Source organism: Polynucleobacter antarcticus, assembly GCF_013307245.1.
Lineage (GTDB): Bacteria > Pseudomonadota > Gammaproteobacteria > Burkholderiales > Burkholderiaceae > Polynucleobacter > Polynucleobacter antarcticus.
Map to the genome: position 1 here is coordinate 1557133 of NZ_CP028941.1, position 461373 is coordinate 2018505.

461 protein-coding genes, 4 tRNA genes, 2 other RNA genes, 6 pseudogenes and 1 riboswitch (2 of these 474 cut by a window edge) are annotated in these 461373 nt (G+C 45.6%); of the genes and pseudogenes, 201 read left to right on the forward strand and 272 right to left on the reverse strand.

Going from position 1 to position 461373, the window contains the following annotated elements; translation table 11 throughout:
- The 4 genes in view from DCO16_RS08045 to DCO16_RS08060 are tightly spaced (at most 29 nt apart) and all read right to left on the reverse strand, a layout consistent with a single transcriptional unit that may run on beyond the window.
- Positions 1-239 carry the beginning of a molybdopterin molybdotransferase MoeA gene (locus tag DCO16_RS08045; RefSeq protein WP_217426736.1) on the reverse strand. It extends 997 nt beyond the left edge of the window, so 239 of the gene's 1236 nt are visible here — the first part of the coding sequence; its start codon is at positions 237-239; its stop codon lies beyond the left edge, outside the window.
- A gap of 27 nt (positions 240-266) precedes the next feature.
- The gene (gene thrC / locus DCO16_RS08050) at positions 267-1721 is read right to left on the reverse strand and encodes a threonine synthase (protein WP_173943165.1); all 1455 of its coding nucleotides are present in this window, start codon (positions 1719-1721) and stop codon (positions 267-269) included.
- Between the two features lie 29 nt (positions 1722-1750).
- Positions 1751-3061, reverse strand: a complete 1311-nt coding sequence (locus tag DCO16_RS08055; protein ID WP_173943166.1) for a homoserine dehydrogenase — start codon at positions 3059-3061, stop codon at positions 1751-1753.
- Positions 3058-4317, reverse strand: a complete 1260-nt coding sequence (locus tag DCO16_RS08060) for a pyridoxal phosphate-dependent aminotransferase (RefSeq protein WP_173943167.1) — start codon at positions 4315-4317, stop codon at positions 3058-3060. Before DCO16_RS08060 ends, DCO16_RS08055 begins: the two co-directional genes overlap by 4 nt.
- Before the next feature lie 79 nt (positions 4318-4396).
- On the opposite strand from DCO16_RS08060, the gene DCO16_RS08065 reads away from it, so the two are divergent.
- The 12 genes and pseudogenes from DCO16_RS08065 to DCO16_RS08120 all read left to right on the forward strand — a co-directional run bounded on the left by DCO16_RS08065 (position 4397) and on the right by DCO16_RS08120 (position 15808).
- Positions 4397-4774: an Mth938-like domain-containing protein gene (locus DCO16_RS08065; RefSeq protein WP_173943168.1), complete on the forward strand. Its 378-nt coding sequence runs from the start codon at positions 4397-4399 to the stop codon at positions 4772-4774.
- Positions 4774-6471 (forward strand): ArnT family glycosyltransferase, encoded by a 1698-nt coding sequence (locus DCO16_RS08070; RefSeq protein ID WP_173943169.1) that lies wholly within the window; start codon positions 4774-4776, stop codon positions 6469-6471. Before DCO16_RS08065 ends, DCO16_RS08070 begins: the two co-directional genes overlap by 1 nt.
- Positions 6472-6490: 19 nt before the next feature.
- Positions 6491-7666 (forward strand): DegT/DnrJ/EryC1/StrS family aminotransferase, encoded by a 1176-nt coding sequence (locus tag DCO16_RS08075; RefSeq protein ID WP_173943170.1) that lies wholly within the window; start codon positions 6491-6493, stop codon positions 7664-7666.
- A 68-nt stretch (positions 7667-7734) separates the two neighbouring features.
- On the forward strand, positions 7735-8706 hold the full coding sequence (locus DCO16_RS08080; protein ID WP_173943171.1) for a glycosyltransferase: 972 nt from the start codon (positions 7735-7737) through the stop codon (positions 8704-8706).
- Complete coding sequence (locus DCO16_RS08085; RefSeq protein WP_173943172.1) at positions 8707-9573, forward strand: formyltransferase; 867 nt, start codon at positions 8707-8709, stop codon at positions 9571-9573.
- Between the two features lie 26 nt (positions 9574-9599).
- Positions 9600-10646, forward strand: a complete 1047-nt coding sequence (locus DCO16_RS08090; RefSeq protein WP_173943173.1) for a bifunctional UDP-4-keto-pentose/UDP-xylose synthase — start codon at positions 9600-9602, stop codon at positions 10644-10646.
- Between the two features lie 10 nt (positions 10647-10656).
- Positions 10657-11574, forward strand: a complete 918-nt coding sequence (locus DCO16_RS08095) for a polysaccharide deacetylase family protein (protein WP_173943174.1) — start codon at positions 10657-10659, stop codon at positions 11572-11574.
- 50 nt (positions 11575-11624) lie between these two features.
- Complete coding sequence (locus DCO16_RS08100; protein ID WP_173943175.1) at positions 11625-12092, forward strand: peroxiredoxin; 468 nt, start codon at positions 11625-11627, stop codon at positions 12090-12092.
- Between the two features lie 234 nt (positions 12093-12326).
- A complete protein-coding gene (locus DCO16_RS08105; protein ID WP_173943176.1) occupies positions 12327-13994 on the forward strand; it encodes a PhoH family protein in 1668 nt (555 codons plus the stop codon).
- A gap of 133 nt (positions 13995-14127) precedes the next feature.
- Positions 14128-14505, forward strand: a pseudogene (locus DCO16_RS08110) (C40 family peptidase); the annotation flags it as partial.
- Between the two features lie 148 nt (positions 14506-14653).
- A complete protein-coding gene (locus DCO16_RS08115; protein ID WP_173943178.1) occupies positions 14654-15475 on the forward strand; it encodes a mechanosensitive ion channel family protein in 822 nt (273 codons plus the stop codon).
- Positions 15476-15541: 66 nt separating this feature from the next.
- Positions 15542-15808, forward strand: coding sequence for a hypothetical protein (locus tag DCO16_RS08120; RefSeq protein ID WP_173943179.1), 267 nt, complete (start codon positions 15542-15544; stop codon positions 15806-15808).
- 84 nt (positions 15809-15892) lie between these two features.
- Here the strand turns inward: DCO16_RS08120 and dnaB are convergent, their stop codons facing one another.
- The 6 genes from dnaB to DCO16_RS08150 all read right to left on the reverse strand — a co-directional run bounded on the left by dnaB (position 15893) and on the right by DCO16_RS08150 (position 21126).
- Positions 15893-18388: a replicative DNA helicase gene (dnaB, locus tag DCO16_RS08125; RefSeq protein ID WP_173943180.1), complete on the reverse strand. Its 2496-nt coding sequence runs from the start codon at positions 18386-18388 to the stop codon at positions 15893-15895.
- 37 nt (positions 18389-18425) lie between these two features.
- Entirely contained in the window at positions 18426-18878 is a 453-nt protein-coding gene (gene rplI / locus DCO16_RS08130; RefSeq protein ID WP_173943181.1) for a 50S ribosomal protein L9, read from the reverse strand.
- A gap of 13 nt (positions 18879-18891) precedes the next feature.
- Complete coding sequence (rpsR, locus tag DCO16_RS08135) at positions 18892-19164, reverse strand: 30S ribosomal protein S18 (RefSeq protein WP_173943182.1); 273 nt, start codon at positions 19162-19164, stop codon at positions 18892-18894.
- A 13-nt stretch (positions 19165-19177) separates the two neighbouring features.
- Positions 19178-19471: a primosomal replication protein N gene (priB, locus tag DCO16_RS08140; RefSeq protein ID WP_173943183.1), complete on the reverse strand. Its 294-nt coding sequence runs from the start codon at positions 19469-19471 to the stop codon at positions 19178-19180.
- 59 nt (positions 19472-19530) lie between these two features.
- Positions 19531-19917, reverse strand: a complete 387-nt coding sequence (rpsF, locus tag DCO16_RS08145) for a 30S ribosomal protein S6 (protein ID WP_173943184.1) — start codon at positions 19915-19917, stop codon at positions 19531-19533.
- A 132-nt stretch (positions 19918-20049) separates the two neighbouring features.
- Positions 20050-21126: an asparaginase gene (locus DCO16_RS08150; protein WP_173943185.1), complete on the reverse strand. Its 1077-nt coding sequence runs from the start codon at positions 21124-21126 to the stop codon at positions 20050-20052.
- Positions 21127-21186: 60 nt separating this feature from the next.
- On the opposite strand from DCO16_RS08150, the gene lexA reads away from it, so the two are divergent.
- Positions 21187-21906 carry a transcriptional repressor LexA gene (gene lexA / locus DCO16_RS08155; RefSeq protein ID WP_173943186.1) on the forward strand — a complete coding sequence of 240 codons (720 nt, stop codon included), beginning with the start codon at positions 21187-21189 and terminating at the stop codon, positions 21904-21906.
- Positions 21907-22001: 95 nt separating this feature from the next.
- On the opposite strand, the gene DCO16_RS08160 is transcribed toward lexA, so the two are convergent.
- The 5 genes from DCO16_RS08160 to uvrC form a co-directional block, all read right to left on the reverse strand.
- Positions 22002-22463 carry a hypothetical protein gene (locus tag DCO16_RS08160; RefSeq protein ID WP_173943187.1) on the reverse strand — a complete coding sequence of 154 codons (462 nt, stop codon included), beginning with the start codon at positions 22461-22463 and terminating at the stop codon, positions 22002-22004.
- An 88-nt stretch (positions 22464-22551) separates the two neighbouring features.
- Positions 22552-22625, reverse strand: a tRNA-Cys gene (locus DCO16_RS08165).
- A 49-nt stretch (positions 22626-22674) separates the two neighbouring features.
- A tRNA-Gly gene (locus DCO16_RS08170) sits at positions 22675-22750 on the reverse strand.
- A gap of 116 nt (positions 22751-22866) precedes the next feature.
- Complete coding sequence (gene pgsA, locus DCO16_RS08175) at positions 22867-23442, reverse strand: CDP-diacylglycerol--glycerol-3-phosphate 3-phosphatidyltransferase (RefSeq protein WP_173943188.1); 576 nt, start codon at positions 23440-23442, stop codon at positions 22867-22869.
- A 47-nt stretch (positions 23443-23489) separates the two neighbouring features.
- Entirely contained in the window at positions 23490-25406 is a 1917-nt protein-coding gene (uvrC, locus tag DCO16_RS08180; protein WP_173943189.1) for an excinuclease ABC subunit UvrC, read from the reverse strand.
- Here uvrC and earP point away from each other — a divergent pair.
- From earP to DCO16_RS08195, 3 genes are all read left to right on the forward strand, one after another.
- On the forward strand, positions 25405-26475 hold the full coding sequence (earP, locus tag DCO16_RS08185) for an elongation factor P maturation arginine rhamnosyltransferase EarP (RefSeq protein ID WP_173943190.1): 1071 nt from the start codon (positions 25405-25407) through the stop codon (positions 26473-26475). The two genes, uvrC and earP, sit on opposite strands and share 2 nt — an antisense overlap.
- Before the next feature lie 88 nt (positions 26476-26563).
- Positions 26564-27124: an elongation factor P gene (gene efp / locus DCO16_RS08190; protein ID WP_173943191.1), complete on the forward strand. Its 561-nt coding sequence runs from the start codon at positions 26564-26566 to the stop codon at positions 27122-27124.
- An 83-nt stretch (positions 27125-27207) separates the two neighbouring features.
- Positions 27208-28212 carry a GNAT family N-acetyltransferase gene (locus DCO16_RS08195; RefSeq protein WP_173943192.1) on the forward strand — a complete coding sequence of 335 codons (1005 nt, stop codon included), beginning with the start codon at positions 27208-27210 and terminating at the stop codon, positions 28210-28212.
- Positions 28213-28222: 10 nt separating this feature from the next.
- On the opposite strand, the gene nagZ is transcribed toward DCO16_RS08195, so the two are convergent.
- The 17 genes from nagZ to DCO16_RS08280 form a co-directional block, all read right to left on the reverse strand.
- Positions 28223-29299, reverse strand: coding sequence for a beta-N-acetylhexosaminidase (nagZ, locus tag DCO16_RS08200; RefSeq protein WP_173943193.1), 1077 nt, complete (start codon positions 29297-29299; stop codon positions 28223-28225).
- A 53-nt stretch (positions 29300-29352) separates the two neighbouring features.
- On the reverse strand, positions 29353-29745 hold the full coding sequence (gene acpS / locus DCO16_RS08205; RefSeq protein ID WP_173943194.1) for a holo-ACP synthase: 393 nt from the start codon (positions 29743-29745) through the stop codon (positions 29353-29355).
- Between the two features lie 6 nt (positions 29746-29751).
- Positions 29752-30531, reverse strand: coding sequence for a pyridoxine 5'-phosphate synthase (gene pdxJ / locus DCO16_RS08210; protein WP_173943195.1), 780 nt, complete (start codon positions 30529-30531; stop codon positions 29752-29754).
- A 12-nt stretch (positions 30532-30543) separates the two neighbouring features.
- The gene (recO, locus tag DCO16_RS08215; protein ID WP_173943196.1) at positions 30544-31278 is read right to left on the reverse strand and encodes a DNA repair protein RecO; all 735 of its coding nucleotides are present in this window, start codon (positions 31276-31278) and stop codon (positions 30544-30546) included.
- A gap of 5 nt (positions 31279-31283) precedes the next feature.
- The gene (era, locus tag DCO16_RS08220; RefSeq protein WP_173943197.1) at positions 31284-32222 is read right to left on the reverse strand and encodes a GTPase Era; all 939 of its coding nucleotides are present in this window, start codon (positions 32220-32222) and stop codon (positions 31284-31286) included.
- A 2-nt stretch (positions 32223-32224) separates the two neighbouring features.
- A complete protein-coding gene (gene rnc / locus DCO16_RS08225) occupies positions 32225-33016 on the reverse strand; it encodes a ribonuclease III (protein WP_173943198.1) in 792 nt (263 codons plus the stop codon).
- A 4-nt stretch (positions 33017-33020) separates the two neighbouring features.
- Positions 33021-33827, reverse strand: a complete 807-nt coding sequence (lepB, locus tag DCO16_RS08230) for a signal peptidase I (protein WP_173943199.1) — start codon at positions 33825-33827, stop codon at positions 33021-33023.
- Positions 33827-35632 carry a translation elongation factor 4 gene (gene lepA, locus DCO16_RS08235; protein WP_173943835.1) on the reverse strand — a complete coding sequence of 602 codons (1806 nt, stop codon included), beginning with the start codon at positions 35630-35632 and terminating at the stop codon, positions 33827-33829. The genes lepB and lepA overlap by 1 nt, the downstream gene beginning before the upstream one ends.
- A 145-nt stretch (positions 35633-35777) precedes the next feature.
- Entirely contained in the window at positions 35778-37238 is a 1461-nt protein-coding gene (locus DCO16_RS08240) for a DegQ family serine endoprotease (RefSeq protein WP_173943200.1), read from the reverse strand.
- 66 nt (positions 37239-37304) lie between these two features.
- Positions 37305-38552 (reverse strand): beta-ketoacyl-ACP synthase II, encoded by a 1248-nt coding sequence (gene fabF, locus DCO16_RS08245; RefSeq protein WP_173943201.1) that lies wholly within the window; start codon positions 38550-38552, stop codon positions 37305-37307.
- Positions 38553-38583: 31 nt separating this feature from the next.
- Entirely contained in the window at positions 38584-38823 is a 240-nt protein-coding gene (gene acpP, locus DCO16_RS08250) for an acyl carrier protein (protein WP_071464736.1), read from the reverse strand.
- A gap of 101 nt (positions 38824-38924) precedes the next feature.
- Positions 38925-39668 carry a 3-oxoacyl-ACP reductase FabG gene (fabG, locus tag DCO16_RS08255; protein WP_173943202.1) on the reverse strand — a complete coding sequence of 248 codons (744 nt, stop codon included), beginning with the start codon at positions 39666-39668 and terminating at the stop codon, positions 38925-38927.
- 38 nt (positions 39669-39706) lie between these two features.
- Positions 39707-40642 carry an ACP S-malonyltransferase gene (fabD, locus tag DCO16_RS08260; protein ID WP_173943203.1) on the reverse strand — a complete coding sequence of 312 codons (936 nt, stop codon included), beginning with the start codon at positions 40640-40642 and terminating at the stop codon, positions 39707-39709.
- 46 nt (positions 40643-40688) lie between these two features.
- The gene (locus DCO16_RS08265; RefSeq protein WP_173943204.1) at positions 40689-41675 is read right to left on the reverse strand and encodes a beta-ketoacyl-ACP synthase III; all 987 of its coding nucleotides are present in this window, start codon (positions 41673-41675) and stop codon (positions 40689-40691) included.
- Positions 41672-42688, reverse strand: coding sequence for a phosphate acyltransferase PlsX (plsX, locus tag DCO16_RS08270; RefSeq protein WP_173943205.1), 1017 nt, complete (start codon positions 42686-42688; stop codon positions 41672-41674). The genes DCO16_RS08265 and plsX overlap by 4 nt, the downstream gene beginning before the upstream one ends.
- A gap of 81 nt (positions 42689-42769) precedes the next feature.
- Complete coding sequence (gene rpmF / locus DCO16_RS08275; protein ID WP_011902241.1) at positions 42770-42949, reverse strand: 50S ribosomal protein L32; 180 nt, start codon at positions 42947-42949, stop codon at positions 42770-42772.
- A gap of 93 nt (positions 42950-43042) precedes the next feature.
- Entirely contained in the window at positions 43043-43633 is a 591-nt protein-coding gene (locus DCO16_RS08280) for a YceD family protein (protein ID WP_173943206.1), read from the reverse strand.
- 16 nt (positions 43634-43649) lie between these two features.
- Here DCO16_RS08280 and DCO16_RS08285 point away from each other — a divergent pair, with 16 nt between their 5' ends.
- Together DCO16_RS08285 and DCO16_RS08290 are read left to right on the forward strand one after the other, a co-directional pair.
- A complete protein-coding gene (locus tag DCO16_RS08285) occupies positions 43650-44270 on the forward strand; it encodes a Maf family nucleotide pyrophosphatase (protein WP_254598024.1) in 621 nt (206 codons plus the stop codon).
- Between the two features lie 52 nt (positions 44271-44322).
- Positions 44323-45096: an SAM-dependent methyltransferase gene (locus DCO16_RS08290; protein WP_173943207.1), complete on the forward strand. Its 774-nt coding sequence runs from the start codon at positions 44323-44325 to the stop codon at positions 45094-45096.
- Between the two features lie 5 nt (positions 45097-45101).
- On the opposite strand, the gene sppA is transcribed toward DCO16_RS08290, so the two are convergent.
- Genes sppA through DCO16_RS08305 form a run of 3 tightly spaced genes read right to left on the reverse strand, consistent with a single transcriptional unit; the run spans position 45102 to position 47784 of the window.
- Positions 45102-46061, reverse strand: a complete 960-nt coding sequence (sppA, locus tag DCO16_RS08295; RefSeq protein WP_173943208.1) for a signal peptide peptidase SppA — start codon at positions 46059-46061, stop codon at positions 45102-45104.
- Between the two features lie 23 nt (positions 46062-46084).
- Positions 46085-46753 (reverse strand): HAD-IIIA family hydrolase, encoded by a 669-nt coding sequence (locus DCO16_RS08300; protein WP_217426738.1) that lies wholly within the window; start codon positions 46751-46753, stop codon positions 46085-46087.
- Positions 46754-46764: 11 nt separating this feature from the next.
- Positions 46765-47784, reverse strand: a complete 1020-nt coding sequence (locus DCO16_RS08305; RefSeq protein WP_173943210.1) for an RluA family pseudouridine synthase — start codon at positions 47782-47784, stop codon at positions 46765-46767.
- A 206-nt stretch (positions 47785-47990) separates the two neighbouring features.
- On the opposite strand from DCO16_RS08305, the gene DCO16_RS08310 reads away from it, so the two are divergent.
- From DCO16_RS08310 to DCO16_RS08335, 6 genes are all read left to right on the forward strand, one after another.
- On the forward strand, positions 47991-48170 hold the full coding sequence (locus DCO16_RS08310; RefSeq protein WP_173943211.1) for a hypothetical protein: 180 nt from the start codon (positions 47991-47993) through the stop codon (positions 48168-48170).
- A 67-nt stretch (positions 48171-48237) separates the two neighbouring features.
- Complete coding sequence (locus tag DCO16_RS08315) at positions 48238-50889, forward strand: Rne/Rng family ribonuclease (protein ID WP_173943212.1); 2652 nt, start codon at positions 48238-48240, stop codon at positions 50887-50889.
- A gap of 93 nt (positions 50890-50982) precedes the next feature.
- Positions 50983-52095, forward strand: a complete 1113-nt coding sequence (gene moaA / locus DCO16_RS08320; protein ID WP_173943213.1) for a GTP 3',8-cyclase MoaA — start codon at positions 50983-50985, stop codon at positions 52093-52095.
- Positions 52095-52697, forward strand: a complete 603-nt coding sequence (gene mobA / locus DCO16_RS08325; RefSeq protein WP_173943214.1) for a molybdenum cofactor guanylyltransferase MobA — start codon at positions 52095-52097, stop codon at positions 52695-52697. Before moaA ends, mobA begins: the two co-directional genes overlap by 1 nt.
- Positions 52694-54046, forward strand: coding sequence for a molybdopterin molybdotransferase MoeA (gene moeA / locus DCO16_RS08330; protein ID WP_173943215.1), 1353 nt, complete (start codon positions 52694-52696; stop codon positions 54044-54046). The genes mobA and moeA overlap by 4 nt, the downstream gene beginning before the upstream one ends.
- A gap of 12 nt (positions 54047-54058) precedes the next feature.
- Positions 54059-54352 (forward strand): hypothetical protein, encoded by a 294-nt coding sequence (locus DCO16_RS08335; RefSeq protein ID WP_173943216.1) that lies wholly within the window; start codon positions 54059-54061, stop codon positions 54350-54352.
- Here DCO16_RS08335 and DCO16_RS08340 read toward each other — a convergent pair.
- Positions 54349-55362: a 2-hydroxyacid dehydrogenase gene (locus DCO16_RS08340; RefSeq protein ID WP_173943217.1), complete on the reverse strand. Its 1014-nt coding sequence runs from the start codon at positions 55360-55362 to the stop codon at positions 54349-54351. The two genes, DCO16_RS08335 and DCO16_RS08340, sit on opposite strands and share 4 nt — an antisense overlap.
- Before the next feature lie 119 nt (positions 55363-55481).
- Here DCO16_RS08340 and fdxA point away from each other — a divergent pair, with 119 nt between their 5' ends.
- The 4 genes from fdxA to DCO16_RS08360 are packed head-to-tail and all read left to right on the forward strand — an operon-like array spanning position 55482 to position 58187.
- The gene (fdxA, locus tag DCO16_RS08345) at positions 55482-55805 is read left to right on the forward strand and encodes a ferredoxin FdxA (RefSeq protein WP_173943218.1); all 324 of its coding nucleotides are present in this window, start codon (positions 55482-55484) and stop codon (positions 55803-55805) included.
- Position 55806: 1 nt separating this feature from the next.
- Positions 55807-56850: an NAD(P)/FAD-dependent oxidoreductase gene (locus tag DCO16_RS08350; RefSeq protein ID WP_173943219.1), complete on the forward strand. Its 1044-nt coding sequence runs from the start codon at positions 55807-55809 to the stop codon at positions 56848-56850.
- Between the two features lie 38 nt (positions 56851-56888).
- On the forward strand, positions 56889-57683 hold the full coding sequence (locus DCO16_RS08355) for a thymidylate synthase (protein ID WP_173943220.1): 795 nt from the start codon (positions 56889-56891) through the stop codon (positions 57681-57683).
- Positions 57684-57698: 15 nt separating this feature from the next.
- Positions 57699-58187, forward strand: a complete 489-nt coding sequence (locus tag DCO16_RS08360; protein WP_173943221.1) for a dihydrofolate reductase — start codon at positions 57699-57701, stop codon at positions 58185-58187.
- A 17-nt stretch (positions 58188-58204) separates the two neighbouring features.
- Here the strand turns inward: DCO16_RS08360 and DCO16_RS08365 are convergent, their stop codons facing one another.
- Positions 58205-59287, reverse strand: a complete 1083-nt coding sequence (locus tag DCO16_RS08365) for a TRAP transporter substrate-binding protein (RefSeq protein WP_173943222.1) — start codon at positions 59285-59287, stop codon at positions 58205-58207.
- Between the two features lie 53 nt (positions 59288-59340).
- The gene (gene pmbA / locus DCO16_RS08370) at positions 59341-60687 is read right to left on the reverse strand and encodes a metalloprotease PmbA (protein ID WP_173943223.1); all 1347 of its coding nucleotides are present in this window, start codon (positions 60685-60687) and stop codon (positions 59341-59343) included.
- 26 nt (positions 60688-60713) lie between these two features.
- On the opposite strand from pmbA, the gene mog reads away from it, so the two are divergent.
- Positions 60714-61337, forward strand: coding sequence for a molybdopterin adenylyltransferase (gene mog, locus DCO16_RS08375; protein ID WP_173943224.1), 624 nt, complete (start codon positions 60714-60716; stop codon positions 61335-61337).
- A 12-nt stretch (positions 61338-61349) separates the two neighbouring features.
- Here the strand turns inward: mog and orn are convergent, their stop codons facing one another.
- Positions 61350-61937 carry an oligoribonuclease gene (orn, locus tag DCO16_RS08380; RefSeq protein WP_173943225.1) on the reverse strand — a complete coding sequence of 196 codons (588 nt, stop codon included), beginning with the start codon at positions 61935-61937 and terminating at the stop codon, positions 61350-61352.
- 15 nt (positions 61938-61952) lie between these two features.
- On the opposite strand from orn, the gene DCO16_RS08385 reads away from it, so the two are divergent.
- Both DCO16_RS08385 and rsgA read left to right on the forward strand, forming a co-directional pair.
- Positions 61953-63203 (forward strand): M48 family metallopeptidase, encoded by a 1251-nt coding sequence (locus DCO16_RS08385; RefSeq protein WP_173943226.1) that lies wholly within the window; start codon positions 61953-61955, stop codon positions 63201-63203.
- A gap of 23 nt (positions 63204-63226) precedes the next feature.
- Positions 63227-64240, forward strand: a complete 1014-nt coding sequence (gene rsgA, locus DCO16_RS08390) for a ribosome small subunit-dependent GTPase A (RefSeq protein WP_173943227.1) — start codon at positions 63227-63229, stop codon at positions 64238-64240.
- On the opposite strand, the gene DCO16_RS08395 is transcribed toward rsgA, so the two are convergent.
- The 6 genes from DCO16_RS08395 to rpsP all read right to left on the reverse strand — a co-directional run bounded on the left by DCO16_RS08395 (position 64185) and on the right by rpsP (position 68126).
- Complete coding sequence (locus DCO16_RS08395; RefSeq protein WP_173943228.1) at positions 64185-65144, reverse strand: CobD/CbiB family protein; 960 nt, start codon at positions 65142-65144, stop codon at positions 64185-64187. The genes rsgA and DCO16_RS08395 overlap by 56 nt on opposite strands.
- On the reverse strand, positions 65141-65878 hold the full coding sequence (locus DCO16_RS08400) for a CoA pyrophosphatase (protein ID WP_173943229.1): 738 nt from the start codon (positions 65876-65878) through the stop codon (positions 65141-65143). Before DCO16_RS08400 ends, DCO16_RS08395 begins: the two co-directional genes overlap by 4 nt.
- Positions 65879-65942: 64 nt before the next feature.
- Positions 65943-66338 carry a 50S ribosomal protein L19 gene (gene rplS, locus DCO16_RS08405; protein ID WP_173943230.1) on the reverse strand — a complete coding sequence of 132 codons (396 nt, stop codon included), beginning with the start codon at positions 66336-66338 and terminating at the stop codon, positions 65943-65945.
- A 126-nt stretch (positions 66339-66464) separates the two neighbouring features.
- Complete coding sequence (trmD, locus tag DCO16_RS08410) at positions 66465-67211, reverse strand: tRNA (guanosine(37)-N1)-methyltransferase TrmD (RefSeq protein ID WP_173943231.1); 747 nt, start codon at positions 67209-67211, stop codon at positions 66465-66467.
- A gap of 12 nt (positions 67212-67223) precedes the next feature.
- Complete coding sequence (gene rimM, locus DCO16_RS08415) at positions 67224-67787, reverse strand: ribosome maturation factor RimM (RefSeq protein ID WP_173943232.1); 564 nt, start codon at positions 67785-67787, stop codon at positions 67224-67226.
- Positions 67788-67880: 93 nt separating this feature from the next.
- Positions 67881-68126: a 30S ribosomal protein S16 gene (gene rpsP, locus DCO16_RS08420; protein WP_173943233.1), complete on the reverse strand. Its 246-nt coding sequence runs from the start codon at positions 68124-68126 to the stop codon at positions 67881-67883.
- A 245-nt stretch (positions 68127-68371) separates the two neighbouring features.
- On the opposite strand from rpsP, the gene DCO16_RS08425 reads away from it, so the two are divergent.
- A complete protein-coding gene (locus DCO16_RS08425) occupies positions 68372-68902 on the forward strand; it encodes an META domain-containing protein (RefSeq protein WP_173943234.1) in 531 nt (176 codons plus the stop codon).
- Between the two features lie 61 nt (positions 68903-68963).
- Complete coding sequence (locus DCO16_RS08430) at positions 68964-69410, forward strand: hypothetical protein (protein WP_173943235.1); 447 nt, start codon at positions 68964-68966, stop codon at positions 69408-69410.
- A gap of 27 nt (positions 69411-69437) precedes the next feature.
- Here DCO16_RS08430 and DCO16_RS08435 read toward each other — a convergent pair whose 3' ends face one another.
- The 5 genes from DCO16_RS08435 to DCO16_RS08455 are packed head-to-tail and all read right to left on the reverse strand — an operon-like array spanning position 69438 to position 75611.
- Positions 69438-71225 (reverse strand): acyl-CoA dehydrogenase, encoded by a 1788-nt coding sequence (locus tag DCO16_RS08435; protein ID WP_173943236.1) that lies wholly within the window; start codon positions 71223-71225, stop codon positions 69438-69440.
- A 15-nt stretch (positions 71226-71240) separates the two neighbouring features.
- Positions 71241-72176 (reverse strand): electron transfer flavoprotein subunit alpha/FixB family protein, encoded by a 936-nt coding sequence (locus DCO16_RS08440; protein ID WP_173943237.1) that lies wholly within the window; start codon positions 72174-72176, stop codon positions 71241-71243.
- On the reverse strand, positions 72177-72926 hold the full coding sequence (locus DCO16_RS08445) for an electron transfer flavoprotein subunit beta/FixA family protein (protein ID WP_173943238.1): 750 nt from the start codon (positions 72924-72926) through the stop codon (positions 72177-72179).
- Positions 72927-72985: 59 nt separating this feature from the next.
- Positions 72986-74638 carry an acyl-CoA synthetase gene (locus tag DCO16_RS08450; RefSeq protein ID WP_173943239.1) on the reverse strand — a complete coding sequence of 551 codons (1653 nt, stop codon included), beginning with the start codon at positions 74636-74638 and terminating at the stop codon, positions 72986-72988.
- A 52-nt stretch (positions 74639-74690) separates the two neighbouring features.
- A complete protein-coding gene (locus DCO16_RS08455) occupies positions 74691-75611 on the reverse strand; it encodes a histone deacetylase family protein (RefSeq protein ID WP_173943240.1) in 921 nt (306 codons plus the stop codon).
- A gap of 83 nt (positions 75612-75694) precedes the next feature.
- Between DCO16_RS08455 and DCO16_RS08460 the strand changes: the two genes are divergently transcribed.
- A complete protein-coding gene (locus DCO16_RS08460) occupies positions 75695-76972 on the forward strand; it encodes a lytic murein transglycosylase (RefSeq protein ID WP_173943241.1) in 1278 nt (425 codons plus the stop codon).
- A gap of 15 nt (positions 76973-76987) precedes the next feature.
- Here the strand turns inward: DCO16_RS08460 and cysM are convergent, their stop codons facing one another.
- The 15 genes and pseudogenes from cysM to gyrA all read right to left on the reverse strand — a co-directional run bounded on the left by cysM (position 76988) and on the right by gyrA (position 94272).
- Positions 76988-77899 (reverse strand): cysteine synthase CysM, encoded by a 912-nt coding sequence (gene cysM, locus DCO16_RS08465; RefSeq protein WP_173943242.1) that lies wholly within the window; start codon positions 77897-77899, stop codon positions 76988-76990.
- A 41-nt stretch (positions 77900-77940) separates the two neighbouring features.
- Entirely contained in the window at positions 77941-78363 is a 423-nt protein-coding gene (locus DCO16_RS08470) for a ComEA family DNA-binding protein (protein ID WP_173943243.1), read from the reverse strand.
- A 98-nt stretch (positions 78364-78461) separates the two neighbouring features.
- Complete coding sequence (gene rfaD, locus DCO16_RS08475; protein WP_173943244.1) at positions 78462-79481, reverse strand: ADP-glyceromanno-heptose 6-epimerase; 1020 nt, start codon at positions 79479-79481, stop codon at positions 78462-78464.
- Positions 79478-80407: a D-glycero-beta-D-manno-heptose-7-phosphate kinase gene (gene rfaE1 / locus DCO16_RS08480; RefSeq protein ID WP_173943245.1), complete on the reverse strand. Its 930-nt coding sequence runs from the start codon at positions 80405-80407 to the stop codon at positions 79478-79480. The genes rfaD and rfaE1 overlap by 4 nt, the downstream gene beginning before the upstream one ends.
- A gap of 37 nt (positions 80408-80444) precedes the next feature.
- Positions 80445-81809 (reverse strand): UDP-glucose dehydrogenase family protein, encoded by a 1365-nt coding sequence (locus DCO16_RS08485; protein ID WP_173943246.1) that lies wholly within the window; start codon positions 81807-81809, stop codon positions 80445-80447.
- A gap of 46 nt (positions 81810-81855) precedes the next feature.
- Positions 81856-83067 (reverse strand): lipopolysaccharide assembly protein LapB, encoded by a 1212-nt coding sequence (gene lapB, locus DCO16_RS08490; RefSeq protein ID WP_173943247.1) that lies wholly within the window; start codon positions 83065-83067, stop codon positions 81856-81858.
- Between the two features lie 108 nt (positions 83068-83175).
- Positions 83176-83472: pseudogene (locus tag DCO16_RS08495) on the reverse strand (integration host factor subunit beta); the annotation flags it as partial.
- 51 nt (positions 83473-83523) lie between these two features.
- On the reverse strand, positions 83524-85197 hold the full coding sequence (gene rpsA, locus DCO16_RS08500; protein ID WP_173943249.1) for a 30S ribosomal protein S1: 1674 nt from the start codon (positions 85195-85197) through the stop codon (positions 83524-83526).
- A gap of 116 nt (positions 85198-85313) precedes the next feature.
- Positions 85314-85976, reverse strand: a complete 663-nt coding sequence (gene cmk, locus DCO16_RS08505; RefSeq protein ID WP_173943250.1) for a (d)CMP kinase — start codon at positions 85974-85976, stop codon at positions 85314-85316.
- Between the two features lie 13 nt (positions 85977-85989).
- Positions 85990-87318 (reverse strand): 3-phosphoshikimate 1-carboxyvinyltransferase, encoded by a 1329-nt coding sequence (gene aroA / locus DCO16_RS08510; RefSeq protein WP_173943251.1) that lies wholly within the window; start codon positions 87316-87318, stop codon positions 85990-85992.
- Positions 87318-88199, reverse strand: coding sequence for a prephenate dehydrogenase (locus DCO16_RS08515; RefSeq protein WP_173943837.1), 882 nt, complete (start codon positions 88197-88199; stop codon positions 87318-87320). The genes aroA and DCO16_RS08515 overlap by 1 nt, the downstream gene beginning before the upstream one ends.
- A gap of 10 nt (positions 88200-88209) precedes the next feature.
- Positions 88210-89337: a histidinol-phosphate transaminase gene (hisC, locus tag DCO16_RS08520; RefSeq protein ID WP_173943252.1), complete on the reverse strand. Its 1128-nt coding sequence runs from the start codon at positions 89335-89337 to the stop codon at positions 88210-88212.
- Positions 89334-90425 carry a prephenate dehydratase gene (pheA, locus tag DCO16_RS08525; protein WP_173943253.1) on the reverse strand — a complete coding sequence of 364 codons (1092 nt, stop codon included), beginning with the start codon at positions 90423-90425 and terminating at the stop codon, positions 89334-89336. Before pheA ends, hisC begins: the two co-directional genes overlap by 4 nt.
- Positions 90425-91522, reverse strand: a complete 1098-nt coding sequence (serC, locus tag DCO16_RS08530; protein WP_173943254.1) for a 3-phosphoserine/phosphohydroxythreonine transaminase — start codon at positions 91520-91522, stop codon at positions 90425-90427. Before serC ends, pheA begins: the two co-directional genes overlap by 1 nt.
- A gap of 35 nt (positions 91523-91557) precedes the next feature.
- Positions 91558-94272: a DNA gyrase subunit A gene (gene gyrA / locus DCO16_RS08535; RefSeq protein WP_173943255.1), complete on the reverse strand. Its 2715-nt coding sequence runs from the start codon at positions 94270-94272 to the stop codon at positions 91558-91560.
- A gap of 158 nt (positions 94273-94430) precedes the next feature.
- Between gyrA and ompA the strand changes: the two genes are divergently transcribed.
- The 4 genes from ompA (at position 94431) to ssrA (ending at position 96912) form a co-directional block, all read left to right on the forward strand.
- Positions 94431-95015, forward strand: a complete 585-nt coding sequence (ompA, locus tag DCO16_RS08540; RefSeq protein WP_173943256.1) for an outer membrane protein OmpA — start codon at positions 94431-94433, stop codon at positions 95013-95015.
- 97 nt (positions 95016-95112) lie between these two features.
- Positions 95113-95802 (forward strand): bifunctional 2-polyprenyl-6-hydroxyphenol methylase/3-demethylubiquinol 3-O-methyltransferase UbiG, encoded by a 690-nt coding sequence (gene ubiG, locus DCO16_RS08545; RefSeq protein WP_173943257.1) that lies wholly within the window; start codon positions 95113-95115, stop codon positions 95800-95802.
- Positions 95799-96482, forward strand: coding sequence for an HAD family hydrolase (locus tag DCO16_RS08550; protein ID WP_173943258.1), 684 nt, complete (start codon positions 95799-95801; stop codon positions 96480-96482). The genes ubiG and DCO16_RS08550 overlap by 4 nt, the downstream gene beginning before the upstream one ends.
- Positions 96483-96553: 71 nt before the next feature.
- Positions 96554-96912, forward strand: a transfer-messenger RNA (tmRNA) gene (gene ssrA / locus DCO16_RS08555).
- Positions 96913-97428: 516 nt separating this feature from the next.
- Here the strand turns inward: ssrA and DCO16_RS08560 are convergent.
- A complete protein-coding gene (locus DCO16_RS08560; RefSeq protein WP_302480361.1) occupies positions 97429-99141 on the reverse strand; it encodes an IlvD/Edd family dehydratase in 1713 nt (570 codons plus the stop codon).
- Positions 99142-99359: 218 nt separating this feature from the next.
- Between DCO16_RS08560 and DCO16_RS08565 the strand changes: the two genes are divergently transcribed.
- Positions 99360-99782, forward strand: coding sequence for a VOC family protein (locus tag DCO16_RS08565; RefSeq protein WP_173943259.1), 423 nt, complete (start codon positions 99360-99362; stop codon positions 99780-99782).
- Between the two features lie 31 nt (positions 99783-99813).
- On the opposite strand, the gene DCO16_RS08570 is transcribed toward DCO16_RS08565, so the two are convergent.
- The 6 genes from DCO16_RS08570 to DCO16_RS08595 form a co-directional block, all read right to left on the reverse strand.
- Positions 99814-101871, reverse strand: a complete 2058-nt coding sequence (locus tag DCO16_RS08570; protein WP_173943260.1) for a TonB-dependent receptor family protein — start codon at positions 101869-101871, stop codon at positions 99814-99816.
- 83 nt (positions 101872-101954) lie between these two features.
- On the reverse strand, positions 101955-102131 hold the full coding sequence (hemP, locus tag DCO16_RS08575) for a hemin uptake protein HemP (protein WP_217426648.1): 177 nt from the start codon (positions 102129-102131) through the stop codon (positions 101955-101957).
- A 1-nt stretch (position 102132) separates the two neighbouring features.
- Complete coding sequence (locus tag DCO16_RS08580; RefSeq protein WP_173943262.1) at positions 102133-102741, reverse strand: energy transducer TonB; 609 nt, start codon at positions 102739-102741, stop codon at positions 102133-102135.
- Positions 102742-102900: 159 nt separating this feature from the next.
- Positions 102901-104091 carry a 50S ribosomal protein L11 methyltransferase gene (locus tag DCO16_RS08585; RefSeq protein ID WP_173943263.1) on the reverse strand — a complete coding sequence of 397 codons (1191 nt, stop codon included), beginning with the start codon at positions 104089-104091 and terminating at the stop codon, positions 102901-102903.
- A 3-nt stretch (positions 104092-104094) separates the two neighbouring features.
- Positions 104095-104646, reverse strand: a complete 552-nt coding sequence (locus DCO16_RS08590; protein WP_173943264.1) for a carboxymuconolactone decarboxylase family protein — start codon at positions 104644-104646, stop codon at positions 104095-104097.
- 9 nt (positions 104647-104655) lie between these two features.
- A complete protein-coding gene (locus DCO16_RS08595; protein WP_173943265.1) occupies positions 104656-105657 on the reverse strand; it encodes a tripartite tricarboxylate transporter substrate binding protein in 1002 nt (333 codons plus the stop codon).
- 88 nt (positions 105658-105745) lie between these two features.
- On the opposite strand from DCO16_RS08595, the gene DCO16_RS08600 reads away from it, so the two are divergent.
- Positions 105746-106531 carry a sulfurtransferase gene (locus DCO16_RS08600; RefSeq protein WP_173943266.1) on the forward strand — a complete coding sequence of 262 codons (786 nt, stop codon included), beginning with the start codon at positions 105746-105748 and terminating at the stop codon, positions 106529-106531.
- On the opposite strand, the gene DCO16_RS08605 is transcribed toward DCO16_RS08600, so the two are convergent.
- Positions 106528-106830, reverse strand: a complete 303-nt coding sequence (locus tag DCO16_RS08605; RefSeq protein ID WP_173943267.1) for an antibiotic biosynthesis monooxygenase family protein — start codon at positions 106828-106830, stop codon at positions 106528-106530. The two genes, DCO16_RS08600 and DCO16_RS08605, sit on opposite strands and share 4 nt — an antisense overlap.
- A 118-nt stretch (positions 106831-106948) precedes the next feature.
- On the opposite strand from DCO16_RS08605, the gene DCO16_RS08610 reads away from it, so the two are divergent.
- From DCO16_RS08610 to DCO16_RS08625, 4 genes are read left to right on the forward strand one after another with little or no spacing between them, the layout of a single operon-like run.
- Positions 106949-107923 carry a D-2-hydroxyacid dehydrogenase family protein gene (locus tag DCO16_RS08610; protein ID WP_173943268.1) on the forward strand — a complete coding sequence of 325 codons (975 nt, stop codon included), beginning with the start codon at positions 106949-106951 and terminating at the stop codon, positions 107921-107923.
- A gap of 5 nt (positions 107924-107928) precedes the next feature.
- On the forward strand, positions 107929-108468 hold the full coding sequence (locus DCO16_RS08615; RefSeq protein WP_173943269.1) for a chromate transporter: 540 nt from the start codon (positions 107929-107931) through the stop codon (positions 108466-108468).
- A complete protein-coding gene (locus tag DCO16_RS08620; RefSeq protein WP_173943270.1) occupies positions 108465-108986 on the forward strand; it encodes a chromate transporter in 522 nt (173 codons plus the stop codon). The genes DCO16_RS08615 and DCO16_RS08620 overlap by 4 nt, the downstream gene beginning before the upstream one ends.
- Positions 108983-109960: a Bug family tripartite tricarboxylate transporter substrate binding protein gene (locus tag DCO16_RS08625; RefSeq protein WP_173943271.1), complete on the forward strand. Its 978-nt coding sequence runs from the start codon at positions 108983-108985 to the stop codon at positions 109958-109960. Before DCO16_RS08620 ends, DCO16_RS08625 begins: the two co-directional genes overlap by 4 nt.
- Here DCO16_RS08625 and crcB read toward each other — a convergent pair whose 3' ends face one another.
- Genes crcB through DCO16_RS08645 form a run of 4 tightly spaced genes read right to left on the reverse strand, consistent with a single transcriptional unit; the run spans position 109961 to position 111486 of the window.
- Positions 109961-110338: a fluoride efflux transporter CrcB gene (gene crcB / locus DCO16_RS08630; protein WP_173943272.1), complete on the reverse strand. Its 378-nt coding sequence runs from the start codon at positions 110336-110338 to the stop codon at positions 109961-109963.
- Positions 110339-110347: 9 nt separating this feature from the next.
- The gene (gene ygiD / locus DCO16_RS08635) at positions 110348-111127 is read right to left on the reverse strand and encodes a 4,5-DOPA-extradiol-dioxygenase (RefSeq protein ID WP_173943273.1); all 780 of its coding nucleotides are present in this window, start codon (positions 111125-111127) and stop codon (positions 110348-110350) included.
- A gap of 9 nt (positions 111128-111136) precedes the next feature.
- Positions 111137-111274 carry a hypothetical protein gene (locus tag DCO16_RS08640; RefSeq protein ID WP_173943274.1) on the reverse strand — a complete coding sequence of 46 codons (138 nt, stop codon included), beginning with the start codon at positions 111272-111274 and terminating at the stop codon, positions 111137-111139.
- 44 nt (positions 111275-111318) lie between these two features.
- Positions 111319-111486, reverse strand: a complete 168-nt coding sequence (locus DCO16_RS08645; protein ID WP_173943275.1) for a hypothetical protein — start codon at positions 111484-111486, stop codon at positions 111319-111321.
- Positions 111487-111514: 28 nt separating this feature from the next.
- Between DCO16_RS08645 and DCO16_RS08650 the strand changes: the two genes are divergently transcribed.
- Positions 111515-112177 carry a site-2 protease family protein gene (locus DCO16_RS08650; protein WP_173943276.1) on the forward strand — a complete coding sequence of 221 codons (663 nt, stop codon included), beginning with the start codon at positions 111515-111517 and terminating at the stop codon, positions 112175-112177.
- 117 nt (positions 112178-112294) lie between these two features.
- Positions 112295-112747, forward strand: a complete 453-nt coding sequence (locus tag DCO16_RS08655) for a c-type cytochrome (protein ID WP_173943277.1) — start codon at positions 112295-112297, stop codon at positions 112745-112747.
- On the opposite strand, the gene DCO16_RS08660 is transcribed toward DCO16_RS08655, so the two are convergent.
- Positions 112748-113428, reverse strand: a complete 681-nt coding sequence (locus tag DCO16_RS08660) for a cytochrome b/b6 domain-containing protein (protein WP_173943278.1) — start codon at positions 113426-113428, stop codon at positions 112748-112750.
- Positions 113429-113485: 57 nt separating this feature from the next.
- Positions 113486-114427 carry a 3-hydroxyacyl-CoA dehydrogenase family protein gene (locus DCO16_RS08665; protein WP_173943279.1) on the reverse strand — a complete coding sequence of 314 codons (942 nt, stop codon included), beginning with the start codon at positions 114425-114427 and terminating at the stop codon, positions 113486-113488.
- Positions 114428-114510: 83 nt separating this feature from the next.
- Between DCO16_RS08665 and DCO16_RS08670 the strand changes: the two genes are divergently transcribed.
- The 4 genes from DCO16_RS08670 to DCO16_RS08685 all read left to right on the forward strand — a co-directional run bounded on the left by DCO16_RS08670 (position 114511) and on the right by DCO16_RS08685 (position 119506).
- Entirely contained in the window at positions 114511-115449 is a 939-nt protein-coding gene (locus DCO16_RS08670) for a 2-hydroxyacid dehydrogenase (RefSeq protein WP_173943280.1), read from the forward strand.
- A gap of 2 nt (positions 115450-115451) precedes the next feature.
- Entirely contained in the window at positions 115452-116378 is a 927-nt protein-coding gene (locus tag DCO16_RS08675; RefSeq protein ID WP_173943281.1) for a dihydrodipicolinate synthase family protein, read from the forward strand.
- Positions 116379-116435: 57 nt separating this feature from the next.
- Positions 116436-117386 (forward strand): TAXI family TRAP transporter solute-binding subunit, encoded by a 951-nt coding sequence (locus DCO16_RS08680; protein WP_173943282.1) that lies wholly within the window; start codon positions 116436-116438, stop codon positions 117384-117386.
- A 107-nt stretch (positions 117387-117493) separates the two neighbouring features.
- A complete protein-coding gene (locus tag DCO16_RS08685) occupies positions 117494-119506 on the forward strand; it encodes a TRAP transporter permease (protein WP_173943283.1) in 2013 nt (670 codons plus the stop codon).
- A 94-nt stretch (positions 119507-119600) separates the two neighbouring features.
- Here DCO16_RS08685 and DCO16_RS08690 read toward each other — a convergent pair whose 3' ends face one another.
- Positions 119601-120734: a mandelate racemase/muconate lactonizing enzyme family protein gene (locus DCO16_RS08690; RefSeq protein ID WP_173943284.1), complete on the reverse strand. Its 1134-nt coding sequence runs from the start codon at positions 120732-120734 to the stop codon at positions 119601-119603.
- Between the two features lie 191 nt (positions 120735-120925).
- On the opposite strand from DCO16_RS08690, the gene DCO16_RS08695 reads away from it, so the two are divergent.
- Positions 120926-122320 (forward strand): M23 family metallopeptidase, encoded by a 1395-nt coding sequence (locus tag DCO16_RS08695; RefSeq protein WP_173943285.1) that lies wholly within the window; start codon positions 120926-120928, stop codon positions 122318-122320.
- Positions 122321-122386: 66 nt separating this feature from the next.
- Here the strand turns inward: DCO16_RS08695 and DCO16_RS08700 are convergent, their stop codons facing one another.
- The gene (locus tag DCO16_RS08700) at positions 122387-122827 is read right to left on the reverse strand and encodes a universal stress protein (protein WP_173943286.1); all 441 of its coding nucleotides are present in this window, start codon (positions 122825-122827) and stop codon (positions 122387-122389) included.
- Between the two features lie 88 nt (positions 122828-122915).
- Between DCO16_RS08700 and DCO16_RS08705 the strand changes: the two genes are divergently transcribed.
- Entirely contained in the window at positions 122916-123320 is a 405-nt protein-coding gene (locus tag DCO16_RS08705) for a DUF2177 family protein (protein ID WP_173943287.1), read from the forward strand.
- Here DCO16_RS08705 and DCO16_RS08710 read toward each other — a convergent pair.
- Positions 123317-124075 carry a sulfite exporter TauE/SafE family protein gene (locus DCO16_RS08710; RefSeq protein ID WP_173943288.1) on the reverse strand — a complete coding sequence of 253 codons (759 nt, stop codon included), beginning with the start codon at positions 124073-124075 and terminating at the stop codon, positions 123317-123319. The two genes, DCO16_RS08705 and DCO16_RS08710, sit on opposite strands and share 4 nt — an antisense overlap.
- 87 nt (positions 124076-124162) lie before the next feature.
- Between DCO16_RS08710 and fnr the strand changes: the two genes are divergently transcribed.
- Complete coding sequence (gene fnr / locus DCO16_RS08715) at positions 124163-124930, forward strand: fumarate/nitrate reduction transcriptional regulator Fnr (RefSeq protein WP_254598027.1); 768 nt, start codon at positions 124163-124165, stop codon at positions 124928-124930.
- Here the strand turns inward: fnr and DCO16_RS08720 are convergent.
- The 11 genes from DCO16_RS08720 to DCO16_RS08770 form a co-directional block, all read right to left on the reverse strand.
- Positions 124927-125187, reverse strand: a complete 261-nt coding sequence (locus DCO16_RS08720; protein ID WP_173943289.1) for a hypothetical protein — start codon at positions 125185-125187, stop codon at positions 124927-124929. The two genes, fnr and DCO16_RS08720, sit on opposite strands and share 4 nt — an antisense overlap.
- Positions 125184-125408, reverse strand: a complete 225-nt coding sequence (locus tag DCO16_RS08725) for a hypothetical protein (RefSeq protein ID WP_173943290.1) — start codon at positions 125406-125408, stop codon at positions 125184-125186. Before DCO16_RS08725 ends, DCO16_RS08720 begins: the two co-directional genes overlap by 4 nt.
- A gap of 22 nt (positions 125409-125430) precedes the next feature.
- A complete protein-coding gene (gene ccoG / locus DCO16_RS08730) occupies positions 125431-126888 on the reverse strand; it encodes a cytochrome c oxidase accessory protein CcoG (RefSeq protein WP_173943291.1) in 1458 nt (485 codons plus the stop codon).
- An 11-nt stretch (positions 126889-126899) separates the two neighbouring features.
- Positions 126900-127823 (reverse strand): cytochrome-c oxidase, cbb3-type subunit III, encoded by a 924-nt coding sequence (gene ccoP, locus DCO16_RS08735; protein WP_173943292.1) that lies wholly within the window; start codon positions 127821-127823, stop codon positions 126900-126902.
- The gene (locus tag DCO16_RS08740; protein ID WP_173943293.1) at positions 127820-127987 is read right to left on the reverse strand and encodes a cbb3-type cytochrome oxidase subunit 3; all 168 of its coding nucleotides are present in this window, start codon (positions 127985-127987) and stop codon (positions 127820-127822) included. Before DCO16_RS08740 ends, ccoP begins: the two co-directional genes overlap by 4 nt.
- A 35-nt stretch (positions 127988-128022) precedes the next feature.
- Entirely contained in the window at positions 128023-128673 is a 651-nt protein-coding gene (gene ccoO / locus DCO16_RS08745; protein ID WP_173943294.1) for a cytochrome-c oxidase, cbb3-type subunit II, read from the reverse strand.
- A 12-nt stretch (positions 128674-128685) separates the two neighbouring features.
- Positions 128686-130125 (reverse strand): cytochrome-c oxidase, cbb3-type subunit I, encoded by a 1440-nt coding sequence (gene ccoN / locus DCO16_RS08750; protein WP_173943295.1) that lies wholly within the window; start codon positions 130123-130125, stop codon positions 128686-128688.
- Between the two features lie 129 nt (positions 130126-130254).
- Positions 130255-130437 carry a cbb3-type cytochrome oxidase assembly protein CcoS gene (gene ccoS / locus DCO16_RS08755; RefSeq protein WP_173943296.1) on the reverse strand — a complete coding sequence of 61 codons (183 nt, stop codon included), beginning with the start codon at positions 130435-130437 and terminating at the stop codon, positions 130255-130257.
- Between the two features lie 9 nt (positions 130438-130446).
- Complete coding sequence (locus DCO16_RS08760; protein ID WP_173943297.1) at positions 130447-132903, reverse strand: heavy metal translocating P-type ATPase; 2457 nt, start codon at positions 132901-132903, stop codon at positions 130447-130449.
- Between the two features lie 10 nt (positions 132904-132913).
- Positions 132914-134155: an MFS transporter gene (locus tag DCO16_RS08765; protein ID WP_173943298.1), complete on the reverse strand. Its 1242-nt coding sequence runs from the start codon at positions 134153-134155 to the stop codon at positions 132914-132916.
- Positions 134156-134172: 17 nt separating this feature from the next.
- Positions 134173-134928, reverse strand: a complete 756-nt coding sequence (locus tag DCO16_RS08770) for a 2OG-Fe dioxygenase family protein (RefSeq protein WP_173943299.1) — start codon at positions 134926-134928, stop codon at positions 134173-134175.
- 186 nt (positions 134929-135114) lie between these two features.
- On the opposite strand from DCO16_RS08770, the gene DCO16_RS08775 reads away from it, so the two are divergent.
- A complete protein-coding gene (locus DCO16_RS08775; protein ID WP_173943300.1) occupies positions 135115-135876 on the forward strand; it encodes an SDR family oxidoreductase in 762 nt (253 codons plus the stop codon).
- Between the two features lie 19 nt (positions 135877-135895).
- Here the strand turns inward: DCO16_RS08775 and ccmI are convergent, their stop codons facing one another.
- The 17 genes and pseudogenes from ccmI to DCO16_RS08860 form a co-directional block, all read right to left on the reverse strand.
- On the reverse strand, positions 135896-137086 hold the full coding sequence (gene ccmI / locus DCO16_RS08780; protein ID WP_173943301.1) for a c-type cytochrome biogenesis protein CcmI: 1191 nt from the start codon (positions 137084-137086) through the stop codon (positions 135896-135898).
- On the reverse strand, positions 137079-137579 hold the full coding sequence (locus DCO16_RS08785) for a cytochrome c-type biogenesis protein (RefSeq protein WP_173943302.1): 501 nt from the start codon (positions 137577-137579) through the stop codon (positions 137079-137081). Before DCO16_RS08785 ends, ccmI begins: the two co-directional genes overlap by 8 nt.
- Positions 137579-138104 (reverse strand): annotated as a pseudogene (locus DCO16_RS08790) (DsbE family thiol:disulfide interchange protein). Before DCO16_RS08790 ends, DCO16_RS08785 begins: the two are co-directional and overlap by 1 nt.
- Entirely contained in the window at positions 138101-140020 is a 1920-nt protein-coding gene (locus tag DCO16_RS08795) for a heme lyase CcmF/NrfE family subunit (RefSeq protein ID WP_173943303.1), read from the reverse strand. The pseudogene DCO16_RS08790 and the gene DCO16_RS08795 overlap by 4 nt, the downstream one beginning before the upstream one ends.
- Positions 140017-140457: a cytochrome c maturation protein CcmE gene (ccmE, locus tag DCO16_RS08800; RefSeq protein ID WP_173943304.1), complete on the reverse strand. Its 441-nt coding sequence runs from the start codon at positions 140455-140457 to the stop codon at positions 140017-140019. The genes DCO16_RS08795 and ccmE overlap by 4 nt, the downstream gene beginning before the upstream one ends.
- On the reverse strand, positions 140454-140642 hold the full coding sequence (ccmD, locus tag DCO16_RS08805) for a heme exporter protein CcmD (RefSeq protein ID WP_173943305.1): 189 nt from the start codon (positions 140640-140642) through the stop codon (positions 140454-140456). Before ccmD ends, ccmE begins: the two co-directional genes overlap by 4 nt.
- Positions 140642-141412, reverse strand: a complete 771-nt coding sequence (ccmC, locus tag DCO16_RS08810; protein ID WP_173943306.1) for a heme ABC transporter permease CcmC — start codon at positions 141410-141412, stop codon at positions 140642-140644. The genes ccmD and ccmC overlap by 1 nt, the downstream gene beginning before the upstream one ends.
- Positions 141409-142074 (reverse strand): heme exporter protein CcmB, encoded by a 666-nt coding sequence (gene ccmB, locus DCO16_RS08815; protein ID WP_173943307.1) that lies wholly within the window; start codon positions 142072-142074, stop codon positions 141409-141411. Before ccmB ends, ccmC begins: the two co-directional genes overlap by 4 nt.
- Positions 142071-142733, reverse strand: a complete 663-nt coding sequence (ccmA, locus tag DCO16_RS08820; RefSeq protein ID WP_254598028.1) for a cytochrome c biogenesis heme-transporting ATPase CcmA — start codon at positions 142731-142733, stop codon at positions 142071-142073. The genes ccmB and ccmA overlap by 4 nt, the downstream gene beginning before the upstream one ends.
- Before the next feature lie 180 nt (positions 142734-142913).
- On the reverse strand, positions 142914-143648 hold the full coding sequence (locus DCO16_RS08825; protein ID WP_173943308.1) for a transporter substrate-binding domain-containing protein: 735 nt from the start codon (positions 143646-143648) through the stop codon (positions 142914-142916).
- A gap of 16 nt (positions 143649-143664) precedes the next feature.
- A complete protein-coding gene (locus tag DCO16_RS08830; RefSeq protein ID WP_173943309.1) occupies positions 143665-144645 on the reverse strand; it encodes a quinone oxidoreductase family protein in 981 nt (326 codons plus the stop codon).
- A 26-nt stretch (positions 144646-144671) separates the two neighbouring features.
- Positions 144672-145124: a DUF2452 domain-containing protein gene (locus tag DCO16_RS08835; protein ID WP_173943310.1), complete on the reverse strand. Its 453-nt coding sequence runs from the start codon at positions 145122-145124 to the stop codon at positions 144672-144674.
- A gap of 96 nt (positions 145125-145220) precedes the next feature.
- Positions 145221-146783 carry a cryptochrome/photolyase family protein gene (locus tag DCO16_RS08840; protein ID WP_173943311.1) on the reverse strand — a complete coding sequence of 521 codons (1563 nt, stop codon included), beginning with the start codon at positions 146781-146783 and terminating at the stop codon, positions 145221-145223.
- Between the two features lie 21 nt (positions 146784-146804).
- A complete protein-coding gene (locus DCO16_RS08845; protein ID WP_173943312.1) occupies positions 146805-147353 on the reverse strand; it encodes a DUF3833 domain-containing protein in 549 nt (182 codons plus the stop codon).
- Between the two features lie 67 nt (positions 147354-147420).
- Entirely contained in the window at positions 147421-147942 is a 522-nt protein-coding gene (locus DCO16_RS08850) for a chalcone isomerase family protein (protein ID WP_217426650.1), read from the reverse strand.
- A 6-nt stretch (positions 147943-147948) separates the two neighbouring features.
- The gene (locus DCO16_RS08855) at positions 147949-148335 is read right to left on the reverse strand and encodes a thiol-disulfide oxidoreductase DCC family protein (protein WP_217426651.1); all 387 of its coding nucleotides are present in this window, start codon (positions 148333-148335) and stop codon (positions 147949-147951) included.
- Positions 148336-148340: 5 nt separating this feature from the next.
- Positions 148341-148598, reverse strand: a complete 258-nt coding sequence (locus DCO16_RS08860) for a TIGR03643 family protein (protein ID WP_254598029.1) — start codon at positions 148596-148598, stop codon at positions 148341-148343.
- A 202-nt stretch (positions 148599-148800) separates the two neighbouring features.
- Between DCO16_RS08860 and DCO16_RS08865 the strand changes: the two genes are divergently transcribed.
- Genes DCO16_RS08865 through DCO16_RS08875 form a run of 3 tightly spaced genes read left to right on the forward strand, consistent with a single transcriptional unit; the run spans position 148801 to position 150406 of the window.
- The gene (locus tag DCO16_RS08865) at positions 148801-149391 is read left to right on the forward strand and encodes an SDR family oxidoreductase (protein WP_367652066.1); all 591 of its coding nucleotides are present in this window, start codon (positions 148801-148803) and stop codon (positions 149389-149391) included.
- Positions 149392-149402: 11 nt separating this feature from the next.
- Positions 149403-149987, forward strand: a complete 585-nt coding sequence (locus DCO16_RS08870) for a histidine phosphatase family protein (RefSeq protein WP_173943315.1) — start codon at positions 149403-149405, stop codon at positions 149985-149987.
- A gap of 38 nt (positions 149988-150025) precedes the next feature.
- Complete coding sequence (locus tag DCO16_RS08875) at positions 150026-150406, forward strand: DUF2237 family protein (protein ID WP_173943316.1); 381 nt, start codon at positions 150026-150028, stop codon at positions 150404-150406.
- 30 nt (positions 150407-150436) lie between these two features.
- Here DCO16_RS08875 and DCO16_RS08880 read toward each other — a convergent pair whose 3' ends face one another.
- Together DCO16_RS08880 and DCO16_RS08885 are read right to left on the reverse strand one after the other, a co-directional pair.
- Positions 150437-151696: a DASH family cryptochrome gene (locus tag DCO16_RS08880; RefSeq protein ID WP_173943317.1), complete on the reverse strand. Its 1260-nt coding sequence runs from the start codon at positions 151694-151696 to the stop codon at positions 150437-150439.
- Positions 151693-151890 (reverse strand): DUF2256 domain-containing protein, encoded by a 198-nt coding sequence (locus DCO16_RS08885; RefSeq protein WP_173943318.1) that lies wholly within the window; start codon positions 151888-151890, stop codon positions 151693-151695. Before DCO16_RS08885 ends, DCO16_RS08880 begins: the two co-directional genes overlap by 4 nt.
- 57 nt (positions 151891-151947) lie before the next feature.
- On the opposite strand from DCO16_RS08885, the gene DCO16_RS08890 reads away from it, so the two are divergent.
- Positions 151948-152868, forward strand: a complete 921-nt coding sequence (locus DCO16_RS08890) for a histone deacetylase family protein (protein WP_217426652.1) — start codon at positions 151948-151950, stop codon at positions 152866-152868.
- 41 nt (positions 152869-152909) lie between these two features.
- Positions 152910-153803: a transporter gene (locus DCO16_RS08895; protein WP_173943319.1), complete on the forward strand. Its 894-nt coding sequence runs from the start codon at positions 152910-152912 to the stop codon at positions 153801-153803.
- 40 nt (positions 153804-153843) lie between these two features.
- Here DCO16_RS08895 and DCO16_RS08900 read toward each other — a convergent pair whose 3' ends face one another.
- On the reverse strand, positions 153844-154302 hold the full coding sequence (locus DCO16_RS08900) for a potassium channel family protein (RefSeq protein WP_173943320.1): 459 nt from the start codon (positions 154300-154302) through the stop codon (positions 153844-153846).
- A 163-nt stretch (positions 154303-154465) separates the two neighbouring features.
- Between DCO16_RS08900 and DCO16_RS08905 the strand changes: the two genes are divergently transcribed.
- A complete protein-coding gene (locus DCO16_RS08905; protein ID WP_173943321.1) occupies positions 154466-155287 on the forward strand; it encodes a hypothetical protein in 822 nt (273 codons plus the stop codon).
- 20 nt (positions 155288-155307) lie between these two features.
- Here DCO16_RS08905 and DCO16_RS08910 read toward each other — a convergent pair whose 3' ends face one another.
- A complete protein-coding gene (locus tag DCO16_RS08910; RefSeq protein WP_173943322.1) occupies positions 155308-155964 on the reverse strand; it encodes a cupin domain-containing protein in 657 nt (218 codons plus the stop codon).
- Positions 155965-156105: 141 nt separating this feature from the next.
- Here DCO16_RS08910 and DCO16_RS08915 point away from each other — a divergent pair, with 141 nt between their 5' ends.
- Positions 156106-157587 (forward strand): RNB domain-containing ribonuclease, encoded by a 1482-nt coding sequence (locus tag DCO16_RS08915; protein ID WP_173943323.1) that lies wholly within the window; start codon positions 156106-156108, stop codon positions 157585-157587.
- A 23-nt stretch (positions 157588-157610) separates the two neighbouring features.
- On the opposite strand, the gene DCO16_RS08920 is transcribed toward DCO16_RS08915, so the two are convergent.
- Together DCO16_RS08920 and DCO16_RS08925 are read right to left on the reverse strand one after the other, a co-directional pair.
- The gene (locus DCO16_RS08920) at positions 157611-158057 is read right to left on the reverse strand and encodes a tetratricopeptide repeat protein (RefSeq protein ID WP_254598030.1); all 447 of its coding nucleotides are present in this window, start codon (positions 158055-158057) and stop codon (positions 157611-157613) included.
- Positions 158058-158065: 8 nt separating this feature from the next.
- The gene (locus DCO16_RS08925) at positions 158066-158611 is read right to left on the reverse strand and encodes an RrF2 family transcriptional regulator (protein WP_173943324.1); all 546 of its coding nucleotides are present in this window, start codon (positions 158609-158611) and stop codon (positions 158066-158068) included.
- A gap of 140 nt (positions 158612-158751) precedes the next feature.
- Between DCO16_RS08925 and DCO16_RS08930 the strand changes: the two genes are divergently transcribed.
- Positions 158752-159630: an oxygenase MpaB family protein gene (locus tag DCO16_RS08930; RefSeq protein ID WP_173943325.1), complete on the forward strand. Its 879-nt coding sequence runs from the start codon at positions 158752-158754 to the stop codon at positions 159628-159630.
- Here the strand turns inward: DCO16_RS08930 and DCO16_RS08935 are convergent.
- From DCO16_RS08935 to DCO16_RS08950, 4 genes are all read right to left on the reverse strand, one after another.
- Positions 159627-159782 (reverse strand): hypothetical protein, encoded by a 156-nt coding sequence (locus tag DCO16_RS08935; RefSeq protein WP_173943326.1) that lies wholly within the window; start codon positions 159780-159782, stop codon positions 159627-159629. The two genes, DCO16_RS08930 and DCO16_RS08935, sit on opposite strands and share 4 nt — an antisense overlap.
- Before the next feature lie 24 nt (positions 159783-159806).
- Positions 159807-160193 (reverse strand): DUF4149 domain-containing protein, encoded by a 387-nt coding sequence (locus DCO16_RS08940; protein WP_254598031.1) that lies wholly within the window; start codon positions 160191-160193, stop codon positions 159807-159809.
- Between the two features lie 19 nt (positions 160194-160212).
- Positions 160213-160548: a hypothetical protein gene (locus DCO16_RS08945; RefSeq protein ID WP_173943327.1), complete on the reverse strand. Its 336-nt coding sequence runs from the start codon at positions 160546-160548 to the stop codon at positions 160213-160215.
- A gap of 105 nt (positions 160549-160653) precedes the next feature.
- Positions 160654-161082 (reverse strand): DUF2244 domain-containing protein, encoded by a 429-nt coding sequence (locus DCO16_RS08950; protein ID WP_173943328.1) that lies wholly within the window; start codon positions 161080-161082, stop codon positions 160654-160656.
- 173 nt (positions 161083-161255) lie between these two features.
- Between DCO16_RS08950 and DCO16_RS08955 the strand changes: the two genes are divergently transcribed.
- A complete protein-coding gene (locus DCO16_RS08955) occupies positions 161256-161834 on the forward strand; it encodes an RrF2 family transcriptional regulator (protein ID WP_173943329.1) in 579 nt (192 codons plus the stop codon).
- A 28-nt stretch (positions 161835-161862) separates the two neighbouring features.
- On the opposite strand, the gene DCO16_RS08960 is transcribed toward DCO16_RS08955, so the two are convergent.
- Positions 161863-162039 (reverse strand): hypothetical protein, encoded by a 177-nt coding sequence (locus DCO16_RS08960; protein ID WP_173943330.1) that lies wholly within the window; start codon positions 162037-162039, stop codon positions 161863-161865.
- A gap of 140 nt (positions 162040-162179) precedes the next feature.
- Here DCO16_RS08960 and DCO16_RS08965 point away from each other — a divergent pair, with 140 nt between their 5' ends.
- Genes DCO16_RS08965 through senB form a run of 4 tightly spaced genes read left to right on the forward strand, consistent with a single transcriptional unit; the run spans position 162180 to position 166150 of the window.
- Positions 162180-162806, forward strand: coding sequence for an alpha-ketoglutarate-dependent dioxygenase AlkB family protein (locus DCO16_RS08965; protein WP_173943331.1), 627 nt, complete (start codon positions 162180-162182; stop codon positions 162804-162806).
- 9 nt (positions 162807-162815) lie between these two features.
- Positions 162816-163799 (forward strand): NAD(P)/FAD-dependent oxidoreductase, encoded by a 984-nt coding sequence (locus DCO16_RS08970; RefSeq protein WP_173943332.1) that lies wholly within the window; start codon positions 162816-162818, stop codon positions 163797-163799.
- Positions 163792-165198 (forward strand): 3'-5' exonuclease family protein, encoded by a 1407-nt coding sequence (locus DCO16_RS08975; RefSeq protein ID WP_173943333.1) that lies wholly within the window; start codon positions 163792-163794, stop codon positions 165196-165198. Before DCO16_RS08970 ends, DCO16_RS08975 begins: the two co-directional genes overlap by 8 nt.
- Position 165199: 1 nt before the next feature.
- The gene (gene senB, locus DCO16_RS08980; protein ID WP_173943334.1) at positions 165200-166150 is read left to right on the forward strand and encodes a selenoneine biosynthesis selenosugar synthase SenB; all 951 of its coding nucleotides are present in this window, start codon (positions 165200-165202) and stop codon (positions 166148-166150) included.
- Positions 166151-166160: 10 nt separating this feature from the next.
- Here the strand turns inward: senB and egtD are convergent, their stop codons facing one another.
- From egtD to DCO16_RS09020, 8 genes are all read right to left on the reverse strand, one after another.
- Positions 166161-167078, reverse strand: coding sequence for an L-histidine N(alpha)-methyltransferase (gene egtD, locus DCO16_RS08985; RefSeq protein WP_173943335.1), 918 nt, complete (start codon positions 167076-167078; stop codon positions 166161-166163).
- A 48-nt stretch (positions 167079-167126) separates the two neighbouring features.
- A complete protein-coding gene (phnE, locus tag DCO16_RS08990; protein ID WP_173943336.1) occupies positions 167127-167945 on the reverse strand; it encodes a phosphonate ABC transporter, permease protein PhnE in 819 nt (272 codons plus the stop codon).
- A complete protein-coding gene (locus tag DCO16_RS08995) occupies positions 167942-168790 on the reverse strand; it encodes a PhnE/PtxC family ABC transporter permease (protein WP_367652067.1) in 849 nt (282 codons plus the stop codon). The genes phnE and DCO16_RS08995 overlap by 4 nt, the downstream gene beginning before the upstream one ends.
- A gap of 14 nt (positions 168791-168804) precedes the next feature.
- Positions 168805-169584, reverse strand: coding sequence for a phosphonate ABC transporter ATP-binding protein (locus tag DCO16_RS09000; protein ID WP_173943337.1), 780 nt, complete (start codon positions 169582-169584; stop codon positions 168805-168807).
- Positions 169585-169589: 5 nt separating this feature from the next.
- On the reverse strand, positions 169590-170480 hold the full coding sequence (locus DCO16_RS09005; RefSeq protein WP_173943338.1) for a putative selenate ABC transporter substrate-binding protein: 891 nt from the start codon (positions 170478-170480) through the stop codon (positions 169590-169592).
- Positions 170481-170538: 58 nt separating this feature from the next.
- Entirely contained in the window at positions 170539-171579 is a 1041-nt protein-coding gene (gene selD / locus DCO16_RS09010) for a selenide, water dikinase SelD (protein ID WP_173943339.1), read from the reverse strand.
- A gap of 85 nt (positions 171580-171664) precedes the next feature.
- A complete protein-coding gene (locus tag DCO16_RS09015; protein ID WP_173943340.1) occupies positions 171665-172816 on the reverse strand; it encodes an SUMF1/EgtB/PvdO family nonheme iron enzyme in 1152 nt (383 codons plus the stop codon).
- A 13-nt stretch (positions 172817-172829) separates the two neighbouring features.
- Positions 172830-172979, reverse strand: a complete 150-nt coding sequence (locus DCO16_RS09020; protein WP_173943341.1) for a hypothetical protein — start codon at positions 172977-172979, stop codon at positions 172830-172832.
- A gap of 139 nt (positions 172980-173118) precedes the next feature.
- Here DCO16_RS09020 and DCO16_RS09025 point away from each other — a divergent pair, with 139 nt between their 5' ends.
- The 3 genes from DCO16_RS09025 to DCO16_RS09035 are packed head-to-tail and all read left to right on the forward strand — an operon-like array spanning position 173119 to position 174859.
- Complete coding sequence (locus DCO16_RS09025; protein ID WP_173943342.1) at positions 173119-173763, forward strand: LON peptidase substrate-binding domain-containing protein; 645 nt, start codon at positions 173119-173121, stop codon at positions 173761-173763.
- Positions 173764-174042, forward strand: a complete 279-nt coding sequence (locus DCO16_RS09030; RefSeq protein WP_173943343.1) for a SemiSWEET transporter — start codon at positions 173764-173766, stop codon at positions 174040-174042.
- 19 nt (positions 174043-174061) lie between these two features.
- A complete protein-coding gene (locus tag DCO16_RS09035) occupies positions 174062-174859 on the forward strand; it encodes a hypothetical protein (RefSeq protein WP_217426653.1) in 798 nt (265 codons plus the stop codon).
- 96 nt (positions 174860-174955) lie between these two features.
- Here DCO16_RS09035 and DCO16_RS09040 read toward each other — a convergent pair whose 3' ends face one another.
- Together DCO16_RS09040 and DCO16_RS09045 are read right to left on the reverse strand one after the other, a co-directional pair.
- Entirely contained in the window at positions 174956-175558 is a 603-nt protein-coding gene (locus DCO16_RS09040; RefSeq protein ID WP_173943344.1) for a nitroreductase family protein, read from the reverse strand.
- A gap of 73 nt (positions 175559-175631) precedes the next feature.
- Positions 175632-176300 carry a DsbA family oxidoreductase gene (locus tag DCO16_RS09045; RefSeq protein ID WP_173943345.1) on the reverse strand — a complete coding sequence of 223 codons (669 nt, stop codon included), beginning with the start codon at positions 176298-176300 and terminating at the stop codon, positions 175632-175634.
- A gap of 165 nt (positions 176301-176465) precedes the next feature.
- Between DCO16_RS09045 and DCO16_RS09050 the strand changes: the two genes are divergently transcribed.
- Entirely contained in the window at positions 176466-176828 is a 363-nt protein-coding gene (locus DCO16_RS09050; RefSeq protein ID WP_173943346.1) for a sirohydrochlorin chelatase, read from the forward strand.
- On the opposite strand, the gene cobA is transcribed toward DCO16_RS09050, so the two are convergent.
- Genes cobA through DCO16_RS09065 form a run of 3 tightly spaced genes read right to left on the reverse strand, consistent with a single transcriptional unit; the run spans position 176751 to position 179896 of the window.
- A complete protein-coding gene (cobA, locus tag DCO16_RS09055) occupies positions 176751-177602 on the reverse strand; it encodes a uroporphyrinogen-III C-methyltransferase (protein WP_254598032.1) in 852 nt (283 codons plus the stop codon). The genes DCO16_RS09050 and cobA overlap by 78 nt on opposite strands.
- Positions 177603-177614: 12 nt before the next feature.
- Positions 177615-178184 (reverse strand): DUF934 domain-containing protein, encoded by a 570-nt coding sequence (locus DCO16_RS09060; RefSeq protein WP_173943347.1) that lies wholly within the window; start codon positions 178182-178184, stop codon positions 177615-177617.
- Positions 178181-179896, reverse strand: a complete 1716-nt coding sequence (locus tag DCO16_RS09065) for a nitrite/sulfite reductase (protein ID WP_173943848.1) — start codon at positions 179894-179896, stop codon at positions 178181-178183. The genes DCO16_RS09060 and DCO16_RS09065 overlap by 4 nt, the downstream gene beginning before the upstream one ends.
- Before the next feature lie 182 nt (positions 179897-180078).
- Here DCO16_RS09065 and DCO16_RS09070 point away from each other — a divergent pair, with 182 nt between their 5' ends.
- The gene (locus tag DCO16_RS09070; RefSeq protein WP_173943348.1) at positions 180079-180996 is read left to right on the forward strand and encodes a LysR family transcriptional regulator; all 918 of its coding nucleotides are present in this window, start codon (positions 180079-180081) and stop codon (positions 180994-180996) included.
- 12 nt (positions 180997-181008) lie between these two features.
- Here DCO16_RS09070 and DCO16_RS09075 read toward each other — a convergent pair whose 3' ends face one another.
- The 4 genes from DCO16_RS09075 to DCO16_RS09090 all read right to left on the reverse strand — a co-directional run bounded on the left by DCO16_RS09075 (position 181009) and on the right by DCO16_RS09090 (position 182647).
- On the reverse strand, positions 181009-181191 hold the full coding sequence (locus DCO16_RS09075) for a 4-oxalocrotonate tautomerase (RefSeq protein WP_173943349.1): 183 nt from the start codon (positions 181189-181191) through the stop codon (positions 181009-181011).
- A gap of 17 nt (positions 181192-181208) precedes the next feature.
- The gene (locus DCO16_RS09080; protein ID WP_254598033.1) at positions 181209-181931 is read right to left on the reverse strand and encodes a class II aldolase/adducin family protein; all 723 of its coding nucleotides are present in this window, start codon (positions 181929-181931) and stop codon (positions 181209-181211) included.
- A gap of 40 nt (positions 181932-181971) precedes the next feature.
- Entirely contained in the window at positions 181972-182331 is a 360-nt protein-coding gene (locus tag DCO16_RS09085) for a phosphate-starvation-inducible protein PsiE (RefSeq protein WP_217426654.1), read from the reverse strand.
- Positions 182332-182458: 127 nt separating this feature from the next.
- The gene (locus DCO16_RS09090) at positions 182459-182647 is read right to left on the reverse strand and encodes a hypothetical protein (RefSeq protein ID WP_173943351.1); all 189 of its coding nucleotides are present in this window, start codon (positions 182645-182647) and stop codon (positions 182459-182461) included.
- 59 nt (positions 182648-182706) lie between these two features.
- Positions 182707-182812, reverse strand: a riboswitch (glycine riboswitch).
- Positions 182813-183081: 269 nt separating this feature from the next.
- On the opposite strand from DCO16_RS09090, the gene DCO16_RS09095 reads away from it, so the two are divergent.
- Positions 183082-184059, forward strand: coding sequence for an alpha/beta hydrolase family protein (locus DCO16_RS09095; protein WP_173943352.1), 978 nt, complete (start codon positions 183082-183084; stop codon positions 184057-184059).
- Positions 184060-184204: 145 nt separating this feature from the next.
- On the forward strand, positions 184205-185086 hold the full coding sequence (gene htpX / locus DCO16_RS09100; protein WP_173943353.1) for a protease HtpX: 882 nt from the start codon (positions 184205-184207) through the stop codon (positions 185084-185086).
- Between the two features lie 65 nt (positions 185087-185151).
- On the opposite strand, the gene DCO16_RS09105 is transcribed toward htpX, so the two are convergent.
- Positions 185152-186096, reverse strand: coding sequence for an NAD-dependent epimerase/dehydratase family protein (locus DCO16_RS09105; protein ID WP_173943354.1), 945 nt, complete (start codon positions 186094-186096; stop codon positions 185152-185154).
- Positions 186097-186144: 48 nt separating this feature from the next.
- On the opposite strand from DCO16_RS09105, the gene DCO16_RS09110 reads away from it, so the two are divergent.
- Entirely contained in the window at positions 186145-186306 is a 162-nt protein-coding gene (locus tag DCO16_RS09110; protein WP_173943355.1) for a hypothetical protein, read from the forward strand.
- Positions 186307-186676: 370 nt separating this feature from the next.
- Here DCO16_RS09110 and DCO16_RS09115 read toward each other — a convergent pair whose 3' ends face one another.
- Both DCO16_RS09115 and DCO16_RS09120 read right to left on the reverse strand, forming a co-directional pair.
- Entirely contained in the window at positions 186677-187165 is a 489-nt protein-coding gene (locus DCO16_RS09115) for a TspO/MBR family protein (RefSeq protein WP_217426655.1), read from the reverse strand.
- Between the two features lie 23 nt (positions 187166-187188).
- Positions 187189-188324, reverse strand: a protein-coding gene (locus DCO16_RS09120) for an IS3 family transposase (protein WP_100380076.1) whose coding sequence is annotated in 2 segments (ribosomal slippage) — positions 187189-188078 and positions 188078-188324 — 1137 coding nt in all. Because the reading frame shifts where the segments join, the coding sequence is not laid out codon by codon here.
- Positions 188325-188578: 254 nt separating this feature from the next.
- On the opposite strand from DCO16_RS09120, the gene DCO16_RS09125 reads away from it, so the two are divergent.
- Complete coding sequence (locus DCO16_RS09125) at positions 188579-189202, forward strand: class I SAM-dependent methyltransferase (RefSeq protein WP_173943356.1); 624 nt, start codon at positions 188579-188581, stop codon at positions 189200-189202.
- Here DCO16_RS09125 and DCO16_RS09130 read toward each other — a convergent pair whose 3' ends face one another.
- The 4 genes from DCO16_RS09130 to DCO16_RS11340 all read right to left on the reverse strand — a co-directional run bounded on the left by DCO16_RS09130 (position 189203) and on the right by DCO16_RS11340 (position 195814).
- Positions 189203-189676 carry a glutathione peroxidase gene (locus tag DCO16_RS09130; RefSeq protein ID WP_173943357.1) on the reverse strand — a complete coding sequence of 158 codons (474 nt, stop codon included), beginning with the start codon at positions 189674-189676 and terminating at the stop codon, positions 189203-189205.
- A 1502-nt stretch (positions 189677-191178) separates the two neighbouring features.
- Positions 191179-191367: a hypothetical protein gene (locus DCO16_RS09135; RefSeq protein ID WP_173943358.1), complete on the reverse strand. Its 189-nt coding sequence runs from the start codon at positions 191365-191367 to the stop codon at positions 191179-191181.
- 269 nt (positions 191368-191636) lie between these two features.
- Positions 191637-192398 (reverse strand): alpha/beta hydrolase, encoded by a 762-nt coding sequence (locus DCO16_RS09140; protein ID WP_367652068.1) that lies wholly within the window; start codon positions 192396-192398, stop codon positions 191637-191639.
- A 467-nt stretch (positions 192399-192865) separates the two neighbouring features.
- Positions 192866-195814, reverse strand: a complete 2949-nt coding sequence (locus DCO16_RS11340) for an HD domain-containing phosphohydrolase (RefSeq protein ID WP_302480365.1) — start codon at positions 195812-195814, stop codon at positions 192866-192868.
- 800 nt (positions 195815-196614) lie between these two features.
- Between DCO16_RS11340 and DCO16_RS09150 the strand changes: the two genes are divergently transcribed.
- The 3 genes from DCO16_RS09150 to DCO16_RS09160 are packed head-to-tail and all read left to right on the forward strand — an operon-like array spanning position 196615 to position 200873.
- The gene (locus DCO16_RS09150) at positions 196615-198117 is read left to right on the forward strand and encodes an HD domain-containing phosphohydrolase (protein ID WP_173943360.1); all 1503 of its coding nucleotides are present in this window, start codon (positions 196615-196617) and stop codon (positions 198115-198117) included.
- Between the two features lie 27 nt (positions 198118-198144).
- Positions 198145-198978: a phosphate/phosphite/phosphonate ABC transporter substrate-binding protein gene (locus tag DCO16_RS09155; protein WP_173943361.1), complete on the forward strand. Its 834-nt coding sequence runs from the start codon at positions 198145-198147 to the stop codon at positions 198976-198978.
- 2 nt (positions 198979-198980) lie between these two features.
- Positions 198981-200873 carry an ATP-binding protein gene (locus DCO16_RS09160; RefSeq protein ID WP_173943362.1) on the forward strand — a complete coding sequence of 631 codons (1893 nt, stop codon included), beginning with the start codon at positions 198981-198983 and terminating at the stop codon, positions 200871-200873.
- Positions 200874-201684: 811 nt separating this feature from the next.
- Here the strand turns inward: DCO16_RS09160 and infA are convergent.
- The 10 genes from infA to DCO16_RS09210 form a co-directional block, all read right to left on the reverse strand.
- Positions 201685-201945 (reverse strand): translation initiation factor IF-1, encoded by a 261-nt coding sequence (gene infA / locus DCO16_RS09165; RefSeq protein ID WP_173943363.1) that lies wholly within the window; start codon positions 201943-201945, stop codon positions 201685-201687.
- A gap of 90 nt (positions 201946-202035) precedes the next feature.
- Positions 202036-202239, reverse strand: coding sequence for a cold-shock protein (locus tag DCO16_RS09170; protein ID WP_100379600.1), 204 nt, complete (start codon positions 202237-202239; stop codon positions 202036-202038).
- Positions 202240-202850: 611 nt separating this feature from the next.
- Entirely contained in the window at positions 202851-203999 is a 1149-nt protein-coding gene (locus DCO16_RS09175) for an iron-containing alcohol dehydrogenase (protein WP_173943364.1), read from the reverse strand.
- A gap of 20 nt (positions 204000-204019) precedes the next feature.
- Positions 204020-204991 carry an alcohol dehydrogenase catalytic domain-containing protein gene (locus DCO16_RS09180; RefSeq protein WP_367652069.1) on the reverse strand — a complete coding sequence of 324 codons (972 nt, stop codon included), beginning with the start codon at positions 204989-204991 and terminating at the stop codon, positions 204020-204022.
- A gap of 45 nt (positions 204992-205036) precedes the next feature.
- Complete coding sequence (locus DCO16_RS09185) at positions 205037-205798, reverse strand: SDR family NAD(P)-dependent oxidoreductase (RefSeq protein WP_173943365.1); 762 nt, start codon at positions 205796-205798, stop codon at positions 205037-205039.
- Positions 205799-205806: 8 nt separating this feature from the next.
- The gene (gene hpsN, locus DCO16_RS09190; protein ID WP_173943366.1) at positions 205807-207120 is read right to left on the reverse strand and encodes a sulfopropanediol 3-dehydrogenase; all 1314 of its coding nucleotides are present in this window, start codon (positions 207118-207120) and stop codon (positions 205807-205809) included.
- A gap of 84 nt (positions 207121-207204) precedes the next feature.
- Positions 207205-208269: an ABC transporter substrate-binding protein gene (locus tag DCO16_RS09195; RefSeq protein WP_173943367.1), complete on the reverse strand. Its 1065-nt coding sequence runs from the start codon at positions 208267-208269 to the stop codon at positions 207205-207207.
- 31 nt (positions 208270-208300) lie between these two features.
- A complete protein-coding gene (locus DCO16_RS09200; protein WP_173943368.1) occupies positions 208301-209098 on the reverse strand; it encodes an ABC transporter ATP-binding protein in 798 nt (265 codons plus the stop codon).
- 3 nt (positions 209099-209101) lie between these two features.
- Positions 209102-209890: an ABC transporter permease gene (locus DCO16_RS09205; protein WP_173943369.1), complete on the reverse strand. Its 789-nt coding sequence runs from the start codon at positions 209888-209890 to the stop codon at positions 209102-209104.
- Positions 209887-210606, reverse strand: coding sequence for an ABC transporter permease (locus DCO16_RS09210; RefSeq protein ID WP_254598034.1), 720 nt, complete (start codon positions 210604-210606; stop codon positions 209887-209889). The genes DCO16_RS09205 and DCO16_RS09210 overlap by 4 nt, the downstream gene beginning before the upstream one ends.
- A gap of 156 nt (positions 210607-210762) precedes the next feature.
- Here DCO16_RS09210 and DCO16_RS09215 point away from each other — a divergent pair, with 156 nt between their 5' ends.
- Positions 210763-211791 (forward strand): LacI family DNA-binding transcriptional regulator, encoded by a 1029-nt coding sequence (locus tag DCO16_RS09215; protein ID WP_173943370.1) that lies wholly within the window; start codon positions 210763-210765, stop codon positions 211789-211791.
- A gap of 265 nt (positions 211792-212056) precedes the next feature.
- Here the strand turns inward: DCO16_RS09215 and DCO16_RS09220 are convergent.
- The 9 genes and pseudogenes from DCO16_RS09220 to DCO16_RS09260 form a co-directional block, all read right to left on the reverse strand.
- A pseudogene (locus DCO16_RS09220) lies at positions 212057-212524 on the reverse strand (integrase core domain-containing protein); the annotation flags it as partial.
- Positions 212525-212531: 7 nt separating this feature from the next.
- Positions 212532-213308, reverse strand: a pseudogene (locus DCO16_RS09225) (transposase); the annotation flags it as partial.
- Positions 213309-213373: 65 nt separating this feature from the next.
- The gene (locus tag DCO16_RS09230) at positions 213374-214402 is read right to left on the reverse strand and encodes an SDR family oxidoreductase (protein WP_173943371.1); all 1029 of its coding nucleotides are present in this window, start codon (positions 214400-214402) and stop codon (positions 213374-213376) included.
- Between the two features lie 512 nt (positions 214403-214914).
- The gene (locus DCO16_RS09235; RefSeq protein ID WP_173943372.1) at positions 214915-215574 is read right to left on the reverse strand and encodes a peroxiredoxin; all 660 of its coding nucleotides are present in this window, start codon (positions 215572-215574) and stop codon (positions 214915-214917) included.
- A gap of 418 nt (positions 215575-215992) precedes the next feature.
- On the reverse strand, positions 215993-216850 hold the full coding sequence (locus DCO16_RS09240; protein ID WP_173943373.1) for an EamA family transporter: 858 nt from the start codon (positions 216848-216850) through the stop codon (positions 215993-215995).
- Positions 216850-217587: a sulfite exporter TauE/SafE family protein gene (locus DCO16_RS09245; RefSeq protein ID WP_173943374.1), complete on the reverse strand. Its 738-nt coding sequence runs from the start codon at positions 217585-217587 to the stop codon at positions 216850-216852. Before DCO16_RS09245 ends, DCO16_RS09240 begins: the two co-directional genes overlap by 1 nt.
- Positions 217588-218052: 465 nt before the next feature.
- A complete protein-coding gene (locus tag DCO16_RS09250) occupies positions 218053-218193 on the reverse strand; it encodes a hypothetical protein (RefSeq protein WP_173943375.1) in 141 nt (46 codons plus the stop codon).
- A gap of 42 nt (positions 218194-218235) precedes the next feature.
- Positions 218236-219165, reverse strand: coding sequence for a Bug family tripartite tricarboxylate transporter substrate binding protein (locus DCO16_RS09255; protein WP_173943376.1), 930 nt, complete (start codon positions 219163-219165; stop codon positions 218236-218238).
- Between the two features lie 77 nt (positions 219166-219242).
- On the reverse strand, positions 219243-220367 hold the full coding sequence (locus DCO16_RS09260) for a mandelate racemase/muconate lactonizing enzyme family protein (protein ID WP_302480366.1): 1125 nt from the start codon (positions 220365-220367) through the stop codon (positions 219243-219245).
- Between the two features lie 804 nt (positions 220368-221171).
- On the opposite strand from DCO16_RS09260, the gene DCO16_RS09265 reads away from it, so the two are divergent.
- Complete coding sequence (locus tag DCO16_RS09265; protein ID WP_173943377.1) at positions 221172-221402, forward strand: AbrB/MazE/SpoVT family DNA-binding domain-containing protein; 231 nt, start codon at positions 221172-221174, stop codon at positions 221400-221402.
- The gene (locus tag DCO16_RS09270; protein ID WP_173943378.1) at positions 221392-221796 is read left to right on the forward strand and encodes a PIN domain-containing protein; all 405 of its coding nucleotides are present in this window, start codon (positions 221392-221394) and stop codon (positions 221794-221796) included. The genes DCO16_RS09265 and DCO16_RS09270 overlap by 11 nt, the downstream gene beginning before the upstream one ends.
- A gap of 30 nt (positions 221797-221826) precedes the next feature.
- Here the strand turns inward: DCO16_RS09270 and rpoD are convergent, their stop codons facing one another.
- The 4 genes from rpoD to rpsU all read right to left on the reverse strand — a co-directional run bounded on the left by rpoD (position 221827) and on the right by rpsU (position 227445).
- Positions 221827-224433: an RNA polymerase sigma factor RpoD gene (rpoD, locus tag DCO16_RS09275; RefSeq protein WP_217426656.1), complete on the reverse strand. Its 2607-nt coding sequence runs from the start codon at positions 224431-224433 to the stop codon at positions 221827-221829.
- Between the two features lie 223 nt (positions 224434-224656).
- Entirely contained in the window at positions 224657-226606 is a 1950-nt protein-coding gene (dnaG, locus tag DCO16_RS09280; RefSeq protein WP_173943379.1) for a DNA primase, read from the reverse strand.
- Positions 226607-226642: 36 nt separating this feature from the next.
- The gene (locus DCO16_RS09285) at positions 226643-227089 is read right to left on the reverse strand and encodes a GatB/YqeY domain-containing protein (protein WP_173943380.1); all 447 of its coding nucleotides are present in this window, start codon (positions 227087-227089) and stop codon (positions 226643-226645) included.
- 143 nt (positions 227090-227232) lie between these two features.
- Positions 227233-227445 (reverse strand): 30S ribosomal protein S21, encoded by a 213-nt coding sequence (rpsU, locus tag DCO16_RS09290; protein ID WP_011903537.1) that lies wholly within the window; start codon positions 227443-227445, stop codon positions 227233-227235.
- Positions 227446-227524: 79 nt separating this feature from the next.
- Here rpsU and tsaD point away from each other — a divergent pair, with 79 nt between their 5' ends.
- Positions 227525-228598 carry a tRNA (adenosine(37)-N6)-threonylcarbamoyltransferase complex transferase subunit TsaD gene (gene tsaD, locus DCO16_RS09295; protein WP_173943381.1) on the forward strand — a complete coding sequence of 358 codons (1074 nt, stop codon included), beginning with the start codon at positions 227525-227527 and terminating at the stop codon, positions 228596-228598.
- Here tsaD and dxs read toward each other — a convergent pair.
- The 3 genes from dxs to xseB are packed head-to-tail and all read right to left on the reverse strand — an operon-like array spanning position 228590 to position 231686.
- On the reverse strand, positions 228590-230488 hold the full coding sequence (gene dxs, locus DCO16_RS09300) for a 1-deoxy-D-xylulose-5-phosphate synthase (protein ID WP_173943382.1): 1899 nt from the start codon (positions 230486-230488) through the stop codon (positions 228590-228592). The two genes, tsaD and dxs, sit on opposite strands and share 9 nt — an antisense overlap.
- A gap of 25 nt (positions 230489-230513) precedes the next feature.
- Positions 230514-231428, reverse strand: coding sequence for a polyprenyl synthetase family protein (locus DCO16_RS09305; RefSeq protein ID WP_173943383.1), 915 nt, complete (start codon positions 231426-231428; stop codon positions 230514-230516).
- Between the two features lie 24 nt (positions 231429-231452).
- On the reverse strand, positions 231453-231686 hold the full coding sequence (gene xseB, locus DCO16_RS09310) for an exodeoxyribonuclease VII small subunit (RefSeq protein WP_173943384.1): 234 nt from the start codon (positions 231684-231686) through the stop codon (positions 231453-231455).
- 161 nt (positions 231687-231847) lie between these two features.
- On the opposite strand from xseB, the gene DCO16_RS09315 reads away from it, so the two are divergent.
- Complete coding sequence (locus DCO16_RS09315; protein ID WP_173943385.1) at positions 231848-232954, forward strand: aromatic ring-hydroxylating oxygenase subunit alpha; 1107 nt, start codon at positions 231848-231850, stop codon at positions 232952-232954.
- Positions 232955-233023: 69 nt separating this feature from the next.
- Positions 233024-233854, forward strand: a complete 831-nt coding sequence (locus DCO16_RS09320) for a sulfurtransferase (protein WP_173943386.1) — start codon at positions 233024-233026, stop codon at positions 233852-233854.
- On the opposite strand, the gene DCO16_RS09325 is transcribed toward DCO16_RS09320, so the two are convergent.
- From DCO16_RS09325 to polA, 3 genes are read right to left on the reverse strand one after another with little or no spacing between them, the layout of a single operon-like run.
- On the reverse strand, positions 233851-234624 hold the full coding sequence (locus DCO16_RS09325) for a ZIP family metal transporter (RefSeq protein WP_173943387.1): 774 nt from the start codon (positions 234622-234624) through the stop codon (positions 233851-233853). The two genes, DCO16_RS09320 and DCO16_RS09325, sit on opposite strands and share 4 nt — an antisense overlap.
- 5 nt (positions 234625-234629) lie before the next feature.
- Positions 234630-235526, reverse strand: a complete 897-nt coding sequence (locus DCO16_RS09330; RefSeq protein WP_173943388.1) for a dienelactone hydrolase family protein — start codon at positions 235524-235526, stop codon at positions 234630-234632.
- Between the two features lie 35 nt (positions 235527-235561).
- On the reverse strand, positions 235562-238411 hold the full coding sequence (gene polA, locus DCO16_RS09335) for a DNA polymerase I (RefSeq protein WP_173943389.1): 2850 nt from the start codon (positions 238409-238411) through the stop codon (positions 235562-235564).
- Between the two features lie 116 nt (positions 238412-238527).
- Between polA and DCO16_RS09340 the strand changes: the two genes are divergently transcribed.
- Genes DCO16_RS09340 through DCO16_RS09350 form a run of 3 tightly spaced genes read left to right on the forward strand, consistent with a single transcriptional unit; the run spans position 238528 to position 240703 of the window.
- On the forward strand, positions 238528-238899 hold the full coding sequence (locus tag DCO16_RS09340) for a hypothetical protein (RefSeq protein WP_254598036.1): 372 nt from the start codon (positions 238528-238530) through the stop codon (positions 238897-238899).
- 41 nt (positions 238900-238940) lie between these two features.
- Positions 238941-239924 carry a homoserine kinase gene (locus tag DCO16_RS09345; protein ID WP_173943390.1) on the forward strand — a complete coding sequence of 328 codons (984 nt, stop codon included), beginning with the start codon at positions 238941-238943 and terminating at the stop codon, positions 239922-239924.
- Positions 239921-240703: a BPSS1780 family membrane protein gene (locus DCO16_RS09350; protein WP_173943391.1), complete on the forward strand. Its 783-nt coding sequence runs from the start codon at positions 239921-239923 to the stop codon at positions 240701-240703. Before DCO16_RS09345 ends, DCO16_RS09350 begins: the two co-directional genes overlap by 4 nt.
- An 18-nt stretch (positions 240704-240721) precedes the next feature.
- Here DCO16_RS09350 and DCO16_RS09355 read toward each other — a convergent pair whose 3' ends face one another.
- Positions 240722-243106, reverse strand: a complete 2385-nt coding sequence (locus tag DCO16_RS09355) for a UvrD-helicase domain-containing protein (protein WP_173943392.1) — start codon at positions 243104-243106, stop codon at positions 240722-240724.
- A 24-nt stretch (positions 243107-243130) separates the two neighbouring features.
- Between DCO16_RS09355 and DCO16_RS09360 the strand changes: the two genes are divergently transcribed.
- Both DCO16_RS09360 and galU read left to right on the forward strand, forming a co-directional pair.
- Positions 243131-246034 carry a valine--tRNA ligase gene (locus DCO16_RS09360; RefSeq protein ID WP_173943393.1) on the forward strand — a complete coding sequence of 968 codons (2904 nt, stop codon included), beginning with the start codon at positions 243131-243133 and terminating at the stop codon, positions 246032-246034.
- 37 nt (positions 246035-246071) lie between these two features.
- On the forward strand, positions 246072-246956 hold the full coding sequence (gene galU, locus DCO16_RS09365) for a UTP--glucose-1-phosphate uridylyltransferase GalU (RefSeq protein WP_173943394.1): 885 nt from the start codon (positions 246072-246074) through the stop codon (positions 246954-246956).
- A 44-nt stretch (positions 246957-247000) separates the two neighbouring features.
- Here galU and DCO16_RS09370 read toward each other — a convergent pair whose 3' ends face one another.
- Both DCO16_RS09370 and alaS read right to left on the reverse strand, forming a co-directional pair.
- On the reverse strand, positions 247001-247228 hold the full coding sequence (locus tag DCO16_RS09370) for a sulfurtransferase TusA family protein (RefSeq protein ID WP_173943856.1): 228 nt from the start codon (positions 247226-247228) through the stop codon (positions 247001-247003).
- A gap of 8 nt (positions 247229-247236) precedes the next feature.
- The gene (gene alaS, locus DCO16_RS09375) at positions 247237-249861 is read right to left on the reverse strand and encodes an alanine--tRNA ligase (protein WP_173943395.1); all 2625 of its coding nucleotides are present in this window, start codon (positions 249859-249861) and stop codon (positions 247237-247239) included.
- Positions 249862-249982: 121 nt separating this feature from the next.
- On the opposite strand from alaS, the gene DCO16_RS09380 reads away from it, so the two are divergent.
- From DCO16_RS09380 to DCO16_RS09390, 3 genes are all read left to right on the forward strand, one after another.
- On the forward strand, positions 249983-250441 hold the full coding sequence (locus DCO16_RS09380) for a tripartite tricarboxylate transporter TctB family protein (protein WP_173943396.1): 459 nt from the start codon (positions 249983-249985) through the stop codon (positions 250439-250441).
- A 17-nt stretch (positions 250442-250458) separates the two neighbouring features.
- Positions 250459-251961 (forward strand): tripartite tricarboxylate transporter permease, encoded by a 1503-nt coding sequence (locus DCO16_RS09385; RefSeq protein WP_173943397.1) that lies wholly within the window; start codon positions 250459-250461, stop codon positions 251959-251961.
- Between the two features lie 85 nt (positions 251962-252046).
- Positions 252047-253831: a glutamine--tRNA ligase/YqeY domain fusion protein gene (locus DCO16_RS09390; protein ID WP_173943398.1), complete on the forward strand. Its 1785-nt coding sequence runs from the start codon at positions 252047-252049 to the stop codon at positions 253829-253831.
- Here the strand turns inward: DCO16_RS09390 and DCO16_RS09395 are convergent.
- A complete protein-coding gene (locus DCO16_RS09395) occupies positions 253812-254699 on the reverse strand; it encodes an SDR family oxidoreductase (protein ID WP_173943857.1) in 888 nt (295 codons plus the stop codon). The two genes, DCO16_RS09390 and DCO16_RS09395, sit on opposite strands and share 20 nt — an antisense overlap.
- Before the next feature lie 35 nt (positions 254700-254734).
- On the opposite strand from DCO16_RS09395, the gene DCO16_RS09400 reads away from it, so the two are divergent.
- Positions 254735-255781 (forward strand): CDP-6-deoxy-delta-3,4-glucoseen reductase, encoded by a 1047-nt coding sequence (locus tag DCO16_RS09400; RefSeq protein WP_173943399.1) that lies wholly within the window; start codon positions 254735-254737, stop codon positions 255779-255781.
- 51 nt (positions 255782-255832) lie between these two features.
- A complete protein-coding gene (locus DCO16_RS09405) occupies positions 255833-257026 on the forward strand; it encodes an acetylornithine transaminase (protein ID WP_173943400.1) in 1194 nt (397 codons plus the stop codon).
- Here the strand turns inward: DCO16_RS09405 and ispH are convergent.
- Entirely contained in the window at positions 257023-257964 is a 942-nt protein-coding gene (gene ispH, locus DCO16_RS09410; RefSeq protein WP_173943401.1) for a 4-hydroxy-3-methylbut-2-enyl diphosphate reductase, read from the reverse strand. The genes DCO16_RS09405 and ispH overlap by 4 nt on opposite strands.
- Positions 257965-257976: 12 nt before the next feature.
- A complete protein-coding gene (locus DCO16_RS09415; RefSeq protein ID WP_173943402.1) occupies positions 257977-258423 on the reverse strand; it encodes an FKBP-type peptidyl-prolyl cis-trans isomerase in 447 nt (148 codons plus the stop codon).
- Positions 258424-258453: 30 nt separating this feature from the next.
- On the opposite strand from DCO16_RS09415, the gene radC reads away from it, so the two are divergent.
- The 3 genes from radC (at position 258454) to rpmG (ending at position 259705) form a co-directional block, all read left to right on the forward strand.
- Complete coding sequence (gene radC, locus DCO16_RS09420; protein ID WP_367652070.1) at positions 258454-259146, forward strand: RadC family protein; 693 nt, start codon at positions 258454-258456, stop codon at positions 259144-259146.
- Positions 259147-259292: 146 nt separating this feature from the next.
- On the forward strand, positions 259293-259526 hold the full coding sequence (gene rpmB / locus DCO16_RS09425; protein WP_088526345.1) for a 50S ribosomal protein L28: 234 nt from the start codon (positions 259293-259295) through the stop codon (positions 259524-259526).
- A gap of 11 nt (positions 259527-259537) precedes the next feature.
- The gene (gene rpmG, locus DCO16_RS09430) at positions 259538-259705 is read left to right on the forward strand and encodes a 50S ribosomal protein L33 (protein WP_173943403.1); all 168 of its coding nucleotides are present in this window, start codon (positions 259538-259540) and stop codon (positions 259703-259705) included.
- An 86-nt stretch (positions 259706-259791) separates the two neighbouring features.
- Here rpmG and DCO16_RS09435 read toward each other — a convergent pair whose 3' ends face one another.
- From DCO16_RS09435 to purN, 3 genes are read right to left on the reverse strand one after another with little or no spacing between them, the layout of a single operon-like run.
- Positions 259792-260991, reverse strand: a complete 1200-nt coding sequence (locus DCO16_RS09435) for a DesA family fatty acid desaturase (RefSeq protein WP_173943404.1) — start codon at positions 260989-260991, stop codon at positions 259792-259794.
- A 26-nt stretch (positions 260992-261017) separates the two neighbouring features.
- Positions 261018-262628 carry an RsmB/NOP family class I SAM-dependent RNA methyltransferase gene (locus DCO16_RS09440; RefSeq protein WP_173943405.1) on the reverse strand — a complete coding sequence of 537 codons (1611 nt, stop codon included), beginning with the start codon at positions 262626-262628 and terminating at the stop codon, positions 261018-261020.
- Complete coding sequence (purN, locus tag DCO16_RS09445) at positions 262625-263254, reverse strand: phosphoribosylglycinamide formyltransferase (RefSeq protein ID WP_173943406.1); 630 nt, start codon at positions 263252-263254, stop codon at positions 262625-262627. Before purN ends, DCO16_RS09440 begins: the two co-directional genes overlap by 4 nt.
- A gap of 61 nt (positions 263255-263315) precedes the next feature.
- On the opposite strand from purN, the gene DCO16_RS09450 reads away from it, so the two are divergent.
- The 5 genes from DCO16_RS09450 to dut are packed head-to-tail and all read left to right on the forward strand — an operon-like array spanning position 263316 to position 269322.
- The gene (locus tag DCO16_RS09450) at positions 263316-264266 is read left to right on the forward strand and encodes a bifunctional riboflavin kinase/FAD synthetase (protein ID WP_173943407.1); all 951 of its coding nucleotides are present in this window, start codon (positions 263316-263318) and stop codon (positions 264264-264266) included.
- A complete protein-coding gene (ileS, locus tag DCO16_RS09455; RefSeq protein ID WP_415836228.1) occupies positions 264241-267132 on the forward strand; it encodes an isoleucine--tRNA ligase in 2892 nt (963 codons plus the stop codon). The genes DCO16_RS09450 and ileS overlap by 26 nt, the downstream gene beginning before the upstream one ends.
- 12 nt (positions 267133-267144) lie before the next feature.
- Positions 267145-267633 carry a signal peptidase II gene (lspA, locus tag DCO16_RS09460; RefSeq protein ID WP_173943409.1) on the forward strand — a complete coding sequence of 163 codons (489 nt, stop codon included), beginning with the start codon at positions 267145-267147 and terminating at the stop codon, positions 267631-267633.
- Positions 267634-267642: 9 nt separating this feature from the next.
- Positions 267643-268854, forward strand: a complete 1212-nt coding sequence (gene coaBC, locus DCO16_RS09465) for a bifunctional phosphopantothenoylcysteine decarboxylase/phosphopantothenate--cysteine ligase CoaBC (protein ID WP_173943410.1) — start codon at positions 267643-267645, stop codon at positions 268852-268854.
- Between the two features lie 18 nt (positions 268855-268872).
- On the forward strand, positions 268873-269322 hold the full coding sequence (gene dut / locus DCO16_RS09470) for a dUTP diphosphatase (protein ID WP_173943411.1): 450 nt from the start codon (positions 268873-268875) through the stop codon (positions 269320-269322).
- Between the two features lie 79 nt (positions 269323-269401).
- On the opposite strand, the gene clpA is transcribed toward dut, so the two are convergent.
- The gene (clpA, locus tag DCO16_RS09475) at positions 269402-271708 is read right to left on the reverse strand and encodes an ATP-dependent Clp protease ATP-binding subunit ClpA (RefSeq protein ID WP_173943412.1); all 2307 of its coding nucleotides are present in this window, start codon (positions 271706-271708) and stop codon (positions 269402-269404) included.
- Entirely contained in the window at positions 271705-272061 is a 357-nt protein-coding gene (gene clpS / locus DCO16_RS09480; protein WP_173943859.1) for an ATP-dependent Clp protease adapter ClpS, read from the reverse strand. Before clpS ends, clpA begins: the two co-directional genes overlap by 4 nt.
- 275 nt (positions 272062-272336) lie before the next feature.
- Here clpS and DCO16_RS09485 point away from each other — a divergent pair, with 275 nt between their 5' ends.
- Complete coding sequence (locus tag DCO16_RS09485; RefSeq protein WP_096672093.1) at positions 272337-272540, forward strand: cold-shock protein; 204 nt, start codon at positions 272337-272339, stop codon at positions 272538-272540.
- A 71-nt stretch (positions 272541-272611) separates the two neighbouring features.
- A complete protein-coding gene (locus tag DCO16_RS09490; RefSeq protein ID WP_254598037.1) occupies positions 272612-273076 on the forward strand; it encodes a DUF192 domain-containing protein in 465 nt (154 codons plus the stop codon).
- A gap of 70 nt (positions 273077-273146) precedes the next feature.
- Here the strand turns inward: DCO16_RS09490 and ppnP are convergent, their stop codons facing one another.
- Genes ppnP through argF form a run of 3 tightly spaced genes read right to left on the reverse strand, consistent with a single transcriptional unit; the run spans position 273147 to position 275717 of the window.
- Entirely contained in the window at positions 273147-273452 is a 306-nt protein-coding gene (gene ppnP / locus DCO16_RS09495; RefSeq protein ID WP_173943413.1) for a pyrimidine/purine nucleoside phosphorylase, read from the reverse strand.
- 60 nt (positions 273453-273512) lie between these two features.
- Positions 273513-274745 carry an argininosuccinate synthase gene (locus DCO16_RS09500; protein WP_173943414.1) on the reverse strand — a complete coding sequence of 411 codons (1233 nt, stop codon included), beginning with the start codon at positions 274743-274745 and terminating at the stop codon, positions 273513-273515.
- 24 nt (positions 274746-274769) lie between these two features.
- Positions 274770-275717 carry an ornithine carbamoyltransferase gene (gene argF, locus DCO16_RS09505; protein WP_254598136.1) on the reverse strand — a complete coding sequence of 316 codons (948 nt, stop codon included), beginning with the start codon at positions 275715-275717 and terminating at the stop codon, positions 274770-274772.
- 151 nt (positions 275718-275868) lie between these two features.
- Between argF and DCO16_RS09510 the strand changes: the two genes are divergently transcribed.
- Entirely contained in the window at positions 275869-276177 is a 309-nt protein-coding gene (locus DCO16_RS09510; RefSeq protein ID WP_173943416.1) for a DUF3579 domain-containing protein, read from the forward strand.
- Positions 276178-276256: 79 nt separating this feature from the next.
- Here DCO16_RS09510 and rpsT read toward each other — a convergent pair whose 3' ends face one another.
- On the reverse strand, positions 276257-276523 hold the full coding sequence (gene rpsT, locus DCO16_RS09515) for a 30S ribosomal protein S20 (RefSeq protein WP_173943417.1): 267 nt from the start codon (positions 276521-276523) through the stop codon (positions 276257-276259).
- A gap of 153 nt (positions 276524-276676) precedes the next feature.
- Here rpsT and murJ point away from each other — a divergent pair, with 153 nt between their 5' ends.
- The 3 genes from murJ to miaA all read left to right on the forward strand — a co-directional run bounded on the left by murJ (position 276677) and on the right by miaA (position 280157).
- Complete coding sequence (gene murJ, locus DCO16_RS09520) at positions 276677-278230, forward strand: murein biosynthesis integral membrane protein MurJ (RefSeq protein WP_173943418.1); 1554 nt, start codon at positions 276677-276679, stop codon at positions 278228-278230.
- Positions 278231-278235: 5 nt separating this feature from the next.
- Positions 278236-279078 carry a SirB1 family protein gene (locus tag DCO16_RS09525; protein ID WP_173943419.1) on the forward strand — a complete coding sequence of 281 codons (843 nt, stop codon included), beginning with the start codon at positions 278236-278238 and terminating at the stop codon, positions 279076-279078.
- A 74-nt stretch (positions 279079-279152) separates the two neighbouring features.
- Positions 279153-280157, forward strand: coding sequence for a tRNA (adenosine(37)-N6)-dimethylallyltransferase MiaA (gene miaA, locus DCO16_RS09530; protein ID WP_173943420.1), 1005 nt, complete (start codon positions 279153-279155; stop codon positions 280155-280157).
- On the opposite strand, the gene purM is transcribed toward miaA, so the two are convergent.
- Entirely contained in the window at positions 280150-281202 is a 1053-nt protein-coding gene (gene purM, locus DCO16_RS09535) for a phosphoribosylformylglycinamidine cyclo-ligase (protein WP_173943421.1), read from the reverse strand. The genes miaA and purM overlap by 8 nt on opposite strands.
- Before the next feature lie 73 nt (positions 281203-281275).
- On the opposite strand from purM, the gene DCO16_RS09540 reads away from it, so the two are divergent.
- From DCO16_RS09540 to panB, 6 genes are all read left to right on the forward strand, one after another.
- Positions 281276-282265: an AI-2E family transporter gene (locus tag DCO16_RS09540; RefSeq protein ID WP_173943422.1), complete on the forward strand. Its 990-nt coding sequence runs from the start codon at positions 281276-281278 to the stop codon at positions 282263-282265.
- A gap of 12 nt (positions 282266-282277) precedes the next feature.
- Entirely contained in the window at positions 282278-283033 is a 756-nt protein-coding gene (hda, locus tag DCO16_RS09545; protein ID WP_173943423.1) for a DnaA regulatory inactivator Hda, read from the forward strand.
- Between the two features lie 6 nt (positions 283034-283039).
- A complete protein-coding gene (locus DCO16_RS09550; protein ID WP_173943424.1) occupies positions 283040-283720 on the forward strand; it encodes a histidinol-phosphatase in 681 nt (226 codons plus the stop codon).
- The gene (pcnB, locus tag DCO16_RS09555) at positions 283717-285114 is read left to right on the forward strand and encodes a polynucleotide adenylyltransferase PcnB (protein ID WP_173943425.1); all 1398 of its coding nucleotides are present in this window, start codon (positions 283717-283719) and stop codon (positions 285112-285114) included. Before DCO16_RS09550 ends, pcnB begins: the two co-directional genes overlap by 4 nt.
- A gap of 63 nt (positions 285115-285177) precedes the next feature.
- A complete protein-coding gene (folK, locus tag DCO16_RS09560) occupies positions 285178-285705 on the forward strand; it encodes a 2-amino-4-hydroxy-6-hydroxymethyldihydropteridine diphosphokinase (protein WP_173943426.1) in 528 nt (175 codons plus the stop codon).
- 17 nt (positions 285706-285722) lie between these two features.
- Positions 285723-286538, forward strand: coding sequence for a 3-methyl-2-oxobutanoate hydroxymethyltransferase (gene panB, locus DCO16_RS09565; RefSeq protein ID WP_173943427.1), 816 nt, complete (start codon positions 285723-285725; stop codon positions 286536-286538).
- A gap of 44 nt (positions 286539-286582) precedes the next feature.
- On the opposite strand, the gene dnaJ is transcribed toward panB, so the two are convergent.
- The 5 genes from dnaJ to hrcA form a co-directional block, all read right to left on the reverse strand.
- On the reverse strand, positions 286583-287710 hold the full coding sequence (dnaJ, locus tag DCO16_RS09570; protein WP_173943428.1) for a molecular chaperone DnaJ: 1128 nt from the start codon (positions 287708-287710) through the stop codon (positions 286583-286585).
- A 96-nt stretch (positions 287711-287806) separates the two neighbouring features.
- Positions 287807-289747, reverse strand: coding sequence for a molecular chaperone DnaK (gene dnaK, locus DCO16_RS09575; RefSeq protein ID WP_173943429.1), 1941 nt, complete (start codon positions 289745-289747; stop codon positions 287807-287809).
- A 175-nt stretch (positions 289748-289922) separates the two neighbouring features.
- The gene (gene grpE, locus DCO16_RS09580; RefSeq protein ID WP_173943430.1) at positions 289923-290471 is read right to left on the reverse strand and encodes a nucleotide exchange factor GrpE; all 549 of its coding nucleotides are present in this window, start codon (positions 290469-290471) and stop codon (positions 289923-289925) included.
- Between the two features lie 82 nt (positions 290472-290553).
- On the reverse strand, positions 290554-291648 hold the full coding sequence (gene hemH / locus DCO16_RS09585; protein ID WP_173943431.1) for a ferrochelatase: 1095 nt from the start codon (positions 291646-291648) through the stop codon (positions 290554-290556).
- 46 nt (positions 291649-291694) lie between these two features.
- Complete coding sequence (gene hrcA / locus DCO16_RS09590; protein WP_173943432.1) at positions 291695-292705, reverse strand: heat-inducible transcriptional repressor HrcA; 1011 nt, start codon at positions 292703-292705, stop codon at positions 291695-291697.
- A 37-nt stretch (positions 292706-292742) separates the two neighbouring features.
- Between hrcA and DCO16_RS09595 the strand changes: the two genes are divergently transcribed.
- Complete coding sequence (locus tag DCO16_RS09595; RefSeq protein WP_173943433.1) at positions 292743-293648, forward strand: NAD kinase; 906 nt, start codon at positions 292743-292745, stop codon at positions 293646-293648.
- A gap of 26 nt (positions 293649-293674) precedes the next feature.
- Positions 293675-295345, forward strand: a complete 1671-nt coding sequence (gene recN, locus DCO16_RS09600) for a DNA repair protein RecN (protein WP_173943434.1) — start codon at positions 293675-293677, stop codon at positions 295343-295345.
- Between the two features lie 21 nt (positions 295346-295366).
- Here the strand turns inward: recN and glnE are convergent, their stop codons facing one another.
- Positions 295367-298180 (reverse strand): bifunctional [glutamate--ammonia ligase]-adenylyl-L-tyrosine phosphorylase/[glutamate--ammonia-ligase] adenylyltransferase, encoded by a 2814-nt coding sequence (gene glnE, locus DCO16_RS09605; RefSeq protein ID WP_173943435.1) that lies wholly within the window; start codon positions 298178-298180, stop codon positions 295367-295369.
- 78 nt (positions 298181-298258) lie between these two features.
- On the opposite strand from glnE, the gene DCO16_RS09610 reads away from it, so the two are divergent.
- Genes DCO16_RS09610 through DCO16_RS09625 form a run of 4 tightly spaced genes read left to right on the forward strand, consistent with a single transcriptional unit; the run spans position 298259 to position 305939 of the window.
- A complete protein-coding gene (locus tag DCO16_RS09610; RefSeq protein ID WP_173943436.1) occupies positions 298259-302440 on the forward strand; it encodes a YhdP family protein in 4182 nt (1393 codons plus the stop codon).
- A 6-nt stretch (positions 302441-302446) separates the two neighbouring features.
- The gene (locus DCO16_RS09615) at positions 302447-303280 is read left to right on the forward strand and encodes a carbon-nitrogen hydrolase family protein (protein ID WP_173943437.1); all 834 of its coding nucleotides are present in this window, start codon (positions 302447-302449) and stop codon (positions 303278-303280) included.
- A gap of 24 nt (positions 303281-303304) precedes the next feature.
- A complete protein-coding gene (tldD, locus tag DCO16_RS09620; RefSeq protein WP_254598038.1) occupies positions 303305-304795 on the forward strand; it encodes a metalloprotease TldD in 1491 nt (496 codons plus the stop codon).
- Positions 304796-304814: 19 nt separating this feature from the next.
- A complete protein-coding gene (locus DCO16_RS09625; protein WP_217426657.1) occupies positions 304815-305939 on the forward strand; it encodes a 3-deoxy-7-phosphoheptulonate synthase in 1125 nt (374 codons plus the stop codon).
- Positions 305940-305980: 41 nt separating this feature from the next.
- Here the strand turns inward: DCO16_RS09625 and DCO16_RS09630 are convergent, their stop codons facing one another.
- The gene (locus DCO16_RS09630; protein ID WP_173943438.1) at positions 305981-306550 is read right to left on the reverse strand and encodes a cob(I)yrinic acid a,c-diamide adenosyltransferase; all 570 of its coding nucleotides are present in this window, start codon (positions 306548-306550) and stop codon (positions 305981-305983) included.
- A gap of 27 nt (positions 306551-306577) precedes the next feature.
- On the opposite strand from DCO16_RS09630, the gene DCO16_RS09635 reads away from it, so the two are divergent.
- The 5 genes from DCO16_RS09635 to proC are packed head-to-tail and all read left to right on the forward strand — an operon-like array spanning position 306578 to position 312111.
- Positions 306578-308083 (forward strand): FAD-linked oxidase C-terminal domain-containing protein, encoded by a 1506-nt coding sequence (locus DCO16_RS09635; protein ID WP_173943863.1) that lies wholly within the window; start codon positions 306578-306580, stop codon positions 308081-308083.
- Positions 308083-309243, forward strand: a complete 1161-nt coding sequence (gene glcE, locus DCO16_RS09640) for a glycolate oxidase subunit GlcE (protein ID WP_173943439.1) — start codon at positions 308083-308085, stop codon at positions 309241-309243. The genes DCO16_RS09635 and glcE overlap by 1 nt, the downstream gene beginning before the upstream one ends.
- Positions 309244-309251: 8 nt before the next feature.
- Positions 309252-310532, forward strand: a complete 1281-nt coding sequence (glcF, locus tag DCO16_RS09645; RefSeq protein ID WP_173943440.1) for a glycolate oxidase subunit GlcF — start codon at positions 309252-309254, stop codon at positions 310530-310532.
- The gene (locus DCO16_RS09650) at positions 310529-311254 is read left to right on the forward strand and encodes a YggS family pyridoxal phosphate-dependent enzyme (protein ID WP_173943441.1); all 726 of its coding nucleotides are present in this window, start codon (positions 310529-310531) and stop codon (positions 311252-311254) included. Before glcF ends, DCO16_RS09650 begins: the two co-directional genes overlap by 4 nt.
- A complete protein-coding gene (gene proC, locus DCO16_RS09655) occupies positions 311251-312111 on the forward strand; it encodes a pyrroline-5-carboxylate reductase (RefSeq protein WP_173943442.1) in 861 nt (286 codons plus the stop codon). The genes DCO16_RS09650 and proC overlap by 4 nt, the downstream gene beginning before the upstream one ends.
- On the opposite strand, the gene ubiA is transcribed toward proC, so the two are convergent.
- Positions 312108-312962 carry a 4-hydroxybenzoate octaprenyltransferase gene (ubiA, locus tag DCO16_RS09660; protein ID WP_415836227.1) on the reverse strand — a complete coding sequence of 285 codons (855 nt, stop codon included), beginning with the start codon at positions 312960-312962 and terminating at the stop codon, positions 312108-312110. The genes proC and ubiA overlap by 4 nt on opposite strands.
- Before the next feature lie 19 nt (positions 312963-312981).
- A complete protein-coding gene (gene recG, locus DCO16_RS09665) occupies positions 312982-315060 on the reverse strand; it encodes an ATP-dependent DNA helicase RecG (protein WP_173943443.1) in 2079 nt (692 codons plus the stop codon).
- 30 nt (positions 315061-315090) lie between these two features.
- Here recG and queA point away from each other — a divergent pair, with 30 nt between their 5' ends.
- From queA to secF, 5 genes are all read left to right on the forward strand, one after another.
- Positions 315091-316137 carry a tRNA preQ1(34) S-adenosylmethionine ribosyltransferase-isomerase QueA gene (gene queA, locus DCO16_RS09670; RefSeq protein ID WP_173943444.1) on the forward strand — a complete coding sequence of 349 codons (1047 nt, stop codon included), beginning with the start codon at positions 315091-315093 and terminating at the stop codon, positions 316135-316137.
- On the forward strand, positions 316134-317291 hold the full coding sequence (gene tgt / locus DCO16_RS09675) for a tRNA guanosine(34) transglycosylase Tgt (RefSeq protein WP_173943445.1): 1158 nt from the start codon (positions 316134-316136) through the stop codon (positions 317289-317291). The genes queA and tgt overlap by 4 nt, the downstream gene beginning before the upstream one ends.
- 144 nt (positions 317292-317435) lie before the next feature.
- The gene (gene yajC / locus DCO16_RS09680) at positions 317436-317762 is read left to right on the forward strand and encodes a preprotein translocase subunit YajC (protein WP_173943446.1); all 327 of its coding nucleotides are present in this window, start codon (positions 317436-317438) and stop codon (positions 317760-317762) included.
- A 25-nt stretch (positions 317763-317787) separates the two neighbouring features.
- On the forward strand, positions 317788-319647 hold the full coding sequence (gene secD, locus DCO16_RS09685; protein WP_173943447.1) for a protein translocase subunit SecD: 1860 nt from the start codon (positions 317788-317790) through the stop codon (positions 319645-319647).
- Positions 319648-319650: 3 nt separating this feature from the next.
- The gene (gene secF, locus DCO16_RS09690) at positions 319651-320625 is read left to right on the forward strand and encodes a protein translocase subunit SecF (RefSeq protein WP_173943448.1); all 975 of its coding nucleotides are present in this window, start codon (positions 319651-319653) and stop codon (positions 320623-320625) included.
- A 4-nt stretch (positions 320626-320629) separates the two neighbouring features.
- On the opposite strand, the gene DCO16_RS09695 is transcribed toward secF, so the two are convergent.
- Both DCO16_RS09695 and purB read right to left on the reverse strand, forming a co-directional pair.
- Complete coding sequence (locus DCO16_RS09695) at positions 320630-321982, reverse strand: 3-deoxy-D-manno-octulosonic acid transferase (protein WP_173943449.1); 1353 nt, start codon at positions 321980-321982, stop codon at positions 320630-320632.
- Positions 321979-323358 carry an adenylosuccinate lyase gene (gene purB / locus DCO16_RS09700; protein ID WP_173943450.1) on the reverse strand — a complete coding sequence of 460 codons (1380 nt, stop codon included), beginning with the start codon at positions 323356-323358 and terminating at the stop codon, positions 321979-321981. Before purB ends, DCO16_RS09695 begins: the two co-directional genes overlap by 4 nt.
- Before the next feature lie 106 nt (positions 323359-323464).
- On the opposite strand from purB, the gene DCO16_RS09705 reads away from it, so the two are divergent.
- Positions 323465-324079, forward strand: coding sequence for a glutathione S-transferase (locus tag DCO16_RS09705; protein WP_173943451.1), 615 nt, complete (start codon positions 323465-323467; stop codon positions 324077-324079).
- Positions 324080-324084: 5 nt separating this feature from the next.
- Here DCO16_RS09705 and mnmA read toward each other — a convergent pair whose 3' ends face one another.
- Entirely contained in the window at positions 324085-325200 is a 1116-nt protein-coding gene (mnmA, locus tag DCO16_RS09710; protein ID WP_173943452.1) for a tRNA 2-thiouridine(34) synthase MnmA, read from the reverse strand.
- A gap of 177 nt (positions 325201-325377) precedes the next feature.
- Here mnmA and DCO16_RS09715 point away from each other — a divergent pair, with 177 nt between their 5' ends.
- The 4 genes from DCO16_RS09715 (at position 325378) to DCO16_RS09730 (ending at position 329403) form a co-directional block, all read left to right on the forward strand.
- Positions 325378-326508, forward strand: coding sequence for a Re/Si-specific NAD(P)(+) transhydrogenase subunit alpha (locus DCO16_RS09715; protein ID WP_173943453.1), 1131 nt, complete (start codon positions 325378-325380; stop codon positions 326506-326508).
- Between the two features lie 27 nt (positions 326509-326535).
- Positions 326536-326868 carry a proton-translocating transhydrogenase family protein gene (locus tag DCO16_RS09720; protein ID WP_173943454.1) on the forward strand — a complete coding sequence of 111 codons (333 nt, stop codon included), beginning with the start codon at positions 326536-326538 and terminating at the stop codon, positions 326866-326868.
- 36 nt (positions 326869-326904) lie between these two features.
- The gene (locus DCO16_RS09725) at positions 326905-328272 is read left to right on the forward strand and encodes an NAD(P)(+) transhydrogenase (Re/Si-specific) subunit beta (protein ID WP_173943455.1); all 1368 of its coding nucleotides are present in this window, start codon (positions 326905-326907) and stop codon (positions 328270-328272) included.
- A gap of 168 nt (positions 328273-328440) precedes the next feature.
- Positions 328441-329403 carry a Bug family tripartite tricarboxylate transporter substrate binding protein gene (locus DCO16_RS09730; protein WP_173943456.1) on the forward strand — a complete coding sequence of 321 codons (963 nt, stop codon included), beginning with the start codon at positions 328441-328443 and terminating at the stop codon, positions 329401-329403.
- Between the two features lie 126 nt (positions 329404-329529).
- Here DCO16_RS09730 and groL read toward each other — a convergent pair whose 3' ends face one another.
- Positions 329530-331182 (reverse strand): chaperonin GroEL, encoded by a 1653-nt coding sequence (groL, locus tag DCO16_RS09735; RefSeq protein ID WP_173943457.1) that lies wholly within the window; start codon positions 331180-331182, stop codon positions 329530-329532.
- Between the two features lie 27 nt (positions 331183-331209).
- On the reverse strand, positions 331210-331500 hold the full coding sequence (locus DCO16_RS09740; RefSeq protein ID WP_015421939.1) for a co-chaperone GroES: 291 nt from the start codon (positions 331498-331500) through the stop codon (positions 331210-331212).
- 317 nt (positions 331501-331817) lie between these two features.
- Between DCO16_RS09740 and DCO16_RS09745 the strand changes: the two genes are divergently transcribed.
- The 4 genes from DCO16_RS09745 to dacB are packed head-to-tail and all read left to right on the forward strand — an operon-like array spanning position 331818 to position 337322.
- On the forward strand, positions 331818-332645 hold the full coding sequence (locus DCO16_RS09745) for a diguanylate phosphodiesterase (RefSeq protein ID WP_173943458.1): 828 nt from the start codon (positions 331818-331820) through the stop codon (positions 332643-332645).
- A complete protein-coding gene (locus DCO16_RS09750) occupies positions 332645-333268 on the forward strand; it encodes a response regulator transcription factor (RefSeq protein WP_173943459.1) in 624 nt (207 codons plus the stop codon). The genes DCO16_RS09745 and DCO16_RS09750 overlap by 1 nt, the downstream gene beginning before the upstream one ends.
- Before the next feature lie 7 nt (positions 333269-333275).
- On the forward strand, positions 333276-335714 hold the full coding sequence (locus DCO16_RS09755) for a response regulator (protein WP_173943460.1): 2439 nt from the start codon (positions 333276-333278) through the stop codon (positions 335712-335714).
- Positions 335715-335762: 48 nt separating this feature from the next.
- Positions 335763-337322, forward strand: coding sequence for a D-alanyl-D-alanine carboxypeptidase/D-alanyl-D-alanine endopeptidase (dacB, locus tag DCO16_RS09760; protein ID WP_217426658.1), 1560 nt, complete (start codon positions 335763-335765; stop codon positions 337320-337322).
- Here the strand turns inward: dacB and DCO16_RS09765 are convergent.
- From DCO16_RS09765 to DCO16_RS09795, 7 genes are all read right to left on the reverse strand, one after another.
- Positions 337268-338347, reverse strand: a complete 1080-nt coding sequence (locus DCO16_RS09765) for an L-threonylcarbamoyladenylate synthase (RefSeq protein ID WP_173943461.1) — start codon at positions 338345-338347, stop codon at positions 337268-337270. The two genes, dacB and DCO16_RS09765, sit on opposite strands and share 55 nt — an antisense overlap.
- A 3-nt stretch (positions 338348-338350) precedes the next feature.
- Complete coding sequence (locus DCO16_RS09770) at positions 338351-339535, reverse strand: 5-(carboxyamino)imidazole ribonucleotide synthase (protein ID WP_173943462.1); 1185 nt, start codon at positions 339533-339535, stop codon at positions 338351-338353.
- Positions 339536-339539: 4 nt separating this feature from the next.
- Positions 339540-340046, reverse strand: coding sequence for a 5-(carboxyamino)imidazole ribonucleotide mutase (gene purE / locus DCO16_RS09775; protein WP_173943463.1), 507 nt, complete (start codon positions 340044-340046; stop codon positions 339540-339542).
- A 68-nt stretch (positions 340047-340114) separates the two neighbouring features.
- Positions 340115-341011, reverse strand: coding sequence for a phosphoribosylaminoimidazolesuccinocarboxamide synthase (locus tag DCO16_RS09780; RefSeq protein ID WP_173943464.1), 897 nt, complete (start codon positions 341009-341011; stop codon positions 340115-340117).
- Positions 341012-341054: 43 nt separating this feature from the next.
- Positions 341055-342119, reverse strand: coding sequence for a class II fructose-bisphosphate aldolase (gene fba, locus DCO16_RS09785; RefSeq protein WP_173943465.1), 1065 nt, complete (start codon positions 342117-342119; stop codon positions 341055-341057).
- Positions 342120-342169: 50 nt separating this feature from the next.
- The gene (gene pyk / locus DCO16_RS09790) at positions 342170-343606 is read right to left on the reverse strand and encodes a pyruvate kinase (protein ID WP_173943466.1); all 1437 of its coding nucleotides are present in this window, start codon (positions 343604-343606) and stop codon (positions 342170-342172) included.
- A 2-nt stretch (positions 343607-343608) separates the two neighbouring features.
- The gene (locus DCO16_RS09795; RefSeq protein WP_173943467.1) at positions 343609-344820 is read right to left on the reverse strand and encodes a phosphoglycerate kinase; all 1212 of its coding nucleotides are present in this window, start codon (positions 344818-344820) and stop codon (positions 343609-343611) included.
- A 208-nt stretch (positions 344821-345028) separates the two neighbouring features.
- Here DCO16_RS09795 and DCO16_RS09800 point away from each other — a divergent pair, with 208 nt between their 5' ends.
- Genes DCO16_RS09800 through DCO16_RS09820 form a run of 5 tightly spaced genes read left to right on the forward strand, consistent with a single transcriptional unit; the run spans position 345029 to position 348316 of the window.
- Positions 345029-345955, forward strand: coding sequence for a branched-chain amino acid transaminase (locus DCO16_RS09800; protein ID WP_173943866.1), 927 nt, complete (start codon positions 345029-345031; stop codon positions 345953-345955).
- Positions 345956-345964: 9 nt separating this feature from the next.
- The gene (locus DCO16_RS09805) at positions 345965-346153 is read left to right on the forward strand and encodes a zinc-finger domain-containing protein (RefSeq protein ID WP_173943468.1); all 189 of its coding nucleotides are present in this window, start codon (positions 345965-345967) and stop codon (positions 346151-346153) included.
- 45 nt (positions 346154-346198) lie between these two features.
- The gene (waaF, locus tag DCO16_RS09810) at positions 346199-347254 is read left to right on the forward strand and encodes a lipopolysaccharide heptosyltransferase II (protein WP_173943469.1); all 1056 of its coding nucleotides are present in this window, start codon (positions 346199-346201) and stop codon (positions 347252-347254) included.
- The gene (locus DCO16_RS09815; RefSeq protein WP_173943470.1) at positions 347251-347685 is read left to right on the forward strand and encodes a YybH family protein; all 435 of its coding nucleotides are present in this window, start codon (positions 347251-347253) and stop codon (positions 347683-347685) included. The genes waaF and DCO16_RS09815 overlap by 4 nt, the downstream gene beginning before the upstream one ends.
- A gap of 25 nt (positions 347686-347710) precedes the next feature.
- Positions 347711-348316 (forward strand): DUF2946 family protein, encoded by a 606-nt coding sequence (locus DCO16_RS09820; RefSeq protein WP_173943471.1) that lies wholly within the window; start codon positions 347711-347713, stop codon positions 348314-348316.
- On the opposite strand, the gene DCO16_RS09825 is transcribed toward DCO16_RS09820, so the two are convergent.
- On the reverse strand, positions 348293-350002 hold the full coding sequence (locus DCO16_RS09825; RefSeq protein WP_173943472.1) for a M48 family metalloprotease: 1710 nt from the start codon (positions 350000-350002) through the stop codon (positions 348293-348295). The two genes, DCO16_RS09820 and DCO16_RS09825, sit on opposite strands and share 24 nt — an antisense overlap.
- A gap of 23 nt (positions 350003-350025) precedes the next feature.
- Between DCO16_RS09825 and moaC the strand changes: the two genes are divergently transcribed.
- Positions 350026-350502, forward strand: coding sequence for a cyclic pyranopterin monophosphate synthase MoaC (moaC, locus tag DCO16_RS09830; protein ID WP_173943473.1), 477 nt, complete (start codon positions 350026-350028; stop codon positions 350500-350502).
- 105 nt (positions 350503-350607) lie between these two features.
- Here the strand turns inward: moaC and DCO16_RS09835 are convergent, their stop codons facing one another.
- The 9 genes from DCO16_RS09835 to DCO16_RS09875 form a co-directional block, all read right to left on the reverse strand.
- Complete coding sequence (locus DCO16_RS09835; RefSeq protein WP_173943474.1) at positions 350608-351135, reverse strand: pilin; 528 nt, start codon at positions 351133-351135, stop codon at positions 350608-350610.
- Between the two features lie 121 nt (positions 351136-351256).
- Positions 351257-351964, reverse strand: coding sequence for a TerC family protein (locus tag DCO16_RS09840; RefSeq protein ID WP_173943475.1), 708 nt, complete (start codon positions 351962-351964; stop codon positions 351257-351259).
- A gap of 85 nt (positions 351965-352049) precedes the next feature.
- Positions 352050-352943 (reverse strand): succinate--CoA ligase subunit alpha, encoded by an 894-nt coding sequence (gene sucD / locus DCO16_RS09845; RefSeq protein ID WP_173943476.1) that lies wholly within the window; start codon positions 352941-352943, stop codon positions 352050-352052.
- 18 nt (positions 352944-352961) lie between these two features.
- Positions 352962-354128, reverse strand: coding sequence for an ADP-forming succinate--CoA ligase subunit beta (gene sucC, locus DCO16_RS09850; protein WP_173943477.1), 1167 nt, complete (start codon positions 354126-354128; stop codon positions 352962-352964).
- Positions 354129-354287: 159 nt separating this feature from the next.
- Positions 354288-354821, reverse strand: a complete 534-nt coding sequence (locus tag DCO16_RS09855) for a regulatory protein RecX (RefSeq protein ID WP_173943478.1) — start codon at positions 354819-354821, stop codon at positions 354288-354290.
- Positions 354822-354828: 7 nt separating this feature from the next.
- On the reverse strand, positions 354829-355923 hold the full coding sequence (gene recA, locus DCO16_RS09860) for a recombinase RecA (protein WP_173943867.1): 1095 nt from the start codon (positions 355921-355923) through the stop codon (positions 354829-354831).
- Positions 355924-356042: 119 nt separating this feature from the next.
- Positions 356043-356579, reverse strand: coding sequence for a DUF2878 domain-containing protein (locus DCO16_RS09865; protein ID WP_173943479.1), 537 nt, complete (start codon positions 356577-356579; stop codon positions 356043-356045).
- 19 nt (positions 356580-356598) lie between these two features.
- Positions 356599-357252, reverse strand: a complete 654-nt coding sequence (locus DCO16_RS09870) for a VTT domain-containing protein (protein WP_173943480.1) — start codon at positions 357250-357252, stop codon at positions 356599-356601.
- Between the two features lie 18 nt (positions 357253-357270).
- A complete protein-coding gene (locus DCO16_RS09875) occupies positions 357271-358530 on the reverse strand; it encodes a putative Na+/H+ antiporter (RefSeq protein ID WP_173943481.1) in 1260 nt (419 codons plus the stop codon).
- A gap of 147 nt (positions 358531-358677) precedes the next feature.
- Between DCO16_RS09875 and DCO16_RS09880 the strand changes: the two genes are divergently transcribed.
- The 6 genes from DCO16_RS09880 (at position 358678) to DCO16_RS09905 (ending at position 364690) form a co-directional block, all read left to right on the forward strand.
- Positions 358678-360582 carry a DUF294 nucleotidyltransferase-like domain-containing protein gene (locus tag DCO16_RS09880; RefSeq protein WP_173943482.1) on the forward strand — a complete coding sequence of 635 codons (1905 nt, stop codon included), beginning with the start codon at positions 358678-358680 and terminating at the stop codon, positions 360580-360582.
- Positions 360572-361240: a 3'-5' exonuclease gene (locus DCO16_RS09885; protein ID WP_173943483.1), complete on the forward strand. Its 669-nt coding sequence runs from the start codon at positions 360572-360574 to the stop codon at positions 361238-361240. Before DCO16_RS09880 ends, DCO16_RS09885 begins: the two co-directional genes overlap by 11 nt.
- 131 nt (positions 361241-361371) lie before the next feature.
- Complete coding sequence (locus DCO16_RS09890; protein ID WP_173943484.1) at positions 361372-361668, forward strand: hypothetical protein; 297 nt, start codon at positions 361372-361374, stop codon at positions 361666-361668.
- Complete coding sequence (locus DCO16_RS09895; protein ID WP_173943485.1) at positions 361659-362234, forward strand: tetratricopeptide repeat protein; 576 nt, start codon at positions 361659-361661, stop codon at positions 362232-362234. Before DCO16_RS09890 ends, DCO16_RS09895 begins: the two co-directional genes overlap by 10 nt.
- 69 nt (positions 362235-362303) lie before the next feature.
- The gene (locus DCO16_RS09900; RefSeq protein WP_173943486.1) at positions 362304-362567 is read left to right on the forward strand and encodes a DUF4212 domain-containing protein; all 264 of its coding nucleotides are present in this window, start codon (positions 362304-362306) and stop codon (positions 362565-362567) included.
- 11 nt (positions 362568-362578) lie between these two features.
- Entirely contained in the window at positions 362579-364690 is a 2112-nt protein-coding gene (locus DCO16_RS09905; RefSeq protein ID WP_415836226.1) for a sodium:solute symporter family protein, read from the forward strand.
- A gap of 143 nt (positions 364691-364833) precedes the next feature.
- Here DCO16_RS09905 and DCO16_RS09910 read toward each other — a convergent pair.
- Positions 364834-364910, reverse strand: a tRNA-Met gene (locus DCO16_RS09910).
- Between the two features lie 333 nt (positions 364911-365243).
- Between DCO16_RS09910 and DCO16_RS09915 the strand changes: the two genes are divergently transcribed.
- Positions 365244-365522 (forward strand): high-potential iron-sulfur protein, encoded by a 279-nt coding sequence (locus tag DCO16_RS09915; protein WP_173943488.1) that lies wholly within the window; start codon positions 365244-365246, stop codon positions 365520-365522.
- 125 nt (positions 365523-365647) lie between these two features.
- Here DCO16_RS09915 and DCO16_RS09920 read toward each other — a convergent pair whose 3' ends face one another.
- The 7 genes from DCO16_RS09920 to DCO16_RS09950 form a co-directional block, all read right to left on the reverse strand.
- A complete protein-coding gene (locus tag DCO16_RS09920; protein ID WP_173943489.1) occupies positions 365648-366109 on the reverse strand; it encodes a DUF411 domain-containing protein in 462 nt (153 codons plus the stop codon).
- 52 nt (positions 366110-366161) lie between these two features.
- Complete coding sequence (locus DCO16_RS09925) at positions 366162-366848, reverse strand: DUF6803 family protein (protein ID WP_217426660.1); 687 nt, start codon at positions 366846-366848, stop codon at positions 366162-366164.
- A 60-nt stretch (positions 366849-366908) separates the two neighbouring features.
- A complete protein-coding gene (locus tag DCO16_RS09930; protein WP_173943490.1) occupies positions 366909-367250 on the reverse strand; it encodes a hypothetical protein in 342 nt (113 codons plus the stop codon).
- A gap of 98 nt (positions 367251-367348) precedes the next feature.
- Positions 367349-367663, reverse strand: a complete 315-nt coding sequence (locus tag DCO16_RS09935; RefSeq protein ID WP_173943491.1) for a hypothetical protein — start codon at positions 367661-367663, stop codon at positions 367349-367351.
- 11 nt (positions 367664-367674) lie between these two features.
- Positions 367675-368178 carry a COG3014 family protein gene (locus DCO16_RS09940; RefSeq protein ID WP_173943492.1) on the reverse strand — a complete coding sequence of 168 codons (504 nt, stop codon included), beginning with the start codon at positions 368176-368178 and terminating at the stop codon, positions 367675-367677.
- Between the two features lie 17 nt (positions 368179-368195).
- Positions 368196-368687: a peptidoglycan-associated lipoprotein Pal gene (gene pal / locus DCO16_RS09945; RefSeq protein WP_173943493.1), complete on the reverse strand. Its 492-nt coding sequence runs from the start codon at positions 368685-368687 to the stop codon at positions 368196-368198.
- 83 nt (positions 368688-368770) lie between these two features.
- Entirely contained in the window at positions 368771-369124 is a 354-nt protein-coding gene (locus DCO16_RS09950) for a hypothetical protein (protein ID WP_173943494.1), read from the reverse strand.
- Positions 369125-369325: 201 nt separating this feature from the next.
- Between DCO16_RS09950 and DCO16_RS09955 the strand changes: the two genes are divergently transcribed.
- Positions 369326-370855 (forward strand): glycosyltransferase, encoded by a 1530-nt coding sequence (locus DCO16_RS09955; RefSeq protein WP_173943495.1) that lies wholly within the window; start codon positions 369326-369328, stop codon positions 370853-370855.
- A gap of 72 nt (positions 370856-370927) precedes the next feature.
- Here the strand turns inward: DCO16_RS09955 and DCO16_RS09960 are convergent, their stop codons facing one another.
- A complete protein-coding gene (locus DCO16_RS09960; RefSeq protein WP_173943496.1) occupies positions 370928-371452 on the reverse strand; it encodes a cupin domain-containing protein in 525 nt (174 codons plus the stop codon).
- 202 nt (positions 371453-371654) lie between these two features.
- Here DCO16_RS09960 and DCO16_RS09965 point away from each other — a divergent pair, with 202 nt between their 5' ends.
- Entirely contained in the window at positions 371655-372377 is a 723-nt protein-coding gene (locus tag DCO16_RS09965) for a transporter substrate-binding domain-containing protein (RefSeq protein ID WP_217426661.1), read from the forward strand.
- Positions 372378-372406: 29 nt separating this feature from the next.
- Positions 372407-373018, forward strand: a complete 612-nt coding sequence (locus DCO16_RS09970; protein WP_173943498.1) for an MOSC domain-containing protein — start codon at positions 372407-372409, stop codon at positions 373016-373018.
- A gap of 59 nt (positions 373019-373077) precedes the next feature.
- Here DCO16_RS09970 and DCO16_RS09975 read toward each other — a convergent pair whose 3' ends face one another.
- Genes DCO16_RS09975 through DCO16_RS09985 form a run of 3 tightly spaced genes read right to left on the reverse strand, consistent with a single transcriptional unit; the run spans position 373078 to position 376051 of the window.
- Positions 373078-374403, reverse strand: a complete 1326-nt coding sequence (locus tag DCO16_RS09975) for a TRAP transporter large permease (RefSeq protein WP_173943499.1) — start codon at positions 374401-374403, stop codon at positions 373078-373080.
- Positions 374396-374917, reverse strand: coding sequence for a TRAP transporter small permease subunit (locus DCO16_RS09980; protein ID WP_173943500.1), 522 nt, complete (start codon positions 374915-374917; stop codon positions 374396-374398). Before DCO16_RS09980 ends, DCO16_RS09975 begins: the two co-directional genes overlap by 8 nt.
- A gap of 33 nt (positions 374918-374950) precedes the next feature.
- Positions 374951-376051, reverse strand: a complete 1101-nt coding sequence (locus DCO16_RS09985) for a TRAP transporter substrate-binding protein (RefSeq protein ID WP_173943501.1) — start codon at positions 376049-376051, stop codon at positions 374951-374953.
- 298 nt (positions 376052-376349) lie between these two features.
- On the opposite strand from DCO16_RS09985, the gene DCO16_RS09990 reads away from it, so the two are divergent.
- A complete protein-coding gene (locus tag DCO16_RS09990) occupies positions 376350-377948 on the forward strand; it encodes a gamma-glutamyltransferase family protein (RefSeq protein WP_173943502.1) in 1599 nt (532 codons plus the stop codon).
- Here the strand turns inward: DCO16_RS09990 and DCO16_RS09995 are convergent.
- A complete protein-coding gene (locus DCO16_RS09995; protein WP_173943503.1) occupies positions 377935-378564 on the reverse strand; it encodes a trimeric intracellular cation channel family protein in 630 nt (209 codons plus the stop codon). The two genes, DCO16_RS09990 and DCO16_RS09995, sit on opposite strands and share 14 nt — an antisense overlap.
- A gap of 85 nt (positions 378565-378649) precedes the next feature.
- On the opposite strand from DCO16_RS09995, the gene maiA reads away from it, so the two are divergent.
- Positions 378650-379324: a maleylacetoacetate isomerase gene (gene maiA, locus DCO16_RS10000; protein ID WP_173943868.1), complete on the forward strand. Its 675-nt coding sequence runs from the start codon at positions 378650-378652 to the stop codon at positions 379322-379324.
- On the opposite strand, the pseudogene DCO16_RS10005 reads toward maiA, so the two are convergent.
- From DCO16_RS10005 to DCO16_RS10015, 3 genes and pseudogenes are all read right to left on the reverse strand, one after another.
- Positions 379295-380223, reverse strand: a pseudogene (locus DCO16_RS10005) (AEC family transporter). The gene maiA and the pseudogene DCO16_RS10005 overlap by 30 nt on opposite strands.
- 21 nt (positions 380224-380244) lie before the next feature.
- Entirely contained in the window at positions 380245-380769 is a 525-nt protein-coding gene (locus DCO16_RS10010) for a gamma carbonic anhydrase family protein (protein ID WP_173943504.1), read from the reverse strand.
- A gap of 34 nt (positions 380770-380803) precedes the next feature.
- Positions 380804-382006, reverse strand: coding sequence for an ammonium transporter (locus DCO16_RS10015; protein ID WP_173943505.1), 1203 nt, complete (start codon positions 382004-382006; stop codon positions 380804-380806).
- 137 nt (positions 382007-382143) lie between these two features.
- On the opposite strand from DCO16_RS10015, the gene DCO16_RS10020 reads away from it, so the two are divergent.
- Positions 382144-382506, forward strand: coding sequence for a Rap1a/Tai family immunity protein (locus DCO16_RS10020; protein ID WP_173943506.1), 363 nt, complete (start codon positions 382144-382146; stop codon positions 382504-382506).
- 32 nt (positions 382507-382538) lie between these two features.
- Positions 382539-382826 (forward strand): YMGG-like glycine zipper-containing protein, encoded by a 288-nt coding sequence (locus DCO16_RS10025; RefSeq protein ID WP_173943507.1) that lies wholly within the window; start codon positions 382539-382541, stop codon positions 382824-382826.
- Between the two features lie 119 nt (positions 382827-382945).
- On the opposite strand, the gene htpG is transcribed toward DCO16_RS10025, so the two are convergent.
- Both htpG and DCO16_RS10035 read right to left on the reverse strand, forming a co-directional pair.
- Complete coding sequence (gene htpG / locus DCO16_RS10030) at positions 382946-384847, reverse strand: molecular chaperone HtpG (protein ID WP_173943508.1); 1902 nt, start codon at positions 384845-384847, stop codon at positions 382946-382948.
- 81 nt (positions 384848-384928) lie between these two features.
- Positions 384929-385339, reverse strand: coding sequence for a rhodanese-like domain-containing protein (locus tag DCO16_RS10035; RefSeq protein WP_173943509.1), 411 nt, complete (start codon positions 385337-385339; stop codon positions 384929-384931).
- A 101-nt stretch (positions 385340-385440) separates the two neighbouring features.
- Between DCO16_RS10035 and miaB the strand changes: the two genes are divergently transcribed.
- From miaB to DCO16_RS10075, 8 genes are all read left to right on the forward strand, one after another.
- Positions 385441-386787 (forward strand): tRNA (N6-isopentenyl adenosine(37)-C2)-methylthiotransferase MiaB, encoded by a 1347-nt coding sequence (gene miaB / locus DCO16_RS10040; protein WP_173943510.1) that lies wholly within the window; start codon positions 385441-385443, stop codon positions 386785-386787.
- A 1-nt stretch (position 386788) separates the two neighbouring features.
- Positions 386789-387238 carry an rRNA maturation RNase YbeY gene (gene ybeY, locus DCO16_RS10045; RefSeq protein WP_173943511.1) on the forward strand — a complete coding sequence of 150 codons (450 nt, stop codon included), beginning with the start codon at positions 386789-386791 and terminating at the stop codon, positions 387236-387238.
- Positions 387239-387310: 72 nt separating this feature from the next.
- Positions 387311-388150 carry a CorC family transporter gene (locus tag DCO16_RS10050; protein ID WP_173943512.1) on the forward strand — a complete coding sequence of 280 codons (840 nt, stop codon included), beginning with the start codon at positions 387311-387313 and terminating at the stop codon, positions 388148-388150.
- A gap of 23 nt (positions 388151-388173) precedes the next feature.
- Positions 388174-389682 (forward strand): apolipoprotein N-acyltransferase, encoded by a 1509-nt coding sequence (lnt, locus tag DCO16_RS10055; protein ID WP_173943513.1) that lies wholly within the window; start codon positions 388174-388176, stop codon positions 389680-389682.
- Positions 389683-389742: 60 nt separating this feature from the next.
- A complete protein-coding gene (gene glyQ / locus DCO16_RS10060; protein WP_173943514.1) occupies positions 389743-390627 on the forward strand; it encodes a glycine--tRNA ligase subunit alpha in 885 nt (294 codons plus the stop codon).
- Between the two features lie 16 nt (positions 390628-390643).
- Entirely contained in the window at positions 390644-392782 is a 2139-nt protein-coding gene (gene glyS / locus DCO16_RS10065; protein ID WP_173943515.1) for a glycine--tRNA ligase subunit beta, read from the forward strand.
- Positions 392779-393351, forward strand: coding sequence for a D-glycero-beta-D-manno-heptose 1,7-bisphosphate 7-phosphatase (gene gmhB / locus DCO16_RS10070; protein WP_173943516.1), 573 nt, complete (start codon positions 392779-392781; stop codon positions 393349-393351). Before glyS ends, gmhB begins: the two co-directional genes overlap by 4 nt.
- A 6-nt stretch (positions 393352-393357) precedes the next feature.
- Positions 393358-394092, forward strand: a complete 735-nt coding sequence (locus tag DCO16_RS10075; protein ID WP_173943517.1) for a lysophospholipid acyltransferase family protein — start codon at positions 393358-393360, stop codon at positions 394090-394092.
- Between the two features lie 8 nt (positions 394093-394100).
- On the opposite strand, the gene rsmA is transcribed toward DCO16_RS10075, so the two are convergent.
- Genes rsmA through DCO16_RS10095 form a run of 4 tightly spaced genes read right to left on the reverse strand, consistent with a single transcriptional unit; the run spans position 394101 to position 399895 of the window.
- Entirely contained in the window at positions 394101-394877 is a 777-nt protein-coding gene (gene rsmA, locus DCO16_RS10080; protein WP_173943869.1) for a 16S rRNA (adenine(1518)-N(6)/adenine(1519)-N(6))-dimethyltransferase RsmA, read from the reverse strand.
- Positions 394877-395920 (reverse strand): 4-hydroxythreonine-4-phosphate dehydrogenase PdxA, encoded by a 1044-nt coding sequence (gene pdxA, locus DCO16_RS10085; protein ID WP_173943518.1) that lies wholly within the window; start codon positions 395918-395920, stop codon positions 394877-394879. Before pdxA ends, rsmA begins: the two co-directional genes overlap by 1 nt.
- On the reverse strand, positions 395895-397358 hold the full coding sequence (locus DCO16_RS10090; RefSeq protein WP_173943519.1) for a peptidylprolyl isomerase: 1464 nt from the start codon (positions 397356-397358) through the stop codon (positions 395895-395897). Before DCO16_RS10090 ends, pdxA begins: the two co-directional genes overlap by 26 nt.
- On the reverse strand, positions 397358-399895 hold the full coding sequence (locus DCO16_RS10095; RefSeq protein ID WP_173943520.1) for an LPS-assembly protein LptD: 2538 nt from the start codon (positions 399893-399895) through the stop codon (positions 397358-397360). Before DCO16_RS10095 ends, DCO16_RS10090 begins: the two co-directional genes overlap by 1 nt.
- Before the next feature lie 33 nt (positions 399896-399928).
- On the opposite strand from DCO16_RS10095, the gene DCO16_RS10100 reads away from it, so the two are divergent.
- From DCO16_RS10100 to ruvB, 10 genes are all read left to right on the forward strand, one after another.
- Complete coding sequence (locus tag DCO16_RS10100) at positions 399929-400933, forward strand: aminoglycoside phosphotransferase family protein (RefSeq protein WP_173943521.1); 1005 nt, start codon at positions 399929-399931, stop codon at positions 400931-400933.
- 18 nt (positions 400934-400951) lie between these two features.
- Positions 400952-401659, forward strand: a complete 708-nt coding sequence (gene murU / locus DCO16_RS10105; RefSeq protein ID WP_173943522.1) for an N-acetylmuramate alpha-1-phosphate uridylyltransferase MurU — start codon at positions 400952-400954, stop codon at positions 401657-401659.
- Entirely contained in the window at positions 401652-403025 is a 1374-nt protein-coding gene (locus DCO16_RS10110) for an aminopeptidase P N-terminal domain-containing protein (protein WP_173943523.1), read from the forward strand. Before murU ends, DCO16_RS10110 begins: the two co-directional genes overlap by 8 nt.
- 2 nt (positions 403026-403027) lie before the next feature.
- Positions 403028-404206: an FAD-dependent monooxygenase gene (locus DCO16_RS10115; protein ID WP_173943524.1), complete on the forward strand. Its 1179-nt coding sequence runs from the start codon at positions 403028-403030 to the stop codon at positions 404204-404206.
- 144 nt (positions 404207-404350) lie between these two features.
- Positions 404351-405367, forward strand: coding sequence for a tRNA dihydrouridine synthase DusB (gene dusB / locus DCO16_RS10120; protein WP_173943525.1), 1017 nt, complete (start codon positions 404351-404353; stop codon positions 405365-405367).
- 69 nt (positions 405368-405436) lie between these two features.
- Complete coding sequence (locus DCO16_RS10125; protein ID WP_173943526.1) at positions 405437-405676, forward strand: helix-turn-helix domain-containing protein; 240 nt, start codon at positions 405437-405439, stop codon at positions 405674-405676.
- Positions 405677-405744: 68 nt separating this feature from the next.
- Entirely contained in the window at positions 405745-407325 is a 1581-nt protein-coding gene (gene purH, locus DCO16_RS10130) for a bifunctional phosphoribosylaminoimidazolecarboxamide formyltransferase/IMP cyclohydrolase (protein ID WP_173943527.1), read from the forward strand.
- Between the two features lie 27 nt (positions 407326-407352).
- Positions 407353-407871, forward strand: a complete 519-nt coding sequence (gene ruvC / locus DCO16_RS10135; protein ID WP_173943528.1) for a crossover junction endodeoxyribonuclease RuvC — start codon at positions 407353-407355, stop codon at positions 407869-407871.
- Between the two features lie 25 nt (positions 407872-407896).
- Positions 407897-408478 (forward strand): Holliday junction branch migration protein RuvA, encoded by a 582-nt coding sequence (ruvA, locus tag DCO16_RS10140; RefSeq protein WP_173943529.1) that lies wholly within the window; start codon positions 407897-407899, stop codon positions 408476-408478.
- Positions 408479-408514: 36 nt separating this feature from the next.
- Entirely contained in the window at positions 408515-409588 is a 1074-nt protein-coding gene (ruvB, locus tag DCO16_RS10145) for a Holliday junction branch migration DNA helicase RuvB (RefSeq protein ID WP_173943530.1), read from the forward strand.
- Positions 409589-409602: 14 nt separating this feature from the next.
- Here the strand turns inward: ruvB and tyrS are convergent, their stop codons facing one another.
- Entirely contained in the window at positions 409603-410835 is a 1233-nt protein-coding gene (gene tyrS / locus DCO16_RS10150; RefSeq protein ID WP_173943531.1) for a tyrosine--tRNA ligase, read from the reverse strand.
- A gap of 88 nt (positions 410836-410923) precedes the next feature.
- Between tyrS and DCO16_RS10155 the strand changes: the two genes are divergently transcribed.
- Positions 410924-412054 (forward strand): anhydro-N-acetylmuramic acid kinase, encoded by a 1131-nt coding sequence (locus DCO16_RS10155; RefSeq protein ID WP_173943532.1) that lies wholly within the window; start codon positions 410924-410926, stop codon positions 412052-412054.
- A 30-nt stretch (positions 412055-412084) separates the two neighbouring features.
- Here the strand turns inward: DCO16_RS10155 and erpA are convergent, their stop codons facing one another.
- The 4 genes from erpA to rplM all read right to left on the reverse strand — a co-directional run bounded on the left by erpA (position 412085) and on the right by rplM (position 414551).
- The gene (gene erpA / locus DCO16_RS10160) at positions 412085-412471 is read right to left on the reverse strand and encodes an iron-sulfur cluster insertion protein ErpA (RefSeq protein ID WP_173943533.1); all 387 of its coding nucleotides are present in this window, start codon (positions 412469-412471) and stop codon (positions 412085-412087) included.
- A 71-nt stretch (positions 412472-412542) separates the two neighbouring features.
- Positions 412543-413601 carry an N-acetyl-gamma-glutamyl-phosphate reductase gene (argC, locus tag DCO16_RS10165; RefSeq protein ID WP_173943534.1) on the reverse strand — a complete coding sequence of 353 codons (1059 nt, stop codon included), beginning with the start codon at positions 413599-413601 and terminating at the stop codon, positions 412543-412545.
- A gap of 110 nt (positions 413602-413711) precedes the next feature.
- Positions 413712-414113 (reverse strand): 30S ribosomal protein S9, encoded by a 402-nt coding sequence (gene rpsI / locus DCO16_RS10170; protein WP_072582726.1) that lies wholly within the window; start codon positions 414111-414113, stop codon positions 413712-413714.
- Between the two features lie 9 nt (positions 414114-414122).
- Entirely contained in the window at positions 414123-414551 is a 429-nt protein-coding gene (gene rplM / locus DCO16_RS10175; RefSeq protein WP_015422034.1) for a 50S ribosomal protein L13, read from the reverse strand.
- 401 nt (positions 414552-414952) lie between these two features.
- On the opposite strand from rplM, the gene DCO16_RS10180 reads away from it, so the two are divergent.
- A complete protein-coding gene (locus tag DCO16_RS10180; protein WP_173943535.1) occupies positions 414953-415375 on the forward strand; it encodes an OsmC family protein in 423 nt (140 codons plus the stop codon).
- Here DCO16_RS10180 and rnpB read toward each other — a convergent pair.
- The 13 genes from rnpB to DCO16_RS10245 form a co-directional block, all read right to left on the reverse strand.
- Positions 415376-415682: RNase P RNA component class A (gene rnpB / locus DCO16_RS10185), an RNA gene on the reverse strand. It abuts the gene before it with no gap.
- Between the two features lie 46 nt (positions 415683-415728).
- Positions 415729-416796, reverse strand: coding sequence for a dihydroorotase (pyrC, locus tag DCO16_RS10190; RefSeq protein ID WP_173943536.1), 1068 nt, complete (start codon positions 416794-416796; stop codon positions 415729-415731).
- A 12-nt stretch (positions 416797-416808) separates the two neighbouring features.
- Positions 416809-418134 (reverse strand): glycerate kinase type-2 family protein, encoded by a 1326-nt coding sequence (locus DCO16_RS10195; protein ID WP_173943537.1) that lies wholly within the window; start codon positions 418132-418134, stop codon positions 416809-416811.
- Positions 418135-418143: 9 nt separating this feature from the next.
- Positions 418144-419967 carry an ABCB family ABC transporter ATP-binding protein/permease gene (locus tag DCO16_RS10200; RefSeq protein WP_173943538.1) on the reverse strand — a complete coding sequence of 608 codons (1824 nt, stop codon included), beginning with the start codon at positions 419965-419967 and terminating at the stop codon, positions 418144-418146.
- On the reverse strand, positions 419964-420434 hold the full coding sequence (gene nudB, locus DCO16_RS10205) for a dihydroneopterin triphosphate diphosphatase (protein WP_173943539.1): 471 nt from the start codon (positions 420432-420434) through the stop codon (positions 419964-419966). The genes DCO16_RS10200 and nudB overlap by 4 nt, the downstream gene beginning before the upstream one ends.
- A gap of 22 nt (positions 420435-420456) precedes the next feature.
- Complete coding sequence (gene aspS / locus DCO16_RS10210; RefSeq protein WP_173943540.1) at positions 420457-422256, reverse strand: aspartate--tRNA ligase; 1800 nt, start codon at positions 422254-422256, stop codon at positions 420457-420459.
- A gap of 16 nt (positions 422257-422272) precedes the next feature.
- Positions 422273-422926: a DUF502 domain-containing protein gene (locus DCO16_RS10215; protein ID WP_173943541.1), complete on the reverse strand. Its 654-nt coding sequence runs from the start codon at positions 422924-422926 to the stop codon at positions 422273-422275.
- Between the two features lie 76 nt (positions 422927-423002).
- Positions 423003-424598, reverse strand: coding sequence for a ubiquinone biosynthesis regulatory protein kinase UbiB (gene ubiB, locus DCO16_RS10220; protein WP_173943542.1), 1596 nt, complete (start codon positions 424596-424598; stop codon positions 423003-423005).
- A gap of 3 nt (positions 424599-424601) precedes the next feature.
- A complete protein-coding gene (locus DCO16_RS10225) occupies positions 424602-425219 on the reverse strand; it encodes a ubiquinone biosynthesis accessory factor UbiJ (protein ID WP_254598040.1) in 618 nt (205 codons plus the stop codon).
- Positions 425220-425281: 62 nt separating this feature from the next.
- The gene (locus tag DCO16_RS10230; protein ID WP_173943543.1) at positions 425282-426205 is read right to left on the reverse strand and encodes a Tim44 domain-containing protein; all 924 of its coding nucleotides are present in this window, start codon (positions 426203-426205) and stop codon (positions 425282-425284) included.
- A 55-nt stretch (positions 426206-426260) separates the two neighbouring features.
- Positions 426261-427004, reverse strand: a complete 744-nt coding sequence (gene ubiE, locus DCO16_RS10235) for a bifunctional demethylmenaquinone methyltransferase/2-methoxy-6-polyprenyl-1,4-benzoquinol methylase UbiE (RefSeq protein ID WP_173943544.1) — start codon at positions 427002-427004, stop codon at positions 426261-426263.
- Positions 427004-427393: a gamma-butyrobetaine hydroxylase family protein gene (locus DCO16_RS10240; RefSeq protein ID WP_173943545.1), complete on the reverse strand. Its 390-nt coding sequence runs from the start codon at positions 427391-427393 to the stop codon at positions 427004-427006. The genes ubiE and DCO16_RS10240 overlap by 1 nt, the downstream gene beginning before the upstream one ends.
- The gene (locus DCO16_RS10245; protein WP_173943546.1) at positions 427393-431232 is read right to left on the reverse strand and encodes a DUF3683 domain-containing protein; all 3840 of its coding nucleotides are present in this window, start codon (positions 431230-431232) and stop codon (positions 427393-427395) included. The genes DCO16_RS10240 and DCO16_RS10245 overlap by 1 nt, the downstream gene beginning before the upstream one ends.
- 134 nt (positions 431233-431366) lie before the next feature.
- On the opposite strand from DCO16_RS10245, the gene ilvA reads away from it, so the two are divergent.
- Genes ilvA through queF form a run of 3 tightly spaced genes read left to right on the forward strand, consistent with a single transcriptional unit; the run spans position 431367 to position 434682 of the window.
- Positions 431367-432887: a threonine ammonia-lyase, biosynthetic gene (gene ilvA, locus DCO16_RS10250; protein WP_173943547.1), complete on the forward strand. Its 1521-nt coding sequence runs from the start codon at positions 431367-431369 to the stop codon at positions 432885-432887.
- A complete protein-coding gene (locus tag DCO16_RS10255; RefSeq protein ID WP_173943548.1) occupies positions 432887-433801 on the forward strand; it encodes a 5'-nucleotidase in 915 nt (304 codons plus the stop codon). The genes ilvA and DCO16_RS10255 overlap by 1 nt, the downstream gene beginning before the upstream one ends.
- Before the next feature lie 53 nt (positions 433802-433854).
- Positions 433855-434682 carry an NADPH-dependent 7-cyano-7-deazaguanine reductase QueF gene (gene queF, locus DCO16_RS10260; RefSeq protein WP_173943549.1) on the forward strand — a complete coding sequence of 276 codons (828 nt, stop codon included), beginning with the start codon at positions 433855-433857 and terminating at the stop codon, positions 434680-434682.
- A gap of 85 nt (positions 434683-434767) precedes the next feature.
- On the opposite strand, the gene ssb is transcribed toward queF, so the two are convergent.
- On the reverse strand, positions 434768-435223 hold the full coding sequence (ssb, locus tag DCO16_RS10265) for a single-stranded DNA-binding protein (RefSeq protein ID WP_173943550.1): 456 nt from the start codon (positions 435221-435223) through the stop codon (positions 434768-434770).
- A 40-nt stretch (positions 435224-435263) separates the two neighbouring features.
- Positions 435264-436436, reverse strand: coding sequence for an MFS transporter (locus DCO16_RS10270; RefSeq protein ID WP_173943551.1), 1173 nt, complete (start codon positions 436434-436436; stop codon positions 435264-435266).
- Positions 436437-436473: 37 nt separating this feature from the next.
- Here DCO16_RS10270 and uvrA point away from each other — a divergent pair, with 37 nt between their 5' ends.
- Positions 436474-439368 (forward strand): excinuclease ABC subunit UvrA, encoded by a 2895-nt coding sequence (gene uvrA / locus DCO16_RS10275; RefSeq protein WP_173943552.1) that lies wholly within the window; start codon positions 436474-436476, stop codon positions 439366-439368.
- A gap of 13 nt (positions 439369-439381) precedes the next feature.
- On the opposite strand, the gene DCO16_RS10280 is transcribed toward uvrA, so the two are convergent.
- Positions 439382-441364 (reverse strand): monovalent cation:proton antiporter family protein, encoded by a 1983-nt coding sequence (locus tag DCO16_RS10280; RefSeq protein WP_173943553.1) that lies wholly within the window; start codon positions 441362-441364, stop codon positions 439382-439384.
- 11 nt (positions 441365-441375) lie between these two features.
- Here DCO16_RS10280 and DCO16_RS10285 point away from each other — a divergent pair, with 11 nt between their 5' ends.
- The 9 genes from DCO16_RS10285 to rapZ all read left to right on the forward strand — a co-directional run bounded on the left by DCO16_RS10285 (position 441376) and on the right by rapZ (position 447851).
- Positions 441376-442368, forward strand: coding sequence for a KpsF/GutQ family sugar-phosphate isomerase (locus DCO16_RS10285; RefSeq protein WP_173943554.1), 993 nt, complete (start codon positions 441376-441378; stop codon positions 442366-442368).
- Positions 442369-442381: 13 nt separating this feature from the next.
- Positions 442382-442954, forward strand: a complete 573-nt coding sequence (locus DCO16_RS10290) for a KdsC family phosphatase (protein ID WP_173943555.1) — start codon at positions 442382-442384, stop codon at positions 442952-442954.
- Between the two features lie 9 nt (positions 442955-442963).
- A complete protein-coding gene (gene lptC / locus DCO16_RS10295) occupies positions 442964-443608 on the forward strand; it encodes an LPS export ABC transporter periplasmic protein LptC (protein ID WP_173943556.1) in 645 nt (214 codons plus the stop codon).
- On the forward strand, positions 443605-444186 hold the full coding sequence (lptA, locus tag DCO16_RS10300; RefSeq protein WP_254598041.1) for a lipopolysaccharide transport periplasmic protein LptA: 582 nt from the start codon (positions 443605-443607) through the stop codon (positions 444184-444186). The genes lptC and lptA overlap by 4 nt, the downstream gene beginning before the upstream one ends.
- Positions 444186-444950, forward strand: coding sequence for an LPS export ABC transporter ATP-binding protein (gene lptB / locus DCO16_RS10305; RefSeq protein ID WP_173943557.1), 765 nt, complete (start codon positions 444186-444188; stop codon positions 444948-444950). Before lptA ends, lptB begins: the two co-directional genes overlap by 1 nt.
- Before the next feature lie 207 nt (positions 444951-445157).
- Positions 445158-445481, forward strand: coding sequence for a ribosome hibernation-promoting factor, HPF/YfiA family (hpf, locus tag DCO16_RS10310; RefSeq protein WP_173943558.1), 324 nt, complete (start codon positions 445158-445160; stop codon positions 445479-445481).
- 33 nt (positions 445482-445514) lie between these two features.
- Complete coding sequence (locus DCO16_RS10315) at positions 445515-445976, forward strand: PTS sugar transporter subunit IIA (RefSeq protein ID WP_173943559.1); 462 nt, start codon at positions 445515-445517, stop codon at positions 445974-445976.
- Between the two features lie 8 nt (positions 445977-445984).
- The gene (hprK, locus tag DCO16_RS10320) at positions 445985-446959 is read left to right on the forward strand and encodes an HPr(Ser) kinase/phosphatase (RefSeq protein WP_173943872.1); all 975 of its coding nucleotides are present in this window, start codon (positions 445985-445987) and stop codon (positions 446957-446959) included.
- Between the two features lies 1 nt (position 446960).
- Entirely contained in the window at positions 446961-447851 is an 891-nt protein-coding gene (rapZ, locus tag DCO16_RS10325; RefSeq protein ID WP_173943560.1) for an RNase adapter RapZ, read from the forward strand.
- On the opposite strand, the gene mutY is transcribed toward rapZ, so the two are convergent.
- Positions 447805-448935, reverse strand: coding sequence for an A/G-specific adenine glycosylase (gene mutY, locus DCO16_RS10330; protein WP_173943561.1), 1131 nt, complete (start codon positions 448933-448935; stop codon positions 447805-447807). The genes rapZ and mutY overlap by 47 nt on opposite strands.
- Positions 448920-449756: a bifunctional DNA-formamidopyrimidine glycosylase/DNA-(apurinic or apyrimidinic site) lyase gene (gene mutM, locus DCO16_RS10335; RefSeq protein WP_173943562.1), complete on the reverse strand. Its 837-nt coding sequence runs from the start codon at positions 449754-449756 to the stop codon at positions 448920-448922. The genes mutY and mutM overlap by 16 nt, the downstream gene beginning before the upstream one ends.
- 35 nt (positions 449757-449791) lie before the next feature.
- Here mutM and DCO16_RS10340 point away from each other — a divergent pair, with 35 nt between their 5' ends.
- The 6 genes from DCO16_RS10340 to pth all read left to right on the forward strand — a co-directional run bounded on the left by DCO16_RS10340 (position 449792) and on the right by pth (position 454739).
- Positions 449792-451279: a lipoprotein insertase outer membrane protein LolB gene (locus DCO16_RS10340; protein WP_173943563.1), complete on the forward strand. Its 1488-nt coding sequence runs from the start codon at positions 449792-449794 to the stop codon at positions 451277-451279.
- Positions 451272-452162, forward strand: coding sequence for a 4-(cytidine 5'-diphospho)-2-C-methyl-D-erythritol kinase (gene ispE, locus DCO16_RS10345; RefSeq protein WP_173943564.1), 891 nt, complete (start codon positions 451272-451274; stop codon positions 452160-452162). The genes DCO16_RS10340 and ispE overlap by 8 nt, the downstream gene beginning before the upstream one ends.
- Before the next feature lie 5 nt (positions 452163-452167).
- Positions 452168-452244, forward strand: a tRNA-Gln gene (locus DCO16_RS10350).
- Between the two features lie 60 nt (positions 452245-452304).
- Positions 452305-453273 (forward strand): ribose-phosphate pyrophosphokinase, encoded by a 969-nt coding sequence (locus DCO16_RS10355; RefSeq protein WP_415836219.1) that lies wholly within the window; start codon positions 452305-452307, stop codon positions 453271-453273.
- A gap of 137 nt (positions 453274-453410) precedes the next feature.
- Entirely contained in the window at positions 453411-454052 is a 642-nt protein-coding gene (locus tag DCO16_RS10360; RefSeq protein ID WP_173943565.1) for a 50S ribosomal protein L25/general stress protein Ctc, read from the forward strand.
- A 90-nt stretch (positions 454053-454142) separates the two neighbouring features.
- Positions 454143-454739: an aminoacyl-tRNA hydrolase gene (gene pth, locus DCO16_RS10365; RefSeq protein WP_173943566.1), complete on the forward strand. Its 597-nt coding sequence runs from the start codon at positions 454143-454145 to the stop codon at positions 454737-454739.
- A gap of 18 nt (positions 454740-454757) precedes the next feature.
- On the opposite strand, the gene DCO16_RS10370 is transcribed toward pth, so the two are convergent.
- Genes DCO16_RS10370 through DCO16_RS10390 form a run of 5 tightly spaced genes read right to left on the reverse strand, consistent with a single transcriptional unit; the run spans position 454758 to position 458918 of the window.
- Positions 454758-455024: a YfhL family 4Fe-4S dicluster ferredoxin gene (locus DCO16_RS10370; RefSeq protein ID WP_173943567.1), complete on the reverse strand. Its 267-nt coding sequence runs from the start codon at positions 455022-455024 to the stop codon at positions 454758-454760.
- Between the two features lie 18 nt (positions 455025-455042).
- Positions 455043-455540: a pantetheine-phosphate adenylyltransferase gene (gene coaD, locus DCO16_RS10375; protein WP_173943568.1), complete on the reverse strand. Its 498-nt coding sequence runs from the start codon at positions 455538-455540 to the stop codon at positions 455043-455045.
- Positions 455541-455587: 47 nt separating this feature from the next.
- Positions 455588-456208: a 16S rRNA (guanine(966)-N(2))-methyltransferase RsmD gene (rsmD, locus tag DCO16_RS10380; RefSeq protein WP_173943874.1), complete on the reverse strand. Its 621-nt coding sequence runs from the start codon at positions 456206-456208 to the stop codon at positions 455588-455590.
- Positions 456205-457545 carry a M16 family metallopeptidase gene (locus DCO16_RS10385; RefSeq protein WP_173943569.1) on the reverse strand — a complete coding sequence of 447 codons (1341 nt, stop codon included), beginning with the start codon at positions 457543-457545 and terminating at the stop codon, positions 456205-456207. The genes rsmD and DCO16_RS10385 overlap by 4 nt, the downstream gene beginning before the upstream one ends.
- Positions 457545-458918, reverse strand: a complete 1374-nt coding sequence (locus DCO16_RS10390) for a M16 family metallopeptidase (RefSeq protein WP_173943570.1) — start codon at positions 458916-458918, stop codon at positions 457545-457547. Before DCO16_RS10390 ends, DCO16_RS10385 begins: the two co-directional genes overlap by 1 nt.
- A gap of 63 nt (positions 458919-458981) precedes the next feature.
- Between DCO16_RS10390 and ftsY the strand changes: the two genes are divergently transcribed.
- Both ftsY and rpoH read left to right on the forward strand, forming a co-directional pair.
- Positions 458982-459872, forward strand: a complete 891-nt coding sequence (gene ftsY / locus DCO16_RS10395; RefSeq protein WP_173943571.1) for a signal recognition particle-docking protein FtsY — start codon at positions 458982-458984, stop codon at positions 459870-459872.
- Positions 459873-459966: 94 nt separating this feature from the next.
- Positions 459967-460908 carry an RNA polymerase sigma factor RpoH gene (gene rpoH, locus DCO16_RS10400; protein WP_173943572.1) on the forward strand — a complete coding sequence of 314 codons (942 nt, stop codon included), beginning with the start codon at positions 459967-459969 and terminating at the stop codon, positions 460906-460908.
- 1 nt (position 460909) lies between these two features.
- Here rpoH and DCO16_RS10405 read toward each other — a convergent pair whose 3' ends face one another.
- Positions 460910-461373, reverse strand: partial view of an SCO family protein gene (locus DCO16_RS10405; RefSeq protein ID WP_173943573.1) — the 3' portion only. 127 nt of this gene lie beyond the right edge of the window; only the last 464 of its 591 coding nucleotides appear in the window; its start codon lies off the right edge, out of view; it ends in the stop codon at positions 460910-460912.

A 461373-nucleotide genomic window follows, 5' to 3' on the forward strand; every position in this document is an offset into this window, starting at 1 on the left:
ATAGAACCTGCTGGAATACGCTGGGTAATCTTCAGTACGCTTCCTGAGATTTGAGTATCTGCAGTTCTCACCGCATAACCATCCATCGCCGTGTTATCGACTGGCGGTACATCCACTAAGCTCTTCACGTCTTCGGCAAGCACCCGCCCAAGTGCGGCCTGCATTGCTACCCGCTCTGTCTCAGCGACTACCTGCGCATTTACAAGCAAGTGTTCTAAGGCCTGTTGAGCCGTCAACATGGGGGGCTTAGTCATGATCTCTGTAGCTTATGAATGTACTGAAGGCACGTGAGCGGCAATAAAGTGCTTTACCTGATCGGCATCCGCATCGATATTTTCCACGCGCTGCGGCTTGAGCTTAATGTCCTTGAATGCAATAGGGCAGTCTGCGGGACGGCCTAAAGCAATTTCAATCGTTTCTTCAAACTTGATTGGTAAAGCGGTTTCCAAAACAAGCATAGGGATGTCTGGCTGCAAATGCTCACGAGCAACTTTAATACCGTCTGCCGTATGAGTATCGACCATCACCTGATATTGCTTATCAATATTGCGAATCGTATCTAGGCGATCTTGATGGGTACTTCTACCCGATTGAAAGCCATATTGAGCCATCTCTTTAAAGATCGACTCTTTAGAAATATCAAAACCGCCAAGCTCATCGACCTGCTTAAACATGCGTGCAGTTTCTTTGCCATCTTTGCCAACGAGATCAAATATAAAACGCTCAAAGTTACTCGCCTTAGAGATATCCATGGAAGGGCTAGAGGTATGCAATGTCTCAGCAGATTTTCTGGCACGGTAAACACCTGTGCGGAAAAACTCATCTAAGACATCGTTTTCATTGGTGGCGGCAATTAAGTGCGCAATCGGCAAACCCATCATGCGGGCAATATGGCCTGCGCAGATATTGCCAAAGTTACCCGATGGCACTGTGAAGGAAACTTTTTCTGCACTAGATTTGGTGGCTAATAAATAGCCTTGGAAGTAATAAATCACTTGAGCAACAACCCGGCCCCAGTTGATGGAATTGACAGTGCCGATACGATACTGCGCTTTGAAAGCATGATCGTTACTGACAGCCTTGACAATATCTTGACAGTCATCAAATACACCAGCGACAGCTAAGTTAAAAATATTCGGGTCTTGCAAAGAATACATCTGCGCAGACTGGAACGGACTCATCTTCCCGCGAGGAGAAAGCATAAAGACATTCACGCCATCTTTGCCGCGCATCGCATATTCAGCAGCACCGCCAGTATCCCCAGAGGTGGCGCCCAAAATATTTAGTTTTTGTCCTGAATGCTGTAGTGCATATTCAAATAAATTACCTAGCAACTGCATTGCCATATCTTTAAAGGCTAATGTTGGGCCGTTAGACAAACTCAGTAAACCTATGCGCGTTCCCTGCTCTTCGCCTAACCAATGCAAAGGGGTAATGTCTTGGGCATCATCTTTAGCACGCCCATTGCAATACACTTGTGCGGTATACGTTTTACGCAATAAAGCGCGTAAGTCGTGCTCTGGAATGTCATCGCAATACAGGCTTAAGATTTCATAAGCCAGATCGGCATAAGACAATCCGCGCCATGCATCCAACTGTGCTTTAGTGACTTGCGGATATTCCACTGGCAAATACAAGCCGCCATCCGGAGCTAAGCCACCTAGCAAAATTTCTAAAAAGGATTGTTGCGGGCTATTGCCCCGGGTAGATTGGTAACGCATGTAGTGAGCTTAGTTTTACGTAATATTACTTACGACAAATTTTCCAAACGGATTTTGACGACTTGTCCTGCAACCGTCTTCAGATCCTGAATTTCATTAATCGCAGCCAGCATATGCTTTTCTTTGGTTTCATGAGTCAAGGCCACCAGATCCGTTTGGCTCTCACCCTCATCTGCTTCTTTCTGCAAGAGTGCATCGATAGAAATGCTATGGGCAGCTAAAATCTTCGTGATATCAGCAAGGACACCCGCTTGATCGGCTACTCTTAAACGTAAGTAGTAGCTGGTAGTGACTTCACCAATCGGCAAGACCTTGGTATCACGTACTGCATCTGGCTGGAAAGCTAAATAAGGTACCCGACTCTCAGGACTGGCATCCAAAAGGCGCGCAATATCAACTAAATCTGCGATCACCGCAGAAGCCGTTGGCTCAGACCCTGCACCCTTACCGTAATACAGCGTAGTACCTACTGCATCACCAAATACTTGCACGGCGTTCATCGCACCTTCAACGTTAGCAATGAGGCGCTTAGTCGGAATCAAGGTTGGATGAACCCGCAACTCCACACCACTGGTTGTCTTTTTGGCGATCCCTAATAATTTAATGCGATAGCCCAACTGCTCTGCGTATTTAATATCAATCGCGTCTAATTTGGTAATACCCTCAATGTGCGCCTTATCAAATTGCATCGGAATACCAAACGCAATAGCACTCATGATGGTAGCTTTATGGGCTGCATCAATTCCCTCAATATCAAACGTAGGGTCTGCCTCGGCATAGCCCAAGCGTTGCGCTTCTTTGAGGACCGTTGCAAAATCTAATCCTTTGTCGCGCATCTCAGACAAAATAAAGTTGGTAGTGCCGTTAATAATTCCTGCAATCCACTCAATACGATTGGCGGTAAGACCTTCTCGCAAGGCCTTAATAATCGGAATACCACCAGCAACTGCAGCTTCAAATGCAACTGTCACGCCTTTTTCATGGGCGGCCTTAAAAATGGCGTTGCCATGAACGGCGATTAAGGCTTTATTGGCTGTGACAACGTGCTTACCTGCTGCGATTGCTTCAAGTACCAAGTCCCTAGCAATACCGTAGCCACCAATCAGCTCTACTACGATATCAATTTCTGGATTATTGATCACTGCACGCGCATCGCTGACTACTTGCGCATGGTCTTTCACTAACTCTTTAGCGCGCTCTACATTGAGATCGGCAACCGTGTGAATACGAATACCACGACCCGCACGACGCACAATCTCTTCCTGATTACGTTCGAGAACAGTAAAAACGCCACCACCAACAGTGCCAATACCTAATAGTCCAACTTGAATCGGTTTCATGATGCCTTTGTTGCAGTGAGTTGAGCCGCTTGACGGCTATGTTTCTTTCGATAACGCTCAAGAAAGCGTGCTAGACGACCAATAGCTTCTGTGAGCACATCTTCGTGCGGTAAAAATACTAAACGAAAATGATCGGGCTTAATCCAGTTAAAACCAGAACCTTGAACTAAGAGCACTTTTTCTTCTTTGAGAAGATCTGCTACAAATTGCTGATCATCTTCAATCGGGTACATTTCGGAATCCAACTTCGGAAATAAATACAAGGCAGATTTCGGCTTAACGCAAGTCACACCCGGAATTTGGGTAATGAGCTTCCAGGCAAGTTCACGTTGCTTTGCTAGACGACCACTCTCAGAAACCAAATCATTAATACTTTGGTAGCCCCCTAAAGCAGTTTGGATAGCATATTGACCTGGCACATTTGCACAAAGGCGCATTGAGGACAACATATTGAGGCCCTCAATGTAATCGCGAATCATCTCCTTATCACCTGAAACGACCATCCAGCCAGCACGATAGCCGCAGGAGCGATAGTTTTTAGATAAGCCATTGAAAGTAATGATGACGACATCGGTAGATAAGGATGCTAAAGAGACATGCTTCTCTTGGTCATACAACATCTTGTCGTAAATCTCATCCGCAAACAAAATGAGGTCATGCTCACGCGCGATCGACGTTAACTCTTGCAATACCTCTTGAGAATAAATAGCACCAGTAGGATTATTCGGATTAATCACGACAATCGCTTTAGTTTTTGGTGTAATTTTCTTACGGAGATCCGCTAGGTCAGGCGCCCAGTCTTTAGACTCATCACACAGATAATGCACTGGTGTGCCGCCAGACAAACTCACGGCTGCAGTCCACAGCGGATAATCTGGAGCCGGTACTAGGACTTCATCGCCATTATTGAGTAGCGCATTCATGGCGAGAACGATTAACTCAGACACGCCATTGCCTGTATAGATGTCATCCAAAGTCACCCCTTGGATTCCTTTTTCTTGGCAATAGTGCATGATTGCCTTACGGGCCGAAAAAATACCTTTGGAGTCAGAATAGGCAGAGGCATTGCCCAAATTACGGATCATGTCTAATTGAATCTCTTCTGGGGGATCAAAGCCAAATACACCCACATTGCCAATGTTTAATTTGATGATTTTGTGCCCCTCCTCCTCCATGCGCTGGGCAAGCTCCAGCACGGGCCCACGTATGTCATAACAGACGTGATTGAGTTTTTCGGACTTAAGGATCGGTTTCACAATAAATTAAAGGGTAAGTTCTTGAAATCTAGGAAAAAACAGCTGGCTATAATCAGCATAATTATGACAGAGAGTCCATGTGAAGCTTCAATCTGACCCCCATTCCGGAGCGCATACGATTACCGGTTACGGTGACGGCTATGTAGAGATCAATCAGATTGCATATAGTCACGCCGTTTTATTACGCTCAGATGGGGAAATTCTGGCGTGGCCCGTAGCCTCATTTGATGACCTGGCCTCAGCCCACTTTGCTGATATGGCTATTCTCAAGCCAGAACTCATCCTGATTGGCACAGGCAAACGTCAGCGCTTCCCTAGGCCAGAACTGCTAAAAACACTGATTGATGCCAAAATTGGCTTTGAAGTCATGGATTCTCAAGCAGCTTGTAGGACGTACAACATCTTGGTTGGTGAAGGTCGTCAGGTTTTGCTTGCTCTTATCGTGGAAGCCCCTTAATGCAATTTGGCCAAATTAGGCAATCCGCTACATTAAATCCAGTAAAAATTATCGTGCTGGTTCTCATATACGCCCTACTCTGGTTTGGCACTTTGAACTATCGCCACCTTATTCCCTCCGATGAGGGCCGTTACGCAGAAATTGCTCGTGAGATGCTCGTCACTGGAGATTGGGTGACACCCCGTTACAACGGCTATAAATATTTTGAGAAGCCCCCGTTACAAATTTGGGCGACCGCTACTGCCTTTCATGTCTTTGGCATTGGGGATTGGCAAGCTCGGCTCTGGACAGCATTAACGGGATTTCTGACGATTGTGTTTGTCGGATTTACTGGTGCACGTATTTATAAGCCCAGAGCAGGCTGGTTAGCGGCTATCGCACTCGCATCTAGCCCCATGTGGGTTATTGGTGGTCACGTGAACTCCCTAGACATGGGGCTGTCTGCTTTTTTAGTGGCTGCTCTTTGTAGTCTGTTGTTGGCACAGACTGCAGATAAGTCATCTGGTACCCGACATTGGATGTGGGCCTGTTGGGCATTTATGGCGCTAGCTACTTTATCTAAGGGGCTGATTGGGATTGTCATCCCCGGAATGGTCTTTGCTGTATATGCAATTACAGCCTGGGACTGGAGCATCTTCAAGCGGCTCCACATCATCAGCGGCACCGTTTTATTTTTAGCGATCACCGCACCTTGGTTTGTACTAGTAGCTGGGCGTAACCCTGAATTTTTAGAATTCTTTTTTATTCACGAGCACCTACAACGCTTTACGCAAACGGCACATAGCAGAACAGGGCCTATCTACTACTTTATCCCCCTTTTACTGATTGGTTTTTTACCATGGGTAGCTCAAATTCCAGGTGCCATCAAGCAAGCTTGGGATGAGCGCAATCGTCAATTCTCCAGCGGATGGTTATTAGCCTGTTGGTTTACAGTCATTTTTGGTTTCTTTAGTATTTCTCAATCCAAGCTACCGGGTTACATCATCCCGATCTTTCCAGCATTAGCACTACTTGTAGGTAATCGCTTAGATCGTAATTTGGGCTTTAACAATTCACTCGCGATACCCTGGCCACTACAAACCCTTTTCTTTGCAATCTTAGGTGGCATTGGATTTTTCTTCCTAGGTGAAGTCAGCAAAGAGGCGCGTCCTGATGAAATTGAAGCCTTTGCGGAGTACACCTATTGGGTGATTGCAGCACTCATTGCTTTAGTCACTTTCAGTTTGCTTGCATTTTTCCAAAGAAAGCGTAATGGCTTAGCAAGTATCAGTAGTTTTGCCAGTGGCTTTTTTCTCTGCGCCCTCATCGCGGGTACCGGCCATGAAACCCTCGGACGCGCGGTCTCTGGAATTGATTTAGTCACACAGGTCAAAGCAGGGGGAGGGATACCTCAAGATGTAAATATCTACTCGGTGAGAACACTAGATCATACCGTGCCCTTCTATTTAGGGCGGACCATGATCATGGTTGAGTTTGCAGACGAGCTTGCATTTGGCATCAAGCAGGAGCCCCACTTATGGCTACCGACATTAGACGCGTTTATCGAACGCTGGAGAGAGGATCAAGCTGCATACGCATTAATGGCCCCAGAGCAATTTGTAGAATTACAGAAAATGAATGTGCCTATGCAAGAGGTAGCTCGCGACTCTCGCCGCGTTATCGTGAAACATCCCGACGCGACAAGCACGGCTCAATAGCTCTACTTCAAGGCGCATCATGTCCACTTCTTCAGCCCCCTTTCTTCCCTTCATACCCTTCACTCGTCCCCACTTTGATCAAGCAACGATTGATGCGGTAGCTGAGGTACTGCGCTCGGGTTGGGTCACTTCTGGACCAAAATTAGCGGAATTTGAAACTGCATTAAGCGAGTATTTTGGCGGGCGTCCTGTGCGTTGCTTTGCTAACGGCACGGCAACCATGAAGATTGCTCTGCAGGTGGCTGGTATTGGGCCAGGCGATGAAGTCATCACAACACCTATTTCCTGGGTAGCTACCTCCAATGTCATTCTAAGTGTTGGCGCCACTCCCGTCTTTGTTGATGTTGATCCTGTTACCCGTAATATTGATTTAAATAAAGTGGCCGCAGCAATCACTCCTAAGACACGTGCCATCATGCCCGTCTATCTATCTGGCTTGCCTGTCAACATGGATCAGTTATGTGCGATTGCAAAAACACATGAACTGCGCGTGATTGAAGATGCTGCACAAGCTTTTGGATCCCAATGGCAAGGCAAGAGAATCGGTAGCATCGGCGATCTAGTGAGCTTTAGTTTCCAGGCAAATAAAAACTTATCCACTGTTGAAGGCGGTTGTTTAGTCCTAAATAATGCGGATGAAGCAAAATTAGCAGAGAAGTTTCGTTTGCAAGGACTTACGCGCCAAGGTATGGATGGCATGGACGTGGATGTCTTAGGTGGTAAAGATAATCTCACTGATGTGAATGCTGTGATTGGTCTGCATCAACTCAAGCAATTACCTGCATTTCAGGCGCGCAGATCTGCGCTAGCAAAACAGTACTTTTCTGCTATTCGGTCTGCAATGCACTCTGCTGGATTAAGTCATATGCAACTTGAGCTTCCAGTCGAAAACTTTATCAATACCAATTGGCATATGTTTCAGGTCGTATTGCCACTTGCGCAACTCAAGGTTGATCGCGCACAAATCATGACCGAGCTCAAAGAACTTGGCATTGGTACTGGCGTTCATTACCCTGCTATTACAGGATTTACCTTGTATCAAAAACTGGGTTACAAACTCGATGCCACCCCTATCGCTGAGCGGATTGGCCGCTCAATTTTGACCTTGCCACTCTTTCCAGGTATGGCAGATGAAGATATTGGTCGTATCACTCATGCTTTAGTGACTATTTTGCAGAAGTACGCCAAGCCATAGCCCGTAGCCCGTAGCGGCTGATTTTCGGATAATTCAGGCGGCAATGGAAGATCAGGCAAAATTGCAGCATGAGCAAGAATTTAGCCACCCTAAGCAGTAAGCCCCAACTGAGCATCGTCATCCCCGTATATAACGAGGAAGAAGGTCTACAGGCGCTATTTGATCGGCTGTATCCAGCCCTAGACAAGCTAGCTGCAAAGCGCAAAATTGCCTATGAAATCGTCTTTGTCAATGACGGCAGCAAAGATCGCTCCGCCGGCCTACTGGCAAAGCAAGTGGACTTACGACCTGATGTAAGCCGTGCAGTGTTATTTCATAGTAATTTTGGCCAGCATATGGCAATCATGGCTGGCTTTGAATATGCACGCGGTGAATACATCATTACCTTAGATGCAGACTTACAGAACCCCCCTGAAGAAATTGATGCCCTGACCAACGAGCTTCTTCAGGGTCATGACTATGTGGGCACTATTCGTGCAAATCGGCGTGATAGTTTTTTTAGAAAATTAGCATCCCGCGCGATGAATCATTTACGTCAAAAGATTACCCGCATCACGATGACTGACCAAGGCTGTATGTTGCGTGGTTACAGCCGCCGCATTGTGGACTTGGTTCGGCAGTGTGATGAAAGTAATACATTTATTCCGGCACTGGCATATACCTTTGCCGCTAATCCTACAGAAATCTCCGTCAAACACGAAGAACGCTTTGCTGGGGAATCCAAATATAGCCTTTATCAACTCATTCGTTTGAACTTTGACTTGGTCACCGGCTTCTCAGTGATGCCCTTACAGATCTTCTCGATCTTAGGTATGTTGTTGGCCCTCGCTGCAGGTAGCTTGTTTGCTTACTTACTTGTTCGTCGCTTTGTACTTGGTGCTGAGGTTGAGGGTGTCTTCACCCTATTTGCACTGACCTTTTTCTTGATTGGTGTGATGCTCTTTGGCCTCGGCTTATTAGGTGAATACATTGGTCGCATCTACCAACAAGTCAGAGAGCGCCCCCGTTACGTTGTGCAAACCGTTTTAGAGAAAAAATAATTGCACGCAGTCGTCTTTGCATATCATGACGTAGGCGTCAATTGCCTCAAGGCTTTACTCGATGCGGGCATACAGATTGATCTGGTAGTGACCCATCAAGATGACCCGCATGAGAACATCTGGTTTGGAAGTGTTGCAGCACTTTGTAAAGATCAACAGATTCCCTACATTACCCCCAGTGCTCATGAGCTCCTCGATCTCTTGCCAAAACTTTCCAAGCTCAATCCAGATTATCTCTTTTCCTTTTATTACCGCCATATGATTCCAGTCGAACTCTTGGCGTGCGCTAAGATTGCAGCCCTCAATATGCATGGCTCTTTACTACCAAGATATCGTGGGCGTGCGCCCGTCAATTGGGCCATCTTGCAGGGAGAAACAGAAACAGGCGCTACTTTGCATGTCATGGAAGTCAAACCCGATGCGGGGGATATCGTAGGGCAATCAGCCGTCTCTATCGGTCCCAATGAAACCGCTACTGAGGTCTTTGGCAAAGTCAGTCAGGCAGCAGTTGTAGTGATGCGCCAAGTGTTGCCCGAACTTCTTCAGGGAAACGTTCCGAAAACCCCCAATCATCTAACGCAAGGTAGTTATTTTGGTGGCCGTAAGCCAGCGGATGGACAAGTTATCTGGCAACAGACTGCTGCTCAGGTACATAACCTCGTGAGAGCAGTTGCACCCCCTTATCCAGGCGCTTTTACCGTATGGGAGGGCATCAGCATGATCATTGCCCGCACCAGCCTTACAGGACCATTTCCAGAGGGGCTAGATCTCGGTGCTCAGGGCATCCAAGTGGTTGATAATCAGGTATTCGGCGTTTGTGGCGACCAAAAACCCATCGCTATATTGGAATGGTTTCCTAGCAAATAACATTAGATTAAAACGAGGCAGTAAAGATGAAAAAAGTACTCATTCTTGGTGTGAACGGTTTTATTGGCCACCACCTTTCAAAGCGCATTTTGGAGACAACCGATTGGGATGTCTACGGTATGGATATGCAGAACGATCGCCTAGGTGATTTAGTCAACCATCCACGCATGCACTTTTTTGAGGGTGACATCACCATTAATAAAGAATGGGTCGAATATCACATTCGTAAATGTGATGTCATTCTGCCTTTGGTTGCCATTGCAACCCCAGCAACCTATGTACAGCAACCTTTAAAAGTATTTGAGCTCGACTTTGAGGCCAACTTACCGATCGTTCGCTCTGCAGTGAAATACAAAAAACATTTGGTCTTTCCATCCACCTCTGAAGTCTATGGCATGTGTGAGGATAGCGAATTTGATCCTGCCAGCTCCAATATGGTCTATGGTCCTATTGATAAACCACGTTGGATTTATGCTTGCTCTAAGCAATTAATGGATCGCGTGATTTGGGGTTACGGCATGGAAGGTTTACGCTTTACCCTCTTCCGCCCGTTTAACTGGATTGGTCCTGGCTTAGATAGTATCTACACGCCTAAAGAGGGTTCTTCACGGGTCGTTACCCAGTTCTTAGGCCACATCGTTCGCGGCGAAGCGATTAACTTGGTGGATGGTGGCGCTCAAAAGCGGGCCTTTACTTATATTGATGATGGTATCGATGCCTTGATGAGAATCATCGACAATCAAGATGGCATTGCTAATGGCAAGATCTATAACATCGGCAACCCTAAAAATAATCATTCCGTACGCGATCTTGCCAATCAGATGTTAGCCATTGCGCGCAGCATTCCTGAGTACGCTAAAACTGCTAATGATGTAAAGATTGTGGAAACAACTGCCGGCGCTTACTACGGCAAAGGTTATCAAGATGTTCAGAATCGGGTCCCCGCCATTGACAACACCATGAAGGAATTGGGCTGGAAACCAACGACTACGATGGACGATGCCCTGAAGAATATTTTCGAAGCCTATCGCCACGATGTTGAAAAAGCCCGTCACTTAGTTGACAGCGAATAATTAGAGTCTCATGGCAAAAATCGCACTCAAGGTCGATGTAGATACCTTACGTGGCACCAAAGAAGGTGTTCCGAATTTAGCGCGTACGTTCGAGCGCTTTGGCTTGAAGGCAACTTTCTTGTTTAGCCTAGGTCCCGACCATACTGGCTGGGCGCTGAAGCGGGTATTTCGTCCAGGCTTTTTAAAGAAGGTAAGCCGCACTTCTGTGGTGGAGCATTATGGTATCAAGACCTTACTATATGGCGTTCTTCTACCAGGACCAGATATTGGTAAACAAGCTGCTGCTGAAATGCGTGCTATTGATTTAGCCGGCCATGAAACGGGTATTCATACTTGGGACCATACAGCCTGGCAAGATGCTGTTCGTAATCGGGATGCGCAATGGACTCAGATACAGATGCAAAAAAGTTGGGATCGTTTTGTAGAAATATTTGGACATCCTCCTGCAACCTATGGTGCAGCTGGATGGCAAATGAATGAAGCAGCTTTTGAACAACTTGATTTGTGGGGAATTGCGTACTCTTCAGATGGTAGAGCGGGAGCCAATCTGGCACCCTACCGTTTTGCTTTGCCATCGGGCAAAGCAAAACATGTGCAATACCCTACGACCTTGCCTACGTTTGATGAGCTGATTGGCATTGATGATGCTGATGAATTTGCTGCCGTAAAAAAGATTCTAGAGCTTACCCAAAGCAACCCCAACGATCAGGTCTTCACTTTACATGCCGAGTTAGAGGGGCAAAAGCTTCTACCTGCATTTGAGCAACTGCTTGCTGGCTGGCTCAATCAAGGCCATGACTTGGTAACGATGGGAGAGCTGCATCAATCTTGGGCGGCTACCAAGCAATTAGATAAAATAGCAGTACAGCCAGTCACTTGGGGAGAAATACCGAACCGCAGTGGCGAACTCATTTTGCAAGCAGCTTAAGTAACGCTCTAAGCAAGATACATCATTAAAGTTTAATAAGAGGGATGATCATGACTGTAGCAATTGGTAAACCAATACCCCCATGTGCTGTTCCAGCAACATCCGGGCTCACCTTTGGCCCAGAATCTGCTAAGGGCAAAAAAATGGTGATTTACTTTTATCCAAAAGATATGACGCCAGGCTGTACTGCTGAGTCGGGTGAATTTAGGGATCATATTGATGCTTTTACTCAAGCCAATACCCTGATCGTTGGAGTCTCTCGAGATACCCTCAAATCCCATGACAATTTCCGTAGCAAACTAGAACTACCCTTTGAATTGGTTGCCGATACCGAGGAGACCCTCTGCCAACTCTTTAATGTGATGAAAATGAAGAATATGTACGGCAAACAGGTTCGTGGGGTTGAACGAAGTACCTTCCTGTTTGACTCCTCGGGCAAGCTCGTCAAAGAGTGGCGTGGCTTAAAGGTTCCTGGGCATGTGACAGAGGTATTACAAGCAGCTCAAGCCGCCAATTAATTAATAGATTAATTTAATCCGGAGTACTTGCAAAGCCAAAAATTTGGGGTAAAGTTATCTACATGCACCGTAAACGACGGGAAAGTCTAACAATCTGTTTGACTCTAGGGCCTAATGATTTAAAAACAGGCTTGGTAAATGACCCCCGCTGTTTTATGAATCGATTTACTGCTGGTTTTGTTCTAAGCCGTCAATGCAATCCGCTTGACGGTTTTTTCTTTTAGGAGAGTCTTGATGCCATTACCCCCCATCCCAACGCATATTGCCGGCCAAGTAAAGATTACTGCTAAAGACACTCCTGATTTAAAGAAGCGTCCTACTCCTGCAAAAACTGTTGCAATGGAAAGTCATCATCACGATCTAGCACATGATGATGCAGAAGATTTATCTGCAGCTGAAATCGCTATTGAGAAAATGAAAGGTGGTCAGCGCCCTTCGCAGCAAGTACGAAATGACAACAAACCCATCATCACTCCCGAAAAACCAAAACGGATGATTCGTACTGGCCCTCCCAGTCTGTTTGTCTTAGACACTAACGTATTAATGCACGATCCTAGCTCCCTATTTCGTTTCTCGGAGCATGACCTCTTCTTGCCAATGACAACTCTTGAGGAGTTAGATAACCATAAGAAAGGTATGACGGAAGTTGCGCGTAACGCTCGTACTGTCAGTAGATCATTAGATCAATTGGTGGCAGGCACAAGCGGCACCTTAGATGAGGGTATTCCACTTAATAAATTGGGTAATCAAGACGTATCTGGTCGACTTTATTTTCAGACTAAATTAACTACGCTTACTCTGCCTGAGGGCTTACCTGAGGGTAAAGGCGATAACTTGATTTTGGCTGTAGTGAGTGAACTACAAAAAACACGCAAAGGGCAAGAAGTTGTCTTGGTATCCAAAGATATCAATATGCGTATTAAAGCTCGTGCCTTAGGACTGCCTGCTGAAGATTACTTCAACGATCAAGTGCTAGAAGATCGTGATTTGATGTATTCCGGTGTGTTGACTTTACCTGCTGACTTTTGGCCAAAACATGGCAAGAATATGGAAAGTTGGGCTGATGGAAAATCTGGCACGATGTTTTATAGAGTGACTGGCCCCAGCGTAGCCGGCATGCTAGTAAATCAGTTTGTGTACCAAGAAAATCCCGATGGCTCTACCCCATTCTATGCACAAGTAAAAGAGATCAATGGTAAAACTGCCCTCTTACAAACCTTACGAGATTATTCACATCAGAAAAATAATGTGTGGAGCGTCACTGCGCGCAATCGCGAGCAAAACTTTGCCATGAATTTACTCATGAATCCTGAAGTAGACTTTGTCACATTGCTAGGTCAAGCAGGAACCGGGAAAACCTTGCTAGCCTTGGCTGCTAGCCTGGAACAAGTCCTGGATAGCAAACGCTATAACGAGATTATTATTACGCGAGCCACCGTACCGGTTGGCGAGGATATTGGCTTCTTGCCAGGAACCGAAGAAGAAAAAATGCAGCCTTGGATGGGCGCTTTTGATGACAATCTAGAAGTACTCCAACGCAATGAAGATAATGCTGGTGAATGGGGTCGCGCTGCTACTCAAGAACTCATCCGCTCACGTATTAAAGTAAAGAGTATGAACTTTATGCGCGGCAGGACTTTTGTCAGCAAGTTTGTCATCATTGATGAGGCGCAAAACTTAACGCCTAAGCAAATGAAAACTTTAGTCACACGTGCGGGCCCTGGCACCAAAATTGTGTGTCTAGGTAATATTGCTCAAATTGATACGCCCTATTTAACAGAAGGCTCCTCAGGCCTCACCTATGTTGTTGATCGCTTCAAAGGCTGGCGTCACGGTGGTCACGTCACGCTTGCGCGTGGTGAGCGCTCTCGTTTAGCAGATCATGCTGCCGACGCCCTCTAAGCAAACTTCCTCATGCCGCACTCTTTTAGGGTGCGGCTTTTTTATTGGGATGATTTGCATACTGCTTGGTGTACAAGGCTGTAGTTCTATTGGTACTCGATCCAATGCTAGTAAAGTGGTGCAGTTCAAGCAAGATACCAGTGTTGGAACAGAAGATATATCGATAGCTGCTGTCGGCCTAGTGGGGGTGCCTTATCGCTTTGGTGGCAATACGCCTAAGAGTGGGTTTGATTGCAGTGGTCTCATTAGCTATGTGTACTCTAAATCAGCCAACATCAAATTACCGCGCACTATTCAAGAGATGAGCAGCAGAGGAAGAAGCGTGGAAAACCAAGCGCCTGCACCAGGAGATTTAGTCTTTTTCAACACCACTGGAGAGAAGTACTCGCATGCTGGAATCTATGTGGGTCAAGGAAGATTTGTCCATGCACCTAGTGCTGGGGGTACTGTCCGCCTTGAGTACATCACTACGCCTTACTGGGCAGCTAGGTTTACTGAAGCAAGAAGACTGACTGCCCAGTAAGCCATATAGGAATAGTTAAATCATATTTATTTGTAAAACTAATAAATAGTAGCCCTAAAGCTAATATTTATCAGCGTACTTATTGAGATAATCAACTTTATTAAAACAACCAATTCGTTAAAACAGGAAACAAGTAATGAACAGTATTGATTTTGGCTATATCCAGCAGATTCTCATCACTGCTGCCACTGATGTGGGCCTAAAAATTCTGGCAGCTATTGCGCTTTGGATTGTGGGTCGATGGCTCATTGGTGTCGCATTGAAAATCATTCGCACCGGATTAGAGTCTCAGAAAGTAGACCCCACGCTACTGCGTTACATTGGATCCGTAGTTTCAGTCACCCTCAATATTCTCCTGGTTATCGGAATACTGGGTTACTTTGGTATTCAAACTACTAGCTTTGCCGCATTAATTGCTACCGCTGGTATTGCTATTGGTGCTGCATGGGCTGGCTTACTCTCAAACTTTGCTGCGGGTGTTTTTATTATTATGTTGCGGCCATTTAAAGTTGGAGATTTTGTTACAGCAGGAGGTATTACTGGAACTATAAAAGAGATTGGACTTTTTTCTTCCACCATAAATACACCTGACAATATTGCAACTATGATTGGTAATAACAAGATTCTGGGCGATACGATTCAGAACTTTAGTAATACGCCCTATCGCCGCGTAGATCTCAAATGTCAACTCTCATCAGCAGCAGACCAATCAGCTGCCATGCAATTACTGCGTGAAAAGATTGCAGCAATTCCCAATGTTTTGAAAGATCCGGCTATTGAAGTGAATATTTTAGAGTTCAATCTTGTTGGCCCGGTATTAGCAGTACGTCCCTACTGCAGCAACAATGATTATTGGCAGGTCTACTTTGATAGTAATCGCGTTATGAGTGAATCCTTATCCCAAGCTGGATTCCCGGCACCAATGGCGTCTCAGAATATGATTATGAAACAGAGCTAATTTTTGTAGTTACATGGATGTTCATCACTGTTGTAGCTGTAAATCCACCACTTAGGAGAATCCTGCATGAAAAAAATGATTATTGCCTTAAGCATTGCTCTTAGTTTTACCATTCCCTCTTTAGCATTTGCAGACCAAGCGGCTTGTGAAGCTAAAGCGGTCAGTAAGGAAGGTAAGCCTTTATATGGGGCAGCCAAAGATGCTTCCATTAAAAAGTGTTTGGGTGCAGCGCCTGCCGACAAAGGTTGCGAGGCTAAAGCAATCAGCAAAGACGGTAAGCCATTGTATGGCGCAGCTAAGGCAGCCTCGATTAAGAAATGTGAAGGCGCTTAAGTTATAGTCTTACTGTTTCGCTATGTAAAAAGCCTCGTATGTGAAACTCACTACGAGGCTTTTTTATTTTCTTGAGTAAATAATTTAGAACGGCTCATACCCACCGCTGGAGTAGCCTACTGAGCCCATCGCTAAATTATCAAACTTAGTATACGGGCCTTGCCAACTTAAACGTACTGTACCAATGGGTCCGTTACGCTGCTTGCCGATAATAATCTCTGCCATGCCTTTGTCTGTCGTTGTATCGGGGTGATAGACCTCATCACGATAGATAAACATAATTAAGTCAGCATCCTGCTCGATCGCACCAGACTCTCGTAAGTCAGACATAATGGGGCGCTTATTAGGCCGTTGCTCCAAGCCACGATTTAACTGTGACAAGGCAACTACAGGACACTGCAATTCTTTGGCAAGCGATTTGAGTGATCGTGATATTTCAGAAATCTCTGTAGCCCGGTTTTCAGAACCGGAACCACTCATCAACTGCAAGTAATCGATCACAACAAGGCCTAGCGTGCCGCCGAAGTTACGGGCAATACGACGTGCTCTTGCACGCAACTCTAAGCTGGATAAAGCACCGGTCTCATCAATTAAAATTTGGGTATTACTTAAGCGGGCAATCGCATCAGTCACACGTGGCCACTCATCATCTTGCAACTTACCAGTACGCATGCGACTTTGATCAACGCGCCCAACGGAACCCAATAAACGAGAGGCAAGTTGCTCACCCGACATCTCCATTGAAAACACAACAACGGGCAATCCTTCTGCCAAAGCAACGTTCTCAGCAATGTTGAGTGCGAATGCAGTGTTGTGAGTCACTACATAATCATTTGTAATGTAGGTTCTAGATGGGTGACTTACAGAAATACATTGGGCACTCGTGACTCTTGATGGTTCAATAGATTTGAATGTGAGTCTGCGTTGACGGTCCCAATGGGTTCTGAGTCTGGCTTTTTTCTCGGTTAAAGTAAAAGCATCGAAACCTGCGGGAAAACTCATATTCAAAACATAGGCTAGTCGACCCTGCTTCTTTTCACCTAGGTAGGTATAACTAGACTGCTTATGCGCTATTGAGCAAAATCCACCCAAGGATCTAGCCAATGAAGCTATATCCTTACCCAATTGCTCGCTAACAGTGCAATAACGAATAGAGCCCCACTTCTCAATCCAACCATCAGTATCCATCAGGCCCTGAAATAAAGCTAAGCGAGATGCTTTATCTGCCTCTAGGTACTGAGTGGGAATAAATTTTTCAAAGCTACGGCAACCTAGCACCCCTAGTTCATGGAGTGTCGACCTAAAGTAATTTGTCGGTACCGAGACTCTTGCTCCATTTGCGGCAATTCTGCTTTTTGAAACCAATCTCCAGTCGTAGGCATTGGCATGAACTAATTCCATCTCGTAGCCAGCGAGCGCATTCATACGATCTACAAGCTCAGGAGATTTAGTGGAGAACATCACACTTTTATGAGATAACGCTAGAGTTCCATCACCTAGCAGTGCACCTAAAACCCAAGGGTTAATAGGCAACTTTTCAGAATGTCCAAAGTCACCTGATACAGGATCAATCCAAAGGCGATTTTTGTAACGCACGCAGGCCAGCATTTCAATTAAACGCTTTGTACTGATGACTCGAGCCTCAGACCAATCACGGTACATCACGCGCCATAAATGCTCGTCGCAACATTCGGCTTCGCGCCCATCAGAAAAAGTAACTTTGTATATTTCTTTAGTGCCCTGAGGATAAACTCCCGTGACCATAGAATGTTGGCCATCCACTGAAGCTAAGCGATCACCAAAACGGAGGTCTCCCATACGCTTCCAACCATCGACTGTTTTTACTTTGGCATCTAGAGGCTGCGCTTTACCCATCGATGGTCTTCCAGCCACAATGACTAGATCACCTTTTTGCAGGCCACTCGTTTGTTTATCTAAATCAATAAAGCCTGTGGCAATACCAGTAATATCACTCCCGCCTTGGCGGTTGTAGAGTTCATCAATTCTTGCCACTACTGTTTTTAAAAGAGGTTCAATCTCAAGATAGTCTGCTTTGCGACTACCTTCTTCACCGATTTGTAAAATCCGAGATTCCGCTTCATCCAATAGGGTTCTAACTGAACGACCCTCAGGTACAAAAGCAGAATTCACAATGTTGTCAGATACCTCGATCAAGCGACGCAAAATACTACGGTCACGAACGATATCGGCATAGCCTTTAATGTTCGCTGCACTTGGAGTGCTCTGCGCTAAAGAATTCAGGTAGTCAATACCCACTAAATCACCGCCCTGTTCGGACTTGACGGCCTCATGAACGGTAATGACATCAGCGGGATGATTGTCGCCCACTAAACGCTGGATGACCTTATAGATCAGCGCATGTTCAGGACGATAGAAGTCTTTGTCTGATAACACACCGCCTAGGCGATCCCAAGCTGCGTTATCAATCAGCAGACCGCCGAGCAAAGATTGCTCGGCTTCTACAGAATGGGGTGGTACTTTTAAGGCCTGCAAGGCTGCGTCCCCAGAACCCATCATGCCGGGATTTGGCGTAAGGGTACGAGGACGGGATTCAGCCATGAGGCTAGCGGTTTACTAAAAACCTAAGTTCTAGAACTTACGCTTGCTCACCAACTACACGGATAGTGATATCAGCCACTACATCGGTATGAACAGCAACCGCTACAGGGTGATCACCAACCATTTTCAATGGGCCAGTAGGCATACGAATGGACGCTTTTTCAATCACAAAGCCCTTAGCCTTCAGAGCATCAGCGATGTCATGGTTGGTTACAGAACCAAACAAACGGCCATCCACTCCTGCTTTTTGACCGATGTCGAGCACCAAGTCTTTGAGCTTAATGCCCACTGCTTGCGCAGCAGCCAATTTCTCAGCAGCTATTTTTTCCAACTCAGCACGACGAACAGCAAAATCAGCAATCGCTGCTTCAGTTGCACGACGGGCTTTACGTTGTGGGATCAGGAAATTACGAGCGAAGCCGTCTTTAACGCGAACTACATCGCCCAGGTTGCCCAAGTTAATTACTTTTTCTAAAAGAATGATTTGCATTGAGGGCTCCCGATTATTTCTTGTGTTGATCAGAGAATGGCAACAGTGCCAGGAAACGCGCACGCTTGATAGCCGTGTCTAACTGACGCTGATACTTTGCCTTTGTACCTGTCAAACGAGCAGGGGTAATCTTAGCATTTTCACCAACAAAGTCTTTTAATGTATCGACATCTTTGTAGTCAATCTGCTCAACGCCACCAACAGTGAAACGGCAATAACGCTTACGCTTGAACAGTGGGTTCTGGGCAGGTTTCTTTTTGAAATCGGGTTTTTTTCCAAACGCCATGATGATTTCCTCTTTAATTTTTCAATTGAATATGGGTGATATGAAAAACCAGTCTTTGATTACGTAGAGTCTTGGGTGCTAAGAATCCTTCGAACACTGCCTGGGCTCCTAAATCCATTTGCTCTAAACCCTGTTGTATAGGGCCAATCGCTATGGCTTCAACATTCATCTGAATTCTCCTTGCTGATCCTACCTCGTTTACTTCGCCGCTATGTTCTAGCTGACAATGCATCACCGGTATTCCTGCAGGGGTGAATCGAATCGCGTCTTTAGATACCAAGAATGCAGTGAGGGTGAAATGATTCAACGCCGCTCCGTCACTCTGATCCGTTTTCTAGTCTCAGTTTTCCTCTTCAAATTTCTAACTTAGACTGCCGCTGCTGCAGTAACTGCAGGAGCATCAGTTTGAGCAGATTTACGGGCTTCTTCACGCTGCACTTCTTTCATCATGATAGAAGGCTCTGTTTCGGCTTTCTTTGTCTTGATGATGAGGTGACGCAAAACAGCATCGTTAAATTTGAACGCATGCTCGAGCTCTTCCAGAGTTTTCTGGTCGCACTCAATATTCATGCAAACGTAGTGGGCTTTAGCAAGCTTGTCGATCATGTAAGCCATCTGACGACGACCCCAATCTTCAATGCGATGGACTTTGCCGCCAGCAGTTGCTAACGTCGCTTTGTAGCGATCAATCATCGCGGGCACTTGCTCGCTTTGGTCCGGATGGACGATAAAAACGATTTCATAATGACGCATCAAACACTCCTTCAGGATAAAGTCACCTGGGCGTCTTGCTCACTTCCGATGGTGGTTGAAGAGAGCGCCAGTGTGACAAGGTAGTAACAAATTGTAGGTAGAACTTACAACACATTCACTGCTTTTAAATCCTTACCGAATCACAGGTAAGTCCGCTATTCTAGCAAAAAAATCCTGCCAAGTCAGGGCTTTACCATCTAATTTCTGCTCTTTTGCTGCATAGAGCGCCAATTGGAGTGCAATCCTGGCTCTGGGAGCCGAAAACGCGCCTGAGGCTAGGCAGATGGCGGAGTCTATTCCGGGAAGATGGGGGGCAACAAAGCCAGCCCCTGTCCTTGTCGATCTCACTAATGCAATCCCTTGCTTGGCGGCCTCATTCAAGGGGATTTTCCAGTCATCATGTATTCCACCAGCCCCTGTTCCAGCAAGTATCAGGCCGTTTACCTCACTTTTGAGCCAGTGAGTAATGGTTTGAGCTCGGGCACCAGCATGGCTAGTCAAAATCTCTACCCATGGCCAGTGATCTTCGGGGGGTATCGCTAAGTCTTCCGCCCAGGAAGCTTGAACCGCTTTGACACCAGAGAGCCATGATGGGTTGATCAACCCTACTGAGCTCGAGGGAGAATCCTGCATAGGGGCATTCAAATTGGTAGTGTGTCGCTTCGCTACATCCATTGCTAGGCAGCCTCGCCCATCCATGACGGCATAAATACCGCCGGGGCAATTTTCAATTGCCGTACTAGCCCAACGAAGGGCATCCACCAAATTCGATGGCCCATCTGCTTCTGGCGCATTGCTCGGACGCATAGCGCCCGTGAGAACCACTCTTTTCTTGTGGGTCAGTGCATGCTTACCGCAAGTTAACTGAAGAAACAAACCCGTTTCTTCGAGGGTATCCGTGCCATGAGTAATCACAATCCCTCTCACTGCAGGATCATTTAATGCAAACCGCACAGCAATCCCCAGTTTAGTGAGAAGGCTATCACTGAGATTGCGACTATCGATGTTCGCCACTTGCTGAGAAACCAGACTGAGGTCAGCTGGGACAGCAGACTGAATATGTTGAACCAATTCACCCACTCCCACGACGCCAGCTTCATATTGAAGAGGGCTTTCCTGTGGCTTAGAAGCTAAACCGGCAATGGTTCCACCCATTCCTAAAATCAGAATATGGGGCGATTGACCTAAATTGTGGGAATTTGAGTGCATTTCTTATTATCCCTCTCAAAATCCCTTGAATTATCAAATAGTGCTGTATACAATCCCAGTATGGATATAAATACAGTCGATTTTCTAGAGGAGCTGACTGCCCTCCCTAAGCTCACTTCTCGTCAGAGTGAGATTTTAGATCTCATTACTAATGCTATTGAGGATAGTGGTTCACCTCCCACACGCGCAGAAATTGCGAACCGACTGGGTTTTGCTTCTGCCAATGCTGCAGAAGAGCATTTACGTGCACTAGCAAAAAAAGGATATATCGAACTGACACCGGGTACTTCTCGCGGCATTCGTATTCCACAACGATTTAATCAATCTCACAATCCTAATAAATATCGCCAAATGTCTTTACCTTCTGGCGCGCTTCAGCAACTCACACTTCCTTTAATCGGTCGGGTGGCTGCGGGCTCCCCCATCATGGCGATCGAACATATTGAAAAACATTTACCAATTGACCCAAGCTTATTTAGTAAGGGCGCAGACTATTTGCTTAAAGTGGTTGGAATGAGTATGCGCGACGCTGGCATTTTGGATGGTGACTATCTAGCGGTCAGAAAAACATCTGAAGTACGCAATGGTGACATCGTGGTGGCCCGTCTAGATGATGAGGTCACGGTCAAACGCTGGAAGCAAAAGAAGACTGCGGATGGCATGGTAATTGAGTTACAAGCCGAAAATCCAGACTTCAAAAATATTCTGGTGGATAGTCGTCAAATGAATTTTGCGATTGAAGGCCAGGCGGTTGGACTCATCAGATCTGGCGGCCTCTGAGCCCCGTAAAATATAGCAAAAGGCCTCTTTGTTAGAGGCCTTTTTTTATTGCTATTTATTCGTCAAGCTACCCGGTGACTGGATTACGTATTACCCTATTTTTTACTCGGCGCAACGACGTTTGCATTTTTAGGTGATGCAGTAATCGTAATGATAGTCTTTGGACCAGTGAGAGAGCCTTCGGTGAGTTCTACTGTGGATGTGCGATCCCCTTTTGTAAATACTAAAATACTCGTTTTAGATTTCACTGCACTAATTGTGGTCCAGCCAGCCTTAGGATACTCAGCCTGAAAGAATGCGTAAATATCTGTTGGAGTTTGGACGCCCGATAACACCACGCGACCTACCCAGTTATCACCGCGACCAATGATGAGTGAATCCGGACCAATAATTTTGGAGGCAGCAGGCAAAGGCATGTCACCCAATAGTTGCGCCTGAATTTCTTGAACTTCACTTGGCGTTCCAGTAGGTGAATCTCCAGAAGATGCGCAGGCAGCTAAGAGTGCAGAGAGCATCAATGCTGCAACTGAGGTGCTGAGTCGCTGGTATGGAGTCATTTTTTCGCCCTAGTCGTAAATCAAATTAATTACTATTCTTCATTAAAAATATTAAAGGTGATGCTCCGTAATCGTCAAGCGACATTACTGGAGGCGCGTGAGGGAATCGAACCCCCGTACGAAGCTTTGCAGGCTCCTGCCTAACCACTCGGCCAACGCGCCATTAACCAAAATCAAAAATGGGAAGCTTTTCAGGGCTTCCCATCGAACTTGGAGCGGGAAAGGAGGTTCGAACTCCCGACCTATACCTTGGCAAGGTATCGCTCTACCAGCTGAGCTATTCCCGCATAACAGGGCAACAGTTTAACAAACAATTGCAGACTGGGCATTATTCCCTAAGGAGGGCAAGACTTTAGTTTGGCCAGTCATAGCGAGAGCCTTGTCTTAAATGGGTCTGCCGTCTTTACTTACCCTTCTCCACTAATTGAGGCAAGGCTTTTTGCATGTAATAGAACATTGACCATAGTGTTAGGAAGGATGCAATCCATATCAGCCAAGTGCCCAGTTGCGCGCAATTTAGCCATCCAAATAAGGTGTCATTAAGCAGTAGGAAGGGGATAGCCACCAACTGTGCGGTTGTTTTCAGCTTACCGACCATATGCACTGCAACACTTTTGCCAGCCCCTAGGAGCGCCATCCATTCACGAAGTGCTGAGATCGTGATTTCACGGCCGATAATGATGAGGGCAACCCAGACCTGCACACGGTCCATATTCAAGAGCACCAACAATGCAGCAGCCACGATTAACTTATCCGCGACAGGGTCTAAAAATTGACCAAACGCAGACTCTTGTTTCATACGGCGCGCTAAAAAACCATCTAACCAATCGGTGATGGCTGCAAAGACAAAAATAATGGTCCCAATCAGATTCTTCTCAAATGGGGTCAACCAATTACCTGGTAAATAAAAGACTGCGACCAATAGCGGAATTGCGGCAACACGCAACCAGGTCAAAGCAATCGGTAGATTAAAAGGCATAACTCAAGGATAAACCAATGTACCGATAATCCACGAATACTGAGAAATCAATGTAGCTGTCGATAAATCTGCTCTGCCAAAGTTGTGGAAATTCCCTCCACACTCGCGATTTCTTCAATGGTGGCATTTGATACACCCCGGAGCCCTCCAAAGCGGGCTAAAAGCTTCTGGCGGCGCTTGGCACCAATGCCCTCTATCTCCTCCAGCTGAGAAACCATTCTGGCTTTTGCACGCTTAGCACGCATACCTGTAATCGCGAATCGATGAGCCTCATCACGAATTTGTGCCACGAGTAGTAATGCTGCACTATCAATACCTAATTCGAGGGCCTTGCGGCCATCGGCAAAGATGAGGGTTTCTAAACCCACCTTCCGGCCCTCGCCTTTAGCGACGCCCACAATCAAACTAATATCCATTCCAAACTCTGAGAGAACTTGCCTTGCCATCTCTACTTGCCCTTTACCTCCATCAATCAAAATGACCTGTGGCATCTTCTCCACTGGTAACTCCTGAAAATTAGCGTAGCGGCGCTGCAAGACTTGCCGCATTGCGGCGTAATCATCTCCCGGAGTGATGTCATTAATATTGAAGCGGCGGTACTCGCTTGCTTGCATTACATTTTTTGCGTACACCACGCATGAGGCTTGAGTCGCCTCCCCCGATGTATGGCTAATATCAAAACATTCGATTCGCAAATGCTCCAGACTCTCTAACTCCAAACTCAGAATATCGGCCAATGAACGGGCTCGAGCCAATTGCCCACCTGTCTCAACCAGTCGTTTAGCAATCGCAATTTTGGCATTACCTTCTGCCATCGCTAACCAATGACGCCTCTGCCCTTGAGGCTGATGCAAAAAGGTAATGCGCTTCCCAGCCTGTGCATTTAATAAGTCATGCAAGCTTTCTGGTGAGGCTTCATCTAGCTCTAAACCATCATCACTGGCTCTTTGCAGTGGATGATTCAGAATCAGTACGGGAGGAATGAGGTTGGGGGAAGCCTCGCTATCTGCGGGCTTTTCTTCTAAATAATGTTGTGCGATAAATGCTTCCAAAATTTCAGTAGGGGGCGGGAGTTCACCAGCAGTAGTGCGTAAACCTTTAGGGAAATAAGCACGATCACCTAGATGTCGGCCCCCTCGAATCATGGCCAAGTTCACACACACCACACCTTCCATTTGCGCCACTGCGATGACATCTACATCACCCTCACCATCAGCCACGGTATCCATAGACTGCTGCTGTAATACACCAGAGAGATCAGTAATGCGATCGCGTAATACCGCGGCCATCTCAAATTCCATGGCTTCGCTGTAGGCATGCATTTCTTTCTCAAGCTCAGATAAAACACGGCTATGATCACCCTCCAAGAAGCGCGTAGCCTGCGCTACATCTTGTTTGTACTGCTCAACACTGAGGCGGCCCACACAAGGCGCACTGCAACGATGAATTTGATGTAATAAACAAGGACGGCTGCGGTTCTTAAACACAGAATCCTCACAGGTGCGTAAACGAAAGACTTTTTGTAGTATCTGCACGCTATTACGCACAGCCCATGAATTTGGAAAAGGTCCAAAGTAATGATTACGCTTATCCACTTTCCCGCGATAAGAGGCTAACCTGGGAAATTGGTGCCCTGTTAACATCACATAGGGGTAAGACTTGTCATCCCGAAATAAAATATTAAACGGGGGCGCTAACTCTTTAATCAGATTGTTCTCTAGAATGAGGGCTTCTGTTTCTGAGCGTGTTACCGTGGTTTCATAACGAGCGATTTTGCCCACCATTAGCGCGATACGCGGTGATAGTTGGGTACGCTGAAAGTAACTAGAAACACGTTTTTTGAGGTGGCGCGCTTTACCGACATACAAAATATGTCCCACCTCATCATAGAAGCGATACACCCCCGGTAGTCCGGGTAGCCGTTTAACATCCTGCTGAAGGGTTTCAAAAAGCGAATTACTCATGCGTTGGGATATTTTCTGTCAAATCGTCGATAACTATGGTGATGCTGGTATTTGCTGGCGTCTAGCGAGAAGCTTAACAAGTCTTCACGGCCAACAGGTACGAATTTTTTGTGATGACTTACCAACCCTTAATTTACTCGCTTCTGGCGTTGATCCAAATATCAAAGCCAAGATTGAACTCCTGCCGTGGGAAGCAAGCTTAAGCAACAACCGCCACGCCGTCACAACCCCGGATGTCGTAATTGAAGCCTTCGGCTGCGATCTACCGGAACGATATATCGCAGGACTCCTGATTGCCACCAAAAAACCGATCATCATTAATTTAGAGTATCTCAGTGCCGAGCCGTGGATTGTTGATTTTCATGGGAAAGCCTCCCCTCAAGCACATGGCATAGCGAAGTACTTTTTCTTTCCAGGATTCCAAGCTACTACAGGGGGAATTTTGATTGACCCCCTACCGAAGCAACTAAGCAGTAGTGCTACACCAATCCCGGAGAAGCTACAAAGTAGTTGGGCAAGATTACGTCCAAAGACAAAACGGATGAGCGTTTTTTGCTACCCAGGTGCACCGCTACTAAAGTGGCTAGAAGATCTAGCCACTTTGGGTGAAGATATCGATATTGTTATGACGGCTGGTCAACTAGAACAATTACGCCTTAGTACTGGACAGCGAATTGATCTTCCCAAACACGTACAACTGATCTCTATTCCATTTGTTTCTCAAGATGAATATGACTGGGTACTCTCCCAATGTGACTTTAATGTCGTTCGGGGAGAAGATTCCTTTATTCGAGCTCAACTGGCAGGCAAGCCTTTCATATGGCACATTTATCCTCAGGAAGATCGTGCCCATGAAGTAAAACTCGCCGCATTCTTAGATTTATATCTTGTAGGGGCAGATCAAGGTCTGAGACTTGCCATCATCGCTGCGATGACGTGGGCAATGCCCAGTCAATGGATTGGCAGCCTGGAACCCTGGAATACGCATGCCAAGGCTTGGTATGCAGATTTACTGGAAAAACAGGCTGATGGAGGCCTCGCTGCCCGTCTCATCGACTTTGTAGCCTGATCCTAAGGCGCATAGCCGTCCAAGGCGGTTACAATCTTCTTTTTGATAAAAACCGCAGATCAATAACTCTGCAATCAGGGCTAGCAAGATGAAAACAGCACAAGAACTCCGCGTAGGTAACGTAGTAATGATCGGCACAGATGCTATGGTCGTTCTCAAGGCGGAATACAGCCGCTCAGGCCGCAACTCATCCGTTGTGAAAATGAAATTTAAGAACTTACTCAGTGGTGCGCCGAACGAAGGCGTATACAAAGCAGATGATAAGTTTGATATCGTGATCTTGGATAAGAAAGAATGTACTTATTCCTACTTTGCAGATCCGATGTATGTATTTATGGATACTGAATACAACCAATATGAGGTTGAGTCTGAGTTCATGGGCGATGCTTTGAACTACCTTGAAGAAGGTATGCCCTGTGAGGTAGTGTTCTACGAAGGTAAAGCACTCTCTGTGGCAATGCCAAACTCTTTAGTTCGTGAAATCATTTACACAGAACCCGCAGTTAAGGGTGATACAAGCTCGGGCAAAGTATTAAAGACTGCCAGACTGGCCACCGACTATGAATTACAAGTGCCTTTATTCTGCAACACAGGTGACAAGATTGAGATTGATACGCGCACTGGGGAGTATCGCAGTCGCGCAAACTAAGGGTTTAGGAATGTTTATTAGACAGTAAAGCCCAGCATGCTGGGCTTTACTGTCTAATGCGTAATAAGCTCAACACTTTTATTATGAATATAAATCTTAGCCCAGAAATTTCACTGATCACAATAGATGATCTACCAAGACTAATTGAATGTGTCCAGCGCTGTTATGGTGAAAGTTACCCTAATCCAGTAATGTATGACGTGGTCCAATTGGAAGGAGTTATTAAGAAAAAATTAATGCACTCTGTTGTTGCCAGATTAGATGATGGTCGAATCATTGGTCATTGCGCCCTATCTTTTGATAGCAGTGATAATACCTCGCCAGAAGCAGGAAAGATGATGGTTGATCCTGATTTTAGAGGGCACCATATCGCTGAGTTAATGGCCAAGAAACGGATTGAAGTAGCAAAGGAATTAAATTTAGTGGGCTTTTGGACTGAGTGCGTTACTAACCATCCCTATAGCCAAAAGGAAATGATTTCATTTAACGCAATAGAAACTGGTTTATTTATTGGAGATGTTCCCCCCACTCTAGTAATGCAAGATTTAGAAAATTTTCAGCAAACTAGAATGTCCTTACTAACCTTTTATTTGCCTATCCAGGATCATCCGCATATCATTTTTTTACCAAGTCAACATATTGAGCATTTAGAAAATTTGGCTCAGAGTTTAAATTTGCAAAGAAGCATACTTAGCCCAAATAAAGACGGTAGCGGTGTTACTAAATTAGAGGCCACAATTAATGTAGACATCCAAACGGCAAATATTTCAATTAGCCATATTGGGAAAGACTTTAATACTGTAGTTAAAAATACATTAAATGAAATTGAGTTATCAAATGTTGCCTCTATTTATCTTGATCTCCCCATTGAACTAGAGGCTGCAGCAAATGCGTATTTAGCACTAGAAGACATCGGATTTTTTTGGGGCTCATGGCTCCCAAACTACCGAAATCATAAAGATATATTAAGACTCCAAAAAATATATCAAAAAGTAGACATCGATACAATTCATTGCGCAAGAAAAGAAGGTGAACTCGTTAAAAAATATGTCATCGATGAGTGGGCTAGAGTAAGCAAAACAAACTAAGCTTTAGTGATTATTGGATTAACTTCAGCTGTTTTAGCAAGCCTTTAGCATGCTGATACTGAGCCTCATCTTGTAAAGCTTCCCACGGGGTTGCGGCAGACTGTGGCATCAAGCGATTTAAGCGCTTCATAGAATCCGCTTGTTTTGCCTTGGAGATGGTAAGCTTACTTAAAAGTTGATCTGCAAGATCAGGTCGATTACAAATCAACACTGCGTCACAACCTGCATCTAAGGCGAGCTCAGCACCCTTTACAACTGAGCCAGCCACACTCGCGCCTTCCATAGAGAGATCATCACTAAAGATCACACCCTCAAAACCTAAGTCTTGACGCAATACAGAATGTAACCAAATCTTTGAAAAGCCTGCTGGTTGCTTATCTACTTGAGGGTAAATGACATGTGCAGGCATCACTGCTGTCAAGCTGAGATCTAACCAATCATAGGGCTTAGCATCATCATTCAGTATTTGATGTAAAGAACGTTCATCCACTGGAATAGCTACGTGGGAGTCTGCTTCTGCCCAACCATGACCTGGGAAGTGCTTACCGCAGTTCGCCATACCCGCCAAACGCAAGCCTTCATTCAGGCTTTTAGCTAAGGCAAATACTATTTGGGGATCCCTACCAAATGATCGATCTCCAATTACCGCACTACGACCAAAGTCTAAATCAAGTACAGGGGTAAAGCTTAAGTCGACACCGCAAGCTCTGAGTTCGGAGGCCAGTATGTAAGCACAGGCTGTAGTTGCCGCCATTGCAGTTGCAGCCGATTCTGCAGCATGAGTACTCTGACTTTTTACAGCCCACAGCTGACCTAAATGACGCATAGCAGGCAGATGGGTAAATCCATCGGTTCTGCAACGCTGCACGCGCCCACCCTCATGATCAATAGAGATCAATACATCAGGCCTGAGTTTCTTAATATCTGCAGTGAGTTTACTGAGTTGTTTACGATTAGAAAAGTTTCGGCCAAATAGAATGACGCCCCCAGTCAGGGGATGATTGATGCGACGACGATCCTCAGCATTTAATTCAAGACCAGCGACATCTAAGGTCACGGGGCCCGGGCGCATCATCAGTTTGCTCATCGATATTCTCTTAAATGGATAGGTGATTTACTCAATGCTTTCGTTGCACGACTTTACTTTTGGAGGACGATGACATGAGCAATCGCCATATCCTGCTCATCACTTACAGTGACTTGAGCTTCCCACTGCCGCTCTTGCATGAAAGTAGCGAGTGCGCCTAGATAAGAAGTTACGGGCTTACCACTGGGTTCATTAAGCGTTTGCAGAGAACGCCACGTCATAGGCATTCTCATACCTAGTCCAATGGCTTTTGAGAAAGCCTCTTTTGCGGCAAAGCGGGTAGCTAAAAAAGCGATGCCACGCTTATGATTTCTGGCGAGTCGTTGTTTAAAGATGATCAGCTCATCAGGCCCGAGCACTTTTTCAGCTAAGCGTCCGTTAGTACGATCATAAGCTGCCTGAAGACGCACAATCTGCAAAATATCGGTGCCAATGCCAATGATCATCAGCAATCAGAATCTTGTTTTAGATTGGGGGAGGGCTCGGCCTCGGCCTTGAGCCATGAGGTGTTTCATATCTGTAATTGCCGTCTGCCAACCCTTAAAAAGAGCCTCCGCAACAATCGCGTGTCCAATATTGAGCTCAGAGAATTCAGTGATCGAAGCAATAGGCATGACATTACCTTCATGAAGACCATGCCCCGCATTGACACGCAAGCCAATGCCCACGCCATACTGAGCCGCTCTTCTAATGCGCTCTAACTCTTTCATCTGTTCCTCGCCCGCAAGATCTGCGTAACGGCCAGTGTGCAACTCCACTACCGTCGCACCAAGCTCTTTGCTAGCCTGAATTTGCTTTTCTTCGGGATCAATAAATAAAGATACCCGAATGCCAGCAGCTTTAAGTTTTGCAGTAGCTTCTTTAATAGCGTCAAAATAACGCAGTACATCTAAGCCCCCTTCTGTAGTAACCTCCGCACGCTTTTCTGGAACAAGGCATACATCATGCGGTTTTACTCGGCAGGCAATATCAATCATCTCTGGAGTGACAGCGCACTCTAAATTCATACGGGTTTTAATTAAAGGGCGCAAGGCCAATAGGTCAGCATCTTTGATATGGCGACGATCTTCACGTAAATGCAAGGTGATGAGATCTGCGCCCGCTTCCTCAGCAAGACGAGCTGCCTTTAAGGGGTCTGGATAGATCGTGCCGCGCGCATTACGCAAAGTAGCTACGTGATCAATATTGATACCAAGCTCAAGCTTTGGGGCATTAGTAGATGTGGCACTCATTACAGTAGCTTACTAGATTTTCTTGAGGTCAATCAAAATCTGGCGGGTAGTAAGCACTTGATCCTGGAGATGTAATCCGAGCAAAAAACGCATGAGTTGCTTACTCTCAGAAAGTGTTTCTACAGCAGAAAAGTCACCTGCAGCAATGGCTAGTAAGGATCTACCACTCAATACAGGCCAATGCCCTGGATCATCTCCTTGAGCAGGCCTAACTCCCCGCTCCGGCTGATAGACATATTGCTCACCTGAAATTGGAGTACTGTTGCTCTCCACACAATGGTCTAAGGCTGCTGCATAGCCTGTTTGCTGAAGCAATGTTAATTCAAACGGCCGCAGAATTTCCTCTAGTCCCTTGGATTCAAACTCAAGATTAGATAAGGCAGAGATAGTGTGGGTGTAATGATCATAGAGTTTCTCGTGCTCATCTTCACGAGCTAGAAATTTAACGAGCAACTCGTTGAGATAAAAACCACAGAGTAATGCGTCACCTACGAGTGCGGGTGTACCACCTACCCACTCTGATTTAGTTAAGGTGCGAAGCTCAGACTTACCACTCCACGAAACCAATAAAGGCTGAAAGCGTTGTAGAACAGGGCGAAGTGTGGAGTGAGGACGCTTAGCGCCTTTGGCAATTAAGGCCATACGGCCATACTGCCGGGTAAAGACATCCAGAATTAAACTGGTTTCCTTATAGGGAATACTGTGCAATACAAAAGCAGGTTCGTCATTAATACGAATCGAAGCCATGAAATTTACTCTAGACCCTGCGCCCGTAACTCAGCACGATCATCAGCCCAACCCCGTTTGACCTTCACCCAGGTTTCTAAGAAAACCTTGCCATCAAAGAGTTTTTCCATATCGATACGGGCATCGGTAGAGATCTTTTTCAAGCGCTCCCCTTTTTGTCCAATAATCATGGCTTTATGGCTATCACGATCTACCAAAATAGTTGCGGCAATTCGGCGCATCTTGCCATCCATCTTAAATTGATCGATCACCACAGTACTTGTATAAGGCAACTCTTCCCCTGTAAAGCGGAAGACTTTCTCACGCAGAATCTCAGCGGCCAAGAATCGCTCACTGCGATCCGTCACTGTATCGACATCGTAAACCGCTTCTGCCTCAGGCAAATAGCCCTCCAGCACATCTAATAAGCGCACGATATCACCCGGACTTTTGGCGCTCATCGGTACGATCTCAGCAAATTCGCATTGGCCCTGATCCTCATGTCCACCGAGCACACTCCAAGGCTGACTCATTTCTTTCATAAAGTTGAGTAAGGCTTGATCACGTTCAGAGGGCGTCTGAAAACGGCTATTGAATAAATCCAGTTTGTTTAATACCAGTACGACAGGCAAATCATTCGGCAGAAGACGCAAAACCTTTTTATCATCATCACCAAAATAGCCAGCCTCGACAACATAGCAAGCCACATTGACATCCTGCAATGCCGTAGTCACGGTGCGATTTAAGGCTTTATTTAAGGTATTCATCAGACGCGTCTGAAAACCCGGTGTATCAATAAAAATAAATTGCGCTGCTTCGCGATTCTGTACCCCTAGAATGCGATGGCGTGTGGTCTGTGCTTTGCGCGAAGTAATGCTGATCTTTTGACCAACTAAAGCATTGAGTAAGGTCGATTTGCCCATATTGGGACGTCCGACAATGGCGATAGTGCCGCATCTAAACACGATTAGCCCTTCAGCTTAAGATTTAACTGCTCTTCAGTAGCTACTTTTTTTGCTGCATTCTTTTTGGCTGACCGAGTTTTTTTGGGCTTACCTAATTCTTGAGGTAGTGCTTTTTGTGCCACAACCAAAGCGAGCTTAGCGGCTGCTTGCTCTGCAGCACGTCTTGAAGCGCCCTCACCTTTTACGGCCAACTTCAAATTGGGTATCACGCACTCTACTTCGAACTGCTGATTATGAGCGGCTCCACTTGTACCAGTAACGTTATAAGTTGGCAAAGGCAATTGGTAACTTTGCAAACACTCTTGTAATAGCGTCTTGTCATCTTTACCTAAGGTCTTAGGATCAACGTTAGCCAAAATAATCGAATAGAGTTTGCGCAAACAGGTTTTAGCCGCCTCAAAACCTCCATCTAAAAAGATGGCGCCTGTTACGGCCTCGAGCGTATCAGCCAAAATAGAGGGACGACGGAAACCCCCGCTCTTTAACTCTCCTTCACCTAAGCGTAAGTAATCTGAAAGCGATAAAGTTTGTGCTATCTCGTATAAGGCCTGCTGCTTAACTAAATTAGCGCGCACACGGGATAAATCCCCTTCATCTAAATCTGAATAACGCTCGTAAAGCATTTCTGCGACGACGAAATTCAAAATAGAATCCCCTAGAAATTCAAGTCGCTCATTATTCTTTTTGCTGTGGCTACGATGTGTGAGCGCTTGATTGAGGAGCTCTAGTTTTTTAAACGTATACCCCAACCGCTCTTGAAGCGGCGCAGTTTCGATCACAGCGCGGGCGTTCATTGCTTTACTCAAAGCCACCGATGCGGCCCAGATTACCTAGATTGAGCCAAACAAAAAAAGCTTTACCTACCAGATTTTTCTCAGGAACAAATCCCCAGAAACGAGAATCAGCACTATTATCTCGGTTATCCCCCATTACAAAATAATGGCCTGCAGGCACCTTACAGCGAAGGCCTGCATTTTGATATTCGCAATTCTCAAACCCTGGAAAACGCTCGGCAGGAAAGCTTCCCGCTGGACGATCGGGGTCATTTAAAATCTCATGCTTGTTGCCACCTAAGTCTGCAGGAAATGATTCTGCATAGCGCTTGGCGTACCGCATATTTTCCGGGTCAAGATATGATTCTCCGCCACTGTATTGCAAGGGCTGATCATTGACCGTCAAGCGCTTATCTTGATAGAGCACCGTATCGCCAGGAATCGCCACCACACGCTTAATGTAATCAACGGATTCATCACGGGGATAGCGGAACACTACAACATCACCACGTTTCGGTGAGCCCAACTCAATGACTTTTTGATTAATCACAGGCAAACGAATACCGTAGGTAAATTTATTCACCACAATAAAATCACCGATTTGCAATGTCGGAATCATGGAGCCCGATGGAATTTTAAACGGCTCAACAATAAAGGAACGTAATACAAATACAGCGCAAATGACAGGGAAGAAACTGGCTGAATATTCTAACCAGAGGGGCATGCGATCAATTCCAGCAGCGCGTCTTTGGGGTGCGAAGTGCAGCTTATCGGCAACCCAAGCGATACCGGAAATAACTACCAAGATCAACAGAATAAGTGCAAAGTTCATTAATCATCCACCTGCAAAATTGCCAAGAAAGCCTCTTGTGGAATCTCGACGTTACCAACCTGCTTCATGCGCTTCTTACCTTCTTTTTGCTTCTCTAGCAACTTACGCTTACGAGAAATATCACCCCCGTAACACTTGGCTAGTACGTTTTTACGTAAGGCCTTCACGTTTTCGCGAGCAACGATATTGCTACCGATCGCCGCCTGAATTGCCACATCAAACATTTGACGGGGAATGATGTTGCGCATTTTAGCGACCACCTCACGCCCGCGATGCTGACTATTACTGCGGTGAACAATGACGGACAGGGCATCAACACGCTCGCCATTAATCAAGATATCGACCTTGACTACATCGGCGGGACGATATTCTTTAAATTCATAATCCATCGAGGCATAACCACGCGAGATGGATTTCAATCTATCAAAAAAATCCAAGACGATCTCTGCCATTGGTAACTCATAAGTGAGCTTTACTTGGCGGCCCAGATAATTCATATCTGTTTGAATACCCCGCTTACCAACGCATAAGGTAATGATTGAGCCAACATACTCTTGTGGCATGTATAAATTGACTGTCACGATAGGCTCAAGAATGGTCTCTACCTTGCTGACTTCAGGCATCTTGGATGGGTTATCCACCATCAATATCGTACCGTCTGATTGCTGCACTTGATAGACAACAGTAGGTGCAGTAGTGATCAGACTCATATCGTACTGACGCTCTAAGCGCTCTTGTACGATCTCCATATGCAGTAAGCCTAAGAAGCCACACCGGAAACCAAATCCTAACGCTTGCGATACCTCTGGCTCATAGAGTAGTGAAGCATCATTGAGCTTTAACTTTTCAAGTGATTCTCGTAATTGGTCATACTCACTCGCCTCTACAGGATAGAGTCCTGCAAAGACTTGGGACTTCACCTCTTTAAATCCAGGCAAAGGTACGAGCGCTGGTGTGCGACCCACTTGACCAGAAGAATGGGTAACGGTATCCCCCACCTTGGCAGCCTTGAGTTCTTTAATCCCAGCAATAATGAAACCTACTTGACCGGCGCTCAGCTCCGGACGATCGACTGACTTAGGACTAAATACACCAACGTGCTCTACTAAGTGTGAAGAGCCATTAGCCATCAGGGTAATTTTGTCTTTAGGTTTGAGTGTGCCGTTCACAACCCGCACTAGCATGACTACACCAACGTAATTATCAAACCATGAATCGATGATCAAAGCTTGTAATGGCTCAGTAGCACTGCCTGTTGGCGGTGGTACTCGCCGAATCATCTCTTCAATGACTTCGACTACACCCATACCTGTTTTTGCAGAGCAGGTCATTGCGTCCGTAGCATCAATGCCAATAACATCTTCGATTTCTTGTTTGGCACGCTCAGGGTCAGCCTGAGGCAAGTCAATCTTATTGAGTACGGGCACAACTTCTACACCGAGTTCAATAGCGGTATAGCAATTCGCAACGGTTTGCGCCTCTACACCTTGACTGGCATCCACTACCAACAATGCGCCTTCGCATGCGGATAGTGAGCGACTAACTTCATAAGAAAAGTCGACGTGCCCTGGCGTATCAATCAGGTTAATGTTGTAGGTCTTGCCATCTTTGGATGTATAAAACAGGGCGGCAGTTTGGGCCTTGATGGTAATACCCCGCTCACGCTCAATATCCATTGAATCCAGAACTTGGGCTTCCATCTCGCGGTCAGACAGACCACCGCAATGCTGAATAATACGATCGGCTAGCGTCGATTTACCGTGATCGATGTGGGCGATGATAGAGAAATTGCGGATGAGATCCATGGCGTCTTGTTTGGTCATTCAAAAAACGCCTTGTCAGAACACACCACCATGATGCGCTGCAAAAAGTCGTCTTATAAGGATTGTAATGGGTGGCGCTAAATCAGCACCAAACCCATTTTTTTGCTAGAAAAACCGTGTTTTTAGCCTATTTTGGCTTTACTGGAATGACAAGGGTGCTATCGGCACGTCGAATGAAGATAGGCACCGCTTTATTGGCATCTAAACCCTTCACTAGGGTCTCAAACTGCTTTACCCCACTGATATCCGTATCGGCAATCCGAATAATCACATCCCCTGAACGAACCCCTGCACGGCCTAAAGGGCCATCGCCTAGGCTAGTTACCTCAACACCCCCTCGAATACTCAGCTCCCGCTTCTTGGCATCGGATAACTCAGCTACAGCTACCCCAAGAGAATTAGAGTTAGTACTGCCACTGCCAGAACTGGAGCCTTCGGATTTTTTGACGGGTGCTTGACTGGCTTCAGCATCCACCACGGTCACCATTAAATCTTTGGTACCGCCTTTACGCCAAACCTGAACGGTCGAGGTAGTGCCTGGCTTGGTATCCCCAACAGTTCTAGGAAGATCTGTGGACTTGGCAATATCACGGCCATTAAAGTTCAGAATGACATCTCCCGATTCGATACCGCCAGCAGCTGCAGGACCACCAGGCTCTACATTACGCACATAAGCACCGCGAGGCCTACCTAGGCCTAAGCTCTCCGCAATCTCTTTTGTGATTTCACCTAAGGCCACACCAATACGGCCACGTGTCATTTTTCCATTAGTACGCAACTGGTCGGCAACGCGCATCGCCTCATCAATCGGGATGGCAAAAGAGATGCCCATATACCCACCTGAACGACTAAAAATTTGGGAGTTGATACCAATGACCTGACCGGCAGTATTTAAGAGCGGTCCGCCAGAGTTACCCGGGTTTACTGCTACGTCCGTCTGAATAAATGGCAAATAGTCGCCGGTATCACGACTCTTAGCAGATACGATTCCCGCAGTCACTGTGTTCTCTAGGCCAAATGGAGATCCGATCGCTAAAACCCATTCACCCACTCTCACTCTGGATGAATCACCGAGCGCTAACTTTGGTAAGTCACGGGCTTCAATTTTAAGGACTGCAATATCAGTACGCTTATCAAGACCCAATAATTTGGCTTTGAACTCGCGCTTATCAGTCAAAGTGACATAAATCGTATTGGCGCCTTCAACCACGTGGGCATTGGTCAGAATCAAGCCATTGGATTCAATAATGAAACCAGAGCCAACTCCACGGTCAGCTTCTTGAGGTTGGCCAGGTTTTGGCTGTGCTTGTTTTGGACCGCCCGGTAATCCTGGGATAGGCACTCCAAAGAAACGCCGAAAGAACTCTGCTTGTTCCTCTGGCATACCGGGAATACCGCCTTGAGACTGAGCGGCTACTTTCTCCGTAGTGCGAATATTGACTACGGCAGGACTAGCTCGCTCCACTAAATCAGCAAAGTCAGGAATGGATAGCCGCGGAGCCTGTGCGAAGGCCGCCGAGACTATCGGAGTTTGTCCAAAGCTAACAATTGTCAGGAGCGCTAGGAGCGCAATAAAGTACTTTTTCATAATGCTATAGAGACCTGCTTGGTAAAAACCAATTAAATGACCTTAGGAAAGGACTAACTATAGATATTAGGGCAATTTGCCAAAAATCAAGGTACCGTTAGTACCCCCAAAGCCAAAGTTGTTTTTAATGGCATGGTCAATCTTGACATCGCGAGCTGTGTTGGCGCAGTAGTCCAAGTCACATTCAGGGTCTTGATTAAAGATATTGATGGTCGGTGGGGATTTTTGGTGATGCAGGGCCAGAATAGTAAATACCGACTCTAGCCCGCCTGCGCCACCTAAAAGGTGACCCGTCATCGATTTGGTGGAATTAATTAGGGTCTTCTTAGCATGATCGCCAAGTGCAGCCTTAATGGCGCCGGTTTCATTCTTATCACCCAGAGGGGTAGATGTACCATGCGCATTAATGTATTGAATCTGATCTGCATTCAGGCCAGCATCACGCATTGCATTGACCATGCAACGACGAGGGCCGTCCATATTAGGAGCAGTCATATGATAAGCGTCACCACTCATACCGAAGCCTAACAACTCACAGTAAATTTTTGCACCACGTGCTTTGGCATGCTCGTACTCTTCAATCACAACAACGCCAGCGCCCTCTCCTAATACAAAACCATCACGGTCTTTATCCCAAGGACGTGAAGCTGTTGCAGGGTCATCATTGCGTGTAGACAAGGCACGGGCTGAAGCAAATCCGCCAACACCCAATGCAGAGATAGTCGATTCCGCACCACCAGCGACCATAACATCTGCATCGCCATACTGAATTAAGCGTGCTGCCAAGCCAATGCTATGCAAACCCGTTGTACAGGCAGTAACTGCAGCAACGTTAGGACCCTTCAGTCCAAACAAGATGCTGAGGTGCCCCGAAATCATATTAATGATGGAGCCTGGCACAAAGAATGGAGAAATCCTTCGAGGACCACGAGCCAAAAGTTCAGCACCGGTCTCTTCAATCATAGGTAAACCACCAATACCAGAGCCCACCATCACACCAATACGCTCAGCATTTTCTTCAGTGACTTGAATACCGCTGTCTCGAATAGCCTGCGCTCCCGCCGCAATCCCGAAGTGAATAAAGGTATCCATGTGCCGCGCTTCTTTAGCGGACACATATTCTTCGACATTGAAATCTTTTACCTCTCCAGCGAAATGTACGCTTAAGGGGGTGTGGTCAAACTTCGTGATGGTAGCAATGCCTGATTTGCCCGCAAGCACGTTAGACCAAGCTACATCAACCGAATTACCAACAGGTGAAATAAGGCCTAAACCGGTAACAACAACCCGGCGACGGCCATTTGATGCTGACACAGTATTCGTTTTGTACTAAAAAGCTCGGGAATTAACCCTGAGCTTTAGATTGAGCAAAATCGATAGCGAGCTGAACAGTAGTAATTTTTTCAGCTTCCTCATCTGGTATCTCGATACCAAATTCATCTTCCAAAGCCATCACGAGCTCAACAGTGTCAAGAGAGTCTGCTCCTAGGTCATTCACAAAAGAAGATTCATTCTTGATATCCCCTTCAGCGACGCCCAATTGCTCAGCGACGATCTTCTTAACGCGTTGTTCGATGTTATCCATTAAATCCCCCAAGGGTTGTAAAAAAACGATGAAAAGGATTTTATCAGCTTGGCGGGCTTATTTAGCAAATCCGCCAAAAAATGACCAAATCCCGCTTGTTCTTAGGCTAAATAGAGGCCGCCATTGACATGTAAGGTATTTCCAGTGATGTAGCCTGCTGCTGGAGAGGCCAAAAATGCGACTGCCTGGGCCACATCCTCAGGACTACCAAGACGCGCCAAAGGAATGTTTGCTTTCAAGGCATTTTGCTGTTCTTCACTCAAAGCACGGGTCATATCCGTATCAATAAAACCGGGTGCAACACAATTGACAGTAATGTTACGGCTACCGATTTCTCGGGCTAAGGCGCGAGTCATTCCAGTTACTCCTGCTTTTGCAGCAGCGTAGTTCGCTTGCCCTGGATTGCCCATATGCCCGACGATGGAGGTGATATTAATAATGCGACCGGTACGCACCTTCATCATCGGACGCATTACCGCCTGTGATAAACGAAAAACCGCACTGAGATTGGTGTCGATGACATCGGTCCACTCATCTGTTTTCATGCGCATGGCGAGGTTATCGCGAGTGATGCCTGCGTTATTCACCAAAATACTGATACCGCCAAAATCTTTGACAATCAAATCGATAATGTCTTCGCATGCTTTTGGATCAGTCACATTGAGCACTTCACCACGGCCTCCACTCGCTTCAAGCCGCGCATGAATTGCTTTAGCGCCATCCACTGAGGTAGCAGTACCAATAACCTTAGCGCCACATTTCATTAATTCATCAGCAATGGCTTGCCCAATGCCCCGCGATGCGCCGGTTACTAATGCGATTTGTCCACTGAGGTCGAGATTCATAGTTATCTTCCGAGATTACTTTTGTCTATTGCTACGCTTTACTTTACTGCAAGCAAAGCCTCATTAAGGCTCACTTCATCAAACACAGGCAAACCAACAACATGTTCATTAATACGCTTTGTTAGACCAGCCAAGACCTTACCAGGACCGCACTCGACTACTTGAGTAATACCTTGCTGAGCCATGGCATTAATCGTTTCCTGCCAGCGCACTGGCTTTGCTGCTTGACGCACGAGCGCATCTTTAATCGCCGCAGGGTCACGCAAAATCTGCACATCCACGTTATTGATCACCGAGATCGCTGGGGTTTTGAATTCAATCTCAGTAAGGTAGGCTTTTAATTTCTCTGAAGCAGGCTGCAATAAGGATGAGTGGAAAGGAGCTGACACAGCTAAGGGTAAGGCACGTTTTGCACCTGCTGCCTTAAGCAATTCACATGCCTTTGTCACCGCATCACTGCCACCGGCAATCACCACCTGTCCAGGCGCGTTAAAGTTCACCGCCTCAACAACACCACCAGAAGCTTTGGCAGCCTCTGCACACACCGTTATCACAATCGCATCATCCAAACCAAGAATGGCAGCCATCCCGCCGCTACCAACTGGCACCGCAGTTTGCATTGCCTCCGCGCGAAAACGCACCAAGGGAACAGCATCTTTAAAAGAGATTACACCCGCAGCTACTAAGGCAGAATATTCGCCAAGACTATGGCCCGCCATTACTGTAGGCATAGCACCACCAGCGGCTAGCCATGAACGATAAAAGGCAATCGCTGCAGTCAACATGACAGGCTGAGTATTGGTGGTCAAAGCGAGTGCTTCTGCTGGCCCATCGGCGATCAGCTTGGCAATATCTTCGCCCAATGATTCTGATGCTTCCTCTAAAGTGGCTCGTACTTCAGGACGATTAGAGATCGTATTGAGCATGCCCACCGACTGGGAACCTTGACCGGGAAATACAAAGGCAAATGTCATAGAAATAATCGCTAATGAATTTTGATAAATTTAATGAGTGGCTAATTTAATACTTGACAGCTACTGCACCCCAGGCAAAACCACCGCCCACACCCTCTAGCAGGAGGTGTTGCCCCCGCTGAATTTGGCCCGAGCGCACGCCCGCATCTAAGGCAAGGGGAATAGAAGCTGCAGAGGTATTGCCATGCTCATGGACAGTGACGATCACTTTATCCATCGACATACCCATCTTACGAGCCGTGCTCTCCATAATCCGAATATTCGCTTGATGGGGCACCAACCAATCAATCTGCTCAGGCTTCAATTGGGCTTTTTCCAAAACTTCATGTGCGACTTGCTCGAGCACCTTCACTGCCAATTTAAATACTGCAGGACCATCCATCGTCATAAAAGGAGAGCCATGCACTTCTCCATGACCAGCGCGCCCAGGCACACATAAAATATCACGTTGACTGCCATCCGCATGCAAAGCGGTAGCCAATATACCAGGCTCACTTGAGGCCTCTAGCACGACTGCACCAGCGCCATCACCAAACAAAACAGAGGTAGTACGGTCTTCGAAATTTAAAATACGAGAAAAAGTTTCCGCCCCGAGTACCAGCACTTTTTTATACGTGCCGGTTCGAATAAATGCATCCGCTATCGCTAGTGCATACGTGAAGCCAGCACACACGGCCTGCACATCAAACGCAGCGCAATGGGTATGCGCACCCAACTTATCTTGCACCACACAAGCCGTACTGGGAAATCCACCTAAATGGTCGGGCGTTGAGGTTGCCAAAATAATGAGATCGAGATCTTCAGAAGTGCAACCAGCAACTGTTAAGGCTGCTTGTGCAGCGCTCACTGCGAGATCGCTCGTGAGTTGATTGTCTGCGGCAAAGTGACGAGCAGAAATACCGCTACGAGTCACAATCCATTCATCGCTTGTTTCAATACCAATCTTAGCCAAACGCTCCACTAGGTCTTGATTACTTATGCGCTGCTCAGGAAGGTAACTTCCCGTTCCCGCTATACGTGAATACGTCGTCATAATGATGTTGTCTCCACCACAAAAGCCTGAGCAATACGCTCTACCATGCGATTCTTTGCCGCCTCATAGGCGCGGTCTACAGCAAAGCCAAATGCAAAACGATCTGCGGAACCATGGCTCTTAATGACACAGCCCCGTAAACCCAATAATACTGCGCCGTTATACCGACGGTGATCTACCCGTTTGCGAACACGCAATAAAGGCACCATAGCGCAGATTGCCATCAATTTGGTCAGCAATGAACGATTAAATTCATGTTTAATCAAGCCGCTCATCATCTTTGCCAAGCCTTCACTGGCTTTTAAGACCACGTTCCCAACAAAGCCATCGCACACCACAATATCGGTCGTACCTTTAAAAATATCATCGCCCTCTACGTTGCCGTAAAAGTTTAAATTGGTTTGATGCAGTAGTTCACCCGTCCGCTTCACTACTTCATTGCCCTTGATGACCTCTTCTCCAATGTTGAGAAGTCCAATCGAAGGATTGGGTATGCCATCAATAACTTGCAACATCACATTGGCCATTTGAGCAAACTGCACGAGATGCATCGGCTCACAATCTGAATTAGCACCTAAATCCAACATCGTGGTACCAAGGCCTTTTTCATTTGGAATCGCAGCTGCGATAGCCGGACGGTCAACGCCATCTAATGTTTTGAGGATGTAGCGAGAGATCGCCATCAACGCACCCGTGTTCCCAGAAGAGATGATGGCATCAGCAAGCCCATCCTTCACTTGCGTAATTGCTACGCGCATGGAGGAATCTTTTTTGCGACGCAAAGCTACCTCAATGGGATCATCCATTAAGACAACTTCACTAGCGGAAATAATCTGAATGCGCTCCATCGGAGCCTGAGGAAACTCGATCAAGGCTTGCTTGATCAACTCCGCATTGCCTACTAGGACAATTTTGACGTCTGAATGTTTTTGGAGAAAATCACAAGATGCAGGAATGGTAACCACCAAGCCATGATCTCCGCCCATAGCATCGATCGCAAGTGTGACGCTCATAAAATGAGTAGTTGCAGCAAGTGGTTAAGTAAAGAAAAAGCGGCTTTAAAAGGAGCCGCTTATATCTTTTAGACTAAGAAATTAGTCGTTTTTAGTTTTAACAACTTTGCGGCCACGGTAGTAGCCATTTGGTGAAATGTGGTGGCGCAAATGGGCTTCACCAGTAGTGGCTTCGACAGCCGTAGCAGGTGCGGTCAAAAAGTCGTGCGCACGGTGCATGCCACGTTTGGATGGGGATTTTTTATTCTGTTGGACGGCCATATTGAACTCCTAAGCAAGGCGACATTCTAGCATGGAAAATTCGCTAACTGCTTGATTTATCCTGAAATAAGCCCAACAGTAAACCCATGATTTCTACTCTTTTAAAGAATTTTTCTTTATATTTTTCAATATGTTAAAGGGGGTTTGCGGCTTTTCAGTTTGATCAGATGCCTCATCAGGGGACCCAAATGAGGAACTGTGCGCCTCACAAGCCCCTTCAGGATGCTTCGGAATCAGGGGTAAAGACAGCAAGATCTCATCTTCTATTAGCTCTAGTAAGTCAAAATGCTGACTTGCCACCAGAGGCTCTTGCTGGTCATCCTCCATGGGATAGGCATCCGCTTCATCCTCATTGGCTACCATCACAAATTGGCGCACCTCAGACACATCCAGTTGGCAATCTTGCAAACAGCGCTGGCAAACCACTCGGATGCAGCCCTTTAAGCCTAAATGAAGGATTTGACGATGCTCTGAACCCGGAGAATCCAGAAAATGGGTGTCGACCTGCCACTGAAATCCATCCCCTGATTCAATCGCAGAGGCCTCCTCCGCCAAGCGCGGTAGGGCGGTAATCTCCAGAAATCCCTCGCCTTTATACGACTGGGGGGCACAAAAATCAACCTTGCGCAAAGCACTTGGGTCGGAAGAGAGTTCAACTTGAGGTAAAACTTGATTACGATTCATAGCATGAGTCTAATTGATGGCCTTCGTGAAAGCATATGAGTTGATGGGTAATCCAGTGAAAAAGTTGATTTTGGCATCGACCTCGGTATATCGCCGTGAACTCTTGGAACGCCTAGGCATTCCCTTTACAGTCGTCTCACCCCAAGTGGATGAGACTCCACTCCCCGGTGAAACCACCACTGATTTAGCCTTGAGGCTAGCAAAAGCAAAAGCGGCGGCTGTAGCCAAAGATCACCCTGAGGCTTGGGTGATTGGCTCTGACCAGGTTGCTGACTTATGCGGTGCTGCGATCGGTAAGCCCGGAAACTTTGAACGGGCAAAGGCGCAACTGCAACTCATGCGCGGCGCTACGGTAACCTTTCAGACGGCATTGTGTTTGATGCATGGCTATCAAGAGACCACTTTGAATGTCCCCACTGAAGTGAAGTTTCGTGATCTGCCTGACGCAGCATTGGAAGCGTATCTTTTGGCCGAGCAGCCTTATGATTGTGCCGGTAGTGCCAAGTCTGAAGGCATGGGGATCGCTTTATTAGAGAGTATTAAGAGTGATGATCCTACTGCCTTGATAGGCTTACCCTTAATTGCTCTGAGCGGCCTATTAAGAAATGCAGGCTTTGCGATCCCACATCAGGATTAAAGTAGCGACAAAAGAAAAAATAAAAAAGTTATTGAAAAGAATTTACAAAAATATGAGCGCATCACTAGGCACCCTCTTTTTAATTCCAAATACCTTGGGGGATGAGTCTCGCGCCGAACAATTGCCTTGGGTTCTACCCAGAGAAACCATCGCACAAACAGCCAAGCTCGTCCATTGGGTTGTGGAAGATGCTAAGACTGCACGGGCTTTTTTGAAAGCCGTTGATAGCGTTACGCCACTTGTATGCAGTATTCAAGAAATGCAAATGAGTGAATGGCGTGGAGTGGCACGCAATGCAAAATATGGTGATGCTGTAAAACCCCTCGATTTACTCAAGCCCTTAATGCATGGCAAAGATATGGGTTTAATGTCAGAGGCGGGCGTACCAGGAGTGGCAGACCCTGGAGCTGAAATAGTATTAGCGGCCCATAAACTGGGTGCTAAAGTAAAGCCTTTAGTCGGCCCAAGCTCTATTCTGTTGGGTTTAATGGCGAGCGGTTTAAATGGGCAACGCTTTGCGTTTCAGGGATACATTCCCCATAATGCGCAAGATCGTATTGCCAAACTTAAATACCTAGAAACCGAATCTAGAAAATTACAGCAAACTCAAATTTGGATTGAGACGCCTTATCGCAATACCGCCATGCTGATGGCTTGCCTCAATACGCTGGCGCCCCAGTCACTTCTTTGCATTGGAATGGATCTGAGTCTCGCAACGGAAACTATTACAACGCTACCTATCGCGGATTGGCGTAAGCGCTTTCCGAATGAGGCTGCCTGCACTTCTCTACAAAACCGACCAGCAGTATTTCTACTGCTAGCTTAGGTAGGCTACTTTAAATCTGGCGTCTTGATCAACGCTTTACCAGCAGCAGTTCCCACTTCAGCACCAAAGCGTTTTGCTACGCGCTCCGCAAAGTTTTCTTTCATGGTGTAGTCCAGAATATCGGGGGCCTTAAAAACATCCCGTGCTACGGTATCGACAGTGCCATAACCATCAACCAGACCTACTTTGATAGCTTGTTCGCCATTCCAAACACGGCCTGAAAACATATCGGCGGTTTCTTTTAAGCGATCACCGCGCCCTGCTTTAACAACATCAATAAATTGCTGATGAATTTCATCGATCATATTTTTGAGCATCTCTACTTGCTTTGGATTTTCCTTGGAGAATGGATCCATCATCCCTTTGTTAGATCCGGCAGTGATCATACGGCGCGTGACACCCAATTTTTCCATCAAGCCCGTAAAACCAAAGCCTTCCATGATGACGCCAATCGAGCCTACCAAACTAGCCTTATCCACCAAAATTTGATCCGCAGCTACCGCAACGTAATAACCACCTGAAGCGCAAATATCCTCTACAACTGCATAAAAGGGTTTACTGGGATAGAGTTTGCGCAAACGCTGAATCTCATCGTTAATCATGCCGGCCTGAACGGGTGAGCCCCCAGGGCTGTTGATACGTAATATCACACCAACACTATGCTGATTCTCAAAAGCAGAGGTTAAAGAAGCATTAATGTCCAAAGCATTCGCCATAGAACTGGAAGAGATCTCACCCTCTAGTGTTACCAAAGCAGTGTGCTTCTCAGAGTTCATACCGCGCCCAGGGATCTCAAAATCAAAGAGCGCCAGGATCACACCCACAAAGACAACGAGGGTGAGTACCCGCAAAACTGCTTTCCAGCGGCGCGCTTTGCGAGTCTCTTTTAAATTTTCTAGTAGCAAATGCTCTAGGGCTTGACGCTCCCAGTTCGGATTTGCATTGTCAGGCTGAGATTGATCCATCTGATGTATTCCTTGATAACAAACTAGTTAATGGTGAGATTGTGATTGAGCCATTGAGATAATTGTGCAACATCATCCACATGAATAAGAGAAGGAGATTCTTTTAAGGTCTGCGGGGGATGTGCACCGTAAGTTACTGCGACAGCATCGACACCTGCATTGGCAGCCATGTCCAAATCATGCGTAGTGTCCCCAATCATCAACATACGCCGCATGGGCACTTGCATCACATCGGATAACTCTAATAGCATTCCAGGATGTGGCTTTGAAAAAGACTCATCTGCAGTGCGCGTTTCATGAAAGACATGACCAATTTGATGATGCTGCAAAGATCGATCTAAGCCCACGCGAGATTTTCCGGTAGCTACTCCTAATAAGTAACCATCCTCTCGCAAGCTTTCTAAGAGCTCACGAATCCCTGGAAATAAATGGAGCTCGTGGTCTTTAGCGAGGTAATGAAAACGAAAGCGCTCTGTTAACTTAGGAAAGTGTGCTGGCTCAATCCAAGGCACTGCGCGCCTTAGCGAGTCCTGAATACCCAAGCCGATCACAGAGCTTGCTAAAGAATCATCTGGCTCTTTAAAACCTAAGTCTCGACATGCTTGCTGAATGCATTGAACAATCGTTGGCGTGGAATCCATAATCGTGCCATCCCAATCCCACACAATGAGGTCATAACGTCTTTCGGGCACTTTATCTTCCATCATTTTTCAGTCGAGACTTCGAAGGTTTTGATCATGGCAGCAAATTCTGGAGGTAAGGGAGATTCAATGCGCATCTTTTCACCGGTTCGGGGGTGGATAAAGCCCGCTAAGTGGGCATGCAAGTACAAACGCTTGGATTTCACAACTTTATCTTGATCCTCAAATCCATACTTGTCGTCACCCAAAATAGCATGACCCAACTTTTGTAGATGCACGCGAATTTGATGAGTACGCCCCGTTTTGAGTTGAGCTTCCGCCAAAGTGATGGTAGCGTTTTCACGTTTCATGACTTTAACAACACGCAAAGCAGTGTGACTTGGCAAGCCATCCGGATCAACTCGCACCCGGCGCTCACCATTCGCTAGTAAATACTTATGCAGTGGAAATTTAAGCTGCATGACACCTGCCTCTTGAATCACTTCACCATGTGCAAGCAAGTAATAGCGCTTATCTGTCTGACCTTCACGAATTTGTCGATGCAGTTCTACTAAAGCACTCCGCTTCTTTGCCAGCAGCAACACACCAGAAGTATCTCGATCTAAGCGATGGACCAATTCTAAAAAATTCAGTTCGGGACGGGTAATACGAAGGGTTTCGATCACACCCAGAACAATTCCAGAGCCGCCATGAACTGCTAAACCAGCGGGTTTATTGACGATCAGCAGAGCCTCATCCTCATAAAGAATCGGCATTTTGTCAGAGTACCCGCGCGCTCGAGACTTGGTTTGAGCGCTATTTACTGCGGCCATTTGTGCGGGCTCTGCCAGGCGAACAGGGGGCACCCGCACGATGTCTCCCTCAATTAAGCGAGTAGTCGGCTCTGCCCTCTTTTTGTTTACCCGCACCTCGCCAGAGCGAATAATGCGATAAACGTGGCTTTTTGGAACCCCTTTTGCCCAACGTAATAGGTAGTTATCTAAGCGCTGGCCAGCCTCTTCCGGCCCCACTGTCTGAAGTAGGACAACTAGGGGAATCGGTGTTTTTGACTGCGGGGGATTAGAAATGGGGTCGGATTTCATGATTTATTTCTCTCGCCACCTTAGCGAGGAACTCAACAATACCCCATTGTCATTCAACTTGTGCCGTATAATCAATGATCTAGCTAATCAATATTAGTTAGATTCCAGCCTCATGCAGGCTTGGATAGTGGAGCTTGGAGTCGCCCTTAATAGACTCCCGGGGTTGCCCCTCCCCCGTTTAATGAGGCGCAGGGTTGGTGTGCCGTATGCCGCGACCCGCATTAGAAGACAGTTTTCAGGCGCGCGCCTGCATTGATGACCTAAAGGAGGTCTCTGCGGCGATCGTCAAGTGTGGCACCGATTTAATCAACATTGAACTCGGTGTTCTAGGCAATATATGCCTAGATTTGTTTGATCCACACTACAAAAACCGCTACTGGGTGTAACCCGAAGCGGTATCTAAATTGTCCCTAACGCAACGCGCAGCGACGCACTCCCCAATAGGAGAGTGTTATGAAACGCATGTTATTTAATGCAACTCAACAAGAAGAGTTGCGGGTTGCCATCGTCGATGGTCAAAAACTCATCGATATCGATATCGAAGCTGCCGGTCGTGAACAACGCAAAGGCAATATTTACAAAGGTGTAATTACGCGCATTGAGCCATCGCTCGAAGCATGTTTTGTTAATTACGGCGAAGAGCGTCATGGCTTTTTGCCATTTAAAGAAGTGGCCCGTACCTACTTTAAAGAGGGTGTAGATGTCCGTAACGCCTCTATTAAAGAAGCATTGCGTGAAGGCCAAGAAATTATTGTTCAAGTAGAAAAAGAAGAGCGCGGACAAAAAGGCGCCGCTCTGACCTCCTTTATCTCCCTAGCAGGCCGTTATTTGGTATTAATGCCTAATAATCCCCGTGGAGGTGGTGTATCTCGCCGCATTGAAGGTGAGGACCGTCAAGAACTCCGTGAGGCTATGGCTCAATTAGAAGTATCGGATGGCATGAGCATCATTGCTCGCACTGCCGGTATTGGCCGTGATGCAACTGAATTGCAGTGGGACTTAAGTTACCTCATGCAGTTATGGGGTGCGATTGATGAGGCTGCAAAAGCCAACTCTGCACCTTTATTGATTTACCTCGAATCTAGCTTAGTGATTCGTGCGATTCGGGATTACTTCCAGCCAGATATTGGCGAGATTCTCATCGATACGGATGATATTTACGAGCAAGCTGCGGCATTTATGTCGGTTGTGATGCCAGATAACCTGCCAAGGGTAAAGCGCTATCAGGACGATGTCCCTTTGTTCTCGCGTTTTCAAATTGAGCATCAGATTGAAACCGCTTACTCACGTACAGTGCCCCTACCCTCTGGCGGCGCGATTGTGATTGATCACACAGAAGCGTTGGTTTCTGTGGACGTCAACTCCGCACGTGCTACCCGTGGTTCAGATATTGAAGAAACCGCCACTCGCACAAATCTAGAAGCTGCCGATGAAATTGCCCGTCAAGCACGTTTGCGTGACTTGGGTGGATTAATCGTGATCGACTTCATTGATATGGAATCGAGTAAAGCGCAGAAGGATGTCGAGAATCGCCTACGTGATGCCTTGCGTCATGACCGTGCTCGCGTTCAGATGGGCAAGATTTCAAAATTTGGCCTGATGGAAATGTCGCGCCAACGTTTACGTCCTGCGCTTTCCGAAGGTAGCCACGTTACCTGCCCACGCTGTAACGGCACTGGCCATATTCGGGATACTGAATCCTCTGCATTGCAAGTTCTGCGGATTATTCAAGAAGAGGCCATGAAAGAAAATACGGCTGCTATTCATACACAGGTGCCTGTTGAAGTCGCTGCGTTCCTATTAAATGAGAAGCGTGCCGAAGTGATCAAGATTGAGTCACGCTTTAAAGTCAATGTCCTCATGATTCCGAATAAGCATTTGGAGACACCGCATTACAAACTAGAGCGCTTACGTCACGATGATCCACGCCTTGATGATCAAAAAGCCAGCTATGTTATGGCTGAAGAAGCTGCTCGTGAACTCGAGACAGATACTGCTGTCAGTCAGAAAGATGCAGAAGTCAAAGCCCGCCCTGAAGCTGCTGTAAAAGGCATCACTCCAAATCAGCCAGCTCCTGTCAGCCAACCACGTCCAGCGCGAGTTGAGAAAACCACTGTCGAGAGCACAGGTGGATTCTTTGGATTTATCAAAGGCTTGTTCTCTTCATCACCAGCGCCAGAGGTAAAACCTGCCCCTAGTGCACCGCGTGGTCGTAACGCCAATAACCGCAATGGCAGTAGTAATGCCAATGGTAATCGTGGTCGTGGTCGTCGTGGTGAGCGCAATGATCGCGGTGAGCGTCCAGCCGAGGGTGCAGCAGCAGGCGCCGAAGGTACAAGCGCACCACGTGAAGCGGGATCAGGCAGAGGTCGCCAAGACGGTCGTAACCGAAATGGTAATAATGGCAATCGCAATCAAAACAACCCTAAACCAGAAAATCCAGCCGCAGTAACACCGGCTACTGAGAATGCATCAGGACCTGAATCTACTACGGGTGTTGACGGTGAAGAGCATCGTGGTCGTGGTCGCAACCGTCGTGGTCGTGGTCGTGGGCAACGCGGTGAACGTACAGAGGGAAATGAAAATAATGAGAATGTAAGTGCAACAGCAGCAGTCAGCACTACTTTCTCAGGACCTCCTGCAGGAATGGCTGGCGCATCTGCCTCTATGCCGATGCAAAACCTTTCACAAAGTTTCAACGCTCCCATCGTTTCTGTGTCTTTAGCCTCTAATGCAGTCAAAACACGTGCTCCTCGCGAACCCAGAGAGCCACGTGCACCACGCCAAAGCAATCGTTCGACTAATACTTCTTCAGAAGTGATGACACCATCTTCGCCAGCGCCAGCAGCGCCAGCGATTGAAGTCATTGCCAAGCCAATGCCTGAGCTTCCTAAAGTCGCCTTCCAGGCACTGGAAGAAAAGCCTTTGCATAACGTGATTGAGTCTGCTGGCATGGTCTGGGTAGCTACTGATACCAGCAAGCAATCTTCAATACAGATTGAGCCAGAAACTGTCAAACTCGGAAGAACACCTAAGCCAGCAGTCAGCGTCTCTGCTGCCCCAATGGTCATGGTTGAAACCGGCGGTCCAGAAAACAAGGTGTAATGTTATTTCTCTGAACTACTATTTACCCAGCTAGCAACTTACGAGGGTATGTAGTAGTTTGGTAGAAACACTGTTTTATACCCATAATGAGCCATGCTTGAAAAAGTCATTCCGATTCGCTTAGACGAAGGCAAAGGTCTTACGCCAGCCATGCCAAGCCAGCTAGAGGCTGCTCATAGTTTGGTGAAAGATACGCGTGGACGCCTACTGCGTGACTTGCGCATCTCGGTTACTGACCGTTGCAACTTCCGCTGCACCTATTGCATGCCCAAGGAAGTGTTTGATAAAAACTACCCCTATCTCTCTCAGAATGAATTACTCAGCTTCGAAGAGATCACTCGATTAACAACGATATTTGCTTCGCTAGGTGTAGAGAAAATTCGTCTTACAGGTGGCGAACCCTTATTAAGAAAAAATCTTGAAGTCCTTGTGGAGATGCTGGCAAAGATTCGGTCTACTGAAGGCGAGCCATTAGACTTGACCCTCACAACCAATGGCAGCCTATTGCGAAAGAAGGCTGCCGCGTTAAAAGCAGCAGGCTTACATAGGATTACGGTTAGCTTAGATGGTTTGAATGACAACATCTTTAAAAAGATGAACGATGTAGACTTTCCGGTAACGGATGTGCTTGATGGTATTGCTGCGGCCCAAGAAGCGGGCTTTACCAACATCAAAGTAAATATGGTTGTTAAGAAGGGTACCAATGATCAAGAGATCGTTGCGATGGCGAGTCATTTCAAAGGTACTGGAATTACTCTGCGCTTCATTGAGTTCATGGATGTGGGCAGCTCCAATGGCTGGAATATGGAACAAGTCCTTCCCTCTAAGGAAGTTATTGCCAGAATTCATGCTCAATTTCCTCTGGAAGCCATCGATGCAAACTACCCTGGTGAGGTAGCTCAACGCTGGCGCTATGTAGATGGCTCTGGCGAAATCGGTGTGATCTCTAGCGTCACCCAAACTTTTTGTCATGAGTGCACGCGCGCCAGAATCTCTACCGATGGGCAACTCTACCTTTGTCTATTTGCAAATGAAGGTTTCGATTTCAAGACGCTGTTACGGTCCGATAAAACGGATTTAGAAATTGCCAATGCAGTCATGACCACTTGGGCAGGACGCAATGATCACTATTCAGAAATTCGAGGGTCAAATACGATCGATCCCAGTAGCATTCGAAAAGTTGAAATGTCTTATATTGGCGGCTAATGAGTTCTAGTACAAACATTACAGGTTTAATTCTGGCGGGTGGCCGCGCCCAAAGAATGGGCGGTATTGATAAAGGCTTAATTGCCTTTCATAACAAGCCATTAATTGAATCTGCGATTAATCGCCTTCAACCCCAAGTCGATACTATCCTCATTAATGCCAACCGTAATGTTACTAAGTATGCGCACTATGGTTATCCCGTCATTATGGATGAGACCCCGGATTTTTCTGGTCCGCTAGCTGGTTTTTCGATGGGCCTCAAAAATTGCAAAACACCTTATCTCTTAACTGCACCTTGTGATTCCCCTTTACTGCCAACCGATCTGGCAGAGAGATTACTTGCTGAACTCAAGGCCGGAGATCTGGACTTGGTGTACGCATCCACAAAAGAGAACGGTAAAGTATGGGCGCAACCTGTTTTTTGTTTAATGCGCAGTCATCTTGAAACTTCTCTAAGCGCCTTTTTAAGCAAGGGTGATCTAAAAATTGATCGCTGGTTCACAACGCTGCGCAGTAGTACTGTAGTGTTTGAAGATGTCCAAGCTTTTGCCAACGTCAATACACCCGAAGAGTTAGCAGCTTTAGAAAAACTATCCAGATGAGCAATTCAACGCACCGCTCGCCAAATAATCCCATCCTGTTAAGTGACTCATTACCTGTGAATGAGGCTCGACAGGCCATTCATCAGTTGGTAGCAGATCTGATTCAAGAATCTCAGCAAAATGATGATACAAGTCGAATTGAGTCAGTAACCTTAGATCAGGCAATTAACCGTATCCTCGCGCACGACTTACTCTCACCCATCAATGTGCCCGCTGCCGACAATTCTGCAATGGATGGATTTGCTTTTAACGGGGATTGTTTAAGTGATAGCAATAATGAGCTCACACTCCAAGTCATAGGCACAGCTTATGCGGGTAAGCCTTTTGAGGGCAAGGTTGGGCAAGGAGAATGTCTCAAGATTATGACTGGCGCACTTATGCCAAAAGATTGCGATACGGTTATCCCTCAAGAACTCACGCAAGCAGTCACTCAAGCACCAACTCAATCGACAGAAACTTCGGTAGTTACCTTTAAACCGAATCAAGTAAAACGTGGGGAGAATCGACGCCTCTGCGGTGAAGATCTACAACTTGGTAAAGCGGCAATCACCGCAGGACGCTTATTGCGCCCATCTGATTTAGGGCTGGCTGCCTCTTTAGGTATCGCCTCCCTCATGGTTCATCGCAAACTAAAGGTAGCCATTTTGTCATCCGGAGATGAATTACGCCCCTTAGGTCAGACTTTAGATCTCGGAAGCATTTACGACAGCAATCGCTATAGCCTGACTGGTCTGCTCAATCGTCTGAATATGGAGATTATTGACTGTGGCATTGTGCATGATGACCCTGCCACATTAAAGGCTGCATTCATCCAAGCAGCCAGTAAAGCGGATGTTCTAATCTCATCAGGTGGTGTTTCAGTTGGAGAGGCAGATTACACCAAACAAATCATGCAAGAACTGGGTGATGTTGGTTTCTGGAAAATCGCCATGCGCCCAGGGCGCCCCATGGCTTTTGGTGTGCTCAAGGCTGTTGAAGGTCAAGCTGACAGCCAAAAGACACTCTTCTTTGGCCTGCCCGGAAACCCAGTGGCGGTAATGGTGACCTTTTATCAGTTTGTACGCTCCGCCTTATTACAACTAAATGGCGCCACGCAAACTGAACCGCCTCTCACTCAGGCGCTCGCACAGGCAGCTATTCGAAAAAGGCCGGGTCGCACAGAATTTCAGCGAGGTATTTTAGAGCGCGGCCCTGATGGAAAGCCCACCGTTAGACTCACTGGTAGCCAAGGTGCTGGCATCTTAAGATCCATGAGCGAGGCAAATTGCTTTGTAATTTTGGATCATGATCAAGGCAATATTGCCGCTGGTGACTGGGTAGATGTGGCGCTTTTCGACGGACTGCTTTAAGATTACGCCATTATGAAATTTACTAAAAAAGAAATTGTTTTCGTTGACCCCATGCATACTGCCAAAACACTCGTTTTGGTTTACCTATGCTTTTCAGTACCGATTGTGTTGTTGGCCTTGTTTGTAGCCTTCATCCGTGATGGTGCTATTCCTGGATTTACGGTACTTTCTGCTTTGATCTTAAATGCCTTGCTCGGCTTTGCTCTGCTATGGATTGCTTGCAAGGTCTACAACTGGGTAGCTGGTAAATTTGGCGGTATTGAACTCGCTCTCAGGGAACTACCTGAAGAAATTGAAGCGGACTAAGCTTTAAATACTTCGGTATTAATTAAGCTCGGCGGCCTCTTACCCTGAAGTGCTGCGCGTAAATTTTCAATTGCAAGATCCACCATAGCTCTACGCGTTTTTTCTGTGCCACTACCAATATGCGGGGCAATCACAATATTGCTGCACTTCAGTAACTCTGGATGGACAGTAGGCTCGCCTTCAAATACATCTAAGCCAGCAGCAAATATTTTTCCAGCTTGAAGGGCTTGCGCCAAGGCGGCATCATCCACAATTCCCCCACGAGCAATATTAATCAAGGTAGCGGTTGGTTTCATGAGCGCAATTTCTGGAGCACCAATGGTGTGATGATTTTGCGCTGTGTAAGGCAATACAAGCACGAGGTGATCCGCAAGTCGCAGTAATTCTTCTTTTGAAACATAAGTCGCTCCGCATGCTTTTTCATCTTCCACTGATAAGCGACTACGGTTGTGATAAATCACATTCATACCAAAACCAAGAGCACGTTTAGCAATGCCTTGACCGATACGACCCATGCCAAGAATGCCTATAGTGCTGTGATGCAAATCCATGCCGAGTGGATTATGGACAATAGACCACTGAGCCCACTTCCCATCGCGCACCCAGCGCTCTGACTCGGTAATACGACGAGCGGTAGCCATCAACAAGGCAAAACCAAAATCCGCCGTAGTATCCGTAAGCACATCAGGGGTATTAGAGGCCATGATGCCGGCGGCAGTAATTGCTGGGACATCAAAGTTGTTGTATCCAACAGAAATATTGGCAACGATTTTGAGGTTTTTAGCATGCGCCAAGGCAGCAGCATCGATTCGTTCGCTGCCGGTAACTAAAGCCCCTTCCACCTCACCAAGGGCCTTTTGCAATGCTTGGGGGGTCAAGACTTGATCTGCCTGGTTTGAAATGACCTCAAAAGACGCTTTCAATTTAGCTAACGCTTCAGGAAATATAGCCCGGGCGACTAATATTTTAGGTTTACGGTTATGAGAGGTAAGTTTGGTTTGGGTGTTCATGGCAATACTTTACCTCAAGTAAATTACCCCCTTCGCCTGAAAAATAAGCTGATTCGGCTAAAATCAAGTTTTATAACTTGGTAGTCCAGTGATTTTGGGCACCTTAGATCTGAGCCATCATGACTTACGTTGTTACTGAAGCCTGTATCCGTTGCAAATATACCGATTGCGTTGATGTCTGCCCCGTGGATTGTTTTCGGGAAGGGCCTAATTTTTTAGTGATCGATCCAGATGAATGCATCGATTGCGCAGTCTGCGTTCCCGAATGTCCGGTCAATGCGATTTATGCGGAAGACGATGTTCCCGGAGATCAACAAGCGTTCATTAAATTGAACGCTGATTTATCTGCTTCATGGACCTCCATCACCAAATCCAAACCCGGACTTCCAGATGCAGATGATTGGAAAGATGTGAAAGACAAACTTGATCAGCTGGTGAAGTAAATTGCAGTCTCCCATTGAAACCGATGCAGTCATTATTGGCGCCGGTCCGGTGGGGCTTTTCCAGGTATTCGAGCTGGGACTTCTCGAAATCAATGCCCATGTGATTGATGCCTTGCCTGAAATAGGCGGTCAGTGTATTGAACTCTACCCAGACAAACCGATCTACGATATCCCCGCTATCCCAGTTTGCACGGGGCGTGAACTGACCCATAATCTCTTAAAGCAAGTTACACCGTTTAAGCCACAATTTCATTTAAATCAGGAAGTCACTACGCTTGAAAAGCAAGCAGATGGTCGCTTTCTAATTGGCACATCTCTCCATCAACAGTTTCTGAGTAAAACCATTTTTGTTGCCGCAGGGGTTGGCGCATTTCAGCCACGCACTCTCAATCTTGAGGGCATTGAAAACTTTGTAGATAAGCAAGTGTTCTACAAGGTGAAAGATCCCGCCCAATTTACCGGTAAGAGAATGGTGATTTGCGGTGGTGGAGATTCCGCTTTGGATTGGGCGCTGCACTTTGCAGACAAAGTAAGTAACCTGACACTCATTCACCGTCGCGATGACTTTAAAGCCGCGCCTCAATCCGTTACCCAGATGCGTGCCCTTTGTGCAAGCCATCAAATGAAACTAGAGATTGGTCAAATCACTGGTTTTTCATCATCTAATGGCCAACTCACCCAAATTGCAGTGAGCAATATAGATGGTGATGTTCATACGATTGATGTAGACGTACTATTACTCTTTTACGGCCTCTCTCCTAAATTGGGGCCCATCGCCGATTGGGGCTTAGATATTGATCGTAAGCAAATTACCGTGGATACCGAGCGTTTTCAGACCAGCACACCAGGGATTTATGCGGTTGGTGATATCAATGTGTACCCCGGTAAGAAAAAATTGATCTTGTCAGGATTTCATGAGGCAGCACTGGCAGCCTTTGCTGCGGCAGCCTATTTATCCCCTGAAAAGCCCATTCAATTGCAGTACACCACTACCTCGACCAAACTCCACCAAGTACTTGGGGTGGGTTCACCTACATTCGAGTAAGCTCTCTCCATTACTGAATGATTTAGCCAAAGATACTTATGCATCAATATCACGACCTCATGAGGACGGTCCTTGCAAAAGGAGTCCAAAAATCCGATAGAACCGGCACAGGAACGATCTCCATTTTTGGCCACCAGATGCGCTTTAATCTGGCAGATGGATTTCCGATGGTGACCACCAAGAAGCTGCACCTCAAATCTATCATTCTGGAATTACTCTGGTTTCTCAAAGGTAGTACAGACAACAATTGGCTTAAAGAGCGCGGTGTTTCTATTTGGAATGAATGGGCAGCACCTGATGGTGATTTAGGCCCTATCTATGGTTATCAATGGCGCTCTTGGCCCGCACCGAATGGTAAGCATATTGATCAAATTGCAGAAGTCGTTGAGACCCTTAAAAAGAATCCAGACTCACGTCGGATCATTGTTTCCGCATGGAATGTCGCAGATATTCCGCGCATGGCCTTAGCGCCCTGCCATGCCTTCTTTCAGTTTTATGTAGCAGATGGTAAATTATCCTGCCAGCTGTATCAGCGAAGTGCAGATATCTTTCTTGGCGTACCCTTCAATATCGCCAGCTATGCCTTACTCACGCACATGATGGCTCAGCAATGCAACCTTGAAGTAGGTGACTTTGTTTGGACGGGTGGCGATTGTCACCTCTACAGCAATCACTTAGAGCAAGTAGACCTCCAGTTATCGAGGGACTTTTTCCCACTGCCTCAACTCAAGATATTGCGTAAGCCTGACTCTATTTTTGATTATGAGTTTGAAGATTTTGAGATCGCCGGATATGAATCCCATCCAGCAATTAAAGCACCCGTAGCCATTTAAGAAAATATCGACTGTATGACCAAACCTGCTATTTCTATGATTGTTGCGCGTTCCCGTAACCACGTTATTGGCCGTGACAATCAAATGCCTTGGAAGATTTCTGCCGATCTCCAGTTCTTCAAAAAAGTGACTATGGGTCATCCCGTCATCATGGGTCGCAAGACCTGGGAATCCATTGGTAGACCACTACCAGGGCGTCGCAATATTGTGGTGAGTCGCAATACTGAGCTCCAGCTCACTGGTGCTGAGGTGGTTCACTCTTTGGATGCAGCGCTCAACACCCTCGATGAATTTCCGCGTGTATTTGTGATTGGTGGTGAGCAATTATTTACCCAAGCATTCCCTATGGCAGATCGCCTCTACATTACTGAGATTGCTATCGACGTAGAGGGTGGTGATACTTTCTTTACAGTCCCCAATCAAGCTGAATGGCAAGAAGTAGAGCGTACCCCAGCTTCAGAAGGTGATATTCACTTTCAGTTTATAACGCTTGAGCGAAAATAAAGAAGCGACTTACTTCCTCAGAGCTTTTTAGAAAAGCTGTATTGAGCAAAGGCCTGCTCAGCCAAGCCAAACCATTGTGCCTCCATGTTTCTGAAAGCACGATAGTCCTCAAAGATTTTCTTGAACTGGGGATTTTTAGCAGACTCTTCAGCGTAGGTTTCTTGACTTGCCTTAAAGCAGGCATCCATCACGGAAGTATTGAACTTTCGTAATACGGCGCCATTTTGCACAAGGCGCTGCAATGCGGGAGGATTTAAAGCATCGTACTTCGCACACATATCGACATGGGCTTCAAAGCAAGCAGCTTCCCAAGCCGCCTGGTAAGAGGGTGGCAAGGCATCCCACTGCTTCTTATTCACCAGGAAAGAAAGTCCAGCAGCACCCTCCCAAAATGCAGGGTAATAATAATTTTTTGCAACCTTTGCTAAACCTAATTTTTCATCATCGTATGGCCCTACAAATTCAGCAGCATCAATGGTGCCTTTTTCTAATGCAGAGTAAATTTCACCAGCAGGAAGTTGTTGAGGAATTACCCCCAGCTTCGCCAGTGCCTGTCCTACAAACCCTGCAACCCGAAATTTAAGCCCCTTTAAATCTTCTGGTGATTTAATTTCCTTTCGAAACCAACCGCCCATCTGAGTTCCGGTTTGACCACCGAGGAAATTGACAATGTTGTAACTTGCATACAGCTCACGCATTAACTTCATGCCGTTACCATGCAACATCCAAGCGGTCTGCTGACGTGCCGTCATACCAAAGGGTGCTGCCGTATCAAAAATAAAGGCGCTGTTCTTACCCAGATAGTAGTAACTCGCAGTATGGCCACATTCAACCGTACCGTTTTGAACGGCATCTAATACTTGCAATGCGGGAACCACTTCACCCGCCGCAAATATTTTGACGTTAAATTTTCCATCTGTCGCTTTTCGTAATGAGCTCGCAAACACCTCTGGCGTACCAAATAAAGTATCTAAGGATTTAGGGAAACTGGATACTAAACGCCAATTAAGAGTAGGCAGGTTCTGAGCAAGCGTTGGCCCTGCTAATGCAGCAGCCCCCGCACCCAAAGTGGCTTTCTTTAAAAAAGAACGTCTCTGCATTACTTTCTCCTTCAACATAGATAGCTTATGTTTTTTCAATACACATCACTACTTTATTTTCCACCAACGGTCATGGATCCAATCAAAATAGAACCCGTTTCTTTTGTACCCCGAATTAAGGAATCGCTTCCAATCATTTGAATATCTAAAAGCATATCGCGCAAGTTCCCTGCGATAGTGATCTCTTCCACTGGAAATTGAATTTCGCCATTCTCAACCCAATACCCGAATGCGCCGCGTGAGTAGTCACCAGTGACATAGTTAACGCCTTGTCCCATCAGCTCGGTCACCAGTAATCCCGTGCCCATCGCCTTCAATAAGGCGGGTAAACCGCCTTTCAGAGTTTTAGGGCTTTGCAGTGTGAGGTGATGCGAACCACCTGCATTACCAGTGGTCTTCATGCCCAACTTTCTAGCAGAATAGGTGGACAGAAAATAGCCCTGCAAAAAACCTTTATCGACCACAGTTCTTGGGGAAGTCTTCACACCCTCCTCATCAAATGGAGCACTCCCAGTAAGAGATGGGATATGGGGATTTTCGAAAAGACTAATGTGCTTTGGGAGGACTTGCTTACCCAAGCTATCCAGTAAAAAACTAGAGCGTCGATACAAGGCTCCCCCAGAGACGGCCTGGACTAAGCCTCCCAATAAACCCGCTGCTAATGGCGCTTCAAAAATCACGGGGCAGCGCCGCGTAGATAATGATCTTGCATTGAGGCGCGAAAGGGCTCGTTGTGCAGCATATCGACCAATAGCCGCTGGATCCGCTAGCTCCTCTGAAATACGCGAGCTTGAATACCAGTCATCTCTTTGCATATGGGATTTCTTACCCCCTGAGTTTGCTATCGGTGCACAAGAAATATAGTGCCGTGAAAAAGGATAGCCCCCCATAAAGCCAAGACTCGTACCCATCATAAAATGCGCATGATGAGCCGAGACGGATGCTCCATCACTATTTTGAATTTGCTTACTCACTCCAAATGCAGCACCTTCTGCAGCACGAGCAATCTCAATTGCAGTGGCAGAATCTACATCCCATGGATGAAACAAATCTAAATCTCGCGGATGTTTTTCAAGTAGTGATTTTTCAGCTGGTCCTGCACAGACATCTTCCGCCGTATGTTGTGCAATGTGATAAGCAGCCTCCACTGAAGCCTTGAGCGAGGCGGTAGAAAAATCGCTGGTACTAGCATTACCTCGACGATGCCCTAAAAAGAGGGTAACGCCTACCTGCTTATCTAAGCTTTGCTCGATCGTCTCGACCTCACCTTTGCGAACAGTGACGGATAAGCCCTGACCCTCAGAGATTTCTGCTACGGCATCCGAGGCGCCCCGCCTTTTAGCCTCTTTGAGCATGAAATCAATAATTTCTTGAAACTGGTTTGATGAATATGTAAACATACCCTAATAATAGCTAGAATAGAAACATGAAGCATACCGAAGCTTGGCAACGAACTACTCCTAATGAAATCAAAATCGGCCTGATCTCAATCTCTGACAGGGCGAGCAAGGGCGTTTATACAGACGAGGGTTTGCCAGCCCTTAAGGCATGGCTACAAAACGCCTTAAGCACCCCCTGCGTTTTTCAGGAGCGATTAATAGCGGATGAGCGAGAAATCATCACTGAAACCATTGTTGATCTCGTAGATGAATTAGGCTGCGATTTAATCCTCACTACAGGCGGCACAGGGCCTTCTCGCAGAGACGTGACCCCAGAGGCCACCATGGATGCTGGAACCCGGGAAATGCCCGGATTTGGCGAGCAAATGCGTCAAATTAGCCTGCGCTTTGTTCCTACTGCTATTTTGTCCCGCCAGACTGCGGTTCTCCGAGAAATCGAGGACCATACCGCTCTGATCATTAACCTACCAGGCCAGCCAAAATCTATTAAAGAAACCTTAGAGGGCTTAAAGGACGCTGATGGAAAATCCATCGTCCCTGGCATCTTCGCAGCAGTCCCTTACTGCATTGATCTTATTGGTGGGCCTTATATCGAGACCAATGAGGCAATCATCAAAGCGTTTAGGCCGAAGAGCGCCATCAAAAAGTAATCCCAAGAATGCCTATTGCGGCAATGGGATGATGAATTTCTCGCGATAGTACTTCAATTCTTCAATTGACTCTTCAATGTCAGCCAGGGCAGTGTGTGCCTGCTTCTTATTAAAGCCTTTGACCAACTCCGGGTGCCAACGCTTGCATAGCTCTTTTAGCGTGGAAACATCAATGTTTCGATAATGAAAAAAAGCTTCTAACTTAGGCATATATTTCGCCATAAAGCGCCGATCTTGCCCAATCGTATTACCGCACATGGGGATCGTGCCCGCTTTGACGTATTGCTTCAAAAATGCAATACATTCCGCCTCTACAGTGGCCTCATCTTGGCTTGAGGCCTTGACCTTATCAATGAGGCCAGAACGCCCATGGGTGCCGGTATTCCAGGCGTCCATAGCATCCAATAGCGCATCCTCCTGGTGGACCACCCAGACAGGCGCAGTGGCAATCGTATTGAGATGGGCATCGGTCACGATGATGGCAATCTCCAGAATGCGCTCTTTTTCAGGATCCAATCCAGACATCTCCATGTCTACCCAAATCAGGTATTCACTTGCTGGCGCTGACTTTATTGCTGATGTACTTGTTTTTTCACTCATATCTATAATCATCTCATGACCTTCACCATTATTTTCCTAATCGCCTTCATCGCCAGTTTTGGCTTACGCCACTGGTTATCCAATCGCCAAATGAGGCATGTCGCCGCTCACCGCGATGCCGTACCCGCTGAGTTTGCTACTCAGATTACCTTGGCAGAGCATCAAAAAGCAGCCGATTACACCATGGCTAAACTCAGATTAGGCACTTTAGAGAATGGTGTGAGCGCCATCATTTTGATCGCATTCACGCTCTTGGGTGGATTGCAGCTACTCAATATGAGTTTGCTTCAATTACTTGGGGAAGGGATTGCCCAGCAAATCGCCCTCCTCGTATCGATCGTTTTAATTTCTGGCATCCTCGACCTTCCCTTTTCTTGGTACAAGCAATTTCACTTAGAAGAGCGCTTTGGTTTTAATCGCATGAACGGCAGACTTTTTGTTAGTGACATGTTCAAGGGCATCGGCATTGGTGGTGCTATTGGCATCCCCTTACTTTGGGTGATCTTAAGTCTCATGGAGCAAGCAGGAGATCTCTGGTGGTTTTGGGCATGGGCTGTCATCACGGCCTTTAGCCTATTAATGCAGTGGATTTTCCCCACATTTATTATGCCCATCTTCAATAAGTTTCAAGCTCTTGAAGAAGGCGCATTAAAAACTCAAATTGAAGCCCTCTTAAAGCGCTGCGACTTTGCGAGCCAAGGTCTCTTTGTAATGGACGGTAGCAAACGGAGCGCGCATGGCAATGCTTTTTTTGCGGGCATGGGTAAAGCAAAGCGGATTGTATTTTTTGACACCCTGATTGAAAAACTCAATCCCCAAGAAGTAGAGGCGGTTCTTGCTCATGAGTTAGGTCACTACAAGTGCAACCATATCCGCAAGCGTCTCTTAGTTTCTTTTGCTATGAGTTTTGGGATGTTTGCATTACTAGGCTGGATCAGCACACAAGTTTGGTTTTATAGCGACCTTGGCGTAACACCCAATCCGAATGGCTATAACGGTGGCTTGGCTCTAGCGCTCTTTATGTTGGTCTCACCCGTATTCAGTTTTTTCTTTACACCGCTGTCTAGCCTTTCTTCCCGTAAACACGAATATGAAGCCGATGGATTTGCGGCTGATAAATCTTCGGCTAATGACTTAATCACTGCGCTGGTAAAGCTCTATCAAGATAACGCCTCAACCCTGACACCTGATCCGCTCTATACGGCTTTCTACAGCTCACACCCACCAGCACCATTGCGCATTGCTAATCTGAAGCGATTCACCTAATTACCTCATCACACCAGGAGTCAATGGAACAATTTCGCGCACTATTGACTGCCTCCTACGGAAGGCACTACTTAGCGCAGCGCTTAGTTCAGGATGGGGATCACCCTGAATCCCCTGCTGGTGAATTAATTCAAGTAAGCACACCAGCAAAGCAGCACATCGGTGCCGTTGGCGATCGAATGTTACTGGAGATGACCTCACTAGATCAAGCACGTATTGTTCACATCGAACCGAGAGAAAACTTGCTTTACCGCTCGGATGCCTTCAAAAGTAAATTGATCGCCTCGAATGTAGATCAAATATTAGTAGTCCTTGCAACGCAGCCTGCCTTTTCACCAGACCTACTCGGAAGAGCAGTGGTCGCCGCTGAAACCAACCAAATTGGTTTGCACATTCTTCTGAATAAATGTGATCTTCAAGATAATTTAGCGCAGGCTCGAAAAATCATTGCGCCCTATGCGCGTATGGGCTATCCAGTCAGCGAGGTATCTGCCAAGTTTGATGCTGCCTCTATTGAAGCCTTACGCCCCGCTATCCAAGGCAAGGTATCCGTATTTGTTGGACAGTCTGGCATGGGAAAATCTAGCCTACTCAATGCTTGGGTACCCAATGCGGCTGCGATTACTCAAGAATATTCAGTGCGCTTAGATACGGGCAAGCACACCACGACTGCCTGCCGTTATTTCGAACTCCCAGAATCTTGGGGGCGAGATGCGCAGGGAAAATTAGGCGCTTTGATTGATTCTCCTGGCTTTCAGGAATTTGGTTTAGCCCACATGTCTGTCAGCGAGCTAGAGCATGCCTTTAGAGAATTCCAAGACTTATTAGGTAAGTGCCGCTTTCATAATTGCGCCCATCAATCTGAGCCAGACTGTGCCATACGCGATGCAGTAGATAAAAATGAAATAGCGCCAGAAAGACTAGCGCTATTTAGACAATTGCGTTCCGACTCAAAAACGGCGGATACTCAAATCCAAGGAATTAGCCAAGCCAAAGAGCGATGGTCAGCATTAGCAGTAAAGCCATCCAAGCGATAACCAAGCGCCATACTAAGCCAATGGCAGAGCGCATCGTACGCTCGTTCGGCTCACTGCCTATTTCATAAAATACGGGCTCGCCAGCCTCGGCCATTTGCAATGCCTCATCACTACTAGGTTCGCTCATGGGCTCACCTAAGCGCACACCCAGTGCGCCACTACCAGCAGCAAGAATCACTGCTGATAAAGAGTCTGACCATTTTTGCGTGAGATGGCGCCATGAATAGACAGCGCCTTCAAAGTTACCAACAATGGCAAAACCAATAGCGGTAATCCGCGCTGGCACCCAATCTAAAACGAAAAAGAAATGGCGTGCTGCTTCACTTAAATTTACATCACCTTTTTCTGACCAGCGCTGAGATGCGCTATCAGCCAAACGGTAGAGCACTACTCCTGCTGGGCCCATTGGCATCAAGAACCAAAACAGCACTCCAAATACATGGTGATGTGAGCCAATAATGGCGCGCTCTAGCGCTAATGAAATCACTTCCGTTTCAGTGAGATGGGATGCATCTAATTCAGGACCATACCAGTCAGCTAGGGCTGCACGTGCCGCAGGTAAATCATGATTAGCAATCGCCTCATGAATCATCGTGAAGGAGTGACTAAATTGTCGGAAACCAAAAAACAGGTAGGCGATGACGATATTCCATATAAAACCTAATATGGGGTAGGTCAACATGCAGGCCACGTAAACCATAAACACGAGGAAGGTCGGCAATATGAAGGCGACCAAGCAGGCCATACGCGCACCAACAGGACTAGCTCCTTGATCAGTCTTGCCGCCAAATTCACCGGCGATCCAATCAAGCCAACGCGCACTGATGCGTGCAATCCAGTGCTTAGCGGTTACCGGGCGATATTGCTCAGCAATAAGGGCAAAGAGAATAGAGAAAAAAGTCATGCTTTTAATAAATGGTAAAGGTTACGTAACATTCCGGCAGTGGCGCCCCAGATAAAACGATTTTCATAAGGCATTGAATAAAACCGACGACTACCCTGATCACTCTCCCAAACCCGTACTTGATGATTGGCTGGGTTCATTAAAAAATGTAAGGGCACTTCAAAAACATCTGCTACTTCAAATGCATCTAAGACATATTCTGCCTGAGGTTTCACTAAAGCTACTACGGGAGTCACGCTATAGCCTGAAACCGTTAAATATAAAGGCAAATGGCCAATGATCTCGACGCCGGATCGATCTAGTCCAATCTCTTCCTCACTCTCGCGCAAAGCGGTTTCCCGAGGATCTACATCACCCTCATCCATCCGTCCGCCCGGAAAGCTGATCTGACCCGCATGATCATACAAATGATCTGTTCTTTGGGTCAGTAAGACAGATAATCCATCCCTTTTTATCAGCAAGGGAATTAAGACTGATGCGCGCGTCTCTTTACCGCTGACTTGACGCTTAGCAATAATGTCAGTGGCAATCACATGTCGATTCTCATCGGTGATTTCTGGCTCCCAGACGGGCGGGTTCAGAAAACGGTGTTTTATATTTTGCGGATCCAAATCCGCATCCACCACCCTAGGCTGATTAGCGCATACCTCATACACAGGAATGACTTGCGCATTAAATCCTAAAGGTGCAGCAATACTCATTACTTGCTCTCGAGGATTTAAGGGTTCTGTCATACAGATATTTTAGGGTAATAAAAAAGGCAGCCTAGGCTACCTTTTTTGTGCATTAAGGTAATGCTTACTCAGCTGCAACTGCAGCAACCTTGACCTTACGCGCAGGAAGCTTCTCTTTAATACGTGCAGACTTGCCTGAACGATCGCGCAAATAGTACAACTTGGCACGACGTACATCACCGCGACGCTTCACTTCAATGCTAGCGATCAATGGTGAATAGGTTTGGAATGTACGCTCTACACCTTCGCCAGAGGACATCTTGCGAACGATAAAGCTAGAGTTCAATCCACGATTGCGTTTAGCAATCACAACGCCTTCAAAGGCCTGGGTACGCTTACGTGTACCTTCAACTACGTTCACGCCAACCACTACGGTATCGCCAGGAGCAAAACTAGGAAGCACTCTGTTGGCAGTGAGACGAGCAATTTCTTCTTGCTCAATTTTTTCGATCAAATTCATTATTCATCCTTAAACATCTTGTCAGCGTTTAATCCCGAGACATTCGTCAACGGACCAGACAGAGGATGTAGTTAAAACCATTTCACCAAACCAAAACATCTGCTTTTAATCCGACCTTGAGATCACTCACAAAGTACGAAGAAATCGCTCATCTTCTTGGCTTAGCAACCCATTAGCTCTGGCCGATTCAATTAAATCAGGCCTGAGCCTTAGCGTCAGCTCTAAAGACTTCTGCCGACGCCAATCTGCTATTTTAGCGTGATGTCCGCCTAAAAGCACGTCCGGGACAGATAAATTTTCGTATATTTCAGGGCGGGTGTAATGCGGGTAGTCCAAAAGACCATTGATAAAGCTATCCTGGACCGCAGATTCGCCATCTCCCAGCGCTCCTGGAATCAGCCGAATGACCGCATCCATCATGGTCATGGCAGGCAATTCCCCTCCAGAAACCACAAAATCCCCTACAGAAAGCTGTAAATCAACATTGCGATCAATAAAACGCTGATCAATGGCCTCATAACGACCGCAGATCAAGGTCATATTAGGATATTTAAGAATATTGGCAGCTGTTTTCTGAGAAAAGATCTCGCCCTGGGGGGCTAAAAGACAAACGGGGCCAGATTGCAAGCCTTGAGAGTGGTGCGAGGCTCGAATAGCAGCGATTGTGTCCTCTAAAGGTTTGACCATCATGACCATGCCGGGGCCACCGCCATAAGCACGATCGTCTACTGACTTGCGGGGATCAAGGCAAACATCTCGGGGATTCCAAAGTTGTACTTGGGCAAGGCCTTGCTCACATGCGCGCCCAGTAATACCCCACTGCGTTAATGCAGAGAACATCTCCGGAAATAAAGTGACTACATCAAAGCGCATGGTGGGAATGGGTTACCAATCGAGTTGCCAGTCCAGTGTAATGCGCTTGTGCGCTAAGTCAACGTTCTGTACTACGGACTTTACAAACGGCACAAGCTGCTTCACTGTTTTAGTTTCAGAATCACCAATCGCGATCACGCCATGCGCGCCGTTCTCGGTAATATCAATGACTTCTCCTAAAACCTCTTCCTGCAAATTGACTGCCGTGCATCCGATCAGATCAACCCAGTAATAACTGTCTTTGTCTATTTTGGGGAAAACATCTCGTCCTACTAAGATACGGGCACCCTTCAAGGCCTCCGCTTGATCGCGGTCAGTGACGCCATCCAAAGTCATCACAACAGTGCCACTGTGCATCTTGGCCTGCCGTACCTGGTAGAGCGTCAGTAAAGCCTGAGCATGAGAATCACACACACCGGCTCCTCGCCGAGGAATCAGTGATAACCAAACTTCTTTACTAGACAAGAGGGTTACTGGATCAGCCGCATGAGGACGAATCTTAATCTGTCCTTGCAAGCCTTGAGCGTCCTGTACTGCACCGAGCTCAATCAAATCGACTAGGGAAGGTGTACTCATAATGCTTCCACCTCAACTCCCTAAATATCGCTACAAGTAAATTCAGTTCCCAAAAACTTCATCGCAATGACAAAGTCTTTGGAATTGCAATCTTTAAACCGCAGGATTATTTTTAATTAAGCGAGTTACGGTTGGAGAAACTTGTGCACCAACACCAGTCCAATAGGTCAAGCGGTCTTGAGCAATACGCATAGCTTGCTCTGACTCAGCTGCCTGTGGATTGAAATAACCAATGCGCTCGATAAAGTTCGAGTCGCGACGGTTGCGCTTGTCTGTAGCCACAATGCTATAAAAAGGGCGTTTCTTTGAACCGCCGCGTGCCAGTCGAATGACGACCATACTTATTCCTTAAAATCTAAAAATGAAAATAGCTTGGTTACAAGCCCATGAAATTACTGCAAAATCTGGGGCTCCACAACACCGCACAATCAAAAACAAATACACGGTTTAGCGGAAAACCTCATATTCTAGACGAAAAGCCCTACTTGATCCACCTATTTAAGCGATGACCTACAAGGCTTGACCAGTAGAATAGAATAGAGCATTTTATAAAATATTCATTAAAAACAATTACTTACAATCATATGTCCTGCAAAATAGCTGTTTTTAACACTTCCAGTAGTGCATTAAATCGGCTTTTTTTACTACTGACCTGCCTTAGCCTGAGCCTTTTAACAGCTTGTGCGAGCGTTATCCCCCCCTGTACCGCTAAAACCAGCCCCCCTAGCAGTGAGTTCATCAACACCAAATGGGAATTGGTGCGTTGGAACCTCGCCCCGAATAGCAAAGGTGAAATACGAACCCGACAAATTCCACAAGGTGAGAATAGTAACCCCATCCAACTTCAATTTGATTCCAAGGGTGAGCGAGTCAGTGGTTCAACGGGTTGCAATCGATTTACAGCTCGCATGACAGAGGATGCACGTGGCTTTACCTTGGATCAGATTACAACTACCAAGATGGCCTGTAGCCCACAGCGTATGGAATTAGAAAATGATTTTCTATACGAGTTAAATGATTACCGTTCGCTCGTCCGTAATGGTGATCAACTACTCATGATTAGCGCGAATCGTGAAGTCCTTAACTTTATGCAGCGTAATCATCTTGCGAAATAAATTTTGACCTTACTGCATTCCTTACTGCATTCCTTACTGCATCCATTAATATCTATACTCCATGAAAAAACATAAACTTCTTTTTTGCTCGCTCGGCATATTTTTTCCAGGCACAGGCTTGAACTGTTTTTATCTACAAGGACTGAAATCTTTCTGGGCCTGGGCACAGCTACTAGCCATCATTGGTGGTGTCGCAGGTTGGCAAATTCTGAAGGAAGCTCGATTTGACTCTGCCCCAGGTTGGGTGCTCATCACCTTTGGGTTTATTGCATTACAGGCCACTTGGTTAACGACGATTGTGTTTGGTTTGCGTCCCGATGAAGAGTGGGATGCTCAATTCAACCCTGGGCTCGATCCCACAAAAGCAACGCAGTCTGGCTGGCCAGTAGTCCTGATGGTGATTTTATCTCTGGTGTTTGGCGCTGTGATCATGATGACCTTCTTTGCCATCGCTTTTGAACAATTCTTCATCTCGCAAATTGAAGAAGCCAGAAAGTTATCCCAGTAAAGCAGGTAAATCAAGAAGTATGATTTATTAAAACTGCTCTGGTGCGAGCGCGTTGGTAGACTGACCACCCTCTAAAATAGAGATCGCCAAAGCCTGAGTTTGCGGCAAGAGGTTTTCTGCGAAAAACCGCGCTGTAGCAATCTTGGCATCAAAAAATGGTGGGTCACCTGCACGCAAAGCTTGCGCAGATAATAAAGCGCGTGCCATTTGCCACGCACCAAATAACAAGCCGCATAGACGTAGGTAAGCAAAACTACCAGCGTAGACTTCCTTAATTTCAGTCTTAGCATGACTCACAATATAGGTAACAGAATCCTCAAACGCATGACGAGCCATTGTTAATTGCTTGAGTACAGCGAGGGCGTCAGCACTATCGCTCTCTGCTAATGCTTTTTCAGTCTGCATTATTTTGTCGCAGAATATCTTGGCAGTAGCCCCGCCATCTCGTACCGTCTTTCTACCGACTAGATCATTTGCCTGTATAGCAGTCGTGCCTTCATAGATCGTCAAAATACGGGCATCGCGATAATGCTGTGCAGCGCCTGTTTCCTCAATGAAACCCATACCACCATGCACTTGAATACCTAAACTGGCAACATCTATTGACATCTCTGTTGAGTAGCCCTTCACGATCGGTACTAAGAATTCATAAATCGCTTGATTCTGCTTGCGAACCACCTCATCAGGGGCAGCATGTTGCGCATCAAAAGCGGCGGCTGCGTAATACGCTAGTGCTCTCGCTGACTCCGTATAGCCACGCATCGTCATGAGCATGCGCTTTACATCGGGTTGATGAATAATCGCTACCGGGGCGGGAGACCCTGACAGATCACGACTTTGCACACGGTCTTTTGCATATTGCACCGCTTTTTGATAGGCGCGCTCTGCAACTGCAACCCCCTGCATCCCTACTGAAAAGCGTGCGGCATTCATCATCACAAACATATACTCTAGGCCACGATTTTCTTCCCCAACCAAATAAGCTACTGCCCCACCATGGTCTCCAAATTGTAATACCGCTGTTGGACTCGCTTTAATACCTAGCTTATGTTCCAAGGAAACACACTCAATGTCATTTTTCTTGCCGAGAGATCCATCAGCGCTCACCATAAACTTGGGGGCTACAAATAAAGAGATGCCCTTAATGCCTTCAGGCGCATCTGGTAAACGCGCCAGCACTAAATGCACAATATTCTTGGCCATATCGTGATCACCATACGTGATGTAAATCTTGGTACCCAAAATTTTATAAGTGCCGTCATCCTGAGGAGCAGCGCGTGTTCGCACCATAGACAGATCAGAGCCTGCCTGTGGCTCAGTCAAATTCATCGTACCTGTCCACTCCCCTGAAATCATCTTGGGTACATAACGCTCTTGAATGTCAGGACTGGCTGCTGTGAGTAAGGCTTCAATAGCGCCGTCGGTCAACATCGGGCATAAAGCAAAAGACATATTTGCTGAGTTCACCATCTCAAAACAAGCAGTAGAAATTAGTTTAGGAAGGCCTTGACCACCAAACTTCGATGGATGAACAACGCCTTGCCAGCCTGCAGAAGCAAATTGAGAAAAAGCTTCTTTAAAGCCGGGGCTTGTATATACCTGGCCATCTCGAAGAACACTAGGATGTTGATCTCCAGGCCAGTTGAGTGGCGCCACTACATCTTGCGTAAACTTTGCCGCCTCTTCCAAAATCGCTGGGGCTAAATCAAGATCAGCGCCTGCTTCCACATATTGAGGATAAGTCACCACCTCTGATAAGCCCGCTAATTCATTCATTACGAATAGCATGTCCTTTACCGGGGCTACATATGGCATGACGAATCCTATTGTTTAGCTAAGAAGCTTAATGAGTTCAGGAACTGCTACGTTCAAATCTGCAACTAGACCATAATCGGCAACACCAAAGATAGGTGCATCAGGATCTTTATTGATGGCTACGATTACTTTAGAGTCTTTCATTCCAGCTAAGTGCTGAATCGCCCCAGAAATGCCGACTGCAACATAGAGTTGGGGTGCAACAATCTTGCCGGTCTGACCCACTTGATAATCATTGGGCACATAGCCTGCATCTACTGCTGCACGGGATGCACCGAGTGCAGCGCCTAACTGATCAGCCAATGGCGCTATCAATTCTTGATATTTTTCACCGGAGCCCAGACCGCGACCACCAGAAACAATAATCTTGGCAGCAGTCAACTCTGGACGATCTGATTTCGTTAGCTCACGACCAACAAAAGTAGATTGGCCAACGTCAGTAACTGCAGTACATTTTTCAATAGAAGCAGTTCCGCCGTTAGCAGCAACAGGATCAAAACCCGTCGTACGCACTGTAATCACTTTAATCGCATCTCCAGATTGCACTGTAGCAATGGCATTACCTGCGTAAATGGGTCGCTCAAACGTATCGGGGGAAACTACCTTAGTAATATCAGAGAGCTGAGCAACATCTAACTTAGCAGCAACCCGAGGCAATATATTTTTACCATTCGCTGTGGCTGGAGCCAACAGGTGGCTATAAGAAGAGACAATTGCTAAAATCTGTGCTGCCACAGGCTCAGCCAATTGATCAGAAAAATACGGCGCATCTATCTGAATCACTTTGCGCACGCCGGCTATTTTCGCAGCAGCTTGTGCTACAGCATCAGTACCATCCCCAATGACAAGTACATCTACCTCTGCAGCGCATTGCAAAGCCGCTGCTACGGTATTGAGTGTAGCCACCTTAAGGGAGATATTGTTATGTTCAGCAATAACGAGTGCAGCCATTTAAATCACCTTCGCTTCATTTTTAAGTTTATCTACCAGAGCTGCCACATCCGCAACCATCACGCCAGCTGAGCGCTTAGGAGGCTCCTCCACTTTGATAGTTTTAAGACGAGGGGTGATATCTATTCCGAGCTCTTCCGGCTTAATGATTTCTAGAGTCTTCTTTTTAGCCTTCATGATGTTGGGAAGCGTCACATAGCGAGGCTCATTCAAGCGCAAGTCTGTAGTAATCACTGCTGGTAAGGTAAGAGAAATCGTTTCAAGGCCACCATCCACTTCGCGTGTCACCTTGACCTTACCATCAGCCACGATTACCTTAGAAGCAAAAGTAGCTTGGGGAATATCCATCAAGCTTGCTAACATCTGGCCCGTTTGATTGCTGTCATCATCGATCGCTTGTTTACCCAAGATGACAATTTGCGCTTGCTCTTTTTCACAAAGCGCTTTAAGAATCTTCGCTACTGCTAAGGGCTGTAATTCCACATCGGTATCCACCAAAATCGCACGATCTGCGCCAATAGCTAAGGCAGTCCGCAAGGTTTCTTGGCACTGAGTCAATCCTGCTGAAACAACAACCACCTCGGTAGCAATACCTGCTTCTTTTAAGCGCACCGCTTCTTCAATCGCGATTTCATCAAAGGGATTCATACTCATTTTGACATTCGCCAAATCCACACCAGACTGGTCGGACTTCACCCGAATCTTCACGTTGTAATCAACTACGCGCTTTACGGCTACTAAGATCTTCATTCTCAATTCTCTACTTTGGAGGTAATCATGCTATTTTATCTGTCCTACACGGTCCTGGGTTAAACATCAATCGCTAAGGCAGAGCCAGCCTGCTTACGAAGCTCAAACTTCTGAATCTTGCCAGTAGAGGTCTTGGGGAGCTCCCCAAAAACCACTGCTCTTGGCACCTTAAAGCCAGCAAGATGCTGCTTGCAGTGGGCAACGATCTCAGCAACAGTAACCTCTACTCCTGACTTTATTTCCAGAAAGGCGCAGGGAGTCTCACCCCACTTCGGGTCTGGTTTTGCTACTACTGCAGCAGCCGTCACAGCAGGATGACGGTATAAAACATCCTCAATCTCAATTGAGGAGATATTTTCCCCACCTGAAATAATGATGTCTTTACTTCGATCTTTAATTTTGATGTAACCATCTGGATTCTTGACCGCCAAGTCACCAGAATGAAACCAGCCGCCCTCAAAGGCTGCTTGAGTAGCCTGAGCATTCTTGAGGTAGCCCTTCATCGCAATATTGCCCTTGAACATAATTTCCCCCATGGTTTCTCCATCAGCGGGTACTGGCTCCAAAGTTTGAGGATTTAATACATCAATCGCTTGCTGCATATGATAGCGAACGCCCTGACGCGCATTGAGTCGAGCACGCTCACCAATATCCATATCATTCCACTCATCTTGCTTCACACAAACTGCTGCTGGGCCATAGACCTCGGTTAGACCATAGACATGGGTTAACTCAAAGCCTAATTGTTCCATTCCTTCAATAATGGATGCTGGCGGCGCAGCACCCGCAATGAGTCCTTTGACACCTGCAGGGACGCCTACTTTTAATTCATCTGGCGCGTTGACGAGTAAGTTGTGCACAATTGGCGCAGCACAGTAATGCGTCACTCCATGAGCTTTAATGGCTGTAAAGATATGGGCCGCATCAACACGCCGCAAACAAATATTCACGCCAGCGCGCGCAGCGATTGTCCACGGAAAGCACCAACCATTACAGTGGAACATCGGCAGAGTCCACAAATACACAGGATGCCGATTAATATCCCAATCCAAAATGTTGGAGACTGCATTAATCGCAGCGCCTCTGTGGTGATACACCACCCCCTTTGGATTGCCAGTAGTGCCTGAGGTGTAGTTTAAGCAAATAGCTTGCCATTCATCTGCTGGCATTTTCCAAGCAAATTGAGGATCACCTGAAGATAAAAGTGCTTCATAGCTTAGGCTACCCAATTTCTCGCCTGGAACATCAAACTCCGTTTCTTCTACATCAATCACTAATAATGTTCGGCCGCTCTCTTTTTGAGCAATTGCGAGCGCTTTTTTCATTACTGCAGAAAACTCTGGATCCACGATAACAACTTTGGCTTCCCCATGGTTCAACATAAAGGCAATGGATTCAGGATCAAGCCGGGTATTAAGTGCATTCAATACTGCGCCAGCCATCGGAATACCAAAGTGAGCCTCTACCATGGCTGGGGTGTTAGGCAACATGACGGCAACGGTGTCCCCCAAACTAATGTCCTGTTTTTGCAAAGCACTCGCCAAACGACGGCAGCGGTCATACGTCTGACTCCATGTTTGGCGTAACTCGCCATGAATAATCGCTATCCGCTCTGGATAGACCTCGGCTGATCGCTCTAAAAATAACAGGGGGGTAATGGGTGTGAAATTAGCAGCATTACGCTCTAATCCCTGCTCAAAAATATTGGCCATTTGCACCTTCAATATTCATTAGATTTAAATACATAACTTACTAAGCTGACGATCAAATATCAGCAAGTGCCTTCACGTGTGCCACGACACTGCGACCTAAAGCAGATAGGTTATAGCCACCCTCAAGACAGCTGACGATGCGGCCTTGGGCAGATTGGTTGGCAAGCTCTTTGAGTTTTTTGGTCATCCAAACGTAGTCATCCTCTACCAAACCCATTTGCCCCAAATCATCCTCACGATGTGCATCAAACCCTGCAGAGATGATGATCAGCTCTGGTTCAAAATCCCGTAGGCGGGGTAACCACTGCTCTTCCACAATCGATCGGACTACATCCCCGCGAGTTGAGGCCGGTAGCGGAACATTGACCATATTTGTCGCTCTGTCTAGGCCGCTATAGGGATAAAAGGGATGCTGGAAAAAGCTACACATCAATATATTGGGGTCATTAAAAACGGCGGCCTCAGTCCCATTCCCATGATGCACATCGAAGTCAATAATAGCTACGCGTTCAAGACCATATTGATCCATCGCATACCGCGCTGCAATGGCGACAGTACTAAAAACACAAAATCCCATAGAACGGGTAGGTTCAGCATGATGCCCGGGAGGACGAACAGCACAAAATACATTCTCAACCTCGCCCTTCATCACGGCATCTACTCCAGCAATAGCTGCGCCTGCTGCACGCAAGGCAGTATTCCAAGTGTGGGGATTCATAATCGTGTCACCATCCAACATGTAATAACCACTGACTGGTGAACGCTCTTTGACGAAAGCAATATGATCTGCACTGTGGACTAACTCAATCTGCTCCTCAGTTGCCAAGGGTGCATCAAGATGCTGAAGAAAGCGATCTACCCCGCTACGAATTAATTGATCGTTGATAGCCTGAATACGCTCGGGGCACTCGGGATGATGAGCACCCATCTCATGTTTTAAAAAGTCTGGATGAGTTATGTATCCTGTAGTCATTACCAAAAGTCCTCTATCACAAAACTATTATTTTTATAATTCAATAAAATCTTCTCATATCCCAAAGATCGACTTGCTTGAACATGAATCTACGCACATCCCACCTTACAGCAACCCTCCTCTTAGGGCTAGTCTTGGGCGCCTGTTCGACTGCTCCGACCCAGCAAGTCAAGCCTATAGAGCCTATCGTAAACCATTCTGCGGAATCAGCCGCTCAAGTTGCTACCGAAGCCCATTTCAGCGGAAACCTCAAAACTCTAATTACTCAGATAGCCCAATCTGAAGGAATTCCCTTGTTGATCCTGGAAACGAGTTTTGCGGATACCAAGACGATCCCCTCCATTCGTAAATTGGTACTGCCACCCACAGCAACATTTAAAAAGAATTGGTTAGCCTATCGCAAACGCTTCATTGAGCCTGTCCGAATAAAAGCTGGTAAGTCTTTCTGGGAGCAAAATCAGACCTTTTTATCTCAAGTTGAACAAGAATCTGGGGTACCCGCTGAGCTGATTGTGGCCATTATTGGTATTGAAACAATCTACGGGCGTCAAACCGGTAACTTTCGGGTCAAGGACGTCCTCTCTACCCTAGCCTTTAGTTACCCTGACACCCCCAACAAGCTAGCCCGTGAACAACTATTTAAAGATCAGTTGCAAGCGTTAATTTTGATGTGTTGGTCAGAAGCTGGTGGCAAACTACCCGCTAAAAATCAAATACAGGGCCTCAACACCACTCAATTCAATACTTGCCTCAATCAAAATAGTTCTTATGCGGGCGCCATTGGATTACCTCAATTTATGCCCAGTAGTATTCGTAGCTTTGCTGTAGACGGGGATGGAGATGGTCATGTAGATCTCAAAAGAAGTCCGAAAGATGCGATTGCGAGTGTCGCTAATTTCATGAAAAAACATGGCTGGCAAACGGGTATGCCTATCTATTTTCCAGTACAAGAATCGGGCATTGCCGATGCAAGACTGCTGGCTGATGGTGAACCTCAACTTAAATATACGGTCCAAGAGTTAGTAGAAAAAGGTATTCTCAATAAAAACCAAGGTGATCTTCAAGCTGGCGGTGTAGCACCCCAAAGCCGGGCACTGATTGTGGATCTTCCGTATCCAGATCAAGATGGCAATGATCAAGTGCGCTACCTAGTGGGTTTAGATAACTTCTTAAGTATCGTGCAGTACAACCGCAGTTACTTTTATGCCCAGAGTGTTGCTGAATTTGCTGAAGCTTTAGGGTACAAAAATCAGAGTGTCGTACCAAAGTTAACAAGCTCACCCAACCCCAAAGCAATAAAACCTAGCGAGAAAATCAAATCTAAATCTAGTAAAGCCACTAAAAAGAAAAAGATTCAGTAGTACTGCTGCAGATTGCTATGCCGGGAAAACACCCGTAGAGAGGTAGCGATCACCCCGATCGCATACGATAAAGACAATCCTTGCGTTCTCGACCTGACGAGCCACTCGTAAGGCAACTACCAAAGCACCGCCTGCTGAAATACCACAAAAAATACCTTCCTCCGCGGCAAGCCGGCGAGCCATCTCCTCTGCATCTGCTTGTGAAACATATTCAATACGATCTACCCGATCGCCTTGATAAATTTTAGGCAAATACTCTGGTGCCCATTTACGAATTCCAGGAATCTGTGAACCATCCTCAGGTTGCGCCCCAATAATCTGAATATTAGGATTCATAGACTTAAGATAGGTAGATACTCCAGTAATCGTTCCTGTAGTGCCCATTGAGGAAACAAAGTGGGTGATCTCTCCATCAGTGTCTCGCCAAATCTCTGGCCCCGTGGTTTCAATATGGGCACGGGGATTATCTGGATTGGCAAATTGATCGAGCAGCCTTCCACGACCTTCTTTTTGCAGTTGCAAGGCATAATCCCGAGCAAACTCCATTCCGCCAGAAGCTGCAGTCAGAATCAACTCCGCTCCATAGGCAGCCATGCTTTGCCTACGCTCAATACTTTGGTTTTCAGGCATAACAAGAACCATCTTGTAGCCCAACATAGCAGCGGTCATTGCTAATGCAATACCGGTGTTACCACTAGTCGCCTCGATCAAGGTGTCGCCTGGTTTAATCTCGCCGCGCTCCTGAGCGCGCATGATCATCGACAGCGCAGGTCGGTCCTTCACCGACCCCGCTGGATTATTTCCCTCCAACTTTCCTAAAATCAGATTGTTTCTCGATTCGTTATCCGGGCCTGGAATGCGCTGCAAACGAACCAAAGGCGTATTACCTACGGTCTGTGAAATAGTTAAGTAAGAAGGTGTGCTCATAAGGCCATTTTAGCCATAAGCATGCTCAAACATCAAAGGGCTTAATTTCGCTGATTTGAGCCTGTGCGATCCGGATGATTGCGAGGATTACTTTGACCACGCGCACCACGTCTACTCGCGCTGGAGCCCTCTTTATTGGTACGGCCATGAGGCTCCCGAAAAGAGCTGGGGGCTTCAATAGTCAAACCGTTATCGACCATTTTTTCGACAGATTTCATACCAATTCCACGAACTCGCTTTTGCAGGTCATTCGCATCCTGAAAATGCCCCCCATCTAAACGCTCTGCAATGATAGTTTTTGCTTTAGAAGGTCCGATACCTTTAATACTCTCTAACTCTGATTGAGTGGCTGTATTGACATTGATAGGCGCTGCAGCACTGAGGCCAGAAACAGCCAGCATGGCTGAAAACAACAAAGCCTTGAGAAAAGCTCGAGCACCGCCTGTGTTTAATAGTTGATTCATTTTTTCTCCATACGTTAATAAAAAAATCCACCTACACAAAGTGCAAGTGGACTATTTACAACGAATGGCAGTGGAGTCTGTTGACTCCTTAATAGACTCTAGAGTGGACTCGCTAAGAAATCTGTATTGGCTGATAGCCAAGTAACATATCGACTGACACCCTGCTCTACATTCAGGAAGGGCTCTGCATACCCTGCAGCGCGCAATTTTGTTAAATCGGCTTGGGTAAAGCATTGATATTTGCCCTTGAGAGCATCCGGAAAAGGAATGTACTCAATTACTTTTTCTTTGACTAATTCTTGGAGGCTAGCAGGGTTTGCTTGATTAATTTTACGCATAGCATTTGCCACTGCATGTGCAACATCATTAAATGGCTGTGCGCGACCACTACCAAGATTGAATATGCCACTGACTTCAGGATGATCTAGAAAAAAGAGGTTAACTTTCACGACATCTTCTACCGACACAAAGTCACGAGATTGCTCGCCTGCTGCATATCCACCGTATTCACCAAAGAGTTTGACTTGCCCACTGGCCTTGTATTGGTGATATTGATGAAAGGCTACAGAGGCCATACGTCCCTTATGGGACTCTCTTGGGCCATACACATTAAAGTAACGAAAGCCTACTACCTGAGCAGTATTGGATTTTTCCGCAAAGCGCTTACGCATCACCTGATCAAATAAAAACTTTGAGTAACCATAAATATTAAGTGGCTTCTCATGTTCGCGACTCTCGATAAAGGTATCTGAACCACCATACGTAGCAGCAGATGAGGCGTACAGGAGCTGTACTTTTTGCTCGGTGCAGATATCTAAGAGATCCATGGTGTAGCGATAGTTATTCGCCATCATAAAAATCCCATCCGTTTCCATGGTGTCTGAACAAGCTCCCTCATGAAACACTGCCTTTACCTTACCGAAACGCCCGCCTCTAAAAGCTTCTAGAAACTCATCTTTATCAACATAATCAATAATGTCCAGATCGGCTAGATTGCGATACTTATCTGCCGGACGAAGATCATCCACAGCGATGATATTTTTCTCGCCACGGGCATTGAGTGCTTGAACAATATTGGCGCCAATAAAACCTGCAGCGCCCGTAACGATAATGGTCATTGCAATTCCTCTGAAGTGACGGTGGCAGTACCCAACTTGCCCACCACAATACTGCCAGCGCGATTGGCTAGGGCCATCGCTTTTTCTAACGGCCATTGAGCTGCTAAAGCAACTGCTAAAGTAGCAATCACGGTATCACCAGCACCCGATACATCAAATACTTCGCGTGCTTGGGCTTTAACGTGGCTTACACCATTCTTTGTATATAAACTCATCCCATCTTCAGAGCGAGTAAGCAATAAAGCCTCTAGGTCTAGAGACTGACGTAGTGCTTGGGCTTTTTGAGTTAAATCTTCTTCATCGGTCCATTGACCCACCACTTGGCGTAATTCACTACGATTGGGGGTCAGTACAGTCGCTCCACGATACTTTGCATAATCGTCCCCCTTGGGGTCAACCAAAATCATTTTCTTCTGAGCGCGCGCCTGCTCAATCATGAGGGCAACTTGGCCTAGGGCTCCTTTGCCGTAATCCGACAAAATAACGACGTCAGCATCACTGATGAGCTTTTCAAATCGCTCAAGTTTGTGAGCTAAGGCTGTTTGACTTGGGGTTTCTTCAAAATCTAAGCGAATGAGCTGCTGCTGTCTTGCGATCACCCGCAACTTGACCGTGGTCGGCACTTTAGCGTCTATTTCAAGCTGACTATCTACGCCACTAGACTGCAACAATTGAGCAATCCGCTGCCCCGGCTCATCATCACCAACCACGCCCAAGATCGTCGTCTTTGCGCCTAGTGCTGCAACGTTACGCGCCACGTTAGCAGCCCCACCCAAACGCTCATCAATCTTACCTACTTGCACAACTGGCACTGGCGCTTCAGGAGAAATGCGATACGTATCTCCGAACCAATAGCGATCCAACATGACATCACCCACCACTAATAGGCGGGCTTTAGAAAATTGTTCTCGGTTCGCTTTTTCCACGGGCAAATAATCTCTTTAATAAATTCTTTTTGATATTTTAATTATGACGGCCAATGCCTTGATATTCAATACCTAACTCTTGCATAGCTTGTGGCTCATAGAGATTACGGCCATCAAAAATAATCGGACTCTTCAGTTTTGCTTTAAGCAGGTCAAAATCTGGGCTACGGAAAGCCTTCCACTCGGTCACAATGATCAAGGCGTCACATCCATCTACTGCAGCCATAGGATCGTCCACCATCAAGACCTTCTTGAGGCCCTCTGAGTCACCCTTAAAATCTACCTCCATACAATGCTTGGCCTCTGGCATAGCCACGGGATCATAGGCAACAAGCTGCGCGCCACGCTTGACCAGCTCTTGAATAATTACTCTACTGGGTGCTTCGCGCATATCGTCGGTATTAGGCTTGAAGGCTAGACCCCATAAGGCAAACTTTTTGCCTGATAAGTCTTTACCAAAACGTTTTTCAATTTTCTCAACCAAGATATATTTTTGAGCCTCATTGACTGCTTCTACGGCATCTAAGATCTTGAGATCCCTGCCATGTTCAATCGCTGTTTTACTCAGTGCAGAAACATCTTTAGGAAAGCATGAGCCACCATAACCTGTGCCTGAATATAAAAATCCATAGCCAATACGAGAGTCTGAACCAATACCTTGGCGAACTGCCTCAATATCTGCGCCGACTAAATCAGCCAGATTAGCCAACTCATTCATAAAAGAGATACGAGTTGCTAGCATCGCATTGGCTGCATATTTAGTGAGCTCGGCACTACGCACGTCCATGTAATAAGTCCGCTCATGATGGCGGTTAAAAGGGGCGTAAAGTTTACGCATCTGCTCTTTAGCGCGTAAACCTGCTGGCGTACTCTGCGTACCAATCACAATTCGATCAGGACGCATAAAGTCTTCAACTGCAGCACCTTCTTTTAGAAACTCCGGATTAGAAACTACCGAACATAATTCAGGAGAAAGACCGCGCTTGCCCAACTCCTCAGTAATAGCAGCAGAAACCTTGTCAGCCGTACCGACTGGAACAGTAGACTTGTCGACAATCACTTTAGGGCTAGTCATATGAAGCCCAATATTTCGGGCGGCAGTGACTACGTACTGCAAATCTGCAGAACCATCTTCATCCGGTGGAGTACCAACCGCAATAAACTGAATTTCACCATGTGCAACGGAGGCAGCAATATCTGTTGAGAATTGCAAACGACCAGCTGCACGATTGCGCTCGATCATTTCTTTGAGACCGGGTTCGTAAATAGGGACACCACCAGAGTTCAAAATGGCAATTTTTTTGGAGTCTACGTCAACACAAAAGACGTTATTGCCTTGCTCTGCTAAGCAAGCGCCTGTAACTAGTCCAACGTAACCGCTTCCAATGATGGTGACTTTCAAAATATCTCCAAATGTTTCAGTATTTACTAATACGTACTAATTCAACTTACATAGAAGGACCGCTTGATACAGCACCTTCATTTCGTCTTGGGGAGTAAGCCTCCCAGTGATTACATCCTGGGCATTGCCAATAAAAACGTCGGGCCCGAAAACCACAATTTCCACAGGTATAACGCGCCAAACTAGTAGTGCGTTGCTTTAATAAGCTCAAAGTAGCCTGTAAGTCAGAAACTCGTTCTGGAGTGCCATGACTCTCAGCCAGCATCAAACGGGTTTCTGCTAATTTTGATAATGCACTTAAAGTTGGTGAGTGCTGCATAACCTCAACTAACATCACTTCAGCAGCCTGCGGTCCACGAATTTGAGTCATATGCTTTTGGACAATATCAAGCAACTCTCCAGAAGCCTGCGTCCTTAGTAAGTCATGTAGAGCACTCAATCCAGCATCTGCTGTGTCAATAGCAGTATGGGCTGCCATCCATCGATCAGCGAGTAGATGCATGTAAGCAGGATGAGTACTAGCAACGGCGCTCCACACTTCAATCGCCTGGGCGGGGCGCTCCATTGCTATCAGATAATCTCCCTGCAAAATCACAGCGCGTGCATGATTGGGTACAGCCTGCAATGCCATTTGAATCGATTTTTCTACTTCAGGTAAGTCTTTACGGCGAAGCGCCTCTTGGCCTATCTCACAATGAAATTGCGCGATTTCCGTATGGTGTGATTTGCCCTGTAAGCCCTCAAGCTCGCTAGCAGCAATAATCGCTTTTTGCCAATCACGCTCAATCTGATACATCTCTAGCAAACTCTCTTTAGCAGGTGCGGCAAACTTACCATCACCCACACGATTTAATGAGGCCTCAGCTCGATCTAATAATCCAGCTCGAAGAAAGTCGCGACCTAATTCATAAGCGGCATGATCACGATCACGGGGTTTCAGATCATCTCGCTCAGCTAAATGTTGATGTACCCGAATAGCACGCTCAGTCTCACCACGACGGCGAAATAAACTCCCCAAGGCAAAATGTAATTCAATGGTTTCAGGGTCAAGCTGTGCAATTTTTACCAGTGTTTCGATAGCCTGATCAGGCTGCTCATTCAATAAAAGACTCAGCCCTTTAAAGGTAGAGCGCTGCTGACGCATCCTTTCACGCTCATCCATACGATTTTCAAGACGTAAATCCCAGCGCGCGGCTAACCAGCCGATACCAAACACAATCGGAATCAAGATCAGCCAAGAGGTTGCAATCTGAATCATGATGTGCAGAACTTAAATAAAAAAATGGCCCGAATGGACCACTGGGTATACGCTATGTGACTATGCACCAGAACCCTCTTTAGGGCTCGCTTGCTTTAAGGGCTTGTAATCAACCCGCTCACGTAATTCTTTTCCAGGCTTAAAGTGCGGAACTCTTTTTTCAGGAATCAATACTTTCTCTCCTGATTTTGGATTACGCCCAGTACGCGCAGGACGATGATGCAAAACAAAACTACCAACACCACGCAATTCAATACGCTTACCCTCTGCCAAAGCATGAGTCATCGTATCGAGCAGTGTTTTCACGGCTAACTCTACGTCCCTAGGTAGTAACTGGGGAAATTGCTCCGCCAAGCTCTCTACTAGTTCTGAGCGAGTAATCGCTTGTTGCTCTTGATCTGACATAGTCTATCAATAAAAACCGCCGCTTCCCTTGAGGAAAGCGGCGATATTGATTTAGCCTTGATTGTCCATCTTTGCTTTTAACAAAGCGCCCAAGTTGGTTGTGCCAGACTGCGCATCACCTTGGAGCTTGCCCATAGCGTCTTGTTGATCAGAGCTGTCTTTAGCCTTGATCGAAAGATTAATCACGCGCAACTTACGATCAATGTTAATGATCATCGCTGTGACGCTATCACCCTCTTTCAATACATTACGCGCATCTTCAACGCGATCTGTTGAGATCTCAGAAGCACGCAAATAGGCCTCAACTTCATCTGCCAAATGAATCGTGGCGCCCTTGGCATCAACCGCTTTCACAGTACCAGTGACGAGGCTACCCTTGTCACTTACGGATGTGTAGTTATTGAAAGGATCGCCAGATAATTGTTTGATACCGAGAGAGATACGCTCTTTCTCAACATCAATGGCCAATACTGTTGCTTCAATTTCATCACCTTTTTTGTACCTCTTAACAGCCTCTTCGCCTGGCTCATTCCATGACAGATCTGAAAGATGCACTAAGCCATCGATACCCCCAGGCAATCCAATGAATACACCAAAGTCAGTAATGGATTTGATTGCGCCAGAAAGCTTGTCGCCTTTTTGCTGGCCACGTGAAAACTCTTCCCATGGATTTGCTTTGCACTGCTTGATACCCAAGCTAATGCGACGCTTGTCTTCATCAATATCTAGAACCATAACTTCAACTTCGGTTCCCAAGGCAGTTGCCTTACTTGGAGCAACGTTCTTATTGGTCCAATCCATTTCAGAAACGTGTACCAAACCTTCAATGCCGCTTTCGATTTCTACAAACGCACCGTAATCAGTCAGGTTAGTCACTTTGCCGAATAAACGGGTATTAGGTGGGTAACGACGAGCGATGCCAACCCATGGATCATCTCCAAGCTGCTTCACACCAAGTGAAACACGGTTTTTCTCTTGATCAAACTTTAAAATCTTCGCAGTCACTTCTTGGCCAACCGTCAACATCTCACTTGGATGACGCACACGACGCCACGCCAAATCGGTAATGTGCAAGAGGCCATCAATACCACCGAGGTCCACGAATGCGCCGTAGTCAGTGATGTTCTTCACGATACCAACAACTACGCTACCTTCTTTCAGGTTAGACATCAACTTAGCGCGCTCTTCACCTTGGCTCGCTTCAACTACCGCACGACGCGATAACACCACGTTGTTGCGCTTGCGATCCAACTTAATAACTTTGAACTCCATAGTCTTACCTTCATAAGGAGTTGTATCCTTAATTGGGCGTGTATCCACTAGTGATCCAGGCAAGAATGCGCGGATACCGTTGACCATGACTGTTAAGCCACCTTTAACCTTACCAGTAACAGTACCGGTAACAATTTCAGCTTGCTCGAGTGCTTTCTCCAAATTCATCCATGATGCCAAGCGTTTTGCTTTATCACGAGACAAAATAGTGTCGCCGTAGCCGTTTTCAAGGGCGTCAATAGCAACAGATACGAAATCGCCAGGAGCAACATCAATCTCGCCAGCGTCGTTATGGAATTCTTCAACAGGAATAAACGCTTCGGACTTTAATCCAGCGTTAACAACGACGAAGTTATGGTCGATGCGAATGACTTCAGCCGAAATAACTTGGCCGGTCTTCATATTCGATCGGGTTAATGATTCTTCAAATAATTCTGCAAATGATTCAGACATGTGTATTCACTTTGTGCCGCCAGAAGACCTAGCGGGTTAGGTTATAAAAGTCCCAAGAAACACGCTCAATGTGATCGTCGCGTTGTAGAGTTTCCTAAGACACCAAAACTACTGCTTTACTTCAAACTACCTTGATACCAATCTAGGACCGCTTTTACCGCTTGATCTATCGATAATTCCGATGTTTCTAGCAACTTAGCGCCATCCGTCATGAACAAGGGCGCCGTGCCTCTACTACTGTCTCTGGCATCACGCTCCTGTAGATCTTGCAACAAGTCAGGTAGTTTAGCAGAAATTCCCTTAGCTATCAACTGCTTATGTCGACGCTCTGCCCTGGCTGAGGGGGTTGCCGTCAAGAAAACCTTCAGGGATGCATCTGGAAATATGACACTTGCCATATCCCGACCATCTGCCACAAGGCCAGGTGTAGTGCGAAAACCATGCTGGATGCTTACTAAGGCCTGTCGAACTTCGGGATGGACTGCAATTTGTGAGGCTAATAAACCCATACTTTCAGAGCGAATTGCCTCCGTGACATCCTCTAAATTGAGGAAAACTTGGCCATTTTTAAAGGAAATGACCAATTTTTTAGCTAATTCAGCTATTTCTGGGCCATTTTTAGGGTCTAGACCGTGTTTTTGACATCCCAAGGCCACTAAACGATATAGGGCACCACTATCTAGATAATGAAACCCCAGCTTTTGCGCAACTAAGGAGGCAACCGTTCCTTTTCCAGAGGCAGTGGGGCCATCAATCGCAATTACTGGGGGCAAATTCATTTTTATTCAATGATTAAGAAACGACTGCTGCAAATTGCGCAAAGTAAGCCGGGAAAGTTTTAGCAACGCAATCTGGCTCATTGATCTTCAGTGCATTGGGGCCAAATGCAGCTAAGGAAAAGCACATCGCCATACGATGATCATCATAGGTATCAATCCCCTCCAGAGGTGAAAGCCAGTCCGCATGGTTTTTAGGCGCTTGCACCTCGATATAGTCAGGACCCTCTTCAACTATGGCTCCTAACTTTTTTAATTCTTTTGCCATGGCTGCAATCCGATCCGTCTCCTTTACACGCCAACTTGCAATACCATTCAAGCGAGTTTTGCCTTCAGCAAATAAGGCGGCAACTGCTAGGGTCATAGCAGCATCTGGAATCTCTGTGCAATCTAGCGTAATGCCATTCAACTTGCCACTCGCATTTTTAACACCTGTCACCTCAATCCAATCTTCACCTGCAGTGATCTGGGCACCCATCAAAGACAACGCATCAGCAAAGGCAACATCCCCTTGAATACTATTACTACCAACACCTAAGACACGAACTGGCCCAGCGCCAATAGCCCCTAAGGCTAAAAAATAGGAAGCAGAAGAAGCATCGCCCTCTACAGATAAAGTTCCAGGACTTTGATAGACCGCATCTGATTTTTTTTCGGGAATGATAAAAGACTGCGCATCCGGACAGCTCACTAAAACCCCAAAGCGCGCCATCAGCTTCAGCGTGATTTCAATATAGGGTCGGGAGATGAGCTCACCGATCACTTCAATCTTCACGGACTTTTTGGCAACTAAAGGCAGCGCCATTAGTAGCGCCGTCAAAAACTGACTAGAGACATCACCACGTACTTTGACAACATCATGAATGGCAATGTCTGCTGATGCAATCTTGATGGGCGGATAACCCTCTTGCGATTCATAAGTAATGTCAGCACCTACTTGACGCAAGCCATCGACTAAATCTCGAATGGGTCGCTCATGCATCCGAGGCACACCAGAAAGACGGTAGTTGCCACTCTGCATAGCAAGCGCCGCAGTGAGTGGACGAATAGCTGTACCTGCATTACCCATAAAAAGATCGGCATCGCGAACCGGGAACCGACCACCACAACCTTCCACAACACATACTTGATTCGCTTGATCACTTACTGATAAGCCTAGCTGACGAAGCGCCTTACGCATGACCTGCGTGTCATCTGCATCCAATAGATTGCTCAATGTTGTTGTGCCAGAAGCGAGCGCTGCTAAAAGTAAGGCCCGATTAGAAATACTTTTTGAGCCTGGTAAAACAATGGAGCCTTGCGCTCGTGCAAATGGTCCAGTCGTGATACTGGGAAGACTAGACATCAAAACCCGTCCATATCTTGACGTGCTTGACTTGCCTTTTTAAAAATCTTTTCAATACCAGCGCCATCATGATTAGCAATGAGTGTACGTAGATGACTAACCATCGCTAAATATTGATCCAGCTCTTTTAAGATGGGTGTGCGATTAGCCAAACAAATATCACGCCACATTTCTGGGCTGGAAGCCGCAATGCGTGTGAAGTCTTTAAAGCCTGCACCGACATGATGTAACTTTTGCTCAGCATCTTCCGAGTTCACCACACTAGCCATCAGAGCATAAGATAAAAGATGTGGCAAATGAGAAACTGCCGCATAAATAGCATCGTGCTGCACCCCAGAAATTTGCTTCACGATGGCGCCAGCAGATTGCCAAAAACCTTCCACCAATGCAATATCTTGCGGGGAGTTTTCTTGTAGCGGGCAGATAATGGTTTGCCTACCTTGAAACAAATCTACTTTAGCGGCACCAGCGCCGTGTTGCGCTCCACCTGCAATTGGATGTGCTGGAACAAACTGACAGGCTTTCTTGCCTAATACTTCTTTAGCCGCCAAAATCACATCACCTTTAGTGCTACCGGCATCCGTCAACAGAGTGCGAGATTCAAGATGGGGCTCAAGGACCTCAAAAGCAGTCCGCATTTGAGCTACGGGAACACACAGTACGATCACATCAGACTGTTTAGCAGCATCTACTAAGTCAACGATGCCATCAATCGCACCAAGCTTTAGGGCTTGATCTAAATTATCTGCACTACGCCCAACCCCCAAGACCTTATTTACCACACCAGCTTTTTTGAGAGCTAACCCTAATGAAGCACCGATCAAACCAACACCGACAATGGTGACAGTTCCGTAATTGCTAGCTGGATTCACAATACTCATTGTCATGAACTTATTTTTGTGTGGACAGAATATCGCGCAATGCGTTAATGAAAGCCGCATTCTCTTGGGCCAAGCCGATAGAAATTCTTAGCCACTGAGGTAGTCCGTAATTTCCAACTGGACGAACAATGATGCCGCGTTTGAGTAAAGCTAAATTCATGCGAGCACCAGCATCATCATCACCCCCCACTTTTACCAATACAAAATTTCCAGCTGAAGGTAAATAAGGTAAACCGAGATCATCAAATACCGTAGTGAGTTGCAAGTAACCAGCATGATTGACTTCATAACCCTGCTGCAAAAAGGCATCATCCTGAAAGGCTGCAATTGCAGCAGCTTGAGCAAGACTATTCACATTAAAAGGTTGACGTATGCGATTGAGTAAATCCGTTAAGGCGGGCTGTGCCACACCGTAGCCAATTCTCAAACCTGCTAAACCATATGCCTTTGAAAAGCTCCGCGACAAAATCATATTAGGAAAACGTTTCACCCAAGCTACAGCATCGTAACGCTGCTCTGGCGCTAGGTACTCGTTGTAAGCCTCATCTAACACCACGACTACATGCGATGGCACAGCACTTAAAAAAGCTTCAATATCATCGGGCTTTAAATAACTACCCGTAGGATTGTTAGGATTGGCAACAAAAACAAGTTTGGCTTTATCCCCTGAAGCTTTCACCGCGGCAAGGATAGCGGGCAAGTCATGGCCAAACATATCCGTTGGGGCCACCTCAATGGCTTTAGCACCCACTGCTTGAGTTGCCAAAGGATAGACGGCAAATGCATGGCGAGAAAAAATGATCTCATCACCCGACTGCGCTACTGCACGAGCAGCCAGCTCCAAAATATCATTACTGCCATTGCCCAGAGTAATCCAATCCGCAGGAACCCCTAAGCGTTCAGACAATACTTTCTTGAGTTCAAAACCATTGGAATCTGGATAGCGCCCTAAATCACTGGCTGCCTTCAACATTGCCTCTTGCGCTGACTTGGGCATGCCTAAAGGATTCTCATTTGAAGCCAACTTGACTATTTTGCTTTCATCCAAGCCATACTCACGCGCTACCTCACTGATAGGGCGCCCGCCTACGTATGGCGCAATCGCTTGAATGTGCTTTAAACCGAGTTTAGATGTCATGCTGAGTGGGGGTATGAGCCAAGATTTTTATAGAACGCAGCTATCGTTTTTAATTCTTCCAATGCTTTAGCCACTTTGACATCTTCTGCATGACCAGCTACATCAATATAAAAGTGATATTCCCAAGTACCCTTGCGGGCTGGGCGAGATTCAAAACGGTTCATGGAGACGCCATGCTTAGCCAGGGGCTCTAATAAACGATACACAGCGCCCGGCTGATTGTCGACCGACAACACTAAAGAAGTTTGATCTTGGCCAGTAGCTTGACATGCGTAGTTACCAATTACAACAAAACGTGTCCGGTTGTGAGGATCATCTTGTACTTGGGTTGCTACTTGCTGCAATTCATAGGCAAGCTGTGCAGGGTCACCGGCTATTGCTGCCACACTCGAATCACTTGCTGCCATTCTCGCAGCTTCAGCATTGCTACTGACTGCCTGACGTTTTAAATGAGGAGCATGCTGACTCAACCATTGCTGGCATTGCGCTAAAGCTTGGGCATGAGCGCAAACCGTAGTTACACCATCGATTTTTCCAGTTTTCGTCAGAAGATGATGATGAATGGGCAATACCACCTCGCCACTGATGCGCATTGAAGAATCCAAGAGTAAATCTAAGGTTCTGGAAATAGCGCCTTCACTCGAGTTCTCAACCGGCACTACGCCGAACTGAGCAGCCCCCTTCTCAACCGCCTTAAAGACTTCATCCAGGCTATTGCAATGAAGTCCCAAAATCGAATGTCCAAAGTAAGTTTGTGCTGCTTGCTCAGAAAATGTACCGATTGGTCCAAGATAAGCAATAGTTTGACGAGCCTCTAAGGCACGGCAAGCTGACATTACCTCGCGCCAAATCGCCGCAATCCCATCGGACAGTAAAGGGCCCTGATTAATATCTTGCAATCTAGCGACCACTTGACGTTCGCGCTCGGGCCTAAAAACTGGTGAGGAGAATCCACCTTTGATATGACCTACCTCTTGGGCAGCTTGAGCGCGCTGAGTGAGTAAAGCCAAAATTTGAACGTCCAAGGCATCGATCTGGTCGCGAATTGGCCCAAGGCGCTGTTCTTCAGTACCCACTTTTGAGTTCATTAAGCACGCCTTTCAAAGTCACGCATAAATTCAATTAATACTTGCACACCAGCCAGAGGCATAGCGTTGTAGATGCTAGCACGCATGCCACCTGCTGCCTTATGACCACGCAAAGCGACCAAGCCTGCAGCATGAGACTGCGCCAAAAACTCCGCATTGAAGTTTTCATCCTTCAAAAAGAAGGTGACATTCATTCTAGAGCGATAGGCTTTAGTGACACGATTTTCATACAAACTACTCTGATCTAAAAAATCATAAAGTAAGTTTGCTTTTTCTTGATTGCGTTGCGCAATGGCTTTTACGCCACCTTGCTTAAGCAACCACTTAAAGCCGAGGCCAGCCATATAAATTGCAAAGGTTGGGGGCGTGTTGTGCATCGACTGAGTAGCAGCCTGCAAAGACCAATCCCAAATTGATGGCGTGATCTTCATACTGTGCCCCATTAAATCCTTGCGCACAATCACAATAGTGACTCCTGATGGCCCAATATTTTTCTGAGCACCACCAAACCAGACGCCGCATTGAGAAATATCCATTTCTTTTGTAAGAATGTTGCTCGAGATATCTGCCACTAAAAGCTTACCATCCACATCCGGAATATCTGGAAACTCTACGCCACCAATCGTTTCATTAGCGCAGTAATGCACATATGCCGCATCATCGGAGAGTTGCCAACTTGAGCGGGCGGGAATCGTATTAAATTTTTCAGCAGCAGACGATGCGGCTTGATGCGCCACACCATATTTTTGAGCTTCTTTAAATGATTTTTCAGACCAAATACCGGTCACTAAAAAATCTGCCTTGGGGCCATTTTTACCAAGCGGCATTAAGTTCATAGGAATGGCAGCATTTTGCCCAATCCCACCACCCTGTAATAATAAGATTTCATGAGTCTCAGGAATGCTCATCAAGGTACGCAGGTCTCTTAAGGTCTCCTCGTAGAGGGCCATAAACTCTTTGCCACGATGACTAATCTCCATGACACTAGCACCCAAGCCCTGCCAATTCAACATCTCTGCAGCAGCCTGCTTTAGCACCTCTTCAGGAACAGTAGCTGGCCCCGCAGCGAAATTGAAAATGCGGCGGTCAAACGTCATGGTGGCTCAGCTATTCAAGAAATGCCAATTTGGCATTACCTGTTACCTGCTTCATCCGAATTAGAGTCGACTGCTGGATCGGCGGCAACATCACCCTCTTCTCCATCATCGATATCGTTGTCGTCATCTGAGTCACTTTCAGCAATACGCTGTAGGCCTGATAAACGCGTACCTTCGTCCACGTTAATCAAAGTAACACCTTGGGTAGCACGACCCATTTCACGAATCTCTGAAACACGAGTACGCACTAAGATGCCACCAGTGGTGATCAACATAATTTGATCTTCAGGAGATACCAATGCTGCAGCGACTACTTTGCCATTACGTTCCGTAGTCTGAATCGCAATCATGCCTTTAGTGCCACGACCATGACGGGTGTATTCACCAATTGGGGTGCGCTTACCAAAACCATTTTCGGTGGCCGTTAAGACGCTGCTTGGAATAGCAATACCACTGGCATCAACGACTGCAGCTTCCGCACCCTCAGCTGCTTCTGCAGGAGCAACTAACATAGCAATGACTTGATGGCCTTCGCCCAAGTTCATGCCGCGAACACCGCGTGCTGTACGACCCATTGGACGGACATCGTTCTCGTCAAAGCGGACTGCTTTACCGGCATCAGAGAACAGCATCACATCATGCTGACCATCTGTGATTGCTGCACCTACTAAGAAGTCATTCTCATTTAAGTCCACCGCAATGATTCCAGCTTTACGAGGATTTGAAAAATCCGACAAACGCGTTTTCTTCACGGTACCCAAACTGGTTGCCATAAAGACGTACTGATCATCTTGATATCCCTTAATCGGGAGAATCACCGTGATCTTTTCGCCCTCTATTAAAGGGAACATATTCACAATAGGCTTACCGCGTGAGATACGACTACCTTGTGGCACTTCCCATACTTTGAGCCAATACATCCGTCCACGGTCCGAGAAGCAAAGAATGATGTCATGGGTATTGGCAACGAAAAGAGTTTCAATCCAGTCTTCATTTTTTGTAGCTGTGGCCTGCTTACCGCGACCACCACGCTTCTGCGCACGGTACTCACTTAAAGGCTGACTCTTCATGTAACCAGTATTCGAGAGTGTGACGACCATATCCTGCGGAGTAATCAAATCTTCTGTGAACAATTCGGTTGCGTTCATTTCAATGAAAGAGCGACGACCAGAATCACCGCCAGCAATCCCAAACTCAGCTTGCACTTCCTTCAACTCGGCTTCAATCACTTGCGTAACGCGCTCTGGCTTAGCAAGCAAGTCAAGCAAGTCCGAAATCTCGGACATCACTTCTTTGTATTCGTTCACAATCTTGTCTTGCTCAAGACCAGTCAAACGTTGTAAACGCATCTGCAAAATTTCTTGCGCCTGACTATCAGAGAGGCGATACAAACCTGAAGTCTGCATACCGTACTCGGGCAATAAACCTTCTGGGCGATAGGCATTGCGTCCACCGGGTGTGTCAGTTTCTGCACGAGCCAACATCTCTCGCACCATCGAAGAATCCCAAGCCTTACTCATTAACTCTTGCTTAGCAATAACTGGATTCGCCGCACCTTTAATGGTGGCAATAAATTCATCAATATTTGCCAGCGCAACAGCAAGACCTTCTAAAACATGGCCACGCTCGCGTGCTTTGCGTAATTCAAAAATAGTGCGGCGTGTAACAACTTCGCGACGATGCTGCAAGAAATACTCCAGCATCTGCTTCAGGTTCAATAGGCGTGGCTGGTTATCAACCAAGGCCACCATATTCATACCGAAGTTATCTTGAAGTTGCGTACTCTTATATAAATTATTAAGAACTACTTCAGGCACTTCACCGCGCTTAAGTTCGATCACTACGCGCATGCCTGATTTATCAGACTCATCACGTAAATCAGAGATGCCCTCAATTTTTTTCTCGTTGACTAACTCAGCAATCCGCTCGAGCAGCGTTTTCTTATTCACTTGATAAGGCAGTTCATCAACAATGATGGATTGACGAGCTCCCTTGTCTAAATCTTCAAAGTGGGTCTTGGCGCGCATCACAACACGTCCACGACCTGTTCGATACCCCTCACGCACACCCTGAACACCGTAAATGATGCCGGCAGTCGGAAAATCTGGCGCTGGGACAATCTCAATCAGCTCATCAATCGTGCATTCCGGGTTGTGGAGCACATGTAAGCAGGCGGTAACCACCTCATCAAGATTGTGCGGCGGGATATTGGTTGCCATACCGACCGCAATCCCTGAACTGCCATTAATCAGCAAATTAGGCACTTTTGCAGGAAGAATCAGGGGTTCTTTCTCGCTACCATCGTAATTTGGCCCAAAATCGACGGTTTCTTTGTCTAAATCAGCCAAAAGATCATGAGCGATCTTACGAAGCCGGATCTCGGTATATCGCATTGCAGCAGCATTATCGCCATCTACGGAGCCAAAATTACCCTGTCCGTCAACTAACATATAGCGCAGAGAGAAGTCCTGAGCCATGCGCACGATGGTGTCATAGACCGCAGAATCACCATGTGGGTGGTATTTACCGATGACATCGCCAACTATACGGGCAGATTTTTTGTAAGCCCGGTTCCAATCGTTGTTTAATTCATACATTGCAAATAAGACCCGGCGATGGACGGGTTTGAGGCCGTCACGCACGTCTGGCAGGGCTCTGCCGACAATGACGCTCATCGCGTAGTCCAAATAGGACCGTCGCATTTCGTCTTCTAGGGAGATTGGTAGTGTTTCTTTAGCGGCTTGTTCCATTTATAAATAATATCATTTTGATGACTGCATGCCCCTATGCTAATATTCTGTCAGTTTGTAAGAAATTGAGATGTGTCGCTTTGCAGTTATTTGCTTCAAAGTAGGGCGAATTACATTTAAGTTTGACTTTAATTAAAAAAGATTTTTGAGGACCAAAAATGAACAAAACCCTAAAAATGTTGTTAGCTTCTGTTATTACCGTTTCTGCTTCTGCAGCAATTGCTTCTGATAACTGGGTCAACAGCACTGGCTTAAACTGGAAAAACGGCGACGGCACATTGTGCTGGCGTGACGCTGCTTGGACTCCTGCAACTGCTTCTGCCAACTGTGATGGTTGGTTAGCTCCTAAGAAAGCTGCTGCTCCAGCAAAATCTGCAGTAACCCAAAGCAAGATCACTTTACAAGCTGACACACTGTATGACTTTGACAAGGCGACATTGAAGCCAGAAGGTAAAGCGACTTTGGACAAAATTGCTAGAGACTTAGGCAAGATCAAGTTAGAAGTGGTTATCGCTGTTGGTAACACTGATAGTGTTGGTTCTGATGCTTACAACATGGCTCTTGGCCAGCGTCGTGCTCAGTCCGTTAAAGCTTACTTGGTAAGTAAAGGCGTTGAAGGTACCCGTATTTACACAGAATCAAAGGGTAAGAGCAATCCAGTAGCAAGTAATGCAACTGCTGAAGGCCGTGCTAAGAATCGTCGTACTGATATCGAAGTAGTTGGTACAACTGCCGTTAAGTAATTCTTTTTACTTGTAAAAAAGCCCGCCTCGAGCGGGTTTTTTTATTTCCGCTATATTCGTAGTTCATTCATACTTCATTACTTCTAGCCCAACATCCATGAACGTCGATCAGTCTGAAATTGCTAAATTTAGCGCCCTAGCCCACCGCTGGTGGGATCCCAATAGTGAATTCAAGCCCTTACACGCTATCAATCCCTTGCGCCTAGATTGGATTAAGTCCTATGTTGACCTCTCCGGCAAGAAAGTCCTGGACGTAGGGTGCGGCGGCGGCATTCTGGCCGAATCAATTGCACAATCTGGAGCCGATACCTGCGGCATTGATTTATCCGATAAAGCACTGAAAGTCGCCCAATTGCATGCCTTAGAGGTAGGAGCAAAGCTGGAATATCGCTCGATCTCTGCTGAAGCATTGGCTGAAGAGCAAGCTGGTCAGTATGACGTCGTCACTTGCATGGAAATGCTAGAGCATGTACCAGATCCTGCCTCCGTAGTTCGTGCCTGTGCAAAGCTCTGTAAGCCTGGTGGCACCCTCTTTTTTAGCACTTTGAACCGCAACCCTAAGTCTTACTTATTTGCGATTATTGGGGCTGAATACATCCTTAGGTTGCTACCCAAAGGAACCCACGAATACGCTAAATTTATCAAACCATCAGAATTGGTCGCTTTCACGCGGGATGCTGGCTTAGAGATGATGGGCATCAAAGGAATGACCTACAACCCCCTCACCCAAGTCTATAAATTAGGTGCTGATGTAGACGTGAACTACATGATTGTTGTTCGTAAATGAGTATTGGGTTAGTAAGCCCTTACAGTGGGGTCTTCTTTGACCTAGATGGAACACTCGCGGACACCGCTCCAGACCTAGTCGCGGCCGCGAATCAATTGCTTCTGGCGCGCAATTTAAGTCCAATGCCTTATGAGGTCTTAAGACCTCGCTCCTCTGCTGGGGCCCGCGGCTTAATTCATGGGGCATTTGGAATTACTCCCGATCATCCAGACTTTATTACCCTGCGAGATGAATTTTTAGCTCACTATGAAAGCGCCCTACTTGTTCATAGCAAGCTATTTGAGGGCGTTGACCACTTACTAGATCAATTAGATAGCGCCAAACTTCCCTGGGGCATTGTCACCAATAAAAGTGAGCGCTTTACCCATCCTCTTACCGATCAGATGGGTCTGCGCCAACGAGCCGCTTCAACCGTATCGGGAGACACGACGCCGCACTCTAAACCCCATCCAGCACCTATTCTGCATGCCGCCAAAATCGCTAATGTCGACCCGACCAAGGCCTTGTATATCGGCGATGACATTCGAGATATCGTTGCAGGTAAAGCAGCTGGCATGCAAACCATTACTGCCGCCTATGGTTATTGTGGCTGCGAAGAGCCTCCTGAAGATTGGGGTGCGGACTATCTTGTACGCCATCCTAAAGAGTTACTTCAAATCATCTTTCCCAGTAGGGAATAAAGACGGATTAAAAGATATCTGACACATTACGCTTTAAAGCCTTAAAATAGACATTCCAATGCATGAGCTCTGGGGTCGACATGGTTTCGACGTGGGTTACAAAGCATCAAGGGCATACCGAGGACCCGTTATCTCGTAAATCAATGGGAATGTAATAACTGCAAACGACGAACGTTTCGCACTAGCCGCTTAATTGCGGTTGCCCCTGAACTGATTCTCTCTTGGGTCAGCTAGCGCAAGCTAGATCAGGGTCATTTACAAGAGATAAGATCATTTCATGTCACGGGGAATGGTTCGAAAACTTAGTGAATCGCCAGCGTGGAACATGTCAGTCTGTGACTAGCTAGCTAAATTAAATGATATGACTAAGTATGTAGAACTTGTTGTAGAGGATTTGCGGACGCGGGTTCGATTCCCGCCGACTCCACCATTTTGTAGTACGTAACAGTCTAACGCCACCCAACAGGGTGGCGTTTTTCTTTATAGATAAAGGCCCGTACGTCCGTTGTGGTCTTTCCAAATCCTGCTGTATCTCAAATCCCTGGGGGTATCATTGGGGGTGACCTGTCCTGGGATTTTCAGACCAAAAGCTTTTAGAGATGATGGCTCCTTCAACCTAAGGGGCAGGTATGAAGAGAGCATATCCCTTGAAAAACCGAGCGCTAGGTTTTGCAAACGGTCAGGATCATTTTTTAAGTGCAGAACAATGCTTGAATTTTTAACAAAAGGAAAAGGGCCCTGAGGCCCTTTCCTTGAGATCTTATTAGGATCTCGCTGCGAGGCTCTGTTACCCCTGCTGGCTTGCAGGACCTATTTCTAGGCAGCTAGTTCGTGTTCTCACTCGCTCTCGAACTGTCTTTGTAAAATTATCTCCCTTTTAAGGTCGCTTTAGTTAAATACCCGTTTTACTTAAATAGTTAATTAAATTATTTCTTCAGGTATTGCGTTAACGATTCGGCGTTTTACCGACCATTTTTTCAGCTCTTAAGAAATCAAAGTCCACACCTTGATCGGCTTGAGTGACAGTATCTAAAAATAATTTGAGATAACCACGCTCTGCAGTAGGCGGAGTAATAGGATTGTCTTTTGCGCGTTGTGCTAATTCTGCATCAGATATGAGCAAGCTAATTTCACGATTTTTTACACTCAGACGAATACGATCGCCATTCTTCACGTGTGCTAAAGGTCCACCTACTCCAGCCTCTGGTGTGACGTGTAATACGATCGTCCCAAAAGCGGTACCACTCATTCGCCCATCAGAAATACGCACAATGTCTTTCACACCTGCACGTGCTAGCTTCATTGGAATGGGGATGTATCCAGCCTCTGGCATACCAGGAGCACCTTTGGGGCCAATATTTTTTAACACTAAGATATCGTCGGCAGTCACATCTAAATCAGGACTGTCGATGCGACTAGCGAGATCTGTCGCATTTTCAAAGACAACCGCACGCCCTTCATGCTCCATCAATTTTTCATTAGCAGCAGATTGTTTGATAATGGCGCCACCAGGTGCTAAGTTGCCATGCAAGACTGCGATACTGCCGCGAGGATAAATAGGGTTATCTAACTTACGAACCACATCTTGTTTGAAGCTTGGCGGGGCAGCGTCAATCTCTTCACCCAAGGTGCGACCAGTTACTGTCAGCGTATTGAGTTTTAATAAAGGCTTGAGTTCGCGCAATAAGGTGGTCATGCCGCCAGCATCATGGAAGTTTTCCATATAGTGGTCACCAGACGGCTTTAAATCGACTAATACTGGGGTTTCATCACCCATGCGATCCAAGGCGTCTAAATCAATTTCTAAACCCATACGCCCTGCAATGGCTGCTAGGTGAACGATAGCATTCGTCGAACCACCAATCGCCAATAAAACCCGCATCGCGTTTTCAAAAGCATCCGCCGTCAGTATTTTATCAATGGTCAAGCCATCTTTAGCCATTTGGACAGCGCGAGTACCCGTCTCTTCTGCCACCCGAATACGATCCGCAGTGACAGCCGGTGGCGTTGCACCTCCAGTAACCGTCATACCTAATGCTTCAGAAATACATGCCATCGTGCTTGCAGTACCCATGACTGAACAAGTACCAACGCTGGCGACTAACTGGTCATTCACTTCATCTTTTTCTGCTTCATCAATTTCACCTGCACGGAATTTTCCCCAGTAGCGACGGCAATCTGTACAGGCGCCTATACGCTCACTACGATGAGAGCCAGTCAGCATTGAACCAGTAATTAACTGAATGGCTGGTAAGCCAGCGGACGCGGCACCCATCATCTGCGCAGGAACTGTTTTATCGCATCCACCAATCATGACAACAACATCCATCGGTTGTGCACGAATCATTTCCTCAGTGTCCATCGACATCAAGTTACGCAAATACATACTGGTTGGAGCAGCAAAACTCTCATGAATAGAAATCGTTGGAAAATCCATCGGCAACCCACCTGCCAACATGACACCGCGCTTCACCGCTTCAATCAATTGAGGCATATTTCCGTGACAGGGGTTATATGCACTGCCAGTATTGATGATGCCTACAACTGGACGATCTAACGCACTATTGGTATAACCAGCCCCTTTAATAAATGCCTTACGCATAAATAAAGAGAAGCTTTGATCTCCATAGCTGGTTAAGCCTTTACGTAAGCCACCCACAGCAGGCTGTCTTTTTTTCTTTATCAGAATTGCTAGTCATAAAATATTCTTTGTATTAAAAAAGCGCCGGATTAATCTGACTGCTTCCCTGCCTGGACTTAAGGTGTAAATCCTATTGGTGTTGATAAAAATATACTGTAATAACACTATACTAAAGTTTACAAATGGCAGCATTTATGTCAAATTACTACCTACAATAATAATCGCCGAGGATGATCATGACTATCATACAACCCTTCCATCTTGCCTTTCCCGTAAATGACTTAGCGGCTGCTCGCCAGTTTTATGGCGTGACGATGGGGTGTGCTGAAGGACGCAGCTCGGATGAATGGATTGATTTTGATTTCTTTGGCCATCAATTGGTAGCCCATCTTGCTCCGGAGGAATGTGGGCACACCAGCTCGAATCAAGTCGATGGTCATGATGTTCCCGTCAAACATTTTGGAGTGGTATTGACCAAGCCCGATTGGGATGCTCTTGCAAAGCGCTTGCAAGATACTGGCATGAAATTCATTATTGAGCCGCAAATTCGCTTTAAGGGCCAAGTGGGCGAGCAGGCAACGATGTTCTTCCTTGATCCTGCTGGCAATGCCTTAGAGTTCAAGGCATTCGAAGATCCGAGTCAATTATTTGCTAAATGAGTTGGGGCCCTTGGGCCCCATGAAAACTATCTTAGTAGAACTGGTAACTCATCCCTGCCTGAAAGTTTAAAGGTGCACCAGCAAAGATGCCGTCAGGGCTTCTGCTGTAGATATAGCGCTTATTAAACAGATTATTCACTACCCCAAACGCCTTCCAGCTTTTATTGATTGCATAATTTGCACTCCAATTGACAGTAACGACTGCAGGTATCTCACCTAATGTGCCAACCGCATTAGGAGCTATCGTATTGGCTGAGTCTGGAAATTGCGCAGAAATATAGTTCGCACTAAGCAAAGAATTAAACCCTCCTTTCTGATAGTTCACTCCTACATTAGAAGTGAGCTTGGGTGTGTAAGGAAGGCGATTGCCATCTGCGCCAATAGAGGAGCTTCCAACGTATCGAGCAACAGGAATATAGGTCGCATTACCATTCACACGCCATCCGGCACCAAGCTCATAGCCAAGAGCTAACTCCATACCCTGATGTAAACTTTTTCCACCATTCGCCTTAGAAATTCCGGCAGCAAGACTTTGATTTACGATTTGATTACTAAAGTTCATGCTGAACACTGCAGCATCGTAGGTAAAGCCTGCATTTTTCCCTCTTAAGCCGAGCTCAAGATTGGTAGAGCGCTCAGGATCGAGCTGCTGATCAACGCCCTTTTCATTAATTGCGGTAGCTAGCTGCGCAGGAGCAAACCCTTTATAAATACTTGAGTAAAGCTGAATTTCTGGCAAGACTTGCCAAGTAGCGCCAAGCTGTGGAATAGTTTCAAAGTTCTTCGTACTACCAGACTTAGTTATAAAAACATTGTAACGAGTCTGGTTATAACTCTCTACTCGCACGCCAGGTATGACTGCAAAATCTTTTGTAATTAAAAAGCGGTTTTGCGCAAACGCTGCTACGGAATTGGCTTTGTTTTCTTCATGGCTAGCGAGCCTACCCGATTTAGCCAAACTCGTTGATGCCTTCATTTGATTGGTTTGTGTCTCGGTATGCAAGCGAACCCCTAACTCAATCTCATTTTTAATACCAAAGGCTTTATGCGTATGCATCATCCGAGAATCAATCCCGAGCATTTGAAATTCGCGGTTGTTACCAAACAGACAATCGGAGCTACCATCACATGGCTTAAAAACAGTCCCATCAGCAGAACGAGATTTCACACTCTGGCGCCAAAAATCTCGCCCCAACTTACTCCAGTACACCAATGTATTAAGCTTTGCATCTGGACTCATATCCCAGGAATGGTTCAAATCTACTGCATTCCTTTGAGTAATAAAGCTATCGTTTGGTGCTGGATTAGCTGATATTTTATTACTGTATTGATTAGGTCTTAACCCCACATAAGAAGTATTGATATTGTTGTCATAGTGGGTATATTTAAGACTCAGCCAATGGTCGCGATCAACACTCACACCGCCCTTAAATAGAATGTCATACATCTTGTATCCATTGCCCTGGTAACTATCAGAATCTGACTTAATAATATTGAGACCTGCAATAGCCCCATTCGATTCTGATTTTCCGCCTGCCTCTATATATGCCAACCGATAACCATAGTTCCCTGCTTTAGCTGAAACCTTAAACCCTTGTTCTGGTGTTTTTGTAAGATAGTTCACTACCCCGCCAATATTAGACGGGCCATACTGCAAACCAGATGCTCCTTTTAAGACCTCAATTCCACTTATGCGATCAACTGGAGGACTGTAATACGAGGCATTTGAAATGAATAAACTCGGCTGTATTGGCGCGCCATCCTCTAACATCAGGACTTTCTGGCTGCGACTAGGATTTAAACCCCGAATACCAATATTTGGAATGGCGCCAAGAGCTCCCTCATCGCCACGAACATGCACTCCAGGCACTGTCTTTAAAGCATCCTGTAACGATAAAGGCTGCAATATTTCTAATTGCCTTTGATTGATCACATCAATCGTCCCAGGAATTTTGGAGCGCGCATTATCTTCTCGCCCAACAATATCGATTCTCGGTAAATCAACTTCTTTAGCACACACCCCTAAAGTAAAAGTACATCCGCATACCAATGCAACACCTGGGGCCCAGGCTAATTTTTGTAGCTTCATTTGCAATCTCCAGTGATATTAATAAAAAATCGCTGGCTATTTGCATATCAAAATACATTTGCTGGCTAAAAACGAACGTCGAACTATTTTGTCAAAATGAGCTTTTTTAACTTGGTAATACTCAATCGATACTGATGACCATCATGAAGAATGATGATCGATAGATTGCCGCCTAATAGAACCTCACTAGTAATCACTTTTCCCCAATGTGCTTGAGAAGGGCAAAGCTTTTGATTTACTGCTTCAGTATGAATATTCACCTTAACCCTCCAGCTTAAAGTGGATAGGTATACGGTAGCAATCATCCGCGTGGGGTGCCGATGCATTCAGCGCAGAAAATCTCCATGTTTTCACAGTATCGAGGGCAGACTGATCTAAGTGCTCATAACCAGAGCTATTTACTAAGGCAATATTCGCAACTAAGCCATGGGTATTAATACAAAGCTTAAGCTTCACCATACCTTGCTCTCCCATACGTCTGCTTTTTAGAGGATATGGAGGTCTTGGATTGTCCAATAGATTTCTACTTGCAAAAGATGGGCTCAAAGATAGTGTAGATTCTCTAGAACCTGATTCAGAGCTATGTGCGCCGGCAGGATGAACTTCGTTAACAACTTCTGTGTTTTTATCGCTTATCTTTTGTTCAGCTATCTTTGGCTTAAATTTTGAGTAGTTCTGTATGCGCGCCTGCGCATAATCTGCCACAAGATAACTGTTTGTTAAATTTATGGTGATGGCGTCTGCTGACTGAGCATAAGATGGAAACCCCTGCATCTGTGCAAGTCCGAACAAAATACCTAGATGTAATGTACTGACGATCAAGATCGCCCAAGTTTCTTTATCTACCGTTGATTTCAAACTGTTTAGCAAATTTTACCCCTCGCTACAACACTGCACTTACATCAAATAAGAATGATTCTCATCTAATTTTAAGGAATGTTGCGTGCATTAACAACCCTTTTTTGCATGAGGGTGTTAGCGCAGGGATTTAAAAAAGCTTACTGAAACTTTATATAATAAATGGGGGAGTTAAGGCTGGGCTCTTAAACGCCATAAGGATGTCACTTCAGCAGATCTAGCGGCATGAAGCATGTCATTCTCATCAAATACTTTTTTATGTCTTGGCTTAATATCTGTTCGATCCAAAACCATCAACCCTGCTTGTTTGATCCATTCTTGTAAGGACTCTTGCGTTCTTAGTCCAAGATGCTCTGCGAGATCAGACAAAATAAGCCATCCCTCACCGCCAGGCAATAGATGAGCTTTCAGACTATTTAAAAATCCTTTGAGCATTTGACTATCTTGGTCGTAAATTGCGTGCTCGAGACGAGAGCTAGGTCTAGCCGGTAACCAGGGTGGGTTACATACAATTAATGCTGCCCGACCATCAGGAAATAAATTGGCTTTCAGCACTTCTACGGTTGAGCTGAGCGCTAGACGATCAATATTTTCTTTAGCACATGCTAATGCACGCTCATCTTGATCGGTAGCCATAATGCGCTGTACCCCCCGCATGGCCAAGATAATCGACAATACTGCAGTGCCGGTACCAATATCAAATGCAATGGATTCTGCATTTAAAGCCGCTGGCAAAGGCGCATTACAAACAAGTTCAATATATTCACCGCGGATGGGAGAAAAGACGCCATAGTGAGGATGAACACATACCGCTTCACCATCTGCATCAGCCAACACAGGCACGCCATGCTTACGCCATTCATGCGCACTGATGACACCTAAGAGTTCACGTAATGAGATGACATAAGATTCAGAGGCAGGGCCATATGCCTCTAGGCAGGCTTTGGCAACATCGGGAGCTCGTCGTAAAGAAATCGTGTTATCAGCATTGCACTGAATCAACAACATGCCTAGGATACGAGCACGTTGAGATTGGGAGAGGCGATGTAAGTTAAAAAAATCAGCGGATGTTTTTTCAGGGGAAGTTACTGTTCCAGCAACCCTCTTGTCTGCTCGTTTTGATTTCTTAGAAGGCTTATCGACTCGTCTGACCAACGCTTGCAATAACTGCCGAGCATTTTGAAAATCGCCCTTCCATAATATTGCTGTACCACCACATGCCAGATGATAAGCATCATCAGCAGTCATGGTGTCATCCCCTACTACTACTTTTTTATGGGGGGCTATGCCATTTTCAGAATGCCATTGTGCTGAACATGCCTGATCACTCTCCTCCCAATGAATAGAAGCATGATGATTCATGGCTTATTCAGGAGGATGTTCCTCAGGGTTGATGTCCAGTGCAATCAAAAAACGTGACACCATGTTGTAAGCAGCCACGACACTGACCAGCTCTACGGTAATCGTGTTACCTAAAGCAGCCTGTAGCCGCTTCATCACATCACCATCGACTTTAATATGACGCGTCATCTGTAAGGTCAGCTCAACAGCATCTTGCTCTACTGAAGTAAATAGTGTCGCTGGAAAACTAGCTTGGCCAATCAATCTCAAGGCCTGGACCTGCTCCTCGGTACCACCTGCCTTAATAAAGGGAGGAGCATGATGAAAGAACTCATACTCAGCACCATTCAGAACCGCTACCCCACACATAGCTAATTCTCGCAGCTTAGGATCTAGCGAAAGATTATTACGAATCTCTCCAATAAAGTGATTCCAGCCCTCGGCGATTGGAGTGCTATGTAACAGCATTCGATCCAGATTAATGAACTGGCCGCCGCGCCGCTGACGAATGGCGGCCACTAATGCAGCTGGCTCAGCTAAATCCATAGGTTGATAGGGGATGAGACGTTCAGACATACTAGCTTTCTATTGGCTCACTTCTTTAATATTATTTTCAATCACAAACTTACCCCAAATGCCGATTTGCTTACCAATAAAATCCGTTGCTAACTCTGGATTTCCAGCAATAATTTCAATACCTTGGGACTTTAATTTCTCAGAAACTGCGGGGCTTTTTAAAGCTTTAGTAACGGCTTGATTCATGGCATTCACAATGGCTGGGGGAGTTTTACCTGGCGCTAACATTGCCCACCATGCAGGTGCATTAAAACCAGGAAAACCACTTTCTGCAATGGTGGGAACATTTGGTAGAGCGGCCGATCTTTTGGACGTAGAGATCACTAGAGGAATGACGCCGCCACTATCAACATGAGGCTTCACTAAGAATTCAGAGCCAATACCAAGCTGAACTTGGCCGCCTAATACGTCCTGCATTGAAGGGCCGCCACCGCGATAAGGAATATGATTCCAATCAAATCCAGCCTGCTTCGCTAAGCGAGCCATTGCCAAATGTCCCAAACTACCAACTCCAATTGAGCCATAACTAAATTGCTTACGAGCCTTGGACTGATCTGTTAACTGTTTAAAGCTGGTAATTCCTGAATTCTTACTAGCTACTAAGACCTTCGGCGATGTACCAATGAGGGTGACTGGTGCGATATCTTTAATCGTGTCATACGGGAGTCTATCTTTGAGACTAGGATTAACCCCGTGTGTGTCAAGTACCACAGCAAAGGTGTAACCATCAGGCTCAGATCGCGTCATTGCCGAGGTACCAATGACTCCAGATGCGCCACCAATATTTTCCACAATCACGTTTTGCTTTAGTTCTGCCTGCAAAGCTGGTGCCAAAATTCGAGCGACTTGATCTACAGAGCCGCCAGGTGGGAAAACAGCAATCAAACGAATCGGTTTTTGGGTAGGCCAAGTACCTAATCCAGTACTTTGGGCGCCGACTATTGAGCTAGCAGCCAATAAAATGAAACCTAAGGCTAAGGCATTTTTAGTTATTTTTAAGAACGTTTGCATCGCTGTCTCCTCCGATTAAGACGCTAAGATTACCATTCCTCAGGCTAGTATGTTTGATAATAGAGCGCGTAGCCTAAAGAGATTAGCCATGAAACCCATTCTAAACATTGCCGCCTATTTATTTGTCAGCCTAGATGAATTAATAGAACTACGTGCCAAGATGTTGGATGAGTGCCACTGCCGCCACATTAAGGGAACTATTTTGCTCACTGGCGAAGGCATAAATCTATTTTTAGCCGGCGAGGAAATTGAATTACGCGGCTTTATAGATTGGCTACGACGAGATTCCCGCTTTCATGCTTTGGTGACCAAAGATAGCTGGTCAGAAACCCAGCCGTTTCAGAAGATGCTAATCAAGCTCAAGAATGAAATTATTCGCATGAATCATCCCATGATTCGTCCAGAACAAGGACGTGCAAATTTCATTAGCCCTAAAAAATTACAGGAGTGGCTAGATCGTGGCACGGATGACTTAGGTCGTCCTGTAGTCATGCTAGATACCCGAAATGCCTTCGAAGTAGATTACGGCACATTCAACCATGCGTTACATTTCAACATCAATAAATTCACTGAGTTTCCGCAGGCTATTACTGCTCATAAAGAAGCTTTGATGGATAAAACCATAGTAAGTTTTTGTACTGGAGGTATTCGCTGCGAAAAATCTGGTCTATACATGCGTGAGATTGGTATGGAGCACAGTTACCAACTAGAGGGTGGAATCCTCAAGTATTTTGAAGAGGTAGGCTCAGCACACTATACGGGCACCTGCTTTGTCTTTGATGAGCGCGAAGCTTTGGAGTCCAACTTGGACTCCATTCCTGAAGAGCATTCCATCCGACAAAAAATTAAAAGCTGCGACCGAGTAAGGACTTAGTTAGATTTGCCCACTAAAGTCATATGCTCCACAAAAGGGGGCTTCGCGAAAAAGGGGCCAACGATGGCACGCCAATCAGCAAATGCTTCTGAACCTCGAAAATCAATCGTATGGCTTTCCAAGGTATCCCAATAAATTAAAAGCAAATAGCGTGCTGGATTTTCAATACTATGGTTGACCTTGAATCCCCGAAAACCTTTTGCTTTCCCAATGACAGTATTGACGCCACGTAAAATAGCCTCTTCAAACTCTGCACCCTTGCTTGGGTCGATTTCAATATCGCAATGCTCCAAAATCATTATTCTTTCCTTTTTTTAAAATGTGGCACCAATAGTAGAATAAGTCTACAAAACAAGATAGGTCTCAATTAGATCCATCACTTTACAACTAAACAATACCAACTCAAAAATAAACAAAATGGCCCCACTACCGAATATTGTTATTTTAGGTGACTATGAGCGCGCTTTACGCCGGTTTTCCCAATGGGAAACGCTAGATCAAAAGGCCAATGTCACTATTCATCATGAACCCTTGGATGCTGAAGAATTGTACGAAGCAGTAAAAGATGCTGATGCGATTGCCATAGTGCGTGATCGATCTCCATTTAATGAGGCGATGATTGCAAGATTGCCCAAACTCAAATTCCTCATGTTTACTGGCGCCCGAAATGGCACACTAAATGCTTCAGCCTTGATATCTAGAAATATACCCATAGGCTATACCCCAGGCGGCCCATCTAAAGAAACCACTGCTGAACTTACTTGGACTCTGATCTTGGGAGCATCTAAGCGGCTCACTGAACAAAATACTTTGGTAGCAACAGGTGGATGGCGAAATGAATTTTCCGTTTTACCCATGCTTTCAGGTCAACGCTTAGGCATCATGGGTTTAGGCGCCATTGGTAGTCAAGTTGCTAAAGTGGGTCGTGCATTTGGTATGGAGATCGTGACCTGGAGTCCCAATATGACTCCAGAACGTGCAGCTGTGGAACATGCCACCTGTGTCACCCTCGATGAATTACTATCCACCTCTAAAGTAGTGACGATGCATTTAGTAGCTGGGCCTGGCACCAAAGGAATTATGGGTGCTGAGCAATTAGCGCTGATGCGATCAGATGCAATCTTGGTAAATACATCTCGCTCGGCCTTAATTAATATGTCAGAGCTATGTGAAGCACTTAAAAAAGGATTTCCTGGGCAAGCAGCAGTTGATGTCTTTGACATTGAGCCCCTTCCCCAAAACGATCCATTAAGACATACTCCCAACCTATTAGTGACGCCACATTTAGGATTCATTGCAGAGCCTATTTTCAAAGCCTTTTCTCAAGGTATCACCGATACCTTAGAGGCCTGGCTCGATCAGAGGCCTATTCCGTATCCCTTTAAGCTGTAATCATTTTGCATACGCTGACCCCAACCCAGCTATTTATTAGTTTTAGCAAAATAGGTATGTCCGGCTTTGGTGGAGTGCTGCCTTGGGCACGCCGTACCCTCGTAGAAAAAGACAAAATACTCAGCTCAGAAGAGTTCAGCGCTATTTTAGGAATATGCCAAATTGTGCCCGGACCCAATATTGTTAATCTGGCCGTCTGCATTGGCTCTCGCTTTGGTGGAGCCAGAGGTGCTATAGCTGCAGTCTTGGGTTTAACGCTAGGGCCAATTTGTATTGTGATGCTATTGGCGCTGCTGTATGAGCACTACAGCTACTTAGATTCTGTCAGAGGTATTTTGCGCGGTATCTCTGCCGTAGGCGTAGGTTTGATTGCGTCAACTGGATTCAAAATGATGCGTGATGAGTTTCAATTTCCAGCAATGTTTTTAGTGGTTATAGTCACTGTCATAGCAGCAAGCTATTTTCATCTCGGACTTGGCTGGGTGGTGCTGATCTCATCTCCGCTTGCTCTGCTCTTGGCAAACAAGAAGGCGCGCAAATTATGAGCATTCTTCTTAGTCTTTTTCTAAAGCTATCTGCTTTTTCACTTATTGCTTTCGGCGGGGTAAATGCACTACTCCCTAGTCTCCTAGATTTATCTGTACGACAAGAACATTGGATTGATCTACAAACGTTTGCTGATTACTTTGCGATAGCTCAGGCCGCTCCTGGCCCGAATTTCATGACGGTCACCTTAATAGGATGGCATGTCTACGGCGTAGTAGGCGCCCTAATCGCTACCTTTGCGATTGCGTGGCCATCTTCAATTCTGGTGTTCTTTTTACAGCGCTTTATTACTCGCATGCAAGATCAACACAAAAAGAAAGTAATTCAATACGCTGCTGCTGCCCTTGCTATTGGGCTAGTGCTCTCCTCTGCTTGGCAAATTGCCTTACAAATTAATCATAGTCAGGCTGCTTACCTTTTGACCTTACTCACAATTGGTCTAACCCTCTTTACGCGCTGGCATCCTTTGTATTTGATTGGACTAGGTGCTGGCTTAGGAGTACTGGGATACATATGAAAATCACATCCACTCTTTTAGCTTCAATTATTTGCTCAACTCTCTTGATGCCCAGTGCGGCATGGGCTCAAGCAAACTATCCCAATAAACCGATTAATTTAATCGTGCCTTATGGTGCTGGCGGTAGCGCTGATTCAAGAAGTAGGCAGTTAGCTCAAAAAATGAGTGTGATCCTCAAGCAGCCCATAGTAATCGACAACAAGCCTGGTGCAGGAGGAAATATTGGCACGGAATTTATAGCCAGAGCTAATCCGGATGGATACACCATTGGCATGGGGAACTTTGCACCAATGGCAGTCAATAAAACCCTGTTCGGCAATTTACGCTATGACCCAGAAACAGATTTAACTCCCATCATTCTGATTGAAAGAGGGCCATTAATTTTAGTTGTTAACCCCAACTCACCATACAAAACTATTCAGGAGATTGTGGCTGCCGCTAAAGCAAAACCAGGCACACTCACATTCTCTTCAGGTGGCATTGGTGGCAGCCATCAACTTTCTGCTGAATTACTGATGCAAAATGCCGACATTAAAATGATTCATGTACCTTATAAAAGTGGTTCAGCCGCACTAACAGACTTAATGGCAGGCAATGTCGATATGATGTTTGATCAAATGTATTCAGCTGTCACGAACATTAAAGCCGATAAGCTTCGTCCAATAGCGATTACGAGTAAAAAACGGTCGCCCCTCTTTCCGAATGTCCCTAGTTTCTCTGAAGTTGGTTATCCCAAAATTGAGGTGCTTAATTGGCAAGGGTTTATTGCGCCTGCAAAGACACCTAAAGCCATTATTGAAAAGCTTAATGCTGCTGCGAATGAGGCATTAAAAGATCCACAGCTTCGAGAATTAATGTTGTCACAAGGTAATGAGATTGGCGGAGGCACCCCTGCAGACTTTGCAGCACTTATAAAGTCAGAAGCTACTAAATGGAGTGGGGTTGTCAAGGCTGGAAATATTAAGCCTGAATAACTATTTCAGTGCTTGGTAGGTCAAAATACCCAAGAAGGTAAGTACTAACGATCCGACTAAATGAAGCAATGCAGTACCCAATGCCCAAGTCACTTCACCACGCTGCATTAATCCCACTACCTCCGCAGAAAAACTAGAGAAGGTGGTGAGACCACCTAAAAATCCTGTGATCACAAATAGCTTCCATTCGGGAGATAGGCTTGGATTGTTGCCAAAAAAAGCTACAGCAATCCCAACAAAATATCCTCCCACCATATTTGCCATGAACGTTCCCAAGGGTAAAGTGGATGCTATCCCAACAGTGGCTAAATTAAAACCTGCTCTGAGCAAGGCGCCGATACCAGCACCACAGAAAATCGCAAGAAGAGATGGCCACATATTTAACACTTATTGAATACTGAAAGTGAGCATGCCGATAGAGCCCATCTCGATACCATTTATGAGTACCTTTGCTTGCTCACCTTCTTCTTGCAAAGCTAAGGTATACAAAGCAGGCCAATAGTGTTCAGATGTTGGAATAGAAGAGTGGGCAGCTTCGCCAAACCGCTCCCAATGAATCAAGGCGTCGTGATGGTTAGCATGTATTTCTGAAACAAAAAAATCATTGAACTCTGTAGCCCACGCATAAGGCTGGGCATCATCCTCCCAATGCATAGTGCCTAAGTTGTGAACAACGTTTCCGCTGCTCAAAATTAAAATATTCTCATCACGTAGAGGGCGTAATTTTTTAGCCAAGGCATAGTGTTCACTCGCCGACAAAGAGCCATCTAAGCTAAGTTGCACTACAGGAATATCTGCTTGTGGATAAAGATACTTCAGAACTGACCACGCCCCATGATCTATGCCCCATTCATACTCTTCGAGCACTACAGGAATATCAAGTAATTCTTTTACGCGATCCGCTAAAGCAGGGCTGCCGAGTGCTGGGTATTGAATCTCAAATAATTCGGGAGGAAATCCCCCAAAGTCGTGAATGGTTTTGGGTTTTGGCATCGCAGTAAGCCAAACCCCACGAGTAACCCAATGTGCAGAAATCACCAATACAGCATCAGGACGAGGGAGAGATTTACCGAGAGCAGCCCATGTCGCTGTGTAGCGATTGGGCTCAATAGCGTACATCGGACTGCCATGGCCAGCAAATAATGCAGGTTGGCGATGGCTAGTCATGAATAAAAATTAGCCGAACACGTAACCAATATGGGCAGCAACTAACGCAAACAAAATAGCCAAACTTGTAGCAATCGCCAACATTACGATCAAGGTAATGATTTTCTTATTGATTTCGTCTTTCGACTCTTTATGCCACTCATTCATATCAAATTCCCATTAGACATATTGATTAATGCACTAATTATCCACTATCGGCCTCGGCCAGCCTTACGCATGATGGATTTTCCACCACCAAAGCCAGCTTGAGGCCTTCCACCAGGGCCTGATGGGCCTTTGGGGGCCGGTGGTCGCGCCGCTGGTTTTACGCTTGCTGGCTTCGCAGCCGCTTTAGGGTCAGGTTTTTTATCGTCAGTCACTTTTTGCTCCTATAGATATCATATTGTCATGATTACTGACTATTCTATCCAAGCTGTAGCCATTAATGCCATTCCTTTGATTTTCGCCATTACCATTCACGAAGCTGCCCATGGTTATGCGGCACGAAAACTGGGCGATGATACTGCCTACCTATTAGGTAGAGTCACCCTCAATCCTTTGAAGCACATTGATCCTGTCGGCACTATCCTGATTCCCTTGTTGTTGATTTTGACGGGATCACCCTTTTTGGTGGGCTATGCCAAGCCTGTACCCGTTCGCTTTGATCGCCTAAAAAATCCCCGCATAGACTCCATTTGGGTGGCATTAGCGGGTCCGGGCTCTAACTTCTTTCAGGCACTTATTTGGGCAATATTACTAATTACCCTCATAGGCTTTGGCATCAATGAGCGATTTCTGCTAGCGATGTCCCAAGCCGGGATTATTTGGAATTTAGGACTACTGGTATTTAATCTCTTCCCGCTTCCACCACTGGATGGAGGTCGCATCCTGGCTGGACTCCTACCGGCACGTCAATCCATCCTCCTAGGTAAAGTCGAGCCTTGGGGCTTTTTTATTGTTTTAGGCCTAGTTTTTACTGGGGTGATTGGATCATTCTGGATGGAGCCCCTGATAGCATTTTTTAAGAGCGTCATTTACTTTGTCACTCTTCCCCTGCAAATCCTATTTTAAGCGATGATGCTGGCCCCATGCGCAGACCTCTATGCATAGCCAATGGCATTATTCAGGTGTATGCTCATTTCGATAAGGATTTGCAATTGATGTATCAACCAAATTTAAGGAGATGTGATGAAAATTCAACAAATTATTCTAGCTAGTACTGCTGTGATCATCGCTGCTGGATCTGGCACCGCTTTTGCACAATTTAAAAAGCCGGAAGATGCCATTAAATATCGGCAGAGTGCTTACACCGTAATGGCCAACTCCTTCTCCAAAATTGGGGCTGTTGTGAAGGGTGAAGCACCTTATAACAAAGAAGATGTTGCAAAAAATGCAGCGGTTGTTGCTACCCTCTCTACATTACCATGGCAAGCCTTTGGTCCAGGCACGGAAGGTGGGAACGCACTGCCTGCTATTTGGTCAGACAATGCGAAGTTCAAAGCTGCTTCAGAAAAGATGCAGCTAGCGGTAGCGAATCTCAATACAGTAGCCCAAACAGGTGATTTAGAAAGTATTAAAAAAGCTTTTGGTGCGGCTGGGCAAACCTGTAAAGGCTGCCATGATGACTTTAAGAAAAAATAATTATTTGCTAACGAAGTAAGCCAGCGTTAGCGCTATCAGACAAAGCAACCCAGCAGCATAGCTGCGTTGCAGACCTCCATCTTTGGAGTCTTGATCCAAGTCAGCAGGCAGATATCTTGTCTCCTTGCTTGGATCAATTTCTTTATCCCCCAAAAGCATCGGCTTGACTAAGTTTTCACCTTTGACCTTTTGGTAATACAAAATGGCGGAGATATGTAGCGTTATCAGCCCCAATAAAACCCATTTATTAAAGTAGTGAATTGACGTGAGTAGTTCCACTGTAGAGTTGCTCACATATTTTGCAAAGGGACCTTCAAACGCAATCTGGTCGTTTGCAAATAAACCTGTTACTGCCTGAACCCCTATTGCGAGAATGAAGGCTAGGACCGAGAGTGAGCCTAGGGGATTGTGTCCCAGTTTTGCCGAAGGTTTTCCAGTCAAGTATTGATACAACTCTTTTGGGCTAGGAACAAAATTGATGAAACGCGCATGATGTGAGCCCAGCAAGCCCCAACAGATTCTGAAAATAATCAGCGTGAGAATGCAATAGCCTGAAAGCGCATGCCACTCCATCGCATTACCACCAATATTGACCGTGATAAAGCTAGTAACAATGCAAATTACCAATGTCCAGTGAAATAAGCGAATGGGCAAGTCCCACACTCGAATGATTTTCTTCATAAGTCCAAGCATAAAGCATGATTACAAAGATCTCACTGCAAACGTACTACAAACGCACTACTTAATTTCAGGCAACTCTTTCTGGATTAATTTCAAACCAGCACGCAAGAGATTGTCATAGCGTTCACGCTCTGCCTTAATGGTTTCCGATGTCCAAGGGAAAAACCCTTCGCCGGTTTTCATACCCAGCTTGCCACTGGCAACGCGCTCACTCAAACACTTGGCAATATTTGGAGAATTGTTTAATGAAGGATAAATACTGGCTCCAGCAGCGCCATGTACTTCTAAGCCAGCATGATCGCGCTGCATCACTGGACCCGCTGCTAAGTAGCGAAAACCAAAACCAAAACGTACAGCCTTATCGATATCTTCTAAAGTAGCAATGCCCGCATCTACCATTGAAAAAGCTTCACGCGATAAAGCATGCTGCAAACGATTGGCTAAAAATCCGGGTAAGTCTTTTTTTACCGTCACTGGCACCATCCCACAGGCAGTCATGAGCCTGAATAAACTATCTCCCACCATAGGTGAGGTTTTTTCACCATAGACGACTTCAACACAAGGCACTAAATGCGCAGGCATAAAAAAATGTAGACCGATCATACGCGCTGCTGTTTTAAGACCGCTAGCAATTTCACTAATCGGAAAGCTCGAGCTATTGCTCGCTAATACTGTCTCAGGCTTTGCATATTGCTCTAGCTTGGCAAATAAGGCTTGTTTTATATCAAGTCGCTCTGGGACACACTCGATCACTAAATCAACCTCTGACCATTCCACCTCATCTAAAGAGCCTGCTACGGACAGTAGGTGGGTACGGTGTTCATAACCCAAATCAGTCAGCGTATTTATAAAGTAGTCAGGTAATAATGCTCGACGCTCGGTCGTAAGCTCAACTACTTGCACGGCACAACCGCCACGCGCACAAACCGCAGCCACATCAGCCCCCATTGTTCCACCACCGACAATCACTACTTTTGTTTCTGCTGGGGTAAAAAGCATCTTATTTTTCCTTAATCTGAGATATGTAGACCATGAATCCTTTTACAATGATTCCATTATTCCAAGAAAAAAGTAAGTGAGACATGATCCCAGTCAATTCAGTGCTGCAGGTTGGCCTATTCCCGGAAGTAATGCAAAAACAGATTGATCAACGGCTTAAAACGATTCACCTTTTAGATCCTCAAGCTCAGCCACCTAGCGGTGAATTTACTGGCATCCTCATTCGCTCAAATACCCAGCTTCCCCAAGGATTACTGGAGCAAATACCGAGCATCCGTATGGTGGCCACCTGCGGTGTTGGTTACGACAACCTCCCCTTAGCTTATCTCAAGGCTCATGGAATCAAAGCCAGTAACACCCCAGGTGTATTAAATGATGCGGTCTGTGAGCTCGCTATTGGCATGCTTTTCGGACTTCTGCGCCGAATTCCACAAGCGCAGGAGTTTGTAAAAAGTAGTGCCTGGTCTAAGGCACCCTTTGTAACTACTACTACCCTTGCTGGTAAATGCGTAGGTATTGCTGGCATGGGGCGTATTGGCCAAGATCTAGCTGCCCGCCTTGAGTCTTTTAAGGTACAAATTGCCTACACAGGGCCGACACGTAAAAATGTGCCTTACGAGTACTACCCCAATATTCAAGCACTGGCCAAAGCCTGTGATGTCCTTTTCCTTGCTTGCCCTGCTAGCCCTGAAACAGAAAAAATGGTGGGTGCCGAAGTTTTAGAGGCCTTAGGGCCAATGGGATATCTCATCAATATTGCTCGTGGCAGTGTGGTGGATGAAGGTGCTCTTTTAGTTGCACTGCAGCAAAAAAAGATTGCTGGGGCAGCGCTCGATGTCTTTGAAGATGAGCCCAACCCCAATTCAGGCTTTCTTAGCCTTGATAATGTCTTGCTCACCCCTCATATTGGTAGTGCCACTGCAGAAACTAGGGAATTAATGACAAATTTAGCAATAAGCAACCTAGAAGCTTTTTATAATCAACAACCTCTTCTGACAGAAGTAAAAATTAAATTGGAGTAAGTATGACGATTTCCCTTCACCCCTCAACTTTGCCTGCGGTGTTATCACCAGTACTCACTCCGTTCACAAAAGACGGTAGCCCAGACGCAAAAAAATTACTCAAGCAATGCCAATGGCTTGAGAGCAATGGTGTAGGTCAAGCTATTTTTGGGACGAACTCAGAAGCGAACTCGATGTCTGACGAGCAAAAGATGCATCTACTTACCTCCCTAGTCGAGGGCGGTTTGAATCCAGCACACATGATGCCTGGAACGGGTGCGACTTCTATCGATGCCACCGTGCACATGACACGCCATGCGGTACAACATCAGTGCGCTGGCGTGCTCATGTTGCCACCGTTCTACTACAAAGATATTACCGATGATGGCTTGTTTGCTTATTTCTCAGAGGTGATTCAAAAGGTGGGTGATAGCAAATTACAGATTTATATCTACAACATCCCGCCTGTGACAAAAATCAACCTCAGCCTATCTTTACTGGAGCGCCTCGCAAAAGAGTATCCAAAAACAGTGGTAGGTATGAAAGACAGTTCTGGTGATTGGGCCTACACAGAGTCTGTCATCAAGCTTTTGGCACCATCAGGCTTTAGAGTCTATGCAGGTAGCGAAATATTCTTAATGCGCACTTTGCGGGCTGGTGGCGTTGGATGTATATCAGCTACAGCTAACGTAAACCCTAGGGCCATCTCAGAATTAGCCGCTCATTGGAGAGAATCTGATGCAGATCAACGCCAAAAATCCTTAGATCAAGTACGCTCTATCTTTGCTCAATATCAAATGATTGCAGGCATGAAGACTGCGGTTGCGCATTACAGTAAAGATGCTGAGTGGCTTAATGTTCGCCCACCACTAATGCAAATTAGTGCAGACCAACAAGCCAAATTGCTTAAAGAATTAGAAGCTATGAATTTCAGTATGCAAGGTCTTTGATTTTTTGGATTTACTTATTTAATAGATAAACAATAGATACACAATAGGAGATACCAAATGAAGCTGTTTAAAGTAATTGCTTTATCCCTTGGATTATTTTGGGGTGTTGCCCAAGCACAAAATATTTCTATCGCAACAGGTGGTACTGGTGGCGTGTATTACCCAATGGGCGGTGGATTAGCTGCTTTACTTTCCAGCAAAGTACCAGGAATGTCAGCAACAGCTGAAGTCACTGGTGGTTCTGTAGATAATTTGAACTTAATCGGTACAGGTAAGCCTTACGTTGGCTTTTCTATGGCTGATGCTGCTAAAGATGCACAAATTGGTGAAGGTAAATTTACTGGTAAAAAAGTGGATTTACGCACGCTGATGGTACTTTACCCAAACTTGATGCACGTCGTGACTGTTGAGTCTACCGGCATTAAGTCCATGAAGGATTTAAAAGGCAAGCGTGTGAGTACTGGCGCCCCTGGCAGTGCTACAGAAGTCATGGCGTTTCGTGTATTAGAAGCTGCTGGCTTAGATAAAGATAAAGATGTCAAACGCGAGCGCTTAAGTGTTGCCGAGTCTGTCAATGCGGTAAAAGACCGTAAGATTGATGCTTTCTTCTGGGTTGGTGGTCTACCAACTGCTGCGGTGACTGATCTTGCTAACAGCCCTGGTATGAAAATTGTGATGGTGGATACCGATGCTGAAGTAGCCGCCATGAACAAAAAATACGGTAATCTTTATTTTGCTACCGAGATCCCAAAAGAGATCTACTCGGGCATGACTAAAAATAATAAGGTTGCTGGTGTTGCTAACATCCTAGTAGTCAATGCCAATATGTCAGATGCCGAAGCTTACAAGATTACTAAAGCGGTATTTGATAACAAGCTGGATTTAGTTAGAACTCATGCTGAGTACATCAATGTGAAGCTAGAAAACCAGAAACAAAAATCTACTCCCATTGAATATCATCCAGGTTCTTTAAAGTACTATAAAGAAAAGAACATTAAAGTAAATTAAGCTGGTCAGTCATTAAGTGACTTTGCGATTCAGTTGTAACTCAAAGAGTGGGCATGCCCACTCTTTGAACTTAGTAGATTTGAAAAAACATACAAATAGGTAGAGCCATGACTCAGACTGCTATTGATAACGAAACCCAGGAAAAATTAGACGCCTTCATTAAGCAAGAGGAGGGGGATTCTAATGACTACAAAGGTCTCTTGGCTAAGTTCATCACTCTCGTGGCTGTGGGTATGTCTCTATTTCATTTATATGCTGCGTACTCCATTGTTCCTACCCATCAACTTCGAGTGATTCACGTCGCTCTAGTCTTGTTTTTAGTATTCCTCAGCTTTCCTATTGCTGCTCGCTTTAAAAACCGCCTGATGTGGTGGGATATTTTATTTGCTATTGGCTCTACGTATGTCGCTTACTACATTCTGAGTGGGGGCGATGACTTAATGGATAGAAATACTGCGCCTAACGCAACCGATGTTGTAGTGGGCATTGGCTTAGTTCTCATGATTTTGGAGGGCGTCCGAAGAACCAATGGCATGATTTTGGTTGGCGTCACTGTCCTCTTTTTGTTATATGCCTTATTTGGTAATTACCTGCCTGCCCCGTGGACTCACAAAGGTTACGATCTAGATCGCCTCGTAGGCTATATGTTCATGACGCTGGAGGGCATTTATGGCACAGCAGTCGATGTATCTGCAACCCTCATCATCCTCTTCACAATTTTTGGCGCCTTCTTACAATTTACGGGTGCGGGTAAGTTTTTTATCGACTTTTCATTTGCCGCTATGGGTGGTAAATCCTCTGGTGTTGGAAGAACCATTGTCCTGTCTTCATTCCTACTTGGTGGGCCCTCTGGTTCAGGTGTTGCCACGACAGTGACTGTTGGCTCTGTCGCTGCCCCCATGCTTGAAAAAGTCGGTTACGAAAAGAATGCTGCTGGTGGACTATTAGCTGCCGGTGGCTTAGGTGCAATTATTTCTCCGCCAGTACTAGGTGCTGCGGCATTCTTAATTGCCGACTTCTTAAAGATTTCGTATTTAGATGTATTACTCATGGCAACCATTCCAACCATTCTTTTCTACCTAGGCTTGTTTGTTATGGTAGAAATTGATGTCCGTAAATATGGTATGAAAAGTATGCAATTTGAGGCTGCTGAAAGTGCTTGGCAACTGACTAAAAAATATTGGTTTCATTTCTTCTCACTCATCTCCATTGTGGTCTTTATGTTGTTCGGCTTTTCACCAGTCATGTCAGTATTTTGGGCAACAGTGGTCTCAGCACTTTCGAGTATGTTGCGCAGGGATACTGCCATCATTCCTTGGGACTGGTTTAAAGGAAAGGAACCTCTCCTTGCCGGTCTTTACAAATCTAATTTGACCAAAGCATTAGCATCAGGCTCTACTGGTGTCTTGGCAATTGCAGCAACGTGCGCCGGTGCTGGCCTAATTGTGGGTACTGTGACGCTTACTGGCCTTGGCTTGAAGTTCAGTTCTATTGTGATTCAGTATGCAGGTGGCTCACTCTTACTTACTGCAATCTTTACTGCGCTGGTGGTGTGGGTAGTTGGTCTTGCCGTACCAGTGACTGCCTCGTACATTATTTGCGCAGTCATCGCTGCACCTGCCTTGATTAATTTAGGCGTGCCCGCTTTTGCAGCCCATATGTTTATCTTTTATTACGCCGTCCTTTCAGAGGTATCGCCTCCCACAGCGCTGTCACCATTTGCAGCAGCGGCAATCTGTAAGGGCAATCCGTATAAGACAACCTTGCAAACTTGGAAGTATGTTGCCCCTGCGATTTTGGTGCCCTTTATGTTCGTTCTTGATAAGTCCGGCGTGAGCCTTTTGTTAATGGGCTCAACTACCGCGTTAGAGCAAGCGGATTGGTCGCAAATTGCCTGGATCTCATTTACTGCAGTCGTAGGTATTATTTGCTTGGCTGGCGGCCTCCAAGGCTGGTTTATTGAAAAAACTAAATCCTTTGAACGCATCATCATGGTGATTTCAGGAGTGGCATTAGCCTACCCTTCTAATGAGGCTGACTTGATTGGCTTTGCGGGTTTTGGATTAGTGCTGATTACTCAGTCCATCACGCACTTTAGACTCAAGCCTAAAGCGAGCTAGCCCACCTAAGAGCAATAGCATCGACGCTATCAACAGCGTCTCTTGAATGAATAATCCCGCATTTGCTGCGGGATTTTTTTTGTTGCACTACGATTTATGCAATCTTGGTCCAAGCAGCCTTACCGGCATATTTCTTTACTGCGGCTTCATCAAACTCAAATCCGAGTCCTGGAGTTTTGTGCAAAATCAAATCCCCTTTTTTAAAACTTAATTGTTTATTAATTAGTCTGCGGAAGTTCAGGACTTGATCATCTAGGAAAAACTCTACAAAGCGTGCATTTGGAGTTGCGGCAACCAATGGTGCATGAAGGTCATGCATCCAATGGGGGCAAACAGTAATTCCCTTTAAATCAGCATAAGCAGAAATTCGACGCCATTCGGTAATACCTCCACAGACTGCAGCATCTGATTGCAAAATGGCCACTCCACCTGCATCAATCAATTCTCTAAAGCGCCAGCGCCCTGCTTCCATTTCACCGGTAGCGACATTAATAGAAGTTTGACGTGCTAAAGCCGCATGAAGGTCAATCGCATCTGGAGAAAATGGCTCCTCAATCCAATAAGGGTTGTAGGCTTCAAAGCGGCGCATATATTCCAAGGCGGTAGGTAGATCACGCCATGCATTATTCGCATCCAGGGTGAGCAGCACATCCTCTCCCACTGCTTTACGAGCGGCCTTCACGCGCGCCTCTTCCTCTCTTGGGGATAGACGACCTACTTTCATTTTCACAGCCTTAAAACCCTGCTTGACATAGGATTCCATCTCTTTACCGAGCATGGCAGGCGTTTTTCCGTCTAAATAGTAGCCACCACTGGCATAAGCAGGCACACGATCATCAACAACAGAGCCTAAATACTGGTGCAAGGGCAGCTTAGCAGCACGGGCGTTTAAATCCCAAAGAGCGATATCTAAAACAGATATGCCTCGCATGACAGCCCCAGCACGGCCTTGCAAAATAGATTCGTTATACATCTCCATCCACAAGCCTTCGCTGCGATGGCTGTTTTGTCCAATCAGTTTTGGCGCTAATAATTGCTCTACTGCCACTTTGGCAATATCGCCACCAGCACTACCGATATAAGAAAAACCAATACCCTCGTTTCCGTCCTTACCCCGTACCTTGACCAAACAATAGTGGCGCTCCGAAACGGTACGGGTGGAAAAAGAAGTCACCTTATCCAAGGGAACCGCAACAGCTGCAACAGAAACTGATTCAATAATGGGCATCAAAGCTCCTATAAATAAATAATTCAATAAATGATTTTAGGGGCATCTGACCTGAAATCAAAAAATGCTGCGTCACAACATAAAGATTCACCCTATTACAAACAATGTTGGATAATTGAGGGGTGGAAAAAAATGCGAGTACTCCGTTGCGACTTCAGAAAATAAAAATTCAGCTTCTCGCGATTGTCCTGATGAGTGCACTATATTTTGCTGGCTTAGAAATATTTTTTCATGCTCAGGCACAGCAGGCTGCAAGCCCAGCAAAAAAAACCGATAAAACACCACAGGTACGCCAAAAGACACCTAGTCAAAAACCTAATCAGGCTGGCGTAAAAATAGGGGATAAATCTACCAGTAAGTCCCCTCAGAATCTCAGTCTAAAATCTGAGCTTTCTAAGCCAGGTGATAGTGATTTCATTAGCGATACAGGCAATAATTTAGACTATCGTGTGCAGCGGGGCTGTATATCGCGCACTTTTAATGAAGAAAATCTGCCAGCCAACATTGGCTTGGAAGATCGCAGCTTGAATGATTTTTTTAAAGCGCAAACCAGAGGATTTTTTAATCGTATGCGGGGTAATTGCATTCCATATGCACTTGCTCTGGGAAGCCGTAATCGCTTTGAATCCCTCAGTGTGATGAACGGTCCTGTGCAAGACGCTAAAACTGAGGTATGGACATTTACTCCTTCAGCAGTAGGTGGATTTTTAATTCAGCAAGACTACCTAAAAGATGAATCTAAACGCTTTACTGAAATTCAGTTACTGCTGAGCGATGTGCTGTATGACCTAAAGAAAGTGGGCGATAAGTTACCGGTAGAGCTGGTCTGGGAACTCAACTCGGTTATCAAGCAAATTTATCCGGAAGACAATAACTCACTAGAAAACACGAATAGTGTTGTGCGCCTGATTGTGGATTTTGGGGATAAAGAGCGTTGGGCACAAATTTGGGCTACAGAAATTATTGAGCCTAGCTCTGGCGAAGTATTTGCTAGTGCGTTTTGGATTGAGCGTAGTGGTATTCCGGGAGGTTTTTACACCGGAACCGGAGAATCTATTGAGCGGACATTCTGGACTAACCCTTTAAGCTATCGACGCATATCACGTGGCGTAGGCAGTGTGCGCGCCTCTAGTAAAAAGCCGGTTGTAACTAAAAGTGGCCCTGCTCCTGCGGCACCGCCACAACGTTATCGCACCCATATGGGAATTGATTACTCGGCACCTACAGGAACACCCATATTTAGTGTAGCCAGTGGCAAGGTAGTGCATCTGGGCTATAGCGGTGCCTTTGGCAATCTCATCATCCTAGAGCACCCAGGAAATTACCGCACCTATTACGCTCACCTCAGTAACTACAATGTTGAATTAGGCGTAGGGAATGAAGTCAGACGAGGATTGGAGATTGGTTATGTAGGTTCTACGGGGCGCTCTACCGGGCCACATCTACATTTTGAATTAAGAAAAGATGGCGTTTATCTAGACCCATACAGCCAAAAAAATCAACTGGATTTATGGAATATGCGTGAAGGCGATAGTGGACTTCTTACAAGAGAAATACTTTTACTTGGAACACCCATTAAGAACTAAATAAAAGTCTGTCGATGAAAAAAGGGATCTGGTGAGATCCCTTTTTTGCTTACATGGTTACTGGAATTAACCTAGAACCAATACTGGTAACTTGGAATGCACAATTACTTCATGTGTCTCACTACCTAATAACATGCCACTGATGCCAGTACGCTTATGCGACGCCATCACAATGACATCTGCCTTGGCTTTTTTAGCGCCTTCCAGAATACCTTCAGCCAAAACACTGTTAGAAATATGTAAAGACTTCACTTTCAAGTCAGCCCCAAGTAAAGCAATGGCTTTTTTAAAGACCTCAGCAGCATAGGCATCAGAGGCATTTTGATGATCTTTCTGACTCACTCCATAACCTAGAGAGCTATCAGAGTAAGCGATCGGTGGCATAGGATCTGAGACATACGTCAAGGTAATAGCGGCTCCATCTGTTTTTGCCAGCGCAGCAACCTTTTTCAAAGACTTTTTACTCACATCCGAGCCATCAACAGGCACCAATAAATGTTTAAACATAGTAATTCTCCTAAAATTAGACCCTGACATACTGCTTAAGTTCATAATACTTAATATTCACCTACAAATGAATCATAAGGAGACTAAATTGCTCAAGTATCTAGTGGTCTATTTTTCTTTTCTCATTCCATTACTCATTATTGACTTGGTGTGGCTCCTTGGAATCGCAAAAAACCTATATCGCTCTGAAATGGGTTCTCTCATGGCAGATGAGCCTAAGCTATTAGCAGGGCTTGGTTTTTATCTTCTTTATGCCTTAGGTGTGACTATTTTTGTCACCCTGCCGGCACTCTCTAAACAATCATGGATGTACGCATTGCAGTTTGGCGCCCTGTTCGGGTTCTTTTGCTACATGACCTACGATCTCACTAATTTAGCAGTCATACGCGACTTTCCCACTCGCCTAGCATTTATTGACATTGTCTGGGGATCTGCTGTCACAGCGGTCTCTGCCACTATTGCATATTGGGTTGGTAATCGAATGGCTTATTAAGTAATACAAAATCCGCCTTTGAGAAGCGCATCGGGCAAATACCAGGCGCGATATAAACCGAATATACCGGCTACCAATAACAGTCCAGCAGCGAGATAGCGCACCCAGGCGTATTGGCCAAATTGAGTAAGTGTTGCCGAGAACTTCGATATCAATAGCAAATTAGGTAAGGTTCCTAAACCAAATGCCAGCATCAAGGCGGCGCCAGTCCATATATCACCTGATAAGAATGCAAGTGGTAAGACGCTGTATACCAAGCCACAGGGAACCAATCCCCACAACATGCCACTGAACCATCGAGATGAGTAACTCGCAAACCGTCCTAAATATTGAGCCCAATAAGAGGCTAAGTGTGATCCAAGCCACTTACCAATGAATAAGGGAGTAGTTCGATTCTGGCGCAATAAACGCACCCCCATCAACAACAAGATCAGAGAGGTCAGCGCAAACAAGGGCCTCTGAATCGGGATCAAGTTTTGCTGCCATACTGCGACCCCAATCCAAGCAGCTAGTCCTCCCAGCAGGACATAGGTGACTAGCCGACCTATATGCATGATCAATTGCAGATAAAAAAGTTGTGAGCGACTTTTCAGAGGCTGAAAGGTCATCAGGAGGTCATTTGTCTGCTTACCTTGGCTACCTAGGCTGCCCTGCCGCTCAATAGTAGATGCAATACCTCCACACATTAAGGCGCAGTGCCAGCCGCTCACTAAGGCACCTAGAAATACTGCTAGTACCAGACCTGAAGTTAGCATTGAATTGCCATGGACTTAAGATTGACTAAATCGTTCGGATATATAAATAAAAGAATTTTTCATACTCAAGTAGCATAAACTGATCTGATGACTACGCCCAATATGCATGATGTGCATTTAGATACCCCCAGCAGCAAATGCTCTGTTTGTGTACTCGGTCAATTTTGCCTTCCAGTAGGAATCACTCAGAGTGATATTGCTCAGATTGATCTGCTGGTCAAGGAACGTGTCCATCTTCAAAAAGGTCAAAGTTTGTATCGCCATGGAGATCCTCTTCAGTCTGTTTACAGCATTCGCTACGGCACCCTTAAAACCGAACACTGTCTTGAGGATGGTCGCCAACAAGTGATTGGCTTTCATCTTCCTGGGGAAATTCTAGGCTTAGATGGGATTGGCAACGGTCAATACCAATCCGATGCTATTGCTCTAGAAGAAAGTGATGTTTGCATCATCGGCTTTGAGGCCTTTGAAGACTTAGCACGCCAGATTCCAGTATTGCAGCAACAGTTTCATCGCATTCTCAGCCGTGAGTTAACTCAAGATCAACGTCATCTACTCTCCTTGGGTAGCCTGCGCGCTGAAGAGCGGCTTGCTGTTTTCTTGCTGAACCTCTCTCAACGTCTTGCTGCTCGCGGCTATCTTGATCATGAATTTGATTTACGGATGAGTCGCGTAGAAATGGGAAGTTACCTTGGCATCCAAATAGAGACAGTCAGCCGTATGTTGTCTCGCTTTGCAGAGTCAGGTTTAATTCAAATTAAGCAGCGCCATATTAAATTGATTGATATGGATGGCCTCTATGAATTGGCTGGTATTCCAAATCCAGAGCGCACCCTCGAAATCAAGCGACTTTAAATAAATTCCCCATCCGATTTCTTACTCATATCAGCATAAGTCCCTGGCAATATATAGGTAGTCAAGGCACTCGAGAGCGCACAAAAGAACCAAATCACAAAGAATCCAATGGTATATAAACCCTCGTCTGAAATATTAGGGTGATACCCAAAAAAGAGTATCTCCGAAGGATGTATGAGACTAAATAATAGACCTTCAGCCAAGATAGCGACTAAAAAAGAAGGCCACAGAATCCAAATCAAGAGACGGCGTCTCATTTACTTTTCTGCCCTTCTGTAAGCTTTTCAGATCGAGGCTGCTCTACTTTTAGACCATGCTTCACCACACCATCGCGTACCGGTTTATCGGCATACAGAGTGATCGCCAGGTAAATTGTAATCATGCAACCAATAGCAGCTAAAGCCGGTCCACTAATCAGCAGCCATGGCCATAACTGCTTAAACCAAGGTTTACTTACTGTGTGATCTAACATATTCATCGTCTCCATTTTTATACATAGCTTAGCGGGGGATAATAAAACTTGATTTTTCATCGCGAGTTCTGGAGATCAACGTATTTCCAGACATTTCTTGAGCAATCACATCAAAAAATATGGGGTAGTTACCTGGCTTATTGGCACCAGTGGTAGCGCTCACTTTAATAGGTATTAGTAAATTACTAGCCGGCCCAACCTCAATATCCGTAACGACTTGGCCTTGAGAATTCAGGATAGTTAAGTCAGGTAAGCCTCTTGCATTGACTTGCACCTGCATGCTATTTTCAGAGGCGTTCATAATCTGGATACGATAAATATTTTCAATTCTTACCCCATCGACTTCCCGCGCTAATGCACCACGATCTCGCATGACATCCACCCGTAAAGGATTGCGTACGAATAGCGATATTAAGAAAGCGCTAGCAAGAACAGTAATAAATCCAGCATAAATGAGCACGCGGGGGCGCAAGATATGGCGTATCGCACTATGATTTGACGCCTGATCTTCAATAGCACGCTCAGTGGTGTAACGAATCAGTCCCTTGGGATAATCTACCTTTTCCATGACCTGATCACAGGCATCAATACAAGCCCCACAACCAATGCACATATATTGCAAGCCATCCCGAATATCAATTCCTGTGGGGCATACTTGCACACAAATACTGCAATCAACACAGTCACCTAAACCCAAATGGGTATGGTCATCCGACTTAGAGCGACTTCCTCGAGGCTCACCCCGAACTTTGTCATACGTTACTAAGAAAGTATCTTTGTCTACCATCACACTCTGAAAGCGGGCATAAGGACACATATATTTACAAACCTGCTCACGCATAAATCCAGCATTGCCCCACGTTGCAAAACTATAAAAGCATAGCCAAAATGTTTGCCATGGTCCCAGGGAAAAACTTAAGATGGCAGTACTCAGAGTATTAATTGGGGTGAAATAGCCAATAAAAGTAAAGCCGGTCACAAAAGCAATCAGTAGCCATAGAGCGTGCTTAGTAAGCTTTAGGCGCCACTTACGAATACCCCAAGGCCACTCTTGTCCATCTAGGCGGATACGAGCAAAACGATCCCCTTCAATCTGACGCTCGATCCACATAAAGATTTCTGTATAAACAGTTTGCGGACAGGCGTACCCACAAAATAAACGGCCAGCGATCGCCGTAAATAAAAAGAGTGCCAGCGCAGAAAGAATGAGTAAGAGTGTGAGATAGATCACATCCTGTGGCCATAACACTAGGCCAAAGATATAAAACTTACGCTGTATTAAATCAAATAGCACTGCTTGTCGGCCATTCCAGCTAATCCAAGGAAGGCCATAAAATAGCAGTTGGGTAGCTAGTATGAGAATAATTCGCCAACGGGCAAAAAGTCCCGTGACTGATCGTGGATAAATTTTCCTCCGAACCTCATAAAGAGATTCCTCAATGACATCTATAGGAAAAGGTTTTCCAGTCGGATAATGTTCTGTCACGAATTAATACATTATTTAGATTGAGTTGTCTTATTGTTCGATAAGCCCCAAACATAGGCCGTCAAGAGATGAATTTTTTCTGGGCTTAGCACTCTGTCTTGAGCAGGCATCATAGCCATACGCCCCTTAGTGAGGGTCTCCATAACTGCTTCCTGAGAGCCCCCATATAACCAGGTTTTATCTGTCAGGTTCGGCGCACCTAAGACGATGTTGCCCTTGCCATCTAAACCATGACAAGCAACACAGTTCGCTTTATACACTTCTGCACCTCGGACCGTCTTTAGATTATCTGTAGGCAGGCCTGAAAGACTGCGAACATAATTAGCAACTTCTGTGATTTGCTGACTTTCTAAATGCGCAAATGCGGGCATTACCCCATTTCGTCCATGCAGAAGAGTTGTCTTAATATTGTCTGGGGATCCGCCATAAAGCCAATCCTTATCAGTTAAATTTGGAAAGCCTTTAGAGCCTCCTGCATCCGAACCATGACACTGTGCGCAAGAATTCAAAAACAAGCGTTGACCCATTTCTCGTGCTTTTGGATCAGCAGCCACTTGCTCGATATCCATATTGACATATTTAGCGTAGACAGGCTTTAACTCATCATTAGCATCAGTCATAGATTGCATCAGGGCGCTATCACTGCTATACCCTAAGGCGCCTGGGTAAGAACCTAAGCCGGGATAAAGCACTAAATAGGCCAAAGCAAAAATACAGGAGAGCAAAAACATCCACATCCACCAACGGGGTAATGGATTATTAAGCTCTCGTAAGTCGCCATCCCAAACATGGCCTGTATCCGCGACTGCGCCATCAGCGGTATGCACTACTTTTGCCTTGCGTTGAGAAAATAGTAGCCAAATACACCAAACAATGCCAACTAGCGTTACTAAAGCAATATACGTACTCCAGCCAGTGCTAAAAAAATCACTCATGATGGGTCCTTCCTAAATTCATCTGGAATATCAAATGGAAGCTCAGCTGACTCCATATTTGCTTTTTTTCTCCCAGGGGACCAGGCCCACCAAATAATCCCAATAAAAAATACCAGGCCTATTACGGTAGAAAAAGCAGAGAGATAGGGGGTGATGTATTCCATAAGCTTGGGATCTTTTTTATTATCAAGATAACTATTTATTTGCTAACTACTTCATCGACTGTGATGTACCGACGTGAAATCCCTAGGCCTTGAAGATAGGCAATTAAGGCATCTTCTTCTGTCTTGCCCTCTAACTCCTGTGGGGCATTGAGCAACATCTCATTGGTATAAGGCACACCTAAGCGTCGCATGGCTTGCATATGCGCTTGGATTGAAGAGGCATCAGCAGCATCTTTTTGCAACCAAGGATAGCCAGGCATATTGGACTCTGGCACCACATCCCGTGGATTACGTAAGTGAATCCGATGCCACTCATCAGAATAGCGACCTCCAACCCGAGCCAAGTCTGGGCCAGTACGTTTGCTACCCCATAAAAATGGCCGATCAAATACAGATTCACCCGCCAAAGAGTAAGGACCATAGCGCTCGACTTCAGAGCGCAAAGTACGGATTTGCTGGGAATGGCAACCCACACAACCTTCACGCTGATAGATATCACGGCCCGCTAAACGCAAAGCGGTATAGGGCACTACTCCAGGACTAGGCTCAGTAGTAGTGTGTTGAAAGAACAGGGGGACGATTTGAACTAAGCCCGCAATGGACACTACGACGATAGTGGCAATAATTAACCAACCAACATTTTTCTCAAGCGTTCCATGGGAAAAGAATTTATTTTCATTCGACATCTTCTTCTCCTTCTAGTGATTGGTGATTGCTAATGGAATAGGTGCATCAATAAAAGCTTTGCCTTGCACAGTCTTAAAGACGTTGTAAGCCATTAAGAGCATGCCGCCTAGGTAACATAAGCCGCCTATTAAACGAATGACATAGAAGGGATAGGTTGCCTTTACAGACTCAACAAAGCTATAAGTCAGAGTGCCATCTGATTCAAAAGCTCTCCACATCAAGCCTTGCATTACTCCAGCAATCCACATAGCCGCAATATAAATCACTACACCAATCGTAGCAATCCAGAAATGAATCTCGATTAACCGCGTACTGTACATATCCTTCTGCCCTACCAAACGCGGAATCAGGTAATACAAAGAGCCAATAGTAATCATGGCAACCCACCCTAATGCCCCTGAGTGCACGTGACCAATTGTCCAGTCGGTGTAATGAGAAAGGCTATTGACTGTCTTGATAGACATCATGGAACCTTCAAAGGTAGACATACCGTAAAAGGATAGTGCTACTACTAGAAATTTTAAAATAGGGTCACTACGTAACTTATGCCAAGCACCGGATAAAGTCATGATGCCGTTGATCATCCCACCCCATGATGGAGCTAGTAAGATTAAAGAAAATACCATTCCTAAAGATTGAGTCCAGTCCGGTAATGAAGTATGTTGTAAATGATGTGGGCCTGCCCACATATAGGTAAAGTTCAAAGCCCAAAAGTGCACGATAGATAAGCGATAGGAATAGATAGGCCGCTCAGCTTGCTTAGGAATGAAGTAGTACATCATGCCCAAAAAGCTCGTGGTTAAGAAAAACCCCACCGCATTATGTCCATACCACCACTGCACCATGGCATCTTGCACACCAGCATAAGCAGAATAGGATTTCCATATGCTGGCTGGCATCTCCAAATTATTAAATATATGAAGAATGGCAATCGTCAAAATATAAGCACCAAAAAACCAATTGGATACGTAAATATGTTTTGTTTTACGCTTCATGATGGTGCCGAAGAATACAACGGCATATGCTACCCACACCACGGTGATCAAAATATCAATAGGCCATTCCAGCTCTGCATATTCTTTCGAAGTCGATATTCCTAAAGGCAGCGTCAATACAGCCAACACAATGACAGCTTGCCAACCCCAGAAGGTAAACGCAGCCAACTTGTCACAAAAAAGCCTGGCCTGACAGGTACGCTGAACGATGTAATAAGAGGTTGCAAAAAGAGCTGAGCCACCAAAGGCAAAAATAACGGCATTGGTGTGTAAAGGGCGTAAACGACCGTAACTGAGCCAGGGAATGTTAAAAGTAATTTCAGGCCAGATGAGCTGCGCAGCAAGAATCACTCCCACCAACATGCCCACAATTCCCCAAAGTATCGTCACGATGGCAAATTGACTAACAACCTTGTAATTAAAATTTTCTTGATTACTCCCCACGGTAAGCCCCATGGTCTCTCCTATTTTGACCCAACAGCGATACAAGCTAAATACACTGTGTTGATTGTCAAAGTAAGCCCTGATGGGCGTTTTGATCTAGATCAAAAAGGATGCGTACATTTCAGTCCGCCTAATGCATATTTATTCACCGTCCTGGGTGATTCGTACTTTTTGGGGCTTTGGATTATCGTCATCCATGAGAATCGCCTCCCCTGGGCCCTCTAAGTCATCAAATTGACCGCCTTTGATAGACCAAAATAAAAACCATACCAACAATCCCACCAGTAAAAGGGAAATAGGGATTAACAGGTAGAGACTTTCCATCGCCTTAGTCTAAGCTTTTCTGAGGCGCCATGCATTCAGTGTCACCGCAATAGAAGATAAAGACATACCTACTCCAGCTACCCATGGATTAACCCAGCCCATCATCGCTACTGGAATAGCGAGTACGTTATACATTAAAGCCCAGAGTAAGTTTTGCCGAATAATAGATCGAGCCTTATCTGCCAAACGCAAGGATTTTGCTAATGGCAATAATGAGCTGGCAGTCAGAATCGCATCTGCTCCAGCACTTGCTAATGGCGCACCTGATCCAACAGCAATCGAAACATCAGCTCGAGCTAGCAATGGCGCATCGTTAATACCATCACCAATCGCCCATACAAAACAACCCTCTTTTTGTAAGCGTTGGACATAATCATGTTTGTCTTCTGGTGAGCAGCCCCCTTGAAAGCTGCTAATACCTGCCTCATGAGCCCACCATGCAACCGTTGGTGCATCATCTCCTGATACTAAGTGAACCTTGATGCCCCTTAAATGCGCTGCTGACAATAAAGCCTTCATGCCTGCCCTAGGAGTATCTAAGAAAATAAAGCTGGCAATGACACCTTGCTCATCTGCTAAATGTATCTGCCCATATTGACTGGCTAATAAATCTGAGGAATGTTTTCCATGTTTACTAATACCGATCCACTCAGAACTCCCCAATCGGAAGGTGCCTGAGCTAAGCCCTTTACCTAAATGGTTGATGATGGACTCATCCAGAATAGCCGGGTCTATATTTTCTATTTGGGTTGCACGCAAAAGAGAAAGGGCCAGAGGATGTTTTTGCCCAAGCTCCATAGCGGCTGCCAAAGCTAAAGCTTTTTCACGAGAGTATTCAGGGCGTACGATAATCATTTCTTGAAGTTCTGGTTGTCCCATCGTGAGAGTCCCAGTTTTATCTAATACCAAATCAGTCGTCTTTAAAAGGCCTTCTAAAACATGTCCACGCACTACTAATAAACCCAGCTTAGCAACTGCTCCTTGGGCTGCTGCCATAGCTGTTGGAACTGCAAGTGATAAGGCACAGGGGCAGCTAGCTACCAATACAGAAACCAGTACAGTCCATGCCCTACTAGAATCGATGTACCACCAAATAGCAGATGAGAGAAAAGCGCTTACAAGCAGTAAGCTCACAAAGTAGCCAGCCCATTTTTCAGCAAGACTCACCATGACGGGCTTTGCTTGCAATGCCTGATCTAACAGTGATGCAATACCAGCAATACGGGTAGCCTGGCCAATAGCTTCAATCTTCATTAAAAAAGGATTGAGAATATTGTGGGTTCCAGCATATAGGGGGTCACCTATTTTTTTGTCAATCGGTTTTGACTCTCCAGTGAGCAAGGCCTCATCGAGTGCACTCTCATATTCAATGAGGACGCCGTCCGCAGGAACAATATCTCCGGGTGATATTTGCAACACATCCCCAAGATGACAGCTAACAACTGGCACAATTTCTATTTTTTGTGATGTGGGGTATTGAGGAAGACGCTGACAGATTGCGGGTAATTGCTTCGCTAACGCTTCTGCTCCACCTTGTGCATCTTGCCGAGCCAGTAATTCAACATAGCGCGCGGCCAAAATGAAGGCAACAAACATGGTGATAGAGTCGAAGTAGCTTGGGCCAGAAACGGTTATCAAGTTAATAGTACCCGCTAGAAAAGCCAGTGCTAATGCTAGGGCAATCGGAACGTCCATACCCAATACATGCGATTGACGAAACGACATCACACTTCGCCATGCTGCTTGAAAAATAGGACCCGCTGAATACACTATTACGGGGACCGTTAAGATCCAACTCGCCCAAGATAACAATAAAGCATACTCAGGTGTGATGTCACTATCGCCCACGTATGAAGGCCAGGCATACATCATGACCTGCATCATCCCTAGCAAAGCAACTCCAAGTCGGGTGAGCAACTGCCGTCGTTCTTTTTGCGCCATTGCTATTGCTAAAGAGGGTTCAAAAGGCCACGCCTCGTAACCAATGCGTTCAATCTCAAATAGTAAGCGTGCCAGACTTGTTTTCTCAGGATTGAAATCTACTTTGACTTTTTGACTCACATAGTTGATCTGCACATCTTCAACGCCAGATATGCGACGTAAATGTTGCTCGCATAACCAAACGCAAGCAGCACACCTAATTTTTTCAAGACGTAAAGTGGTTTCGAGATACTCCTGATTAGCACTAAGACGGGTATAGCGACTCAATAAGGATGGGTCATCATACGGCGCCAAGCTTTCTGGGATCTTATTTGACGCAAGATACGCCGCCGGCTTTTCACCCGTCTGAGCACGGCGAGCATAAAAAAGTTCAAGCCCCTCACCATGAATAGTTTGTGCAACCGCCATACAGCCAGCACAACAAAATTTTCTGAGTTCTCCGGCAAGATCAGTCTCATAACATTCCTCCGGCAAGATCACACTTCCGCAGTGGTAACAGCTATTTCCACGCAGAGATAGATCCATTAATCAGAAATCAATGGGAGTTTAAAGACTTGCTTGCCCATCCGCGACGACGTTCATACAGCACAAACAGAACGCCCCATATGACTGCGGCAGCGTAAGCCCAAACCCAAGACACCTGGGACGTCCGGGAGCCAGTAAGGTCTAAAACAAAGCCAAAAATAGCAGGGCCTAATAAGCCTCCACCAAATCCCATTAAAGAATGTAAGCCCATAGCTGCGCCTTTAACATCTTCTTTTGCGCTAATTACTAAGCCTGCAGTTAAGGTCGCTGAATCAGCCATAATAAAAATAGTATGCCCAATCGATAAGGCAATAATGAGCCACCAAGCTTGGCCCATCGATAAGGCTAAGCCAAGGCCACATAAGGCACTAGCAATCATCACAAAACAGATCCACTTCTGTCGGCCAACACGTAACGCAATCTCATTACCAATGATGGAGGATGGCACTCCAAAGAAATTGATGAGTCCTGCTAATGTTGTAGCAGTGATGAAAGCAAGTTCGCCAGAGAGAATGGCGCAAAAACCAAAAAAAGCGACGATCCAACTGCGTGAGGCAAATAATTCAATAGAGTGGGCGGTGTAACCAAAAATAAATCCCGAGGCTGTTTTATCTTTGAGTACTAGGCGCCACTTATTGATTGGAAAGATATCGCCCAAGCGGATCTGAATCGGACCACGCCACTTTTCATGGGTGAGCGCTGGAATAAATAGCAGCACGGTCAAGAAAGCAGTAAATGGCCCAAGTGCGATTAAGCCAAAAACATATCGCCATCCCAAGGCATCCAAGATCCATCCAGAGCATACGTAAGAAAATCCAGTGCCGATCCCAAAAAAGGCCGTATAGAAAGCGATATGGCGCGTCAGCTCACCGGTTTTAATTCGATCCGACAGAATTTTTAAGCCCGGCATGTAAGTGCTGGCCAAACCTGCGCCATTTAAGGCCATAAAAATCAGTGCTGTCCAGAAGTTATAGGCAAAAAGTCCCATGCCCAATAAGCCACAGCTGGCCAAAATGCCACCACATAAATAGACTTTTTTTGCATCTATACGATCGGTTAATGCAGTGGCTAGGGGAACCATCAACATATAGCCAAAGAAAAACGCACTCGCGATCAATCCTGATTCCAGATTGCTCAAATGCCACTCTTCTTGCAAGGTTGTTAACACTACGGCATAACAAGCAAACCCGAGAAGAGCGCATGTTTGCGCCATTAGCATGAGCGGCGTATAGCCAGTAGATTTAAAATACATAGGAACGCTAACTCGACTTACTGTTGACTACGATTGGGCGAATCCTGAAATCCATTGGATCGGAAGGTAAGAACGAGAGTATCTCTATGGCCATGAGCACCTATCGGCTGTATAGGCGTAGATTCATGGATCATGCGCTCATCATTCATGAGTAGAAGTGACCAGGGCTGAGTAAGCGTAAAGCGTAAGCCTGCTGATCCGGTAGCATCAAAGATCCGCGTCTCTCCGCCTTTAATACTCACTCTATCTAATAAAAATACAGCTACAAAATCGACGCCATCACGATGCGCACCCTCAGGAGTGGGTCGTCCAATACCATCCGTAGTATCAATCCGAAATTGATGCGCTTCGACAAACCACGTGTTTACCAATTTCACACTATTAAGAATACGAGTAATACCTACTATGAGTGATTGCCAAGCGGAGCTATTACTGAGCTCGGCTTGTGCGGGCTCGAACCAACGCTCTATGCCCCCATGCAAAGCGTTGTAATCCACTGACTGCCAATGGGCACGATGTGAAACCATAGTCAGTGCATCGCCTTTGACCTCATAACTGACATGGCGTCTATAGCGGTATCTTCCCCCATCCTTTAAATAAGGGTCGCGTGGCAAATCATTCCAGTACTGCGTCAGATCTATTAATTGTTTTAAAGGTACCCCAGCGATTTGAGCAACGTTCTCAGCTGCAATAATGGCAAAGCCATCAGACTGTAAAGATTGTGGCAAATCTGAGATAGTAGTCAGCGGTGGGTAAAGACTTGTGAGCGTCATAAGCTTATTCTAGGCTATTGCCAGTAAATCAACTACTTACCTACCAAGATGGTAGTGGCATCCGATACATTCACCTCTTCACTTTGTTAAACATTATGCCCAGAGCCCCATCATCGGCTACAGAATGGACGGCAAAGCAATAATTCGAGATAAGATGATGTCTTTCAAAGACTATATAGGAAGATCATGAATTCAGGCCCTCATAAGGTAGCTCTAGTTACAGGCGCTGGAACAGGTATCGGTAAAGCCGCAGCAAAAGCGCTTCTCAAAGGGGGCTTTAAGGTTGTGCTCACAGGCAGAAATCAGGATCGATTAAATAGTGCCATTCAAGACATTGGCGGGGACACTACAAATTGCCTAGCAATTTCCTGCGATGTGGGTAAGCCAGAGGCAGTAAAACATTTATTCTTAGAGATCCAAAAACAGTTTGGGCGTCTCGATGTGCTCTTTAATAATGCTGGAATGGGAGCGCCCGCTATACCCATGGAGGAGCTCACCTACGAGCAGTGGATGAATGTTGTCAATGCGAATTTATGCGGTGCGTTTCTTTGCTCCCAAGAAGCGATCCGTATGATGAAAGCGCAATCACCCCAAGGCGGCAGAATTATCAATAATGGCTCAATCTCAGCTCATGCCCCCCGCCCGATGTCAGCACCTTATACGGCCACGAAACATGCCATCACGGGCCTCACTAAAGTCATCGCCTTAGATGGCCGCCCATTCAATATTGCGTGTGGTCAGATTGATATTGGTAATGCCGCAACGGAGATGACAGATCGTATGGCCGCTGGCATTATGCAGGCCGATCAATCGATTAAGGTGGAGCCCCGTATGGATGTAGATCATGTGGGTGAAGCTGTTTTGCACATGGCCCAACTGCCACTAGAGAGCAACATTCTCTCGATGACCATCATGGCAACCAACATGCCCTTTGTTGGTAGAGGATAGTTCATCGAGGATCGAGTACTTAAGGTCTGACTTTATCCACTAGTAATAGGATATTGGAAGTGCCTACTTTGATTGTTTGAGGCTCTGAAATTAAGTCCCCAGACTCTGGTGCAGCCATACCTGTTTTAGAGATACGCACCTCTATAGATACCTCTGGCAATTGCGATATCAAGGCGGTGGGACTCATTGACAAAGAGTCATTGAGAACAAAGCTTATCGGAAAAGCTCCGGCAGCTACTCTTAAGACTGCTACTGGCATGCGCTCTCCGGGTTTGCGTGCAATCACCATTAAGGTATCACCCGCCTTTACGTTGGATTTCAGCTGAGGGCTAATATCGACTTGGCCACTCACTCCTTTATTACTTATTACCGGAGTACTCGCTGGCGCAAGACCACCCTTTGCCCGCGCCTCGGCAATCGATGCAGTCAGCGCACGCGCCTCATCAGAATCCGCAGGTAACTGTTTAGCTAGTCGTTCCCAGGTTTGGACAGCTGCTTTGTAGTTCTGCGAGTCGAATGAAGCGGTTCCAGAAAGCCATAAAGCCAGTAAATTATTAGGATCTAGAGCCAGCGCTTTATTAATCAGCTCGAGGGGCTTACCGGCAAATTTTCCACCTGCATTGGCAGCGAGAGCATCTGCATAGTCAGCCAAAAATTGGGGATCTGAGTCAATGAAGGAACCTGCTCGGGCATAGGCTTTTGCAGCATCCGCATTACGACCCAAAATCCGATAAGAGCGTGCCAACATCGCCCAGCCCTGAAGATTTTCAGGGTCTTTCTCCATTTTTGCCGCGAACTCATTCACCATTTTTTCAACCGATTCTTGACTCATGGGATTTGGTGAATTTTGCTCAGCGATCTGAAATGCGCCACCCCAAAGAAAATAAAAGACGGCTGAAAGTGCTACTACAAAAATACCAACCCCAATCATGGTCTTTTTAGGGGATCTCAATACAGATAGATCATCCGCCTCATTCGTATCCTGAAAGAGGCGCTGACGCATTTCAGCATGAATCTGCTCATAACTAGCACTATCTACTACGCCAGATGTTCGATCAGACTCAAGCTTGTCGAGCTCTTCACGATAAATTGCGGTATTCATTTCGCGACGAGAAGTTTCTGATTTTTTATTAGCAAAAAAGAATGGTCGCAATAAGAAGGCTAGAACCAAAATTAATAAAGCAATGGCGGAGATTAAAAAACTAGTCATGGCTACCTTCAGTAGTACGGGATTTAGCACCCTTTAGTAATGCATCAATCCGGCGATTATCTTCATCGGATAGTTTCGTACTAGGTATGCTGAGATTTCTACGACGCAGATAAATCAGTAAACCCATAATGCCAACAAATAAAATAGCAAAGGGACCTATCCATAAAAGCCAAGTAATTGGCTTAACGGGTGGTCGATATAAAACAAAATCGCCATAACGATCCACCATGAAAGTCCGAATTTGCGCATCTGTCTTACCTGCAACGATCAGATTTCGAATCTCACGGCGTAAATCATTTGCTAAATCAGAACGTGAGCCTGCCAGTGATTCATTCTGACAAACTAAGCAACGCATTTCTGCTGAAATCTCAATCAAGCGCTGCTCAACAACAGGATCATCTGCTAAGGGTGCAGCATCTTTCGCCAAAACAAAATTGGACAAAGAAAGTACTGAAAATACAAAAAAGAAGGTAACGGACAAGCGCTTCAACATTATTTAAGCTCAGCTATTAAAGGGATAATTTTTTGATTGAGTATTTGCATAGTGATGGGGCCAGTATATTTAAACCGAATAATCCCAGTCTTATCTATCACGTAGGTTTCTGGAACGCCGTACACACCATAATCAATGCCTACTCGACCATTACCATCAAATACAGAAAGTGTATAAGGATCGCCAAAGCGTGCGAGCATCAGCAATCCATCATCACGCTTATCTTTGTAATCCAAGCCAATGAGAGGAGCTATCTTTAATTTACCCAGCTCGACTAAAACAGGATGCTCATCACGACAAGCAGCGCACCAGGAAGCCCAGACGTTCAGAATCCAAGGTTGCCCCTTCAAACTTTCTGGAGAAAAAGATTTTTTGGGATCTGCCAGTTGCGGTAATTCAAAAGCGGGGGCAGGCTTTCCAATCAAGGGGGGATGGCACATCCTGCGGATTTCGATCTAAACCAACCGCTAAAAATCCAACCAGCACTACAAATAAAAGAAGTGGAATTAAAAACTTGGCTTTCATGCAGTAGATTTTCGCAGCTTCATGCGGTAGCGCTTATCAGACATTGCCAATAGGCCACCAAGCGCCATAAATAGGCAGCCACCCCAAATCCAATCGACAAACGGTTTGTAGTACACCCTCACTGCCCAAGCCTTATCTTCAAGCTCTTCGCCCAAAGAGACATAAATATCTCGTGTAAGACCCACATCAATGGCAGCCTCAGTCATAGGCATCGTAGAAGAAAAATAATTACGCTTTTCTGGATACATAGTGGTCTCGACTTGACCATTTTTTATGAGTAAAAAAGTGCCTTGTACTGCCTTGTAATTCGGTCCAGGAACTGACTTAACACCTTCTAACTGAATCTGGTATCCACCCACACTCACGGTTTCACCAGGCAACATACGAACATCCTTCTCTTCCTCGTAAGCACCTACCATCGTGACACCAATCACAAAGACAGCGATGCCTAGATGCGCAACTTGCATCCCCATAAATGAACGCGTAGGCTTGCCTGCTTTTGCCTGACGAATGATTTGCATGACGCCCGAGGCTATCACCCAAAAAGCGAGTAAGAAGCCCATGCTACTGAGCCAGGTAAATTCGCCCATCACCATCGGAATCAAGATAGCAGCGGATACAGCCACAAGCGCAGCAATCCATAGGCGCTTAATCACTGCGACTAAATTAGAGCCCTTCCAGCTCGTCCATGGACCGATACCCATCAATACCAGTAAGGGTGACATGATCGGCACGAAGACACTATTAAAGTAGGGAGGGCCAACTGAAATCTTCCCTAAATGCAGGGCATCAATTAATAAAGGATAGAGCGTACCTAGCAAAATAGAAGCACCTGCCACCACTAAGAAAACATTACCCAACAAAATAAATGTTTCTCTTGAAGTTAAGCTGAACTTACCACCCATCGTACTTTTAGGAGCACGCCATGCGTACAACACTAAAGATGAACCCACCACGAGGACGAGGAAAATCAAGATAAATACGCCGCGCGCAGGATCGGTGGCAAAGGCATGCACAGAAGTCAGGACACCGGAGCGCACTAAAAATGTTCCAAGGAGTGATAGTGAGAATGCTGTGATCGCTAGCAAGACCGTCCAGCTCTTAAAGCCGCCACGCTTCTCAGTCACGGATAAAGAGTGTAGGAGCGCGGTACCCACCAGCCATGGAATGAAGGAGGCATTCTCTACCGGATCCCAGAACCACCAACCACCCCAACCCAGCTCGTAATAAGCCCACCAAGATCCGAGTGCAATGCCTAGGGTTAAGAAGACCCAAGCTGCGGTTGTCCAAGGACGTGACCAACGCGCCCAAGCTGCATCTAACCTACCGGAGAGCAGTGAGGCGATTGCAAATGCAAATGCTACTGAGAAACCCACATAACCCATATACAACATCGGAGGATGAAAGATCAGACCTGGATCTTGCAGGAGGGGGTTTAAAGAGCGCCCGTCTTGCGCTGCAGGCAATAGTCTTTCAAAGGGATTGGAGGTGGCTACGACAAATAACAGTAAGCCTGTGATCACAAGGCCTAATACACCAATCACCCGTGCAACCATAAATTCATCTAAGGACTTAGAAAGCTGCGCCACTAAAAATGTCCAGGTAGCCATCAAAAATACCCACAGCAATAAGGAGCCTTCATGACCTCCCCACACAGCCGATAAACGATATATCACCGGCAACAAGGAATTTGAATGCTCTGCTACATATAAAACAGAGAAGTCATTGACATAAAAACTCCATGTCAGGACTAAAAAAGCAATGGCTAGAAGTAAAAACACGGTTTGCGCCGCGGGCCTTGCCAGCATCAGCCACTCACGACGACCTTGGTGGGCGCCAACCAAGGGTAGCACCCCTTGCACCATCGCGATACATAAAGCAAGAATTAATGCATAGTGGCCAAATTCAGGAATCATTTTTTACTTCCATTTTTTTGTGCTTGATCGAGGGCATGCTGTGCCTCTGGTGGCATATAGTTTTCATCATGCTTTGCTAATACTTCGCTAGCAATAAACTTTCCGTCGCTATTTAAACGACCCTGAGCTACCGCGCCCTTCCCTTCCTTGAATAAATCCGGAAGAATGCCGGTATAGGCCACAGGGATGTCTTTGACCATATCTGTGATCACAAAGTTCACTGTTAAGTTATCGCGTTTCACAGAACCTTCTTTAACCATGCCGCCAATTCGAAAGGCTTGGCCTTGGGGTGATTTACCTGCGGCCACTTCGCTAGGGGTGACAAACAGCGCGATATTGCTATTGAGCGCATTCAAGATCAATGTGACTGCTAATCCGATGGCAATGAGTGCGCCAATAATAATGACTACTCTTTTATATCTGGGTTTTAAAGTCACTTCCGAACCTCTTGATCAAACTGATCTGCTACTGCTTCGCGTCGCAGCCTCTTGATAATCGATTGATGGCGAGCACGCACCGCCAAAGTATCTAAGGTTAGCACTAATAGGCCAACACCAAAACTGCACCAAACATACAGCGCGTAACCACCCATCGCGAAGAATTCAGCGGGGCTATTCCACATTATTGATTCACCTCTTTTAACTGTTTAACCCAGTCAGTATGGGCCTCACGCTCCAAAATGATGGCCCGGACACGCATTAACCCTACTGCGACTGAGTACATCCAACAACATAGGGTCATGATGAGCATTCCCCATAGCATTGTTTGAGCCATTGAAGGCGCCTTAGTCAAAGAAACTGAGGCTCCTTGATGCAAGGTATTCCACCACTTCACTGAAAAGTAAATAATAGGGATATTGATGACGCCCACTAGGGCCAAAATTGCGCCTGCCTTGTCTGCACGACGAGGATTATCAATAGAGGCTTTCAGCGCAATAAAACCTAAATACAAAAATAAGAGAATTAATTCAGAAGTTAAGCGCGCATCCCATACCCACCAGGTACCCCACATCGGCTTACCCCAAAATGCCCCTGTCCATAAAGAGAGGAAAGCCATCCAAGCACCAATTGGGGCTAAGGCTTCTGCCATCATCGCGGGTAGGCGCGCATTAAATACCAAGCCTATTCCAGCCCAAGCCGCCATCACTAAATAAATCAGCATGGACATCCATGAGACCGGCACATGAATAAAAATAATGCGGTAACCCTGGCCTTGTACGGCATCTACTGGCGCAATAAAAAAGCTAATCCATAGGCCAATGACGCCAAAAATAATCGTGAGCGCCCAAAACCACGGAATCATTTTTCCAGCCAATGGATAAAAGGTACTGGGACTCGAAAATCGAAACCAGTTCACTCCAGAATTTGTGGTGCTGTTATTTACATTATTCATTCAATTGCAATCTTTACAGCAGTAGCGCTCACCCAAGGTACAAACGCAAACGCCAAAATAAATAAAGCACCCAGTAAAGAAAAGTGCCCTGAAATATCTAAACCAACACTACTCGCATACACAGCGCCCGCACCAAAAATGAGTACCGGAATGTAGAGCGGCAAAATGATCAAACTCATCAGCACGCTACCACCTCTCACCCCCAAGGTTAAGGCTGCCCCAATCGAGCCTAGCAATGATAAAACAGGTGTGCCTAACAAGAGGCCTGCCATCAGGATTTTGAGGGATTCAAAGTCCAAATCAAACTGAATACCAATCACAGGGGCCAATAAAACCAAGGGCAAGCCACAAACTAGCCAATGGGCCACTACCTTACCAAGGACCAGCACCGTTAAAGAATTCGGCGACAACACTAGCTGCTCCAGCGTGCCGTCGGCATAATCCGCTGCAAACATGCGCTGTAAACCCAGCAAAGTCGATAGCAAGGCTGCCACCCAAATCACACCTGGGGCAATCTTTTTCAGCAAGGCAGGTTCAGCACCAATGCCTAGTGGAAATAAGCTGGTCACAATGACAAAGAAAAACAACGCTGTTAAGACTTCACTTTTACGACGCATCACCAGCAATAAGTCGCGTTGCACAATCGCAATAAAGGCATTCATAAATCTAATACCTTCATATTCGCAATAGCCAGAGCTTGATGACTAGTTAATATCACCATTCCATTGCTCTTGAGGTGATCCACGATCAACTGCTCTAATTCTTGAACTGCTGTGGCATCCAAAGCATTGAAAGGCTCATCTAATATCCATAGTTGAGCATGTCTTGTTACCATGCGTGCCATTAAGACCCGTTTTTTCTGACCTGCAGATAAGCAATACACCGGCAAATCTTCGCGCCCCTTTAAACCAAAGCGCCGTAGGGCTATTACAGCATCTTCATCCGTCAGCGCAATACCATCGATGCCCGCATACATTCGTAGATTCTCAAGAGCCGTCAGGTCCTCTTTAAGCGCATCACGATGACCTAAAAATAGTAATTTTTGGCGGTAACCCTGCGCTTCCTGATGAATGGATCTTCCTGCCCAGAGAATATCTCCAGACTCGGGCGAAGCGAGTCCACTCAATAAGCGCAGCAGGCTTGTTTTACCGACCCCATTTTCCCCACGCACATGCCAACATTCCCCTGCAAAGACTTGCAAGCTGAGGCTCGAAAATAATTTCCGCTCACCGCGCACACAGACAAGTGCATTAGCCTCTAGTAGTGGCTGGGTAGAGCTCGGAAAGGTGGAGATAGTGGCTGTCATGAAAGGAAATGGCATGCATCAAGCCGCCAAGGGTATTGTCCAAGAGCCCTTGGGGACTGTCAAACGACCCAAAACCCGAAATATCAATAATTCCTATTTATATCAATGACTTATGTAATTATGGGAATAGGGTCTGAGGAAATAATTACAACTAAGCCGCGCTAAAACGAGCCTTTTGATGAGATCACCGATTTTCTAAGATCTGCGAGCAACCGAAAGGCCCTGCACTTGGTATTTTTCAATCAAGCTGGCGACCATGCCATTGCTGGTGAAATCGGCGACGCAGTCACTCAAAAATGCGATGGCCTCGAGATGAGATTTTTGAGTGGCGATCGCCTGTTGGATGCCAGTAAATTGGCCATTCAAAATACGTGAACCAGGTATCTTTTGAGCCACAGACACTAGGCCTGTTTTTAAGCCGGCTAAGGCATCTAATTTTTCGCGTTCAAAAAGCAAATTGCTCGCTTGCACACTATCAGCATGAACCAAACTAGCATGCTGTAGATTACGCTGTAACCAAAGGTCATAGGCACTATTTTGAAAAGAGGCAATCCGCACCCCCACTTGATCGACTTGCGCAATATCCGTAATCGGAGAACCCGCAGGCACTAGGTAGCTGGCTTCTAGTTCAACATAGGCAGGTGTGAAGGTCACTTTTTGAGCACGCGCAGGATCGGATCCCACCAAGGCAATTCCACATCGCCCACTCGCTGCAGACTCTACTACTTCATCTTGAGTCTTCAAGCCAAATAGCTCCAGCTCTACGCCAAGCTCTTGTGCAATTGCTCGACACATGTCTGGCGCAATCCCTGTGGGCTCACCAGAAGCAGTGCTTCCCGTTACTAATAAGAAATTACCTGCATAGACTGAGGCAGAAAGAATGCCGCGAGGCGCTAATTGCGCCATGACCTGCGGTGATATTAAACGCATGCTCAAGCCCCCATTATTAAGGCGTGATGATGATAGCTCCAGCAATCTTTCTACTCTCTGCAGCCTTATGTGCTTCTGCAGCTTGCTCTAGAGAAAATTTAGCCCCAATCTTCACTTTCACTCTACCTTGTGAGATAGCCTCAAATACTGCACGGGCGTTTTCTTGAAGTAATTCTGGAGTAGCGTTGTGCGGAAACACTGAGGGTCTTGTTAAGTAGAGGCAGCCTTTTTTATTTAAAATCTCTGGCTGAATTTCTGGAGCTGGGCCTGAGGCTGCACCAAACAATGCAACCATGCCAAAGGGTGCCGTGCAATCAAGCGATCCCAAGAAGGTAGTCTTGGCAACAGAGTCATACACCACATTCGCTTTGCGACCACCAGTCGCCTTCAAAAATGATTCGACCCAGTCTGGCTTCGAGTAATCCACTACAGCGTCACAACCCGCTTCCTTCGCTACAGCGACTTTCGCTTCTGAGCCCACAGATCCGACTACAAAAGCACCCAGAGATTTTGCCCAGCCCGCTAAAATTTGACCAACACCACCAGCGGCAGCATGCACCAACACGACATCACCAGACTTCACTTTATAAGTTTTTTGAATCAGGTATTGCGCAGTCATTGCTTTAAAGAACACTGCAGCAGCCACTTCGTCAGAAATATCGTCTGGAACGGAAACCAACTTATCAATAGCTACATTACGTGCACTGGCATAGGCGCCAATACCGGCATTCATGTACATGACGCGATCGCCCAACTTAAAACGGGTCACACCCTCACCCAGCGCCTCAACCACACCAACAGCCTCATGACCTAAACCCGTCGGCAACTCTAATGGGTAATAACCAGAGCGCTGATACACATCAATAAAATTAAATCCCATCGCGGTTTGACGCAATTGCACCTCGCCCTTAGCGGGCGTAGGCAACTCTTTATCAATTAATTGAATCACATCGGCATCACCGAGTGCTGAAAGACTAACAATTCGAGCAGTTGTCACTTTGACCTTATTTTTTAAACAGAAATTTATATTACGGTGAGCGAAGAAGAAGGTACTTCATCGTCTTCTACTATAGCCCAGGTGCTATCGCCTAACTTTTTCACAGCCATGGAGTAGGTCCATGCATCGGGAATGCCACAGCTCCATTGATCGGGTCCATTCTGAATCAATAAATTGACGCCATTGCGATTATCAAAGTAGAGGTGATACACCTTGCCATGAATAGGATTGAAGCCAAATTTAGCACTATGCACCATTTCCGTTGCATCTAATCTTGCTTGGAGTGAACGCGCTTGCTTCATTAGTACTTCAGCTTGCTCCATGATGCGGTCATATTCCAGCTTGGCATTTTGACGTGCAACATTGACTGCCTTATCTTTTTCTTCCGTCACTTTAATCGGCGCAAAGACAGGTGCACCCACTTCCATGGGGTACTCAATACTGGCGTGTCTTGCTGGATCCTTGTCTTCTATTCTCATGACGGTTTCTTATTCACACTCTTTAAGGGGTTGATTCATTTAGCGAAAGTGTGACACAAAACCAGAAAATGCGTCATTTCAAGGGCCCAGAGTGGGCTACAGAGAGTCTAAATTAGCCAAAATGGTCTGAGCATGTGCCTGAATCGCTTGTTGATCCTCAGCGCTAATTTTGGACAAATTGACTGTCATCAGCCTAGTGCGGGGACTAGCGTCAAACTGAGCTCGATGCTTGATGAGAAAGTTCCAATAAAGATTCGTTATTGGGCATGCACCCTCGCCAAACCGAACATCCTGTTTGTACTGACATGAACCACAATAATTACTCATACGTTTAATGTATGCGCCACTAGCAATGTAAGGCTTGCTAGTAAAGCGCCCTCCACTGGCAAATAAAGCCATGCCTGCAGTATTAGGTAACTCCACCCACTCAATTGCATCGACATAAATTGCCAAGTACCAATCACACACTGCTTTTGGGAGAATTTCAGCGAGCAATGCAAAATTACCGGTCACCATCAGACGCTGAATATGGTGTGCATACCCATACTCCAGTGTTTGACCAATCGACTCTTGCATACAACGCATCTTGGTCTTACCAGTCCAATACCAAGCAGGTAGTGCGTTGTGATGATCGTAGAAGTTATCTTCTGCCATCTGCGGCATATCTAAGTAATACATACCGCGTACAAATTCTCGCCAGCCCAAAATTTGACGAATAAATCCCTCTACCGTGGCCAGATCTAAATCTTGTTTTTTCCACGCCACCAATACAGCAGCAATCACTTCGCGAGGATTGAGTAACTTCAGATTGAGCGAGCTAGACAATAAAGAATGCCATCCAAAAGGGGTGTCGGTCCACATTGCATCTTCATGCACCCCAAAGGTCGCTAGCCGATACTCGACAAAACCTTCTAGGGCTTGTAGCGCCTGAGAGCGAGTCACCGGCCACTGAAAATGCGCCAATGATCCCGGGTGATCGGGATATCGTTCCTCTACCTCGGCAATGACTTCTTGGGTAATCTCATCCGGCGCAAACCATTCCGGCGCTGGAATTAAGCCAGGACCTTTTTTAGGAAAAGGCTTGCGATTGTCTTTATCAAAATTCCACTGCCCTCCCTCTGGATTACCCTCTGGATCTACCAAGATTCCATGGGTCTTACGCATCAGGCGATAAAAATACTCCAGCCTTAACTCCTTCTTATTCGCCACCCATTGAGAAAACTCTTGGCGTGAACAATAGAAATGGGCATCTTCTTGCATTTCTAAAGTGATATTTAATTCTGTAGCTAAATCTTCAATCGCTTTTTTGAGGCGCCACTCTCCTGGTTCAACACAGACCAGGTGGTTAAATTGTCCTGAAGTGATTTGATCTCTCAGGCACTCGGCAATCGTTTGCGAAGATTGTTTGAGATATAGCAATGGCAGACCAAGGCCCTCCAACTGCTGAGCAAAGTGGCGCATAGCTGATAAAAATAAGGCAATCCTGGCCTTATGAGACCAAACATGCTGAGCCTCATTAGCAGACTCCACCATCAGCAATCGATCTGCTTTGGGATCGATATGTTGAAGTATGGGGCTATTGATATCGAGCTGATCACCCAATATTAATACGAGCTTTTTAACTGTGAGATTTTTAACTGCGAGCTTTTTCGATGCCATGTTTTATACGAGTAAGTTAAGTTAGCGTTTGTAAAAACTCAGAGTGACTTCACCCAAGTCAATACCAAATTTACTCATCTTAGCTTTATTGATCATCACTTTAGGACTAACAAGGTACATCCAATCTTCAAACTGCACGTGATAAATCGAGTTATCTACAGGCAGCGCCAAGGTATAAGCCCAGTACAAGGCATTGCCAGAAGCCTCGCCAATCGCTTCACCAATGACATCATCAGCCTTACCAATAAATTTTCCGGGAGATACCTCAGTCAAAGTCCAGATACGCTTTTGCTTAGTCCCATCGGAATATTCAAAACTCTCATCTAAGATACCGATTTTCTTACCATCCACTACTTTCCAACTAGCTTCTAGTAGTACGGTAAATCGTTTTTTCACATTGCCACTTCGGTCAGTAAAGATACCGTAAGCATCAATCGTTCCATTAAAATATTCACTCAGGTCTAGAGTAGGTTTCTCATTGGCATATTGCTTAATTATTGGTGAAGAACAAGCTAATAAACTCAAACTCAATAAAAGCCCAAGTGCTACTCTCGAAATAGTTTTAGTCATATACATTTAACAGGCTCCTGAAATTAATGTAGGTGGGCACCCCTTGCCAAGCAAGTCAGTTCTCAACTTAGGCACACTGGTTTTTGAATCTAGCCAAATACCAAAAAAAGGCTTTAGAAAAGTCAGCTCCTGAGATTTGAGCAATTCTTTTACCCTCATGAAAGAAAATGGTGCCTTGCTTGGGTGCATACACAGCAGTCAGCGACTGCCCCGACTCAATATTGGGCAAAATGGCTGTGAGCTCTTTTCCCCAAAGCTGAGCTTGACTTTCTGTAATACCAATATTTTTCATCTCGTCCGCAGAGCGATTGGCAATTGAAGCGCCCGAGAATGATTTTTGATACCGAATATCGAGCGCGAACTCCCCAGTATCCTTTGCTGCCGAGCGATAGAGCGTAGCGTCATATACATGTAAGCCCCAAAAGTTTAAACGCCCAGACCCTTGTATTTGCGCTTGACCCATAGCGCTCTCTAAATGGGGCAGCTCTTTCGCAAAGCTTGAGGACATTGATGTAAGCATGACAGCCACAACAGAAAAGATGGTTAAGGCCATCCCGCTACGAAGTTTTTTTACAAATAAAGATGTCATATCTTTTTAACCCTTTTTATTGACCAGCCATAATGCAGCCGGCCCAAAAATACTGGAAATAGTATGGCGATACTTAGCGAAAAAACGATAAGCTACTTTCAATATCGGCTGCAAGAGGGGCCGTGAAAATAACCATGCAAGGGTTGGCAACCGAGATCGCTGATACGCAGCTACAAACACATCAACCCCATTAATTAATTCTCCATCATCGTACTGAGCGTACATCGAATCTAGTGCTTGCTGGCAAGAAATCCCGAGCCCATCAGGGGAGTAGCGATCAGAATGAATATCCACAAATTGCAAGAGGCCTGCTTCATTACGGCCAGATAAGAAAGTAATTTCTGCCTGACAAAGAGGACAAAGACCGTCATAGAACATGGTGAGCTTTCTCATGATCTTTACTTGGGCTTGTACTGAGTACTGCAATAAGCGCGCGTCACTAACTTACTGCGCAAAGCAACATGCTTGGTTGCTCTACCGGTAACCCTTTTACGCCATAAATTAAAGGAGCTCCGTTTTAACTCTTGACGCATCACTGCGATAACCTGAGGCTCAGAAAACCCAAAGTTTTGTTCAATGGCATCAAAAGGGGTGCGGTCCTCCCAAGCCATCTCAATTAATCTTGATAGCTCTGCTTCAGTAAGCGTTTTTTGCAATGGAATCCCCATCAAGCAAGTTTAAGACTTATTCAATAAACTGGTTGGGTAAGACCCTATATTCAGTGCACGCTGCCCTTGCTCACCAAATCTATTTATGCCCCTTGTTCCTCGCCCCTTTCGCGCATTAATCATCGGATCCTCCGGAACCATAGGATCAGCCCTTGTGGAGCTATTGAAAAATAACCCTAATTGCTCAGGGGTGACAGGTATACACCGCAACTCAGACCATCCCATTGATTATCAGAACTTAACGACTCTAGAAACCTCAGCTGCCGCCTTGTCAACGCAAGGACCTTTTCAGCTCATCATCAATACCATTGGCGTGCTGCACTCGGCAGATTGGATGCCTGAGAAAAAATTGGGCGACCTTAACGCATCGCAATTACAAGCACTGATGTTAGTCAATGCCATTGGCCCTGCTCTCACCATAAAACACTTTTCTACATTATTAGATCCTACAGGCGCAGTGATGGCCACGCTATCCGCTAAAGTAGGCAGCATTGAAGATAATCGCTTAGGCGGCTGGTATAGCTATCGCGCATCCAAGGCGGCTTTGAATATGTTGATTAAAACGACTGCGATTGAGTTTGGTCGCACGAAACCCAATATAGCTCTCATAGCACTGCATCCCGGTACAGTAAATTCGCATCTATCCAAACCATTTAAAGGCCAAGAAATTGGTAGGCCAGCCTTAGAAGCTGCACAAGACATGCTTAACGTCTTGCTCTCAGTCAAGCAAGCAGATTCTGGAACCTTTATTAGTTATTCAGGAGAAAGACTGCCTTGGTAAGTCATCCCATCATGAAATCTCTTAGCCTTTGCCTTTCTTTAGTTACTCTATTGATGTTTCAGGGAACGCCCGCTATAGCGCAAACTGAACTGGCCACCGCACTCAAAGACGGTCAGCACGTGCTTTTGATGCGCCATGCCGATGCGCCTGGATTCGGTGATCCTTCAGGCTACCAGGTGAGCGAATGTGCTACACAACGCAATTTAGGGGAGTATGGTCGCAAGCAGGCTAAGGCAACGGGAGTATGGCTAACAAACCAGGGTATCGATAAAGCCAAGGTATTTAGTAGTCCCTGGTGCCGCTGTTTTGATACTGCAACACTACTAGGTAAAGGTAGCGTGACAAAAGAGGCTGCCTTAGGCTCTTTCTTTGACAATATGAGTCAATCGAAAAAATACACCGATGATTTAATTAAACTCATTGCACAAGAACGAGGCAAAGGTTCCAACAACCCTAATATGCCTATCATCATGGTGACGCATCATGTCAATATTCAGTCTTATACTGGCACGGTAGTCAGCTCTGGAGACATGGTGCTAGTCAAAGTAGATCAAAGCGGGCGGCCTGTCTCGCATAAAATTTACCCTAGCCCTTAACCCCCCAACACAATCATCTAACGGAACAGAAAGTCTTTATGCAACACGATGCCGCTTTAAATGTCTTAGGTCAGCCCTTGGTACCCTGCTCTTTTGAGCCATTAACTGGCTTCTTTCGGGACGGTTGCTGCAAGACCAATGAGCAAGATTTAGGAAGCCATTTAGTATGCGCAATTGTGAGCAATGAGTTTCTGCAATTTAGTCTCAAAAAGGGAAATGACCTTATTACCCCCAGACCAGAATATCGTTTTCCTGGATTAGTCGCTGGAGATCAGTGGTGCTTATGCTTGAACCGATGGATCGAAGCGCTAGAAGCAAACTGTGCCCCCATGATTAAGTTAGAGAGTACCCATCAAAAAGCCTTAGAAAAAGTATCTTTAGAAGTCTTACAAAAATATGCTGAGACTGCTGAAATATAACAGGCGTATTGCTGAAGAGATCAAGCCTACTTAAAGCCAAAGATCTCGATACGCTCCTTCTGGATCATGATCTTGGGTTTGTTTAGCGATATTAAATCGTCTACCGCCTCGTGGGTCTGTGCCGCGCCCTGCCAGGTACAGCCAATTTCCTTGATTACTATAGACGTCATAATCAATTAACTGAGACTCAAACCAAGCGGCGCCTGCTTGCCAATCTCCTTGCATGTCATAGACCCAGTAGCTCGCAACAATCTGGCGCATTCGATTAGATAAATACCCACTGGCAAGTAATTCACGCATCCCCGCATCTACTAGGGGCTCACCAGTATTGCCAGCGCTCCAGAACTTAAACTTCTTTGCATTCAATGCCTGTAGAGGTAGCTCGCTTAAACCTGAAGCACTATATAGTTTTTTTCCATACTTAAAGTGAATGAAACGAAAGTAGTCTCGCCATAGGAGCTCAAACCAAAGCCAATAGGTCCCATCATTAGCACCATGGTGCTGTTCATAGCTATCAATCTCAGAAGCAATTACTCGCGCAGAAAGACAACCGCTTGCTAAGCCAAGAGAGCACTTACTAGAATAGTCCAGGCCGATTAATTGATTTCGTGTCTCTTTATAGGTATCGGGTAATCGTCTTTTAAGATACTGCTGAAAGTGTGCATAAGCACTTGTCTCACCCCCTCGATAATGATGATGGATATCATTCGTCCGCTGCGAGCTATCTACCTCATTACTCTGCTGCGGTACTAATGGAATTGGAGGAATTGGTGGGATAACTTTGGGTGCTTTGACGGGTTTGGCATATCTCAATTCCGCTTTTTCTACAGCACGCCTAAAGGAAGAAAAAACATCAGGCATCTGCGGCAAATCAAATGGGAGATCTATAGGATCTAACATGCTGGACTGCCAGAATTCGTGTACTTCGATTCCCACACTCTGAAGACTAGATACCTGATCCATTTCTTCGGGCGCTTCAATGTGCTCACAGTAGATCACTTGAGCACCAGTAGCTTGCATCAAACCAGGTATTACCTCGCTCGGATGACCGGTGTATTCAAACAGATCGGAGCCCATCTGATTTAATTGTGTCCGCAGATCCTCTAAGGATTCTTTCAGAAAGCGTTTACGATGCGCGCCCATTCTCATGAACCCTAAAGGATGAGACACTTCCTCAGGCTGATGCAAATAGATGGGCAACAGATAATCTGCTGCAAGGCAGGCTTTTGCCAAACCGGGGTTATCTCTCAGCCGCAAATCATTTCTGAACCAATAAATCAAGACAGTCATTTATCCAACTTTCCATCTGAGGCATTTGAAGTTGCAGACTTTTTGAGGCGGCATGCATCCGAGCAGTACTTCACCTCATCCCAATTTTTAGCCCATGATTTTCGCCAAGTCATTTCTCTGCCACAAACTAAACATAGCTTGCTAGGCAAAGAAGCTTTGTTCCCTTTAAATCCTGAGTTTTTGGAGCTCGACATACCCACCTATACAAAAACGAATAGACTCATCAACATCAATCGAAACAGAGATCGACCTTGAAGGCTTTTTACACTGATCACTATGTTTTACCACTTCCTCCGGGACACCGCTTTCCTATGGAGAAGTACAGCCAACTGCGCGACTTAGTGTCCCGACTAGAGGGTATTGAACTCTTAGAGGCACCGAGCGTTAGCGATACCCAAATACTCTATGCCCATGATCCTGCCTATCTAATTAAGATTATCGAAGGCAAGCTGAACCCTCAAGAGCAACAAGAGATCGGCTTTCCTTGGAGCTTAGCTATGGTGGAGCGTTCACGCAGGTCTGCTGGGGCCACTCTAGCAGCTGCAAAGATCGCATTGAATGAAGGTATTGCCGCCAACCTGGCTGGTGGTACGCATCATGCCTATCGAAACAAAGGGAGTGGCTTTTGTGTATTTAATGACTCTGCCATTGCTGCAAGAGCCCTGCAAAAAGAGATAAGCTCCAAACTCAAAATAGCTATCATTGATTTAGACGTACACCAAGGCAATGGCACCGCTGCTATTTTGAAACACGATGCTTCTATTTTTACGCTTTCTATCCATGGCGAAAATAACTTTCCGTTTACCAAAGAAAAAAGTGATTTAGATATTGGCTTGCCAGACAACTGCCAAGATGATGCCTATTTAGCAGCGCTTAGCCAGGGCTTAGAAATACTAGATCAACGATTTAAAGCAGATTTCATCCTCTTTTTAGCAGGCGCAGATCCTCATGAGGGAGATCGGCTCGGTAAGCTTTGTATCAGCAAGACTGGTATGCGTCTGAGAGATGAACAGGTCTTTCAATATGGCCTGGATAACCAGGTTCCGATAGCTTTCAGTATGGCAGGTGGCTACGGCAAAGACATTCAAGAGACAGTCGACATACACCTGCAAACCATCCAAACAGCCCTGCGCTTTCAGCAAACAATACCTCGAGGCTTTAAAAGTACGTAAGTAGCCTAAAGCAGTCCAAAACACCCTAAAATGTCGACACCATGAAAGCACTCCGTGTCGCACTTATTTTCTTAGCAATCAGCAAACCAATATCGGCCTGGGCGGTAGATCTTCAACCCAATGATATTGTTGCACCTCCCCCAGGATTAAATATACTGACCTTGAGTTATTTCTCAACAGAAAACACCACTTTCTATAGAAATGGTGTGGCCAATGCAAAGCCAATTGGCGCTAGTCCCGTCATTGATACCCAATATGCCATCTTACGGGGCTCTACTACCTATTTATTGGGAGAGCTGCCTGGCGTGTCTTATATTCAGCTACCTTATGGCACCGTGAGTCCGGCAGGATCGCTCGCAAACAATCCAAACAGCACGGGTATTGGTGACCTCACGGTCGCAACGGCTTTTTGGCCTTATGCCAATAAAAATACCAGAACCTACCTTGCCATTGCTGCGTATCTCACTAGCCCCACTGGCACGTATTCACCTCAGCAAGTATTTAATGTCAGTGAAAATCGTTTTAGAACAGACTTACAAATGGGCTTCCAGACCCCTATTACCAAGAGTCTGGATGGCATGATTGCTGTAGACACCCGATGGTATGGTGGTAACAGCGAATGCGCAGCAGCATGCGGACTTGCTACGAATGGCTCACTTACTCAGAAACCACTCACCACTACGCAATTAGGTCCGATTTATAAGATCAATTCAACTTTTACTATAGGTGCCTCTTATTTTTACGTCGCGGGTGGGGCAACATCAGTGAATAATAACTATTTAAACAACGTTGTGAACACGCAGCGATTTTTATTGAGCGGGCAAGCCCATACGCCTATCGGCAGGATATCCTTGCAATACGGACGTGATATGGAAATCAAGAATGGTTTTATGCAAACACGCGTCTTAGCATTGCGACTCCAAAAAAGCTTTTAAGGCACTACAACTGAACTTGCTATAGCTAGAGTCAATGGGTTTACTTTAATTGATGTGGTTTATTGGTAGTCCAATATTTCTGCATTTCTATAAACAGAAACGAAGCAGACCACGTAATCAGAATCAACCCTGTAAGGGCCTCAACGCCGGTGAGATACCTTAAATATCCTTGAGCAACAATCTCCCCATAACCCACTGTGGTGAAAGTAATGAAAGACAAATAAGCGCAGTCCAATAAAACGCCATGGCCTGATAACTCCCCCACCAAACTACCCATCTGTGGAAACTGCAAAGTAGCAAAATATCCTAGAGCAAAGACCCAAATCTCGAGGATGTGGGCCATAAATATCACTCCAACACCAATCAATACTTTAAAGCGCGGCGCTTTATTTTCTACTCTAGGCAGATACTTATCTAATTGAGAAAGTACTTCATAATGAATCAAAGTCGCTATCAAGGCTAGCAAGCCATTCACAATGAAAGCAGAAATTAGCAGCATAAGAGGAAATGAAGTTTTTTAAACAAAGTGAATTCGAGAATCTAGTGATCCTATTTACTATACCTAAAATAGTTCGTCTTATCCAATAACATGACAGATCAAGTATTGAGATGCAATCAAAAGCAATGGATTCACTCAGGATGATTTCAGTAAAATGATTGGTATGAACTATCGCCCACTCATACCCTTCATAGCACTCTGGATATATGGAACAAGCCTAGCTGCTGAGGATGAAAATCGATTTTCTTTAAATTACCTGAATCTTAAAAATGATTCTCGGCAATATGCATCAGATCCCGTTTTAGAATTCTGGGGCTACCATGACTCTCAGGGTGATGACAATACAGTAGACACTCTCAAACTACGTTACTACCAACCGATAGAGATCGGTAAGCTGCGCGGCATGGCAAGGCTGGATACTGCCTATGCTAAAAACTATGGCCCCTCTTTTCCCGCAGAAAATCAAGGGCAATACAGTGCTGGAAACACCATGCTGACAGTTTGGGGAAGTCATCCTAATATCTTACCCAACTGGGGCGCTAATTTGGGTGCGCGAATTATTTTTCCTTTTGGCAATAATGGTCAGTGGGCCATAGGCCCTCAAATAGGAAGCAGCTTTAAGCCTACTGAAGGTAGTAAGACCATACTGGCAGACTTCTCGCCGCTTGTTCGATATATGTATGGATTTGATACCAAAAATAACTCTTTTCAAATCAATCCTAATCAACCGCACTTAGTTCGTAACCTGCAGCTCTTTCCCACTATTGGTATTACCCTGGGACCTCATACTCAAATTCGTTTCTGGGATGAGAATGGGATTATTTATAACTCTGCAGGGGGTGGCTGGTTTGTTCCTCTAGATGCTATGGTGACCCATCGCCTCTCCCGAAATTTACTCTTTGCAGTGGGCGCTGCCAAGCAAGTTGTTCAAACGTATAACGTATTCAATTTGTCTGTTTACGGTAAAGTTTCCTATTCTTTTTAGGAAGAACCCTCTTTCAGTATTTAAGCCTCTACTAGGTGGCCCGTTTTGACAAAGATGGTGCAACCTTCTTTACTGAAAGGCTGATGCTTACTCATATGGGGACTCCTAATCCATGAGCCAGTAGGATAGCGGCCATGCTCATCTTCAAACACCCCATCCACAACATAGATCTCTTCTCCACCAAAATGCTGATGTGGGTTGAAGTAGGTTTGTGGAGCCCAGCGAACTAAAGTAGATCCTGAACCTTGTCGCATTAAAGGCATCACCTGTAAGCCCGCAACCATACCCTGAAACCACTCCGCATTCCGCGTATCAATCACCTCGCGATGCACTTGATCTGCGCCTAAGTGGCGCAGCTTCACAAAGAGCGTACAGCCAGATTCGCTAAAAGGCGCATGGGCTGAGCCCGGCGGGTTCATGATGTAGGTACCCGCTGGATAGTCGCCTGCTTCATCACTCAAAATACCATCAAGCACAAGAATTTCTTCACCTAACTCATGGGTGTGTAATGGAAAGTGGGAGCCTGGCAGATATCGCACAATCGAAGTAGCCTTTGCGATCTCATCACCAATGCGATCAAACATACGTCGCTCAACCCCTGACTCAGGACTGACTATCCAAGGGAGATCATGATGGTTCAGAACCACGCGTTCTTTGTAATCTGCATTGATATTCAAAAATACCGCCTTTACTGTTTCTAAATTAACTATGGGCTGCCGTCTATCCGAGGTCCACTGTCAGAATAGCAAATAAATTACTCTATAACTCGAAAGAAGCTAGATTTTGGAGTCAGGGCCATGCAATACTGAAGAAATATCATGGCAAAAAAATCATATCATCATCAGAAATTTACCCGTGCAGACTTGGCTCATATCGCAACAATTGCCATGCTAGAGCGCGGTCTTGAGCCTGAATTTTCAGCAGAAGTACACAATCAGCTCGATTTAATTGCAGCGCCTGGGCAAGATCAGGATCCCACTATTACTGATCTGACAGGCTTACTATGGTGCTCTTTAGATAATGATGACTCTCGAGATCTCGATCAATTAACAGCATCTATCTCACTAGAAAATGGCTCTACCAAAATTTTTGTAGCGATTGCCGATGTAGATGCGGTAATTAAAAAGCATTCTCCGATTGATGAGCATGCCAAGCTAAATACAGCATCAGTGTATACATCGGCACGAATCTTCCCCATGCTTCCTGAAAAGCTCTCCACTAATCTCACCTCCTTAAATCCAGATGAGTTACGTTTAGCCTTGGTGACCGAGATGACTATTTCTCAGGATGGGACAGTAGAGGACTCTCAAATATACCGAGCCAAGGTAATCAACAAGGCCAAGCTAGCCTACGATGCCATCTCTGCTTGGATTGAGGGCGTAGGTTCCGCTCCAACCGCTCTTTGTAGTGTGAAGGGCATGGAAGAGCAACTCCATACTCAAGATCGGGTTGCACAGACACTGCGCAAGCGCCGACATGATGCGGGATCCCTTCACTTAGAGCTCTTCCAGCCTAAGGCGATTTTTAAGAAAGATCTTATTGTTGGTATTCAGGAGCAAGTGCAGAACCGCGGTCGACAACTGATTGAAGAGTTCATGATTGCAGTCAATGAGAGCACCGCACATTTCCTACTTAAGCACCGCGTGCCCTCTTTGCGAAGAGTCGTACGTAGTCCAGATCGATGGTTAAGAATTGTGGAGCTTGCTAGGCAGTATGGCGATGTCCTACCTGCGGATCCTGACTCTAAAGCCTTATCTGAATTTTTAGCGAGGCGCTTAAAGGCCGATCCTATTCGTTTTCCAGATCTGTCTTTAATTGTGGTGAAGCTCATGGGCCCAGGAGAGTATGTATTAGAGCGGCCCGGTACCGATGCTATCGGACACTTTGGTCTAGCGGTTCAAGACTATACCCACTCTACCGCCCCTAATCGTCGCTATCCCGATCTCATTACCTTACGAATGATTAAAAGCATTCTTCAAAAGCAAGCTCTAGCTTATGAAACGAAAGAGCTACAAGAGTTAGCAGAGCACTGCACTAAACAAGAGGATGCCATTCGGAAAGTTGAGCGCAGGGTACGTAAATCAGAGGCAGCACTCTTTCTAGAGCCTTATATTGGCAAGACCTTTGATGGCATTATTACTGGCATTGCCCCAAATAATGGCTGGGTACGTATTTTCAATCCTCCTGCAGAGGGTATGCTGATGAGTCGAACGCAGTTAGTGGATATCGGCAGAAAAGTACATGTGCAACTGGTATCAACTAATGTAGAAATGGGCTTTATTAACTTTGCATTAGTCTAGCGTTTACTTTTACTTATTTTTGCTTACTTTTGTGATTTGTACTTTTGAACGGCCTGCTTCAGATCTGTATATTCTTCACAGCCAAACTTGCAAGCTTTATCCAATCGAGCAAGTAGTGCCTCTGCACCAGGCAGATCACGGTTCATCAGTTTGAGCTCACCGTAATATTCAAGTGCACCTCTGTGCTTTGGGTCTATCTGCAATGCGGCTTGATAAAACTTTTCTGCTCCCGCCAAATCTGGTGGCTGCTTCTTGCGAAGACTAAATCCCATCAAGTTATTCCAGTCAGCAGACGATGTTTCATTAGCAGCCTGTAACTGCTTGACTGCCACATCATATTTTTTAGCTTTGATACTGGCTCTAGATTCAGATAACCAGACAGAATCTGACTTTACTGTTGGCGTGTCATCAGCTTGGACAAACCCAGCTAAGGTCATACACAATAAGCCAGCCAGCAAAAATGGCTTCATGAAAATCCTTAGGATTTATTGAACTGCAAATACTTGCCAAATGTGAAGACAGAATTAGGTCCGAGAGGGGCTTTTTTCACTTTGGGGCGCTTGGCTAAGGTTGCAATCACCGCGGGTGTTTTCACTTTGAGCTCTGGCGCTCTGCGAACTACTGGAGAGCCTTTAGTACTAGGCTCAATCGTGATTGTTGATTGACTGAGAGCCTTGGCCAAACTCACTTGGGCGATTTGCTCTTGCATGAAGACATGCAGATCCGTCCATAACTTGGCGCCCAAATCCTCTTGATAGGATTGAGTCCCTTGAATGACGTCCATGACTTCTTTCAAAGAAATCTCTTCTGGTTTTCTCGCAAGAGAGTAGCCTCCGCCAGGGCCACGATGACTCTGAATCATTCCCGCAGTTCTCAAAGCGGCAAAAATAAGCTCTAAATAAGAAATGGATAGCCCATGTCTTTTGCTAATCAATGGCATTGAAATGGCATGCCCATGCAAAGTGTGGGCAGCAATGTCTAATAAGACATTAAAGGCGATTTTGCTTTTACTGGAAACTCTCATAATCCTTAATATACACTTTCCCTATAAGATTGCATCTGACGCATCAAAATATATTTAAACCTATTAAAATCATGAGGTTATTAGATTTAAATAACTCACTTACCCCATGAAAAATCACCATTTACTCACTCTCAATCCCCATGATTGATGAAATGATTCGCAAGTCAATTCGGGAAATGGTTGGCGGAAGTAAGGGGCCGCCCGTTGCCTTTCTCGAGCCCCCGGGGGATCGCGGTCTTTTTGGCCCCGAATCCATGCCCTGGGAAATCCATGCTGACTTTATGTCAATGATGATTGGTGGCATTAGCTCTTTGATTCTTCAGGCCTTACACCCTGGAGCATTGGCAGGGGTTTGGGATCACTCTAGTTTTAGAGAAGATCTGAAAGGAAGATTAGGCAGGACGGCTTTCTTTATTGCTGCCACAACCTATGGCTCTACTGCCATGGCAGAAAGTATCATTACTAGAGTGAATCAGATTCATACAAAAGTTACCGGCTTTGATGAATTTTCTCGTCCATATCAAGCTACTGACCCGCATCTCTTAAATTGGGTGCACATCACCGAGACTAGTAGTTTTTTAAGTTCTTACTTGGCGCACAAAAATAAATACTTAACGCAGGGTCAAAAGGATCAATATTTTTCTGAGATGGCACGCTTAGCAGTCAAGTTGGGCGCCGTTGATGTCCCGAACGCCCAACGTGGCACAACTGAGATGATGAAGCAATATCGCAGCGAATTGTATTTTGGAGATCGCGCTAAAAATATTGTGAGTTTATTAAATCATTTCCCTGCAAGTCTCCCAGCCAAACCCTTCGTCAAGCTGATTACCGAGGCTGGCTTTGCCAATCTACCTGATTGGGCTTTTGAATTAATCCAGCGTAAGAAGCCCTCCTTGATAGAAAAGCTGGCACTCGATACCGCGGTTTCAGTGATTGCTAAGCCGGTAAGACTGGCTTTAAAAGATGGTGTTGCTGCCCATAGCTATCGCCGGATTTATGGCAAAGACAAGATCGACTAAACCGAGGCTGTCTTTTGACTGTCTTCTTTTGCAGCAATCTTTGCCTTACTCAATGCCTCAAAATCCACCATCGGGTGATGGCCCATTTGATAGCACGCACAGTGCTTACCTAAAATCCAACGCGCTAATTTAATACGAAACGCAGTAAACATAAAATTCCTTCATTCTTTTCAGCTTTATTCGTAAAGCAGCACATATATAAAAATAACAAACTGCAGTAGGTTAATGATGACGCTCGACCCATGCAATAAACCAAAATACTTTTTGTTACCAGAGTCTGCAGCACGATTAATAGCAGGTGTCAGCACTACTAGAGAGAGTAAGAATAAAGCAGCACAGAACACTAGCAATATCGTATTGACATACCCCTCTACCAAAAAGGCGGCAAGGCAGGTAAATAGGCCCAAGAAAATATAGTATTTCGGAAAGAATGCCCTCACGTATTTGCTAGACCATTCTTGAGGCAGCACTTTAAAAACCGTAGGCGCTACTGCTACCGTGAAAAATAACATGATGCCCAGCATGCCGGAAACAATATAAAGACTGAGTAAGTTACTGTTCACTATTTGATCCTACTATCAATTAAGTTTGAATTTTTGGGCTGCTATTCATCAGACAGGATTTTTCAGCAGTCTGCTGTGCATTACCAAACCAGTCAGGTTTTTTATCTAAGCCATTCATTTGCAAATCATTAAGCTGTCGATTACTGAGATTGCTCTCAAGCGTTTTGGCTACACAAGCACAGTAAGGCTGAAAGTCAATTTCTGTCATGGACTTTTTCATACCGCCATGGGCTTTTAACTGTGTACGAACGCAGTCCTGCATTAAGTCACGGGTCTGATTGGCAAACCCAGGACTGCTAAGCAACATGAAGCCTAGGGCAATAGTGAAAAGCGAAGATCGAGTCTGATGGATCATGATGGGTGCTACCTATGTGGGTTCTGAGCTAAAGAGTTACAAACTGATAGCTTAATATAGCTTGAAACATTCATCCTTGCAGAGTGGCCCATCATAAGCACCCTGCTATCTTAAATACGCCTTCAACTCGACTATTAATCGGCTTCGCTGCTCTTTCAGTAAAAACTGGCCTAGAGGAATTCTGAGGTCTGACTGAAAAATTTCAAACGACTTTGCATTCAGCAGGGTCTGATCAATCCGCGCCCAGCGGGTATTGAATTCATACACAGTCTCTTTGCAGGCAATCGATTTTTTGATCCGCAGACGCTCACCTTCAATCTCAATTTGCTCAAAATCTAGTGCATGGCGGGAGTAAATCAGGAAGCCAGCAGTTAAAGCCGTGAGCTCAATACAGGTGAATATCAAAATGATGGAGTACCCAAGCAGAGAAAACCCAATTCCAATAATGAGTGAAACAGCCACTAGGGCCCAATAGAAGCGAAAAAGCTCCTTGGGGCTGAGGGCACAGTTGCGTTTCATGAGCCAGGTTTTCATGGGGACAATATTAGAATTTCTCTCAGCATTATTTTAGGATGATTGCTGTTGATCGGCAGATCCTCAGACAAAATGCAATGTCCATGAGACACTAATGGGTATTCACCCATAGCTGGGCAAATAGACTCAAAACAAGGGAAGATTGTCTCAATGAAAAATTACTCCCCTCTATCATGACTCTTCCTAAAAAAATCAGCAAAGCCGTAGATGTACTGGTCGATATCACCATCAATTCCAAGCTAGGTAAGCCGGTATCTTTGCCAGAAATAGCTAAAAGACAACACATGTCGCGCCAATATCTTGAAAGCCTGATTCGGGTGATCAGGAATGCAGGTTACGTGAAAGCTATTCATGGGCGTACCGGCGGTTATTTATTGCTTGTAGACCCGAAAGAAATTCTTGTCAAAGATATCGTTAATCTCTTAGAGGGTCTTCGCAAAACCAGATTCAAGGTAGAGGAGTTTGCGCAAGAGATTTATGCGTCTATTGAAGATCATGCCAGTATCAATAAAGGCAAACAGTGGATTGGTGAGTTCATTTCCAAGTCTGTACCCTCTTTTGAGGATATCAGCGAGGCTCCATCGAAATTAAGTCAGTTCATTCAGTATCTTAGCCCGCAGGATGGTCCTAAGAAACGCCCTGCCTTGGAAATACAAACCGTCATCAAAAGCTCGGGCTCTTCCGTGAATTTACCAACGATGGCCTTAGGTCCCAATTCTATTTTTAGCTACGGGGCATACCTCACAAAATAAGTGGGGGTAAGCGCAGCTGCGATTTAGCTCAGTCGGACTGGGGTTTAGTCGATGACACTTCAGGACTTGCTGCTGGGGTGAGGTCTTTTATAAGACTTGGGGCTGCCATCTTTTTACCATCCCATACCTGCCCACACCAGCACTCTCCTGCACTATTAATAATACAAACGCCTGACCCACAACAACGCTCATCTGGAGAATTCACAATAAAGCCCCTATATCTTGGTTAAAAATGCCATAAGTTTGATCTAATTGATATCCTGAAGCAGTGTCAATTTTAGAATTTTTTCTGAAATAAATCTTAGCAAGCTATTAAATCCCATTTTTGAATATTTTATCAAGATCATGCAAGCCTTATTATTAGATGCACCCTCCGTCAATACGGGGATGAATTTACTAAGGAAGGATGGGTGCGTCTACTATCACCCTAGTCTGATTGATCCAATACAGTGCACAAGCTTATTTAAGCAACTTTTCCAATCGCTGCCCTGGCAAGCTGATCAACTCGTGATGTTTGGAAAGCAGATCACCACCGAACGGAAAGTGGCCTGGGTGGGAGATCAAGGTTGCACTTATACCTACTCTGGCGTCAAAAAATATCCTGAGCCATGGACGCCTGAACTTTTAGAAATTAAAGCTCTAGCGGAAGATATTGCCCAATGGCAATTCAATTCTTGCTTACTCAATTTGTATCACAACGGTAGCGAAGGTATGGGCTGGCACAGCGATAATGAAACAGAATTAGACCCGCTAGCACCCATTGTTTCCGTGAGCCTAGGTGGTGTGCGCAAGTTTGGGTTTAAGCATAGATTGGATAAAACCAGCACCTCCTTATTTTTAGAGGATGGCAGTGCTTTGATCATGCATGCACCTACCCAAGCACATTGGAACCATAGCTTACTTAAAACGAAGACCGATGTTGGTCCACGCATTAACCTTACCTTTCGCAGTATCCAGCAAGTCAGTTCCTAACTCAAACTCATGACATCTAAAAAAATTGCAATTATCGGTGCCGGAATATCAGGCCTTGCTTGTGCAGGGCAATTGAGTCAGGCAGACTATGCCGTGACCGTCTTTGATAAAAGTCAGGGGGTTGGCGGACGGATGAGTCATCGTGACTTTGAAAAATGGGGTGCTGATCATGGAGCGCAGTACTTCACCACAAAAGATCCCTTGTTTACTGCAGAAGTGCAGAAATGGATTAAGGAGGGTGTTGCAAGTCCATGGTTAGGAAAGATAGCTACTTATACTCATGGTCAATCCAAAGCTTTAGCAGATACCAAGCAGCGCTTTGTTGGGGTACCTGCTATGACTGCCCCCGCAAAGTTCTTAGCTAAAGGGCTCAATATTGAGCTCAATCATACGATCACTAGCATTAATCGAGCTCATGACCATTGGGAACTTTGCATCCATGATGAACAGTCCCTAACCGATCAGTTTGAGCAAGTAATTTTTGCCATCCCACCAGTTCAAGCGAAGCATCTGATTGCCCGATACTCTAAGCAACTCAGTGCTGTTTGCGATCAGGCAAATATGCTGCCCTGTTGGACCTTAATGGCTTACCTTAAGCAGCCCTTAGACCTGCCCTTTGATGGCGCCTTTGTAAATGACAGTCTATTTTCATGGATCGCTCGCGATAACACTAAACCAGAGCGTCCTCGTTACGAAACTTGGGTGGCACAAGCAAGTCACGCTTGGTCACAAGAACATGTTGACTTATCCCACTATGAAGTAGAACCCGCACTCGTTGAGGCGTTCAATGCATTGACTGGGGCAAGCTGTGATTTATATCAGAGCCACTTATGGCGTTATGCCAAGCTTGAAACAGAAAGTACTATCAACTTCAGCTTAGATAGCCAAATGCAACTCGGTCTATGTGGCGATTGGTTGCGAGCATCTACCATCGAAGGCGCTTGGCTCAGCGGCTATCTCCTTGCCCAAGAGTTTATTAGTTTGAATGACTAAATCCGACGCTTTTCCACCGCTTGCTTTTGTAGATATTGAAACAACAGGATCCCACTTTGAGCGTGATCGTATTACTGAAATAGGGATTATTACCCTACACAATAATGAAATAACACGATGGGAAAAGTTGATTAATCCTCACACTTTTATTCCAGGCAATATTCAAGCTTTAACAGGTATAAAGCCAGAGATGCTTGTGGATGCCCCCAGCTTTTCAGAACTGAGTAGGGAGCTATTGCAGGAGCTAGAGGGTAAGATTTTTGTTGCACATAATGCCCGCTTTGATTATGGCTTTATTAAAGTAGCATTCAAGCGAGAAGGCATTGACTTTAAGCCAAAAGTCTTATGTACAGTCAAGCTATCCCGACGACTTTTTCCAGATCAAGCCCGCCATAATTTAGATACTTTAGCTACTGTGCACGCACTAAAGATTAGTCAGCGTCATCGCGCTTTAGGAGATGCTGACTTACTATTACAGTTCTGGAACTGCTGTATTGATAAGCTAGGCGCCCATACTTTATATGGTTCAGCCAAAGATCTATTGGGGCATAGCACCCTTCCCAGTCATATAGATCCTGATTTAGTAAATCTCATTCCTGATAGACCTGGGGTCTATTTGTTTTACGGTGAAAATAAGTTACCTATTTATATCGGCAAAAGTAATTCGCTACGCACGAGAGTGCTCAGTCATTTTCAAGGCGCTCTCTCCAAGAGTAAGGAGATGAAAATTGCCATGCAAGTACGCGATATCGATTGGATTGAAACCTCTGGTGAAATTGGGGCACTCTTGCTCGAATCTACTTTAATTAAAGATAAGCTTCCTACCCTCAATATCAAATTACGACGCTCCAAAGATTTATGTGGCTGGCAACTAGCCCCTAATCATCACGGCGCTATAGTCCCAGAATTGGTAACACATCGTGATTTAAAGCCTGGCAGGCAAGACAATTTATTTGGTCTTTTTTATAGTCGACGCGAAGCACGATTAATGCTTGAATCTATTGCTCAGAAGAATCAACTATGCCAAGGATTACTTGGCCTAGAAAAACTGAGTGCTTCACAACCTTGTTTTGGCTATCAAGTAAAAAGATGTCAGGGAGCCTGTATTGGAGAAGAATCTCTCGAAATGCACAATACAAGACTCAAGATGGCATTTATAAAGTTTAAAGTAGCGAATTGGCCATTTAAAGGGCCTATAGGCATTCAGGAAGGTAAGGATGTTCATGTGATTGATCACTGGTGTTACTTGGGAACTGCCATCAATGAAGATGAGGTCGCTGAATTACTCGATTCAGGTGAGCCTGAGTTTGATTTAGATATTTACAAGCTACTCAAAAAAAGTTTACAAGTAATAAGCCCGTCTCGGATTTTTGAGCTCTCCCCTCGGCCGGCTAGATAAAATGAATATTGAAATCGTCACACCAGCCGCGCCTGGCAGTCTACATGGCAACCGTATCACCGCTCTGCGTTGGGGAAAATTCATCGAACAACAAGGTCATTCAGTTGCTATATCGGAGAGTTGGTCAGGAAAAAATCGTGATATGCTGATTGCCTTGCATGCCTACCGTAGTCATGACTCTATCCAGCGCTTTAAGAATGCCCATCCTGATAAGCCCATTATTTTGATCATGACTGGAACGGATCTATATCGAGATATGGCAAACTGTCCAGAAGTTTTAGAGTCTATGGAACTTGCTAATAGGATTGTTCTATTACAACCCTCAGCCATGCAATCTATTCCCAAAAAACTGCAAGCAAAAACGCTGGTGATTTATCAGTCAGTAAAGGCTATTAAACGCAAGTCACTGTTAAAGCGTGATTTTTTAATCAGCGTGATTGGGCATCTTCGCGCAGAAAAAGATCCTTTTTGCACCGCTCGCAGCCTTCAAGACATCACCCCTTCAAGCAAGATAAAAGTGATCCACCTTGGCAAGTCAATGAACCCTGAGATGAAGGCCCTTGCAAAAGGTTATAGCACTCAGCTAGCGCGCTATCACTGGCTGGGAGAAAAAAGCCATGCCGAGACCTTGCAGTACTTGAGCAAAAGCCATGTGATGGTCATTTCTAGCCTGATGGAAGGCGGGGCACATGTGGTTTCAGAAGCGATCGCCATAGGCGTTCCTGTGATTGCCTCGGATATTCCAGGAAACCGTGGCTTACTTGGAGATGACTACTTAGGCTATTTCCCTGTTGGCAATGCTAAGGCCCTAGCTGCTGTCCTACAAAAGGCAGAAACAGAACCCCGTTTTTATCGGTCTTTGGAAAAACAAATTCAATTACGGCAAAATTATGTACGTCCTGATTTTGAATTCAGCTCAATCCAATCACTCATAAAACAGGTGTTGCCTTAAGTCTAGGGGCTTACTCTGCGCTGGCGTAGCATACTAAAAAGTACCCTTTGTCATCACTCCAAGTTTGCGTACTTTTAAACCCTGCACTTAATAACATCTTTGTAAAATCAGCCGTCGTATATTTATAGCTATTTTCTGTATGAATTAAGTCGCCGGCCTTAAAGCTCCTTGCACCTTCAGGCCACTGCACAGTATGCGAATGCAGCGTACGCAGATACATTTCAATTCGGGATTGGGATTCGTTAAATAAAGCGTAGTGCTCCCAATTCTGTAAATCAAAATTACTACCAACCATCCGATTAATGTGTAGCAAAGCATTCAGATTAAAAGCAGCCGTAATGCCTAAGCTATCGTTGTAAGCACTATGAAGCACCTCTTTGTCTTTAATGAGGTCTACCCCAATCAATAAGCCTCCAGATCCATCGCAGACTTGCGCAATATTGCGAAAAAATTTCTGGGCCTGGTCCGGGTCAAAATTACCAATCGATGAACCCGGATAAAAAAACGTTTTTCTCTTAGTCTGCAAATCTGGAAATGCTAATGGCTGGCTCAGATCATAGGCTTGTGCCACCATCTCAATACTAGGAAAGCGCTTTTGCAAATCTGCAACGGCAGACTCCAAAAACTCTTTGGAGATATCTAGCGCACGGTATTGTTTTGGAGATAAGGAATCAAACAAGGCACTTGCCTTTGCACAATTACCAGCACCTAGATCCAACAGGACTTCGCAATCACCCACTGCGTAAGCAATTGCCTGTTGATAGGTCGCCATAATGGCACGCTCTGTCCTCGTTGGATAGTATTCATCGAGTAAGGTGATGATCTCAAATAAACGTGAGCCAATCTCATCGTAAAAAAACTTTGGTGAGATAAAGGGAGGACTAGCATTTAAGCCAGAAGTAATTTCTTGGGTGATTGCAGTGTTCATTTTGTTTTATTGAAGTATTGATTTATCAAGTGTCGAGCCGCTGACAGGCTATCCTAGACTATGCATCTGTATGCGTCGTAATCGATTGCTAATAGCATCCACCAATACCACCAATAGCAACATAGCAATAATGACTGTCGAGGTTTGAGGCTCACGTAGCAAAGATAATTCGTAATACAGCATTTGACCTAAGCCCCCTGCGCCTACAAAACCTAGAATCGTTGCCATACGTATATTCATTTCCCAACGATAGAGGGTATAGGAGAGAAGTTGAGGGGCTACGCCCGGTAAGGTGCCATATAGAAATGCACTGATTCTTCCTGCGCCGCATAAGATCAAGGCATTGTTTGCTGCTGGAGCTTGATTTTCTAAGGACTCACCAAATAAGCGGCTCAATACACCGGTGGTATGCAACACCAAAGCCAATACTCCAGCAAAAGGTCCTAGCCCTACTGCCAGCACCATTAATGCTGCCCACACTAACTCTGGAACAGAGCGGAGAAAATTACAGAAAAACCGTGTGAAGGCTTTTGCAACAGGACCAAATCGACCTGCAGCCGGAAGTGCGATACCAATACTAAGTATGGCTGAAATTAAAGTAGCTAAAGCCGATATCGCTAAAGTCTCTAGGACGCCATTCCAAATCTTCTCTAAAAATTCTCTTGATACGTCTGGTGGAAAAAATCGACTCACAAAGCGAGTGATATTTTTCATTGCTTCCATAGAAAACAATTCAGCAGGGTTTAAAGACAAATAAATAAAGCTAAAAATGACTAGGCAAAGAATACAAAGTAAAGTGAGTAAGCATTTTAGACAAAACTGACGTGCAGGCTGTCTATTAATAGCAATATTGTTTGGCGTTGTCATTCGAGTTGCTTTCGAATCACTAGGCTCATGTAGTCAGCTAATAGGACTAGGCCCAGGAAAATAATGAGGATAGTAGACACCTCACCCCCATTCAACATCTTCATAGATTGATCCATTAATTGGCCTAATCCACCTGCACCTACGAAGCCCATCACCACTGAAGCCCTCACAGCGCACTCCCAGCGGTATACGGTGTAAGACGCTAACTCTTGAGCGCAACCAGGTAGTAGCCCGTATAAAAATGCAGTAAAGCGACCGCCTCCAGATAGTAAGATGGCTCTTGCCGGTAGGGTGTTGCCAGACTCTAAAATCTCGGAGTAGACTTTCGCCAACATACCACCATAGGTAATAGCGATCGCTAAGACGCCTGCAATAGGTCCCAAACCGAATACTCTCACTAGCAATAAAGCCCAAACAATTTCAGGAATTCCACGAAAAACGAGCATGAGCATTCGCGCAAGGAATCGGACGCCCTGAGCAAGTCGGTGATCCGAAGTAGGGCCAATTCGTGAAATAGAAAGACTATAAGAAATAATGAGTCCCAAGGGAACGGCAATAATCATCGCTAAAGCAATGCCTGCTGTTGCCATTGCTAATGTCTCCACAGTTGCCTTAAAGACAAAATGCAAAAATTCAGATTCAGTATTGGGCGGAAAAAAGTGAACTAAAAAATCACTCAGCCTTTGAATATTGCCTGGATCAAATAAGCGCGCAGGTTCAAATTGGGCCAACTGCAACATAGGCCACAAAATAATGAACCCAATAATTACAGCCAAAAAGCGATAAGGCGCTGCAGGATCTAAAAGATAATGAGAGGCAGGACGAGATGTTGAAATGGGGGCCACAGTAAAGCTTTGGTTCAGGCAGTCAGTAGATTATCTTGCTTAGGCAGTATGCCCATCTCAGAAGAGTAGAGCTCTTTTAGCAAACTCTCGCTTACTTCAGACGCAGGCAAATCAAACGCAATTTCGCCATCTCGAATGCCAATAATTCGTGGAAACCATCGAAGCGCAATATCAACTGCATGTAAGCTAGCTAGCAAAGTAGCATCCCTAGAGTGAGCTTCTTCGATTAACTGACGAATGGTTAAGTCTGATAAAACAGGATCCATAGCGGACACCGGTTCATCAGCCAATAAGAGCTTTGGCGCCTGGTATAACGCCCTGGCTACCCCAACCCGTTGAAGCTGGCCACCTGATAAACAATCGCAGCGCTCAAAGAGTCGATCGGACAACTCCAAGCGCTCGAGGCAAGCTTGCGGTCCTTCTATATCAACTGGATAAATTAAAGAAACAATCGATTTCCATAGAGGCCATTGACCCAAGCGCCCAGCCAAAATAGCCGTGATGACCCTTTGGCGAGAGGGAATCGGTGGTGACTGATGGACTAAACCAATATTAGCTCGTAGGTTTTTTAATACTTTTTTACTTGCCGACCAAGGGTTGGTACCGTCAATCTCAACCATACCTGTTGTGGGCTTTAGTCCAGTAGCCAACATATTTAACAATGTCGTTTTTCCAGAGCCAGAAGGCCCAATGATGGCAATGCATTCACCAGATTTTGCTGCTAATGAAACACCTTTTAGTGCGCGCGTTCCATTAGCATGCTCAAAGCTTAATTGTTGAACTATAAAAGCCACAGTAACTACTTAATCAACCCAGCTGAACGTGCTGCTTTTTCAAGGCCATCATAGTTTTCAGACTTGGTAGGGATGTACTTACTAGCGCGCTGTAAATCCATTAACTCTTTTTGCGCTGGATTATTCACATTCAGTTTTAAAAATGCATCTGTAATTTTTTTGACTACCGCAGGGTCGAGATCACCTCGTACAGTCCAGTTGTAGTTGTAATACGGCGGTGTCGTCATCAATACTTTTGACTTTAAAGCATTAGGATTTTTGGCTTCATTGAGCTTCTCCCATACTGATGAGTTCAATGCACCGACATCTGCCCTGCCGCTACCCACAAATGCTACGGTAGCATCATGTGCACCATCAAATGCAACGCTTTTAAAATCTTTATCCGGATTAACACCTGCCTGAATCAGGAAAAAGCGTGGCATTAAATGCCCTGAAGTAGAAGATGGTGAGCCAAATGCAATGGACTTACCTTTTAATTCAGCTAGTGTCTTCAGGTTACTATTTTCAGGAACAATAAACACACTTGTAAACTTTTCATCTTCAACTCGCTGAATAATCGGTTTAGCAGCACCATTCGTTCTGAGCTTAACTTGTATATAAGTCAAACCCCCAAGCCAAGCTAAATCAATTTTATTATTCGCTAGAGCCTCAACTGCAGCAGCATAGTCCGTAACAGGAGTGAACTCAACCTTCATACCAGTCTCCTTAGCGAGGTACTCTCCTAAGGGCTTAAATTTACGCTGTAACTCTGTTGGTGACTCATCAGGAAGCGCTGTGATGCGAAGTGTAGTTTGAGGTTGAGGTTGGGCCTGCAAACTGGTTACAGCCAGCAGACTGAATGCTAAAAAAGTACTCAGTAAAGTTTTTTTACCTAAGGATATCAATGGTGATGTCATATTTTTCTTAAAGAGAAGCTAAATGGGAAAAGAGAAGCTAAAAGTAAATAATTCTGAACTACAAAACAGATAAGCCCGAGCCCGCTACAAAGCTACCAATCTTTTGAGCACTGGCAAATCCACCAGCTTGCAAAATAGCCAGCACCTCAGCTTCAGCCTCCGGCGCGCAAGAGATTAATAATCCACCGCTCGTTTGGGGGTCAGTCAATAGATTTTGCTGCCATAGGCCAAGATGACTCGCTAACGTCACTTCATGGCCATAGCCAAGCCAATTGCGTGTAGAGGCACCAGTAAAGATATTTGTTTTTACGAGCTGTACTGCCTCTTCCACTACTGGAATAGCATCCCACTCTAAGCGAGCCTCTAGTTTTGCACCCCTTGCCAACTCTAAAAGATGTCCAGCCAAACCAAATCCTGTGACATCAGTGAGTGCATGCACGCCATCCAATTGAGCGAGCGCTACTCCAGGCTTATTTAATTTGGTTGTCAAGGCAATCATCTCTTGATAACCAGCGTCAGAGAGTTTTTCTTGTTTCAGACCCGCAGATAAAATACCGACACCTAGCGGTTTACTCAAGATGATGCTATCGCCTGCCTTGGCACCATTATTACGTTTGAGCTTTTTGGGATCTACGATGCCAATCGCTACCAAGCCGTATATTGGCTCAACAGTATCAATGGAGTGGCCGCCAGCAATCATGATGCCCGCATCTGTACAAACCGATTCGCCGCCCGCAGTAATCTGCTGAATGACTTCGAGAGGCAGTACATTAATAGGCATACCCAGCAAAGCGAGTGCGAAGAGCGGCTGTGCCCCCATGGCATAAATATCTGAAATCGCATTGGTTGCGGCAATACGACCAAACTCAAACGGATCATCCACAATCGGCATGAAGAAGTCGGTAGTCGCCACAATCGCTTGATGCTCATTAATTTGATAGACCGCTGCATCCTCATTGTTATCGGAACCTGCCAATAAAGCAGCAGGAATATTGCGAATAGGAGAGGCTTTCAGAATGTCACTTAGGACACCCGGTGCAATTTTGCAGCCACAACCACCACCGTGTGAGAGAGAGGTAAGACGACCGTTATAAGACATAGATAGGGGACTGAGCCAATATTAAAAAGAAGGATGAAAGGTAGAAAGGGTATTTCTGCCTTGGAAAAGAGTTAGCTTACTCAATTTAGAGCAAACATGTGCGAAAGCCACAAAAATGATCACTTCGATGCGGCTGATAAAAATTACGTAAAGCAGGTCGACGCAATCGCTCTGGCGTATAGGCTGACCATCCCTTCAATACCTGATACGTTCCATCGAACCATGGCTGCGAATAATCAACATAAGGATCTGTTGAAAATCCAGGGAACGGGAGAAAAGCACTACTAGTCCACTCCCACACATCAGAAGATTGCCATTTTTGAATATCTTGAGACATCATGAAAGTCATCTCATGCTCAGTAGGTAATCTCACGCCACGCCAATCACAGTAGCGTAGCGCATCTTGATAAGAAATATGTCGAAGAGAACCCAGCATATCGAGCTCAATCCACTCATTGAAAGTGCGCTGGTACCAGCATCCGCCCTCACACTTCCAATGCGCAGGCATCTCTGAGCCCAGTACACCTGCCTTCACAAATTCTAGATAATCTGCATTGCTGACTGCATGACTGGAAATAGAGAACGGGTTCAAATGAATGGGATGCTGCCATTTCTCGTTATCAAACAGAAATCCAGTATTTGTTTGAGAGCCCGCCAGAAAGACAGACTCTGAAAAATCAATATAAGAATTTGACGCACTGGTGAGACAATTTTTCTTAGAATATGGTTCAAATGGGCGCGCATAGCCTAAGGTCTGCCACATATATGCAAATGCTTCGTTATGCATATCCTGATGAAAAATAGCTAGCTGAATAAAGTATGTGTCTTCTGGACTCAAGGAGTGATTCAACAGAGTGAGGGTTTGATTGACCACACGCTGGTTGTAGTCCAGCAAAGTACTGAGCTCTGGCAATGTAATCTTCCATCGATCTGCATGCGCTATGTCAGATGAATTAAATAAATAATCTGCATCAGCTAATAGAGATGGCCGTGCTTCCTGCCCTTTACGCTGAACCCAAAACTCATGAAACCACGTGAGATGCCCGAACTCCCATAGCGGGGGATTTAATATATCTCGCTGCGGAACACTCTCTTGTCCAGACTGTAGATTCTTGAGAATACCTCGTGTAATGGTATTGCTTTGAGTGAACCATCCCCTCAAAACCATCCGATCAGGCTGCGGCCCGTAAGTATGATGGTCAGGTATTGCAGTAAGAGAGGCTAATTGAGAATGCATACCAAAGAAAAAGCTATAGCGACTTAGTACGCTCTTTTGATTTTGCTAAGGCGTCTGCACTTCTCTGCTGAAAATCCACCATCGGGTGATGACCCATTTGATAACAGGGGCAATAGTTGCCTAAAATCCAACGTGCAACTTTAATACGAAGAGTTTTAATCATGATATGTTCCTTGTGATGAGTATCAAATCGAGATTGTTTACATCTCAAATTTTATTTGAGGATGAGGCTTTACAGTTAAATGAAGGGTCTATTTTGCAACGATTCAGCAAAAACTATTTAAATCCTTTAAATTAGATAAATGTCAAAAATTACCTCACCAAAGCAAAAAGTACCCTTATTTCCTTTGGGCACCGTTCTTTTTCCGGGGGGTGTGATTGCCCTGAAGATTTTTGAGGCGCGCTATCTCGATATGATTAAGCGCTGTATGCGTGAAAAGACTGAATTCGGCGTGGTGAGCATCATTCAAAGTGCCGACCCTGAGCGTGAAGATGCGCCGGTGGTTTTTTCAAGTATTGGTACGCTGGCGCAGATTGAAGATTTTGATCCCATTCAGCCCGCCCTCTACATGACCAGATCACTGGGAACCCAGCGCTTCAAGATTCTATCTACTCAGCAAGAGCCCGATGGATTATGGATGGGAGAAATTGAACTACTAGAAAATGATCCCCTCATACCGATACCGCAAGAGCATCAAAGTATTAGCGCCCTCTTAGAAGAAATTATTGCCGTGATTAAAAACGAGGATCTGCTTGGGGATGCTCCTTTTAAGCAGCCCTATAAGATTGATGACTGCGGCTGGGTAGCCAATCGTCTTGCTGAACTGCTGCCCATTTCCCTGGAGCAAAAGAATCACTTGCTAGGCCAAATCAATCCAAGAATACGACTCGATTTAATTACTGAGATCATAGAAGATGATGATTTAAGAAAGATCGTGATTCACTAAATGGATTTCGATAACTTACTGGGTTTTATAGCGGCAAGTATGACTACTGCAGCCTTTATTCCACAAACCTACCACTCCATTATTACCAAAGATCTCTCGGGCATCTCATTAGGCATGTATTCTGCTTTTAGTATTGGTGTGATTCTCTGGATCATTTACGGCATACGTATCGATAGCAGCCCTATCATAGTAGCGAACATCATTACCTTGGGACTATCTGCAACGATTTTGTATTTGAAAATTCAGCATATGCGCCAGACAAAAGAAACTCAGTACTAGAAGAGTCCCCCTACAATCAATGGCAGTATCATTGCTGGCAATGATTAGTAAAGACCTTATGAACACCCCCAAAATACCAAAAATTGTGATCGTGATCGGCAGTGCAAAAGATGCTATTCGCTACCAGTCCATCAGCAAGCAAGCACATACCCTGGTAACCATTAATAATGCCTGGCGCATTCGGGAAGATTGGGATTACCTAGTCTATCCAGAAGACTTCCCTGTGGAGAATGTACCCAAAGAGATTGCCGCAAATCAGCAATTGATTGTTGCGGAAGATTTTGTGCCCACACAAAATGCTTATGGTGGCTTTGTCTATGCAGGCGGCACTATGGCCTTTACGACAGCCTATTGGGTTTTAGGAAAACTCAAGCCTGATGTGATGGCCTTTATTGGCTGTGACATGGTCTATCCAGCGGATGGCAAGCAAACCCATTTTTACGGCTTTGGTGCACCAGACCCCCTCCGAGATGATGTGACATTGCAGTCTCTAGAGGCTAAATCACAGAGGCTACTAGTGCTTGCAGCGCAACAGAATTGTCTCTGCGTTAATCTGAGCGATCAACTCACTTCGAGATTAACATTTCCACGGGTATCCATTGCGCAATTAGAAGGTATCACTAATTTAGATGTTGAAGAGAAGCTCCATGCGGTACAAGTGCAGTTTGATGCCTCTCTAGTAAAGGGCGCATTAGATGCAGAAACTATACTGGGGCACTATATTGAATCGGGGCGCTATTGGGAACACGTCGCTAGCTTGTCTCGCACCGAGCTGGCGAAGATAGATGCGTTGTGGATGGCTAGCCAAGTAAACTAAAGTCAACTAAGGCAAACTTCAACAAACTTAAGCAAACTTAAGCAATAAAAAATCCCCGCATGACTATGACGGGGATTTTTTATGAAGCAGCGTACTTTAGAAATGGTTTTCTACTACCATTTCGGCTGAAGAAATAAAGCCAGGCTTTGGCCATGCAGGCTTAATACCTTTACCAATGACTAGCATGGCACCTACTGCATAGTCTTTAGGTAATTTGATAATTTTCGCAACTTTGTCAAAATCAAATCCCACCATTGGGCATGAGTCATAACCCATCGCTTTAGCAGAGAGCATCATGGTTTGCATCAAGATGCCGACTGAGCGCATCGCTTCATCACGCTGTAATTGCTCTTTGCCAGAATAAAATGGATTAATCCAAGGCACCAAAATGTCCTGCGCTTCTTTTGGCGCATTGGTCCAATATCGTTGCGGGTCTTTTTCCCAAGCCTTAATGTCGGCACACACTACAAATAGTAAGGAGCCCTCAGTCACCTGCGCCTGATCAAATGCCGCCTCACGCAATTGCGCTCTCAGAGCGGTATCTGTTACATTGACCAATCTCCAATGCTGAATATTGAATGAAGATGGGGCTTGCATTGCCAAATCAATTAATTGATCTTGCTCTACTTTACTAATCTGATAAGTGGGGTCAAAGGCCTTAATGGCTCTTCTTTGGCGAATTGCTTCAAATGTATCCATGATGATGTCCTGTGTAAATAGAATTTGAGCTTAGCATACTGGTCTTCATTTTCTTAATAAAAGACTACGCTGCTCACTCAGACGGCGAAGCCTCACTCAGTGCCTGGGCAATAGCTTCTTGATATACCTCTATAGGCTGAGCTCCAGAGATTAGATATTGATCATTCAGAATGACGGCAGGTACTGCACTAATACCTTCATCCGTATAGTGAGTCTCTAATAACTTGACTTCATTTTCGTAAAGCTTGCTATTGATGATCTCCAGTGCTTTAGCACGATCTAACTCACTTCTATCCACTGCACATAAGAGCGTTTCCGCCTCATCCATATTGCTAACATCTTCAAAGTAGGCACGTAAGAGTTCTCGCTTTAAGCGATATTGTGCAGCTGGACCGTACGCTTGTAATGCCCAATAAAGCAAACGATGGCAATTAAAAGTGTTGTACACCCGCTTGCGACCATCAGGATGAAATTCAAATCCCACTTCTTTTGCTTTAGCGCGAATGTTCGCTTGATTGGAGCTTACTTGCGCCTCACTCAGTCCATACTTTTGCGTTAAATGCTCCATCGCATCTTGTCCGCCGAGGGGCATGGTGGGGTTTAATTCAAATGGCTGAAAATGTAACTCAATGGACTCTTTATCATTTATCGTCGCAATGGCTTGCGTTAAATTACCTAAGCCAACAGCACACCAGGGGCATGCCACATCGGAGACAAAATCAATTTTTAACTTAGTTTGCATAGGATCTTCTCTTGACTGGGGATGGTGATAATGATTCATGAATCATAAAACAAATTTCTAGTGATGGGCTAGGCTTACCAACACCCCTACTTAAATCCTTAATGCAATAGCTATGGAGGCCTTTTACAGGTAATATCAAACAATCCTTTTAATAAGAAATAGCTCATGAAAGCACTGATATTGTTTGGCCACGGTGCTCGCGATATACGTTGGCGAGAACCTTTTGATCGTCTCAAAGTGCTATGGACTGAGCAAAACCCCGGCACTCTAGTAGAACTCGCTTTTTTAGAAATGATGCAACCCTCACTAGAGGATGCGGTAGCCACATTAAGCCAACAAGGGGCTGATTCAATCATGATCGTGCCCGTTTTTTTTGGTCAAGGTGGTCATTTGCGCAATGACTTCCCTATTTTGTTAGACGCCTGTCAACAAAAATATCCTCAGATACAGTTAAGCGCAACGCCTGCTGTCGGAGAAGATGAGACTATCTTGCAAGCTATTGTTGAGTTTGGCATTAAAAGGCTCTAGGCAGTCTTCCATCTGATGGGATAACTTGAGAGCCTGTCCAATCATAATCAGTGCCGGCGAACTACTATCAAACCATGCATCTGCTTTTCCTAGTGCTAGTTCACCTAGAGTACTAGACCAATGCCTCTCCCTAGAGGTGCTCACTGCCTCCAAAATATGTACTGTTGTATCCGCTCTGTGCTGCGGCACGTTTGTAGCCAATAGTTGACTAGCAATCTTCACGGCATCTTTGCGACCCATGTAATAGACCAAGGTATCAGCGGATGGTTGACTTATGGGCTGACCTAGCAACACATTGTCATCCCCTTGTGCCATCGTCACAAACGCGACACTCCTGCTAACGCCACGCAATGTAAGTGATTGGCCAATAGCGGCTGCACCCGCTAAAGCTGCGGTAATACCGGGTACTACCTCGACTTTGATACCCGCATTTCTTAGGGCTTGCAGCTCTTCATCTGCTCTACCAAAAAGCATAGGGTCACCGCCCTTTAAACGCACAATCACTGCATATTGTTTAGCTGCATCCACCAATCTTTTGTTAATAAATTGCTGTACCGAAGAAAGTTTACCGCAGCGTTTACCTACAGGAATTAACTTGGCCTGACTACATATCTCCAACATCTCTGGTTCCACTAGGGCATCGTAAAACACAATGTCTGCTTGCTCTAAGAGTCTGGCGCCGCGAACGGAAATCAGATCTGCCGCACCGGGCCCAGCGCCAACAAGATAGACTGTACCTAAAAGGGGGGGATGAGTTAATTTTCTAGTCATCATATTTTTATTAACTTAAGCATAAGATGCGAGAAGCGTCCGCTTACTGCGCCAGCTATTCTGGGTAGTCACTGAAAATAAATCAAATTGCCTAAGAGCAGTCTCGATATCTTGATCTGATCGCAAGTCAAAAGCATCCAAGCCAACGCGAGCCCCTTGTAAGAGTTGATCAATCAAGACATCACCAATAGCTCTGATCTCTCCATGCCAAGTAAAACGATCTCGCAATAATGCCGCCGTGCTAAAGCTTCTACCATCTCTAAAAATAGGAAAATGTACTGCTACAACTGACCAGAGCGATTTACTAACTTGGATCATGTCAGCATGCTGCAAGACATCATCATCTGCAGCAAACCAAACACCGATCTGCCCTTGTTGAGCACGGCTCATGAGCTCAGTGTCCTCAGGGTGTGAATCACTATGAATGCACCACCAAGAAAATGGTACTAGCGTTTTCTGAGCACCCCATTCTGGATTGGTCCAAGTACCGCCCTTTTGTTCACCATACCAAATATGCCAATCATTTGACACTAGCGTAGGTATTCCCTCTTTTGGGAATACCAGGATTTGATCCTTTTTACTCATGAGATACCCTCAAGTAAAGAAGTAGCCTTGGCATGATCTTTTTTCTTACTGTTTTTATAGGCTGCATCTTTAAAAGGACTTATCCCCATGCGACGATAGGCTTGAATAAAAGATTCTCCATCGATTCGTTTTTCAACATAAGTATTGATGATCTTTGTGATGACATTGGGAATCTCACTTGCATCAAAGGATGGGCCAATTACTTTACCAATCGCAGCATGATGACCTTGTTCACCACCCAGAGTAATTTGATACCACTCTTCACCATCTTTATCCACTCCAAGCACCCCAATATTGCCAACATGATGATGTCCACAAGAGTTTATACAACCTGAGATATTTAAAGAAATGTCACCCAAGTCAAATAAGTAATCTAGATTATCGAATCGCTCCTGAATTGCTTTAGCAATAGGAAGTGATTTAGCGTTTGCAAGAGAGCAAAAATCGCCGCCAGGGCAGGCAATAATATCGGTTAGTAAGCCAATATTGGGGAGCGCTACATATTGTTTTTTTGCAGCCTGCCATAAAGAAAATAATTGGCCCTGCTCCACATCCGCGAGGACTAAATTTTGCTCATGCGTAACACGCAACTCACCAAAACTATATCGATCTGCTAAATCGGCAATCGCCAACATCTGCGCAGTTGTTGCATCCCCCGGTGCCACTGTCCCATGAGGCTTCAGAGACAGCACTACGCTGACATAACCTGGCACTTGGTGTGGCTTGGTGTTGCGATCAAGCCAGCGAGCAAATGTAAGCTTTTCTGCTTCCGGTGCGATAGCCATTAATTTTGTACTGTTGAAATGTGACAACACTTTATAAGTCGGCTTTGTAAAGTGCTGAGCAACCCGTTGCCATTCAGCTTGACTAAAGTCATCGTCACCATTTTTAATGTGAGTCCACTCACCTTCTACTTGGCGCGCAAACTCTTCCGGCCCTAAAGCTTTGACTAGTATTTTGATCCGAGCTTTATACAGATTATCACGACGGCCAAAGCGGTTGTATACCCTTAGCAGCGCGGTCAAATAACTGGGTAAGACTTGCCATGGTAAGGCTGACTTGATCAATGATCCTAATATGGGTGTGCGGCCCATACCTCCGCCAGCATACAAATCAGCAATTAGCCCTCCCGTACTATTTTTCTTTAACTCAATACCTACGTCATGACAAAGGAGCACAGTACGATCTTCTTTAGCACCATTAATTGCAAACTTGAACTTACGTGGCAAGTGTGCAAACTCTGGATGTAATGTTGACCATTGACGCAGTAGCTCACAAATGGGGCGAGGATCAATATATTCATCGCTAGCAACACCAGCAAAGGCATCGCTCGTAATATTACGAATACAGTTACCCGATGTTTGAATAGCATGCATTTCAACTTTGGCCAGCTCTGCAAGAATTTCTGGGGTGTCCTCTAAGGTAACCCAGTTAAATTGAATATTTTGGCGTGTTGTAAAGTGCCCATAACCTCGATCATACTTTTCAGCAATCATGGCTAATTGCCTCAATTGCTGAGAGCTCAGCAAGCCATACGGTATAGCTACACGCAACATATAGGCGTGGCGCTGAAGGTAAAGGCCGTTTTGCAGCCTCAAGGGCTTAAATTCATCCTCCGCTAAGTCGCCACTCAGACGCCTTGCCACCTGATCTCTAAATTGAGAAACCCGCTGGTCCACCAGGGTTTGGTCAATCTTGTCATATTTATACATAACGAGGATTGTCATGTGCCGTCTTTATTTCAACAAATACTGAATAATCAGCTTGATATAACTAAATTGATATATAGAACTAGGGGGCCTTTTCATTAGCCTAAGAACACCTATAGCCAGAACCTAGTATTCCGCCATGGAATAGTGTAAAAATGAACTTTTATGGCATAAAAAATCTATTTATGGATCGCATACAGGGCATTGCTTTATTTATCCGCGTAGTGGAAACCGGCTCTTTTAGTAAAGCTGCTGAGGATTTAGGGGTGACGCAACCGACAGCAACGAAGTTTGTTGCTAGCACTGAAAAGCGTTTGGGTGTGCTCTTACTGCATCGCAGTACGCGCGGTGTCACCACGACTGAAATTGGCAGGCTGTACTATGAAAAGTGCAAAGTCATCGCAAAAGAAATTGAAGAGGCCGATGATTTAGCCACCCTATCGCAATCCAAAGTCAGGGGTAGACTCACAATCAGCGCATCGGTTGCTTTTGGAAGACGCGTGCTGACACCGACCATCCTAGATTTCATGTCCCATCATCCTGAGCTTGAGGTGAACCTCAATATGGATGATCGCTACATCAATCTCATTGAACAAGGCGTGGATCTTGCCATTCGGATGAGGCGCTTACCGGACTCCTCCCTAGGTTCTCGACTCTTAGGCTCCAATCCCTGGATGCTCGTGGCCAGTCCTACTTATATCAAGACTCATGCAGCACCCAATACGCCTGAGGATATTCGCGATCACCAAGCCTTAGTGTATTCAACAGTGCAAGGCGATCATCGTTGGAGCTTTACCAATCAGAGTGGACAAGCTAAAAATATTGAAGTCCAAGGGCCGTTTGCTTCTAATAATTTATCCTCTATCTTAGCGGCTGCAAGAGCAGGTATGGGAATAGCTGTACTACCTTGCTATGTGGCGCATCAATCCATCAACGATGGGATACTCGCGCCCATTATGGAAGACTGGTCTATTCCAGAACAAGAGATTCATGCGGTGTATTCCTCACCAAAGCATGTGCCTACAAAAGTAAGTCAGTGTATTGACTGGCTACAGGCTCAATTTAAAGGCGAATGGTGGAAAGGAATGCCAGCTGGTAAATAAGCTTACAACCAGCTAATCACTCCACATCTTCCCTGCGGTAGCCCAATCTGATTTTTTGACATCTTGATAAATGATATCGACCGAGTCTGCAGAGCAGCCCATAATCTTCACAGCCGCCTCAGTAATCGCCTGCGCATATTCTCGCTTGACTTCATCAGAACGTCCTTCAAATAGCTGAATCTGAATTAAAGGCATCTTATCTCTCCCAAAAATTATTGACTTAATAAATGCTGCAAACGCTGATAGGCTGGCCATTCTATTTGACCCTCCTGCTCTCCGTCAGCACAGAGTTGATGATAGGTCAGCTCACAGACTTCAGGGCTGGGGAGCGTTATATGATCCACATTTCCTGCTAATAACTGAATTGTGCAGGCCTTGCTCAATACATCCATTAAATAAAAAGCCTGCTGAACGCTGGATCCACAAATCACGCTGCCGTGGTTTCTCAATAAGAGTACTTTTTTATTTCCTAGATTCTGGATTAGTGCATCTTGCTCGTTTGCCGAAAGCGCTAAACCTTGATACTCGTGATACCCCACATCTTCATAAAAGCGTAAGGCATGTTGTGACATAGGAAGTAGGCCCTGCTTCTGAGCCGATACCGCAATCACCGCGTCTACATGCAAATGCAAAACACATTGGGCATCTGCTCGTGCTGTATGAATAGCCCCATGAATAGCGAACCCAGACTGATTTACTGGGCCAGTACCCGAGATAATCTCCCCAAGCGTATTCACCTTCACTAAATTTTGGGGGGTCACCTCATGAAACAGCAAACCAAATTGATTGATGAGGTATGCCCCAGGCTCCTGAGGCAGTGCAGCGGATATATGGGTATAAACGCCATCGCCCCAGCCTAACTTAGCAGCCAAACAATAGGCGGTGGCGAGATCTTCTCGAATTTTCTGCTCCTGTGCAGAAATATGGGCTGTCATTTCTTTTTCCATCAACTGAAAAGACTATCTAGGCAGACCTCTATTCTCGTTCACGTAATCTATTAATGACCCAACAGGAGATCGCGATCATTAAGATGGCACCACTCTCATAAAGAAGAATCGAGGGATCGCCATCCTTGCCTTGCAGGATGATCAATCTACTCAATGCAGTCATAGCAATAAATAGAGGGATGGTAATGGGAATGCGGTGGCTACTATAGAACGCGCCCAGCATACCGAGCACCTCGGCATAAATGAACATCAACAAGAGGTCTTTGAGCTCTACCTTACGTAACTCAATCAGCAACATAACTTCTTGCGCCATGGCGCCTACAGTAAATAGGGCAATGATGATTAAGAAACCTTTTTCTGTTGTATCTATCAGGCGTTTTACAAACACGGTATTCCCCCTATTTCTCATCGGTAAGATAGATAAAGCTTATCAGAATCAAAGCATCTGCGTGCTAATTAGCCAAAAAATAGCTGCCCGGAGACAGCTATCTTTACTAGCGATACTGAGCTTCCACTTATCGTGTCGGCATCTGGTTTTCTGCAGAACTACAGTAATTGACTATTGCCTCAGAAAATTTGAGGGATCGATCCCGGTCTTTTCTCAATCGTGTCAGCTCTGCCATGATTGGTGAGCTGACGTCCTGAAATACAGCATCTTCATACCCAGGGTGATATGGCGCTTCTTTAACAAATTGCTTAGTCATGTTTGTCCCAATAAACGACCCGCGTCTTGAAAGGCAATAGCAAGCATTCAATCACGGTTGCCGCTCCCCCTGTCCTCGGTACCTGAGAGATTCATATGTGGGCACTAACCCAATATTTGCTCCTTCGGCGCATCAGCTGAGTGATGACTCTCCAGACGGCGTTTAATTTATACAGTACTTTCCTTGCGGTACCTGAGCGTTCATGGGAGTTTGCGCCTTCGGTGGAGGTAAACCTCTCTCTCCTGTATATGGGTAATTTATATCACATTAGAAGACGCTAAGGACAGAAGTATTTAAAACTTTATTATTTTTCATAATTTGAACTAATCCGAGAGTGAATCATACGCACTGAAAGTGAGCTAGAACACTACCCATCTTGCTCTCAGGGCTAAATGAAGCTTCGCATAAAAGGCACAGCACGATAAAATGGTGTGATGATGAATCAATCTAGAAGAGCATTTTTGAGGCGGGCAATCGCTACCTCCTCTTCTATTGCCATTCCTGCTCTCGCACTACATCACAGCCCGAGCTTTGGATCCACTGACAGGTTTAGCATTCACGATCAAGATTGGGTTGATCCTGCGCGCGATCGCCTGGTACCCGTCCGCCTCTATATGCCTATGGCTACCGAAAACTCTGCGCCTATTCCATTGGTTATTTTTTCTCATGGTATTGGTGGCTCACGCTTGGGCTATACCTATCTCGGTCGCTACTGGGCCAGTAACGGCTTTGCCAGTATGCATGTTCAGCACATCGGCAGTGATCGCTCTATTTGGTTTGGAAACCTGTTTAGCTTAGTATCCCGGCTGCAGGAAGCTGCCCAAGAACAAGAGGCGATTGCCAGGACCAATGACCTCCGTTTTGCTCTAACACGCTTACTAGATAGTCCATTAGGTGGCGCCATTGATAGTAAAAATGTGATTGTCGCTGGGCACTCCTATGGATCTAATACCGCTTTACTGACATCGGGCGCACGCGTTCATCGCAACGGGGCCCCTATGGATTTGCGTGACCCGCGCATCACAGCAGCTATTCTGATTTCTACGCCGCCCTTTTATGGGCAAACAGCCCTATCGACCATACTAGAATCTGTTGCTATTCCTACCTTGCATGTGACAGCCACTGAGGATACGATTCGCATTCCTGGGTACTACAGTGGGTATGAAGATCGACTCGCAATTTTTGATGCCATTGGCAGTAAAACGAAGTCCCTGGTGGTATTTGAAGGGGGTACCCATAGTATTTTCACGGATCGCACAAATACCGGTGGCGCCGTTCTGAATCAACAAATAAAAGAGGCCACCCAAGAGTTGAGTCTGGGTTTCTTAAAGCAGATTACGCGTAAGCAAGATTCGGACATCCTTGATTGGTCTGAACGTCACAAAGCCATTTTATTTAAAGTAGTCGCTTAAATAAGGCATTTAGACAGCACTGAGGTAGAAGCCTCTTTGCTCATGAGCACGCTTTATATGCCTAGGTAAAATAGGGGTTTTAACAATAGCGTAGCATCAATCTATAGCGTATTTCGCAGTTTGAGGATCTAAGGAGCCTATTAGCATGAAGCGTATTTTTCTATTTCTAGTAACCAACATTGCCATTATGTTGGTGATCACCATCATTATTAATATTTTCGGTCTTGGTCAGATTCTGGATCAAGAAGGTATTGGTCTCGACTTACCCGCTTTGCTCATGCTATCGGCAGTGGTAGGTATGACAGGCTCCTTCATTTCCTTGGCTATGTCTAAATCGATGGCTAAACATTCCACTGGGGCTTATGTCATTGTGCAACCCCGCAATGAGGGTGAGCAATGGCTGCTGAGTGCTGTCCAAAGACAGGCTAGCATTGCAGGCATTGGTATGCCAGAGGTAGCGATATACGATGCGCCTGACATCAATGCATTTGCAACGGGTATGTTTCGTAACGATGCCTTAGTGGCCGTGAGTACAGGCTTACTGAACGGTATGACGCGTGATGAAGTAGAGGCTGTGTTGGCCCACGAAGTCAGCCACGTTGCCAATGGTGATATGGTGACCTTGGCACTCATACAGGGTGTCGTGAATACGTTTGTGTTTTTCCTATCCAGAGTAGTTGGTCACATCATTGATCGCGCCGTCTTTAAAACAGAGCGTGGTCATGGTCCTGCATATTGGGTAACTACCATCATTGCGCAATTAGTACTAGGCATATTGGCCAGCGCAATCGTGATGTGGTTTAGTCGTCACCGTGAATATCGCGCTGATGCAGGAGCGGCGCATTTAGAAGGTAAGCAAAAGATGATTAGCGCCTTAGAGCGTTTGCAAAAATCATCTAATCAGCCGCATCTACCTGAACAGTTAGAAGCCTTTGGAATTTCTGGCGGAATGGGCAGCGGACTAAAACAATTGTTTATGAGTCACCCACCACTTGCGGATCGTATTGAGGCTCTGCGCCGAATGTAGTGTGAAAATTTGAGGCTTTGCTAGTAACCCTTGCTGTAAGTTTATAGAAAAAATATGCCCCAATGCTAAGGGGAATATTTTTGAGTTGCCTCATAACCAAGCTCTTTTACTGCTCTCTGAATCGACACCGTAAAGGGATAGCCCATTAGGCAAATCATCTCTCGCACTAATGGCGGTCTACCTGGCAAGGGTAAGTATTTCCAGCCATTTTCAGTAAATCTAGCGAGCCACCATGCTAGCCGTCTTGAGATTGTAAATTTCGGAATCGGATATCCACTGGCAGTCAATCTTGCCGATATAAAAGAACGGAAGTCTACTGGCTCTCGATCGCTAATAAAAAATATTTGTTCTGTACCAGAGTAAGCCAATGTTTTCTCTACTGCCTCGCATAAGTTCATGACAGAGCAAACTGAAAAAGGATATCGACCCCCACTAAACCAACCAAATTGACCACGTTCTACTGCTGGACCAATGAGACTATCAATACTATCCCCAGAGCCCCATACAAAAGTAGGTCGCAGCACTACCGTCTTCATTTTTTTACTTCTGGCAATCAGGACCATTTGCTCTGCTTGCGCCTTACTTCTTATGTAAGGTAAAAATTCCTGATTGATTATGGGATAAGTTTCATCGATGTTCATCATAGGTATAGGCCCCGGTATCACGACTGAGGCCGCGCCAATAAAGATAAATTGAGAAACACCAGCCTCTTCGGCAGCTACTAGGACGGCTTGCGTTAACAGCGCATTTTGTGTATCGAGAACCTGCTTTGAACTACTGATATCGCGGCATCCCGCAGCATGAATGAAGGTCTCTACACCCTGTAAGCCCTTTGCTAAGGTGCCACTATCGAACAGATCGCCAGGCCAAGCTTGGGCCCCTCTCTCAAGCATCGCTTTTTCCTGAAGCTCGGAGCGTACGGCACAAATAACCTCATGGCCACTCCCGATCAGGCTGCCTAACAAGTGGCTGCCAATAAAACCGGAGGCTCCTGTTAAAAAGATTTTCATTGGATAATCTGAGTTAGATTGATTTGATGCATATCCAACAAGGTAGATATGAATAGCCCAATTCCCATTATCGCCATAGAACTTATTTTAGTTTTTGGAGGAATGGTGCTTTTTGCATGGTGGCAATTTCGCGATCTACGCAAAGAGCGGGAGAAGCGTAAAAAGCTGCCTACTCCTACTCTTGATACTAGTGACTCAGAAAAACCTTAGAGCCACCGCCAATCAGAGTGTCATGACTAGAAATTTAAAGCAGAAATAAAAATTGCACAAATACTGATACCAGAAAATATAACAATAAATACAATGGTGAAATTAGAATAAATTTTAGCTACTTTTTCTTTTATTTGAACTGCTTTACTGTGATTCATTTCAACCCCCTAATAAATTTAATGTTTTACTGATCTAAATTTTGATATAGATTATTTGAGAAATACCTACAATAACTCCTATTAGGCCACTAATTTGAAATACTTGCTCAAGCACTTTTGTACAAGCATCTAGCACCCCATTTAATCTAAGGATCGCTACAAGTAATAACGGCGATACCTCACCAAGAATTAGTGCTAGAAATTAAGACAGTTCAAAAGGGTCCATTTGCCTTCACATTAGTCCAATTTAAGCACATGGCAATCGATACCCAAATGAGATATGGTGCGATCAACCAACTAGAAATAGGCGAGTACGATAAGGGTGCAATCATAATTGCTAATACTGATAACCACAGACCAATTGCCTCAATGAGAGCCCAGTCAGGTCTACGCATCCGAAAATACAAAAAACTCCAAATTAAATTAAACAAGCCGTTAATAATAAAAAGGATGACTAATATAAGAATCGCTTCATCATCGGGAGCTCGATCATATGCCTTTACAAAAGCAATGCCTGCACAAATAAAGATGGTTGTCCACATCGGACCAAACAACCAATCGGGCGGCTTCCATGCAGGTTGTTTGAGATTTTTATACCATTCACCAATCTCCGTAGCCCAGGCACCGCCAATAGCAACGACCACACCCCAAACTACAGCAAACATGATGGGTTTATTGTCTAGTAGCCATTCTAAATTCATATGCTTTGGTAATCCTCCCCTTTTTAACCTAAGCTAAAAGTAGAGGCTGGTACTGCAAGTGCTAGTTTTTGTTTAGGAGTAATTCCTCCTAAACCCATATTGGGTCTTTCGTGATTGTAGGTCCACATCCATTTGGTTGCAAAGTCTTGTACTTCATCAATCGATTCAAAGAGGTATTGATTAAGCCAGTCATATCTCACGGTGCGGTTATAGCGTTCAATATAAGCATTTTGCTGTGGCTTACCTGGTTGGATATAACTCATCTCAATTTGGTGTTTAGCAGCCCATGCAGTCAGGATATTTCCTACGAGTTCGGGGCCATTATCACAGCGTATTTTTAAGGGCTTGCCACGCCATTCAATGATCTGATCGAGTGACCGGATCACTCGTACTGCGGGCATAGAAAAATCAATATCAATGGCTAAGGCCTCTCGATTAAAGTCATCGATCACATTAAAAAGGCGGATGGTTCTGCCATCATGAAGTTGGTCATGCATAAAATCAATCGACCAAGTGTCATTAATGCCTTGAGGTACAGCTAAGGGTAAAGGCTTTTCCCGAACTAAGCGTTTATGGGGTTTAATCCGTAGATTAAGCTCTAGTTCCTTATCCCTAAAGGGACTTCCCTTGGTCGTAATCCGGTAAACCCGCTTGTGGTTCCAGGTAAATCCCTTCACGTTACGCAAAAATAAGAAGCAAAGACCAAAGCCCCAGTTGCGTTGATTGTGAGTAAGACGGATCAGCCAATCGGCAATAAGGGCATTGTCAGAAGACAGCTTAGGGCTATAGCGATAGCAGGTCTGGCTAATGACAAAGGTATCGCACGCTAAGCGGATGCTCATACGACCCCTTTTTACTTCTTGGCTGGCCATCTCACGGCGGCGAGATGGCCGAGTTACTTTTTTTGCAAAACTTCCTTTAAGACATCTGCCTGGAGTTGGACTTCGGCGTACATCTTCTTTAGGCGGGCATTTTCAAGCTCTAACTCCTTTACGCGGGACATCATAGAAGCATCCATGCCGCCGTATTTAGAGCGCCATTTATAGAAGCTAGCAACGCTAATATTGTGCTCACGGCACAGTTCTGGGGCTGGCACGCCAGATTCGGCTTGCTTGAGAATGGCCATGATTTGGCTATCGGTAAATCGGGAGGTCTTCATAGAATTTCCTTTAAATCAAACTACATAGAAATTCTACTTTTAAATCAAGTTAACCTAGGGGACGATTACCCTTTGAAAGGTGATTATTAGTAGAGTGTTAATTATGCGCCTTCAAAATATTAAAAGAGTCCATATTAGAAGCACTTCAATTAGGGGCTGAATGCGTTTTGTAGCTCATCAAGTTACTAGTAGAGCAGGCGTATTGGCATTCCCCCAATACCCAATACCCATTACACTGGGCCAATATGTACAACATGAATACACACGAGCTCAGCCAAGCTACCCATGACACGATCGAGCATTACAACAAAAATGCCGAAGACTACCGTGAAGGCACGCGCACCCACGATGTTAGTCAAAACATTAATGCGCTCCTGTCATACATTGAAGGTAATACGCCATTTACCCTGCTAGATTTTGGCTGTGGCCCAGGGCGTGATCTCAAAACGCTAGCGGGACTTGGTCATATTGCAGTGGGCCTAGAAGGTGCTGCACAAGTCGCAGAAATGGCACGCATAGATACTGGGTGCGAAGTCTGGCACCAGAATTTTCTGAACCTAGAACTACCGAATGCATTTTTTGATGGTGTTTATGCAAACGCTTCTTTGTTTCATATTCCCAGTCAAAAGCTCACGCAGGTGCTGCAAGAAATCAATCAGACACTGAAACCACGTGGAGTGCTGTTTGCATCTAATCCCCATGGACATAATGAGGAAAGTATAGGCAGCGGACGATATGGGGCATATTACGATATTGAAACATGGCGCACCCTTGTCATCGCTGCGGGATTTGTAGAGCTAACCCACTACTACCGCCCTGCTCATCTGCCACGCAATCAGCAGCCCTGGCTAGCTAGTGTTTGGAGAAAAAATACTTAATCAGAGTTGCGCTTTGATATCAGCTCTAATACTTGCAGGTGTGCTGGCCGAAGCATATCGCTTCAGAGCTTGTCCATTTCGGCCTATGAGGAACTTTGTAAAATTCCATTTAATGGCTTCTGTGCCAAGTAGCCCAGGGGCAGCGGTCTTGAGATATTGAAAAAGGGGATGGGCATTAGAGCCATTGACATCCGTTTTTTGAAATATGGGAAAAGTCACACCATAATTCGTGGTGCAAAACTGTTCGATCTGCTCAGATGTGCCTGGCTCTTGCCCGCCAAATTGATTGCAGGGAAACGCCAAAATTTCTAACCCTTGGTCGTGGAACTCATCATAAAGAGCCTGGAGCTCCTTGTACTGAGGAGTAAAACCACATTGACTGGCTACATTGACTACTAGTAATACCTTGTTTGCGTAATCGATACTCTGTTCTTTTGTACCATTAAGGCGATGTAGTTCGATATTGGGAAGCATAGGGTATCCAGGAAATTCAGTTAAACATAAATAATTTAATCACTAGAATCAATATTAGTAATCCAAAGATGACTAGCAGAATATGTTGAAACACATCTTTACGAGATTTCTGTTTACTAGCTGCCCAAAAGAATTTGGCATAAATAATAAGGGCTAACAGTACTACGATAATAATCTCAAGAAATTTCATATAAAGACAATACTAAAGATAAAAGCATCGCTATCTTTCATACATCGTCACACCACCACCAATCTTTATCCTTTCGCTCATATGCAAGTTCAGGATCAGACAATAGTTTTTTAAATTCTTTTTGATTAGATAGATGCTGCTCTTCATGCTGTAGTTTATGAGAACGAAATAGGGTTCCAATGAGAACCTCTACATTAAACATTTAGCGATCTTTATCTTTTGGTTTACGACTGCCAAAAATAATAATGAGGAGTGTCACGATTGCTACTCCAGAGAATATTAATCCAAGTGTTGTACTGTTGATTTCCATCAGCCTACCCTTCGTATCTATTAAGATGAATTGTTAGGTTAACATCTTTTCCAGAGCTCGGAGCGCATAAAAAAGACCCTGATAAATTTAGGGTCTGGAGCCTACTTTTCGAGAATTTCTGAGGGCTCAGAAATCAGCTATTTTACGAATTTCAGCAAATAAGTTTTAGACAATCCTTACTAATTTCTTTATATATTTTCAAACTTATAGGCGTTGGTGAAAGATACTTCACTCTTCCATCGATTGGATCTTGCTTCGTGATCACTAGTTTCTTTTTAATTAGTAATTTAACGACGCCGTGCAGTGTTGCTTGAGAGGCAATATCTTCTAATTTCAAGATATCAGATACCTGTATTTTTGCCCCCAACAAATATGACTTAGTAATGAAACTGAGAACAATACATTCCCTATGTGTAACGTGGTATTTTTTGTGAACTTGAGCACGAAGTTCCATGAAGGTAAAAAATTCATACCCCAAAATTGGTTTGTCTATTACTTTTAACATTTGCCCGCCCCAAGCCCTTCAATATAACTACATCACATTTTAGTCTTTATGCAACGCCAAAATCTTTGATTTCTCAATAGTTTGAAAATTTAATTGATGCTTACTCTTAATTGTTCTGCTTTTTTATCAATTTCTATTGTTTTTGTTCCATATTTCTTATATTGTTATAAAAATAGAATAATTATAAATAATGAACTTTCTCAGAACTCTCTTTTCACCATCAAACTATTCTTTTAGTATTGTGGACACGGATTATGAAAATAACTATGTAGTTGTTGAAGATAAGAGTTTGGGATATCAACGAAAAATTGGTTGGGGCAATAAAAAACTAAAGAATCACAAAATCATAGGGGAATATGAAATTCTCTTTACTTATGATGATGGGACTACAAAGATAGTAAAAATTCTTCAATAATATAACTATGACCTTTACTTACTTATTGAGTCTGCTTAATCAATCTAAGATAAATGTAAGAGCAGATGAGCTTGGAGATGAGTTAGGGAAAATTTTCTATTTTTTTCTCTTTAATTTTCTTAATTTCAATGCTTACAAGATCACCACATCCCCTAATGTTTTTACTTATGTCTGAAATACCGCCTACCTTCTCAATCTCTTTAGCGGTCCCGTGAATTTTTATCTCTAAATCACATAATAAGTTTTTAATGGTGTTTAAAATATTTATCATCTTGATTCCTTCTAGGAAAAGATAGAACATTAGTTATATTTAATAACCACTCAGTATACGAACAATATTTCTGAATCTAAGATATTTCTTTTTTACGACTAAAGTACCAAATAAACTATTACTAAGCCAATCTGAAGGTGTTTTGAGATTTGCTCATCCTTATCTCCCCGCTTATTGAAGGGTTATAAAGGTTCGGGGATTCATTTTCCCGACAAAGATAAGTTCGCTTATGTAGACATATTACCTAGGAATCAGGGTTCAGAAATCGCTTATTTAAGCCATCTAGCTGCTGCATCCAGAAGGCCCTGGCGAACTAGTAACTGCCGTGAAGCATCTGTCTCGCCGCACGCCAATCGGCATTTCCAGTCGGTCGGCGCTTCAAAGTCACAATGGGATGCCCCTGCAATAAGATCGTCACGCCAGAGGGCTTTAATTGCTGAGCCCCATGGTGTAGCCACTGCCTGTGCATTGCAACGTGATGCGGGCGCTCTTAAAAGTAAGGTTTCGGTGTTAAGGAGTCGAGCTGCAACCACTCCTGCACGCTCAGTTTCATTGGGCAATACTCGGTCGAATGAATCTAGTCCAACAAATCCAACGACGCCCGGCGTATCTGCAGCAAGCAAGCTAGAGAGACCTCCCGCTGAAAATCCAACAAGCATGATGCGCTGAGTGCTACTGCCAAACGTTTCCGTATTACGCAGCCTGCTGACTAATTCAGCAATTGCACTTGCATTACAGCGAAAATCAAAAGTGCACGGCATGTCTGGTGTCAGTACCAGAATGCCACGAGCAACTAATGCCTGTGCGTGCTCTGCCATAGTAGTTCGGCTTCGTGTAAACCCATGGGTTAAGATCGCCGCCCCAGTCGGAAGGCCTATGGGTTTGTAGACATCCACCTCTACAGAATACCCATTGATTTTTACGAACTGTGTTTGGGGATTTATATTTGATATAGGTTCAGCGCTACAACATAGACTAGTTACCAATAAGAGGGCAAATGCCATGCATGAGTAGGGATTGTTGGATTTCATTTAGTTTTTTGTTCATCATAACTCCCCAATATGAGTCTATGCGGTGGCTATCCAAATCAACAGTCGGGCGCTCCCGCCAAGAGTCTCATAGCTATTGGGGTCTAGGGCTAAAATTGACTGCACACCAACTACACAGAAAGCATAAGAATTTTCAAAAATCCTCCGATGGACCGATTTTGCTTAGATCTCAAAAAGTTACGCCGCCGCGTTTGATCCTAGGGTTACACAGAGATTTACCCCCCCACATCTAAGTATCTAATTTGCCATAACTAAACTACGGACGCATTAATCATTTCTGCTGCTATAGAAAATTATGGGTTCATCTTCGGCGCAAGGATTAAAAAATATTTGTTGTTTAAGACGACATTGCCATTACATAAATTACTTAGATTAAAGCCAACTCGTCATATGTTTTTCTACTAAGTATTGATGCTTTCAAATCTACCCCCCCCCAAGGCTGGAAGATTTCATAAATACTGAGAAATATCCACCTCGTCTATTAACTCTGCCTGAAGATGCTTTTTAGCAAAAGTGAGATAGACCTTAGACTGAAGAAACAGCTTAAAAAGATCTAGGTCAATATGGCCATCTTTCGCCATAAATCCCATTATCTTGATGGACTCAGAAAGGGTTTTGCCTTTTTTATAGGGCCGATCCGTTGCGGTTAGCGCTTCAAATATATCGGCAATAGCCATGATGCGAGCTGGAATACTCATCTCGTCACGCTTTATACGCCTCGGATATCCTGTACCATCCATTTTTTCGTGATGCCCTCCAGCTAAGCTAACAATATTCTTCAGGTGTCCCGGGAAAGGTAATTTAGAAAGCATGATGATGGTTTGAACGATGTGATCATTGACCTTATAACGCTCTTCCTCTGTAAGAGTGCCCTTAGCTATTGATAGATTATGTAATTCACCTCGGTTATATAAATGCTCTGGTACGCTAAGCTTAAAGCCCCAAGGATTATCAGCAGCCATATGATCTTTAGCTTCGCGCTCAATAATATGCTCCAGCTTATCCGCGAGTAAGTTCTCTTGAGCCGGCAAAGGCATTGCAATGTCTCGCTCAATTCGACGAAGCTCCTCCTGAGATAGTCCAATGCGGTTATCAAGAGTGCGAAGCCAAGTCCGAGCAGCTATTTTTTGTAAACGCTCCACTTTTTCGGGCGACATAAACTCACCGCCAATATTACATTGGGCAATAAAATCAAAGTCCTCATCAATGAGCTTCAACTCATTTTTTAATTGCTCTTGAAGAGTAGCAGTATCACCGCCTGCCAGAATAGTTTTTAAAGTAGTAATTTCCGCATCCCGCTTCAAAACCTCAAATCGCATACGAATCTCATGAATACGGTCATAGATCGTCTCTAATTTAGTAGCTTTATCAACTACGTACTCTGGAGTTGTCACCTTTCCACAGTCGTGCAACCATGAGGCAATACGTAACTCTTCCCACTCTTCATTATTTAATTCAAATTCTGCAAACGGCGCATCATCTGAATCATGCGCTGCCCTAGTCAACATTTCTGTGATTTCTGGCACTCTTTGACAGTGGCCACCCGTATATGGTGACTTTGCATCAATCGCCCCAGCCACTAGGCCAATAAATGCTGTGAGTAAATTCTTTTGGGACTCTAGTAAACGTTGCTGATCAATAGAAACTGCAGCAGCACCAGAAAATGCCTTAACCATGGCCATGCGTTCGATACTAGGGGACAGCTCGCCAGGAGCTATGCAGGCACAAATAACACCAACTAAAGAGCCGCTTCGTCCTAGTAGAGGAATAACTAACATCTCAACAGATGCAATCCCGTAGCGCTCTTCAATATAACCAATACCTTGCGGGCATGGAGCATCGACTCGGAGCAAAGTAGCCTCTTTTGAATGCTTTACAGCCATGATTACTAAATTAGATACATCATCGAAAGATAAATCAGGTTGGATATCTGAGGTCAGCGTACCGTGATCCAACCAGTGCTGAGAAACATACCTTAACTGATTGGCATCTTCATCAAAAAGATAAATAACGCCGCCATCGCTACCTGCCGCCTCGCAAACCTCAAGCAAAACACGATCGATAAGCGCATTGAAGTTTCTTTCTGATGTAAGTGCAATAGAAACTTCTAAAAATTTTTGAATTGTTCCCTTCATTTGATCGATAGCTTGCCCCAATTCAAGAATTTCTGATACTCGCGAACTTTCAACAAACTCTGATTTGAAATCAAATCTTTGAACGGCCAATACCTGCTTCGATAAATTATTTAACTGACCTGCAATGATTCTTGCGCACCACCAAATTAAAGGTAGTGATAAGAGAATGATTAAGATGGATATTGCGACTAACTTACGCTCATTAGCATTCGCATTTGCCATAAGCTCATTAAAAGGAGATGCTATCGCAAGCAAATCTCCGCCGGAAGATTTTTGTAATTTAACTGTCTGAATGACCCAGTCTTCATTAGCAATATTAACAATTTGCATATCCTTAAATTGATCAGGATTTGCCGCTACCGCTGCCATACTTGGTGATAGCTGACCTAATGTTGAGCGTGTAAATTTATTCTCACCCTCTTTTAATATGAGTTTTTTAGGGTCAGAAAATGCAATAACTCCATCCTCCTCATTGAAAATTGTGAGTTGAGCAGAGGGGGTAATAACTTTCTGACTCAACATTTGGGAGAGTTCAGACATCTCAAGGTCTGCTCCAACAACTGCGTTACCTCCATTTGCTCTCATTGCAAATGTTCTACCCATTGTTTTTGTTGTAGAAAAAATATAGGGAGGCGTATGAATCAAAGTATCCGTTTCCATCGCACTCTGATACCAGGGCCGCTTACGGGGGTCGTAAATATAATCTGTGGGAGAGCGTTCACTCAGTATTTGTAGATTCGCATCTATGGCAATCCAGCGCTTAATCTTGCCGCCTTGCTCAATACTCTGAATGAGAAATGCCGTTGTTTCTGGAACCTGATAATGCGTTTGTTGTTGCTCACCACGAATGGGGCGGACTAAGAAAAAATCTCCAGAGCTATATCCAATATAGATAGAAGCCATTTCGGTAGAGCTACTTAGCGCTGATGTAAAAATGCCTAAGTAATCCATACGTTTTTTAAAGTTACTTGCCTGGGCGAGGTCATTTATAGGTGCTAGTAGTTGAACTGCAACCTCTAGTGGATCTTCCAATAACTTAAGCTCCAATCGCGAGGTGTTAGCAAATTCTCCGAATATGCTATTTGCCGAGTCAAGAACTATTTTATTTACTTGAGTTCGACTAAAAAGCAGCGTGCTTACTTGAATGCCGAGGACTAGTAGCATGAAGATCACGCCAATGTAAAGCGAAAAGCGATAGCTCTTTAAGAGTTTTTTTAACCAATGATCTTGAGAAGATGCATCCGTATTATTTATTTGCGGCATTATTAATCCTATTTTTATGGAGCCCTACCCCAGTCAACACTTAAAATTATGCGATATTTCAAAGGAGATCAAGGGTTCTTGTGCCTCAAAATTGATATGGCTTCTTACCGAATATCAAATCACTCACTCCTGACTTGCGGCCGTAACAAACAAATCTTAATATATTACGGTTCATGGAGCTCCTACATTACCTAAATGGCTATAAAGAATCGTATCAGTATTTTTTATTATTTAAAACAGCGTTTCTACATCAAGGTTACTCTGGAGATCGAGTTTAACGGTGGTCACAGAATCCAAATCCTGGACTAGGGATGAACCGGCATAAGTAAACTGGGTATCTGCTAGACAGTAAGCCAAACGGAGGTGGTGTAACTAGCAATAAAAAAGCCCTCATTTCGAAGTGTTTGGTTGTACGAATCGACACAAAATTAACTCTTTATACCGCATACATACTTTACAGTTTTAGGCATAGGAGGAAACTACTATGCCGTGGAATAAAAGTACGAAGGTGGATAAAAAGCTGAGGTTCTCATCTTTTTACTTAGATGGTTATATTTCGACAATGAAATTTCTGTAGCATCTAGCTGCTTTAGATGTATCAGTAAAAATGGTGGCTAGAAGGCGCAACATCTTGCACTAACTATATGTTGTATTTAAGTTATATAACTAAAGTTATAACATTGGATTATTGCCGAGTAGATTTCAACTGAATCAATTAATAGCGATTTTGTTACGTAGCCCGTAGTCCTAATGGTACGATATTTAAATTAACTTTCAGCATAAAAAATAAGGCGTAATGAATGTTACAGAATGCCCATCAGCCTTGGCAGATTCTCATTGTAGATGATGAAACTGGCCTTCATGATGTTACGCGCTTGGTACTGCGTAGAATGCAATATGCCGGACAACCTGTAGAGCTGATTAGCGCTTACTCCGCTAAAGAGGCCGAAGAAATCATTAAAGTAACTCCCAATATCGCCGTCGCCATTGTTGATGTTGTTATGGAAAATGACCGAGCAGGCTTAGATCTTGTAAAAATAATTCGCGATCAATACAGCATGAATAAGATCAGGATTATTTTGCGCACTGGCAATCCTGGCATGGCTCCTGAACGCGAAGTCATACAGCATTTTGAAATCGACGACTACCGTGATAAAACCGAACTTACAGCTGACCGTTTATTTACCGCCGTATACACAGCACTACGCTCATTTAACACTCTCAGAATAATCGATGAAACATCCCACGGCCTTGAGCAAATTATTCGATCAGCCGACTCCTTGCTTCAGAGCGAAAACAAAAACACAGCCCTGCTTACAGCTTTATTAAAAAATCTACAAGAAGTGCATGTGATTTCCGAGAGCCCTTTGCTTTTCGGTGATTACTTAGGGATTCATTACGCATCCACCGAGCCCATGATCGCCATAGCAAATGGCATCTATGCTGATTTAGCGGGCAATACACTTGACCATATTGGAGATGAAGACTTGCGGGAACTGCTTCATAGCCATCTCAGTTCTAGAGCGATTTATATTGGAGAAAAGGGGATTTTACTGGGCATCACCTTGCCCAATCAACAATACCTTGCATTATGGATTGCCAGCAAAGGGATGCTTCGGGCTCACGTTACCTATTTGATACAAATTCTCCTGGAACGCTTTAATTCCAATTTAATGCAAAATCATTTACACAATGAGATTCTGGAAGCTCAACGTACAGCGCTTAGTAAATTATGTGAAGCAGTTGAGATGCGTTCCAAAGAAACGGGTCAGCATATTTACCGTATGGCGGCGTACTCTAAGCTTTTAGCAAAGCTTTATGGTCTACCGGAGGATCAAGTCAATTTAATTGAGGCTGCTGCCCCACTGCACGATATTGGTAAAGTAGCAATTCCAGACTCTGTTCTGAATAAGGCGGGACCCCTAACTCCCGATGAAATGAATACCATGCGAACCCATGCGCAAAATGGATACGATTTGCTTGCACATTCATCTAGCAAAATGCTTCAGACCGGAGCAGAAGTGGCTCTTACCCATCATGAACGATGGGATGGTGAGGGTTACCCAAGGGGTCTAAAGGGCACTGAAATTCCACTATTTGGCAGAATTGTCAATGTGGCCGATGTATTTGATGCGCTGATGTCAAGGCGGATCTATAAAGAGCCTTTTCCCCTAGATAAAACCATTCAAATCATGACCGACTTATCGGATAAGGCCTTTGACCCTAAATTAATTGACCTTTTAGTTGTAAACAAGAACCAGTTCAGAGCAATATTTGAACAAAACCCTGATCAAAACGACTGAATCAATTCACTACTTAGGACGATATCAATGCATAAGTTCATTTACCCTCTGGCGCTCTTTTTTTACTCTTTATCTGCAGTAGGGCAGGTAGCGAACACCGAGATCGTGATTGGAGTTGTCCCCAATGTAAGTGCACGAATTATTAATACCAACTACCAGCCAATGGCGGAGTACTTTGAAAAAAACCTTAAGCAAAAAGTTGCTATAACAACCGGCAGAAACTTTCCCAATTTTTATCAACGTGCGCTTGCCAATGAATTTCAAATCATGGTGACTGCCCCAAACTTAGCCAGGGTTTCACAATCGGATGGTAATTGGGAAGCGATTGCCGTGCTTGAGCCGGGTATTCCGGGTCTTTTAGTAGGATTATCAGGTCAGCAAAATAATATCGAGCTCTTAAAAGGGAAAAAACTTGCCGTAGCAAACCCCCAATCTCTTGTGGCCTTAGCAGGTATTAACTGGCTTAGCTCCCAGGGGCTCAATAGCGGTAGGGATTATGAGATTTTACGTATTGCGAATGATGATAGCCTCGGAATTAGTCTAAAAACAGGTGACGCTGCATTTGCAATAATGAGTCAAGGCGAATTTAACGCAAAAGATGCTGAGCTTAAAAAAATCTTAAGTCCGATAAACACCTTTATTATGTTGCCAGGATTTTTTGTTATGGTGAATGCCAACTTAGCCCTTAATGAAAAGCAAAAAATAAAAGCCTTAATCATGGATTTTCCAAAGTCTGAGGAAGCTAAGAAATTTTTCTCATTAACTGGATTTAATGGTCTTAAGCCGCCCACCAGCGAGCAACTGAAATTTCTCGATCAATTCGTAGCAATAACGCGCCAAGGCTTAAGCCAGACCAAATAAATATGATCAGTTCATGGAGTTTTCAAAAAAAGCTTATATTTTTCTGGGTTACTGCCCAGATTTTTATTACTGGACTTACAGTTTTGTTAATAGTTGGTTCAGTATCCGAATCAATGGAAAAGGATATAGTTTATCAATCAGCGCAGATTCAACCGATACTGAATTCCGCAATAGTTACGCCGTTGATCCAGCGTGACTATGCAAGCGTAGTTTCTATTCTTAAAGAGCTGGTATCTTCAGGCAGTATTGAAGAAATTATTATCAAGGATGGTAACGGTAGTTTAATTGCTAAAGAATCAGTGCGCCTGGATGAAAAAAATAAGGTGACCATCCCCCCTCAAATAATTGAGTTTTCAATACGTGCAGATGGAATTAACCTCGGGAAGGCGACAGTTTCGATCTCTAGAGTCAAATTAATTGAGACTCGATCGAGCATTCTTTGGAATACTAGCTTAATTGGAATAGCGGCATTATTTATTTTTTATTTAATTGCGTTAATAATTAGTCGCTATATAACCAAACCGATTTCTGAACTTGTAGTAATCGCGGATAATATTTCTAAAGGATATTTTAAAACTCCTGAATTTACTAAACGGAGTGATGAAATCGGAAAACTCCAAAATGCTTTTCAATCAATGTCTGCTGAAATCGCTAAACGAATTAATGATCTATACCTTCTTAATGCGGATCTAGAAAAACGTATTGTGGACCGAACGGAGTCTCTTGAGTTAGCAAAGGATGAATTAACGCAAAAGATTGATAACCTGAAACTGTTTGGCGCTGTAATAGACAACTCTCACTTTGGCATCTCCATTGCAGATCTAAAAGCGCCCGGTACTCCTCTGATTTATGCTAATCCTGCCTTTACGAGAATAACTGGCTACACAGCAGAGCAAGCAATTGGTACACAGTGCCGAATTTTTCAGGATGGCATAGCTAATCCTGAAACGATGAACCAAATTAATTTGGCACTCAAGAATAAAACGGCATGCACAGTTGAATTTTTAGACCACCATCAAAATGGCGAAGCATTTTGGAATCGCCTCAGCATATTTCCGGTTGTCATTGAAGAAATTGAACCAAGATACTATGTGATTTTTCAAAATGACATCAGTGCACTCAAAAAAGCAAATAGTGAGCGTGAAGTCCTCCTTCAAGAAATACAAGAAAACCAACGTTTACAGTCGCTTGGTATTCTGGTTGCAGGTCTTGCCCATGAGATTAATAATCCAATTGGAATTGCAATCACAGCAACAACGCACGTAAGCCAAACTGCAGCGAATATTCGAAAAAATGCTGAGAATCTCAAAGGTACTGAGCTAAGCGACTTTCTTGAGGATGAAGAAATTGCATTTCAGCTTATTTTTGATAATCTCAGACGCGCAAGCGATCTTGTCAAGGGGTTTAAGGATATAGCTACCGATCGATCCTTGGATGAAAAAAAGGAGATCAATTTACAAGTCTATATCCAGTCGATTCAGCAATCACTCACTCCGGTATTAAAAATAGCACGCTGTAAATTAAGCCTAGACATTGATCCCACTATTTCGATACAAATTAATACTGGTTCGCTGGGGCAGCTAGTCACTAATCTGGTGCTCAATGCAACAATCCATGCATTTGATGGTCTACAAAACCGTCAAATCAAGATTTCAGGCAGACAAACTGAGAACGATATTATTCTTAAAATCTCTGATAATGGTAACGGTGTTGAATCTAATGTATTGCCGAATTTATTCACCCCATTTTTTACAACAGCTCGTAGTAAAGGCGGCACAGGATTAGGCCTTTATGTCAGCCGACAGATAGCGACTGAGGTTTTTAAAGGGTCCTTATTTGTGCAAAATATTCCTGATAGCGGCTGTGAATTTACTTTGCATATTCCGAGGCATTAATCACATTATCTATTTTTTTACCCCTCAAGAAAAAAGATCAGACATCAACTGGCGTTTTAGGCATTGCTCTTCCCCTTAACCAAGTTAATACATTTACTTCGCGATAAATCCAGCCTCTTGTATCAGCCGCTTTAGATGGCCATAGTCACACCCAAAACTTATCATGCCCTTTGCCATAGACGAAGATTTGATTCCCACCGTTACTTAAAGTAACGCTTGCGCCCTGCTAGAAAGTTTTAATTCTTAAAAATTGATTTGGCGCCCATCTAAAAAACAGTAGATCGCGCCAACCTCGAGCAATATATGTATTGGGGTCTAGTGCTGATATTTACTACACACCGACTACACAGAAAGCACAATGACTTAGCATTTATATCGCTAAGTCATTGATTTTATTGGTTGGCCCACCAGGACTTGAACCTGGGACCAAAGGATTATGAGAGCAGATACTCAAAGAAAACCGTTAGGATTTCAAGGTTTGTTGAATCACTGAATTTTTACAGCAGCCATCTAGCACCTTACTTACTCTAAGCACTGCTAGAAGTTGTAACAGTTAAGTTTACTGAAAAAATACTACCTCAACGAAGACATTGACTCTTTGCCATATTTAGGACTCCCTAAGGATGGGGTCTGCATACCCAAATCTAGCAGCTGATCGGTCTCTTGCTACGTTAATTGATGATTGGGATCAAGATGCTTAATGGCTCTGCGTTTGGGGATTGCATCAAATGTATTCATATGCTTCCTTTGTTATTTTTTCTTATGTCATGAGATTCTGGCTAGATTTTTCGATCTAACTAGACGCTTTCTATTAATAACGTCTAATAGGCTTACTGATGGCATGCTGACGATTCTCAATATGGCGAAAAGTAATTCGACCTTTATTTAAGTCATACATAGAGACCTCTAAAGAAACTTTATCGCCAGCTAATATACGAATGTGATTTTTCTTCATCTTGCCGGCGGTATAAGCAATCAACTGATGACCATTTTCAAGAGTAACCTTAAAGCGAGAATCGGGCAGAATCTCATCAACCATGCCGTCCATTTCTAATAATTCTTCTTTTGCCATTTAATTCTTTCTAGAGTGGAAATTAAAAAGCCCAGAAAAACTGGGCTTTGTACGAAGCAACTTATTAAAGTCTTAGATTCGCTTAATTTATTAAGCTGGTTGAATATTTGAAGCCTGCTTACCTTTTGGTCCCATCGTTTCATCGAAAGTAACTCGCTGACCTTCAGCCAATGATTTAAAGCCACTGCTATTAATTGCTGAAAAATGAGCGAATAGATCTTCACCACCAGCATCAGGGGTGATAAAACCAAAACCTTTAGCGTCGTTGAACCATTTCACAATTCCATTTGCCATATCTGACTATTCCTTAAAAAAATAAAAAAAGGAGGCTATGCCCCACATAAGGCGAAAGTCAAGAATGGCGGGGAGATGCTGAGAAGAACTATCGCAGAAATGCGGTATTAATCACTAGTACAACAACACTATTAGCTTGAAAATCGCTATTATCATTTTACTCTATCCCAATAAATACTGTGTTCATTAACGGTTAACCGCCCTCAGGACTAGTTGTGAGGGCAATATAAGGTCCCGCTCAAAAGACAAAACCCCCACCATTTCTGATGAGGGTTTGCTTTTATGGTGGGCCCACCAGGACTTGAACCTGGGACCAAAGGATTATGAGAGCAGATACTCAAAGAAAACCACTAGGATTTCAAGAGCTTACGTCGTCTGTTTATCGGTGCGTGGTGTTTTGCGTAGTGATTAGTTGGATGTAGCGTGGCTAGGTGATCATTTTCAAGATTTGCTAAACCACTGATTTTTTACAGCAACCATCTAGCACCTAATTTACCCTTAGCACCGTTACAAGTTGTAACGGTTGCGTCAAAAATTTTCGATCTCGAGCCCCGCCCTACCCATCAGTTCAAAAAATAACTCCAAAAATATGGATATATTTTTTATAAAATCTATAAAGCTTCTCGATAAAGATTTACAGCATCACTCAAATTAATTTCACGAGGACTATTCATAAGTAAACGAGTCTGCAACATAGCGTCACTCGCTAGCTGATCAATATCATTTTCAGCAATCCCAAACTCTGTCAAATGTTGTGGCAAGCCTAACTGACCAGCTAAATCACCCAGATAGTCAGTTAATTCTTCTGCTTGCTCAAGAGTTGAGCCTTGCAAGCCTGGCTTAATAATTTTACCAAGCTCTGAATACATTGAGTGCGCAACATTGATATTAAAGCGCATCACAGGCGCCAACATTAAAGAATTTGATAGGCCATGAGGTATATGAAATCTTGCGCCAAGTGGATAGGCTAATGCATGAACGCCTGCTACGGGAGCATTAGTAAAGGCAATGCCTGCAAGACATGCTCCTAGCAACATATTTTCGCGTGCAATGATGTCGCCCCCAGATTCAACTGCTTTATGTATATTGTTTGATAGTAGTCGTAATGCTTCTCTCGCCATGCAATCAGATATTGGATTTTTTAAGTGTTTTGTTGTAAAGGCCTCAATTGCATGAACCATAGCATCAATTCCTGTGGCAGCCGTTATGTGCGCAGGAAGCCGAAGTGTAAGTTCCGCATCTAAGAGTGCTAAATCTGGCAACAGAATAGGTGATAAAACACCTTTTTTTTCACTTTCACTGACAGTTACCACCGAGCTTTTGGTGACTTCAGAGCCCGTTCCAGCTGTAGTGGGGACAAGAATTAATGGTAAGCGTGGTCCTTTAGCCATACCAATACCGTAAATATCTACTAATTTCTCTTTTCCAGAGGCTAGTAATGCGACTAGCTTAGCAACATCCATAGAGCTGCCACCTCCAAAACCAACGATATAGTCTGCTTTACATTCCTGAGCAATAGTAATAGCCGCCTCAATGACTGCAACAGAGGGGTCAGCCTGTACATCAGAAAAAATATGAACAATAAGATTTAAAGCTGCAAATTGTGGCAATGATTTTTCAAGTAATCCCGCAGATAAAACGCCGACATCAGTAACAATAAGTACAGATTTACCACCACGCTCGAGTACTCTTTTTGCAAGCGAGGCCGAGCCTCCTCTTTCTACGATAATAGAGTGTGTAGAATAAAAATTAAATTGCATTAGCTTAGACCCAATGGAGTTTAGAAAGGTTTTAGCAACACTTTTGCTGAGGCAGTTTTTCCAGCATGTAAATCATCAAATGCTTCAGGGCCATCATCCAAGGATCTTTTTTCAACCCAAGATAAGTCTCCAAATGCATGTTGCTCTAGTAACTTTACTGTAGCCTGAAGATCTACAGTTGAATAAGTATAAGTTCCAAGTAGTGTAATTTCTGCAAGAGTTAGTTTTCTCATGTCAATTTCACTAGACCAGTCTTGCAAACCAACATGCATCATTACGCCACCCGGCCTCACTGCTACCATCGCAGAATTTCTAGTCACAGCGGAGCCAACACAATCCATCACAAACTCATAAGCGTTTTCTACTATTTTTTCATCAATTGGATTAATTATTGTGCATTTAACATGTTGCGAAATAGCTTGTCTACGTAGGGGGTTAACCTCAACCACCGTAACACCATAAACACCATAATGCCTCAGCAAAAGAGCCGATAACATGCCAATAGCGCCCCCTCCCAATATTAATACTCTGCATTCTTGAATTGGCCGATGTAATGCTCGCATTGAAAGATTAATAGCATGCACTGCCGTTGCTGCAGGCTCTGTTAGTGCGGCAGCATCCATGCTTAAGCTTTCAGGAATGGCAAGCAGTGAGCTTGTAGGAATGCTCATATACTGAGCAAATGCGCCAGGCCTAGTCATCCCAACCATGGTACGGTTTTCGCACAAATTGTTTCTGCCTTGCCTACAGTATTCACAAATCCCACAGGTGATCAATGGATTTCCTGTAACTCTTTGACCCTTTGAAAAAAGAGATGAGCTAAGATCTTCGATTGTCCCCGAAAATTCATGCCCCAATACAAGTCCTGGCTTTCTTCGAGGATCGTGTCCGTGAAATGCATGCATATCACTACCGCAAATTCCAACCGATTCGATTTTAATGATTGCCTCATTAGCCTCAAGAGAGGGATAAGGCTGATCCATGATTTTCATCTCATTGGGCCCGGTATAAACTAGCGCTTTCATCATTAATCTTCCTTATATCGCCGTATATCCACCATCGAGCATAATAGTTTGTCCTGTCACATATGCTGATGCATCACTAGCCAAAAAAATAGCAAGTCCACTGATATCACTCATTTGACCATTGCGACCAATTGCAGTTTTTTTAGCATGCATATTTACTAATTCTGAATTGCTAAAGACTGGCGTAGTTAGCGCTGTTGGAAAAAACCCTGGACCAATTGCATTGCAAGTAATACCAAATGGTGACCACTCTTGAGCGATAGCTCTTGTTAATTGAAGGATTCCACCTTTGGCAGCACCATAAGGAGCACAGTTTGGAAAAGCGCGGTAACTTTGTAAAGAGGCTATGTTAATTACTCTTCCCCAGCCATTTTTCTTCATCTGAGGTGCAAGAGCCTGAGTCATAAAAAAAGGTGCGGCCAGTTGGACATTCAACTGCTCTTGCCAACTTGTCGGCGAAACTTCCAAAAATGATTCGCGCAAGTTTATACCAGCAGCATTGATGAGAATATCAACCTTACCTAGCTTATCCAGTACTCGCATTGAAAGGTCTAAAGGTTGCTCTAGATCAGATAAATTAGCCACAAAGGATGAGACTTTTATTCCTTGGGCACCTAATTGATCGGATGCCTGGGTAAGCAATTCCTCCCTACGTGCTGCAATTGCAATTTCTGCACCGGCCAAACCTAAAGCCAATGCTATCGCTTCACCCAAGCCACTGCTACCACCCGTAACTAGGGCAACTTTTCCGTGCAAATTAAATAATTGGTTCATTGGCTCACTCATACCTCAACTGGAGTTCCTAGATCAAACTGCTCATTAGGGAAATACTTGGCCAAACGATCATCAGCCGTTCGAGCATGAGCCTCCATTCCCTCTAGGCGGCTAATTCTAGCTGTTACTAATGCCATCTCCTTACTACCCTCACGTGTCATCTTCTGCCATGTAAGTGTTTTCATAAACTTATGAACAGACAGTCCCCCAGAATATCTAGCAGCTCCTTTAGTTGGTAATACATGATTTGGCCCACTGGTCTTGTCTCCAAAAGCAACGGTAGTTTCCTCGCCTAAAAATAGAGATCCGTAGCAGGTTAAAGTACTAAGCCACCAGTCCAAATCCTTAGCATGTACCTCTAGATGCTCACTTGCATATTGATCTGAAATTTTTGCTACTTCCTCTCGAGTATTACATAGGATGACTTCACCATAATCACGCCAAGCACATGCTGCAGCATCTTTGGCTGTTGGTGGTAATGACTCAATCATTTGGGGGACTAGCCGCATCACCTCTTTTGCCAAAGCCTCAGAAGTTGTAAATAACCAAGCGGGAGATTCATGACCATGCTCTGCTTGACCAACTAGATCACTAGCAACCATCTTCGGATCCGCAGTCTCATCTGCAATTACACCAACCTCTGAAGGACCAGCAAAAACATCAATTCCCACCTTTCCAAATAGAGAGCGCTTTGCTTCCGCTACAAACTTGTTTCCCGGACCAACAACTACATCAGCCGGCTTTCCCGTAAACAAACCGTAGGCCATTGATGCAATTGCCTGCACTCCACCCAAGGTCATAATGACATCTGCCCCGGCAGCCTTAAATGCATAAAGCACATAAGGATGTATGCCGCCCCCTCGAAATGGACTAGAGCATGCAATTATTGTCTTTACCCCAGCAGCTTTTGCAGTTGCTACCGTCATATAGGCAGAAGCGATATGAGCATAACGGCCGGAAGGTGCATAGCAGCCGACAACATTAACAGGAAGAACTTTTTGACCAGCTGTCACACCAGTATGTAAGCTTGTAGAGAAATCATGAATACTATTTTTCTGAGCTATAGCAAAGTCATAAACCTGCTTCACCGCAAAATCAATATCTTTTTTTACAGAATTTGGTACATCCATCAAGATAGTGTCAATTACTTCCTTTGACATCACAATATCGCCGGACCACTTGTCAAGCTTCAAAGAGTAGTCGCGAACAGCGGACTCGCCATTCTTTTCAATATTTGAGAGCATTTCAGTTACAACTTGCTGCGCAGCTGCAGTTTCTGACTCTGGAGTCTTAGCAGCTTTTTTTAAATAATTTACAGACATTTATAACCTTCCATTTTGTAAGCGCTTACACATTATTTCTGAAAAATGAGGTTACCCTCATCCTTCAGAAAGATTTAATAAAAACTATTTACTATTGTTTGCAAATTCACGAAGCTTCTTATCCGCGTTAACCATCTTTAAAAATTCATCGGTGAGATATTCATTTGCTGCTGGTACGGTCTGAATAGCGCCAGTGGACTGCATAAATGCTGCAATAGAATTAAACCAGACATCAGCCTGAGATAAACCCTTAGTGCTATCCATTATTTTTAACTCAGTTGCAAGATCGTAGTTGGGGCGAGTATCAAACTCTTTTTTCATTGAAGCCTCAGAGATTGACACACCACCTAGTTCATAGAACTTCTTCATCATAACAATAGCTTGTGGCTTATTAGCATTCATCCACTTCCAGGCGCGCATGTAAACCGCTAGGAATTTTGCTACATTTTGTGGATTCTCTTTGGCATAGTCTCCACGAACAATTAATGCTCCAGGAACAAAGGCGCCTCCATCTTTTCCACTACATATAACCTTAGCGCCCGCCTTTTCCTCTAATGTGTAAATATTCGGAGCCCACAAACCACCGAAGTCTGCATTACCGGAAGACATCGCAGAGATAATTTCACCCTGACCCATGTTTTTAATTACTACATCTGTTTTTGCTAAGCCATACTTTTTAAGACATGACTGAACGGCATAATCGCCTGTAGAGTTTCCCGTAAGAACGATTGTTTGCCCCTTCAAAGATTGGGGATTTGTAGCAAACGCTTCAGCTGCCTTAGGGGTAGCTAATAGTGCATTTCCTGCAGACTCGTCATTACTGATTCCAATAGTTTTAATTCCAAAGCGCACATAGCCCAGAACCGCTGGCACGGATCCTGTACCACCAACATCCCAAGATTTAGAGGCAGAAGCCGCAATCTGGGGAACACCTGCTGGGAAAGTGCTAAATTCAGGCTTTAGACCTAACTCACCCCACCAATTTTTTTCAGTTGCCACAAAAAAAGGAAGGGCCCAATACAGAGCGGGTTGATAACTAATCTTAATTTCTGTGAGGGCCGGCTTAGCCTGGGCTTGTACTAAGCCTATGCTAGCTGCTAAAAGTACCGTTGCCCCTAAAACTCTAGTTAATGTTTTTTTTAATTGCATTTGTATCTCCATTTAATATTTCAAAAATAAATCAATGATCAACACCCAAGCTTTGCTCCCTTAATAACTTCCATATCTGACTACGTAACTTTACAAAAGAATTTAAATCCATGACATCCTCAATTCGAGAATGTGTATCCCAACCTTCTTTTTCACGAATAGGCTTAATCTCAATTACATCGCGAATCAGACCTGGTCTTCTTGACATAACTACTACTCGATCTGCGAGATAAACCGCCTCCTCAACTGAATGAGTAATAAATAAAACTGTTTTAGGATTCTTGCGAGCAAGTCTTACAAGTTCTTCCTGCATAACAACTCTTGTTTGCGCATCTAATGCGCCAAATGGCTCATCCATCAAAAGCACTTCTGGCTCTAAGACATAGGCACGAGCAATTGCCACACGTTGCTGCATACCACCAGATAGTTGATGGGGATAAGCTTGCTCATACCCATCTAATCCCATAAGAGAAACTAAACGTGCAGTCTTTTCTTGTTTTTCTGCGATGCTCATACTCATGGATTTAAGGCCAAACTGAATATTTTGCTGAACTGTTTTCCATGGAAACAAAGCAAATTGCTGAAATACTACTGCGCGATCTGGCCCCGGGCCCTTCACCTCTTTATCGCCAACTAATATCCTTCCTTTAGTTGGTATTTCAAGACCTGCAACCATACGCAAGCAAGTCGTTTTGCCGCACCCTGACGGACCAACAATAGCAACAAATTCTTTATCTTTAACTGTAAAGTTAATATCGCCGACAGCTAGAAATTCTTTGCCGCCCTGCTTAAAACTACGCTGCACTGAATCGAAAACAATATCTGCCATAAATCAAATTTCTTTATAGTGAATAGCAAACTTTTCAGCCTGCCTTAAAAGCACATCAATCAATAATCCAATAAGCCCTATTGCAATCATTCCACTCATTACAATATCAGTTTGAATGCTGGCCTGACCCTTGACCATCATGTAACCGACCCCACTCGACGCAACAATCAATTCAGCACCAACAAGAGATTGCCATCCTAATCCAGCAGAAATTCTGAGACCAGCAATAATCGAAGGAATTGATGCTGGAAATAAAACCTCAGCCATCAAACGAAATTTTTTTGCGCCCAACATCCTTGCCGCTTCTAGATATTTTTTATCGACATGAATTGCACCGCGATAGGTATTTATTAGTACTGGTGGGAAGGCTCCCATAAAAATCACTAATATCGGCCCTCCAATGCCTGTACCAAACCAAAGGGCGGCAAATGGAACCCAGGCTATTGGCGCAACAAATCGAATACTTTCAAAAAATGGAGTAATGAGCTGATTTGCATACTTAGACAAAGCCATTAATAAACCAAGCGGTATACCAATTAATGCCGCTAACAAGAATCCATAACTAAATCGTAGAAAACTTGATGCAATATGTGTCCATAAGGTAAATCCGGAAAAAGGCTCAGTAAGTAAATGAATGAATTTACTCAATACCTCATGTGGGTATGGTAAAAATTGTTTTGGAACAAGGTCTAACGTAACCATCAAATACCAAAAACTAATAAAACTCGCGATTCCCATGCTCGTCCACAGTACAGATTCACCCCGATTTAAATACTCATTATTTGCCATCATGCCCTCCAAGGCATAGCATAGCTCTCAGCCTTTGCCAATAGCTGAGTCATCAACCACCCAGAAATTGCGACACTAATCATGCCCACCAAAATCATGGCAGGATTTATATCTTGGGCTGCCTGATTAAGAATTGACCCCAACCCTAAAGTTGCGCCAACTAATTCTGCAGCTACTAAAGTAGTCCAAGAAGCCTGGAGCGAGAGGCGAAGGCCTGTAAAGATAAATGGTAGAGCTCCTGGAATGAGAACCTCTCGATAATAAGCAAGGCGACCGATTCCGAGCATTGCTGCTGCCTCACGTTGAGGAGCCTCAATCGATCTAACGCCAGTGAAACTATTAATAACAGCTGGCACAAATGCAGCAACATAAATCACCATAATCTTGGCAGAATTCCCAAGGCCCAACCAAACTATTGCTAATGGAATCCAAGCTAACGGAGGTATCGGCCTTAATGTCAAAAAGATTGGGTTTACAAAAGCCTCAATCTTTTTATTAGCTCCCATTAAGATGCCTAATAGGATGCCTAATGACGATGAGACCAAAAAACCAGATGTGACTAAAATCACGCTTTGCAAGATATGCTGATAGAGCTTTCCATTACCATAGCCCTGCATTGCAATAATCTTGAATGAATTCCAAGTCTCTATAGGAGATGGAAATCTTGCGCCCGAGACAATGCCTGTCCACTCAGTTAAACCAAACCAGGTGGTAAACAAAATTACACAAAATAAAAAGAGGGCTGAAAATTTGCTAAAAATTTCTAATTCCTTATAGAATATTAAAATTATGTAAGCGCTTTCATTCTAACCACAATTTGCGAACCAAATTGTCCTAATTGACCAAATTAAGTTAGGATTTTCCCTAAGTTTAAGATGAAGAAAAATATTAAATTGATCACGATTAATGATGTTGCAGTTGCAGCAAAAGTATCTACTGCGACTGTATCGCGATCAATAAATCAACCTAATACCGTAAGTGAAGCTCTTAGAAAACAAATTAGCGATGTCATCAAAAAATTAGGTTACATACCAAATGCGGGGGCTCGCTCTCTAATGTTGAGGCGCTCGGGAACAATTGGTGTGGTAGTCCCTACACTTGACAATGCCATCTTTGCACAAGGACTTGCAGAATTTCAAAGGCAATTAAACCAATCTGGGTACCAACTTTTAGTGGCCAGTAGCAACTATGATCCTACTATTGAAGCCACACAAATAATCAACTTGCTTACAAGAGGAGTGGAGGGTATTGCACTCTTTGGAACGAGCCAAAAACGAGATGCATTAAAACTTCTTAAAACACGCAATATTCCTTACATACATGTTGGTTCTTTATCTGCCCCCTTTAATGGCTATGCTTCAGGATTTGATAATCGTGAAGCTATAAAGCTTGGCGTTAAATACTTACTATGTCAAGGCCATAAGCAATTCGGAATTCTAACAGGCATCACCGCTAATAATGATCGTGCAAATGATCGAGTCGTTGGAGCTCTAGAATTGTTGTCAAAGAGCAGAATTCATTTAAAAAAAGAAGTAATAGTGGAGTGCCCCTATCAACTTGAGGAAGCGCGCCTCGGATTTAAAAAATTGTTACTTAGTAATCCCAAGATTACTGCAATTATTTGCGGTAATGATGTATTAGCATTGGGGGCACTTCTTGAAGCACAAAAACAGGGGCTGCATATTCCTAGGGACATTTCTATTATTGGGTTTGATGATTTAGAAATTTCAAGACATCTCCTTCCTAGCCTTACAACTATTCATATTGATGCTATTGGAATGTGGTCTAGTGCTGCAAATCATCTCACAGCACAAATTAATAGAGTTACCTCTCTACCCCAAAAAATTAAAACTAATGTCAATTTGATTATTCGCGAATCCACATCGAAGGCCCCAAAGTGTTAATTTATGATCACTCTTAGTCTCTGGAATATATACGGGTGACGTGTAATCTCAAGTGTTATACGAAGTAATTTTGTAGCATAACTGTTACTTAAGGTAACGCTTGCACCCCACTTTTAAGTCTCAATCCTAAAGCCACTCAAATATGGTTGTATTCAGTAGTGACAAATGACCGTTACAGCTTGTAACGGTAATCTATTGTGAAATACAGCTTTTTATCTATGAAAAGCCTATACATATACCCATCGCCTCGGTAATCCTCCCCTTTTTAACCTAAGCTAAAAGTAGAGGCTGGTACTGCAAGTGCTAGTTTTTGTTTAGGAGTAATTCCTCCTAAACCCATATTGGGTCTTTCGTGATTGTAGGTCCACATCCATTTGGTTGCAAAGTCTTGTACTTCATCAATCGATTCAAAGAGGTATTGATTAAGCCAGTCATATCTCACGGTGCGGTTATAGCGTTCAATATAAGCATTTTGCTGTGGCTTACCTGGTTGGATATAACTCATCTCAATTTGGTGTTTAGCAGCCCATGCAGTCAGGATGTTTCCTACGAGTTCGGGGCCATTATCACAGCGTATTTTTAAGGGCTTGCCACGCCATTCAATGATCTGATCGAGTGACCGGATCACTCGTACTGCGGGCATAGAAAAATCAATATCAATGGCTAAGGCCTCTCGATTAAAGTCATCGATCACATTAAAAAGGCGGATGGTTCTGCCATCATGAAGTTGGTCACCGGATCACTCGTACTGCGGGCATAGAAAAATCAATATCAATGGCTAAGGCCTCTCGATTAAAGTCATCGATCACATTAAAAAGGCGGATGGTTCTGCCATCATGAAGTTGGTCATGCATAAAATCAATCGACCAAGTGTCATTAATGCCTTGAGGTACAGCTAAGGGTAAAGGCTTTTCCCGAACTAAGCGTTTATGGGGTTTAATCCGTAGATTAAGCTCTAGTTCCTTATCCCTAAAGGGACTTCCCTTGGTCGTAATCCGGTAAACCCGCTTGTGGTTCCAGGTAAATCCCTTCACGTTACGCAAAAATAAGAAGCAAAGACCAAAGCCCCAGTTGCGTTGATTGTGAGTAAGACGGATCAGCCAATCGGCAATAAGGGCATTGTCAGAAGACAGCTTAGGGCTATAGCGATAGCAGGTCTGGCTAATGACAAAGGTATCGCACGCTAAGCGGATGCTCATACGACCCCTTTTTACTTCTTGGCTGGCCATCTCACGGCGGCGAGATGGCCGAGTTACTTTTTTTGTCAAAACTTCCTTTAAGATATCTGCCTGGAGTTGGACTTCGGCGTACATCTTCTTTAGGCGGGCATTTTCAAGCTCTAACTCCTTTACGCGGGACATCATAGAAGCATCCATGCCGCCGTATTTAGAGCGCCATTTATAGAAGCTAGCAACGCTAATATTGTGCTCACGGCACAGTTCTGGGGCTGGCACGCCAGATTCGGCTTGCTTGAGAATGGCCATGATTTGGCTATCGGTAAATCGGGAGGTCTTCATAGAATTTCCTTTAAATCAAACTACATAGAAATTCTACTTTTAAATCAAGTTAACCTAGGGGACGATTACCCTTTCATTCCTTCCGACAACATTCTCTTGTTGTCAAAAGCCATTTCAAGGGTTGAAAAACTTCCATAAGTTTTGATTGCTTTAGCAACGATGCGACGATTACAGGCTCCTAGCAAGCTCGTAAATTGATCTCGCATTTGAACAATCTGTTCATAGGATTTTTGCTGATAGCCTTTAATCGGCGGCCTATTCATGGCTTTAGCAATTGAAGCATCAATTTGGGCAAAACTAGAGGATGACTTTTGACCAGCAGAAATATGATAAAAATCGTATTTTAATTTTGGCTTGGTTAACAATAGAAAGATGGCATCCGCACAGTAATCTACGGGAATGACATCAATTTTTTGATCGATTCGGCAGGGAAATGCTTTGAGGGCCAAAGCCATTCTAAAAACCCAAAAGATACTACCCGAAGCTGAACATCCTAATTTAGTATGCCCAACCACAATCGAAGGCCTCGCAATCACAAGTGGTAAATCAGGCAACTCTTCTTTGAGCCTACGCTCAACCTCATGCTTACTATGCGTATATTCTAAAAAGTGAATGGTTTCCTGGCCGCCATCGTATCCCTCTGGAACAGGACTGGGCGCATTTGCTCCACAGGCCATTGCTGTGCCAATGTGAATAAATCTTCTTAATTTACATCGGTGACTCAAACCATGCGCCATATTTAAAACACCATCCACATTGGTAGGCCAAATAGATGGATGGTTGCCAAAAGAGGCTATGGCTGCTGAGCTCACTACATTTTCAATGGATCTTAAACGTGGATCATCAATCCATCGATTGACTACATTTAAATCACCACAGATTATTTGATGGAGTCCTAAAGTCAGTAATTGATCAGTCCTTACACCATGCTTACGGAGTGTGTTGGCTAGCCTCATTAACCCTTCTTCAGGGGTACTGGAACGAATCAAAAAGATGGATTCTTTCCACAAAGGCGTACTGATTAACTTGGCCGATAGTGCTCCACCAATAAAGCCGTTTGCTCCAGTAATCAATATTTTTGGTTTAGAAAGCAATTTGAAATTTCAAGATTTAGTTTTATTGATATTAACTAATTCAGATGATACTAGTTAAATATGCCCCGCCCCATTTGGCGTCGGATCAAACCGACACTAAATGACGAGCCCCGCTAGTGGATCAGTCGCCAGCCGTAATTGACCATGCACATGATGAGTTGCGAATAGTTAAGGGGATCACTCATGCTAGAACTAGGTGGGCTATACGCTAGACAGCATTGAGGTGATAGTTCCACAGTTCGAGCAATCCGCACGCTGTTCATTTAATCTGGAGAGTTTGGCCTGCCCAGCACGATTCGAACCAGCGCACTTGGCCTTGGGACATGTCCTAGTTGCTTGGGGTGCCCCACCGTTACTTAAAGTAACGCTTGCGCCCTGTTTGAGAGCTTTATAACAATGTTCAAATAGCTTGTCTTAAACACCTATAGCTATTATTGAAAGACTTAAAAAGAGATCATTCTAAAGAGCTCCCGCTTAACGTAGAAAAATAAGAAGCTCCCACTCATTTATATTTACTTACTAGTAGGTGCCTTAGCAAAGCGTAAATAGGGCAACTTGATATCGAGTACCCCAAACTTTTCTTTAGCCGCTTCATCTGTCAAGGCTAAGCCTACAATTACATCTTGCCCTAGTTGCCAATTAGCTGGGGTGGCAATCGGCGCACCGTCAGTGATTTGAATCGCATCTAACGCTCGCAAAATCTCAGCAAAATTACGCCCAACTGCCATTGGGTATGAAATGGTGAGGCGAATCTTTTTATCAGGTCCAATGATGAATACTGTACGTACCGTAGCAGTGTGTGCCGGGGTACGACCATCAGGCAGAAAAGCCTCTGCTGGCAGCATGTTGTACAACTTGGCCACTTCCAGAGAGCGATCATCAATGATGGGGAAATTGGCTGGGGCACCAGCGGTAGCCTCAATGTCTTTTTTCCATTTGAGATGCTCTTCAACGCTATCAACAGATACACCAATGACCTTAGTATTGCGCTTCTCAAATTCACTAGCTAATTGGGCTACAGCACTAAACTCCGTAGTGCATACAGGTGTGAAATCTTTGGGATGGGAAAATAAAATCGCATATTGATTGCCGATCCATTCATGAAAATTTAATTTTCCAGCTGTTGAATCCACCGTGAAATCAGGTGCTACATCATTAATTCTGAGAGACATACTTAACACTCCTTATAGGCGCTTCATTACTTGTTTTTACTATAAATGAGTTCATCTAACTATCAAAGGATAGAAAAGCTATATCTACAGATTAATTAGCTATATCGGACTCAATGATGGGTTTGGCTGCAATTTTAGCGAACTTGAATCAAAGCAACTTTTATTCCACCTTACTTTAAATAGAGTCAAACCGACACCACAAGATCAACCCTGCCAATGGATCCGACCTGATCAAAGTTGAGCCAATCCGTACGCTATTTTCAGTATATAAATTGGCCTGCCCAGCACGATTCGAACCAGCGCACTTGGCCTTATGGGTTTCTTCAATTTGTTCGGTGACAGGCAATCCAAAACAATCCTTCTTACGAGGGAACGATCCAGTAACTGTAACCGAGATGACGGTGGGTGTGGTCGTGGGTTAACTTAGTCGAATAAGTACGATACCAATACAAATACCGACTATTCCGATAATACGCTGAGGATAGATTGGCTCTTTTAAAAATACGACCGCGAACACAAAGGCAAACAATACCGAGGTCTCACGAATAGCCGCTACTATCGTGATTGGCGCTTGCGTCATTGCCCACAGAGCAATCGAGTACGAACCCATGACGCAGGATCCTCCGATGAATGCATAAAGCCCCCTGTGCTTTACATACTGCATGGTTTGTACAAAGGTGAATGTATTCCTACGCTGCCACATTAAGATGGCAGGAAAAACGTAGCCATTTAAGAGCATCAACAGACCGATATAGGACCAAACCTGAGTTGCAATTCGTGCTCCCTGTCCATCCACAATCGTATATGCTGCAATAATCACAGCATTGCCCAAAGCAAATAGTAGAGTCTTTTGATGATTGGCTGTGCTTGGTGACTTTTTTAATCCCAAAAGAATTACCCCAAGACAAATAAGAATAATACCCACTGCAATCACGGGATGGATAGCATCACCAAAAATCATACCCCCAAAGATTAGAGTCAGAATCGGGGCTACTCCTCGCATGATTGGGTAGGCCATATTAAGATCCCCATAGCGATAGGCTGATGCTACAGAGTAAAAGTAGATTACATGCAAGATGAGAGAAAGAAAGATATAGCCATAGGTCTCAGGCTCAGGTAATCCAAAGATGAGTAGGAATGGAATGGCAACTAAGGATGTTGAGAAATTAGCCAGTGCGGTCTCAAGATTTTTATCGGGCGCTGACTTCATTAGCGTATTCCATAAAGCATGCATCATTGCAGCCGTTAGAATACTTAGAAAGACGAAACTGCTCATCAGGATAAAACGCTCATCATTAAGATGCTGATCCCAGAAATAGCAATGACCCATTCCATCAGGATGACAAAGCGTTCCTCGGGCATCTTGAGAACAATCCGTTTAGATAAGAGTGAGCCACCAAATACACAAAGCCCTAGATAGATGCCTTGAGTAATGGCAGTCATATCAATCACTCCGAGTTGATGAAATACAATTCCTTTAGTAATAAAGATCGATAGAGAGCTTGCGGCCTCGGTTCCTAAATATGCCCCTTTGGTCAGTCCAAAGGCTAAGAAAAATGGTGTATTGATGGCACCAGTTGTGGCCACAATACCAGTGAGATAGCCAATACCTGCTCCCACGATTGCCATTTGCCAAAGTTGGACAGTCATGTTCTTCGAACGCATCCACCGGCGGATGGGGATAAGCGCTAACAAAAACACCCCCAAGATGAGCTCGATGATGCTTTGATTAAGAAGAACTAGGGTATTGGCCCCTAAGATTACTGCGGGAATGGCTGTGGCACTATAAATTGCGCATACCTTCCAATCAATTGAACGCCACCAGATCAATACTCGAGATAAGTTAGCGATGGTTGCGGTAATTGCGATAATAGGAATAGTGAGCAATGATCCATAGAGATAAACCAAGGGGGGCATCAAAATGATCGTAGTTCCAAAACCAATCACGCCGCCCAGTAGCCCTGCTCCGATACCCAAGATACCTAATCCAATATTAGCGAGTAGCAGTTCCATCCAAGGATCTTAATCTAGAAACACAAAGAGATCGCCACCGCGAGTTCCACTCAAAGTCACTTGCATAGATTGAGCACACACGGCAAAAGATGCTGGGCTAACAAAAAGTTCAAAAATAAGCCTAGAAACCCAGCAATGTTCTATATTTAAACGTTCAGAGCTGTGAAGTTTTAAAGTAAAAAGCTAAATGAATGGTGCATTTTTCGGTTAGCCCCACCCATTTGGAGTCGGGTCAAACCGACACCACATGACAAGCCCCATCAACGGATCAGCCCTGATCACAGTCAAGCCAATCGATTGCCCTATTCATTTACTTGCAAGTTTGGCCTGCCCAGTATGATTCGAATCAGCGCACTTGGCCTTGGGACTAATCGTGGCTGCTCAAGTGCCCCCACCGTTACTTAAAGTAACGCTTGCACCCCACTTTAAAGTCTCAATCCTAAAGCCACTCAAATATGGTTGTATTCAGTATTGACAAATGACCGTTACAACTTGTAACGGTCCTAAGACAAAACTCTCGCCATCTTTAATGAGGGCTTGTTTTTGTAGTGCATCCACCAGGACTTGAACCTGGGACCAAAGGATTCCGGTTTGTGTTGCTTTCACAACTCCCTGGACTATGCCTTCATCATATTCAACGAAATCTATCTAGTTTTGTTCTATTTTGGCGCTTTTCACGATTGCCCCAAATTTCTTACTTTCACTATTAGAAAAAGCTTGGAACTCAGCCATAGTCATTTGGCCTGGTTGCGCTCCTTGCTTTTCAAGCGCCTCTTTTACCTCTGGCATTTTGAGCACTTCAACAATATCCTTTTGAATCTTTTGACTTATTGCATTTGGAGTTCCGCTTGGTACATAAACACCAAACCACTGAGTCAGATCAAAATTTTGCAACCCAGGGGTTTTCGCCAACGGTGGAATATTTGGTGCTGCAACCGAGGGTGCTTTAGATGATAGCCCCAATGCTTTGAGCGCATCAGATTTAATATGAGGAAGTGCTGTGGGCAGGCCAGCGAAGCCAACATCCACATGACCAGCCAATAAATCAGAAACAGATGGGGCCACACCTTTATAAGGAACATGTACTAATTGAATGCCGGCCTGCTCTTCAAGCATTACTGCTGCTAAATGCTGGGCTGTTCCAGGCCCGGAAGATGCATATGTCACTACATTTGGATTCTTCTTAGCAAAGGCAATTAGTTCAGGTGCACTTGAGTAAGGCTTGGATGGATTTGTTACTAATACAAAGGGGAGCTTCACTAGCAAGGTTACCGGCTTTAAGTCCACATCTGGGTTGTATGACATTTTTTGCATGAAGTGTTGATTAATCACTACTTCGGCAGTAGCAGACATCAATATAGTTAATCCATCTGAGGGAGACTTAGCCACAAAGCTTGCCCCAATAGTTCCGCTACCCCCTGCTTTGTTTTCAACTACTACTGGTTGCTTCCATATCTCCGCTAGCTTCAAACTAACTAAGCGCGCTACTGGATCAACACCGCCACCTGCAGCATATGGCACGATAACCTTTATAGGGCGATCTGGCCAAGATTGGGCACGACTTAATCCTGAGGTCATTAAAAGACATAGAGTAGTGAGTAATAGAGCTGATTTAATAAGTCGCATAGAGTGTATGAAAATAAGTGAATTTAGGATTAATGGATTCGAAATTGGGCAAGCTCATCTAAGTTTGGCTCAAGTCCAATTCCGAGCTCTTCTGTCAGTGTAACCATGCCCTCAATAATATGCTCAATTGGACTGCCTGCTAATGATCGCAAGGGATTGGGGTTCGAATCTATTTCTAGCATTCCCTGGGAGCCGGAAGCAGCTAACAAATGCGCTGAGGCCAGTAATCCAATTCCTCCGCCAAGGTAATGAGGGCAATACTCAATAGAACGGCCTTCAAGCATCTGAATTATAGGTAGGCATCCAGAGATGCCACCCCACTTCGCAACATCTGGCTGTATGACTGCGAATGCCCCAGATTGAATAGCATCAGTGAAATTTTTCTGACCCACTATATTTTCGCCAGCCGCTAATCTGGCATGGCTATTAACAGCAAGTCTGCGCCAATCCTCAAGAGCAAGGTCTGCACGAATTGGCTCTTCTATCCAATTGAGATGAAATTCTTGCAGTGCCTGAATTTTTTCAAGTGCTTCAGATACATCCCAAACCTGATTGGCATCAACCATTAAAAGGTGATCTGGAATAACCGTTCGAATATTTTTTAAATTTTGGTGATCTATAGCATCTCCAAAACCGATCTTTAACTTAAAGGCGTTGTACCCATTATCCAGAAACTGTTCAACCACTTGCTCAGGATGATCTGGATTGATACCACTAGCATACGTCTTTATCGAAGGACTATTGCCGCCTAAGTATCGCCATAAAGGTAGCTGTGATTTTTTTGCGAATAAGTCCCAAGCAGCAAGATCAAGACCCGCACATACTTGTGCAATAGGCCCATACTCGCCAGACTGAATTGCAAGAACTTCTGTCTTTTTAGTCAGTAGCTGATAAATTTCTTGTGGTTGAGTGAATTTCTCATTAATTAATAGTGGCTTAAAGGTTTCTTCCAGCAATATTGCGCGATGCTCTGCTCCACAACTGGGAAAATTACACCAAACCTCTCCCCAGCCAATAACTCCATCCTGATCTTCGATCCGAACAAAAACAGCTGGCCTATTCAACATGAGTCCGAATGATGTCCTCACTGGTTTCGCTATTGGCGCTCGATAAACAAAAGCTTGAATAGACTTTATTGTGACAAATGTTTCCAATAGTTTTTTCTTTCGCTAAAAGCTAATAAGAATGGTGAGAAATTATCTGAAGTATTGCAAAATTAATTTATGAAATATTGTAAGTCTCAATGAAAAAAATACCAACCCGAAGGTTGGTATTTTCATTTCTGGTGGGCCCACCAGGACTTGAACCTGGGACCAAAGGATTCCGGTTTGTGTAGCTTTCACTACTCCCTGGACTATGCCTTCATCATATTCAAACTCTACATCTGAACTTAGATGGGTGCCGTCTAGTCTCTACACCTTCAACAGCACTTTCATGCTGAAGCTTGGCTCGGCGTTGGCTTGGGTAGTTGATACTTGAGCTACCTTTAGCTTTCTCCGAATTTGACACCATCCCTTATGCAGTTTCCACGCATAAGGCACAACTTTCGCTATGAGTCCTCTGCTCTAACCAACTGAGCTATGGGCCCTTAATCGTTACATTCACTACTATTTACTACACACCTTTTGAGGGGTGCTTTGATTGTAAATTCATACTCAAACTACATAAAACCGCTATTTACTACACACCTCGGTTTTTGCTCCGGTGTGTAGTTGGTGCGTAGTGTTTTTTACCCACCATTTTCACCACTAACCTGTTGAAATCATTGAGGTCTTTGCTACAAGACCTCAAGGGCTTCTCAATTATGAGTCCTCTGCTCTAACCAACTGAGCTATGGGCCCGATAAGGCTATTGTAAAGGAAGGACCTCCCTGAATTCACAGCTTCGCTCAGGGGTTTACTCTCCACCCTAATTAGATATACATTATTATATGTATATCTAATGTAAGGGGCATAAAAATGGTCATCTCAAAATGGGGTAATAGCCTAGCGATTCGGCTGCCAGCGCAGATAGTAGAAATCCTTAATCTCAAAGAAGGTGACGATATTGAAATTGATGTTGCAAGTCGAAGCCATTTTAAAATCAAGAAGAAACCCTCTGCACAAGAGAGGCTTATGAGTTTGCGAAAATATAGAGGTCGACTACCAGCTGACTTTCACTTTGATCGTATGGATGCCAATGAACGCTAGGAAAAACTTTTTTGATACTAATACCCTACTCTACTTACTATCAGATCAATCAAGCAAAGCGGAATGGGTAACCCAAAATCTGGACCAAGGAAGCATCATTAGCGTCCAAGTTCTCAATGAATTCACTTCAGTTAGCATAAGAAAAAGCAAGCTTTTACCAAAAGAGATTGATGAGTTTTTGGAGCAATTTATAGCAATATGTAATGTTCAAGCAATTGACTTGGATACTTTTGCATCGGGGCGAGAAATTTCAAGAAGGTATGGCTACCATCATTACGATTCAATGATCATCGCCTCTGCACTTCAATCAGGATGTGAGAAGCTTTATTCAGAAGATATGCAGCACCGACAAATTATCGATAAGAGACTGCATATTGTGAATCCCTTCATTTAAAGGGATTCACAAATTTTATTCAAATAACAATCAATCTTCTTCTAAGAAAGTCTTCAGTTTGTCACTACGGCTTGGATGACGCATCTTTCTCAAGGCTTTCGCTTCAATCTGACGAATACGCTCACGCGTCACATCAAACTGTTTACCGACCTCTTCAAGCGTGTGATCTGTACTCATCTCGACACCAAAGCGCATACGTAATACTTTTGCTTCACGGGGTGTTAATGAATCCAGTACGTCTTTCACAACATCGCGCATTGACTCATGTAATGCAGCTTCAGCTGGTGCCAAGGTATTGCTATCTTCAATGAAATCGCCCAAGTTAGAATCAGCATCATCACCGATAGGGGTTTCCATTGAGATTGGCTCTTTAGCAATCTTCATGATCTTCCGAATCTTGTCCTCAGGAATTTCCATCTTGAGGGCTAAAGTTGCTGCATCTGGCTCGTGACCGGTTTCTTGCAAGATTTGACGACTAATGCGGTTCATCTTGTTGATGGTCTCAATCATATGCACTGGAATACGAATCGTGCGAGCCTGGTCTGCAATAGAACGGGTAATCGCCTGACGGATCCACCAGGTTGCATAGGTAGAGAACTTATAACCACGGCGATATTCAAACTTATCTACCGCCTTCATCAAGCCGATGTTCCCCTCTTGAATTAGATCCAAGAACTGCAAGCCACGGTTGGTGTACTTTTTAGCAATCGAAATTACCAAGCGTAAGTTTGCTACGGTCATTTCACGTTTCGCTTCACGCGTACGCTTCTCACCGGCAATCATTTGTTTATTCACTTCTTTTAATTCTGGAAGTGGGATAACAACCCGAGTCTGAATATCAATGAGCTTTTGTTGCGGCTCTTGAATAGCCGGAACATTACGCTGCAAGAGTGCAGTGTAAGGTTTGTTTTCTTTTAAAAGCTTGTCTGTCCAAGTTAAATTCATGGACATCTTCGGGAAGTCTTTAATAACATCACCACGATTAACGCCAATCTTGTCAACTAACAAATTGACAATACCGCGCTCGAGCTTCCAAACCTGATCCACCTGTGAACGCATGGTGTCGCATAACTTCTCCACACTCTTAGCGGTCAAGCGGAAACCTAATAGCTCATTGCGAATAGCCTCTTGCGCTTTGATATAGGCAGGGCAGTTGTAGCCCTCTTTATCAAAGGCACGGCGCATCTTGTCAGCCTGAGTACGAATGATCGCAAACTTCTCTAAGGAAATTTGCTTAAGCTCCTCCAATTGCTTGGCATTAGCTGATGCTGCAGCTGCACTAGCAGCGCCTTCATCTTCTATTTCTTCGCTCTCTTCTGCATCAGGGTCGACCTCTGGCTCTTCTGGTCCCAGCTTGATATCTTCAGCATTTGGATCTACTAATCCGTCAACAAATTGGTCGATCTCCATTTCGCCACTAGCAATCTTATCGACGTTACCTAAGATTTCAGCGATGGTGACAGGGCATGCCGCTAAAGCCATTACCATTTCTTTTAGACCAGCTTCAATCTTCTTAGCAATCACAATCTCGCCTTCGCGAGTTAGAAGATCGACGGTACCCATCTCACGCATGTACATACGTACTGGATCAGTAGTACGTCCAAACTCAGAATCCACCGTGGAGAGAGCGGCTTCCGCCTCTTCTTCCGCCTCTTCTTCAGTTGTTGCTGCAGATACATTTTCATTTAAGAGCAATGTTTCTGCATCAGGTGCTTGCTCATAAATAGTAATATTGATGTCATTGAGCAAGCTAATCAGCGTCTCTAATGCTTCAGCGTCAGATAATTCATCTGACATCACGTCATTCATTTCTCCATGAGTTAAATAACCCTTGGACTTACCCATCTTGATCAAGGTCTTCAAACGGGTACGACGTAATTCTTGCTGCTCTTCAGAGCCTAACTGCTGTGCCGCGAATTCTTTTAACAATGCTTTTTCTTTTGCCTTACGCTCACGCGCCTTTTGGCGATCTGTCAAAACAGGTTCAGCACCCTCAACGGAAGCCTCTACCTTTGGCTTACGGCCTTTTTTAACTTCTTCAGTATCGCCATCTTCAACTTCAGCTGCCTGAGTTTTTTTACCTTTGGCGCCCTTAGCACCTTTAGCATCCTTAGTATCTTTTTCAACTTCGGCTTTTGGTGCGGTGGCTGCTTTGCCTTTTTTAGGCGCTTCCGCTTTTGCTTCAAGCTTTGCTTTTACTGCAGGCTTAGCGGGAATCTTTTCTTTAGCGGCTGGCTTAGCTACTTCCCTCCCCTTCACTGGGACTTTGGCTTTTGCAACAGGTTTAACGGCTGGCTTAGCAACTACCTTGGCTTTTGCTACTGGTTTAGCGGGTGTCTTTACTTTAGAGACTGGCTTAGTTGCTACCTTAGCAACTGCCTTAGCTACTACCTTCCCTTTGACTGGGGCTTTGGCTTTTGCAACGGGCTTGGCTTTTGCTACTGGTTTAGCGGGTGTCTTTGCTTTAGAGACTGGCTTAGTTGCTACCTTAGCAACTGCCTTCCCTTTGACTGGGGTTTTGGCTTTGGCAACAGGTTTAGCGGCTGGCTTGGCTTTTACTGCTGGTTTAACTGGCGTCTTTGATTTAGCGACTGGCTTAGCAGCTAACTTCACGGGTTTTTTCTTGGTATTAGGCATTTATGGGTACTTACTCACGTTGCTGATGATTGATCTCGACTGCTGATACATAGACATTTGTCCGCTTGCCCAAAATTTTATGAAAATAAAGCGCAAGTGGCTGAATTAAATCGGTTTTTTTCTGGGAATAAAGGATTATAGTCGATTGCAACTTTTTTACCCCCAGATCTACCAAATATAGGGGGCTGATTTCTGGTTTTGGTAGTGCCAAATCAGAAAATACTTACGTATATTTCAGTCTTTCACCAAGCTCACGATAGCGCGCCCGATCTTGCTCAGTGGCATTACTAGCAGCGATCTTTTGTGCAATTTCTGTCATTTCTGTCTTCAGATGGGTTAATTCCAGCTTTTTAAACGCCCCCTCCAAATCTGCTACCGCACCTTCTAAATCAAGATCTGAACCCATCACCCGTTTTCTCAAGACTTCATACAAGGGCGCTAACTCACTGCGAGCAAGTTGATCCTGAAACAAAGCGAAGGCACCACTACCTACCGTCGCTGGCATGCCTTGCTCACCAGGAATCAGCTCCACCCGGTCACATTGGACTAACAAGTCCTGCATCAGCTCCATCGCTTTGGCGGAGCGGAGTTGAGATGCTTGCAAAGCTAGCGCTCTTTTGTTGGCATCCAAAGCCTTACCTAAATGCGGAAACTGAATTAATACCCGCAACATCTGCTCTGCTAAATCGGTAGGTGCCTGAGGCGGTGCCATATTTTGCGTTGCTACGCGTTTGGCTGAACCTTTAGATGCTTGCCAAGGAGCGCCTTGAGCGCGATTGCCCAAATTGCCTTGATTAAAACTGGGTGCACGTTGGCTAGTGTTGGAATAGGATCCTGATTGAGCTGGTGCTGGCACAACACTTAAGCCACAAAAAGATTCTAATTCTGCAGCGGTAGAGTTTGTCCGAATCGCTAACTCACGCAAGATTTGTGTACGCAACGCAATCGGCGGCATCGACAGTAACAGCGGTTTTGCGGCGTGATGGGTTTGGGCTCTGCCTTCGGGTGTGGCAAGCTCATGATCTTGACTGACGATCTTAAAAAAGAAACCTGAAATAGACATGGCTTCTTTAATCACTTTTTCAAAAGCAGGGGCACCATAAGCACGCACATAGCTATCAGGATCATGCTCTGTTGGTAAAAACAAGAAACGAATCTCTTTGTCATCTGACATCAAGGGTAAGCAAGCCTCTAGTGCGCGCTGAGCTGCACGCTGACCTGCAGCATCACCATCAAATGAAAAAACAATCCGATCGGTTTGTCGCAATAACATCCGCACGTGATTTGCAGTACAAGCCGTCCCTAAGGTAGCCACGGCGTTTGGAAAACCTAACTGAGCCAGGGCAACCACATCCATATACCCCTCACATACCAAGACATATTCTTGTGCACGAATTGCCTGCCTTGCTTCAAATAATCCGTATAGCGTATTACCCTTGGAGAACAGTGGGGTCTCTGGAGAATTTAAATACTTAGGCTCACCTTGATCCAGAATGCGCCCACCAAAGCCAATCGTCTGGCCTTTAGGATTGCGAATCGGAAACATCACCCGATCACGAAAACGATCATAACGACGTCCGGTTTGCTGAGTTTCTGTTTGTTCACTCTGTATCAGTAAGCCACCCTCTAATAAAGTTTTTGCCACTTCATCATTGGCATACGTTCCAAAGACGGCCTCAAGGCCTTGCCAACCATCGGGCGAGTAGCCCAAGGCATAGCGCTTAGCAATTTCTCCAGTAAGACCGCGGCCCTTGAGATATTCCACAGCACGGGGTGCAACTTTCAGTTGCTGGCGATACCAATCTGCCGCAGCACTCATGACTTCACTCAAAGCCATAGTTTGCTGTTGACGCGCCACATCATTTGCGGTGCGTTCTTCGCGAGGTACATCTAAACCTGCGGAGCGGGCTAATTCTTCAATGGTGTCAACGTAACCTAGACCGGAGTACTCCATTAAAAAACTGATTGCAGAACCATGGGCACCACATCCAAAGCAATGATAAAACTGCTTAGTTGGGGAAACCGAAAAGGAAGGAGATTTTTCAGAATGGAAGGGGCATAAACCCTGAAAGTTCGCGCCCGCTTTTTTTAATTTCACATACTGCCCCACCACATCCACGATGTCCACCCGATTTAATAAATCAGCGATGAAGGATTGGGGAATGAGTGCCATCAGCGAGCAGTACGGTTTAGCAGCTTATGTGACGCGCTATTGAGCGAGTGCGGCTTTCACCAAGCCAGATACTTTACCCATATCGGCTTTGCCTGCTAGCAGTGGCTTGAGGACCCCAATCACTTTACCCATATCTTGTGGGCCTGTAGCGCCCGTAGAGGCTACTGCTGCAGCAACGGCTTCCACTACTTCGGCATCCGATAACTGCGCTGGTAAATACGCTTGCAACACAATCATTTCAGCGGCTTCAATGGCAACTAAATCATCACGCCCTGCTTTTTCAAATTGAGTAATCGAGTCTTTGCGCTGCTTGATCATTTTTTCAATCGTGGAAATTACGCCAGCATCGTCGACCACAATGCGCTCATCAATTTCACGTTGCTTAATAGCAGCGAGTAAAAGGCGAATAGTGCCTAAGCGTGCGACATCTTTCGCACGCATTGCGTTCTTCATATCTTCCGTTACTTGATCTTTGAGGGTCATCCCATTGGCTCCTGATTTACTTGAGGTTTACTATCACTTCAGTGTATTGACTTTTTACGGTGAAAGCTAAAAAGCAAAAACCCGCTGCGTTTCACCGTCAGCGGGTTTCAAAGCAGCTCGGTGAGGAGCGCTTTTAAATACGATTAGTAGAGCTTCTTAGGCAACATTTGGCTACGAATACGCTTGTAATGGCGTTTGGCAGCAGCTGCCTTTTTACGCTTACGCTCAGCCGTTGGCTTCTCGTAAAACTCGCGGGCACGCAAGTCGGTCAAAAGGCCATTTTTTTCAATGGTGCGCTTGAAACGGCGCAATGCCACTTCAAAAGGTTCGTTCTCACGTAGGCGGACTGTAGTCATACTTGTTTAACTCGTATATGCTCGAAAAATATCGAAAAATTAATCTGAATCATGGATTCTAGCACGGCCAAGCAAAAAAATGATTGTTTTAGGGATAGAAACTTCTTGTGACGAGACCGGGGTAGCCCTTTATAACAGCGCGCCCTGGGAAAACAACGCCCCCGCCCATCAGGGAATTATGGGGCAGGCTTTGCATACCCAAATCGCCATGCACCGAGATTATGGGGGCGTAGTCCCAGAATTGGCCTCTAGAGACCACATCCGGCGGGTTTTGCCCCTCCTCGATGAGGCCTTACTGGCTGCCCAACTTGAATTAAGCGATATTGACGCCGTAGCCTATACCCAGGGACCTGGTTTAGCCGGTGCCCTCTTGGTAGGGAGTGCTTTTGCCAAATCCCTTGCTCAGGGCCTCAAGCTCCCTTCGATTGGTATTCACCATTTGGAGGGGCATCTCCTCTCCCCCCTTTTAGGGATATCTGCCCCGCAGTTTCCCTTCATTGCATTATTGGTGTCTGGTGGCCATACCCAGCTCATGTTGGTTAGCGGGGTTGGTAAGTACCAACTTTTAGGCGAGACTTTGGATGATGCTGCGGGTGAAGCCTTTGATAAAACAGCCAAATTACTCGGTCTGGACTACCCCGGAGGCGCAGCGTTGTCTAAGCTAGCAGAGACTGGGCAGTTAGGCCGTTTTGATTTGCCCAAACCCATGCTGCATTCGGGAGATTTGGATTTTTCCTTTTCCGGACTTAAAACGGCTGTTCTCAATCAGGTGAATAAATTTCTTAGCACGGGGGTTTCAGATACCCAAGAGATTGCGCGCTTTCATGCGGATATTGCGCGATGCTTTGTCGACTCTTTAGTCGCTGTACTGGTCAGCAAATCTGAGAAGGCTCTTAAACAAACTGGCTGTAAGCACCTGGTGTTAGCCGGTGGTGTTGGCGCTAATGTTCAGTTGCGCACCGCCTTAAATGCCAGTGCGAAAAAGCATGGATTTGAAGCGCACTACCCGCCAGTAGATTTGTGCACGGATAACGGGGTCATGATTGCATTTGCAGGAGCACTCCGAATGTTGGCCGACAACAATGGCTCAACTACTTCAGGCGCTTTTGATGTCAAACCCCGTTGGGATTTAGCAAGCAATAATCTAATTTAATGTGGTTTGCAATGCCATCAGGCTCGGAAAACGCAGCTGGATAGCTTTCAAAATGCCTGCAACATCCAAGCCGCAATGGCTCATTAAGAGTTTGTAGTCGCCATGCTCAATGAACTCATCAGGCAGCCCTAATTGCAGTAACGGTTTATTTATCCCCATCGCTGATAGCGCCTCTAAGCATGCGCTCCCCGCCCCACCTTGAATCGCACCATCTTCAATCGTCACAAAATAATCATGGTCTTGCGCAAGTGTCTTTAATAAATCGAGATCCAAGGGTTTTACAAAACGCATATTAGCCACAGTGGCGTCAATTTGCTCTGCCACTGCCAGGGCTGGATACAACAAAGTACCAAACGCCAAAATAGCAATTCTCTTTCCAGCAGATGCATGTGATGTGCGACGTAATTCTCCTTTACCCAAGGGGATAGTGCGTAATTCAGTGGAAGGAATAGTCCCTACTCCGGCACCACGTGGGTAACGCACCGCACTTGGGTGCGCTTGATGGAATGCTGTTGTCAGTAAATCACGGCACTCTGCTTCATCAGCTGGTGTCATCACCAACATATTCGGAATACAGCGCAAGAAAGGAATGTCATACGCGCCCGCATGGGTAGCGCCATCTGCACCAACTAAACCAGCACGATCTAATGCAAACAACACCGGCAAATCTTGAATCGCTACATCATGAATCAATTGATCGTAGGCACGCTGCAAGAAGGTTGAGTAAATCGCTACGACAGGCTTCATACCTTCACAAGCCATACCCGCAGCAAAAGTCACGGCATGTTGTTCAGCGATACCGACATCGTAGTAGCGCTGTGGGAAGCGCTTTTCAAATTCGACTAAGCCTGAGCCTTCGCGCATAGCGGGTGTAATGCCCACCAATAATGGATCGGCTTGCGCCATATCGCATAGCCATTCTCCAAACACCTGCGTAAATGTTTTGGGGGCAGGACCGGCAGATTTCTGAATACCTTCTTCAGGATTAAATTTACTCGGGCCGTGATAAAGCACGGGGTCTACCTCAGCCAACTCATAGCCCTGACCCTTGCGCGTCACTACATGCAAGAACTGAGGGCCTCCACCCTCGAGCGCTAGACGACGGACGTTTTGTAACATCGGAATTAAGGCATCCAAATCATGTCCATCAATCGGACCAAAATAATTAAAGCCGAACTCTTCAAAAATAGTTGAGGGAGAAACCATGCCCTTAGCATGATCCTCAAGACGTTTTGCAAACTCCCGTAAGGGAGGCGCAATCGACAACACACTATCAATCCCCTTTTTAGTAGCCGAGTAAATATTGCCACTGAGTAAGCGTGCAAGATGTCGATTAAGCGCGCCCACTGCAGGCGAGATCGACATATCGTTGTCATTCAGAATTACCACCAGTGGAAGATCCTCATAGACACCAGCATTGTTCATCGCCTCAAATGCCATACCACCCGTCATGGCACTGTCACCAATCACGGCAACAGCTACTTGCTTTTCCCCTTTGGTTTGAAAAGCGCGCGCCATTCCCATCGCAGCAGAAATGCTAGTAGAGGAATGTCCCACCCCAAAAGCATCGTATTCACTTTCGGAGCGGCGCGGGAAGCCAGACAAACCATGCAACTGACGCAAGCTAGCCATGCGATCACGACGACCCGTCAAAATTTTATGGGGGTAACTCTGATGACCTACATCCCAAACAATCCGATCCTTCGGGGTATCAAACACGTAATGCAGCGCAATCGATAACTCTACTGTTCCTAAATTTGAGGAGAGGTGCCCTCCTGTTTTAGACACAGAATCTAAAACAAATTGGCGCAACTCATCCGCTAAAGCAGGAAGTTGCTCACGGGATAGTATTTTTAAATCTGCAGGAGAATTAATAGAATATAAGGTCATACAACTTCATTAATCTTAATCAGTGTTATTTGCCTCTGTGAACCACAAGCCCAGCCAAATCTTGCAGTGCTTGGGCTTGATTACCAAAACTTGCCAAGCTAGTCAGTGCAACAGCGTGCAAATCTGCTGCAGCTTGGCGTGCATAGTCTAAACCCATCAAAGTGACATACGTTGGCTTGTCGTTTGCAGCATCTTTGCCAGCAGTTTTTCCTAAGGTATGACTATCGGCAGTCGCATCCAGCACATCATCCACAATTTGAAAGGCTAGGCCAAGTGCCTCGGCATACTTTGCTAAATGCTGCATTTGAACTGGACTCAATTGCGCAGCAATACCACCCAAACTCACAGCACACGATAACAAGGCACCGGTTTTCATGGCATGCATTTGCTTTAAGCCAGCGAGATCTAATTTTTTACCAACACTCTCTAAATCAATCGCTTGACCACCAGCCATGCCTTTCGATCCAGAGGCACTCGCCAGAGAAGCGATCATCGCGATCCGCATTTCTGAGGAACAAGCAGTATTTGCCAAAATCTCAAACGCACGGGTTTGCAAGGCATCGCCAACCAGTAAAGCAGTAGGCTCATCAAATGCTTTGTGCACCGTTGGGCGACCACGACGCAGATCATCATCATCCATGCACGGTAAATCATCATGTACTAGTGAATACGCATGAATACACTCAATCGCTATTGCAGCAGCATCTAAAGTGGCGGCAGTCTGCGCCATGATGTTGGGATCTGTTGCACTACTTAACTCGCCAGCGGCATACACCAATAAAGGACGAATACGCTTGCCACCACCCAGCGCGGCGTAACGCATGGCTTCATGTAAGCGAGCTGGATGAATATCGCTAGAGTTGAGCGAAGCTTCTAAGGCCGCTTCAGTTCGTTGCCCGTGGCTACGAAGCCATGCCTCAAATTGAAAAGGTGTATTCATAAAAGTAAGTGCTTGAGCGCAGTCTTAGGCTTCAAATACCCGGACTTGTTGCTCGACCTGAGAGAGCACGCCTTGGCAATGCTTCAACAAAGCGGCGCCCCGTTGATAAGCTAATAGCGTCTCTTCCAGAGAAAACTTGCCAGACTCCATGTCAGCAATTAACTGCTCTAGCTCTTTGACGGCTTGCTCATATCGCAGGTCAGAGTCGATTTGGATCTCAAGACCCGGTTTTTGACCGTCTGATTTCTTGCTTGCCATGGATTTGATTCCTTCAAATTACGGATAGATACAGCCCTCTATATTAAAGCGAGATGGGGGTCCGATGGGTATAATGACCCCTTCCTTTCCAATATCGATCCGTCGATGGTTGGATTGGTTATTCCGCTTAGCTTCGGCTGACGTTTTCGGGGGTGGGGAGAATGACTAATCTGGCTACCGCGCAGCAACTTGCGCCGTCCAACTTACAACTGCCGGTTTCGGCCTATTTTGACGTTGATCTCTATCAGCGTGAAATTGAACTGCTTTTTAAGCAGGGCCCGGGCTATGTTGGTCACGAACTCATGGTGCCTGACATCGGCTCCTACCAAACTTTGACCTCAGAAAACGAAGGTCGCCTGCTCGTTCGTAATCCCCAAGGCATTGAACTCCTCTCGAATGTCTGCCGTCATCGTCAGGCGCTGATGCTCAATGGTTCTGGCAAAGTAGACAATATTGTTTGCCCTTTGCATCGCTGGACTTACGATTTAAATGGCTCCCTACTGGGTGCCCCTCATTTCGAAGATAAGCCTTGCCTGCATTTAGGCAAGTCGCCCTTACAGAATTGGCAAGGACTCTTATTTGAGGGTCCGCGTGATGTGCGCACTGATCTCGCTAAGCTAGGGGTTGCAGATGATTTGCAATTTGAGGGTTACATCCTTGACCATGTCGAAGTGCATGAATGCAACTACAACTGGAAGACCTTTATCGAGGTCTACCTCGAGGATTATCACGTGGTGCCTTTTCATCCGGGGCTAGGTAAGTTTGTTTCTTGTGAAGATCTGCATTGGGAGTTTGGTGACTGGCATAGCGTCCAAACAGTGGGGATACATAAAAACCTTGAAAAACCAGGCTCGCCCACATATCAAAAATGGCATGAAGCGGTTCTGCGTCATTACCAAGGAAAGACCCCGCGCCATGGTGCTATCTGGCTCACCTATTACCCTAATGTCATGGTGGAGTGGTATCCAGGTGTGCTCTGCGTCTCAACATTACATCCGCTGGGTCCTCATAAAACCCGCAATATTGTTGAGTTTTACTACCCTGAAGAAATCGCCTTATTTGAGCGGGAATTTGTTGAAGCTGAGCGTGCCGCCTATATGGAAACCTGCATGGAAGATGATGAGATTGCAGAACGGATGGATGCAGGCCGCGCAGCGCTCTTAGCCCGTGGCGTAAATGAGGTAGGCCCCTATCAAAGCCCCATGGAAGATGGCATGCAACATTTTCATGAATGGTACCGTCGCGCTATGGCTTATTCAGGGGCATAATTTAGAAAAGAGCTTGGCGCAATTGCGCCCAGTTTCACACTTTGCATTTCACTTGAATAGGAAGACATCATGACTCCGCTCATTACTGCCAACCAGTTAGAAGAAATTATCAATAGTGGCGAAAACGTCTTAATCTGTGATTGCCGTTTTGATCTGGTAGATCCACAAGCAGGTAAAAAATCTTATTTAGAGGGTCATATTCCGGGTGCGATCTATGTGGACCTCGATCATGATTTATCAGGTGATGCGACCGGTCAAAATGGTCGTCACCCCCTCCCATCACCAGAGGCTTGGGCGCTCACCAAAACCCGTTTAGGAATGGATTCTCAAACCTTAGTAGTCGCTTATGACAATCAAGGTTCGGTCTATGCTAGCCGCCTATGGTGGATGCTAAAAGCGACTGGGCACGCAAAAGTGCAAGTACTAGATGGCGGGCTCGATGCCTGGAATGGCCCGATTGGTAATCTGCCACGCCAAGCAAGCCCTGCCAATACGCCTGTGCCAGCCATGCCCTATTTTGGCCTCGTGTTGGTGGATGAGGTACTTGCTAATTTAGAGAGTAAAAAATATATCGTGGTGGATGCCCGCGCAAGCGATCGCTTTCAGGGGCAGAATGAAACTTTAGATCCCGTCGGTGGCCATATACCTGGTGCGATCAACTACTGCTTTAGAGAAAATTTATCTCGCAAGAGTTTCAAGGCGCGCGAGCAACTGTATCAAGACTTTGTTGCCTTACTCGGCTCTGTTAAAGCTTCTGAGGTCATTCATCAATGCGGCTCTGGAGTCACCGCTTGCCACAACATGTTAGCGATGGAAGTGGCAGGGCTAACGGGCTCACGTTTGTATGCTGGCAGTTGGAGTGAATGGTGTGCCGACCCTAGTCGGCCTGTTGCACTCTAGTGCAATAAGGACAGCAAAATAATCAGGCCTACCCCGCAAGCGATCAGCAAGGTTTGACGCAAAGACTCGGCCCAATGGGGGCGACGATGCATTTGGGGGATGAGGTCACTTACGGCAATGTAGATAAAGCTGCTAGACGCAATCACTAATAAGTAAGGCATTGCACTGTGCGCTTGTTCTAAAAAGAAATACGCCAGCACTCCACCAAGCACCGCAGACAATCCACAAATCAGGTTGTAAATTAAGGCCCGCGTGCGTGTAAAGCCTGCGTTCAAGAGCACAATAAAATCACCAATCTCTTGAGGGATTTCATGGGCAATGATGGCAATCGCCGTAAAGATGCCTACTTGAAAATCCACCATAAAAGCAGCTGCAATTAAAATACCATCGACAAAATTATGGAGGCCATCGCCTACTAAGATCATCCAACCGCTGCGGCCAGCGACTTCCGCATCATGGCCATGGTGATGATCGTGACCATCTCCTTCGTGATGATGACTGTGACGTAATAAAGCAATTTTTTCAAGTAAGAAAAAACCTAGAAGGCCAGCAAGCAAAGTAGCGAAGAGTAATTGTGGATTAGCGCCTTCCATCGTGAATGCTTCAGGCAAGGAATGCAGCAAAGCGGTAGCCAACAAAATACCGACAGATACGCTCACCATGTTGTGAACCATCTTCGACAAAAAGGCCACGGAAAAGCTGGCAGCTACTAAAACACTAGTAGTGCCCGCTAATGCCGTTACCAACACGATATTTTGTAGTGCTGACATATAAATTACGCTACTCCGTTTTGCTTAAACCAAGCAAGGCATTTTGCCCAACCATCTTTAGCAGGGCCTTCACGATACGTCGCGCGGTAGTCCGCATGAAAAGCATGGGGAGCCTCTGGATACACTTCAAAACGAGATGCCTTAGCTGCAGTATTTTTAGGAGCTGCTTTTGCCAGCGCCTCACGCATTTGCTCGACACTCTCTAAAGAAATACCGGTATCGGCCGCACCATATAAACCTAATACAGGGGCCTTGAGATCAGCAGCAATATCTACGGGGTGACGTGGGCTATTTTCTGTTTTCTCACCAATGACGCGACCATACCAAGCAACACCTGCACGCACCTGCGGCAGAGTCGATGCCAACCAAGTAATGCGACCACCCCAACAAAATCCAGTAACGCCCACCTTTTTTAGATCGCCGCCATTTTTACCAGCCCATACGAGCGCTGCTTGCAGATCATTTAAGACTTGCGCATCGGGAGTCTTAGCAACGATATTGCTTTGGATTTCTGCGACAGTTCCAAAGGTATTTGGATCACCAGCACGCATAAAGAATTCAGGGGCGATAGCTAAATATCCTAATTTGGCGAACCGTCTAGTGACATCAGCAATGTACTCATGCACACCAAAGATTTCACTAGCCACAATCACTATCGGCAAAGGCCCTTTAGACTGCTCCGGACGAGAAACATAGGCCGGCATCTGAAAGCTACCTACAGGAATCATCTGCTCAGCCGCTTTTATGCCAGCAAAGTCAGTGACGATCGCTGCAGCCATCACCGGCTGTGAAGCAGGCGCAAAACCAATACCTAGCGTAGTGGCGGTGACTGCTGAGGCCTTCATAAAGCCTCTTCTATCACTAGAAGCCGGCTTTAAATCTATATTTTTTTTGATTGTCATGTTTTCAGTCTCCTTCACTTATATCTATGAATGAATTAATGTGCTTCTTCCCAATTATCGCCAATCCCAATACCAACTACTAAAGGAACCTTCAGATCCGCTACTTTACACATCAGATCAGGCAACTTGGCCTGCAATAGCGCCAATTCATCCAAAGGTACATCAAATACCAACTCATCATGGACCTGCAAGAGCATACGGGTCTTTAATTGCTCCTTTTCCAACCAGTTCTCCACTGCCACCATAGCCAATTTAATCAGATCTGCGGCAGTGCCTTGCATGGGTGCATTAATCGCTGCGCGCTCAGCACCTTGACGACGAGGGCCATTAGAGCCTTTAATCTCCGGCAACCATAAACGCCTACCAAAGACGGTCTCCACATAACCATTTTCTCTTGCCTCTAGACGAGTTCGCTCCATATATTGGGCTACTCCTGGGTAGCGATCAAAGTATTTAGTGATATAGCTTTGGGCTGCAGAGCGCTCAATTCCCAGATTGCCTGCTAAGCCAAAGGCACTCATGCCGTAAATTAAACCAAAGTTGATCACCTTGGCATAGCGACGCTGCTCTGAATTCACAGCATCTAATGGCACCCCAAAAATCTCTGCTGCAGTAGCTTGGTGCACGTCCTTCCCTGCAGCAAATGCTGCTAGCAAATTTTCATCTTCAGCGATGTGCGCCATGATGCGCAATTCAATTTGAGAATAGTCGGCTGATAACAACTTACAACCCTCTGCCGGAATAAAGGCTTCACGAATACGACGACCTTCTTCTGTGCGTACGGGAATATTTTGTAAGTTGGGCTCACTCGACGCTAAGCGCCCTGTAACTGCGGTAGCCTGAGAAAAGTTGGTGTGTACGCGCCCTGTTTTAGGATCGGCCATGCGTGGCAACTTCTCAATATAGGTTGACATTAATTTAGCCAGACTGCGGTAATCCAAAATACGGGCGGGCAAGGGATAGTCTTCGGCTAACTTTTGCAATACTTCCTCATCCGTTGATGGCGCACCAGAGGGCGTCTTTTTAATTACTGGAAGTTCTAGTTGTCCGAATAAAATTTCAGCAATCTGCTTGGGTGATTGGATATTAAAAGGTTGTCCCGCTAGCTGATGAATTTCTCCCTCTAAAGAGAGTAGCCGCTTGCCCACTTCCTGCCCTTGGCGAGAGAGTAAGGCTGAATCAATCCGAATACCATTGCGCTCCATGATGCCCAAGACCCGCATGGCGGGCATCTCAATCTTTTCATATACGTACAACAGACCAGGGCTTTCCTGAATCTGTGGCCATAAAGCTAAATGCAAACGCAACGTAATGTCAGCATCCTCAGCGGCATAGTCTGTGGCTATTTTGAGATCGACTTGATCAAAGCCAATTTGGTGAACCCCTTTACCGCAGACCTCTTCATACCGAATCGTTTTTATGCCCAGATGCCGATCGGCCAAGCTGTCCATATTGTGTGGCATATGGGATTCAAGCACATAGGATTCAAGCAAGGTATCAAAAGCAATGCCCTGCAAGGTAATGCCGTAGTTTGCAAAAATATGGGCATCGTACTTGAGGTGCTGCCCTACTTTATGGTTCGTGGTGCTTTCTAACCAAGGCTTCAGGCGGGCTAAAACTAGCTCACGACCCAGCTGCGTCTCTCCATTGCGATGTGCTACAGGAATGTAACAAGCATCGCCAGGCGCAACACATAGCGAGATACCTACCAGCTCTGCAGCAAGTGCATCTAAACCTGTCGTTTCAGTATCTACTGCAGTCAGTGCTACGCCCTCGATCTTTTTGATCCAACGCTCCAAGGCAGCTTCATCAACAACACACTCATAGTGTTTTGAAATCGCGCTTTGTAAATCAGTCGTTGCTTGAGATAAAGCAGTGGTTGGTGATGTGGCTACTGCACCCCATTTTTTACTAGTTGTATTGTTACCTGCAACGCTTGCAGGTTGAAGTGGACTCCCCGCCAAATCAAAACCACTGCTATATTCCTCACTAGCAGTTTCAGCAGATACAGCAGGTCTTCCCAATTGCTTTTCTACATCTCGCAACCAAGTCTTAAATGCATAACGTTCAAATAACTCTCGCAATAGCGGTGCATCTTCAGGCTTGGCATGCAGATCGTCTAAGCCTGGTAAGTGTGGCGATAAATCACAATCGGTTTTAACCGTAATGAGTTGGCGGGCTTTGGGTAGCCACTCCAAACTATTGCGCAAGTTCTCGCCAACAACACCCTTCACTTGATCGGCATTAGCCATCAATTGATCTAAGTCGCCGAATTCTGCTAACCATTTGTTGGCTGTTTTTGGTCCAGCCTTCGGGACACCAGGAACGTTATCCACGGCATCACCAATAATTGATAGGTAATCTACGATTCGCTCTGGTGGCACACCAAACTTCGCAATCACGCCTTCGATGTCGAGCTTTTCATCAGTCATCGTATTGATTAAGGTAACGGAAGGATTGACTAATTGCGCGAGATCTTTATCGCCAGTAGAAATAATGGTTTCCCATCCTGCCTGGGTTGCTTGGCAAGCTAAGGTGCCAATCACATCATCTGCTTCGACACCGGACACCATCAACACAGGCCAACCCAGAGCTTTGACCATCGCATGAATGGGTTCAATCTGCTTCACTAAATCTTCTGGCATGGGCGAGCGATGGGCTTTGTAGTCAGGGTACATTTCGTCGCGGAAGGTCTTACCCTTGGCATCAAAAACACAAGCGATATGGTCAGCCTGAATATCCGATCTAGCCCGGCGCATCATATTGACCACCCCGTAAATTGCCCCAGTTGGGTCGCCCGCCCCATTTCGGAGGTCTGGCATGGCATGAAAGGCGCGGTAGAGGTAGCTAGAGCCGTCTACCAACAAGAGTCTATGTTTAGTCATACCGCAATCGTACAATCTAGTTGCTAACTGCCTACAGATCCGGTGTAAATCTCCCTAAAATGGGTACTTAAAGGTGAAAAATGATGCATGCTCTAACTAACGTAATCCACTCCTCAATGAACCATACCCTTGTTTTTATGAGCTTTTTTATGGCTTTTGCGGCTTTTGGGCTCCATTCTGCCCAAGCACAGAGTAATTCTCAGGCTCTGAGCCCAGCCGAGTTACAACGCATCAATAAGCAGCCACTTTCTCCGCCCGTGAGCGCTTCCCAAGAAACCAATGCCCCGGAAGCGCGCAAACCGAGCTTTCAGCATAAAGAAGCGACTGGCACTGAAATTACTGAATACAAAGATGCCAATGGGCCCACTCAGGTGGATGTCAAAACCCGCTTCACTACTTATGAAATGGCGCCCCCTGCTACTGTGATGCCTGGGCCTCCGAAAGAAACGGATCTCATCAGCGTTCCCAGCATCAAATTGCCTTTTTGAGTACAGTCATCGATTTAGAACTTCTCATTCCTTAAATAGTTATGGCTGTGTTTACCCCCATTGCGTTAAGCGATATTTCAGAATGGATCGCTCGTGATTTTGAGATTGGCACAGCTATTGATATCCGCGGTATTCATGGTGGCATTGAAAATTCGAATTTCTTCTTAGATACCGAGCGAGATGGTCAGAAACAAGAATATGTTTTAACTATTTTTGAAAGACTCTCTGCAGAACAATTGCCTTTCTACTTGGAGATCATGCGTCATTTGGCTAATAAAGGCATTCCTGTACCCAAGCCTCTTGCTAACCATGCGGGTGCCATTCTGTTTTCTCTTAAAGGCAAACCGGCAGCGATTGTCAGTAAGCTGCCTGGCCTATCGAGGCTAGCACCAGAAGAGTATCACTGTGAACTAGTAGGTAAGATGCTCGCAAAGATGCATTTGGCAGGCGCTGATTTTCAACATACCCAAGCAAATTTACGCAGCTTACCCTGGTGGCAAAAAACGGTCCCTCAAGTACTTCCGCACCTTAACACCGCGCAGCAAGGATTACTGCGTGACGAACTGGCTACCCAAGCGGATTTTTTCGCATCAGCGGACTATTCCGCACTCCCTGAAGGCGCGAGTCATTGCGACCTCTTTAGAGATAACGTCCTCTTTGACCCAAAAGGTTCAAGCGCTTCGGATACCCAGCAAGATCAGCTTGGTGGCTTCTTTGACTTTTATTTTGCAGGCACGGATAAATGGCTATTTGATCTAGCAGTGACTGCAAACGATTGGTGTCTCGCAGAGAACAAACAGGATTTAGATCCTGGTCGCTTAAGATCATTGCTAGATGCCTATCAAGCGATACGCCCACTGACCAAGGAAGAGCAAGCGAGTTGGTCATTGATGCTGAGGGCAGCAGCGCTGCGCTTTTGGATTTCTCGTTTGTGGGATTTTTATTTACCACGTAATGCCCATATGCTGACACCCCATAACCCGCAACATTTTGAAAATATCCTTTTGAGCCGCAAAAAAATATGAACCTCAATACTGTTTCCCCTAAAGAAGCGCATACCTGGATCCGTCAAGGCATTTGGCTATTTAAGCAAAATCCTTTAGGCTTTTTGATGTTGATATTTATGTATATCTTCATAGCGCAATTAGCAGTGCTCATTCCTTTTATTGGCGTGTTGGCCGTACTAGTACTCACGCCTACCCTCTCCGTTGGATTTATGACTGCCTGCCGTCTCGCTATTTTGAAAGAGCGCATTCTGCCGACGGTCTATTTAGCAGCACTAAAATCAACGCCACTCGTCCGTAAGCGTATTTTGCAATTAGGCTTAGTGTATGCAGCGCTCGTGATGATTCTGAGTTTTATCTTGAGCATGCTGGTCGATTTTGAATTACTTCTACCGCTCTTAATGAGTGATAAGGTCACAACGCCTGAAATGATTCAAGAAATTTATCTACTGCTCTTTTATGGCGGCTTGTTTTATGTACCTATAGCCATGTTGATGTGGTTCTCGCCTGTGCTGGTTGCCTGGGAAAATATGCCGATTCCGCAAGCCCTCTTCTCTAGTTGCATTGCCTGCTGGAGAAATCGTGGGGCATTCTTTTTGTATCTTGCTATTTGGGGTGCTGTTTTAGTGGGTATTCCGCTGACTATTGGTTTGGTTTTTGATGTCTTTGGTTTAAGCCAAGTGGCTACCTTCATCGTTGCCCCTCTTTCGATGGCTGGACTCACCGTCATGCACTGCTCTTTCTTTGCCACCTGGAAAGCATGCTTTGCCGATCAAGAATCCGCTGAACTGATTGCCTAAGCAGCTGCTCAAAAATAATTAATCAATCGCAGCCAACTTAGCGATACTGAGCTGTAACCATTTCACACCATGGCGCTTGAAGTTCACCTGAGCGCGCGCATCTGTGTCGTTGCCCTCTAAGCCTGTCACACGGCCTTCGCCAAACTTGGTATGAAAAACATTCTGCCCAATAGTGAAGGGGTACTGACCCCGTGGTGGTGACGCCATTCTTTTGACGGTGGTAGATGCTGAACCTACACGACCAATTTGCTTGGCGGGTTGCCTGTTCTCACTACCAGAATCAAAAAAATCATTCGACTCATAATCCCGTTGACGGGTATAACCATCTTGCCAAGTAGATCCTGTGCGACTGCTGCTACCGCTACTACCGCCCCAACGCGCGTCTTTCACTTTGGGTGTCAACCACTTTAATGAATCCGCTGGTAGCTCTTCTAAAAAACGAGAAGGCATGTTGTAACGTACTTGGCCATGCAGCATGCGTGACTGGGTGTGCGAGAGATATAAACGCTCTTTAGCACGGGTGATAGCCACATACATCAGGCGGCGCTCTTCCTCCAAACCATTGTGCTCATTAATACTGTTCTCATGAGGAAATAAACCTTCCTCTAGGCCAGTAATAAATACTGCTGTGAACTCCAAACCTTTGGCTGAATGCACTGTCATTAATTGCACTGCATCTTGCCCTGCTTGTGCTTGGTTATCGCCAGCCTCTAGGGAAGCGTGGGATAAGAAAGCAGCTAATGGCGACACCTCTACGACACCCGGTGCGTTTTCACCAGGCAACATGGCTGCAGCCGCATCCTGACCATAACCCTCTTCCGCAATAAAAGCCGTTGCTGCATTGATTAATTCTTGTAAGTTCTCTACGCGGTCTTGTCCCTCGCGCTCTGAAAGATAGTGTTGTATCAAACCACTATTTTGAATCACAAACTCCACTGTTTCGGGTAAGGTGTTGTGACGGGTGGCTTCACGCATGTGATCTACTAAACGAACAAATCCGCTGAGAGCAGCCCCTGATTTACCCTCTAAGGTAGAGGCGGCTAGATACAAAGAGGATTGTTGATCTCTGGCTGCATCTTGCACAGATTCAATCGATCGCGCCCCGATACCCCGCGTAGGAAAATTCACCACCCGCGAGAAGGAAGTATCGTCGTTCGGGTTTTCTAAAAGACGGAGGTAGGCTAAAGCATGCTTAATCTCAGCACGCTCGAAGAAGCGCAAGCCACCATACACACGATAGGGAATAGCTGCCGAAAATAAGGCATGTTCAATAATCCGGGATTGCGCATTACTTCTGTAAAGCAAGGCGATCTCCGTGCGTTTGATGCCGCTGTTCACTAGAGCTCTAATTTCATCAACTAGCCAAGCCGCTTCAGCATGATCACTTGGTGCATCGTAAATACGCACAGGCTCGCCATGACCCGCATCGGTACGAAGGTTTTTTCCTAGACGGTCGGTGTTATTAGAAATCAAGAAATTCGCGGTGTCGAGAATATGTCCGTGGGAGCGATAGTTTTGCTCTAACTTCACCATCATCGGATGGTATTGGTTTTCATAGAGGCGCATATTCTCTACATCAGCACCACGGAAGGCATAAATACTTTGATCATCATCACCCACCGCAAAGACTGCACTACTGCCAGCACCGCTGACATTGATTTGACCGGCATCATGACCAGAGAGTAATTTGAGCCAAGCGTATTGCAAGGCATTGGTATCCTGAAACTCATCAATCAAAATGTGACGAAAGCGCTCTTGATAATGTGTGCGTATCGCTTCGCTATGTTTAAGTAATTCATAGCTTCGCAATAAGAGTTCAGCAAAGTCGACGACGCCTTCACGCTGACACTGTGCGTCATAAGCCTCATATAGCTGCGCCATCTTGGCTTGGAAGTCATCCCCCACGGAGAGCTCACGCGCCCGCTGGCCACGCTCTTTGGCATGGGCAATAAAGTATTGCAACTGCTTAGGAGGGTATTTCTCATCATCGACCTTTAAACCCTTTAAAAGACGCTTAATGGCAGATAGCTGATCTTGAGTGTCCAAAATCTGAAAGGTAGAGGGTAGGCCAGCCTCTTTATGGTGTGCCCGTAATAAACGGTTACAAAGACCATGAAAGGTGCCTATCCACATGCCCCGCGTATTGATCGGGAGCATAGCGCTCAGGCGCACCATCATCTCTTTGGCAGCCTTATTGGTGAAAGTCACTGCTAAGACGCCAATCGGTGAAACCTGGCCTGTCTGGATCAACCAGGCTATACGGGTAGTGAGGACGCGGGTCTTACCGCTACCGGCACCAGCCAAAATGAGGGCTGACTGAGATTGGCCTTGGGGATTTGAGGGCGGGAGGGTCACTGCCTCGCGCTGTTCTGGGTTGAGGTTCGCGAGCAAGTCTGAGTACATCGTCCCAATTATAATTTGCCTCTTATGCTAAATGCTTCGAATACCCCCAACTCCGGAGTGAATCCTCCTGCGACCAGTTCAGCTGATGAACTCGCCAAATCCTATGAACCCGGCCCAATAGAAGCCTATTGGGGCCCAGAATGGGAACGTAGAGGCATTGCAGATGCAACCATGGTTGAAGGTAAAGAGAATTTCTCGATTCAGCTGCCACCCCCAAATGTGACCGGCACCCTGCATATGGGTCATGCCTTTAATCAAACCATCATGGATGGTCTCGTGCGCCATGCCCGCATGTCTGGCAAAAACACCTTGTGGGTACCCGGTACTGATCATGCTGGTATCGCCACGCAAATTGTTGTTGAACGTCAACTCGATGCCCAAAAAATATCGCGTCATGATTTAGGTCGTGAACAGTTCCTCGAAAAAGTTTGGGAATGGAAAGAAGCCTCTGGCTCTAGTATCACCCGTCAAATACGTCGCCTGGGTGCATCGATTGATTGGGGCAAAGAATATTTCACGATGGACAACAAAATGTCCCAAGCCGTAGTGGAAGTATTTGTTCGCCTGCATGAGCAAGGACTGATTTATCGCGGTAAGCGTTTAGTGAACTGGGACCCCGTATTAGGTACAGCAGTCTCTGACTTAGAAGTAGTGAGTGAAGAGGAAGAAGGCTTCATGTGGCATATTCGCTATCCCCTAGCGAATGGCTCTGGCCATTTAACCGTGGCTACTACCAGACCAGAAACACTATTGGGTGACGTTGCGGTGATGGTCAATCCAGAAGATCCGCGCTACCACCATCTGATTGGGAAGTCCGTACACCTGCCTTTATGCAACCGTGACATTCCCATCATTGCAGATGACTATGTGGATGTCGCTTTTGGTACGGGTGTGGTTAAAGTCACCCCAGCCCATGACTTTAATGACTATGCAGTAGGACAGCGTCACCAATTACCCTTAATTAACATTCTGACTTTAGATGCCCATATTAATGAGCATGCCCCTTTGGCTTACCAAGGTTTAGAGCGCTTTGCTGCACGCAAACAAGTCGTTGCGGATTTAGATGCGGCAGGCCTATTAGAAAAAGTACAGCCCCATAAGTTGATGGTGCCACGAGGTGATCGCACACAAACCATCATTGAGCCGATGCTGACGGATCAGTGGTTTGTCGCAGTATCTAAGCCGAGCCCCGATAACCAATATCAACCAGGCTCATCGATCGCGAGCGCCGCATTAGATGCGGTGACTAAGGGGGATATCAAACTCGTCCCAGAAAATTGGCTCAGCACTTACAGCCAGTGGCTTGAAAATATTCAAGACTGGTGCATCTCTCGTCAACTCTGGTGGGGTCATCAGATACCTGCTTGGTACGGCGATGATGGGCAAATTTTTGTAGCGCGCTCTGAAGCGGAAGCTAAAACAAAAGCAGCGGCAGCTGGCTATACTGGCACACTCCATCGCGATCCCGATGTCTTAGATACCTGGTTTAGTTCTGCACTAGTCCCCTTTAGCTCCTTAGGCTGGCCAGAGCAAACGCCGGCACTCAAGCACTTCTTACCCTCTTCCGTATTAGTCACGGGTTTTGACATCATCTTCTTTTGGGTAGCGCGTATGGTGATGATGACCTGCCATTTCACGGGCAAAGTACCGTTTCATACGGTCTATGTGCATGGCTTAGTACGTGATGCAGAAGGCCAGAAGATGAGTAAGTCCAAAGGAAATACTCTGGACCCGATTGACCTGATTGATGGCATCACCATTGAAGAATTGGTGAGTAAGCGCACCTCGGGCTTAATGAATCCTAAGCAAGCAGAAAGTATTAGTAAGAAAACCAAAAAAGAATTTGCTGAAGGTATTCCGGCATTTGGTACAGATGCCTTACGGTTTACCTTTGCTTCCCTGGCATCACTTGGTCGTAATATTAATTTTGATCAAAAGCGTTGTGAGGGTTATCGTAACTTTTGCAATAAGCTTTGGAACGCAACCCGCTTCGTACTCATGAATTGCCCAGGCAATGATGAAGACAATGGCTTTGCACCTTGCAATGAGCAATGCGGCCCTGAAGGTCATCTCGACTTTTCTCCGGCAGATCGCTGGATTGTGTCGATTCTGCAAAAAACAGAAGCCGATGTCGCTAAAGGCTTTCAAAACTATCGATTTGATAATATCGCCACGAGTATGTATCAATTTATTTGGGATGAGTATTGTGACTGGTACCTAGAGTTAGCCAAGGTGCAATTGCAGACTGGTACACCAGCCCAACAACGCGCTACCCGTCGCACCTTATTGCGCGTTTTAGAAACTATCTTGCGTATGGCGCATCCTCTCATTCCGTTTATTACGGAGACGCTGTGGCAAACCGTAGGGCCTAAAGTTGGTAAAGTACTAGCAAATCAAGAGAAGCAAACGATTGCCTTACAGCCTTACCCAATTGCGCAACCAGAAAAAATTGATGAAAGCAGCGAAGCGTGGGTAGCCCAAATTAAAGCCATTGTGGATGCCTGCAGAAATTTGCGTGGTGAAATGCAAGTGTCCCCAGCACTCAAAGTGCCTTTGTGGATCAGTGGACCAGAAGATTTCTTAAAACAAGCGAGTCCTTATATCACTGCACTGGCTAAGCTCTCTGAAGTCAAAATTTATCAAGATGAATCCGCTTTAGAGAAAGATGCCCCAGGGGCACCCATTGCTTTAGTAGGCGATCTGAAGCTCTTACTAAAAATTGAAGTGGATGTTGCCGCCGAGAGAATTCGTCTTGGTAAAGAAATTGAGCGTCTAGCCAATGAAATTACTAAAGCACGGGGTAAGCTCACCAACGAGAGCTTTGTCGCTCGCGCCCCAGAAGAAGTAGTTGCACAAGAAAAGCAACGTTTAGCAGGGTTTGAACAGAATCATGAGAAGCTCGTTGCACAATTAGAGCGAATAAAATAAAGATGCAGCACCCCTTTTGGAATAGATCGGAATACGTATGCCATTAAGCACTAAAGCTGTCACTAAAGCCGTCTTTCCGGTAGCAGGTCTGGGAACACGCTTCTTACCAGCGACGAAGGCAAGCCCCAAAGAGATGCTCAATGTCGTAGATAAGCCCCTAATTCAGTACGCCGTTGAAGAGGCGATTGCTGCCGGTATCACCGAAATGATTTTTGTTACTGGTCGCAGTAAAAGAGCGATTGAAGATCACTTTGATAAATCCTATGAGTTAGAAGCAGAGCTTGAAGCCAAGAATAAGCAAGCGCTTTTAGAGATCGTACGCAATGTCAAGCCAAGTCATGTTGATTGCGTGTACGTTCGACAACCTGAAGCGCTCGGCCTCGGTCACGCTGTGTTGTGCGCAGAAAAACTCGTGCGCGATGAACCCTTTGCCATTATTTTGGCAGACGATCTATTAGATGGGCAGCCTCCTATACTTTCACAAATGCTTAAAGTGTTTGGTGAGCAAAATGGTTCCGTACTAGCGGTAGAGAAAATTGATCCTGCCAAAAGTAGCTCTTACGGGATTATTTCTGGGGCCGAAGTTGCTAAAGGGATTTACCGCCTCAACGGTATCGTAGAAAAACCACAGCCTAAAGATGCACCATCTAACTTAGCAGTAGTAGGTCGGTATGTTTTGTCATCTGACATCTTTAAACATATTCGCAATCTCAAGCCAGGTGCTGGTGGTGAAATTCAGTTAACTGATGCGATTGCCTCTTTGCTAAAGGTAGATCCCGTATTTGCTTACGAATACGACGGTGTGCGCTATGACTGCGGTAGCAAAATTGGCTACCTCAAGGCTTCTGTAGAATTTGCCTTGCGCCATCCAGAAGTAAAAGAAGAGTTTGCTGCCTATTTAAAAAGCCGATCGTTAACTTAATCCGGTCTTTAAGTCTGAAGGTAGCAATCGCCCTTAAATCGCACTTATCTTCTTTTGAGAAAAAAGATAAAGACATCGCCCTCGGTCGTACTGGACATTAACTCATTACCCGTTTGTTTAGCAAACGCTGGGAAGTCATGAACCGCACCAGAATCCGTTGCCTTAATCTTTAAGACTTCGCCGGATTGCATCGTGGCTAATGCTTTCTTAGTTCGTAAGATCGGCAATGGACAGTTCATACCAGTAGCGTCTATCTCGAGATTAAATTCTATAGATTGACTCATTGAGATGCCACCCAATCTGTCACGCTAGCCAAAGCTTGGGCCAATTTAGTCGAGTCAGTGCCACCAGCCATGGCCATCTCTGGCTTGCCGCCGCCCTTTCCACCAACCTGTTGAGCTACAAAGTTCACTAAGTCCCCTGCTTTGATCTTGGCAATCGAGTCCACAGTCACGCCCGCAATCAAGCTGACTTTATCACCTTGCACAGAAGCGAGAACAATCGCCGCCGTTTTTAACTTCCCCTTTAAGGCATCCATCGTTTCGCGCAGTACCTGGGCATCCGCACCGTCTAAGCGAGCAGCCAAGACTTTAAGGCCATTGATATCGACTGCTTGGCTTGCTAACTCATCACCCTGACTAGCAGCAAACTTAGAATTGACTTTATCTAACTCACGTTCAGCTTGACGTAAACTTTCTTGCAGTTGGGTTACGCGATGTACAAGATCCCCAGGATGGGTTTTCAAAATACTGGCTGCTTGGTGGATGCTATCTTCCAGACCCTGTAAAAAGCTCAATGCATGCGTCCCCGTGACCGCCTCTACTCGCCGGATACCGGCCGCAACGCCACCCTCAGAAACAATCTTGAGGCTGCCAATGTCGCCAGTACGTGATACGTGGGTCCCGCCACAGAGTTCTTTTGAACTACCGATTTCTAAGACACGTACCTCGTCGCCATACTTTTCACCGAAGAGCATCATCGCACCGGTCTTTTGCGCGTCATCCAAAGACATCACTTTTCCGGAGGTGGCAGTGTTCGCCAATATCTCTGCATTCACAATATCTTCAATCCGACGAATTTGACCTGTAGTTATGGGTGCGTTGTGGGTAAAGTCAAAACGCGTTTTACTGGCGTCTACCAAAGAACCTTTTTGCTGCACATGATCGCCCAATACCTCACGTAATGCCTTATGCAGTATGTGCGTCGCACTATGGTTACGCATCGTCTCCGTTCTATGCTGGGTATCTACCAAGGCATTGAGTACATCACCTACCTTGAGCTCACCCTCCAGAACTTCACCTTGATGCCCAAATACATCCGCCTGAATTTTGAACGTATCTTCTACAGAAAAGCGAGCAGCATCATTGCGTAGCTCTCCGCGATCACCAATCTGCCCACCAGACTCCGCATAAAAAGGGGTGTTATCTAAAACGATGACAGCAGCGTCGCCGGCTTTTACAGATTGAACTGCAGAGCCATCAACATACAGCGCAGTCACTTTTGCCCCTTCATGCTTAAGGGTGTCATAACCATGAAATTGGGTGGGTTTGCCGGAGTACTCCAAGCCTTGGGCTACCTTGAACTTACCTGCAGATCTGGCCTGGTCGCGTTGCTTTTGCATTGCTGATTCAAAACCGGCGGAGTCGACTGTGACATCACGCTCACGACAAACATCGGCAGTTAAATCTAATGGAAAGCCAAAGGTGTCATGCAAGCGAAATGCGGTTTCACCATCTATTGTCTTAACACCACCCGCTAATGCACTATCCAAAATCTCCATGCCATTGGCAATCGTTTGGAAGAAGCGTTCTTCTTCTTGCTTGATGACTTCACTCACCTTATCTTTTGCAGCCTGCAACTCTGGATAAGCCTCGCCCATTTCACGAACTAAAGCTGGAACCAATTGATAGAAGAAGGGTTTGCGTGCGCCCAATTTATAACCATGACGAATAGCGCGGCGTGCAATACGACGCAATACATAACCGCGCCCCGCATTGCCTGGAATCACACCATCGACCACAATAAAACTACAGGCACGAATATGATCTGCAATCACTTTTAAGGATGGGCTTGTGGCATCACAATCTTCACCACCAGCGGCATCTACCGCTTCTTTGGCAGCTTTGAGCAAATTCACAAACAGATCAATCTCATAATTTGAGTGCACGTGCTGTAACACTGCCGCAATCCGCTCAAGACCCATACCGGTATCGACACTCGGTTTAGGTAAGGGATGCATGACACCTGCTTCATCGCGATTGAACTGCATAAAGACGTTATTCCAGATCTCAATATAACGATCACCATCTTCGTCTGGACTACCAGGAGGCCCGCCAGCAATATGCGGGCCATGGTCATAGAAAATTTCAGTGCAAGGTCCACAAGGGCCTGTATCCCCCATCATCCAAAAATTATCTGAAGCGTAACGAGCACCTTTGTTATCACCAATACGAATAATGCGATCCGCAGGAATGCCGATATGTTTATTCCAGATCTCGTATGCCTCATCGTCATCCGCATAAATCGTGACGAGAAGTTTTTCCTTGGGCAGTTTGAAGACTTCGGTCAGGAGCTCCCAAGCAAATTGGATGGCATCACGCTTAAAGTAGTCACCGAAAGAGAAATTGCCCAACATCTCAAAAAAGGTGTGATGACGTGCCGTGTACCCAACATTGTCCAAATCATTGTGCTTACCGCCAGCACGAATACATTTTTGAGCGCTGGTTGCACGGTTATAGGGACGCTTATCAAAGCCTAGAAAAACATCTTTGAACTGGTTCATCCCTGCATTAGTAAATAGCAAGGTGGGATCATCGCCCGGCACAACCGGACTCGATGGAACAATTTGATGGCCTTTTTGAGCGAAGTAATCCAGGTAAGCCTGGCGAATTTGGGTGACTTTCATAAAAATAATTATCGCATTAGCATCATATTAGGGCAAACCCTAGTTAAGCACTGCCTTACCTGCCTTACAATCGCACAACACTAATAAATTGGCACAAATGCCAGTACACAAGGAGCAAAACTTGAAAATTCGCAATCAAAAGGATTTTGGCGCGGGGATCTTCTATATCGTCGTTGGCCTTTTCTTTGCCATTGTTGCAACCCAATACAAGATGGGGACCGCTGCCAAAATGGGTCCTGGTTACTTTCCATTCTATTTAGGTGCTCTGATGGTGCTTTTGGGCCTCCTAATACTCATCAAGTCTTTGGGTGCAAAAGCAATGATTGATGATCTACCCCCATTTAACTGGAAAGTGATTGGAATCATCACTGGCTCTATTTCTCTTTTTGGAGTCTTGTTGCCCACCATGGGATTTTTAGTGGCTATTTTTGTTTTGGTTTTTGTCTCCTCAACTGCCAGTAAGGAATTTAGCTGGAAGTCAGCAGTAATCAATTCAATCGTCTTAATTGTGTTCACTTACTCCGTCTTTATCATCGGCCTGAAACTGAGTTTTCCAGTTCTACCGTTCTTTTTTGAATAACCCCGGGAAATAGAAAAATGGAATTATTTAATAATCTTGCTCTCGGATTTGACACTGCATTTACACTGCAAAATTTGCTGTATTGCCTGATCGGCTGTATCTTGGGTACCCTCATTGGGGTTCTTCCTGGGCTTGGTCCTGTTGCGACTATTGCGATGCTGTTGCCAGCAACCTATGCCCTGCCTCCCATCGCCGCATTAATTATGCTGTCAGGCATTTACTACGGCTCACAGTACGGCGGTTCGACTACTGCTATTTTGCTCAATATCCCCGGGGAAACGTCCTCGGTGGTAACGGCGATTGACGGCTACCAAATGGCCAAAAATGGTCGCGGTGGTGTTGCCTTGTTTACTGCCGGTATAGGCTCGTTCTTTGCTGGTTGCGTAGCTACTTTGGTATTGGCCGCTTTTGCTGCCCCTCTTTCACAGCTTGCCTTTAAATTTGGTCCAGCGGAATATTTCTCACTAATGGTCTTGGGTCTAATTGGTGCAGTGGTATTGGCTTCAGGCTCGCTTATTAAAGCTATCGGCATGATTGTTCTTGGCCTCTTAATGGGATTGATTGGAACTGATGTCAACTCTGGTGTTGCGCGCTACTCTTTTGATATTCCACAGCTGAGTGACGGCATTGGCTTTGTTAGCGTGGCTATGGGCGTCTTTGGCTTTGCTGAAATCATGAATAACCTTGAGAAAAAGGGGGATGACGCAAGCTTCTTGAATAAAGTCACCACCATGATTCCAACCAAGCAAGATATCAAACGGATGATTCCATCCATCTTACGTGGCACCACCATTGGTTCTCTCTTAGGTATCTTGCCCGGCGGTGGCGCTGCCTTAGCTGCTTTTGGTGCTTACTCGGTAGAAAAGAAAACCTCTAAATACGGTCATGAGTTTGGCAAAGGTGCGATTGAGGGTGTGGCTGGTCCAGAGGCTGCTAATAATGCTGCGGCACAAACTTCTTTCATTCCATTGCTGACACTCGGTATTCCACCGAATGCGGTGATGGCCTTGATGGTGGGTGCGATGACCATTCACAACATACAACCAGGCCCTCAAGTGATGACCAGTAACCCAGCATTATTCTGGGGTCTGATTGCCTCAATGTGGATTGGTAACATCATGTTGATTCTTTTGAACTTGCCCCTGATTGGTATCTGGGTAAAGCTCTTAAAGATTCCTTACCGACTGATGTACCCCGCAATTCTGGTTTTTTGCTGTATTGGTGTCTATACCGTCAATAATTCTATTTTTGATATTTACGTGACCGCTGCTTTTGGGTTGATCGGCTACCTCTTCTTCAAGCTTGGTTGCGAACCCGCTCCATTGCTTCTCGGTTTTGTGCTGGGTCCGATGATGGAAGAAAACTTCCGTCGTGCCTTGTTGTTATCTCGAGGTGATTTCACGACCTTCTTTACTAGACCGCTTTCCTTGGGTCTGTTGATTGCGGCAGCCTTACTGGTTGTCATTGTGGCATTACCAGCAGTCAAGAAGACGCGTGAAGAGGCCTTTGTGGAGGAGTAATCCTTTCTTCTGCCTTACAGAAACAAGCCCGCAGCAGTTTGCGGGCTTTTTCTTTATGGGTAAGGCTTTTCTCTACAATAGCCCTATGTCCCAAGAGAGCAAATCGCCCAAATCCCCTGTCGACTCGATCAACGAGCCTTCTAACTTCCTACGTCAGATCATCGATCACGACCTGGCTAGCGGCGCCTATCAAAATCGAACCAATAAAGATGGGCAGGCGATTCCATCGATCATTACCCGTTTCCCGCCAGAGCCTAATGGCTATCTCCACATTGGTCACGCTAAAAGTATTTGCTTGAACTTTGGCTTGGCTGCAGATTACAAAGCCTTGCCTGGTGGCGCCCGTTGCAATATGCGACTGGATGACACCAACCCAGTGAAAGAAGATGTGGAGTACGCAGAGAGTATTTTGGATGCAGTGAAATGGCTTGGCTTTAACTGGGATGTTGATGGCGAGGCGCACCTCTATCACGCTAGTGATTACTTTGATCAGCTTTATGAATTTGCTGAACTACTCATTCAACAAGGTAAAGCCTATGTGGACAGTCAGAGCGCTGATGATATTCACGCTAATCGAGGCAACTTTGGCCAGGCTGGAAAAAACAGTCCGAATCGCGACCGCACTCCTGCAGAAAATCTCACACTCTTTCGAGAGATGCGCGCTGGCCAATACCCCGATGGCAAACATGTACTGCGCTTAAAGATTGATATGGCGCACCCCAATATGGTGATGCGTGATCCGGTGATTTATCGCATTCGTCATACGGATCATCATCGCACGGGTAGCAAGTGGTGTATTTATCCTTTGTATGATTTCACGCACTGTATTTCAGATGCACTAGAAAATGTGTCTCACTCTATTTGCACGTTGGAGTTTGAAAACAACCGCCCACTATATGACTGGATTGTGAATGCTTTAGCAGAGCTGGGTGTTTTCAAAAATCCCGTTCCCCATCAATATGAATTCGCTCGCCTAAATTTAACTTACACCCTCACTAGTAAGCGCAAGCTTTTACAGCTGGTAGAGGAAAAGTGTGTAGATGGTTGGGATGATCCTCGCATGCCAACCATTGTGGGTATCCGTCGCAGAGGCTATACCCCTGAAAGTATTCGCTTGTTCTGCGAGCGCATTGGCGTTTCTAAAGCCGATAGTTGGATTGATATGAGTACGCTCGATCAAGCCCTACGTGATGACCTAGAAGCAAAAGCGCCCCGGGCTACAGCTGTTCTTCAGCCTCTCAAACTCGTGATCGAAAACTTCGAAGCCTCTGCCTCTGAGCCTTGCTCTGCACCGCGCCATCCGCAACACCCTGAGTGGGGCAATAGGGAGTTTCATTTCACGCGCGATCTTTGGATCGAAGCAGATGATTTTATGCAAGAGCCCGCCAAAGGCTTTTTTAGACTCTACCCGCCAATTGGTGATCAGCTGGGAGGACGCGTACGCTTACGGCATGGCTTTGTAATCGAATGTACTGGCTTTGAAAAAGATGCTAGTGGCAAGGTCACTCAAGTCAATGCGATGTATTTCCCTGACAGTAAGAGCGGCACTCCAGGATCGAATAACTACAAGGTTAAAGGGAACATTCATTGGATTAGTGCAACAGAGGCAGTGCCAGCAGAAGTACGACTTTTTGATCACTTATTCAATGACCCACATCCTGATAGTGGTGACAAAAATTTCCTGGATGCGATCAATCCCCAGTCCAAGCAAACGATTACTGCTTATTTAGAACCTTGCATGAAACAGGTTCCAGCTGAAGCGCGTTTTCAATTTGAGCGTCACGGCTACTTTATTGCTGATCAAACAGATTCAAAACCTGGCAAGCCCGTCTTTAATCGCACCGTCGGACTTAAGGATTCTTGGAAATAGTTTTTAAAAATATAGCGACGCTGGGATAACGCAGCGGGGTTTTTAATTCTGCCAGCCTGGTATTTGTTACGCGTCGTGACTCTCGCATAAAAGACCACAACATCGGAGATACCAATTTTTCTAAATCCCTGGCAGGTAATCTTGGAGGACGCTCTAAGCCATAGGCATCAGCAACCTCATCAAAATAATCCCCCATCTTGGTTTCCCCACCATCGCAAGTATTAATCACGCGCTGTGGCTTACCGTGATAAGTAGCAGCGCAAATGAGTCTGGCTAAATCATCACTTTGAATATGGTTGGAGTAGGCATCCTCCGCAGATATTAATGCGGGTGTTCTAGATTGAATACGCTCAACTGGCAAACGATTTTCTGCATAGATTCCTGGGACCCGCAAAATGGTTAGCGTAACGCCATGGGCAGGAGCCCACATGCGAAGGGTATTCTCAGCATCGACGCGCCTCTTTGCGCGTTCACTTTGGGGTTTGACTGGGGTGATTTCGCTGACTTTTGCACCCGCGTGATCCCCATAGACACCCGTGGTGCTGACATAAATCAGGCGCCTGACAGCCTGTGATCCTTGGGCTAAAATCCGGAGGAGATTGCGAGTTCGGCAATCGCGATGACCTGTATTTTGGGGTGGTGCTAAGTGAATGACTGTTTGGGCTAATCCACTTAAGCGCCACAAGCTATCGGGCTTATCCAGATCCCCCAAAATAGGCGTCGCGCCCACTGCTCTCAACTCCTGAAAGCGTGCTTTCTGGGAAGTTAAAGCATAGATGTGATGACTCTGGGAAAGCTGTTCGGCAACGCGAACACCGATGTCGCCACAGCCTATGATCAGAATTCGGGGTTTACTAAAAGATGACATAGTCATATCGTAACGATTTATTGAAAGGAATGAGAGTGTCTTACCAAGTCACGCTCAAAGCGAGCGGCAAACAATTTACGGTAGATCAGGATGAAACTCTCCTAGAGGCAGCGTTGCAACATGGCATCACCTTGCCCTATGGCTGCAAGAATGGCGCATGCGGGTCTTGCAAAGGGAAAGTGCTAGAAGGTCAAGTAAGCCATGGGCAACATAGTGCTGCGGCGCTCAGCCCCGCAGATGCGTTAGCAGGGGCAAGCTTATTCTGTTGCGCCTATCCTCAATCCGATCTTCTGATTGAAGCCCGTGAAGTCCAAGGGGCCGGTGATATTGCTATTCGTAAAGTACCTTGCCGTGTCAACTCGATAACAAAACCCAGTAGTGATGTCGCTATTCTTCAGCTTCAACTTCCAGCCAGTGAACGCTTTCAATTTCTTGCTGGGCAGTATGTGGAGTTGCTTCTCAAAGATGGCCAGCGCCGTGCTTACTCGATCGCCAATGCACCAGATCAAGCGGGACCCCTAGAGATGCATATTCGTCATTTGCCTGGTGGACTATTTACTGACGTGGTGTTTGGCGCCAAAGAGCCAGCACTGAAAGAGAGAGATATTTTGCGCTTCGAGGGTCCATTGGGTAGTTTTTTCTTGAGGGAAGATGCTCAAAAACCCATTATTTTTGTTGCTGCCGGTACTGGCTTTGCACCGATTAAGTCCATCATTGAGCAAATGCAGTCCAAAAAGATTGAACGTCCGATGCATTTGTACTGGGGTGGCCGTCGCCCCAGCGATCTGTACCTCGATGCGCTCTGCCAGACATGGGCTAAAAACATTCCTGGGTTGACTTATATCCCCGTTATTTCAGATGGGCTTTCAGAAGATCAATGGCGTGGACGCACCGGCTTTGTGCACCAAGCAGTCATGGCAGATCACCCAGATTTAGGCAAATATCAGGTGTATGCCTGTGGCGCTCCCGTTATGGTCAATGCAGCGCGCCAGGACTTTGTATCCCATTGCCATTTGCCTGAGGAAGAATTCTTTGCCGACTCTTTCACTAGCGCAGCGGACCTGGTAGCAAACTCAGCCTGATAATGCGAAACTACAGCTTAGATCATTTAATACATTTTTTACACAAGCACTATGAATAAGCCAGCCCCAACCATAGACAATCATTCAGTGATGTTCATCACCCCGCGACCAGAGTTAACGATGGTTGAGGGAAATGGTTCATGGCTCACAGACAACAATGGCAAGCGCTATCTAGATTTCTTACAGGGTTGGGCAGTCAATTGTCTGGGTCATTGCAACCCGGGCATGATTGAAGCCTTAAATACACAGGCAAAAAAACTTATTAATCCAAGTCCTGCGTTTTATAACGAGCCCATGATTCGTTTATCGAATTTGCTCACAGAAAATAGTTGCTTCAATAAAGTGTTCTTTGCCAATAGCGGTGCTGAAGCCAATGAAGGTGCGATTAAGCTAGCCCGTAAATGGGGGCAATCGAATAAAGCAGGTGCCTTTGAAATCATTACCTTTGATCACAGTTTTCACGGTCGCACACTTGCCACAATGAGTGCCTCGGGTAAGCCTGGCTGGGATACGATGTTCGCTCCTCAAGTACCGGGTTTTCCAAAAGCAGAACTCAACGATATCGCTTCCGTCAAAAAACTCGTCACAGATAAAACAGTGGCAGTGATGATTGAGCCGGTTCAAGGTGAAGGTGGTGTGATTCCCAGCACTAAAGAATTTATGCAGAGTCTGCGTCAATTCACTAAAGAAAATAATATTCTGCTGATTGTCGATGAAGTGCAAGCGGGCTGTGGCCGAACCGGCAAGCTCTTTGCATATCAGCATTACGATATTGAGCCGGACATCATGACCTTAGGAAAGGGTATTGGTGGTGGCGTCCCCTTAGCAGCACTGATGGCAACAGATGCAGTAGCCTGCTTTGTTCCTGGCGATCAGGGAGGGACTTACAACGGTAACCCTCTCATGACCGCGGTGGGCGCCAGTGTAATTGAACAACTTCTCGCTCCAGGATTTTTAGAATCGGTTCGAACAAAAGGCGAGTTACTCAGTAAAGAATTACTCTCGATCTCCGCAGAATTTAAGCTTGAAGGTGAGCGTGGTGAAGGTCTATTACGTGCCCTCATGCTGAGTAGTGATATAGGCGCAAAGCTCGTTGAACTAGCAAGGGATCGTAACCCAGAAGGTCTGTTGATTAATTCACCAAGACCCAATCTTTTACGTTTTATGCCGGCACTCAATGTCAGCGAAGCTGAAATTCGTCAGATGTGCAATATCCTGCGAGAGCTGCTAAAGCAAGTTAGCTAGTTAACTAAGCTTTTAGGAAGCGAGAAGGTGACATCTTCCACTACACCTTCTAAGCTACGGATGTTGCGCGGACCAAACTCCTGAATTTTTGCAACAATCGCTTGAGCCAAACTTTCAGGGGCAGAGGCGCCTGCAGTCAGACCCACTCGCTTCTTACCTACAAACCATTCTGCTTGTAACTGCTCTGGCGCATCGACCATGTAAGCCGGTACACCTAACTTTTCAGCTAATTCACGCAAGCGATTGGAGTTAGAGCTTGCCTTACTGCCCACCACAATAACTACCTCAACCTGAGGCGCCATGAATTTCACAGCGTCTTGGCGATTTTGCGTAGCGTAGCAAATATCCTGCTTACGAGGCCGAACAATCTGTGGAAACTTGGTAATGAGGGCATCCACAATTTCTTTAGTCTCATCTACAGAGAGGGTAGTTTGCGTCACAAAAGCCATTTTTTCATTTTCAGCAAAAGGAAGCTTTGCGATATCGGCGACTTTTTCAATCAGATGCAGGCCTGCTTCGATTTGGCCCATCGTACCTTCAACTTCTGGATGGCCAGCGTGACCAATCATCAAGATCGTAAAACCATCTTTAGCCATCTTGACTACTTCAAGATGTACTTTGGTTACCAGTGGGCAAGTAGCGTCGTATACCTGCAGCCCACGCTCCTGTGCCTCCAAGCGAACCGCTTGAGAAACACCGTGGGCACTGAAAACCACAATGCCCCCTGCGGGGACTTCATGCAATTCATCTACAAAAACGGCACCCTTCTCACGCAGCTCATTCACGACGTAAGCGTTATGCACAATCTCATGACGAACATAAATCGGTGCGCCAAAACGTGTCAGCGCCTCATTCACAATATTGATTGCTCGATCTACTCCCGCACAAAAGCCCCGCGGCTGTGCCATCAAAATTTCTGCAGTGTCTTGTTTCGTCATCGCTTTTTTCAGTTAAAGAATGGCCACAATTTCAGCTTCAAAGGTAACCGGTCTGCCAGCAAGCGGGTGATTGAAATCAAACCAAGCACCCTCTTCGTTAATCGATTGCAATACGCCCGCATATTGCGCGCCACCAGGTGCATTAAATTCAATCACATCACCGGGGTTAAATTCCACATCTTCATCGCGCCCTTCTTTCAGCGCACCCAAAGAAACCCACTGAATCAATTCTTCTTTACGCTCACCAAAACTCTCTTCTGATGGCAGCAAGGCACTCCGCTTTTCCCCAACCGATAAACCCATCAACACATTTTCAAAACAAGGTGCAAATTGTCCAGACCCCATCATCACCGTAGCAGGCCGATCCACAAAAGTATTGATGTAATCCTCCCCGCTAGGCAGGGTCAAGCGGTAGTTCAAAGTCAAAAAGGAGTTAGGCAAAACCGTCAACTTAGTCATAAGCTTATTGTATCTAGACCTGACCAGAGCGTGCACGCCCCCATTACCGCTTGGCCCCTCATGGAGCAGCCGCGGGAGAAATTACGCGCCCTAGGCGCAGCAGCCCTAACTGACGCTGAATTACTCGCTATTTTTTTACGTGTTGGCGTGAAAGGCAAAACAGCCGTGGCTTTGGCCAAAGATCTCTTGCACCATTTCGGCAGCCTACCGCGCCTACTGTCCTGCACCCCCGAAGAATTAACCCAGATACATGGAATGGGGATTTCTAAATGGTCCCAAATTCAGGCTGCTCATGAGCTCGTTAAGCGCAGCCTTGAAGAAAAACTGTCTGAAGATTCCATTCTTTCCTCCCCCGGCTATGTCCGAGAGTTCCTACAAGCAAAGTATGGACGTCTTCCCCACGAGGTTTTTATCTGCCTATACCTTGACTCCCGCTTACGCCTCATCGAGTGTCAGGAGCTCTTTAGAGGCTCTAATAACCGCACTGCCGTTTACCCCCGAGAGATACTCAAGGAAGCCCTCTCGCGGAATGCCAGCGCTCTTATAGTGGCCCATAACCACCCAAGCGGTAGTTCAGAGCCGAGCGAAGCGGACCTTGAACTAACCCAATTGCTATACAAAGCCTTACAGTTGGTGGATATTTCCCTACTGGATCATTGCATTGTGAGTAGCAGCGGTTTTTACTCATTTTCAGATGAAGGTCATATGAAATATGATTTATAAAATAAGTAATCACTAACTTATTCATAAATATCCCCTGTTTTTTAAGCTAAATGTGTCTGCCGTCAAAACTAAAGTCACCTAGGGGTAGATCAAAGTGCCCTGGGACTGATACAATCTTCTTTTTTCGCAATTAATGGAGTTATGTCATGGCAAAAGTTTGCCAAGTCACTGGGAAGAAGCCGATGGTTGGCAACAATGTATCCCATGCAAACAATAAAACGAAGCGTCGCTTTTTGCCGAATTTGCAAAATCGTCGTTTCTGGGTTGAATCAGAAAACCGCTGGATTAGCTTGCGCTTAACCAATGCCGGTTTGCGCGTGATCGACAAGAACGGCATTGATGCCGTGCTGACTGATCTTCGTGCACGTGGCGAAATTTAAGGAGCACAGAAATGGCTAAAGGCGGCAGAGAAAAAATCAAGTTAGAGTCATCAGCAGGTACTGGTCACTTTTACACCACAACAAAAAACAAGCGTACTAAGCCTGAAAAGATTGAGATCATGAAGTTCGATCCAACGATTCGTAAGCACGTTGCTTATAAAGAAACAAAGCTGAAGTAATTCACATTATTTTACTCAACAAAAAACCCGCTTCGTTGCGGGTTTTTTGTTTTCTGCAATATCGAATTGACTCGGGCCGCTGATATCTATCCGTAACGGCGCAATCTCAATGAAAAGTCACGTAAGCTACTCAGACCGCTATCTTCAGCGCGCTGACACCATGCATGCAATTGCGCTACGAGTTGCTCACCAGTGGCATTAGAACGACTCCAAATGGAATGTAATTCACGGCGCATCTCAATCATCTTGCGCAACTGTGCATTGCTTGCCATCAACTCTTCTAACTTGGCTTTTTCAAGCTCCGTCAGTTTGGCTTCATCCTTACCCAACCAAGTACGAGCATCTTTCAGATGGGCTGCTAAAACCTGCATATGCTGGACTTCATTGTTAAAAAAGCCACGTAAGGTCTTGCTATAGCGCGCCATGATTTCATAACGATTCGCAATGATCGCCTCTAGCGTTCCCTGGTCAGCCGGACGTAAATCAGTCAGCTGTGGCTTCGGTGAGGTCTTTTTAACGGTCGCTAAACCCACCGCACTCATCATCTGAATATAGAGCCAGCCAATATCAAACTCGTACCACTTACTAGACAGCTTGGCGCTGGTTGCAAAGGTATGGTGATTGTTATGCAACTCTTCGCCGCCAATCAAAATACCTAAAGGAAAAATATTGGTAGCGGCATCGTCGCAATCGTAATTGCGATAGCCCCAATAGTGACCAATCCCATTAATGATGCCGGCAGCGGTAATTGGTATCCATAGCATCTGGACTGCCCACACCGTTAAGCCAATCGCACCAAACAAAGCCACATCAATGATCAGCATGAGTGCAACGCCCTGCCATGAATACTTGGCATATAGATTCCGCTCAAGCCAGTCATCTGGAGTGCCGTGACCAAATTTACTCAAAGTCTCTTGATTGCGAGATTCTTCTTTATACAACTCAGCACCACGCGTGAGCACAGTCGCAATACCTAAAATTTGTGGGCTATGTGGATCATCCACAGTCTCGCACTTAGCGTGATGCTTGCGATGAATAGCTGCCCATTCCTTAGTCACCATACCGGTAGTAAGCCAGAGCCAAAAACGGAAAAAGTGCGACATGATGGGATGCAATTCCAAAGCACGGTGCGCCTGACAACGATGGAGAAAAATCGTGACTGCAGCAATCGTGATGTGCGTTACCACCAAGGTAAAGACTAGGATTTGCCACCAAGCCCAATCTAAATAACCATTGGCAAGCCAGTGAAGAAACAAATCAACATTTGAGAGTGAAGCAGTATTCAAAAGGGTATCCCTAAAGAGGTAAACCTTTATTTTAGAGCTTTACTGGCTTTCTTGGGTTTGACATTACCGTCTTTTAGAGGGGCTTTATTCGCACTAGCTTCTAGTACAGGAGAGGTGGCTGCCTTCTTTTGAAAGACTGCCCCGAAGAAGCCATCTGTCCCATGAATATGAGGCCATAGCTGCCACCATGGGTTATCGAGGCTGCAACCTAGAGGTAGGGCTTCTTTCGGGAACAGGGGCTTGAGTGCCTCTGCCGCGGGAACTGCTTCAAATTCCGGATGTTTAGCCAAAAAGTCTTCGGCAATCTGTTGATTCTCTTGCGGCAAAAGACTGCAAGTGGCGTAGACCAAGCGGCCACCCGGCTTTAATAAACGGCTGGCTGAAGCCAAGATATTCATCTGCTTCTGATTTAACTCTAGAACGCCCGTAGGTGTTTGACGCCATTTCAGATCGGGATTACGGCGTAAGGTTCCCATGCCAGTACAAGGGGCATCAACGAGTACCCGATCAATTTTGCCGGCAAGGCGCTTAATCTTCGAATCGTTTTCACTATCAATCCACACGGGATGCACATTAGACAGGCCGCTACGGGCTTGCCTAGGCTTTAAATTAGCTAAGCGACGCTCTGATGTATCGAGTGCATACAAACGCCCTGTGGAGCGCATGATCGCTCCAATGGCTAAAGTCTTACCACCAGCACCAGCACAAAAATCTACCACCATCTCGCCACGTTTGGGTGCAAGGAGGTAGGCCAACAACTGACTGCCCTCATCCTGAACTTCAAACATTCCCGACTTAAAAGCCACCGTGTTTTGCAAAGCGGGCTTACCCATAATCCTTAAACCATCTGGGGCATAAGGAGTGGGAATTGCTTGATAGCGACCGCCTAAAGCATTCATCTCCACCATCAACTGCTCGCGGGTAGTTTTCATGGTGTTGGCACGCAAATCCAATAGCGCTGGATGCATAAGTGATTTGGCTAATGCCTCTCGGGTCTCTTCTCCAGGGTATTTTCCAAAAGCATCCCATAACCATTCGGGTAAGTTATTGCGCACTAAAGGATTGAGAGTGCTTGAATCAATCGTGGCAAAACGTTGCAGCCACTCATATTCACCAGTCTTGAGGACATGCGCTAAATCAGCAATGCCACTCTCTGCACGATTAGCAGAGCCTAGACCTCCCTCTGTCAAAGCCGACAGCAAACCCAATAGGGCTAGTCGTCTTGCTTGTGAGCCTTCACCACTCACAGCAAATTGGGAGAACTCATTTTTACGGCGCAAGATCGCGAAAGCACTCTCCGCAATTAAGGCACGATCACGATTACCAAGTTGCGGCTCAGCCCTAAAATAACGACTCACTACACGATCTGCAGGCTGATCAAAGGTCAGCAACTCTGGCAGTAAGCGCTCTAAATGAATCGCATGTTGCGGCAAAGCTTTTGCATTAGAAAAGTTTTTTTGTCCTTCAGGAGCAATGATGTTGCCGCTGGCATTGCGACGCTCTGGACGACGTAAAGGATCTTTATTTTTTGTTGCGTAACTTTTTTGTGCACTTTTTTGTGTAGCTAGGCGAGGTCCGGCTTTAGATCGGGATGTAGGGCTGGCACTAGCACTTCGGGATGGACGTTCTTTACTCATAGTTTTATTAATTGCGACTCCGGGGGTTGAATCTGAACTTGATTACCTACTATTCGCAATCGTCCATCAAGAAACCATTTTACGGCCCGCGGGTAAATCTGATGCTCAGCCCCTAAAACACGGGCCGCTAGAGTATCCGCATCATCCCCCGCAAGGACTGGAACGGAAGCCTGACAAATGATCGGCCCCTCATCCACGCCTTCAGTAACGAAATGGACGGTAGCCCCGTGCTCCTTCGCTTTAGCCTCTAAAGCACGCTCATGAGTATGCAAACCCGGGAAGGCTGGGAGTAAGGCAGGGTGGATATTAATCAGTCGCCCTTCAAAATGGCGAATAAATGCTGGGGTCAGAATTCTCATAAACCCCGCTAGAACAACTAAATCAGCTCCTAATTCATCGATTTTCTGAATTAAAGCAGTATCAAAGGACTCTCGGGTAGCATGCTCCCGATGCTCAATGGCAAACGCAGGAATACCCTGGGAGCGAGCAAAATCAAGGCCTTTAGCGCCTGCATGGTTTGCAATCAGGCCTGTAAACGTGACTGGCCAGTGCTCTTTTTGGGCTATTTTGACGATGGCCTCGAAATTCGATCCGCGGCCAGAGATTAAGGTGACGATAGAAGGCATGCCCACAATATAATTGATGGCTACCCTGAAAGCGACTAAGTGAACTGTAAATGAGTGTGAAGTGAACGTATTCCGAGGCCCAACCTCCTTTTCTGCAGGACCCGCTTGTGCCTTAAGCATCGGTAATTTCGATGGCGTGCACAGGGGACATCGCGCCCTGCTCAAAGACCTTAAGGAAGGTGCCCAGGCCAGAGGGTTAGTGAGTTGCGTCATGACATTTGAGCCTCACCCTAAGGAATTCTTTTCCGCAGAGCAAGCGCCGCCCCGTATTCTGAACTTACGAGACAAGCTTGCTGCATTTGCAGATGTGGGAATCGATCGCGTGGTGGTTGAGCATTTCAATGCGGCATTTGCTCGCCTCACTCCCGATGAATTTGTTTCTGAAATCATTGTGAAGCGTCTGCATGCGAAATGGATTTTGATCGGTGATGACTTTTGCTATGGCGCAAAACGCGCAGGTAATTTTTCAAGCCTCCAAGAAGCTGGTAAAAAATATGGGTTTGAAGTGTCTAGTATTCAAACCATTGCAGATAATGGCAACCGCATCTCAAGCTCAGCACTGCGTGAAGCATTAGCAAATGGTCAGATGGATCAAGTCACTAAATTACTAGGGCGCCCCTACGGTATCTCTGGTCATGTAATCCACGGACAAAAATTAGGTCGCACCTTAGGCTTCCCCACTTTGAACTTAGCGGTCGCCAATCATTTACATCACCGCAAGCCTGCAACGAGCGGCATCTTCACAGCACAGGTACTAGGCTTAGGTGACAAGCCATTACCTGCGGTTGCCAGTCTTGGTGTAAGGCCTACTGTGGAGGATGAAGGTCGTGTATTGCTAGAGACGCATATTTTTGATTACGATGCCGATGTCTACGGAAAAGTAATCACTGTCGAACTCTTAGAAAAAATTCGGGACGAGGCAAAATATCCTGACCTCGAAACCCTTACTACAGCGATTGCATCTGATGCAGCGCATGCCAGAAATTATTTCCAGAAAAAAGCTTATGTCTGAAAAAGAAAATTCATACCCCGTCAATCTTTTAGAGACATCTTTTCCGATGCGGGGAGATTTGCCCAAGCGCGAACCGCAATGGGTTGCGCAGTGGCAGAAAAATAGACTCTACGAAAAGATTCGTGCAGCACATGCCCATCAACCCAAATTCATTTTGCATGATGGGCCTCCCTATGCAAACGGGGATATTCATATTGGACATGCGGTCAATAAAATTCTCAAAGACATGATTGTGAAGTCCCGCTGGCTGATGGGCTTTGACGCTGTCTATGTGCCCGGCTGGGATTGCCACGGTATGCCTATTGAGATTCAGATTGAGAAACAGTTCGGTAAAAATTTACCAACTGCAGAAGTACAAGCCAAGGCGCGAGCCTATGCTCAAGTCCAGATCGACAAGCAAAAGAAAGATTTTGAGCGCTTAGGTGTTTTAGGTGATTGGAATCACCCTTACCTCACTATGAACTTTCGCAATGAGGCCGATGAAATTCGTGCGCTTGGGAAGATCTGGGAGAAGGGTTACGTCTTTCGCGGTTTGAAGCCAGTGAACTGGTGTTTCGATTGTGGTTCTGCCCTAGCCGAGGCTGAAGTGGAATACCAAGATAAGACTGATCCAACCGTGGATGTTGGCTTTGCATTTGATGACGCACAACGACCGCAGCTTGCCAAAGCATTCGGAATTTCTGAGCTCCCAGCAAAGCCTGGAATGATCGTGATCTGGACTACGACCCCTTGGACTATTCCTGCAAACCAAGCACTCAATGTGCACCCAGAGCTGACTTATGCCCTAGTGGATACAGGTGATCAATTATTGATCCTGGCTCAAGACCGAGTTGAAACGTGTTTGACGGATTACGGTCTTCAAGGCAAGGTGATCGCGACTTGTATTGGTCAGCAATTAGCGAATATCAGTTTTTGGCATCCCCTCGCTTCTTTAGATGATGGCTATAAACGTCTGTCCCCTATCTACCCAGCTGAGTATGTCACGCTCGATACCGGTACCGGTGTGGTGCACTCTGCTCCGGCTTATGGCGAGGAAGACTTTAAGTCTTGTAAAGCCAATAAGCTCGCTGACAAAGATATTCTTAATCCCGTCATGGGCAATGGGGTCTATGCCTCTTGGCTGCCTTTATTCGCCAATGAATATATCTGGAAAGCCAATCCGAAGATTGTGGAAGCCATGCGCACAGCGGGCAGCTTACTAAGAGATCAGACCTATACCCACTCCTACATGCATTGCTGGCGCCATAAGTCGCCGATTATTTATCGCGCTACCTCGCAATGGTTTGCCAGCATGGATAAAAAACCATCGGATGGTAAAGACAGCTTACGCAACACCGCTTTAGCAGGCATCGAGGCTACGGAATTCTTCCCTGCTTGGGGTAAGCAACGCTTACACAGCATGATTGCCAATCGTCCTGATTGGACTTTGTCACGGCAGCGCCAATGGGGCGTCCCTATGGCGTTCTTTGTCCATAAAGAAAGCGGTGAACCCCATCCACGCACAGTTGAGCTGCTAGAAGAAATCGCAAAGCGGGTTGAAAAAGAAGGTATTGAGGCTTGGCAGAAGCTAGAAGTCTCTGAGCTACTGGGTGATGAAGCCGCACAATATGAAAAGAATCGCGACACCCTCGATGTGTGGTTCGATTCTGGAACGACGCACTGGCATGTGATTCGTGGATCCCATCGTGATCAACTCTATCGTCCTGAATTCGAATCAAGAGATGGTCGCTTAGCAGATTTATATTTAGAGGGGTCAGATCAACATCGTGGCTGGTTCCACTCTTCTTTACTTACAGGTGCCATGCTGGATGGCAAGCCGCCTTATAAGGCACTGCTGACCCATGGTTTTACTGTCGATGGCCAAGGCCGCAAGATGAGTAAGTCGGTAGGTAACGTGGTAGCCCCCCAACAAGTTGCTGATAAGTTAGGTGCAGAAATTATTCGCCTCTGGGTTGCTTCTACGGATTACTCCAGCGAGATGACGATCTCAGATGAGATTCTCAAGCGGGTTACTGAAAGCTATCGTCGCATTCGTAATACCTTGCGTTTCTTGTTGGCAAACTTGTCTGACTTTGATCCCAGCAAACATGCGATGCCTACAAGTGAATGGCTCGAGATTGATCGCTATGCAGTCGCTCTTGCCAGTCAATTGCAAGATGAAATACAAGCCCATTACCAAGTTTATGAATTCCAACCCGCAGTAGTGAAGATGCTGGGCTTCTGTTCAGAGGATCTGGGGGGCTTTTACTTAGACATTCTCAAAGATCGCCTGTATACCAGCGCACCAGATTCTAAAGAGCGTCGTGCAGCACAAAATGCGCTGTTCCACATCACCCGCAATCTACTGAAATGGATTGCACCCTTTCTGTCCTTTACTGCAGAAGAAGCTTGGCACGCATTACCGCATGGCACAAAAGATAATTCCGATTCACAAGCTACTGAATCGATCTTCATGGAGGCGTTTGGCACTTTCCCAGAAATCACACACGCTACAGAACTCCTTGACAAATGGAATCGCATTCGGGAAATCCGCTCTGAAGTCACTAAAGCTATTGAACTTGAGCGTGAAGCCGGCCATGTGGGCTCATCCTTGCAAGCTGAACTCACCATCAAATTGGGAGATACCGATTTTGCTATTCTTCACTCCCTTGAAGATGACCTCCGCTTTGTCACCATCACCTCGAGTGCCAATATTGAACTCTCCAAGGATGGTTTAGGAGTACTTGTACGTGGCAGTCAATATAAGAAATGTGGTCGTTGCTGGCACCATACCCAAGATGTTGGTGCTCATGCTGAGCATCCAGAATTATGTGGTCGCTGTATCAGCAATCTCTTCGGTAATGGCGAAGTTCGCCTGTTTGCCTAAGGCAATAGCATCATGAGACTGTCTTTCTTACGCTGCCTAGCCATTGCCGTGATCGTGCTTTTGCTTGACCAGCTGACCAAGTGGTCTGCATTAAGCAATTTGCAACTGGGGGTCCCTCAGGAAGTATTGCCTTTCCTAAACTGGCGCTTACTGTTTAATCCTGGAGCAGCATTTTCATTCTTGGCAGATAGCTCTGGTTGGCAACGCTGGTTCTTTACTATTCTGGGGCTTGGTGCATCGACCTACATCATCTGGCTTCTCAAAACGAGTCAAGGCGACAAGCTACTGTGCTGGGCCTTAAGCCTCATTCTGGGTGGTGCCATCGGTAATGTACTCGATCGCATCATGTATGGAGCTGTTGTCGACTTTATCGATCTGCATTACGCCAATTGGCACTGGCCAGCATTTAATATTGCCGATAGCGCTATCTGCATTGGGGCTGCCCTCATTATTTGGGGTGAGCTACGCCGATCATTTGGCAAATCCACCCAATCCCGTTAAGCTGGCGCCATGCAATCACTTCTGAAGAAAAAAATCATTCTCGGCATCTCTGGTGGTATTGCAGCCTATAAGTCGGCTGAGCTAGCGCGCCTTTTAATCCAAGAGGGGGCGAGTGTTCAAGTGGTCATGACACAAGCTGCTCAGCAGTTTGTGACGCCTGTCACCATGCAAGCACTGACGGGCAATCCGGTTTATACCAGCCAGTGGGATAGCAGTATTCCGAATAACATGGCGCATATTGAACTATCCAGATCTGCTGATGCAATTTTGATTGCTCCCACTAGTGCAGACCTCATGGCTAAATTATCTTTAGGCCTAGCGGATGACTTACTCACAACGCTCTGCCTTGCGAGAGATTGCCCACTCCTACTTTCTCCAGCAATGAACAAACAAATGTGGGAGCATGCCGCTACGCAAAGAAGTGCGCAGCGCCTCTTAACGGATGGCGTTGCAGTGTTAGGCCCAGCAAGTGGTGTTCAGGCTTGTGGTGAAGTCGGTTTTGGCCGCATGCTGGAGCCCGCAGAAATTACCGAGCAATTGATTGCTTTCTTTCAGAAAAAAATCTTAGCGGGTAAAAGAGTATTGATTACTGCTGGCCCTACTTTTGAAGCAATAGATCCTGTCCGCGGTATTACGAATCGCAGTTCTGGCAAGATGGGCTTTGCAATCGCCCGCGCCGCAATAGAGGCTGGTGCTCAGGTCCATTTAATAGCAGGCCCCTGTGATTTAGTGACACCGCTTGCAGCCACTGGCAACATTATTCGCACCGATGTAGTCAGCGCTAAAGAAATGCATGCAGCAACCCTCAAAGAGCATGATTACGATATCTTCTTCGCCGTTGCGGCAGTCGCAGATTGGGCTATTACAAAACCTGCAAAAGAAAAGATAAAGCGTCAAGGTAATCAGGCGCCCGCACTAGAGTTCACAGCGAACCCAGATATTTTGTTAGATGTTGCAAAAACAGTTAAAACCAAGGCCGGGAAACCCTATCCCTACTGCGTTGGTTTTGCAGCCGAATCTACCGACTTACAGGCTCATGCACAAGAGAAGCGCAAGCGTAAGGGTATCCCCATGATTGTGGGCAATATTGCGCCAAATACTTTTGATAGTGATCTCAATCAATTACTCGTCATAGATGAGAATGGCAATAAGAAAATGCCTCAAGCTGAAAAGCTACAACTTGCACGCCAACTCATTCAACTCGTCGCCAAGAAAATTTAACTTGCCTTAGGAAATACGATGCAATCACTTCAGGTCAAAATTCTCGATGAACGCATGCGTACTCAGTTGCCTGCTTATGGCACACCTGGCAGTGCAGGCTTAGATTTACGGGCATGTATTGATGAGGTTATCGACATTGCTCCGGGCCAAACGGTACTAGTTCCGACTGGGTTGGCAATTTATGTTGAAGATCCTCGCTATGCAGCCTTCATCCTGCCGCGTTCTGGCCTTGGCCACAAGCATGGCATTGTGCTGGGCAACCTAGTAGGACTCATAGACTCCGATTACCAAGGTCAGTTAATGGTGAGCACCTGGAATCGCGGAAGCGCTTCCTTCAAGCTCGAGCCGATGGAACGTTTAGCGCAATTGGTCGTCATGCCCATTATTCAGGTGGAGCTCAAGGTAGTAGAAGAATTCAGTGAAAGTAGTCGAGGAACAGGTGGCTTTGGAAGTACCGGGCGTGGCTAAGAATACAAATCACCAATTAAAAAAGCACCCGCGGGTGCTTTTTTAACGTGGATACACTCACAGACTACTGAGGAACGAATTAGGTTTCCTCAACAGGCGCTGGTTTGATCTTCGGTGCCTTACCTACTGGTGCGGGGGCATCGAACTCTAATTGCACTTTACCGTCTGCATCAATATCTACCGCAACATGTCCGCCTTGTGCCAATCGTCCAAAAAGCAGTTCATCAGCAAGCGCTTTACGAACAGTATCTTGAATGATGCGCTGCATTGGTCTTGCGCCCATTAATGGATCAAAGCCATGCTTTGCTAAATGTGCACGCAGTGCTGGGCTAAATGTGGCATCCACTTTCTTTTCATGCAACTGCTCTTCAAGCTGCATCAAGAACTTATCAGCTACCCGCATGATCACAGATTCATCCAATGCCTTGAAGGAAACGATCGCATCTAAACGATTGCGGAACTCCGGCGTGAAGAACTTCTTAATGTCTGCCATTTCATCACCAGACTCACGTGCATTAGTGAATCCGATGATAGATTTCTGCATCGCTTCAGCACCTGCATTGGTTGTCATGATGATGATTACATTTCGGAAATCCGTCTTCCGACCGTTGTTATCCGTAAGCGTGCCGTGATCCATGACTTGCAACAGAATATTGAAGATGTCGGGGTGGGCTTTTTCTATCTCATCAAGCAAGAGCACACAATGCGGCTTCTTATTGACACCCTCAGTGAGTAGGCCGCCTTGATCAAAACCCACATAGCCTGGAGGAGCACCAATCAAACGGCTCACCGCATGACGCTCCATGTACTCAGACATATCAAAACGCAATAGGTCAATGCCTAGAATGTAGGCTAATTGCTTAGCAACTTCCGTCTTGCCAACCCCTGTAGGACCGGAGAATAAGAATGAACCAATCGGCCTATCTACCTTACCTAAACCAGCACGCGTCATTTTAATGGCACTGGCTAAGACCTCAATGGCGGGATCTTGACCAAATACCACGCTCTTAATATCGCGATCTAAAGTTTGCAGCTTACTGCGGTCATCTATTGAGACTGACTGTGGCGGTATACGTGCAATCTTGGCAACAATCTCTTCAATCTCTTGTCGACCAATGGTTTTTTTCTGCTTAGACTTTGGCAAGATGCGTTGTGCAGCACCCGCCTCATCAATCACATCAATCGCCTTATCCGGCAAATGCCGATCATTGATGTAGCGTGATGACAGCTCGGCAGCAGCCACTAAAGCAGCTGAAGCGTATTTAACACTGTGGTGCTCTTCAAAGCGGGACTTCAAACCGCGCAGAATTTGCACAGTTTGATCTACGGTAGGCTCAACGACATCGACCTTCTGAAAGCGCCGCGATAAAGCAGCATCTTTTTCAAAAATTCCCCGGTACTCCGTAAAGGTAGTTGCACCAATACATTTGAGCTGACCATTTGAAAGCGCAGGCTTGAGCAAATTACTCGCGTCTAAGGTGCCGCCTGAGGCAGCACCTGCACCAATTAAAGTATGGATCTCATCGATGAACAAGACGCCATTGGGATTATCTTTTAATGACTTCAAGACCCCTTTTAAGCGCTGCTCAAAGTCACCACGATATTTAGTACCTGCCAATAGTGCGCCCATATCCAGTGAATAGACCGTTGCTTCGGCCAAAATATCTGGGACATCTTTTTGCACAATGCGCCATGCCAAGCCTTCAGCAATCGCTGTCTTTCCTACACCTGCCTCACCAACGAGTAAGGGATTATTTTTACGCCGACGGCAAAGTATCTGAATCACCCGCTCCACTTCGCTCTCGCGACCAATCAGCGGATCAATCTTGCCTTGCTTAGCCATCAGGTTGAGATTCTGGGTGTATTGCTCAAGTGGGCTTTCTTTACCACCAGCTGCGGCCTCTTCGGTCTCAGGCGTTGCATCTGCGGGCTTAGCATTCTCGGTCTGATCTTTACGTACACCGTGGCTAATGAAATTGACTACATCTAAACGAGTAACACCCTGCTGCTGCAGAAAGTACACTGCATGCGAATCTTTTTCACCAAAGATGGCAACTAGCACATTGGCGCCCGTCACTTCTTTCTTGCCGCTGGAGGTGGACTGCACGTGCATGATGGCACGCTGGATTACGCGCTGGAAACCTAGAGTAGGTTGAGTATCTACTTCATCATTGCCTGGCACCACAGGCGTATTGTCATTAATAAAATTTTTCAGTTGTGTGCGAAGTTCGGCGATATTCACCGCGCAGGCTTTGAGGACCTCCACTGCTGTAGCGTTATCTAGCAGCGATGCTAGCAAATGCTCTACCGTAATGAACTCATGGCGCGAGGCTCTCGCGTCCACAAACGCCATATGCAAACTCACTTCTAATTCTTGGGCAATCATGCTTCCTCCATAGTGCACTGTAATGGGTGACCCGCTTCACGGGATAGTTCAACAACTTGATGCACTTTCGTTGCCGCAACGTCCCGCGTGAAAATACCGCAAACGCCTTTACCAACCAAATGAACCTGCAACATGATGCGTGTTGCCGTCTCATGGTCCTTCTTAAAATACTCTTGAATTACCATCACCACAAACTCCATAGGGGTGTAATCGTCATTCAATAGTAAAACTTTATACATGGAAGGTGTTTTTACTTTCTCGGCTTGCTTCTCGAGAAGAATCGTGTCTTCAATGTGGGGGTTATTAGGGCTACTAACCGTAGGGGTTTTCGTTGTACGACTCATAAGAAGCATTCTAAACACAGATATCTAAACGGGGATTTAAAGCCCTTGTTGCAAAAAACCATCAATAAATGCCTATTAAAGACATATTGGGGCATTTTTCCTTATAAAAAGGGGGGCTCAACCCGAACTATCTTCACTAGACCCCTTGACACCCCACCATAAAGGGCAAACAATCAAGGTGTAGGGTGAATTTGATGCCCTATTTAGGCGTGTTGTAGAGCGAGACTGATTAAAAAGTATTCACCCTCATCACGGTTGTTTTAAGATTATGTAATGGAGTTCGCATGGCGACCGGAATTGTAAAGTGGTTCAATGATGCAAAAGGTTTTGGCTTTATCAAACCTGATGATGGTGAAGAAGAGTTGTTCGCGCATTTCAGCGCGATCACAATGCCAGGGTTTAAAACACTCAAGGAAAACCAAAAGGTAACGTTTGACATTACCCAAGGACCTAAAGGCAAGCAAGCTACCAATATCCAAGGTGCTTGATCGTCTGTAAATCATTATGAGAAACCCAGGACTTGTTCCTGGGTTTTTTTTCGTCTGCAATTTATTTATTTATGACTTATTTATTTATGCAATCACGCCACATTAAATCTATTCTGCTAGCAGTCAGCAGCCTGTTCTTTTCAGCGGTGGTATTTGCCCAGCAAAATATTGACTTACCTATCATTGAACTCAAAGCTGGTATCTATCGCATTCAAGCAGAATTGGCCGATACCCCTAAAGCCCGTGAAGTCGGTCTCATGAATCGCACCAGCATGACTACCAATGCAGGCATGCTCTTTATCTTTGAGCAAAAAGCAGGCCATTGCTTCTGGATGAACAACACTAAGATTCCTTTATCGATTGCTTTTATTGCTGATGACGGCAAGATTGTGAATATTGAAGAGATGCAAGCCAACACCACCAATAATCACTGCCCTAAAGCAGCGGTGCGCTATGCCCTCGAGATGAACAAGCAGTGGTTCTCTGAACGGGTGATTGTTCCCGGCACGGTCATTCAGGGCTTGCCTAGGAAGTAGGTCCAACAATACTGAAGACAAAAAAACGCAGACCTCAGTCTGCGTTTTATCTTTACTCTGAAGGATTTATTTACTCAAAGTGGCAAACATAGTGCACTGGTGACTCAGCGCGGATGATGAAATACCCGCCCTTTTCGACTTCCCAACTTTGACCAGCTTTAAATTCCACTTCAGGAGCGCCATTAATGCTGACAAATGCATTGCCGTCCACTACTTCCATGATTTCTTTAACGCTTAAATCAAAACGTAAGGTACTTGGCAATACCACGCCAACCGACTTACGCACACCATTGGGCATAGTGACGGTATGCGATACGCATTTACCATCAAAAAATACATTGGCTTTTTTTCCTACGGATACTTGATCAAATTGCATCTGCATTCTTTCTTATCAAATCAGTGGTTATTTAGTGATTACCGTTATCGACTGACTACATTACTTTTTAGTGCGTTTACGTCTTGCAGTTTCCGCAATACGCATACGTAAGGCGTTGAGCTTGATAAAACCACCGGCGTCAGCCTGGTTATAAGCGCCGCCATCATCATCAAATGTAGCAATGGTCATATCAAACAAGGTATTTGCTGAGTCACGAGAGATCACGGATACAGAGCCCTTATAAAGCTTCAAGCGCACTACGCCATTGACCATCTGCTGCGTATGATCAATCAGTGTTTGCAAAGCGATGCGCTCTGGCGCCCACCACAAGCCGTTATAAATCATGCTGGCATAGCGAGGCATCAAGTCATCCTTGAGATGCGCTACTTCACGATCTAAAGTAATACTCTCGATACCGCGATGCGCCTTCAATAAAATGGTGCCGCCAGGTGTTTCATAACAACCGCGGCTCTTCATACCAACAAAGCGGTTCTCCACGAGATCTAAACGGCCAATGCCATGCATGCCGCCAATTCGGTTCAGCTCAGCCAATAAGTCATGCGGCTTGTAGGCTTTGCCATTGATGGCTACAGGGTCGCCTGCACGAAACTCAATTTCAATAATCTCTGCCGCATCAGGGGCTTTCTCAGGAGAAACCGTCCAGCGCCACATCGACTCTTCAGCCTCAGCATTCGGGTTTTCTAAATGACGGCCTTCATAGCTAATGTGTAAGAGGTTGGCATCCATAGAATAAGGAGATCCACCCTGCTTGTGCTTCATCTCTACCGGAATACCGTGCTTCTCTGCATAGGCCATCAGCTTTTCACGAGACAGTAAATCCCATTCACGCCATGGTGCGATGACTTTAATTCCTGGCTCGAGTGCGTAGTAACCTAACTCAAAGCGTACTTGATCGTTTCCTTTGCCAGTAGCTCCGTGCGATACAGCCTCAGCACCGGTCTGCCGAGCGATCTCAATTTGACGCTTTGCAATTAATGGGCGCGCAATGGAGGTGCCTAATAAATACTCGCCCTCATAAATCGTATTTGCACGAAACATCGGAAATACAAAATCACGTACAAACTCTTCGCGTAAGTCATCAATAAAAATATTTTCTGGCTTGATGCCAAACTGTAGCGCTTTTGCACGAGCTGGCTCAAGCTCTTCACCTTGACCTAAGTCAGCCGTAAAGGTCACGATTTCGCATTGATAAGTATCTTGCAGCCACTTTAAGATCACACTGGTATCAAGACCACCGGAATAAGCGAGCACTACTTTTTTAATATCAGACATGATTTCTATTCAATCAAAAATAAATTAATCTAAACGACCACACAGCAAGTATTCCATTAAAGCCTTTTGGACATGCAAGCGATTTTCTGCTTCTTCCCATACAACGCTCTGGGGGCCATCTAGTACTGCAGCAGCAACTTCTTCACCACGATGCGCAGGCAAGCAATGCATAAACAAAGCATCCGGTTGTGCCAAGGCCATCAATTCAGGGGAAACCATCCAATCCTTAAAAGCGTTCATACGTAAGGCATTTTCATCCTCATAACCCATACTGGTCCAAACATCAGTTGATACGAGATGTGCGTCTTTACATGCCTCTTTGGGATCAGAACAAATGGTTAAGTGCTTGAGTGCCCCAGTCGTCAATCTGGAGTGATCTAGTTGATAACCCTCTGGTGCAGAAAAACGAAACTGAAAATCTAAACATTCGGCTGCCTGTATCCAGGTGTAAGCCATATTATTTGCATCGCCCACCCAGGCTACTGTTTTACCTTGAATGGGACCACGTGCCTCTACATAGGTGAAGATATCGGCCAGTACTTGGCAAGGATGGTATTCATTCGTTAAGCCATTGATCACAGGTACGCGAGAATGCGCTGCAAAGCGCTCAATGATGTCTTGGCCAAATGTACGAATCATAATGATGTCGGTCATACGTGAAATCACCTGCGCAGCATCCTCTACAGGCTCACCACGGCCTAACTGGGTGTCACGTGTGTTCAGATAGACGGCATGGCCACCAAGCTGGTGTACGCCTGCCTCAAAGGACAGGCGAGTACGCGTCGAATGCTTCTCAAAGATCATCGCTAAGGTACGGTCATGCAATGGGTGCCAGGTCTCGTAGCTCTTGAATTTGGTCTTCAGCCACGCAGAGCGTTTGAGAAGATAGTCGTATTCTTCACGTGTCAGATCTGCAAACTGCAAATAATGCTTTACCTGGCCGGGCACTTGGGGCTTTGCCAAAGATGTCATTGTTGAGCTTTCTACTAACGTTTTAGCTTGCATGGTTTTTTTGGACTTCGTATTGCACAAAGATAGTTACAAAAATCATTTGAAGGTCTTCCCAGGCTGTTAAGCTTACGCTCCGAGAACACCTTTTCCTTATATCGATTCCTACGCCAATTTGACCCCTAAAAAGCTTTTCATTCAAGGCATTACAACTTCTGGCAAACCTTTTCGCCCCAGTGACTGGGCTGAACGACTTTGCGGAGTAATGGCTAGCTTTCGCCCACCAGGTGACACTGGGGATCCCCGCTTCACTTACTCGCCTTACGTCAGGCCAGTTCTCATTGCACAGGTGAAATGCGTTGTGGTTGATACCAGACTAGGGGAACTCGACCCAAGAGCGCTCGACTTTGTCATGAGCTTTGCCAAAGACAATAGTCTGCCAATTGAAGAAGCTTGCGAATTCCAACCCAAAACACAAACCTAATCTTAAAAACAAAAACCCGCTCTGATAAGGAGCGGGCTTAGACTCAGATTATTCTAAGCCTGCCTAAAACTGAAACGTCTTACGCTGCCATTGCCTTAATCGCTGCAGACAAGCGTGACTTCTGACGAGCTGCAGTATTTTTATGAGCGATCTTTTTATCCGCGATCTTGTCGATTGTGGATTGTGTTGCTACAAACACTTTAGCTGCAGCAGCCTGATCACCCGCTTCAATGGCTTTGCGAACTGCCTTGATAGAAGTGCGAAGCTTGGAACGCAAACTGGAATTGTGCTCATTCTGTTTTACTGCCTGCCGTGCGCGTTTACGCGCTTGTGCGGTATTGGCCATCTTTAAACCTTGTTCTATATAAATTACAAAATACGATTAACTAAAAACCTGCTAGAGCTCACCAGCTTTGTAAGCTGACTCACCAAAACCCAAGATTTTACAGTAAAGGACTAAAAAAGCCCAGTCGCTTGATAAATAGGGGAAAATTGGCCTATGAATCTGCTTTCTGCTGCCGCTAAGGTCAGTTCCCTCACAATGGTGTCTCGTATTACGGGACTCCTTCGGGAGACCCTGATTGCCCGTAGTTTCGGGGCCTCAGAGTGGACTGATGCCTTTAATGTTGCCTTTAGGCTGCCGAATTTACTGCGTCGCCTGTTTGCTGAAGGCGCATTTTCTCAAGCATTTGTGCCTATTTTGGGTGAAATCACTACTCAAGGCGATACCCAGCGGTCCAAAACCCTAGTTGATGCTGTTGCTACACTCTTATTTTGGGCTTTACTCCTTACGGTACTGCTGGGCGTCATTGGGGCGCCCCTGCTGATTCTGGTGATTGCTACGGGCTTTCAGGGCAGCGCTGCCTATGACGCCAGCGTTGTGATGACCCGCATTATGTTTCCTTATATTGGCCTGATTTCGATGGTTTCGCTGTCTGCAGGCATTCTCAATACATTTGGACGCTTTGCGATACCTGCTTTTACCCCGGTTTTACTCAATTTAGCCTTAATTGCTAGTGCCCTATTTTTAGCGCCCTACCTTGATCAGCCCATTTATGCTCTGAGTATTGGGGTTCTTGTAGGTGGCGTACTGCAGCTCGCTATTCAAGTTCCAGCACTCAGTCGCCTGGGCCTCTTACCCCATGTTGGACTAATACCTAGCGCAATCAAGGCAGCATTTCAAAATCCAGATGCTATGCGCGTTTTAAAGCTGATGGGGCCCGCAGTTTTTGCCGTGTCCGTTGCCCAAATTTCACTGCTGATTAATACCAATATTGCTTCACGCTTACAAACAGGCAGTGTTTCTTGGCTCTCTTATGCAGACCGCCTAATGGAATTTCCGACTGCCCTCTTAGGGGTCGCTATCGGTACCGTCCTCCTTCCCAGTTTGAGTAAGGCCAATGCTAAAAATGATTTGGTGCAAGCCGGCGAACTACTAATCTGGGGGTTGCGCCTCACCTTCTTACTTGCTGCGCCTTGCGCAATCGCCCTATTTATTTTCGGCGAGCCGATTGCAGCCGTGCTGTATCACTATGGAAAATTTAATGCCTTAGATGTGCTGATGACGCAACGTGCTTTGGCTGCCTATGGCGTTGGATTAATTGGGCTGATTTTGGTGAAGATATTAGCCCCCGGTTTTTACTCTCGGCAAAATATTCGCACCCCTGTAAAAATTGGTTTGCTTGTTTTAGTTGCTACTCAGTTAGCTAATCTCATTTTTGTTCCTTGGCTAGGGCATGCTGGCCTTGCCCTCTCGATTGGGGCTGGCGCTTGCCTAAATGCGACGCTGCTTTGGGTAGGCCTACATAGATTAGGGGCACTCCCCCGTTCTGCATGGCTAAAGTATTGCGGCCAACTTCTGCTTGCCTTGATTCCTTTTTCACTATTGCTGTATTACGCAGCTGGTCTACATCATTGGATTGAGCTTCAAGCAAGTCCTTGGCTCAGGATTGGGCTATTGGCTGCGTGGCTCACTGCCGCAGCGATCACTTACTTTGCAGCCCTCACCCTGGTTGGCGTCCGCTGGCAAAAATTTCTGCGTCATGCAAAATAGCATATATGCCAACACAACAACTTGATTATTTCACTTCCCTGGTTGCCGAAGATGAACACTTCCCGCTGACTGAAGCAGCAGTGGCAGTGGCCCAGCATGCCTACCCAGATTTGGATGTACAAGGTGTATTGGACCAAATGGATCAATGGGGCAAGAAACTGAAATCACGTATTACTCCAGACACACCACCGATGCAGCGCTTACAACTCTTAAAGCATTTCTTTTATCAAGAGTTACGCTTCGGGCCAAATGCCAATGATTTCTATGCACCAGAGAACTCTTATCTTCATCAAATGATTGAGAGCCGGCGTGGTATTCCGATTTCTTTGGCAATTCTGATGATGGAGTTAGGGCAGCAAATTGGTTTAAACATTCGTGGAGTATCTTTTCCTAACCACTTCATGATGCGGATTTCCTTACAACAAGGTGAAGTGATCATGGACCCCTTGAATGGTGAATCGCTTTCTAAGAATCAACTTCAAGAAATGCTAGATCCCTATCTAGATGCTAAGGGCTACCGTGGTGATCTGAGTCTGCCTCTAAATATTTTCTTACGCGCATCGAACTCCCGAGAAATTCTCTCGCGTTTTTTAAGAAATCTGAAAATGATTTACTCAGAGAACGAGCGTTGGGAGCGCTTATTGGGAATACAAGAGCGCATTGTTATTTTGCTACCAGAGGCAGTAGAAGAAGTTCGTGATCGCGGCCTTATCTTTGCCCAATTAGAATATGTCCGTCCTGCTATCGCCGATTTGCATCGCTACCTAAGCGAGATGCCGGGCGCAGAGGATGCGACTGATATTCGTGAGCACATCGTAACCCTCGAGAGCCAAACTAAGTTGCATTAAGCCAACTTCCCTTTACTTAGCTTCACTCCTGCAGTAGTCCTACTGCCATCTGCTTTTCATTCGTATAATGAGCAATGCCCACTGAACCTCACATTCAGCCTACGCATGTCTTGGATCAGCCACCCATCTTATGTATTGTTGGCCCCACAGGCGCAGGCAAAACCCAGATCGCCATGTCTTTGGCAGAGCATGCCCAATCGATTGGCTTGACGATCGAAATTATTAGTATGGACTCCGCATTGGTGTATCGCGGGTTGGATATTGGCAGTGCAAAACCTAGCAAAGCGGAACAATCCTTAGTGCCGCATCACTTGATTGATATCTTGGAGCCTACCGAATCGTATTCTGCGGCACGCTTTGCCCATGATGCTCAGCGACTGTGTACCGAAATTCGTGCTCGCGGAAACATTCCGATCATAGTTGGTGGCACCATGCTGTATTGGCGCGCTTGGGCCTATGGTCTTTCTGCATTACCGCCAGCCAACCCAGATATTCGTGCTCATTTAGATGCACAAGGAAAGAGTGTGGGCTGGCCAGCAATGCATGCGGAACTCACAAAAGTAGATCCGATTACTGCCGCTCGCTTGCAGCCCAATGATTCTCAGCGGGTGCAAAGGGCTTTAGAGGTATATGAGATTACGGGCCAAGCTATGTCGACTTTTCTGAGGGATGCACCGAGCGAGGATGGCAGAGAGGGGTCAGCAATTCCAGAGTGGATTAATCTCGTTTCTCTGGAACCAAGTGATCGGGCTCGGCTTCATCAAAATGTAGAAATCCGTTTTGATGCCATGCTTCAGAGCGGCTTTATCGACGAAGTAAAAACATTGCGCGCCAATACCAATCTCCATGCTGATCTGCCAGCTATTCGATCAGTAGGCTATCGACAAGTCTGGGAATATTTGTCCGGAGAAATAGATCTCGAACAAATGCGCTACAAGTCCTTAGCTGCCACTAGACAACTAGGCAAAAGACAGCTTACTTGGCTGCGCGCAATTGCGGGCAGAAAAACCTTTGATCCCTTCAACTCCGATGAATTGAAGGCGGCACTAGAGCATTGCAAGCAAAGTTTAATTAAATAACGATGGTTTGCGGTGCACCCGTTGGACGCTCGACTACTTCACCCACAACCCAAGCATTTAGGCCCTGAGCTTTTAATGAGGTGATCGCCGTGTCAGCTTGATCAGAGGACACTATGACCACCATACCAATACCGCAGTTGAAGACGCGAACCATCTCTGCATCTGCAACGCCGCCCTTCATTTGCAACCAGCGAAAGAGCTCAGGCATTTGCCAGCTATCCCGATGCAAGATAGCTTGAGTATTTTCTGGAAGAACACGGGGTACGTTATCTACTAATCCGCCGCCAGTAATATGCGCCATGCCTTTGACGTTGATCTCAGAGATGAGTTTGAGTAGTGGCTTGACATAAATTTCTGTAGGTGCCATCACGACATCCCCTAAAGAGCGGCCGCCTAAGTCATCACTTGGCTTAGCACCAGCGCGTTCAATAATTTTCCGAACCAGCGAGTACCCATTCGAATGTGCACCGCTAGAACCAATGGCTACCACCACATCGCCCGGAGCGATCGTTGCCCCAGTAATAATTTTAGATTTTTCAACAGCACCTACCGCAAAACCGGCCAAATCATATTCGCCCGGAGGATACATGCCAGGCATTTCTGCTGTTTCACCGCCGATGAGGGCGCAACCCGAAAGCTCACAGCCCTTAGCAATGCCACCGACGACAGTGGCCGCCGTATCGATAGTTAACTTGCCACAGGCAAAGTAATCCAAGAAGAAGAGGGGTTCGGCGCCCTGCACCAAAATATCGTTCACACTCATGGCTACCAAGTCTTGACCAATCGTATCGTGGCGATTCCACTCAAAAGCCAGCCTGAGCTTTGTGCCCACACCATCTGTACCAGCAACCAAGACTGGCTCTTTGTAGCGTTTAGGCACCTCAAATAGCGCTCCAAAGCCCCCAATGCCAGCCAATACACCCTCACGCATGGTTTTCTTAGCCAGAGGCTTAATGCGATCTACCAAGGCATCTCCAGCATCAATATCGACGCCTGCGTCGCGGTAGGAAAGGCCTTGGGAGGAAGAATCAGTAGATGAAGTCATGGTGGAGATAGAAGATTAGTCAAAAACGTAGCTTGGTCGGTAGAATCATTGAATTCTAGAGGATTCGAGCAAGATGACTGAAATTTTTATCCCTTTCCTAAGCGCATTTATTCTGGCTTACGCCTTGCGCCCTGTTTGCCTGTGGCTTGAGAGGCATCACCTACCCCGTGCAGCTGCAGCTGGCATCGCCATGATTATTGGCCTAAGCGTCGCATTTTTCGTTTTGAGTCTCTTTATTTCGCTCCTCAAAACTGAAATTCCCCTGATTAAAGCTCAATTACCGATTTGGATTCAAAATACCCAATCTTGGCTTGGCCCCAAATTAAGTGAGTGGCATATTAGTGTTGACTGGGGCACTTTAAAAGCCAGCGTCACCCAAAAAATCACTACCCACCTCACTGATAACTCAGATGCGTTGATGTCTTCCACATTAGAAAGAGTCCTGATGTCCGGTAGCTCGGTGATTGCAGGGTTCGTCAATGCTGTTTTGATCTTATTTGTATTGTTCTATTTGCTGATTGACTGGGATCATTTTTTTAAACTCCTCAAGAGCATGGTGCCAGTACGCACCCAAGAAATTGTTCACCATTTGGCAATGCATGCTGATGGATTACTTTCTCAATATCTAAGAGGAATGTTAATTGTTATTTCCATCATGTCACTCTTTTATTCAATTGGACTGAGCTTGCTGGGTGTTCAAGGCGCAGTAGCATTGGGTGTATTTACAGCACTAATGATTGTGATTCCTTACATTGGCATCACAATTGGATTTACCTTAGCCGTCTTGGCCGCCCTTTTACAATTTGGGCCTGGTGGCGCTCTGATTGGTGTCTTAGTGCTTTACGGACTAGGTCAGTTCATCGAAGGCTTTTTTCTCACACCCCGCTTAGTGGGCGAACGCATTGGCCTACATCCAGTAGCCGTGCTCTTTGCTCTACTTTTGTTTGGTAAGTTGTTCGGTTTTTTTGGGGTACTCTTGGCATTACCGATTAGCGCAGTGAGCTTAGTGCTCCTTCAATATAGTTGGACACGCTATACGCAAAGCTCTTGGTACCAAAAATAAATGTCTGTAGCAATGAACAATTCTTTACCCCGACAATTTGCACTCGATATCAGTCACACACCAAAACCCAGCTTAAGCAATTTTTTAGCGGGAGAGAACCTGGCACTATGCTCCACTTTACGGGATGTTGTTCAATCTTGGGGCAACAAAAAAACGTTTGCAACTGAGGATGACGTTTTAAACGCGCGCTGGATTTATTGGTGGGGACCTGAAGGTTCTGGCCGTAGCCATTTACTGAGCGCCCTTGAAACCGCAGCAGAGCAAAGTGGCTTGATATGTTTTGCTTTGACACCGCATGAGCCTATTTCATGGGTACGCCTTGAAGAGGAGCTCACTATTCTGAGCCTGAGCGACACAGCTTCTATCATTACCGTAGATGATATTGATCGCCTAGATGAGCGTCTTATCGCCTCGCTGTTTCGAATTCTGAATGAAGTTCGGGCCAGTAAAGCGATTCATATCTTTATGGCAGGCAATGCGGCTCCGAGTGCCCTGACCCTCAGAGAGGACCTGCGGACACGTTTGGGGTGGGGCCTGGTCTTTCAAACCCATCTTTTGGGGGATGATGAGAAAATACTTGCTTTACAAGAAGCGGCGCAAGCACGGGGTTTAGTATTGTCTGCAGAAGTATTGCCTTGGCTTCTCAATCGCTTTTATCGTGACATGCCTAATCTGATGGCACTGATAGATGCTTTAGATGCATATTCATTAGAAACAAAACGCGCTGTGACACTGCCTCTCGTGCGAGAGCTCTTGCAGCCTAAATAAATATTTATGACTCAACTTGCCCTGTTTGATTTAGATCACACCCTACTGCCTTGCGATAGCGACTATGAATGGGGGCAGTTCTTAGTTCGTATTGGTGTAGTGGATGGCCAATACTACAAAGAACAAAATGATCGCTTCTACCAAGACTACAAGGATGGCAAGCTCAATATTGAGAGCTTTTTACGCTTTGCCTTAAAACCTCTCTCAGAGCATTCTCGTGCCCAACTCAAAGAATGGCATGATGCTTTTATGAAAGAAGTAATTACCGGCCAGATACGCCAACAGGCAGTAGATCTCGTAAAGCGCCACCAAGATGCAGGAGATCTCTGCTGTGTGGTCACCGCTACCAATAGCTTTGTCACCCGTCCTATTGTTGAAAGTTTCGGTATTAAGCATTTAGTGGCGACTGAACCCGCTACTCTGGGAGATCATCCGTTATCTGACTTTACTGGGGAAGTTAAAGGCATTCCTAGTTTTAAAGAAGGGAAAATTACGCGGGTCCAGGACTGGCTTGCGGACCAACATTTGATATTAGATCAACTGCCCTATAGTTATTTTTACTCGGACTCCATGAATGATTTACCTCTCCTTGAAAAAGTAAGTCATCCCATCGCTACCAATCCAGATGCCCGTTTACGTGACGAAGCCACTAAGCGCAACTGGCCCATACTTGAATTGTTCGCATGATCAAAAAATTGATTAACCGCATTTTGCGTCGCGACCCGATGGTCCGACATACCGCAGCCCATACTTCAGGCGCACCAAAACGTATTCCCAGAAAAACCCATCGCATTGACCCACAGTTGCTGTCTAAGAATGCCGTCAAAGTAACCGACACTTTGCAACAAGCGGGCTATGATGCTTTTATTGTTGGCGGGGCAGTACGTGATCTAGCTCTTGGCATCGGTCCAAAAGATTTTGATGTCGCAACCAATGCGACCCCAGAGCAAGTACAGAAGTTATTTCGTAAAGCTCGCCTGATTGGACGGCGCTTTCAGATTGTGCACGTGACATTTTTTGGTAAAGGTCAACCAGAAATTATTGAGGTCTCCACCTTTAGAGCATTGCTAGAAAATGCGGGTGAGCATGTTGCAGAAAATGGCCGCATCTTACGAGATAACGTTTGGGGTACCCAGCATGAAGATGCAGCGCGAAGAGATTTCACGATCAATGCGATGTATTACGACCCCGCTTCAGAAACCGTGCTCGACTACCACGGTGGCATGGCAGACATGCAGAAGAAAACACTCAGAATGATTGGCGATCCTGCCAAGCGCTATCGTGAAGATCCCATACGTATGCTGCGGGCTATTCGATTTGCTGCTAAGACAGGCTTTACTTTAGATGTGGCAACACGTGCACCGATTGCGCAGCTAGGCAAGCTAATTGATGATGTACCCTCTGCAAGATTATTTGATGAGATTCTTAAGCTATTGATGTCAGGTTACTCTTGGGCAGCCATTCAGGGTCTGCGTGATGCTGGCTTGCATCATGGCTTACTGCCGCTGCTCGATCACATCCTTGATAACAAAACTGGCTCAAAAGAGGCTCAAGACTTTGTTCGGATTGCCTTGGCCAATACCGATGAACGCATTCAGGCTGGAAAGAGCGTTTCCGCTGGATTCTTATTTGCTACTTTGCTATGGCCTGATCTTTTGAATAATTGGAAAAAGAATCTTGCCAATGGGATTTCTAATATCCCTGCCCTACATGATGCAATGGATGAGACGGTTGCCAGCCAAAGTAATGGCATGACCATTCAGCGTCGTTTTGAGAGTGATATGCGCGAAATCTGGTCTATGCAACCTCGCTTTGAAAAGCGGGTTGGCCGCTACCCTTATCGCCTAATTGAATCCCCTCGCTTTAGAGCGGGGTATGACTTTATGCTGCTGCGCTGCGCTACTGGCGAACAACATCCCACTTTAGGGGAGTGGTGGACTAGCTTCATCACAAGCGATCCTAGCGGCCAAGAGACATTGATGGCTAGCGTCAAGGGTGAAAGTGGTGGTGCCTCACCCACTAAACGTCGCCGTCGCAGAAAGCCTAAAGAAGCCTTGCCCACAGAGGGTGCAGAGAGCTAAGCAGACTTCAAAAAAAATCAGTAAAGTACACTAATGTAGGTTTACTTCTCGTTTGGAATACCCATGGCACGAGCTTTTATCGGATTTGGCGGCAATATTGGTGACACACGTCAGCTCATTACTGACGCGATTGTTTGCCTTGCACAACGCTGCGAACTCCAAATTTTAACTAAAAGCTGTTTCTACCAAAGCGCTCCTTTTGAAGCATCTGGCAGCGACTATATCAACTCTGTCATTGAAATTGAGACCACTTTAACCCCTTATGGTCTTTTGCACGTATGCCAAGCGGTTGAGCAAGAATTTGGTCGTGAGCGTCCTTACACGAATGCACCTCGCACCTTAGATTTAGACATCCTGTCATTCGAAGGGGTATCTCAGGATGACTCAGATTTAACCTTACCCCATCCTCGAATTATTGAGCGTTCTTTTGTTCTACTCCCACTATTAGAAATTGCTCCCCACTTCTTTCTCCCTCAATTAGGCGAACTCAAGGCCTACCTGCCTCAAGTAGCCGATCAACGAATTGAAAAACTATCCTGCCGCAACTGTCATTGTGGTGAAAAAGCGGTTTATAGCCCAACGACGCATTAATTCATTAAACTCACGCCATGGGTTACTTACAAGGCGAAAAGCCAATCACGATTTCTAAACTCCTCTCGCTCTATGCCGAGGGCGAGAAAATCACTATGTTGACCGCATACGATTCGACAATGTCTGCTTTACTCAATCGCTGTGGGGTAGAGACTATTCTGATTGGTGATTCATTAGGTAATGTGATTCAAGGGCATAGCAGTACGACTCCTGTTACGGTTGAGCACATGGCATATCACACAGAGTGTGTAGCTCGAGCAAACTCACAGGCCTTTGTGATTGCAGACCTTCCTTTTGCAAGCTATGGTGATCCAGTGCAAGCCTTAGATTCAGCGGCAGAGCTGATGCGTGCCGGTGCTGACATGGTCAAGTTAGAGGGTGGTGATTGGCAAACGGAGATCATTCAGTATCTCGTACAGCGCAGCGTCCCTGTTTGCGCACACTTAGGTCTGCTGCCTCAGTCTGTGCATCTTTTGGGCGGCTATAAGGTACAAGGTAAATCAAAGGATGCAGCTAGCCTGATGCTAGAGCAAGCAATTGCTTGTGAACAAGCGGGCGCTCAAATGATTGTCTTAGAGGCCATTCCTTCTTCCCTTGGAAAACAGATTACAGAATCCTTATCTATTCCAACCATTGGGATAGGCGCAGGGCCAGATTGCTCCGGGCAAGTATTGGTATTACAGGATATGCTGGGCATTAGCCCTGGTAAGGCACCTAAGTTTGTAAAAAACTTTATGGATGGTCACACCTCCGTAGAGGCTGCGATTAAAGCCTATGTTCGCGAAGTGAAGTCCGGAAAGTTTCCTGGAGTTGAACACGGCTTTGCCGGCTAAGCAAAGCCGCTTCCTTTTACATTCACTTTTGAATGAACTTTTAGTTAACTAAAGAAGCTCTTTACGCCGTCAAACCAACCCTGTTGATGCGGGTTGTGTTTATTCCCACCAGACTTAAGACTCTCGTCAAATTTCTGCAGCAACATCTTCTGCTCATCCGTCAGTTTGACTGGCGTTTCAACGGCAATATGCACGAAGAGATCTCCAACCATCGTTGAACGCAGACCTTTGATACCTTTACTGCGTAAGCGGAAGGTCTTGCCAGTTTGAGTGCCCTCCGGAATCGGAAACTCTACACGCCCTGACAGGGTGGGCACTTCAATATCACCACCAATCGTTGCCGTAGCAAATGAGATGGGCATTTGCACGTGGAGGTCACTGCCATCACGCTCAAATACTTTATGCGCCTTAACCCTTACCTCGACATACAGATCGCCAGATGGACCGCCATTCACGCCGGGCTCGCCATTACCGACGGAGCGCACACGCATGCCATCATCAATTCCGGCGGGGATTTTGATCTCGAGTGTTTTTTGTTCTTTATTTTTGCCGCTTCCATGACAGGTTTTGCATGGCTTAGGAATATATTCGCCAGTACCGCGACATTTAGGACAGGTTTGCTGCATCGAAAAGAAACCTTGCTGTACGCGCACTTGCCCATGGCCATCACATGTCGTACATCTTTCAGGCTTACTGCCTGGTTCCGCACCAGAACCATGGCAGGTTTTGCAATCACTCCAGCTCGGCACACGTATTTGGGTGGTGTAACCTTCAGCTGCTTGCTCGAGCGTGATCTCCATGTTGTAACGAAGATCTGCGCCCTTATAAACCTGTGGGCCTGATTGGCGGCCACCACCTTGACCAAAAATATCACCAAAGATATCGCCGAAAGCATCTGCAAAACCACCGCCACCACCAAAGCCGCCTCCGCCCATAGAAGGATCCACACCGGCATGACCATATTGGTCGTACGCCGCACGCTTATTGGGTTCAGTTAAGGTTTCGTAGGCTTCTTTGACTTCTTTAAATTGATCTTCGGCAGTTTTACTATCCGGATTACGGTCGGGGTGATACTTCATTGCCAGCTTCCGATAGGCTTTTTTCAGCTCATCATCGCTCGCACCTCGTGCCACGCCAAGCACTTCGTAATAATCGCGTTTACCTTTAGCCACAACATTCCTTTCAACAACCGCAATGGCACAAGTCGGCACGAGGCCGACTTGTTATCAATACTTCTAAATTAAGTTACATCATATTCAATAATGGAATTACTTCTTGTCATTGACCTCTTTGAAATCCGCATCCACCACATCGGCATCCGGAGCACTTGCCTGTGCACCCTGAGAACCGCCAGGAGCAGCACCAGGTGTACCACCGGCTTTCGCTTGCTCAGCAGCCATGGCCTTTTCACCTAGCTTCTGGCTTGCGGTACCCAATGCTTCTGTTTTGGCTTCAATCGTCGCTTTGTCACTACCCTTGATAGCCTCATCTAATTCTTTGAGGGCAGCTTCAATCGCTTCTTTCTCAGAGGCCTCTAAAGATGCGCCATGTTCTTCCAAGGTTTTCTTAGTTGAATGGGCTAAAGCGTCAGCAGTATTACGGGCAGTAACGAGTTCCAATGCTTTTTTATCTTCATCCGCATTGGCCTCAGCATCTTTGACCATGCGCTGGATTTCTTCTTCAGTTAAACCAGAGTTTGCCTTGATGGTGATTTTGTTTTCTTTGCCAGTAGTTTTATCTTTTGCGGTGACATGCAAAATTCCATTGGCATCAATATCAAAGGTCACTTCAATTTGTGGCATACCACGCTGTGCAGGAGCAATTCCCTCGAGGTTGAACTCACCGAGCAGCTTATTTGCTACCGCCATCTCACGCTCACCTTGGTAACACTTAATCGTCACTGCAGGCTGGTTATCTTCTGCTGTCGAATACACCTGTGCATGTTTAGTCGGAATAGTGGTGTTCTTAGGAATCATCTTCGTCATGACGCCGCCCAAGGTCTCAATGCCCAATGACAGTGGAGTCACATCTAACAGCAATACGTCTTTACGATCACCAGAAAGCACGGATCCCTGAATAGCGGCACCAACAGCTACAGCTTCATCTGGGTTCACGTCTTTACGTGGCTCTTTACCGAAGATCTCTTTTACTTTGTCCTGAACCGCTGGCATACGGGTTTGACCACCCACCAAAATCACATCATCAATGTCAGCAATATTCACACCAGCATCTTTGATCGCAGTTAAGCAAGGACCTGCAGTACGGTTAACCAATTCCTCTACTAAAGACTCTAGCTTAGCGCGGGTTAACTTCAGGTTCAAATGCTTTGGACCACTTGCATCGGCAGTTACATAAGGCAAATTGATCTCGGTTTGCTGGGTAGATGAGAGCTCAATCTTGGCCTTCTCAGCAGCATCTTTTAAACGCTGCAATGCCAACACATCTTTACTTAAATCAACGCCTTGCTCTTTCTTAAACTCAGTAATGATCCAGTCAATAATGCGCTGGTCAAAGTCTTCACCGCCTAAGAAGGTATCGCCGTTAGTAGAAAGCACTTCAAACTGCTTCTCACCATCAACGTTAGCGATCTCAATAATGGAGACGTCAAATGTTCCGCCGCCGAGGTCATATACCGCAATCTTACGATCTACTTTATCTTGCTTGTCTAAGCCAAATGCTAAAGCAGCAGCAGTTGGCTCATTGATAATGCGCTTGACATCTAAACCTGCAATACGACCAGCATCTTTAGTTGCTTGACGTTGGCTATCGTTAAAGTAAGCAGGCACAGTGATGACTGCCTCAGTCACTTCTTCGCCGAGATAATCTTCAGCTGTTTTTTTCATTTTGCGCAGAATCTCAGCGGATACTTGTTGTGGCGCCATTTTTTTATCGCGCGCTTCAACCCAAGCGTCACCATTGTCAGCTTGAACAATCTTGTAAGGCATCAGACCAATGTCTTTTTGCACTTCTTTATCGCTAAATTTACGACCCATCAAACGCTTCACTGCATAAATCGTGTTCCTCGGATTAGTCACGGATTGGCGTTTTGCTGGGGCACCTACCAATACTTCGCCATCTTCCACGTAAGCAATGATGGATGGGGTAGTGCGACCGCCTTCTGCGTTCTCAACAACCTTAGGTGCATTGTTTTCAACAACTGAAACGCACGAGTTGGTGGTTCCTAAGTCGATTCCGATAATCTTTCCCATAATGGCTCCAAAAATGAATTAAATGTGTAATTTCGTCAAACTGCGAATGCATCGATACCCAATAAATGGGGCTAAAAAGAGGGATTTCAAGAGCTGAAAAGTGCAAAAAAGGCAGAAATCTGCCTTTTTTATTCTACTTTCCGACCAAAAGGCCTGAGTGAGGACTTTTTACTTCTTACTTAGGGGTACTAACGGTTACCAGGGCTGGGCGAAGAATCCGATCCGCAATCGAATACCCCCGCTGAAGCACCGAAACTATCGTATTCGCCTCTTGCTCAGAAGGCACTGAAGCAATGGCCTGATGATGATGGGGGTCAAATTTATCCCCCACAGCAGGGTTTAGCTCCGTCATGCGGCCTTTTTCAAAAGCAGAGAGCAATTGCTTGAGTGTGATCTCTAGGCCCTCTTTAAAAGCATTGGCATCTACTGCCTTCGCATTCAGAGCAGCGTAAAAACTATCGGTGACAGGAACTAAGTGCTCCGCAAAACTCTCAATCGCAAATTTATGGGCCTTAGCGATATCTTCCACCGCGCGGCGGCGAATATTTTCCCCTTCCGCTTTTGCGCGCAGATAGTTATCTTGCATCTCCGTCAGTTTTTGATGGAGCTCTGCAATTTCTTGCTCTGGAGTCTTTACTTCGGCTGTCTCGCCGACTGCCTCTGCAGGCGAATGAGCGTCAGTATTTTCCTGCTCAGGGGAGGGGTGTTGATTATCTTGGGTCATGGCTACAGATTCACTTTTCTAAAATAATGACAAGTTATCAAGCATATGGGGGCAAGCAAGCTGATTTCAAGTCCAGCCGAGTTCAGCTAATACTAGCTTTAGCCGATTCGGCCCGTTGATTGCGCAAAGCTAGAGTGGCGTCGGACTCTACCCCCAAAGGCCATCCTGATAAATGGTGTTGGGCAATGTCATACATAGCATTAATCCACTCAGGGTTGTTATTTAAGCAGGGAATATAGCGGTAATCTTTTCCGCCATGCTCCAAGAAAATCTCACGCGCCTCCATAGCAATCTCTTCCAGTGTTTCTAGGCAGTCTGCCGGAAACCCTGGACAAAAAATATCGATACGCTCACAACCTTCCTTGCCCAGCTTTTCAATCGTCGGCGCAGTGTAAGGCTTCAACCATTCCGCTTTACCAAAACGCGATTGAAAGGTAACCCAATATTGTCCAGGCTCTAAGCCTAAAGCTTCGCCCAGTAAACGTCCTGATTTCAGACACTCACAATGATAGGGATCCCCCTTCATTAAATTTCTCTTAGGCAGTCCGTGAAAAGACAGTACCAGTCGATCACCCTTTGCAAAATCGGGACGACCATCTTTATCCCATGCACTTTGCACTTGATCCCGCAAAGCAGAGATGTAGGCGGGATGATCGTGATAATGCTTTACTAAACGCAGCTCTGGCTGATTACGCCATGTTCCAAGCACCCGAAACACTTCATCAAAACTAGAGGCGGTGGTTGTCGCTGAATACTGTGGATAAAGTGGCAACAGCAGGAGACGCTCCATGCCTTGTGCTTGTAAGGCCTCTAGGGCTTGCTGGGTGGAAGGCTGTCCATAGCGCATCGCTAAATCAACTAAGACAAGCTGTCCATGATGAGCAAATTTTTCAGCCAATTCTTTTGCTTGTAGACGCGAATAATGCATGAGAGGAGAACCTAATTTCGGTAACCAAATCGAAGCATATTTTTTTGCAGATGCGCCGCTACGAATCGGCAAAATAATGCCATTTAAAATGCACCACCAAATGATTCGAGGAATTTCTACAACACGTGGGTCGGATAAAAATTCCTTTAAATAGGATCTCACTGCCTTCGGCGTAGGGGCAGAAGGCGTGCCTAAATTAAGCAATAAAACAGCTGTCTTGGCAGGGCGTAGGTGAGGATTTTGATTCAAGGAAGTGCCGTTTTAAAAAATAGAAAAATACATGGTACCGATATATTTACGAACTCAATGCACCAGATAATAATTTAGAAGTGATATCCACAATTGGAATCACACGGTCATAGGCCATTCGTGTAGGGCCTATGACCCCTAAAGTACCGACAATTTGTCCATCCACACTATAAGGTGCACTGATTACCGCTAAATCTTCATAGGGAAGTAAATCGCTTTCGCCACCTATAAAGATTTGAATACCGTCTGCATGACTGGAAACATCTAATAACTGCATCAGCACAGACTTTTGCTCCAACATGTCAAACATCTTACGCAACTTATCTAAATTGGTACTCAGGTCACCGACATTCAGTAAGCGACGTTCGCCAGATAAGAGCATATCGCCTTGACCCATACCGTAATCACTCACGCCACTGTGCAGTGCCAATGTCATCAATCCTGAAATATCACTACGCAAAGTATCTAGGTCAGAGGCAAGATGTGCTCGAACCTGAGCGAAACTCTTCCCCGCAAACTGGGCATTGATGTAATTGCCCGCCTCGATTAGTTGGCTCGGCGAGTAATCCTGTGTTGTGGGAAGAATGCGATTCTGTACATCTCCCTCAGGCGTCACCATGATCAACAAAATCTTACCTTCGCCCAGCCGTAAAAACTCAATATGCTTAAAAACCTGAGCCCGCTTAGGCGTCATGACAACCCCGGCAAAATGGGTCAAATTAGACAAAATCTGTGCAGCAGAGTTCATGACTCTCTGCGGTGAATCTGGCAAAAGCCCTTTTTCCATCTCACGAGCGGCAATTTCCTCTAGGGGACGAACGGTGACCATCGTATCGACAAAAAGGCGATAGCCCCGCGGCGTCGGAATTCGTCCAGCAGAAGTATGGGGGCTAGTCACTAGGCCCATGTCCTCTAAATCTGCCATGACATTGCGAATAGTGGCGGCAGAAAGGTCCAATCCCGAGAACCTGGAAAGGGTGCGCGAGCCAATAGGCTGACCCTCCTCGATATATCGCTCGATGAGGGTTTTTAGTAAGGCGCGGGAACGATCGTCCATAGTGGAAGGGATTTTATGCGTATGGTTTAATCGTTATATGTTAAGCCCATCCTCAAATTCCATCAAAAAGGCATTTCGCCGGGTTGCCCTGGTTGGCAAATATCAGGCTGATGGGATGCAAGAACGCCTCAATGACCTTGCCAAACTCCTTTCAGAGCAGGGGTGTGAGGTATTTATTGAGGCTGCGACTGCCAGTCATCTTGGTTTGACTGCTCGCCCTATCAAAACAATTGAGCAATTTACAGGCGCAATCGATTTAGCGGTAGTGTTGGGGGGTGATGGCACGATACTAGGAATTGGGCGCCAATTAGCCGGTAGTGGCGTCCCATTGGTCGGCATCAATATGGGTCGACTGGGTTATATGACCGATATTCCCATTCAGCAGGTTCAAACCATACTTCCTCAAATTATTGCGGGAGACTATGAGGCCGACACCAGAACTTTGCTCGATGCCGTAGTACTTCGTAAGCAGCAAGAAATTAATCGTGCCCTTGCTCTTAACGACGTCGTAGTCAATCGCTCTGGAATTTCCGGGATGGTGGAGCTTGCAGTCCGTGTCAATGGCTCTTTTATGTACAACCAAAGGTCTGACGGATTGATCGTATCTACTCCGACCGGATCGACTGCTTATGCGCTTTCTGCAGGTGGGCCCATCTTGCATCCGCGCGTCGCGGGTCTTTTGCTGGTACCAATTGCACCTCACGCTTTGTCTAATCGCCCTATTGTTTTGCCAGAGGATATCGTGGTGAATATTGAAGTAGTTGAGGGTAAAGAAGTGATCGTGAACTTTGATATGCAATCGCAAACGCATTTACAAGCAGGCGATATCATTCAAGTATGCCAATCTGACAAAACCATTACCCTACTTCATCCTTGCGGTCACAGTGACTACAAGACCTTGCGAGAAAAGTTACATTGGAACGAGTATCCATCGACATTTTGATGTCGAATTTTTTGGTACGCTAAAGCATGCTGCAAACTCTCTCACTCCGTGACTTTGTCATTGTTGATCAATTAGAGCTCGACTTTGCCTCTGGATTTACTGTTCTCACTGGTGAAACCGGTGCTGGTAAATCAATCCTATTAGATGCACTAGGTCTTGTACTAGGAGAGCGTGCGGATAGCAGTCAAATTCGTGAAGGTAGCCAGCGTGCAGAGATTAGTGCTCTGTTTAGCATCGCGTCCGCTCAGCTTAGCCAGCTCAATCATTGGCTAGATGAGCAAGGTTTTCCAGTTGAAGAAGAGGGAAAACATCTTCTTCTCAAAAGAACCATTGAGCTCAATGGCCGAAGCCGCGCTTTTATCAATGGTAGCGTCGCCACCCTCGCACAATTGCGTGAAGCTGGCGATCAATTAGTTGACATCCATGGGCAGCATGCCCATCAATTACTCCTCAAGGGAGGCGCGCAACGTGATCTGCTAGATCGCCATGCTAACCACCTAACGCTCGTTGGTGAAGTAGCGCAATCCTTTAAAGCGCTCAATGACTCTCGCCGACGACTAGCGCAAGCAGAAAATGCGGGGCAAGATATTGAACGAGAGCGCGAACGTCTCGAATGGCAAATGGAAGAATTAACTGAGCTGTCGCCTCAGGAGGGTGAATGGCTTACTGTTCAAAGCGAGCATGCTCGCCTCGCTAATGGTGCCAAGATTCTTGGTGGCTGCCAGGAAACGATTGACACATTAAGCGAAGCAGAAAACTCTGTTGAATCCACCCTCTCTAAAGCAAGTAACAATATGAGTGCGTTGGCAGAGCATGACCCTGCGCTTCGTGAGATCAGCCAAGCGCTAGAATCAGCTCAAATTCAGGTAGATGAAGCGGCCCATCAACTCAATCGCTATTTACAAAAATTAGAGTTAGATCCAGCGCGCTTAAGCCAAGTAGAGGAGCGGATGCAGGCATTGCATAGTGCGGCTAGAAAATATCGTGTTGAGGCTGATTACTTACCTAACTTATTGAATGAAACAGCTGAGCGCTTAGATGCACTGACCGCCTCTCAAAATATTGAGGCGCTCCGAAATCAGGTGAAACAGCAAGAAGTTACTTACCTTAAGCTAGGTAAACAACTCACCCAAAAGCGGACTAAAGCAGCGACTGAATTAGGCGCCCTAGTGACAGCTGCCATGCAGGATCTGTCGATGGCTGGCGGTCAGCTTGAAATTGCCCTACTCCCCTTAAATGAAGGCGGTATGCATGGCCTAGAGCAAATTGACTTTTTGGTTGCCGGTCATGCTGGTAGCACTCCCCGCCCTCTCGCCAAAGTAGCCTCCGGTGGGGAGTTAGCTCGCATCAGCTTGGCTATTAGCGTCATCACTAGCAAAGCCTCATTCACCCCCACGCTAATATTTGATGAAGTAGATGCAGGTATTGGGGGTGCTGTTGCAGAGACTGTTGGAAAGTTACTGCGTCAGCTAGGTGAGTCACATCAAATACTATGCGTCACCCATTTGCCGCAAGTATCTGCACAAGGCAACCATCACCTGAAGGTCACCAAATCCCAAAGTGGCAACAAAACACTCTCGCAAGTAAGTCCTCTCGGAAGAGCAGAGCGCGTAGAAGAAATTGCCCGTATGCTCGGTGGCGCTACGATCACTGATACCACCCGTCGTCATGCCCGTGAATTACTTGAGCAAAACTAAAACGCTATCTAATAGCGAGGTTTAAATGTTGGAGGGTGCATGAAAAATACTCTCCCAGATACTCAGGACTGCCTCTCTTGCACTCACTAAGTCGGGCTCTGTATTCAAAGCGACCCTTGTCTTATCGGCTCCATCTAAACGCAAACGGTGTTGCCGTGCTCTTAACAGTCGATAGGCATCACCCACTCCTTGAGCGATCTCAGCCTCTATTAATCCTACCTCGCTAGCAATGCGCAATAGGGCGATATTTCCGAGATTGCCAATGAGCTGCGGGAATTGATGAGAGTAAGCAAGCACCAAAAATTGCACAATAAATTCAATGTCCACCATACCACCAGCATCATGCTTCAAATCAAACTCAGGGCTTAAATTAGGATGACCCGCATGCACTTTACGACGCATCTCTAAAATCTCACTGCGTAATGCATCGATATTACGCTTCTGACTGAGCACCTCAAAGCGGACCTCATCAAAGTATGATCCAAGCAATGTATTGCCAGCAGAAAACCGGGCACGTGTCAGCGCTTGATGCTCCCACACCCAAGCTGCGTTATCTCCCTCGCGCAATTGATACCGCTTAAAAGCATCTGCATTGGTTACTAAAAATCCTGCAGAACCATTAGGTCGTAAGCGAGTATCGATTTCAAATAAACTACCGGCAGAGGTATAACTGGTTAACCAATTAATCATGCGCTTCGCTAAAAGCGCATAAATTTCTTGAGCGGCATAATCTGTTTCCTCAGCTTGATACAAAAAGACTAAGTCAAGATCTGAGGCATACCCTAATTCTTTACCCCCTAACTTGCCATAAGAGATCAATGCAAATGGCACATCCATCGTTACAGATAAATTAAATTTTAATGCCACACTAGGCCAGACACGTTCAAAGGTCGTTTGCAATATAAGGTCTGCTAACGCAGATAAATGATCACTCACTTTTTCGACCGATAGGGCTTGTTCAACCCCCACACCTAAATCAGCCAATAAGGTAATGAAGGTTTCAGTGTGATGGGTAACACGCAAGATATCCATAGCCTGCTCAGACCCATCGCCATCTGCCATGATGTCGTCAAGACGCATGTCTAAGGTGCTCTTGACCTCCCGCCAATATTCCTCAGGTTGCTCAATTAATGTTTTTTCAGTACGGGAGTTCAGTAAATAATCGAGTAAATGCGGGTGTCTCGTTAAATACTCAGCACCCCATTGAGAAGCCTTGAGTAAGGCCAAAACATTGTGCAACGCTTTAGGATACTCAGACAAAATAGACAGGTAGGCGCTACGCCGTGCAATGGCCTCCAACAAATCAAAGAAGCGGAGTAAAGCAATGTCCACATCACCAGGAATATCATCCACTTGCAAACGATCCGCAGCCTGATGAATCAGATTGTTGAACGTTAATCTATTTTTTTCAGATAATTGTTTTTGTCTAGGGCTTTCTAGCCAAGCTAACCAGCGAGAGAGCGCCATCGGAAAAATCACCTTGTCAGGCTCCCATCCTGCCGGTAATGCAGTGTTATCTAGGCGAGCGTTATCGTCTAATACAAATGCCTTTTCAAATAACTGAGCTACGGTTGACTGATGCCGGTCAAGCTCACTTAAAAAAGTTGCTAGATCTTGATGTTCATCAGGCCCCACCATACTCAATGCTAAGCGTGAACGGGTCGCATCATCCTCAGGTAGGTAGTGGGTTTGTTGGTCTTCCCAAACCTGAATACGGTGCTCTAAGCGTCTTAAGAAAATATAAGCTGCTTTTAAAGCATCTACCTCTTGGGCTGACAAAATCTCTTGACGCTTCACTAGCTCAAGCACTTCTAAGGTGGGTCGAATTCGAAAACGCGGATCTGTTCCGCCACGCATTAATTGAAACATTTGCGCTAAAAATTCGATCTCGCGAATGCCACCTCGGCCCAACTTAATATCTTTAGAGCGGCCATGATGATTGGATGAGCGTTTTTCTGCTTCATGCTGAATCTGGGCATGTAAGTCCCGAATGGAGGCAATCACACCATAATCTAAGTGGCGTCGATAAACAAAAGGACGAATCAATTGCTCGAGTTCTTTTTCACAATAAGAAAAAGTAGGTGAGCTTTGATCTGGCGCAATTAATCTACCTTTGATCCAGGCATAACGCTCCCACTCCCTACCTTGAACCATTAAGTACTCTTCTAGCATATCTAGACTGCAGACTAGGGGGCCAGAGTCACCATTGGGTCGTAAGCGCATGTCTACACGAAATACAAAACCATTCGCATCGAGTTCGGCTAGTAACTTAATTAAGCGCTTCCCCATGCGGGTAAACCACTCCTGATGAGACAAACTTTTGGGCCCTTCTTGGGTCTCGCCCTCATGCTCATAGAGAAAGATTAAATCAATATCTGAAGATAGATTGAGCTCAAAACCCCCCAACTTGCCCATGCCGACGACCATCAGCGGCATCTCTATTTTAGTAACCTGGCTCCAAGGTAATCCAAAACGCTTCTTGAGATCCTCGCGAATGTAGGCAATGGAAACGTTGACTGCTTCCTGGGCAAAATAGCTAAGGGCGTGAGTGACCTCATGTAAGTCAGCCAGCTTATTGAGATCCCGTAAGGCAACCCACAGCATTAGCCGCTGTCTAGCCAGGCGGAGATCAGCCATAAACTGGGACTCATCCTGAATTTCCACGCCTAAAGCCAATTGACAAGGGCTTAATAACGCTTGAATACCCTGAAGATCTACCCTTTGGGTGCTTTTGCTACTGAGCCAATCTATCCAATCTGGCTGTGCATTCAGCCAGCGCTGCGCGTAGGTTGAGTGTTTCTTTAGAAAGTCAATTTGGCTTGGAAAATCCGTCATTTCTCTATCTTAATCTGACTGTGGAGCGAAATCCTAGAAGCTGGGTACCCACCCAATAGCTGAAGGATAATAGGGGCCATGCTTCGAAACTTCCTCCGAACTCGCCTGCAGACCGCACTTCAAAAACATCCCCAGGATAACCGCGGTCAGTGGCGCAAACGCGCACTCATTCTTGTTGGGATTACTTTAGTTTTTTTTATTGTGGGGCACCTCAGCGTACGATTTATTTTATGGCCCCAAATTGAAAAATCAAAAACTACCGTAGAAAAATTAATCAGTACTCGACTAGGTGCGGATATCACCATGGATCATTTGCAAGTCTCTTGGACTGGCATGCGCCCCGAATTTGTCATTGAGGGACTGAGGATCAATAGCTCCAGCGACTCATCCACAGCCCCACCACTCTTCATTAAAAATATAAGCGGCCAGCTCAGCTGGCTCTCTCTGTATCACTTAGCGCCGTACTTTCATGAAATTCATGCTGATAATATTGAACTTTATGCGCAGCGCGACGCGAAGGGAATAATTTCAGTAGCTAGTATTCCTATTCATAGTAAAGCCAATGATTTATCTACGGAAAATTGGTTGTTTAGTCAAAATGACATTCAAATCAAAAACGCTAAGCTATTTTGGGAGGATCAAAAGAGTCGCAAGCTTAAAACAGTTATTGATGTTCAACACTTTAATTTTACAAATGGTGTTCGCCAGCATCAAGGTGAGCTCAATGTCCTGACACCTTGGAGTCCAAGCCCGATCAAGGTCCAGGCTGATTTTGTTCATCATCTTGGTGGTCAAGCTGGAAATTGGCGCGATTGGATTGGTAGCTTTACTTGGGACGTATCTGATCTGAATCTTAGTCAAATCTCCAAGGATATTTCTCTCCGGCCAAACGAATTAAGTGGACAACTCACTTCTCAAGGAACTATTCAGCTTGCGAATGGTAAGGCAAATGGTGGGCAAATGTATTTGACTGCTGACCGCCTCAGGATTCAACTCAATAAGAATGTAAACGCTGTTGAATTCGGCAGAATTGAAACAAATCTGGTTCAGGAAATACAGGGAGGGCTCAATTCAATCACCACCAAAACATTAGCTTGGCGGGGTATGGATACACAAAGCACCAAACCCTTGGATCAATTAAGTCCCATTACTTTTCGCTGGCGCACCCCAGAGGCTGGCCAAGAAATTAATGCCTTTGGCGTCTCATCTCCCAAAGTTTCGCTGGAGGATATCGCTCTATTTGCACTGAACCTTCCCCTGCCAAAGAAGATTCATCAATGGATTAAGGCTGCAGATGCTGATGGGGAACTAGAAAATCTCGAAATCAATTGGTCTGAGAGTAAATCCGCATTAGCAGCTCTCCCACTGCCAGGAAATTGGTTTTCTTCCAATAAATTAGATTTCAATGTGAGTGCAAAGCTCAATGATATTGGCTTCAAGAGCATAAACCCGTCGATGCCTTCGGTTTCGCATCTGACCGGTAACCTCACTAGCAATCAAAAACAGGGTAGCCTGACTGTTGATGCCGTTAATCTTGAGCTGGAGATGCGCAATTTTTTATCAGCTCCACAAACTAAATTTGATAGCGTTAAAGGTGACCTTAGCTGGGCTCAGCAAAAAGGGGGTTGGCTCATTAATGCTAAACAAGTGCAATTAAGTAACTCAGAAATCACTACTAATTTTGATCTAAGCTATTTAATGGCTGGCCCAAAGCAACCTGACCAGATGACTCTTGATATGGAATTTATCAAAACCAAACTTGCGACTATTCACCGCTATCTTCCAGTGGGCATAGACAAAGATATACGGCAATACATCAGCAAAGCTTTTGAATCGGGAGAGATACAAAAAGGCTCGCTTCACATTAAAGGGAATGTAGATCAGATCCCATTCTCACCGGGTAGCGTTGGTGAGTTCACTTTACATCTGCCGATTTCAGGGGCAACTTATAAGGCAGCACCCTTAATGCCAACTAAAGAAGGTATTTGGTCTGCGTTTACAAATATCAATGGTACTGTTGATATGAAACAGTCTGCTTTGGATGTATCTATTGATAATGCAACTTATAAAAAAGTAGTTCTTTCTAACATGACTGCGCAAGTTCCTAATGTCAGCGCAAAGCAAGCTCAGCTTCTCATCAATGGCCTGGTAGCAGGCGATGGCTCACAAATAATGGAATATTTAGCCAGATCTCCAGTCGGTGTGCAACAACCTAGTATAGCAAAAAATCTCTCAGTGATAGGTCCAGTCAATATTGACCTCGGATTAAAAATTCCACTCTCAGGAAACGAGGGGGCTAATGTAGATGCCAAGCTCACATTACCTGGAAACAAGGTGCAATGGGCAAAAATGCCCCCGTTAGAAAATCTGAAAGGTACGATCCGCATTACTGAAAAAAATCCTGAGTTTGAGGATATCACTGCAAGCTTCCTTGGCGGAGATATCAAGATCGCAAGTGCAACTAGTACCCCAGATAATTCCAGCTTCAACATCAGTGGCACTGCAAATTCCAGCTTCCTTAAAGCCTATATCGCTAACAATTATTGGTCACAGCTCAATTCAGCCTTACTCAATAGTATGAGTGGGTCAGCTAAATATGATGGCTCGGTTAACTTCAATGCATTAGGCAGCCAAACAAATCTGAAGATCGATTTACGCAACTGGGCTAGCTCGGCGCCAGCGCCTGCTAATAAGCTATCCGGAACCGCAATGCTAGGGCAATTTAACCATCGCACATTCCCTACTACTAAGTCAAATTTGGTGCGTGCAGATTGGTCCCTTAAGCTGGGTGATGAGTACTCTTTACAAGGAAACGTAGATAGCAGCGGTAGTTATAGAAATGCTATTGGAATTGGTTCTGTCTTAGGTATTCCCCAACAAGGCTTGGCAATTAACTTTGCAAGTAAGGAATTTAATCTCGACACTTGGATCGACTTTATCGGCTCAGACAAACCTAAAAATAACAATTTGGCATTAAAAGACACCGAAATATTAGATGAACATATTCAGGTGAGCGCACAAATTAAAAAATTAATCGCGCTTGATCGAGAGTGGAGTGATATTAATTTCAATGGTGTTGCTAAAAATGATATCTGGCAACTTCGCCTTGATTCTCCCCTAATAGCTGGACAAGTTCAACTGAGTCCAAGCAGCGCTGATCATCCCAGCGGACTGATTGCTGGTCGCATAAGTAGGATTAAGGTGCCCGATGCAATAGCGAATACCGAAGTAGTAAGCCAAGGTACTAATTCACAGTTGAGAACGCTCAATCAAAAACCTCTGCCGGCAAAACGGTCACTCACCCCAAATAACATCCCGAGTCTTGACCTTAGTATCGATGATCTAGGCTGGAAGCAAGCTCAATTTGGTAAGGTTAAGCTAAAAACAAAGACTGTGGACAACGTCTTCAAAATTGAATCCTTACAGGTGAGTAACCCTCAAGGTAATTCCACTATTACCGGTCAATGGGCTGGCAAAACTTCAAATACTGCTGAGCTAAGTTCAATGACTACCAATATGGATATTCAGGATGCTGGTGAGATGATTTCAAGATGGAGTGATCCTAAATCTGTAGAGGGTGGGCAGGGGAAACTCAATGCATCATTAACTTGGTCTGGTTCGTTTTTTGCCCCAGATTACAACTCCATTTCTGGCAATGCGAGCATAGAGCTTGCCAAAGGTCGCTTGCTAGAAGTCAATACTGGTGGTGCTAAGCTCCTTGATGTACTCAGTCTGCAAAGCTTATTTCGATTCGCTACTTTAGACCTACAAGGCAGTCTAGGTAATCTAGCCACTAAAGGCACGCCATTTAACACCATCAGTAGTCAATTCGACATTACGCAAGGGATTGCGCAAACCAAACAATTCTCAATGATCTTAGATCAAGCGCGCATAGCAATGACTGGCAATATTAATATCCCACAACAAACTCAAGATCTTCGCATCACGATATTTCCCACCATTGATGCAACCGCAGGTTCACTGGCTGCATTTGCTCTTAACCCCATTATTGGTCTAGGCGTATTAGTCGGACAGTATCTGGTTACCAATCAAATCAACCGTACGATGCAAACAGATTATTTAGTGCAAGGCTCTTGGGATAAGCCAGAAGTGATACCACTGGATCAAAAAGGGCAACCACTGGATACAAAAACATTGGAGACCATTCGCACAAGAAATCTTTTAAAAGAGCAAACTAAACCCAGCATACCAACAGTGCCCTCCACCGTTCCTAGCCCATCACCTACTCTTGCAAATTAAGTTGCCATGCCTATCCCAGAAAAATCTGCAGAGTTAAAAATAGCCGCTATTCAAATGGTATCAACTCCAGATATCCATGAAAATTTAACAGTAGCAGCACGACTTGTCAGTGCGGCGGCTCAGGATGGCGCGCAAGTAGCAGTGTTACCCGAATATTTCTGCCTGATGGGGCTGAAAGATACCGATAAAGTAAAGGCTCGTGAAGTACTAGGCAGCGGCCCAATTCAAGAACGCCTTGCAGCTATAGCAAAAGAAAATCATCTGCATTTAGTGGCAGGAACCATCCCTTTAGTAGCTGCTGACCCTCATAAGGTACTTAACACCACCCTGGTATTTGACCCACAAGGGCAGCAGATAGCCCGCTACGACAAAATACATTTATTTGGCTTTCAGACAAGTACTGAACGCTATCAAGAATCAGAAACCATTGAGGCGGGAAATACGGTAAGTCAATTATCTATCCGCGTACATGATGAAGATTGGCGGCTCGGTTTAAGCATCTGCTACGACCTTCGCTTTCCAGAGCTGTATAGAGAGATGGGGCACGTGGATTGCCACATTCTGCCTGCTGCATTTACCTACACTACAGGCAAAGATCACTGGGAAATTTTGCTACGAGCGAGAGCGATTGAAAACCAATGCTATTTTCTATCCTCTGCTCAAGGTGGAACCCATTTGAATCAACGCCGTACTTGGGGCAACACCATGTTGATTGATCCTTGGGGGGATGTAATATCCAACCTGCCCGAGGGTGAAGGCTTTATCAGCGGCATACTCAGCAAAAATAAATTAAAAGAGGTACGCTCTAAGTTACCTGCATTACAACACCGCAAGCTTTAACCAAGAAAGTTCAGCCAGATTACGATGAAAGTACCTGACACCTTATTTCCAAGTGATTGGACTAAACCTAAGAAGCAAGCAGATCTCATCAAGCTCGCTAAATCCATTTTGCTGGAGCCTACTGGACTTTCTGAGCAGGATTTACATCGCACTTTTGGTAGTATGTTTGCTCACCAGCTGGATGATGCAGATCTCTATTTTCAACACACGCGAAGCGAGAGTTGGAGTCTTGAAGAGGGTATCGTCAAATCTGGCAGTTTTAATATTGATCAAGGTGTAGGTGTTCGTGCCATTTATGGCGATAAAACAGCATTTGCCTACTCCGATGAAATTAATCTAGAAGCTCTAAATAAGGCTGCTAAATCTACTAGGGTGATTGGCCCCCAAGGTGGCAAGCAAGCGGTAGCTAGCAAACTATTTACGCCCATCTCCAATGAGCTTTACTCTGATTTAAATCCCTTGGAATCGCTAGCACCACAAGAAAAGATCGCCCTTCTTGAAAGTATTGAGCGTCGTGCTAAGGCACGTGATCCCCGCATCATTCAAGTAATGGCAAGCCTTGCTGGTGAATTCGATGTGGTACTAGTAGTCAGAGCAGATGGTCTTCTGGCTGCTGATGTACGTCCCTTGGTCAGAGTATCTGTCCATGTGATTGCTGAGCAAAATGGCCGCCGCGAATCAGGCTCTTCTGGTGGTGGTGCACGCCATGATTATCACTACTTTAATACCGAGCTTATTAATCAATATGTTGATGATGCGGTAGATGGAGCACTTATTAATTTAGAGTCCCGCCCGGCTCCCGCGGGTCCAATGACTGTGGTCATGGGACCCGGATGGCCCGGTGTCCTATTGCATGAAGCAGTGGGTCATGGGCTAGAAGGTGACTTTAATCGCAAGGGATCTTCTGCATTCGCTGGATGCATTGGTCAGCGAGTTGCTGCCAAAGGCGTTACTGTAGTGGATGATGGCACCCTCTCAGGTCGTCGCGGCTCACTCAATATCGATGACGAAGGTACGCCTACCCAATGCACCACTTTGATTGAAGATGGTATTTTGAAGGGCTATATTCAGGATAGTTTGAATGCACGCCTGATGAATATGCCACTTACCGGTAATGGCCGTCGCGAAAGCTTTGCGTCCTTACCGATGCCCCGTATGACCAACACCTACATGCTAGCCGGCAAAGATGATCCTCAAGAAATCGTGGCAAGCATTAAGCGTGGTCTTTATGCTGTCAATTTTGGTGGTGGGCAGGTAGATATCACTAGCGGTAAATTTGTCTTTTCTGCTTCTGAAGCGTACTGGGTAGAGAATGGGAAAATTCAATATCCGGTTAAAGGGGCTACGATTATTGGTAGTGGGCCTGAGTCCCTAAAGCAGGTGTCCATGATCGGAAATGACCTCAAATTAGATGGTGGGGTGGGGGTTTGCGGCAAAGAAGGTCAAAGTGTTCCTGTGGGTGTTGGGCAGCCGACTTTACGTATCGACAGCCTAACTGTGGGTGGAACTGCCTGATACGGCTTAAAATAGTCGTATGAGCCAACAAAACACGAACCCCGCTAATTGGTATGCCGTCGTCGATAAAACGTTGGATACAGATGATCAACGCATTGAGAATATTACCGTTCTGCCTCCGCCAGAGCATTTAATTCGCTTTTTTCCTATTGCAGGTACTCCCACTGAATCATTAATTGGTAAAACGCGTAAAAAAATTCGCGACATCATTCATGGCAAAGATGATCGCCTCTTGGTCATTATTGGTCCATGCTCGATTCATGATCCCAGCGCAGCACTAGAGTATTGCCAGCGATTAGTCGCTGAGCGTGAGCGCTTTGCTGGTGAACTAGAAATTGTGATGCGGGTCTATTTTGAAAAGCCTCGAACAACGGTTGGTTGGAAAGGCCTGATTAACGATCCGTACTTAGATGAGAGCTATCGCATTGAAGAAGGCCTGCGTATGGGGCGTCAAGTTCTCATGGAAATTAATCGCTTAGGCATGCCTGCAGGTAGTGAATTCTTGGACGTAATTTCTCCACAATATATTGCTGATCTGATTTCTTGGGGCGCCATTGGAGCACGTACAACAGAAAGTCAGATCCATCGCGAACTGGCATCCGGTTTATCTGCACCTATTGGCTTTAAAAATGGTACCGATGGCAATATCAAAATTGCAACCGATGCTATACAAGCAGCAAGCCGTCCACACCACTTTTTGTCTGTGCATAAAAATGGTCAAGTATCGATTGTGGAAACTAAAGGCAATAAGGATTGTCACGTTATCTTGCGCGGTGGTAAAGAGCCAAACTATGAGGCAAAGTTTGTGCAAGAGGCATGTGCTGAACTCGCAGCTGCAAAGCTTCCAGCCCGTTTAATGGTGGATCTTTCTCACGCAAACTCTAGCAAGAAACATGAGCGCCAAATCGTAGTTGCTGAGAATATTGCAGAGCAAATTGAATCTGGTTCACAGCAGATTTTTGGTGTCATGATTGAGAGTCACCTCATAGAGGGTGCACAAAAATTCTCACCGGGTAAAGACGATCCCAGAAAACTAACCTACGGACAAAGTATTACGGATGCCTGTATTAATTGGGAAGACTCTGTCAACGTGCTTCAACGCCTAGCACTAGCGGTGAAGAACAGTAGAAAAGCTAAGAAATAATACTGAGATTTAGAAAACTAGAAACTCGCAAAGAGGCTAATTTACTTAGCCTCTTTTTTTTCGTGCTTCCAAAGCACATCACTTCCACCAGCAGAGCGATTGAGTACGCGCGACAACACAAATAAAAGATCGGATAAACGATTGACGTATTGACGGGGCGCGTCATACAAAGGCTCTTCCCAACCTAAGCGGACGATGGATCGTTCAGCACGCCGACAAACTGTACGGCATACATGTGCCTGAGCAGCGGCACTAGTACCACCCGGCAGAATAAATTCAGTGAGTGGCGGCAAAGTGGCATTATATTTTTCGAGCCAAATATCAATTTGGGCTACCTGTTCTGGTTTGAGCAATGTGAAGTTGGGGATACATAGCTCTCCACCCAAATCAAATAAATCATGCTGTACCTGCAAAAACAGGGTTTTTAGCTCATCTGCCAAGCTCTCGGGAATGGCTTGGGTCATGAGAACGCCGATTTCAGAGTTCAGCTCATCTACGTCCCCCATGGCACAGATGCGCAAATGGTCCTTTTCCACGCGACTGCCATCGCCAAGCCCAGTCATGCCTGCATCGCCAGTTCTAGTGGCTATTTTTGAAAGTCGATTTCCCATAAAACTAATTATAGGTAAGTGGCTAAAATGATTCCTATGAATATGGTGACCCCTCCCCCCGAACTTGCGGCCATAACCGCCCTTCAATCCAAATTGGTAGAGGCCTTGCGCCCGATTCTTCCGGAATATGCCCTTCTTTGGGAGCCTGAGGACACCATTCCCTACGAATGTGACGGCCTGGCCGCCTACCGGCGCATGCCTTTGGCTGTAGCTTTACCGGAAACGGAAGCGCAAGTAAGCCAAATTTTGAAGGTTTGTTTTGCCATGCAAATCCCCGTGGTACCCCGTGGTGCTGGAACTGGGCTGTCGGGTGGAGCGATGCCGATATCTCAGGGCCTGGTCCTGTCTTTAGCGAAACTCAAAAAAATCATCAAGATTGACCCTTTTACGCGCACTGCAGTCGTGCAACCAGGCGTTCGTAATCTCGCTATTTCTGAAGCAGTTGCCCACCTTGGGCTGTATTACGCTCCAGACCCCTCTTCTCAAATTGCCTGCTCGATTGGCGGTAACGTCAATGAAAACTCTGGTGGCGTCCATTGCCTTAAATATGGCCTGACCTTACATAACGTTCTGCGCGTTCGCGGCATTCTAATGAACGGTGAAATTGTTGAATTCGGCAGCCATGCACCAGACTCCCCAGGCTTAGATTTATTAGCCGTTGTCATTGGCAGTGAAGGCATGTTGGCAGTAGTCACTGAAGTCACCGTTAAATTAGTCGCCAAGCCTAAATTAGCGCGCGTGATTATGGCCAGCTTTGACAACATTGAAAAAGGGGGTGATGCGGTAGCCGCAATCATCGCTGCAGGCATTATTCCTGCTGGCCTTGAGATGATGGATAAGGCCACCACTAGAGCGGTGGAAGAATTTGTACATGCGGGCTACGATCTGGAGGCAGAAGTGATCTTGCTCTGTGAGTCCGATGGAACACCTGAAGAGGTTGAAGAAGAAATTGAGCGGATGACGCGCGTGCTCGAAAATGCAGGTGCTAGTGGTATTCGTATTTCTCAAGATGAATCTGAACGTTTGAAGTTTTGGAGCGGTCGCAAAAATGCCTTTCCTGCAGCAGGACGACTAGCTGCTGACTACTACTGTATGGATGGCACTATTCCACGTAGACATATTGCGACCTTGCTGAGACGTATTCAAGCCATGGAGAAGAAGTATGGTCTTGCTTGTCTGAACGTCTTTCATGCAGGTGATGGCAATATGCATCCCCTTATTTTGTTTAATGGTGCTGATCAAGAAGAATGGCATCGTGCAGAAGACTTCGGCACAGAAATTCTAGAAGCGTGTGTTGAATTAGATGGCACCATCACTGGTGAACATGGAGTAGGTATTGAAAAAATTAATACCATGTGCGTTCAATTCGGTGAAGGTGAACGAGAGTCTTTCTGGGGCGTCAAAAGCGCCTTTGACCCAGAACGTTTAATGAATCCTAATAAAGCTATTCCTACCTTAAGTCGTTGTGCAGAGTATGGTCGCATGCGTATCAGTGGTGGCAAGTTACCCCACCCTGAATTGGAGCGCTTTTAATGTCGTATGGGAAGGTTGATAGTAATCCGCAGATTGATCAGTTTCGTGAACAAATTTTAGCTGCTGCTCAAACCCAAACACCTCTTTCGATTCAAGGGGGTGGGACTAAAGCTTGGTACGGAAATGTAAATACTTTTACTAAATTAGATACTCGCGCTTACTCTGGCATCTTGGAATATCAGCCTGAAGAACTCGTGATTACTGCTTGTGCAGGCACTCCTTTAAAAGATATTACGGCTGCACTGGCAGAAAAAAATCAGATACTTCCTTTTGAGCCACCCCACTTTGGTGAGGGCGCTACTTTTGGTGGTGCCATCGCCGCAGGTCTTGCAGGACCAGGCCGCATCACCGCAGGCAATCTGAGAGATTTTGTATTGGGCGCTCGCATTATGGATGGCAAGGGTCAAGCTTTGTCCTTCGGCGGCAAAGTGATGAAGAATGTCGCCGGCTATGACATCTCTCGCTTATTACCAGGTTCATTAGGAACCCTAGCGCTTCTGCTAGAGGCCTCTGTGAAGGTATTACCCAAGCCTGCAGCGACTGCAACACTCCGCTGTTCGTTACCTCAAGCACGCGCGCTCACATTATTGAATGAATGGGCAGGCCAACCTATTCCTTTATCTGCGAGTTGCTGGATAGGCTCCACATCATCAGATCAAGTGGGTGAATTAACGATTCGTCTGGCGGGCGCCGTTGCGGCAGTCAAATCAGCTATTCCTCTCATCAATTCAGTTATCAATACAACAGAATTAGACCCCAATGTAGCCACCGCGTTTTGGACGGATTTACGTGAACAGCAATTATCCGTTTTTACAAATCTTCAGGATGATGAAACGCTCTATCGTTTAGCGCTACCAGCTGCCTGTGGTCCACTCACGCTCTCCAATGGACAGGATGACATTGCACTCGAATGGCACGGACAACAAAGATGGTTTAAAGCACCCAGTGACGATACAACTTTTACAGCCATCAAAAACTTAGCCAACATTCATGGCGGACATGCCAGCCGTTTTAGGCAGGGATCACATGTTGATCCAAGCAAGCAGCGTTTTACTCTGCTGAGCGAACAAACCCATTCGGCAGCATTAGAGGCCGTGCAAGCACGCCTCAGAGCCGCCTTTGATCCAGCGGGCGTATTCGCTACTCACCGTCTTCCATAAGCCTGAATATGCAAACTCAACTCGCTCCCCAATTCGCTAATACCCCAGAGGGTATTGAGGTCGCCAGCATTCTAGGTAAATGTGTGCACTGTGGTTTCTGCACCGCTACCTGTCCTACCTATCAAATTCTGGGTGATGAATTAGATGGTCCACGGGGACGTATCTATCTCATTAAGCAAATGGCAGAAGGGCAGGCACCTACCGAGAAAACCCGTCTTCATCTCGATCGTTGTCTAACTTGCCGTAATTGTGAGACCACCTGCCCAAGTGGTGTGCAATATGGCAACCTTATTGATATCGGCCGTAAATGGGCAGAAGAAAATACTGCCCCACGCCCCTTATCCCAAAGACTGACGCGTTGGGCTCTCAAGGAAGGTTTAACAAGTCCAATTCTTTTTAACTCTGCAATGACACTGGGGCGTTTAATACGACCCCTCATGCCAAGCAGCATCAAACGCAAAGTTCCAGAAGTTAAAAACAAAGCATTGGCTAGTACTACCGATCCTTATGCAAGACCGCAAGCGACCCATGCACGCAAAATGCTGTTGCTGGAAGGTTGTGTTCAGCCAGGCATGCTGCCGAATATTAATTCTGCTACAGCGCGGGTATTGGATGCACTTCAAGTGCAGCTCATTAGCGCTCCGAATGCAACATGCTGTGGTGCGCTTCGCTATCACCTTAATGATCAAGCCGGTGGACTCGATAATGCTAAGCAAAATATAGATGCCTGGTGGCCCCTAATAGAAAGTGGCGTGGAAGCCATTGTGATGACGGCATCTGGTTGTGGAGTGATGGTCAAAGATTATGGCCACCTCTTTGCCAAGGACCCCGCATATGCCATGAAAGCAAAAACCATTGCCGATCTGACCAAAGATATCTCAGAAATCATGCCCGACTTACAAGCGGAGTTGGCTGCAATCGTTGGGGTCGACCCCAAAGCGGGTGTGATCTACCACCCGCCCTGCACCTTGCAACATGGACAACAAATTCGTGGAAAAGTAGAAGGGCTCTTATCTAGCATCGGTATTGGCGTGCGCTTATGTGCAGACAGTCACCTGTGCTGCGGCTCTGCGGGAACCTACTCAGTGACTCAACCAGAGTTGTCAGAGCAATTACGTAAAAATAAATTGGCTCATCTGCAAACTGCTTGCCAAGAGTCCGGCTCGCAAATAATCGTGTCGGGCAATGTGGGTTGTATTGCCCATCTTCAACAAGACGATACACCGGTATTGCATTGGATTGAAATCGTTGATCAGTTAATCACCCAAAAATCTAGCGCACCAGCATGAATCAAATCAGTACTAATTTGATGATGGTAAAGCAGAGATTGGAGCTCGCTGCCGTGGCAGCAAAACGTGAGCCTGAAGATATTTTGCTACTTGCGGTCAGCAAGGCCTTTCCAGCTAGAGCGGTTGAAGAGGCGATGCATGCTGGACAAACTGCTTTTGGTGAAAACTATGTTCAAGAAGGTGTTGAGAAAGTACAACAGCTCGCTAAATTACGCCCCTGGTTGCAATGGCATTTTATTGGACCAATACAAAGTAATAAAACTGCTGACGTGGCGGAGCATTTTGACTGGGTACATAGCATCGACCGCCTCAAAATTGCAGAGCGTCTATCGGCTCAACGGGGTGAGTTTCCTAAATTGGAACCACTTCAGGTTTGCGTACAAATCAACATTAGCGATGAAACCAGTAAAAGTGGCGCATCCAAAATCGAGGTAGAGGCACTTTGTGAGGCAATCACTAAACTGCCCAATTTGGTTTTAAGGGGGTTGATGGCCATTCCAGCACCTAGTAGCAAACCTGAGGAACAACGCCAAGCCTTTGAAGCGGTACGAGATTATTTCGTCGGCATAAAACTCAAGCACGCACAGGATTTTGGTTTTGATTTCTTTGACACTTTATCGATGGGTATGTCAGACGATATGGAAGCTGCTATTGCGGAAGGCAGTACGATTGTTCGAGTAGGTACTGCTATTTTCGGGAAGCGCGATAAGATTACGGCATGAACACAGCAAACTTAAACCAGAATGCCCGCATCACCTTTATTGGGGGCGGCAATATGGGCCGCGCCTTAATCAGCGGATTATTGGTAAATGGGTTTCAGTCTGAGCAGATATCCGTAGTGGAGGCTAATCCTGCTACTAGCCAAAACTTGCAACAGGATTTTGGTGTTCAAGTACTCGACTCTGTAGAGCGCATTGATTTTGATTTTTCCAAAGAGAATGTCGTCGTCATGGCTATCAAGCCACAAGACTTTCATATTGTCTCTAAGACCTTAAGCGCCAAACTAAAACATGCAACAACAGCCGGTCCGCTGATTGTGAGTATTGCCGCTGGTATACGCTTACAAGATATGAGCCGTTGGCTGGATCATGCGCGCTGCATTCGTGCGATGCCTAATACACCCGCTCTAATTGGTATGGGTATTACGGGATTATTTGCACAAGCCACCATCAATGATACTGACCGCGCCCTAGCAGAAACGATTTGCAAAGCGGTAGGTCAAACGGTGTGGGTTCATGAAGAAAAACTCATGGATGCCGTAACGGCAGTCTCGGGAAGTGGTCCAGCCTATGTCTTTGCTTTTTTAGAAGCACTGCAGACTAGTGGTGAAAAGCTAGGGTTGGATTCAGTCACTGCCCGTAAGCTGGCCTATGCAACCCTTGAAGGAGCGACACAGTTAGCTCATAACTCTGATGAGCATGCTGGAGTGCTGCGTGAGCGTGTTACTTCTAAAGGCGGCACCACTGCCGCCGCATTGGATGTGCTAAAACAACTCGATTGGCATGGCGCTCTTGAAAAAGCCATCGAAGCGGCTAATCAACGTGGCCAAACTATGGGTGATGAATTGGGTAAGAACTAGAACCCTAAACCCAACACAATTCCTAGAAATAAAAATCCGCCTAGCCAGTTGTTGTGCCGAAAAGCCTTAAAACAATCCTCACGCTTTCTACTAGAAACTAATTTGAGGTGATATAAAGCGCAAGCCAGGGCAAGAGTCCATCCGATCCAAAAGTAATGACTTAAATTAACGAGCTCAGCGACGACTATTTGACTGACAAGGAGGATGCTGTAACTCACTCCAATTGCTAGGACATCAAAACGGCCAAATGTAATGGCGGAAGTTCTCAAACCTAAGCGTAGATCATCTTCTCGATCCACCATGGCATAAGCCGTGTCATAGGCAATCGCCCAGAACACGTTACCCACAAACAATATCCAGGCCTCTAGCGGAATGAAGCCTAATACTGCCGCATAGGCCATCGGAATACCAAAGCCAAATGCAATGCCCAAGACCGCCTGTGGAAGTGCAAAAAAACGTTTCGTGAAGGGGTAAATAATGGCAACTGCTACCGCAAGAAATGAGAGTTCTTTGGTAAGCTCATTCAGAGGTTGAATTAATAAAAAGGCAAGCAATGCCAAACTGGCAGCAATCACTAAAGCTTCTTTTCCAGAAATCTTGCCACTGGTAATGGGTCTACCCTGAGTTCTTAAAACATGACGATCAAATTCACGATCGGCATAGTCATTCATAGCGCACCCTGCACTACGCATCAAAAAGGTACCGATGGAAAAAATAATCAGGAAAGACCATTCTGGAAATCCCCCACTGGCCAACCAAAGCGCCCAAAGGGTGGGCCATAACAACAGTAGGGTGCCGATCGGCTTATCAAGACGAATCAAATAGGCATAAGCAAGCAATCGCTGCAGAATAAAATTCATCATGCGATTATCACGCTTTCAGAAATTCTGTACGTGATCCAAGCCAACGCGCTAAATGCCTCTCGACTAAATCCGCATGTTCATTCAATAGACGATCAGCCGCCACTTGGGCCAATTCAATTAACCACGCATCGCGTTGCAAATCGACAAAGCGGAGCATGGCATCGCCTGATTGCTTTGCGCCAAGTAGTTCTCCGGGGCCGCGTAACGATAAATCTCGCTCTGCAATCACAAAGCCATCACTCGTTTCTCGTAAGGTTTGAAGGCGCTCTTTCGCCGCCATAGATAAGGGCTCTGCATACATCAAAATGCAGACTGAATCTGCTGAGCCGCGCCCTACTCGTCCCCTGAGCTGATGTATTTGGGCGTATCCAAATCGTTCTGCATGCTCAATCACCATCAGTGCTGCATTAGGAACATCCACTCCCACCTCAATCACCGTAGTAGCAACCAACAGCTGGATTTGATTTGCCTTAAACGCTGCCATCACGGCAGCCTTCTCTTCGCTTTTTAAACGCCCATGGACTAAGCCCACTGTAAAGTTGGGGAGTGCTAGCGTCAGCTGCTCAAAACTCTCGACTGCTGTCTGTAATTGCAAGACTTCAGACTCTTCAATTAAAGGGCAAACCCAATAAGCTTGCAGCCCTTTGGATAACCAATCGTGCAAACCCCCAATGACTTCATCTCGACGAGAAGCTTTCACTACTTTAGTAGTAATGGGTTTGCGACCAGGGGGTAATTCATCAATCACAGAAACATCCAGATCTGCATAGTAGGTCATTGCTAAGGTACGGGGTATTGGTGTTGCAGACATCATCAACTGATGACAATAAAATAGTTCTGAGCCAACGCGTTGCTGAATTTCTAAACGCTGCCTAACGCCAAAACGATGTTGTTCATCAATCACCGCCAATCCCAGCTTAGAAAAACTCACCTTATCCTGAATCAGGGCATGCGTTCCAATAATGAGCTGCGCACTACCGCTCTCAATCATTTCTTGCGCAAGCCTTTTTTCTTTCGCTTTTAAGCTACCAGACAGCCAGGCAATCTTGACACCTAAGGGCCCAAACCACTCTTGCATTTTGCGATAGTGTTGCTCTGCCAGAATTTCTGTAGGCGCCATGATGGCTGCTTGATAGCCCCGATCCATCATACGAGCCGCTGCCAAGGCTGCAATCACCGTCTTACCGCTACCCACATCGCCTTGTAATAAGCGGTTCATCGGGAATACTTGGGATACATCATGGTCAATTTCTGCCCATACACGCTCTTGAGCACCCGTTAATTGAAATGGTAATACGCCCAATAAGCCTGCCTCAATACTTTCTTCTCCTGAGGTTTTTGAGAAGCTCTTTTCAAAACTCGGCGCGCGTCTTTCTCTCCGAATAGCATGGGCACGTTTTAATGAAATTTGTTGCGCAAGCAGTTCTTCAAACTGCACGCGACGCCATGCTGGATGAGTGCGCTCTAACAAAGCCTGAGTATCGGCATCTGCGGGGGGCTGATGCAAATACGTAATCGCATCTTGTAAGGGTGGCCAATCCTGGCTTGGCAAAATTTCTGACATCAAGCTGCTAGGTAAAAATTCAGCCAAACTGTCCTTTAAGCTGGGCTCACGTAACGCTTGCAGTACTGCTTTACGAATCACAGCCTGAGACAATCCAGCACTAGCGGGATATACCGGTGTCAAACTGTGTGATAAGGGTGCATCAGGAGTCACGGCGCGCACGACCGGATGGACCATCTCCGCACCCAAAAACCCGTCGCGCACTTCTCCTCGAACTCGGACATGGCTGCCAACTGCCATTTGCTTTTGTTGGCTTGGATAAAAATTGAGAAAACGCAATTGCAAAGAGGCGGTATCATCCTCAATCGTGACCAACAACTGTCTTCTGGGACGAAAGAGCACTTGACTGCGGATCACCACTCCCTGAGTCTGAATCGCGTGAAACTTTCCTAGTCCCAGAGCCTCATCAATCGTAAAGAGTTCAGTTTCATCTTCATAGCGGGATGGCAGGTGCAAAGCAAGGGCCATAGGGCTGTTTAAGCCCATTTTTTCGAGTGAAGTTGGCGGTTGCTTGCGAGTCATCGTTAAAATCCAATACCTGATGGTAATGCTATGCAACTTTCCGACTTCAATTACGACCTCCCGCCCCATCTGATTGCCCAGCATCCCCTGGCCAACAGAACCGATAGCCGCCTCCTAGAGGTCAGGCCTCAGGGGGATAATGCAGCCCAATTAGTCGACCGGCAATTTCGGGACATCCTTGACCTTGTTAATCCTAGGGATTTACTCATTTTTAATGACACTAAGGTCATCCCTGCCCGCTTACACGGAAAAAAAGAGACTGGTGGCGTTGTTGAGTTATTAATTGAGCGGATTAGTGGGGATAAACAAGCTTGGGTGCAAATTCGAGCCTCCAAAGTGCCCAAAATTGGTGGGGTGATTCACATTCATAACTCAGCGGGTGAAAGCTTCCCCGTTGAAATGATTTGCTATGATGGCCGGTTTTATGAAGTTCTTTTTCCAGAAGAGATTTTCTCAGTACTAGAACGCTTTGGTGAGCTCCCTTTGCCGCCCTATATTGAGCATGACCCTAATGAAGAGGATAGTAATCGCTATCAAACTGTAGTAGCCAAAAACCCGGGTGCTGTAGCTGCCCCTACGGCTGGACTGCATTTCGATCAGAGTATCTTGAGCGCCCTCGGTGAGCGTGGTGTTGTCCATGCCACTATTACATTACATGTGGGTGCAGGGACTTTTACTCCCGTGCGAGAAGAGGACTTAAGTAAGCACCAGATGCATTACGAGTGGTTTTCTATTCCGCCAGAAACATTAAAAGCAATTGAAAATACCCGTCGCAATGGCGGTAGAGTGATTGCTGTGGGCACTACCAGTTTGCGCACTCTCGAAAGTTATGCCATTAATCAACAAAGTAATGGTGAAACGAATTTATTTATTACCCCTGGCTTTGTCTTTAAAACAGTCGATTGCTTACTCACAAACTTTCATTTACCAAAGTCCACTTTATTAATGCTCGTCAGCGCTTTTGCTGGGGTGGATAATATCCGTCATGCTTACCAACACGCCATTGCCAATGAATATCGTTTTTTTAGTTACGGCGATGCCATGTTGTTAAGTCGCACCCCTCATCCCCACTCATGACCAAACCCATTCACTTTAATATTTTGGCGCGTGATTCCGCGAGCCCTGCCCGCCTCGGTCAGCTGGACTTGCCTCATGGCAGTGTTCAAACTCCCATCTTCATGCCCGTGGGCACTTATGGCACCGTGAAAGCGATGACGCCACGGGATTTACATGAGGCTAAAGCACAAATTATTCTGGGTAATACCTTTCATCTCTGGCTACGACCAGGATTAGAGGTGATTAAAAAACATGGTGGCTTACATCGCTTTATGGCTTGGGATAAACCCATCCTGACTGACTCTGGTGGCTTTCAGGTGTTTAGCTTAGGTGCTTTGAGAAAAATTTCTGAAGAGGGCGTCACTTTCGCCTCCCCCATTAATGGCGATAAATTATTTATGTCGCCAGAAGTCTCTATGGAGATTCAGGCAATCCTCAATAGTGACATCGCTATGCAGTTTGATGAATGCACTCCTTATGAAATCAAAGGGCAATCTACTACAGAAAAAACTGCACGTGCCTCACTAGAAATGTCGCTGCGTTGGGGCGATCGCTCCTTAAAGCGCTTTCGGGAACTTGAGACCGGTAACGGCCTATTTGGGATTGTCCAAGGCGGCATGTTTGAAAACCTGCGTGAGTTCTCCTTAGATGCTGTCAGTCAGCAAGGGTTTGATGGCATTGCTATTGGCGGCCTCTCTGTAGGAGAACCAAAACCTGAATTTGAGCGTATCTTAAACTTCACCGCACCCAAACTGCCAGAGCATATGCCCCATTATTTAATGGGCGTAGGCACACCAGAAGATCTGATCTTGGGCGTCAGCCTTGGTATCGATATGTTTGACTGTGTCATGCCTACCCGCAATGCGAGGAATGGCTGGCTCTTTACTCGCTTTGGTGACCTGAAACTCAGAAATGCCGGCTATAAAGAGGATGACCGCCCTGTAGACCCAACTTGCGCTTGCTACACCTGCCAAAATTTCACCAGATCCTATCTCAATCATCTGCAGAAGGCGAATGAGATCTTGGGCTCCCAGCTCAATACGATCCATAACCTTTCCTACTACTTGCAGCTCATGGAAGAGGTCAGAGAATCGCTTCGCAAGGACCGATTTAGCGCCTACCGCGAGGAATTTCACCAAAATCGCCAACGTGGTGTGGAGCCAGGGCAGGATTAATACCCCTTTGGCAGTAAGCGCTAAGCATTGCCTGCCTTAAATCAGGCTTCCAAGCCCCATACAGTTTAGAATTGTAGGTTGACGGCTGTGCCTTACCAGCCTAAATTTTAAGCAGTTTTTTTTGATCATTATCGGAGGTTTTATATGTGGATTAGTAACGCGTTTGCCCAGGCTCCAGCCGCGGGCCTAGATGCTGGTGGTTTGATGAGTTTTCTTCCTTTGGCCCTGATGTTTGTCGTTTTGTACTTCATCATGATTCGCCCTCAAATGAAGCGTCAAAAAGAAACCAAAGCGATGTTGGAATCTTTAGCAGTCGGCGATGAAGTGGTTACTATCGGCGGCATCTTAGGCAAGATTACAAGCTTAAAAGATCAAGCCATCACCGTTGAAATTGCCTCCGGCACTGAAGTACATATGCAAAAAGGTGCGATCACTGCTGTATTGCCAAAAGGCACATTGAAGTCTGCTTAATCTGTTTGCTTAAAAGTATCTCAATATGAATCGCTACCCTCTCTGGAAATATATCGTCATCCTGGTTGCTTTATTGATCGGAGGACTGTATTCATTACCCAATATTTACGGAGAGGCTCCGGCGGTTCAAGTCTCATCCGCTAAACCAACCATCAAGGTTGATTTAGCGATTCAGTCCCGAGTAGAAAAAATTCTTGCGGACCAGAACATCAGTACTACCGGTATCTTCTTTGAATCTACCGGTAGCGTAGGCTCTATAAAAATTCGTTTTAACAACACGGATATTCAATTACAAGCACGTGACTTACTACAGCAAAAATTGAATGTCGATCAAAACGATCCTAATTTCACTGTTGCTTTGAATCTGCTCTCCAATACACCGGGGTGGCTGAGTTCTATCAATGCATTACCGATGCCGCTTGGTCTTGACTTGCGTGGAGGTGTTTACTTCCTATTGCAAGTAGACATGAAGGGGGCTGTACAAAAGAAAGTGACTTCCTTAGCGACCGATATTCGCAGTCAACTGCGTGATAAGGCATTGCGTCATCAAGGTATTGAGCGTGGGCCAGAGAGCATCACTATTAGCTTTGGAAGTACGGAAGAGGCAGAAAAGGCGCGCACTTTATTAAATACCAGTCAGCCTGATCTGATTTGGCAAGTAAAACCTACCGGACTCTCTCCAAAGCTAGTCGGTGAATTTAAGCCTGCAGCCTTAAAAGAAATTCAAGATAACGCAGTAAAACAAAATATTGTTACTCTTAATAAACGCGTTAATGAGTTAGCGGTTAAAGAGCCTGTGATTCAACAGCAAGGTGCCGAGCGTATCGTAGTGCAGTTGCCAGGCGTTCAAGATACTGCGCGTGCAAAAGATATTATTGGTCGTACCGCCACTCTAGAGTCACGCTTAGCTGATCCACTGGTGTCGACAATCGGTATTGGTGAGACTCCTCCCCCCGGTATGGATGTATTTCGCTTTGGTGAAAATCGCCTAGGTGTTTTCAAGAAGTCAGTGATTTTTAGTGGTGATCGCATTACCGATGCCAGTGCTGGATTTGATCAAAATCAGCGCCCTTCAGTCAATATCTCATTAGACTCTGCTGGCGGCCGTGTCATGCAAGAAGTCACACGTGAAAACATTGGTAAGCCAATGGGCATGATCTTGTTCGAAAAGGGCAAGGGTGAGGTATTAACCATTGCCACTATTCAAAGTGAATTTGGTTCTAAGTTTCAGATTACCGGTCAGCCCACCACTGAAAGCGCCAATGATTTAGCGCTACTCTTACGTGCAGGTTCTTTGGCAGCCCCGATGGAGATTATTGAAGAGCGTACGATTGGCCCAAGTCTGGGTGCTGAAAATATTGAGAAGGGCTTTACCTCTTTAATCATTGGATTTGCAGCAATTGCCCTCTTCATGATGGCTTACTACCTCTTATTTGGTACTTTCTCGGTGATTGCCTTGGCGGTCAACTTATTACTTTTGATTTCTGTTTTGTCGATGCTTCAAGCGACATTAAGCTTGCCAGGTATTGCGGCGATGGCACTGGCATTGGGTATGGCGATTGACTCTAACGTACTGATCAATGAACGAATTCGGGAAGAGCTACGTAATGGTGTTGCGCCACACACTGCGATAGCTGTAGGCTTTGATAAAGCATGGGCGACCATCTTAGACTCCAACATCACAACTCTTATTGCAGGTCTGGCGCTGCTTGCTTTTGGCTCAGGACCTATTAAAGGATTTGCAGTAGTACATTGTCTGGGTATTTTGACATCCATGTTCTCGGCCGTTTTCTTCTCGCGCGGCATTGTTAATCTTTGGTACGGTAAACATAAGAAAATTCAGAAACTCGCTATCGGCCAAGTCTGGCGTCCACAGGGGAAATAAATCATGGAATTTTTCCGAATAAAAAAAGATATCCCCTTCATGCGCCATGCCTTGGCGCTTAATGCGGTTTCTTTCGTTACTTTCTTTGCAGCAGTATTCTTTCTTTGGCAAAACGGTTTGCACCTATCGATTGAATTCACTGGTGGTACTGTCATGGAGGTCACCTATCCGAAGACTGCCCCCCTTGAATCTATTCGTACGAGCGTAGAAAAACTAGGTTACACAGATACCCAAATTCAGAACTTTGGCAGTTCACGCGATGTGATGATTCGCTTGCCATTACAAAAAGATGCCGAAGGAAAAGTGATTCCCTCAGCAGATCAAAGTGCAGCAGTGATGCAAGCGCTTGATCCCAACGCTACAGGCGCCAAACTACAGCGTGTGGAATTTGTTGGGCCTCAAGTCGGTAAAGAGTTGGCGTGGGATGGCTTGAAAGCCTTGATCTTTGTAATTATTGGTATTGTGATTTATTTGTCTTTCCGCTTTGAGTGGAAGTTTGCGCTGGCCGGTATTATTGCGAACTTACATGACATTGTGATCATTCTTGGCTTCTTTGCCTTCTTCCAGTGGGAGTTCTCCCTCTCTGTATTGGCCGCAGTTCTTGCAGTATTAGGCTACTCCGTCAATGAATCCGTTGTGATCTTTGACCGTATTCGTGAAAACTTTCGCAAATACCGCAAGATGACTACTCGAGAGATTATTGATAATGCGATTACTAGCACCATTAGCCGCACGGTGATCACTCACGGTAGTACGGAGATGATGGTTTTGGCCATGTTGATTTTTGGTGGTCCCAGCCTTTACTACTTTGCATTAGCACTGACGATCGGCATCTTATTTGGTATCTATTCTTCCGTATTCGTAGCGGCATCGATAGTGATGTGGCTTGGTGTAACACGTGAAGATCTTGTGAAGAGTGAGCGCAAATCCGATGACGCTAGCCGTACTGATGACCCCAACTACGGGGCGCAACTTTAAAGCATCAACTTGAAATTTGCCTGTCTAAGATAGATAGTATTTTTTGGGTGGCACCTTGGTATGTAGCAGCAAATTCTTTTGCTGCTACAGACATCTTTGCTAACTCTGCTGAATTCAATAGCAAGCTTTTTAAAGTAGTCTCTAGCGCTTCCGGCTGAATGCGTTTTGCTGCACCCATCTCTATGGCATCCAAACTAGCTTGCTGAAAGTTATGGGTATGCTCCCCGAGTAAAACAGGGCATCCGGCAGCACAAGCCTCTATCAAGTTCTGCCCACCAAAAGGCAGAATGCTTCCGCCCATGACTACCAAATCTGCAGCACTGAAATACAAAGGCATCTCACCCATTGAGTCACCCAAGATCACATCTATCTCTGAACCCTGAGGCACACCTTCCCACTCTGTACGACGTCGATAACTGAGTTCCGCAGCCAAAATTTGATTGGCTACCTCATTGAAGCGCTCAGGATGCCGCGGGACAATGCACAGCAATGGTGGGGTTTTAAAAATCTGACTGCGTAATACGTCTTTCCATATCTTCAGAAGGATGGCTTCTTCACCATCGCGAGTACTCGCAGCACATACCATCACGCGATTCGTTGCATGCAGTGCCTGCTTCCAGGACTTGCCTTGCTTGACAAGACTAGGGTTAAGCGGGACATCAAACTTCATATTACCCGCCAGCTCCACTCTCTGAACACCCAAACTACGATAGCGCTGGGCATCAAGCTCTGTTTGCGCCAAGATGCCAGCAAAGGCCTGAAACAATGATCTGCCTGCTTTGCCAAAGCGATTCACACGTCGTGCACTTCGCTCCGATAAACGTGCATTGACTAAAAATAAGGGCAAGCCAATTTCTGAACAATAAAACACTACTGTTGGCCATGCTTCGGTTTCCATCAACAAACCAAATTTTGGCTTAAAGGTATTGATAAATTGAGCGACTGACCAACAAAGGTCATAGGGTAAATAGGCTTGCCGTAACTGGCCTGCAGCGATGGCCTCAGCAAAAACAGCAGCACCAGTGAGGCGGCCATTGAGCGTCATATGCGTTAAGAGAACCTTTTCGCCACGCGCCAGGTAAGCGTCAATTAAAGGTTGAGCTGCTCGTGTCTCACCAACAGATACCGCATGAATCCAAATCGCGCCCTGCTCAATCGCTTTACCATCAGTAAAACCAAGCCGTTCAGAAAAGTGTCTGAGGTAGCCCATGGAGTGGCGCGTACGCCAAGCAAGTCGTAGGAAAGCGACTGGCAATGCGAGATGCCACAGCAGTTGATAAACAGCAAACCAGATCTTGGGGCGGACACCGTATTGCGACTTTGTCGGTGTATGCCCAAGGTGTGGAGACAAACTCACTTTTTGAGACGTTCGGTCAATTCGACCGCCTTACCTAAATAAGAAGAAGGTGTCATTGCTAAGAGCAACTGTTTTGCATCATCAGGGATTTTTAAACCCCGAATAAAGGTTTGTAAATCTGTCTGATTAATGCCCTTTCCACGCGTCAGTTCTTTAAGCTGCTCATAGGGATTTTCAATACCATAGCGACGCATTACGGTTTGTACTGGCTCTGCCAAGACTTCCCAGCAAGCATCGAGATCAGCAGCAATCACAGCGTGATTCACCTCTAATTTTCCTAATCCACGTAAGGCACTGTCATAGGCTAAAACACTATGACCAAAAGCAGGGCCTAAGTTACGCAAGACCGTTGAATCCGTTAAGTCGCGCTGCCAACGCGAGATTGGTAACTTTTCTGCTAAGTGGCGAAGTAAAGCATTTGCTATACCTAAGTTACCTTCAGAGTTTTCAAAATCAATCGGGTTGACTTTATGCGGCATGGTTGAAGAGCCAATCTCACCGGCTTTGGTACGCTGCTTAAAGTAACCAATCGAAATATAGGCCCAGAAGTCACGATCCATATCTAGCAAGATCGTATTAGCGCGGGCAATCGCATCAAACAATTCTGCCATGCCATCGTGCGGCTCAATCTGGATCGTATAAGGGTTGAAGGTCAAGCCCAAGCGCTTCTCGATCACCTCTTTTGAAAAGCTTTCCCAATCTACATCTGGATAGGCGGATAAATGGGCGTTGTAGTTACCAACAGCACCATTCATTTTTGCTAGTAATGGCACTGCGGCAATCGTTTCAATAGCGCGCTCTAAACGCTTAGCGATATTAGCTAATTCTTTACCGAGCGTGCTGGGAGAGGCAGGTTGTCCATGCGTACGCGACAGCATCGGTACCCGTGCATTTTCAATCGCCAAATCTGTCAATACAGAAAGCACTTTTCGAAGTTGGGGTAGCAGCACCTCATCGCGCGCGCCCCGCAACATCAAACCATGAGAGGTGTTATTAATGTCCTCAGAGGTACAGGCAAAATGAATAAACTCACTGGCCTTCAATAAGTCAGGGCGTCCGGAAACTTTTTCTTTCAGAAAATATTCCACCGCTTTGACATCATGGTTTGTAACCGCTTCGATCTCTTTAATACGTTGGGCATCCGCGTCTGAAAACTGCTCTGGTAAAGACAATAAAAAGACTTCATCAGCCGCACTAATTTTTGGAACATCTGGAAGGCCCGCTGCAGACAAAGCTAATAGCCAATGAATCTCCACAAACACACGCTGACGCATAAAGGCAGCTTCGGAGAGCCAAGGCCTTAAGGCATCAAGTTTGCCGGCATAGCGGCCATCTAAAGGGGATAGTGCGCTGAGGGTAGAAAGCGGCTGACTCACGAATATTGCCTTTGCTTGAAATATATCAATAAGATCTAATTTTAATGCGTTCTCATGGCCAAATCCAACATGATTGGATGCATGCTTAGATGGCTATAATGGGTATATGAAACTTATCGGATCCCTCACCAGCCCCTACGTACGCAAGGTACGCATTGTTTTCTTGGAAAAAAAGGTAGATGTTGACCTAGCAGTAGAGAATGTCTGGGCAGCAGACACCAAGATTGCCCTCTCTAACCCCCTCGGTAAGGTGCCCTGCCTGATTTCTGATGACGGGGAGGCTATTTATGATTCTCGCGTGATTGCAGAGTACGCCGATGGCTTGAGTCCGGTTTCTAAGCTCATTCCTAGTGATAATCGTGAACGTGCGGCGGTCAAAACCTGGGAAGCCTTAGCGGATGGCATCATGGATGCGGCCGTCTTGGCGCGTCTAGAGCGCACTTGGCGCCCTGCCGAACAACAAAGTACGCCTTGGGTAGATCGTCAAATGGAGAAGATTCAGGCTGCATTACGCCAAATGTCGGCGCAGCTAGGTGAAAATGCTTGGTGCCATGGCAATCAAATGACCTTGGCTGATATTGCTGTGGGTTGCGCTGTAGGCTTCTTGTTATTGCGTTTTCCAGATATTCAGTGGCAAACGCAATATCCCAACCTAGATACTTTGTATCAAAAGCTGTTGCAGCGGCCTTCTTTCAGCGCTACTGAGCCACCAAAGGCTTAAGTGACTTAGGCGGAAATAACACCGCCGCCTAAGCAAATATCTCCGTCATATAAAACGGCAGACTGGCCTGGGGTTACTGCCCACTGCGCTTCTGAAAAGCGGAGTTCAAAATTCAAACCTCCATTTGCCCCGGTCACTAAATCACAACTTGAGTCAGCTTGGCGATAGCGGGTTTTTGCAGCGTATTGGCCCAGTTCAGGTGCCGCCCCAGCAATCCAACTTGCATCCATTGCAGACAACTGATTAGCTGATAACCAAGGATGTTCATGGCCCTGCACTACATATAGGGTGTTGCTCACCATATCCTTGCGAGCCACATACCAAGCGTCTCCATTGCCATCCTGACTGCCCCCTAAGCCAATTCCTTTACGCTGCCCGAGTGTGAAGAAAGCCAAGCCCATATGCTCGCCTACGACTTTGCCTTCAGGGGTTTTAATGGGGCCAGGGATACGCGGTAAATAGCGATTTAAGAACTCCCGAAATGGTCGCTCGCCAATAAAACAAATACCAGTGGAGTCTTTTTTACGCGCATTGTGTAAGCCAATCTTCTCAGCAATCTGGCGTACTTCTGTTTTTGGAATTTCCCCTAGAGGGAACATCACATTTGCCAATTGACTCTGCGTTAACCGGTGCAAGAAATAACTTTGGTCTTTACTGGCATCTAGCGCCTTCAATAACTGGGTGCTCCCGCCTTCGTGGCGTACACGGGCATAGTGCCCAGTTGCAATCGCATCTGCCCCCAAGCTAAGAGCATAATCTAAAAAAGCTTTAAATTTAATTTCGGCATTGCATAGGACATCTGGATTGGGGGTGCGGCCAGCCGCATATTCACGCAGAAACTCAGCAAAAACACGTTCGCGGTACTCGGCAGCAAAATTGACCGCCTCCACATCAATGCCAATTAAATCAGCTACAGAAACAACATCTAACCAATCTTGGCGTGAAGAGCAAAATGCATCGTTATCGTCGTCTTCCCAATTTTTCATAAATAGGCCAATTACTTCATAGCCTTGCTGCTTGAGCATCCAAGCTGCTACAGACGAGTCAACCCCTCCAGACATGCCTACAACGACTTTTTTAGGCTGAAAAGAAGGGTTTACAAAAGAATTGGGCTGGCTCATCAAAAAATGCGAAAATAAAAAGACATACGCTAAAACCCCATTGTAGAAGTCTTAATCCAAATTTACGAGATTTGGAGAAAAACCAAATAAATGGGCGGTAAAGTTCTACTGATATGCAGAGCTTTGCCCAATTCACTAAAATAGATTTTTTGAAAAATTTGCATCTGGAGATATGCCATGCGCATTGGAGTACCACTGGAAATCAGACTCGGAGAAACGCGAGTTGCCGCAACACCAGAAACCGTTAAAAAGCTCATTGGGCAAGGTCATCAGGTCGTCATTCAAAAAGATGCTGGGGTACGTGCCAGTCAGCCAGATGCTGCTTATGAAGCAGTAGGGGCGACCGTTGGTAGTGCAAGCGATGCCCTCGGAGCTGAAATCGTACTAAAGGTTCGAGCGCCCGAAGCCGCTGAGCTCAAACACATTAAATCTGGCAGCGTGCTCCTAGGCATGCTTGATCCATTTGATAATGACAATATTGCAGCGATGGCAGCTCAAGGAGTAACTGCTTTCTCATTAGAGGCTGCTCCAAGAACAACCCGCGCCCAAAGCATGGATGTACTCTCTTCACAAGCCAATATTGCTGGCTACAAAGCGGTGATGGTTGCCACTAATGAGTACCAGCGCTTTATGCCTATGCTGATGACTGCTGCTGGCACGGTCAAAGCAGCACGCGTATTGATTTTGGGTGCCGGCGTTGCTGGCTTACAAGCGATTGCAACTGCTAAACGTTTAGGTGCTGTGATTGAAGCGTCTGATGTGCGCCCTGCCGCTAAAGAGCAAATTGAATCTTTAGGTGCTAAGTTTGTAGACGTTCCCTACGAAACAGATGAAGAGCGTGAAATTGCTAAAGGTGTAGGTGGCTATGCACGCCCAATGCCTGAAGCGTGGATGAAACGTCAAGCTGCACTGGTTGCAGAAAAAGCCCAACAGGCTGACATTGTGATTACTACGGCACTGATTCCGGGACGTAAACCACCAGTTCTATTACACAGCGATACTGTAGCCCATATGAAACCGGGTTCCGTCGTGATTGACTTGGCTGCTGGTCGTGGCGATAACGGCTCAGGCAATTGCCCTTTGACTGAAGCAGACAAAATTGTTGAAAAGAATGGTGTAAAGATTGTGGGTTACACCAACCTCGCCAGCATGGTTGCAGCAGATGCATCGGCACTCTACGCTCGTAACTTACTCGATTTTATGAAGCTGATTGTGGACAAAGAAGCGAAGTTAGCAATCCCTAGTGATGATGACATCGTGACCGCTTGCTTGATGTGCCGTGATGGCCAAGCTATTCGTAAAAACTAATATATTAATTCATTCGAAGGAAATACTATGGATCTCGCTGCCTTTCAAAGCATCCTTACCGTCCAAAACATCACCGTTTTTGTGTTGGCTATTTTTGTTGGCTATCACGTGGTTTGGAATGTCACACCAGCATTGCACACCCCATTAATGGCGGTGACGAATGCGATCTCGGGAATTATTATCGTTGGCGCACTCTTGCAAACCGAAGTCATTGGTGGCGATGAAATCACCCTCACCAGCATCATCGGTGCAGTGGCTGTGTTCTTAGCCTCCATCAATATTTTTGGTGGCTTTATGGTTACACGCCGCATGCTCGAGATGTTTAAGAAAAAAGCCCCTAAAGCAGCAGAAACCAAATAACACATTCTGCATAGAGACTAAATAGAGAACCACATAATGCTAAATTTCACAGCGATTTCCTACCTCATTTCATCGGTGTTATTCATCCTCGCCTTGCGTGGATTATCTTCGCCAACCACTTCTCGTCAAGGTAACACTTTTGGCATGATCGGCATGTTGCTTGCCGTCATCACCACTTTCTTGATTCCAGGCTTTAAGCCTGTCTTCTCCTTAATTATTGTTGCTATCGTGGCAGGTGCCATCATTGGTATCGTTGCAGCGAAGCGCGTACAGATGACGAAGATGCCTGAGCTTGTGGCGCTGATGCACTCCTTCGTTGGTCTGTCAGCAGTGTTAATTGCTATTGCCGCAGTATTTAATCCGGCGCAAGAACATACTGGTGCTCAGAAGATTGAGTTATTCATCGGTGCCTTTATTGGTGCTATTACGTTTACTGCCTCTGTCATTGCCTTCGGCAAACTTTCTGGCAAAGTCAGTGGTAAGCCCGTCACTTTTGGTGGCCAGCACTTACTCAATCTCATTTTGGCGGCCGCAATGGTTGCTGGTGGTGTTGCGTACTTCATGACAGGCAGTCATGCTGCCTTCCTGGCAATGTGTGCAATTGCCTTGATATTGGGTGTGACTTTAATCATTCCAATTGGTGGCGCTGATATGCCAGTAGTTGTTTCGATGCTCAATAGTTACTCAGGTTGGGCGGCAGCGGGTATTGGCTTCACACTGAATAACCCCGTATTGATTATTGCTGGTGCTTGCGTAGGATCTTCTGGCGCCATTCTGTCTTACATTATGTGTAAAGCGATGAACCGCTCTATCTTGGCCGTACTCTTAGGCGGCTTTGGAGCTGAAGCTTCTACAGCCGGTGATGACGATGGCGCGCCTAAGAACTACAAAACAGGCTCACCTGAAGATGCAGCTTTCCTCATGCAAAACGCAGATACCGTCATCATTGTTCCGGGCTATGGTCTGGCAGTGGCACGTGCTCAACACTCTCTTAAAGAATTAACTGAGAAACTGACACATCATGGTGTCACCGTAAAGTATGCGATTCACCCGGTTGCTGGTCGTATGCCTGGTCATATGAACGTTCTGTTGGCTGAAGCTGAAGTGCCTTACGATCAAGTATTTGAGATGGAAGACATCAATAGTGACTTTGGTCAGGCTGACGTCGTCCTAGTACTGGGTGCAAATGACGTAGTTAATCCTGCGGCACGTACACCTGGTAGCCCGATCTTCGGCATGCCAATCTTGGAAGCGTTTAAAGCTAAGACGATCATCGTTAACAAGCGTTCCATGGCTGCTGGCTATGCAGGCTTAGATAATGAACTTTTTTACCTAGATAAAACCATGATGGTCTTCGGTGATGCGAAGAAAGTGGTGGAAGACATGGTCAAAGCAGTCGAGTAAGTCTGTCAGTCCAGTATTTATAAGGCTGTAACGGAAATTTAATAGGGCTTGTCCAGTTTATGTCCAACTAGGGCAGGAAAATGGCAAGCTCGTATAAACCGATTTATTGCGTGTTTACTTTCGCAGGCTAGAATAAGTCAATGTTGTTTAACCTGTGATTGGGATGGTATGCGGCACTTAATTCAACTGACTTGTTCGGCTCTCTTTTTCTTAGCCTCCACTACAGTAATTGCTTACCCGACTAAGCCAATTACGATAATTGTTCCGCAAGCACCTGGCGGAACCAATGATATTGTTGGTCGTGCAGTAGCCCAACGCCTCGGTGAGCAGATTAAAGCTTCGGTTATCGTCGAGAACAGACCAGGTGCTGGTGGCAATATTGGCACTCAATTTGTTGCGAATGGGCCAAAAGATGGGCATACCCTGTTGATGACCATTAGTAGCGCCCAAGCCATCAATCCAGCGCTGTATAAAAATCCTGGTTTTGACCCCATTAATGATTTCATTCCGATTGCCATGGTTGGTGCAGTACCTAATGTTTTAGTAGTCAACCCTACTTTCCCCGCAAAAAATTTAGATGATTTCTTAAAGCTAGTTAAATCAAAGCCTCCTGGAACATATCAGTTTGCTTCAGCTGGAAACGGTACCTTAAATCATCTTTTAGGAGAGATGCTCAACCAGAGTTATGGAATCTCGTTGCAGCATATTCCTTATAAAGGCGTTGCTCCTGCACTCAATGATCTTTTGGGTGGACAGGTTCAAATCGCATTTGCGAGCTTACCGTCTGTATTGCAATTCATAAATTCGCAAAAACTAGTTGCACTGGGTGTCAGCTCTGCTAAGCGTTCCCCTGTTCTGCCTGATGTTCCTGCAATAGCAGAAAAGATTCCAGGTTTTTCTGGAACGCTATGGATCGGGCTATTTGCTCCTAAAGGAACTCCTAAGTCGGTGATTGATAAATTACAAAGTGAACTACAAGCAACCTTGGCTAATCCAGAATTAAAGGAGAAGCTTCAGGCATCAGGTGTAGAGCTTTCTAATATGACACCAGCAGAATTCGCTAAGCAACTGCAAGAAGATATCATTCGCTGGGCTAAGATTGTCAAACTATCTGGAGCATCATTAGATTAGTATCTGGGAATCAGAAATTTGGGATGTTTCATGTTGAACTCATCCAATAAAAAACACCTGGTCTTTTGAACCAGGTGTTTTTGTTTCTACAGCTTGGTAGCTGAGGAAGTATTACTAATGCAGCAGTTACATCATGCCGCCCATACCACCCATACCGCCCATACCACCCATATCTGGCATACCGCCGCCACCTGAGTCATCTTTTGGTGCTTCGCAGATCGCGCAATCGGTAGTGAGCAACAAAGATGCGACAGAAGCTGCATTTACCAATGCAGTTTTTGTTACCTTAGTTGGATCAATCACACCTTGTGCAACCATATCGCCGTACTCACCAGTTGCTGCGTTGTAGCCGTGATTACCTTTGCTAGCCAATACTGCATTCACAACCACACTCGCTTCGTCACCTGCGTTAGAAACGATGATGCGGAGTGGCTCTTCCATGGCGCGCAATACGATACTGATACCAGCATCTTGATCAGCGTTATCGCCTTTCAGGCCTTTGATACCCTGCATTGCACGAATTAATGCAACGCCACCGCCAGGAACAATACCTTCTTCCACTGCAGCACGAGTAGCGTGTAATGCATCGTCAACACGTGCTTTTTTCTCTTTCATTTCAACTTCAGTAGCAGCACCAACACGAATCACTGCAACACCGCCTGCCAATTTGGCAACGCGCTCTTGCAACTTCTCTTTGTCGTAGTCACTAGTCGCTTCTTCGATCTGAACGCGTACATTCTTCACACGTGCTTCAATCGCTTTAGCATCGCCAGCACCATCAATAATGATGGTGTTTTCTTTACCTACTTCGATACGCTTCGCTTGACCTAAATGCTCAAGTGTTGTTTTCTCGAGTGTGAGGCCGATTTCTTCAGCAATCACGGTACCGCCAGTCAAAATCGCAATATCTTCCAACATCGCTTTACGACGATCGCCAAAACCAGGAGCCTTCACAGCGCAAGTCTTGATGATGCCGCGGATGTTGTTCACCACTAAAGTTGCTAAGGCTTCGCCTTCAACATCTTCTGCAATGATCAGCAATGGGCGACCAGACTTCGCTACCTGCTCCAATACTGGCAACAAATCACGAATGTTGCTCACTTTTTTGTCGAACAAGAGAACATATGGGCTTTCCAATATGGCTACTTGCTTCTCAGGCTGGTTAATGAAGTAAGGAGAAAGGTAACCGCGGTCAAACTGCATACCTTCTACGACTTCCAACTCATCTTCCAATGACTTGCCATCTTCAACGGTAATCACACCTTCTTTACCGACTTTTTCCATTGCTTCAGCAATACGCTGACCAATACTGTAGTCACTGTTTGCAGAGATTGAACCTACTTGAGCGATTTCTTTAGTGGTGGTGCAAGGCTTACTGATTTTCTTGAGCTCTTCGATTGCAGCTGTTACTGCTTTATCGATACCGCGCTTCAAGTCCATCGGATTGTGGCCTGATACAACGTATTTCATACCTTCACGCACAATCGATTGGGCCAAAACAGTAGCAGTAGTAGTACCGTCACCTGCGATGTCAGCAGTTTTGGAAGCTACTTCCTTCACCATCTGCGCACCCATGTTTTGCAGCTTATCTTTGAGTTCGATTTCTTTTGCTACGGACACACCATCTTTAGTAATGGTTGGGCCGCCAAATGAACGCTCCATTACTACATTACGACCCTTTGGTCCTAAAGTAGTTTTCACTGCGTTCGCTAAAATATTGACGCCCTCCACCATCTTGGTACGAGCGTTATCTCCAAATACAACGTCTTTTGCTGCCATGATTAAATTCCTTTTCTGAGGTAGCGATTACTTCTGTACAACAGCCATGATGTCTTCTTCGCGCATTACGAGAAGCTCGTCGCTGCCGACCTTAACTGTTTGACCTGCATATTTGCCGAATAACACGCGATCGCCAACCTTGACGTCTGGTGCATTTAACTTACCGCTGTCATCCCGTTTGCCTGGACCTACCGCTAAAACTTCGCCTTGGTCTGGCTTTTCTGCGGCAGCGTCCGGAATAATGATTCCAGAGGCAGTTTTTGATTCTTGATCTAAACGTTTGATGATTACGCGATCATGTAAAGGACGTAAATTCATTCCTTCTCCTATGTAAGTAAGTGTTAAATAGTTAAAATTCTTATATAAATCAATGCTTTAAAATCTCTTTACTCGCAAACTAAGACAGATTGATTGAAAATAAGCTGTTTTAGCACTCGCGTGCAAGGAGTGCTGATTATATAGGTCTGAATTGGGGGAATTCAAGGGCGTAATTACCTTATATTTAAATAAGGTTTTCCAGTTTTCTATAATAGCGATAGGCGAGTAGGTAAATTCCTACGTATAAATAAGCCTTAAGCCCTTACCGCTCCAATCCGTCATGCCTAGACTGAATGATCACTGATTGGAGAATGCTGATGAGCCCGAAATCCCGGCTGTACACGCTTGTAAAGGCCTGGAAGAATAAACCCTTCCAAGAAGTGCGCGATGTCTGTGGTCAGCCTTGGCTGGGCATCAGTAGCGCAGCGCTTGAGGAATACCAATCCTGGTCCCAGCGACAAGCGATTAGTAACGAACCCATCTTTAATACTCAAGGGACCAAGCTGACGAGCTCTTTATTTAGACCATTACTTACCGCCACCGATAGCCAAGTTCTCAGACTATTCATGGAGGGGCTCGATGCCATTTCTTACTGGTATCGAAGCGGCCGTTTTATTCCTGGAATATTGCCGTTACCAGAGCATGTCATGGCTTCAAGTAGCTCAGTGGATGCCTTGAGTGATCTGATCCTTAATTCTCGATTGCCTGTTGGACTTATCAGTTTGGGCATACAAACTGTGGAAGATCCAGATTTAGTAAATGCTAGTAGAGAGGGTATTTTGCGTATGCGCAGGTTGGGAGTCTTAATTCATCTTCTCCATTTTTCTGGGACAGCCACACAAATGCGCTGGATACAAGAAATACAGCCGGAGGGTATTCATCTAGAAATGACCCAGTTTCGAGCGGGAGGCCTGCCAACAGAAATCATCACCACATCTCAACAGTGTCATAGCCAAATTTATGCCAGCAATATTACTTTGGTAAGAGATTTAGAAAATGCAGTGACCTTAGGAGCTAAACATAGCTATGGTGGACTCATGATGCCGCCAGTCAGTCGCCACCAAACTTTACATATTAGTGATAGCCGAATCGCTAAAGCCATTTTTTCGCTGCACCCTCATCAAAACCAAAATGGAGACAAGTAATGAGAAAACGCGTAATGTTGGTAGACGACCACCCAGCTATGCTGATGGCCTTAAAAAGTATGTTGCAAGATCAAATGCTTTTTGAAATAGTTGGACAAGCACAGAATGGAGAGGAATGTCTTCGCTCTATTAAAGAGGTCAACCCGAACATGGTGATCCTCGATTTAGATATGCCAAAAACAGATGGATTTGATGTGATCCGTCGGATTGGCTTAATGCACCCCGATGTTCGAATCTTAGTAGTATCTAGTCTAGATGAATCTGTGTACGGTGGACGCGTTCGATCTTTAGGTGCCCATGGTTTTGTCAATAAAACTGCAGCGGCCACTATTATTTTAGCGGCTTGTACTGCCATCTCTCAAGGGTATACCTTCTTCACACATGGCAGAAATGGTAATACCTCCTTAAGTGATAACGATAAGTTGGCACTGATTTCAGATAGAGAGTTGCAAGTGATGAAGTATCTCGGCAAAGGCAGCTCTAATCAGCAGATCTCTGACTTACTCCATATCAGTAACAAAACTGTCGCCACTTATAAGACCAGAGTATTTGACAAACTAGGCATTAATAATATTGCCGATTTAATCCTGTTCTGCCGCCTAAATCACATCATCGAAAACTAATAGCAGCATGCATCGATTCATACTGAAAATTTTTATTTCAACTTACAGTCTTTTGGGATGCCTGGCTTACGCTGGATCTTTCAACGCTGCAGAGCAGGTATGGATCGATGCCCATCCGGTAGTGAAATTTAGTATCCATGAAAAATACTCGTCCTATCTCAAAGAAAATGGCGTCTTTCAGTCTTTGATATTGAAATTATCCGAATGTACTCGACAACAGTACATCCCCATTTGGAGAAACTCAGATCAAGTAGGCCTGAATCAATTAGCTAAAGGAGAAGTGGATTTTATTATCGATCCACCAGAAATAACAGAGCGTGTTTTACAAGCGGGCATCCTTTCTCGGTCAATATTTTGGGGGCATGATGCCGTCATTACCAAAACGTCAACTAATCAACTAGCTGCCACTCCACAATTCAAGGTAGCCTACTTTAAGCGCGGCCTTGAGAACCCACCCTCATCACAGAGCCTCGTTCAAGAGAATCGCTTTCCGAATGATCTCATTCAAGCATTAATAAAAAATGATATTCAGGCGCTAGTCATACCGATACGTTTAGCTCATCAATTAATCCAGGCGCATCAAAGCCCAGATTTAAAAGTAGAAGGGTTATTTGGTAGACAGCCCTTTGCTTATCGCTGGCTGATCTCACATCAGCACACTGCTCTGCATGACGTCTTAAATCACTTTCTAGATGATTTGGATCCTATTGAATCCCGCGGTCTCTTTGCTCTGATTGAATCAAATACCTCACTAGAGCCGCCTAGCTCTCACAAAGTAATGTTGCCGTGGCTCAGCTCAGTACTTTTACTGATTATTGGAGGAGCCCTGTTTTATAAACTCCAAAGAAAGTATTGTTATCAGAAAAAAACAGCTCTAGATTTATTACATTCTAAGGATGTGGCAGAAAAAGCCAATGCTGCTAAGTCTGCTTTCCTGGCTACCATGAGCCATGAAATTCGTACTCCTATGAATGCCATTCTAGGGGTGCAAGAATTATTGCTAGGTAGCGCCCATTTTCCTAAAAAAGATAAACCCTTACTTAAAAGTGCTCAGGCTTCTGCCGAATCTCTACTGGGTATGCTCAATCAAGTGTTAGATATCTCCAAGATTGAGGCCGGCAAATTAACCCTAAATTTAGAGCCTTGTAACCTGCATCAACTCATGATGGATATTCATTCGGCATTTTTAACAGTCGCTCAGAAGCAAAACCTCATACTGCATATCTCAATTGATCCCCGGATAGCTGAAGTCCTCATGACTGATTCCTTACGACTACGCCAAGTCCTACAAAATTTACTGAGCAATGCGATTAAGTTCACTAATAAAGGAGAGATCTACTTTTCTATCGCGGTATTAGCTGATGACCATGCAGGTCAGTTAATTGAATTTAGAGTAGTGGATACTGGCGTAGGTATGGGCAATGCCCAAATTGAACTAGCATTACAAGCATTTGAGCAAGTACCTTCTACACAAGACTTTCATCAGTGCGAACAAAAACGTGGAACTGGTCTAGGTCTTACTATTACCAACCATCTGGTCAACTCTATGAATAGCCATCTCTATTTTGAAAGTGCTCTCGGCTTTGGCAGTAATGTTCATTTTTCTGTCGCCTTTCCTAGAACGAGCGTTGCTGCCTCCAAGGTATCGTTTTTTGACTCACTCACCGAATTCCCCAGAAAGTTAATCTCCAAAAGAGCTGGGCAGGCAGCAAACTCTCTTCGCGCCCTAGTAGTAGAAGATCATCCTGCTAGCAGACAGATTCTCTCTTTGCAATTAGAGGCTCTGGGAATCCAAACATCCGTTTGTGAAAATGCCCTGCTGGCTCTGGATCTATTACGTGAACAGCAATTTGATCTACTACTAACAGATCAATCTATGCCTGGCATGCAGGGCTCTGATTTGGCAAAACAAATCCGCGCGCTAGGTAATCGCCACTTAATTATCATTGGTGTCACTGCGGATATTTATGCCTTAGATTCTCGCCATCAGTTCCTATCCTCTGGCATGAATGGCATTCTGATTAAGCCTCTTAGCCTCAGTGCGCTTGAAAATGAATTAATGCGCTACTTTGACTCCACCCATAATAATGCGCTTGATGCAGGCCCTTATTCTTTCGATGCATTTTCTAATCTCATTCAAGAGGATCCAAAACAAGTAATCATCATTCTGGAGGAGATTCAGAAGGTGCAGAATGAAGTGCTCGCCATATTAACCCCTCACCCCAAAAATTCTCCAGTACAAGAATCTGATTTCCAAAGTCTGGTACACAAAGTAAAGGGAGGGGCTCAACTACTACAAGCAGTTCAGTTTATTGATGCCTGTATAGCCCTTGAGAATAATGACTTACCAGGCTATTCAATGCCTGAACGTATTGAACAATTCATTGATTTAATCAAAGAGCAAAACGGCATTATGGAGATGTATAAGCAAAAATATAGTCAATAGAATCGGGGGTTTATGCCCATTTAAGCGCTAAGGTTTATCCTATGGGCAATGCACACTCAATCCCGTCCATTCCACTATTTAGCTCTAGAGTTAGCCTTATCTGCGACGCTTCTTATAGTCTCTCAAGCCCATGCCTCTAATACAGCTTCTCAAGAAGCTAGGTTGCAACAGATTCCCAGCGCAGTTACCTCCAGTCTTCAGAAAAATCAAATCCCCAAAGAGGCAATGAGTATTTCTGTTGTGAGAGTCGCACAAGACGGGCTAGGGAAAATTAGTGCCGTACCTCAACTAGAATGGCGTGCTCAGCAAGCAATGAACCCCGCTTCAACGATGAAGCTCATTACTACCCTGACAGGTCTCGATATTCTAGGGCCCCAATACCGCTGGATTACCAAGCTCTATACCGACGGCCTGATTCGGCAAGGCACCTTAAAAGGTAATATTTATTTGCAAGGTTCAGGCGACCCTAAGCTCATTCCAGAAGAATTGGCCAAAATGATGAAAGCCTTACAAAAACTGGGCATTCAAAAAATTGACGGTAATTTATTCTTTGATCGTAGCGCGTACGCGCCTAGTGTAATGGAGCACAACACGATCGACGGTGAACCTTTACGTGCTTATAACGTCCCGCCAGATCCCCTGCTCTATGCCTTTAGAACGCTTTCCTTTCAGTTGAGTAAATCCCGCACAGCAGATTTCATTGATGTCAGCTATACACCTTCCTTATCGCAACTCAAGGTAAACAATCAAATGCAATTAGTAGATCGGGCTTGTGATACCTGGAAAAAAGACATCCGCTTTGATCTTGATGCACCAACGGAGCCAAGAGCTAGCAACTCACCCATTACGGCTAATTTTTCAGGGGCGTTTCCAAATACCTGTCAAGGAGTCAACTACAACGTCGTTGCATTAGATGCCGATACTTTTCTCACACAGGGATTCACTGCCGCTTGGGAAAAGGCTGGGGGATCATGGGCAAAGCCTCCTATTGGCAAGAGTGCTACGGTTCCCCTGACTGCTAGATCATTGTTGCAATTTGAAGGTATCTCACTTGCAGATGATGTTTTAGATATCAATAAATACTCAAACAATGTCATGGCTCGGCAACTCATGCTGACACTTGCACTAGAAAAGATGGGGAAACCCGCCACTACTGAAAATGGTGAGCTAGTCATTCAGGCTTGGCTCAAACAAGCAGGATTAGATTTTCCAGAACTCGTGATTGAAAATGGCTCTGGCCTTTCTCGCACTGAGGCAATTTCTGCCCACAATCTCAATCAACTTTTAGTCACTGCACGCAAACTTCCGATAGCAGATATGTTTTACAACAGCTTACCCATCGCTGGGGTAGATGGGACTATGCGGAATCGATTATTAGGCCAGATCAATAAATTTTTACATCTTAAGAAAAAGCCTGAGGCCCGCATTAAGACAGGTGCCCTAGCAGATGTCAGGGCAATATCGGGCTATGTCATGAGTAAATCAGGAAAGATGTACGCCGTGACTTCATTTATTAACCACCCCAATGCTTTGAGAGGCTTAGATGCACACGATCAATTACTTGCGTGGCTAATGGATGATGGCCCAGAACCAAAACAGGCACGCTGAAGTCGATCTCTGACGCCATCCCACTCCTGACCAGCTGGTGGCTCAGGAAATAAAATTAAGTCCCATGCTTGTTGATCTAGGTCCCTTAATAATCGATATAAACGATTAGCAAATGCAGCACTATCACTGGGAATGAGCACCTCCTCAAAATGAGCCGATGGATGCCCATCCTCACTCAAAGAAGATTCTGACTCCCAGACCCCTACTGCTACACGAGATTTAATATCCGGAAACTCGCTCAAAGCATCTAATACTCGTCCTGGAGAATACAAGCGTAATGGTGTCGTCGGAGCGTAATGCGCGCGCAAACTACCAGAAACTCTGGGAAGACTACTAGCGTCTTTTGCAGAACCCACTTCATTTGGTAGCCACACTTTAATACCAGTTTTGGTAAAGATTTCACTAGGGGTAATCATGCCTGGTCTTAATAGGATCGCTTGATCTGAAGAGGATAAATCAAGGATGGTGGACTCAATACCTACCTCGCAATCACCGCCATCCAAGATCATCAGATCGAGTATGCCCTCAAACTCACTACGTACATCAGCAGCACTCGTTGGAGAAACTTTGCCAAAACGATTAGCAGAAGGGGCGACTACACCGCCATTAAATTTTCTCAAAAGCTCTTGCGCCATAGGATGGGCTGGTACACGAATGGCTACTGTATCTTGACCACCAGTCAGTTCATGCAGGACACTTTTATCTTTTTTAAATACCAGCGTGAGCGGACCTGGCCAAAATGCATTCATCAGTTTAAGAGCATCGTCTGATAAGTCACGTACCCATGGCGCTAATAAAGAAGTCCAGTCTTTGTTCGCTGTACCACTTTGAGTAGGCGCAGCTAAGTGCACAATCAAGGGATGATTAGAAGGTCTACCTTTGGCAGTAAAAATCTTATGGATAGCTTCTGGATTACGCGCATCTGCGCCTAATCCATAGACTGTCTCCGTAGGAAAGGCGACTAAACCACCATTGTGTAAAGTTTGTACTGCTTGCTCCATTACAACAGAACTATCAGTAGGCATAAGTTAGGGCTCAATACCTAGTTCAACAGCTACTGCCGCACAATTTTGTCGAGCTTGGTTAAGCGATTCGCCTAAACAATTAATGTGGCCCATCTTACGTCCGATACGAGGATCAGACTTTCCATATAAGTGCAGCTTCGCATCGGGATGCGAAAGTACTTGATTCCAGGCGGGTTCTTGTGAGGTACTTAAGTTATCGTCAAACCAAAGGTCACCTAAGAGGTTCAGCATAGAAACGGGGGCCAATAAACGCGTATCCCCTAAAGGTAAACGCGCCATGCTTCTGACTTGTTGTTCAAACTGGCCAGTGACGCAAGCATCCATCGTGTAGTGTCCAGAATTGTGAGGGCGAGGAGCGATTTCATTAGCAACAATATCGCCATTCTTTAATACAAAGAACTCCACACATAAAACGCCGACATAATCAATCTTCCGAATCAGTGCCTTTGCAGCCTCAATAATCTTTTTTTCTTGCGCAGGCTTCAAAGAAGGAGCCGGAACAGTCGAAGTATGCAAAATACCATCGCGATGAATGTTTTGAGAAACTGGGTAAGCCACTACTGCATCATCATAGCCACGCACCACTAAAGCAGAGACCTCAAAATCAAGATCCATCCGCTTTTCAAGAACACAGGGCACCTTACCCAGCTCAGCCCAAGCAGCCGCTAATTCTGTAAGTTCATAAACCGTGATCTGGCCTTTACCGTCGTAACCCATGCGGGCAGTTTTCAAGATTCCAGGAAAAAGATCATTAGGCACATGGGCAATATCGGCATCATGTTCGATGACAGCATAAGGAGCCGGGCCAATATTGGTTTCGGCTTTCCAAGCCGCTAAGAACTTTTTCTCTGCCACCCGATTTTGGGCGATCGAGACACAACTACTACGCGGTGCTACAAAAGCACCTAAGGCTTCGAGTGCATCTAAAGCTTGCGCAGGGACATTTTCAAATTCAGTACTCACAGATTGACATAAGGCAGCCATCTGCTTAAGTGCAACAGAGTCGGTGTAATCTGCTTTAATAAATTTCTCAGCCAGAGATCCCGCAGGGCTATCGGGGTCAGGATCTAACACACAGACCTTGTACCCCATTGCTTGCGCAGCCTGCGTAAACATCCGCCCCAATTGACCGCCACCTAAAATTCCTAAATATGAACCCGGTAAGATGGGTTCCAAATGCTCTGCCATCTGTTTAGTATCCCGGCAAATTCATCGAGCGCGCAGCATCAGTCTGCTGAGCACGAAATGCTTCTAACTGTGTTGCTAAAGCAGCATCATGTAGAGCTAAATTGGCAATCACATGCAAAGCAGCATTTGCTGCGCCTGCCTCACCAATTGCAAACGTTGCCACTGGAATACCTTTTGGCATTTGGACTATTGAGTAAAGAGAATCTTCCCCACGCAAATACTTGCTAGCAACTGGAACACCATAAACTGGAACAATGGTTTTAGAGGCCAACATGCCAGGTAAGTGGGCGGCACCCCCAGCGCCAGCAATGATGGCCTGAAGACCTCGCTTGCTTGCCTGCTCGGCATACTGGAACATGTCATCTGGCATACGATGCGCAGACAGCACTTTTGCTTCATGAGTGATACCGAATTGTTCCAACATTTGTGCGGCATGCTGCATGGTGTCCCAGTCTGAATTGGAACCCATCACAATGCCCACTATTGGTGTCTTACTTGGATTTTTACTCATTGGCATCTCCAAATACCCTTCAATCTTGATAAGTATCTATTATCCCAGCCTTTTCTGGCTAGGGGAAATTAGACCTTTGTCAGGCGTGTAAGGGCTTCGCGGTATTTTTCAGCAGTTTTCTCAATCACCTCAGCCGGCAAGGCGGGGGCGGGGGCTGTTTTTGGCCAGGGCTTGCCATCGACCATTGCTGTTTCGAGCCAGTCACGCACAAACTGCTTGTCATAAGACGGTGGGTTTGCGCCTACCTGGTATGTTTCAGCAGGCCAGAAACGAGAGGAGTCCGCAGTCAAAATCTCATCCATCAACACCAATTGACCAGCGCCATCTAAACCAAACTCAAACTTAGTATCGGCAATAATGATGCCGCGCGTAGCAGCGAATTCAGATGCTTCTTGATATAAACGAATACTGACTTCACGAATTTGATGGGCTAACTTTTCACCAATCATCTCGATGACTTTTTCAAAAGAAATATTCTCATCATGATTGCCCATCTCTGCTTTTGCAGCAGGGGTAAAAATAGGCTTAGGCAATTTTTGGGCATTTTGCAAACCAGACGGCAGCGTGATCCCACATACCTTGCCCGTGTCTTGATAGTCTTTCCAGCCACTACCTGCCAGATAACCCCGAACAACAGCCTCTACCAAAATGGGCTTAAGGCGTTTCGCAACTACAGCGCGGCCTTGTACTTGAGTGAGTTCATCGGCAGCTACAACACTTGCAGGATCTATCCCGGTTAAGTGATTGGGAATAACAGCGGCCAACTTATCAAACCAAAAATTAGCCATTTGATTCAGTACTATTCCCTTCTCTGGAATAGGCTGACCCATCACCACGTCAAAAGCAGACAAGCGATCAGTAGTCACCATCAGTAACTTGTCATCCCCTAGTGCATATACATCACGTACCTTGCCCTTGGACAGCAAAGGCAGAGACTGAATGGAGGTGGCATATAAAGCAGGCATATCAAACTTCCTTAGTTTCTTACTGAGTTTCTTACTTCACTATTTACTTAACAATCTGAGCCAATTTGCCACTCTTGTACAACTCAGCCATTTTCTCTAATGGAATCGGTTTAATTTTAGAAGCTTGACCAGCGCAACCAAAAGCCTGAAAACGTGCGATACACACTTTCTTAGCTGCTTCGCGCGCAGGCTTTAAGTAATCGCGAGGATCAAACTTACTGGGATTTTCGACAAGATAGCGGCGAATAGCGCCCGTCATCGCCAAACGAATATCGGTATCAATATTGATCTTACGTACACCATGCTTAATACCCTCTTGAATTTCTTCAACCGGCACGCCATAAGTTTCCTTCATATCGCCACCAAATTCACGAATTTCAGCGAGTAATTCTTGAGGAACGCTAGAGGAGCCATGCATCACTAAATGGGTATTCGGAATACGTTGATGAATTTCTTTAATACGCTCAATCGCCAAAATATCGCCTGTAGGTTTCTTGGTGAATTTATAAGCGCCGTGACTCGTACCGATCGCAATTGCTAGGGCATCGCACTGAGTCAATTTAACAAAATCAGCAGCTTGCTCAACATCAGTCAATAATTGCTCGCGAGTCATCTTGCCATCGGCACCATGACCATCTTCCTTATCACCTTGCATGGTTTCAAGAGAGCCTAGAACACCTAATTCAGCTTCTACGGTTACGCCAATAGAGTGGGAGAACTTGACAACCTCTCTTGAAACATCAACGTTGTATTCATAGCTAGCGACCGACTTACCATCTGCCTCTAAGGAACCATCCATCATCACACTAGTAAAGCCGCTCTTGATAGCTGCCATACATACTGCGGGGCTTTGTCCATGGTCTTGATGCATCACGACAGGTATATGTGGATAGGCTTCTACTGCTGCAGAAATCAAATGGCGTAAAAATGGTTCTCCGGCATATTTTCGAGCACCTGCGGAAGCCTGCATGATCACAGGGGAGTCCGCTTCATGCGCAGCCTCCATGATGGCAGTTACCTGCTCTAAATTATTGACATTAAATGCGGGCAAGCCGTAGCCATTTTCAGCAGCATGATCCAATAGTTGTCGCAAAGATACTAAAGCCATTATTTTCTCTTAATAAATAGTAATAAATACATTGGGTTGATCAGATGACCTTACTTCACTTGAATGATTTTCAAGTTATTTGTTCCGCCAGGCTCACCCATCGGCTCGCCTGAAGTGAGCACTACGATATCGCCCTGCTTTACTGCGCCTAACTTTTTAAGATAAGTTTCTACTTCCTGCAACGCAGTATCGCGATCTTTGGTGTAATCCAAACCCACTGGAATAACATTGCGATAGGTACTTAAAGCACGTTGGGTTGAGATTTTTGAAGTTAAGGCAAAAATAGGGACATGGATGTTATGACGGCTCATCCAGATTGGTGTTGAACCTGAATCCGTAAGCGCAGCAATTGCTTGTGCATTCAAATGATGGGCTGTAAATAAAGCACCTAATGCAATAGTCTGATCGATACGTGAGAAAGTCTGACCTAAAAAATCAGCATCTAATTCAACGAGATCGGATTTTTCTGCTTCAACACAAATCTCGGCCATGGCCTTAATGGTCTGAACAGGATACATACCAGCAGCTGATTCAGCAGAAAGCATGACCGCGTCGGTACCATCTAATACGGCATTCGCCACATCACTGACTTCAGCGCGAGTAGGCACTGGTGCATTGATCATGGATTCCATCATTTGGGTTGCGGTAATCGTAAATTTATCTGCCTCAAGTGCCCAGGCAATCATGCGCTTTTGAAGTGCTGGAACTGCAGCATTACCCACTTCAATTGCCAAGTCACCACGCGCAACCATAATGCCATCACTCTGCGCAATAATACTTTTCAGTGCCTCCGGCTCAATCGCTTCTGCACGCTCGACTTTAGCAATCGTCTTGACTTTACCAACACCATACTTTGCGCTTGCAGCATCAGCCAACTTACGGGCATAGGCCATGTCTGCGCCATCTTTTGGAAAGCTGATCGCTAAAAAATCTACCCCCATCGCAATAGCAGCATCTAAATCAGCGATATCTTTTTCAGTCAAAGCGGGCGCAGTCAAACCACCACCCGCACGATTAATTCCCTTGTTATTGGATAAGGGGCCACCCTGCTCTACTTGGGTAAAAATCTCACCACCTTGAACGCGCTCTACACGCAGTACTACCAAACCATCGTTAAGTAAGAGACGATCGCCTGGCTTAACATCGCCGGGGAGCTCTTTGTAATCTAAACCGACACGCTCTTGATTGCCCATTTCACAGCCGATATCCAGAATAAATTGAGCACCTTCTTTCAAAAGAATTTTGCTGTCAATAAATTTTCCGACTCGGATTTTGGGGCCTTGCAAGTCAGCCATAATGCCAACTTCTTTACCTACTTCCGCAGAAATACTCCGCACCAAATCATGGCGCGCTTTGTGATCAGCGACCGTGCCATGAGAGAAGTTCATTCGAACGACGTCCACACCAGCGCGGATCATGTCACGAAGTACTTCTGGCTTTTCAGAAGCGGGGCCTAAGGTAGCAATAATTTTTGTAGCTCTCAACATAATTAGTCTTTCGCTCGTTCAGCTAATACGACAAAGGCTGGCAATGGTTTACCTTCCAGAAATTCTAAGAAAGCACCGCCACCAGTGGAAATGTAATCGACTTGATTTTCAATACCGTACTTCGCAATCGCTGCTAAGGTGTCACCCCCACCAGCAATAGAAAATGCAGGAGAGTGGGCAATCGCTGCTGCTAACATTTTGGTGCCACCGCCAAATTGATCAATCTCAAATACACCTAAGGGGCCATTCCAAACAATGGTGCCGGCATGAGCCAACATGGTCGATAGACGTGCTGCTGTTTTAGGGCCAATATCCAAAATCATGTCATCTTCTGCGACCTGATCTGCGGAAACACGGTTAGCGCGGGCCAATGGTGAGAGCTCATTCGCAACGACAACATCCTCAGGAATAGGAACATGGGCTCCTCGCTTTTCCATGATGGCCATAATTTCTAATGCTTCATTGACTAGGTCAGGCTCAGCTAAAGATTTACCAATCGATAGACCTTTCGCCAACATAAAAGTGTTGGCAATGCCGCCGCCTACGATTAACTCATCTACCTTATCTGCCAAGGTTTTTAAAATCGTTAACTTAGAAGAAACTTTTGAGCCGGCCACAATCGCTACCAGCGGGCGCCTGGGGTTAGCGAGTGCGCGGCTTAAGGCATCAAGCTCTGCCGCCATCAATGGGCCAGCACACGCAATCGGGGCAAACTTCGCTACGCCGTTGGTGGTAGCTTCAGCACGATGCGCCGTCCCAAAAGCATCGTTGACATAGACATCACATAAAGCGGCAATCTTTTTAGATAACTCATCGGTATTTTTCTTCTCACCCACATTGAGTCGGCAATTTTCAAGTAATACGAGCTCTCCGGGATGGACTTCAAAACCACCATCAACCCAATCACTAATAAGGGGGACCTTACGATTTAAGAGGCTGGCAATACGGTCAGCTACCGGAGCCAAGCTATCTTCAGGCTTGAATTGACCCTCGCTTGGGCGGCCTAAATGGGAAGTAACCATGACGGCTGCGCCCGCATCCAAACAGATTCGGACTGCGGGCATCGAGGCCCGAATACGGGTATCTTCCGTAATATTGCCTAAATCATCCTGAGGTACGTTCAAGTCAGACCGAATCAACACCCGCTTACCCTTTAAAAGGCCTGCCTGGGCTAGTTCACTGAGGCGTTTTACTTGATAGAGGGATTGCGGCATGAGTATCGGTAAATAAGGTGATTTATAGGTATTGCTCCATTCTAAATCGTCTAGGGCATTTAACCCCAAAGGGGTCCTAAGCTAGCCAAAATAAATACTCTGCCTGCTCTACAATAAGGGCTTGGGGGTCTTTTAAGCTTTGTGAACATTACTCCATGCGCTTAGTTGCCCGATTAACTTGATGTATCAGACACAAAAGGTAGAAAAAATGTCGATGTCCGACCGCGATGGCTTTATTTGGTCCGATGGGAAGCTCGTACCTTGGCGTGAAGCCAATGTTCATGTGCTGACCCACAGTCTTCACTACGGAATGGGCGTATTTGAAGGTATTCGTGCCTACAAAACCCCTCAAGGCACTGCTGTCTTCCGTTTACCTGAGCACGTTAAGCGCTTATTCAATGGAACGAAGATTTTTCAGATAAATATGCCTTACACCCCAGAACAAATTACTAAAGGCATTATTGATGTGGTCAATAGTAACGAGCTGCAAGCTTGCTACATTCGCCCGATCATTTTTATTGGTTCAGAAAAATTAGGTATTTCTCCAAAGGGCAACACGATTCATACTGCGATCGCTGCTTGGGAATGGGGAGCTTACTTGGGTGAGGATGGTCTGAATAAAGGTATCCGCGTTAAGACCTCTTCATTTACCCGTCACTTTGTAAACTCTTCACTGGTGCGCGCCAAAGCTTCTGGCTACTACATCAACTCCATCTTAGCAAACCAAGAAGTCACTACTAACGGCTACGATGAAGCCCTCTTACTAGATACCGAAGGCTATGTCTCTGAGGGATCTGGCGAAAATATCTTTATGGTACGCGATGGTATTGTTTACACACCTGATCTGGCCTCTTGTTTAGATGGCATTACCCGTAACTCGATTATTGAGATCGTCAAAGACTTAGGTCTCGAGTTGCGTGAGAAACGGATTACGCGTGATGAGGTCTATTCTGCAGATGAGGCTTTCTTTACAGGCACTGCTGCTGAAGTCACGCCGATTCGTGAGCTTGATGATCGCACTATTGGTGATGGTAAGCGTGGTCCCATTACCGAGAAAATTCAAACTATTTACTTTGATGCCGTCTACGGTAGAAGCGATAAATATAAATCTTGGTTGACTTACGTTAAGCCCTAGGAAAATCGTATGCGTGAATCTCCGGTAGTGATGATCGATGGCAAGAATTTGCCATTACATTGCCCTACGAATCAAACCCCGAGTTGGAACTCTCATCCCCGCGTTTTTCTAGACGTCGCTAAAACAGGGGATGCCAAGTGTCCTTATTGCGGTACTGAGTACAAACTCATTCCGGGTACTGAGCCCCACGGGCACTAAACCAATCAGCACCCCAAGATGGGGTGCTGTATCGGGATACCGCATATGAACCGTATTCTGATCATTGCGCCCAATTGGATTGGTGATGCGGTTATGTCCCAGCCGCTTTTGGCCAGCCTCAAGACGCTCTACCCACATTCCACGATTGATGTTCTCGCTAGTCCATGGGTGGCGCCTGTTTACCGAGCCTGTACAGAGGTCAATCAAGTCATTGAAGCCAAGTTAGAACACAAGCAATTGCAATGGGGCTTACGCAAAGACCTCGCAAAGCAAGTCCAAGCCAATCAATATGCCGCCTGTTTTGTACTGCCTAATAGCTTTAAGTCGGCTCTCATTCCCTGGTTTGCTAATATTCCTTTCCGGATTGGCTATCGTGGAGAAATGCGCTTTGGACTCATTAACATTGTGCTGGATAATCCCGGAAAAATAAATCGTCCACCCATGGCTGAGCATTACTTTGCTTTAAGCAAAGCCATCGATGCATCTACAGTCACTGACCGTACATATTCAGTTACCCCATTGGAGCCAAAACTGAATACCTCCATCTCAGCACAGCAATCTATCGCTGAAAAACTACAGACTGCCTCGATTGATAAAAAATCAATCTATGTATTTTGTCCTGGTGCTGAATATGGCCCAACAAAACGTTGGCCCACACAACACTTTGCCAATCTTGCTAAGCAAGTCATTGCTACCGAACCCAGTGCGCAGATTATTTTATTGGGGAGCAAGGGTGACCGTGCTCTAGCTGAGCATATTCAAACTCAAGCAGATCAAGCTAGTCATATTCATAATTGGTGTGGGGATACCTCACTCGATGAAGCGATTGCTTTGATTGCTATAAGTAAAGTGCTGGTGAGTAATGACTCAGGCCTAATGCATATTGGCGCTGCTTTAAAAGTACCGCAGGTTGCTATTTTTGGCTCGAGCGATCCCCATCACACGCCACCCTTATCTGCTAAAGCGAAAGTACTCTGGCTCAATTTACCTTGTAGCCCCTGTCATAAAAGAGTCTGTCCGCTAGGTCACCTTCAATGTTTAAATGACATCTTGCCCGAAACAGTTCTAGACGCCATGCAGTCACTCGAAAGTACACTATGACAAAACTTGCCAGACTCTTTCATAATGCGGATGAAGTAGTGGATGCTTGGCGTGAAGCACTTAAGCGGCAAGATGTGCAAGGTGCTCTCGCTATTTGGCTCGATGATGACTCCATTACTTGTGTACTTCCAGAAGGTCAACGCCTGAGTGGTCATGCAGAAATTAGGGCGGGTCTGGAACGCTTGCTTAATAAGCAAGCTTTGTTTCTGGAGCCCATTGCCTGCATTAGTCACTCTGTCTTGGGAGCAGCGGTTTATGACACCACTGAAGCAGTGCACCTCAAACCTAATCAGATTGAGGCGGCGTTCTTTCTGAATATCACCTTAGTATTGCTGCAAGACAGTCAAGGTTGGCGTATTGCCCATCTGCATGCGAGTCACTCAACAGATATTACTTTTGATGCGCCCTCCACACCCCATGGCCTTCACTAATTGATAGCGCACGGGTAACTCATCCATGGATGAGCAAGTACTACGCTCACTGATCAAGTGGCCTCAAGTTCCTGATTGCTTTGCTTGGCTAGCACTAGATCGCCGAGGGCAATGGCGTATGCGTGATGAATACGCCCAGATGCATCAATTACCAGGAAAAGTCATTGAGCATGTTGGCCTTAAAGAATATATTTCCAGAAATTACGCGCATGATGATCAAGGAAGATACTTTTTTCAAAATGGTCCGCAAAGGGTATTTGTTACGCTCGATGCCACGCCCTGGATTGCACGCATGATTCCTAGCGCTACTGGCATGCAACTAATGACTCAGTGCAATACACCGATCAAACCCTTAAGTGCTCTCAGTGATGAAATTGGCAATATCTATATTACTGGCTTAGTACAGCAAGAAACGCTCTCTGTTGCGCTCTTGCATGATCATGACTTAGATTTATTCTCTAGTCAGGCAAAGGTGTACGAAGATGCGTGTAGCTTTAGAGGTTCTTGGAATTGGGATGGTCAAGAGCTTCCGATTGAGCCGATTCATTCTGCTGAATTAAGTGAGCGCTTTCACTTTGTGAAGGTGCCTAATAACACCTTGGATGAACTACCCCCTACCCTGCTCCTTTAATTCTTCCTGATATTGCTTTTGCATTTCGCGTAGTCGTGCATCAATACTGGATCCTTGGTAAAAATCCACAGTACCTGCTGATCTCGCTATCTTTAATTGCTCAATAGCCGATGGCCAGGCTCCCTCTAGCGCATATTTTTCTCCCAAGGCATAGTGGCGCATTGGAATATTCTTAGCTTGCTCATAGGCATTCGATAACATCCCCCACCACACTACTTCCCCAGGTTGAGCTCGCGTGCGCGCTTTTAGCCAGGTAATGGCATCGTTTGTGCGGCCCAATTTGAGATAGGCATTGATCATGGCAGCCCCGGCTGCATAAGACTGTGGATAAGCGCGTAAAGTGGTCTGCGCTAACTGCAATGCTTCCTCATTCCTACCTTTAGCGAGCGCTAATTCAGAGCTCGTAATATCTAAGGACAGACTCTGACTTTGAATAGGTGACCCAGGCTTATTAGCACCATTAGCTAAGTTGCGGGCTTGCTGTAAATATGTAGTTGCCTGATCTATCTTGCCTTGTTTCTGAGCAATCAATGCCAGTCCATATAAGCCTTCCATTTGCTTTCCTGGATTTGCATTCTTACTCAGGCTTTCAAAAGTATTTCGCAAATCAAACATACCGCTTGAACTGCCAGACTGCTCCATACGAGCACGTGCTTTAATAAAATAAAATTCTATGGCTGTCGACACAGTTCGATTGGGTATATTGCGCACTCGGTCTTGCATATCTGCAATACGATCGGTCGTTAAAGGATGGGTGCGTACATAAGATGGCACGCCCTTATCCATGACCCCAGTGGCTTTTTGCAGACGTTGAAAAAATCCCGGAGCGCCATTCACGTCATATCCACTCTCTGCCAAAATCTGAAAGCCAATACGATCTGCTTCACGCTCTGCATCCCTAGAATAGGAAAGTTGATTATTGACAGCAACAGCTTGACCACCCTGCATAAGCCCAGATGCTGCGCCGGGGTTACGAGAGGCGGCAAGGGCGCCTAATAAAATACCCGCCAGAGCAATCATCATATTAGTAGTCTGCTTGTCCATTTGGCGAGCTAAGTGACGCTGCAATACGTGTCCGGTCTCATGACCCATTACTGAAGCCACTTCGGAATCGGATTCAGCACTCACCAACAACCCCGTATGAAAACCAATAAACCCACCTGGCAAGGCAAACGCATTAATGCTGCTGTCTTTGACTGCAAATACTTCAAAGTTATACGCACCACTGCCTTGCTCATTAGCGCCACCCAATTGCAAGCGCTTAGCGGCCTGCAACAAACGCTGCTCCATTTGATTTAAAAAATCATATATAGGCAAGTCATTGGAATAATCCGGATCTGACCGAATTTGGCGCATGATCATCTCGCCATATTTTTTCTCATCTACGCGACTTAATGAGTCACCCCCAGGATCACCCATATCGGGCAAGATGAATGTTGGCTGCACCAGAGGAGCATTACGTGCTGGTAAATTGGCAGATCGGGCATCCGGAGATTGCACTGCTCTACCCAGATTTTGCAAGGCTGCAGAATCTCCTTTAACAGAGACATCCCCTACGATTGGTGAAGAGGCGGTACCGGCAGCATAGACAAAGCCCGCACTTGGCCAGGCCAAAGACAGAATTAACTGACAGGCCACAATACGCCTAAAAATCGGTGTTTTTTCCGTTGTCTTTATGACTTCCATCCCTCTATGGTAAAACTTATCCCATGAACAAACTAACTCATTTTGATGCCAGTGGGCAAGCCCATATGGTCAATGTGGGCGATAAGCCCAATACCCACCGAATTGCCATCGCTACCGGCAAGATTACGATGCTGCCCGAAACCTTTCAAATGATAGAGGCCGGAAGTCATAAAAAGGGGGATGTTCTGGGTATTGCCCGTATTGCAGGCATTCAGGCCTCTAAAAAAACCTCCGAACTCATTCCTCTGTGTCACCCCCTAGCCTTAAGCCACGTAAGTCTAGACTTCCAACTCAACTCAGAACAGAGCAGCATTACTTGCCAAGTCAGAGCGGAAACGACTGGGCCTACCGGTGTAGAAATGGAAGCCCTGACTGCAGTCCAAGTTGCCCTCCTCACGATCTATGACATGGCAAAAGCAGTTGACCGAGGCATGGTGATGGGCAATGTGAAGCTACTTGAGAAGAGTGGCGGGAAATCTGGAGAGTGGAAGGCTAGTTAAGCTCGGTAATCGCATCACCATCAATAAAAATCCACCCGAGGGTGGATTAATTTTTTCTTAATTTCTTACTTCTTTATTCCCCTATTTCCTTACTTGCTTAATGCATTACTTAGTAATACGGCACTCAGAGGGGAGAAGCTGTGGAAGTAAGTTTGTTTCTGCAGAGCGGCAAGACCAGCCCCCAGCCCAAGTAGATCCCTCAGGCTTAGACAGATCAATTGGTTTAGGAATATTGACATCGGGATTATTCGTCGGGATCAGATGAAGGGTATTTTTCCCTTCAGGGGCAACGTTATTTTGATAATCAATTGCAATGGCCCCAGAGGGTGTGATTTCAATCAGCTTGACACTGCGGGTAGGAACAAAAGTAAAGGAACCACTCGTTGCATCATCCATTGCAACCGTGCCCCGACTTGCAAAAGACTCTGTGACGGCTAACTTCGCGCTAGAAGACAAATTCATACCTTCTACGATACGGCTACGGGCAATGTAGTCCTGATATTGCGGAACTGCGACTGCAACTAGGATGCCGATAATGGCAACCACGACCATTACCTCAATTAAAGTAAAGCCAGATTCGTGCTGTTTTTTATCTTGCTGTGTTTGCGAGGCTGCGTGACTTTGCTTTGACATTTCCATAAGCTCCTTTGGTTGAATGTCTCATGATCCAGTCTATACCCAATGAACTCAAGGGATGCCAATGTAAGAAAAGCCGGCTTTAAGGGCTGGCTTTTCTGATTAATACTTTACTAAGCTATTGAGCGTGTTTACCAGCATTTTTTTTCTTGAAGTAAGTTCCCACAAGAATCACAATCGCAATACCAATTACTTCAAAGGCTAACTTCGCATCGCCTAGAGCCTCTTGAATACTCTCTTTAATGGCAGGGTCATCAACCAACATGCCGCCAGCCAATAAACCAAGTAAACCTGCGCCTAGAGTGATGATGATGGGGAAACGCTCCATCACCTTCAGTAACATAGCACTACCAAAAATGATCAGTGGAATAGACATACCTAAACCAATGATGAGTAGTAGTAACTGGGTCTCTTGTGGACCTTTTTGAGCTGCTGCAGCAACAGCTAATACGTTATCCAAACTCATGACTAGATCGGCAATCAAAATTGTCCGGATGGCGGCCCAAATACTAGACTCACCTTTCATATCTTCTTCACCACCACTATCGGATAGCAGCTGAATTCCAATATATAGCAACAGTAAGCCGCCAATAATTTTTAAATAAGGGAGGGTTAATAGTGCAACTGCCGTAATAGTCAGTACTACACGCAAAATAATCGCTGCAGCACTACCCCAAAAAATAGCTTTCTTTTGTTGATGAGGGGGTAAATTGCGAGATGCTAAAGCGATCACGACTGCGTTGTCGCCTGACAATAAAATATTAGCGACGATGATTGATAACAGAGCCGCCCAAAAGCTGGCATCTGAAAATGCTGAAAAATCCATGTTCTCTCCATACGTTTTTTTATGTTTTAACTACTAGGCACTACCAAAAAGGATGCTGTATGACCAGCACCCTTCTAAGACACTATTACAACATAGCCTTCAATAAGGCAGCCATTTCTGATGGATTCTTGGTGACAGTGAAGCCGCATTCTTCCATTACAGACAGCTTCGCATCGGCTGTATCAGCACCGCCAGAAATCAATGCGCCTGCATGGCCCATGCGCTTTCCAGCAGGCGCCGTGACGCCCGCGATAAAGCCAACGATGGGCTTTTTCATATTATCTTTGCACCAGCGCGCTGCATCTGCTTCATCTGGCCCGCCGATTTCACCAATCATGATGACCGCATCCGTATCTGGATCGTCATTGAACATCTTCATGATGTCGATGTGCTTCAAGCCATTAATGGGATCGCCACCAATACCGACTGCAGTGGATTGACCTAAGCCAAGAGCCGTTAATTGACCCACAGCCTCATAAGTCAAGGTGCCAGAGCGACTCACCACACCAATACGACCCTTCTTGCAAATATGGCCGGGCATGATGCCGATTTTGATTTCATCCGGAGTGATGATTCCAGGACAATTTGGTCCCAGCAATAAGGTTCTCTTACCGCCAGCTGCTTCTTTTGCATGCATCTTATTCCGAAGTTCCAGCATGTCTTTGACTGGCACACCCTCAGTGATACAAATAACAAAATCGAGATCCGCTTCTACCGCTTCCCAGATCGCAGCTGCAGCACCCGGAGGCGGCACATAGATCACAGAAGTCGTTGCACCGGTTTGTTGAGCAGCTTCTTTCACTGTTCCATAAATAGGAATATTAAAAATAGACTCGCCTGCTTTTTTAGGATTCACCCCAGCAACAAAACAGTGTTTACCATTTGCGTACTCTTGGCATTTTTCAGTATGGAACTGCCCAGTCTTACCAGTAATACCTTGCGTAATTACTTTAGTATTTTTATTCACTAAAATAGACATATTGATTTCCTTGATTATTTATTTTTTAGCAACGGCAGCAACTACTTTGGTAGCCGCCTCAGCCATTGAATCGGCACTAATGATGGGTAAGCCTGAGTCTGCAAGAATCTTCTTGCCCAACTCTTCATTTGTACCCTTCATGCGCACAACCAAAGGAACGGTGAGATTGACTGCCTTACAGGCACTCACCACACCATCCGCAATCACATCGCAACGCATAATGCCGCCAAAAATGTTTACTAAGATCGCTTCTACGCTCTTATTCTTGAGCATGATCTTGAACGCTTCGGTCACTTTTTCTGCAGTAGCACCACCACCCACATCTAAGAAGTTGGCTGGCTCACCACCGAATAACTTGATGGTATCCATTGTTGCCATTGCAAGGCCGGCGCCATTGACTAAGCAACCAATATTGCCATCTAGTGAGATGTAGGCTAAATCAAATTTAGAGGCTTCAATTTCCGCTGGATCTTCTTCATCGATATCACGATAAGCCACGATCTCAGGATGACGAAATAAAGCATTTGGGTCGAAATTAAATTTCGCATCTAAGGCTTTAATCTTGCCATTCCCTTCAAGGATTAATGGGTTGATCTCCACCAATGAAGCATCGGTTTCCCAATAGGTTTTATAGAGGTTCTTGAACACATCGCTTGCCATAGGAATGGAAGCATCTGGAACGCCAATACCCTTAGCAATGATTTGGCAATCCGCATCCGTTAAGCCGATTAATGGATCAACAAACACTTTGATAATTTTTTCTGGGTGAGATTCGGCAACTTCCTCAATATCCATGCCGCCTTCACTGGACGCCATGATCACATTCTTCTGTGTGCCGCGATCAGTCACGATACTGAAGTAATACTCTTTTTTAATATCTGCACCATCTTCAATCAACAGGCGATTTACTTTTTGACCTTCTGGACCAGTCTGATGTGTTTTGAGCTGCATCCCCAAAATTTCAGAAGCGTATTTCTTTACCTCATCCATGCTCTTCGCTAATTTCACACCGCCGCCTTTACCGCGACCACCTGCATGAATTTGTGCTTTAACAACCCATACAGGGCCGCCTAATTTCTCAGCGACCTTGATAGCCTCGTCAACGCTAAATGCTGGAATGCCATTAGGGACAGGCACATTAAATTGGCGTAAAAGCTCTTTACCCTGGTACTCATGAATTTTCATTATTACTCCTGAAACAGTATCTTTTTAGCAAACGGTGAGGCTTTAAGCTCCTACCGATTCAATCCTAGGCTGAGTCAGCTAAATTGAATAAATATGAAGGACTTGGCCAACTCTGTGAGTCTATCATGCTGCAATGCCGCAATCGAGTAATTTGGCTACTTACTCATCCTTGCGGATGCGCCCTGCGACAACCTTGCCAACTACTTCAGAACTAAAGCCCTTAGAAGCCAAAAAACGGTATTGTCGGGCTTTCTCCTTTTGCTCTTGCGCCACGACCCCAAACTTACGCAGCCAAAGCTCATGGGCTCTTTGATATTCTGTTTCTTTCAGGTTTCTTAATAAATCGGCTGTTTGAGCACTATCCACCCCCGCTTGAGCCAACTCATCTTGTATTTTTCGGGTACCGAAACGCTCGCTACGTCGCCTCACTAAAGCTTCAGCAAACCGCTGATCAGAAAGCCAGCCGCGCGCCTCGAAGTCATCTAATACTGCTGCAATTTGCAAACTTACAGGCTCATCGGAGTTGCTTGCCTCTGTGTCGCCCTCAGGTGGATTGAGTTTGAGCATCCTCGCAACAGATTCTTGTAGCTTTGCCTCTAAGCCTTTGCGACTGTATTCACGCATCGATAAAAGACGCAAAGCCCGAGCTTTGAGGCTCGGGCTTTGCTTGTTTTTACTGCCTAACGCAGACATGAAGTAACTACACTTCCTCTTCTTCGCTTAAGACGTCATTCACTACATCACTCACGATAGCCGTGCCGCTCTTCACACCTAGTTTTGCACGAATCTTGGCTTCAATATCTTGTGAAATTGCTGGATTCTCTTTTAAGAAGTCGCGCACATTGTCTTTACCTTGACCAATACGATCGCCGTTGTAGCTATACCAAGAACCAGACTTTTCTACAATATCAGCCTCTACGCCCATATCGATAATTTCGCCTTCTCTTGAAATACCTGCACCATACATGATGTCAAAAATTGCTTCGCGAAATGGTGGAGATACTTTGTTCTTGACTACCTTGACACGTGTTTCATTGCCGACGATTTCATCGCCCTTCTTGATACCGCCAATACGGCGAATGTCTAAACGCATAGAGGCATAAAACTTCAACGCATTACCGCCAGTGGTGGTTTCAGGGGATCCAAACATGACACCAATCTTCATACGAATCTGGTTAATGAAGATCACGGTTGTATTAGTGCGCTTAATTGCACCGGTCAACTTACGTAAAGCCTGACTCATCAAACGTGCCTGTAATCCAGGTAATGAATCGCCCATATCGCCTTCGATTTCTGCTCTAGGAACTAAAGCAGCCACTGAGTCAATCACGATTAAATCAATCGAGCCGGAACGCACCAAGGCATCTGTAATTTCTAAGGCCTGCTCACCAGTATCTGGCTGAGAGATTAATAAATTATTGACATCGACACCTAGGCGCGAAGCATATTGAACATCTAAAGCATGCTCAGCATCGATAAAGGCGCAAGTCCCACCAATTTTTTGCATCTCTGCAATAGCATGCAAAGTTAAGGTTGTTTTTCCTGAGGACTCAGGGCCGTAAATCTCAATCACGCGCCCACGAGCTAAACCACCCACTCCCAAAGCAATATCTAAACCCAGTGATCCACTGGATACCACTTGAATATCTTGATGGATCTCTGCGTCGCCCAATCTCATGATCGAGCCCTTGCCAAATTGCTTCTCAATTTGCGCCAAAGCTGCCGTCAAGGCTTTTTGCTTGTCTCCACTCATCCCATCAAACTCTGATGAGGCTGATTTTTTCTTATCATCCATGGCCATGTGTACTTCCTTTTCGCTATTTAAGGGGCTTTTTCCTGCGGGTTTTTTGTTTTTGAATGTCATGGGAGTTACTGTATATAAAAACAGTACTCTTTGCAAGCAAATTTAAAACCTTATGACGGATTATTGAGTAGTCCTGGTCCTGCAAGGGGTCGAGTCCAATAGAAAAACAGAGGCATTGCCACCCCCCAAATGATCGCCAGGAGTACTAATCCCCCAATTTGACCACTAGGACCCCATGCACCGGCACCCATTCTGATGCCAGCCTCATACGACAAAGGTCCCGCAATTGCGCCTAAAACCACTGCCAATATGGGTTTTTTCCGCAACCAAGATAAAGATTCATTAATGGTCGTGGCCAGCAAAGCCCAGAGGGTCCACATCCAGAGCGGTGAAAGATAGGCGCTTGGCCAAGACCCTTCAAAACTTAAAAAACCTAAGTAAGCAATAAGTGAGTCTGCACTTACTCCGAATATGACTGCCTTCAAAATGAACTGGAACTCAGATGCAGGTTTATCAGCTCGCCAAATAAAAACCGCGATATAAGCCAGCGTAGCGAGAACAGGCCAAAAAATGAAGTGATTCGCAGCGCCCAAAATGCAAGCAAACCACCCAAGCTGAAAAAAGACAAAGTTCCAAAATTTAGCCATAAATTATCTTATCTTCAGATTACTTGTAGCGTGCCTGTAATTTTTTCAACATCTCTTTCGTCACAATCCAGAGTGCCGGTAATCCTGGAATCACAATCATGGCTAAAGCAACTAATGAGAAATTACTTTTGACCCAAGGATGCTCACCGATCAAAAAACCTAGTCCTGTGAGACTACAAACCCAGAGGAGTCCCCCAGCAACATTATAGAAAGCAAATACGGGGTAACGCATGTGAGCTACCCCAGCAACAAACGGTGCAAAAGTCCGAATGAACGGCATAAAGCGACCGAGCACAATCGTAATGGGACCATACTTTTCATAAAAGGCATGGGCTTGGTCAAAGGCATTGCGATTAAACCAACGTGAGTTCTCCCAAGCGAACACCTTGTTGCCAATAAATCTCCCGATAGAATAGTTCAGAGCATCACCGGTAATCGCAGCAACGGACAGTAGCGCCATCAGAATAGTAAGGTCCATGCCACCTACTGCTGCAAGTGCTCCTGCTACAAAGAGGAGTGAGTCACCCGGCAAAAACGGCATGACCACAAAGCCAGTTTCAATAAAAATAATGGCAAACAGTAAAACGTAAATCCATACCCCCCACTCATTGGCAATGAGCGCTAAATTTTTATCTAGATGTAAAAATAAATCGATGAGGGATGTGAAGTCCAAGAATATTCCTAGCTGCGCTTATATAAATCGAAACGCGATGATCGCGATGATCGTTGGTGGTAGTGCATATAGGAATAAATAGAGTGGGCTGATAGCACCTTCATCAAAACTCGACTTCAGAATCGAAAAGCCTGCTGGATTAGGCGCATTGGCAATTACCGTCAAGCCTCCACCAGTCAAAGCGCCTGCAACTAAAGAATATTTGAATTCATCGGAGAGACCCTCTACCAAAGAGCCTAAATAAGTAATCGCTGCATTATCCGTAATCGCTGTGAGAGCCGTAGCACCGTAATAGACCGAAGTGGAATCCAGGCTGACTAATAAGGACTGTAGCCACCATTTTTGCTGGCTGCCCAACACCACTAAGCCGGCCAAGAAAAATGCCACTAATAAGCTTTCTCGCACAATCAGTTTGTTCTGATAACGCGCATACGCTGAGGTATAGCCAACAAAAAATAGGAACAGGCCCATAAATAAAACAGAATGGTGCACCGAAACCACTACAGCAACTAAAAAGGCTAAATGAATGGCAATCACGCTTACCGGAATGGCATCGATCTTTTTCTCATTCGGGGCGATAGTGAATGCGTTGAGCTCTTTAAAAAATAGGAAGGCTAAAAGTGTCGAGTTCACTACTACTGCAATCGCCGAGCGCCAGCCAAAGTTTTGCAGCATAAACATCAGATCCCAATTCCATGTTTTAGCAACCATCAATATCGGTGGTGCTGCATAAGGCGTTAGCGCCCCACCAATAGAAATATTCACAAAGAGCACCGCTAGTGCGGCATACATTAACTTAGGGGAAATTCTCTTAGAGAAGTAATAGTCTCGCAGCAATAAGGCCGCCACAGTCATAGCAGCTGGCTCGGTGATAAATGATCCCAAGAGAGGAACGAGTGTGAGGGTCACCCACAAAAAACCAACGGACTTTTTGACTGGTAATAAAGCGGTCACACGCAAAACCAAAAAGAGACAAAACTCCAATACAGGCTTGCTCGCCGCAATGATCATGATCACAAAGACAAATAGCGGCTCTGTGAAATTGAGTTTCTCGAGATACGTGATAGTGGCTTCTTGTCCGGTGTAGACAAAGAAGAAGGACACCAAGACCATCGCCCAAAAACCAAATACTACTTCCACCTCACCAAGCAAATGCCAAATACCAGCATGGCTCGGTTGTTTATGGGCAAGCCCCTCAAAAAACTTCGTGGAAAACGTATGGATGACGGCTATTGCAAAAATAGCGCTACTGACAATATTGATGGTGGTCGGGGTCATGGTGACGTGGGCCTTTGTAATGCTAAATTGGTATTGTATTGATAAGCCTAGAAAACAGACATATGATGATCATTAGGCTAATAACCCCATTTTATATGAGTACATACGCCAGAGCAGCAGCATTTTGATCTAAACAGGGATTCATTCATGGCTGAGCAAGCCTCTAATACTTCTTTCGCTTCGGATAGTCTCGTGCAAAACTTGCGGCAACAAGTGATGAAGCATCTACCTTTTTCAAAAATGTCTGCAAAAGAGGTTGATTTTTTTCTAACGTCATCGCGGGAGGCCTACTTCGCCCCTCAAGAAGTCATACTTTCTCCAGCAGATGGCGCCCCACCATTTTTATATTTTATTCGGCAAGGTCGCGTCTCAGGCCTACGGGATATTCCAGGACTTGAGGAAACTGCTTTCTCCTTAGATGCGGGTGACTTATTTTCTATCGGCTCTGCATTTGCCAATCGTCCGGTGTCTACCACTTATAGTGCAGTCGGTGATTGTTTTTGCTTGCTCTTCCCAGTAGCGGCCATGCGCCAGCTAGCGGCCCGCTCAACCCCATTTAGTGAATTCTTAAATAATCGCATCTGGGGTTTGCTCCAAGAATCCCGCACTGCTTTACGTAACGTTTTCGTCTCACAGGCTCTCGCAGAGCAATCTCTCGAGAGCAGACTGGGAGACTTGGCCCTCAAAAAACCTTTAACTACTGGACCCCATACCACGCTACGCGATGCACTGACTTTGATCCATGAGAAAAAAGTGGGCTCCATTCTGGTGATCGAAAATGAACGAAGTATCTTAGGTATTTTGACGCGCTACGATGTGCTGTCCAGAGTCACTCTGGCTAATTTAGACCTAAACACACCCATATCTGCGGTGATGTCTACTGAAGTAAAAACTCTGACTGTGGACGATAGTGCTGAAATGGCGAGCCTACTGATGTCCCGCTCCCACATCCGTCATTTACCTATCTTAGAACGTGGCGTGCTCGTAGGCATTATTTCAGAGCGTGATCTCTTTTCTTTGCAGCGACTGTCGCTCAATAGTATTAGCACAGCCATTCGAAACAGTGATGATCTGGCACTTTTAAAAAAGTGCGCAGACGATATCCGTAAGTTTGCACGCAACTTAATAGGCCAAGGTGTTCAGGCTCGCCAACTGACCTCTTTAATCAGCCACCTCAATGATGTTCTGACCGAGCAATTGATCGCGATCTCTGCCCGCAAGCATCAAGTCAATATGGCTCACTTCGCTTGGATTGCCCTGGGGTCCGAGGGGCGAAGCGAGCAGACGATTGCTACCGATCAAGACAATGCCTTAGTTTTTTTAGATACCGATTCAGCAGCCCAAGCTGCGATCTACCTGAGTTTTGCAAAAGAGGTGAATGAGGCTCTTGATGCCTGTGGCTACCCACTCTGCAAAGGCAACATCATGGCTAGCAATCCAGAACTATGCCTTCGTCAAGGCGAATGGCTTGCTCGCTTTGTGCGCTGGATAGAACAAGGTAATCCACAGGGCTTATTAAATGCCAGTATCTTTTTTGACTTGAGGGCATTGGCTGGCAATGCTGATTTACTCATACCCTTAAAAGATTATGTGCGAAAGCAGGCAGCAGCCACTCCCCGCTTTATTAAACAGCTTGCAGATAACTCTCTGCAGAGACGCGTTCCCCTCAATTGGTTTGGCGCACTTGAGGCTACTGATATCAACGGTCAGAAAACGATTGATCTAAAGTTGCAAGGTGCTGCCATCATGGTCGACATAGCGCGCATTTATTCATTAGCGAATGGTATTGAAGTAATTAATACCCGAGAACGTTTAGCGGCAGTAGGTCGTGCCTTACATGCCCCAGAGTCAGAGAGTGCCGCATGGATTACAGCCTTTGAGTTTTTGCAAACCCAGCGCTTAGCAATTCAGATGGGTGAAACCCGCATCCATGGCAATCCGAATGTGGTTGATATTGAGAAACTCAATGCGGTGGATCGCACAATTTTGAAAGAATCGCTTCTTCAAGTGCGTTCTTTACAACAGCGCCTTGAGTTGGACTATGCACGCTAATCCGGGGGATCTGCCTTGGTTAAACAGCATTCGTAAGCTCTTTCAAGCGAAGCCGCCCGAGTCGCGACGGTGGATTGTGCTTGATGTTGAAACGAGTGGGCTAGATCCCTACTCGGATCGTTTACTGGCAATTGCAGCCGTAGCCGTAGAAGTGAGCTCAAATTTTGAGAACGTCTCGATTGTGATTGGCGACAGCTATGAAGCAGTCTTAAAACAAGACATTCCTACTAATAAAGAGAATGTGTTGATTCACCACATTGGCAGACAAGCTCAGACTGAGGGACGACCACCAGAAGAAGTTCTTGAAGGATTCCGACAATGGGCTGGCGATTGCCCGCTCTTAGCATTTCATGCGCCTTTTGATGAAGCCATGATTCATCGTGCATTTAAGGCATTTGGGCTTAAACCCCTACTAAATGAATGGCTAGATATTGAACCGCTTGCCAAAATTACTGGGGTAAACCCTAGTATTAGAGCGCTAGATGAATGGTTAAACCATTTTGGTATTGAATGTGCTATCCGCCACCAGGCAGCTGCCGATACTTTTGCCACCGCAGAGCTCTTAATGCGCCTCTGGCCCCAACTTAAAAAAGAGGCGAACTCTTGGGCTAGCCTAAGGAAATTGAGTCGTCAGGCGAGCTGGATTCCTGGGTCATAAAAAGGCCATCTTTTGCCCTAAAATGGTGCAAATATTAAGTAAGGGAAATCACTAATGTGGATAAAGGCCTTTAGAAACCATAATTCACTAGTTTTGTAGCTTAGCAGTTGTGTAATTTTCGGGGATTCTTAGTGCTTTTATTTTTAAACATCGCTCAACTCATTTTGTATATCGGCGCCTTAGGTCTCGCAGGCCAAGGTTTGCTATATATATTAGCTGGACACGATCGTGACACTAACTTGTTTTACCAGTTGATTGGCATGGTCAATAAGCCCTGGACCCTCATTGCACGCTTTATTTCTCCAAAGCAAATTCTGGATAGGCAAGTGCCCTTCGTGGCATTTTGTATTGTGGGCGTTCTATATATTGCTGTGACTCTAGCCAAGATTGAGCATTGCATCACAATTGGAATGGCAGCATGTCAGTAAAAAAACATAACCTCACTTGGTTTTTCCTAAAATGGCGCGCCTCTGCATTTATTGTCTTGGGCATGAAAAGCCAAGCCATGGAAGTGTTCGAACAGATGTTGCAGCAGTTTCCAAATGATGCGTATGCGATTGGCAGTCTTGCTTTTATGAAGACCGAGCTTGGTGATAAAGAAGGTGCTATCGCCGACTACAAGCGTTTAACTCTATTGTCTGAGGTATCTGCCGCTACTTGGTACAACCTTGGTTTCTTACAAGAAGAGCTTGGCCAAGTTCAAGATGCTGAACACAGCTTTCGGCAGGCCATCAAGTTAAATGAAAAATTGGACCTAGCCTGGTACGGGCTTGGTTTAGCGCTGATTCAATTACAGCGCTTCGATGAGGCCATTAAAGCCCTCAAGAAAAATACTACCCTACAACCCATGAGTCCTTACGCCTGGTATCAGCTCGCAAAGATTTATGTTGAGCGCAATCAGCCCGATGAGGCAAGCAAAATTATTCACCATTTAAAGCAGTTTGAACCTAAATTTGCTAAGCAGTTAGAACAGGAAACCGGCTTAACTGCTTAGTGATTTTTTGTAGTTTGATAGTTTTGCAATGCTGTAGAAGTATTTTATTAACTTAAGGGAGAAACTGTTATGCAATTAACAGAATCGCAGAAACAATATTGGTCGAAAAACGTAAGGATGACAGGATTTCTGTTAGCCATTTGGTTTCTCGTGACCTATGTTGTTGGATTTAGTGCGCGCGAGTTGAACTTCAACTTTTTTGGTTGGCCATTTAGTTTTTGGGTAGGGGCTCAGGGCGCACTCGTTGTGTACGTTTTGATCATTGCCTACTACGCACACTATATGAATAATCTTGACAAAGAATATGGTTGTGCTGAAGAGGAGGAGGATTAATCATGGCTGAAATGACACCTAGTGGAGATGGCAGTATTTTTGGTGGCGGCGGAAGTAATGCCGACTTTAAAAAAGGTCTGAATAAGGTCTATACCTGGTACACCGGAGGTTTCTTAACTTTCGTTGTGATTTTGGCTATTGCAGAGCAAATGGGCCTTAGTCGTGCCATGATTGGTTACATATTCTTAGGCGCAACTGTTTTACTCTATGCCGGTATTGGTGTGATGAGTAGAACAAATGATGCTGCTGAATACTATGTAGCCGGACGCAGAGTACCAGCGGTCTATAACGGTATGGCAACGGGTGCGGACTGGATGTCAGCAGCGTCGTTTATCGGTATGGCTGGTACCTTGTACTTAACGGGTTACGGCGGTTTGGCCTTCATTATGGGCTGGACAGGCGGTTACTGTTTAGTGGCTTTGTTCTTGGCTCCGTACCTGCGTAAATTCGGTCAATTTACGATTCCTGACTTCTTGGGCGCGCGTTACGACGGTAATCTTCCACGCTTTATCGGAATTTTTGCGGCGATTTTGTGCTCCTTTACTTATGTGGTTGCGCAGATTTACGGAGTAGGTTTGATTACTACCCGTTTAGCAGGCATTCCATTTGAGGTAGGAATTTTCGTAGGTTTGGCTGGTATTTTGGTTTGTTCCTTCTTAGGTGGTATGCGCGCAGTAACTTGGACTCAAGTTGCTCAGTACATCATCTTGATCATTGCTTACATGATTCCAGTGGTTTGGTTGTCAGTAAAGCAAACAGGCGTACCAATTCCACAGGCTATCTATGGATACCAGTTGGAAAAAGTTACCGCTAAAGAAGCAGAACTCATCAAAGATCCAAAAGAGTTAGAAGTAAGAGCGATTTTCAAAGCTCGTGCTGCAGCTTTTGGTGAAAAATTAAAAGATGTTCCTGCTGCGCTTGCTGCGGATAAAGCTGCTGCTGAAACTAAGCTAGCAGATTTAAAAGCAGCTAGTGCACCAGCTGCTGATATTGCTGCTGCTGAAAAAGCATTAGCCGCAGTTCCAGCAGATGCTGCAGCTGCAAAAGCGGCATGGACTAAAGGTAAAGCTGGTGCAGAAGCTCGTGACAAGCCACTTGCTGGCATGCCACGTCACGCTCAGCAGTTTGCGGGTGATCCTGCAGGTGATGAGAAGGCACGCACTGCTTTCGACACTTCACGTCGTAACTTCTTAGCATTGATCTTCTGTTTGATGGTGGGTACAGCGGCATTGCCACATATTCTGATGCGTTTTTACACGACTCCGTCTGTAAAACAAGCTCGTGAATCTGTGACATGGTCCTTGTTCTTCATCTTCTTGCTGTACTTCACCGCTCCTGCTTTGGCAGTTTTGGTTAAGTATGAGATCTTCACGGTCTTAGTGGGAACACCTTTTGATCAACTGCCGGGTTGGATTGCGCAGTGGAACAAGGTGGATGCGGCTTTGTTATCAGTAGTTGACGTAAACAAAGATGGTCTCTTGCAGTTAGGTGAGATGAGTATTGGTGGCGATATCATCGTTCTGGCAACCCCAGAAATCGGTGGCTTGCCATATGTGATCTCAGGCTTGGTTGCTGCTGGTGGTTTGGCTGCTGCTCTGTCCACTGCTGATGGCCTCTTGTTGACTATTGCTAACGCACTGTCACATGACCTCTACTACAAGATGATTAACCCAAATGCACCTGCTAGCAAACGTGTTTTGATTTCTAAAGTACTGTTGTTGGTTGTTGCTCTGGCAGCTGCTTATGTAGCTTCCCAGAAACCTGCGGACATCTTGTTCTTGGTTGGTGCAGCGTTCTCCTTTGCGGCAGCAGCATTCTTCCCAGCACTTACCCTTGGTATTTTCTGGAAGCGCGCTACTAAAGCAGGAGCCTGTGTCGGTATGATCTGTGGCCTAGGTGTCACCATGTACTACATGGCGGTGACACAGCCATGGTTGCGCGGTGTATTCGGCGTTACTTCACCTATAGAACTTTGGTATGGTATTCAGCCAATTTCTGCTGGTGTATTCGGCGTACCGCTTGGCTTCGCATTGATTATCTTGGTGAGTTTGGTAACCCCAGCCCCACGTAAAGAAATTCAAGACTTGATCTCTTTTGTACGCTATCCATCGATTCGTGCTTAAGGTAAAGGTAGTGATGCATGACTGATTGCTAGGTTTACTCCTAGACATCGACTAACCCGCTCTTCGGAGCGGGTTTTTTATTGTCCAAATAAATACAAAGTACAAAAAAAAGGCCACTACCGCTAGGTAATGGCCTTTCAATTTGGTGGCGAATCAGGGATTTGAACCCCGGACCTGCGGATTATGATTCCGTCGCTCTAACCAGCTGAGCTAATTCGCCGAACTCATGATTATAGCGAAATTTAAACTACATAGCCATTGGGGGCCCTTGTACACTTCTTTCATCTAAAAATGCGGTTTTAGCGGCAAATCACTAGCCAACACTTGATGTACGCATTTGTCCTTTAAAGGAATATGCGTTCTCAAGAAAATCAAATGGAGGCGGTACCCATCCCTTGATTGGCTTTTAATCCTACTAATAAGGCTTGGTGAATTTGATCGCTGCTCTCACTTCAATCTTCATCATTGAAATCAGCGGGTTAAGTTTGGATTCACCATAAAGCACTACTTGCTTTATGATTAAATCTACAAAAACAACATTTGAGAGAACCCCATGAAAAATAGTCGTCGTCAATTTATGATTTTATCCGCTGCTGGTGCTTGTACCTTAGCGCTCAACGGGAGAGTACAAGCTCAAGCTATGGTGTCTGAAGCAGATCCACAAGCTAAGGGATTGAAATACGTTGCTGTCTCTACAACCGCTGGAAAGAACTGTGGAAACTGTGCTCTGTATCAGGGTAAAGCAGGCTCTGCTGCTGGTGGTTGCCCTCTGTTTGCAGGCAAACAAGTGGCTGCTAATGGCTGGTGCTCTGCTTGGGCTAAAAAAGGCTAACAAGATTCAATTAGCATAGGGTTAAGTCAACTTGAACTAACCCAAAAGAAAATAGCCCACTTGCTGGGCTATTTTTGATTTTGATTATCTTGGAGTGGAATTGACCAGGCGTGGAATGCCTAAATCTAACGATAAGACTGATAAACACTAGGTTTACCGTTTAACCCAATTAACAAAACATCGTATGGATCTTTTCTGCCCTTGTACTCTATGCCATCCATACCCGGAGAGCCAACCGGCATAGCAGGAACAGTAAGTCCAATAGCCTTGGGCTTTTCTGTCAACAGCCGCTTGATTTCTTTTGCTGGCACATGTCCTTCAATTGCATAACCACCAATCAAAGCGGTATGGCAAGAGCCAAACTGAATGGGCATACCTAACTTTTTACGAATCTCATCGTTGCCATCTGTATAGGTTTTTACAGCAAATCCATTTTTTTCAACATGGTCTGCCCAATCTTTACAGCAACCACAGGTTGGGCTTTTCCACATCGTAATGACTGGCTTCTCAGTTGCGGCAAAACCTATTGCTGGCAACAAAACCAAACCCAAAGAAATAAGCCTTCTTTGTTGATTAACTAATTTCATATTAACCATCTCTTTCTTCAAATAAAGGTTGCCCTTTCGGGCAAGCCTTTTACTAATGATTGTGTCCTTGATTATTCATTGGCATCTGCCAGTTCTTCATCTGCTGAGGCATTTGGCCACCACCCATTGGCATTTGCCCGCCATTCATAGGCATTTGATTAGAGGGGATATTGCCCATCATTTTCTGATGTTCCTTCATCATCTTTTCATGCTCCTCTGGATGGCAAAACTCGTGGTCATTACCTCCACTCATTTGATGAGCGTTAGCGCCTTTGTAACCCAGAATGCTTGGGTCTACCATGCCCGCAATCATCGCAATATGCCCAAAGACTAAGAACAAGGCAACGCAGATCGCATGAATCTTTAACTTGCCCATTTGATCTAAAGTCTTGTTCACTAAACCTATCTCTTGAAACGCGATCCAAATCAATGGCAAGCCAGCAATAACATAAGTACTGACGGCAATCACATCAATCACCGTTCTCCATTCACCAGCTTTGGTAATGGGAATGACCGCGTTGGTAATGATGTAGTAAATAATGCCAATAAAGTAGATTCCTACGGCAATACCAGCAAAGCGATTAAGGTAAAAAATAGCGCCTTCAAATTTGCGTGTGAATAGTAGGTATAGCTCAGTGATTGCCAAGGTCTCTGCCAGCACGATAGGAATAGCCATAAAGATAAGTAAATTCCAAGGCTGATTAACAGCCAATAACTCCATATAGTGAGTCATGTTCATAGTAAATCTCCAAATTAAATGCGTGACAAGTCGTCACAGTAAAACTAATTGTTTACGAAATTAGCTTTGAAATTTTGGAGGTTTATATATTGAGCTTGAAAAACCCTCCACCATTAAAGATGGAACTGGAGTTTCTGACTTCTCTCTGAGGCTTGTAATGCTGTCAGAGCTTATTTGATGGGTAATGATAAAACCCAAGCAACACTGATAAACGTTACTGTGACAGTCAATCGTTGTCTTTGCTTTTGCTTGCTCCGCTGGCGCTTCATGGCTATGGGTACTTGAATCGGCCATCACCATCTCATGGGAACTTGATTGATTTTGTCCAGCTATTGGCATGGTTGCCGCATGAATGAGGCTAGCAAACAAGCAAAAGCAGATGAGTAGGCACAAACGACGCATTTACAAATTTTAGGCTCTTTTAAATAAGTCTGCTTTGGATTGAAAGAAATGAGATATAGACGATATTTGTCATTTAAAGCGACATTATTAACGGCGGGCTATACCCTCCACTTAAACCGACTTGACTTAGTGGCATCTACATCATAGCCAATAGCACGTATTGGATTAGTACATTTTGGGCAAGTGAGTCCATCCCAGATTTTTAAGTGCTTATACGCACCACATGATTTACAAATACTCTCGTTCTCAATCTTGTCATCAATGCCTCCTTTCCGTGAGACGGTGTAGTTATTGATCTCCTTACATTCACCGCAGAGCATTGAGGCCTTAAAGGAATGTATTCCTTGCTCTACACCAATAGAGCCAATACATTCATACTTACAAGACCCGCACTTAAATTGATATCTCGGCATTTTTTATCGCTCTATTTCTTTTCAGTTTGCACATCCAGTCGCTTCATCCGCGCATCATGTATGAGTAATTGACGCTCTTGGTTGGCAACCCCAATAGTAATTTTCCTTGCGATCAGATCAGCATAGACCCTATCTATGTTCTTAAAAAATTCTTGGTAAATGGCATTAATTCTCGGACTCACTCCCTCGATTGCTAAAACCTGACATTCATTTGCTTGAGCAAGGTAATTTTTCAGTGCTGTTGCCTGTTGATCGGTGAGCTTATCCGCAGAGTTAAATAAAGCGTTAGCGTGTGGGTTATTTCTTGTCACGGCAATAATTTGACTATCTACCAAGAGCGCATCAGCGCCTTGATTCGTGCGAACAATACAATCATTTAACTTTTTTCTGACTGACTCAGTATGAATCGGGGCTATTGCTTTAGCTACTTGAACAGGATTTTTTACTGGTGGATTGCTTGCACAGCCACTTAATGTGATTAGACCTATAAGGATGAGTTTGTATATATTTTTCATTAGTGAAACCTTTTAAATTATTGGTAAACGAATTCCGCGCGGCGATTTTCTTGATAAGCCGCTTCGGTTTGAGCTGGGTTAACAGGCTTTTCTTTTCCATAGCTCACTGCCTCAATTTGAGATTCGCTCACCCCTTGTGCCATTAGTGCTTTGCGTACTGCATCTGAGCGGCGCTGCCCTAAAGCAAGGTTGTACTCTGTGGTGCCACGATCATCGGTATTGCCCTGAATAATCAGCCGAGTTTTTTGCTTATCAGAAGACTTTAGATAAGAAGCATGTGCACTAATGGTGAGGGCATATTTTGGGTCAATAGAATAACTATCAAGCTCAAAATAAATGACTCTTTTGCCATAGACACTAGACTTAGGATCACTAATGGGGTCATAACTCATTGATCCTCCAGCATTGACAGTGGCTACGCCATTAGTGTCATCGAGCTTAACGCTACTACAAGCGGAGATAGTGATTACAAATAAAGCGACTGCGAATACTTTAATAAAATTAAACATAGTAATACTCCCAAATACAGCCATATAGACATGGCTTATCAATGCAGAGGAAGCGCCTAGTAGTGCGCTTCTAGCCTAAAAAATTAAGCGTTATTTTTGGGAGGTTTGTATACGGAATCGGGGATGTTATCTGCGTGGTAAGGATCACTCGCAGTGGAGTATTTCATTTGGCGCTCGGAAATAAGAGGCATCACGATAGTAGATTCACTCAATGCAGCAAGTACATGCGACATCAAATACATAGAATGCACGGGCTCTTTGTCCTCTACAGAATTTTTTGAGCTAATAGTTTTTTGGATCTCTACACTCGTGTAGGCGCTACTTAGAAGATGGGCCCTCTCAATAGCACTTTGAATAAATACGCCCCCTGACGCAACCTTAAAGGAGATCACGAATAGGCAAATCATGACTATCAATGACTTCTTACTTAAATACATAAAGTAATTCTAGCTGTTTTCTTGATTTTAGCAATTTCACAAAAAAATCATCGATTTAAAGCGATAAAAAAGCAGTGCAACCATTCAGTAAGTCCATTTTTTATGTTTAATCGCACTTTTCTTCCTCTACTACACTTGATTGCGTTACGCATATTTTAAAAAGTTATAATGCCTATTCATTAATCTCCTTAGGAGAAGAATATGAATGCATTTTTCCTGCGTCTATGGAGAAAGTTAAAACACTTTTTTCACATTCAAACTCAGATCGCATTGAAAACGGTAGTAGCGTCGCATTCAAAAGATATTAAAAGCAATAAAAGTCCCCCAGTATTTGATGCATTTGTTACTGTGGCTATACCCGCTTTAAATGAAGAAAAAGCCATTGAATCCGTTGTGCAATACGCACTACGTGATAGAGCAACGGGTGAAGTTATTGTGATTGATGATTCCTCAACCGATCAGACTGCCTCTCTTGCACGTCGTGCTGGGGCGCGGGTGATTACGAGCTCTATGCTGGGCAAAGGAGCATCAATGCAGGATGGTGTCATGGCTGCCTGCCATGAATACATCGTGTTTCTTGATGGCGACTTATCTGGGCTACAAGAAAATATTATTTCTGATATGGTCGCACCCTTAGTACGTGATGAAGCGGACTTTGTAAAGGCGCGCTTTGGTCGTGGCGGTGGACGTGTCACCGAACTCACTGCAAAACCGATGCTCAAGGTATTTTTTCCAGAATTGGCACACATTAGCCAACCGCTCGGCGGGATTATTGCAGTCAGATCCTCATTATTAAAGCATTTGACCTTTGAGCCAGGATACGGAGTAGATATTGGCTTGCTAATTGATGCATTCAGAAAAGGCGCCCGTATTGCTGAGGTCGATATTGGCTCCTTGGAGCATGACAGTCAATCACTGCTAGATCTCACTACGATGGCAAATGAAGTGGCTCGGGTGATTCATCATCATTCACGCGAGGCAGGTCGCTTGCATGTAGAGCAAATTACTGAAATGTATGAAGCTCAACGGCAAGCTGCTGCTTCCTTTGATTACATTATTCATCGCCAGAAGAATCGCACTAAAGTTGTTTTACTTGATATGGATGGCACCATTACGCCACATCGATTTGTAGTTGAGCTCGCAAAACATACGCATACCGAAGATACCCTTGCATCCTTATTGGAGGATCCCTTAAATGATGCTGGAACACGTAGTAAGGAGATAGCGTCAATTTTTAAGTACACCCACCGCAAGCAGTTCGATAAGGTGGCAATGTCGATGGAGATTCGGCCAGGGGTGATTAATTTTGTGAATCAAATGAAGCGTGATGGCTTTATGGTTGGCATCGTATCTGATAGCTATTTCATTGCAGCAGAAATTATGCGCAAACGAATTTTTGCTGATTTTGCAATTGCACATATATTGCATTTTCAGAATGACATTTGTACAGGGGAGTTGAAGATTAATCCCGATTTCTTACCCAACGGCAAACTACTTGAGGACTTTGTTTGTAAAAGCAATGTTTTAAAGCGATTCTTATCGCCCAAGAACAAGCCATCATTTAAAGAAGTATGGGCAATAGGGGACAATCTTAATGATCTCAATATGCTGAACTTGGCTGATAAATCCTTTGTGATTGCACCAAAATCAGCGGCCTTGCAAAATCAAAAACACATTATCGAAATTCAATCATTTGTGGAACTATTGACTGTAGAGACTGAATTAACTTAAGTTCTGTGAGCTTGACCTCAGCTTCTCCTCAGCACCCCTACTGTAGGCTAGATTGAGCCATCCCCGCGCGATTTACTCGCGGGTGAGATCAGCAATAATGGCTTTATATTCTTCGCCAAACAAATCTAACAATTGCTGACGCCTACCTAATTCAAAATCAGAGAACTCAAATCCTGGTGCCACGGCACAGCTTACGAGACTATATGAATCAGGCTGATTAGTTCGGGCAGCAAACCAAGTATTGGCAGGAATCATCTTTTGAAATGATGCATCAGGGCCTAAGATATGCTCCTCTAGCCTGCCTAAGGCATTCATCATATAAATGGTTAAGGAGCAGCCCGAGTGGAAAAACCAACTCTCATCAGAGGCCACTTTATGCCATGCTGAAAAGGAATTCCCGGGCAATAAAAAATAAATACTGGTGTAGGCTGGGCGAGTACCATTTAAGGTCGGCACATCTATCATTAACGGTGCTCGATAGACCTCTCGATAAAAACCACCCTCTGGATGGGGTAGTAGCTCTAAACGCTGAACTATTTCTTGAATTTGAGTTTGAGTTTGAGTTTGAGTTTGAGTTTGAGTTTTATTATTGGGCATAGGTAAAGAATAACCGAAATTAATCGATTTTTCTGACGAATGCAGAATATGCGGCTGCTATATAAAATTGCCAATCTAGAAACTGTGCATTACAATACAATAATCGAGCTTCAGTTCATCTATTCTCATACTCAAAAATAACAGCATGATCAATATCTCCAGACTACCTATAAATACTCTGCTTGTTAGTATATGTACTCTGATGGTGATATTTTCAGTAGGCTGCTCAAAATCAGATGACAAAAACCAAAAGATTTTACAAGTCGCCATTGCGCCTACTGTACCTCCTCAGCTATTTATAGAAAATGGTAAGCCAGTGGGTGTTGATCTAGAAATCTTTAAAGGATTTTGTGAATCGCGAGGATATCGATACAACTTAAAGTCTTATGACTTTCAAGGGATGCTCGGTGCTGTTGCTAGTGGGCAGGCAGATATTGCATTTTCTGGAATCTCTATTACTGAGAAAAGACTAAAAGTGATGGATTTTTCAAATCCTTACATTCAAACTGGTTGGGATCTCGTCAGTTTGAAAAAAAGAAACATTCACATTACCAATTTAGATCAAATGAAAACATTTTCGATTGGCTTTCCTACGGGCACTGTCTTTATGGGCTACATTGAAAATGAATGGCAACCTAAAGGGATTTATAAAGTCAGTAAAGTGAAACTATACCCCTCTTATAATGAGGCACTTACGGACCTCAATAATGGCAATCTTGATCTCGTATTTACTGATAGCTCAATGCTCTCCGCCTATATTAATAAATTAAATATGCCAGTACAAAGTAGTTACGAAATTGCTTATGCCGATAAACTTGGCTTTGCTTTTATCAAGGGCTCCCCAATTAAAGAAGACTTTAATAAATATCTAGCCGAATTAGGCCCAGATAAAATTAAATCTTTTGAGGCAAAGTGGTCAAAATAATGTGTTGCCCTGATTAGCTGGCTGCACTTATGCGCCTTCTATCGATTTCTGCCGGAAAAGTAGCCAAGCTCTTTGGCTCACATCACCCGAACTACGCTATGGTAGCCTCTGCTATTGGTAAGCAATCTTTGAGCAATCTATCTCAGCGCACTCCGATTGAAATTACCACCTTAGGGGTCGTAGGCGATGAACAAGCAGACCTATCAGTTCATGGCGGAATTGAAAAAGCTATTTATGTTTACCCAGCCGAGCACTACCCATTCTGGAATACATTACTCACACGAGAAACCCAAAAACTAGTTGAATTAACTTTCGGAGCCATAGGCGAGAACTTCACGATCGAAGGCTTACTGGAAACGCAGCTCTATATTGGAGATCGGCTGACTATCGGTGAGCTTGAATTTACCGTCGTCAAACTCCGAGAGCCCTGTTTTAAGTTCAACGCGAAGATGCGCTACAAAGGCGCTGCCAAAGCCATGCTTCAATCGGGATTTAGTGGATGGTACCTACGGGTGAATCGCACTGGCTTGATAGCAGCTGGCGCGGCTATCGACATCATTCCAGGCCAAAGAATCACCTCCATCGCCGATCAAAATAAAGCGCTATTGAATCGCGGCAATCAGTCCGATTTATGGGAATAAAAAACCCGACCAAGTTAGGTCGGGTTTTTAGTAGTGCTAAAGTAAATGGCTCTTCAAAACTACCAGCCAATTGCCTTAGGCAGCCACAAGGAAATTACTGGGTAGTAGAACACTAAGAATAACGCTACGCCCTGCATCAATACAAAAGGAATGACGCCAATATAAAGATCTTTGATCTTCACTTCTGGTGGCGCAACGCCTTTCAGATAAAAGAGCGCCCAACCGAATGGTGGCGTTAAAAATGAAGACTGTAAGCAGACCGTAATCATCATCGCAATCCACACGGGATCGGCGCCCTGAGCCAAAAGAACCGGCAAAAACAAGGGCACTGCAATGTAACTGATCTCAATCCACTCGATGAAGAAACCAAGGATAAAGATGAGTAACAGCATGAACCAAATATCACTATTGATCCCCCCTGGAATGACCTCAAACATATTCGATATGAGATCTTCGCCATGCAAGCCTCTAAAAGACAAGGCAAAGACCTGAGCACAAATCAGAATGAACATCATCAAAGCGCTAATCTTAGTCGTATCTAAAGCAACCCGTTTTAAGATATCCCACTTAAAGCGGCCAGAAAAAACCGTGACTAAGATCGAACCCACAGCACCCATAGCAGCTGCTTCAGTTGGCGCAGCGACACCACCCACAATGGAGCCCAATACAGCGACCACCAACATAATCGGCGGAACTACTACCTTCCAAAAACGCATCCACAGCTCTTTACCGGAAACAAGATTACGCTCTTCTTTGGGGATCGGCGGCATTAAATCAGGCTTAATCCAGCCCAGTATCAAGATAAAGATGATGTATACCACCACCAACAGCATCCCCGGCCCTACTGCAGCAGCAAATAAAGTGCCAACCGACAACTGCATGATGTCAGAGAGCAAAATTAAAATTAAGCTTGGGGGAATAATTTGACCAAGCGTACCGGATGCACAGATGGCACCACAAGCAATACTCTTGTTATAGCCCCGCCGTATCAGGGTTGGCAGTGTCAGCAGTCCTAAGGTAATGACAGTTGCGCCAACGATACCGGTAGTCGCGCCCATTAAGGCGCCAAACAAAATAATGCCGATCGCCATGCCGCCCTTAACACCGCCTGCGATGTGGCCAATCACATCTAGCAAATCATCTGCGAGTCGTGATTTTTCAAGCATGATGCCCATGAAAATAAATAACGGGATAGCCAGCCACTGATAGCCGGCAACAATGCCAAAAATACGAGCAGGCAGTAGATTAAATAGTGAGGTACCAAAACCAAGGAAGCCAAAAATAAACCCGACTGTCGCTAAGGTGATGGCAACGGGCACGCCCAGCATTAATAAAAAGAAAAAGCCGACCAGCATCAAGATAGCCATGGTTTGCATTTCAAACATGCTTACCTCCTACTTCTGGGCGATTGAGTATCACGCGGCAAAGCTCAGCAAGACCTTGCAAGGCCAGCAGAATAAAACCAATCGGAATAAGTCCCTTAACTATCCAACGATAGGGTATTCCGCCCGGATCAGGTGACATCTCCCCAATAGAGTAAGACTGCATGACATAGAAGAAGGACAAATAGATAAAGAGCAATGCGACGATGATCGTCAATACCGCAGAAAGAATATCGACGCGATATTTACTTTTCGGTGAGTAGTTTCCGTAAAACAGATCGACTCGGACATTATCACCCCGTAACAAGGCATAACTCATGCCAAATAAAATTAATGCTGCTAGTAGATGCCACTCGAGCTCTTGGGCCCAAACCGAACCAACACTCATTGTGTATCTTAGAAAAACATTGACTGCAATCAATCCCACAATGGCCAAGGCCACGTATGACGTGGCCTTGCCAGTGAAATCAATTAAGCCTTCAATACGCACTGCGATTTTTGTTAACAATTGCTGCACTGATATTCCTTACTTAAATGATGATGACGTAAATCAACCGCGTACCTTGCTGTGGTAAGTCGCCTCACTATAAGATGCCCATGAATCGTAACTTTTCTTAAATGCAAAATAAGAATCATGTACTTTCTTAGTCATTGGATCGGCTGCAGCAGATTCATCCAAAATCTTTTTGGTTTCAGCACGCATGGCGGCTACTACTGAATCTGGCAATTGCAATGCAGTAACGCCTTGCTTCTTAACCAAGTCCTCCATAGCTTCGGCATTATTCCGCTGGCACCATGCCTCACCGATCACATTGCAAGCGGCCGCTGCATTTTGTACCACTGCCTGAAGATCCTTAGGAAGCTTTTCCCAAGCAGCTTTATTGATGAGTAATTCAGATGTTGTTGCAGGCTCATGCCAGCCTGTGGTGTAGTAAAACTTAGCCGCCTTTTGCAATCCTAGACGACGGTCTTGGAATGGGCCAACGAACTCGGCTGCATCAATCACACCACGTTCTAATGCTGGGAAAATCTCACCGCCTGGCAATACTTTCACGTCCACACCCAATTTGGCGTAGACCTTACCTGCCAAACCTGGAATACGCATTTTGAGGCCCTTGAGGTCAGCGACGGTATTAATTTTCTTCTTAAACCAACCCGTCATTTGAACGCCAGTATTACCGCAGGGCATAGCAACCATTCCAAATGGGGCATACACCTCATTCCAAAGATCAATACCACCGCCGTCATAAAGCCAGCCATTCATCCCCTGAAAGTTCAGGCCAAAAGGTACTGCTGTGAAATACTGCGCAGCAAATGTTTTTCCAGTCCAAAAGTAACTATTGGCATGGTTCATCTCTACCGTACCAGAACGAACTGCATCAAATCCCTCAAAAGCTGGAATTAACTCACCAGCTCCATACACCTGAATCTTTAGTCGTCCATTGGACATCTCACCAATACGCTTAGCAAGGTCAGTAGCACTACCTGGGCCATCCATATAAAAAGGGGCACCCTTAGGATAGGCACTAGTCATCTTCCAGTTAAAAGTTTGCTGCGATTGGGCCTGAACAATAGCTGGGGCGCCCAAGGCAACACCTACCACGCCTGCTCCAATACTGGTACTGAGAAATTTACGGCGATTGGTTTTCATAATTGACTTCTCCTGAATAAATACTATTTAAGTGAATGACATAAAAAATTAGTTTGCGTCAAGTTTGATGCATTTAGAGTTTTGGATTGCAGCCAGATGAGCGCCTGCTTGTTACCAATTTAATATAGTACAAAGCGTGCTGAACGTACCTAGGATAATCCCTAATATGGTGCATTTGGCATGCCTGCGGGGGACAAGCTATTCTGATATTTCAGTCTATTAGCCAAAAGTATTTACACTCTAAATTGCAGTAATACACTGTCATTAGCACGGTAATAAAAAAATAATAAGGTAAAAAATGCAACAAAAATGGGGTATTCGGGGGATGGCGGTAGCACCCCACTCTTTGGCATCTGAATCTGCTTTAGCGGTCTTGAGAGAAGGCGGCAATGCATTAGAAGCGATGGTGGCAGCAGCAGCGACGATTGCTGTGGTCTACCCGCATATGAATTCCATTGGTGGTGACTCTTTTTGGGTTGTGCATGCGCCCGGTAAAGCCATGGGTGGCATTGATGCCTGCGGAGCAGCGGCTGGTCTTGCTACCAAGCAATGGTATGCAGAGCGTGGCATTACTAAAGCCATTCCTTTTCGTGGGGCAGTTGCAGCCAATACGGTTGCGGGAACAATCTCTGGCTGGGGCGCAGCCCATAAATTATCTCGGCAAGGTCTTGGTGGCAAGCTGCCACTCTCCCGCTTATTAGCGGATGCGATTGCCTATGCTGAGAGCGGTGTACCAGTAACTTTCAGTCAATCGAGTTTGACCAATAAAAAACGGGCAGAACTAATCGATATTCCCGGATTTGCTCAAACTTTTTTAGTAGATGGCAAGGCGCCAGCTATGGGCAGTATCTTCAAACAAGAACGTCTTGCTAAAACTTTGCGCCAAGTCGCTAAAAAAGGGACTGAAGATTATTACCGTGGCGATCTAGCCGACCTGCTATCTAAGGAGTTGACAGAAATTGGCAGCCCGCTGCGCTTGAAAGATTTACACCGTCATCAAGCCAAACTGATTGACCCGCTTGAGCTCAAACATAGTCAGGGTAATGTCTACAACATGACACCACCTACGCAAGGCGTAGTGTCCCTCATGATCATTGGTATTTTGGATCAACTCAATCTCAAGCGCTTTAAAGTCGATAGTGCCCAATATGTTCATCACTGCGTTGAAGCCACTAAGCAAGCCTTTAAGGTACGAGATCAGCATATTACTGATCCTGCCTACATGACACGGCATGCACAGTCTTTCTTATCCCCTGCTTTCTTAAAAAAACTCGCAGCCAATATTGATCCTGAGAAAGCACTTCCATGGGGTCAAGGCAAAGGGCCAGCAGACACGATTTGGATGGGTGTGGTCGATGGTGATGGCAATTGTGTTTCTTTTATTCAAAGTATTTATCACGAGTTTGGTGCCGGCATTGTGCTTCCTAAATCTGGAGTCAATTGGCAAAACCGAGGATGTAGCTTTTCCTTAGACCGTCAAGTACTCAATTATCTTGAGCCTTACCGCAAACCATTTCATACCTTAAATCCAGCAATGGCTTTATTTAAAGATGGGCGCTCTATGGTGTACGGCACGATGGGTGGCGATGGTCAACCTCAAACACAATGTGCAGTCTTCACACGCACCGCAACTTACGGACTGGATCCCCAAGATGCTATCAGTCGCCCTCGGTGGCTTCTTGGTCGCACTTGGGGTCAAACCAGTGACAGCCTCAAACTGGAGTCGCGGTTTAACCCCTGGACTGTGAAAGAGTTACATGCACTTGGTCATGAAATTGAAATGCTCGATGCTTTTGATGAAACAGTAGGTCATGCAGGTTGTATTATTCGCGACCCATCGGGTACCCTGCATGGCGGATGGGATCCTCGGAGCGACGGGGCTGTTAGCGCGTTTTAGTAATAAATAATTTGGGTACGCGTAGCTCCCAATAGATGGCGGCTACGCGTAGTCCAAAAATAGTGAGCATGCAAATCACAGAGCCTTCGAGTGTGTACTGAGGTAAAAAGTTCAATACCAAAATATATAAGCCACAGCCCAAGGTTACCGGAATAGCGTACAGCTCATGGGACATGAGCAAGGTTTTTCTGCCCGCCAACACATCTCGTAGTAAGCCTCCGCCTATTGCAGTGACCACTCCCAGAATAACCGGGGCTACGGGCAAACCAAAGTCTAAGTTCCAAGCCTTATCCACACCTTGGATGCCAAACAATGCTGCGCCTAGACCATCAATGTAGAGCATCCAACGATAAGTTTGAGGTTGCGTAAAAAAAGATTCCGCAAAAAAAGCTACGACGCAGGCACCCAAAGCTATCCATAGATACATTTGTGATGCCGACCAAAAGACCGGAACACCCAAAATAATGTCCCGCACCGTTCCGCCACCAATAGCCGTAATGACGCCAAGAACGAGAACACCAAAGAGATCTACCCCGCGATCAGCAATGGCCAGTACACCCGTGACTGCAACTGCAACGGTAGCAATCACGCCAATCCAGAAATTAATTTGATCCATAAGGCTTAGTCTAAATCACTTGGGAGACTATTCATCAAGTCCTCAATATACTGAGGGGAATACATCCAGGAAATCCTTTATGAATATTCAGTTATATAGCTTTTGGCGCAGCTCAGCAGCCTTTCGGGTACGAATTGCTCTCAATTTAAAAGGCTTGGAATACGGCGTGATTCCAGTTCATCTGACTAAACAGGGTGGCGAGCAGATGAGCTCAGAATACGCCAGTAAAAATCCCATGCAGCTCGTACCAACACTAATGGATGGTGCTGCCAATATTCATCAATCCTTAGCCATTATTGAGTACCTTGAAGAAATAACCCCCTCACCTGCTTTGCTACCAAAGACTGCGATTGATCGGGCTTGGGTGCGCTCACTAGCACTCGATATCGCAGCAGAAATTCATCCGCTTGGGAATTTAAGGGTCTTGCGCTATCTATTGAAAACGATGGAAGTGACTATGGAGGCGAAAGAGGCGTGGAGCGCCCACTGGATATCGCTGGGCTTACAGAACCTAGAGAAGCAATTGAGTGCAGATGTAAGAGTGGGTCGCTTTGCTTATGGCGATCAACCGGGTTTAATTGATATTTGTTTAGTGCCACAAATATTTAACGCCCTCAGCGCCAAAATAGATACTGCTACCTACCCAACCCTGATGAAGATCTTTGATCAGTGCATGACCTTGCCTGCTTTTATCGATGCCTCTTGGGAAAAACAAATCGATGCAGAAGGATTAAACCCCGCGGCTCCACCACAAAAATAGGGATAGCGTCACCAAAGAGCCCACTGTAGTTAACAACACGACACGAGAAATCATCCTGCCATCCGCACTGTAATAATGAGCCAACATAAAGGGTCCTGTTCCAGTTGGCAGACCGGCCAGAATGACGACAGCACTGACCCATAGTATTGGTAGCCCTAGAATTGGGCCCGCAATCACCCAAGCCACTAACGGCTGAATAATCAATTTTGCAAAACTCACACCAATTGCTTTTGTCGGGGCAGTCCCTGTTTTTTGATCAAAAATAAGCCGATGGATACTAAAGCGCAGGGTGTGGAGGCAGCTGCTAAAAACGAAATCACTTGGGCTAAAGGCTCATATAGAGTCATATCTGTCGATGACCAGAGTAGGCCTATAAAAGGGCTCACTAGTAAAGGATTAGTGCAAAGCGACTTGGTTACACTCCAAAAGATTGCATGGGGTTTTTTATGCGACAAAATACCAATCTCAATCAAGACCGTAGCAAGCGCAAACATCACGAATACCAGGAACGTAGCAATAATGGCAGGAGCCAGGCCGTCTTGACCCAAGGCTAGGACACACAAAGGGATGCCCATATAGCCCGTGTTTGAGTAAGACGCACTTAAGGCAGCAAAACTGGATGTCGCTAAGTTTTTATGACGAGACCAACTGACGATAAATACAAGCAAAAAAACAATTAAACAGCTGATCAAAAACGCTGCAATAAATCCAGGCTGCCAAAGTGTTTGCCAAGTACTATTCGATGCAAACTGAAATAGTTGTGCGGGTAGTGCCAACCAAATAACAAAGCGGTTAATTTCAAGAGCGGCATTGTCACCGAGCTTCCCAGACTTACCGCAGAGATAGCCCAGAAGAATCAGTGTAAATACCGGAAAAACAATATTAAATACGTAGAACAAGGAGATCTTTCTAGATGAACGTCACGTTATTTTTTTAAGCGTCTTTTGATAACGCTGAGCATTCTGAATATAGTGATCAGCAATGTCGTTGATCCCGGCAATTTGTTCCGGACTTAATTCTTTTACAGCCTTGGCTGGTGAACCCAAAATCATGGAACCATCCGGAAATACTTTTCCCTCAGTGACTAGGGCACCTGCACCTACTAAACAATTTTTACCAATCTTGGCGCCATTCAAAATCACTGCGCCGATACCAATCAAACTACCGTCATCAATCTGGCAACCATGCAGCATAACGTGGTGACCCACTGTCACGCGCTGACCAATCACGAGGGGGAAACCTGGGTCAGCATGCAAGACCGAAGCGTCTTGGATATTGCTACCTTCACCAATCTCAATCCAATCGTTATCACCGCGGATAACCACTTTTGGCCAGACACTGACATGCTTGTGAAGCTTAACCATGCCGATAACTTCTGCGCTCTCGGCAACCCAAGCCCCATCCATCAGCTGAGGGGCATTTCCATCTAGTTCAAATATAGCCATCACCCATTATAAGTAATGGCTATAAAGAGGAAAGTTACCAGTTGGACTCGCGATCTGGTGATGAGGAAATCCGATGAATACTCAGATCTGCCCCGTCATATTCCTCTTCCTGGGTCATACGAAGGCCCATAAACATCTTTAGCAGCCCATAAACCACAATGCCGCCAATTAAGGCAATGGAGACCCCTAGAAGACTGCCGATAAGCTGCCCCAGAAAGCTCACGCCACCCAGGCCACCAAGCGCCTTTAGGCCAAAAATACCTGCTGCTAAACCACCCCACAGACCACATAAACCATGTAATGGCCACACACCCAGAACATCATCGATCTTCCAGCGGTTTTGCACTAGCGTAAACATATAGACAAACAGCGCACCTGCAATCAATCCCACTACCAAGGCCCCCATGGGATGCATTAAATCGGATCCAGCACACACCGCTACTAAACCTGCCAAGGGGCCGTTATAAGTAAACCCTGGGTCGTTACGTCCGACCACCCAAGCAGCCAAAGTACCACCCACCATCGCCATCAAAGAGTTCATAGCGACAAGGCCGCTGATCTTATCAATCGTTTGCGCACTCATCACGTTAAATCCAAACCAACCTACCGCCAGAATCCAAGCACCTAAAGCTAAAAATGGAATGCTTGAAGGGGGATGTGCAGCAACATTGCCATCTTTGGTGTACCGACCACGACGCGCGCCCAATAAGATGATTGCAGGCAATGCAATCCAGCCCCCTACGGCATGTACTACGATTGAGCCAGCAAAGTCATGAAACTCTTCACCCGTAAAGTCCTTGATCCAAGCCTGTACTCCATAGTGCTGGTTCCAAGCAATCCCTTCAAAGAAGGGGTAAATAAAACCTACCAAAATAAACGTTGCCACTAGCTGAGGGTTAAACTTCGCACGCTCAGCGATACCACCGGAAATAATCGCCGGAATAGCGGCAGCAAAAGTGAGTAAGAAGAAGAACTTCACTAGGTCATAGCCATTTTTCTGCGCGAGTAATTCTGCTCCGGAGAAAAAATCAACGCCGTAAGCAATGCTGTAACCGATAAAGAAATACGCAATCGTAGAAACCGCAAAGTCGACTAGAATTTTGACTAAAGCATTGACTTGGTTCTTTTTACGAACAGTGCCCAACTCAAGGAACGCAAAGCCTGCATGCATCGCTAGAACCATGATGGCTCCGAGCAGGATGAAAAGAGCATCACTGCCTGTTTTTAAATTTTCCATCGAAAAACTCCCCTATGTTTTTTGCATCATTATGGGGAATTATTGAGCCCATTTCCCATAAATATGCACTTATTTAGTGCAATATAAGCCTAGAAATATGGTTTATCATCAAAAGGTATACCCCTTAGAGAGAACTTATGAAACAAATTATTCTTTTATTAGCTGTAATTGGCGCATTTTCAGGTGTAGTTCAGGCCCAAGAAAAAATTCAGGTATTGAGCACGCAACAACTGGTTAATGAATGCAAACTACCTGCGAGCCCAGAATCCCGTAGCTTTTGTGTGGGCTACTCTACGGCAATTTATGACACGTATTTAGCAACACGTCACCCCAAATATGCCAAACCTTATATTTGTGTAAAGCAACCTGCGCCATCACGCGATGACGTGATTGGTGATTTTGTGAAATTTGCACAAATGAATCAAGCGGTACTGGACAAACCTGCAGCAGGTGTCTTTTTAGGCTTTCTGGCTTCACGCTTTCCTTGCGCCAGAAAATAATTCAAGCTATACAGACTTAAGGATCAGTTGATATGAAAAAAATAATTGCCATTACCGCAGCAACGTTAGCCATTGCAGGCTGCTCAAATATGAGTAATACCGAACAGCGCACTCTCTCAGGCGCAGGCATTGGTGCAGCTGCTGGTGCAGTAGGTACAGCCATTTTCCATGGCAACCCAATCTGGGGCGCTGTTGGTGGTGCAGCTGTTGGTGCAGCATCTGGTTATGTGTATGACGCCTACAAAAAAGAGCAGGCTTCTGAATACAATTCTGGCTATAACGCTGGGAAAAATAATCAACCCGCTAAAGCACCTAACTAAAGGTCAAAATACCTGACTGAAGTGTTGCTTGTATTGAAATACAAAACCCGACTTGTGATGAGCAAGTCGGGTTTTTATTTACCTACATCAAACAAAAGATTACTTAATCATGAGTCAACTCATGCAAGCAACAACTGATTAATACGCTTTACGTAAGCAGCGGGGTCGTTTAACTGGCCACCTTCAGCCAGTAAGGCTTGATCAAATAGGACTTGAGCCCATTCATCAAACTGCTTGTCGTCTGATTTTAATTTCAGTAAGAGCGGATGCTCCGGATTAATTTCTAAAATCGGTTTTGTATCTGGGGCCTGTTGGCCAGCCGCCTTAAGCATGCGCAATAAATTACCAGAGAGCTCATTTTCATCAGAGACTAAACATGCTGGCGAATCCGTTAAACGGAAAGTCACGCGCACGTCCTTGACGCGATCCGTTAGTGCGAGCTTCATTCGATCGAGTAGATCCTTAAAACTCTTCTCTGTTTCTTCATGCTCTTTCTTTTCTTTTTCATCGCTGAGGTTGCCGAGGTCAAGCCCACCCTTAGCCACAGAAGTCATATGCTTGCCATCGAATTCTGTAAAGAAAGACAGCATCCACTCATCTACACGATCCGACAGCAAAAGAACCTCAACTCCTTTTTTACGGAAGATCTCCAAATGAGGACTATTTTTTGCTGCATTGACTGTGTCGCCAGTCACGTAATAAATCTTGTCCTGGCCTTCTTTCATACGAGCGATATAGTCTGCCAAGGAAACTGTTTGCTCGCCAGACTCTATATGCGTACTTGCAAAACGTAAGAGCTTCAGAATGCGTTCTTGATTACCCTGATCTTCACCGATACCTTCTTTTAAAACTTGCCCAAACTCAGTCCAGAAGCTGCGGTACTTTTCCTTTTTGGCCTCATCTTCACTATTAGCCAATTCTTCGAGCATCGTCAATACGCGTTTAGTAGCGCTTTCACGAATCACTTTGACGTCACGAGACTCTTGCAAAATTTCACGAGAGACATTAAGGGGTAGGTCTACGGAATCAATTACGCCCGTTACAAAACGCAGATACATCGGCATGAGTTGCTCAGCATCATCCATGATGAATACCCGCTTCACATATAGCTTAATACCGCCACGCTTATTGCGATCCCATAAATCAAATGGCGCACGGGCTGGAACATACAAGAGCTGCGTAAATTCGCTACGGCCTTCTACGCGATTTAAGGAGTAACACAAAGGGTTCTCATAATCATGCGATAAATTCTTATAAAACTCAGCAAACTGCTCTTCAGTAATCTCGGATTTAGAGCGCGCCCATAATGCGCTAGATTGGTTAATACTTTCAAGCTCATCTTGAATAACTTGCTCTTTTTTATCCTCATCCCATTCTTCCTTATTCATCTGAATAGGCAATGAAATGTGATCTGAGTACTTACGAATAATAGATTTCAGTTTATAAGTGGCGAGGAAGTCATCTTCACCTTCACGCAAATGCATCGTGATACTGGTTCCACGCTGGGCAAGTTCAATCGCTTCTACTGTAAATTCACCCGAGCCATCTGATTCCCAACGAATGCCATCCTTGGCTGGTAAACCGGCGCGGCGAGTATCCACCGTGATGCGGTCCGCAACAATAAAGGCTGAATAAAAGCCCACGCCAAACTGTCCAATGAGGGCAGCGTCTTTTTGTTGGTCGCCAGAAAGCTTCGTAAAGAATTCTTTTGTGCCAGAGCGGGCAATGGTTCCTAAATTAGCAATCACCTCATCGCGACTCATACCGATACCATTATCAGAAATGGTGATGGTTCGTGCCGCCTTATCAAAACTGACTTTGATTTTGAGATCAGGATCATCCCCATACCATTCGGGATGCTCTATTCCCTCAAAGCGCAGCTTATCCGCTGCATCGGATGCATTGGAGATGAGCTCACGGAGAAAAATTTCCTTATTGGAATATAAGGAATGAATCATCAGTTGTAAGAGTTGCTTTACCTCGGCCTGAAAGCCTAAAGTTTCTTTAGTAGCTACAGTCATACGAATACCCTTTTGCTATGAATTAATCTAACCCTATTTAAGTGGGGGCCATTCCAGTGTTTTCAAGATCAGTGAAGAAATTTATACAGAATGGGGCTTGGACTGCTTCTCAGCCACCGGTAATGCCGCTTTTTTCCAAGCACTAAATCCACCCTCTAATTGACACACTCCTGGAACCCCCATCTTTTGGAGGGTTTGGGTTGCTAAAGCAGAGCGCCATGCTGAGGCGCAATACAGCACCAAACGCTTGCCTTCCCCAAAAATAGGCTTGTAATACGGGCTATCGGGATCTACCCAAAACTCCAACATGCCGCGCGGTGCGTGAAAGGCATCAGGAATCATCCCTTCTCGCTCTAATTCTCTGACATCCCGAATATCCACAAAAACTGTATTTTCGTCACCCAGCATGGCTTCGGCCTGCCCCAAAGGAATAGTTTCAATTTCAGCGACTGCTTGTGCAATCAGCTCTTGGTAACCCAATTTCAGCTTCATACCTTCTCCCAAATCCATTAGTAATGCTATTTTGCGTCAAATGCCCCAGAAATCCCGTAAAATTTGCGCTTCGCCCCCAGCTATAAACCTGAGAACGGCATATGAAAAAGCTCTATATCAAAACCTTTGGCTGCCAAATGAACGAGTATGACTCGGGCAAGATGGCAGACCTTTTACATGCTAACGACGGCATGGAAATCACCCTTACTCCAGAAGATGCAGATGTTGTACTACTCAATACCTGCTCTATTCGTGAAAAAGCAGAGGATAAAGTGTTCTCTGACTTGGGCCGCTTACGTGAGCTTAAAAAAATCAAGCCGGATTTATTAATCGGTGTTGGCGGTTGTGTTGCCAGCCAAGAAGGTCAACAAATTATCAGTCGCGCGCCCTATGTCGACATGGTCTTTGGCCCCCAAACCTTACATCGACTCTCTGATCTGATTGCGCAGCGCCGAGAGACCGGCAGACCTCAGGTAGATATTTCTTTTCCGGAAATTGAAAAGTTTGATCATCTGCCAGCATCACGCCAAACCCGCGGCTCTGCCTTTGTTTCCATCATGGAAGGTTGCTCAAAGTACTGCAGCTACTGCGTTGTTCCTTACACGCGCGGTGAAGAGGTATCACGTCCGTTTGATGATGTACTCACAGAAGTCGCTGGCCTTGCAAACCAAGGGGTACAAGAAATTGTCTTACTGGGTCAAAACGTCAATGCCTATCTTGGCAAGATGGGTGACACAGAAGAGATTGCTGACTTTGCATTACTCATTGAATACATCGCCGAGATACCCGGAGTAGAGCGAATTCGTTTCACTACCAGCCATCCAAAAGAATTTACGCAGCGTTTGATTGATGTTTACTCCAAAGTACCTAAGCTAGTCAGTCATCTCCATCTACCCGTGCAGCACGCATCGGACTCCGTCTTATCGGCAATGAAGCGTGGATATACGGCACTAGAATACAAAAGCATTATTCGCAAGATGCGCGCAGTGCGCCCTGACCTTACTCTGTCGAGTGACTTTATTGTGGGCTTCCCCGGTGAAACCGATGCGGACTTTGCCAAACTATTAGACATGGTGAAGGAGCTCAACTTTGATAATAGCTTTTGCTTTATTTTTAGCCCGCGCCCTGGAACACCCGCAGCCAATTTAAGTGACGATACACCTTACGAGGTCAAACTGAAACGGCTACAAACATTACTTGCCCTCGTGGAATCTCAAGCCAATCTCATTAGTCAGAAAATGCTAGGCAATACTGAAAGCGTCCTAATAGAAGGCTTGGCAAAGGATGGCATCAATCTTCAAGGTCGAGCTGCCAATAACCGCGTCATTCACTTCACCGCACCAGAGTCAGAAATAGAGTCTTTAATCGGGCAAATGGTGGATATTCGTATTACTGAAGTGCTTAATTACACTCTTCGCGGCGAATTGATTCCCGCCTATACCCACTAATATGGCCAGCACCTTAGCAATTGATATTCAATATGCCAGTCCAGCGATTGAAAAAAACATCAAGTCTATTGTCTCGTCTATCACCATCAAAAAATGGGTGAAAGAAACGACGCAGCATAGCGGCTCTTTAACGCTACGCTTTGTGAATCAAGCGGAAGGTAAAAAACTCAATGCTGCTTTTCGTAAGAAAGATGCGGCGACCAATGTGCTAACTTTTCCTTACGAGCTCACCAAAAAAACGGTAGCTGCAGACATCATTTTTTGCTTTCCCGTCATCCAAAAAGAAGCTCGCGAGCAAGGAAAAACTGTCAAAGCCCATTTAGCGCATCTTGTTGTCCATGGTTGCCTTCACGCCCAAGGCTTTGACCACGAGATCGAAAAAGAGGCAAAAAAGATGGAAAACCGAGAAATTGCCCTCCTCAAGCTGCTAGGTTTTACAAACCCCTATTAACCTGATGCCCTTTTTTGAAGCTTCCTTTCGGTTCTTCGCTGTACAGACTTATTTCTGAGATATTCTTCTTATATGCCTGACCCCGAAAAATCCCTTTTAGAACGCTTGGCCGGTTTTTTAACGCCACAACCCACTAGTGCTTCAGAGCGTCGTCAAGAGCTAATAGAAACTCTGAGAGAGGCCCAGACTGAAGGTCTGATTGATGCCGACGCCTTATCGATGATTGAGGGCGTGTTTCAGGTAGGTCAATTGTGCGCACGCGATATCTTGGTGCCCCGTACCCAAATTGACTGGATTGATATCAACCTCCCTTTATCAGACATCATCAAAAATGTCATTACTGCAGCGCACTCACGCTTTCCTGTTTTTGAAGGCACGCGCGATAACGTCATTGGCACTTTGTTGGCAAAAGATTTATTACGTCATGTCACTGAAAAAGATTTTCAAGTGCGAGACTGGTTACGACCTGCCGTCTTTATTCCTGAGTCAAAGCGCTTGAGTGTTTTATTGCGTGACTTTAAAGACAACCGCAACCATTTAGCAATTGTGGTGGATGAATATAGCGGCGTTGCCGGAATCATTACGATTGAAGATGTTCTAGAACAAATTGTGGGTGATATTGAAGATGAACATGATGTTGATGAAGAAGCCGATAACCTCATTACCTTAGATAACGGTGATATTCGGGTTAAAGGGATTACTGAGTTAGATCAATTCAATGAATCTCTCGGTACGACATTTGATGTAGATGGCATTGAAACAATTGCAGGCTTAGTGATTCAGCATCTCGGTCGAGTCCCAAAAATTGGTGAGCGCATCCATCTAGAAAATATTGAATTTGAAATACAACGGGCTGACCCTAGACAGATTCACATCCTGCTCGCGCGCCAAGTTCCCAAAAATCCTGACTGAGTCCCACTTTGATTGATCGGCTGATGCTAAGACTTCCTCGTGGCATCGGCCTATCTGCCTTATTTATTCTGGGGGCGATCCTCGCTGCGCTAGCAGAGTTGCCCTATGGCGGTTGGATACAGATTCCCATACTGAGTGTGGTTTGGTGGCAAATGCATCAATACCAGGCAGCATCTATCAAGGGTCAGTTTTTACTTGGCTTATCTTTTGGATTAGGTTACTTTGTTTTAGGTTTGTGGTGGATCTACATTAGCCTTCATGATGTGGGTGGCATGCATCCGATTGTTTCTGGCCTCGCTGTTTTTTTACTGGCAGCGGGTATGGCTTTATTTTTTTCAAGCGCCTGTCTCTTTATTTATTTACGCCAGCGTAGTCGTCTGACAGGTTTGGTTCTGGCATCGTGCTGGGTAATCGTAGAATACCTACGCAGCGTTGTTCTCACTGGCTTTCCGTGGATGGGTTTTGCCGAAGCGCAGTTCAACGGCCCTTTCGCACCGATTGCGCCATTTTTTGGTGGCCTTGCGTGTACCTTTCTCGTGATTTGGATTTCTTGGGAAATATTTCAACTGAAAAAGACTGCTATTTTTAGCGGTGCATGCATTATTTTGACGGTCAGCATTTCTCAGCTCGCAGGCTTATGGGTTTTTACAAAACCGATCGGTGAGCCGCTAAGCATTCGCTTGATTCAGGGTAATTTTGAACAAAAACTGAAATTTAATACTCAAGCAATTCAAGAGCAATTTATTTTTTACACCAATGCAATACAAGCTCAGCAGGCTGATCTCATCATTACTCCAGAGACTGCCTACCCTTGGCCTCAGAGTAATCTTCCGACTGGCTTATTGACATCACTCCAAAATTTTTCTACCAACACTGCAAGTCACGTATTGCTTGGCTTGATCGGTGAAGTCAACACAGCCTCAGGCATGCAATACGCCAATCGGGCTTTGGGACTTTCTCCTAAGGCACCTGACTACCAATACGATAAATCTCACCTCGTGCCGTTTGGGGAATTTATTCCGCCAGGCTTTCATTGGTTTGTGAATGCCTTCCATGTACCCATGAGTGATTTTGCAAGAGGCAAAATAGAACAAGCCCCATTTAGCATTACGCGCTTGGGACAAGACACGATTTATGCAGCCATCACCATTTGCTATGAAGATGTCTTCGGTGGTGAATTAGCCTCCAGAATCCGCAACAGTAGTCAACCAGTCAATCTTCTCGTCAATATGACTAACCTGGCTTGGTTTGGGCATTCTCAAGCGCCAACACAGCAGTTGAGACTTTCACAATTACGCTCACTGGAAACGGGCTTACCTGCCCTGCGCGCTACCAATACAGGAGTCACTGCAGTATTGGGGCCCGATGGCAAAGTGCAGGCTGATCTAACGCAATTTACTCAGGGCACCTTAAGCTCCACAGTGCAGGCCTACTCAGGCAAAACCCCTTATGTCACCTGGGGAGATGTGCCGATTCTGAGTCTTTCTTGCATACTCCTCATCTTAGGCTGGATTCGTCAAAGACGCATTTAAGAAGGATTTCGTAGTTCGCCATCTAAGCCATGTAAAATCAACGGCTTAGCCAGGTTAATCATGCTTACTTTTCAGCAAATCATTCTTACACTTCAGAATTATTGGGACCAACAAGGTTGCGCCCTTTTGCAACCTATCGACCTCGAGGTCGGAGCGGGTACATCCCATACAGCAACTTTCTTGAGGGCAATTGGGCCTGAGCCATGGAAAGCGGCTTATGTTCAACCCTCGCGTAGACCCAAAGATGGGCGCTATGGAGAAAACCCCAATCGCCTTCAGCACTATTACCAGTTTCAAGTAGTACTCAAGCCGGCACCAGAAAATATCCTAGAACTCTATTTAGGCTCGCTGACTGCATTGGGCTTAGATCTACAAAAAAATGATGTGCGCTTTGTGGAAGACGACTGGGAAAACCCAACCCTAGGGGCCTGGGGTCTGGGCTGGGAAGTTTGGCTTAACGGCATGGAAGTTACGCAGTTCACTTATTTCCAACAAGTGGGTGGCCTTGATTGCAAACCCGTTTTAGGTGAGATCACCTACGGTATTGAGCGCCTTGCGATGTATATCCAAAATTGCTCTAACGTGTACGACCTTGTTTGGGCGGATGGCATTTCTTACGGTGACGTGTATCACCAGAATGAGGTGGAGCAATCCTGTTACAACTTTGAACATTCCAATACCGACTTGCTCTTTGCCAATTTCACCAATTATGAAAATGAAGCGAAGCGCTTGATGGAAGTTCCTTTAGCGCTACCAGCCTATGAGATGGTGCTCAAGGCAGGACATACTTTTAATTTATTAGATGCTCGTGGAGCTATTTCAGTAACAGAGCGTGCCGCCTATATTGGCCGCATTCGTAATCTTTCTCGTGCTGTAGCGCAGGCTTACTTTGAATCCAGAGAGAAGTTGGGATTCCCGATGTGCCACCGCCTCTCTCCAGCGTGAGTATCTCTGGCTCATTATGAATATATCAAACACCTCGGTTCAATCAAATCATCTCTTGATTGAAATCTTTACAGAAGAGCTCCCACCAAAATCATTACGTCGTCTTGGTGAAGCTTTTAGTGATGGTATTGAGGCAAGCCTTAAAGCAGCTGGCCTACTGAGTGAAGAGTCAATCACTACTGGATTTGCAACACCGCGCCGACTGGCAGTCCACATTACTGATGTTCTGAGTCATGCTCCAGACTTTCCCGTACGTGAAAAGCTATTGCCTACCAGTATTGCATTTGATTCAGATGGAAAACCTACGGCACCCTTACTCAAGAAATTAGGCTCTTTAGGTTACGCTGATATTGACCTCTCGACCCTAGAAAAATCAGGTGAAGGTAAAAACGAAGCGCTTTATCTAAATGTAATTGCCAAAGGTGCAATATTAGAGTCGTCTGCTCAACACGCACTAGAACAGACTCTCAATAAATTACCCATCGCTAAAATGATGCACTACCAAGTGCTCCAAAAAAATGGTCAATTAGCTGATGTGCAATTTGCACGCCCAGTACATCGCATTATTGCTCTATATGGTAGTCAAATTCTCAAGTTAAATGCACTTGGTATTGATGCTAGCAACACCACTGAAGGACATCGCTTTTTGGCGTCAGGTGAAGTGCGTGTCGATTCAGCAGAGCAATATGAGTCTCATCTCACTAAGCAAGCTAAGGTACTGCCCAGCTTTAATAAGCGCCATGAGTACGTCAAATCAGCCTTGTTAAAAGCGGCGGGTAATGACTTAGTTCTTATGCCTGATAGCTTGTTAGATGAAGTCACCGCCCTAGTAGAGTGGCCAGCGATTTATGAGTGTCATTTTGACCCAGAGTTCTTAGAAGTCCCGCAAGAATGTTTGGTTTTGACTATGCAGACCAATCAGAAATACTTTGCTTTAACTGATAAGCAAGGTAAGTTACGTCATCGCTTCTTAATTGTGTCCAATATTGTTACCGATACCCCTGAAGCGATTATCTCAGGTAATGAACGGGTTGTGCGTCCACGCTTATCCGATGCGCGCTTCTTCTTTCAACAAGATCAAAAGCGATCCTTAGGATCTCGTGTTGTTGATCTTGGCAAAGTGGTTTATCACAATCAACTAGGCAACCAACTCGACCGAACTCGGCGCGTTCAAGCGATTGCTTCAGGCATTGCTAAAGTTTTATCAGTAGATGAAGCGCTGGCTAGTCGCGCTGCTGAAATTGCTAAAACAGATTTACTCACTGATATGGTTGGCGAGTTTCCAGAACTGCAAGGCATTATGGGGCGCTACTATGCGACTCACGATGGCGAGAATACAGAAGTGGCTGCAGCTTGCAGTGAGCACTACATGCCGCGTTTTGCTGGCGATACCTTGCCACAAACCCAAACTGGCACGATCTTAGCGATTGCTGACAAACTTGAAACGCTCGTTGGCATTTGGGGGGTTGGGCTAGCCCCTACCGGCGATAAGGACCCCTATGCACTGCGTCGCCATGCTTTAGGTATTTGCCGTCTTTTATTAGAGAAAAAGCTTGCACTCAGTTTGCCCGATTTAATTGACTTAGCTCGCAAACAATTTCTACAAAAAGAAGTTCAAGAAAAAGCTAAAGCGGAAGATATTTACGCCTTCATTATTGATCGTCTCCGCGCCTATCTGCGCGATCAATCTGTTGCCGGAAAGCCGTTTACTAGCGAAGAAATTGAGGCAGTACTGAGTCAATCTCCTGCACAACTTAATGATGTGATTGATCGTTTAACTGCATTGCGTCAATTTAATGCCTTAGCAGAAGCAGCTCAACTTGCCGCCGCTAACAAACGTATTAGCAATATTCTGAAAAAGAATCTGACTGCTATTCCAGTGACTTGTTCTAGCAAGCTCTTACAAGTTCCCGCTGAAATTGCCCTGCATGAGGCACTCGAAAAACTCATACCAACACTGACTGCGACTTATGAGCAAGGCCAGTTTGTCGCTTTCTTACAAGCCTTAGTGGCGTTAAGTAGTCCGATTGATCAATTCTTTGCGAATGTGATGGTGATGGATCCCAATCCAGAATTACGTGATAACCGCCTTGCGCTCTTGCAACAACTTCACCAGAAAATGAACCTCATTGCCGATCTCGGCAAATTAGCATGAGCATCAGCTCTTCTAAACTGATCATTCTGGATCGCGATGGTGTGATCAATGAAGACCGTGATGATTATGTAAAGTCGATTCATGAGTGGGTTCCGCTACCTGGGAGCCTTGAAGCCATCGCCCTACTTAATCAAGCTGGCTATCAGATTGCAGTTGCGACCAACCAATCTGGTTTAGCTCGAGGTTATTTCAATATCAATGATCTCCATGCGATGCATAGCAAAATGGATAAATTACTTCAGCCCTTGGGTGGTCATATTGATAGTATTTTCTTCTGCCCCCACAGTGATGCCCATGCATGCGATTGTCGTAAGCCCCTGCCAGGGATGATGAAAGAAATTGCGCTACGTTATAAAAAAAACGATAGCACTACTCCTTTACTAGGCATACCGATCGTGGGCGATTCATTACGCGATCTACAGGCAGGTATTGCACTTGGTGCCAGCCCTCACTTAGTATTAACCGGTAAAGGGCGTAAGACTTTGGAAAATGGTGATCTACCTGAAGGTACGCAAATTCATGCAGATCTCATGGCATTTGCGAACAGTCTTCTACAGGCAGAGGCTTAAATCAAGATGATATTTTTACGCTCTACTCTCTTTACTCTATTCCTACTGATCTTCACTCCTATCTGGTCAATTCTTTGTATCCTCGTCTTTCCTTTTTTAAATCCCGAGAATCGTTACCGCTTTATTGGTTTTTGGAATAAGGTAGTGATCTGGCTCTTGCAGCCCCTCTGCGGTATTCGTTATGAAATCCGTGGCATGGAAAATATGATGGCTGTTTTAGATCAACCTGTAGTTGTTTTAAGTAAACATCAGTCTGCTTATGAAACTATTGCCTACATCGCCTTACTACCTAAGCAGTTGTGCTTTGTCTTTAAGCGCGAGTTGCTGTGGATTCCTTTCTTTGGATGGGCCTTAGCCTTACTAAAAATGATTCACATTAATCGGGCTAGTAAAGAAACAGCTGCACTCTCAGTAGTAAGTCAGGGACGTAAACGCTTAAGCGAGGGTAAATGGATCATGCTATTCCCGGAGGGTACAAGGACCCCTACTGGCTCTCATCAGCCCTATAGCAAGGGGGGCGCAAGGCTTGCGAGTGCTACTGAAGCCTTAGTCATTCCGATTGCTCATAATGCAGGTCGCTGCTGGCCCAAGAATCGTTTTATAAAGCAGCCCGGAACCGTGATTTTTTCCATCGGGCCGGCGATTGCATCTGCAGGAAAAACCGGTGGGCAACTACATCAAGAAGTAGAAAAATGGATTGAAGCAGAAATGCGTGTGATTGATCCTACCGCATACCTATAAGTCCATAGTTAGGTAGCCAAAATTTTGGCCCATTCCATATATCGCTCGACCGGAATATCTTGGGCGCGCGCCTTTAATTCTGACTCCGATAGAGCTAGTCTGTCTGCAAAGGCAGATAAATTCGTACGCAGCATTTTTCTTCTTTGCGAGAAGGCTGCTGCCACTACCTTTTCTAATGCACGCCACTGCTCACTGTTTAAATTAAAGTCTTGTCGTGGAATCATCCGCACTACTGCTGAATTTACTTTAGGCTGAGGATCAAAAGCCTCAGGGGGAACCTCCAAAATAAGTTCCATCTCATAGCGAGCCTGGAGCATCACCGATAGCCTACTGAACTCAGAGCCACCTGCCTTAGAAACCATACGCTCTACAACTTCGGCCTGGAGCATAAATACTTGCTCATCAATCACATGCGCAGCAGACACCAAGTGAAACAGTAAAGGCGATGAGATGTTGTACGGCAAATTACCTACTACCTTACACAAACTACTTTGAGGTGGCCGCGCTTTTGCCCACGCTAAAAAATCAAATTGGAGTGCATCGCCCTCAATCACATTGAGTCCTGGAAGATTTTCTTGATTCCAATAAGCTACTAAATCGCGATCTATCTCGAGGAGATCCAAGCGATCTAAGTTACTCAGCAAGGGCTTTGTTAGTGCGCCTAGACCAGGACCAATCTCCATGAGATACATATTGCTGCTGGGATTGATTGCCGCCACGATCGAGTAAATTACTCCAGAATCTTGCAAAAAGTTTTGTCCAAAACGCTTACGGGCACGATGCATCATGTATTAAGGACTTTATTGATGACTTTATTTGTATTTTTAGAATGGCTCGCCAATTGATAAGCAAGGCGTAATGCCTCCAACATGCTGCCAGCATCTGCCGTGCCTTTACCCGCAATATCCAGTGCGGTGCCATGGTCTACAGAAGTACGAATAATGGGGAGGCCCAAGGTTACATTTACCCCGCCACCAAAGCTCACAAATTTAAACGGGGCTAAGCCTTGATCGTGATACATCGCAATAAACGCATCCACATGCTCTAGAGCCTGTGGATCAAACATCGTATCAGCTGGATAAGGGCCGCTCACCTGGATCCCTGAGCCTTTAGCTGCTGCGATTGCAGGTGCAATCATATCGACTTCCTCATGACCCAAATAGCCAGATTCACCCGCATGGGGATTAAGACCAGCCACACGAATGACTGGCTTTGAAATTCCGAATCTTGTGCGTAAATCTTTCTCCACAATCTGAATCGTCTCTAAGATCTTCTGTTGATTTAGTGCCTCAGGTACATCTCTTAAAGGTAAATGGGTTGTTACCAATGCGACTCTCAAATCGCATGGCTTATGAAGACCTAAAAATCCTACTGGTAATGTCGCGCACAACATCATAACAACATGCTCTTGATGACAAAGCTTGGCTAGGTATTCAGTATGTCCCGAGAACAGCGTATCTGCAGAAGTGATGCCGTCATTGATAATACTTTTTTGGAGTGGTGCAGTCACCATCGCATCAAAGCGCCCCTGCATACATCCGCTGGTGGCGCTATTCAGAAGATCTAGAACATATTGCGCATTCATGGCGTTGAGTTGACCGGGCTGAACTGGCACAGCAAGGGGAATCGACTCTATGTTGAGGCGATGCGCTAGTTCCACCGGAATAGAAGTACCTTCAAATAAACTCACATCGCCCAATAGCGTGATGTGAACGGCATCCTGCTCTTTTAAAAACGCCAGCGCACCTGCTATAGAAACCTCTGGGCCAATACCTGCAGGCTCGCCAGAGCAAATGACCAGATTAACGGGGGCTGGATGCTGGATCATCTGCATTAATGATCTTGACGGTAGCAGTGTCACGAAGTTCACGGAGCCAGTCTTGATAGGCCTGTTCAAACTTACGCTCACGTATTGCTGCACGCGCAAATTGACGCTGCTTCTCAACCGTTAACTGAGCTTCACGACGCTCTAATACTTGAATTAAATGCCATCCAAACTCACTCTTCACAGGGTCGCTGACATCACCAATTTGTAAGCGGTTCATTGCTTGATCAAACTCTGGCACTAGATCGCCAGGGCCCATCCAGCCGAGGTTTCCGCCATTCGCAGCAGATCCATCCTCAGAGTGTTTTTTAGCTAACTCAGCAAAATCAGCAGTCTTAGCGCGCACTTGATCACGATAACCCGCCAAGCGTCTTTCAGCATCTTGATCTATCAGTCCCGCACGACTTCTCAAAAGAATATGGCGAGATAAAGTCTGCGTCACCATAATATTCTGAGGTGTCGATGGCACAGCATTTTGCGGTGCGGCTTGCTGTGGCTCAGGAGCGCCAGCGAGGAGTGCACGACGATCCAAGACCTTCAACACATGATAGCCGGCAGGACTTTTTACTACGACATTAGCCACTTGGCCGCTACCCGTATTTCTGATGGCCTCATAAAATAATTGGGGCAGACGATCAGGGGTGCGATAGCCTAGGGCTTGAAATTTAATCTTTGGGTTCTCTTTGGCAGCCATAGCGCCTAATTGCAAGAAATCCACATCGCCTTTGGCTTCACGCAACAGTGCATCTGCTTTTTTCTTTCCCTCTGCTTGTGCACCAGGACCTGCACTGGCTTCAACCGGAATAAAAATTTGTGCCACATCGATTTCTTCTGGGGCACCTTTTGCTGCGGGTGTAGAGCGAGCTGCACTAGCACTAGTACCTACACTAGCGGCTTCACGGTTTCGGTCGGTAATAAAATTATCAACTTCAGCATCAGATATTTTAATTTTACCCTCAACCTCGCGCTCACGATAACGGCTAATAATGATATCTTCACGTAATAAATCTCGATAACGCTGATAACTTCCTTCAGTTGCTGCAATTTTTACTTTTAGCTCGGCCAGAGTCAGTTTATTTTTTGCGGCTATGTCATTAATAATTTTATCTAACTCGCTATTGCTCACAGTAACGCCATCTTGTTGTGCATTTTGCATTTGAATTTTTTCAATAATCAAACGCTCCAACACCGTTTTACGTAAGGTAGCAGGATCAGGAAGCTTGCCTCCCTGTTTTTGTAATGCGGCAACACGATCATCAATTTCTTTACGAGTTACGAAGCCGGTATTGACTACTGCAGCAACACCATCAATATTACGAATTTTAGTTTCGACTACTACTGAAGGTTTTACGCTACCTTGCGAAAAAGCAATATGCGAATATAGAGAAGCTCCTATGAACAGAGAGGTGGCAAGAGCTTGCTTAAATGATGGGCTACGCATTATTGATAGTTCTCATATATGGAGGGCGGTATAGGCTTAGAGGTGGGCATATATCCAGGTACATTAAACTTCATGATATCAACTGGATTACTGCCAGCGCTACCAAAACCCCTAAATTCTATTTGGAATAGCACCTGAGTGGTAGTTATTTGAGAGGTATTGAGTACCTGAGAGTAAGCTCCTCGCAAAGTCCAGCAGTCGCGCATCCACTCTAGGGCCACTAAAGTATTCAGAGTTCTGGTAGTTAAGGCGTCATAGCCCCAACGCCCTAAAACAGATACTTCACGCGTCAGGGGCCATTGCCCTGAGAGGTTGTACTGATCGGTTGTTGTTTTTGCAGTAGAGATTGGAGTGAGCTGATTGGTTAAGCCAAAAACATTTCGATACCCGAAATTTAAACTTCTACCTGGGGTAGGGCGCCAACTACCACCCACTGTAGTTTGCATTAATCTGTTTAGTTGTGTGTTGTATTGTCCAAACATGTCTGCACTGAAGTTGCCCAGCAAGCGAACTGAGGCAGAGCCTAAGGTATCAGAGTAAGTAGTAGGATTTGTGTTTGTTGCTCCCAAGGTAACTTTTTGTCCTGTAAAGTCCTGCTTCTGGGCAAGAGTTACTATTGCACGCTCGGCACCCGAACTAGCCTCAATCATTCGACTAGTTATGCCCATAGTCAGCTTATTGTTATCAGCAATACGATCATTCCCAACAAAGTCATTTTCAGCAAAAATTTGCGTCACACCAAATCCACCATATGCCGTGTCGAATACCGGGGTATTTGTTTGATTTTGATAAGGGGTATAAACATAAAAAGCTCTAGGCTCAATTGTCAACAACATATCGCGCCCATAAAAACCTTTTAACTCCGCCGCCTCTCTCTCAAACGCAAGACCTGAATCTAAGCTAAATGTAGGAATAGTAAATCCTTGAACGGGAGGGGCGGCACCCAATGGGTTATTACTAGTCACCGCTGCTGTAGCAGCATAGGTATTGGACTGGAAGCTTACCTTAGGGGTAATGTAATAGCCTGGAGTAATCTGAGGCAAAGACATCGCTCCTTTAATCACAGTTCGATCAGCTTGGCTATATAAATATCCTGCTGGTGCTGCTGCCAAATTCCCATTGACGTTATATGAAAACCTCGTAAAGTCCGTTGAAAAGGTTGTCACCGGTCCAGAAGGCAAGGTTAAATACTTTCCTGAAGCATCCGATACAGTAGGCGTTAAACGATTACTGTAGCTTGCAAGCACATTTGGAAGCACGTTGTAAGGCGATTGGACTGTGACGGTAGGATCAGGCTGTAAAGTTTGGAACGTTAATGCTCTTGCCGATACATTCCAATTACTCAGACTGCCCGTCAACCCCTTAGTAGTTCCAACCTCTTGGCGAAACTGATTAGTGACCGCACCAGCAATAGTTTGAGAAAAGTCTGTGGGGTAAAGATTGTCCGAGACACGAGCCACGTTGGCAAAACCCGTCCAGGCGCCAGCAATTGGAATGCCGCCCAACCCCAATAAAGCACCACTAAAGTTTTGCCTCTGTTGCCAATCGTAGCGCCAGCGGTCTGTGCCCGTTTTGCGATCATAAGGAAGATAATCACCACCTAAAGAACCAGCATACTGCTGATCCAAAAATTGATACCTAGCACCCAATTGAACACCACGCTGTCCCATCACTCGGGGTAATAACAAGAGATCTCGATTAGGGGCAATGTTGGCGTAATACGGCTGAGTGACATCTATACCATTTCTGGAACTATAGCCAGCAACCGGTGCCAAAATTCCTGAGCGGCGTTGATTGTTAGTAGGGGCTGTGAAATAAGGGACGTAAGCAATTGGTACATCAAAGAAGCGCATTACCCCATGCGTACCGACCATTTCTTTTTGCTCGTTATCAATTTCGAGTGTATCTGCTGTGAAATACCAATCTAAATTTTGAGGGGTACAGGTTGTGTAGGTCGCTTTATCAAATACGAATACATCTGCCGTTTGAATGGTGAGTTTTTTTGCATTACCACTTGCGCGATTGTCTCGCAGCTCATAGTTGGGTAACTCCATCTCACCTTCACGCGCATCGACTTTAAAGCGTGCTTTTGGCCCTTTGAATGTAGCATTACCTTTTGATAGTTCTGCATTACCAATTAAGTTTGCTACATCCGTATCAGGATCGTATTTAATTTCATCGGCCTTCATCACTGCCCCGTTACGCCGAATTTGTGCGCGCCCTTTTAAGCGCATTTCACGATCAACAATGCCGTCAATAGAGTCACTCGAGGTAAAGGTCAAAGCTTTACTGTCATTGATGGGTGTGCCAACACGCAACTGGTCATCCAATTTCAGAACGGTAACGCCGCCACGATCTGGTATCAAAACGGTGTTTGCAGAGTTGCTTAAAGACTGCGCTGATGGGGCAAGGGGAACAGGTGCCTGAGCAGCACTAAAGTGAGCAAATTGTGACAATGCAACCCCCGACATAATGCGGAGGGTGGCAGCTAAAAAAAGAGGGGCGCAAAAGCCGGCGCGACGGCGATAATGACTCATAGATCCAGACCCGTCTTATTATACGAATCGACCATGACCGACTCCCGCTTAAATACCCTTCGTAACTGGCTAAAAGGCCTTCAGCCTAGCTGGCAATTAGATCTTTCCACATTGGCAGCAGCATCGGCGGATGCCAGCTTCCGGCGGTATTTTCGAATTGCGTCCCAAAACCCAGATTTTGGAACCTTAATTGTGATGGATGCCCCACCCCAATACGAACCTTTAGATGCCTTTTTAAAGGTGGATTTATTGCTCGCAGAGGCTGGATTAAATGTGCCCCACATCTTAGAAAAAAATCTTGCTGAGGGCTTTCTTTTGCTAAACGATCTAGGTGACAAAACATACCTAGATCAGTTAAATGCTGAGAGTGCTGAGGTGCTGTATCAAGATGCAACACGGGCATTAGTGCAAATGCAATTGGCTAGTAAACCGAATGTATTACCAAACTATGATGAGGCACTTCTACAGCGCGAATTGGATCTATTTCCTGAGTGGTATTTAAAACAGTATCTCCAAAAAGAATTAACAGCAATTCAAGTGTCACAAATGAAGCAGGCATTCGCACTCATTATTCAAAATAACTTAGCCCAAGCAAAAGTCTACGTTCATCGCGATTTTCATTCACGCAATTTGATGGTGACTGAAAAAAATAATCCGGGGGTCATTGATTTTCAGGATGCGGTTTATGGTCCTATTACTTATGATGCTGCCTCTTTATGGCGTGATGCTTACATTGCTTGGCCTGAAGATCGTGTGATTGATTGGCTGATTAAATTTTGGGAAAAGGGCCGTCAAACTGGGTTACCAATGCCAGATGATTTTGGTCAGTTTTATCGTGACTTTGAATGGATGGGCTTACAGCGCCACCTCAAAGTCTTGGGCATATTTTCGAGGCTGTTTCATCGTGATGGCAAAGAATCTTATCTCAAAGATATTCCTCTAGTTCTAGAATATTCCATTGCAACAGCTAACCGCTATATTGAATTAAAACCCTTGGCGCGTATTCTAGAGTCAACGCGCATGATAAAAGCTGAGTGAGTCGCTATGTCAAATAATATGAATGCCATTTCCTGCCTTCTGCTTGCAGCAGGTCGGGGTGAGCGTATGCGCCCCTTAACGGATGACACACCAAAACCACTACTTGAAATCAAGAATCAATCTCTACTGGCTTGGCATCTCAATGCTTTAAGTCAAGCAGGTATTGGGCAGGTAGTGATCAACCATGCATGGCTAGGTCAGAAGATAGAGGATGCCTTAGGTAATGGAAATCAGTTTGGCCTCAAGATCTCCTATTCCCCAGAAATACATGCTCTAGAAACTGCCGGGGGCATTCGTCAAGCTTTGCCATTACTCAATCCATCCGACTATTTTCTCGTGATGAATGGTGACATCTTTTGTCCTGACTTTCCGATTAGGCGGCTGGTCAATCAACTAGAACAACTGCGTAAGCTCCCAAAGCAGCCCTTAGCGCATTTAGTGATGGTCCCAAATCCAGCCCAACATCTTGAAGGAGACTTCTATCTGGCAGATCATCAAGTGTCAGACACCCCAACAGAAGGAGCAGAAAGGCTGACATTTTCAGGGATTGGCCTTTACCACCGTGACCTATTTAAAGATCTAGAAATAGGCATTCCTGCCAAGCTGGCGCCCCTGCTCAGGGAGGCAATCAGCAAAAATAGGGTATCCGGTGAAAAATATACAGGTCCGTGGCACGATGTAGGTACGCCACAACGGTTACGAGAACTGAATGCAGTTAATGAATAAAACAAATATCTACCAAAATCGCCGGATGGAATTAGCCAAACAGATTTGCGCCAAAACAGGTGGTGGCATTGCCATCCTCACTACCGCCCCCGAAAGTGCGCGTAACCGCGATAGTGAATTTCCCTATCGCCATGACAGTGATTTTTTCTATCTGACTGGCTTTGAAGAGCCAGGTGCAACTTTAGTTCTCCATATTGCTGGAAGCAGTACAAATCCGACACTAGAGTCCTATCTCTTTTGTAGACCCAAAGATACTGAGCGCGAGATTTGGGATGGAATTCGTCTAGGGCCTGAAGCGGCTCCTGAAGTACTTGGTCTGGAGTATGCACATAGTAATTTAGAGCTTGATCAAAAACTCAGCATACTTCTAGCCGATCAAGATGCTGTTTATGTCCGCCTCTCAGAAAATGCTGAATCGGATCGTCGTCTGCGTCAATGGATGAAACAAGTGCGTCAACAAGCCCGGTCTGGCGTAAATCCCCCTTCTGAATTTCATGACCTTGAAGCCTTGATTCATGAGATGCGCCTTTTTAAAGATGCCCATGAGCTCGATATCATGCGCCGTGCCGCAACCATTTCTGCGCGTGCTCACATTCGTGCAATGCAAACTTGTAAACCAGGCTTACGTGAGTACCATTTGGAAGCGGAACTACTGCATGAGTTTCGACATAGTGGCGCACAAAGTGTTGCATACAACAGTATTGTTGCTGGTGGTGAAAATGCCTGCATTCTGCACTATCGTGCCGGCTCTACTGAACTGCGAAGCGGTGAACTTTGCCTTATTGATGCAGGCTGTGAATTCGATAGCTATGCCTCAGACATTACGCGCACCTTTCCAGTCAATGGGAGATTTTCCAGTCCGCAGCGTGCTCTCTATGACATTACATTAGCCGCACAGGAAGCAGCCATCGCTGCTACTAAACCCGGCAATACCTTTATGCAGCCCCATGAAGCAGCCCTGAAAGTATTAACTCAAGGTCTACTTGATGAGAAATTATTAAAGCTATCCGAGCTTGGCTCACTTGATAATGCGGTTGAGACTGCAGCCTATCGTCGTTTTTATATGCACCGTACCTCCCATTGGTTGGGTATGGATGTCCATGATGTGGGCTCCTATCGCGAGCCACTCCAACTTGAAAAAAATACTTCCGCAGAAAAACCTTGGCGCCTCTTAAAACCTGGCATGGCATTAACTATCGAGCCTGGTTTATATATTCGCCCTGCCGATGATATCGATCCATCTTTTTGGAATATCGGTATTCGAATAGAAGATGATGCCGTAGTCAATGATGCCGGATGTGAATTAATTTCTCGTGGAGTGCCTGTCAATCCTGATGAAATCGAAGCACTCATGAAGCAGCACTAACGATGAAGCTCAAGCACTACGATATTCTGATTCAAGGCGGTGGGCCAGTTGGCCTAGCCTGTACAGCATGGTGCTTGCAAAAATTTCCTGACGCTAAGATTGCATTGCTAGATCGCAATCCAGAAAACGATCATGATTTAGTCGCGGGGGATAGTAGAGGTGTCGCCCTATCGCACGGCAGCAAACTGTTGCTTGACACTATCGATGCATGGCCAAATGAGTGCGCTGATATTCATCGCGTACACGTCTCCCAAGTAGGTCGATTTGGTCGAGCACTGATGACACGTGAAGAGCTTAAACAAGATGCCCTGGGTCATATTGTGCGTTACCGAGATATTCATCTCACACTACGTCAAGCTTTAAGAAAGATTCAGGCTCGTAGCCCGCATTTTATTTGGCGGCATGTTGACATAAATAAAGATATAGATACAGATGCAGATATGAGCGACATCGAAGCGGGTTGTATCGTCCATGCAGAAGGTGGCTTGTTTAAAACTCAGGATTGGGTAGAGTCTGGGCGTGACTACGAACAGTCAGCACTAGTAGGCGTAGTTGAAGTAGAAAATGCTACTCCACATCAAGCATGGGAGCGCTTTACCTCCGAAGGTCCTCTCGCTGTTTTGCCAAGTCACTTTGGCCCCAACATTTTGAATCTCGTGTGGTGCGGCACCCCGCAATCTTCTCAGCATCGCCTCGCATTAAATGATGCGGAGTTCTTAAAGAGTCTCCAAGCGGAATTTGGTTCACGCATTGGGCAATTCTTAACAATACGAGATCGTCGGCTGTATGAACTAGGTCTGAACTATCGCAAAGAAATTACTCAAGGTAATGAGGTCTGGATTGGCAATGCTGCACAGACCCTGCATCCGGTTGCTGGACAGGGTCTCAATCTTGGCTTAAGAGATGCCTATCTTTTGTCTGAAAAACTCAGTGCACTGTTCTCTAAGCCAGCCGATGAAAAAACACCGGTGGCTATTACGGCCACCCTGGAAAATTATGCCCAAAGCCGTAAGGTAGACCGCACAGCCACTATCGGTCTGACTGACTTTATGGCCAGAATCTTTACCTCGGATCTCGTACCTGTTGTGATTGCCCGTGGACTGGCTTTATCCGCCCTCCAGTGGCTTCCCTCAGTCAAAACAGCCTTAGCACGGCAGATGATGTTTGGGCGTCGCCAATAGGCTCAAACGCTCGCTAGGCATTAAAGGCAATTACCGGATTGAAATCTCATAATCTGCCTATTTTTTAGGCAGATTAGGCCGTAATTGTGCTAAAGTGTCAGCCTTCCTCGACACTAAAACCAAATTCAGACAAACACAATACGAATGAAGATTGGCCCGCACCTTCTCGCAAATAGACTATTTGTTGCCCCGATGGCTGGGGTCACTGATCGTCCATTTCGGCAGCTTTGCAAACGGCTAGGGGCTGGGTATGCAGTGTCAGAAATGATTGCATCCAATGCCCTACTTTGGAAAAGCGAGAAGACCCAGCGCCGCGCTAATCATGAAGGAGAATTTAATCCTATCGCCGTTCAAATTGCTGGCGCTGATCCGCAAATGATGGCTGCCGCAGCCAAACTCAATGTGGCCAATGGTGCGCAAATTATCGACATCAATATGGGTTGCCCCGCAAAGAAGGTATGTAATGTTGCTGCCGGCTCTGCACTTTTAAGAGATGAACCCCTCGTACAAAAAATTCTTGAGGCAGTCGTGCAAGCAGTTGGGATTGGTCCAGATGCCGTGCCCGTGACCTTAAAAATTCGGACAGGCTGGGATCGTGAAAATAAAAATGCAATTGCAGTAGCGCAAGTTGCAGAAAAATCCGGCATCTCCATGCTGACAGTGCATGGTCGAACTAGAGCAGACCTGTATCACGGAGAAGCGGAATACGAAACGATTACAGCCGTCAAAAACAGCGTATCCATTCCAGTAGTTGCAAATGGCGATATCGCCTCTCCAGAAAAAGCAGCTTTTGTTCTAAAAGAAACCGGGGCAGATGCCATCATGATTGGTCGTGCAGCCCAAGGACGTCCTTGGATTTTTCGTGAAATTGATTATTTTCTCAATACGGGTGACAAACTACCAACGCCCGAAGTAGATGAAATTCAAGGGATTATGAATGCGCACCTGATTGACCATTACGAATTTTATGGTGAGTACGTAGGACTACGTACAGCGCGCAAACATATTGGTTGGTACTGCAAGGGCTTACGAGATTCGCATGCCTTTCGTCAAAGAATGAATACTGCTGATGATTGCAAGACACAATTACAGATGGTGAATGATTTTTTTGATGAAATGAAATCCCATTCTGATCGTTTGTTATTTTTAGAGGCAGCTTGATACTCTATTTTTTATACTGAACATATAGTTTTATTTTCTTTTTTCTTATTTCTCTTTTTTCATTGATCCATGACCAATAAGCACCCTATTACCGAATGTATTGAGACCCAACTGCAACAGTATTTAGAAGATCTCAAAGGAACACCCCCATCAGACTTGTATCAAATGGTATTGGCTGTTGTAGAAAAGCCGATGTTGGATTTGGTGATGCAACACGCTAAGCAGAATCAATCCTTGGCAGCCCAGTATCTCGGCATCAATCGCAATACACTGCATAAAAAACTTGTTGAACATCAGCTGTTGAAGTAATTTAGCCCAAATTCCACAGCCCACAGCCTACATCCCCATTACTGATTTATCTCAAACTATCGCTCACTATGATCCGCACCGCCCTCCTTTCCGTCTCCGATAAAAATGGCATCGTACCATTTGCCAAAGCACTCCATGAGCAAGGCATTAAGCTGATCTCTACTGGCGGCACCGCAAAACTCTTAGCTGAAAACAATCTGCCAGTAGTAGAAGTTTCTTCACTCACCAAGTTCCCCGAGATGCTGGATGGCCGTGTCAAAACTTTGCATCCGATGGTTCATGGTGGCTTACTAGCACGTAGAGATGTTCCTGAGCATATGGCTGCGCTTAAAGCGTATGGCATCGATACGATCGATATGCTGGTGATCAATCTCTATCCATTTAATGAGACGGTAGCCAAAGCAGATTGTTCATTTGAAGATGCAGTTGAGAATATTGATATTGGTGGTCCAGCCATGTTGCGTGCTGCCGCTAAGAACCATCAAGATGTCACTGTACTCATCTCGCCAGAAGATTACGCGCCGGTGCTTGAGGAGATGAAAGCCAACAAGAATGTAGTTTCTTATAAGACCAACTTAGGTCTAGCCAAAAAAGTGTTCGCTCATACTGCCCAATACGACGGTGCAATTGCTAATTACTTATCTGCATTAGGGGAGGACCTTGACCACAAGAAGCGTTCTGCCTATCCAGAAGTACTGCATCTTGCCTTTGAAAAAGTACAAGAGATGCGTTATGGCGAAAATCCACACCAATCCGCTGCTTTTTATAAAGATATTCAAGTAGTAGAAGGCGCCTTAGCAAACTATCGCCAGCTGCAAGGTAAGGAACTCTCTTACAACAATATTGCTGATGCCGATTCTGCCTGGGAGTGCGTTAAGAGCTTTAGTGACAATGCTGGTGGTGCCGCAGCCTGCGTCATCATCAAGCATGCTAATCCATGTGGTGTAGCGGTAGGCGCTACTGCACTCGAAGCCTATGAAAAGGCATTTAAGACGGACCCTAGTTCTGCCTTTGGCGGAATCATTGCCTTCAACATTCCATGTGATGGTGCATCTGCAGAAGCGATTTCTAAGCAATTCGTGGAAGTATTGATTGCGCCTAGCTTTACTGCCGAAGCAAAAGCAATCTTTGCTGCCAAACAAAATGTTCGGCTTTTAGAAATCCCTCTCGGTACTGCATTTAATACTTTTGACTTTAAACGCGTGGGGGGTGGCTTACTAGTTCAATCTCCTGATGCCAAGAACGTTCTTGAAAATGACATGCGGGTGGTGAGCAAGCGATTACCAACTCCGAGTGAAATGCATGACATGATGTTTGCCTGGCGTGTTGCGAAGTTTGTGAAATCTAATGCTATTGTCTATTGTGCAAACGGCATGACTTTAGGAATTGGCGCTGGTCAAATGAGTCGTGTAGATTCTGCAAGGATGGCTAGCATCAAAGCAGACAATGCTGGCCTCAGCCTTCAGGGCTCTGCAGTGGCTAGCGATGCCTTTTTCCCATTTCGGGATGGCCTAGACGTAGTAGTCAATGGTGGTGCAAGCTGCGCTATTCAACCCGGTGGCAGTATGCGTGATGACGAAATCATTGCAGCTGCTAATGAACATGGTATTGCCATGATCTTTACCGGCATCCGCCACTTCCGCCATTAATCTTAACCGCTAGAAAAAAATAAAAGTATGCGCTGGATAGGAATCGACCCAGGTCTTCGCGTGACAGGTTTTGGTGTCATTGATGTAGATGGCCAGAAACTGACTTATGTGGCCTCTGGAACGATTGAGAGTGGCGATCCTGCCATTGGCTTACCCGAAAGACTGGGTGCTCTATACGCAGGTATTAAAGAGGTTTTAGAGACCTATCGTCCTGAGGCTGCTGCCATTGAAGAGGTATTTTTGAACGTGAATCCACGCTCTACGCTGATGCTAGGTCAAGCTCGGGGCGCAGTGATTGCTGCCTTAGTGTCTGAAAAACTTTCTGTCGCTGAATATAGCGCCTTAAGAGTCAAGCAATCGATCGTAGGTACAGGTCGCGCAGCTAAGCCGCAAGTACAAGAAATGGTGAAGCGCTTGTTGCGCTTGAGCCGTGCGCCGGGAACCGATGCATCAGATGCTTTAGGCGTCGCTATCTGCGCAGCCCATCATGCCCAACTTCCGCAGGCCATGACTGCGGCACTAGCCCCTAAGAAACGCAGCAAGTAAAGACATCACAGGTTAATATCTCCATATGATCGGTCGCATCCAAGGAATTCTCGTTTCAGTTCACCCTCCTCGTCTTTTGGTCGATTGCCAAGGCGTAGGTTATGAAATTGATGTGCCAATGAGTACCTTGTATCAATTGCCAGAAGTGAATCAAAAAATTACGCTTCTGACGCACTTCCAGGTGCGCGAAGATGCGCAACAACTCTTTGGCTTTGCTACTGAAACCGAGCGCGAAGCATTTAGAGCATTAATCAAAATTAGCGGGGTAGGTTCACGTACTGCGCTAGCAGTACTTTCTGGTATGAGTGTCAATGAATTAGCCCAGGCTATTGCCCTGCAAGAATCAGGGCGACTCACTCAAGTTCCAGGTATTGGTAAAAAGACTGCAGAACGTCTTTGCCTGGAACTCAAAGGAAAGTTAGCACCGGATTTGGGTATTGTCTCGGGTAAACCTCAAGTTATTGAAGCCAGTAGTGAAATTCTGCAAGCATTACTCGCTCTGGGATATTCAGAGAAAGAAGCACATCTGGCACTAAAACATGTACCCGCTGACAGCACTGTTTCAGATGGCATACGAATGGGTTTGAAATACCTCTCTAAGTCTTAAATCGAAGTCGTCAATAATAAGCACTACACTTGCAGCATGGCCATACACACTGAAGACTTAAGCGCGATTCCAGAGGATCTTCCTGAGGGCGGATCTGATCGTATCGTCAGTGGGGCAGCTGGAAATTCAGAAGCTGTTTTTGAAAGAGCCTTACGCCCAAAACAGCTCGATGAGTATGTTGGCCAAACAAAAGCACGCGCCCAATTAGAGATTTTTATCAGCGCCACTAGAGCAAGGCAAGAAGCGCTAGATCATGTGTTGCTCTTTGGGCCCCCTGGACTCGGAAAAACAACCTTGGCGCATATTATTGCGCGTGAGTTAGGCGTAAATCTCCGACAAACCAGCGGCCCCGTTTTGGATAGGCCAGGCGATCTCGCTGCCCTATTAACCAATTTAGATGAAAACGATGTTCTCTTTATTGATGAGATCCATCGCCTCTCACCCATCGTCGAAGAAATTTTGTATCCCGCTTTAGAAGACTACAGCCTAGACATCATGATCGGTGAAGGTCCTGCAGCGCGGAGCGTCAAGATTGACCTCAAACCCTTCACCTTAATTGGTGCTACCACCCGTGCTGGCATGCTCACCAATCCATTGCGCGATCGCTTTGGTATTGTCGCCAGACTGGAGTTTTACACCACGGAAGAACTGACTAAAATTATTGATCGCTCTGCCAATCTTCTCAAGGCCAAGATTGATCCTGCAGGCTCAGTAGAAATTGCGAAGCGAGCCCGAGGTACGCCACGGATTGCCAACCGCTTACTGCGTCGTGTGCGTGATTATGCGGAAGTTAAAGGTACTGGTGTGATTACCAAAGACATCGCTGATCTTGCCCTGAAGATGCTCGATGTTGATCCGAGCGGATTTGATGTGATGGACCGTAAATTATTGGAAGCTATTTTGCATAAATTTGATGGTGGCCCCGTTGGCATTGATAACCTAGCTGCTGCTATTGGTGAGGAGCGCGATACGATTGAAGATGTCTTAGAGCCTTATTTAATTCAGCAAGGCTACCTACAACGCACCTCCCGTGGTCGAGTCGCAACACGACAAGCCTATGAGCACTTTGGACTAACTCCCCCTCAAGGATCTACTAGCCTAGAAGGCTAATTTCTACATAGCGCTTAAGTCAGCGTTACCTTAGCAAAGCGGCGCTTCCCTACCTGCACTACATAAGTGCCCACCTCTACCTTGTATGTTTTGTCGTTGATCGTGACACCATCGATCTTCACACCATTTTGGTCAACATTACGATTGGCTTCAGAGGTCGACGTAGTAAGACCTGCAGCCTTCAGGAAATTTGCAATGCCCATAGGCGCGCCCTCTAAGGCCACTTCAGGAACATCATCTGGAATGCCCCCTTTAGCGCGATGATTAAAGTCTTCTAATGCTTTATCAGCAGCAGCTTCCGAATGAAAGCGTGCCACAATTTCTTGACCGAGCATGACTTTGCAATCCCGCGGATTACGGCCAGCAGCAACTTCTTGTTTCATGAGATCAATTTCAGCCATAGGGCGGAAGGAGAGTAAGGTGAAGTAGTCCCACATGAGTGCATCAGAAATACTCATGAGTTTGCCAAACATCTCACTAGCTGGCTCACTGATGCCAATGTAATTGCCCTTGGACTTACTCATCTTCTCAACGCCATCCAGGCCTACCAATAGAGGCATGGTCAAAATACATTGAGGCTCTTGACCATACTCGCGTTGCAGCTCACGGCCTACTAAAAGATTAAATTTTTGATCTGTACCACCTAGCTCAAGATCACTCTTGAGAGCAACGGAGTCATAACCTTGCATGAGCGGATATAAAAACTCATGCACAGAGATTGGTACGCCACTGCGATAACGCTTTGTAAAATCATCACGCTCTAGCATTTGCGCAACCGTGTATTTAGCGGCCAACTGAATCATGCCGCGCGCACCTAAGGGGTCACACCACTCACTGTTGTAACGCACTTCTGTTTTAGCAGGATCTAGCACCATACTTGCTTGGCGATAGTAAGTTTGCGCATTAATAGCAATGTCCTCGGCAGTTAAGGGAGGGCGTGTGGCGTTTCTTCCGGAAGGATCTCCAATCATGCTGGTGAAATCACCAATCAAGAAAATCACGGTATGACCCAAATCTTGGAGCTGGCGCAGCTTATTCAGAACCACGGTATGGCCCAAATGAATATCTGGTGCGGTGGGATCTAAACCTAACTTAATCCGCAATGGAATGCCCGTGGCACTGCTTTTGGCTAGCTTTGCAAGCCAATCAGCCTCAAGCAATAGCTCATCACAGCCCCGTTTAGTGACTTCAAGGGCCTCAAACACTGCGGGTGTAAGTGGATATTTTTGTTCTGGTTTAGCCGTCATGCGAAGTAGATTATCTGAGTCGGTTAAATTAGTATTTAAATTGCTAAAGCATAATTGTCGCATTCCTGAGAAACAAACCCAGAACCTGATGAATAAGCCCCATTCTCTCTATATTGGCCTGATGTCCGGCACCAGCTTGGATGGAATAGATGCCGTGCTGACAAAGCTGGATCCGAATGGGGGCACCACCCTATTAGGGTCGATCAGTTCGCCTTTTGCGCCTGAGCTGCGCACAGCCCTACTAGATCTTCAAACACCCGGCCACAATGAGATTCATCTTGAAAACCAAGCGGCCAATATGCTTGCCATCGCTTACGCAGAGACAGTTCAGCAGTTGCTTACTCAGTCCAAACTCAAGCCTAGTGATATTTGCGCTATTGGGGCACATGGCCAAACGATTCGCCACCAGGCTGAACTTCCAAATCAGCTTGCCTATACCCACCAAACCCTCAATCCCGCCTTACTCGCTGAACTCACCGACATTGACGTGATTGCAGATTTTAGAAGTCGTGATCTGGCGGCAGGTGGCCATGGCGCACCTCTCGTGCCGGCCTTTCATGCGCAACTCTTTGGCTGTAACAAAAATATTGCTGTCTTGAATGTAGGTGGTATTGCCAATCTCACACTACTTCCCAATGATGGCGAAGTAAGAGGGTTTGATTGTGGCCCAGGAAATATGTTGATGGATGCTTGGATTGCAGAACAACAAGGGCATGCATTTGATGAGGATGGTAAGTGGGCATCTCAAGGGCAAGTGGATAAAGGCTTGCTAACAAGAATGTTAGCGGATCCCTTCTTTAGTAAAGCGCCACCTAAAAGTACAGGTCGCGATGACTTTCATTTGAACTGGTTGCAGCAACAGGTTGGCTCTGACAATATTCATGCAGAAGACATTCAGGCTAGCCTCTTACATCTCACTGTGCATTGCGCATTACAAGCACTAGAGCGCCATGCGCCACAGACGCAAACTCTGATTGTTTGTGGCGGTGGAGCGTGCAATGGTGCGCTGATGCGTGAATTGAAAGCCGAGTCACATACCCTTTTTAACAATACCTTAGAGATTGTGACGAGTGAAGCTTTAGGCATCGACCCCCAGTTGGTGGAAGCACTTGCTTTTGCTTGGCTAGCCTGGGCCCACCAAGAAAAACGGCCAGCAAATTTGCCGGCCGTAACGGGTGCGAAGGGCCTGAGAATTCTAGGCGCTTGCTACCCTGCTTAATGAAATTGAAGCTGCTTCTAAACTACTTCTTTATGCAGAAAAAGAAGATCCGCAACCGCAACTAGAACTAGCGTTTGGATTCTTAATCACAAACTGTGATCCGTTGATATCTTCTTTGTAATCAATCTCAGCGCCAACTAAATATTGGAAGCTCATGGAGTCTACCAACAAGGTCACACCATTCTTTTCAAAGAGGGTGTCATCTTCATTCACAGCATCATCAAAAGTAAATCCGTATTGGAAACCAGAGCAACCGCCGCCTTGCACGAATACGCGCAACTTGAGTTCGGGATTGCCTTCCTCTGCGATTAAGTCAGCGACTTTAGCAGCAGCGCTATCCGTGAACACCAATGGTGTAGGTGGCTCAGCAAAATCTTGAACGGCTGGCGTAGTTTCTTGGGTGGCTAATTGGGTCATGGTCTGCTCCTAAGTCAAAAGACGATAATTCATTTTAGGCTTTTAATACTAAGTGTGCTTGAGGGGTCTTTCTAAGGAGATAAAGCAATCTGAGTAAGCCCAGTGGTCTCAGGCAGCCCAAACATTAAATTCATGCACTGCACACCTTGGCCAGAGGCCCCCTTCACTAGGTTGTCCTCAACTACCAAAATGACCAAAGTATCCCCATTGCCAGGGCGGTGAATGGCTATTCGCAGACCATTACTTCCCCTTACCGAGCGCGTCTCGGGATGGCTACCAGCAGGCATGACATCAACAAATGGCTCATCCTGATAGAAGGTTTCATAGAGCTTTTGGTAATCCACGTCCATACCTGCCTCAGTCAAGCGAACATACAAGGTCGAATGAATACCCCGTACCATCGGCGTCAAATGCGGCACAAAGGTAAGGCCAATCTGATCATGTCCTGCAATCGCCTTTAAACCTTGTACGATTTCTGGGAGATGGCGATGGCCTTTCACGCTATAGGCCTTAAAGTTATCGCTTGCTTCTGACAATAAGGTGCCGATTTCTGCCTTACGTCCTGCACCTGAGGTGCCAGACTTTGAATCAGAAATAATATGATTTCCATCGATCAGCTGCTTACCACCAGTCGATGCTGGTGAAAGCAAGGGAGCTAAACCGAGCTGGACAGAAGTAGGGTAGCAACCTGCTAAGCCAACGATCTGCGCTTTTTTAATCGCCTCACGATTAATTTCTGGCAAACCATAAACAGCTTGAGCCAAAATTTCTGGGCAGCCATGCTCCATGCCATACCATTTGGCAAATTCTTTGACATCTTTTAAACGGAAATCTGCTGCAAGATCTAAGACCTTTACTCCAGCGGCTAATAATTCTTTTGCTTGAGCCATAGCAACGCCATGCGGTGTTGCAAAGAACACCGCATCACATTCTGTCAGCTTGGCATCATTGGGAGTAGAAAACTTCAGATCAATATGACCCCGTAACGACGGAAATAGTTCTGCTACTGGCAAGCCCGCTTCTGTGCGCGAAGTAATAGCAACAATCTTGACGTCTGGATGCTGCGCCAAAAGACGTAACAACTCCACGCCGGTATATCCCGTTCCACCTACGATGCCAACCTTAATCATGTCATTCTCCAAAATACCGACTGATAGACTTTACTGCTAATACCCAGATTGTAGAAACAAAAAGGGCCGCTTGCGCGACCCTTTCATCAAATTGATGCGACTGAAAGAAATTAGCGCTTACTGAACTGCTTACGACGACGCGCGCCGTGCAGACCAACCTTCTTACGCTCTACTTCACGAGCATCGCGAGTCACCAAACCTGCTTTAGACAAAGCTGGCTTCAACGCGTTGTCATAATCAATCAATGCACGAGTCACACCGTGACGCACTGCACCCGCTTGACCAGTTTCACCGCCACCACTCACGTTCACTTTGATATCAAAGGTTGTGAGATGTGCTGTGAGGGCCAAAGGCTGACGAGCAATCATGCGGGATGTTTCACGCGCAAAATAGGCATCGATAGGCTTACCGTTAACGATAATTTCACCTTTGCCAGATTTAATAAATACGCGTGCCACAGAACTCTTGCGACGACCCGTACCGTAATTCCAATTTCCGTAATTAATAGCCATGTGGTTTCCTTAAATCTCTAACGCTTTGGGCTGTTGAGCCGCATGCGGGTGACTGGCATCGCCATAGACTTTCAATTTCTTGATCATGGCATAGCCGAGTGGGCCTTTTGGCAACATACCCTTCACAGCCTTCTCTAAGGCGCGACCTGGAAAACGATCTTGCATCTTGTCAAAGTTAGTCGAGCTAATACCACCTGGGTATCCGCTGTGACGGTAATAAATTTTGTTCAAGCCTTTTGTGCCTGTAACACGCAGCTTAGAAGAGTTGATGACAACAATGAAGTCGCCGGTATCAACGTGTGGGGTGTATTCAGGCTTGTGCTTGCCGCGTAGACGGAGTGCCACTTCACTGGCGACACGACCGAGGACTTTGTCCGTAGCGTCAATCACGAACCATTCATGCACTACCTCATGGGATTTTGCAGAAAAAGTTTTCATGATTTCTCAAATTGTTATAGTCAAAAATACTCCGATAAAACTACTTCTCCCTTGGCCCTGCTTATATTTGCAGGCTCGCAGATTCGGCAACTTCATCAGTACAACAATTACCGCTGACTAGTCGGTAATTCAGTAAAGCCTTGAATTATATCCTAAAAAAAACCCAGGAACGAGTCCTGGGTTGGAATCCACTTATGTTTAAGTGGAGGAGACACTAGGAGGAGCACCCATCTCTTATATAAGACTGGTGACCAATGAACTTATTGTATATAGAAATATGGTGCAATGCAAGAAAATTGACTGAAATCCATTTTTATCCTTTTTAGACGCAAGCTCTTTGTTAAAAAAATTGATAAACTCTTGATAATATTGATTAATTTAATAAGTTAAGGGTCACTAATATGGAATGCACAGTTTCTTGGATGGGCACTGATGGCATGGCTTTTTCAGCAGAAACCGGGAGTGGTCATCGCCTCATGATGGATGGGCCACCAGATGCCGGTGGTCAAAATAGTGCTGCAAGGCCGATGGAGCTTATTCTGGCAGGAACCGGGGGTTGCTCGGCATTTGATGTGGTTGTCATCCTACAACGCGCCAAACAAGCAGTGAGCGGCTGTGACGTTAAGCTGGTGGCTGAAAGAGCTGCTGTGGAACCTAAGGTCTTTACGAAGATTAATCTGCACTTTACGGTGACTGGCAAAGATTTAGAACGCTCCAAAGTTGAGCGTGCCGTCAAACTCTCTCACGAAAAGTACTGCTCAGCCACCTCTATGTTGGTCAAAACCGCGGAAATAACCTACACCATCGATATCGCTTCAGAATAAGTGCAGAGTCAATCGATAAGCCGGATTCTGTCGCCCAGATTTGCATCTAGGGGCAATCATTCCTCTAGGCCGGCAGTTACCTGACGGCTCAAGCTCCCTACCCGCAGACTCAGCGGGTCGCCTCATCGTCTGCTTACTTGGGATTGCTCCAGGTGGAGGTTACCGCGTTTCACCGTAACTAAATACGCTCGTCTCTGTGGCCCTATTCCTCACGTTGCCGTGGATGGCCGTTAGCCATCACCCTACCCTATGGAGTCCGGACTTTCCTCCCCTTCAATAAAGAAGCGGCGATTGCCCAATTGACTCTGCGCCTGCAGTCTAACGCAGTCACAGAAATTACGCCTGAAAATACTTTAAGTTAAGGACCAAGCTATCGTCCCACCCGCACGCAGTGGAACGATCGTAGCGTCACCTAAGGGGAGCTCAGTTGGAACAGATTGAGCCTGCTTGATGAGGGTAATTTTTTTACTATTGCGCGGTAAAGAATAAAAATCCGCACCGAAGAAACTCGCAAAACCTTCTAACTTATCTAACTGATTCATACTTTCAAATGCCTCAGCATAGAGACCCAAGGCATTGAAAGCGCTATAGCAACCCGCACATCCACATGCTGCTTCTTTAGCGCCCTTAGCATGTGGCGCACTATCCGTACCCAAGAAAAATCTAGGATTACCACTAATAGCTGCCTCTAGCAAAGCAACACGATGCTCTTCACGCTTTAGCACTGGTAAACAATAATTGTGCGGACGAATACCACCAGAAAAAATGGCATTGCGATTCATTAATAAGTGCTGTGGCGTAATCGTCGCAGCCAACAGATTTTTTCCACCGGTCTGTGCATCACGGACATAATGCGCCGCTTGCCTAGTCGTAATGTGCTCGAAAACAATCTTGAGCTCTGGAAAGTCTTTACGTAAGGGCTCTAGGATTTGATCAATAAAGATGGCTTCGCGATCAAAGATATCAATGTGCGCACTGGTGACTTCTCCATGAATTAACAAGGGCAACCCCACCGACTGCATAGCTTCCAATACACCATAGCAGTGCTTAATATCACTCACACCTGAATCACTATTTGTAGTAGCACCAGCGGGATATAACTTAAAACCCGCTATGCCTGCTGCTTGCGCTTTTTTTGCCTCATCGGCCGAAGTGTTATCCGTGAGATACAAAGTCATGAGAGGCGTGAAGCTGCTGATGCCCAGGGCCTTGAGCGTATTTTCAATACGCGTGCGGTAGGCCAATGCTAAATCGACTGTAGTAACAGGTGGGCTTAAGTTAGGCATGATGATGGCACGCGCAAATTGACGCGCAGTATCAGCCAATACATCCTTCATGATCTCGCCATCGCGGATATGCAAATGCCAATCGTCAGGCTGCGTTATTTGTATCGATGGAATCTGTGTTGAGTTTGAGGGCATATTTATTTAGGATTAATCCAACAAGATAATGCGAAAATCATTCACATTGGTCAAGGTAGGGCCCGTGTCCACTAAGGCGTCTAATTGGGCAAAAAATCCATAGCAATCATGTTGCTCCAGATATTGTGCAGGCAATACACTTCGCTCTTGAGCTGTACCTCTTGTCTCAGAGGTAAACCAAGCGCCTGCATTTTTCTCGCTACCATCAATACCATCGGTATCAGCCGCTAAGGCAGCCATATTATTGATATCGCCTGAAGCATGTAATAAGGAGAGTAGGAATTCACTACAACGACCGCCACGTCCTTTGATTCCAGCTGGGAGCGTTACCGTACATTCTCCCCCAGAGATCAATGCAATAGGCATCTTCACGGGCTCTAACCCCTGGGAATATCTTCGAGCCATTACTGCTTGTTCAATACCCACAGTTTGCGCTTCACCTGTAATAGTGTCGCCCAAAATAACTGGCTCATAACCTTTCGTGCGGACGTAATCCGCTGCCGCTTCAAGACTTTTATACGCTGTTGCGATCACATGATTAGTGACTAGAACATTTTTTAAATCACTGGCCTTGAGCGTCTCTGGAATCTCACCAGCATGGCCACGATGTAAGTGCTGCAAGACAGATGTAGGAATAGATTCTTCACCTAAGTGATACTTTTCTAGGATAGCTAAAGCATCTTGATACGTAGAGTAATCTGCCGCACAGGGGCCACTTGCAATATCCGCTGGTAAGTCGCCCGTGACATCAGAAATCAATAAGGCTTCTACACGAGCACCGCGAGCAATCGCTAGTCTGGCTAAATTGCCACCCAGAATGGCAGACAAGTGCTTGCGGACAATATTCATTTCTTCAATCGGAGCACCGGAGCGGAGCAGCGCCTCGGTAGTTTGTCGCATGTCTTCAATAGTGATACCAGGCTGGGGGAGCGTCAGAAGGCTAGAGCCGCCGCCTGAGATTAAAGCAATCAACACCTCCCCTTGCTTTAATTCACTGACAAGACGATAGATCTCCACAGCACCATCCATCCCAGCTTGGTCTGGCACGGGATGCCCTGCTTCGACAATCTGAATATGCTTTGTGGGCGAGTGATGACCATAGCGAGTTAAGACAAGGCCCGAGAGTTGCGCTTGGGGCCAATGGGTATTGGCATAGGCCTCTAAAGCGCTTGCCATAGAAGCACTAGCCTTACCAGCACCAACTACAACACACCTTCCTTGAGGTTCTGACCCCACAGGAAAAATACTATGCAGATGCTCAGGAATAATTTTCTTTGGATCAGCGACAGCCACAGCAGCCGCAAATGCTTGTTTAAGAATGGTCTCTTGTTGACTCATACAGCTATTCTAATCAAGATCAGCACGTTCTTGCATCTGCCACATCTCTGCATAGTGGCCATTAGCAGCCAATAGGGCGCTATGGGTGCCCCTCTCAATGATCTGACCTCGCTCCATCACTAAAATCTGATCGGCATGCACAATTGTTGACAGTCTATGGGCAACGATCAGCGTTGTCCGGTTTTTAGCAAGGCCTAGTAACTCCTCCTGAAAGGCTCGCTCTGTCTTGGAATCCAAAGCCGAAGTAGCCTCATCAAAAATCAGCATGGCTGGTTTTTTCAATAAAGTACGCGCGATGGCAACCCGCTGCTTTTCTCCACCGGACAGCTTAAGACCCCGTTCGCCTACTTGAGTCTCATATCCATCAGGAAGGCTTTTGATAAAACGATCAATCTGAGCGGCTCTGGCAGCCTCATGAACCTCTTCAATCGATGCACTTGGATTGCCGTAAGCAATGTTGTAGCCAATAGTGTCATTAAATAAAACCGTATCTTGCGGAACAATGCCGATTGCTTTACGGAGGCTAGCTTGAGTCACGTCCACCAGATTTTGTCCATCAATCAAGATCTTGCCTGACTGGACATCATAAAAACGAAACAATAAACGGGCTAAAGTACTCTTACCTGCACCGCTTTGTCCGACCACAGCCGTAATGGTTCCCGCAGGGATATTAAAAGTAATGTCGCGCAGTATTTCACGTTTAGCTTCATAGTGAAAAGAGACATTCTCAAAAGCTACATCAGGCCCTAGCCCTTGGTTAGCAATCTGCAAGGCCTTGGCATTGGGTCTATCTGCAATCTCTTTCTCAGTATCTAGGAGAGAGAACATCCGATCCATATCGGTGAGTGCCTGCTTAATTTCTCGATAGATCACTCCCAAGAAATTCAAGGGGATGTAGAGCTGAATCATTAAGGTATTGACCAATACCAGGTCACCTAAAGTCATCGACCCATCAATTACGCCCAAAGTAGCGCGCCACAAAATCAGCACTAAACCAACTGCAATAATGACTTGCTGCCCAAAATTAAGCACCGCTAAAGATTTTTGGGATTTCACTGCTGCAGTTTGATAACGAATTAAATTTTGATCGTAACGATTCGCCTCAAACGCTTCGTTACCAAAGTACTTGACCGTCTCAAAGTTTAATAAAGAATCTATGGCTTTCTGGTTCGCCTTAGAATCCATTTCATTCATAGTGCGCCGAAAGTGCGTACGCCACTCAGTCACTACTACTGTAAAACCGATATAGAGCACTAAAGCAATTAAAGTAATAGCAGCAAACCAAATGTCATATGCGTACGCTAGGTAGCCTAAGACCAAGCAGAACTCGATCAAGGTCGGCAGAATGCTATATAGCGAATAAGAGATCAGGGATTGAATACCGCGAGTACCGCGCTCAATATCTCGGCTAACACCGCCAGTTTGACGCGCTAAATGGAAACTTAAAGCCAAGGCATGGAGATGCTCAAACACTTGAAGCGCTACTTTACGAACAGCATTTTGAGTCACACGCGCAAAAAGGGACTCACGTAACTCAGTAAATAAGGAAGCAGAGATTCTTAAAAGGCCATAGGCCAAAATTAAGACCGTAGGAACAACTAATAAAGCTTGGGCTGAGTCTGCTTTGATATTGAGAGTGTCAATCAACTCCTTCATCAGAATGGGAATGCCCAGATTCGTTACCTTAGCCGCAATGAGGCAACTCAATGCGATAGCAACTCTGAATTTATATTCCAGTAGGTATGGTAGTAAGTCACGAATGACCTTCCAGTCATTGCCACTTGAAGTCTTGGCAACTTCTGCCTGATGATGGTGGCCAGATGTCGGTCTCATAATGCTTTCTTGGAATCTTGGGTTGCTTGTATGGATAGCAATTGCATAATCGCATCTCTATTACTAGGGGAAAAACATTGGCTAGCTGCTGCTTCATAAGGCAGCCATTGGTACGCAACATGCTCTCTTGGGGCAAGGGTCACTAGTGTATCTTCTGGCACGACTAAGGAAAACCAATGCTCCGTATTCTTGGTGACACTAGGGGCATAGCGATGACGCCACTGGGGGAAAATTTCATACTCGATGTGGTGATGCATATTTTGTAGGGAGCCAGGGGAAAGTGTTGTCACATCAATCCCCGTTTCCTCCAGCACTTCTCGCGAAGCCGCCGAGCTCAACACCTCATCATGCGCATCTACACTACCTGTAACCGACTGCCAGAAATCTGTCTTATCAGCCCGCTCGATTAACAAGACTTCCCCATTTAATTTATAGATGACTACTAAAACTGAAATGGGAATTTTCAAGATGCTTTAAGTCCCATCGTCTCTAGACAGCAGGAGTCGCTTGACGTAAGCGAATATGTAACTCGCGCAATTGACGCTCATCTACTGGACTAGGAGCCTGTGTGAGCAAGCACTGAGCACGCTGTGTTTTCGGGAAAGCAATCACATCACGAATAGACTCTGCACCGGTCATCATCGTCACGATACGGTCCAAACCAAAAGCAACTCCACCATGAGGAGGAGCACCATATTGCAAGGCATCTAACAAGAAACCAAACTTAGCCTGCGCTTCTTCAGCACCGATTTTCAAGGCACGGAATACTTGGCTCTGCACGGCCTCTTGATGAATACGCACTGAACCGCCGCCAATCTCACTACCATTAAGAACCATATCATAGGCTTTTGCTAAGCACTTACCAGGGTCCGATTCTAAATAATGCATATGCTCGTCTTTAGGACTGGTAAACGGATGATGACAGGCCACCCAACGTGCTTCACCTTCGTCGTAATCAAACATTGGGAAATCAACGACCCACAAAGGCTTCCAGCCTTCAGAAGAGAGGCCATGCTCTTTACCCCAAGCAGAATGTCCGATCTTGAGACGTAAATTACCAATCGCATCATTCACGACTTTTTCTTTATCAGCGCCAAAGAAAATGATGTCGCCATCTTTAGCGCCTGTCCGCTTGAGAATGCCGTCTATTGCTGCATCATGCAAATTCTTAACGATCGGAGATTGCAAGCCATTGCGACCCTCGGCTAGCGAGTTGACCTTAATCCATGCCAAACCTTTGGCACCGTAAATAGCGACAAACTTGGTGTAGTCATCGATCTCACTGCGGCTAATATCTGATCCACCAGGAACACATAAACCGACAACACGCCCACCCTCTTGATTCGCAGCACCAGAGAAGACTTTGAAATCCACATCTTTCATTAAGTCAGTGAGTTCAGTGAATTCAAAATTCACTCTTAAGTCAGGCTTGTCTGAACCAAAGCGGGCCATGCCTTCCGAATAAGCCATAGTCGGAAAGGGATTAGGCAACTCCACGTTCATCGTTATTTTGAAAATATGACGAATCATGTTTTCAAATAGCTCCCGAATTTCTATCTCGTCCAAGAAAGCGGTTTCACAGTCAATCTGTGTAAATTCTGGCTGGCGATCAGCACGCAAATCTTCATCACGGAAACACTTCGTTATTTGATAGTAACGATCAAAGCCAGCCACCATCAATAGTTGCTTAAACAACTGAGGTGATTGCGGTAAGGCAAAGAACTGACCATCATGCACACGGGAGGGAACCAAATAATCGCGAGCACCCTCAGGGGTACTCTTCGTCAACATCGGCGTCTCAATATCAATGAAGCCGGCTGCATCTAGGTAACGACGGCACTCCATAGCCACGCTGTAACGTAGACGTAAATTCTTTTGCATCTGTGGACGACGTAAATCCAACACACGATGCGTTAAACGCGTTGTCTCGGATAAGTTCTCATCATCCAACTGAAACGGTGGGGTAATAGATGCGTTCAGGATGACTAAGCTATGGCAAAGAATTTCTACCTTACCGCTCACAACCTCATTATTTTCAGTGCCAGCAGGTCGAGCGCGTACTAAACCCTTAATCTGAATACAAAACTCGTTACGCACTTGCTCGGCTAAGGCAAACATCTCTGGGCGATCGGGATCGCAAACAACCTGAACAAATCCCTGGTGATCACGCAAATCAATAAAAATCACGCCCCCGTGGTCACGACGGCGATTCACCCAACCGGAGAGAGTAACTTCTTTACCTATAAGTGATTCAGTAACCTGACCACAGGTATGGCTTCGCATCGACATAACAATTTCCTATAAATCAAAGAGGTGGTGACGGCTGAACTACAGCCAAACCAGGAATATTTTTGGGGGGCACAGACCCCATTGAAACAATATGTTTGAGGGCTTCTTCGACACTCATGTCTAACTCAATCGTTAGTCTACGAGGCACGATCATAAAAAAGCCCGAGGTGGGATTTGGGGTTGTGGGCAAGAAAACGTTGACGTAATCTTCGCCTAATTTGGTCGTGACTTCTTTAGCAGGTATACCGGTTTGGAACGCAATCGCCCAAGAATCGGCATGTGGATAACGAATCAAAAGTGCCTTGCTAAAAGCTTGACCGCTACCAGAAAATAAAGTCGAGGAGACTTGTTGCACGCTGGAATAGATCGATCTCACGATCGGAATACGATTCATGATCCGATTCCATACTTTCATCCACCACTGGCCTGCAAAATTAATTGCCAATAAACCAGTAAACATAATGACGGAGACCACAATCACAACACCGAGACCTGGGATTTCACGGAAATGCTTTAGATCACCCGCAAACTGATTAGGGAAGACCGCAATGATGGCTTGCATCACAGAGCCAAAAACGCCATCGAGCAAACCTAGGCCCCAAGTGATGACCCAGATGGTAACGGCCATGGGGACCCATACGAGAATGCCTGCAATAAAGTATTTTTTCATGTGCCTGTGACGATGCCGGTGCTGATACTTTGACTAACCTGATATTTTAGCGGGTTAAACCAAGACTGGCGACAGGCTAATACAGACCTAGGCCAATTATTACTATCCCAGCCAAAAATCCGCCTGCAAATAGCAAAATCCCCACTAATAAGCGATGGGTACGCCTTTCTTGCAATAAAAGACTCTTCAAGACCTCTAATTCAGCATTTTGATGTTTTTGCCCTTTTTGCTGCCCACTACTCTGCGCTAAGCTCTCTGCAATGAGGCGCGGTAATGTAGGTAAGATCTGCGCCCATGCAGGTGCCTCAGCCTTTACCCCTGCCACTAAGGCTCTCCAACCCAATTGCTGGCTGATCCATCTTTCCAAAATAGGCTTGGCTGTTTTCCATAGATCCAAATCGGGATCAAGCTGACGGGCAAGCCCCTCTACATTTAATAAAGTCTTTTGAAGCAGGGTCAGTTGAGGCTGAATTTCTACCTTAAAACGACGGGAGGTTTGGAATAAACGCATCAACACAATGCCTAAGGAAATTTCTTTTAAAGGGCGATCAAAATACGGTTCACACACTGAGCGTACTGCGCCCTCAAGCTCTTCTACTCTGGTATCGGCTGGTACCCAACCCGATTCCAGATGCAACTCAGCAACTCGACGGTAATCACGATTGAAAAATGCTAAGAAATTTAAAGCAAGATAACTTTTATCAGACTGACTCAATGCGCCCACAATTCCAAAATCTAAGGAGATGAAACGGCCGAATGTCTCTGGCTCCAAACTAATCATGATGTTGCCAGGATGCATATCCGCATGAAAAAAACCATGCTCAAATACTTGAGTGAAAAAGATTTCTACGCCATCGGCTGCTAATTTTTTAAAATCGACACCCGCTGCTCGCAAATCTGCAGTTCGTCCAATCGAGATGCCATTCATTTTTTCCATCACGATGACATTGGTGTGACACAGGTCCCAGTACATCTCCGGAATCATCAACTGATGAGAGCCCGCAAAATTACGCCTCAATTGACTGGAGTTTGCTGCCTCACGCATGAGATCTAATTCATCATGAATATGGGTATCAAACTCTGCAACGTTTTCACGAGGCTTTAAGCGCCGGCCATCATCCGAGCTACGTTCAATAATTTTTGCTAGGTCATATAACAGCGCAAGATCACCATCAATAATAGGCAGGATTCCTGGACGTAATACTTTGACTGCTACTGCGCGCCCTTCCCACTCAGGATGTTTTTCAGTAGCTCGCAAAAGGCCGAAGTGAACCTGGGCTACCGAGGCACTCGCTACCGGAGTGGCATCAAATTCAATAAATACTTCTTCAATAGATTGTCCCAGGGCTTTTTCAATCAAACGACAAGACTCTGCATTAGAAAAAGGCGGTACCTGATCTTGCAACTTCGCTAATTCATTGGCAATGTCTTCTGGTAACAAATCACGTCGTGTAGAAAGTACCTGGCCGAACTTAATGAAGATAGGGCCGAGTGCCTCTAGTGTTAAACGAATACGTTCACCCCGAGGCAGGGACTCGCCGGGCGAGGTCCAACAAATTACCGTAAGTGCAGCCCGCCGAATACCGGGCTTGAGGATGTCGCGCAAGGACAGCAGTAAGCCATAACGCCAGGCAGTAAAGAAGATAAAGGAAAGACGAGCCAGTCGACGCACGATTTATTTAGCCTTTTGCTCTAGCAGTTGAATACGCTTATCGATGCGATCCACTGCATCACGTAACTCATTTAACTCATTCTTACGAATCATAAAATCTCGTTTGTTTAACAGTATCTTTTTTTCTTCACTGACATACTCCACTGCATTTTCCAGTAAATCAGAGGCTGCCGATTGTTTGGAGGAGATAAACTTTTTCCCTTGACGCACTATAAAGTGTGCCGGTGCATCGCCAATGACGCGAGCCAAATCTTCCTCATACTCCCAACGCACCTGCCCTGCCAGTCGACCGACGAGTTGCGCCAAATCCGCATCGCCTGTAATTTTTACCGCTTTCATCGCCTGGTCGCGCAGATTTCCAGGAGCTCCGATCATCATACTGAGAGCATCCGCTGTGATTGCCAACTCTAGGGTGGGTTGGTCAACTTGATTTAAGGCGCTTAAAAGCCCGTCGGACGTCAATTCAAAATATAAATTACCCACTGGCAACTGTAGCAAAATGACCTTACCAGCATGCCTTGCCAACTCCGTCATAGCCCATGGCTCGGCTCGTAGAACATGATTTATCCCTTGGCAAGCCACGCTTGCAGCAATCGGGGGACTTAAGGAAGAGGGGGGCACAGGATTCATTGGTATAAAAAAACCCGCACAAGTGCGGGCTTTCAGTCGAAAGTAGCTCTAGCTTAAACTAACTGAGAGATACCCGCTAGTACCCAGCCTCCAGGACCACTGACTGGCTTGCTTAAGTTCCAGATTTCAGAGAAATTATTTGCTGGGGCGTCAAGCTGCTCACGGATGTTGCCGGAGAACTGCACGCTGCAGTAATAGGTGTTCTCAATAGTCTCAATACCGATGAGCTGGGCATTGAGCGTCACTACTTCTGTTTGATTGACGCTATCAGCACGGCCTGCGAGGTCTTGCTGAATCGTATCAAACATCTCTGGAGTAGCAAATTCACGCAAGGCCACTAAGTCACCTTGATCCCACGCCTTTTGCAAACTCACAAAATATTGTTTTGCATTTTCCAGGAATGCAGGCTGGTCAAAACCAGGCGGCAGAGTAGATTGAAATCCTGAGGGCTCTGCAACAACGGCGCCCGCACCACCAAAAGCAGCAGATGCAGGTGTGAAGCTTGGCTCATATTTAGGCGTCTGCTGATCAAACTGAGTGCGCTGCATACCCTGAGGAGCTGCAGCTTGTGGAGTGCGTCCTGCACCAGATAAAGCTGGCAACAATTTCTTGATCACGAACATGATGACAAAACCTGCCAAAACAGCAATCAATAGACCGGTGATCATAGAAGAAGCAGCCTCACCTAAACCCAAATGAGACAAAAGATATCCAATTCCTAAGCCGGCAGCTAAACCACCCAAAATTCCACCCATGCCACCGAAACGACTTGGGGCTGCCGCTGGAGCAGCAGGAGGTGCAGCAGCAGGTTGTGCTTGCTGTGCTGGTTTTGCGGGTGTAGCCTGCTTCTGCATCGGCGCACTAGGTGCTTTACCAATACTACTTCCACCGCCTAAACGCTTCGCATCCACGTGTCCGACGGAAGCAAATACTAAAAACAGACTTAAAAAAGTCGCTTTAAAAAAATGCTTGTTCATATTTTTTATCCCCTAATTATTCTTTAATTCTACGTACTGCATTACTACCTAAGTATCAGTATTTAATACCAATATGCAAAGCAACGATACCCCCAGACATTCTATGGGTATCAACCTCATCAAAACCAACATCCAACATCATTTCCTTGAGGGTTTGAGCATCTGGATGCATACGAATCGATTCGGCTAAATAACGATAACTCTCAGAGTCTTGGGCAATTTTCTCACCCAGCCATGGAAGCACCTTAAAGGAATAGGCATCGTAAACAGGCTGTAAAAAAGCATCTGGCTTAGAGAACTCTAAAACCAATACACGCCCTCCTGGCTTAATCACGCGACACATTTCCCGCAGGGCATCTTCCTTATGGGTCATGTTGCGCAAACCGAAGGCCACCGTCACGACATCAAAGTGATTGGCTGAAAAAGGAATTTTCTCTGCATCAAACTGAACGCATGGTAAGGCCAAACCTTGGTCTAGTAGACGGTCACGGCCAACACCTAGCATCGAGGCATTAATGTCACTTAACCACACTTGAGCATCGGTGTTGTGCCCCCAATCTGCTGCACGTGCAAATGCTGCGGCTAAGTCACCTGTTCCGCCGGCAATATCTAATACCTTTTGACCTGGACGAACCTGAGCTCGAGCAATAGTGACTTTCTTCCACGCCCGATGCAAACCAAATGACATGAGGTCATTCATCACATCGTATTTACTAGCTACGGAATGAAATACCTCTGCTACCTTGCCAGCTTTTTCAGCCTCATCAACGCTTTCATATCCAAAATGGGTTTTACGCATTAATGTGTTCCGCAGGACTTTCCGCCAGCTCCACCCATAGGGGTATCTCGGTCCAGGCCGGCAGCCGCTAATTTATCTAAATGCTCTTTCCATAATGGCTCATGGTTCTCACATAAAAATTGCAAGTAGTCCCAAGAATACAAACCAGACTCATGCCCATCTGAGAAAGACGGCTTGATAGCGTAATGGCCCACTGGCTCAATATTAGCAATCAAAACCTCACGCTTGCCAGTTTGCAAGGTCTCTTGGCCTGGGCCATGACCTTGCACCTCAGCTGATGGCGACACTACCCTCAGAAATTCAAAAGGCAAACGAAAGACGGTGCCATTTTCGTAACCTAACTCAAGTACTTTAGATTGCTGATGTACTACGATGTTTGTCGGAATCATTACACCAATACCCTTTCAATACCGCCTTGGTTAGCTTTTGCTACATACTCTTGCATCCAATCTTTACCCAATATTTTTTGTGCCATCTCCACCACGATGTAATCTGCAGTGGTAGCGCTATCCGCATCAAAGCGTGATAAGCCCTGTAGGCAGGATGGGCAACTAGTTAAGATTTTGACATCGCCAGCATAGTCATCTTGACGTAAGGCATTGGCCGCCTTTTCCATTTCAATCTGCTTGCGGAAACGAACTTGTGTAGAGATATCAGGTCGCGTCACGGCCAATGTGCCAGACTCACCACAGCAACGATCATTCTTTTCAATAGCTTTGCCATCCTCTAGCGTAATGAGCTCATTGACCGTCTTCATTGGATCTTGCAACTTCATCGGCGAATGGCAGGGATCGTGATACATGTATTTCACACCGGTCACATTGGTGAGTTTGACGCCCTTCTCTAAGAGATATTCATGAATATCAATAATGCGACAGCCAGGGAAAATCTGATCAAACTGATAGCCAGCCAACTGGTCGTAGCAAGTTCCACAAGAAACCACGACCGTCTTGATATCTAAGTAATTAAGCGTATTCGCAACTCGATGAAAGAGAACGCGATTATCGGTAATCATTTTCTCTGCTTTATCAAAATCGCCATTACCGCGCTGTGGATAGCCGCAACATAAATAACCTGGCGGCAATACGGTCTGCACACCCACATTCCACAACATAGCTTGGGTTGCTAAGCCCACCTGCGAAAACAAACGCTCCGAACCACAACCTGGAAAATAAAAGACCGCTTCAGTATCCGCAGAGGTGGTTTTAGGATCACGAATAATCGGTACGTAATTCGCATCTTCAATATCTAATAAAGCACGCGCTGTTTTTTTAGGCAAATTACCCGGCATCTTTTTATTTATAAAAAAGATCACTTGCTCTTTTATCGCAGGCTTACCCACTGTGGCTGGTGGCTGGGTAGTTTGCTTACGCGCAAACTTACGCAATAAATCATTACCCAAACGCTGGGCTTTATAACCCCATCCAATCATGACCTTACGGGCCAAATTGATGGTGTCTGGGTTAGTTGCATTTAAGAAGAACATCGAAGCAGCAGTCCCTGGATTGAACTTTTGCTGGCCCATTTTGCGCAACAAGTTACGCATATTCATGGAGACATCGCCAAAGTCAATCTTCACTGGGCAAGGAGTCAAGCATTTATGACAGACGGTGCAATGTGCAGCGACATCATCGAACATTTCCCAATGCCGAATGGAAATACCACGACGCGTTTGCTCTTCATACAAAAACGCTTCAATCAGCAGTGAGGTAGCTAGAATTTTGTCGCGTGGGCTATACAGTAAGTTAGCGCGTGGAACGTGCGTTGCACAAACTGGTTTGCATTTTCCGCAACGCAGGCAATCTTTAATGCTGTCAGCAATCGCACCAATATCACTTTGCTGCATGATGATGGACTCATGACCCATCAAACCAAAGCTGGGGGTGTAAGCCATGCTGAGGTCAGCATGAGGCATTAACTTGCCCTTGTTAAAGCGCCCATCTGGATCAACGCGATTCTTATAACTACGGAAATCTTTTAGCTCTTCCTCGGTCAGATACTCCAACTTCGTAATGCCAATGCCATGCTCTCCAGAAATCACACCATCTAAAGAACGAGCTAATTTCATAATCCGCGCTACTGATTGATGTGCATCTTGCAACATCTCATAATCATCAGAGTTCACTGGAATGTTGGTATGGACGTTACCATCACCCGCATGCATGTGGAGCGCTACAAACACCCGCTTACGTAGGATCTTTTTATGAATCGCTTCTAGTTCATTCAAGATGGGCTCAAATGCTAAACCGCCAAAAATAATTCTAAGTTCAGCACGCACCTCTGTCTTCCAAGAGGAGCGCAATGTATAGCTCTGTAGCTCAGGAAAGTACTTGTCCATCTGCGTAAACCACTCAGACCAGCGCGCCCTCACCTTAGCAATCACATCAAGTGCCTGTTGTACACGATCGCCCAAAATCTCTGCGCTTGGAATGTCGTAATCTTCACTTGCCTTACCTAGCGGCAAGGAGCCTTTACTTAAGTAGGCCTCTAGGCCATCGAGTATTTGCAGCTTATTCTTAAGAGAGAGTTCGATATTGATACGCTCAATACCATCGGTGTACTCACCCATGCGTGGCAGAGGAATGACCACATCTTCATTGATCTTAAAAGCATTGGTATGCCGCGCAATCGCGGCAGTACGGGCACGGTCTAACCAGAACTTTTTACGTGACTCAGCGCTCACTGCAACAAAGCCTTCACCTACTCGTAAATTGGCCATCCGCACCACTTCGCTCGTGGCGGAAGCGACTGCCTCTTCATCGTCCCCAGCAATATCGCCAATCAAGACCATTTTGGGCATGCTGTTACGCTTAGATTTGGTGGAGTAACCTACCGCTCTTAAATAACGATCATCTAAATGCTCAAGACCTGCCAAAATAGGGCCGCCCTCTTTACTCAAGCCATCCAAATAAGCCTTAATTTCCACAATGCTCGGAATTGCCTCACGTGCTTGACCAAAAAACTCTAGGCACACAGTACGCATGTGCTTTGGCATGCGATGCAAAATCCAAGTAGCACTGGTGATTAAGCCATCGCAACCTTCTTTTTGAACGCCGGGTAAGCCCGATAAAAACTTATCGGTTACATCCTTACCTAAACCTTCTTTACGAAATCGCTTACCTTCAACTTCCAGTATTTCCGTTTTTAGAACACGTTGACCGGGCTCACTCAAACCATCAGACCACGTTAACTGAAAACGTACTTGATCTACGACATGAATTTTTCCAAGATTGTGATCGAGGCGCTCAATATCTAACCAGTTACCCTCTGGATCGACCATGCGCCAGCTAGCTAAATTATCTAATGCGGTACCCCAGAGAACAGCTTTTTTGCCACCAGCATTCATGGCGATATTGCCACCAATACAACTGGCATCTGCTGAAGTCGGGTCTACTGCAAATACCAGCCCTGAATGCTCTGCAGCTTCAGCTACGCGGCGAGTAACAACACCCGCCCCTGTAAAGATAGTCGGCACATCATGACCCAATCCTGGCAAGCGCTGATGCTTAACCCCATCAATTTGCTCGAGCTTCTCAGTATTAATCACCGCTGACATGGCGTAAAGTGGAATCGCCCCACCGGTATAGCCGGTACCGCCTCCACGCGGAATAATTGTCAGGCCCAATTTAATACAAGCCTTCACTAAACCTGGGATTTCAGATTCGTAATCTGGCTTTAACACCACGAGTGGAAACTCCACCCGCCAATCGGTTGCGTCAGTAACATGCGCAGCGCGAGACACACCATCAAAACAAATATTGTCCGTAGCGGTATGGCGACCAAGCTGCTTCAAAGCACGCTTACGTGTTTCTGAAACTTCTTTAAAACCTTGTTCAAAATTTTCTACGGCACGGTGAGCCGCTTTTAATAAAACCTGAACCTGTTCGACTGACTCACCATTCGATCGCTTGTTCACTTCACCAAGGCGATGCCATAGAGCATCAATCAATAATTGACGGCGATTTGCGTTATCTAATAAATCGTCTTGAAGAAAAGGGTTGCGCTGTACTACCCAAATATCACCCAACACCTCAAACAACATCCGCGCAGAACGTCCAGTACGACGAACACCGCGTAAGTTATTGAGCACACGCCAAGACTCCTCACCTAGAAGGCGAATCACAATTTCACGGTCAGAAAAGGACGTGTAGTTGTAAGGAATCTCACGGAGGCGGTGCGAACCAGCCTCGGGATCCAACAACTGAGTTAAAGCTAATGGAGCGTTCATGGGGTCATATCGTCTAAACAAACATTTTAATAGAGGGAACTTGATATTCGCAGGAAACCCAGAATGATGTTGCGGAGGAGGATAAAACCTTGCAAATCTAAGGGCTTAGGAGTCATTCATGGTACGCTCAGAAGATGGCAACGAACTATTTAAAGAAAATTTTATCGGCCCGAGTCTACGATGTGGCTAGGGAAACAGAGCTTCAACTGGCCCCCGAACTCACCAAGCGCTTAGGAAACCAGGTTTTACTCAAAAGAGAGGATAACCAGCCGGTTTTTTCCTTCAAACTGCGTGGTGCCTATAACAAAATGGCGCATTTGCCCTCCATGGCACTTAAAAAGGGTGTCATTACCGCTTCGGCAGGCAATCATGCGCAAGGCGTTGCGCTCGCAGCAGCAAAAATGAAGTGCAAAGCCGTAATCGTCATGCCCCTGACCACCCCTAGTCTCAAAATCGATGCCGTCAAAGCACGGGGCGGATCTTGGGTCGAGGTGATTTTGTATGGTGAATCCTATAGCGATGCCTTTCAGCATGCAGAACTTTTAGAGAAAAAAAGGGGTTTGACCTTTGTGCACCCCTTTGATGATCCCGATGTCATTGCAGGTCAAGGCACTATCGCTCAAGAGATCTTTGCCCAGCATCCAGCGCCGATTGATGCCATCTTTGTCGCTATCGGTGGCGGTGGTTTGATTGCTGGCATTGGCGAATATGCCAAAGCTGTCAGTCCTAAAACCAAAGTGATCGGCGTTCAGTCTGTGGATTCAGATGCGATGAAAAGATCTCTTGAAGCAAATAAGCGTATCGAAATGAAAGATGTTGGGCTCTTTTCTGATGGTACCGCCGTCAAACTCGTTGGCAAAGAAACCTTTCGGATTTGTAAACGGGTTGTCGATGACATCATCACCGTAGATACCGATGAAATCTGTGCAGCAATCAATGATGTCTTTACTGATACGCGCAGTATTTTGGAGCCCGCAGGCGCCTTAGCGATTGCTGGCATGAAAAAATATGTCGATCAACATCGCCTTAAAAAGAAAACACTCGTTGCGATTGCCTGTGGTGCCAATATGAACTTTAGTCGCTTACGATTTGTGGCGGAACGCGCAGACGTCGGCGAAAGTCGTGAAGCCGTATTTGCGGTCACCATCCCTGAGGAGCGAGGTTCGTTTAAGCGCTTTTGTGAATTACTCGGCAAACGCAACGTGACTGAATTTAACTATCGCATTGCTGATCAAAGTGAAGCACATATTTTTATTGGCATTGGGACGCAAAAAGCCACTGATAGCACCACCATTGCAAAACATTTCCGTAAAGCCAAATTTGCCACTATTGACTTAACCCATGATGAGTTAGCCAAATCCCACTTACGCCATATGGTAGGTGGCCGCTCAGCTCTGGCGCACGATGAATTACTCTATCGCTTTGAATTCCCTGAGCGTCCTGGTGCTTTGATGAAATTCTTAACCAGCATGGCACCCAATTGGAATATCAGCCTTTTCCACTACCGTAATCATGGCGCAGACTACGGGCGGATCTTAGTAGGTATTCAAGTACCTCAGAATGAACAGAAAAAATTTCAACACTTTTTAGCATCACTCGGTTATCCCCATTGGAATGAAACCGATAACCCTGCCTATCGCTTATTTCTTAAATAATGGCCTTTACTCTTTCCGGAAAACTGGTTGTCGCGATTTCATCACGTGCATTATTTGATTTCGAAGAAGAGAATCGTATTTTCGAATCCACTGATGACAGTGCTTATATGAAGTTGCAGCTCGACCGGCTTGGTATTGCAGCCCAGACTGGAGTTGCTTTTCCCTTAGTCAAAAAACTGCTCGCCTTTAATGAAGAAGGGGAACAGCGGGTTGAAGTGGTCATCTTGTCGCGCAATGATCCAGTCAGTGGTTTACGCGTATTCCGTTCCGCCGAGCATCATGGCCTTCATCTAGAGCGTGGTGTTTTTACTAGAGGACGTCCTCCCTATCATTACCTGCGCTCATTGCATGCGAATTTATTTCTTTCTGCAAACGAGGATGATGTCCGCGCTACGATTGATGCTGGCTTTCCAGCAGCGCGTGTTTATCCCGAGTCTAGTAAAACCGCGGAATCTCATCCTAATGAAATCCGGATTGCCTTTGACGGAGATGCGGTACTGTTTTCAGATGAGGCAGAACAGGTGTTCCAAAGCGAAGGCTTGGTCGCTTTCGTCGATCATGAAAGTAAAAATGCGGCCATCCCCTTACCGCCCGGCCCCTTTAAGCCCCTCTTAGAAGCGCTGCACCGTTTACAGCGAACCACTAGCGAGAAAGGTATGCGCATACGTACTGCGCTAGTCACTGCTAGATCTGCACCAGCTCATGAGCGCGCTATTCGTACACTTATGGCCTGGGGCATTGATGTTGATGAGGCGATGTTCCTGGGCGGCCTCTCAAAAAGTGAATTTCTCCGTGAATTCGAGCCCGACTTTTTCTTTGATGATCAAACGGGTCACTGTCAATCTGCCGCCTCTGTTGCACCCACTGGTCATGTCGTGTCTGGTGTATCGAATCGTCAAAAATCTGAAGACTAAAAACGAAAAAATAAAGCCGAAGTAAAGATTAAAAAAGATTAAAGAAAACACGTATGACAACACTGCCTCTAGGCCAGCAATCATCTTATCCCGATCAATATGATCCAAGCCTCTTGTTTCCGATTCCTCGATCTGAGAACCGCCTCAAGCTAGGTCTTCAAAGTCAGCAAGCGCTGCCGTTCGTAGGTGTCGATATTTGGAATGCTTTTGAGCTCAGTTGGCTTAACCCCAAAGGTAAACCTCAAATTGCCTTGGCAGAGTTTCAAGTACCAGCTGACTCTCCTAATATGATTGAATCAAAATCATTCAAGCTGTATCTCAATAGCCTCAATAGCGCTCGCTTTGAAGATGAATATGCATTGCGTGAAACGCTGATTTCTGATCTTTCTAAAGTAGCGGGCAGCAATATTGCTACGCGACTTAACCCAATGGAGATAGTCGCCAAAAAAGGGATGCAAGAAATGGGTGGGGTATTGATGGATCGCCTTGATATTGAAATCGATCCTCACTTAGCTGCGGACCCATCCTTACTAGAAGTGAATGCAGACTATGGTCCTATTGAGCAATGCTTGGTTTCTCATTTACTCAAATCAAACTGTCCTGTTACAGGTCAGCCAGATTGGGCCAGCATCCAAATTCGTTATCAAGGGCGCCCTATTTTGGAAGAGGGTTTACTGCGTTACTTGATTGGCTTTAGACAGCTCGGCGAGTTTCATGAGCATTGTGTTGAGACCATCTTTTGTGACATCAAGCGCCAATGCAAACCTGAGAAGCTATCAGTCTATGCGCGCTACACCAGGCGTGGTGGATTAGACATCAATCCATTTCGCACAGACCACAATGCGCCCTGGCCGAACAATATTCGCCATGCCCGGCAGTAAATTGAACAATGAACCCGTCGGCCTTACCCAAGAAAAAACCCCTTGTAGAAAATTCTAGAGGGGTTTTTGTTATGACTGGAACTACTTAAAACGGAATATCGTCATCCATAGCACCCAGTGATGCGGCATTAGAGGATGCTGGGGCAGACTGCTCAGCCGGCTTTGAGCGGGCATAGCTTTCACCACCATCACCACTGCCGCCTACTGGCTTACCACCTAACATTTGCATAGAGTCTGCAACGATCTCCGTGGAGTACTTTTCTTGGCCACTAGCATCAGTCCATTTACGTGTACGTAAACGGCCTTCAACATAAACCTGCGAACCTTTTTTGAGATATTGCCCAGCGATCTCAGCAAGTTTGCCAAAGAATGCCACGCGATGCCATTCTGTGGTTTCTTTCATTTCGCTAGTTTGCTTATCTTTGTAACGATCTGATGTCGCTACTGAAATATTGGTCACGGCATCGCCGCTTGGCATATAACGTGTTTCTGGGTCACGCCCTACGTTACCTACGATGATGACTTTATTTACCGAAGCCATGTTGTCTCCCGAAGAAAAATTTAAATGAGTACAGCTACGACTATGCCTTTACAGAACTAGCTACCTTAGCAGGTAATTCACGCATCGACCAAGCAATTATAAGCCAGCATAAAAGGATTGCTGAGCCTATCGTAAAGACTGATAAATCACCATGGCTATCCATCAACCAGCCCCCCATGACAGCACCAATGAAGAGACCTACTGATTGGACGGTGTTGTAAACCCCTAAGGCAGTACCTTTAGATTCTTGGGCAAAACGCGACACTAAAGAGGGTAGCAATGCCTCCAGTACATTAAATCCTACAAAATAAACCAATAATGTAATCGTAATACTGGTCACTGATACCGCACTCGTAAACATGACTTCTGCAGCAATCAATAGGGCAATGCCTAGCAAAAAGACTTTACGTAACTGCTGTTTTCTCTCACCAAAAATAATCAATGGCGCCATCAACAAGAAAGATAGCAACACAACAGGAAGATATACCTGCCAATGAGATACCAACGGTAGGCCTGCTTGAACTAATAAGCGCGGTAAGACAAGGAATAGCGCTACTTGAGAGGCATGCAAAATAAATACGCCTACATTTAAGCGCATCAGTTCGGTATTGAAAAATACCTCCTTAATGCTGGCCTGTTGAACTTGGAGTTCTGGTTTGGTGCTTGGCAATACATAGTAGGTCACCAACATCGCACCAAAGCCCAATACTGCCAGCACTATAAAAATCCCATTCAGACTGACAAGGCGATACATTGGGGCAGCGATCACTAGCGATAAAGCAAAAGAAAGCGCAATGCTGCCGCCCACTAGAGCCATAGCACGAGTGCGCACTTCTTCCCGGGTTAAATCAGCTACCCAGGCAGATATGGCAGCAGAAACGGCACCAGCGCCCATCACGCCTCGTCCAATCGCAATCCATAACAAATCATCCTTAGCGGCGCAGATGAGGGCGCCAGCGACAAATAAAGATAGCCCCCATAAAACGACTGGTTTACGTCCAATACGGTCAGAAAGCCTTCCCAAGGGGATATAAAAGCAGGCCTGAACAATATTGAAAATCCCTAAGGTCAGACCTACCCAAAGTGCATGCTGGCCACCCGGCAAACCATGGGCATGAATACTGAAAACGGGCAAAAGTAGGAAGAGGCCCAGCATTCGGAGGCCGAAGATGCCTGCCAAGGCCAGAGTGGAGCGGAGTTCGGAAGGATTCATGGGAAAGAGCTATATTAACAAGTTACGCTAAAAAATCATGAATAACGAAATCAAAATCCGTGGTGCACGCACGCACAACCTCAAAAATATCAATCTAGACATTCCTAGAGAGAAATTAGTCGTCCTCACTGGACTATCCGGTTCAGGGAAGAGTTCGCTGGCTTTTGACACTCTTTATGCAGAAGGCCAACGTCGTTATGTAGAGTCTTTATCTGCTTATGCCCGTCAATTTTTGCAACTGATGGAAAAGCCTGATGTCGATACGATTGAAGGTTTGTCTCCTGCGATTTCGATTGAGCAAAAAGCCACTAGTCATAATCCGCGCTCTACCGTAGGTACGGTGACTGAAATTCATGACTACTTACGCCTGCTGTTTGCTCGTGCTGGCACCCCACACTGCCCAGATCATGATCTACCCCTAGAAGCGCAAAGCGTTTCGCAAATGGTCGATACCGTATTGGCGATGCCCGAAGATACCAAGCTCATGATTTTGGCTCCCGTAGTAAGCGAGCGTAAAGGTGAGTTCGTAGACTTATTTCAAGATTTGCAAGCGCAAGGGTTTGTGCGTTTTCGAGTACGCTCTGGTGGTGGCACTACCAATACTGCTAAGGCTGAAATCTTTGAAGTGGATCAGCTGCCCACTCTCAAGAAAAACGATAAGCACTCTATTGAAGTCGTAGTGGATCGCATCAAAGTACGTCCAGATATTCAGCAACGTTTGGCGGAGTCTTTTGAAACAGCGTTACGCCTTGCTGATGGCAAAGCCATGATTGTCAATATGGATACCGGCAAAGACATGATTTTCTCAAGCAAGTTTGCTTGTCCTGTTTGCTCTTATTCCCTCCAAGAATTAGAGCCCCGCCTCTTCTCGTTTAATAACCCGATGGGCGCCTGCCCATCCTGTGATGGCTTGGGTCATCAATCTTTCTTTGATCCGAAACGGATTGTTGCTCACCCTGATCTATCGCTGGCATCGGGCGCGATTAAGGGCTGGGACCGTCGCAATCAGTTTTATTTCAAACTATTACAAACACTCGCGAAGCATGGTGGCTTTGATGTAGAAAAGCCCTTTGAGACACTCAATAAGAAACAGCAAGATCTCATCTTATTGGGCTCTGGGGAAGTCACGATTCCATTTGAGTACATCAATGAACGCGGAAAAAATAGTATTCGGGAGCACGCCTTCGAAGGTATTGTTGCCAACTTTGAGCGTCGCTATAGAGAAACTGATTCCATGACCGTGCGTGAAGAATTATCACGTTACCAAAATGTCCAGACCTGCCCCGAATGTAGTGGCAGTCGTTTACGCAAGGAAGCACGCTTCGTCAAGGTGGGTGAAGGCAAACAATCCCGTGCCATTTATGAGATTAGCGCCCTACCTTTAAAAGAAGCAAAAGAATATTTTGAAGTGCTCGCACTGAAAGGTGCTAAACGCGAAATCGCCGATAAGATTGTGATTGAGATTAGCTCACGCCTACGTTTTCTGAATGATGTGGGTTTGGACTATCTCTCTTTAGAGCGTAGTGCAGACACTCTCTCTGGTGGAGAAGCGCAACGTATTCGTCTTGCCTCTCAGATTGGTTCAGGATTAACAGGGGTGATGTACGTATTAGATGAGCCCTCGATCGGTCTGCACCAGCGTGATAACGATCGTTTGATCGGCACTCTAAAACACTTACGCGACTTGGGTAACAGCGTGTTAGTAGTTGAGCATGACGAAGATATGATTCGCGCCTCTGACTATGTGATTGATATTGGCCCCGGGGCTGGCGTACATGGCGGCGAAATTGTGGCTCAAGGTACTCCTGCAGAAGTAGAAGCTAACCCCAAATCACTTACAGGCGCTTACTTATCTGGACGCGAATGGATTGCTGTTCCAGAAAAACGTATCCCCGTGAACGATCGCTTCCTAGAGATCATCGGGGCCCGTGGCAATAATCTGCAATCTGTTCATGCCAAAGTTCCCGTCGGCTTATTAACCTGTGTGACGGGTGTTTCTGGATCTGGTAAATCTACCCTAATTAATGACACCCTCCACCATGCGGTAGCGCAACATATATATGGCTCTAATGCCGAACCTGCCGCGCATGATGCCATCAAAGGTTTAGAGTATTTTGACAAAGTCATCAGTGTTGACCAATCCCCGATTGGTCGTACACCACGCTCTAATCCTGCGACCTACACGGGTTTATTTACGCCTATAAGAGAGCTCTTCTGTGGGGTGCCGGCTGCACGTGAACGTGGTTACGAAGCAGGCCGTTTTTCTTTTAACGTCAAGGGTGGGCGTTGTGATGCCTGCGAAGGGGATGGCGTTATTAAAGTAGAAATGCATTTTCTGCCCGATGTCTACGTACCTTGTGATGTCTGTCATGGCAAACGTTATAACCGCGAAACTTTAGATATTCGCTACAAAGGAAAAAATATTCACGAAGTACTGTCGATGACTATCGAGCAAGCCCATGAATTCTTTGAAGCGGTGCCGATTGTCAAACGCAAACTCAAAACCCTGCTTGATGTGGGTTTGGGTTATGTCAAATTAGGTCAAAGTGCCACCACGTTGTCGGGCGGTGAAGCGCAACGCGTCAAACTCTCTCTTGAACTATCAAAACGGGATACAGGCAGAACCTTATATATCTTGGATGAGCCTACGACAGGCTTACATTTTCATGACATTCAACTTCTGCTTACCGTACTTCAAACGCTCAAGAAACAAGGTAACACGATCGTCATCATTGAACACAACTTAGATGTGATTAAGACGGCAGATTGGATTATTGATTTAGGTCCTAAGGGTGGCGCTGGTGGTGGGCAAATTATCGCCACTGGAACTCCTGAAGAGGTATCTAAAAACAAGGCGAGCTTTACGGGTCATTACTTAGCCCCATTACTTGTTCGCAAAACACCAACGACCGTCACTAAGAAGAAAAAGTAAGGCTAGGAATCTATCAGAGCAATTTAGATTCGGCTAAATCAGTCGCCTCTGAATTGCCTGAGAGAACCAAAATATCATTGGTTTGTAAACGCAGTTCGGGCGTTAACTCTAATTTTACGTAATTAGCGCCATCTACTTTTCTGCGGACCGCTTGTACGCTGACACCTTCATTTTCTAAGTGTAGCTCATCAAGTGTCTTACCAATACTGACAGACTCAGGCAGGAGCGTCACGGAATGTAGGCGCCAAGATTCATTCGATCCAAAGTCATCATCTGTAGCACTTCGAAAATAACCACGCAGTAAGCTATAGCGGGCTTCGCGCGCACTCGTAATACGCCGTACGACTTTACGCATCGGCACACCCATCATGAGTAAAACATGGGATGCCATCATCAAGCTACCTTCAATTAGCTCAGGCACCACCTCGGTTGCGCCAGCTGCTTGTAACTTCGCTAAGTCTGCATCATCTTTGGTACGTACCAATACGGTCATACCTGGACGCAAACGCTCGACTTGGTAAAGCACCTTGAGTGTTGCAGGGGTGTCTGCATAAGTAATGACTACCGCCTTAGCTCTGGCTAGTCCAGCAGCGACCAAATAATTTTCTCTACTAGCATCCCCATACACCACGTTATCTCCTGCAGCAGCAGCTTCCTTCACCCGATCTGAATCCATATCTAAAGCAATGTAAGGAATCTTTTCTTGATCCAGCATGCGCGCAAGACTTTGTCCAGAACGGCCGAAACCACAAATCACCACATGATTCTCGGTACGGACACTTTTAGCAGCAACACGGGTCAGAGCGAGAGATTGCAAAAGCCACTCGTTGGAAGAAAAGCGCATGGCAATCTGATCACTGTATTGAATTAAGAATGGTGCGGCAAACATCGAGAGCAACATGGCAGCTAGCACCGCTTGACTTAATGCGGGATCAATTAATTTGAGACCATCGATTTGTGTAAGTAATACAAACCCGAATTCTCCTGCTTGGGCTAAGCACAAACCGGTTCGAATAGAAATACCAGGGCTGGAACCAAAAGCTCTAGAGAGCAATGCAATCAAACCAAATTTGAAGATCAATGGTCCAAGCATTAACAATATGACAAGCAGCCACTGTTGATGAATCACCTCGAAATTGAGGAGCATTCCAACAGAGATAAAGAATAGCCCTAGAAGAACATCTCTAAAAGGTTTGACATCCTCTTCAACCTGATGACGATAGGGCGTCTCAGCAATTAACATTCCCGCCATAAAAGCACCAAGCGCTAAAGATAGGCCAAAGTGCTCAGTCAATGCAGCCATACCCAAAACAATCAGCAAGAGGTTGAGCATAAAAAGCTCTTGTGAACGCAATTTGGTTACCAAGCTAAACCAACGACTCATTAAGGTTTGTCCAATAACAAAAATCAGAATCAGCGCGACCGCAATCTTGACTGATGCCAGCGACAGGGCAATAAAGAGATCCTCAGGATTTTTTCCTAAGGAAGGAAGCAAAATCAGCAGAAAAACAACTGCTAGGTCCTGAAAAAGCAAAATACCTACGACATTACGCCCATGCTCCGTCTCGATTTCGGAACGATCCGAGAGGAGTTTGATCACAATCGCCGTTGAGGACATAGCAAAAGCGCCTCCGAGCGCAATGGCTCCCTGCCAACTCATTGGGTAGACCCAACTTAAGAGCATGCTCGCTGGAATCGCTATAAGTATGGTGATGACAACCTGGCTTCCACCCAACCCAAATACGATGGAGCGCATTGCCCTCAATTTATGCAAGTTGAATTCCAAGCCAATGGAGAACATCAGAAAAACAATGCCAAATTCCGCTAAATACGTCACTGTGGCAGAATCACTCGCCAATCCAAGGGCATGGGGGCCAATCAAGACGCCAATCGCTAAATAGCCCAAAATAGGGGGTAGCCCAAAATAGCGGAAAATAACTACCCCGGCCACTGCGGAGGCCAACAAGATGAGCGTTAATTGAAGGACTGTCGGCATATACTCACTCCATGATAGCGAAGACCCGTGATCGAACCCTAAAGCTTGCACGCGATACCCTCACAATTGAGGCTACTGCGTTGCAAACCATGCGTGACCGCCTCGAAGGTCCGAATGCAGACGCCTTAGTACTAGCTATAGATCTTTTACATGCCTGCAAAGGCCGCATTGTCGTCTCCGGCATTGGCAAGTCGGGCCATATTGCCCGCAAAATTGCAGCAACCTTTGCATCGACTGGGTCACCTGCTTTTTTTGTACACCCCGCTGAGGCTAGTCATGGTGACCTCGGGATGGTGACCCGAGATGATGTGTTTGTTGCCCTGTCTAATTCTGGTGAAACAGACGAACTACTGACCATCGTACCGATTGTCAAACGCACTGGTGCAAAACTCATTGCTCTGACCGGAGCACCGCATTCTTCTCTAGCAAAATTGGCAGACGCCCATATTGATACCAGTGTTGAAAAAGAGGCATGTCCACTCAACCTGGCGCCTACTACCAGCACTACCGCTGCGCTTGCCATGGGTGATGCTTTAGCAGTTGCCCTACTCGACGCTCGTGGCTTTCTAGCGGAAGACTTTCAGCGCTCACATCCTGGCGGACGCTTGGGTCGTAAGCAGCTCATGCATGTTAGCGAAGTGATGCGCACCCTAGAGGAAACTCCTAAGATTGCGGTTACAGCATCATTACAAAGCGCCTTACTTGAAATGACTGCAAAACGTATGGGCATGGTGGTGATTCTGAATAATGAAAATACCGTTGCAGGTATTTTTACGGATGGTGACCTACGTCGCCTATTAGAAAAAAGCACCAATCTAGATGGCATGACATTACAAGAAGCGATTACCTCTTTACCAAGAACTATTCCGCCAGAACTGCTTGCAGAGGAAGCGATTGAAATGATGGAAAAACACCGCATCAACCATCTAGTAGTCACTAATACACAGGGAACCCTGTTGGGCGCACTCAATCTGCATGACTTGTTTGCCGCTAAAGTCATTTAATTTAACTACATCTATGCCTAGCGCTTTTACTCCCCACAATACCAATCCACTCAAGCAATATCCCCAAGCCTGGGAACGCGCCGCTACCATCAAACTTTTAGTGCTCGATGTTGATGGTGTTTTGACCAATGGCCAAGTATGGATGGGGAATGACGGTAAAGAATCTTTAAAGGCATTTGATATTCAAGATGGTTTAGGAATAAAGCTTTTAGAAAAGATCCATATTCCAACGGCCATCATTACAGGGCGTAGCTCCAATATGGTGCTAGCGCGCTGCGAAGAGCTCGGCATCCAACATGTATATATGGGTGTAGAAAACAAAGCCTTAGCACTGGATGACTTACTCCAAGCACTTAATTTGAAACCAGTAGATTGCGCAGTGATGGGTGATGATTGGCCAGATTTTCAAATGATGAAATATGCCGGCCTGAAGGTATGCCCTGCACAAGGCCATGAGGCAGTCAAAGAGACTGCTCACTTTGTTACTTCGTGCTCTGGTGGAAATGGTGCAGTACGTGAAGTGTGTGACCTGATTCTGAAAGCGCAAAATCGCTATGAAGAATTACTCAATCAAGCACGTAGCTAGGGCTTTTTTATGCACTTGAATGCTCAACAAATTAAACTTGGTCTTTGGCGTGGCTTATTACGTCTAATGCCCTTGCTATTAATGGGCACCTTGACGCTAGTCACTTTTTGGTTGGTCAAAAAAAGTGCTCCTGCAGATATTTCAACGATTGAGCGCGTGCGCTTGCATGAGCCTGATTACATTATTGAGAATGGCATCCTTTCAGCTCTGAATGAAGCAGGCAATACTAAATATAGAGTGTTAGGTAAAAAAGTGATTCATTATGATGATGATGCATCCATTGATATTCATACACCACGCATGCGTTTATTTACCCCCGACAAATCCCCTGTCACTGTAAAAGCCAATATGGGTTACCTAGATGGTGATCTGACTATTCTAGATTTAATAGACAACGCTGAAATTTTTCGCCCAGCGCAAGCCGCCTCTGCTGGTGAGCCAGGTAAGCCCCGGATGCTTGCACGCTCTACTTATTTTAAAGTCTTCATTAATGATGATGTCATTGAAACCAATAAGCCGGTCACACTTGAGCAAGGTCTATCAGTCATGCAGTCAAATGATGGTGGCATCTTTAATAATATCGATCAAAGTATGGTGCTATCGGGGAAAGTGAAAGGGCGTATTGAGCGCGTCCAGTCTGGAGAGCCCCAATGAGCTTGATGATTGTTTCTTCCCCGACATTCCTTCGTCAGTTAGCATTTGCAACTCTGATGTTGGGAGTCTGCATTACAACAAATACCTACGCTGAAAAAGCAGATCAGGATAAGCCGATTATTTTAGAGGCTGATAAAGTCTCAGTTAATGATGTTCAACAGATTTATGAACTCGATGGTGAGGTACTCCTTACTAAAGGAAGTATTTTGATCACCGGTCAAAAAGGGAATATTAAAGTAGATCCTGAAGGCTATGAATATGTTGATGTCCAAGGCAAACCTGAAACTACAGCGAGTTTTAGACAAAAACGGGAAGGGCCTGCAGATGAGTTCGTTCAGGGTTTAGGTCAAACAGTTGTTTACAATGCAAAAACAGAGCTACTTACTCTGACTGGGGATGCTCACTTAAAGCGTCTACATAACATGCAGTTATTAGATCAGTTGCGTGGCTGGAAAATTGAATATGATGATGTGAAGCAGTACTATAAAGTCCATCCACCCATCAATGCTAAAGCTGAAGCACTACCACTAGCTAGAGCCATCCTTTCACCGAGAAGAAAAGCGACACTAGAGAAATAATGATGGATTCAAATAGCCTGCAAAACCCAGCGACTCTCAGTGCTAATGCCCTCCAAAAGCGCTATGGCTCCCGGACAGTTGTCAGAGACGTTTCAGTCGAAGTGAAATGTGGTGAGGTGGTTGGACTGCTCGGCCCTAATGGCGCAGGCAAAACAACCTCGTTCTACATGATTGTTGGTCTAGTTCCTCTAGATGGTGGCAATATTGTTCTAGACGGTACTGATATTACCCATCTTCCTATTCATAAACGCGCACGAATGGGCTTGTCTTATCTTCCGCAAGAGGCATCGATCTTTAGAAAACTCAACGTTGCTGAAAATATTCAGGCTGTACTAGAGCTCCAGGTGCAAGGTGGCAAGCCCTTAACTAAGGCAGAGATTGCGCATCGCCTTGATGAACTATTAGGCGAGCTTCAAATTAGTCATCTTCGCAATAATCCAGCACTTTCCCTCTCTGGTGGAGAGCGTAGGCGTGTAGAAATTGCGAGGGCGCTGGCATCGCAACCCAAATTTATTTTGCTCGATGAGCCCTTCGCTGGCGTAGATCCCATTGCTGTGGGTGAAATTCAACGGATTGTGCGTTTCTTAAGAGACCGCCAAATTGGCGTGCTCATCACCGACCATAATGTTCGGGAGACTTTGGGTATTTGTGATCATGCCTACATTATTAGCGAGGGCAGTGTTCTTGCGGCAGGTAAGCCAGATGAGATTATTCAAAATAACGCCGTTAGAAGAGTGTATCTAGGCGAAAATTTCCGTATGTAAAGCTGTCTTCCAATATTCTGGTTTTTTTCGAATATTTATCGAATAAAACTGATGCACCCACTTGGCTTTCGTGAAGATCACTGATACGCTGGATACAAATGGCATTTAAAACTCAATTCCAAATATACTAATACAAGATTACAGGGGCTTGCTGCGCACCCTATGTCATTATTTGCGCATGCATTTTGATTTGTAGAGGAGCTGCTGATGAATTTAAAAATTAATAGCCGTCATGTCGAAGTTACCCCAGCCATGAGAAGCCACCTAGAAGCGGGATTAGCTAAAATTCGTAAGCACTTTGATCATGTTATAGATGCCTCTGCTTTTCTGATTGTGGATAACGCAAAAGAAAAGGATTTACGTCAAAGTGCTGAGATCACCCTCCACCTCAAAGGTAAAGAGCTTTTTGCAGAGGCGCATAATGCCGACCTCTACCATGCTATGGACGCTGTAGTCGATAAACTCGAGCGCCAGGTCGTAAAACATAAAGAAAAAATCCAAGATCACTACCACGAAAAGAATTTTGAATAATTCTTGGACTCAGGGCACATATAATCATTTGATATGACTGCCCTGACCGATCTTTTCGCTATAGACCGTATTGCCTTAGCCAGCTCATCTAAAAACCGATCCGAGGTATTTGAGGCTGCAGGTGATTTATTTTCCAAACAAGTGGGGCTTGAAGCCGAAGCGATTGTTGGTTTCTTAAACGCCCGAGAAAACTTAGGCTCCACTGCCTTAGGGGCTGGCGTTGCGATTCCGCATGGCCGAGTTAAAGGGCTCAAGCACCCCATAGCAGCATTTATTACGCTTGGACAAGCGATTGAGTTTGCAGCCCCTGATGGTGCTGCAGTCTCTATTTTGATTTTTTTATTAGTCCCTGAAAAAGCCACTCAACAACACCTCGAAATTTTATCTTCGATTGCCCAACTATTATCAGATCCAGATGCAAGGCAATCACTGGCATCTGAAGATAATCCAGAAAAAGTCTGCCAACTACTCCAATCCTGGGTTCCTTCGGCATGACCCAACCCTTGCTCCTTGAGGGACTCACTGCCCAGCAGATCTTTGACGACAATGTTCCCGACCTAAAACTCTCTTGGATTGGCGGATTAGAAGGTGCAGATCGCACCTTTCCTTCAGAGGCAGTTAAGGTAGCAGCAGCAAGTTCTGATTTAGTCGGCCACTTAAACTTGATTCACCCCAGCCGAATTCAGATTTTCGGCGGGCAAGAGGTTTCTTATCATGCCCAACTAGAACCTAAGCAAAGACAAGAGCAAATTAATAATCTGATTTCGAAAATGCCGCCTTGCGTCATTGTGGCTGATGGTGAAATCGCTGATGCGGATTTACAGCTTTTCTGCCAAAGATCCTCTACGCCTTTATTTACAACGCCCATCTCTGCAGCAGAGGTCATTGACCATCTCCGTACCTACCTCACCAAAATGGGTGCTCCACAAATCACTATGCATGGTGTGTTTATGGATATTTTAGGATTAGGCGTTTTAATCACTGGTGAATCAGGTCTGGGGAAAAGTGAATTGGGCTTGGAACTGATTTCTCGGGGACATGGCTTAGTAGCGGATGATGCAGTCGATTTTTCTCGCCTTGGGCCAGATTATATTGAAGGTCGATGCCCAGTAATTTTGCGTAACCTGTTAGAGGTACGTGGATTAGGTTTATTAGACATTCGCACGATTTTTGGTGAAACTGCGGTACGTCGAAAGTTAAAGTTGCGCTTAATTGTGCAACTAGTCCGTCGTAATGAAGGAGAATTCGAGCGCCTACCGCTAGAGGCACAGCATATCGACGTTTTAGGTATTCCCATTAGAACTGTCAAAATTCAAGTAGCTGCAGGTCGTAACTTAGCAGTTTTAGTCGAAGCAGCCGTCCGTAATACTATTTTACAATTACGAGGCATCGATACGCTAAAAGAATTTATGGAACGTCAACGTTCCCAAATGAATAAAGAAGCAGACTCCTCTAAATCGCAAGGTCGTTTACTCTAATATGCAAATTAATCTGATTACCGGTATCTCGGGCTCAGGTAAATCAGTTGCACTGAGAGCTTTCGAAGATGCAGGCTATGACTGTGTTGATAACTTACCAGTTACTCTATTAGAAAGTCTGATTACTACACTAGAGGGTGAGAAAAGTGAGCAGGTCGCAGTTGCCATTGATGCACGACGTGGTCAATCGATTGCAGAATTACCAAAAATCCTAGAAAATCTGCGGCGCAAACATCAAGTGCGTATTGTTTTTCTCAACGCCGATACCAACACATTAGTGCAACGTTTTTCAGAAACGCGTAGACGGCACCCACTCTCTGGCAAGAACCAGCAAAGTCAGTCAGCTACGCTCATTGAAGCCATTGATAAAGAGCGAGAACTGTTAGAGCCACTACGTACTCAAGCGCATAGTATTGATACTAGTAATTTACCTGCCCATACCTTGCGCTCATGGATTCGGGATCTTTTACAAGATAAGCCTCTTGGGCTCACAGTCATCTTTGAATCTTTTGGATTTAAACAGGGTCTGCCAAGTGAGGCAGATCTGGTATTTGATGTGCGCTGCCTACCCAACCCGCATTACGATAAAGCTCTACGCCCCCTATCGGGCAAAGATCAGCCCGTCAGAGAATTTCTGGAAAAAATTCCTGAAGTAGTCAGTATGGAAACCGACATTATTCAGTTTATTGAAAAGTGGCTACCCCACTATATTGCTGATGGACGGAGCTACCTCACTGTAGCGATTGGATGTACCGGTGGTCAACACCGCTCGGTATATTTAGTGAGCCGCGTTAGTGAGCATTTTTTTGCCCAAAAAGATTTGACAGCGCTACAGATTAATTTTCTTAGTCGGGACCGCGAACTAGACTCAATCCCTGCAAAAGTAGTTTAATCGGCTGGGGCAAGCCATACTTGCCAAGCTGACGCAGCGAGACCCACCGAGTGTTTTGGCTAGAGAATATAATCTCCTGACCAATAGATGCATTCCAAACCTGAATCCATAAACGCCTATGGGTAAAAATATGCTTAATCTGAGGGCCCTGATCCAAAGAGATGCGCTTTAATGCAGTAGATATTTTTTCCTCTGACAATACCTGCGCTAGTAATTCTGGCAAGCTGATAGGAGGTTTACTGAAGGTGGTTTTAGCGCGCCAAGCAGATTCGGGTAGAGACCAGAGGCTACCCCAAATCGCTTTCTCTGGGCGCTTCTGTAATAGAACAGAATCACCATGACGCAATAACAGCATATCGCAATCAAATTCAGGAGATTTGGCTTTCACTACTTTACGAGGCAACTGCAACACCTGATCACTAAGATTGGCTTGGCATTGTTTTTCAAATGGGCAGCGTTCAATGCCAGTGATGCATGCCGGCTTGCGACTAGTACACCAAGTTGCACCAAAGTCCATGAGGGCCTGGGTATACACCGGCATATCCTGCGGATTTTTTGGCAATAGCTCTTGAGCTATATTCCACAACTGCTTATCGGTAGCCTTTTCTTGGAGCGCACCCTCAATACCAAAGAGACGCGCCAAAATACGTTTCACGTTCGCATCCAAAATCGGCGCTCGCTCATGAAATGCAAAAGCAGCAATCGCTCCTGCCGTAGATCGTCCAATGCCTTTTAATTGTTCTAGCAATATCGGGTCACTCGGAAACTTTCCAGCAAAGTCTGTCATGACTTGATTGGCACAAGCATGCAAATTACGCGCCCGTGAGTAATATCCCAAGCCCGCCCATTCTGCTAAGACATCATCTAAGGGAGCGGCAGCTAATTTTTTTACTGTCGGGAAACGCTTCATAAAGCGTGGATAACGCTCCAAGATAGTAGCGACTTGGGTTTGTTGCAACATAATCTCAGAAACCCACACCGCATAGGGGTCACGAACACCCTGCCATGGCAAGCCCTGCCGCCCATGCGCCCGATGCCAACTTAGCAAGGTTTGGGGGAAGCCTGTCTTTAACGCTTTTGACATTGCGGACAAAAATAAGTGGAGCGTTGACCCTGCACAATTTGCTTAATGGGTGTCTTACATACTTTGCAGGGCTGATCTTTACGATCATAGACTTTAGTTTGCATCATGAAATGCCCAGGATCACCTGCGCTGTTGACAAAGTCTTTCAAGGAACTCCCGCCCGCATCTATTGCTCGCTTCAGAATGACTCTCACTGCGTTAGCTAGTCGAGCACACTGAGGACGGGTTAATTTTCCAGCGGCTTTTATGGGATGTATGCCTGCCTCAAACAAACTTTCTGAGCAATAAATATTACCAACACCTACTACCGCTTGACCTGCCAATAAAAATTGCTTCACTGCTACGCTACGTTTACGCGAATGTTGATACAAGACATCTGTACCCAGATCACCTGCAAATTCTGGTAACAAAGGTTCCGCGCCCAATTTTTTCAGCAATGCATAGCCCTCAATCGGGCCTTTTGACTTGGGGTGCCATAAAACAGCGCCAAATTTGCGTGGGTCATGCAAACGCAAACTAAGCTTACCGAACTCTAGGGTCACGCGATCGTGGATCTTGAGGGCATCACTACTAGGCAGGACTCTGAGTGTGCCGGTCATGCCCAAGTGGATCAGTAAATAGCCTGTATCCATTTCTAGTAGCAGGTACTTGCCACGCCGCTGAATGCCCCAGACTTTCTGGCCTGGCAGCAATTTACCCAAATTACTAGGCACTGGCCAGCGTAAACGGCCATCCACAATCTGGACCGCAGTCACCTTACGCCCCTCTAGGTGGGGCTGGATACCCAGGCGGGTAACTTCGACTTCTGGGAGTTCTGGCATAAATGAATTGTAGATTCGCGGATTAGAATGTGCTTATGACCTCATTTTTATCAAAGTCACTCTTAAGAGCCTTTTTGCTACCCCTATTCATTGGACTGGGCTTTTTTAACAGCCAGGCTATGGCGCAGGCTAAAAACCTCGATAATGGTCAAGCTGTATTCGAGGTCCTAGCTTCTGAAATTGCCTTACAACGGGGCGAAGCAGGTCTTGCCTACAACACCTACTCAGAATTAGCTCGTCAACTTGATGATCCACGTCTGGCTCAACGTGCAATGGAAATTGCTATCGCCGCCGGATCGCCTGATTTAGCCTTACAAGCTGCTCAGACTTGGGATAGCTTGTCTGGTCCCAAGCAAACCAAACCTAAAGAAGTCCTCATCACCCTCCTGATCCTCAATCAACGTTGGTCAGATGCAGTCAAGCCTGCCATTGCGCTCATGAATCAGCAAACGCCAGCGCAGCGCGAAGTGACTTTGCAACAGATTCAAGCGCTTCTGTCCAAAGCCAAAGATGAGTCAGAAGCCTTGCGTGCTTTTTATGCCATGGTATCCCCTCTCAAACCAGCACCTTCAGATCCCAGCATTCTGTATACCTATGCCTTATCTGCAGAGAAGGTTGGCAATATGGAGATGATGGAAAAAGTCCTACGTGATATTTTGCGTAAAAATCCAAACGACATTAATAGTCTTAATGCATTGGGTTACTCATTAGCCGATCGAAATCAAAAATTACCTGAGGCTTTTCAGCTCATCAATAAAGCACATCAACTTTCCCCCAGAGATGGATTTATTTTGGATAGCTTAGGCTGGGTAAACTTTCGCATGGGTAAACTTGCGATCGCCTTAGAACAGCTCCAGCAGGCTTTCAATCTCAAACCTGAGGCTGACATTGCTGCCCATATTGGCGAAGTATTATGGGTCATGAATCGCCCGGCTGAATCTGAAGATATATGGCGTAAAGGCCAACAGTTAGACGCTAATAACGCTACGCTCAAAGAAACATTAAAACGTTTAAAACCCAATTGGTCCGTTGCAGATACTCCTCTTAAAGGTTCATGGGATGGTCGTTTCTCCGTGAAGGTCACAGGACTTACAGAAAGTAGTAATCAAGGTGGTTCTGGTGGATTTAGCTTGACGCAAGATGCACTAACCGATGTACTGGAGATACGTAACCCTGTTGGCGGATCGATTGCGAAGATTACGATTAATCCCGGTGAAGCTATTTTGGAGCGAGATGGAAAATTGACCACTGCGATTGATGCAGATACGCTGATTCAAAATACCTTGGGCTTACCACTGCCTGCTCGTGGACTTTCTGATTGGCTCAGAGGACAAACGCGTCCTGGTAGCACCGCTAGTGTTGAGCGAGATGCGCAAGGCCAAGTCAATAAGATTTCTCAAGACGGTTGGACATTAAATTACTCCTGGGGAAATTCTCAACGCCTAGAAAAACTGATGATGACACGTAGTTCTAATATTGGCTCGATAGATATTCGCCTGGTCTTTGATACGCCGAATGACTGAAGTACGTTTTACAAATACCCGCTTAGAGCTGCGCTGCCCAGCAAAGCTCAACCTCTTTCTGCATATTGTTGGACGCCGCACGGATGGCTATCATTTACTGCAATCTGTTTTCCAATTGATTGACTGGTGCGATGTCCTCACACTTACAGCCATTCCAGAAAATGAGATTCGACGTCTCAATCCTATTCCTGGAGTTGCCCCAGAGCATGATTTAGTGGTTCGTGCCACGCAGCTATTAAAAGATTTTTGCAATACGGATCAGGGCGTAATCATTGAACTCAATAAAAATATTCCTATAGGTGCGGGCTTGGGTGGTGGATCTTCTGATGCTGCTGCCACCCTCATTGGTTTAAATCAGCTCTGGAATCTGCAACTCGATATGGCTACCCTCAGCCAACTGGGCCTGAAACTTGGGGCGGATGTGCCTTTTTTTATCTTTGGTCAGAATGCCTTTGTGGAAGGCATTGGCGAAAAAATGCAGGCAGTCCCCCTAAAAAATCAAGACTTTGTAGTGATCTTTCCAAATCAAGGCATTGCGACTGTTCAGATTTTCCAAGACCCTCAATTGACCCGAGATCACGCTCCGATTACAATAGATCGCTTTCTTGCATCGCCAAGCGCATTTCAGTCCAATGATTGTGAAGCGGTAGCGATCAAGCAATGTCCTGAAGTGAAGCAAGCATTAGATTGGATTTGTCAGGCTGTGCCAGATTCGGCGCCCTGCATGTCTGGCTCTGGAAGTAGCGTATTTTCAGCCTTAGACCCTAAGACTGACACCGCAGCACTAGAAAATCTCCTGCAAAATCTTCCAAAAGGATGGGTAGGTCGAATTGTTCGAGGGTTAAATAACAATCCCGCTTACAATTTGATTTCTTCAGATTGAGCTGTAGGGGAATCGCCAAGCTGGTTAAGGCACTGGATTTTGATTCCAGCATGCGAAGGTTCGAATCCTTCTTCCCCTGCCACATTCTGTAGAGACGACTAAAAGACATCCACTCGACCCTACACAAAAAGCTCAATCGCCTATGTCCGCCTCCATTCATACAGATTTTCTGACTCTTTTTACAGGTAACGCAAATCCTGTCCTGGCACATGCAGTCGCCAAAGAGCTTAATCTCCCGATGGGGCAAGCATTTGTTGGCAGATTTTCAGATGGCGAGATTCAGGTAGAAATTCAAGAAAACGTCCGCGGCAAAAATGTCGTTGTGATTCAATCTACCTGCGCCCCCACTAACGATAGTTTGATGGAACTGATGATTATGATTGATGCCCTTAAACGGGCATCGGCAAGCCGTATCACCGCGGTAATCCCTTACTTTGGTTACGCCAGACAAGATCGTCGTCCACGCTCTGCGCGCGTGGCTATCTCTGCCAGAATCGTTGCCAACATGCTGCAATCGGTTGCGGGTATTGAGCGAGTGCTGACCATGGATCTGCATGCTGACCAAATCCAGGGCTTCTTTGATATCCCGGTTGACAATATTTATGCCTCGCCAGTATTACTAGCAGATTTGCAGGCGCAAAAAACCCAAAAAGACCTGATTATTGTTTCGCCAGATATTGGCGGTGTAGTGCGCGCCCGTGCCATGGCCAAACAATTAGGCACAGATTTAGCCATTATTGATAAACGCCGCCCCAAAGCCAATGTCTCAGAAGTCATGCACTTGATCGGCGAAGTAGAAGGCCGCCATTGCGTCATCATGGACGACATCATTGATACTGGTGGAACGCTATGTAAGGCTGCTGAGGCGCTTAAAGAGCGTGGCGCTAAGGGTGTTACGGCCTACTGTACCCATGCCGTCTTATCTGGTGGTGCAGTCGCCCGCATCGCCGCATCGCAATTAGATGAACTCGTGGTAACAGACACCATTCCCTTGACTCCAGAAGCCATGAAAGTGTCAAAAATTCGTCAATTGAGTGTTGCCCCAATTCTGGCTGAAACCCTTGCGCGCATCAGCAAAGGCGATTCAGTCATGTCTATGTTTGCCGAATAAGCAAAAAATACCGCTTCTAGGCTTGTTTTTGGCAAATTTAAGCTAAATCTAAGCAAAAACTGCTTTCCCCACGATATAATCAAAGGCTTTTCTGTTTGGTCGCGAACGGAAATTAACCTTAATTTTGGGAATTCAATATGAAAGTAGTAGCTTTTCAAAGAAGCGTACAGGGAACGGGTGCGAGCCGCCGTCTGCGCAACTCCGGTAAAACTCCGGGAATCATTTACGGCAGCAAAGATGCCGCCGTAGCCATTGAGTTGGATCACAACGCACTGTTTCATGCTCTCCGTAAGGAAGCATTCCACTCATCTATCTTAGATCTTGAAATCGATGGCAAGGCACAAAAAGTGTTGCTACGCGATTATCAAATGCATCCATTTCGTCCGTTGGTATTGCATATCGACTTCCAGCGCGTATCCGCGTCTGAGAAAATCCATATGCGCGTGCCATTGCACTTCATCAATGCAGACACTGCAGCTGCCGTGAAACTGCAAGGCGCTGTTATTAGCCATATCGTTACTGAATTGGAAGTATCTTGCTTACCAGCAGACTTGCCAGAGTTCCTAGAGGTTGATTTGGGAGCCATTGAAGTAGGCCATGGTATTCATGCAAAAGACATTGCATTGCCAAAAGGTGTTTCCTTGGTATTGCATGTCGGGCAAGAAAATCCTGTTTTAGCCAATGCACGTATTCCTTTAGTGAAATCAGCTGATACTGAAGCAGCACCTGCTGCAACAGCGGCTGCTCCTGCAGCGGAAGCTCCGAAAGATAAAGCCTAAGTATTCGGGTAATATCTTTGCGACAGAGAAGGCCCGCTTACAAGCGGGTTTTCTTTTTTGTGAAAATGCTTTTATGCTTAAGCCATCATCATGACTAAATTAATTGTTGGACTTGGAAACCCTGGCGACGAACACGTCGAAGATCGGCATAATGCTGGCTTCTGGTTTGTTGACGCCCTTGCAAAACAACTCAACGTACGCTTTGAGACTGAGAAACGCTTTCATGGAAAAGTAGCTAAAGCAAAATGGCATGATGAGGATCTCTTCTTATTGAAGCCTGGCACCTTTATGAACCTCAGTGGCCAGGCAGTAGGCGCACTGTGTCACTTTCATAAGATTGCGCCTCAAGATATATTAGTTGTCCAAGATGAGTTGGATCTTAAGCCCGGTACAGCTCGTATTAAGCTGGGTGGTGGCACTGGGGGTCACAATGGCTTGAAGGATATTCACGCCCACCTCGGGACGCCTGATTACTGGCGTCTTCGCCTAGGGATTGGTCATCCCCGTGATCTCGCTGCAGAGGGTGCGCGACCGATGGATGTTGCGGACTATGTTCTGAGAAGACCGTTACAGGAAGAACAGAAAAAAATTGATGCCAGCATTCAAAATAGTCTGCAGATATTGGACTTGTTTCTCAAGGGCGATACTCAGGCTGCCATGCTAGAGCTGCATTCAAAAGTAAATTAATACTGCTCTAGAAAGTATTTACTGAGCCAGTGCTTTTTTGGCAGCAGTTAACAGTTGATACTTCACCATGAGTTGGGGCTGGGTTTCGGAAACCTCTGGGTTCAGAGGAATGCAGTCCACCGGACAAACTTGTTGGCACTGCGGCGCATCGTAGTGGCCTACACATTCAGTACATTTATTGGGATCAATCTCGTAAATCTCGAGGCCCATGTAAATCGCATCATTGGGACATTCAGGCTCACATACATCGCAGTTGATGCATTCGTCCGTAATCATTAAGGCCATCTGATTGACTCGGCTGACTTATTCAGTCTTTTGCTTAGTGCTAGCAATCTTTTCTGCTAACCACTTTTCTACGGAGGGGAACACAAACTTACTCACATCTCCGCCCATCGACGCAATTTCTCGCACAAAAGTTCCAGAGATAAATTGATACTGATCTGATGGCGTGAGAAACAAGGTCTCTACATCAGGTAGGAGATAACGATTCATACCAGCCATCTGAAACTCGTACTCAAAGTCGGAGACTGCCCGCAAACCACGGACAATCACACGCGCTTGGTGCTCGCGCACTAAATCTTTTAAGAGTCCTGTAAAGCCAACAATCTTGACATTGGGATAGTGCCCCAAGACTTCCTTAGCGATCTTAATCCGCTCTTCTAAACTAAAAAATGGGTGCTTGCTGCGACTATCTGCCACACCCACAATCAATTCACCAAAAATAGTAGAGGCGCGGCGAACTAAGTCCTCATGACCTCGGGTAAAAGGATCAAATGTTCCAGGGTATACGGCAATCGTCATAATATTCCTTAGGCTTTAGCAGCAACAAGCAAGAGTGTAGCCCGTTTTTAGGCTGTTTTAGACCGAAATAGACAAGCTTTTACCTGACCAGCTTCTAGGTACTTGCGACACTCCCAGCCAGGTAATAGCGCCTCTACCTCTTCACTTGCCCGACTTGCAGGAAACTCTATATAAATTCCCCCGCCAGCGCTGTCATCGCAGATGCGGCCTGCTTCTACGATGACTTGATTAAATAAGTCCCCTTCAGCAAAAGGGGGATCAATAAAGATAAGGTTGAAAGAGTGATCTGCCTGTCGCTTTAAATACTCTAATCCATCTGCTTGCAAGATATGGACCCCTCCTTTTACAGGTGAAGATTGCAATAAAGCTAAGTTCTTAAGTAGATTAGCCGCAATCTTTTTATCTTTCTCGAGCAAGGTAACAGTACTAGCATGACGTGAGGCCGCTTCAAAACCCAAGACACCAGTGCCTGCGCAAATATCTAAACAATGGAGACCAGTTAAGTCTTGGCCAAGCCAATTAAATAAAGTCTCTCGCACACGATCAGTCGTAGGACGCAATCTCGGTAGATCTAATACGTTCAACAATCGACTGCGCCAAACTCCGCCAATAATGCGTATCTTTTGAGGAAGCTCCCTACGACTCGCTACGCTTGCAGGTTTCTTTATTTTTTTGCCCCAAGAATGACAATCTTCATACGATCCATCGCTAAATGTTTTTGAAAGGCGGTCTTCACTTGCTCCAAAGTCACTGCTTCTACTTGCTTTGTCCACGCTTCCATCGTATTTAAAGGTAAATCGTTCCAGACAATAGCAGACACGTTATCTAGTAACTTGCGATTGCTATCAATGCGTAATGGGTAACCATTGATCAAGTTTGATTTAGCAGCTTCCAACTCTACTGGTGTCGGACCAGTAGCAATAAATTGGGCAATCGTTGAACTCATAACCTCTAATGCTAAAGCGGCCTGGTCATTTTTAGTTTGCAGGCCAGCTCTAAAAATACCCGCATCCTTGCCAGGAGCAAAGTAACTAGAGACGCTATAGGCAAGACCTCTTTTTTCACGGACCTCTGACATCAGCCGGGATACAAACCCACCACCACCCAATACATAGTTCCCAACCAGCAAAGGGAAAAAATCTGGATTGTTGCGTGTAATAGCAGTCATTCCCATAGCTAAGTGTGCTTGCTGAGTATCAAAAGGAATATTAATTTCTCGCTGACTCAAGGACTCTACGGGTGAACGCTCAAATTCAGGGAGCTTGGATATAGCAGGACCAGACTGAGGAATTTTCTGCAGTACACTTTGTACGATCTCATTAGCTTCAGCTGGACTGACATCACCCACGATACTGATAATCATGCGCTCGCCACGATAAAACTGCTGATGAAATTGTTTTAAGTCAGCAGAGTTAATGGCAGTAATAGTTTGTACTGATGGTGAGTAGGCTAATGGGTAAGTTCCATAAATCGATTTTCTAAAGCGCTTATCTAATACAGCTTCGGGCTTTGTTTCTGACTCCAATAAAGCCGTAGTCATTCTTTGCTTCTCACGCCCAACAATTTTCGCGTCATAGATGGGGGCACTCAACATCGTAGCGGCCAAGATCACCGCCCGATCACGCAAATCTTTTCGACTCAGCGTGCGAATGCGCATGATCGCCCGCTCACCACCGACAGAAATTCCTAGGCTTGCACCCAGATCAGCAATCTCATCAGCAATTTGTGCTTCGGATAACACCCCTTTATCGGCTCTGGCTCCGAAGTTCATGAGTTGCCCAGTCATGGAGGCTAAACCACTTTTTGCTGCTGGATCATAGCGGTCACCGGCATCAATGCTGATCTCAATATCGACCATAGGCAAAGCTTTGGTTTGTACTAGATAAGCTTGAGCGCCTTTAAAAGAGGGTAGCTTTTCAATAGGCAAAATAGCATGCGCGTTTGAAAATACAGCGAGCAATACAGAAGTGAGCAGTGCTTGTCGGATGCATGTTCTCGCTAACATTACTGAACTCCTTTCTTCATCTCGCTAGACTTACGCTGCTGTGGATCCAAAACGCCAATCGTGAGACCGTCATCTACTAAATATTTTTTGGCTACTGCCTGAACCTGTGCAGGAGAAATGGTTTCCATCTTCTGCAACATTACATCAATATCCCGCCAAGAAAATCCTGCCATCTCCGTACTGCCAATCTCCATAGCCTGCCCAAAGATAGAGTCGCGCTTATAAATTTGATCCGATAAAATTCGAACCTTAATACGCTTTAATTCAGAATCCAAAATACCGTTTTTGGCAATCTCATTGAGCGCCTTGCGGATGCTGCTTTCAGCCTGCTCCACGGTTTTACCTTTAGCCATAGTGACGTTAATTAAAAAAAGTTCGGGCCCTCTAGAAATCATGTCATATCCAACGCCGACATCATTGACTACCCGCTGCTCTTTCACTAACGCACGATTAAGGCGGGCATTGTCATACCCATCCAAAACAGCCGCTAATAGCTCAAGTGCATATGGCTCTGGGTTATCTAATTTGCCGGGCTCTAATTTAGGCACTTTCCAGGCCATAGCCAATTGCGCATTTTCTGCTGGTGCTTTAACTTGTACCCGCTTTATCCCTTTTTGAATCGGCTCTAATTGGGGCTTACGCACTGGTAACGTTTTTGCGGACGCTACACCATAGTATTTTTCAACTGCTTGAAGGATTTTCTGAGGATCAACATCACCTGTGATTACAACCGTTGCATTATTGGGCGCATACCAACTGCGGTACCAATCGCGCGCATCGGAGGCCTGCATATTCTCAAGATCATTCATCCAACCAATCACGGGATAACGATAAGGAGAGCTCATGTATGCAGTTGCCATCAGAGATTCGTAAAGCAATCCGTTTGGATTATCTTCCGTACGTAAGCGGCGCTCTTCCATCACTACCTGAATCTCTTTTAAAAACTCAGCGTCATCAAAATTTAGATTGCTCATGCGATCTGCCTCTAACTTCATGACTTCATCTAATTTTGATTTTTCTACCTGCTGAAAATAAGCAGTGTAATCACGTGAGGTAAAGGCATTCTCGCGCCCACCTACTGCAGCAACCATACGAGAAAATTCTCCGGACTTTACCTTGTCCGTACCCTTAAACATCATGTGCTCAAGTACATGGGCTACCCCAGTACGACCGTTGACCTCATCAATAGAGCCAGCGCGATACCAAACCATATGCGCTACGGTAGGTGCCCGATTATCCTGACGGACGATCAACTTGAGCCCATTAGCGAGTTGATACTCGTGAGTGTTTGATGGATTATTTCCCGGGGTGGCCCAAGCAAACGGGCTACACATCAGGAAAAAGAAAGAAAATCGCAATAAAGTGGAGCGCATCTGTAAGATTATCCTATTCTCAGAATTAAATTGATAAGATCTAATCATTAAATTGTATCGACTATGTTCGGCTTACGTAAAACTCTCGGCTCCCTTTTCAAAACTAACCAGACTGATGAAGCCTGGTTTGATGCTTTAGAAGAATCACTCATTCTGAGTGATGTTGGCTTGCCCACTACCCAGCAACTCCTGACGACACTCCGCAAGGCAGCTAAATCTGAAAAAGTGAGCAGTGCTATAGATCTTCAGCAGCTTTTAGTCCAAGAAGTTGCGCATCTCCTTCAGCCTTTAGAGTCGATTTCAAACCCCCTTTATGTTCATGATGAAAAAACCACTCCGGAGGTATGGCTTATCGTCGGTGTGAATGGCGCCGGCAAGACCACCACCATTGGCAAACTCTGTCGCCTGTTTCAGTCTCAAGGAAAATCTGTCCTGCTGGCCGCTGGTGATACTTTTCGTGCCGCAGCTCGTAACCAGCTCTTGGAGTGGGGTGATCGCAATCAGGTTGATGTCATCACCCAAGAGAGTGGCGATGCTGCAGCAGTAGCCCATGATGCGATTCATGCGGCCATCTCCAGAAAGACCGATATTCTCATCATTGATACGGCTGGACGGCTTGCTACTCAAGACCATCTCATGGAAGAGTTGAAAAAGGTTAAGCGCGTGATTGGCAAAGCCCTTCCTGGGGCGCCACACCAGACTTTGCTCGTACTCGATGGCAACACAGGTCAAAATGGTTTAAGCCAAGTCAAAGCCTTTCATGCAGCCCTTGGCATTTCAGCGCTGATTGTGACGAAATTAGATGGAACCGCTAAAGGAGGGGTCATCTGTGCGCTTGCCCATACCTTTCAAGAGGAGGTCAGGCCGTCTGTTTTGGCGCTGGGTAAAGGGGAAGGGATTGATGATCTTGCGCCCTTCACAGCCACCCAGTATGCCTCTGAATTATTCAATTAAATCAAGCACTTAAAGATATTCAAAACCCTTAGCACTCTCTTGACAGGAGTGCTAAAATAGACTTCTATAGATACCTCAAGAGGGTAAAAAGATTATGACGCTAAAAAACGCTTACAAACCGCATTCGCACGTACGACAAACTATGCCAGCAACGCAGACTGCTGCGGCTCCGCTCGCCTTTCCAATGCTACCGTCCCTCGGAGTTGGCACATTAGATTCTTATATCTCCTACGTCAATCGTGTACCGATGCTCAGTGCTGCAGAAGAATTGCATCTGGCCCAATCATTTCGTCAAACTGAAAATGTAGATGCTGCTAAGACCTTAGTCCTTTCGCACCTACGCTTAGTAGTTTCCGTTGCGCGTCAATATCTGGGTTATGGCATTCCACATGCCGATTTGATTCAAGAAGGCAATATTGGTCTCATGAAAGCTGTGAAACGCTACGACCCCAATCAAGGTGCACGCTTAGTGTCTTATGCCATCCATTGGATCAAAGCGGAAATTCATGAGTACATTCTCAAAAATTGGCGCTTAGTCAAAATTGCTACAACCAAAGCACAGCGCAAACTCTTCTTTAATTTGCGCAGCAATAAACCCACGCTTAGTGCACTGACCCCAAATGAAGTCGCTGCGTTAGCAAAAGCACTCGATGTAAAAGGTGCTGATGTAAAAGAAATGGAAATACGCCTTGCTGGTGGTGATATTGCCTTAGAGGGCGATGATAGTGATGAGGAGTCTGCCTATGCCCCGATTCAGTGGCTAGCAGACAATACTCAAGAGCCTACTGAAAGAATGGCAGCGGCGGCAACAGATGCATTACATGGTCCCAAATTAGATCAAGCACTCATGGCTTTGGATGAGCGCAGTCGCGACATTGTTCAATCACGCTGGTTGGCAATGGATGCGGATGGCAATGGCACTAAAACATTGCATGATCTTGCTGGTGAATACGGCATCTCTGCAGAGCGTGTGCGTCAAATCGAAACTTCTGCGCTCAAAAAAATGCGTGGGATGTTGCAAGCACAAGCTGCTTAAATTACTTTAATAGCTCTTTCAGATCATGTGCCAAGGTCTCCGGACCTTGAGCATGCTTGATGTAAAGCCTTAAGCGCCCTTCCTTATCAAACACATAACTTCCTGCAGTGTGATCCATTGTGTATGAACCAGCACTCGTACCAGGTACTTTCTTGTAGTAGATCTTAAAGTCTTTACCTATCTTCTCCAGAGCAGCCTCATCTGCTGGCCGCAGCCCTAAGAAACGCGCATCAAATGCAGGTACATACTGCTTCAATATTTCTGGGGTATCTCTCTCTGGATCCACAGTCACAAACAATACTTGCACCTGATCTGCTTTAGGGCCTAATAAAGTCATGACTTGCTGCATCTCCGTCAAAGTAGTTGGACAGACATCAGGACACTGGGTGTAGCCAAAAAACATGAGCACTACCTTACCCTTAAAGTCCGCCAGCGTTCGCGTCTTACCGTCGGGATCAAGCAAAC

Excerpts from the sequence above, each read along its gene's own strand:
- DCO16_RS08195 (WP_173943192.1), top strand. The coding sequence starts at position 27,208 with ATGAATATAAATCTTAGCCCAGAAATTTCACTGATCACAATAGATGAT.
- fnr (WP_254598027.1), top strand. The coding sequence starts at position 124,163 with ATGACTACGCCCAATATGCATGATGTGCATTTAGATACCCCCAGCAGC.
- DCO16_RS09215 (WP_173943370.1), top strand. The coding sequence starts at position 210,763 with ATGAAGAAAAATATTAAATTGATCACGATTAATGATGTTGCAGTTGCA.
- ccmB (WP_173943307.1), bottom strand. The coding sequence starts at position 142,074 with ATGAATGCCTTTATTGCGATTGTGCAACGCGACTTATTGCTGGTGATG.
- rpoD (WP_217426656.1), bottom strand. The coding sequence starts at position 224,433 with ATGCCTAATACCAAGAAAAAACCCGTGAAGTTAGCTGCTAAGCCAGTC.
- DCO16_RS08150 (WP_173943185.1), bottom strand. The coding sequence starts at position 21,126 with ATGCACTCAAATTCCCACAATTTAGGTCAATCGCCCCATATTCTGATT.
- DCO16_RS09325 (WP_173943387.1), bottom strand. The coding sequence starts at position 234,624 with ATGTCAGCACTACAAAATATCGTGTTGGTAACGGCATTAGCGGGCACT.
- ubiG (WP_173943257.1), top strand. The coding sequence starts at position 95,113 with ATGAACGTCGATCAGTCTGAAATTGCTAAATTTAGCGCCCTAGCCCAC.
- DCO16_RS09865 (WP_173943479.1), bottom strand. The coding sequence starts at position 356,579 with ATGGCTAAATTTTGGAACTTTGTCTTTTTTCAGCTTGGGTGGTTTGCT.
- DCO16_RS10035 (WP_173943509.1), bottom strand. The coding sequence starts at position 385,339 with ATGAAGCTGAAATTGGGTTACCAAGAGCTGATTGCACAAGCAGTCGCT.
- uvrA (WP_173943552.1), top strand. The coding sequence starts at position 436,474 with ATGAATAACGAAATCAAAATCCGTGGTGCACGCACGCACAACCTCAAA.
- rplI (WP_173943181.1), bottom strand. The coding sequence starts at position 18,878 with ATGCAAATCATTCTTTTAGAAAAAGTAATTAACTTGGGCAACCTGGGC.
- DCO16_RS08675 (WP_173943281.1), top strand. The coding sequence starts at position 115,452 with ATGACGATTTCCCTTCACCCCTCAACTTTGCCTGCGGTGTTATCACCA.
- DCO16_RS08460 (WP_173943241.1), top strand. The coding sequence starts at position 75,695 with ATGAATCTACGCACATCCCACCTTACAGCAACCCTCCTCTTAGGGCTA.
- ccmC (WP_173943306.1), bottom strand. The coding sequence starts at position 141,412 with ATGAATAATGTAAATAACAGCACCACAAATTCTGGAGTGAACTGGTTT.
- DCO16_RS08975 (WP_173943333.1), top strand. The coding sequence starts at position 163,792 with ATGACTAAATCCGACGCTTTTCCACCGCTTGCTTTTGTAGATATTGAA.
- DCO16_RS09895 (WP_173943485.1), top strand. The coding sequence starts at position 361,659 with ATGTCAGTAAAAAAACATAACCTCACTTGGTTTTTCCTAAAATGGCGC.
- pal (WP_173943493.1), bottom strand. The coding sequence starts at position 368,687 with ATGTTTAATTTTATTAAAGTATTCGCAGTCGCTTTATTTGTAATCACT.
- DCO16_RS09385 (WP_173943397.1), top strand. The coding sequence starts at position 250,459 with ATGGAATTATTTAATAATCTTGCTCTCGGATTTGACACTGCATTTACA.
- DCO16_RS09825 (WP_173943472.1), bottom strand. The coding sequence starts at position 350,002 with ATGGAAGTCATAAAGACAACGGAAAAAACACCGATTTTTAGGCGTATT.
- DCO16_RS09975 (WP_173943499.1), bottom strand. The coding sequence starts at position 374,403 with ATGTTTGAAATGCAAACCATGGCTATCTTGATGCTGGTCGGCTTTTTC.
- DCO16_RS10355 (WP_415836219.1), top strand. The coding sequence starts at position 452,305 with ATGTCCGCCTCCATTCATACAGATTTTCTGACTCTTTTTACAGGTAAC.
- tgt (WP_173943445.1), top strand. The coding sequence starts at position 316,134 with ATGACCAAACCCATTCACTTTAATATTTTGGCGCGTGATTCCGCGAGC.
- DCO16_RS09015 (WP_173943340.1), bottom strand. The coding sequence starts at position 172,816 with ATGCATTCTCAATTAGCCTCTCTTACTGCAATACCTGACCATCATACT.
- DCO16_RS10385 (WP_173943569.1), bottom strand. The coding sequence starts at position 457,545 with ATGTTAGCGAGAACATGCATCCGACAAGCACTGCTCACTTCTGTATTG.
- sppA (WP_173943208.1), bottom strand. The coding sequence starts at position 46,061 with ATGGATCAATCTCAGCCTGACAATGCAAATCCGAACTGGGAGCGTCAA.
- DCO16_RS09185 (WP_173943365.1), bottom strand. The coding sequence starts at position 205,798 with ATGAACCAATTATTTAATTTGCACGGAAAAGTTGCCCTAGTTACGGGT.
- DCO16_RS09995 (WP_173943503.1), bottom strand. The coding sequence starts at position 378,564 with ATGGATCAAATTAATTTCTGGATTGGCGTGATTGCTACCGTTGCAGTT.
- DCO16_RS10360 (WP_173943565.1), top strand. The coding sequence starts at position 453,411 with ATGAAAGTAGTAGCTTTTCAAAGAAGCGTACAGGGAACGGGTGCGAGC.
- DCO16_RS10015 (WP_173943505.1), bottom strand. The coding sequence starts at position 382,006 with ATGGAAAATTTAAAAACAGGCAGTGATGCTCTTTTCATCCTGCTCGGA.
- rnc (WP_173943198.1), bottom strand. The coding sequence starts at position 33,016 with ATGAACGCCCGCGCTGTGATCGAAACTGCGCCGCTTCAAGAGCGGTTG.
- DCO16_RS09330 (WP_173943388.1), bottom strand. The coding sequence starts at position 235,526 with ATGACAATCAAAAAAAATATAGATTTAAAGCCGGCTTCTAGTGATAGA.
- coaD (WP_173943568.1), bottom strand. The coding sequence starts at position 455,540 with ATGACGATTGCCGTATACCCTGGAACATTTGATCCTTTTACCCGAGGT.
- DCO16_RS08640 (WP_173943274.1), bottom strand. The coding sequence starts at position 111,274 with ATGAATGAGTGGCATAAAGAGTCGAAAGACGAAATCAATAAGAAAATC.
- panB (WP_173943427.1), top strand. The coding sequence starts at position 285,723 with ATGGGTTACTTACAAGGCGAAAAGCCAATCACGATTTCTAAACTCCTC.
- DCO16_RS08665 (WP_173943279.1), bottom strand. The coding sequence starts at position 114,427 with ATGCTTTTTACCCCAGCAGAAACAAAAGTAGTGATTGTCGGTGGTGGA.
- tldD (WP_254598038.1), top strand. The coding sequence starts at position 303,305 with ATGAAAGTACCTGACACCTTATTTCCAAGTGATTGGACTAAACCTAAG.
- DCO16_RS08775 (WP_173943300.1), top strand. The coding sequence starts at position 135,115 with ATGAATTCAGGCCCTCATAAGGTAGCTCTAGTTACAGGCGCTGGAACA.
- DCO16_RS09105 (WP_173943354.1), bottom strand. The coding sequence starts at position 186,096 with ATGAAAATCTTTTTAACAGGAGCCTCCGGTTTTATTGGCAGCCACTTG.
- DCO16_RS10110 (WP_173943523.1), top strand. The coding sequence starts at position 401,652 with ATGAATAAAACAAATATCTACCAAAATCGCCGGATGGAATTAGCCAAA.
- DCO16_RS10290 (WP_173943555.1), top strand. The coding sequence starts at position 442,382 with ATGCCTAGCGCTTTTACTCCCCACAATACCAATCCACTCAAGCAATAT.
- trmD (WP_173943231.1), bottom strand. The coding sequence starts at position 67,211 with ATGCGCTTTGATGTAGTCACTTTATTTCCGGAGATGTTCTCTGCATTA.
- DCO16_RS08450 (WP_173943239.1), bottom strand. The coding sequence starts at position 74,638 with ATGGCCAATATTTTTGAGCAGGGATTAGAGCGTAATGCTGCTAATTTC.
- DCO16_RS08720 (WP_173943289.1), bottom strand. The coding sequence starts at position 125,187 with ATGAGACGCCGTCTCTTGATTTGGATTCTGTGGCCTTCTTTTTTAGTC.
- DCO16_RS09405 (WP_173943400.1), top strand. The coding sequence starts at position 255,833 with ATGAATAAGCCAGCCCCAACCATAGACAATCATTCAGTGATGTTCATC.
- pcnB (WP_173943425.1), top strand. The coding sequence starts at position 283,717 with ATGATCAAAAAATTGATTAACCGCATTTTGCGTCGCGACCCGATGGTC.
- DCO16_RS08445 (WP_173943238.1), bottom strand. The coding sequence starts at position 72,926 with ATGAAGATCTTAGTAGCCGTAAAGCGCGTAGTTGATTACAACGTGAAG.
- DCO16_RS08265 (WP_173943204.1), bottom strand. The coding sequence starts at position 41,675 with ATGACGACGTATTCACGTATAGCGGGAACGGGAAGTTACCTTCCTGAG.
- DCO16_RS08870 (WP_173943315.1), top strand. The coding sequence starts at position 149,403 with ATGAAATCTCTTAGCCTTTGCCTTTCTTTAGTTACTCTATTGATGTTT.
- DCO16_RS09805 (WP_173943468.1), top strand. The coding sequence starts at position 345,965 with ATGCGTGAATCTCCGGTAGTGATGATCGATGGCAAGAATTTGCCATTA.
- DCO16_RS09060 (WP_173943347.1), bottom strand. The coding sequence starts at position 178,184 with ATGAGTAAAAAGGATCAAATCCTGGTATTCCCAAAAGAGGGAATACCT.
- DCO16_RS09150 (WP_173943360.1), top strand. The coding sequence starts at position 196,615 with ATGTTACAGAATGCCCATCAGCCTTGGCAGATTCTCATTGTAGATGAT.
- rpsF (WP_173943184.1), bottom strand. The coding sequence starts at position 19,917 with ATGCGTCATTATGAAATCGTTTTTATCGTCCATCCGGACCAAAGCGAG.
- DCO16_RS08395 (WP_173943228.1), bottom strand. The coding sequence starts at position 65,144 with ATGACTTTTTTCTCTATTCTCTTTGCCCTTATTGCTGAGCAATATCGC.
- DCO16_RS08315 (WP_173943212.1), top strand. The coding sequence starts at position 48,238 with ATGAAACGCATGTTATTTAATGCAACTCAACAAGAAGAGTTGCGGGTT.
- ubiE (WP_173943544.1), bottom strand. The coding sequence starts at position 427,004 with ATGCGTAAAACCCATTTTGGATATGAAAGCGTTGATGAGGCTGAAAAA.
- DCO16_RS09630 (WP_173943438.1), bottom strand. The coding sequence starts at position 306,550 with ATGGGAAATCGACTTTCAAAAATAGCCACTAGAACTGGCGATGCAGGC.
- cmk (WP_173943250.1), bottom strand. The coding sequence starts at position 85,976 with ATGAATTTGCCCCCAGTAATTGCGATTGATGGCCCCACTGCCTCTGGA.
- DCO16_RS08945 (WP_173943327.1), bottom strand. The coding sequence starts at position 160,548 with ATGATCCATCAGACTCGATCTTCGCTTTTCACTATTGCCCTAGGCTTC.
- DCO16_RS08105 (WP_173943176.1), top strand. The coding sequence starts at position 12,327 with ATGCCATTACCCCCCATCCCAACGCATATTGCCGGCCAAGTAAAGATT.
- dacB (WP_217426658.1), top strand. The coding sequence starts at position 335,763 with ATGCACACTCAATCCCGTCCATTCCACTATTTAGCTCTAGAGTTAGCC.
- moeA (WP_173943215.1), top strand. The coding sequence starts at position 52,694 with ATGAGCAATTCAACGCACCGCTCGCCAAATAATCCCATCCTGTTAAGT.
- aspS (WP_173943540.1), bottom strand. The coding sequence starts at position 422,256 with ATGTCGATGCGAAGCCATACCTGTGGTCAGGTTACTGAATCACTTATA.
- mog (WP_173943224.1), top strand. The coding sequence starts at position 60,714 with ATGAAGCATACCGAAGCTTGGCAACGAACTACTCCTAATGAAATCAAA.
- DCO16_RS09885 (WP_173943483.1), top strand. The coding sequence starts at position 360,572 with ATGCACGCTAATCCGGGGGATCTGCCTTGGTTAAACAGCATTCGTAAG.
- DCO16_RS08965 (WP_173943331.1), top strand. The coding sequence starts at position 162,180 with ATGCAAGCCTTATTATTAGATGCACCCTCCGTCAATACGGGGATGAAT.
- DCO16_RS08335 (WP_173943216.1), top strand. The coding sequence starts at position 54,059 with ATGAAATTTACTAAAAAAGAAATTGTTTTCGTTGACCCCATGCATACT.
- DCO16_RS08970 (WP_173943332.1), top strand. The coding sequence starts at position 162,816 with ATGACATCTAAAAAAATTGCAATTATCGGTGCCGGAATATCAGGCCTT.
- DCO16_RS08920 (WP_254598030.1), bottom strand. The coding sequence starts at position 158,057 with ATGAAGCCATTTTTGCTGGCTGGCTTATTGTGTATGACCTTAGCTGGG.
- tyrS (WP_173943531.1), bottom strand. The coding sequence starts at position 410,835 with ATGACGGCTAAACCAGAACAAAAATATCCACTTACACCCGCAGTGTTT.
- purE (WP_173943463.1), bottom strand. The coding sequence starts at position 340,046 with ATGAGTAAAAATCCAAGTAAGACACCAATAGTGGGCATTGTGATGGGT.
- DCO16_RS09635 (WP_173943863.1), top strand. The coding sequence starts at position 306,578 with ATGATTCCTATGAATATGGTGACCCCTCCCCCCGAACTTGCGGCCATA.
- DCO16_RS09115 (WP_217426655.1), bottom strand. The coding sequence starts at position 187,165 with ATGAATTTAGAATGGCTACTAGACAATAAACCCATCATGTTTGCTGTA.
- DCO16_RS09205 (WP_173943369.1), bottom strand. The coding sequence starts at position 209,890 with ATGATGGCAAATAATGAGTATTTAAATCGGGGTGAATCTGTACTGTGG.
- moaC (WP_173943473.1), top strand. The coding sequence starts at position 350,026 with ATGAACAAACTAACTCATTTTGATGCCAGTGGGCAAGCCCATATGGTC.
- pdxA (WP_173943518.1), bottom strand. The coding sequence starts at position 395,920 with ATGATCCAGCATCCAGCCCCCGTTAATCTGGTCATTTGCTCTGGCGAG.
- DCO16_RS10255 (WP_173943548.1), top strand. The coding sequence starts at position 432,887 with ATGGCCTTTACTCTTTCCGGAAAACTGGTTGTCGCGATTTCATCACGT.
- DCO16_RS09360 (WP_173943393.1), top strand. The coding sequence starts at position 243,131 with ATGCTAAATGCTTCGAATACCCCCAACTCCGGAGTGAATCCTCCTGCG.
- earP (WP_173943190.1), top strand. The coding sequence starts at position 25,405 with ATGCGTTGGGATATTTTCTGTCAAATCGTCGATAACTATGGTGATGCT.
- DCO16_RS09855 (WP_173943478.1), bottom strand. The coding sequence starts at position 354,821 with ATGTCTGCGTTAGGCAGTAAAAACAAGCAAAGCCCGAGCCTCAAAGCT.
- DCO16_RS08095 (WP_173943174.1), top strand. The coding sequence starts at position 10,657 with ATGGCAAAAATCGCACTCAAGGTCGATGTAGATACCTTACGTGGCACC.
- DCO16_RS09340 (WP_254598036.1), top strand. The coding sequence starts at position 238,528 with ATGAACCATACCCTTGTTTTTATGAGCTTTTTTATGGCTTTTGCGGCT.
- DCO16_RS08695 (WP_173943285.1), top strand. The coding sequence starts at position 120,926 with ATGAGTGCACTATATTTTGCTGGCTTAGAAATATTTTTTCATGCTCAG.
- mnmA (WP_173943452.1), bottom strand. The coding sequence starts at position 325,200 with ATGAGCCAGCCCAATTCTTTTGTAAACCCTTCTTTTCAGCCTAAAAAA.
- secD (WP_173943447.1), top strand. The coding sequence starts at position 317,788 with ATGAATCGCTACCCTCTCTGGAAATATATCGTCATCCTGGTTGCTTTA.
- ccmA (WP_254598028.1), bottom strand. The coding sequence starts at position 142,733 with ATGCCATTTCCTTTCATGACAGCCACTATCTCCACCTTTCCGAGCTCT.
- recG (WP_173943443.1), bottom strand. The coding sequence starts at position 315,060 with ATGACTCGCAAGCAACCGCCAACTTCACTCGAAAAAATGGGCTTAAAC.
- tsaD (WP_173943381.1), top strand. The coding sequence starts at position 227,525 with ATGATTGTTTTAGGGATAGAAACTTCTTGTGACGAGACCGGGGTAGCC.
- DCO16_RS09960 (WP_173943496.1), bottom strand. The coding sequence starts at position 371,452 with ATGCCCAATAATAAAACTCAAACTCAAACTCAAACTCAAACTCAAACT.
- DCO16_RS10270 (WP_173943551.1), bottom strand. The coding sequence starts at position 436,436 with ATGAATCCTTCCGAACTCCGCTCCACTCTGGCCTTGGCAGGCATCTTC.
- ccoO (WP_173943294.1), bottom strand. The coding sequence starts at position 128,673 with ATGTCGAATGAAAATAAATTCTTTTCCCATGGAACGCTTGAGAAAAAT.
- folK (WP_173943426.1), top strand. The coding sequence starts at position 285,178 with ATGGCACGAGCTTTTATCGGATTTGGCGGCAATATTGGTGACACACGT.
- dnaG (WP_173943379.1), bottom strand. The coding sequence starts at position 226,606 with ATGGCACTCATTCCCCAATCCTTCATCGCTGATTTATTAAATCGGGTG.
- recA (WP_173943867.1), bottom strand. The coding sequence starts at position 355,923 with ATGGATGATAAGAAAAAATCAGCCTCATCAGAGTTTGATGGGATGAGT.
- gmhB (WP_173943516.1), top strand. The coding sequence starts at position 392,779 with ATGAGCATCAGCTCTTCTAAACTGATCATTCTGGATCGCGATGGTGTG.
- DCO16_RS10280 (WP_173943553.1), bottom strand. The coding sequence starts at position 441,364 with ATGCCGACAGTCCTTCAATTAACGCTCATCTTGTTGGCCTCCGCAGTG.
- nagZ (WP_173943193.1), bottom strand. The coding sequence starts at position 29,299 with ATGAGCAAACTGATGATGCGCCCGGGCCCCGTGACCTTAGATGTCGCT.
- DCO16_RS09075 (WP_173943349.1), bottom strand. The coding sequence starts at position 181,191 with ATGCCTTTAATTCAGATTCAGCTATTTGAAGGACGTTCTGATGAAGTC.
- groL (WP_173943457.1), bottom strand. The coding sequence starts at position 331,182 with ATGGCAGCAAAAGACGTTGTATTTGGAGATAACGCTCGTACCAAGATG.
- ruvB (WP_173943530.1), top strand. The coding sequence starts at position 408,515 with ATGGCCATACACACTGAAGACTTAAGCGCGATTCCAGAGGATCTTCCT.
- fabG (WP_173943202.1), bottom strand. The coding sequence starts at position 39,668 with ATGAATCTCGACCTCAGTGGACAAATCGCATTAGTAACCGGCGCATCG.
- proC (WP_173943442.1), top strand. The coding sequence starts at position 311,251 with ATGAACACAGCAAACTTAAACCAGAATGCCCGCATCACCTTTATTGGG.
- rpmF (WP_011902241.1), bottom strand. The coding sequence starts at position 42,949 with ATGGCCGTCCAACAGAATAAAAAATCCCCATCCAAACGTGGCATGCAC.
- fdxA (WP_173943218.1), top strand. The coding sequence starts at position 55,482 with ATGACTTACGTTGTTACTGAAGCCTGTATCCGTTGCAAATATACCGAT.
- DCO16_RS09080 (WP_254598033.1), bottom strand. The coding sequence starts at position 181,931 with ATGACAGCCCATATTTCTGCACAGGAGCAGAAAATTCGAGAAGATCTC.
- DCO16_RS08515 (WP_173943837.1), bottom strand. The coding sequence starts at position 88,199 with ATGAGTATTGTGAATCCAGCTAGCAATTACGGAACTGTCACCATTGTC.
- ftsY (WP_173943571.1), top strand. The coding sequence starts at position 458,982 with ATGTTCGGCTTACGTAAAACTCTCGGCTCCCTTTTCAAAACTAACCAG.
- DCO16_RS10285 (WP_173943554.1), top strand. The coding sequence starts at position 441,376 with ATGATAGCGAAGACCCGTGATCGAACCCTAAAGCTTGCACGCGATACC.
- rpmG (WP_173943403.1), top strand. The coding sequence starts at position 259,538 with ATGGCTAAAGGCGGCAGAGAAAAAATCAAGTTAGAGTCATCAGCAGGT.
- pgsA (WP_173943188.1), bottom strand. The coding sequence starts at position 23,442 with ATGCCTTTTAATCTACCGATTGCTTTGACCTGGTTGCGTGTTGCCGCA.
- DCO16_RS08455 (WP_173943240.1), bottom strand. The coding sequence starts at position 75,611 with ATGACTACAGGATACATAACTCATCCAGACTTTTTAAAACATGAGATG.
- DCO16_RS09395 (WP_173943857.1), bottom strand. The coding sequence starts at position 254,699 with ATGTCATCTTTTAGTAAACCCCGAATTCTGATCATAGGCTGTGGCGAC.
- cobA (WP_254598032.1), bottom strand. The coding sequence starts at position 177,602 with ATGATGACTAGAAAATTAACTCATCCCCCCCTTTTAGGTACAGTCTAT.
- dusB (WP_173943525.1), top strand. The coding sequence starts at position 404,351 with ATGAAGATTGGCCCGCACCTTCTCGCAAATAGACTATTTGTTGCCCCG.
- mutM (WP_173943562.1), bottom strand. The coding sequence starts at position 449,756 with ATGCCAGAACTCCCAGAAGTCGAAGTTACCCGCCTGGGTATCCAGCCC.
- ccoS (WP_173943296.1), bottom strand. The coding sequence starts at position 130,437 with ATGGAAAGTCTCTACCTGTTAATCCCTATTTCCCTTTTACTGGTGGGA.
- dxs (WP_173943382.1), bottom strand. The coding sequence starts at position 230,488 with ATGACCTTATATTCTATTAATTCTCCTGCAGATTTAAAAATACTATCC.
- DCO16_RS08365 (WP_173943222.1), bottom strand. The coding sequence starts at position 59,287 with ATGCAGAGACGTTCTTTTTTAAAGAAAGCCACTTTGGGTGCGGGGGCT.
- pheA (WP_173943253.1), bottom strand. The coding sequence starts at position 90,425 with ATGAACTCAAAAGTGGGTACTGAAGAACAGCGCCTTGGGCCAATTCGC.
- DCO16_RS10240 (WP_173943545.1), bottom strand. The coding sequence starts at position 427,393 with ATGATTCCGACAAACATCGTAGTACATCAGCAATCTAAAGTACTTGAG.
- DCO16_RS08055 (WP_173943166.1), bottom strand. The coding sequence starts at position 3,061 with ATGAAACCGATTCAAGTTGGACTATTAGGTATTGGCACTGTTGGTGGT.
- DCO16_RS09985 (WP_173943501.1), bottom strand. The coding sequence starts at position 376,051 with ATGAAAACCAATCGCCGTAAATTTCTCAGTACCAGTATTGGAGCAGGC.
- pyrC (WP_173943536.1), bottom strand. The coding sequence starts at position 416,796 with ATGCCCTCAAACTCAACACAGATTCCATCGATACAAATAACGCAGCCT.
- ybeY (WP_173943511.1), top strand. The coding sequence starts at position 386,789 with ATGGCCAGCACCTTAGCAATTGATATTCAATATGCCAGTCCAGCGATT.
- pdxJ (WP_173943195.1), bottom strand. The coding sequence starts at position 30,531 with ATGAGTGCCACATCTACTAATGCCCCAAAGCTTGAGCTTGGTATCAAT.
- fabD (WP_173943203.1), bottom strand. The coding sequence starts at position 40,642 with ATGACATTTGCCTTTGTATTTCCCGGTCAAGGTTCCCAGTCGGTGGGC.
- DCO16_RS09025 (WP_173943342.1), top strand. The coding sequence starts at position 173,119 with ATGTCAAAAATTACCTCACCAAAGCAAAAAGTACCCTTATTTCCTTTG.
- htpG (WP_173943508.1), bottom strand. The coding sequence starts at position 384,847 with ATGACTGTAGCTACTAAAGAAACTTTAGGCTTTCAGGCCGAGGTAAAG.
- DCO16_RS09955 (WP_173943495.1), top strand. The coding sequence starts at position 369,326 with ATGAATGCATTTTTCCTGCGTCTATGGAGAAAGTTAAAACACTTTTTT.
- lspA (WP_173943409.1), top strand. The coding sequence starts at position 267,145 with ATGAGACTGTCTTTCTTACGCTGCCTAGCCATTGCCGTGATCGTGCTT.
- DCO16_RS08440 (WP_173943237.1), bottom strand. The coding sequence starts at position 72,176 with ATGGCTGCACTCGTTATTGCTGAACATAACAATATCTCCCTTAAGGTG.
- DCO16_RS09755 (WP_173943460.1), top strand. The coding sequence starts at position 333,276 with ATGCATCGATTCATACTGAAAATTTTTATTTCAACTTACAGTCTTTTG.
- DCO16_RS08655 (WP_173943277.1), top strand. The coding sequence starts at position 112,295 with ATGAAAATTCAACAAATTATTCTAGCTAGTACTGCTGTGATCATCGCT.
- galU (WP_173943394.1), top strand. The coding sequence starts at position 246,072 with ATGCCATTAAGCACTAAAGCTGTCACTAAAGCCGTCTTTCCGGTAGCA.
- DCO16_RS08885 (WP_173943318.1), bottom strand. The coding sequence starts at position 151,890 with ATGTCGAGCTCCAAAAACTCAGGATTTAAAGGGAACAAAGCTTCTTTG.
- DCO16_RS09615 (WP_173943437.1), top strand. The coding sequence starts at position 302,447 with ATGCCTATCCCAGAAAAATCTGCAGAGTTAAAAATAGCCGCTATTCAA.
- DCO16_RS09125 (WP_173943356.1), top strand. The coding sequence starts at position 188,579 with ATGAATACACACGAGCTCAGCCAAGCTACCCATGACACGATCGAGCAT.
- DCO16_RS10010 (WP_173943504.1), bottom strand. The coding sequence starts at position 380,769 with ATGGCTATATTTGAACTAGATGGAAATGCCCCTCAGCTGATGGATGGG.
- DCO16_RS08600 (WP_173943266.1), top strand. The coding sequence starts at position 105,746 with ATGAAACCCATTCTAAACATTGCCGCCTATTTATTTGTCAGCCTAGAT.
- purH (WP_173943527.1), top strand. The coding sequence starts at position 405,745 with ATGATCCGCACCGCCCTCCTTTCCGTCTCCGATAAAAATGGCATCGTA.
- DCO16_RS09355 (WP_173943392.1), bottom strand. The coding sequence starts at position 243,106 with ATGTACTCAGACTTGCTCGCGAACCTCAACCCAGAACAGCGCGAGGCA.
- pyk (WP_173943466.1), bottom strand. The coding sequence starts at position 343,606 with ATGTTGAGAGCTACAAAAATTATTGCTACCTTAGGCCCCGCTTCTGAA.
- DCO16_RS09415 (WP_173943402.1), bottom strand. The coding sequence starts at position 258,423 with ATGACTAAGTTGACGGTTTTGCCTAACTCCTTTTTGACTTTGAACTAC.
- clpS (WP_173943859.1), bottom strand. The coding sequence starts at position 272,061 with ATGCTTCTTATGAGTCGTACAACGAAAACCCCTACGGTTAGTAGCCCT.
- DCO16_RS10340 (WP_173943563.1), top strand. The coding sequence starts at position 449,792 with ATGACCTCATTTTTATCAAAGTCACTCTTAAGAGCCTTTTTGCTACCC.
- DCO16_RS08900 (WP_173943320.1), bottom strand. The coding sequence starts at position 154,302 with ATGCTGCTAATTTCTGCTTTCATTGTGAATGGCTTGCTAGCCTTGATA.
- DCO16_RS09155 (WP_173943361.1), top strand. The coding sequence starts at position 198,145 with ATGCATAAGTTCATTTACCCTCTGGCGCTCTTTTTTTACTCTTTATCT.
- DCO16_RS10050 (WP_173943512.1), top strand. The coding sequence starts at position 387,311 with ATGCCTGACCCCGAAAAATCCCTTTTAGAACGCTTGGCCGGTTTTTTA.
- lepB (WP_173943199.1), bottom strand. The coding sequence starts at position 33,827 with ATGAACTTTGCACTTATTCTGTTGATCTTGGTAGTTATTTCCGGTATC.
- lnt (WP_173943513.1), top strand. The coding sequence starts at position 388,174 with ATGCTAAGACTTCCTCGTGGCATCGGCCTATCTGCCTTATTTATTCTG.
- DCO16_RS09550 (WP_173943424.1), top strand. The coding sequence starts at position 283,040 with ATGACTCAACTTGCCCTGTTTGATTTAGATCACACCCTACTGCCTTGC.
- DCO16_RS08240 (WP_173943200.1), bottom strand. The coding sequence starts at position 37,238 with ATGAAAAAGTACTTTATTGCGCTCCTAGCGCTCCTGACAATTGTTAGC.
- phnE (WP_173943336.1), bottom strand. The coding sequence starts at position 167,945 with ATGACAACGCCAAACAATATTGCTATTAATAGACAGCCTGCACGTCAG.
- ruvC (WP_173943528.1), top strand. The coding sequence starts at position 407,353 with ATGCGCTGGATAGGAATCGACCCAGGTCTTCGCGTGACAGGTTTTGGT.
- DCO16_RS08550 (WP_173943258.1), top strand. The coding sequence starts at position 95,799 with ATGAGTATTGGGTTAGTAAGCCCTTACAGTGGGGTCTTCTTTGACCTA.
- DCO16_RS09970 (WP_173943498.1), top strand. The coding sequence starts at position 372,407 with ATGCGCCTTCTATCGATTTCTGCCGGAAAAGTAGCCAAGCTCTTTGGC.
- DCO16_RS08685 (WP_173943283.1), top strand. The coding sequence starts at position 117,494 with ATGACTCAGACTGCTATTGATAACGAAACCCAGGAAAAATTAGACGCC.
- DCO16_RS08160 (WP_173943187.1), bottom strand. The coding sequence starts at position 22,463 with ATGACTCCATACCAGCGACTCAGCACCTCAGTTGCAGCATTGATGCTC.
- DCO16_RS09035 (WP_217426653.1), top strand. The coding sequence starts at position 174,062 with ATGGCAGTATCATTGCTGGCAATGATTAGTAAAGACCTTATGAACACC.
- ygiD (WP_173943273.1), bottom strand. The coding sequence starts at position 111,127 with ATGACTAGCCATCGCCAACCTGCATTATTTGCTGGCCATGGCAGTCCG.
- mutY (WP_173943561.1), bottom strand. The coding sequence starts at position 448,935 with ATGTCAAAAGCGTTAAAGACAGGCTTCCCCCAAACCTTGCTAAGTTGG.
- senB (WP_173943334.1), top strand. The coding sequence starts at position 165,200 with ATGAATATTGAAATCGTCACACCAGCCGCGCCTGGCAGTCTACATGGC.
- DCO16_RS09835 (WP_173943474.1), bottom strand. The coding sequence starts at position 351,135 with ATGTCAAAGCAAAGTCACGCAGCCTCGCAAACACAGCAAGATAAAAAA.
- rsgA (WP_173943227.1), top strand. The coding sequence starts at position 63,227 with ATGGAACAATTTCGCGCACTATTGACTGCCTCCTACGGAAGGCACTAC.
- erpA (WP_173943533.1), bottom strand. The coding sequence starts at position 412,471 with ATGACCCAATTAGCCACCCAAGAAACTACGCCAGCCGTTCAAGATTTT.
- uvrC (WP_173943189.1), bottom strand. The coding sequence starts at position 25,406 with ATGAGTAATTCGCTTTTTGAAACCCTTCAGCAGGATGTTAAACGGCTA.
- fba (WP_173943465.1), bottom strand. The coding sequence starts at position 342,119 with ATGGCTTTAGTATCTTTGCGACAACTATTGGATCATGCTGCTGAAAAT.
- DCO16_RS09040 (WP_173943344.1), bottom strand. The coding sequence starts at position 175,558 with ATGGATACATTTGAAGCAATTCGCCAAAGAAGAGCCATTAAGGCCTTT.
- DCO16_RS09765 (WP_173943461.1), bottom strand. The coding sequence starts at position 338,347 with ATGCCTACTGATAGTTCTGTTGTAATGGAGCAAGCAGTACAAACTTTA.
- DCO16_RS08605 (WP_173943267.1), bottom strand. The coding sequence starts at position 106,830 with ATGATTTTGGAGCATTGCGATATTGAAATCGACCCAAGCAAGGGTGCA.
- DCO16_RS09650 (WP_173943441.1), top strand. The coding sequence starts at position 310,529 with ATGAATCAAATCAGTACTAATTTGATGATGGTAAAGCAGAGATTGGAG.
- lepA (WP_173943835.1), bottom strand. The coding sequence starts at position 35,632 with ATGGATCTCATCCGCAATTTCTCTATCATCGCCCACATCGATCACGGT.
- DCO16_RS09255 (WP_173943376.1), bottom strand. The coding sequence starts at position 219,165 with ATGACCTCAGGATTAAGTCGTGCCCAATCTTGGCCAGATCGCCCTATA.
- dut (WP_173943411.1), top strand. The coding sequence starts at position 268,873 with ATGCAATCACTTCAGGTCAAAATTCTCGATGAACGCATGCGTACTCAG.
- DCO16_RS09815 (WP_173943470.1), top strand. The coding sequence starts at position 347,251 with ATGACAAAACTTGCCAGACTCTTTCATAATGCGGATGAAGTAGTGGAT.
- DCO16_RS09905 (WP_415836226.1), top strand. The coding sequence starts at position 362,579 with ATGACACCTAGTGGAGATGGCAGTATTTTTGGTGGCGGCGGAAGTAAT.
- DCO16_RS10230 (WP_173943543.1), bottom strand. The coding sequence starts at position 426,205 with ATGAACAAGCATTTTTTTAAAGCGACTTTTTTAAGTCTGTTTTTAGTA.
- ccoN (WP_173943295.1), bottom strand. The coding sequence starts at position 130,125 with ATGGGGCTTACCGTGGGGAGTAATCAAGAAAATTTTAATTACAAGGTT.
- purM (WP_173943421.1), bottom strand. The coding sequence starts at position 281,202 with ATGACTTCATCTACTGATTCTTCCTCCCAAGGCCTTTCCTACCGCGAC.
- polA (WP_173943389.1), bottom strand. The coding sequence starts at position 238,411 with ATGACTAAACATAGACTCTTGTTGGTAGACGGCTCTAGCTACCTCTAC.
- DCO16_RS08340 (WP_173943217.1), bottom strand. The coding sequence starts at position 55,362 with ATGAACACCCAAACCAAACTTACCTCTCATAACCGTAAACCTAAAATA.
- sucD (WP_173943476.1), bottom strand. The coding sequence starts at position 352,943 with ATGTCTATTTTAGTGAATAAAAATACTAAAGTAATTACGCAAGGTATT.
- DCO16_RS10180 (WP_173943535.1), top strand. The coding sequence starts at position 414,953 with ATGGAATGCACAGTTTCTTGGATGGGCACTGATGGCATGGCTTTTTCA.
- DCO16_RS09880 (WP_173943482.1), top strand. The coding sequence starts at position 358,678 with ATGGCTGAGCAAGCCTCTAATACTTCTTTCGCTTCGGATAGTCTCGTG.
- DCO16_RS08435 (WP_173943236.1), bottom strand. The coding sequence starts at position 71,225 with ATGCCATATGTAGCCCCGGTAAAGGACATGCTATTCGTAATGAATGAA.
- DCO16_RS10115 (WP_173943524.1), top strand. The coding sequence starts at position 403,028 with ATGAAGCTCAAGCACTACGATATTCTGATTCAAGGCGGTGGGCCAGTT.
- DCO16_RS08950 (WP_173943328.1), bottom strand. The coding sequence starts at position 161,082 with ATGAAAACCTGGCTCATGAAACGCAACTGTGCCCTCAGCCCCAAGGAG.
- DCO16_RS10155 (WP_173943532.1), top strand. The coding sequence starts at position 410,924 with ATGAATAAGCCCCATTCTCTCTATATTGGCCTGATGTCCGGCACCAGC.
- DCO16_RS08470 (WP_173943243.1), bottom strand. The coding sequence starts at position 78,363 with ATGAATCAACTATTAAACACAGGCGGTGCTCGAGCTTTTCTCAAGGCT.
- DCO16_RS08895 (WP_173943319.1), top strand. The coding sequence starts at position 152,910 with ATGAAAGCACTCCGTGTCGCACTTATTTTCTTAGCAATCAGCAAACCA.
- rsmA (WP_173943869.1), bottom strand. The coding sequence starts at position 394,877 with ATGCATCGTGCCCGTAAGCGTTTTGGACAAAACTTTTTGCAAGATTCT.
- mobA (WP_173943214.1), top strand. The coding sequence starts at position 52,095 with ATGAGTTCTAGTACAAACATTACAGGTTTAATTCTGGCGGGTGGCCGC.
- DCO16_RS10090 (WP_173943519.1), bottom strand. The coding sequence starts at position 397,358 with ATGCGTAGCCCATCATTTAAGCAAGCTCTTGCCACCTCTCTGTTCATA.
- DCO16_RS09800 (WP_173943866.1), top strand. The coding sequence starts at position 345,029 with ATGTCGATGTCCGACCGCGATGGCTTTATTTGGTCCGATGGGAAGCTC.
- DCO16_RS08770 (WP_173943299.1), bottom strand. The coding sequence starts at position 134,928 with ATGACGCTCACAAGTCTTTACCCACCGCTGACTACTATCTCAGATTTG.
- argC (WP_173943534.1), bottom strand. The coding sequence starts at position 413,601 with ATGATTAAGGTTGGCATCGTAGGTGGAACGGGATATACCGGCGTGGAG.
- DCO16_RS08610 (WP_173943268.1), top strand. The coding sequence starts at position 106,949 with ATGGCCCCACTACCGAATATTGTTATTTTAGGTGACTATGAGCGCGCT.
- DCO16_RS08400 (WP_173943229.1), bottom strand. The coding sequence starts at position 65,878 with ATGACAGAACCCTTAAATCCTCGAGAGCAAGTAATGAGTATTGCTGCA.
- serC (WP_173943254.1), bottom strand. The coding sequence starts at position 91,522 with ATGACGTTTGACCGCCGCATTTTCAATTTCGCTGCGGGGCCAGCTACT.
- DCO16_RS09525 (WP_173943419.1), top strand. The coding sequence starts at position 278,236 with ATGCCAACACAACAACTTGATTATTTCACTTCCCTGGTTGCCGAAGAT.
- DCO16_RS09350 (WP_173943391.1), top strand. The coding sequence starts at position 239,921 with ATGAACCTCAATACTGTTTCCCCTAAAGAAGCGCATACCTGGATCCGT.
- rpsI (WP_072582726.1), bottom strand. The coding sequence starts at position 414,113 with ATGGCTATTAATTACGGAAATTGGAATTACGGTACGGGTCGTCGCAAG.
- hda (WP_173943423.1), top strand. The coding sequence starts at position 282,278 with ATGAACAATTCTTTACCCCGACAATTTGCACTCGATATCAGTCACACA.
- DCO16_RS09235 (WP_173943372.1), bottom strand. The coding sequence starts at position 215,574 with ATGTCTCTCAGAATTAATGATGTAGCACCTGATTTCACGGTGGATTCA.
- glcE (WP_173943439.1), top strand. The coding sequence starts at position 308,083 with ATGTCGTATGGGAAGGTTGATAGTAATCCGCAGATTGATCAGTTTCGT.
- DCO16_RS08595 (WP_173943265.1), bottom strand. The coding sequence starts at position 105,657 with ATGCAAACGTTCTTAAAAATAACTAAAAATGCCTTAGCCTTAGGTTTC.
- lptB (WP_173943557.1), top strand. The coding sequence starts at position 444,186 with ATGATGGATTCAAATAGCCTGCAAAACCCAGCGACTCTCAGTGCTAAT.
- DCO16_RS09305 (WP_173943383.1), bottom strand. The coding sequence starts at position 231,428 with ATGAATACACCTTTTCAATTTGAGGCATGGCTTCGTAGCCACGGGCAA.
- hisC (WP_173943252.1), bottom strand. The coding sequence starts at position 89,337 with ATGACATCTAAACTCGGTTTAAAGCACATTCAAGCGATTGCGCCATAC.
- hpsN (WP_173943366.1), bottom strand. The coding sequence starts at position 207,120 with ATGTCTGTAAATTATTTAAAAAAAGCTGCTAAGACTCCAGAGTCAGAA.
- purN (WP_173943406.1), bottom strand. The coding sequence starts at position 263,254 with ATGCCTTCTATCGTCACCTTAATCTCTGGCCGCGGATCGAATTTCGAG.
- DCO16_RS08120 (WP_173943179.1), top strand. The coding sequence starts at position 15,542 with ATGAAAAAAATGATTATTGCCTTAAGCATTGCTCTTAGTTTTACCATT.
- acpS (WP_173943194.1), bottom strand. The coding sequence starts at position 29,745 with ATGATCATTGGCATTGGCACCGATATTTTGCAGATTGTGCGTCTTCAG.
- ispH (WP_173943401.1), bottom strand. The coding sequence starts at position 257,964 with ATGACGAAACAAGACACTGCAGAAATTTTGATGGCACAGCCGCGGGGC.
- DCO16_RS08700 (WP_173943286.1), bottom strand. The coding sequence starts at position 122,827 with ATGTTTAAACATTTATTGGTGCCTGTTGATGGCTCGGATGTGAGTAAA.
- DCO16_RS09180 (WP_367652069.1), bottom strand. The coding sequence starts at position 204,991 with ATGAAAATCATGGATCAGCCTTATCCCTCTCTTGAGGCTAATGAGGCA.
- DCO16_RS09990 (WP_173943502.1), top strand. The coding sequence starts at position 376,350 with ATGCAACAAAAATGGGGTATTCGGGGGATGGCGGTAGCACCCCACTCT.
- lptA (WP_254598041.1), top strand. The coding sequence starts at position 443,605 with ATGAGCTTGATGATTGTTTCTTCCCCGACATTCCTTCGTCAGTTAGCA.
- DCO16_RS08650 (WP_173943276.1), top strand. The coding sequence starts at position 111,515 with ATGATTACTGACTATTCTATCCAAGCTGTAGCCATTAATGCCATTCCT.
- lptC (WP_173943556.1), top strand. The coding sequence starts at position 442,964 with ATGCACTTGAATGCTCAACAAATTAAACTTGGTCTTTGGCGTGGCTTA.
- DCO16_RS09595 (WP_173943433.1), top strand. The coding sequence starts at position 292,743 with ATGTTAAGCCCATCCTCAAATTCCATCAAAAAGGCATTTCGCCGGGTT.
- DCO16_RS09740 (WP_015421939.1), bottom strand. The coding sequence starts at position 331,500 with ATGAATTTACGTCCTTTACATGATCGCGTAATCATCAAACGTTTAGAT.
- lexA (WP_173943186.1), top strand. The coding sequence starts at position 21,187 with ATGGATATAAATACAGTCGATTTTCTAGAGGAGCTGACTGCCCTCCCT.
- DCO16_RS08905 (WP_173943321.1), top strand. The coding sequence starts at position 154,466 with ATGAACTATCGCCCACTCATACCCTTCATAGCACTCTGGATATATGGA.
- DCO16_RS09780 (WP_173943464.1), bottom strand. The coding sequence starts at position 341,011 with ATGCCTGCTTTATATGCCACCTCCATTCAGTCTCTGCCTTTGCTGTCC.
- DCO16_RS09820 (WP_173943471.1), top strand. The coding sequence starts at position 347,711 with ATGGATGAGCAAGTACTACGCTCACTGATCAAGTGGCCTCAAGTTCCT.
- moaA (WP_173943213.1), top strand. The coding sequence starts at position 50,983 with ATGCTTGAAAAAGTCATTCCGATTCGCTTAGACGAAGGCAAAGGTCTT.
- DCO16_RS08620 (WP_173943270.1), top strand. The coding sequence starts at position 108,465 with ATGAGCATTCTTCTTAGTCTTTTTCTAAAGCTATCTGCTTTTTCACTT.
- DCO16_RS09950 (WP_173943494.1), bottom strand. The coding sequence starts at position 369,124 with ATGTATTTAAGTAAGAAGTCATTGATAGTCATGATTTGCCTATTCGTG.
- yajC (WP_173943446.1), top strand. The coding sequence starts at position 317,436 with ATGTGGATTAGTAACGCGTTTGCCCAGGCTCCAGCCGCGGGCCTAGAT.
- DCO16_RS09130 (WP_173943357.1), bottom strand. The coding sequence starts at position 189,676 with ATGCTTCCCAATATCGAACTACATCGCCTTAATGGTACAAAAGAACAG.
- crcB (WP_173943272.1), bottom strand. The coding sequence starts at position 110,338 with ATGTGGCCATCTCTTCTTGCGATTTTCTGTGGTGCTGGTATCGGCGCC.
- DCO16_RS11340 (WP_302480365.1), bottom strand. The coding sequence starts at position 195,814 with ATGCCGCAAATAAATAATACGGATGCATCTTCTCAAGATCATTGGTTA.
- DCO16_RS08280 (WP_173943206.1), bottom strand. The coding sequence starts at position 43,633 with ATGAATCGTAATCAAGTTTTACCTCAAGTTGAACTCTCTTCCGACCCA.
- ccmD (WP_173943305.1), bottom strand. The coding sequence starts at position 140,642 with ATGTGGAATAGCCCCGCTGAATTCTTCGCGATGGGTGGTTACGCGCTG.
- DCO16_RS09265 (WP_173943377.1), top strand. The coding sequence starts at position 221,172 with ATGGTCATCTCAAAATGGGGTAATAGCCTAGCGATTCGGCTGCCAGCG.
- DCO16_RS09315 (WP_173943385.1), top strand. The coding sequence starts at position 231,848 with ATGACTAATCTGGCTACCGCGCAGCAACTTGCGCCGTCCAACTTACAA.
- DCO16_RS10200 (WP_173943538.1), bottom strand. The coding sequence starts at position 419,967 with ATGAGACCGACATCTGGCCACCATCATCAGGCAGAAGTTGCCAAGACT.
- DCO16_RS09065 (WP_173943848.1), bottom strand. The coding sequence starts at position 179,896 with ATGTATAAATATGACAAGATTGACCAAACCCTGGTGGACCAGCGGGTT.
- cysM (WP_173943242.1), bottom strand. The coding sequence starts at position 77,899 with ATGAGCACACCTTCTTACTTAACTATTTCACAGACCGTAGGTAATACG.
- DCO16_RS09720 (WP_173943454.1), top strand. The coding sequence starts at position 326,536 with ATGGATCTCGCTGCCTTTCAAAGCATCCTTACCGTCCAAAACATCACC.
- DCO16_RS08660 (WP_173943278.1), bottom strand. The coding sequence starts at position 113,428 with ATGAAGAAAATCATTCGAGTGTGGGACTTGCCCATTCGCTTATTTCAC.
- DCO16_RS08070 (WP_173943169.1), top strand. The coding sequence starts at position 4,774 with ATGCAATTTGGCCAAATTAGGCAATCCGCTACATTAAATCCAGTAAAA.
- DCO16_RS09175 (WP_173943364.1), bottom strand. The coding sequence starts at position 203,999 with ATGCAATTTAATTTTTATTCTACACACTCTATTATCGTAGAAAGAGGA.
- DCO16_RS09915 (WP_173943488.1), top strand. The coding sequence starts at position 365,244 with ATGAAAAATAGTCGTCGTCAATTTATGATTTTATCCGCTGCTGGTGCT.
- DCO16_RS09920 (WP_173943489.1), bottom strand. The coding sequence starts at position 366,109 with ATGAAATTAGTTAATCAACAAAGAAGGCTTATTTCTTTGGGTTTGGTT.
- DCO16_RS09070 (WP_173943348.1), top strand. The coding sequence starts at position 180,079 with ATGGATCGCATACAGGGCATTGCTTTATTTATCCGCGTAGTGGAAACC.
- DCO16_RS08725 (WP_173943290.1), bottom strand. The coding sequence starts at position 125,408 with ATGAATATGTTAGATCACACAGTAAGTAAACCTTGGTTTAAGCAGTTA.
- DCO16_RS08740 (WP_173943293.1), bottom strand. The coding sequence starts at position 127,987 with ATGGAATACATCACCCCCTATCTCTCTGCTTTTTCTACCGTAATAGGC.
- rplS (WP_173943230.1), bottom strand. The coding sequence starts at position 66,338 with ATGAATTTGATCGAAAAAATTGAGCAAGAAGAAATTGCTCGTCTCACT.
- DCO16_RS09095 (WP_173943352.1), top strand. The coding sequence starts at position 183,082 with ATGATGAATCAATCTAGAAGAGCATTTTTGAGGCGGGCAATCGCTACC.
- DCO16_RS09725 (WP_173943455.1), top strand. The coding sequence starts at position 326,905 with ATGCTAAATTTCACAGCGATTTCCTACCTCATTTCATCGGTGTTATTC.
- recN (WP_173943434.1), top strand. The coding sequence starts at position 293,675 with ATGCTGCAAACTCTCTCACTCCGTGACTTTGTCATTGTTGATCAATTA.
- plsX (WP_173943205.1), bottom strand. The coding sequence starts at position 42,688 with ATGAGCGTCACACTTGCGATCGATGCTATGGGCGGAGATCATGGCTTG.
- DCO16_RS08565 (WP_173943259.1), top strand. The coding sequence starts at position 99,360 with ATGACTATCATACAACCCTTCCATCTTGCCTTTCCCGTAAATGACTTA.
- pmbA (WP_173943223.1), bottom strand. The coding sequence starts at position 60,687 with ATGTTTACATATTCATCAAACCAGTTTCAAGAAATTATTGATTTCATG.
- rpsA (WP_173943249.1), bottom strand. The coding sequence starts at position 85,197 with ATGTCTGAATCATTTGCAGAATTATTTGAAGAATCATTAACCCGATCG.
- DCO16_RS08710 (WP_173943288.1), bottom strand. The coding sequence starts at position 124,075 with ATGCTAACTTCAGGTCTGGTACTAGCAGTATTTCTAGGTGCCTTAGTG.
- DCO16_RS08310 (WP_173943211.1), top strand. The coding sequence starts at position 47,991 with ATGCCGCGACCCGCATTAGAAGACAGTTTTCAGGCGCGCGCCTGCATT.
- DCO16_RS09485 (WP_096672093.1), top strand. The coding sequence starts at position 272,337 with ATGGCGACCGGAATTGTAAAGTGGTTCAATGATGCAAAAGGTTTTGGC.
- glnE (WP_173943435.1), bottom strand. The coding sequence starts at position 298,180 with ATGACGGATTTTCCAAGCCAAATTGACTTTCTAAAGAAACACTCAACC.
- DCO16_RS09110 (WP_173943355.1), top strand. The coding sequence starts at position 186,145 with ATGAATAGCCCAATTCCCATTATCGCCATAGAACTTATTTTAGTTTTT.
- DCO16_RS08880 (WP_173943317.1), bottom strand. The coding sequence starts at position 151,696 with ATGACTGTCTTGATTTATTGGTTCAGAAATGATTTGCGGCTGAGAGAT.
- DCO16_RS08845 (WP_173943312.1), bottom strand. The coding sequence starts at position 147,353 with ATGACTAAAACTATTTCGAGAGTAGCACTTGGGCTTTTATTGAGTTTG.
- DCO16_RS08385 (WP_173943226.1), top strand. The coding sequence starts at position 61,953 with ATGACCTTCACCATTATTTTCCTAATCGCCTTCATCGCCAGTTTTGGC.
- ompA (WP_173943256.1), top strand. The coding sequence starts at position 94,431 with ATGAACAAAACCCTAAAAATGTTGTTAGCTTCTGTTATTACCGTTTCT.
- glcF (WP_173943440.1), top strand. The coding sequence starts at position 309,252 with ATGCAAACTCAACTCGCTCCCCAATTCGCTAATACCCCAGAGGGTATT.
- DCO16_RS10075 (WP_173943517.1), top strand. The coding sequence starts at position 393,358 with ATGATATTTTTACGCTCTACTCTCTTTACTCTATTCCTACTGATCTTC.
- DCO16_RS09285 (WP_173943380.1), bottom strand. The coding sequence starts at position 227,089 with ATGACCCTCAAAGATCAAGTAACGGAAGATATGAAGAACGCAATGCGT.
- DCO16_RS10245 (WP_173943546.1), bottom strand. The coding sequence starts at position 431,232 with ATGAACGCTCCATTAGCTTTAACTCAGTTGTTGGATCCCGAGGCTGGT.
- DCO16_RS08925 (WP_173943324.1), bottom strand. The coding sequence starts at position 158,611 with ATGAGAGTTTCCAGTAAAAGCAAAATCGCCTTTAATGTCTTATTAGAC.
- infA (WP_173943363.1), bottom strand. The coding sequence starts at position 201,945 with ATGGCAAAAGAAGAATTATTAGAAATGGACGGCATGGTTGATGAGATT.
- DCO16_RS08090 (WP_173943173.1), top strand. The coding sequence starts at position 9,600 with ATGAAAAAAGTACTCATTCTTGGTGTGAACGGTTTTATTGGCCACCAC.
- DCO16_RS09270 (WP_173943378.1), top strand. The coding sequence starts at position 221,392 with ATGAACGCTAGGAAAAACTTTTTTGATACTAATACCCTACTCTACTTA.
- DCO16_RS10370 (WP_173943567.1), bottom strand. The coding sequence starts at position 455,024 with ATGGCCTTAATGATTACGGACGAATGCATCAACTGCGATGTATGTGAG.
- DCO16_RS09925 (WP_217426660.1), bottom strand. The coding sequence starts at position 366,848 with ATGAACATGACTCACTATATGGAGTTATTGGCTGTTAATCAGCCTTGG.
- DCO16_RS09030 (WP_173943343.1), top strand. The coding sequence starts at position 173,764 with ATGGATTTCGATAACTTACTGGGTTTTATAGCGGCAAGTATGACTACT.
- DCO16_RS09140 (WP_367652068.1), bottom strand. The coding sequence starts at position 192,398 with ATGAAATCCAACAATCCCTACTCATGCATGGCATTTGCCCTCTTATTG.
- DCO16_RS08425 (WP_173943234.1), top strand. The coding sequence starts at position 68,372 with ATGTCCTGCAAAATAGCTGTTTTTAACACTTCCAGTAGTGCATTAAAT.
- DCO16_RS08760 (WP_173943297.1), bottom strand. The coding sequence starts at position 132,903 with ATGGATCTATCTCTGCGTGGAAATAGCTGTTACCACTGCGGAAGTGTG.
- ccmI (WP_173943301.1), bottom strand. The coding sequence starts at position 137,086 with ATGACTAGTTTTTTAATCTCCGCCATTGCTTTATTAATTTTGGTTCTA.
- DCO16_RS09965 (WP_217426661.1), top strand. The coding sequence starts at position 371,655 with ATGGTGATATTTTCAGTAGGCTGCTCAAAATCAGATGACAAAAACCAA.
- DCO16_RS09440 (WP_173943405.1), bottom strand. The coding sequence starts at position 262,628 with ATGAGTAAAGAACGTCCATCCCGAAGTGCTAGTGCCAGCCCTACATCC.
- DCO16_RS09705 (WP_173943451.1), top strand. The coding sequence starts at position 323,465 with ATGAAACTTATCGGATCCCTCACCAGCCCCTACGTACGCAAGGTACGC.
- secF (WP_173943448.1), top strand. The coding sequence starts at position 319,651 with ATGGAATTTTTCCGAATAAAAAAAGATATCCCCTTCATGCGCCATGCC.
- DCO16_RS10195 (WP_173943537.1), bottom strand. The coding sequence starts at position 418,134 with ATGAGTCAACAAGAGACCATTCTTAAACAAGCATTTGCGGCTGCTGTG.
- DCO16_RS08825 (WP_173943308.1), bottom strand. The coding sequence starts at position 143,648 with ATGCGTTTAATATCACCGCAGGTCATGGCGCAATTAGCGCCTCGCGGC.
- murJ (WP_173943418.1), top strand. The coding sequence starts at position 276,677 with ATGAATCTGCTTTCTGCTGCCGCTAAGGTCAGTTCCCTCACAATGGTG.
- glyQ (WP_173943514.1), top strand. The coding sequence starts at position 389,743 with ATGCTTACTTTTCAGCAAATCATTCTTACACTTCAGAATTATTGGGAC.
- DCO16_RS08290 (WP_173943207.1), top strand. The coding sequence starts at position 44,323 with ATGAGCGCATCACTAGGCACCCTCTTTTTAATTCCAAATACCTTGGGG.
- DCO16_RS09500 (WP_173943414.1), bottom strand. The coding sequence starts at position 274,745 with ATGTCTGATATTAAAAAAGTAGTGCTCGCTTATTCCGGTGGTCTTGAT.
- alaS (WP_173943395.1), bottom strand. The coding sequence starts at position 249,861 with ATGAAAGTCACCCAAATTCGCCAGGCTTACCTGGATTACTTCGCTCAA.
- miaA (WP_173943420.1), top strand. The coding sequence starts at position 279,153 with ATGCCCACTGAACCTCACATTCAGCCTACGCATGTCTTGGATCAGCCA.
- selD (WP_173943339.1), bottom strand. The coding sequence starts at position 171,579 with ATGTCTTATAACGGTCGTCTTACCTCTCTCTCACACGGTGGTGGTTGT.
- DCO16_RS09840 (WP_173943475.1), bottom strand. The coding sequence starts at position 351,964 with ATGGATTTTTCAGCATTTTCAGATGCCAGCTTTTGGGCGGCTCTGTTA.
- DCO16_RS08955 (WP_173943329.1), top strand. The coding sequence starts at position 161,256 with ATGACTCTTCCTAAAAAAATCAGCAAAGCCGTAGATGTACTGGTCGAT.
- DCO16_RS09900 (WP_173943486.1), top strand. The coding sequence starts at position 362,304 with ATGCAATTAACAGAATCGCAGAAACAATATTGGTCGAAAAACGTAAGG.
- aroA (WP_173943251.1), bottom strand. The coding sequence starts at position 87,318 with ATGTCTAGTCTTCCCAGTATCACGACTGGACCATTTGCACGAGCGCAA.
- DCO16_RS08100 (WP_173943175.1), top strand. The coding sequence starts at position 11,625 with ATGACTGTAGCAATTGGTAAACCAATACCCCCATGTGCTGTTCCAGCA.
- DCO16_RS09935 (WP_173943491.1), bottom strand. The coding sequence starts at position 367,663 with ATGCCGAGATATCAATTTAAGTGCGGGTCTTGTAAGTATGAATGTATT.
- DCO16_RS08075 (WP_173943170.1), top strand. The coding sequence starts at position 6,491 with ATGTCCACTTCTTCAGCCCCCTTTCTTCCCTTCATACCCTTCACTCGT.
- DCO16_RS08285 (WP_254598024.1), top strand. The coding sequence starts at position 43,650 with ATGGCCTTCGTGAAAGCATATGAGTTGATGGGTAATCCAGTGAAAAAG.
- coaBC (WP_173943410.1), top strand. The coding sequence starts at position 267,643 with ATGCAATCACTTCTGAAGAAAAAAATCATTCTCGGCATCTCTGGTGGT.
- acpP (WP_071464736.1), bottom strand. The coding sequence starts at position 38,823 with ATGGATAACATCGAACAACGCGTTAAGAAGATCGTCGCTGAGCAATTG.
- DCO16_RS08680 (WP_173943282.1), top strand. The coding sequence starts at position 116,436 with ATGAAGCTGTTTAAAGTAATTGCTTTATCCCTTGGATTATTTTGGGGT.
- DCO16_RS09045 (WP_173943345.1), bottom strand. The coding sequence starts at position 176,300 with ATGCAAACTAAGTTAAAAATTGATTTTGTCTCCGATGTGGCATGCCCC.
- DCO16_RS09135 (WP_173943358.1), bottom strand. The coding sequence starts at position 191,367 with ATGATAAATATTTTAAACACCATTAAAAACTTATTATGTGATTTAGAG.
- DCO16_RS08935 (WP_173943326.1), bottom strand. The coding sequence starts at position 159,782 with ATGTTTACTGCGTTTCGTATTAAATTAGCGCGTTGGATTTTAGGTAAG.
- DCO16_RS09490 (WP_254598037.1), top strand. The coding sequence starts at position 272,612 with ATGACTTATTTATTTATGCAATCACGCCACATTAAATCTATTCTGCTA.
- grpE (WP_173943430.1), bottom strand. The coding sequence starts at position 290,471 with ATGACCCAAGATAATCAACACCCCTCCCCTGAGCAGGAAAATACTGAC.
- DCO16_RS09020 (WP_173943341.1), bottom strand. The coding sequence starts at position 172,979 with ATGATTAAAACTCTTCGTATTAAAGTTGCACGTTGGATTTTAGGCAAC.
- DCO16_RS10125 (WP_173943526.1), top strand. The coding sequence starts at position 405,437 with ATGACCAATAAGCACCCTATTACCGAATGTATTGAGACCCAACTGCAA.
- lapB (WP_173943247.1), bottom strand. The coding sequence starts at position 83,067 with ATGATTCAGATTGCAACCTCTTGGCTGATCTTGATTCCGATTGTGTTT.
- DCO16_RS10390 (WP_173943570.1), bottom strand. The coding sequence starts at position 458,918 with ATGCGCTCCACTTTATTGCGATTTTCTTTCTTTTTCCTGATGTGTAGC.
- DCO16_RS08850 (WP_217426650.1), bottom strand. The coding sequence starts at position 147,942 with ATGACATCTTTATTTGTAAAAAAACTTCGTAGCGGGATGGCCTTAACC.
- DCO16_RS08360 (WP_173943221.1), top strand. The coding sequence starts at position 57,699 with ATGACCAAACCTGCTATTTCTATGATTGTTGCGCGTTCCCGTAACCAC.
- DCO16_RS10100 (WP_173943521.1), top strand. The coding sequence starts at position 399,929 with ATGACCGACTCCCGCTTAAATACCCTTCGTAACTGGCTAAAAGGCCTT.
- DCO16_RS09730 (WP_173943456.1), top strand. The coding sequence starts at position 328,441 with ATGCGGCACTTAATTCAACTGACTTGTTCGGCTCTCTTTTTCTTAGCC.
- DCO16_RS09170 (WP_100379600.1), bottom strand. The coding sequence starts at position 202,239 with ATGGCAAATGGAATTGTGAAATGGTTCAACGACGCTAAAGGTTTTGGT.
- xseB (WP_173943384.1), bottom strand. The coding sequence starts at position 231,686 with ATGGCAAGCAAGAAATCAGACGGTCAAAAACCGGGTCTTGAGATCCAA.
- DCO16_RS08835 (WP_173943310.1), bottom strand. The coding sequence starts at position 145,124 with ATGAGAATAGAAGACAAGGATCCAGCAAGACACGCCAGTATTGAGTAC.
- argF (WP_254598136.1), bottom strand. The coding sequence starts at position 275,717 with ATGACATCTTTGGCAAAGCCCCAAGTGCCCGGCCAGGTAAAGCATTAT.
- rpsR (WP_173943182.1), bottom strand. The coding sequence starts at position 19,164 with ATGGCGTTTGGAAAAAAACCCGATTTCAAAAAGAAACCTGCCCAGAAC.
- gyrA (WP_173943255.1), bottom strand. The coding sequence starts at position 94,272 with ATGGAACAAGCCGCTAAAGAAACACTACCAATCTCCCTAGAAGACGAA.
- DCO16_RS08670 (WP_173943280.1), top strand. The coding sequence starts at position 114,511 with ATGATCCCAGTCAATTCAGTGCTGCAGGTTGGCCTATTCCCGGAAGTA.
- DCO16_RS09195 (WP_173943367.1), bottom strand. The coding sequence starts at position 208,269 with ATGCAATTAAAAAAAACATTAACTAGAGTTTTAGGGGCAACGGTACTT.
- DCO16_RS08305 (WP_173943210.1), bottom strand. The coding sequence starts at position 47,784 with ATGAAATCCGACCCCATTTCTAATCCCCCGCAGTCAAAAACACCGATT.
- DCO16_RS09750 (WP_173943459.1), top strand. The coding sequence starts at position 332,645 with ATGAGAAAACGCGTAATGTTGGTAGACGACCACCCAGCTATGCTGATG.
- sucC (WP_173943477.1), bottom strand. The coding sequence starts at position 354,128 with ATGAAAATTCATGAGTACCAGGGTAAAGAGCTTTTACGCCAATTTAAT.
- queF (WP_173943549.1), top strand. The coding sequence starts at position 433,855 with ATGACAACACTGCCTCTAGGCCAGCAATCATCTTATCCCGATCAATAT.
- DCO16_RS09390 (WP_173943398.1), top strand. The coding sequence starts at position 252,047 with ATGTCCCAAGAGAGCAAATCGCCCAAATCCCCTGTCGACTCGATCAAC.
- DCO16_RS09625 (WP_217426657.1), top strand. The coding sequence starts at position 304,815 with ATGAGCCAACAAAACACGAACCCCGCTAATTGGTATGCCGTCGTCGAT.
- rfaD (WP_173943244.1), bottom strand. The coding sequence starts at position 79,481 with ATGACCATTATCGTTACGGGCGCTGCAGGTTTTATTGGCGCCAATATT.
- DCO16_RS10315 (WP_173943559.1), top strand. The coding sequence starts at position 445,515 with ATGACTGCCCTGACCGATCTTTTCGCTATAGACCGTATTGCCTTAGCC.
- efp (WP_173943191.1), top strand. The coding sequence starts at position 26,564 with ATGAAAACAGCACAAGAACTCCGCGTAGGTAACGTAGTAATGATCGGC.
- DCO16_RS08765 (WP_173943298.1), bottom strand. The coding sequence starts at position 134,155 with ATGTATTTTAAATCTACTGGCTATACGCCGCTCATGCTAATGGCGCAA.
- DCO16_RS10095 (WP_173943520.1), bottom strand. The coding sequence starts at position 399,895 with ATGAGTCATTATCGCCGTCGCGCCGGCTTTTGCGCCCCTCTTTTTTTA.
- rpsU (WP_011903537.1), bottom strand. The coding sequence starts at position 227,445 with ATGACTACAGTCCGCCTACGTGAGAACGAACCTTTTGAAGTGGCATTG.
- DCO16_RS09090 (WP_173943351.1), bottom strand. The coding sequence starts at position 182,647 with ATGACTAAGCAATTTGTTAAAGAAGCGCCATATCACCCTGGGTATGAA.
- DCO16_RS08625 (WP_173943271.1), top strand. The coding sequence starts at position 108,983 with ATGAAAATCACATCCACTCTTTTAGCTTCAATTATTTGCTCAACTCTC.
- DCO16_RS10025 (WP_173943507.1), top strand. The coding sequence starts at position 382,539 with ATGAAAAAAATAATTGCCATTACCGCAGCAACGTTAGCCATTGCAGGC.
- DCO16_RS09005 (WP_173943338.1), bottom strand. The coding sequence starts at position 170,480 with ATGACATCACCATTGATATCCTTAGGTAAAAAAACTTTACTGAGTACT.
- DCO16_RS09050 (WP_173943346.1), top strand. The coding sequence starts at position 176,466 with ATGAAAGCACTGATATTGTTTGGCCACGGTGCTCGCGATATACGTTGG.
- thrC (WP_173943165.1), bottom strand. The coding sequence starts at position 1,721 with ATGCGTTACCAATCTACCCGGGGCAATAGCCCGCAACAATCCTTTTTA.
- ssb (WP_173943550.1), bottom strand. The coding sequence starts at position 435,223 with ATGGCTTCGGTAAATAAAGTCATCATCGTAGGTAACGTAGGGCGTGAC.
- waaF (WP_173943469.1), top strand. The coding sequence starts at position 346,199 with ATGAACCGTATTCTGATCATTGCGCCCAATTGGATTGGTGATGCGGTT.
- DCO16_RS08855 (WP_217426651.1), bottom strand. The coding sequence starts at position 148,335 with ATGAGAAAGCTCACCATGTTCTATGACGGTCTTTGTCCTCTTTGTCAG.
- DCO16_RS08355 (WP_173943220.1), top strand. The coding sequence starts at position 56,889 with ATGCATCAATATCACGACCTCATGAGGACGGTCCTTGCAAAAGGAGTC.
- DCO16_RS08915 (WP_173943323.1), top strand. The coding sequence starts at position 156,106 with ATGGCAAAAAAATCATATCATCATCAGAAATTTACCCGTGCAGACTTG.
- DCO16_RS08785 (WP_173943302.1), bottom strand. The coding sequence starts at position 137,579 with ATGTTGAAGCGCTTGTCCGTTACCTTCTTTTTTGTATTTTCAGTACTT.
- rpsP (WP_173943233.1), bottom strand. The coding sequence starts at position 68,126 with ATGGTCGTCATTCGACTGGCACGCGGCGGTTCAAAGAAACGCCCTTTT.
- DCO16_RS08080 (WP_173943171.1), top strand. The coding sequence starts at position 7,735 with ATGAGCAAGAATTTAGCCACCCTAAGCAGTAAGCCCCAACTGAGCATC.
- miaB (WP_173943510.1), top strand. The coding sequence starts at position 385,441 with ATGAAAAAGCTCTATATCAAAACCTTTGGCTGCCAAATGAACGAGTAT.
- rapZ (WP_173943560.1), top strand. The coding sequence starts at position 446,961 with ATGCAAATTAATCTGATTACCGGTATCTCGGGCTCAGGTAAATCAGTT.
- htpX (WP_173943353.1), top strand. The coding sequence starts at position 184,205 with ATGAAGCGTATTTTTCTATTTCTAGTAACCAACATTGCCATTATGTTG.
- murU (WP_173943522.1), top strand. The coding sequence starts at position 400,952 with ATGAATGCCATTTCCTGCCTTCTGCTTGCAGCAGGTCGGGGTGAGCGT.
- DCO16_RS09715 (WP_173943453.1), top strand. The coding sequence starts at position 325,378 with ATGCGCATTGGAGTACCACTGGAAATCAGACTCGGAGAAACGCGAGTT.
- DCO16_RS09930 (WP_173943490.1), bottom strand. The coding sequence starts at position 367,250 with ATGCGTCGTTTGTGCCTACTCATCTGCTTTTGCTTGTTTGCTAGCCTC.
- ruvA (WP_173943529.1), top strand. The coding sequence starts at position 407,897 with ATGATCGGTCGCATCCAAGGAATTCTCGTTTCAGTTCACCCTCCTCGT.
- DCO16_RS08840 (WP_173943311.1), bottom strand. The coding sequence starts at position 146,783 with ATGGCATCGAAAAAGCTCGCAGTTAAAAATCTCACAGTTAAAAAGCTC.
- DCO16_RS08930 (WP_173943325.1), top strand. The coding sequence starts at position 158,752 with ATGATTGATGAAATGATTCGCAAGTCAATTCGGGAAATGGTTGGCGGA.
- DCO16_RS08590 (WP_173943264.1), bottom strand. The coding sequence starts at position 104,646 with ATGTCTGAACGTCTCATCCCCTATCAACCTATGGATTTAGCTGAGCCA.
- egtD (WP_173943335.1), bottom strand. The coding sequence starts at position 167,078 with ATGAACACTGCAATCACCCAAGAAATTACTTCTGGCTTAAATGCTAGT.
- dnaB (WP_173943180.1), bottom strand. The coding sequence starts at position 18,388 with ATGGCTGAATCCCGTCCTCGTACCCTTACGCCAAATCCCGGCATGATG.
- DCO16_RS09940 (WP_173943492.1), bottom strand. The coding sequence starts at position 368,178 with ATGAAAAATATATACAAACTCATCCTTATAGGTCTAATCACATTAAGT.
- rpmB (WP_088526345.1), top strand. The coding sequence starts at position 259,293 with ATGGCAAAAGTTTGCCAAGTCACTGGGAAGAAGCCGATGGTTGGCAAC.
- DCO16_RS09345 (WP_173943390.1), top strand. The coding sequence starts at position 238,941 with ATGGCTGTGTTTACCCCCATTGCGTTAAGCGATATTTCAGAATGGATC.
- clpA (WP_173943412.1), bottom strand. The coding sequence starts at position 271,708 with ATGATTGCCCAAGAATTAGAAGTGAGTTTGCATATGGCGTTTGTGGAC.
- DCO16_RS09245 (WP_173943374.1), bottom strand. The coding sequence starts at position 217,587 with ATGGAACTGCTACTCGCTAATATTGGATTAGGTATCTTGGGTATCGGA.
- DCO16_RS09795 (WP_173943467.1), bottom strand. The coding sequence starts at position 344,820 with ATGCCGCAATCCCTCTATCAAGTAAAACGCCTCAGTGAACTAGCCCAG.
- DCO16_RS09320 (WP_173943386.1), top strand. The coding sequence starts at position 233,024 with ATGACTCCGCTCATTACTGCCAACCAGTTAGAAGAAATTATCAATAGT.
- DCO16_RS10020 (WP_173943506.1), top strand. The coding sequence starts at position 382,144 with ATGAAACAAATTATTCTTTTATTAGCTGTAATTGGCGCATTTTCAGGT.
- rplM (WP_015422034.1), bottom strand. The coding sequence starts at position 414,551 with ATGAAAACTTTTTCTGCAAAATCCCATGAGGTAGTGCATGAATGGTTC.
- rpsT (WP_173943417.1), bottom strand. The coding sequence starts at position 276,523 with ATGGCCAATACCGCACAAGCGCGTAAACGCGCACGGCAGGCAGTAAAA.
- DCO16_RS08690 (WP_173943284.1), bottom strand. The coding sequence starts at position 120,734 with ATGCCCATTATTGAATCAGTTTCTGTTGCAGCTGTTGCGGTTCCCTTG.
- DCO16_RS09240 (WP_173943373.1), bottom strand. The coding sequence starts at position 216,850 with ATGAGCAGTTTCGTCTTTCTAAGTATTCTAACGGCTGCAATGATGCAT.
- DCO16_RS09610 (WP_173943436.1), top strand. The coding sequence starts at position 298,259 with ATGCTTCGAAACTTCCTCCGAACTCGCCTGCAGACCGCACTTCAAAAA.
- DCO16_RS08875 (WP_173943316.1), top strand. The coding sequence starts at position 150,026 with ATGCAACACGATGCCGCTTTAAATGTCTTAGGTCAGCCCTTGGTACCC.
- rimM (WP_173943232.1), bottom strand. The coding sequence starts at position 67,787 with ATGAGTACACCTTCCCTAGTCGATTTGATTGAGCTCGGTGCAGTACAG.
- DCO16_RS09745 (WP_173943458.1), top strand. The coding sequence starts at position 331,818 with ATGAGCCCGAAATCCCGGCTGTACACGCTTGTAAAGGCCTGGAAGAAT.
- DCO16_RS09770 (WP_173943462.1), bottom strand. The coding sequence starts at position 339,535 with ATGGCAGAGCATTTGGAACCCATCTTACCGGGTTCATATTTAGGAATT.
- rpoH (WP_173943572.1), top strand. The coding sequence starts at position 459,967 with ATGACGCTAAAAAACGCTTACAAACCGCATTCGCACGTACGACAAACT.
- DCO16_RS08795 (WP_173943303.1), bottom strand. The coding sequence starts at position 140,020 with ATGATTCCTGAATTTGGCCACTATGCATTAATTCTTGCTTTATGTATC.
- DCO16_RS08430 (WP_173943235.1), top strand. The coding sequence starts at position 68,964 with ATGAAAAAACATAAACTTCTTTTTTGCTCGCTCGGCATATTTTTTCCA.
- dnaK (WP_173943429.1), bottom strand. The coding sequence starts at position 289,747 with ATGGGAAAGATTATCGGAATCGACTTAGGAACCACCAACTCGTGCGTT.
- DCO16_RS08570 (WP_173943260.1), bottom strand. The coding sequence starts at position 101,871 with ATGAAGCTACAAAAATTAGCCTGGGCCCCAGGTGTTGCATTGGTATGC.
- recO (WP_173943196.1), bottom strand. The coding sequence starts at position 31,278 with ATGGCTTCGATTCGTATTAATGACGAACCTGCTTTTGTATTGCACAGT.
- ccoP (WP_173943292.1), bottom strand. The coding sequence starts at position 127,823 with ATGAGTGATTTTTTTAGCACTGGCTGGAGTACGTATATTGCTTTAGTA.
- DCO16_RS09160 (WP_173943362.1), top strand. The coding sequence starts at position 198,981 with ATGATCAGTTCATGGAGTTTTCAAAAAAAGCTTATATTTTTCTGGGTT.
- hpf (WP_173943558.1), top strand. The coding sequence starts at position 445,158 with ATGAATTTAAAAATTAATAGCCGTCATGTCGAAGTTACCCCAGCCATG.
- DCO16_RS09540 (WP_173943422.1), top strand. The coding sequence starts at position 281,276 with ATGACTGAAATTTTTATCCCTTTCCTAAGCGCATTTATTCTGGCTTAC.
- DCO16_RS10215 (WP_173943541.1), bottom strand. The coding sequence starts at position 422,926 with ATGAAAAAATACTTTATTGCAGGCATTCTCGTATGGGTCCCCATGGCC.
- DCO16_RS09875 (WP_173943481.1), bottom strand. The coding sequence starts at position 358,530 with ATGACCCCGACCACCATCAATATTGTCAGTAGCGCTATTTTTGCAATA.
- ispE (WP_173943564.1), top strand. The coding sequence starts at position 451,272 with ATGACTGAAGTACGTTTTACAAATACCCGCTTAGAGCTGCGCTGCCCA.
- queA (WP_173943444.1), top strand. The coding sequence starts at position 315,091 with ATGCAACTTTCCGACTTCAATTACGACCTCCCGCCCCATCTGATTGCC.
- pth (WP_173943566.1), top strand. The coding sequence starts at position 454,143 with ATGACTAAATTAATTGTTGGACTTGGAAACCCTGGCGACGAACACGTC.
- ilvA (WP_173943547.1), top strand. The coding sequence starts at position 431,367 with ATGGCAACGAACTATTTAAAGAAAATTTTATCGGCCCGAGTCTACGAT.
- glyS (WP_173943515.1), top strand. The coding sequence starts at position 390,644 with ATGAATATATCAAACACCTCGGTTCAATCAAATCATCTCTTGATTGAA.
- DCO16_RS08585 (WP_173943263.1), bottom strand. The coding sequence starts at position 104,091 with ATGAATCATCATGCTTCTATTCATTGGGAGGAGAGTGATCAGGCATGT.
- DCO16_RS09200 (WP_173943368.1), bottom strand. The coding sequence starts at position 209,098 with ATGGCAGATATTGTTTTCGATTCAGTGCAGCGTAGTTTTAAGCAGGGC.
- hrcA (WP_173943432.1), bottom strand. The coding sequence starts at position 292,705 with ATGGACGATCGTTCCCGCGCCTTACTAAAAACCCTCATCGAGCGATAT.
- ppnP (WP_173943413.1), bottom strand. The coding sequence starts at position 273,452 with ATGCAATTTGATCAAGTATCCGTAGGAAAAAAAGCCAATGTATTTTTT.
- orn (WP_173943225.1), bottom strand. The coding sequence starts at position 61,937 with ATGAGTGAAAAAACAAGTACATCAGCAATAAAGTCAGCGCCAGCAAGT.
- DCO16_RS08115 (WP_173943178.1), top strand. The coding sequence starts at position 14,654 with ATGAACAGTATTGATTTTGGCTATATCCAGCAGATTCTCATCACTGCT.